This is a genomic window from Parabacteroides merdae ATCC 43184 (genome assembly GCF_025151215.1).
Lineage (GTDB): Bacteria > Bacteroidota > Bacteroidia > Bacteroidales > Tannerellaceae > Parabacteroides > Parabacteroides merdae.
Window position 1 is genome coordinate 1,903,158 of the sequence record NZ_CP102286.1, and the last position, 461,373, is coordinate 2,364,530.

Annotated in this window: 371 protein-coding genes, 9 tRNA genes, 3 rRNA genes and 5 pseudogenes (2 of these 388 running past the window's edge); 184 read left to right on the forward strand and 204 right to left on the reverse strand. The window is 45.1% G+C overall.

Annotated elements, in window-relative coordinates; genetic code table 11:
* Together NQ542_RS07865 and tnpB (NQ542_RS07870) are read left to right on the forward strand one after the other, a co-directional pair.
* Nucleotides 1-79, forward strand: the 3' end of a protein-coding gene (locus tag NQ542_RS07865) for a hypothetical protein (RefSeq protein ID WP_005635345.1). 245 nt of this gene lie to the left of the window's left edge; only the last 79 of its 324 coding nucleotides appear in the window; the start codon falls outside the window, past its left edge; its stop codon occupies nucleotides 77-79.
* Nucleotides 80-481 (forward strand): IS66 family insertion sequence element accessory protein TnpB, encoded by a 402-nt coding sequence (tnpB, locus tag NQ542_RS07870; RefSeq protein WP_005635348.1) that lies wholly within the window; start codon nucleotides 80-82, stop codon nucleotides 479-481.
* A 129-nt stretch (nucleotides 482-610) separates the two neighbouring features.
* Here tnpB (NQ542_RS07870) and NQ542_RS07875 read toward each other — a convergent pair whose 3' ends face one another.
* The 3 genes from NQ542_RS07875 to NQ542_RS07885 all read right to left on the reverse strand — a co-directional run bounded on the left by NQ542_RS07875 (nucleotide 611) and on the right by NQ542_RS07885 (nucleotide 2,493).
* Nucleotides 611-1,036 carry a glycosyltransferase family 32 protein gene (locus tag NQ542_RS07875; protein WP_005635354.1) on the reverse strand — a complete coding sequence of 142 codons (426 nt, stop codon included), beginning with the start codon at nucleotides 1,034-1,036 and terminating at the stop codon, nucleotides 611-613.
* 638 nt (nucleotides 1,037-1,674) lie between these two features.
* Entirely contained in the window at nucleotides 1,675-1,896 is a 222-nt protein-coding gene (locus NQ542_RS07880) for a hypothetical protein (protein ID WP_005635358.1), read from the reverse strand.
* Between the two features lie 294 nt (nucleotides 1,897-2,190).
* Entirely contained in the window at nucleotides 2,191-2,493 is a 303-nt protein-coding gene (locus NQ542_RS07885) for a hypothetical protein (RefSeq protein WP_005635364.1), read from the reverse strand.
* A gap of 246 nt (nucleotides 2,494-2,739) precedes the next feature.
* On the opposite strand from NQ542_RS07885, the gene NQ542_RS07890 reads away from it, so the two are divergent.
* Nucleotides 2,740-3,024: a hypothetical protein gene (locus tag NQ542_RS07890; protein ID WP_005635367.1), complete on the forward strand. Its 285-nt coding sequence runs from the start codon at nucleotides 2,740-2,742 to the stop codon at nucleotides 3,022-3,024.
* A 72-nt stretch (nucleotides 3,025-3,096) separates the two neighbouring features.
* On the opposite strand, the gene NQ542_RS07895 is transcribed toward NQ542_RS07890, so the two are convergent.
* The 10 genes from NQ542_RS07895 to rfbA form a co-directional block, all read right to left on the reverse strand.
* Nucleotides 3,097-5,220, reverse strand: a complete 2,124-nt coding sequence (locus NQ542_RS07895; protein ID WP_005635371.1) for a tetratricopeptide repeat protein — start codon at nucleotides 5,218-5,220, stop codon at nucleotides 3,097-3,099.
* Nucleotides 5,221-5,357: 137 nt separating this feature from the next.
* Complete coding sequence (locus NQ542_RS07900) at nucleotides 5,358-5,690, reverse strand: acyl-CoA carboxylase biotin carboxyl carrier protein subunit (protein ID WP_005635376.1); 333 nt, start codon at nucleotides 5,688-5,690, stop codon at nucleotides 5,358-5,360.
* 24 nt (nucleotides 5,691-5,714) lie between these two features.
* Nucleotides 5,715-7,262, reverse strand: a complete 1,548-nt coding sequence (locus NQ542_RS07905) for an acyl-CoA carboxylase subunit beta (RefSeq protein ID WP_005635378.1) — start codon at nucleotides 7,260-7,262, stop codon at nucleotides 5,715-5,717.
* 24 nt (nucleotides 7,263-7,286) lie between these two features.
* Nucleotides 7,287-7,844 (reverse strand): peptide deformylase, encoded by a 558-nt coding sequence (gene def, locus NQ542_RS07910; protein WP_005635379.1) that lies wholly within the window; start codon nucleotides 7,842-7,844, stop codon nucleotides 7,287-7,289.
* Between the two features lie 5 nt (nucleotides 7,845-7,849).
* A complete protein-coding gene (ruvX, locus tag NQ542_RS07915; RefSeq protein ID WP_005635380.1) occupies nucleotides 7,850-8,272 on the reverse strand; it encodes a Holliday junction resolvase RuvX in 423 nt (140 codons plus the stop codon).
* Nucleotides 8,273-8,340: 68 nt separating this feature from the next.
* Entirely contained in the window at nucleotides 8,341-9,738 is a 1,398-nt protein-coding gene (locus tag NQ542_RS07920) for an undecaprenyl-phosphate glucose phosphotransferase (protein ID WP_005635382.1), read from the reverse strand.
* A 96-nt stretch (nucleotides 9,739-9,834) separates the two neighbouring features.
* Entirely contained in the window at nucleotides 9,835-10,983 is a 1,149-nt protein-coding gene (locus NQ542_RS07925; protein WP_005648654.1) for an OmpA family protein, read from the reverse strand.
* A 110-nt stretch (nucleotides 10,984-11,093) separates the two neighbouring features.
* Complete coding sequence (gmd, locus tag NQ542_RS07930; protein WP_005635384.1) at nucleotides 11,094-12,245, reverse strand: GDP-mannose 4,6-dehydratase; 1,152 nt, start codon at nucleotides 12,243-12,245, stop codon at nucleotides 11,094-11,096.
* Nucleotides 12,246-12,303: 58 nt separating this feature from the next.
* Nucleotides 12,304-13,374: a GDP-L-fucose synthase family protein gene (locus tag NQ542_RS07935; RefSeq protein WP_005635386.1), complete on the reverse strand. Its 1,071-nt coding sequence runs from the start codon at nucleotides 13,372-13,374 to the stop codon at nucleotides 12,304-12,306.
* Complete coding sequence (gene rfbA / locus NQ542_RS07940; RefSeq protein WP_005635387.1) at nucleotides 13,367-14,251, reverse strand: glucose-1-phosphate thymidylyltransferase RfbA; 885 nt, start codon at nucleotides 14,249-14,251, stop codon at nucleotides 13,367-13,369. The genes NQ542_RS07935 and rfbA overlap by 8 nt, the downstream gene beginning before the upstream one ends.
* A gap of 198 nt (nucleotides 14,252-14,449) precedes the next feature.
* Between rfbA and NQ542_RS07945 the strand changes: the two genes are divergently transcribed.
* Complete coding sequence (locus tag NQ542_RS07945; protein WP_005635389.1) at nucleotides 14,450-15,028, forward strand: HdeD family acid-resistance protein; 579 nt, start codon at nucleotides 14,450-14,452, stop codon at nucleotides 15,026-15,028.
* Between the two features lie 237 nt (nucleotides 15,029-15,265).
* Here the strand turns inward: NQ542_RS07945 and NQ542_RS07950 are convergent, their stop codons facing one another.
* From NQ542_RS07950 to NQ542_RS07960, 3 genes are read right to left on the reverse strand one after another with little or no spacing between them, the layout of a single operon-like run.
* The gene (locus NQ542_RS07950) at nucleotides 15,266-16,273 is read right to left on the reverse strand and encodes a DUF4249 domain-containing protein (protein ID WP_005635390.1); all 1,008 of its coding nucleotides are present in this window, start codon (nucleotides 16,271-16,273) and stop codon (nucleotides 15,266-15,268) included.
* Nucleotides 16,274-16,290: 17 nt separating this feature from the next.
* Entirely contained in the window at nucleotides 16,291-18,999 is a 2,709-nt protein-coding gene (locus NQ542_RS07955) for a TonB-dependent receptor (RefSeq protein WP_005635391.1), read from the reverse strand.
* Nucleotides 19,000-19,002: 3 nt separating this feature from the next.
* Complete coding sequence (locus tag NQ542_RS07960; protein WP_005635393.1) at nucleotides 19,003-19,884, reverse strand: FecR family protein; 882 nt, start codon at nucleotides 19,882-19,884, stop codon at nucleotides 19,003-19,005.
* A 678-nt stretch (nucleotides 19,885-20,562) separates the two neighbouring features.
* On the opposite strand from NQ542_RS07960, the gene trpB reads away from it, so the two are divergent.
* The 7 genes from trpB to trpA all read left to right on the forward strand — a co-directional run bounded on the left by trpB (nucleotide 20,563) and on the right by trpA (nucleotide 27,130).
* Nucleotides 20,563-21,756 (forward strand): tryptophan synthase subunit beta, encoded by a 1,194-nt coding sequence (trpB, locus tag NQ542_RS07965; RefSeq protein ID WP_005635394.1) that lies wholly within the window; start codon nucleotides 20,563-20,565, stop codon nucleotides 21,754-21,756.
* Between the two features lie 61 nt (nucleotides 21,757-21,817).
* Entirely contained in the window at nucleotides 21,818-23,221 is a 1,404-nt protein-coding gene (locus tag NQ542_RS07970) for an anthranilate synthase component I family protein (protein WP_005635396.1), read from the forward strand.
* 29 nt (nucleotides 23,222-23,250) lie between these two features.
* Nucleotides 23,251-23,820, forward strand: a complete 570-nt coding sequence (locus tag NQ542_RS07975) for an anthranilate synthase component II (protein WP_005635398.1) — start codon at nucleotides 23,251-23,253, stop codon at nucleotides 23,818-23,820.
* A 30-nt stretch (nucleotides 23,821-23,850) separates the two neighbouring features.
* Nucleotides 23,851-24,855 (forward strand): anthranilate phosphoribosyltransferase, encoded by a 1,005-nt coding sequence (gene trpD / locus NQ542_RS07980; RefSeq protein ID WP_005635401.1) that lies wholly within the window; start codon nucleotides 23,851-23,853, stop codon nucleotides 24,853-24,855.
* A 10-nt stretch (nucleotides 24,856-24,865) separates the two neighbouring features.
* Complete coding sequence (gene trpC, locus NQ542_RS07985) at nucleotides 24,866-25,675, forward strand: indole-3-glycerol phosphate synthase TrpC (protein ID WP_005648647.1); 810 nt, start codon at nucleotides 24,866-24,868, stop codon at nucleotides 25,673-25,675.
* Entirely contained in the window at nucleotides 25,672-26,337 is a 666-nt protein-coding gene (locus tag NQ542_RS07990) for a phosphoribosylanthranilate isomerase (RefSeq protein WP_005635404.1), read from the forward strand. The genes trpC and NQ542_RS07990 overlap by 4 nt, the downstream gene beginning before the upstream one ends.
* Before the next feature lie 22 nt (nucleotides 26,338-26,359).
* The gene (gene trpA, locus NQ542_RS07995) at nucleotides 26,360-27,130 is read left to right on the forward strand and encodes a tryptophan synthase subunit alpha (RefSeq protein WP_005635406.1); all 771 of its coding nucleotides are present in this window, start codon (nucleotides 26,360-26,362) and stop codon (nucleotides 27,128-27,130) included.
* Between the two features lie 303 nt (nucleotides 27,131-27,433).
* On the opposite strand, the gene NQ542_RS08000 is transcribed toward trpA, so the two are convergent.
* Complete coding sequence (locus NQ542_RS08000; protein WP_005648644.1) at nucleotides 27,434-28,645, reverse strand: IS256 family transposase; 1,212 nt, start codon at nucleotides 28,643-28,645, stop codon at nucleotides 27,434-27,436.
* Between the two features lie 62 nt (nucleotides 28,646-28,707).
* Between NQ542_RS08000 and NQ542_RS17855 the strand changes: the two are divergent.
* The 11 genes and pseudogenes from NQ542_RS17855 to NQ542_RS08055 all read left to right on the forward strand — a co-directional run.
* A pseudogene (locus NQ542_RS17855) lies at nucleotides 28,708-29,304 on the forward strand (helix-turn-helix domain-containing protein); the annotation flags it as partial.
* 179 nt (nucleotides 29,305-29,483) lie between these two features.
* Nucleotides 29,484-30,677: a saccharopine dehydrogenase family protein gene (locus tag NQ542_RS08010; RefSeq protein ID WP_005636554.1), complete on the forward strand. Its 1,194-nt coding sequence runs from the start codon at nucleotides 29,484-29,486 to the stop codon at nucleotides 30,675-30,677.
* Between the two features lie 75 nt (nucleotides 30,678-30,752).
* Nucleotides 30,753-31,769 carry a radical SAM protein gene (locus NQ542_RS08015; RefSeq protein ID WP_005636553.1) on the forward strand — a complete coding sequence of 339 codons (1,017 nt, stop codon included), beginning with the start codon at nucleotides 30,753-30,755 and terminating at the stop codon, nucleotides 31,767-31,769.
* Between the two features lie 9 nt (nucleotides 31,770-31,778).
* The gene (gene bcp / locus NQ542_RS08020) at nucleotides 31,779-32,237 is read left to right on the forward strand and encodes a thioredoxin-dependent thiol peroxidase (RefSeq protein WP_005636552.1); all 459 of its coding nucleotides are present in this window, start codon (nucleotides 31,779-31,781) and stop codon (nucleotides 32,235-32,237) included.
* A gap of 6 nt (nucleotides 32,238-32,243) precedes the next feature.
* The gene (gene recA, locus NQ542_RS08025) at nucleotides 32,244-33,287 is read left to right on the forward strand and encodes a recombinase RecA (protein WP_005636551.1); all 1,044 of its coding nucleotides are present in this window, start codon (nucleotides 32,244-32,246) and stop codon (nucleotides 33,285-33,287) included.
* A 72-nt stretch (nucleotides 33,288-33,359) separates the two neighbouring features.
* Entirely contained in the window at nucleotides 33,360-34,319 is a 960-nt protein-coding gene (locus NQ542_RS08030) for a GNAT family N-acetyltransferase (protein WP_005636550.1), read from the forward strand.
* A gap of 7 nt (nucleotides 34,320-34,326) precedes the next feature.
* Nucleotides 34,327-34,965, forward strand: a complete 639-nt coding sequence (locus tag NQ542_RS08035; protein ID WP_005636549.1) for a PIG-L deacetylase family protein — start codon at nucleotides 34,327-34,329, stop codon at nucleotides 34,963-34,965.
* A gap of 14 nt (nucleotides 34,966-34,979) precedes the next feature.
* Nucleotides 34,980-36,296, forward strand: coding sequence for a polysaccharide deacetylase family protein (locus NQ542_RS08040; RefSeq protein WP_005636548.1), 1,317 nt, complete (start codon nucleotides 34,980-34,982; stop codon nucleotides 36,294-36,296).
* Nucleotides 36,293-37,534, forward strand: coding sequence for a glycosyltransferase family protein (locus NQ542_RS08045; protein ID WP_005636547.1), 1,242 nt, complete (start codon nucleotides 36,293-36,295; stop codon nucleotides 37,532-37,534). The genes NQ542_RS08040 and NQ542_RS08045 overlap by 4 nt, the downstream gene beginning before the upstream one ends.
* Nucleotides 37,535-37,539: 5 nt before the next feature.
* On the forward strand, nucleotides 37,540-38,667 hold the full coding sequence (locus NQ542_RS08050) for a glycosyltransferase (RefSeq protein ID WP_005647679.1): 1,128 nt from the start codon (nucleotides 37,540-37,542) through the stop codon (nucleotides 38,665-38,667).
* Nucleotides 38,657-39,646 carry a class I SAM-dependent methyltransferase gene (locus NQ542_RS08055; RefSeq protein WP_005636545.1) on the forward strand — a complete coding sequence of 330 codons (990 nt, stop codon included), beginning with the start codon at nucleotides 38,657-38,659 and terminating at the stop codon, nucleotides 39,644-39,646. The genes NQ542_RS08050 and NQ542_RS08055 overlap by 11 nt, the downstream gene beginning before the upstream one ends.
* A gap of 76 nt (nucleotides 39,647-39,722) precedes the next feature.
* Here the strand turns inward: NQ542_RS08055 and NQ542_RS08060 are convergent, their stop codons facing one another.
* Nucleotides 39,723-40,097, reverse strand: coding sequence for a 2-amino-4-hydroxy-6-hydroxymethyldihydropteridine diphosphokinase (locus tag NQ542_RS08060; protein ID WP_227945670.1), 375 nt, complete (start codon nucleotides 40,095-40,097; stop codon nucleotides 39,723-39,725).
* A gap of 108 nt (nucleotides 40,098-40,205) precedes the next feature.
* Between NQ542_RS08060 and feoB the strand changes: the two genes are divergently transcribed.
* From feoB to NQ542_RS08075, 3 genes are all read left to right on the forward strand, one after another.
* Nucleotides 40,206-42,686: a ferrous iron transport protein B gene (feoB, locus tag NQ542_RS08065; protein ID WP_005636541.1), complete on the forward strand. Its 2,481-nt coding sequence runs from the start codon at nucleotides 40,206-40,208 to the stop codon at nucleotides 42,684-42,686.
* Between the two features lie 288 nt (nucleotides 42,687-42,974).
* The gene (locus NQ542_RS08070; RefSeq protein ID WP_005636537.1) at nucleotides 42,975-43,982 is read left to right on the forward strand and encodes an FAD:protein FMN transferase; all 1,008 of its coding nucleotides are present in this window, start codon (nucleotides 42,975-42,977) and stop codon (nucleotides 43,980-43,982) included.
* Nucleotides 43,983-44,012: 30 nt separating this feature from the next.
* The gene (locus NQ542_RS08075) at nucleotides 44,013-44,393 is read left to right on the forward strand and encodes a cyclic nucleotide-binding domain-containing protein (protein ID WP_005636535.1); all 381 of its coding nucleotides are present in this window, start codon (nucleotides 44,013-44,015) and stop codon (nucleotides 44,391-44,393) included.
* Here NQ542_RS08075 and NQ542_RS08080 read toward each other — a convergent pair.
* The 19 genes from NQ542_RS08080 to mltG all read right to left on the reverse strand — a co-directional run bounded on the left by NQ542_RS08080 (nucleotide 44,390) and on the right by mltG (nucleotide 68,752).
* Entirely contained in the window at nucleotides 44,390-46,774 is a 2,385-nt protein-coding gene (locus NQ542_RS08080) for a glycoside hydrolase family 31 protein (RefSeq protein ID WP_005636534.1), read from the reverse strand. The genes NQ542_RS08075 and NQ542_RS08080 overlap by 4 nt on opposite strands.
* 91 nt (nucleotides 46,775-46,865) lie before the next feature.
* Entirely contained in the window at nucleotides 46,866-47,456 is a 591-nt protein-coding gene (locus NQ542_RS08085) for a Maf-like protein (protein ID WP_005636532.1), read from the reverse strand.
* 23 nt (nucleotides 47,457-47,479) lie between these two features.
* Nucleotides 47,480-48,001, reverse strand: a complete 522-nt coding sequence (locus NQ542_RS08090) for a KdsC family phosphatase (protein ID WP_005636531.1) — start codon at nucleotides 47,999-48,001, stop codon at nucleotides 47,480-47,482.
* Nucleotides 47,994-48,761, reverse strand: coding sequence for a Rossmann-like and DUF2520 domain-containing protein (locus tag NQ542_RS08095; RefSeq protein ID WP_005636529.1), 768 nt, complete (start codon nucleotides 48,759-48,761; stop codon nucleotides 47,994-47,996). The genes NQ542_RS08090 and NQ542_RS08095 overlap by 8 nt, the downstream gene beginning before the upstream one ends.
* The gene (locus NQ542_RS08100) at nucleotides 48,758-49,318 is read right to left on the reverse strand and encodes a nitroreductase family protein (protein WP_005636527.1); all 561 of its coding nucleotides are present in this window, start codon (nucleotides 49,316-49,318) and stop codon (nucleotides 48,758-48,760) included. Before NQ542_RS08100 ends, NQ542_RS08095 begins: the two co-directional genes overlap by 4 nt.
* 120 nt (nucleotides 49,319-49,438) lie before the next feature.
* On the reverse strand, nucleotides 49,439-50,809 hold the full coding sequence (locus NQ542_RS08105) for an efflux transporter outer membrane subunit (RefSeq protein ID WP_005636523.1): 1,371 nt from the start codon (nucleotides 50,807-50,809) through the stop codon (nucleotides 49,439-49,441).
* A gap of 5 nt (nucleotides 50,810-50,814) precedes the next feature.
* Nucleotides 50,815-53,943, reverse strand: a complete 3,129-nt coding sequence (locus NQ542_RS08110) for an efflux RND transporter permease subunit (protein WP_005636522.1) — start codon at nucleotides 53,941-53,943, stop codon at nucleotides 50,815-50,817.
* Nucleotides 53,940-55,106, reverse strand: a complete 1,167-nt coding sequence (locus NQ542_RS08115; protein ID WP_005636520.1) for an efflux RND transporter periplasmic adaptor subunit — start codon at nucleotides 55,104-55,106, stop codon at nucleotides 53,940-53,942. The genes NQ542_RS08110 and NQ542_RS08115 overlap by 4 nt, the downstream gene beginning before the upstream one ends.
* A gap of 343 nt (nucleotides 55,107-55,449) precedes the next feature.
* A 5S ribosomal RNA gene (gene rrf / locus NQ542_RS08120) occupies nucleotides 55,450-55,560 on the reverse strand.
* 99 nt (nucleotides 55,561-55,659) lie between these two features.
* Nucleotides 55,660-58,535 (reverse strand): 23S ribosomal RNA (locus tag NQ542_RS08125).
* A 149-nt stretch (nucleotides 58,536-58,684) separates the two neighbouring features.
* Nucleotides 58,685-58,758 (reverse strand) — tRNA-Ala (locus NQ542_RS08130).
* Between the two features lie 10 nt (nucleotides 58,759-58,768).
* Nucleotides 58,769-58,845: transfer RNA gene (locus NQ542_RS08135), tRNA-Ile, on the reverse strand.
* A 155-nt stretch (nucleotides 58,846-59,000) separates the two neighbouring features.
* Nucleotides 59,001-60,531, reverse strand: a 16S ribosomal RNA gene (locus tag NQ542_RS08140).
* The 16S, 23S and 5S rRNA genes sit together here with 2 tRNA genes alongside, the layout of an rRNA operon.
* A gap of 958 nt (nucleotides 60,532-61,489) precedes the next feature.
* Nucleotides 61,490-63,913: an alpha-L-rhamnosidase-related protein gene (locus NQ542_RS08145; protein ID WP_005651066.1), complete on the reverse strand. Its 2,424-nt coding sequence runs from the start codon at nucleotides 63,911-63,913 to the stop codon at nucleotides 61,490-61,492.
* A 102-nt stretch (nucleotides 63,914-64,015) separates the two neighbouring features.
* A complete protein-coding gene (locus NQ542_RS08150) occupies nucleotides 64,016-64,804 on the reverse strand; it encodes a 4Fe-4S binding protein (protein WP_005636496.1) in 789 nt (262 codons plus the stop codon).
* 5 nt (nucleotides 64,805-64,809) lie between these two features.
* Nucleotides 64,810-65,319 carry a TlpA family protein disulfide reductase gene (locus tag NQ542_RS08155; RefSeq protein WP_005636494.1) on the reverse strand — a complete coding sequence of 170 codons (510 nt, stop codon included), beginning with the start codon at nucleotides 65,317-65,319 and terminating at the stop codon, nucleotides 64,810-64,812.
* Between the two features lie 4 nt (nucleotides 65,320-65,323).
* A complete protein-coding gene (locus tag NQ542_RS08160; RefSeq protein ID WP_005646601.1) occupies nucleotides 65,324-65,908 on the reverse strand; it encodes an indolepyruvate oxidoreductase subunit beta in 585 nt (194 codons plus the stop codon).
* Complete coding sequence (locus NQ542_RS08165; RefSeq protein ID WP_005636490.1) at nucleotides 65,905-67,503, reverse strand: thiamine pyrophosphate-dependent enzyme; 1,599 nt, start codon at nucleotides 67,501-67,503, stop codon at nucleotides 65,905-65,907. Before NQ542_RS08165 ends, NQ542_RS08160 begins: the two co-directional genes overlap by 4 nt.
* Nucleotides 67,504-67,723: 220 nt before the next feature.
* Nucleotides 67,724-68,752: an endolytic transglycosylase MltG gene (mltG, locus tag NQ542_RS08170; protein ID WP_151203534.1), complete on the reverse strand. Its 1,029-nt coding sequence runs from the start codon at nucleotides 68,750-68,752 to the stop codon at nucleotides 67,724-67,726.
* 280 nt (nucleotides 68,753-69,032) lie between these two features.
* Between mltG and NQ542_RS08175 the strand changes: the two genes are divergently transcribed.
* Nucleotides 69,033-69,119, forward strand: a tRNA-Ser gene (locus NQ542_RS08175).
* A 100-nt stretch (nucleotides 69,120-69,219) separates the two neighbouring features.
* A pseudogene (locus tag NQ542_RS08180) lies at nucleotides 69,220-70,850 on the forward strand (IS1182 family transposase).
* Between the two features lie 178 nt (nucleotides 70,851-71,028).
* Here NQ542_RS08180 and NQ542_RS08185 read toward each other — a convergent pair.
* The 10 genes from NQ542_RS08185 to NQ542_RS08230 form a co-directional block, all read right to left on the reverse strand.
* Nucleotides 71,029-71,102, reverse strand: a tRNA-His gene (locus NQ542_RS08185).
* Between the two features lie 87 nt (nucleotides 71,103-71,189).
* Entirely contained in the window at nucleotides 71,190-72,275 is a 1,086-nt protein-coding gene (locus tag NQ542_RS08190; protein WP_005636478.1) for a CapA family protein, read from the reverse strand.
* A complete protein-coding gene (gene folD / locus NQ542_RS08195; protein WP_005636475.1) occupies nucleotides 72,272-73,168 on the reverse strand; it encodes a bifunctional methylenetetrahydrofolate dehydrogenase/methenyltetrahydrofolate cyclohydrolase FolD in 897 nt (298 codons plus the stop codon). The genes NQ542_RS08190 and folD overlap by 4 nt, the downstream gene beginning before the upstream one ends.
* 23 nt (nucleotides 73,169-73,191) lie before the next feature.
* Nucleotides 73,192-74,517, reverse strand: coding sequence for a signal recognition particle protein (gene ffh, locus NQ542_RS08200; RefSeq protein WP_005636473.1), 1,326 nt, complete (start codon nucleotides 74,515-74,517; stop codon nucleotides 73,192-73,194).
* A 99-nt stretch (nucleotides 74,518-74,616) separates the two neighbouring features.
* Entirely contained in the window at nucleotides 74,617-75,939 is a 1,323-nt protein-coding gene (locus tag NQ542_RS08205; protein ID WP_005636471.1) for an MATE family efflux transporter, read from the reverse strand.
* Nucleotides 75,940-76,022: 83 nt separating this feature from the next.
* Complete coding sequence (gene panD, locus NQ542_RS08210; RefSeq protein ID WP_005636469.1) at nucleotides 76,023-76,394, reverse strand: aspartate 1-decarboxylase; 372 nt, start codon at nucleotides 76,392-76,394, stop codon at nucleotides 76,023-76,025.
* A gap of 115 nt (nucleotides 76,395-76,509) precedes the next feature.
* Nucleotides 76,510-77,349 carry a pantoate--beta-alanine ligase gene (gene panC / locus NQ542_RS08215; protein ID WP_005636467.1) on the reverse strand — a complete coding sequence of 280 codons (840 nt, stop codon included), beginning with the start codon at nucleotides 77,347-77,349 and terminating at the stop codon, nucleotides 76,510-76,512.
* A gap of 275 nt (nucleotides 77,350-77,624) precedes the next feature.
* Entirely contained in the window at nucleotides 77,625-78,299 is a 675-nt protein-coding gene (locus tag NQ542_RS08220; RefSeq protein ID WP_005636465.1) for a DUF5131 family protein, read from the reverse strand.
* 49 nt (nucleotides 78,300-78,348) lie between these two features.
* Nucleotides 78,349-79,251 (reverse strand): hypothetical protein, encoded by a 903-nt coding sequence (locus tag NQ542_RS08225; protein ID WP_005646583.1) that lies wholly within the window; start codon nucleotides 79,249-79,251, stop codon nucleotides 78,349-78,351.
* A gap of 195 nt (nucleotides 79,252-79,446) precedes the next feature.
* Nucleotides 79,447-80,247: a hypothetical protein gene (locus NQ542_RS08230; protein WP_005636461.1), complete on the reverse strand. Its 801-nt coding sequence runs from the start codon at nucleotides 80,245-80,247 to the stop codon at nucleotides 79,447-79,449.
* Between the two features lie 301 nt (nucleotides 80,248-80,548).
* Between NQ542_RS08230 and NQ542_RS08235 the strand changes: the two genes are divergently transcribed.
* The 9 genes from NQ542_RS08235 to NQ542_RS08275 all read left to right on the forward strand — a co-directional run bounded on the left by NQ542_RS08235 (nucleotide 80,549) and on the right by NQ542_RS08275 (nucleotide 88,856).
* Complete coding sequence (locus NQ542_RS08235; protein ID WP_005636457.1) at nucleotides 80,549-82,342, forward strand: hypothetical protein; 1,794 nt, start codon at nucleotides 80,549-80,551, stop codon at nucleotides 82,340-82,342.
* A gap of 629 nt (nucleotides 82,343-82,971) precedes the next feature.
* The gene (locus tag NQ542_RS08240) at nucleotides 82,972-83,424 is read left to right on the forward strand and encodes a JAB domain-containing protein (protein WP_036658544.1); all 453 of its coding nucleotides are present in this window, start codon (nucleotides 82,972-82,974) and stop codon (nucleotides 83,422-83,424) included.
* A 265-nt stretch (nucleotides 83,425-83,689) separates the two neighbouring features.
* The gene (locus NQ542_RS08245) at nucleotides 83,690-84,277 is read left to right on the forward strand and encodes a tyrosine-type recombinase/integrase (protein ID WP_005636438.1); all 588 of its coding nucleotides are present in this window, start codon (nucleotides 83,690-83,692) and stop codon (nucleotides 84,275-84,277) included.
* A 378-nt stretch (nucleotides 84,278-84,655) separates the two neighbouring features.
* Nucleotides 84,656-84,811: a hypothetical protein gene (locus NQ542_RS08250; protein ID WP_005646580.1), complete on the forward strand. Its 156-nt coding sequence runs from the start codon at nucleotides 84,656-84,658 to the stop codon at nucleotides 84,809-84,811.
* Between the two features lie 19 nt (nucleotides 84,812-84,830).
* Nucleotides 84,831-85,331, forward strand: a complete 501-nt coding sequence (locus tag NQ542_RS08255) for a hypothetical protein (protein ID WP_005646578.1) — start codon at nucleotides 84,831-84,833, stop codon at nucleotides 85,329-85,331.
* A 15-nt stretch (nucleotides 85,332-85,346) separates the two neighbouring features.
* Complete coding sequence (locus tag NQ542_RS08260; protein ID WP_005636430.1) at nucleotides 85,347-85,871, forward strand: hypothetical protein; 525 nt, start codon at nucleotides 85,347-85,349, stop codon at nucleotides 85,869-85,871.
* Between the two features lie 4 nt (nucleotides 85,872-85,875).
* A complete protein-coding gene (locus NQ542_RS08265; protein ID WP_005636427.1) occupies nucleotides 85,876-86,685 on the forward strand; it encodes a penicillin-binding transpeptidase domain-containing protein in 810 nt (269 codons plus the stop codon).
* Nucleotides 86,686-86,689: 4 nt separating this feature from the next.
* Nucleotides 86,690-88,102, forward strand: coding sequence for an ADP-ribosylglycohydrolase family protein (locus tag NQ542_RS08270; protein ID WP_005646576.1), 1,413 nt, complete (start codon nucleotides 86,690-86,692; stop codon nucleotides 88,100-88,102).
* A 37-nt stretch (nucleotides 88,103-88,139) separates the two neighbouring features.
* On the forward strand, nucleotides 88,140-88,856 hold the full coding sequence (locus tag NQ542_RS08275) for a hypothetical protein (RefSeq protein WP_005636419.1): 717 nt from the start codon (nucleotides 88,140-88,142) through the stop codon (nucleotides 88,854-88,856).
* A gap of 46 nt (nucleotides 88,857-88,902) precedes the next feature.
* On the opposite strand, the gene NQ542_RS08280 is transcribed toward NQ542_RS08275, so the two are convergent.
* Nucleotides 88,903-90,651, reverse strand: a complete 1,749-nt coding sequence (locus NQ542_RS08280) for a tyrosine-type recombinase/integrase (protein WP_005636415.1) — start codon at nucleotides 90,649-90,651, stop codon at nucleotides 88,903-88,905.
* 183 nt (nucleotides 90,652-90,834) lie between these two features.
* Here NQ542_RS08280 and NQ542_RS08285 point away from each other — a divergent pair, with 183 nt between their 5' ends.
* Entirely contained in the window at nucleotides 90,835-91,653 is an 819-nt protein-coding gene (locus NQ542_RS08285) for a glycogen/starch synthase (protein ID WP_005636412.1), read from the forward strand.
* Between the two features lie 10 nt (nucleotides 91,654-91,663).
* Entirely contained in the window at nucleotides 91,664-93,040 is a 1,377-nt protein-coding gene (locus NQ542_RS08290; RefSeq protein ID WP_005636410.1) for a DUF4270 domain-containing protein, read from the forward strand.
* Nucleotides 93,041-93,126: 86 nt separating this feature from the next.
* Here the strand turns inward: NQ542_RS08290 and NQ542_RS08295 are convergent, their stop codons facing one another.
* Genes NQ542_RS08295 through NQ542_RS08305 form a run of 3 tightly spaced genes read right to left on the reverse strand, consistent with a single transcriptional unit; the run spans nucleotide 93,127 to nucleotide 97,674 of the window.
* Nucleotides 93,127-94,434 carry a glycoside hydrolase family 57 protein gene (locus tag NQ542_RS08295; RefSeq protein ID WP_005636409.1) on the reverse strand — a complete coding sequence of 436 codons (1,308 nt, stop codon included), beginning with the start codon at nucleotides 94,432-94,434 and terminating at the stop codon, nucleotides 93,127-93,129.
* 16 nt (nucleotides 94,435-94,450) lie between these two features.
* Nucleotides 94,451-95,719, reverse strand: coding sequence for a glycosyltransferase (locus tag NQ542_RS08300; RefSeq protein ID WP_005636407.1), 1,269 nt, complete (start codon nucleotides 95,717-95,719; stop codon nucleotides 94,451-94,453).
* Nucleotides 95,720-95,733: 14 nt separating this feature from the next.
* On the reverse strand, nucleotides 95,734-97,674 hold the full coding sequence (locus NQ542_RS08305) for a glycogen debranching enzyme N-terminal domain-containing protein (protein WP_005636405.1): 1,941 nt from the start codon (nucleotides 97,672-97,674) through the stop codon (nucleotides 95,734-95,736).
* 321 nt (nucleotides 97,675-97,995) lie between these two features.
* Between NQ542_RS08305 and NQ542_RS08310 the strand changes: the two genes are divergently transcribed.
* From NQ542_RS08310 to NQ542_RS08325, 4 genes are all read left to right on the forward strand, one after another.
* Complete coding sequence (locus tag NQ542_RS08310; protein ID WP_005636401.1) at nucleotides 97,996-100,086, forward strand: M3 family metallopeptidase; 2,091 nt, start codon at nucleotides 97,996-97,998, stop codon at nucleotides 100,084-100,086.
* Nucleotides 100,087-100,225: 139 nt separating this feature from the next.
* Nucleotides 100,226-100,660 (forward strand): dCMP deaminase family protein, encoded by a 435-nt coding sequence (locus tag NQ542_RS08315; protein ID WP_005636400.1) that lies wholly within the window; start codon nucleotides 100,226-100,228, stop codon nucleotides 100,658-100,660.
* Between the two features lie 11 nt (nucleotides 100,661-100,671).
* On the forward strand, nucleotides 100,672-102,405 hold the full coding sequence (locus tag NQ542_RS08320) for a S41 family peptidase (RefSeq protein WP_005636398.1): 1,734 nt from the start codon (nucleotides 100,672-100,674) through the stop codon (nucleotides 102,403-102,405).
* On the forward strand, nucleotides 102,350-102,865 hold the full coding sequence (locus NQ542_RS08325; RefSeq protein WP_005651057.1) for a 5-formyltetrahydrofolate cyclo-ligase: 516 nt from the start codon (nucleotides 102,350-102,352) through the stop codon (nucleotides 102,863-102,865). The genes NQ542_RS08320 and NQ542_RS08325 overlap by 56 nt, the downstream gene beginning before the upstream one ends.
* Before the next feature lies 1 nt (nucleotide 102,866).
* Here NQ542_RS08325 and NQ542_RS08330 read toward each other — a convergent pair whose 3' ends face one another.
* The 3 genes from NQ542_RS08330 to recF are packed head-to-tail and all read right to left on the reverse strand — an operon-like array spanning nucleotide 102,867 to nucleotide 104,671.
* Nucleotides 102,867-103,262 (reverse strand): YkvA family protein, encoded by a 396-nt coding sequence (locus NQ542_RS08330; protein ID WP_005636395.1) that lies wholly within the window; start codon nucleotides 103,260-103,262, stop codon nucleotides 102,867-102,869.
* Between the two features lie 15 nt (nucleotides 103,263-103,277).
* On the reverse strand, nucleotides 103,278-103,571 hold the full coding sequence (locus NQ542_RS08335) for a DUF721 domain-containing protein (protein WP_005636393.1): 294 nt from the start codon (nucleotides 103,569-103,571) through the stop codon (nucleotides 103,278-103,280).
* A complete protein-coding gene (gene recF / locus NQ542_RS08340) occupies nucleotides 103,568-104,671 on the reverse strand; it encodes a DNA replication/repair protein RecF (RefSeq protein ID WP_005636391.1) in 1,104 nt (367 codons plus the stop codon). Before recF ends, NQ542_RS08335 begins: the two co-directional genes overlap by 4 nt.
* 135 nt (nucleotides 104,672-104,806) lie before the next feature.
* Here recF and NQ542_RS08345 point away from each other — a divergent pair, with 135 nt between their 5' ends.
* The 5 genes from NQ542_RS08345 (at nucleotide 104,807) to NQ542_RS08365 (ending at nucleotide 106,890) form a co-directional block, all read left to right on the forward strand.
* Entirely contained in the window at nucleotides 104,807-105,493 is a 687-nt protein-coding gene (locus NQ542_RS08345) for a tetratricopeptide repeat protein (protein ID WP_005636389.1), read from the forward strand.
* Nucleotides 105,494-105,569: 76 nt separating this feature from the next.
* Complete coding sequence (ribH, locus tag NQ542_RS08350) at nucleotides 105,570-106,052, forward strand: 6,7-dimethyl-8-ribityllumazine synthase (protein WP_005636387.1); 483 nt, start codon at nucleotides 105,570-105,572, stop codon at nucleotides 106,050-106,052.
* 55 nt (nucleotides 106,053-106,107) lie between these two features.
* Nucleotides 106,108-106,190 (forward strand) — tRNA-Tyr (locus NQ542_RS08355).
* 10 nt (nucleotides 106,191-106,200) lie between these two features.
* A tRNA-Gly gene (locus NQ542_RS08360) sits at nucleotides 106,201-106,273 on the forward strand.
* A 293-nt stretch (nucleotides 106,274-106,566) separates the two neighbouring features.
* A complete protein-coding gene (locus tag NQ542_RS08365) occupies nucleotides 106,567-106,890 on the forward strand; it encodes a hypothetical protein (RefSeq protein WP_005636380.1) in 324 nt (107 codons plus the stop codon).
* On the opposite strand, the gene NQ542_RS08370 is transcribed toward NQ542_RS08365, so the two are convergent.
* The 20 genes from NQ542_RS08370 to NQ542_RS08465 all read right to left on the reverse strand — a co-directional run bounded on the left by NQ542_RS08370 (nucleotide 106,887) and on the right by NQ542_RS08465 (nucleotide 129,399).
* Nucleotides 106,887-107,090, reverse strand: coding sequence for a hypothetical protein (locus NQ542_RS08370; RefSeq protein WP_005646539.1), 204 nt, complete (start codon nucleotides 107,088-107,090; stop codon nucleotides 106,887-106,889). The two genes, NQ542_RS08365 and NQ542_RS08370, sit on opposite strands and share 4 nt — an antisense overlap.
* 428 nt (nucleotides 107,091-107,518) lie before the next feature.
* Nucleotides 107,519-107,830 carry a DUF4491 family protein gene (locus tag NQ542_RS08375; RefSeq protein WP_005636376.1) on the reverse strand — a complete coding sequence of 104 codons (312 nt, stop codon included), beginning with the start codon at nucleotides 107,828-107,830 and terminating at the stop codon, nucleotides 107,519-107,521.
* A gap of 177 nt (nucleotides 107,831-108,007) precedes the next feature.
* A complete protein-coding gene (secG, locus tag NQ542_RS08380) occupies nucleotides 108,008-108,379 on the reverse strand; it encodes a preprotein translocase subunit SecG (protein WP_005636375.1) in 372 nt (123 codons plus the stop codon).
* Nucleotides 108,380-108,386: 7 nt separating this feature from the next.
* Complete coding sequence (locus tag NQ542_RS08385; RefSeq protein ID WP_005636373.1) at nucleotides 108,387-109,154, reverse strand: hypothetical protein; 768 nt, start codon at nucleotides 109,152-109,154, stop codon at nucleotides 108,387-108,389.
* 2 nt (nucleotides 109,155-109,156) lie between these two features.
* On the reverse strand, nucleotides 109,157-109,669 hold the full coding sequence (locus NQ542_RS08390; RefSeq protein ID WP_005636371.1) for an LptE family protein: 513 nt from the start codon (nucleotides 109,667-109,669) through the stop codon (nucleotides 109,157-109,159).
* A 3-nt stretch (nucleotides 109,670-109,672) separates the two neighbouring features.
* Nucleotides 109,673-110,860 carry a sigma-54 interaction domain-containing protein gene (locus NQ542_RS08395; protein WP_005636370.1) on the reverse strand — a complete coding sequence of 396 codons (1,188 nt, stop codon included), beginning with the start codon at nucleotides 110,858-110,860 and terminating at the stop codon, nucleotides 109,673-109,675.
* A gap of 99 nt (nucleotides 110,861-110,959) precedes the next feature.
* The gene (locus tag NQ542_RS08400; RefSeq protein WP_005636368.1) at nucleotides 110,960-111,787 is read right to left on the reverse strand and encodes a lysophospholipid acyltransferase family protein; all 828 of its coding nucleotides are present in this window, start codon (nucleotides 111,785-111,787) and stop codon (nucleotides 110,960-110,962) included.
* A gap of 6 nt (nucleotides 111,788-111,793) precedes the next feature.
* A complete protein-coding gene (locus NQ542_RS08405; RefSeq protein WP_005636366.1) occupies nucleotides 111,794-112,681 on the reverse strand; it encodes a CDP-alcohol phosphatidyltransferase family protein in 888 nt (295 codons plus the stop codon).
* Nucleotides 112,682-112,688: 7 nt separating this feature from the next.
* Nucleotides 112,689-113,417 carry an SDR family NAD(P)-dependent oxidoreductase gene (locus NQ542_RS08410; protein ID WP_036724584.1) on the reverse strand — a complete coding sequence of 243 codons (729 nt, stop codon included), beginning with the start codon at nucleotides 113,415-113,417 and terminating at the stop codon, nucleotides 112,689-112,691.
* Between the two features lie 8 nt (nucleotides 113,418-113,425).
* Nucleotides 113,426-113,896 carry an adenylyltransferase/cytidyltransferase family protein gene (locus tag NQ542_RS08415; RefSeq protein WP_005636362.1) on the reverse strand — a complete coding sequence of 157 codons (471 nt, stop codon included), beginning with the start codon at nucleotides 113,894-113,896 and terminating at the stop codon, nucleotides 113,426-113,428.
* 312 nt (nucleotides 113,897-114,208) lie between these two features.
* Complete coding sequence (pdxA, locus tag NQ542_RS08420) at nucleotides 114,209-115,309, reverse strand: 4-hydroxythreonine-4-phosphate dehydrogenase PdxA (RefSeq protein ID WP_005636359.1); 1,101 nt, start codon at nucleotides 115,307-115,309, stop codon at nucleotides 114,209-114,211.
* 73 nt (nucleotides 115,310-115,382) lie between these two features.
* Nucleotides 115,383-116,414 carry a DUF4837 family protein gene (locus tag NQ542_RS08425; protein WP_005651053.1) on the reverse strand — a complete coding sequence of 344 codons (1,032 nt, stop codon included), beginning with the start codon at nucleotides 116,412-116,414 and terminating at the stop codon, nucleotides 115,383-115,385.
* Between the two features lie 59 nt (nucleotides 116,415-116,473).
* On the reverse strand, nucleotides 116,474-117,505 hold the full coding sequence (gene rlmN / locus NQ542_RS08430) for a 23S rRNA (adenine(2503)-C(2))-methyltransferase RlmN (protein WP_005651051.1): 1,032 nt from the start codon (nucleotides 117,503-117,505) through the stop codon (nucleotides 116,474-116,476).
* Nucleotides 117,506-117,616: 111 nt separating this feature from the next.
* Entirely contained in the window at nucleotides 117,617-119,755 is a 2,139-nt protein-coding gene (locus NQ542_RS08435) for a peptidylprolyl isomerase (RefSeq protein WP_005636351.1), read from the reverse strand.
* 97 nt (nucleotides 119,756-119,852) lie between these two features.
* Nucleotides 119,853-121,109, reverse strand: coding sequence for a hemolysin family protein (locus NQ542_RS08440; protein WP_005636350.1), 1,257 nt, complete (start codon nucleotides 121,107-121,109; stop codon nucleotides 119,853-119,855).
* Nucleotides 121,109-121,849: an LPS export ABC transporter periplasmic protein LptC gene (gene lptC, locus NQ542_RS08445; RefSeq protein ID WP_005636349.1), complete on the reverse strand. Its 741-nt coding sequence runs from the start codon at nucleotides 121,847-121,849 to the stop codon at nucleotides 121,109-121,111. Before lptC ends, NQ542_RS08440 begins: the two co-directional genes overlap by 1 nt.
* Nucleotides 121,850-121,851: 2 nt before the next feature.
* Nucleotides 121,852-123,216, reverse strand: coding sequence for a tetratricopeptide repeat protein (locus NQ542_RS08450; RefSeq protein ID WP_005636348.1), 1,365 nt, complete (start codon nucleotides 123,214-123,216; stop codon nucleotides 121,852-121,854).
* Between the two features lie 29 nt (nucleotides 123,217-123,245).
* The gene (locus NQ542_RS08455) at nucleotides 123,246-124,535 is read right to left on the reverse strand and encodes a hypothetical protein (RefSeq protein ID WP_005636347.1); all 1,290 of its coding nucleotides are present in this window, start codon (nucleotides 124,533-124,535) and stop codon (nucleotides 123,246-123,248) included.
* Nucleotides 124,522-125,301, reverse strand: a complete 780-nt coding sequence (locus NQ542_RS08460) for a type III pantothenate kinase (RefSeq protein WP_081446981.1) — start codon at nucleotides 125,299-125,301, stop codon at nucleotides 124,522-124,524. Before NQ542_RS08460 ends, NQ542_RS08455 begins: the two co-directional genes overlap by 14 nt.
* 75 nt (nucleotides 125,302-125,376) lie before the next feature.
* Entirely contained in the window at nucleotides 125,377-129,399 is a 4,023-nt protein-coding gene (locus NQ542_RS08465; protein ID WP_039849871.1) for a glycoside hydrolase family 2 TIM barrel-domain containing protein, read from the reverse strand.
* Nucleotides 129,400-130,161: 762 nt separating this feature from the next.
* Between NQ542_RS08465 and NQ542_RS08470 the strand changes: the two genes are divergently transcribed.
* The 4 genes from NQ542_RS08470 to NQ542_RS08485 all read left to right on the forward strand — a co-directional run bounded on the left by NQ542_RS08470 (nucleotide 130,162) and on the right by NQ542_RS08485 (nucleotide 137,304).
* Complete coding sequence (locus NQ542_RS08470; protein WP_005636342.1) at nucleotides 130,162-131,361, forward strand: lipoprotein N-acyltransferase Lnb domain-containing protein; 1,200 nt, start codon at nucleotides 130,162-130,164, stop codon at nucleotides 131,359-131,361.
* A complete protein-coding gene (locus tag NQ542_RS08475) occupies nucleotides 131,334-132,959 on the forward strand; it encodes an alkaline phosphatase family protein (RefSeq protein WP_005636341.1) in 1,626 nt (541 codons plus the stop codon). Before NQ542_RS08470 ends, NQ542_RS08475 begins: the two co-directional genes overlap by 28 nt.
* 102 nt (nucleotides 132,960-133,061) lie before the next feature.
* On the forward strand, nucleotides 133,062-136,421 hold the full coding sequence (secA, locus tag NQ542_RS08480) for a preprotein translocase subunit SecA (RefSeq protein ID WP_005636340.1): 3,360 nt from the start codon (nucleotides 133,062-133,064) through the stop codon (nucleotides 136,419-136,421).
* Between the two features lie 145 nt (nucleotides 136,422-136,566).
* Nucleotides 136,567-137,304 carry a tetratricopeptide repeat protein gene (locus NQ542_RS08485; protein WP_005636339.1) on the forward strand — a complete coding sequence of 246 codons (738 nt, stop codon included), beginning with the start codon at nucleotides 136,567-136,569 and terminating at the stop codon, nucleotides 137,302-137,304.
* A gap of 136 nt (nucleotides 137,305-137,440) precedes the next feature.
* On the opposite strand, the gene NQ542_RS08490 is transcribed toward NQ542_RS08485, so the two are convergent.
* The 4 genes from NQ542_RS08490 to NQ542_RS08505 all read right to left on the reverse strand — a co-directional run bounded on the left by NQ542_RS08490 (nucleotide 137,441) and on the right by NQ542_RS08505 (nucleotide 142,553).
* On the reverse strand, nucleotides 137,441-138,259 hold the full coding sequence (locus NQ542_RS08490; protein WP_005636337.1) for an MBL fold metallo-hydrolase: 819 nt from the start codon (nucleotides 138,257-138,259) through the stop codon (nucleotides 137,441-137,443).
* A gap of 73 nt (nucleotides 138,260-138,332) precedes the next feature.
* On the reverse strand, nucleotides 138,333-139,634 hold the full coding sequence (locus NQ542_RS08495; RefSeq protein ID WP_005636331.1) for a sensor histidine kinase: 1,302 nt from the start codon (nucleotides 139,632-139,634) through the stop codon (nucleotides 138,333-138,335).
* A gap of 13 nt (nucleotides 139,635-139,647) precedes the next feature.
* On the reverse strand, nucleotides 139,648-141,021 hold the full coding sequence (locus tag NQ542_RS08500) for a sigma-54-dependent transcriptional regulator (RefSeq protein WP_005636330.1): 1,374 nt from the start codon (nucleotides 141,019-141,021) through the stop codon (nucleotides 139,648-139,650).
* Between the two features lie 50 nt (nucleotides 141,022-141,071).
* Nucleotides 141,072-142,553: a TolC family protein gene (locus NQ542_RS08505; RefSeq protein WP_005636328.1), complete on the reverse strand. Its 1,482-nt coding sequence runs from the start codon at nucleotides 142,551-142,553 to the stop codon at nucleotides 141,072-141,074.
* 164 nt (nucleotides 142,554-142,717) lie between these two features.
* Between NQ542_RS08505 and NQ542_RS08510 the strand changes: the two genes are divergently transcribed.
* The 4 genes from NQ542_RS08510 to NQ542_RS08525 all read left to right on the forward strand — a co-directional run bounded on the left by NQ542_RS08510 (nucleotide 142,718) and on the right by NQ542_RS08525 (nucleotide 144,855).
* The gene (locus tag NQ542_RS08510) at nucleotides 142,718-143,089 is read left to right on the forward strand and encodes a diacylglycerol kinase family protein (protein WP_005636326.1); all 372 of its coding nucleotides are present in this window, start codon (nucleotides 142,718-142,720) and stop codon (nucleotides 143,087-143,089) included.
* Between the two features lie 96 nt (nucleotides 143,090-143,185).
* Nucleotides 143,186-143,395: a hypothetical protein gene (locus NQ542_RS08515; protein ID WP_005636325.1), complete on the forward strand. Its 210-nt coding sequence runs from the start codon at nucleotides 143,186-143,188 to the stop codon at nucleotides 143,393-143,395.
* Between the two features lie 23 nt (nucleotides 143,396-143,418).
* The gene (locus NQ542_RS08520) at nucleotides 143,419-143,976 is read left to right on the forward strand and encodes a phosphatase PAP2 family protein (protein WP_005636323.1); all 558 of its coding nucleotides are present in this window, start codon (nucleotides 143,419-143,421) and stop codon (nucleotides 143,974-143,976) included.
* Nucleotides 143,977-144,072: 96 nt separating this feature from the next.
* Nucleotides 144,073-144,855, forward strand: a complete 783-nt coding sequence (locus NQ542_RS08525; RefSeq protein ID WP_005636317.1) for a DNA-binding domain-containing protein — start codon at nucleotides 144,073-144,075, stop codon at nucleotides 144,853-144,855.
* Between the two features lie 187 nt (nucleotides 144,856-145,042).
* Here NQ542_RS08525 and NQ542_RS08530 read toward each other — a convergent pair whose 3' ends face one another.
* The 6 genes from NQ542_RS08530 to NQ542_RS08555 form a co-directional block, all read right to left on the reverse strand.
* Complete coding sequence (locus tag NQ542_RS08530; protein ID WP_005636316.1) at nucleotides 145,043-145,708, reverse strand: ABC transporter ATP-binding protein; 666 nt, start codon at nucleotides 145,706-145,708, stop codon at nucleotides 145,043-145,045.
* Nucleotides 145,709-145,874: 166 nt separating this feature from the next.
* Nucleotides 145,875-147,146 carry an ABC transporter permease gene (locus NQ542_RS08535; RefSeq protein ID WP_005636314.1) on the reverse strand — a complete coding sequence of 424 codons (1,272 nt, stop codon included), beginning with the start codon at nucleotides 147,144-147,146 and terminating at the stop codon, nucleotides 145,875-145,877.
* A gap of 10 nt (nucleotides 147,147-147,156) precedes the next feature.
* Nucleotides 147,157-148,419, reverse strand: a complete 1,263-nt coding sequence (locus NQ542_RS08540; protein WP_005636313.1) for an ABC transporter permease — start codon at nucleotides 148,417-148,419, stop codon at nucleotides 147,157-147,159.
* 73 nt (nucleotides 148,420-148,492) lie between these two features.
* Nucleotides 148,493-149,761, reverse strand: a complete 1,269-nt coding sequence (locus NQ542_RS08545) for an ABC transporter permease (protein WP_005636310.1) — start codon at nucleotides 149,759-149,761, stop codon at nucleotides 148,493-148,495.
* A 24-nt stretch (nucleotides 149,762-149,785) separates the two neighbouring features.
* Nucleotides 149,786-151,045, reverse strand: coding sequence for an ABC transporter permease (locus NQ542_RS08550; RefSeq protein WP_005651031.1), 1,260 nt, complete (start codon nucleotides 151,043-151,045; stop codon nucleotides 149,786-149,788).
* Between the two features lie 18 nt (nucleotides 151,046-151,063).
* On the reverse strand, nucleotides 151,064-152,311 hold the full coding sequence (locus NQ542_RS08555) for an efflux RND transporter periplasmic adaptor subunit (RefSeq protein WP_005651030.1): 1,248 nt from the start codon (nucleotides 152,309-152,311) through the stop codon (nucleotides 151,064-151,066).
* A gap of 205 nt (nucleotides 152,312-152,516) precedes the next feature.
* Between NQ542_RS08555 and NQ542_RS08560 the strand changes: the two genes are divergently transcribed.
* Entirely contained in the window at nucleotides 152,517-153,365 is an 849-nt protein-coding gene (locus tag NQ542_RS08560; RefSeq protein ID WP_005636303.1) for a PepSY-like domain-containing protein, read from the forward strand.
* Between the two features lie 91 nt (nucleotides 153,366-153,456).
* Here the strand turns inward: NQ542_RS08560 and galB are convergent, their stop codons facing one another.
* Nucleotides 153,457-155,961, reverse strand: a complete 2,505-nt coding sequence (gene galB / locus NQ542_RS08565) for a beta-galactosidase GalB (RefSeq protein WP_005636301.1) — start codon at nucleotides 155,959-155,961, stop codon at nucleotides 153,457-153,459.
* Nucleotides 155,962-156,048: 87 nt separating this feature from the next.
* On the opposite strand from galB, the gene NQ542_RS08570 reads away from it, so the two are divergent.
* Nucleotides 156,049-157,362, forward strand: a complete 1,314-nt coding sequence (locus tag NQ542_RS08570) for an anaerobic C4-dicarboxylate transporter family protein (RefSeq protein WP_005636299.1) — start codon at nucleotides 156,049-156,051, stop codon at nucleotides 157,360-157,362.
* A 31-nt stretch (nucleotides 157,363-157,393) separates the two neighbouring features.
* Here NQ542_RS08570 and NQ542_RS08575 read toward each other — a convergent pair whose 3' ends face one another.
* A complete protein-coding gene (locus NQ542_RS08575) occupies nucleotides 157,394-159,124 on the reverse strand; it encodes a sensor histidine kinase (protein WP_005636297.1) in 1,731 nt (576 codons plus the stop codon).
* A gap of 220 nt (nucleotides 159,125-159,344) precedes the next feature.
* A complete protein-coding gene (locus NQ542_RS08580; RefSeq protein ID WP_005636291.1) occupies nucleotides 159,345-160,673 on the reverse strand; it encodes a sigma-54-dependent transcriptional regulator in 1,329 nt (442 codons plus the stop codon).
* A gap of 166 nt (nucleotides 160,674-160,839) precedes the next feature.
* Here NQ542_RS08580 and NQ542_RS08585 point away from each other — a divergent pair, with 166 nt between their 5' ends.
* Nucleotides 160,840-161,676 carry an OmpA/MotB family protein gene (locus NQ542_RS08585; protein ID WP_005636289.1) on the forward strand — a complete coding sequence of 279 codons (837 nt, stop codon included), beginning with the start codon at nucleotides 160,840-160,842 and terminating at the stop codon, nucleotides 161,674-161,676.
* Between the two features lie 370 nt (nucleotides 161,677-162,046).
* Here NQ542_RS08585 and NQ542_RS08590 read toward each other — a convergent pair whose 3' ends face one another.
* Together NQ542_RS08590 and NQ542_RS08595 are read right to left on the reverse strand one after the other, a co-directional pair.
* Complete coding sequence (locus tag NQ542_RS08590; protein WP_005636288.1) at nucleotides 162,047-163,279, reverse strand: sugar MFS transporter; 1,233 nt, start codon at nucleotides 163,277-163,279, stop codon at nucleotides 162,047-162,049.
* 12 nt (nucleotides 163,280-163,291) lie between these two features.
* Entirely contained in the window at nucleotides 163,292-164,779 is a 1,488-nt protein-coding gene (locus NQ542_RS08595) for a DUF4153 domain-containing protein (protein WP_005636286.1), read from the reverse strand.
* A 338-nt stretch (nucleotides 164,780-165,117) separates the two neighbouring features.
* Between NQ542_RS08595 and NQ542_RS08600 the strand changes: the two genes are divergently transcribed.
* Both NQ542_RS08600 and NQ542_RS08605 read left to right on the forward strand, forming a co-directional pair.
* Complete coding sequence (locus NQ542_RS08600) at nucleotides 165,118-165,546, forward strand: Hsp20/alpha crystallin family protein (RefSeq protein ID WP_005636284.1); 429 nt, start codon at nucleotides 165,118-165,120, stop codon at nucleotides 165,544-165,546.
* Between the two features lie 154 nt (nucleotides 165,547-165,700).
* Complete coding sequence (locus tag NQ542_RS08605) at nucleotides 165,701-166,183, forward strand: ferritin (RefSeq protein WP_005636282.1); 483 nt, start codon at nucleotides 165,701-165,703, stop codon at nucleotides 166,181-166,183.
* A gap of 51 nt (nucleotides 166,184-166,234) precedes the next feature.
* On the opposite strand, the gene NQ542_RS08610 is transcribed toward NQ542_RS08605, so the two are convergent.
* The 7 genes from NQ542_RS08610 to NQ542_RS08640 all read right to left on the reverse strand — a co-directional run bounded on the left by NQ542_RS08610 (nucleotide 166,235) and on the right by NQ542_RS08640 (nucleotide 175,356).
* Nucleotides 166,235-166,954 (reverse strand): SGNH/GDSL hydrolase family protein, encoded by a 720-nt coding sequence (locus tag NQ542_RS08610; protein WP_005636280.1) that lies wholly within the window; start codon nucleotides 166,952-166,954, stop codon nucleotides 166,235-166,237.
* A gap of 69 nt (nucleotides 166,955-167,023) precedes the next feature.
* Nucleotides 167,024-167,893: a glycine betaine ABC transporter substrate-binding protein gene (locus NQ542_RS08615; RefSeq protein ID WP_005636278.1), complete on the reverse strand. Its 870-nt coding sequence runs from the start codon at nucleotides 167,891-167,893 to the stop codon at nucleotides 167,024-167,026.
* A gap of 23 nt (nucleotides 167,894-167,916) precedes the next feature.
* The gene (locus NQ542_RS08620; RefSeq protein WP_005636276.1) at nucleotides 167,917-168,732 is read right to left on the reverse strand and encodes an ABC transporter permease; all 816 of its coding nucleotides are present in this window, start codon (nucleotides 168,730-168,732) and stop codon (nucleotides 167,917-167,919) included.
* On the reverse strand, nucleotides 168,729-169,955 hold the full coding sequence (locus tag NQ542_RS08625; protein ID WP_005636274.1) for a quaternary amine ABC transporter ATP-binding protein: 1,227 nt from the start codon (nucleotides 169,953-169,955) through the stop codon (nucleotides 168,729-168,731). Before NQ542_RS08625 ends, NQ542_RS08620 begins: the two co-directional genes overlap by 4 nt.
* 294 nt (nucleotides 169,956-170,249) lie before the next feature.
* The gene (locus NQ542_RS08630; protein WP_005636272.1) at nucleotides 170,250-171,266 is read right to left on the reverse strand and encodes a metallophosphoesterase; all 1,017 of its coding nucleotides are present in this window, start codon (nucleotides 171,264-171,266) and stop codon (nucleotides 170,250-170,252) included.
* Between the two features lie 6 nt (nucleotides 171,267-171,272).
* Nucleotides 171,273-172,652, reverse strand: coding sequence for a hypothetical protein (locus tag NQ542_RS08635; RefSeq protein WP_005636270.1), 1,380 nt, complete (start codon nucleotides 172,650-172,652; stop codon nucleotides 171,273-171,275).
* A 40-nt stretch (nucleotides 172,653-172,692) separates the two neighbouring features.
* Nucleotides 172,693-175,356 carry a TonB-dependent receptor gene (locus NQ542_RS08640; RefSeq protein WP_005636268.1) on the reverse strand — a complete coding sequence of 888 codons (2,664 nt, stop codon included), beginning with the start codon at nucleotides 175,354-175,356 and terminating at the stop codon, nucleotides 172,693-172,695.
* A gap of 191 nt (nucleotides 175,357-175,547) precedes the next feature.
* Here NQ542_RS08640 and NQ542_RS08645 point away from each other — a divergent pair, with 191 nt between their 5' ends.
* On the forward strand, nucleotides 175,548-176,828 hold the full coding sequence (locus NQ542_RS08645; RefSeq protein ID WP_005636265.1) for a M64 family metallopeptidase: 1,281 nt from the start codon (nucleotides 175,548-175,550) through the stop codon (nucleotides 176,826-176,828).
* Nucleotides 176,829-177,042: 214 nt separating this feature from the next.
* Here the strand turns inward: NQ542_RS08645 and NQ542_RS08650 are convergent, their stop codons facing one another.
* The 5 genes from NQ542_RS08650 to NQ542_RS08670 all read right to left on the reverse strand — a co-directional run bounded on the left by NQ542_RS08650 (nucleotide 177,043) and on the right by NQ542_RS08670 (nucleotide 187,073).
* Nucleotides 177,043-178,494 carry a TolB family protein gene (locus NQ542_RS08650; protein ID WP_005636263.1) on the reverse strand — a complete coding sequence of 484 codons (1,452 nt, stop codon included), beginning with the start codon at nucleotides 178,492-178,494 and terminating at the stop codon, nucleotides 177,043-177,045.
* A 3-nt stretch (nucleotides 178,495-178,497) separates the two neighbouring features.
* Nucleotides 178,498-180,270 carry a DUF6057 family protein gene (locus NQ542_RS08655; RefSeq protein ID WP_005636262.1) on the reverse strand — a complete coding sequence of 591 codons (1,773 nt, stop codon included), beginning with the start codon at nucleotides 180,268-180,270 and terminating at the stop codon, nucleotides 178,498-178,500.
* Between the two features lie 120 nt (nucleotides 180,271-180,390).
* Entirely contained in the window at nucleotides 180,391-182,112 is a 1,722-nt protein-coding gene (locus NQ542_RS08660; RefSeq protein WP_005636260.1) for a RagB/SusD family nutrient uptake outer membrane protein, read from the reverse strand.
* Nucleotides 182,113-182,126: 14 nt separating this feature from the next.
* Complete coding sequence (locus NQ542_RS08665; protein WP_005636258.1) at nucleotides 182,127-185,165, reverse strand: SusC/RagA family TonB-linked outer membrane protein; 3,039 nt, start codon at nucleotides 185,163-185,165, stop codon at nucleotides 182,127-182,129.
* A gap of 1,200 nt (nucleotides 185,166-186,365) precedes the next feature.
* Nucleotides 186,366-187,073 carry a pirin family protein gene (locus NQ542_RS08670; protein ID WP_036724582.1) on the reverse strand — a complete coding sequence of 236 codons (708 nt, stop codon included), beginning with the start codon at nucleotides 187,071-187,073 and terminating at the stop codon, nucleotides 186,366-186,368.
* A gap of 219 nt (nucleotides 187,074-187,292) precedes the next feature.
* Between NQ542_RS08670 and NQ542_RS08675 the strand changes: the two genes are divergently transcribed.
* On the forward strand, nucleotides 187,293-188,786 hold the full coding sequence (locus NQ542_RS08675) for an IMP dehydrogenase (protein ID WP_005636248.1): 1,494 nt from the start codon (nucleotides 187,293-187,295) through the stop codon (nucleotides 188,784-188,786).
* Nucleotides 188,787-188,871: 85 nt separating this feature from the next.
* Here the strand turns inward: NQ542_RS08675 and NQ542_RS08680 are convergent, their stop codons facing one another.
* The 8 genes from NQ542_RS08680 to NQ542_RS08715 form a co-directional block, all read right to left on the reverse strand.
* On the reverse strand, nucleotides 188,872-189,819 hold the full coding sequence (locus NQ542_RS08680; RefSeq protein ID WP_005636246.1) for an alkaline phosphatase family protein: 948 nt from the start codon (nucleotides 189,817-189,819) through the stop codon (nucleotides 188,872-188,874).
* Nucleotides 189,816-192,359 (reverse strand): GH116 family glycosyl-hydrolase, encoded by a 2,544-nt coding sequence (locus NQ542_RS08685; protein ID WP_036724557.1) that lies wholly within the window; start codon nucleotides 192,357-192,359, stop codon nucleotides 189,816-189,818. The genes NQ542_RS08680 and NQ542_RS08685 overlap by 4 nt, the downstream gene beginning before the upstream one ends.
* Nucleotides 192,360-192,929: 570 nt before the next feature.
* Entirely contained in the window at nucleotides 192,930-193,925 is a 996-nt protein-coding gene (locus tag NQ542_RS08690) for a glycoside hydrolase family 43 protein (RefSeq protein ID WP_005651025.1), read from the reverse strand.
* Nucleotides 193,926-193,941: 16 nt separating this feature from the next.
* Complete coding sequence (locus NQ542_RS08695; protein WP_005636241.1) at nucleotides 193,942-195,006, reverse strand: family 43 glycosylhydrolase; 1,065 nt, start codon at nucleotides 195,004-195,006, stop codon at nucleotides 193,942-193,944.
* Between the two features lie 86 nt (nucleotides 195,007-195,092).
* Nucleotides 195,093-196,934: a RagB/SusD family nutrient uptake outer membrane protein gene (locus NQ542_RS08700; protein ID WP_005636239.1), complete on the reverse strand. Its 1,842-nt coding sequence runs from the start codon at nucleotides 196,932-196,934 to the stop codon at nucleotides 195,093-195,095.
* Between the two features lie 19 nt (nucleotides 196,935-196,953).
* Nucleotides 196,954-200,523: a TonB-dependent receptor gene (locus NQ542_RS08705; RefSeq protein ID WP_005636237.1), complete on the reverse strand. Its 3,570-nt coding sequence runs from the start codon at nucleotides 200,521-200,523 to the stop codon at nucleotides 196,954-196,956.
* 167 nt (nucleotides 200,524-200,690) lie between these two features.
* Entirely contained in the window at nucleotides 200,691-201,716 is a 1,026-nt protein-coding gene (locus tag NQ542_RS08710; RefSeq protein WP_005636235.1) for a FecR family protein, read from the reverse strand.
* 118 nt (nucleotides 201,717-201,834) lie between these two features.
* Nucleotides 201,835-202,419, reverse strand: a complete 585-nt coding sequence (locus NQ542_RS08715) for an RNA polymerase sigma-70 factor (RefSeq protein WP_005636233.1) — start codon at nucleotides 202,417-202,419, stop codon at nucleotides 201,835-201,837.
* Nucleotides 202,420-202,571: 152 nt separating this feature from the next.
* Between NQ542_RS08715 and NQ542_RS08720 the strand changes: the two genes are divergently transcribed.
* Nucleotides 202,572-202,925, forward strand: a complete 354-nt coding sequence (locus tag NQ542_RS08720) for a thioredoxin family protein (RefSeq protein ID WP_005636230.1) — start codon at nucleotides 202,572-202,574, stop codon at nucleotides 202,923-202,925.
* Nucleotides 202,926-202,977: 52 nt separating this feature from the next.
* On the opposite strand, the gene NQ542_RS08725 is transcribed toward NQ542_RS08720, so the two are convergent.
* Entirely contained in the window at nucleotides 202,978-206,466 is a 3,489-nt protein-coding gene (locus NQ542_RS08725; RefSeq protein ID WP_005636228.1) for an AAA domain-containing protein, read from the reverse strand.
* A gap of 29 nt (nucleotides 206,467-206,495) precedes the next feature.
* Nucleotides 206,496-207,164 (reverse strand): DUF5715 family protein, encoded by a 669-nt coding sequence (locus tag NQ542_RS08730; RefSeq protein WP_005636226.1) that lies wholly within the window; start codon nucleotides 207,162-207,164, stop codon nucleotides 206,496-206,498.
* A 100-nt stretch (nucleotides 207,165-207,264) separates the two neighbouring features.
* On the opposite strand from NQ542_RS08730, the gene NQ542_RS08735 reads away from it, so the two are divergent.
* From NQ542_RS08735 to NQ542_RS08760, 6 genes are all read left to right on the forward strand, one after another.
* Nucleotides 207,265-207,507, forward strand: coding sequence for a hypothetical protein (locus tag NQ542_RS08735; RefSeq protein WP_005636224.1), 243 nt, complete (start codon nucleotides 207,265-207,267; stop codon nucleotides 207,505-207,507).
* A complete protein-coding gene (locus NQ542_RS08740) occupies nucleotides 207,498-207,812 on the forward strand; it encodes a type II toxin-antitoxin system RelE/ParE family toxin (protein WP_005636222.1) in 315 nt (104 codons plus the stop codon). Before NQ542_RS08735 ends, NQ542_RS08740 begins: the two co-directional genes overlap by 10 nt.
* 123 nt (nucleotides 207,813-207,935) lie before the next feature.
* Complete coding sequence (locus NQ542_RS08745) at nucleotides 207,936-208,958, forward strand: PhoH family protein (RefSeq protein ID WP_005636221.1); 1,023 nt, start codon at nucleotides 207,936-207,938, stop codon at nucleotides 208,956-208,958.
* A gap of 21 nt (nucleotides 208,959-208,979) precedes the next feature.
* Complete coding sequence (locus tag NQ542_RS08750; protein WP_005636219.1) at nucleotides 208,980-209,927, forward strand: phosphoribosylaminoimidazolesuccinocarboxamide synthase; 948 nt, start codon at nucleotides 208,980-208,982, stop codon at nucleotides 209,925-209,927.
* Nucleotides 209,928-209,938: 11 nt separating this feature from the next.
* The gene (ubiE, locus tag NQ542_RS08755; RefSeq protein ID WP_005636218.1) at nucleotides 209,939-210,706 is read left to right on the forward strand and encodes a bifunctional demethylmenaquinone methyltransferase/2-methoxy-6-polyprenyl-1,4-benzoquinol methylase UbiE; all 768 of its coding nucleotides are present in this window, start codon (nucleotides 209,939-209,941) and stop codon (nucleotides 210,704-210,706) included.
* A gap of 21 nt (nucleotides 210,707-210,727) precedes the next feature.
* A complete protein-coding gene (locus NQ542_RS08760) occupies nucleotides 210,728-211,468 on the forward strand; it encodes a shikimate dehydrogenase family protein (protein ID WP_005636216.1) in 741 nt (246 codons plus the stop codon).
* Between the two features lie 87 nt (nucleotides 211,469-211,555).
* On the opposite strand, the gene NQ542_RS08765 is transcribed toward NQ542_RS08760, so the two are convergent.
* The 5 genes from NQ542_RS08765 to mutY are packed head-to-tail and all read right to left on the reverse strand — an operon-like array spanning nucleotide 211,556 to nucleotide 215,745.
* Nucleotides 211,556-212,173, reverse strand: a complete 618-nt coding sequence (locus NQ542_RS08765) for a 4'-phosphopantetheinyl transferase family protein (RefSeq protein WP_005636214.1) — start codon at nucleotides 212,171-212,173, stop codon at nucleotides 211,556-211,558.
* Entirely contained in the window at nucleotides 212,173-212,748 is a 576-nt protein-coding gene (gldD, locus tag NQ542_RS08770) for a gliding motility lipoprotein GldD (RefSeq protein ID WP_005636212.1), read from the reverse strand. Before gldD ends, NQ542_RS08765 begins: the two co-directional genes overlap by 1 nt.
* Nucleotides 212,748-214,088, reverse strand: coding sequence for a gliding motility-associated protein GldE (gldE, locus tag NQ542_RS08775; RefSeq protein ID WP_005636210.1), 1,341 nt, complete (start codon nucleotides 214,086-214,088; stop codon nucleotides 212,748-212,750). Before gldE ends, gldD begins: the two co-directional genes overlap by 1 nt.
* A 25-nt stretch (nucleotides 214,089-214,113) precedes the next feature.
* Nucleotides 214,114-214,617 (reverse strand): single-stranded DNA-binding protein, encoded by a 504-nt coding sequence (ssb, locus tag NQ542_RS08780; RefSeq protein WP_005636208.1) that lies wholly within the window; start codon nucleotides 214,615-214,617, stop codon nucleotides 214,114-214,116.
* 42 nt (nucleotides 214,618-214,659) lie between these two features.
* Entirely contained in the window at nucleotides 214,660-215,745 is a 1,086-nt protein-coding gene (gene mutY / locus NQ542_RS08785) for an A/G-specific adenine glycosylase (protein WP_172676536.1), read from the reverse strand.
* Nucleotides 215,746-215,937: 192 nt separating this feature from the next.
* On the opposite strand from mutY, the gene NQ542_RS08790 reads away from it, so the two are divergent.
* The 3 genes from NQ542_RS08790 (at nucleotide 215,938) to NQ542_RS08800 (ending at nucleotide 219,096) form a co-directional block, all read left to right on the forward strand.
* Complete coding sequence (locus NQ542_RS08790) at nucleotides 215,938-216,210, forward strand: HU family DNA-binding protein (RefSeq protein WP_005636204.1); 273 nt, start codon at nucleotides 215,938-215,940, stop codon at nucleotides 216,208-216,210.
* Between the two features lie 228 nt (nucleotides 216,211-216,438).
* Nucleotides 216,439-218,019: an Rne/Rng family ribonuclease gene (locus NQ542_RS08795; protein WP_005636200.1), complete on the forward strand. Its 1,581-nt coding sequence runs from the start codon at nucleotides 216,439-216,441 to the stop codon at nucleotides 218,017-218,019.
* Between the two features lie 60 nt (nucleotides 218,020-218,079).
* Nucleotides 218,080-219,096, forward strand: coding sequence for an endonuclease/exonuclease/phosphatase family protein (locus NQ542_RS08800; RefSeq protein ID WP_005636197.1), 1,017 nt, complete (start codon nucleotides 218,080-218,082; stop codon nucleotides 219,094-219,096).
* 18 nt (nucleotides 219,097-219,114) lie between these two features.
* On the opposite strand, the gene NQ542_RS08805 is transcribed toward NQ542_RS08800, so the two are convergent.
* Nucleotides 219,115-219,681 carry an RNA polymerase sigma-70 factor gene (locus tag NQ542_RS08805; RefSeq protein WP_005636195.1) on the reverse strand — a complete coding sequence of 189 codons (567 nt, stop codon included), beginning with the start codon at nucleotides 219,679-219,681 and terminating at the stop codon, nucleotides 219,115-219,117.
* A gap of 434 nt (nucleotides 219,682-220,115) precedes the next feature.
* Between NQ542_RS08805 and NQ542_RS08810 the strand changes: the two genes are divergently transcribed.
* The 4 genes from NQ542_RS08810 to NQ542_RS08825 all read left to right on the forward strand — a co-directional run bounded on the left by NQ542_RS08810 (nucleotide 220,116) and on the right by NQ542_RS08825 (nucleotide 227,906).
* Entirely contained in the window at nucleotides 220,116-221,003 is an 888-nt protein-coding gene (locus NQ542_RS08810) for a FecR family protein (RefSeq protein ID WP_005636190.1), read from the forward strand.
* 134 nt (nucleotides 221,004-221,137) lie between these two features.
* Nucleotides 221,138-224,566, forward strand: a complete 3,429-nt coding sequence (locus tag NQ542_RS08815; RefSeq protein ID WP_005636188.1) for a SusC/RagA family TonB-linked outer membrane protein — start codon at nucleotides 221,138-221,140, stop codon at nucleotides 224,564-224,566.
* Between the two features lie 11 nt (nucleotides 224,567-224,577).
* Nucleotides 224,578-226,356: a RagB/SusD family nutrient uptake outer membrane protein gene (locus NQ542_RS08820; RefSeq protein WP_005636186.1), complete on the forward strand. Its 1,779-nt coding sequence runs from the start codon at nucleotides 224,578-224,580 to the stop codon at nucleotides 226,354-226,356.
* A 77-nt stretch (nucleotides 226,357-226,433) separates the two neighbouring features.
* Nucleotides 226,434-227,906 (forward strand): sulfatase, encoded by a 1,473-nt coding sequence (locus NQ542_RS08825; protein ID WP_005636183.1) that lies wholly within the window; start codon nucleotides 226,434-226,436, stop codon nucleotides 227,904-227,906.
* A gap of 75 nt (nucleotides 227,907-227,981) precedes the next feature.
* Here NQ542_RS08825 and NQ542_RS08830 read toward each other — a convergent pair whose 3' ends face one another.
* Nucleotides 227,982-229,382, reverse strand: a complete 1,401-nt coding sequence (locus tag NQ542_RS08830; protein WP_005636180.1) for a putative oxidoreductase C-terminal domain-containing protein — start codon at nucleotides 229,380-229,382, stop codon at nucleotides 227,982-227,984.
* 335 nt (nucleotides 229,383-229,717) lie between these two features.
* Nucleotides 229,718-229,867 carry a hypothetical protein gene (locus NQ542_RS08835; protein WP_005651012.1) on the reverse strand — a complete coding sequence of 50 codons (150 nt, stop codon included), beginning with the start codon at nucleotides 229,865-229,867 and terminating at the stop codon, nucleotides 229,718-229,720.
* Between the two features lie 180 nt (nucleotides 229,868-230,047).
* Here NQ542_RS08835 and NQ542_RS08840 point away from each other — a divergent pair, with 180 nt between their 5' ends.
* Complete coding sequence (locus NQ542_RS08840) at nucleotides 230,048-232,192, forward strand: VapE domain-containing protein (RefSeq protein WP_005636176.1); 2,145 nt, start codon at nucleotides 230,048-230,050, stop codon at nucleotides 232,190-232,192.
* Nucleotides 232,193-232,951: 759 nt separating this feature from the next.
* Here the strand turns inward: NQ542_RS08840 and NQ542_RS08845 are convergent.
* On the reverse strand, nucleotides 232,952-233,179 hold the full coding sequence (locus tag NQ542_RS08845) for a DUF4248 domain-containing protein (RefSeq protein WP_005636174.1): 228 nt from the start codon (nucleotides 233,177-233,179) through the stop codon (nucleotides 232,952-232,954).
* A 368-nt stretch (nucleotides 233,180-233,547) separates the two neighbouring features.
* Here NQ542_RS08845 and NQ542_RS08850 point away from each other — a divergent pair, with 368 nt between their 5' ends.
* From NQ542_RS08850 to NQ542_RS08860, 3 genes are all read left to right on the forward strand, one after another.
* Nucleotides 233,548-234,000 (forward strand): HU family DNA-binding protein, encoded by a 453-nt coding sequence (locus NQ542_RS08850; RefSeq protein ID WP_005636169.1) that lies wholly within the window; start codon nucleotides 233,548-233,550, stop codon nucleotides 233,998-234,000.
* Between the two features lie 96 nt (nucleotides 234,001-234,096).
* Nucleotides 234,097-234,204, forward strand: a complete 108-nt coding sequence (locus tag NQ542_RS08855; RefSeq protein ID WP_005636167.1) for a smalltalk protein — start codon at nucleotides 234,097-234,099, stop codon at nucleotides 234,202-234,204.
* Between the two features lie 19 nt (nucleotides 234,205-234,223).
* Nucleotides 234,224-234,655, forward strand: coding sequence for an N-acetylmuramoyl-L-alanine amidase (locus NQ542_RS08860; protein ID WP_005636165.1), 432 nt, complete (start codon nucleotides 234,224-234,226; stop codon nucleotides 234,653-234,655).
* Nucleotides 234,656-234,714: 59 nt separating this feature from the next.
* On the opposite strand, the gene NQ542_RS08865 is transcribed toward NQ542_RS08860, so the two are convergent.
* Nucleotides 234,715-236,604 carry a RagB/SusD family nutrient uptake outer membrane protein gene (locus NQ542_RS08865; RefSeq protein ID WP_005636163.1) on the reverse strand — a complete coding sequence of 630 codons (1,890 nt, stop codon included), beginning with the start codon at nucleotides 236,602-236,604 and terminating at the stop codon, nucleotides 234,715-234,717.
* 15 nt (nucleotides 236,605-236,619) lie between these two features.
* Nucleotides 236,620-239,775, reverse strand: coding sequence for a SusC/RagA family TonB-linked outer membrane protein (locus NQ542_RS08870; RefSeq protein ID WP_005651006.1), 3,156 nt, complete (start codon nucleotides 239,773-239,775; stop codon nucleotides 236,620-236,622).
* Nucleotides 239,776-241,023: 1,248 nt separating this feature from the next.
* Here NQ542_RS08870 and NQ542_RS08875 point away from each other — a divergent pair.
* From NQ542_RS08875 to NQ542_RS08910, 8 genes are read left to right on the forward strand one after another with little or no spacing between them, the layout of a single operon-like run.
* Nucleotides 241,024-241,239, forward strand: coding sequence for a hypothetical protein (locus NQ542_RS08875; protein WP_004291535.1), 216 nt, complete (start codon nucleotides 241,024-241,026; stop codon nucleotides 241,237-241,239).
* Between the two features lie 11 nt (nucleotides 241,240-241,250).
* Nucleotides 241,251-241,472, forward strand: coding sequence for a hypothetical protein (locus NQ542_RS08880; protein ID WP_004291534.1), 222 nt, complete (start codon nucleotides 241,251-241,253; stop codon nucleotides 241,470-241,472).
* Between the two features lie 13 nt (nucleotides 241,473-241,485).
* A complete protein-coding gene (locus tag NQ542_RS08885) occupies nucleotides 241,486-241,902 on the forward strand; it encodes a PcfK-like family protein (protein ID WP_004291533.1) in 417 nt (138 codons plus the stop codon).
* Nucleotides 241,899-243,230, forward strand: coding sequence for a PcfJ domain-containing protein (locus NQ542_RS08890; RefSeq protein ID WP_004291532.1), 1,332 nt, complete (start codon nucleotides 241,899-241,901; stop codon nucleotides 243,228-243,230). The genes NQ542_RS08885 and NQ542_RS08890 overlap by 4 nt, the downstream gene beginning before the upstream one ends.
* A 24-nt stretch (nucleotides 243,231-243,254) precedes the next feature.
* Complete coding sequence (locus NQ542_RS08895; protein ID WP_004291531.1) at nucleotides 243,255-243,512, forward strand: hypothetical protein; 258 nt, start codon at nucleotides 243,255-243,257, stop codon at nucleotides 243,510-243,512.
* 19 nt (nucleotides 243,513-243,531) lie between these two features.
* On the forward strand, nucleotides 243,532-243,765 hold the full coding sequence (locus NQ542_RS08900; protein ID WP_004304291.1) for a DUF3873 domain-containing protein: 234 nt from the start codon (nucleotides 243,532-243,534) through the stop codon (nucleotides 243,763-243,765).
* Nucleotides 243,762-244,007 carry a DUF6956 domain-containing protein gene (locus NQ542_RS08905; RefSeq protein WP_004291529.1) on the forward strand — a complete coding sequence of 82 codons (246 nt, stop codon included), beginning with the start codon at nucleotides 243,762-243,764 and terminating at the stop codon, nucleotides 244,005-244,007. Before NQ542_RS08900 ends, NQ542_RS08905 begins: the two co-directional genes overlap by 4 nt.
* Nucleotides 244,008-244,060: 53 nt before the next feature.
* Entirely contained in the window at nucleotides 244,061-244,369 is a 309-nt protein-coding gene (locus tag NQ542_RS08910; RefSeq protein ID WP_004304290.1) for a hypothetical protein, read from the forward strand.
* Nucleotides 244,370-244,402: 33 nt separating this feature from the next.
* On the opposite strand, the gene NQ542_RS17870 is transcribed toward NQ542_RS08910, so the two are convergent.
* From NQ542_RS17870 to NQ542_RS09005, 19 genes are all read right to left on the reverse strand, one after another.
* Entirely contained in the window at nucleotides 244,403-244,792 is a 390-nt protein-coding gene (locus tag NQ542_RS17870) for a hypothetical protein (protein ID WP_004291527.1), read from the reverse strand.
* Between the two features lie 64 nt (nucleotides 244,793-244,856).
* Nucleotides 244,857-245,384 (reverse strand): glycoside hydrolase family protein, encoded by a 528-nt coding sequence (locus NQ542_RS08920; RefSeq protein WP_004291526.1) that lies wholly within the window; start codon nucleotides 245,382-245,384, stop codon nucleotides 244,857-244,859.
* Complete coding sequence (locus NQ542_RS08925) at nucleotides 245,381-245,884, reverse strand: DUF3872 domain-containing protein (RefSeq protein WP_004291525.1); 504 nt, start codon at nucleotides 245,882-245,884, stop codon at nucleotides 245,381-245,383. Before NQ542_RS08925 ends, NQ542_RS08920 begins: the two co-directional genes overlap by 4 nt.
* Nucleotides 245,881-246,783, reverse strand: coding sequence for a toprim domain-containing protein (locus NQ542_RS08930; protein ID WP_004291524.1), 903 nt, complete (start codon nucleotides 246,781-246,783; stop codon nucleotides 245,881-245,883). The genes NQ542_RS08925 and NQ542_RS08930 overlap by 4 nt, the downstream gene beginning before the upstream one ends.
* A gap of 7 nt (nucleotides 246,784-246,790) precedes the next feature.
* Nucleotides 246,791-247,366 (reverse strand): conjugal transfer protein TraO, encoded by a 576-nt coding sequence (locus NQ542_RS08935; protein ID WP_004291523.1) that lies wholly within the window; start codon nucleotides 247,364-247,366, stop codon nucleotides 246,791-246,793.
* 2 nt (nucleotides 247,367-247,368) lie between these two features.
* Complete coding sequence (traN, locus tag NQ542_RS08940; RefSeq protein ID WP_004291522.1) at nucleotides 247,369-248,355, reverse strand: conjugative transposon protein TraN; 987 nt, start codon at nucleotides 248,353-248,355, stop codon at nucleotides 247,369-247,371.
* 34 nt (nucleotides 248,356-248,389) lie between these two features.
* Entirely contained in the window at nucleotides 248,390-249,742 is a 1,353-nt protein-coding gene (traM, locus tag NQ542_RS08945; RefSeq protein ID WP_004291521.1) for a conjugative transposon protein TraM, read from the reverse strand.
* Nucleotides 249,723-250,010, reverse strand: a complete 288-nt coding sequence (locus NQ542_RS08950) for a TraL conjugative transposon family protein (protein ID WP_018697145.1) — start codon at nucleotides 250,008-250,010, stop codon at nucleotides 249,723-249,725. Before NQ542_RS08950 ends, traM begins: the two co-directional genes overlap by 20 nt.
* A gap of 27 nt (nucleotides 250,011-250,037) precedes the next feature.
* Nucleotides 250,038-250,661, reverse strand: a complete 624-nt coding sequence (traK, locus tag NQ542_RS08955; protein WP_004291519.1) for a conjugative transposon protein TraK — start codon at nucleotides 250,659-250,661, stop codon at nucleotides 250,038-250,040.
* Between the two features lie 31 nt (nucleotides 250,662-250,692).
* Nucleotides 250,693-251,697, reverse strand: coding sequence for a conjugative transposon protein TraJ (traJ, locus tag NQ542_RS08960; RefSeq protein WP_004291518.1), 1,005 nt, complete (start codon nucleotides 251,695-251,697; stop codon nucleotides 250,693-250,695).
* 3 nt (nucleotides 251,698-251,700) lie between these two features.
* Nucleotides 251,701-252,330, reverse strand: coding sequence for a DUF4141 domain-containing protein (locus NQ542_RS08965; protein WP_004304283.1), 630 nt, complete (start codon nucleotides 252,328-252,330; stop codon nucleotides 251,701-251,703).
* Nucleotides 252,331-252,353: 23 nt separating this feature from the next.
* The gene (locus NQ542_RS08970) at nucleotides 252,354-252,734 is read right to left on the reverse strand and encodes a DUF3876 domain-containing protein (RefSeq protein WP_004291516.1); all 381 of its coding nucleotides are present in this window, start codon (nucleotides 252,732-252,734) and stop codon (nucleotides 252,354-252,356) included.
* 40 nt (nucleotides 252,735-252,774) lie between these two features.
* Nucleotides 252,775-255,279 (reverse strand): TraG family conjugative transposon ATPase, encoded by a 2,505-nt coding sequence (locus tag NQ542_RS08975; protein WP_004291515.1) that lies wholly within the window; start codon nucleotides 255,277-255,279, stop codon nucleotides 252,775-252,777.
* A complete protein-coding gene (locus NQ542_RS08980) occupies nucleotides 255,276-255,608 on the reverse strand; it encodes a DUF4133 domain-containing protein (RefSeq protein WP_004291514.1) in 333 nt (110 codons plus the stop codon). The genes NQ542_RS08975 and NQ542_RS08980 overlap by 4 nt, the downstream gene beginning before the upstream one ends.
* 10 nt (nucleotides 255,609-255,618) lie before the next feature.
* Nucleotides 255,619-255,936, reverse strand: coding sequence for a DUF4134 domain-containing protein (locus tag NQ542_RS08985; RefSeq protein ID WP_002560983.1), 318 nt, complete (start codon nucleotides 255,934-255,936; stop codon nucleotides 255,619-255,621).
* A 201-nt stretch (nucleotides 255,937-256,137) separates the two neighbouring features.
* Nucleotides 256,138-256,866: a hypothetical protein gene (locus tag NQ542_RS08990; protein ID WP_004304280.1), complete on the reverse strand. Its 729-nt coding sequence runs from the start codon at nucleotides 256,864-256,866 to the stop codon at nucleotides 256,138-256,140.
* 16 nt (nucleotides 256,867-256,882) lie between these two features.
* A complete protein-coding gene (locus NQ542_RS08995) occupies nucleotides 256,883-257,236 on the reverse strand; it encodes a DUF3408 domain-containing protein (protein WP_004291505.1) in 354 nt (117 codons plus the stop codon).
* Nucleotides 257,237-257,238: 2 nt separating this feature from the next.
* Nucleotides 257,239-257,679: a DUF3408 domain-containing protein gene (locus NQ542_RS09000; RefSeq protein WP_004291503.1), complete on the reverse strand. Its 441-nt coding sequence runs from the start codon at nucleotides 257,677-257,679 to the stop codon at nucleotides 257,239-257,241.
* A gap of 2 nt (nucleotides 257,680-257,681) precedes the next feature.
* Complete coding sequence (locus NQ542_RS09005) at nucleotides 257,682-258,731, reverse strand: ParA family protein (protein ID WP_004291492.1); 1,050 nt, start codon at nucleotides 258,729-258,731, stop codon at nucleotides 257,682-257,684.
* A 421-nt stretch (nucleotides 258,732-259,152) separates the two neighbouring features.
* Here NQ542_RS09005 and mobA point away from each other — a divergent pair, with 421 nt between their 5' ends.
* From mobA to mobC, 3 genes are read left to right on the forward strand one after another with little or no spacing between them, the layout of a single operon-like run.
* Nucleotides 259,153-259,581 carry a conjugal transfer protein MobA gene (gene mobA, locus NQ542_RS09010; RefSeq protein WP_004291488.1) on the forward strand — a complete coding sequence of 143 codons (429 nt, stop codon included), beginning with the start codon at nucleotides 259,153-259,155 and terminating at the stop codon, nucleotides 259,579-259,581.
* Complete coding sequence (mobB, locus tag NQ542_RS09015; RefSeq protein ID WP_004291483.1) at nucleotides 259,560-260,807, forward strand: conjugal transfer protein MobB; 1,248 nt, start codon at nucleotides 259,560-259,562, stop codon at nucleotides 260,805-260,807. Before mobA ends, mobB begins: the two co-directional genes overlap by 22 nt.
* 30 nt (nucleotides 260,808-260,837) lie before the next feature.
* Nucleotides 260,838-262,856, forward strand: a complete 2,019-nt coding sequence (mobC, locus tag NQ542_RS09020) for a conjugal transfer protein MobC (protein ID WP_004291482.1) — start codon at nucleotides 260,838-260,840, stop codon at nucleotides 262,854-262,856.
* 131 nt (nucleotides 262,857-262,987) lie between these two features.
* Here the strand turns inward: mobC and NQ542_RS09025 are convergent, their stop codons facing one another.
* The 13 genes from NQ542_RS09025 to NQ542_RS09085 all read right to left on the reverse strand — a co-directional run bounded on the left by NQ542_RS09025 (nucleotide 262,988) and on the right by NQ542_RS09085 (nucleotide 286,393).
* Entirely contained in the window at nucleotides 262,988-266,242 is a 3,255-nt protein-coding gene (locus NQ542_RS09025; protein WP_004291481.1) for a P-loop NTPase fold protein, read from the reverse strand.
* Between the two features lie 16 nt (nucleotides 266,243-266,258).
* The gene (locus NQ542_RS09030) at nucleotides 266,259-267,389 is read right to left on the reverse strand and encodes an ATP-binding protein (protein WP_004291480.1); all 1,131 of its coding nucleotides are present in this window, start codon (nucleotides 267,387-267,389) and stop codon (nucleotides 266,259-266,261) included.
* 301 nt (nucleotides 267,390-267,690) lie between these two features.
* Nucleotides 267,691-268,296 (reverse strand): RteC domain-containing protein, encoded by a 606-nt coding sequence (locus NQ542_RS09035; protein ID WP_004304269.1) that lies wholly within the window; start codon nucleotides 268,294-268,296, stop codon nucleotides 267,691-267,693.
* 238 nt (nucleotides 268,297-268,534) lie between these two features.
* A complete protein-coding gene (locus NQ542_RS09040) occupies nucleotides 268,535-268,957 on the reverse strand; it encodes a dihydrofolate reductase family protein (RefSeq protein WP_004291474.1) in 423 nt (140 codons plus the stop codon).
* A 279-nt stretch (nucleotides 268,958-269,236) separates the two neighbouring features.
* Nucleotides 269,237-270,559: a sigma-54-dependent transcriptional regulator gene (locus NQ542_RS09045; RefSeq protein ID WP_004291471.1), complete on the reverse strand. Its 1,323-nt coding sequence runs from the start codon at nucleotides 270,557-270,559 to the stop codon at nucleotides 269,237-269,239.
* The gene (locus NQ542_RS09050; RefSeq protein ID WP_004291467.1) at nucleotides 270,552-272,870 is read right to left on the reverse strand and encodes a hybrid sensor histidine kinase/response regulator; all 2,319 of its coding nucleotides are present in this window, start codon (nucleotides 272,868-272,870) and stop codon (nucleotides 270,552-270,554) included. Before NQ542_RS09050 ends, NQ542_RS09045 begins: the two co-directional genes overlap by 8 nt.
* Nucleotides 272,870-274,795, reverse strand: coding sequence for a tetracycline resistance ribosomal protection protein Tet(Q) (tet(Q), locus tag NQ542_RS09055; protein WP_004291466.1), 1,926 nt, complete (start codon nucleotides 274,793-274,795; stop codon nucleotides 272,870-272,872). Before tet(Q) ends, NQ542_RS09050 begins: the two co-directional genes overlap by 1 nt.
* Before the next feature lie 657 nt (nucleotides 274,796-275,452).
* A complete protein-coding gene (locus NQ542_RS09060) occupies nucleotides 275,453-281,269 on the reverse strand; it encodes an N-6 DNA methylase (protein ID WP_004291462.1) in 5,817 nt (1,938 codons plus the stop codon).
* Nucleotides 281,259-281,711, reverse strand: coding sequence for a DUF1896 domain-containing protein (locus NQ542_RS09065; protein ID WP_004304266.1), 453 nt, complete (start codon nucleotides 281,709-281,711; stop codon nucleotides 281,259-281,261). Before NQ542_RS09065 ends, NQ542_RS09060 begins: the two co-directional genes overlap by 11 nt.
* A gap of 162 nt (nucleotides 281,712-281,873) precedes the next feature.
* Complete coding sequence (gene topB, locus NQ542_RS09070) at nucleotides 281,874-283,961, reverse strand: type IA DNA topoisomerase (protein WP_004291456.1); 2,088 nt, start codon at nucleotides 283,959-283,961, stop codon at nucleotides 281,874-281,876.
* A gap of 60 nt (nucleotides 283,962-284,021) precedes the next feature.
* Nucleotides 284,022-285,593, reverse strand: coding sequence for a DUF3945 domain-containing protein (locus NQ542_RS09075; RefSeq protein WP_004291455.1), 1,572 nt, complete (start codon nucleotides 285,591-285,593; stop codon nucleotides 284,022-284,024).
* Between the two features lie 20 nt (nucleotides 285,594-285,613).
* Nucleotides 285,614-285,964, reverse strand: a complete 351-nt coding sequence (locus NQ542_RS09080) for a helix-turn-helix domain-containing protein (RefSeq protein WP_004291454.1) — start codon at nucleotides 285,962-285,964, stop codon at nucleotides 285,614-285,616.
* Nucleotides 285,965-285,967: 3 nt separating this feature from the next.
* Nucleotides 285,968-286,393 carry a helix-turn-helix domain-containing protein gene (locus NQ542_RS09085; protein ID WP_004291432.1) on the reverse strand — a complete coding sequence of 142 codons (426 nt, stop codon included), beginning with the start codon at nucleotides 286,391-286,393 and terminating at the stop codon, nucleotides 285,968-285,970.
* Between the two features lie 138 nt (nucleotides 286,394-286,531).
* Here NQ542_RS09085 and NQ542_RS09090 point away from each other — a divergent pair, with 138 nt between their 5' ends.
* The gene (locus tag NQ542_RS09090; protein ID WP_004291426.1) at nucleotides 286,532-286,831 is read left to right on the forward strand and encodes a helix-turn-helix domain-containing protein; all 300 of its coding nucleotides are present in this window, start codon (nucleotides 286,532-286,534) and stop codon (nucleotides 286,829-286,831) included.
* A 31-nt stretch (nucleotides 286,832-286,862) separates the two neighbouring features.
* The gene (locus tag NQ542_RS09095; protein ID WP_004291424.1) at nucleotides 286,863-287,168 is read left to right on the forward strand and encodes a helix-turn-helix domain-containing protein; all 306 of its coding nucleotides are present in this window, start codon (nucleotides 286,863-286,865) and stop codon (nucleotides 287,166-287,168) included.
* A 77-nt stretch (nucleotides 287,169-287,245) separates the two neighbouring features.
* Here the strand turns inward: NQ542_RS09095 and NQ542_RS09100 are convergent, their stop codons facing one another.
* Nucleotides 287,246-287,608: a hypothetical protein gene (locus NQ542_RS09100; RefSeq protein WP_004291423.1), complete on the reverse strand. Its 363-nt coding sequence runs from the start codon at nucleotides 287,606-287,608 to the stop codon at nucleotides 287,246-287,248.
* 11 nt (nucleotides 287,609-287,619) lie between these two features.
* Nucleotides 287,620-288,855 (reverse strand): site-specific integrase, encoded by a 1,236-nt coding sequence (locus NQ542_RS09105; RefSeq protein WP_004291422.1) that lies wholly within the window; start codon nucleotides 288,853-288,855, stop codon nucleotides 287,620-287,622.
* Between the two features lie 616 nt (nucleotides 288,856-289,471).
* Between NQ542_RS09105 and dnaK the strand changes: the two genes are divergently transcribed.
* The gene (gene dnaK / locus NQ542_RS09110) at nucleotides 289,472-291,388 is read left to right on the forward strand and encodes a molecular chaperone DnaK (RefSeq protein ID WP_005635972.1); all 1,917 of its coding nucleotides are present in this window, start codon (nucleotides 289,472-289,474) and stop codon (nucleotides 291,386-291,388) included.
* 93 nt (nucleotides 291,389-291,481) lie between these two features.
* Here the strand turns inward: dnaK and NQ542_RS09115 are convergent, their stop codons facing one another.
* Genes NQ542_RS09115 through NQ542_RS09125 form a run of 3 tightly spaced genes read right to left on the reverse strand, consistent with a single transcriptional unit; the run spans nucleotide 291,482 to nucleotide 293,109 of the window.
* On the reverse strand, nucleotides 291,482-292,264 hold the full coding sequence (locus NQ542_RS09115) for an amidohydrolase (protein WP_005651004.1): 783 nt from the start codon (nucleotides 292,262-292,264) through the stop codon (nucleotides 291,482-291,484).
* 4 nt (nucleotides 292,265-292,268) lie between these two features.
* On the reverse strand, nucleotides 292,269-292,814 hold the full coding sequence (locus NQ542_RS09120; RefSeq protein ID WP_005635968.1) for a lysophospholipid acyltransferase family protein: 546 nt from the start codon (nucleotides 292,812-292,814) through the stop codon (nucleotides 292,269-292,271).
* Between the two features lie 10 nt (nucleotides 292,815-292,824).
* Nucleotides 292,825-293,109: a hypothetical protein gene (locus tag NQ542_RS09125; RefSeq protein ID WP_005635966.1), complete on the reverse strand. Its 285-nt coding sequence runs from the start codon at nucleotides 293,107-293,109 to the stop codon at nucleotides 292,825-292,827.
* Nucleotides 293,110-293,236: 127 nt separating this feature from the next.
* Between NQ542_RS09125 and NQ542_RS09130 the strand changes: the two genes are divergently transcribed.
* Both NQ542_RS09130 and glgP read left to right on the forward strand, forming a co-directional pair.
* Nucleotides 293,237-294,895 (forward strand): glycosyltransferase, encoded by a 1,659-nt coding sequence (locus NQ542_RS09130; RefSeq protein WP_005635964.1) that lies wholly within the window; start codon nucleotides 293,237-293,239, stop codon nucleotides 294,893-294,895.
* Nucleotides 294,896-295,002: 107 nt separating this feature from the next.
* The gene (glgP, locus tag NQ542_RS09135) at nucleotides 295,003-297,573 is read left to right on the forward strand and encodes an alpha-glucan family phosphorylase (RefSeq protein ID WP_005635962.1); all 2,571 of its coding nucleotides are present in this window, start codon (nucleotides 295,003-295,005) and stop codon (nucleotides 297,571-297,573) included.
* Between the two features lie 241 nt (nucleotides 297,574-297,814).
* Here the strand turns inward: glgP and NQ542_RS09140 are convergent, their stop codons facing one another.
* Nucleotides 297,815-299,191: an OmpP1/FadL family transporter gene (locus tag NQ542_RS09140; RefSeq protein ID WP_005635960.1), complete on the reverse strand. Its 1,377-nt coding sequence runs from the start codon at nucleotides 299,189-299,191 to the stop codon at nucleotides 297,815-297,817.
* 232 nt (nucleotides 299,192-299,423) lie between these two features.
* On the opposite strand from NQ542_RS09140, the gene queC reads away from it, so the two are divergent.
* The 3 genes from queC to NQ542_RS09155 all read left to right on the forward strand — a co-directional run bounded on the left by queC (nucleotide 299,424) and on the right by NQ542_RS09155 (nucleotide 301,563).
* The gene (queC, locus tag NQ542_RS09145; protein ID WP_036724579.1) at nucleotides 299,424-300,089 is read left to right on the forward strand and encodes a 7-cyano-7-deazaguanine synthase QueC; all 666 of its coding nucleotides are present in this window, start codon (nucleotides 299,424-299,426) and stop codon (nucleotides 300,087-300,089) included.
* A 32-nt stretch (nucleotides 300,090-300,121) separates the two neighbouring features.
* A complete protein-coding gene (gene queF, locus NQ542_RS09150; RefSeq protein ID WP_005635956.1) occupies nucleotides 300,122-300,589 on the forward strand; it encodes a preQ(1) synthase in 468 nt (155 codons plus the stop codon).
* Nucleotides 300,590-300,783: 194 nt separating this feature from the next.
* The gene (locus NQ542_RS09155; RefSeq protein WP_005635954.1) at nucleotides 300,784-301,563 is read left to right on the forward strand and encodes a 3-keto-disaccharide hydrolase; all 780 of its coding nucleotides are present in this window, start codon (nucleotides 300,784-300,786) and stop codon (nucleotides 301,561-301,563) included.
* Between the two features lie 81 nt (nucleotides 301,564-301,644).
* On the opposite strand, the gene NQ542_RS09160 is transcribed toward NQ542_RS09155, so the two are convergent.
* Nucleotides 301,645-303,465, reverse strand: a complete 1,821-nt coding sequence (locus NQ542_RS09160) for a DNA polymerase III subunit gamma/tau (RefSeq protein ID WP_005635953.1) — start codon at nucleotides 303,463-303,465, stop codon at nucleotides 301,645-301,647.
* Between the two features lie 71 nt (nucleotides 303,466-303,536).
* Between NQ542_RS09160 and NQ542_RS09165 the strand changes: the two genes are divergently transcribed.
* The 6 genes from NQ542_RS09165 (at nucleotide 303,537) to NQ542_RS09190 (ending at nucleotide 310,121) form a co-directional block, all read left to right on the forward strand.
* Entirely contained in the window at nucleotides 303,537-303,842 is a 306-nt protein-coding gene (locus tag NQ542_RS09165; protein WP_005635952.1) for an FtsB family cell division protein, read from the forward strand.
* On the forward strand, nucleotides 303,843-304,172 hold the full coding sequence (locus NQ542_RS09170) for a hypothetical protein (RefSeq protein ID WP_005635951.1): 330 nt from the start codon (nucleotides 303,843-303,845) through the stop codon (nucleotides 304,170-304,172). It begins immediately after the preceding gene.
* 228 nt (nucleotides 304,173-304,400) lie between these two features.
* Nucleotides 304,401-306,698, forward strand: coding sequence for a TonB-dependent receptor (locus tag NQ542_RS09175; protein WP_227945720.1), 2,298 nt, complete (start codon nucleotides 304,401-304,403; stop codon nucleotides 306,696-306,698).
* 43 nt (nucleotides 306,699-306,741) lie between these two features.
* Nucleotides 306,742-308,157, forward strand: coding sequence for a DUF4374 domain-containing protein (locus NQ542_RS09180; RefSeq protein ID WP_005635949.1), 1,416 nt, complete (start codon nucleotides 306,742-306,744; stop codon nucleotides 308,155-308,157).
* Between the two features lie 9 nt (nucleotides 308,158-308,166).
* Nucleotides 308,167-308,997, forward strand: coding sequence for an alpha/beta hydrolase (locus NQ542_RS09185; protein ID WP_005635948.1), 831 nt, complete (start codon nucleotides 308,167-308,169; stop codon nucleotides 308,995-308,997).
* A complete protein-coding gene (locus NQ542_RS09190; protein WP_005635947.1) occupies nucleotides 308,994-310,121 on the forward strand; it encodes a PepSY-associated TM helix domain-containing protein in 1,128 nt (375 codons plus the stop codon). Before NQ542_RS09185 ends, NQ542_RS09190 begins: the two co-directional genes overlap by 4 nt.
* A gap of 174 nt (nucleotides 310,122-310,295) precedes the next feature.
* Here NQ542_RS09190 and NQ542_RS09195 read toward each other — a convergent pair whose 3' ends face one another.
* A complete protein-coding gene (locus NQ542_RS09195; RefSeq protein ID WP_005635946.1) occupies nucleotides 310,296-310,898 on the reverse strand; it encodes an OmpH/Skp family outer membrane protein in 603 nt (200 codons plus the stop codon).
* 394 nt (nucleotides 310,899-311,292) lie between these two features.
* On the opposite strand from NQ542_RS09195, the gene NQ542_RS09205 reads away from it, so the two are divergent.
* From NQ542_RS09205 to NQ542_RS09225, 5 genes are all read left to right on the forward strand, one after another.
* Entirely contained in the window at nucleotides 311,293-312,750 is a 1,458-nt protein-coding gene (locus tag NQ542_RS09205) for an aminoacyl-histidine dipeptidase (RefSeq protein ID WP_005635944.1), read from the forward strand.
* 158 nt (nucleotides 312,751-312,908) lie between these two features.
* Complete coding sequence (locus NQ542_RS09210; protein ID WP_005650999.1) at nucleotides 312,909-314,372, forward strand: hypothetical protein; 1,464 nt, start codon at nucleotides 312,909-312,911, stop codon at nucleotides 314,370-314,372.
* 6 nt (nucleotides 314,373-314,378) lie between these two features.
* Entirely contained in the window at nucleotides 314,379-315,452 is a 1,074-nt protein-coding gene (locus NQ542_RS09215) for an endonuclease/exonuclease/phosphatase family protein (protein ID WP_005635942.1), read from the forward strand.
* Between the two features lie 34 nt (nucleotides 315,453-315,486).
* On the forward strand, nucleotides 315,487-317,157 hold the full coding sequence (locus NQ542_RS09220) for a M23 family metallopeptidase (protein WP_005635941.1): 1,671 nt from the start codon (nucleotides 315,487-315,489) through the stop codon (nucleotides 317,155-317,157).
* Nucleotides 317,158-317,253: 96 nt separating this feature from the next.
* Nucleotides 317,254-319,002, forward strand: coding sequence for a phospho-sugar mutase (locus tag NQ542_RS09225; RefSeq protein WP_005635940.1), 1,749 nt, complete (start codon nucleotides 317,254-317,256; stop codon nucleotides 319,000-319,002).
* 69 nt (nucleotides 319,003-319,071) lie between these two features.
* On the opposite strand, the gene cdd is transcribed toward NQ542_RS09225, so the two are convergent.
* Nucleotides 319,072-319,548 carry a cytidine deaminase gene (gene cdd, locus NQ542_RS09230; RefSeq protein WP_005635939.1) on the reverse strand — a complete coding sequence of 159 codons (477 nt, stop codon included), beginning with the start codon at nucleotides 319,546-319,548 and terminating at the stop codon, nucleotides 319,072-319,074.
* A 582-nt stretch (nucleotides 319,549-320,130) separates the two neighbouring features.
* Between cdd and NQ542_RS09235 the strand changes: the two genes are divergently transcribed.
* From NQ542_RS09235 to miaA, 9 genes are all read left to right on the forward strand, one after another.
* Nucleotides 320,131-321,033: a glucosaminidase domain-containing protein gene (locus NQ542_RS09235; protein WP_005635936.1), complete on the forward strand. Its 903-nt coding sequence runs from the start codon at nucleotides 320,131-320,133 to the stop codon at nucleotides 321,031-321,033.
* 44 nt (nucleotides 321,034-321,077) lie between these two features.
* On the forward strand, nucleotides 321,078-322,250 hold the full coding sequence (locus NQ542_RS09240; protein ID WP_005635935.1) for an AIR synthase-related protein: 1,173 nt from the start codon (nucleotides 321,078-321,080) through the stop codon (nucleotides 322,248-322,250).
* On the forward strand, nucleotides 322,243-323,352 hold the full coding sequence (gene prfA / locus NQ542_RS09245; RefSeq protein ID WP_005635933.1) for a peptide chain release factor 1: 1,110 nt from the start codon (nucleotides 322,243-322,245) through the stop codon (nucleotides 323,350-323,352). The genes NQ542_RS09240 and prfA overlap by 8 nt, the downstream gene beginning before the upstream one ends.
* Nucleotides 323,353-323,387: 35 nt before the next feature.
* Nucleotides 323,388-324,230 carry an orotidine-5'-phosphate decarboxylase gene (pyrF, locus tag NQ542_RS09250; RefSeq protein ID WP_005635931.1) on the forward strand — a complete coding sequence of 281 codons (843 nt, stop codon included), beginning with the start codon at nucleotides 323,388-323,390 and terminating at the stop codon, nucleotides 324,228-324,230.
* Nucleotides 324,231-324,319: 89 nt separating this feature from the next.
* A complete protein-coding gene (lpxD, locus tag NQ542_RS09255) occupies nucleotides 324,320-325,375 on the forward strand; it encodes a UDP-3-O-(3-hydroxymyristoyl)glucosamine N-acyltransferase (RefSeq protein ID WP_005635930.1) in 1,056 nt (351 codons plus the stop codon).
* Between the two features lie 39 nt (nucleotides 325,376-325,414).
* Nucleotides 325,415-326,800: a bifunctional UDP-3-O-[3-hydroxymyristoyl] N-acetylglucosamine deacetylase/3-hydroxyacyl-ACP dehydratase gene (locus NQ542_RS09260; RefSeq protein ID WP_005635929.1), complete on the forward strand. Its 1,386-nt coding sequence runs from the start codon at nucleotides 325,415-325,417 to the stop codon at nucleotides 326,798-326,800.
* Nucleotides 326,801-326,896: 96 nt separating this feature from the next.
* Nucleotides 326,897-327,682, forward strand: a complete 786-nt coding sequence (gene lpxA, locus NQ542_RS09265) for an acyl-ACP--UDP-N-acetylglucosamine O-acyltransferase (protein WP_005635926.1) — start codon at nucleotides 326,897-326,899, stop codon at nucleotides 327,680-327,682.
* Between the two features lie 131 nt (nucleotides 327,683-327,813).
* Nucleotides 327,814-328,374, forward strand: a complete 561-nt coding sequence (locus NQ542_RS09270; protein WP_005635922.1) for an IS1096 element passenger TnpR family protein — start codon at nucleotides 327,814-327,816, stop codon at nucleotides 328,372-328,374.
* 3 nt (nucleotides 328,375-328,377) lie between these two features.
* Nucleotides 328,378-329,286, forward strand: a complete 909-nt coding sequence (miaA, locus tag NQ542_RS09275) for a tRNA (adenosine(37)-N6)-dimethylallyltransferase MiaA (protein ID WP_005635920.1) — start codon at nucleotides 328,378-328,380, stop codon at nucleotides 329,284-329,286.
* Between the two features lie 79 nt (nucleotides 329,287-329,365).
* Here miaA and NQ542_RS09280 read toward each other — a convergent pair whose 3' ends face one another.
* Entirely contained in the window at nucleotides 329,366-329,737 is a 372-nt protein-coding gene (locus NQ542_RS09280; RefSeq protein ID WP_005635919.1) for a DMT family protein, read from the reverse strand.
* An 8-nt stretch (nucleotides 329,738-329,745) separates the two neighbouring features.
* Nucleotides 329,746-330,501: a tRNA 2-thiocytidine biosynthesis TtcA family protein gene (locus NQ542_RS09285; protein WP_005635915.1), complete on the reverse strand. Its 756-nt coding sequence runs from the start codon at nucleotides 330,499-330,501 to the stop codon at nucleotides 329,746-329,748.
* 150 nt (nucleotides 330,502-330,651) lie between these two features.
* On the opposite strand from NQ542_RS09285, the gene NQ542_RS09290 reads away from it, so the two are divergent.
* From NQ542_RS09290 to NQ542_RS09305, 4 genes are all read left to right on the forward strand, one after another.
* Complete coding sequence (locus NQ542_RS09290; protein WP_036724576.1) at nucleotides 330,652-332,091, forward strand: tetratricopeptide repeat protein; 1,440 nt, start codon at nucleotides 330,652-330,654, stop codon at nucleotides 332,089-332,091.
* Nucleotides 332,092-332,102: 11 nt separating this feature from the next.
* Complete coding sequence (locus NQ542_RS09295; RefSeq protein WP_005635908.1) at nucleotides 332,103-332,573, forward strand: NfeD family protein; 471 nt, start codon at nucleotides 332,103-332,105, stop codon at nucleotides 332,571-332,573.
* Nucleotides 332,574-332,611: 38 nt separating this feature from the next.
* The gene (floA, locus tag NQ542_RS09300) at nucleotides 332,612-333,604 is read left to right on the forward strand and encodes a flotillin-like protein FloA (RefSeq protein ID WP_005635906.1); all 993 of its coding nucleotides are present in this window, start codon (nucleotides 332,612-332,614) and stop codon (nucleotides 333,602-333,604) included.
* A gap of 92 nt (nucleotides 333,605-333,696) precedes the next feature.
* Nucleotides 333,697-334,560, forward strand: a complete 864-nt coding sequence (locus tag NQ542_RS09305) for a nucleoside phosphorylase (protein WP_005635904.1) — start codon at nucleotides 333,697-333,699, stop codon at nucleotides 334,558-334,560.
* A gap of 80 nt (nucleotides 334,561-334,640) precedes the next feature.
* On the opposite strand, the gene NQ542_RS09310 is transcribed toward NQ542_RS09305, so the two are convergent.
* Both NQ542_RS09310 and NQ542_RS09315 read right to left on the reverse strand, forming a co-directional pair.
* Nucleotides 334,641-335,381 carry a nitroreductase family protein gene (locus NQ542_RS09310; RefSeq protein WP_005635903.1) on the reverse strand — a complete coding sequence of 247 codons (741 nt, stop codon included), beginning with the start codon at nucleotides 335,379-335,381 and terminating at the stop codon, nucleotides 334,641-334,643.
* Nucleotides 335,382-335,412: 31 nt separating this feature from the next.
* The gene (locus tag NQ542_RS09315; protein WP_005635901.1) at nucleotides 335,413-336,603 is read right to left on the reverse strand and encodes an AAA family ATPase; all 1,191 of its coding nucleotides are present in this window, start codon (nucleotides 336,601-336,603) and stop codon (nucleotides 335,413-335,415) included.
* A gap of 113 nt (nucleotides 336,604-336,716) precedes the next feature.
* Between NQ542_RS09315 and NQ542_RS09320 the strand changes: the two genes are divergently transcribed.
* From NQ542_RS09320 to NQ542_RS09350, 7 genes are all read left to right on the forward strand, one after another.
* Nucleotides 336,717-337,838, forward strand: a complete 1,122-nt coding sequence (locus NQ542_RS09320) for a DUF362 domain-containing protein (RefSeq protein WP_005635900.1) — start codon at nucleotides 336,717-336,719, stop codon at nucleotides 337,836-337,838.
* Nucleotides 337,839-337,842: 4 nt separating this feature from the next.
* The gene (gene mnmE, locus NQ542_RS09325) at nucleotides 337,843-339,225 is read left to right on the forward strand and encodes a tRNA uridine-5-carboxymethylaminomethyl(34) synthesis GTPase MnmE (RefSeq protein WP_005635898.1); all 1,383 of its coding nucleotides are present in this window, start codon (nucleotides 337,843-337,845) and stop codon (nucleotides 339,223-339,225) included.
* Between the two features lie 282 nt (nucleotides 339,226-339,507).
* Nucleotides 339,508-340,413, forward strand: a complete 906-nt coding sequence (locus tag NQ542_RS09330; protein ID WP_039849870.1) for a helix-turn-helix domain-containing protein — start codon at nucleotides 339,508-339,510, stop codon at nucleotides 340,411-340,413.
* A 125-nt stretch (nucleotides 340,414-340,538) separates the two neighbouring features.
* Entirely contained in the window at nucleotides 340,539-341,648 is a 1,110-nt protein-coding gene (locus NQ542_RS09335) for a site-specific integrase (RefSeq protein ID WP_081446978.1), read from the forward strand.
* Nucleotides 341,649-341,944: 296 nt separating this feature from the next.
* A complete protein-coding gene (locus tag NQ542_RS09340) occupies nucleotides 341,945-342,733 on the forward strand; it encodes a hypothetical protein (protein WP_039849847.1) in 789 nt (262 codons plus the stop codon).
* Between the two features lie 91 nt (nucleotides 342,734-342,824).
* Entirely contained in the window at nucleotides 342,825-343,115 is a 291-nt protein-coding gene (locus NQ542_RS09345; RefSeq protein ID WP_005635886.1) for a helix-turn-helix domain-containing protein, read from the forward strand.
* A gap of 57 nt (nucleotides 343,116-343,172) precedes the next feature.
* Complete coding sequence (locus tag NQ542_RS09350) at nucleotides 343,173-344,396, forward strand: primase-helicase family protein (RefSeq protein ID WP_005635884.1); 1,224 nt, start codon at nucleotides 343,173-343,175, stop codon at nucleotides 344,394-344,396.
* 134 nt (nucleotides 344,397-344,530) lie between these two features.
* Here NQ542_RS09350 and NQ542_RS09355 read toward each other — a convergent pair whose 3' ends face one another.
* The gene (locus tag NQ542_RS09355; protein WP_005635883.1) at nucleotides 344,531-345,385 is read right to left on the reverse strand and encodes a restriction endonuclease; all 855 of its coding nucleotides are present in this window, start codon (nucleotides 345,383-345,385) and stop codon (nucleotides 344,531-344,533) included.
* A 209-nt stretch (nucleotides 345,386-345,594) separates the two neighbouring features.
* Between NQ542_RS09355 and NQ542_RS09360 the strand changes: the two genes are divergently transcribed.
* The 11 genes from NQ542_RS09360 to NQ542_RS09410 all read left to right on the forward strand — a co-directional run bounded on the left by NQ542_RS09360 (nucleotide 345,595) and on the right by NQ542_RS09410 (nucleotide 364,434).
* Nucleotides 345,595-345,804, forward strand: a complete 210-nt coding sequence (locus NQ542_RS09360) for a helix-turn-helix transcriptional regulator (protein ID WP_005635881.1) — start codon at nucleotides 345,595-345,597, stop codon at nucleotides 345,802-345,804.
* 111 nt (nucleotides 345,805-345,915) lie between these two features.
* On the forward strand, nucleotides 345,916-348,504 hold the full coding sequence (locus tag NQ542_RS09365) for a type I restriction-modification system subunit M (RefSeq protein WP_005635875.1): 2,589 nt from the start codon (nucleotides 345,916-345,918) through the stop codon (nucleotides 348,502-348,504).
* A gap of 4 nt (nucleotides 348,505-348,508) precedes the next feature.
* Nucleotides 348,509-349,642 carry a restriction endonuclease subunit S gene (locus tag NQ542_RS09370; RefSeq protein ID WP_206673765.1) on the forward strand — a complete coding sequence of 378 codons (1,134 nt, stop codon included), beginning with the start codon at nucleotides 348,509-348,511 and terminating at the stop codon, nucleotides 349,640-349,642.
* 30 nt (nucleotides 349,643-349,672) lie between these two features.
* Entirely contained in the window at nucleotides 349,673-353,977 is a 4,305-nt protein-coding gene (locus NQ542_RS09375; RefSeq protein WP_005635871.1) for an HsdR family type I site-specific deoxyribonuclease, read from the forward strand.
* A gap of 10 nt (nucleotides 353,978-353,987) precedes the next feature.
* The gene (locus NQ542_RS09380) at nucleotides 353,988-357,590 is read left to right on the forward strand and encodes an ATP-dependent DNA helicase (RefSeq protein ID WP_227945672.1); all 3,603 of its coding nucleotides are present in this window, start codon (nucleotides 353,988-353,990) and stop codon (nucleotides 357,588-357,590) included.
* Between the two features lie 73 nt (nucleotides 357,591-357,663).
* Nucleotides 357,664-358,692 (forward strand): helix-turn-helix transcriptional regulator, encoded by a 1,029-nt coding sequence (locus NQ542_RS09385; RefSeq protein ID WP_005635868.1) that lies wholly within the window; start codon nucleotides 357,664-357,666, stop codon nucleotides 358,690-358,692.
* A gap of 29 nt (nucleotides 358,693-358,721) precedes the next feature.
* The gene (locus NQ542_RS09390) at nucleotides 358,722-360,086 is read left to right on the forward strand and encodes an SIR2 family protein (RefSeq protein WP_227945673.1); all 1,365 of its coding nucleotides are present in this window, start codon (nucleotides 358,722-358,724) and stop codon (nucleotides 360,084-360,086) included.
* Nucleotides 360,037-361,857 (forward strand): argonaute/piwi family protein, encoded by a 1,821-nt coding sequence (locus NQ542_RS09395; RefSeq protein WP_227945674.1) that lies wholly within the window; start codon nucleotides 360,037-360,039, stop codon nucleotides 361,855-361,857. The genes NQ542_RS09390 and NQ542_RS09395 overlap by 50 nt, the downstream gene beginning before the upstream one ends.
* A 179-nt stretch (nucleotides 361,858-362,036) precedes the next feature.
* Entirely contained in the window at nucleotides 362,037-362,393 is a 357-nt protein-coding gene (gene tnpA, locus NQ542_RS09400) for an IS66 family insertion sequence element accessory protein TnpA (protein ID WP_005635862.1), read from the forward strand.
* 37 nt (nucleotides 362,394-362,430) lie between these two features.
* A complete protein-coding gene (tnpB, locus tag NQ542_RS09405) occupies nucleotides 362,431-362,745 on the forward strand; it encodes an IS66 family insertion sequence element accessory protein TnpB (protein WP_230199192.1) in 315 nt (104 codons plus the stop codon).
* 75 nt (nucleotides 362,746-362,820) lie between these two features.
* Nucleotides 362,821-364,434, forward strand: coding sequence for an IS66-like element ISBvu3 family transposase (locus tag NQ542_RS09410; RefSeq protein ID WP_005639999.1), 1,614 nt, complete (start codon nucleotides 362,821-362,823; stop codon nucleotides 364,432-364,434).
* A gap of 77 nt (nucleotides 364,435-364,511) precedes the next feature.
* Here the strand turns inward: NQ542_RS09410 and NQ542_RS09415 are convergent, their stop codons facing one another.
* From NQ542_RS09415 to NQ542_RS09490, 16 genes and pseudogenes are all read right to left on the reverse strand, one after another.
* A complete protein-coding gene (locus tag NQ542_RS09415; protein WP_005650368.1) occupies nucleotides 364,512-365,732 on the reverse strand; it encodes an IS256 family transposase in 1,221 nt (406 codons plus the stop codon).
* Nucleotides 365,733-365,987: 255 nt separating this feature from the next.
* A pseudogene (locus tag NQ542_RS09420) lies at nucleotides 365,988-366,131 on the reverse strand (nucleotidyl transferase AbiEii/AbiGii toxin family protein); the annotation flags it as partial.
* Nucleotides 366,132-366,142: 11 nt separating this feature from the next.
* Nucleotides 366,143-368,992 carry an SNF2-related protein gene (locus tag NQ542_RS09425; RefSeq protein WP_005640856.1) on the reverse strand — a complete coding sequence of 950 codons (2,850 nt, stop codon included), beginning with the start codon at nucleotides 368,990-368,992 and terminating at the stop codon, nucleotides 366,143-366,145.
* A 1-nt stretch (nucleotide 368,993) separates the two neighbouring features.
* On the reverse strand, nucleotides 368,994-373,919 hold the full coding sequence (locus tag NQ542_RS09430; protein ID WP_005640855.1) for a hypothetical protein: 4,926 nt from the start codon (nucleotides 373,917-373,919) through the stop codon (nucleotides 368,994-368,996).
* Nucleotides 373,920-373,931: 12 nt separating this feature from the next.
* A complete protein-coding gene (locus tag NQ542_RS09435; protein WP_005640854.1) occupies nucleotides 373,932-374,630 on the reverse strand; it encodes a hypothetical protein in 699 nt (232 codons plus the stop codon).
* Complete coding sequence (locus NQ542_RS09440) at nucleotides 374,627-376,120, reverse strand: MotA/TolQ/ExbB proton channel family protein (protein ID WP_005640853.1); 1,494 nt, start codon at nucleotides 376,118-376,120, stop codon at nucleotides 374,627-374,629. Before NQ542_RS09440 ends, NQ542_RS09435 begins: the two co-directional genes overlap by 4 nt.
* A gap of 104 nt (nucleotides 376,121-376,224) precedes the next feature.
* A complete protein-coding gene (locus tag NQ542_RS09445; protein ID WP_005640852.1) occupies nucleotides 376,225-377,481 on the reverse strand; it encodes a type II toxin-antitoxin system HipA family toxin in 1,257 nt (418 codons plus the stop codon).
* Between the two features lie 3 nt (nucleotides 377,482-377,484).
* On the reverse strand, nucleotides 377,485-377,805 hold the full coding sequence (locus tag NQ542_RS09450) for a helix-turn-helix domain-containing protein (protein WP_005640851.1): 321 nt from the start codon (nucleotides 377,803-377,805) through the stop codon (nucleotides 377,485-377,487).
* A gap of 1,297 nt (nucleotides 377,806-379,102) precedes the next feature.
* Nucleotides 379,103-379,888: a BFO_2992 family lipoprotein gene (locus NQ542_RS09455; protein WP_005640849.1), complete on the reverse strand. Its 786-nt coding sequence runs from the start codon at nucleotides 379,886-379,888 to the stop codon at nucleotides 379,103-379,105.
* Nucleotides 379,889-379,936: 48 nt separating this feature from the next.
* Complete coding sequence (locus tag NQ542_RS09460; RefSeq protein WP_005650926.1) at nucleotides 379,937-381,166, reverse strand: porin family protein; 1,230 nt, start codon at nucleotides 381,164-381,166, stop codon at nucleotides 379,937-379,939.
* Between the two features lie 11 nt (nucleotides 381,167-381,177).
* Nucleotides 381,178-381,705 (reverse strand): RNA polymerase sigma factor, encoded by a 528-nt coding sequence (locus NQ542_RS09465; RefSeq protein WP_005640846.1) that lies wholly within the window; start codon nucleotides 381,703-381,705, stop codon nucleotides 381,178-381,180.
* 299 nt (nucleotides 381,706-382,004) lie between these two features.
* Nucleotides 382,005-383,483, reverse strand: a complete 1,479-nt coding sequence (locus tag NQ542_RS09470; RefSeq protein WP_005650924.1) for a glycoside hydrolase family 10 protein — start codon at nucleotides 383,481-383,483, stop codon at nucleotides 382,005-382,007.
* A 13-nt stretch (nucleotides 383,484-383,496) separates the two neighbouring features.
* A complete protein-coding gene (locus NQ542_RS09475; protein ID WP_005640841.1) occupies nucleotides 383,497-384,273 on the reverse strand; it encodes a glycerophosphodiester phosphodiesterase in 777 nt (258 codons plus the stop codon).
* Nucleotides 384,274-384,297: 24 nt separating this feature from the next.
* Nucleotides 384,298-385,251 carry a thioredoxin-disulfide reductase gene (gene trxB / locus NQ542_RS09480; RefSeq protein WP_005640840.1) on the reverse strand — a complete coding sequence of 318 codons (954 nt, stop codon included), beginning with the start codon at nucleotides 385,249-385,251 and terminating at the stop codon, nucleotides 384,298-384,300.
* Between the two features lie 79 nt (nucleotides 385,252-385,330).
* Nucleotides 385,331-385,999 carry a LolA family protein gene (locus tag NQ542_RS09485; protein ID WP_005640839.1) on the reverse strand — a complete coding sequence of 223 codons (669 nt, stop codon included), beginning with the start codon at nucleotides 385,997-385,999 and terminating at the stop codon, nucleotides 385,331-385,333.
* A gap of 116 nt (nucleotides 386,000-386,115) precedes the next feature.
* On the reverse strand, nucleotides 386,116-388,614 hold the full coding sequence (locus tag NQ542_RS09490) for an FtsK/SpoIIIE family DNA translocase (RefSeq protein WP_005640838.1): 2,499 nt from the start codon (nucleotides 388,612-388,614) through the stop codon (nucleotides 386,116-386,118).
* A gap of 193 nt (nucleotides 388,615-388,807) precedes the next feature.
* Between NQ542_RS09490 and NQ542_RS09495 the strand changes: the two genes are divergently transcribed.
* The 4 genes from NQ542_RS09495 (at nucleotide 388,808) to mdh (ending at nucleotide 392,249) form a co-directional block, all read left to right on the forward strand.
* Nucleotides 388,808-389,353, forward strand: coding sequence for a DUF5063 domain-containing protein (locus NQ542_RS09495; protein WP_005640837.1), 546 nt, complete (start codon nucleotides 388,808-388,810; stop codon nucleotides 389,351-389,353).
* The gene (locus NQ542_RS09500) at nucleotides 389,350-389,931 is read left to right on the forward strand and encodes a 3'-5' exonuclease (protein ID WP_005640836.1); all 582 of its coding nucleotides are present in this window, start codon (nucleotides 389,350-389,352) and stop codon (nucleotides 389,929-389,931) included. Before NQ542_RS09495 ends, NQ542_RS09500 begins: the two co-directional genes overlap by 4 nt.
* Entirely contained in the window at nucleotides 389,932-391,116 is a 1,185-nt protein-coding gene (locus NQ542_RS09505; RefSeq protein WP_005640835.1) for a class I SAM-dependent rRNA methyltransferase, read from the forward strand.
* 191 nt (nucleotides 391,117-391,307) lie between these two features.
* Nucleotides 391,308-392,249: a malate dehydrogenase gene (mdh, locus tag NQ542_RS09510; RefSeq protein WP_005640834.1), complete on the forward strand. Its 942-nt coding sequence runs from the start codon at nucleotides 391,308-391,310 to the stop codon at nucleotides 392,247-392,249.
* 528 nt (nucleotides 392,250-392,777) lie between these two features.
* Here mdh and NQ542_RS09515 read toward each other — a convergent pair.
* The 5 genes from NQ542_RS09515 to NQ542_RS09535 form a co-directional block, all read right to left on the reverse strand.
* Nucleotides 392,778-393,518, reverse strand: coding sequence for a 3-keto-disaccharide hydrolase (locus tag NQ542_RS09515; RefSeq protein ID WP_005650918.1), 741 nt, complete (start codon nucleotides 393,516-393,518; stop codon nucleotides 392,778-392,780).
* A gap of 113 nt (nucleotides 393,519-393,631) precedes the next feature.
* Entirely contained in the window at nucleotides 393,632-394,399 is a 768-nt protein-coding gene (lpxA, locus tag NQ542_RS09520) for an acyl-ACP--UDP-N-acetylglucosamine O-acyltransferase (protein ID WP_005640830.1), read from the reverse strand.
* Nucleotides 394,400-394,430: 31 nt separating this feature from the next.
* Nucleotides 394,431-395,822, reverse strand: a complete 1,392-nt coding sequence (locus tag NQ542_RS09525; RefSeq protein WP_005640828.1) for an efflux transporter outer membrane subunit — start codon at nucleotides 395,820-395,822, stop codon at nucleotides 394,431-394,433.
* Nucleotides 395,823-395,825: 3 nt separating this feature from the next.
* A complete protein-coding gene (locus NQ542_RS09530) occupies nucleotides 395,826-399,044 on the reverse strand; it encodes an efflux RND transporter permease subunit (RefSeq protein ID WP_005640826.1) in 3,219 nt (1,072 codons plus the stop codon).
* A 32-nt stretch (nucleotides 399,045-399,076) separates the two neighbouring features.
* Nucleotides 399,077-400,288, reverse strand: coding sequence for an efflux RND transporter periplasmic adaptor subunit (locus tag NQ542_RS09535; protein WP_039850185.1), 1,212 nt, complete (start codon nucleotides 400,286-400,288; stop codon nucleotides 399,077-399,079).
* Between the two features lie 378 nt (nucleotides 400,289-400,666).
* On the opposite strand from NQ542_RS09535, the gene NQ542_RS09540 reads away from it, so the two are divergent.
* The 5 genes from NQ542_RS09540 (at nucleotide 400,667) to NQ542_RS09560 (ending at nucleotide 405,558) form a co-directional block, all read left to right on the forward strand.
* On the forward strand, nucleotides 400,667-401,308 hold the full coding sequence (locus NQ542_RS09540; RefSeq protein WP_005640822.1) for a hypothetical protein: 642 nt from the start codon (nucleotides 400,667-400,669) through the stop codon (nucleotides 401,306-401,308).
* Nucleotides 401,309-401,376: 68 nt separating this feature from the next.
* The gene (locus tag NQ542_RS09545; RefSeq protein WP_005640820.1) at nucleotides 401,377-402,432 is read left to right on the forward strand and encodes a LacI family DNA-binding transcriptional regulator; all 1,056 of its coding nucleotides are present in this window, start codon (nucleotides 401,377-401,379) and stop codon (nucleotides 402,430-402,432) included.
* A gap of 132 nt (nucleotides 402,433-402,564) precedes the next feature.
* Nucleotides 402,565-403,377, forward strand: coding sequence for an SDR family oxidoreductase (locus NQ542_RS09550; RefSeq protein ID WP_005640818.1), 813 nt, complete (start codon nucleotides 402,565-402,567; stop codon nucleotides 403,375-403,377).
* A gap of 24 nt (nucleotides 403,378-403,401) precedes the next feature.
* Entirely contained in the window at nucleotides 403,402-404,574 is a 1,173-nt protein-coding gene (gene uxuA / locus NQ542_RS09555) for a mannonate dehydratase (RefSeq protein ID WP_005640816.1), read from the forward strand.
* 129 nt (nucleotides 404,575-404,703) lie between these two features.
* Nucleotides 404,704-405,558, forward strand: a complete 855-nt coding sequence (locus NQ542_RS09560; protein WP_022321567.1) for a M23 family metallopeptidase — start codon at nucleotides 404,704-404,706, stop codon at nucleotides 405,556-405,558.
* 8 nt (nucleotides 405,559-405,566) lie between these two features.
* Here the strand turns inward: NQ542_RS09560 and NQ542_RS09565 are convergent, their stop codons facing one another.
* Entirely contained in the window at nucleotides 405,567-406,166 is a 600-nt protein-coding gene (locus tag NQ542_RS09565) for a MarC family protein (RefSeq protein ID WP_005640812.1), read from the reverse strand.
* A 187-nt stretch (nucleotides 406,167-406,353) separates the two neighbouring features.
* Here NQ542_RS09565 and NQ542_RS09570 point away from each other — a divergent pair.
* A pseudogene (locus NQ542_RS09570) lies at nucleotides 406,354-407,007 on the forward strand (YczE/YyaS/YitT family protein); the annotation flags it as partial.
* A 12-nt stretch (nucleotides 407,008-407,019) separates the two neighbouring features.
* Here the strand turns inward: NQ542_RS09570 and NQ542_RS09575 are convergent.
* From NQ542_RS09575 to NQ542_RS09595, 5 genes and pseudogenes are all read right to left on the reverse strand, one after another.
* Nucleotides 407,020-407,478: a cold-shock protein gene (locus tag NQ542_RS09575; RefSeq protein WP_005640809.1), complete on the reverse strand. Its 459-nt coding sequence runs from the start codon at nucleotides 407,476-407,478 to the stop codon at nucleotides 407,020-407,022.
* 97 nt (nucleotides 407,479-407,575) lie between these two features.
* Nucleotides 407,576-407,713, reverse strand: a pseudogene (locus NQ542_RS09580) (RNA recognition motif domain-containing protein); the annotation flags it as partial.
* A gap of 254 nt (nucleotides 407,714-407,967) precedes the next feature.
* Nucleotides 407,968-408,561, reverse strand: coding sequence for a DNA-3-methyladenine glycosylase I (locus NQ542_RS09585; RefSeq protein ID WP_005640805.1), 594 nt, complete (start codon nucleotides 408,559-408,561; stop codon nucleotides 407,968-407,970).
* 166 nt (nucleotides 408,562-408,727) lie between these two features.
* Nucleotides 408,728-408,801 (reverse strand) — tRNA-Asp (locus tag NQ542_RS09590).
* A 15-nt stretch (nucleotides 408,802-408,816) separates the two neighbouring features.
* Nucleotides 408,817-408,890 (reverse strand) — tRNA-Asp (locus tag NQ542_RS09595).
* 769 nt (nucleotides 408,891-409,659) lie between these two features.
* Between NQ542_RS09595 and hisH the strand changes: the two genes are divergently transcribed.
* The 8 genes from hisH to NQ542_RS09635 all read left to right on the forward strand — a co-directional run bounded on the left by hisH (nucleotide 409,660) and on the right by NQ542_RS09635 (nucleotide 417,264).
* Entirely contained in the window at nucleotides 409,660-410,250 is a 591-nt protein-coding gene (gene hisH, locus NQ542_RS09600; protein WP_036724525.1) for an imidazole glycerol phosphate synthase subunit HisH, read from the forward strand.
* A 6-nt stretch (nucleotides 410,251-410,256) separates the two neighbouring features.
* A complete protein-coding gene (gene hisA / locus NQ542_RS09605; RefSeq protein ID WP_005640799.1) occupies nucleotides 410,257-410,976 on the forward strand; it encodes a 1-(5-phosphoribosyl)-5-[(5-phosphoribosylamino)methylideneamino]imidazole-4-carboxamide isomerase in 720 nt (239 codons plus the stop codon).
* A gap of 18 nt (nucleotides 410,977-410,994) precedes the next feature.
* Nucleotides 410,995-411,750 carry an imidazole glycerol phosphate synthase subunit HisF gene (gene hisF, locus NQ542_RS09610; RefSeq protein WP_005640798.1) on the forward strand — a complete coding sequence of 252 codons (756 nt, stop codon included), beginning with the start codon at nucleotides 410,995-410,997 and terminating at the stop codon, nucleotides 411,748-411,750.
* Between the two features lie 155 nt (nucleotides 411,751-411,905).
* Nucleotides 411,906-412,502, forward strand: coding sequence for a bifunctional phosphoribosyl-AMP cyclohydrolase/phosphoribosyl-ATP diphosphatase HisIE (hisIE, locus tag NQ542_RS09615; RefSeq protein ID WP_005640797.1), 597 nt, complete (start codon nucleotides 411,906-411,908; stop codon nucleotides 412,500-412,502).
* Between the two features lie 5 nt (nucleotides 412,503-412,507).
* A complete protein-coding gene (locus tag NQ542_RS09620) occupies nucleotides 412,508-413,185 on the forward strand; it encodes a cell division ATP-binding protein FtsE (RefSeq protein ID WP_005640796.1) in 678 nt (225 codons plus the stop codon).
* Between the two features lie 64 nt (nucleotides 413,186-413,249).
* A complete protein-coding gene (locus NQ542_RS09625) occupies nucleotides 413,250-414,569 on the forward strand; it encodes an aspartate kinase (RefSeq protein ID WP_005640795.1) in 1,320 nt (439 codons plus the stop codon).
* A gap of 176 nt (nucleotides 414,570-414,745) precedes the next feature.
* Nucleotides 414,746-415,906, forward strand: a complete 1,161-nt coding sequence (gene lysA, locus NQ542_RS09630) for a diaminopimelate decarboxylase (protein WP_005640793.1) — start codon at nucleotides 414,746-414,748, stop codon at nucleotides 415,904-415,906.
* A 179-nt stretch (nucleotides 415,907-416,085) separates the two neighbouring features.
* Nucleotides 416,086-417,264, forward strand: a complete 1,179-nt coding sequence (locus NQ542_RS09635) for a glycosyltransferase (protein ID WP_005640792.1) — start codon at nucleotides 416,086-416,088, stop codon at nucleotides 417,262-417,264.
* 32 nt (nucleotides 417,265-417,296) lie between these two features.
* Here the strand turns inward: NQ542_RS09635 and NQ542_RS09640 are convergent, their stop codons facing one another.
* The 7 genes from NQ542_RS09640 to NQ542_RS09670 all read right to left on the reverse strand — a co-directional run bounded on the left by NQ542_RS09640 (nucleotide 417,297) and on the right by NQ542_RS09670 (nucleotide 425,237).
* On the reverse strand, nucleotides 417,297-418,541 hold the full coding sequence (locus NQ542_RS09640) for an ABC transporter permease (RefSeq protein ID WP_005640790.1): 1,245 nt from the start codon (nucleotides 418,539-418,541) through the stop codon (nucleotides 417,297-417,299).
* Nucleotides 418,542-418,606: 65 nt separating this feature from the next.
* Complete coding sequence (locus NQ542_RS09645) at nucleotides 418,607-419,806, reverse strand: pyridoxal phosphate-dependent aminotransferase (RefSeq protein ID WP_005640789.1); 1,200 nt, start codon at nucleotides 419,804-419,806, stop codon at nucleotides 418,607-418,609.
* 123 nt (nucleotides 419,807-419,929) lie between these two features.
* Complete coding sequence (locus NQ542_RS09650) at nucleotides 419,930-420,829, reverse strand: YitT family protein (protein ID WP_005650904.1); 900 nt, start codon at nucleotides 420,827-420,829, stop codon at nucleotides 419,930-419,932.
* A gap of 138 nt (nucleotides 420,830-420,967) precedes the next feature.
* Nucleotides 420,968-421,324 (reverse strand): hypothetical protein, encoded by a 357-nt coding sequence (locus NQ542_RS09655; protein ID WP_005640785.1) that lies wholly within the window; start codon nucleotides 421,322-421,324, stop codon nucleotides 420,968-420,970.
* A gap of 310 nt (nucleotides 421,325-421,634) precedes the next feature.
* Nucleotides 421,635-422,165, reverse strand: coding sequence for a methylated-DNA--[protein]-cysteine S-methyltransferase (locus NQ542_RS09660; protein WP_005640781.1), 531 nt, complete (start codon nucleotides 422,163-422,165; stop codon nucleotides 421,635-421,637).
* Nucleotides 422,166-422,172: 7 nt separating this feature from the next.
* Nucleotides 422,173-423,348: an MFS transporter gene (locus tag NQ542_RS09665; RefSeq protein ID WP_039850177.1), complete on the reverse strand. Its 1,176-nt coding sequence runs from the start codon at nucleotides 423,346-423,348 to the stop codon at nucleotides 422,173-422,175.
* A 5-nt stretch (nucleotides 423,349-423,353) separates the two neighbouring features.
* Complete coding sequence (locus tag NQ542_RS09670; protein WP_005640775.1) at nucleotides 423,354-425,237, reverse strand: ABC-F family ATP-binding cassette domain-containing protein; 1,884 nt, start codon at nucleotides 425,235-425,237, stop codon at nucleotides 423,354-423,356.
* 283 nt (nucleotides 425,238-425,520) lie between these two features.
* Between NQ542_RS09670 and nhaD the strand changes: the two genes are divergently transcribed.
* Genes nhaD through NQ542_RS09690 form a run of 4 tightly spaced genes read left to right on the forward strand, consistent with a single transcriptional unit; the run spans nucleotide 425,521 to nucleotide 428,594 of the window.
* Nucleotides 425,521-426,951 carry a sodium:proton antiporter NhaD gene (gene nhaD, locus NQ542_RS09675; RefSeq protein WP_005640772.1) on the forward strand — a complete coding sequence of 477 codons (1,431 nt, stop codon included), beginning with the start codon at nucleotides 425,521-425,523 and terminating at the stop codon, nucleotides 426,949-426,951.
* 45 nt (nucleotides 426,952-426,996) lie between these two features.
* Nucleotides 426,997-427,632: a hypothetical protein gene (locus NQ542_RS09680; protein WP_005640770.1), complete on the forward strand. Its 636-nt coding sequence runs from the start codon at nucleotides 426,997-426,999 to the stop codon at nucleotides 427,630-427,632.
* A 12-nt stretch (nucleotides 427,633-427,644) separates the two neighbouring features.
* Nucleotides 427,645-428,001, forward strand: a complete 357-nt coding sequence (locus NQ542_RS09685; protein ID WP_005640769.1) for an arsenate reductase family protein — start codon at nucleotides 427,645-427,647, stop codon at nucleotides 427,999-428,001.
* Nucleotides 428,001-428,594 carry a uracil-DNA glycosylase family protein gene (locus tag NQ542_RS09690; protein WP_005646132.1) on the forward strand — a complete coding sequence of 198 codons (594 nt, stop codon included), beginning with the start codon at nucleotides 428,001-428,003 and terminating at the stop codon, nucleotides 428,592-428,594. Before NQ542_RS09685 ends, NQ542_RS09690 begins: the two co-directional genes overlap by 1 nt.
* A gap of 33 nt (nucleotides 428,595-428,627) precedes the next feature.
* Here NQ542_RS09690 and NQ542_RS09695 read toward each other — a convergent pair whose 3' ends face one another.
* Nucleotides 428,628-430,130: a glutamine synthetase family protein gene (locus tag NQ542_RS09695; protein WP_005646130.1), complete on the reverse strand. Its 1,503-nt coding sequence runs from the start codon at nucleotides 430,128-430,130 to the stop codon at nucleotides 428,628-428,630.
* 175 nt (nucleotides 430,131-430,305) lie between these two features.
* Between NQ542_RS09695 and NQ542_RS09700 the strand changes: the two genes are divergently transcribed.
* Nucleotides 430,306-430,381, forward strand: a tRNA-Trp gene (locus tag NQ542_RS09700).
* Between the two features lie 8 nt (nucleotides 430,382-430,389).
* Here NQ542_RS09700 and NQ542_RS09705 read toward each other — a convergent pair.
* The gene (locus tag NQ542_RS09705; RefSeq protein WP_005640764.1) at nucleotides 430,390-430,725 is read right to left on the reverse strand and encodes a helix-turn-helix domain-containing protein; all 336 of its coding nucleotides are present in this window, start codon (nucleotides 430,723-430,725) and stop codon (nucleotides 430,390-430,392) included.
* A gap of 335 nt (nucleotides 430,726-431,060) precedes the next feature.
* On the opposite strand from NQ542_RS09705, the gene NQ542_RS09710 reads away from it, so the two are divergent.
* The 20 genes from NQ542_RS09710 to NQ542_RS09805 form a co-directional block, all read left to right on the forward strand.
* A complete protein-coding gene (locus tag NQ542_RS09710) occupies nucleotides 431,061-434,144 on the forward strand; it encodes a SusC/RagA family TonB-linked outer membrane protein (protein ID WP_005650890.1) in 3,084 nt (1,027 codons plus the stop codon).
* Between the two features lie 12 nt (nucleotides 434,145-434,156).
* Complete coding sequence (locus NQ542_RS09715) at nucleotides 434,157-436,091, forward strand: RagB/SusD family nutrient uptake outer membrane protein (protein ID WP_039850175.1); 1,935 nt, start codon at nucleotides 434,157-434,159, stop codon at nucleotides 436,089-436,091.
* Between the two features lie 444 nt (nucleotides 436,092-436,535).
* A complete protein-coding gene (locus NQ542_RS09720; protein WP_005640756.1) occupies nucleotides 436,536-436,919 on the forward strand; it encodes an HU family DNA-binding protein in 384 nt (127 codons plus the stop codon).
* 39 nt (nucleotides 436,920-436,958) lie between these two features.
* The gene (locus NQ542_RS09725; RefSeq protein ID WP_005640753.1) at nucleotides 436,959-439,046 is read left to right on the forward strand and encodes a BT4734/BF3469 family protein; all 2,088 of its coding nucleotides are present in this window, start codon (nucleotides 436,959-436,961) and stop codon (nucleotides 439,044-439,046) included.
* A gap of 274 nt (nucleotides 439,047-439,320) precedes the next feature.
* On the forward strand, nucleotides 439,321-440,487 hold the full coding sequence (locus NQ542_RS09730) for a Gfo/Idh/MocA family protein (RefSeq protein ID WP_005640751.1): 1,167 nt from the start codon (nucleotides 439,321-439,323) through the stop codon (nucleotides 440,485-440,487).
* 32 nt (nucleotides 440,488-440,519) lie between these two features.
* Complete coding sequence (locus NQ542_RS09735) at nucleotides 440,520-443,618, forward strand: glycoside hydrolase family 2 TIM barrel-domain containing protein (RefSeq protein ID WP_005640749.1); 3,099 nt, start codon at nucleotides 440,520-440,522, stop codon at nucleotides 443,616-443,618.
* Nucleotides 443,619-443,834: 216 nt separating this feature from the next.
* Entirely contained in the window at nucleotides 443,835-445,415 is a 1,581-nt protein-coding gene (locus tag NQ542_RS09740) for an SUMF1/EgtB/PvdO family nonheme iron enzyme (protein WP_005640746.1), read from the forward strand.
* Nucleotides 445,416-445,450: 35 nt separating this feature from the next.
* On the forward strand, nucleotides 445,451-446,836 hold the full coding sequence (locus NQ542_RS09745) for a Gfo/Idh/MocA family oxidoreductase (protein WP_005640744.1): 1,386 nt from the start codon (nucleotides 445,451-445,453) through the stop codon (nucleotides 446,834-446,836).
* A 3-nt stretch (nucleotides 446,837-446,839) separates the two neighbouring features.
* A complete protein-coding gene (locus NQ542_RS09750) occupies nucleotides 446,840-447,781 on the forward strand; it encodes a sugar phosphate isomerase/epimerase family protein (RefSeq protein ID WP_005640742.1) in 942 nt (313 codons plus the stop codon).
* 24 nt (nucleotides 447,782-447,805) lie between these two features.
* A complete protein-coding gene (locus NQ542_RS09755; protein WP_005640741.1) occupies nucleotides 447,806-448,495 on the forward strand; it encodes a hypothetical protein in 690 nt (229 codons plus the stop codon).
* Between the two features lie 11 nt (nucleotides 448,496-448,506).
* Entirely contained in the window at nucleotides 448,507-449,085 is a 579-nt protein-coding gene (locus NQ542_RS09760) for a LuxR C-terminal-related transcriptional regulator (RefSeq protein WP_005640738.1), read from the forward strand.
* 84 nt (nucleotides 449,086-449,169) lie between these two features.
* Nucleotides 449,170-451,494, forward strand: a complete 2,325-nt coding sequence (locus NQ542_RS09765; protein WP_005640736.1) for a TonB-dependent receptor — start codon at nucleotides 449,170-449,172, stop codon at nucleotides 451,492-451,494.
* A 3-nt stretch (nucleotides 451,495-451,497) separates the two neighbouring features.
* Nucleotides 451,498-453,579: a TonB-dependent receptor gene (locus NQ542_RS09770; RefSeq protein WP_005640735.1), complete on the forward strand. Its 2,082-nt coding sequence runs from the start codon at nucleotides 451,498-451,500 to the stop codon at nucleotides 453,577-453,579.
* Between the two features lie 327 nt (nucleotides 453,580-453,906).
* Nucleotides 453,907-455,112, forward strand: coding sequence for an MFS transporter (locus NQ542_RS09775; RefSeq protein ID WP_005640733.1), 1,206 nt, complete (start codon nucleotides 453,907-453,909; stop codon nucleotides 455,110-455,112).
* A complete protein-coding gene (hemN, locus tag NQ542_RS09780; RefSeq protein ID WP_005640732.1) occupies nucleotides 455,109-456,476 on the forward strand; it encodes an oxygen-independent coproporphyrinogen III oxidase in 1,368 nt (455 codons plus the stop codon). Before NQ542_RS09775 ends, hemN begins: the two co-directional genes overlap by 4 nt.
* Nucleotides 456,477-456,480: 4 nt before the next feature.
* On the forward strand, nucleotides 456,481-457,857 hold the full coding sequence (hemG, locus tag NQ542_RS09785) for a protoporphyrinogen oxidase (RefSeq protein ID WP_005640730.1): 1,377 nt from the start codon (nucleotides 456,481-456,483) through the stop codon (nucleotides 457,855-457,857).
* 32 nt (nucleotides 457,858-457,889) lie between these two features.
* Nucleotides 457,890-458,279: a putative signal transducing protein gene (locus NQ542_RS09790; protein WP_005640729.1), complete on the forward strand. Its 390-nt coding sequence runs from the start codon at nucleotides 457,890-457,892 to the stop codon at nucleotides 458,277-458,279.
* Between the two features lie 13 nt (nucleotides 458,280-458,292).
* Nucleotides 458,293-458,475 (forward strand): hypothetical protein, encoded by a 183-nt coding sequence (locus tag NQ542_RS09795; RefSeq protein WP_005640727.1) that lies wholly within the window; start codon nucleotides 458,293-458,295, stop codon nucleotides 458,473-458,475.
* A gap of 173 nt (nucleotides 458,476-458,648) precedes the next feature.
* Complete coding sequence (locus tag NQ542_RS09800; protein WP_005640725.1) at nucleotides 458,649-459,983, forward strand: NADP-specific glutamate dehydrogenase; 1,335 nt, start codon at nucleotides 458,649-458,651, stop codon at nucleotides 459,981-459,983.
* A gap of 165 nt (nucleotides 459,984-460,148) precedes the next feature.
* Nucleotides 460,149-461,373 carry the 5' portion of a RapZ C-terminal domain-containing protein gene (locus NQ542_RS09805; protein WP_005640721.1) on the forward strand. Its footprint extends 206 nt past the window's final position, so the window shows 1,225 of its 1,431 coding nt (coding positions 1-1,225); its start codon is at nucleotides 460,149-460,151; its stop codon lies off the right edge, out of view.

A 461,373-nucleotide genomic window follows, 5' to 3' on the forward strand; every position in this document is an offset into this window, starting at 1 on the left:
ACCGGCTACGCCAAGCGGATTGAAAGAGATGGAAATACGTACACCGGCCGGTAGTGCCATACGCATTGCGGTGAGCTAAATGAAAAGGAACTGTTTTCAATCATCCGGGCCTGCAACCATGTTCAGCCTTAATGACAGTATGTGCTATCTGTTGTATAACCGCCCGACTGATATGCGCAAAAGCTTCCATACCCTCAGCGGTATCATCACCGACGCCATGGGGCAGGACCCCTGCAACGGCAACGTGTATATCTTCATAAACCGTGACCGTATAAAACTCCTGCATTGGGAGCCAGGCGGCATGGTGCAGTATTCCAAACTTCTGGAAGCCGGCACTTTAGGCAAGTCTGATTCTGCCAGCGATAATGAGGTCTGTGCAAATATAGAATGGCGGGAACTTGTCATGATTGTGGAGGGTATCATGGAAGCCTGCGATTCGCGACGCACGAGACTTGAAAACCTGCAAAAGCTTCGAAAATAGTACCTTTTTTTACTCCGTTCACTTTTGTATGTCATTGGATTTCTTCATAACCTTCCTGTTGAGAGAAAGTAACTTTTTCAACATCCGAATTGAGTTGGACGAGATGCAAAGAAACATTATCCATACTGGTTAAGCATGATACCATTTGCCGGATATAAGTTCCAATCCCATATACCGCAGCCCGGCTTCAATAGCTATAAAAGCATTCGTTACAATATGGGCTTTATCAAAAATACGGGCATGTTCTTCCGGATCGGAGGCCAAACAACAAAATTCATTTTCCAACAAACTATCCAGCGCATCTATACATTCATAATCCAAATCAGCATAAATACCTCCATATTCATATAGAATCAAATAACGAATCATATCCCAACGCTGAACTGCATACGGATAAGAATTATATACATCCCTATATTCGGCATGTCCAGCCATAAAGGCATCGATCTTCTCGCCATTCCAGAAAATGTACGTCCAATCCGGATGTTGCTCTTTCCATGTTTGAGACAAATCCGACAAAAGATCCGGTTGTGGACCATCCTTTCCTTCCCACACTTAGGTGTATAATCTTTGGTATCTGCATATTTTATCTAATTTATACCCGACACTATAATAGCACTAAACTACGCAAAAACCATTCTACGCCTCAATTTTTGTTATTATAGTTAGATTCAAATATATGATTTCTTTTACAATCTGTAACACAAAATCTTATGCTATACAATAGACATACACAAACAAGATCTTACTTATTGTCAAAATTTCCGAAAAAGCCATTGGTTCAAATCGAAACTACCACCGCATCTAATTTGATTTTATACCCCATATAATTCAAATTACACACAAGGGTGTAATATTTTTTAACAAACAACATATTCCATATATGCCTACTAATCACAGATTTACAAAATGGCTCTATTTCAGGAGGGGATATTGTCTATTTTTGATACAAACTTAGAGCCATTTTCCTAACGTACGCTTTGCTTGCTTTCCTTATTTTAGGCTTAAAAACAGCACGATTCCGTACCGTCTTCCCAGGATCATCTAAATGATTTTTCAAATGATCTGAATGGTTTTGGAAAACTATCCAGACAATCGGGACAAACGATCAGGATAAACGTACGGATGTAAGAGAACCTACGAGTGGCAACTCTAACAAATTGTCAATCGTAGGTCCGCTATTTAAAGATATGCTAATTTGCCAACGGAAAAAGATGAGCGATCGTGTTCCTGCCGCCAACAAGATTCAACTGCTGCTCGCCCCAGACAAACGTTCCGCTCCGCAAAGCCGGTAAAACGATATGGCCGGAAAGTCCTTTGCCGTTTTTCTTCAAACTGACTTCGATAAGCCCTGCCGGGTGAGGGCTCTTTCCTTCTATCTCCGCATACCGATCGGCCAAACCGACCTTTTTCAAGGCACGGAACAGGTAAAAGCGATAGTAGAAGGTAGCCTGGATCAGAGAAGAATCCCAAACAATTTAGATACAGAAGATTCCAATGCTGCATTACATCCATTTTTTGAACTAAAAGCTACACATATTTTATCTGCCAATTTATTTTTCACATCCAACTGTTTTAAAACAAGGAGATAAGACACATATACACCTAAAAAATTAAATGGTATAGTAAACAGAAAATCTAATCCATTCGTCAGAGTATTAACACCTAAAAATAGAAATACATAGAATAAAGAAAAAAGGAAAATAAACTTATCTGTCCTTCGGACCCTGTTTCTCAAAATACCGTACCGCCACCCCGATCACCGAATCCGACGTATGTTCCACATAATTTTTATCCCGCGCCTGCGTCATCAGCAGACACCAGGTGGCATAGTCTTCCTCTGAGAGTTTTTCTGGGGACGGGATGGCCTCTAAAAGGATTAAAGAACTGTCCGGCCGGCTCCCCATTAAGGTTTCCGCCTCCTGCAAAAGGGGTTGGATATGGGGATACTGCCGGCAAGCAATCAGACAGAAGGCTAACGAGAAAAATATAACGTATATGTTTCTATTCATTATTATAGCGTGTGTTCTAAATGCAATATTACGAATAGCCTCTCTTATTCCTCTGTTTTTTGTTGACAATAATACATATTAGTGACAACAAGCGGTTTTATTTATCAAGATTTTTACAATAACCCCTGTTTTTCCTATTTCGAGAGAAAACAAACACAATTTCAGCCGACCTTTCTTCCACCTAAACAGTGCTTTTCCTAACATACCAGCGAACAGTCCGCCGGAGAGGTAGAAATTGCATGACATTTGGTTATCTTATCTTCCATATTCCTTACACTTCGAAAAACCGGAACTGCCAGTGAGTTGAATATTTGGGAAAACAAAGGGAGGGTAAAGGAATATTACCCGGATTCGAAGGGTCTTTTCAAGGAAATCGAACCCTTATTTCCACGACGACCGTCTTCATCGCTCCGGGCTGTCGGATTCACTCTATACGAAGTCGGACTTCGTGGCGATGAAGACGGTCGTTGGGAGGAAAAACCGCGCACCTCACGGGAATGGCCTCCCAAAGGCATTATTTTCGATCCGTAAACAACTGTTCGAAGAACATTTGGCGGATGAGGTTCAAGTCATTTTCAAGATGTTTTTTACAATAAGGGGGGATCAATTGCTTGTCATACGCTTGATAATACTATAAGCATTGATGATACCCAACTCTCCGGCCTTGCTCAAATCGGCGATTCCCCGGTTGGCATCTCCTTGCGAAAGGCGTGCTAATCCACGGTTGAAATAAGCCTCGGCAAATTCCGGATCACGCTGGATCGCCTCGCTGTAATCCTGGATGGCAGCACGAAAATCGCGTTGCGCACAACGCAGGTTTCCACGATTGAAATAAGCATATACGAAGCCCGGATTCAATTTGATCACCATGTCATAATCCCTCGTAATCATTTCATGCTCGTAAGCTCGCTTATTGTCTTTCAAGGATGCGGAAGCCGGATCAGATGTTGCCGGAGTACGAACAACCGTCGGATTCTTACCCATCTTAAGGTTCATGCTCATAGCAGAAAAATCGTCTTGCGAGCTGGCAGCCTGCGACATATTATAGTCAAGCTGTTTATACCGGACGACAGCCCGGTTAAAATAAGCCATAGCAAAATCCGGATCCAATTCGATCACCTTTGTATAATCCTTAATCGCTTCGGTAAAGTCCTGTACAAGCATAAAATCCAAAGCCCGTCCGAAATAGGCATCCACATCGTTCGGATTCTTCACTATACGGGCCGAAAAATTATCGATAGATGCAAAATGTACGGCAACCTGGTCTTCCGTAAGGGCGGCTTCTTCGTTTGTGATACGCAGCTTACGTTCCAGTACCAGACGGGAATTGTAAGCTTCCACCATCTTATCATAATAAACCAACTTCTTTACCGGATCGACTTTTTCGTAATAAGTCAGGACAAACATCGGTTCCAGATCCACACGCACATTGCGGTCCTGCACGCGTCCACGAATTTCGCTGTTATACTTCGTCTTACGTACCTCTTCTTCATCATACACGACAAGACGGTTGAACTTATCGATATTCTTATCCGACTGTTCACGCGTATTTTCATCCTTTGATGCCGGATCGGCCAATTGCGTACCGATATTGTTGCCATTTTGGGAAGCGACCGCATTTCCCAAAGCATTCCCGTTCTTCTTTTTTTGCTCCATATTATAGGCAGTCCAGTAGTCACGGTCGGCACCGACCTCATCATGCATTTTCCGCTTCACTTCCGCACGGCTGTAATAACCGGCCACAAAATTCGGATACTGCCGCAACACGACATCGAAGTCATGTACGGAACCTTGATAATCTCCCGTCTCGTAACGCAACAACGCCCGGTTATAATAAGCCATATAGTTGTCCGGTTCAATCTCGATCACAACATCGAAATCTTCGATAGCCCGGTTGTTATCCCCGATCTGTGCCCGAAGCAATCCTCGGTTGAAGCGGGCAATCAGGTTGTGGCTGTCCATGCTGACCACCTGATCATAATCAGCCATAGCACCACGCAAATCCTTTAACTGATACCGGACCAGACCTCTATTGATGTAATAACCGCTCTCACGGGTATTCAGACGAATGGCCTCGTTCAGATCGGCAAGCGCGTCTTTCATATTGTTCATCTGGTAATGCAGGATCGCCCGGTTACCATAAGCGGGAGCATAGTAGGGGTCCATACTGATCGCCTTATCATAGTCGGCAAGTGCTTTGACCGTATCGCCTTTCTCGGTGTACATCGCACCACGCGTCAAATAGTTCATAGAATATTTGGGATGGGCCGTCATCAGTTCATCAAACACCTTTTCGGCCTCCTTAAAATCTTTTTTCTGAATATTGGCTACTGCCACATTCACCAACATCTGGCGGTCTTCCGCCTTAAACTCCAAACCTTTCCTGTAGTCTTCTATTGCTTCGTCAAATTTCTCCTGACTCTGACGGGCAATACCACGTGCGTAATATGCCTGTACCAGGAAAGGGTTCCGTTCAAGACAAAGCGTACAGTCTTCTTCAGCTCCTTTATAATCATCCAAATTGATTTTTGCCACAGCACGGTAGAAATATGGTTCGGCCAACCAAGGTTTTGATTTGATAACCTGATTGAAATATTGTATCGAAAGAACATAGTCCTCAAAATACAAGGCGTTGCGCCCGATAGTCAACACACGATCCGTATTGATTTGTGCAAACATGGCTAACGAACACAGCTGGAATATAAATAAAAGAATCGCTTTCTTCATCTATTATAAAAATATTCAACATTGATCGGTCGCAAAAGTAAGTAAATAATCTTAGCCATTAAAACCAATCTATAAAAAAAGCTTTCACAGACTGTAAAACAGTGTGAAAGCTTTCTATATTTACTTATTTCAGCTATTTACTTCGGCTGAATCTTAACCATCAAATGGTCTTTTGGGATCTTATCTCCTTCCGTTACACCCAGCTCGACAATCGTTCCGGCAACGGGAGCGACCACCCGGTTGTACATCTTCATCGCCTGGTGGATCAAAAGCAACTGGCCGGCTTCGACTTCCTGCCCTTGCTGTACTTCCACTTTAACGATCGTTCCAGGAAGATGAGAAATCACATCACCGACAAAGGGCTTATGCCACATTTTACGGTTCTTATATTTTGCAGTCAGCGTCGTCTTGTATTTGCGGGCCGTTACTACAAAATCCACATATTCGTTATCTTTCTCTTTCTTTTCCATATTCAAAAGTTTTTACGGCGTTAATTAGAACGGAGGCAATCCGTGCTTCTTAGCCGGTCTGTATTCTTCTTTCAATACAGAAAGTTTAAGCGCGTGAAGCAACAATGAACGTGTTTCTTTCGGCTCGATAACAGAATCGATGAACCCTTTGGACGCAGCCACATAAGGATTTGCAAACTTCTCGATATATTCCTTCACCTTTTCCTGGCGCATTGCATTCTGGTCTTCGGCTTCCATGATCTCCTTGCGGAAAATAATGTTGGCCGCACCTTCCGGTCCCATCACCGCAATTTCTGCACTCGGCCATGCAAACATAAAGTCCGCCCCTAAGTGACGAGAGTTCATGGCGATATAACCGCCACCATAAGCCTTACGCAGGATAACCGTAATCTTGGGAACCGTCGCTTCGGAATAAGCATACAATACCTTCGCACCATGGCGGATCACACCGGCATGTTCCTGGTCGACGCCCGGCAAATAGCCCGGCATATCTTCCAACGTGATAATAGGAATATTGAAAGAATCGCAGAAACGGATAAAACGTGCAGCTTTATCGGCACTGTCGCAATCCAATACACCTGCCAACACCATCGGCTGATTAGCAACGAAACCGACAGTTTCACCACCCATGCGGCCAAAACCGATCACAATGTTGGCTGCCCACAACTCCTGTACTTCCAAGAAGTCGGAATCATCCACGATACATTTGATAACGTTACGAACATCGTACGGCTGTTTCGGATCTGCCGGAACCACATCTTCAATGTTCATTACCGCAGCGGGTTCCTTCGACTCTACCACTTTAGCACGTTCCTGGTTATTCCAGGGGATAAAACTAACCAGACGTTTAACTTGCTCGAAACACTCCTGCTCGCTCTGTGCGTAGAAATGAGCATTACCAGTTGTTTCCGCATGGACACGTGCACCACCCAGATCTTCCATAGAAATATCTTCGCCCAACACGGTCTTGATCACATTCGGACCTGTAATAAACATCTTGGAGATATTCTCTACTACAAATACGAAGTCCGTTAAAGCCGGAGAATATACGGCTCCACCGGCACAAGGTCCCAGGATCAACGAAATCTGAGGAATAACACCGGAAGCAATTGTATTGCGATAGAATATTTCACCATAACCCGCCAATGCACCTACACCTTCTTGGATACGTGCACCACCTGAGTCGTTGATACCAATAATCGGACATTTCATTTTCAGAGCATGATCCATGATCTTCGTGATCTTACGTGCATGCTGCAAGCCCAGTGAACCACCGGCAACCGTAAAGTCTTGTGCATAGATACAAACCGGAGCACCGAAGATCGTACCTGTACCTGTAACAACACCATCACCTGGTAAATCTTTCTTATCCATGCCGAAATCACGACCATCGTGCTTCACGAACAAGTCATATTCATGGAAAGAATTCTTGTCCAACAAGGATAGAATACGATCACGGGCAGTCAGTTTACCCATCGCGATCTGCTTTTCGATAGCAGCTTCACCTCCACCCATCTCAACGACGGCTTTCTTTTCCCTGAGGGCCTGAATGTTTTTACTTAAATCTGTCATACTGATTAGTTAATAGAGTTCTTATTACTTACCAACCGCTTTTGCTTTATAGGAGCAACGGGCTGTACCTTTAATAATACTATTTAGTTTGCTTTTATTCAACTGACGGCGGATTCCTGAAATATTATCTATGAATACATGGCCTTCCAAGTGTTCACACTCATGCTGCACAACACGTGCAGCAAACCCCTCCACCGTTTCTTCATGTTCCTTCAAGTCTTCATCCAGATATTTCACACGTACTTTTGCTGAACGGGCTACTTTCTCATGCACTCCCGGCAGGCTCAGACAACCTTCCTCCATCGAAACCTCTTCTTCACTTTTTTCAAGGAAAACAGGATTGATCATCGCACGCTTGAAGCCTTTGCATTCAGGAAAATCATCTCCCATCACGTCAGCGTCAATTACCAAAAGACGCAATGACAAACCGACCTGCGGAGCGGCCAGCCCCACACCATCGGCATTGTACATCGTTTCGAACATATTGGCTACCAATTGTTTCAGATCCGGATAGTCCATCGGAACCTCTTCAGCCTCTTTTCTCAGCACGGGCTGTCCATATAAATATACTGGTAAAATCATAACTTTTATAACTGATATTTCTTATTTTCCAAATATGACTGCAAGATAATAACCGCACTGATCTCGTCTACCAATCCTTTATCTTGCCTTTTCTTTTTCTTCAATCCTCCGTCCAGCATTGCCTTATGTGCCAAAACGGAAGTAAATCGTTCATCGTAATACTCTACCGGAATATCCGGAATGGTCCGCTTCAAATGTGTTACAAAGGCTTCCACGTATCTCATATTTTCAGAAAGTTCGTTGTTCATCTGCTTTGGAAGCCCGACTACAAACCGTTCAACGGGTTCGCGCGAAACATAATCAGCCAGAAACCTTGTAAGTTCACCGCTCGGCACAGTTGTCAGTCCGTTTGCAATCATCTGCAAGGTATCTGTGACCGCCAGACCGGTACGTTTCCGGCCATAATCAATTGCTATAATCCTTCCCATCGGGCACAAAGATAACATAAATTCAGTTTCCAATTACACATATATACAAAAAGTGTGCAATTTAATACTTAGTATGCATTCTTTTCTCCCTTGAACATATTGATAACCGTTACAACTATAATCTTAAGATCCAAGAAGAAAGACCAATTCTCGATATACCAGACATCTCGCTTCACACGTCCTTCCATTTGTTCCAACGTTTTCGTTTCTCCTCTGTAGCCTGTTACCTGTGCCCAACCTGTCACCCCCGGTTTAACCAAGTGGCGAACCATATACTTGTCAATCAACGCAGAGTATTGCTCTGTATGTTTCAGCATATGGGGACGCGGTCCTACAACTGACATTTCCCCCCTCAACACATTAATAAACTGGGGAAATTCATCCAAATTAGTCCGCCGAAGAAAATCTCCGACCTTTGTTTTACGCGGGTCGTCCTTCACAGCCTGCAAGGAATCAGCCTGCGCATTAACCTTCATCGTGCGAAACTTATAACACCTGAAATCCTGTCCATACAGTCCCGTTCTCTTTTGCTTAAATAAGATCGGTCCCGGAGAACTCAGCTTGATCATGATACCAACCACAATATATAATATCGGGAATATAGTTACCAGAATTACAGTTGAAAAAAGAATATCAAACGCACGTTTCAATGCTCGATTGTAAGCTGCCTGTAAAGGCTCGCGGCGAACGGTCATCAAAGGGATGGACTCCAAAACATCCATCACAAGACTCTTCTTCAAATTTCGATAAAATTCCGGCACAATATAAAAACGGATCATGTGCTTCTCCGCAAAATTCAACAAACGCACAATCTTCTCATCATTCGTACCCGGTAAAGTACAGTAGATTTCATCCACATCATTTGCCAGCACAAAATTCTCTACCTCATTCGTCATTCCCAAGTAATTCGGCAAAACCGATTTCAAGGACTGATTATCATCAAAGAATCCCAAGATATTGAAACCATACGACAAATCATCCTTCATTACCTTATATAATTCCATCCCATTTTTTCCTGCTCCAACAATTACGATCTTTTTAAAATTATACCCTTTCCGACGATACATTTTCAATGTTACACGCACAATAACACGCCACAAAGAAAATACTACAAGCGTAACAGCGTAATAAACCAATAAGAAAGTTGCCAACACATCTCCAACATTCAAAAAAATCAGACAAGTGGCAAATAAAAAGAACATAATCGTAACCAAAAAGAATGCTCTTTGCACAATTTTATCGATAAAGACAATGGACAGATGCAACCGCAAAGGAACAAAATAAAGGGAAAAGAAATAACAAAAATTCAACAAAAGCACCACTTCTCGCAAGCTTCCAGTAATAGCTAACGTATGAATACTATTCAATCCATAATAGACAATAAAAAAGAGAATATTCAGAACGATCAGATCTCCGATGCCTATCAGCCATTGAATAAGATAACCATATTTTTTATTTGACTCCATAACAACGCGCTAAAATCATGCAAAAATAAGCATTATTTCCGAGCAAAAAAAAGGCTGCACACGATTATGTACAGCCTTTCGGGATATAATTAAAAATTAATTATTTGCAGACATGATAACAACGCGGTTCCAATTGTTTTCATTGTACGGTTGAACGTCAGAACCCTTCCATTCGATTGTGATCTGGCTAGAAGAGATACCGTATTTATCAATAAGTTCCTTGGCAACGGCTCTTGCACGTTTTTCGGAAAGCTGCATATTGTAAGAACCTGTACCTGTTTTCTTATCAGCATAGCCGATAACCTTGATAGGCACATTGTTTTCTTTCATAAACTGTGCAGTATTGAAGATGCTAACCTGCTGGTTCTTGTCGATCTTAGCGCTATTGATACGGAAGTATACCACATTATCTACATAGTTGTTAACAACGTTAGTTACAACTTCTTCACATTCAGGACAAGAAACCGGACGTTTACTCAATTCGTCGTTTTCAGCACGCAAAGCGTTGATCTGACCATTCAGGTCGTTCAACAATGCATAATCCATCGGCTCCAACACTTCGAAATCAGTTTTACCCAGTTTGAATGTCAAACCAGCGCTCAACTGTCCGATACCGTCAGTCAGGTGGTACATAGAAACACGGTTAAACTGTTCGTTCAACAATGAACCCTGAACTTCTACGTTCAAATCTACACGTTTGCTCAAACGGAACGCAGTCAGGATACCGAAATTCACCGTTGGAGATTCTGTTCTTGCAATACCTCTGTTATCATCGGAGTTTTTGAAACGCTGTGCGTAACCAAGACCTACCCAAGGAATCAAACGAAACACTTTCTTTTCGTTGTAAGGAGCCCAGAAATTAGTCACATCCCACAACAAATCAGCATGAGCAGCTGCATATTTATTGTGCTGCATAAATGTAGCACCTGTGTTTTCAAAACCATGCAACACACCACCATTCAACTGGAGACGCAGGGCTAAATACGGATTAAACCATTTACCGACAGAGAACTGAGGAGCAAAATTCAAACGATTCTTAAAATCGGCTTCACTGTTCTGATCACCAAATAAAACACTCGCGCCACCAGCAATAGAGATAAACCAGTTGTCGCCTGCTTTGTTCTTTTTGAAGTTTGTCTTATAACCCGCTTCGTTACTAAATCCAACCTGCGGTTTAAATTCCTGTGCAGACACAGAGAAAACAAAACCTGATAACAAAGCTAAAAGTAATACTTTAGTCTTCATATTCATCAACATTTTAATTAAACAATCAATTACCTATAATCTTGCTCAAACATATTGCAAAATTAACTCTTTTTCTAATTATAACAAATAAAAACAATAAAAGTTCGATTCTACTCAAAATAATTCAATACTTCATAGCCACCTTCTTTTAGATACGATTCTTTCTTCATCAATTTTATATCATTCAACATCATATCCTCTATCAAAGAGGCCAAATCGTACTTTGGTTCCCATCCCAAACGGGTACGCGCCTTCGTCGCATCGCCGATCAATAAATCGACTTCAGTCGGACGGAAATACTGAGGATCAACACCTACAACTTCATCTCCAATCCGTTTCTTGAAATTATCGAGATAAACCTCACCGACTCTTTCAATAAACACTTTTTCGTCAATATAGTTTAAGACAGCCACCTCATTAACATTCTCACCTTTGAAAATAATTTCCACGCCTATCTCGGCGAACGCCATCCTCAAGAAATCACGAATAGTTGTCGTAATCCCCGTCGCAATGACATAATCGGACGGTTCATCCTGCTGGAGGATTGCATACATTGCGCGGACATAATCTTTTGCATGTCCCCAATCACGTTTGGAAGAAAGATTCCCCATATAAACTTTTTTCTGCATGCCTAAAGCAATACGGGAGACAGCCCGCGTCACCTTACGAGTCACGAAGGTTTCTCCTCTCAGAGGAGATTCATGGTTGAACAAAATACCGTTCGACGCATGCATTTTATAAGCTTCACGATAGTTCACCGTTATCCAATAACCGTAAAGTTTGGCTACGGCATACGGACTTCTCGGATAAAAAGGAGTCGTTTCTTTCTGCGGAACTTCCTGCACCAGACCATAAAGTTCGGATGTAGAAGCTTGATAAATGCGCGTCTTGGGGATCAAATTCAGCAGACGAACTGCTTCTAAGATACGCAAAACTCCCAGACCATCGGTATTAGCCGTATATTCGGGTGTATCAAAACTCACTTTCACATGACTCATAGCCGCCAGATTATAAATTTCATCCGGCTGGATCTCACCGATAATGCGAGTCAGGTTCAAACTGTCGGTCAGGTCACCATAATGTAGGATCAAGTTACGATTTTCCACATGCGGGTCCTGATAAAGATGGTCGATACGATCCGTGTTAAACATGGACGACCGGCGTTTGATACCATGCACTATATATCCTTTCTTGATCAGATATTCGGCCAGATAAGCCCCATCTTGGCCTGTTATTCCTGTTATTAAAGCAACTTTACTCATCGTTGTTAAACGGAAGACGCAACAACCTCCCTATTTTTAATTTTTTAATTTTCAATTCTTAATTCTCCAAGTACCAACTATAAAGGCGTTCAACCCCTTCGTCTATCTCAATCGTATGATGCCAGCCCAAAGCATGCAACTTCGTGACATCCGTCAGTTTGCGCATCGTCCCGTCCGGTTTAGACGAATCAAATACGATCTCACCTGTAAACCCTACCTTTTCTCGGATTAGGGAAGCCACTTCACAAATAGAAAGTTCTTTTCCAGTACCTATATTAATATGCGTATTTCGGATATCGCCGGTAGCAGGACGGAGATCGGCAAAATCGACCTTCTCCATCACATAGACGGAAGCATCTGCCATCTCCTCGCTCCAAAGAAACTCACGAAGCGGTTTGCCTGTTCCCCACAACTCCACTTTACCAGGATAAATACCGTACTTGGCAAGAATATCCAATATTTCGGATTCAGAAGTACCGCCGGATATATTTTCAACCGAACGCGCATTCAGATCTTTCCGGACAGCCTCCCAATCTCCTTCGGAAAGACATTTACCCAAATGTACTTTGCGAATCATGGCAGGCAGCACATGCGAAGTCTCCAGGTTAAAATTATCATTCGGGCCATACAGGTTGGTCGGCATTACTGCGATATAGTTAGTTCCGTATTGCAAGTTATAACTCTCACACATCTTGATCCCGGCTATCTTAGCTATCGCATAAGGTTCATTCGTATATTCGAGAGGCGAAGTGAGCAAGCAATCCTCCGGCATCGGTTGCGGAGCATTTCCCGGATAAATACAAGTACTTCCCAAAAACAGAAGTTTCTTTACGTTATTCAGATAAGAAGCATGAATCACATTGTTCTGAATCATAAGATTCTCGTAAATAAAGTCAGCCCGGTAGCGGCTGTTTGCCACAATCCCTCCGACATGGGCTGCTGCCAGGAACACATATTCCGGCTTCTCTGCGGCAAAGAAATCATGAACGGCCTGCTGATCGGTCAAATCCAATTCCGCATGCGTACGCAGGACAAAGTTCGTGTAACCTTTTGCCTTCAGATTCTTCAGAATAGCAGAACCGACCAGTCCCCGATGGCCTGCTACAAATATTTTACTATCCTTATTCATTCTCTCTTTTTATCAAATTCAGCAGATATTGTCCATACTGGTTCTTCAACATCGGAGCGGCAACTTGCCTCAACCGTTCTGCATCGATCCAACCATTCCGATAAGCAACTTCTTCCAAGCAAGCTATTTTCAACCCTTGTCGTTTCTCTATCACCTCAACGAAGGTGGAGGCTTCGGAAAGAGAATCGTGCGTACCGGTGTCAAGCCATGCAAAACCGCGCCCCAAGAGCTGAACTTTCAAATTCCCATCCTTCAGGAATTCCTGGTTGACAGTCGTAATCTCCAATTCTCCGCGGGCGGAAGGTTTAATCTGCTTGGCAACTTCCACCACTTTGTTCGGATAGAAATAAAGGCCGACAACTGCATAATTCGATTTCGGGCATGCTGGTTTTTCTTCAATGCTCAACACATTTCCTGCCTCATCGAATTCGGCCACGCCATAGCGCTCCGGATCATTGACGTAGTAACCGAAGACGGTCGCTTTTTGTTCGTTTTCCACATTAGCTACGGCCCTTTTTAACATTGCGGTGAAACTCTGTCCGTAAAAGATATTGTCGCCCAAGACCAGACAAACGGAATCATTTCCAATAAACTCCTCCCCAATTAAAAAAGCTTGTGCCAATCCGTCCGGTGAAGGTTGTTCGGCATACTCGAAACGGACACCATAATCGGAACCATCCCCTAACAGACGACGAAAACCGGGAAGATCCTGCGGTGTGGAAATCACCAATATTTCACGTATTCCTGCCAGCATCAACACAGACACCGGATAATAGATCATCGGTTTATCATAAATAGGCAATAACTGTTTTGAAACCCCTTTGGTTATCGGATACAAACGCGTACCGGACCCTCCTGCTAAAACAATACCTTTCATAATCTTCTATGATTTACGATTTATGATTCCGGAATCATGCATCAATGATAAATCATACATCCAAAATCACAAATTCTTAATAAATATAACGGATGGCAAATGTATTAAAAATAATTCACTTTACCGGCTCGGTGAAACTTTTCTTTCCAAAGGTTTGTTACAAAGTAGATTTCAAAATAATTAAAAAACGAATTTATTATGAAGACTTTTATTGACACAATCAACTTCGGAGTAAAAAACTGGTGGGTTTCCCTGCTGTTGGGCCTGCTTTATATCCTCATCGCAATCTGCCTGATGTTCACACCGCTGGCAAGCTATGTCGCACTGAGTGTTTTGTTTAGTGTATCCATGTTTGTCAGCGGCACGTTGGAAATTCTTTTTGCCGTCACCAATAGAAAGAATATTTCCAGTTGGGGCTGGTATCTGGCAAGCGGTATCATCGACCTAATCTTAGGTATCTACCTGATGGCCAATATCGGCCTGAGCATGGCAGTGCTGCCTTTCATCGTCGCTTTCTGGCTGATGTTCCGCGGTTTCGCTTCAACCGGCTACGCTATGGACCTGAAACGCTACGGGACACGCAACTGGGGCTGGTATATGGCTTTCGGCGTACTGGCAATCCTTTGCAGTATCGGCATTATCTGGCAACCAGGTCTTGGAGCGTTATCCCTTGTCTATATGATCGCGTACACTTTGCTGATCATCGGCATCTTCCGGGTTATGCTTTCCTTCGAACTGAAGAGCTTGCACAAACGGAACAAAGAATACAACGAATAAATCGTATGCTTTTCTCAGCAGTTTCCAATCCATGAGAATACTTCCTCACCGGGGAGAGAATATATTCTCATCCGTATGAGAAAAGATTATCATTACGACGAGAAAAGATTGTCATCCTTATGAGAAAAAGCCCCTCATAAGACGAAAATCTTTTCTCGTTGTAGCTTTATGATTATTCGCTGACCATCTTCCGCTTAATGAATACGGCCTTACACTCAGCACAGTCCTTCCGGCAGTTCACTTTGGATACGACAACGGCGGCCGGTCGACCATACGCAAGGTAACCTGCTGCTCAGAGGAGGCCCCGACAAAACCTAAGCCACCCGATACGTTTTGAGGAACGATGACCGGTTCCATAAAGGTTTCGTTATAATCTTCCGAATTCAGACAGTTCATCGCACGCAAATAACGATAATAAGGTTGTGATATGCTCAATAAGCGAACCGTAACATCCAAGTAAAAATGATCTTTTCTATTTGATTCGCTAATATACGGGACAGAGGTGTAGATCTTAAGGGTATACGAACCATTTTCAAAACGGCCATCCGTGAAAACATTGCTAAGATTACGAATAGTCCAATCCAAAATGCCGAATTTGTCATCATCGGCAGTCGTAAGATGCCCATCGGTCAACACAATATCCTCCTGGTTGATAATTTCGGGATAAGAGGAAAAGGGACCGTATTTGATACCTGTTTCCGAAGAAATCCTGTATGTATTTTCTTCGATAATAAGACGGTAATAATTTTTCTCGTTCGGACGGTCATGTATCGTTATCTTGTATCGCATACAATCCATCATACTGGAACCACCCCTCAATTGCGTACGGAGCGTATCTACACGGATAGTTTCCTCGATCGGAAAAGGGATTTCCACCTCGCAACCAGCCTGGTATTGCCCGTCTTCGGCTGTCGCTTCAAAGCGGATACGGTCACCAGGACGAAAAGATGTTTTCAACGTGCAATTAGAATCATCGAAAGAACCATAGACCTTCTCCACCTCTGCCGTCTCGGTCTTTTGCCCGTTGACATATACTACAATGGAACCATTGGAAACACAATCCGCTTGCTGTTTATCGGTATCGATCATACGCAGAGACACTCCGTTTTCTTCCTTTCCGGCTTCAAGAAAAGCATTCATCAGAAGCTGTGGGACCTGCGGCTTGTTCATATATGGAAGCTCATTCTCACAACCCGGGAACAGCATAGAAACCAGTATGAATAATATAAATAAATTCTTTTTCATAATTCTACTCCTCTTTATTAAAACCGGTATGTATAGGTAATCGATGGAACACAAGGCAGAAGCGTTTGCTTTATCAGCTTCGTTTTCCGCTTCCAGGCCGTCTCATGGCTACCATCCGGCTTAATATGCTCTACTCCGATATATTCTTCTTCTTTATAGATAAGATTCGGAGTCATGGCATTATAGGCGTTATAGACCGAAATATTCCAAGTCTGCATGCCGTGGCGCAATTTTTTATGGAAATTGATGCTCAGATTCAACCGGTGGCTGACAGGAAGGCGGTAATTGTTTCGATGGGAAATGTAATCAATCAAGTTACCAGATGCCGTCCCTGTACGCTGTTCAGCAACCGTAGCCGTTCCGCCCGTATTAAAAATCCAAGTGATCCCTATATCCGTTTTCTTGCTGAAAGTATGGTTTACACAGAGGTTGATGTTGTGGCGGCGATCGTATTTATAAGGAAAACGTTCGCCGTTGTTGACCGTCCCGTCCTTGAACTGGCGATCACTCTTGGCGATCGTATACCCCAACCATCCTGTCGTTTTACCGATCGTCTTCTGGGCTAAAATCTCCAAGCCGAAAGAGCGGCCACGTCCCATCTCCACCTTCTCCTGCCATCCGCCGGATGATCCGAAAAAGGTAGCGCCATCCTGGTATTCCAATACATTATGCATATCTTTATAATAGCTTTCTAGAGAGAACTCCCATCCTTCCACACCGGTATAATAACCACCGACAGCATACTGGTAGGAGCGCATCGGACGGATGTTTTTAGTAACCGGAACCCATAAATCGATCGGCAACGAAATCGGCGAGGATGACAGCAGGTGCACATACTGTTCCATTTGTGTAAAAGAAGCCTTTGCCGCAAAACCGTCATGAAAGCGATAACGCGCAGAAAGACGAGGCTGTGCCGACAGATAGCCTTTCCCTTGTGTGGAAAACAAGGAGAGATGAATGCCGGCATTCAAGCTCAGACGGTCGCCGATATCGGCATTGTCTTCGGTATAAAACGAAAACTCGTGCCCGTGCAAATAGCTGTTCGAGGAATCGTTGTAGACGGTATCCTGTGCCGTCTGCCCGTCTGCAGCTTCTTTCACACGCGAGGTCGTCACCTCCGGTCGGAAGGTATGATACAGATAAGAAACACCGAACTTGACATGATGGTCAGGGACGGGCATATAATCGAAGTCCGTATGAAAACTCCAATCGTGTATACCGGAACGGTAATCGGAATTATAGACATACGATTCGTTTTTATCCGTTATCAGATTGCCGTTTTTATCCGTCTCGATGATGTCTTTCCGATAAGCGTCCGCCATGCTCATCTGATAGTGGTTGTATGCCACGGTCGTATTGCTGAATAATTTACTGTTGAAGACATAATTCCACCGTCCGGCGGCAATTGTGTTCCCCCAGTTGAAATCGATCTGACTGTTGTAGAAGTACATACTCGCCCCATAGTTATTCGAATAGCCGTCATATTCCTTATCCTGTTTGTAGTCGTAATGGTCTTTTCCTTTGTAGAAACTGAGAAACAGACGACTGCGATCGGAAAATTTATGGTTCACCTTGGTATTGATATCATAGAAATAGTAATTGTATTTTTTGTCCTCCGGAAGGAATGGCCTTGCTACCAGGTCAAGATAGGTGCGACGGCCGGTCAGACAAAAGGATGTTTTATCTTTCAAGATCGGACCTTCGAAGTGTAGCTTACTGGTCAACAGGCCAATGCTGACCGTACCGTGATAATTCTGCATATCGCCGTCGTTTGTCCGGATATCCACGATAGAAGACAGACGGCCGCCATAACGGGCTGGAAATGAACCTTTGAAAAGCGTAACCTTTTTCATGGCTTCCGGAGTGAAGATGGAAAACACGCCCAACATATGGTCGGCATTATAGATGGGGATACCATCCAGAAGGATCAAGTTCTGATCCGGTCCACCACCCCGTACATACAACCCGCTGAAACCTTCCGTTCCAGCCTGTACACCTGGCATCAACTGGATCGTTTTGAGGATATCGGCCTCTCCTAAGATGGCCGGAGTATTCTTGATCTGCGTCATCGGGATGTCTAACGTACCCATACCCGTTGCCCGAATGCCTGTCTCTTTTTTGTCGGAAAGAACGATGATTTCCGACAACTGGTTATTGGTCTGCAAACGGATGTTCATTACAGTATCCCGACTTAACAGAAAACGGCAATGCTTGGTCTCATATCCTAAATACGAAAAGAAAAGTCCGGTCTCTCCTTCCGGCAAGGTCAAGCTGTAAAACCCGAAAGGATTTGTTGAAGTCCCGGTATGACAGCTGGATTCCAAAATATTTGCACCAATCAGCGTTTCTGACGATATGGAATCGGTAATATATCCGCTGACCGTATATTTACGGGAAACAGGACGCTCTCCTAACAAGATGTGTGTGCCGGAGATTTTAAACGTTATCGCTTCCTGACCAAATGCATATTGCAGGATTTCCTCGATGGTCTTCTGACGGACATCAAGGGTAACAGGCTGCCGCAGCTGTACCTTTTCACCATAGATAAACGAGAAGCCGGTGGAGTCCTCTAACTGGCGGACAAAAGTGTCCAGTGTTGCCTTCCGGACCTGGAAGTCCAGACGCGCCGCCCGGTCTTGTGCAGCGAGCGGCGCAATTCTGAAAACTATCCATAATAGAAGAATAAGCCGGGCGAACCGGCGGAGACAATATAGGTAATAATTCATGACTTAGTTAAGTTTAGAATGAATCAAGATCGTATCATTTGTCTTTGAATAACTGAAATTACCGGCTGGCTGGAGCAGATCGAGCATCTGATCCAAGCTCTCACCTTCAGTAAAATGCGCCCTGATACGAAAATCCTTTATATCTTCATCCGTAATTTTGATTTTCACATGAAAAGCATTCGACAACTCTCGTGCAATCTCCTGCAACGGCAGATAATCAAAATGAAAATGGCCGTCGCGCCAACCGGTAGCCGTATTATTTTCTTTTGTTTTTTCTTCCTGTAGTGTTTTATCTGCTCGATTATAAATCGCGCTTTCTCCGGGAGAAAGCGTAATCCGGCTGGAAACAGCCGGCGCATTGACAGCGACAGAACCTTCCAACAAAGTTGTCTTCACCTCTGCATCTCCGGGATAGGCTTCAACATTAAAATGTGTTCCGAGCACTTCGACCTCGACTGGGTCCGCTTTCACAACAAAGGGATGCCGGGCATCTTTCTCCACTTCGAAATAAGCTTCTCCCTGTAATTGTACTTCCCTCCTATCCTCCTTGAAACGATCCGGGTAAGTCAAAGAGGAATAGCGGTTCAGCGTCACCTTCGTCTGGTCCGGCAAAGTAATTACCGATATGGCTGCACCGGCTGAAACAGTTTGCATCGCTACCGGCTTCCAATAATCATAGATGAACCAACTTGCAAAGCAAAGCAGGACGGATGCAGCAACGACTCCCGCCAGACGGAACAGTCTCAGCCTCTTTGTCCGGGGAGGAACGAGCCGCCTCTCCAACAATTTCCAACTTTCGGAAGCGGAATAGCGCCCACGAGGTGAACGTGTGGAGGCGACAAGCTTGTCCAGTGTCTTTTCTATATGATCGTGTGAAGGTTCCATGCTTTTCTCTTCTACATTTTAGAGATAAAGACAGGATTAAGTAAAAAACTCACTACTCACTTCTATTAAAATAATGTTAATTATCTCACTTCCTCTATTTGTCAGCCAACAGAGCTTCCCCTAATACCCGATCAAGTATCACCTTCTTTTTTTATATAACCACACGGAAACGCGACCTCTCCTCCAGTATCATTTTGTTATCTTCATAGGGACAAAACAAGATAGATAGAAACGTTAAAAAATATCACCCGCCAGTGTAATTTCCAAAACATGCCCTACTAATCCTATTTTGACGGGGTAGTAGTGACATTTTGATAAATCATAAGAAGCCTATCCCCTCAAACAAGAAATTTGAAATAGCAGGGAGAGGGACAACTGAGACTGCCATACAAAAGTTCTATGATTATATAACAAAAAAAACAGCCGAATTATTTGCAGTTTGTCAGAGAATGCATATATTTGCTGCCGTAATAACAACAAAAGTCATGAGAACAATTATAGTAAATACATATTGGTGGTGGCGCTCTTTACAACTCATAAGGTCGTAAGGAACCAGTCCTCATGTATATACTATCATGATATAATAAAAGGTCTGTCGCACTTGCGGCAGGCCTTTTTTCGTTTAGGGCAATTACCAAGATTCGAAAAGACAAAAAATAAATAATAACAGATAGAACGATGAAAACGTATCAAGTTGACGAAAATGGGTATTATGGTGAGTTTGGAGGAGCATATGTGCCCGAAATACTTCACCAATGTGTGGAAAACTTGCAGAAGAAGTATCTGGAAGTATTGGAAAGCGACAGTTTCAAGAATGAATTCAACCAGTTACTTCGGGACTATGTCGGCCGCCCTTCTCCTCTCTATCAGGCAAAAAGGCTGAGTGAGATGTATGGCTGCAAGATATATCTGAAGCGTGAAGACCTGAACCATACCGGCGCTCATAAGATCAACAACACGATCGGACAGATCTTGTTGGCCCGCCGGATGGGAAAAACCCGTATCATAGCCGAGACGGGAGCCGGACAGCACGGCGTGGCAACCGCTACCGTCTGTGCGTTGATGAATATGGAATGTATCGTTTATATGGGCAAGACGGATGTGGAACGCCAACATGCAAACGTGCAGAAAATGGAGATGTTGGGCGCGACGGTCATCCCCGTAACTTCTGGCAACATGACACTGAAAGATGCGACCAATGAAGCGATCCGCGACTGGTGCTGCCATCCTTCCGACACATATTACATCATCGGGTCGACAGTCGGCCCCCATCCTTATCCGGATATGGTGGCACGTTTGCAATCCGTTATCAGCGAAGAGATTAAAAAGCAGTTGTCGGAGCAGGAAGGACGTGACTATCCGGATTATCTGATCGCCTGTGTAGGTGGCGGAAGCAACGCTGCCGGAACGATCTATCATTTTATTGATGATGAACGGGTAAAAATCGTTCTTGCCGAAGCGGGCGGTTTGGGAATTACGACCGGACAAAGCGCAGCAACCATCCAATTAGGCAAGAAAGGTATCATACATGGAGCGCGCACATTAGTGATACAAAACGAGGACGGGCAAATCGAAGAGCCTTATTCCATCTCTGCCGGACTGGACTATCCGGGTATCGGACCGATCCACGCCAACCTGTCAGAAACTCACCGGGCTACGATTCTTGCCATCAATGATGACGAAGCGCTAGATGCGGCTTTTTGCCTGACGCGCATCGAGGGAATTATTCCGGCACTTGAAAGTGCGCATGCATTAGGGGCGTTGCCTAAGATAAAATTCAAACCGGAAGATGTCGTTGTCCTGACGGTATCGGGCCGGGGAGATAAGGATATGGAGACTTATATTAAGTATAAATTGAAAAACGAGAAGTGAAAAGTGAGAGTCAGGAAGTTCTTCCTATAATCAGTTTTATAATCATCAATTGTCGATCATAATGGACTATACATTTAAAACAATAAGCAGGAAGGTTCTCGGTGACCTTCATACACCTGTCAGTATCTACTTGAAGGTACGGGACGTTTATCCGAAATCGGCGTTATTGGAAAGTTCCGATTTTCATGGGAATGAAAACAGTCTTTCTTACATCGCGCTTTGTCCGCTGGCAAGTATCGGAATCAATAACGGGGAATGCACCGCTGTTTTTCCTGATGGAAAAAGCGAGGTTACGGCATTGACCGGAACATTCAATGTGGCGGAGGCCATGAATGCGTTTTTGAAGCGTTTCTCGATCGAAGGACCTGACAGGAAAGTCTGCGGACTGTTCGGATATACGGCTTTCGATGCCGTGCGTTACTTTGAGAACATCCCGGTGATGGAAGCGCACCATGAAGAAAACGATGCTCCCGACATGCTCTACATATTATATAAGTATGTACTTGTCTTCAACCACTTCAAAAATGAACTGACGCTCGTCGAGCTGATGCAATCCGGCGAAAACTCCGGTTTGCAAGAGATAGAGACCTTGATAGAAAACCGGAACTATGCTTCTTATAACTTCCAGGCTACCGGCCCTGAGACATCGCCTGTCAGCGGGGAAGAATATAAAGCAATGGTGCGCGAAGGCATCCGTCATTGCCTCCGTGGAGACGTTTTCCAGATCGTGCTGAGCCGCCGGTTCGAACAACCGTTCAAAGGAGACGACTTCAAGGTTTATCGGGCTCTCCGGAGCATCAATCCCTCTCCCTATCTGTTTTACTTCGACTTCGGAGGATTCCGTATCTTCGGCTCTTCACCGGAAACGCACTGCAAGGTAGCCGACGGACATGCAAGCATCGACCCGATTGCAGGCACGGCTTTCCGCACGGGAGACGTTGCATTGGACAGACAGCGTACCGAAGCTTTGCTTGCCGATCCGAAAGAGAATGCCGAGCATGTCATGCTGGTTGACCTTGCCCGTAACGACCTTTCGCGCAATGCGCATGACGTACAGGTCGATTTCTACAAGGAAGTGCAGTACTACAGTCATGTCATTCATCTGGTATCGCGTGTCAGCGGTGAGATCGATGCAGACAGCAATCCGATCAAGACCTATATAGATACATTCCCAGCTGGAACATTGAGCGGAGCGCCGAAGGTACGTGCCATGCAATTGATTACGGATATAGAAAAGCATAATCGGGGCGCTTATGGCGGTTGCATCGGGTTCATCGGCTTTGACGGCGACTTGAACCAGGCGATCACGATCCGTACATTCGTCAGCCGCGGAAACGTCCTGTACTATCAGGCAGGAGCCGGCATTGTCGCCAAAAGCAATGATGAACGGGAATTGCAGGAAGTCAATAACAAATTAGGCGCTTTGAAGAAAGCGATCGATCTGGCAACAACACTTATAAATTGAAAGTTGAAAATTAAAAGTTGAAAGTTTTTATGAAAGTATTACTGTTCGATAATTATGATTCCTTCACCTACAACTTGTTGCATATACTGAAGGAATTGGGTGCGGAAGTTGAAGTACATCGCAATGACAAGATTTCATTAGACGAAGTGGAACGTTTTGACAAGATCCTTTTGTCACCCGGTCCGGGCATTCCGGAGGAGGCAGGCATCTTGCTGCCGTTAATCCGCCGCTATGCGCCGACCAAGAGCATCTTAGGCGTCTGCCTCGGAGAGCAAGCCATCGGGCAAGCATTCGGTGCAACGCTTATCAACCTGGCGGATGTACATCACGGAGTCTGTTCGGATATACGGGTGACGGTGCCGGATGTGTTGTTTACGGGCTTGGAACCCGGTTTCCGTGCCGGCCGCTACCATTCGTGGGTCGTATCGAAAGAGAATTTCCCCGACTGCCTGGAGATCACGGCAGAGGATGTGGAAGAAGGACAGATCATGGCGCTTCACCATCGCGAATATGATGTTCGCGGCATCCAGTTTCACCCGGAATCCGTACTGACCCCCAAGGGAAAGGCAATCATACGGAACTGGCTGGGGATAAATTAAAAATTAAGAATTAAAAATTAAAAATCAAGGATGAAAGATATATTATATAGGTTATTCGAACATCAGTATTTGGGACGTGACGAAGCGCGGACGATTCTTCAGAATATTGCAGAAGGCAAGTATAATGATTCACAGATTGCCAGCTTGATAACGGTATATCTGATGCGTAATATCTCCGTAGAGGAATTGGCGGGTTTTCGGGAGGCATTGCTCGAAATGCGCGTCCCGGTAGATTTGTCGGAGTTTAAGCCGATCGATATTGTGGGGACGGGAGGCGACGGAAAGAATACGTTCAATATCAGCACGGCTTCCTGCTTTGTCGTAGCCGGTGCCGGATATAACGTCGTGAAACATGGGAACTATGGGGCGACCTCGGTCAGTGGCGCGAGCAACGTAATGGAGCAGCACGGTGTGAAGTTTACTGCCGATATCGACCGGTTGCGCCGTTCGATGGAATCCTGCCATATCGCCTATCTGCATGCGCCGTTGTTCAATCCGGCACTGAAGGCTGTGGCTCCGATACGGAAGAGTTTAGGAGTGCGCAGCTTCTTCAACATGCTCGGCCCGCTGGTCAATCCGGTAATGCCGACCTACCAGTTGTTAGGTGTGTACAACCTGCCATTGCTCAGGCTTTACAGCTATACCTATCAGGAGAGCGGAACGCGTTTTGCCGTTGTACATAGCCTCGACGGGTATGACGAAATCTCGCTGACAGCAGAATTTAAGGTAGCAATGCCGGAAAAAGAGAAGCTCTACACACCGGAAATGTTAGGTTTCTCCCGCACAACGGAAGCGGAACTGGATGGCGGTGAGACAGTCGCCGAAGCAGCCCGCATCTTTGACGATGTCCTGAATAACCGGGCGACTCCGGCACAAAAGAATTGCGTAATCGCCAACTCCGCTTTCGCCATCCAAGTCATCTGCCCGGAAAAGAGAATCTCAGAATGCCTGGAGGAAGCTCAAGAAGCATTGGAAAGTGGTAAAGCATTGCAAACATTCAATACGTTTATCAGTTTGAATGACAAATTACAATGAAACAACGAATATGAAAGATATATTACAAGATATTATAGCGAATAAGCGTATCGAAGTGGAGCGACAAAAACAAGCTGTCCGGTTGCAGACCTTACTGGGGATGGGCGGTGAACGACTCGAACATCCTGCCCGTTCCATGCGGGCGGCTCTCGCAGCATCTTCATCGGGCATCATTGCTGAGTTTAAGAGAAAAAGTCCTTCGAAAGGCTGGTTACATCCCGATGCAGCTATAGCTGATGTCTTGCCCGCCTATGAGAAGGGAGGCGCTTCCGCCTGTTCTGTCCTGACCGATTCGAACTTTTTCGGGGGGTCCTTAGGTGACCTTTGCAAAGCACGCAGCCTGGTGGGCCTGCCCTTATTGAGAAAAGACTTCATCATTGACGAATATCAACTCTATCAAGCACGCGTAATGGGTGCCGATGCCGTCCTGTTGATTGCCGCCTGCCTTACCCCAGAACAATGTCTTATGTTTGCGGAGTTAGCTCATACCCTCAACATGGAAGTACTGTTGGAAATCCATTCCAAAGAAGAACTTGACCACCTCAATCCATTTGTCGATATGTTGGGAGTGAATAACCGCAACCTCGGAACATTTCATACTGATGTGGAAAACTCCTTCCGTCTGGCAAAAGCGATGCAAACGGTCGCTCGTGAAAGAAATCTTTCTCCTTTGTTAGTATCAGAAAGCGGTATTTCGACCACAACCACCGTATCGAACCTCAGAGAAGCTGGTTTTCATGGATTCCTGATCGGAGAGACATTCATGAAAACCGATGTACCAGGCGACACTCTCGCACAATTCATAGGAAGATTATCATGATCATCAAAGTATGCGGAATGCGTGATCCCGAAAATATACGGGAAGTTGCAGCCTTAGGGGTTGACTGGATAGGACTGATATTTTTCGCGAGAAGCCCACGAAGAATAACTAACAATGGACAATTAACTATTGACAATGGCGGCAAGCGGTATTCCGATTGTCAATTGTCAATTATCAATTATCCATTAAAAAAGGTCGGTGTTTTTGTCAACACTTCCTTCGAAGAGTTGGTGGAAACAGCGGCATTTTTCCGACTCGATTACCTGCAACTGCACGGAAATGAAACACCGGAAGATTGCCATGCCTTGCAAAAGCGTGGTTACTCGCTGATCAAAGCATTTCAGATTGCAACAGCTTGCGATCTTGAACAAACTACCAATTATGAAGGGCGTGTCGATTACTTCCTCTTCGATACCAAATGCAATAGTTATGGAGGTTCCGGCAAACAATTCGATTGGTCCGTGCTCGAAGCCTACCGGGGAAAGACTCCTTTCCTGTTAAGCGGAGGCATCCGTCCGGAAAGTGCTGGGGCAATACGTTCTTTCCGGCATCCCCGCCTCGCCGGGATCGACCTGAACAGCGGATTCGAGATTGAACCGGGGCTGAAAGACATAGGAAAGCTAAAGGAGTTTTTAAAAGCAATTCAAAATCATAATTCATAAATCTGAAATCACAAATCAAAAGATGAACCGTATCACAAACTTATTCAACACAAAAAAGAACGGAATCCTTTCCGTCTTCTTTACCGCCGGATATCCGAACCTGGATGACACGAAGAAGATATTAAAAGAGTTAGAAAACAAAGGAATAGACATGGTAGAGATCGGTATTCCCTTCTCCGACCCGATGGCAGACGGCCCCGTGATCCAGGAAGCCTCTACTGCCGCGTTACGAAACGGGATGTCATTGCATGTTCTGTTCGAACAGTTAGAAGATATCCGTCAGGATGTGCATATCCCGATTATCCTGATGGGCTATCTGAACCCGATCATGCAATATGGTTTCGAAGCGTTCTGCCGGAAATGTGTGCAGACAGGAGTAGACGGCATGATCATCCCGGATCTGCCTTTTGCCGATTATATGGCGGATTATAAGGCCATCGTCGATCGATATGACCTCAAAATGATTATGCTCATCACACCCGAAACATCCGAAGAACGCATCCGCCTGATCGATGAACATACAAGCGGTTTCATCTATATGGTATCGAGCGCCTCCACTACCGGAGCGCAGCAGAGTTTCAACGAGCAGAAGCAGGCTTATTTCCACCGCATCAACGGGATGGGACTCCGGAATCCGCGCCTGGTCGGTTTCGGTATATCGAACAAAGCAACCTTCGATGCAGTAGCTATTAACTCATCAGGGGCTATTATAGGAAGCAAATTCATACAATTATTGAAAAGCGAACCGATCTCTGTCGCCGTCGATAAGTTACGGGCAGCCATTCAGGAGTGAAATGAACAGAAAAACAAACATTTTAAAACAGTCGTCCTCCAGCAAATAGGAAAAATACTTCTTTTTACCTTTTCGTTGAGGGATGGCAATAAATCAGACCTACCTCAAAGGACTGATAGATGTCGATATCCTGCCGCCCATGGATTGTCGCTGAATAAGCCGATTACTTTATCGGAAAGTTGTACCTGCAAATACCGATAGTGTAAAATAAACTGTGTCACGCATTATTTCTCAGTAGAAAACTCATCGGTCGGGGAACGGCCAGCGCCAAGGGGTGGGACCACCCGTCCCGACGAGCGAAAATTACAATAATTTAAATCGTTCTCCAAACTTTATGGCAAGTTGCTGTGAGATTGTAGCCCAATTGGCAAGTGGCATAGTCCACTTCTTCCGTATATTACGGTATGCAAGATAAACCAGTTTCTCAAGGGTTGTATCCGACGGGAACACGCCTTTGTTTTTTGTCACCTTACGGATCTGACGATGATACCCTTCAACAGTATTTGTTGTATATATGAGCTTACGAATAGCCGGAGTGTACTGGAAATATTCGGACAGCTTATCCCAATTCTCCTGCCAGGACCTGATAACGATAGGATACTGTTCGCCCCATTTTTCTTCCAGCTTAAGAAGTTCTTTTTCTGCCGATTCTTTATTTACAGCCTGATAAACGCATTTCAAATCCTTCAGGAATTCCTTTTGATTTTTGGAACCTACATATTTGATGGAATTACGAATCTGATGTACAACACAAAGCTGTACGGCTGTATTGGGATAAACACTTTGGATTGCTTCAGGAAAACCTTTCAAGCCGTCTATACAGGCTATAAGAATATCTTCAACTCCACGGTTCTGAAGATCTGTCAGTACACTAAGCCAGAAGTTTGCTCCCTCATTTCTTGATACATACATTCCGAGGAGCTCCTTATGTCCTTCCCGGTCAATACCCAGCACATTATATATTGCACGTGTAACAGCACAACCACATTCATCCGTTACCTTATAATGGATGGCATCCATCCAGACTATAGGATAGACAGAATCAAGCATACGTGATTTCCATGCCTTTATTTCCGGAAGTACACGGTCTGTAATGGAACTGATTGTATCTGCCGATACACGATTACCAAGATTCTCTTCCATCCACTCACTAATCTCACGTGTGCTATTACCAAGAGCATACAGGCCTATTATACGGTCTGCTACGCCTTCTGCAAGAATTGTCTCACGCTTTTTAATGAATTGTGGATCAAAACTTGAATTACGGTCACGGGGAGTGGATACGGTTACCTCACCCAATGCCGTTTGGACCTGTTTTTGCATTTTCCCGTTACGGCGGTTGCCCATTTGACGTTCTTCTGTAAGATATGCATCCATCTCACCCTCCAGAGCTGCATTCAGGATACTTTCCAATAAAGGGGCAAAAGCACCGTCTTTACCTAACAAAGGCTTACCTGCTTTCAGCTGTTCAATTGCCTTGTTCTTGATACTCTCAAAATCAAATTCTTCTTTCACAAAAAAACTGTGTTAGCAAAGTTAATATTTTATTCTTTGCTGACACAGTTTAATTTACATCCTCTTATATAACATTTTCCAATGCGTTTTTCCAAGAAGCAACAGTCCGGCTCGACCCTTCTTTTTTTCATTTTCTGAAAGAGAATCCTGTCGTCACGCTACCTGCCGAACGTACACGCACCATTAACGGACTCATCATTGCACTGGAAGATCTCTATAAAGATAAAGAAAACTGTTTCCGACTACAAATCCTTCGCAACTACACGCAAAGTTTCCTTTTGGACATTTACGATAAGACACATTGTATCTTCAAGCAGAACCACCCGGGAGGAATCAACCGGTAGGAAGATTTGTTCAAACGATTTATCCAGTTGATACACAAACACTGCCTCAGCCAGCGCGAAGTTTCATTTTACGCAAAAAAATGTTCATCCCCCCCGCTATCTATCCGCCATCGCGCAAGCCGTCTCCGGAGAAACAGCAAAAAACATCATTGATAAACATGTCATACTCGAAATAAAAGTATTGCTGGAATCGACAGACTTAACATACAGGAAATAGCCAACCGCCTCCAGTTTCCGGATCAGTCGCTTTTCGGCCGGTATTTCAAGAGACATACCGGCACTTCTCCGCAATACTACAGGCGTAAACTCGGTTAGCCGGAGCCTGTTCCACAAGCACGGAACAAAAGTTTCCGGCGTATGAAACTTTTGTTTCCTAACCTGCGAAATTGTTTTTCTCTCCTACCTTGCCAAATTATTCAAAGATTCATCGTATATTTGTCGTTAGGTTTAAAACCTTGTAAACTGTATATTAACAAGATTAATTCTATTAGTAAATGGGAAGAATATTAGTTATTGGTGCAGGGGGCGTTAGTACCGTTGCTGTTAAGAAGATTGCGATGAATGCAGATATCTTTACCGATATCATGGTTGCCAGCCGCACAAAAAGCAAATGCGACCGGATTGCCGCCGATATTAAGAATGTAAAGGTACAAACAGCACAGGTTGATGCAGACAACGTGGAAGAACTCGTTACCTTGTTCAATTCCTTCAAACCAGACTTAGTAGTAAACCTAGCTTTGCCCTATCAGGATCTCCACATCATGAATGCCTGCCTAGCATACGGTGTCAGCTATCTCGACACGGCCAATTACGAACCGCTGGACGAAGCTAAATACCAATACAGCTGGCAGTGGGCATACAAGAAACGTTTCGAAGATGCCGGTCTGACTGCTATCCTGGGTTGTGGATTCGATCCGGGCGTAACAGGCGTATATACGGCTTATGCGGCCAAACATCACTTCGATGAAATACAATATCTGGATATTGTAGACTGTAATGCAGGAGACCATCACAAAGCATTTGCGACTAATTTCAACCCGGAAATCAATATCCGCGAGATTACCCAACGAGGAAAATATTTCGAGGACGGAGAATGGAAAGAAACAGATCCGTTGTCCATACACAAACCGTTGAACTATCCGAATGTCGGTCCAAGAGAGTCCTACCTAATGTACCACGAAGAGTTGGAAAGCCTGACCAAAAACTTCCCGACAATTAAGCGTGCCCGCTTTTGGATGACTTTCGGACAGGAATATCTGACTCATTTACGCGTGATCCAGAACATCGGTATGTCCCGCATCGATCCGATTATGTATAATGGACAGGAAATCGTTCCGATCCAATTTTTGAAAGCCGTGTTACCAAATCCGGGGGATCTGGGTGAAAACTATACAGGCGAAACTTCCATTGGTTGCCGCATCCGTGGTATCAAGGATGGAAAAGAAATGACCTACTATATTTACAATAACTGTAGCCACCATGCCGCTTACCTAGAAACAGGAGCACAAGGTGTAAGCTACACGACCGGCGTCCCGGCGATGATCGGGGCCAAACTGTTCATACAGGGAGTTTGGAAAAAACCAGGGGTTTGGAACGTAGAAGAGTTCGATCCCGATCCATTCATGAAGGAACTGAACGAACAAGGTCTGCCTTGGCACGAACTGTTCAATATAGATCTAGAACTGTAAACAATGGACAATTGATAATTGACAATTATATTAATATCCTTTTTAATTGTCAATTGTCAATTATCAATTAACTAAATGGCTCGTAATATTTACAACATACTACGTCTTGGTACACAAATCAAAAGCAGAAGGCTCAAACTATTGGGTATTTGGCTATTTCATGTGTTAGGAAAACGGTACATCGGTATTTTTCTCGACCCGGTACTAGCTTGTAACTTCCGCTGTAAGATGTGTTATTTCAGCGACGAGCAGAAAAGGAAAAGTCTGCGAGGAACCTTGAAATATGAAGAGATAGAAGCCATTGCCGGAAGTCTGTTCCATCGTGCTCTGAAACTTCAAGTCGGCTGCGGAGCGGAACCGACTTTACACAAGGACTTGGTAAAAATCATTGCACTGGGCAAACGATACAACGTCCCTTACGTTTCACTCACGACAAACGGGAACCTGCTGACAAAAGAACTGTTAGCCGCTGCCGTAAAAAACGGATTAGATGAGTTGACACTCTCGGCACATGGTTTTACACGCGAAACGTACGAGTATCTGATGACAAACGGTAAATTCGATTTGTTCTGCAAGCTGCTCGCCAACGTCACAGAAATAAAAAAACAGTATCCGCAGTTCAAGTTACGCATCAATTATACGATTAACAACAACAATATCGAAGAACTAAGCCGGATATGGGAGGTCGTCGGCGATGAACTGGATATCCTGCAACTCCGTCCGATACAGAAGATAGGAGAAAGCGAATATAGGGATTTCGACCTGACCAATATCCATGCGAGATATGATGCCGTACTGGTTCCGCTAATAGAAGAATGCCGCCGCAGGCATATCACCTGCCTGGCTCCCAACAAGCAGAATATCATCGTGCTGGAGGAAAACGAGGCGGAAGATAACAGCATCGAAAAGATTACATACTGCTATGTTTCTCCCCAGGAATGCTGGCAAGATGATTTCGATTACCGGACGGAGACATTCGAGTCATATGCTGCTGCCCATCACATGGGAAGAAAACTGCTTTGGAAGGTCTTCGGACGAAAAGCCCGCCGGAAAGCGGATGTAACACGCAAGATGAACTATAATATCAAGTAAAATAAATATATGGCAATACAAATAGGAGATAAAGCACCCGAAATTCTGGGACTTGACCAGAACGGGAAAGAGATAAAGCTGAGCGATTTCAAAGGTAAGAAGTTAGCTCTCTATTTCTATCCGAAAGACAACACTAGCGGTTGTACAGCAGAAGCGTGCAGTCTACGGGACGGTTATAAGGAATTGCAAGCTGCTGGCTACGAAGTAGTGGGCGTCAGCAAAGACAATGCTAGGTCCCATCAGGGATTTATCACAAAACAGGAACTTCCCTTCAGCCTCATCGCTGATACGGATACGACCCTGCAACAGCAGTTCGGGGTTTGGGCAGAAAAGAAATTGTACGGACGTTCATACATGGGGACTCTCCGTACCACCTTTATTATAGATGAAGACGGTATCGTTACCAATATCATCGGCCCGAAAGAGGTGAAGACTAAAGACCATGCAAATCAAATCCTTAATCTATAAAAGGAAATGGCAAAAGAAGATTTATTCGAAGAAGGCAAACAGCCGGCAGCCGAGAAACCGGCTGTAAACGCAGACAAATTGAAAGCGCTTCGCGCAGCAATGGACAAGATCGAAAAAAACTACGGAAAAGGTTCGATCATGAAATTGGGTGACGAAAGCGTCGAAAATATCGAAGTGATCCCAACAGGTTCTATCGCCTTGAACGCAGCATTAGGTGTAGGCGGTTATCCTAAAGGCCGTGTGATCGAAATCTATGGACCGGAATCATCCGGTAAGACAACTCTTGCGATCCATGCGATTGCCGAGGCACAGAAAAATGGTGGTATTGCGGCATTTATCGATGCGGAACATGCTTTCGACCGTTTTTATGCAGAAAAGTTAGGAGTAGATGTCGAAAACCTGTGGATTTCCCAACCGGATAATGGCGAACAGGCACTGGAAATTGCTGAACAGCTAATCCGTTCATCTGCTGTGGATATTATCGTAATCGACTCGGTTGCCGCTCTGACTCCAAAAGCGGAAATCGAAGGCGATATGGGTGACAGCAAGATGGGACTACAGGCACGATTAATGTCCCAAGCACTTCGTAAGTTGACGGCTGCGATCAATAAGACTAACACGACATGTATATTCATCAACCAGCTGCGTGACAAGATTGGCGTGATGTTCGGCAATCCCGAAACGACAACCGGCGGTAATGCGTTGAAGTTTTATGCCTCTGTTCGTCTGGATATCCGCAGCATCGGTAAATTGAAAGACGGCGACGATATCAAAGGAAACCAAGTGCGCGTAAAAGTAGTCAAGAACAAGGTTGCTCCTCCTTTCCGGAAAGCAGAGTTCGATATCATGTTCGGTGAAGGTATCTCCAAAGCCGGTGAGATAATCGACCTGGGTGCAGAACTGAACATCATTAAGAAAAGCGGTTCGTGGTACAGTTACAACGACACTAAATTAGGACAGGGACGTGATGCCGCCAAACAATGCGTTGCCGACAATCCTGAACTGGCAGACGAATTGTCCGACCTGATCTTCGAAGCGTTAAAAGGATAAAATCAATGGCACACAGATGATACGGATCAAGTCTGTAGTCATCTGTGTCCATGATTATACAGAAAATCATTCATGAACACAAAAGACAAATACCATTTGCTTTGCAACACTGAAACTAGTATTCCCATCTTTTCCCGTGACTGGTGGCTCGATACGGTTTGTGGCAAAGATAAATGGAAAGTCTTATTGGTTGAAGAAAAAGAAAGGATTACGGCAGCGATGCCACTTTATTGTCCTCGACAAGGTATTATCTCAATGCCATCCTACACACAAACAATGGGTCCTTGGTTCGCACCGGAATCCAAAGATACCAAATACACCAAAACTTTAGGCCACCGGCAAGTTTTATGCAAACAACTGCTAAACACGCTTAAAAGCTATCCGTATTTTATGCAAAATTTTCATTACGGAATCACCGACTGGCTACCATTCTATTGGGAAGGTTACCGACAAACAACACGCTACACCTATATGTTGAAGGATATCCGAAACACAAAAGCAATATTGGGAAATATGAGTTTCAATATCCGACGGAACATCACAAAAGCCAGAGACAAATATCATATCACAGTAAAAAAAGGAATTTCTATAGAAGAGTTCTTGTTGATACAGGCACAAACCTTCAAACGTCAACAGATCACCAACAAAGAAGATATGGAAGTTTTAATCAAACTGATCAATATTTGCCGAAAACGGGACCAGGGAGATTTATGGGGCGGTTATGACGAAAAAGGACGTTTGCATGCTGTCGCTTTTATCGTCTGGCAAGAAAGTTCCGCCTGGTATCTGGCTGGTGGAGGAAATCCGACTCTTCGGGAGTCCGGAGCACACAGTTTAATTTTGTGGGAAGCAATCCGTTATGTTTCACAATATACCGACACATTTGATTTCGAAGGTTCCATGATACCGGGAGTCGAACGTTTTTTCCGTGAATTCGGTGCAATTCAAACCCCCTTCTTCACAATAACCAAAGGAAAATTAAGTTTATTAAATAGAGCCTGTTTAAAAATAGGAAGGATAATAAACAGATAAATTATTTATGATATTAAACAGTTATAATAATATACTGGTTTTAGCCCCCCATACGGACGACGGGGAATTAGGACTGGGAGGAACCATAAGCAAACTTATCGAACTGGGAAAGAAAGTAACCTATGTCGCTTTTTCAACCGCTCAGCAGTCCGTACCCGAAGGTTTTCCGAAAGATATTTTGAAGACAGAAGTCAAGAAAGCGACTGCCCAATTGGGAATATCACCTGAAAACCTCATCATCTACAATTATGAGGTCCGTAAACTCGGATATGTCCGGCAGGAAATATTGGAAGAACTGATCCGCCTAAAAAAATCGAACAGCTTTGACTTGGTCTTTATCCCAAGCCTACACGACATTCACCAGGATCATACAACGATCGCCCAAGAAGGCCTACGCGCCTTCAAAAACACGACACTGCTGGGCTACGAGTTGATTTGGAACAATCTGACATTCAACACACAATGTTTTGTTGAACTGAATAGAAAGCACATTCAAGCCAAAGTCGAAGCATTAAAAGCATACGAATCACAAGGAACACGCGACTATCTATCCGAAGAGTTTATCTTTTCACTGGCAAAAACACGCGGTGTACAAGCTGGCTGTCCTTATGCTGAAGCATTCGAAGTAGTCCGTTTGTTCCTGTAAAGTTGAAAGACAGTATGAAAGCCGTTATTTCCTATATTACCAAATTCCTGATAGGAGGAGAAAAGGCCGATGTATTAGCCAGTCTTGTCGGTTACACATCGGATCCCAACAAATTCTCCCGTTATCGCGTAGTCATCATCCCGTCCCCCTTTTTCCGGGATGAAGTTTACGGGACAGCCGAGTCCATGCCCAAACTACCGCTGGAAGAGATAGAAGGCATACCTCTGCTCTTCGGTTCTCCCAAAATAGAATGGCAGGGGGATACTTGGGTGGTACATGCCGATATCATCGCCAGTGCCTATTTTCTGCTGACGCGATATGAAGAAATACGGAAACGCAACATACGGGACATCCACGGTCGCTTCCTCGGAACAGAATCCCTACCCTTCAAAGCAGGATTCATTCATCGCCCGATAGTCGACGAATACGGTAAATTGTTGCGACGCTGGTTACGCCAAGCGCGTGTACAGTCAGCCGTCGAACTGCCCCCACACATACAAAAAGTATGGCTGACACACGATGTAGATGCTCCTTTCTTTTGCCGGACTTTCCGCAACTTGATACGAGAAACAGTTAAAGGCACAGGACTGAAACATGCCTGGAAGATGTTTCAAGGTCCGTTACAGGAAGATCCGTTCTACACATTTCCCTGGCTTGTAAAACAACGAAACAAATTAAAGGCCGTTATCGGAAAAAACCGTTGTGAATCTCTGTTTTTTATCAAGTCAGGTGGCTCATCCGTTTATGACAAGCCTCATTATAAACTGCATTCAAAGGACTTACAAGAGCTTTTGCTCTTTTGTAAAACCGAAAAAGTACAGATTGGACTGCATACCAGTTACGATGCCGGTAAAACACCGGCACTCATCTCAACGGAAAAAGAATTGTTGGAGAGACAGACCGGAAAATCGGTCACTTACAATCGGCATCATTATCTGGCCTCACGCGAACCGGAAGATATGGTATGGTTGGAAAAAGCAGGTATTACAGATGATTTCACGATGGGCTATCCGGATGTTGCCGGTTTTCGCCTCGGCACATCTCGTCCGGTACATTGGATTAATCCTGAGAATAAACGTATCTCGCCACTTATTCTCCACCCATTGGCAATCATGGAATGCAGCCTGAACGAACCTGTTTATATGAATCTTGGCTATGAGGGAGCACTTGCCTACTCAACACAACTCATCAAACAGGTGGCATCTGCCAACGGCGAACTGGTGTTGCTCTGGCATAACGACTCCATCACCACCCGGATCAAGCCGAATGTCTCTGTCGACTGGCAACGAAAACTATTCGCCGCCATCATTGAAGAATTGATAAAATCATGAAGATACTGATATTATGTGATATGTTTCCCCCTGCATTCGGACCGAGAATGGGCTATTTATGCAAATATATGAGGCGGGCCGGATGGGAACCTGTCGTTGTCACTGAGCAAATCGATGACAGCACGTTCTCTTTCCTGAAAGGAGAAACGCCTGTCACATATGTAAATTTCTTTCATTCCAAAGGGAAAATCCTCCAAAAGTTAGAGTGGATATGCATATTCATACTCGATTATTTTTTCCATTATAAAGACAAGAAGATGGCAAAAGCCGCCTCCCGTTTACTGGAAGAAGGGGAATATGCCGGTATCCTGTGCAGTTCATACCGAACTTTCCCCTTGCCGGCCGCCCAATATATAGCAGAGAAATATCATCTGCCGTTAGTAATCGACCTTCGAGACATAGTCGAACAATATGCTTCCAACGAATATATCGCTCATAACTTCCGTACCTTTTCCTGGTTGGATAGAAAGATCACGGAAACATTCCGTCATAAGTTATTACGGGACAGAAATAATGCATTGAGAAAGGCGGATCAGGTCACGACCATTTCCCCCTGGCATGTGGAAAAACTTCAAGCATACAATCCTAACACAGAATTGGTTTACAACGGTTACGATCCAGAGCTCTTCTATCCTGAACAACATCGGACCTCTCAATTCGTCATCACCTATACCGGACGTTTGATTAGCTTGGCGACACGTGACCCTCGATTGCTTTTCGAGGCCGTTAGCCGGTTAGATCGTGAAAAGCTCATTGATCCAGACCAGTTCCGCATCCAATGGTATGTCGACGCCGGATCAAAAGCGATCATCATGCAGGCAGCAACCGCTTACCCAGTCGCCCGGTATATGGACTTTTTCGACTATGTTCCCGCTTCCGAGATTCCCGGCGTGTTAAACCGCAGTTCCATTCTGCTGCAACTCGCCAATACCTTTGCATCCGACGGACCAAAAGGATTTATGACTACCAAGCTTTTCGAATCGATGGCTGTCGGGAAACCTTTACTCTGTGTAAAGAGTGACGAAAGTTGCCTCGAAGCTACCATCCGGAATACCCGTTCCGGACTGGCAGCCCGGACAGCCGAAGAAGCTTTTCGTTTTATCCTGCACCATTATCAGTTCTGGCAGGATAATGGGTACACACACATAAATACGGATAAGGAAGCAGTGGAACGTTTCTCCCGTAAAAAACAAGCTGAACAATTTATGCGTATCTTTACCCGACTAAACAGCAAATGACAGACATGGAAAGGTATCTGAACATTATAGCTTTCAATATTCCCTGGCCTGCCAACTACGGGGGAATCATTGATGTATATTATAAGATAAAAGCTCTGCACCAGTGCGGTGTGAAGATCATCTTACACTGTTTCGAATACGAACGTGCCCATTCGCCCGAACTGGAAGCCATCTGCGAAAAGGTATTTTATTACAAGCGACATACAGGGCTACGTACCAATATAACCCTGCTGCCTTATAACGTATACAGCCGCAAGCATCCTGAACTGATCGCCAATCTGTTGAAGAACGATTACCCGATCCTGTTCGAAGGACTCCATTGCTGTTATTACATAAACGATCCGCGACTACACAACCGGAAAAAGATTTACCGGGAAGCAAATATCGAACACGACTATTATTATCACCTGGCACAGGCGGAGAGCCATCCGATCAGGAAAAGCTTCTTCCGGATAGAGGCTTGGCGATTCAAACATTATCAGAAAATACTGAAACATGCCGATCTGATGATTGCCGTTTCAACAACCGATGCTGACTACCTCCGGCACCAGTTCCCCGACAAACCGGTCGAATTCATGCCTTGCTTTCACACCAACAACCAAATTACGGTCAAGCCGGGTTCTTCCGATTTTATCCTCTATCATGGTAAACTATCCGTAATAGAGAATACACAAGCAGCCCTCTTTCTTATCCGGAATGTGTTCAGTAAACTGGACTGCCGTTGCATCATTGCCGGTATGAATCCGCCGGCTTCTTTGTTGAAAACGGCAGCTCCCTATCCGAATATCCATATCGAAGCCAATCCGTCAGAAGAACAGATGAACGACTTGATACACAATGCACAAATACATGCCTTGATTACTTTTCAGGCAACCGGATTGAAACTAAAACTACTGAACAGCCTGTTTGCCGGACGCCATACAGTGGTCAACCGACTGATGATAGCAGGTAGTGGACTGGAATCGCTCTGCCATATCGCCGACACTCCGGACGAAATGGTCTGCATCTGTCGGAAATTGATGCATACCGATATGGCTCCGGAGTCGATCGAGCAGCGCCGCGACTTTCTTTATCCGACTTATTCCAATCAATATCAAGGCGAACACCTCTTACATTTGATCTATGAAGTATGATATCCGACAAGCAGCACAAGCGTTGATTAGCCAACTAAAGGCTATCGATTACGAACGATTGCCTATCAGTAAATATAACAAACGTTATATTGCCCGGCTGAAACCGGTTTTATCCTATTACATGAAAATCTATGCGGACTGTCTCCTTAAAGGACTGGAATCTATCGGTAGCTCACCGGAGGAGATAACACTTATCGACTATGGTGGCGGAAGCGGCTTCCTGAGTATACTTGCTAAACAAGCCGGAATCGGCCGAGTCATCTACATCGACCTCAATCCGGATTCCGTCAATACGATCCGCATCTTGAAAGAGCTGGTCAATACAGGACCTGACATTATTCTTCATGGAGACTCAGACACCTTAGCAGATTGGTGCTCGGCAAATAAAGTCAAGCCACAATTGCTGATCGCGACCGACCTGATCGAACATGTTTACGACCTGTCGGCTTTTTTCGCCAATTTGGTTGCCATCGACAACAAGATGCAAATGTTGTTTACAACGGCCTCTACACCTTTTAACCCGTATGTGAAAAGAAGGCTGCATCGGCTTATGACCATTTGGGAAAAGGAATATTATGCTTTACGTCTGCATTATATCCAACTGCACTTTCCGGCCCTTTCCCCTGCCGAAGCGAAAGAAGCTGCACGAAAGACGCGCGGACTTACCTTCCCACATATCCACAAGGCTGTCAAGACCGGTTCCTATCCTCTATTGAAAGATGCTTTCAACACCTGCGATCCACGAAACGGGAATTGGACAGAACGCATCTTACCCATCGAAACATATCGCTCGCTGGCAAAACCTTTCGGTTATCAAGTCCGGATAGGAAAAGGTTTCTACAACACGGATCGCTCCAACCCGATCTCCACATTCATTTGCTTAGGTATCAACGGTCTGATCAGGATCAGCGGAAAAGCTGGTTTCCTATTTGCCCCGTTTATAACCCTGCACCTACAGAGCGATAACAAAGGACGATAAGTTACAATAACCAAAGCTATGGGTTACGACGCTTAAAGCTATGCATTAGCCATCGTAAAGCTATGGGTTATGTCTCCTAATCCGCAACAGACCGGAAGAGTAGTTGCACATACTCCTTTTCCCAATCGGCAGGTTTCAGGATTGTTCCATTCCATAAAAGCAGGTCTATATCGATCGGAATCTTCCCTTTCTGCTTACTGTCCGACATGCGTCCCAATCGTTTTTCCATCGCCTTCACAGCCCGCCTCACCTCTTCCAGCGAAGCATTCGTACCGGCAACAGCCACTTGGTTCAAGAATAAGCCGGAATCGGATAAACCTATCGGCTCCGTATAAATCGCTTCAGAGAACCGGATCGATCCGAAATAAGCACGCAACAGACTGGCCGCCGACTTTAGATTCGCCTCGCAATCCGTATTGGACCCCAAACATAATATAACATTGTTCCACATAGTCATATTTTAAAGCCTTTACGGAGACAAAACTAACAAAAAAATACCTACAATACGGTATTGACCATATTACCATTTCATGCTACCTTTGCGCAAGATTTTAAAAAGATGAGACTATCAGAACTTCGTACAGGCGAAAAAGGGGTTATAGTAAAGGTAATGGGACGCGGAGCATTCCGCAAGCGCATTATCGAAATGGGGTTTATCAGAGGAAAAGAGGTTGATGTCATCCAGAACGCACCGCTTAAAGATCCTATACACTACCGTGTAATGGGTTACGACGTTTCATTAAGACGAAACGATGCGCAAATGATAGAAGTCGTCAGTGTGGCTGAATTCATAGAAGCCAGTACCGGAAAACAGGAAAACCGCCCGGTGGATTCTTATATCCAAACATCTGGCAAGAGTTTACAGGCTATGGCCATGCACAAAGGTAAAACCATCAATGTCGCATTAGTCGGAAATCCCAATTGCGGTAAAACATCTTTATTCAATTTCGCATCCGGTGCACACGAGCATGTCGGTAACTACAGCGGCGTGACAGTCGACGCCAAAGCCGGGACATTCCATCAGAATGGCTATACCTTCAAAATCGTAGACTTGCCGGGGACCTATTCCCTATCGGCTTACACCCCTGAAGAACTCTATGTTCGCAAGCATCTGAATGAAGAACAGCCAGACATCGTAATCAATGTAGTCGATGCATCCAACTTGGAACGCAATCTGTATCTGACCTGCCAACTGATCGATATGGACGTACGTATGGTTATCGCCCTCAACATGTACGACGAACTGGAACGACACGGAAATAAGTTCGACCATAACTCTCTCTCAAGGATGATCGGTACGCCGATTGTTCCGACCATCAGTAAGACCGGCTTCGGTATCGAAGAACTTTTCAACCGCGTCATAAAGGTCTACGAAGAAGAAGATCCCGTACTCCGCCATATCCATATCAATTATGGTGATGTATTGGAAAAGGCCATTTATCCAGTAAGGCATGCTTTGAAACTGAACGGAAATGTATCCAAAAGCCTTTCCAAGCGCTACCTTGCCATCAAGTTGCTAGAAGGCGATCCGGAAGTGGAATCATTCGTCAAGTCAATGCCTGGTTCCGAAACAGTCATCCACGAACGCGACCGCAATGTCGCTCAAATCGAAACCCTTCTGAAAGAAGATTGTGAGACAGCCTTCACCAATGCCCGCTACGGTTTTATTTCCGGTGCACTGCGTGAGACCTACGAGCAAAACAAAATAAAAGAAGCGACAAGCACCCAGATCATCGATCTGTTCGTAACCCATAAAGTGTTGGGGTTCCCGATCTTCATCCTTTTCATGTGGATCATGTTCGAAGCCACTTTCCGCTTGGGAGAATACCCGATGGAATGGATCGAATCGTTTGTTGGCTGGATCGGAGAGTTCGTACGTGGAAACATGAGCGAAGGCCCGTTGAAGGATTTACTGGTCGATGGCATTATAGGAGGCGTGGGAGGCGTTATCGTATTCCTGCCCAACATATTGATACTGTATGCCTTCATTTCTTTTATGGAAGATTCCGGCTACATGGCGCGCGCCGCTTTCATCATGGACAAGATCATGCATAAGATGGGGCTACACGGCAAATCGTTTATCCCGCTTGTGATGGGCTTCGGTTGCAACGTGCCGGCTATCATGGCATCTCGTACGATCGAAAGCCGTAACAGCCGGATGATCACCATGCTGGTAAACCCGTTAATGAGCTGTAGTGCCCGCCTTCCGGTGTATGTCCTGCTGACAGGTGCTTTCTTCCCCCAGACGGCCGGAACGGTCATGCTGATCCTCTATGCTTCGGGTATTCTGCTTGCTGTCTTAATGGCACGTCTGTTCAAGCGCTTCCTTTTTAAGGACGAAGATGTACCTTTCGTGATGGAACTTCCTCCTTACCGCATGCCGACAGGTAAATCAATTATGATTCATATGTGGGAAAAAGCCAAACAATATCTGCACAAGATGGGGGGGATCATCTTGATCGCTTCTATCATCATCTGGTTCTTGGGATATTTTCCTCGTCATTCGGAAAACGGAGATGTTTTTGAGAAGCAGATTGCCGAAGTGGAACAGTCCGACACGAACCCGGAAGACAAAGCGGAAACCATCGCTGAACTAGAACGCCTGAAATCGATGGACCATCAGCAGAAATCCTACATCGGCCGTATCGGCCAAGCCATACAACCGATACTCCATCCACTGGGTTTCGACTGGAAGATGAGTGTCAGCCTATTGACCGGTATGGCCGCCAAAGAAGTCGTCGTCAGCACACTGAGTGTCTTATATACAGGAGAGTCGGATGATAGCCAGGTCTTGACCGAACGATTAAAACAGGATAAAAATGCCGAGGGAGAATTGGTCTTTACACCTTTGGTCGCACTGAGTTTCATGCTCTTTGTCCTGATCTATTTCCCTTGTATCGCTACAATATCGGCCATTGTCCACGAATCCGGCTCCTGGAAATGGGGTATATTTGTAATTGTTTATACTTGCGTACTTGCGTGGTTCGTCTCATGCGTAGTCTATCAGACAGGGCACTTCTTTATGAACCTGTTTAATTAATACACCTTCTTTATGTGGCAGGAAATAGCAGTTTTCATCATCGGCCTTATCGTTATTTTCTATATCGGAAAGAAAATATATAAGTTCTTTACACATCCCACCGGAACAGACAATCCTTGTCAAGGATGTCCGGGATGTGCATTAAAGAACAAAATCCGAAACAACTGTATCTGACTTCTCTACCCAAAAACAAGAGATTCGAGGAAGTATATTATTTTGCTATTTTATACAGATAAAGTAGTACTCAAAGATTTACACTATCTTTGCAACCGACTAAACAATAGAAAAATGCATAAGAAAATTTATTTATCAGTTATTTTAGGAATTCTGTTCTTTGTCTCGTGTAAAGACAAAAAACAATATTACGAAGAAAGTGGTACCGTGTTTCATACCCTATATACGATCAAATATGAAGCGCCCCATATTTTAACGGATAAAATCGATGCCGAGTTGCAAAAGTTCAACCTGTCCTTGAATCCCTTCAACCCAAATTCGATCATCGCAAAAGTGAATAATAACGAAGCGGTGGAAGTAGACGAATGGTTCACGGAGGTATTTAACAAGTCGATGGAAGTTTCCCGCAATTCAGATGGTGTTTTCGATATCACCTGTGCCCCTCTGGTTAATCTTTGGGGGTTCGGTTTCAATAAAAAGGACAGTGTGACACCTGCTATGATCGACAGCCTCAAAACTTTTGTAGGCTACCGAAAAGTACATCTGGAAGGCAAAAAGGTCGTGAAAGACGATCCCCGTCTGCTATTGAACTGCTCCGCCATAGCCAAAGGATATTCCTGTGACGTGATCGCCCGCCTGCTTGAAAAAGAAGGAGTGGAAAACTATATGATTTTGATTGGAGGCGAAGTGGTAGTAAAGGGTGTCAATCAGAATGGCGTATGCTGGCGTACCGGTATCAATCTCCCGGAAGACGATCCGGACGGCATCAAAAATAATTATGACGAAATCGTCCAACTATGTAAAAAAGGCGCGATTGCCACTTCAGGCAATTATCGCAACTTTTATATCAAAGACGGTAAAAAATATGCCCATACAATCGATCCACGTACCGGTTATCCAGCCGAACAAAGCGTGTTGAGCGCAACAATCGTTGCTAATGACTGTATGACTGCCGATGCTTACGCCACTGCATTTATGGCAATGGGCTTGGAAAAAGCCCGGCAAATGGCAGATTCCTTACCTGAGATCGAATACTATGTGATATACGCTGACGAAAATGGGAAGCATCAGATTGAATACTCAAAAGGGATGCTTCAGTATCTGCCTAAACGGAAACAATGATAAGTTCGGATAATTCCTGATTGATTAAATATGACAAGAAACGTCCTGAACCAGTTTGAATGTAAAATAGGAAAAGCGGGCGAAATTTTATGTAATACGGATGACACCGGCAATGTCTTATTGTTTGTCTCTTCCGGAAAACTGGTCATCTATAATCAAAACCAGACGCCGGTTGCCGATGTGGACGAAGGACATTTTGTATTACTGCCTGCCGAAAAATCATTTATTGCGATAGCCATCACATCGACACGACTCATACTCATGCATGCCGGTCCGCTTTCCGAAATGATAACAGACGATCCGGAATGGAATCCGGATCGTCCTGTCATACTCCCTATCTGTCCATCTTTAGCTAAAACCCTATACATAATCGAATATTATCAAAATGAAAAGCGAAGCGAACTGAACTAACGAAGCATAGCTTTTATCAACTCGTTATTTTCCTGATGCAAACTGAAACGTACCTTGTGATCGTCGCCATACTGCCAATCCATTATCGGAACATTGTTTACTAGCACTTCCGACGGGCGCTGCGGAGCGTCGATCTCCAATTCGTATGTCCGTGCTTTGCACATGCCGTTATACGATCCTTCCACTGGGAAAACAGTAAACTCTACTATCCGCTCGCTCTGCTTACATTCAAAACGGGTTGTAGCAATCGCTCCATTTTCATAATCATATGTTTTACCATCATCTTCATACATCGTATAGGAAGAGACATCTTTGGGAAATACTTTCACCATCAAAGTATCCAACGGTTCCTCCCCAATGAATTGCATATCTTTTTGGAACGGTATGATCGCCCCTTCACGTACGAACAGCAACCCTGCACGGTTATCAGGTATTGCATGCTTGATTTCCCTACCGCCAGCCAATTTTTCACCTGTCCAAAAGTCAAACCAGTTCCCTTTCGGCAAGTAGATCGAATCACTGAAGATACCGACCAGAAAACTTTGGCCAAACATATACTGATAGACCATATCATCCGTCTTACGGTCATCAGGAAACATCAAAGGCATGGAGCGTACAACCGGCATACCGGTCTGTGCCCCTTCCAATGCTGCCGAATAAATATAGGGCATCAACGCATAACGCAACTTCACATAATCCCGGTACATTTTCTTTTCTTTCTCTGGGAAATAGAATGGTTGATGCAACGAATACCAACTATTGATCTGCACCCATGGCAAGAAGAGGCCGAAATGAAGACTCTGCAGTTCCTCGTCCTTATTGACATTCATCACGTCGCAAGAAGTATTGAGAAAACCGCTCATACCCAAGTTCAACTGGTCGAACAGAGCCGTACGCCCTCCCCCATTATCACCGCTGGTGGAAGCGCTCCAATGCTGCGTTCCCGACCACCCGGCAGTATAATGATGCCAAGAACGGAGTCCAGTGTGTTCACGCATCATCTTATACATCTGCTTCGGCAAAAGAATCTGGTTCAAGTTATGCATCTCTTTATCGGTGTGTCCGTTATAATACTTGAAATTCGGATGTTCGTCTATCGTACGTGCCGGGTCCATCTTGAAACCGTCTACACCATTATCCACAAAGTTCTTCAAATGATCCATCCAGTGCTCCTGCCCGGAAAGAGGCTTCCCCATCGCCTTCGCCAACGCATCCTCCTCCGGAACGCTCAGATCATACTCGATACAGAGCCAAAGCCCCATGTGATACCCCATCCCATGCAGACGGCCGATAAGCAGCCGATGGTTTTCTTTCTTCGGATAGCGAGTAGAATCCCAATAAGCTTCAGCCGAAAACTTCTGATAGTTCCATTTCTTTTTAGTCGAAAAATCATAACGTTTCTCCATCCATTGCGGTTCGAGCCAGAATAAGTCGCAAGGGACACCCATCTCACGGAAACGTACAGCATCATTCAAAATATCGAATTGGTCTTCCAGCATATTTGGACCGAAACACAATCCGTATGCATATTTCGGCAACAAGTAAGGTCGACCGGTAATAGCCGTATAATAGTTGATCACATCGGGCATCGAATTACCGAACATCAAATAGAAATCCACCTCGTCCGTCGTATTATAGATTGAGAAAACATCCGACTGGTAGTTGCCGATATCAAAGAAATTTTTCCGTGTCGTGTTGTTGAAAATACCCCAATTTTCGGAACTGATCATAAAAGGCATCGGAATCTCGGTATGCTGGTAAGTAGTCCACATACGCAACAGTTCGCCCCGATGTTGAATATGGTCGCGACTGGTACTGCCACCACCATAGAACCGTTCGCCGTCTTTCAGCGAGATCGAAAGGATACTGGTGTTCTTGTAATCGCCGGTTTCCGCCTGGTCTTTCATGTTTCCCGGATTTTTGTCGTCACCGATGATCGTTCTATTGTTGGGGACTTTCATGTCCTTGTATTTGGCATTGATCACTTCTCCCAGCTCAATGCACAACGGATCGGCAGAAGTAAGAAAGACTACTTTCTCGATAATCACCCGCCCTTTCCGGTCAGAAACAGATATAGCACCGGTCTTTTTATCAACTTTCAGTCGATAAGCGCCGGTCGATACTTCAAACTGCTGTTTATTGTCTTTCGGGGAAACCGGAACCGGGTCCCAATCCGTCTTAATAATTCCGTAACGTTGCATCAACGACTCAGAAAAGGTTGAACGAGGAGTAACCCGAATCCGGAATATCCCATCCGTACAAACTTCCACATTCATGTTCAGCCCATTCTGTAAACAAACATCGAATGACTGTTTCTCCCCTGCAGCAAAAGCGGATTGCAGGAAAAACAGACATACAAGCAAATAATAGATCTTTTTCATGATATTTAAAAGTTAATACCACAAAAATACAGACTTCCTATTCGCCTTACCTTCAATAAATCATCTTAAAACATAGAATTTTGTCCAATCTTCAGAACTTCTTCAACTCTTGATAAAGCAGCCTGACCGGTAACCCCATCACGTTATAAAAACTGCCATTGATGGCTTCGACTGCCACGTACCCGATCCATTCCTGTATGCCATAGCTACCGGCTTTATCAAACGGACGATATTTATCGACATAGTAGACGATCTCGTCATCATCCAGCCTGGCAAAGCAGACGGTCGATGAAGCGGAAAAAGAAACCGTTTTTTCTTTTGTCGTAATACAAACACCGGTAATCACCTCATGTACATGCCCGGACAGTTTCCGAAGCATGGCGATAGCATCTTCGCGATCTTTCGGTTTTCCTAAAATTTCACTGAAAGTCCACACAATCGTATCGGCAGTGATCAACAATTCGTCTGCCGACATGGAAGAGATGTAGGCTTCCGCCTTTTTCCTAGCGATATAGACCGGAACCTCGTCCGACCGCAACGTTTTGGGAAAGGATTCGTCTATATCCGGGATCGTCTGTACTTCAAAGTCAATATCCAATCCCGCCAGCAATTCGCGTCTCCGGGGAGAATTGGAACCTAATACGATTTTATATTGACTCAAGTTAGGGAGTATGCTTTTCATTATCCTATTTTATCAGTTTAGTTCTACCAGCCGAAAGCCTCGTCACCCATCCAGTGGCCTTGAGCTCTCATGACTTGTTCGATTACATCGCGGGCAACGCCAGCCCCCCCATTCTTGTGGGAGATATATTTGGCGATACGCTTGATCTCAGGAGCCGCATCAGCGGGTGCTACCGGCAGGCCGACCATTGTCATCACTTCGTAGTCAGGAATATCGTCCCCGGCATACATAACCTCTTCAGGCTGCAGACCAGTCTTTTCCAGAAAATCCCGGTAATCGTGGACTTTTACTGCACTCTTCATATATATATGAGTAATGCCGAGACGCGAAAAGCGGATCTGTACCGCTTCCGTATAGCCTCCGGTAATGATGGCTACGTGATAGCCTTTCTTGACAGCGAGCTGCAAGGCATAGCCATCTTTTATATTAACGGTACGCATAGGGTCGCCATTCGGATGCAACGGGATTACATCACAGGACAAAACACCGTCTACATCAAAGACAAAAGCCTTTATCTTACTCAGATCATAATTGATACTACTCATGTTGTGCCTCCTTATGTATGCTTTGACTGATCAGCCGGTAGATCGACCGCATATCGGAATCCCCCAACATAGCCAAATGTTTATTAATCACATTCTCATCATATCGGATAGCCGGACCAGTCTGTGCCACCCTCGGCGGCATCGTATGTATCTTGGCTGCCGTCTCGTCGATAAGTGGCAACAAGACATCAGCCGGTATATCCTGTTCTTCTAATAATTTAACAGCCAACGCATAAATATGGTTGGTAAAATTACAGGCAAAAACAGCTGCCAGGTGTAAACTTTTACGTTTGTCGGACGACAGGAAATGGATATTTCCCGAAAGTTTCTCCGCCAAATGTTGCAATTTGCCAGCATTTTCAGACGTATTAGCTTCAAGAAAAAAAGGGATCACGTTGAAATCTACCTCCCGTGTTTTACTAAACGTCTGCATCGGATACAGGACTCCATAATTGGCCGTATGGCCGTTGAAAACATCCATCGGCATACTGCCTGCCGTATGCACCCACAAGCCCTCATTCGGCCTGACACGAGCAATCACATCCGCCAAAACCGTATCTTTTAAAGAAAAGACATACAGGTCAGCATCCGTATCGACAGTTTCGGGATCAGTTGTCCAGGGACAGCCCAACAGAGCAGCCAGCTGCTGTGCATTTTCCGGCGTATGGCTATACACCTGCCCGATCTGCATCCCTTTGCGATGCATTTCGAGCGACAAGCGCGTCGCCAAGTTGCCAGAGCCTAAAAAAATGATTTTCATACTTTCCCCTGTTCGTTTTCAATTGGCATACGGAAAGTTCCGAGATGTATCTTTTCCCATTGCAGATGCGATTCGTCAAACGGCTTACGTTCCTGATCCTTATATCCGATACCGATGATGGACAAAACGTCCAGTTGGTAAGGTACATCGAGAAGTCCTCGCACATACTGCGCGGCGTCCGTATCGTCTTCCATCTGCCGGTTGCGTATTTGGCACCAACAACTGCCCAGTCCCAAATCTTCAGCCTGCAATTGCATATAGATGGAAGCAATCGAAGCATCTTCTACCCAAACATCGCTTTCCATTACATTCGCCAGTACAACAACAGCCAACGCGCAATCTTTCAGGAACGCAGCACCTGCCGGTTTGCATACTGACAACTTGGCCAACATTTCCTTATCCTCCACGACAACAAACTGCCAGGGATTTTTCCGTTTGGAAGCCGGTGCCATCAAAGCGGCTTTCAATATCATTTCCACCTGCTCCGGATTCAGTAACTGATCCGTGAATTTACGGGTACTTTTTCTGCTCTTTATTAATGTTGCGAAACTTTCCATTTATATTTTACTTTATTGATTGCGAAAGAGAAAACAAAGATAATGAGATTTTCGGTACAAAAAAAGCCCCTTTTCCTCTGATTGATCAAAGGAAAAGGGGCTTTCAGAAATAAGCCGGCTTTATTCCCAGCCTCCTCCTAACGCCTTGTAAAGATAGACCGTTGACAGCAGTTCGTCAAGCATCGCCTTGTTCAGACTGAGTTGGGCGTCAAGCAAACCACGCTGGGCATCAAGAACGTCCATATAGCTAGTGACACCGTTGATGTACTGCAATTGTGCCAGCTGAAGGTAAGTATCAGCAGCATTGAGCAATTTCTCGTATGACATGCGAACCTCCTTTGCCTTGCGGATCGTGACAATTGCATTGTTGACTTCCTTAAAAACACTGAGCACGCTCTTCTGGTAATTATATACTTCCTGCTCATAGCGAGCACGGGCCGCCTTCAGCTTCGCTTTGTTCTTACCCATAGCAAACAACGGTTGTAGCAAATCGCCAGCAAGGAACCAAGCAGGACTCTTAATGAAATTCGTCAGTTCTTCGTTTTCAAAACCCAAATTACCAGTCAAGCTGATCTTTGGAAAAAGATCGGTTTGAGCCACTCCTACCCCAGCATTCGCTTCACGCAGTTTCTGCTCGGCTTGCCGCATGTCCGGACGCCGTTCTAGCAAGGAAGAAGGCAAACCGACCGGCAATGTCTCCAGCAAATGCTGTTCACGTAAAGGCAATCCACGCGGGATATCCCCCGAATACTGTCCAAGCAGGAAAGCAAGGTCATTCTCCTTTATTTTAATCTTCTGTTCAAGTGAAGGAAGCAAGGTCTCCGTACGTGCCAGTTCCACCTGTGCCTGGCTATAGGACGTCTCGGAAGTCAGACCACCTTCGAAGCGCAGTTTGGCTAAGCGGACGCCTTCGCGACGGGCAGCCAATGTATGGCGTACGATATCTTGTTCCTGATCGAGTGCACAAAGTTCATAATAAGCAGCAGCCACTTCCGCTACCAATGTCATCTGCAAGGCGTGACGTGCTTCCACCGATTGCAGATAGGCAGCAATTCCCGCTTCGTTTGCCCAACGAAGATTCCCCCACAGGTCCAATTCCCACGAGAGAGCCAGTTTGGCTCCGTATTCAGAATCAGGTTTTGGGTTATCACCTCCGTAATTCAAGCGTTCTTTCTGTCCATAAATCCGGGCTCCTATTTCCGGGAACTGATCGGCAAAGGTGATCCGTTTCGAAGCGATCATCTCCTTAACCTTCGCAACAGCGATCTTCATGTCTTTATTATTATCGAGAGCGATGGTAATCAGACGTTGCAAAGTCGTATCGACATACAGGCTCTGCCAAGAGATGCTGTCTATCGAAGCTGTATCCGCTCCTGCCACAATCTCTTCCGGAAGATCCAGTTCCGGACGAGCGTACTTCTTGCCGATCTTGCAGGAAGGAAGAGCCAACGCAAGGGACAGGACTATGAATATATAGATATTTCGTTTCATTGTAATTATTTGCTTATTGTTCGATGAAGAATACGTTCCATTCTGACTTTACCTTTTATCTTGTAAATCAAGACAAAGAAGAAAGGAACCAAAACGATCCCGACTGTGATAGCAACTAGCATCCCGAAAAACACACCGGTACCGATACTGTGGCGTGAAGCAGAACCCGGTCCGCTTGCCAATACCATCGGAAGCATACCCAGAACAAATGCCAATGAGGTCATCAGGATCGGACGAAAACGCATTCGGGCGGCATGAAGGGCAGCCTTGACAACCTCAACTCCGGAATCGACCTGTATTTTGGCAAACTCGACGATCAAGATCGCATTCTTTGCTGCCAAACCAATCAACGTCACCAAGCCGATCTGGAAATAAATGTCGTTGTGCAGGCCCGTCACCCATATTCCAAGGTAAGCTCCCAATGCTGCAACCGGCAATGAAAGCAGTACTGCGATCGGTACGATCCAGCTTTCATATTGGGCAGCTAGAAAAAGGAAGACGAAAAGAAATACCAGCGCCAACACGAATCCAGTCTGTCCACCGGCCTTTTTTTCCTGATAAGAAAGTCCGCTCCATTCCAGCCCGATATTCTCAGGCAGATGCTCGCGGGCAATCCGCTGCATGGCGGCCATTGCTTCGCCAGAACTATATCCAGGAGCGGCAACAGCACTAATAGCAGCAGTCGTAAACATATTAAAACGTTTGATCGTTCCCGGTCCTGTTGTATAGCTGGTCGTTCCTAAGGCTGTTAATGGAACCATCGAACCGTTCTGTGCACGGACAAAAAACAGGCCAAGATTATCACGCGTTGCACGATATGGTGCCTCCGCCTGAATATATACCTTATATATACGGTTGAACATGTTGAAATCGTTCACGTAGACGGAACCTAAATAAGCTTTCATAGTTGAGAAGATATCCGTCAACGGGATACCGAGAAACTTCGCGCGGTCGCGGTCTACATTGAAGTAGAGCTGCGGAATCTCCGACTGCAAGGCTGAGGACACACCTGTCAGTTCCGGCGCTTGTGATGCATAGAGCATAAAAGTGTCGGTAGCCGCCACTAAGTTTTCCCAACTGGCATCACCACGGGCCTCAAGTTGCATTTCCAAACCTCCGCTCTCTCCTAATCCTGGAATCACAGGAGGACGGTTCAGATAGGCCAATATCTCCGGATAATATAAGAACTCTTTACGGCATTGTTCCATTACATCTTCCACTCCCATGTTGGAAGATTTGCGTTCCTCCCAAGGCTTCAGAATAACGGTCAGGGTAGAACGGCTCTGCGAAGTTCCGACACGTGCGCTGCTACCGGTCACATTTTGCACATATGCGACAGCCGGCAGACTTTCAATGAAAGCGATGGCTCGATCTGTAATTTTACGCGTACGTTCCAAAGTCGCCCCTTCGGGCATCACCAGTTCGACAGTAAAGAACCCTTGGTCTTCTTCAGGAATAAAGCTGGTCGGGATTACCCGATTCAGCACAAAGATGAACACGATTACCATTCCGAAACCGGCCAGGATGCGCCTTGGATTCCGAATCGCTTTTTCCAGTAAATGGCCGTATTTATTATTTCCTTTGGCCAACCAAATATTGATTTTACGGAAAACAATATTTTTTTTCTTCCTGTTCGGACGTAGAATAATCGCACACATGGCAGGGCTCAACGTCAATGCCACGACTGTGGATAACAGTACGGAAACTACGATCGTAATGGAGAACTGACGGTACAAAGCTCCAGTAATTCCGCTCAAAAAGCTAACAGGAACAAACACGGCCGCCAACACCATAGAGGTAGCGATTAAGGCTCCCGACAATTCGTGCATGGCTTTATGAGTAGCCTCGCGTGCCGTCAGATGCTCTTCATGCATCAAACGTTCCACGTTTTCCACCACAACAATAGCATCATCCACTACAATACCGATTGCTAGAATCAAACCTAACAAAGTCAACATATTGAGTGAGAACCCCATGATCAGCATAAAACCGAATGTTCCGATCAAAGAGATAGGAACAGCAATTGTCGGGATCAAGGCCGCACGCCAGTTCTGCAAAGATAGGAATACCACCAATACGACCAAGAACAGAGCTTCAAATAAGGTTTTATATACCTCGTGGATAGACTGCGATATATATTCGGTTGCATCGAAAGGAAACTTATATTCCAACCCTTCTGGAAAATTCTGGCTGATTTCTTTCATCGCCTCCTTTACATTCGTAGCTACTTCCAGTGCATTGGCTCCCGGCAACATATAGATAGCAAGTATAGCCGCATTTTTTCCATTCAGTCCACTTTCCGTCGAATAAGAAGAGGCTTCAAGTGAAACTCTTGCCACATCACGAATACGGACAATAGAGCCGTCTGGGTTGGCACGGACTACAATATCTTCGAACTCCTTTACCGTAGACAAACGTCCTCTGGCAGTAACAGGCAAAGTGATATCGACATCCAATACTGGTTGTTTTCCCAACTCACCGGCTGCAGACTCGCTATTTTGCTCTTTCAGGGCATTTTGCAAGTCCTTTACTGTCAACCCCATATTCGCCAAACGATCCGGATAAACCCAGATTTGCATACCGTAATAACGGCTACCGACATTCGAAACACGGCCTACACCGGGAATACGACGCAATACATCCAACACGTTAATAGTCGCAAAATTACTCAAATAGATTTCGTCAAAACGAGGATCATCCGAAAGTAGACTCAATGTCATCAACTGACTGGCTGATTGTTTTTCTACCGTGATACCGTTCTGCACAACGTCTGCTGGCAAACGAGACTCCGCCAGTTTCACACGGTTCTGGATCTCTACTGCCGAAAGGTCTGGATTCGCATTCACATCGAATGTTACAGTGATAGTCAGACCTCCCGAATTAGAGCTACTGCTTTGCATATAGATCATACCCGGCGTACCGTTCAACTCCTGTTCGATAGGAGTCGCAACAGCCTGCGATACCGTCATGGCACTTGCACCTGGGTACGAGGCGCTAATTTTAACAACCGGTGGAGTGATCTGCGGATACTGGTCCACCGGCAACATCACCAACCCGATAATCCCGACAATAACAATTACCAAAGAAAGCACTGTCGAGAAAACGGGGCGATCTATAAAAAATCCCGGTTTCATTCCTCTTCCTCCTCTGCCCTTAATGCTTCAATCGCTTTATCGTCACCCGCCTGTATCGGCTGTACCAACATTCCGGGAACTAACTTATGATAGCCTTCTATTACGACTTGTTCATTTTCACCCAATCCACGTTCTATAACAATGTTATTTCCGATTTCCGGCCCAGTCTGCACAAAACGCTTTTCTGCTACATTATCCCGGCGGACTACATAAATGAAAGCTCCTCCTTTCTCTATGGAAATAGCCTTACGGGGAACAACAATCGCACGTTCACGGACATCCAACAAGAGTTTCACTTTTGTGAACTGCCCCGGGAGAAGTTTCTGGTTCGGATTGGAAAGTTCAGCACGCACCCCGAATGTTCCAGTCTGCGGATCAACAATCGGATCGGCAAAATCCACTATCCCTTTAACAGGATATTCGGAATCATCGGCTAAGGTAACTGTTACGGTCGGTTGCCAGGAGCGGGATGTGTCCTGCTCTCCGAATTTAATATTACGACGTTCGGCACGCAGATAATCTAATGCAGTCATTTTAAAGTCTACTAAAACAGTATCACTCTTTACTACAGCTGCCAATTTAGAGTTTACACCAGGACCGACCAAGGCGCCAACATCCACAAAACGTTCGCTGATATATCCGGCCAGCGGAGAGGTTACAGTCGTATAACTCAATTCAAGTTGGGCCTGATCCAGATCGGCTTTACTCATGGCAATATCCGCCTCTGCATCTCCTAACGATGCTAATGCATTGTCCAAATCCAATTGGCTGGCAGCATGCTGCTCGTACAAAGGCTGCAAACGTTCTACATCGCGTTTAGCTTTTGCAGCTTGTGCTTCGTTCTTTTTCAGCTGTGCTTTAGCTTTCTCTACCTTTGCCTTATAAAGAGCCGAATTAATAATGAAAAGAGGTTCATTCTGCTTAACTTCCTTTCCTTCCACAAACAACATCTTTTCCAGATAACCCTCAACGCGGGCATGTATCTCCACGAACCGAGCTGCCCGAATGCGTCCGACATATTCACCAAAGATCTGTACATCTTCCTTTGCCGGTTTATCAACAATCACGAGAGGCTTCAAAGGTTCATCCTTATGTCGGCATCCTGTTGCTAACACTATTAAGGCTAAAAACACAGCCCCTTTAACCAATCTTTCTCCTACCATCTTCTAATATCTATAATTGACATTTAAACTTGCTATATATATCTATCTCTAAATTAAGACATGAAATAATCGTACCACTGTTTCAATCAAGATGCTAAAAAACATTATACAGCTTATTTATAAGATAATACCTTCTATACAAAATAGCTTGTTACCTAAATCACAATCCATATATGTAGAATTATTCCACATTCTTCCTAAAAAAATCCCCAATTATGACACCAAAACGTTACCCAATACCAAACAGTCCTCCGGAAAGAATCCTTCAACATATAAAACAGAAAAAGGAGTCAGGCTTACGACTGACTCCTCCTCTTAGAGAACTTTCGCTCTCACTCCTAAAAAACGGCGGCTATCTACTCTCCCACTTTTACGCAGTACCATCGACGTGGTTGGGCTTAACTTCTCTGTTCGGAATGGGAAGAGGTGGATCCCCAACGCTATAACCACCTTAATACCTCTTTGTAAGATTTTGACTGGACAACCCCATTACCTGAAGTAACTAATAGAAACATATGGCATCAGCCATCTGCTGATATATCAACCCTTACATGATCGAAAGTCTCGGGCTATTAGTACTACTCGGCTTCGACATTGCTGCCCTTACACCTGTAGCCTATCTACGTCGTAGTCTACAACGACCCTCTAGGGATATCTCATCTTGAGGCTGGCTTCGTACTTAGATGCTTTCAGCACTTATCCAATCCAGACTTAGATACCCGGCGGTGCACCTGGCGGTACAACCGGTAAACCAGTGGTCTGTCCAACACGGTCCTCTCGTACTAGTGTCAGAGCCCCTCAAATATCCTACGCCCACGATAGATAGAGACCGAACTGTCTCACGACGTTCTGAACCCAGCTCGCGTGCCACTTTAATGGGCGAACAGCCCAACCCTTGGGACCTTCTCCAGCCCCAGGATGTGACGAGCCGACATCGAGGTGCCAAACCGCTCCGTCGATATGAGCTCTTGGGAGCGATCAGCCTGTTATCCCCGGAGTACCTTTTATCCTTTGAGCGATGGCCCTTCCATGCGGAACCACCGGATCACTATGCTCTAGTTTCCTACCTGATCGACTTGTCTGTCTCCCAGTCAAGCACCCTTATGCCATTACACTCTACGACCGGTTACCAATCGGTCTGAGGGTACCTTTAGAAGCCTCCGTTACTCTTTTGGAGGCGACCACCCCAGTCAAACTACCCACCATACAGTGTCCCCGCTTCTGCGGGTTAGAACTCAAACAACCAAAGGGCCGTATTTCAACGGCGACTCCACAAATACTGGCGTACCTGCTTCACGGTCTCCGGCCTATCCTACACATCGATTGCCCAAATTCAATGTAAAGCTATAGTAAAGGTTCACGGGGTCTTTTCGTCCCATCGCGGGTAATCGGCATCTTCACCGATACTACAATTTCACCGAGCTCACGGTTGAGACAGTGTCCAGATCATTACACCATTCGTGCAGGTCGGAACTTACCCGACAAGGAATTTCGCTACCTTAGGACCGTTATAGTTACGGCCGCCGTTTACTGGGGCTTCAATTCAAGCCTTCTCTTGCGATGAGCTCTCCTCTTAACCTTCCAGCACCGGGCAGGTGTCAGGCTGTATACTTCATATTTCTATTTCGCACAGCCATGTGTTTTTGTTAAACAGTTGCCTGGACCTATTCTCTGCGCCCTACCTCTCAGTAGGGACCCTTTATCCCGAAGTTACAGGGTCAATTTGCCTAGTTCCTTAACCGTGAATCACTCGAGCGCCTCAGTATTTTCAACCCAACTACGTGTGTCCGTTTACGGTACGGGTACTTTATGAATATGCTTAGCGGATTTTCTTGGGAGCCTGATTACGTCCATTTTGCCTTGTGCAAGCACGCGGCATACTGTCAAGGTCGACTCTCCCTGCGGATTTGCCTACAGGAATCTACATCTACACTCTTCAACCACCTATTCCGTCAGATGGCAGGACTTTCACTTCTCCGTCTCCACATCGCTCCATAAAGTAGTATGGGAATATTAAACCATTCTTCCATCGGTATCGCCGTTCGGCTTAACCTTAGGTCCCGACTTACCCTGATCCGATTAACGTTGATCAGGAAACCTTAGTCTTTCGGCGAGGAGGTTTCTCACCTCCTTTATCGTTACTTATACCTACATTTGCGTTTCCAAAAGCTCCAGCAAAGGTCATCCTTCACCTTCGACGCCGTTGGAATGCTCCCCTACCATGTATTTCTACATCCATAGCTTCGGTAAACAGTTTATGCCCGAGTATTATCCACGCCGGACTCCTCGACTAGTGAGCTGTTACGCACTCTTTAAATGAATGGCTGCTTCCAAGCCAACATCCTAGCTGTCTCTGCAGTCCGACTTCGTTAGTTCAACTTAACTGTTATTTGGGGACCTTAGCTGATGGTCTGGATTCTTCTCCTCTCGGACGCGGACCTTAGCACCCGCGCCCTCACTCCTTATCAATATATAGCACGCATTCGGAGTTTATCTGGACTTGATAGGCGGTGAAGCCCTCGCATCCAATCAGTCGCTCTACCTCATGCTATACTAAATAAAGGCTGCACCTAAATGCATTTCGGGGAGTACGAGCTATCTCCAAGTTTGATTAGCCTTTCACCCCTACCCTCAGTTCATTGGAACACTTTTCAACGTATACCCATTCGGACCTCCAGTTGGTGTTACCCAACCTTCATCCTGACCAAGGGTAGATCACTTGGTTTCGCGTCTACTCACTCCGACTATCACGCCCTATTAAGACTCGCTTTCGCTTCGGCTCCGGGCCTGAAGCCCTTAACCTTGCCGGAGAAAGTAACTCGTAGGTTCATTATGCAAAAGGCACGCCGTCACAACTTACGTTGCTCCGACCGCTTGTAGGCAGACGGTTTCAGGGACTATTTCACTCCTCTGTTCGAGGTGCTTTTCACCTTTCCTTCACAGTACTGGTTCGCTATCGGTCTCTCGGGAGTATTTAGCCTTACGGGATGGGCCCCGCTGATTCACACAGAATTTCTCGTGCTCCGCGCTACTCAGGATTCCACTAGGCTTCGTTAAAGAGTCGTATACTGGGCTTTCACCGTCTACGGCCGTTTGTTCCAAAACGTTCTACTTCCTTAATCTCTTGCCACAACGTGGTCCTACTACCCCGACAATGCCTAAACATCATCGGTTTGGGCTGTTCCGCGTTCGCTCGCCACTACTTGCGGAATCACTTTTGTTTTCTTCTCCTATGGGTACTTAGATGTTTCAGTTCCCCACGTTCGCCTTCCTTACGGAATGACTGGCCTTCTACCAGCCGGGTTGCCCCATTCGGAAATCTTGGGATCAAAGGTTATTTGCACCTACCCCAAGCTTATCGCAGCTTATCACGTCCTTCATCGCCTCCGAGAGCCAAGGCATCCACCGTCTGCCCTTGCTTACTTTCTTTATCACTGACACTGCTTCCTTTTATTGCTAAAATTGAAGCCCGTGTCGGATTGATATATCTTCAGCTTGCTCTATTTTTTTGTTACTTTACTTTTTTGAAGTTGTCCAATACGTCAAAGATCTTTTTTTACCCCTTACGGAGTTTATCGTGGAGAATAACGGATTCGAACCGTTGACCCTCTGCGTGCAAAGCAGATGCTCTAGCCAGCTGAGCTAATCCCCCGTTTTTCAACTGGTAGTCCCAGGCAGAGTTGAACTGCCGACCTCTACATTATCAGTGTAGCGCTCTAACCAACTGAGCTATAGGACTGTCAACCGTTATGTGCCTGAAATTTTCATCTCAGCATCATCTTTCTCTCTATATACTGGTCTTTCCAGTTTAAGATCATATATATATACATATTCAACCGTAGTACCAGAGAGCTACATACCTCATCGGACTTAATCTAGAGATTCCAGCTCCAGAAAGGAGGTGTTCCAGCCGCACCTTCCGGTACGGCTACCTTGTTACGACTTAGCCCCAGTCACCAGTTTTACCCTAGGCCGATCCTTGCGGTTACGGACTTCAGGTACCCCCGGCTCCCATGGCTTGACGGGCGGTGTGTACAAGGCCCGGGAACGTATTCACCGCGCCATGGCTGATGCGCGATTACTAGCGAATCCAGCTTCACGGAGTCGAGTTGCAGACTCCGATCCGAACTGAGACATGGTTTGGAGATTAGCATCCTGTCGCCAGGTAGCTGCCCTTTGTCCATGCCATTGTAACACGTGTGTCGCCCCGGATGTAAGGGCCGTGCTGATTTGACGTCATCCCCACCTTCCTCACAGCTTACGCTGGCAGTCTCACCAGAGTCCTCAGCTTCACCTGTTAGTAACTAGTGATAAGGGTTGCGCTCGTTATGGCACTTAAGCCGACACCTCACGGCACGAGCTGACGACAACCATGCAGCACCTCGTAATCTGCTATTGCTAGAAGGAGTGTTTCCACTCCGGTCAGACTACGTTCAAACCCGGGTAAGGTTCCTCGCGTATCATCGAATTAAACCACATGTTCCTCCGCTTGTGCGGGCCCCCGTCAATTCCTTTGAGTTTCACCGTTGCCGGCGTACTCCCCAGGTGGATTACTTAACGCTTTCGCTGTAGAGCTTACATTGTATCGCAAACTCCTAGTAATCATCGTTTACTGCGTGGACTACCAGGGTATCTAATCCTGTTTGATCCCCACGCTTTCGTGCTTCAGTGTCAGTTATGGTTTAGTAAGCTGCCTTCGCAATCGGAGTTCTGCGTGATATCTATGCATTTCACCGCTACACCACGCATTCCGCCTACCTCAAACACACTCAAGTAACCCAGTTTCAACGGCAATTTTATGGTTGAGCCACAAACTTTCACCGCTGACTTAAATCACCACCTACGCACCCTTTAAACCCAATAAATCCGGATAACGCTCGCATCCTCCGTATTACCGCGGCTGCTGGCACGGAGTTAGCCGATGCTTATTCATAGGGTACATACAAAAAAGGACACGTCCTCCACTTTATTCCCCTATAAAAGAAGTTTACAAACCATAGATCCTTCTTCCTTCACGCGACTTGGCTGGTTCAGCCTCTCGGCCATTGACCAATATTCCTCACTGCTGCCTCCCGTAGGAGTTTGGTCCGTGTCTCAGTACCAATGTGGGGGACCTTCCTCTCAGAACCCCTATCCATCGTCGGTTTGGTGGGCCGTTACCCCGCCAACTGCCTAATGGAACGCATGCCTATCTATCAGCGATGAATCTTTAACAAATATTCCCATGCGGGACCCCTGTTTTATGGGGTATTAATCCGACTTTCGCCGGGCTATCCCCCTCTGATAGGTAAGTTGCATACGCGTTACTCACCCGTGCGCCGGTCGCCATCAATCTGTATTGCTACAAATCATGCTGCCCCTCGACTTGCATGTGTTAAGCCTGTCGCTAGCGTTCATCCTGAGCCAGGATCAAACTCTTCGTTGTTGATTTTGTTTATACCTTTTGCTCAGAATCTCTATCTGTCTATGTAGTCTTGACGGTATGTCAGTATTCCTACTACGTCTCTTGTACTACTTGTTGATATGTAATGCTTTCAAAGAACTTGCGCTATCGTTTCGATTGCGGCTGCAAAGGTAAGAACTTTTTTCTAACTGACAAACTTTTCAAGGAAAATTTTGAAAGTTTTTTTTCAAAGCCCCCGGATGGTCGGATATTCGCTTAGCCTAGCTAACCTCATCCTCGCTATCACTGAAACTACCCCATCATCATGTTAACTGCCGACCTTCTCGCTCGAATGCGGGTGCAAAAGTAATTCTTCTAATACAAACTTCCAAATGGTTTGAAAACTTTTTTATACGTTCTTTATCTGAAATGAGATGTTATTATATGGTACGCATGTGCGAGAATTGATACAGCATTTTTTACAATAACCTACTGTTTTTCTATTTCGATCCTCAAAACGGATGATTTCAAATTGACTTTTCTCTGCTAAAATCCTGCTTTTTGTGACATACGCATAAAAGACCTGCCTACCTCATCTCAAAACCATATATTTTGTCAAGCAAGCCTCCCTTATCCTACACATTCCGATAAACCTTAACTTTCGGAGAATCGAATATTTGAATCCGGACAGGGAGACCGTACGGAAACAGGTTAGAAAATAGTGGCTATTTTTGAGGGACCAGACACCTCATCTCCATGACGACGGTCCTCATCAATACGACGACCGTCTTCATCGCCGTGAAGTGCCGAACTCGTCATACACAAAGTCGGACTTCATAGCAATGAAGACGGTCGTCATGGCAATTATCTGCGCATCTTACGGGATAAATCGTTTTTCAATCTCTTTTAAGCCCGAAAAAAAGTATGTCAAATGCAACTTGATTCGAGCTTCTTTTCTGTTTTCAGGATCACTTTAAACAATAAGGGGAAGCCTGATAACCTATTCTACCGTTAAGACCTGTTCACCGGATTTGAGTTGATATTCTTTTCCTTTCCAAACGAAAACACCATCCGTACCCGTCGGCAATATAAGACGTGCCGTCAGTTTACCCTTCTTATCGAGTTTGTAGGAAGCAGTCACACTACCCACTGGATGCGGCATCGTACCTGACACTTCTTTCAGGTCACCCAATGACGGAGCGATACGGATAGACTTGAAGCCCGGTGCATTACTGTCTATACCTAACAAGATACGGAAAAACTCAATGTTAGGGCTGGCTCCCCAAGCGTGGCAATCGGAACGGGTCGGTTCGGGCATCTCCGCCCAAGTTGTTAGCCCCAATGCCATCTGGTCTCGCCAAATCTGCAGATTGTCGAGCAGGTGATCTCCCATACCGGCAACCTTCAATGCCTGATGCACATAATAACGGAAGTAGATTGTCGCCTGTATCAATGACGAATCGTTCAATGTACGCTCCATCACCCTCGTAGCCTCCTCGCCTGTCACGATACCAGCCAGTATAGCCAACGAGTTGACATGTTGCGAGAAACTTCGGTGATCATAAGTATCGGCAAACAATCCCCGGGTAGCATCCCAGTATTTCTCCCGGATCGTTCCCCGAATCGCAGAAGCGATCTGTGTATAATGATCCGCTATCGACGGGATGCCGAAAGCCCGTTCCATTTCAGCAGCCGATTCGAGCGTCAAGATATACACCAAGTCCTGAAAAGCAGAATTCCCATCCTTTTCACGTACAGGCTCGCCCGACTGGAAACCGACAGCCCAGTCGGCAAAGAACCAATGCGGTACATACCCTAGGCTATGATCTCGCTTCAACCACTGCTCGTACCAAGAAAGTACCCCACGATAAGCAGGCAGCAAAGTCTTCATATAAGCCTCATCCCCACGGTACATCCAGTAGTCATGTCCCATACAAATCCACCAAAGTGAGAAGGAAGAAATGAACTGATGTAAACTCGACGGGTAGCGACTCATCGTAATTCCATCTGCTACGACCGACTGCCTCCCCTGCTCGATTGCATTCTTCACCATATAAGCATCATGCGTATTATATAAGGTAATCATCGCCTGGATACGAGTATCGCCGAAATACTGTAACTGCTCGTAATAAGGGCAATCCATATAAGTCTCGTTCGCACAAAGACGTGCAGTACGCCAGCCTATCTCTAGCATCTTGTTCAACTCGTCATGTCCGGGTGCAGAAAAAGCGATCTCGCATCGGAAAGGATAAGCAGAGAACGTACCATAGACATCTTCCAGTACAAGCGGTTCGTCAGCAGTCGAGATCGTCAGATCCACATATCGCCACGTACGCCACCAAAGAGTGGTAAAATCGCGCCCCTCGCCCCCGTCGGCAATCACTTTATCTTCATACCCTATGAATCTTTTACCTTCTACCTCATCACGGTTTCCCTTTGCCGGAAACGAATAAGATTTAGTCGTACCCAGCTCCTTGCCTTCATACAGAGCTTCGGCATAGGCAATCGTAATTTCAGCATTCTTGCCGCGACTGAACAAAAGGGAAAGATAGCCCGTTGTCAGCTTGCCATTGTCAAGCAGGAGATGCACCTTGCTATTTGCAGGAACCGTCAGTGAAGTTTTTGTTTTCAGGAATCCGACAGGAATCTTCACCCCTTCGGATATACGCACAGCCTCAAAACGCTCAGACAGCAAGTCCATCGGGGGAATCGGACAAGGAACAAGCAGGCGTCCAGGATAGTCGCGCGATCCCTTCACTCCTCCCTCGATTCCCGTGTGGGCAGGCAACCACTTACTATCATCGTAAGCAGACTGTTCCCATCCCCAAGGATACTTCGACGCAGAAAGAAATTCGCCAGGCCCCGCCACATAATAGCCTAAGACAGGCTTGTGCCAAGGAGCATAGGCTTCGTTCTTCATGCACAGCCAGGAAGCATCCGTATTGACCACAGTCTCAACCTCCGTATTTCCTTGTAGAAGGAATCCAGTCTGATTAAAGCTGATCTGTGCAACCGGCTTCTGCTCGGCATAATTCCAGATCACAGCTGCCAACACGTTTTTTCCCTTTATCAGGTAAGGAGCCAGATCGACCGTTTCAAAATTCCAGTTATAGATATCCCCACGTGCAGGTCCAAGTGAGACAAAACGGCCGTTTAAATAGAGCTTGTAACGATTGTCAGCCGTCACATGAACAATAAAGCGGGATGGGACTTCGTCCAGTTCGAATGTCTTGCGCATGTGGTAGACACCATACACATTGGCAGGTTCTCCTGGCATGGAAATCCAGCGTGCTTTCCAGCGTCCGGTAAGAAGTTCGGGATTGATGTCCGTTTGTCGGTAACCTTCCAAACGGATCTGGGCGCCAAGCGACAGACTACAAAGCATAAAAAGAAAAATCAGTACACGTGTCTTCATTCGATACATTGGTATTAGATATTAAACAAATAAGGATATAGGCAAAAGCCGATCCCTCGGTTCAGAAACTGAATCTCCGTGGAATCGGCTATTAACTGATATTTTAGAAAATCAAATAAACAACTCCGGTTCGCGGCGGACACTAAAGTTCTTATGCAGCATCGCTGTATAAGGAGTATCAAACGTACGGGCACCTTCGGGACATTCCTTCACACAAGCACAACACTTGATACAAGTCGCCGGGTCACTGAATATACGGTCATCGACAATCGAAATAGCCGATACGGGGCATACATCGATACAATATTCGCATTGCGTACACAAGTCCTCATCCGTCACTGGAGCCTGCGGCGTGGAAGGGCCTTTCACCTTGTAGGGAAAATTACCTTTCATCTCCAACGGCTTCAGGCAAGAAAGTTCGTCCACCTTTTCGAGCTTCTCCTTGATGGCACGTCCGAACCTGACGGCAGCTTCATGATCGGCCTCATCGGGACGCCCGGCGGCGATGGGCATATCCTTACGGCTGAAAGAATGCTCTCCCACAAAAGCACCTGCCGAAACAGGGACAAAACCGGCATCGACTAACGTGTCGGACAATTCCTTCAACGCATCCTCGTAATCACGGTTACCGTAAACCACGACCAGAACGACCGGAGCCTGATGAGCATGGAAAGCCCGGAGGCGCTCCATCGCCGTTTCGGCTACACGCCCACCATAGACGGGAGCGGCCACGATAGTCAGTTCATCGTCATGGATCTCAAGTTCTTCCGCCGGAGCATCATAAGTAATGTCCGACTCCAGCAATACGTCACCACTCAGTCCTTCCGCAATCGCATAAGCAGTCTTAGCCGAAGTATGCGTCGGAGAGAAATAAATGATATGTACATTCTTATATTCCATATTCCTTATTTTAAAGCTGCTTCAATCCTTTTCATCAGTTCAGCAAATTCCTCGTCGCTATAGCCTTTGGTCGCATATACCACTTTACCAGTCTTGTCAACCAGATAGCTACGCGGGATCAGATTTTTGGCAAATGCGCCATAGATAGCCCGGTTCTTATCAGGATATAAGGGAAAGGTAAAACCTTTCTTTTCGTTATACTTCTGCAATTCAACGTCTGTATGCTCACGCCCGATCACCAACAGGACGAAATCTTTGTTGTCCTTATACTTCGGCCAGAGCATCTTTTGCACCTCTGCAAGCTCCTTCTGACAAGGAGGACACCAGGTTGCAAAAAAATTTACCAAGATCACTTTTCCCTTCAAAGAAGAAGAAGGTACCTGCGTACCATTGTCGTTCATAATCGTAAAAGCCGGCATCTGTTGTCCTTCTTTTACAAGATCACCACTCTCATCCTGCGCCTTTACAACAAAAGCAATGAGAGCAAAAAAGGCAAGGAATACATACTTTTTCATTTTATTACTTTTGCATGCTCTGTGCTACATCGTAGCCTGCTTTCAGAGCCTTAAGGTTCATTTCTACGATTTCTTCGCCTTTACGTCCGAAGATGCGGCGGATACCATCAGCAATCTTATCATATTCGATGCCAATAAAGGGGGCAGCGGCTCCCAGCATCACGATATTGGCTGCACGAACAGAACCCACCTCCTTGGCGATAGCTTCCACATCCAGCACGACCTTATGCGGCAGTTTCTCCAGTTCTTCATTCACTTTTCCCATCTCCGGATAGTTGGGGATGTTGATGAACGGCTGCGAATTGGTCACCAGCCACCCGTCCTTCTTCAGATAAGGCAGATAGCGGAGCGCTTCCATAGGTTCGAGTGAGATGATCAGGTCTGCCTGCCCTAGTGGGATCAGGTCAGACGCAATCGGCTGGTCGGACAGGCGGAGGTTTGACTGCACATCCCCCCCACGCTGGCTCATTCCATGAACTTCGGCTTGCTTCATATACAAACCTTCTTTTAACGCGGCTTCTCCGATAACGGCAGCGATGGAGAGGATGCCCTGTCCTCCCACACCGGATAATATGATGTCTGCTTTCATTTCCTGCTTGCTTTTTTCTTTCTTGTTAATGTCTGGATACATTCACGGCGGGGAATCAAGACGGATACGCCTTTATATTCGATCTCTTCACGAATGATCGCTTTCATCTCGTCGTAGTTCTTCTTCAAAGGAACCATGACGCGGATATGGGCCGGATCAACACCGATACCGGCACAAATCGATTCGATACGGCCTGTTCCTGCTGAATCCTGTCCGCCAGTCATAGCCGTTGTCTCGTTATCAGAAATAACGATCGTGATATTCGTGTTTTCATTGACGCAATCAAGCAAGCCAGTCATACCGGAATGCGTGAATGTCGAGTCGCCTATCACCGACACTGCGGGATAAACGCCCGCATCGGAAGCTCCTTTAGCCATCGTGATGGAGGCTCCCATGTCGATACAAGTATCGATCGCCCGGAAAGGAGGCAAAGCCCCTAACGTATAACAGCCGATATCACCGAACACTTTGGCTCCTTTGTACCCGGCCAGAACCTCGTTCAGCGCTTCATACATATCGCGATGTCCGCACCCCTGGCACAATGCAGGCGGACGTTGTTCAACAACCTCCGGAGTGGCATAGTAGCTCTCGATCCGCTTACCCAGCGCCTTACCGACAGCATCGGGAGTCAGCTCACCGTCGCGTTGCAATGTTCCGTCAAGACGGCCATGCACCTGGATACCAATCCCAAGGAAACCTTTCAGTTGCTCCTCGACTACCGGATATCCCTCTTCGAGTACAAGGATTTCCTTGCATTCACGAACGATCTTTTCGACCATTTTGCGAGGTAACGGATACTGGCTGATCTTCAATACCGGATGTTCAAAACCGTCAGGATAGTTCTCCGAAAGATAGTTGAACGCAATACCGGTCGTAATGATGCCGAGCTCCTTATTCGGACCGTCGAAATAGGCATTATAAGGTGAGGCTTCAGAAAAAGCGGTAAACGTATCCTGCGCCGCAATCAACGTCTTAAAGCGCTTACGAGCTAGTGCAGGAAGAAGGATGAAACGCTGACGTCCATCTTCGGGCGTATGCATTTTGTTTTCCACCTTTTGTTCACGTCTGACCACACCTGCACGGGAGTGGGCCATACGGGTAGTGATACGCACCAAAACAGGATAGCCCAGTTTTTCGGATAATTCAAACCCGTCATATACCATGTCGTATGCTTCCTGCTGGCTGGCCGGCTCAAGCATCGGGATCATGGCAAAGTTGCCATACATACGATTGTCTTGTTCATTCTGTGAAGAGTGCATCGAAGGATCATCGGCTGTAATGATAATCATACCACCATTGACACCGCTCATAGCAGCATTCATAAAACAGTCGGCGGCAACGTTCAGCCCCACATGCTTCATACAGCAAAGAGCTCGCTTGCCTGCGTAGCTCATACCCAACGCAGCTTCCATTGCAGTTTTTTCATTCGTGCTCCAACGGCAGTGAATCCCCCTTTCCTTTGCGACGGCCGAACCCTGTATGAATTCGGTTATCTCGGTCGAAGGGGTCCCCGGATAGGCGTAAACACCGGACAGACCGGCATCGATAGCAGCTTGTGCCACGGCCTCATCCCCTAAAAATAGATGTTTTTCCATGTAACGTTTATTTTGTTTTACTTGATTTTGCTTCTGTTATCTTCCCACAAAGATAAGACTTTTACCCATACCCGCAACAACCAAGCTATATTGGATTTTTAGTTTCATAGGCATGATACTGTTGTTTCCCTATGGTGGAACTCTCGTTTCCTTATAATGGCACTGCCGTTTCCCTATAATGAAACGATCGTGGCATACCGGGAAAATGTTTCCATATTGCCTACCGGATTTTCCGTCTGTTCAATTCCGCCCGGTAGCGGTTAGCATTACGATTATGCTCGGCAAGAGTGACCGCAAAATTATGCCGTCCGGAAAAATCTTCCTTCGCACACATATATAGATAGTTATGCTTCATGTGGTTCAACACGGCATCCAATCCCCTAATAGTCGGGATACGGAGTGGTCCGGGAGGAAGTCCGGCATGTTTGTAGGTATTGTAGGGAGAATTGATCTCCAGATGTTCGAACAGGATGCGCTGGAGGGAGAAATCGCCTACGGCAAACTTCACGGTCGGATCCGCCTGAAGGGGAATGCCCCGCTGCAAGCGATTAATATATAGACCTGCTACAATAGGATATTCGTCTACGGCAGCCGTCTCTTCTTCCACAATAGAGGCAAGAATGGCAACTTCGACCGGTGTCATCCCAATTTCTTTCGCTTTTGCCAAGCGAGCGTCATTCCAGAAAATCTTATATTCACGCTGCATACGCTGCATCAACTTCTCAGCGGAAATATTCCAGTATACCTCATAAGTATTCGGAATAAACAGCGCAAGGATCGTCTCAGTCGTAAAACCTAATGATGCACAGTAGACGGAATCAACAAGCAAAGGTAGCAGGTCATCCTCCTCGATCATTAACTGCCCGGCAAGTCTTTCGGCCAGATCCAACTTGAAGCGTATATTATTAAAAGTGATTCGAGTAGCTTCCTGATGCCCCCGACGCAGGTTGTTAAGCAATGCCAGGTTATTCATACCCGGCTCCACAGCATAACGTCCGGTACGCATATTGGTGGGATATTTCAGCATTCCGGCAAGCTGCTTGAAACTCCCGATACGCCGGCAACCGGCAGAGTCGACCAACTGGCGACAGAGATCGCCAAAATCTTTCTTCTCGTCAATATAAACATATACAGTCTTGCGCGGCTCGAAATCAGGTGCAAGTATCAAACAGTATGCCCAGAATCCCACACCTGCTAACAGGAGGATGATAAACGAGAGGATTCCAACAATGAGAGTATGCTTTCGCATCTTTTTTTTCTCCATATTATATATAGTCTGCTGTATCTCAGAACCAGCCACAAAAATAATATCTTTTTCCCGAATGCCCTACCTCTTTCTAACTTATTCCAAGCATTGCAATCGGGAAGAAAAAAGTGTTCACTTTTGTAGGATTGAAAACCTCTGATTGCCAATCATGTGCAAGAATAAGTCTTTTTTCTTTTAAAATAATACACCAAATGCTTTGTATATTTAAAAACTTAAGCATATCTTTGCAGCGCAATTCAAGGAAATGAAGCGCGAAACTCATGGAAGTGTGGGTGAGTGGCTGAAACCACCAGTTTGCTAAACTGACGTACGGGTAACCGTACCGGGGGTTCGAATCCCCCCGCTTCCGCTCCAAAGGGGCTGTCCAAAAAGTCGGATAGCTCCTTTTGCTATTGTTTATTTCGGTAAAAAGTATTATCTTACCGTTGCAAAAACCAAACATTATAGCAATGGCTAAGATAGTATTTAAAGAGTTAACATCCAACCAAAATGTACTTTTTCCGGTCAGCTTATCGGAAAAGATAGCTCCCAATCATCCCGTTCGTGTTGTAAACAGTGTTGTAGACGCCTTGGATATTAGTTGTCTGCTCTGGGCATATAAAGGAGGAGGTACTAGCAGCTACCATCCCCGTATGATGCTCAAAGTTCTGTTTTATGCCTACCTGAACAATATCTATTCTTGTCGTAAAATAGAAAAGGCCTTGCAGGAGAATATTCACTTCATGTGGTTGTCTGGTAATAGTACTCCCGATTTCCGCACGATCATGATTTCCGTGGCAAACGTTTAAAAGAACACATAAAATCGTTGTTTTCAGCCATTGTTCTGCTGTTACAGGAATCCGGCTATGTCAGTTTGGATGTACAGTATATCGATGGTACCAAAGTGGAATCAGCCTCCAACCGCTACACTTTTGTCTGGCGTGGTAGCGTGGAAAAGAACAAGGTAAAACTGGAGTCGAAAATACAGTCAATCCTTAGTGAAGTTGACAAACATATCGAGCAGGATAAACAGGAAAGGACACCAGATTGCTTACCGGATATGGATTCCTGTGGTTTGCAGGAAAAAGTGAGCGCTTTAAACAAACGGCTCTCCGGGATGAACAAAGCTGAGCAGAAACAAATCAAAAAGTTACAGGAAGAATATCTGCCCCGCCTTGCCAAATACGAATCGCAATTAGAGAAATTAGGGGATCGTAATTCTTTCAGTAAGACAGATGAGGATGCGACCTTCATGCGTATGAAAGAGGATCATATGAAAAACGGGCAATTGAAACCCGCCTATAACATACAGATTGCCACAGAGAATCAATTTATTACCAATCTGGGAATTTACAGGCGAGCCGGAGATACGGGAACTTTAATTTCTTTTTTGAAAGATTTTCGAGAGACTTATCATAGGCAATCCTCTATAGTAGTGGCCGATGCCGGTTATGGAAGTGAACAAAACTACGAGTTTATGGAGAATGCGGGTATAGAGGCTTTTGTCAAGTACAATTATTTCCACAAAGAGCAAAAGCGTGCCTGGAAGAAGGATGCTTTTGCCATACAGAACCTTTACTACAACCAGGAAAGGGATTATTACGTATGCCCGATGGGACAACATATGGAGTATAAAGGTCAAAAGAAAAGTAAATCCGATTTGGGATATGTATCCATACTGAAGCGTTATCAGGCACAAAATTGTGAGGGGTGCCCGCTGAAATCTCAATGCCATAAATCAAAGGCCAACCGGATCATAGAAGTTAACTATAACCTTAACAGGTATAAACAAAAAGCACGTGAAAGACTCATGAGTGAGGAAGGTATTTATCATCGGGGCAGACGATGTACAGAACCGGAAGCTGTCTTTGCACAGATAAAGCATAACTCGGCGTGGAACCGGTTTAGATTAAGAGGGTTGGAGAAGGTAAAAACAGAATTTACCCTGGTCGCTATTGCACATAATCTAAGAAAACTGGCTAAAAAAGTCAGTTTTCTTTTGTTTTTTACTTATTTCTGTAGGATGACTTCTCGAAAAGTAATAATTGAGAAGACCAAAGATATTTTAAATATAAAAATGGATAATAAACGGGCTGCATAACAAAAAAAAGAAGGCTGCCTTTTCAGACACCTTCTTTGTTGTTTTAAACCCACACACAAAAAAAACGAAATCACAAAAGAAGGGATCCCGGATCATGATCCGGGATCACACCGGAACCACAAGGGAACCACAAGGGAAAACAAACAAAAAAAAGGCTGCCTTCACAGACAGCCTTACGGGTGAAAAATGGGACTCGAACCCACGACCCTCGGAACCACAATCCGATGCTCTAACCAACTGAGCTATTCTCACCATATTTATCTTATCAAGTGTTTATCTCTTTAAGACGGTGCAAAGATAGAGGTTTTATTTTAAACTGCAAATAATTCGAGCATTTTTTTATTCAAAAATATACTCTTCGACCTCCTTATTGTTACCTTTTAAAAACAAACGCGTATTATTTACATACTTAATCAATGCTGAATCGACTGAAAAAGAGGAATTTTGATTCTTTCCCGACCAAGAGGCCGCCGGAACCACCCGAATATCTTCTTTTCCTTGTTCATTCTTATAACGGGAAGAATAAATCAACGAATATTGTGCGGAAATAATATATCGGCGCAACCCCTTCCGACCTAAAACGACTTTCACCATGACACCCCCATCGGTATGTTCCCGGCTCATATTCGATATAAAATTACCCAATGAATAAACAACCAGACGGTCGGTAACCCCCTCCTTTCCCCTGCGAAGCTCCATTGGCTGAACAACATGAGGGTGACTGCCTATAACCAGATCGACACCCTGCCGCAACAGCCAATCGGCCAGTTCCCGTTGTTCACGGGAAGGTATCCGTTCGTATTCCAATCCCCAATGCATATTAGCTATAATAAAATCCGGATTAAAGAGCTTGGCTTCGGCAATATCACCCTTCATTATCTCCTTATCGATATAATTGACGATTCGGGGTATATCGACTTTCAAACCGTTGGTACCATAGGTATAGTTGAGCATGATGATACGAAAATCCTTCTTACGGAGCAACATCGGATATGTGCGGTGACGGTGATCACAGTCAAGAAAGGTTCCGGTATGACGGATTCCGAGAGAATCCAGTGCCTGGATAGTACGGACAAATCCGCGAGTCCGCCTATCTAAACAATGATTATTGGCTAACAAGAAGAAGTCGAAACCTGCTTTTTGCAAAGCCAAAGCGAAGTCTTCCGGAGCGCTGAAAACCGGATAACCACTATATGGCTCCCCTCCTAACGGGACTTCGAAGTTCACAACAGCAATATCGACAGCTTTCACCTCTCTCTCGATATTGGCAAAATAGCTACCCAAATCAAAAAAATCTCCCCTCCGGGTATTGTCAAGTTGTTTCTGGTGCATCATGGCATCACCGGCAAACAAAATTGTCAGCGAGTCCTGAGCAGATAAAGACAGAAAGCTCAAAAGACAAAACCCGGAGAGGAGGATTTTCATTTATAAATCTCTTTCTTTCCGGCTAAAAGCGTATTGCGCATCAAAGAAATAATCGTCATCGGACCTACACCACCCGGAACCGGCGTGATATAAGAACACTTAGGAGCGACCTCGTCAAACTTAACATCGCCAGTCAACTTAAAGCCGCTTTTGCGAGTTGCATCCGGCACACGTGTCGTTCCCACATCCACGATTACAGCCCCTTCTTTTACCATATCGCCTTTCAGGAATTCGGGGACACCCAATGCCACAATAATAATGTCGGCACTCAAGCACATTTCCTTCAGGTTCTCGGAACGACTGTGGCAAACAGTAACCGTACAATCGCCCGGATAGGCTTTCTGCATCATCAAAGTAGCCATCGGTTTGCCCACGATATTACTACGACCCAGCACCACGCAATGTTTACCGCGAGTAGGAATCTCGTAACGCCTCAACAGCTCCAAGATGCCAGCCGGAGTTGCCGACACGAAACAAGGGAGACCGATAGACATACGACCCACATTGATCGGATGGAAACCATCTACATCCTTACGGTAGTCGATCGCTTCGATAATCTTCTGTTCTGAGATATGTTTCGGAAGCGGGAGCTGTACGATAAAACCATCCACGTCCGGATCGTTGTTCAGTTCGTCCACTTTGCGAAGAAGTTCTTCTTCGGTAACATCGGCTTCATAACGGATCAGAGACGATTTAAAACCGATCTCATTACATGTCTTGACCTTACTTGCGACATATGTTTCACTTCCTCCATCATGACCGACCAATATAGCAGCCAAATGAGGGATTTTACCACCGGTAGCCTTGATACGGGCCACTTCTTCCGCCATCTCCTGCTTTATCTGAGCCGAAACGGCTTTTCCGTCCAATAGTTTATACTGTTGTTCTTCCATATTCTCTATTATCTTTTCAGGTTTTATCTTCTGAATGAAGGAAATTTCTTGCTTCCCGGTTTGGCAGCCGTCAGCATACGCATCATCTTGCGCGTTTCATCGAATTGCTTGATCAGCTTGTTCACTTCCTGGATCGTCGTACCGCTACCTTTGGCAATACGCTGACGACGTGAACCGTTCAGGATTGCCGGATTCGTACGTTCTTCGGGAGTCATGGAGTAGATGATCGCTTCGATGCTCTTGAAAGCATTGTCGTCAATATCCACATCCTTCAGAGCCTTGCCTACGCCCGGAATCATAGAGGCCAGCTCTTTCAGGTTACCCATCTTCTTGATCTGCTGGATCTGAGAAATAAAGTCGTTGAAGTCGAACTGATTCTTGGCAATTTTCTTCTGCAAGCGTTTGGCCTCTTCTTCATCATACTGCTCCTGCGCACGTTCCACCAAAGAAACGATATCACCCATACCAAGGATACGGTCTGCCATACGTTCAGGGTGGAAGATATCCAAAGCATCCATCTTTTCGCCCGTTCCGACGAACTTGATCGGTTTGTCGACCACCGTTCGGATAGAAAGAGCGGCACCACCGCGAGTATCACCGTCGAGCTTCGTCAGGACAACACCGTCAAAATCGAGACGCTCGTTGAATTCTTTCGCCGTGTTGACAGCATCCTGCCCAGTCATGGAATCGACCACGAACAAGGTTTCATCCGGCTGAATAGCACTCTTGATCGCAGCGATCTCTTTCATCATCTGCTCGTCAATAGCCAAACGACCAGCGGTATCGACAATCACGACATCGTTGCCTTTCGCACGTGCTTCGCGAATCGCGTTCATCGCAATCGCCACCGGATTCTTGTTTTCCAGTTCCATATAAACAGGTACTCCAACCTGTTCGCCGACCACACGCAACTGCTCGATAGCGGCCGGACGATACACGTCACAAGCTGCCAACAGTGGCTTTTTATTTTTCTTAGTCTTCAGCAAATTTGCCAACTTACCTGAAAAAGTCGTTTTACCGGAACCTTGCAAACCGGACATCAGGATGATTGCCGGACTACCCTTCAGATCCAGATCGGTAGCCGTTCCTCCCATCAGGTCTGCCAACTCATCATGCACAATCTTGACCATTAACTGACTGGGCTTAACGGATGTAAGCACATTCTGTCCTAATGCTTTCGCCTTTACCGTATCGGTAAAACCTTTGGCTACTTTATAGTTTACGTCGGCGTCAAGTAATGCTTTACGCACATCTTTCAATGTTTCAGCCACATTGATTTCCGTGATCTTACCTTCACCTTTCAACAGTTTAAACGATCTGTCTAACCTTTCGCTTAAATTCTCAAACATAATTCGTATGTATATTTATTTTATTCTATTTTCTATTCTTCGAATGAGAGGCAAAGGTAAGAAAAACTGACGAATAAAGAAAAGATCACAAATTCCGAGTCAGATTTTCTTATTTTGCCAAGATGCTTTCTTTAAATAAATGACACTTGCGACCAATAAACCGGTATAATACACCACCTCGGTCATGAAACAGATAGCAACCGGCATATGCAAGCGCATCCCGACCACATATATAAACAATGTATAGAAAACCAGGGTAGCCAGCTCCATCACAAAAGCCGAACGAGTATTTCCCGTACCCGTCACTCCGTTGAACACGATATTGGCAACCGCTCCGATCAGCAAAGCGCCTGAAATCACATAAAGGGAAGGGATCGAAGCTTGTATCAAAGTCACGTCATTGGTATAAACCGATAATATCGTAGAAGGAATCAGACAAGTGACAGACACAAAAACAGCCATGATTCCTAACGATATCCAGGTTATATGACGAATGATCGGGATAACCTGGTCCTTATGCCCCGCCCCGATGCTGTTACTCACAAACGTATTCGTTGCCGTCGATAAAGAATTGACAGGGATCAATAAAACGATGTAAACACTCCGGACAATATTCGCAACCGCCAGTTCCCGCTGCCCTAAATGTTCCACAGCCACAAACAACATGAAATAAGTACTGAGCGAAATAAAATATTGCAACATCGTAAATATAGAGATGTCCAACACACGCCTCAGCAATTTAACATCGAACGATCGGAACTGGCTCAGTGCATACTTCTTGATATCTACCGTCATCCGAGTATAAACCATATAAAACACGATAGACACCGCCTCCGCCATCACCGAAGCGATAGCCGCTCCTTTTATTCCCAATTCCGGAAAGCCGCAGTTACCGAATATCAGCAGGTAGTCCAGCAGCACATTCGTCAACGCCATCACAACAGCATTCAGTGTCAGCACCTTCGTCCGGGTAATACCGATAAACAAAGCACGGAACATCACATTCACAAAAGAGAAAAAGAACCCGAACACACGCCAGTCCAAGAATTCTTCCGTGGCATTCAGAATCGTATCGGAAGAAATCAGTACCCGCATAATATCCCCGGCAAACAGACGTGACAAAGTAAACATGACGGCAGCCAGCATAAGCAGGAAAAAGACACCCTGTATCATTACCGGCCCAACTTCCTTATAATTCCGCTCCCCATTACGGCGAGCCATGATGATCTGCGATCCGGTACTAAACCCAAAAGCGATCGTAAAGGCACATATATAATATAAGCCGCCCATTGCCGAAGCTCCTAACTCGATTTCACCGACCCGGCCCAAAAACGCGGTATCCGTCACATTAATGACATTCTGTGCCAGAAGACTCAAAAAGATTGGATAACTAACATTCCAAATTTGCCTGTTTGTGTACATATAATATTATTTACGAAGGAAATCCATACTCATAAAAAAAGCCCGCCACATCAGGCGAGCTTCTTCTTTATATGCTATCGCATTTATTTTTCAGCTACCGATGCTTCAATCAGTTTATTGGTTGCCGTATCAGGAAACACAACCGACGGCTTAAATGTTTTCGCCTCCTCAAAATCCATCAAGGCATACGACATAATAATGATGATATCGCCAGGCTGTGCCTTACGGGCAGCAGCTCCGTTCAGACAAACGACTCCCGAACCTCGTTCACCTTTAATGATATACGTTTCAAAACGTTCACCGTTATTATTATTCACAATAGCGACCTTTTCGTTGGCAATCAGATTGGCGGCATCCAGCAAATCCTCGTCAACAGTGATACTTCCTATATAATTCAGATTGGCTTCCGTTACCGTTACCCGGTGAATCTTTGATTTAACTACTTCTATAAACATACGATCTGATTTATGATTTATGATTTATGAATTATTTAGCTACGCTTGTTTCTTCCATATAAAACTTATGATTATTCAGGAAACAAATCATCATTCATAAATCATAAATCTATATTTAGTACTTAATATTATCTATCAGACGAACCTCTCCGCAATATACCGTAATACATCCTACCGGATAAGTCGTATCGGACCAGTTCTTGATGGACTCCATCGTATTGCCATCTACAATCTCATAGTATTCCACACGCATAATAGGATCGGCATTTATTGTGTTGACAACATAGTCGATCACCTCCTGCACACTCTTTTCGGGCACAAAGTTAGTACTTTCTTTTAACGTACGAGCTATTAACGGAGCTTTTTGACGTTGTTCGGGTGTCAAGCGCACATTACGGCTACTCAAAGCCAAACCGTCTGCCTCGCGCAAAATCGGACAGTCGTTGATTTTCACCGGTATATCCAATTGCTTCACCATAGCACGGATCACAGCGATCTGCTGGAAATCTTTTTCACCAAAATAGGCATTATCCGGTTCGACTACATAAAAAAGTTTGCTCACGATCTGAGCAACCCCATTGAAATGTCCGGGACGGCGCGCCCCTTCCATTACGGCCGAAACAGTGCCGAAATCGAATGTGCGGGTATCTGGCTCCGGATACATTTCTTCTGCCGACGGCGCAAATACATAATCGCAACCGACCGGCTCCAACAGAGTACAGTCTTTATCCAACGTACGAGGATACGTTTCAAGGTCGTGCTTGTCGTTAAACTGGGTTGGATTGACAAAAACACTGACTACACACACGTCATTTTCTTTCACACAACGTTCAACCAGGCTCAAGTGTCCGTCATGCAATGCTCCCATAGTGGGAACAAAGCCAATTTGTTTGTTATTACGCTTTTCTTCAGCGAGATAACTCTTCAATTCTTTAATACTGTTTACTATTTTCATCCTTTAGATGCTTATTGACGGTGCAAAGCAAATAAATAATTGCGGTAAATGAAAGAATTTTTGTATATTTATATCTATATATGAATATCAACCTATTACAAAAACAGTTCGTTCATGCTGTTCTTTTTTAGCTTCTTCTGATATTGCAAATATAGTGACTTTTTTAATATCCAAATCTAAATATCTAAAAAACAGAGTTTCTTATTTCCTTCATACAACAAACCCCAGCTACCACTAGGATAACTGGGGTTTACTCATTTTGTAATTACCTACACTTACTTAAACCAAATTTTGGCATTCTTCTTTACTTCTACCTTTGTAAATTTCTTTAACTCTTCAGCCAACGCTTGCACTTCTTCTGGTGTTGGTTCTGGAATACAAACCTTTCCATTTGTATTCTTTCCTATATTAACTTGCTCAGGGTTACACATCTTTATACACTCTATCATTTCATTCAAATCAAACTCCATTAACGGTTCTGTCGTTACATACGTTTTAATTCCTCTGGCAGAAATATCAGCCATTGCCTTTACTCGATCTTCTATCAAGGGAGAATTACGCATAATTTCAGGATAGCTTCTATTGGTCTCAATGGTTGTACAGACTACAGATCTTTTAAACACAGGGTGATCCAAATACTCCAATATCCTAGCTGGATTCTTACTTTGAAACAAATATCTATTATATTCGTCGCAATAATCCAATACGGTTTTAATCCAACTATCTGGTATATCCTGAGCAAACATATCAATGCTACTGCCTACAAAGATAAAATTACCACTGCCCAAACAAGCATTTGCTAATTCTCCAGCATCCAATCTGGCTTCTCCCCGTTTGGGAGACAATTTATCCATATAACAATAGCTACAGCCGTGATAGCACTTTCCCTTAATGGGATTCCAAGTATGACTCACAAACTCATACATATTTCCTTTTGCTTCTCTTATCATATTCAAAATTTTAAGCGGAAGGTGTTGTTACGCACCTTCCATTAATTAATTACTCTGCTGATTCCACTGATACATTAAAGCTATCCCAAAGTTCATTCAATTTTTTATTAATCAAATTTTCTTTACTGCTTCCTCCTTTTTTCCCTTTAACCTTTTGAAGGTATGTGACATTGTCAGAATCAATCGAATTGATAAACTGTATCATATTATCAGTAAAATTTGCTTTATCAGCATCTAGCGTTTTTTCATATTTACTTACAATCCAACCTGATAATGTTGTTCTGGTTTTACATAAATCCTCACCTAATTTAGATTTGGCTGCATTTAAGATCTTCAACCCTCTTTCTATTCCTGCATCATTTTTCAACGGATCTAAGTATTTTCCTCGCATAGCTACATTAATGACAGAAGTATTTACCTTCGTGCCAAAAGTAAGCCAAAGAGAAGCTGCATTTAAAGAGTATCCTTTGTTTGTTAGCTTATTGATCTCTAATAATAACTTAGGACAATTCTCTTTAACTGTTATGCTCTTTACCCTATCCTTAGTGTCCCACTTGTTAGTACAAGTATTAATCTCTGCCAACATATCCATAATAGACATATTATCATCTAAAGGATACGTTACAAAAAACTCCTTTTTATACTTCTGTTCTTCTTCCAATTTGCCATTAGCTTTCAACAATTCCAAATGTGCTTGATACCTATGATTTCCCTCAACCAGTACAATATACTTATGAGCATCCTCTTTAGAAATAACTTCACCTGTGATAAAGTCTACAATCTCTAAATCTTGTTCTACAGCCTTATTCCCATTTACAATAACAGCAGGTGTTAATACCCCGCACTTCTTCAAAGATTCTTTTTTCTGTTTAACGTTTTTAGGATCAAGATCTCTGTTAGCCACTAATCTTGCAACTTTTTTACCTTCATTTAATACGTCTACATGTTTCATATTTTTTTCCATTAAAATTTACCGCTGCCCTGCGGACTTATATTGGTTTCTGGCACACCAGTTATTTGTTTCTGGTGCAAAGATGAAGCAATAAAACGCATAAACAATAGAAATTCAACACATTACAGGGTAGCACAAAAATAGTAGAGTTTAACAACCCTGCTATAAATCAATTTGTTACGTTTTAATAAAGAATTAGGCGTACCAATTGCCTATACCTCTAAATTCTGGTTTTTTCTTTGGGTTCATCAATCCTTTCAATGTATTATATTCGTTAAGTATTGGAGTAAGCAGGTTTTTATTTCTACTTATCCCTGCAAAGTAAAGCAGATAAGAAAGCAATTCTTTTTCCTTGTTGGAGATATTAGCACCTTCCGCCCTTTTTTCCTTTACATGGTTTGAACTGTCAAAATAGCACCTGAGCATCTTGCAAAACAAATATGCCATTGCTGTATCACTATATTCTACGGATTCTTCCAACATGATACGATCGCCAAAGATAAAAGCATCTTTCACTTTTGGATAGGCTTCTTTGCATAGAAAGCCAATCAGATCTATCGTCGGACTGTCTGTTAGGATAAACTTATTTTTACCTATCTTTAAAGTCAGTTCCGCAGGCTGTTCTTTTCTTTCTTCTATCGTCTGTATAAATTTCTGAATTTGCTTACTTGTGCCTTCTTCTGTTTTGATATTGTCTATGCAAGTATCAACACAGTAATCATAAACGAACAGAAGAAGATACCAAAACATTACAGGATCAAGTTCTAAGCTATGCAAACAAGACTGTATATCTTCATTCTCCAAATAGCTGCCAAACTTATTTTGCAATGCTATTTTCTTATTGTTATACCTGTCTATAAAATGGAATGCACTCGTTCCTGATAGAAAAGGCTCTCCCATCTCATCAAAACCGATTGTGGGACAAAATTCCAATCCCACATGGACAATCCCACTTTCATTTAATTCGTCTATACCTATTTCTTCTGCTGGCTTCATACTATTTGTATCTGTTTGTACAAAGTTAAACCATTTAAGAGAAGAATCTCCAAATCTAATTGCTGTTTCTCTTTTAAATGGTCTACCTCTCTTTCAATTGAAAAATAATATTCCAATATTCCTTATTTACTTGTAAAGGAATGCGTTCAAAGAAAATCAGAGTTAAGGTGTATTTCCAGTTTAAATTTTTAACTTTCGGGATTTTTTGGTGACTGGGTATATAAAAGAGAAATTTTCGAAAAAATCCCGGATCTACCAGTTTTCAATCTTAAGGTAACGTTTAACTCAGATTTTTTCTATCATGCAGACAGAGGAAATAAAAATACATAATGGAGAATGGCTTACAGACGCTTTGAAAAGACAAGGATATGAAAATATCCCCTCAAACGTAATTCTGGACAAGACACTTACAGGACTTGGAGCTACTCATACGGAATTGCACTCAAACCGTAATTCTATTATCATAGAACCCAATGTTCCCGTTATCATTGAAAAAACAAAAGATAATCCAGATTGGTTGGCAGTTTGGGAGAAGTGTACACCTTCTAAAGTTGAAAAATACTTGCAATCAACAAATAAAAGAAAGAAACTGATTTGTACACCTGAGAGTTTTTCAAAAATCAGGAAAGCAGCCAATAAATTGAACCTGAATATTTACACTGATTATTTCTGTTTGATGGATGAATGCGAAAAATTCATTCAAGACGTGGATTATAGAAAGCGAATCACTCAACCAATATATGAGTTCTTCCAATTTCAACAGAAAGCATTAGTTTCTGCAACACCGTTGGAAATGAGACATAAAGAACTTGTAAATCAAAATTTCAGGATATTAAAGATTGTCCCTGAATATGATTACAGAAAGAATCTGGAAGTTATCGTTACTAACAGCTATGACAAGACAGTCAAAAGCAAATTAGACGATTTACAGGATAGCCCTTGTGTTTGTATCTTCATTAATTCCACCAATGGGATAAATAAGATTATCAATACTTTGAAACTGACTGATTACAAAGTATTTTGTTCCAATCAGAGTGTGAAGAAGTTGAAAGAAAGAGAGTTTGATAATGTATATGAAATGCTTGAACCCTTGGCTAAATACAATTTCTTTACTTGCCGTTTCTTTTCCGCTTTGGATATAAAGTTAAAACAAAAGCCTGATATTTTAATACTTACAGACTTGAATGAAGCGGTTTACACAATGATTGATCCTTTTACGGAAGTAATTCAGATACAAGGTCGTTTTCGCAATGGATTCAATTCACTAACTCATATCTCAAATGTCAAGATTGATTTGGATATAAAGAGTAAAGAAGCCATTGACGGCATGATTGAAGAATTTGAAACTACTCATTCTGATTTGAAAGACAGACATAAACAAGCAACAGATAAATACAGGAAACAAGCCATATCCCAAGATATGGAAGCTGTGAAATATGCGGATTTGTTGGACGAACAAGGAAATATCAATTATTTCTCTGTTGATAACCTGTATAATGAAGAGAGGATAAAGGGATATTATAAGACAAAGGAATCTCTTTTTAACGCTTATAATGCCACCAATCATTTTAATGTAACGGATGCTTCCGTAATCGAACTTTTGGGAGAAGATGATTTGTTGACATTGAGAAAAGCCAAAACGGATATAGAAAAACGTCGGCTGTTGACTGAACAACTAAGCAAACTTTATTCAAATCAGGATAAAGTTGATATTTCCTTTTACTTGAATATTTTGAGGAAAGAAGATCAAGGTGCGTACACTATTGACGCATTCCTGAAAATAGGAAAAGAAGGATTGAAAAAAGCCGGATATAAAAAAGGTACAATAGACAAAGCCGTAAAAGAGTATGACAAAAACATTCATCGTTTCCTTCCAGAGGTCATAAAAGACATACAGAGCGAGTTCGATCTTAATGTATGGATTGAAAAAGAAGAAATAAGGGATCGTCTGGCAATGATCTATAAGAGACATAATATTTTATACACTGTGAAGCTGAATACAATAAAGGAATATTTTTTAGTTGACGAAACTAAAGATAAAAAGCCTTATAAGTATATCTTAAAGGTGTTAATAAAGGACTTCGGGATTTTTTGAGACTTGGGTATATAAAAGAGAAATTTTCAAAAAAATCCCGAATGTCTTATTTCGTATGCTTAGACTTAGACCATGTAAAGAAAGATATGCCGACCAAATCCGGAGTGTTCTTCTTAAATGGTCTGACTTTCCATAAACACAAAATGGATGCTTTGATTTCTCAAAGCACCCATTACACACAATTTATATATGAGCCGAATTTAATCGGTGAAGAATCTCCTTCTGAATCATAACAAAGTTACTCATTCTGAGAGTCAAGAAAAAATAAATCCTCTTCAAATCAAACCACAGAGATAAAGCATACCTCAACTTTGAAAAAGCACTATGGATCAAATTCTCATGTATGAAACGTGAGCTTAACCGCACTTATCTAAAACTCCCCCCTCAGTAGGTGATAGAGAAGTGAAAAATATGCAAGTGATCTACCTCTGAATCTCTTTTTCGAAAACGGATAAATGCCTATCGAACTTTGGAAACAAGGGAAAGAGATTTTTAACGGACAGAGATTTAACAACAGATTGCGGTATTTTCCCCTTTTCTCTTTTATATGGTGTAACCCTCAACACTACGAAGGATTAAAACCAAGCCGATACACAGGAATTATCAACAAAAATCAAATTTATATCATTATGGAAAGTCAGTACAAGGTATGTGAAGTGAAACTCACTTACAAGTCAAAGATTAAAGCCTCTGAAAGAGAGAAAATCTTATCCGCTGAAAATGCTTATAAAATCCTTTTATCTGTATTTGATTCTGAAACAATACAGTACAAAGAGTTTTTCAAAGTCATTTTAATGAATAGAGCCAACAAGGTATTAGGTGTTTGCCATATTTCAGAAGGTGGATTGAATGAAACCTCTGCGGATATACGCATTATTATGCAGGCAGCAATATTGGGTAATGCTTCTGCCATCATATTGGCACACAATCATCCGTCTGGGAACATACAACCAAGTATGCAAGACGATCAAGTGACAAAAAGAGTAAAGGAGATTGCCAAATTGATCGGTATCAACCTTTTGGATCATCTTATCATAACGGATGAGACTTATTACAGTTATTCTGAAAACGGACGGATTTAAGATTGTGAGACATGGAAATAATACTTTATATCTTAATTGCCGCCATTGTGTACCTGATAGTGTTGTTAATCTATCCGATCATTCCGTTTATCCTTCTTTTTACCTTCTTGTATAAGGCGATAAAGGAACAATGAGAATCAAAAAAGAATGTTCACTTCTGTTGAAAGTGAATGTTCTTTTGATTTTCAACAAGTTACCATTCAAAGAAGAATAGAGGACACAAAAAACAATCACTTTTATTTGTAATCAATTAAAACTGAATATTATGAGTTTGAAATACAGCACAACAACAGCGGATTATCTGAGATGGGATGAAATGTCAAATCTGGTCAGAAGATTAAGCAGGGACGGAGATTATAAAATGTCCTTGCTGATTGCGATAGGTTGTTTCTGGGGATTGCGTATCTCTGATATATTGTCGTTACGTTGGAAAGATATTCTGAATGTGGATGAATTTACCTTGCAGGAAAAGAAAACAAAGAAGAACCGTACAATCAGGATTAATCCCCAACTGAAAAGACATATTGCAGAATGCTACGATCACATTCAGCCAATAGGGATTAATTCGCCTATACTGGTAAGCCAGAAGGGGACAACATACTCAGTACAAAGAATCAATGTGATCTTAAAAGAGATCAAAGCCAAATACAAACTGAAAGTTCAACATTTTAGCTGCCATAGCCTACGAAAAACATTTGGCAGGCAGGTGTACAACCAAAATGCAGAAAACGCAGAACTGGCTTTAGTCAAGTTGATGGAGTTGTTCAATCATTCCAGTGTGGCGATCACAAAAAGGTATTTGGGATTGAGACAGGAAGAAATATTGCAGACTTATGACAGTCTTTCCTTTTAGATGGTTAATATTTCAGCTTAAATCATTGACACATAAAACACTTTTCGTAACTTTGTGGCAATTCTACAAGTTCATGGCGTTGAACCTCTATAGAAGGACATACGTTTAACGAAAGGTGTTATTGAAATTATCTTCTTAGATTAAACTTCGCAACTTTAATTTTTAGCATGAAGATGATGGCAATAGCACCCGCATCATTTGATATATACTTACCTGTGATGGGTATCATATATCCTATTGGTGTGGGTTGCTGTTGTTTTATCCATGCTAAAGGTAATGCGAAGACCTAATCTAAGGATAAAGCAAATACAGTTCCCACACCTTTTTTATTTTATTAATCTTTCCAGAGGGAACAAGGGAAATCTAATAAATAAACATATGGCAATTCTTACATTCTTACTTATTGTTGGATTAGCTTATGCCGCTTATAAAACGTGTCCTAAAAACGAAGATGGTTCAATAAAAAAAGAAAATGTTATTGCACTTATTGTAGTGCCAATTCTATTATTTGTATTTTACCTTTTAACTGATTAACTTATTAAAAAATAAAAAAATGAATAACAAAGTTTCTTTTATTCTACTATTTACGAGTTTATTATTATCATCTTGTTCTACATATAACAAAGTTCATCCTTTAAGTTCTGTATGTTCATATAAAGATGGTATTTGGGGTAATTGGAAATCGACGATTAGTTTCAATAGCTATGATTATTCAGTAAGAACACAATATAACAGTCAGTACTTAACAGTGTATATCTATAAATCTTATTCCCATCCATCAGAGTATGATATAAAGATAGAAATAGATAAATATTCAAAAAAATATCAATCTGAAGGTTGGTATTCCTTTAAAGGTAAAATTTCTATAGGGAAATATCCTTCATTTACAATAGATACAGAATACAAAGATTGGGGAAAAACAAACTATTGTGACTTTTTATGCGATGAAAACATGGTGAAGTCAATAAATAAAAATGGACTTAAAGGAACTATAAATTCTTTTTATATCAATTCTAATTATGACAAAGTCGGTCTTGGATTTACATTTCATTAATAAATATACAAAGTTATGAACGCAAGATTATATTTAATACTGAGCCTTTTGTTATTGTCAGTTCAGTATTCAAGAAGCCAATTTTTAGATTATATTCCATTAGAACATAAAAATAATTCTTATGAAGATGTGACTAAAGAGGCAAGAGAGTTTGAGGAATATGTTAGACGACGGGAATTAGAACTTGAACGAAAATTGGAATATGATAGAAGAGCTGAAATAACAAGAAGAGCTGCTCAACCAGTAGTTATTAATGAAGAATTAGTAACCGCTACAGGGTTAAATATTTCACAAGAGAAAGAAGTAACAGCAAAAATAAACCAGAAAACTTATAGTGATGGTCAAGTTGTAAACTATGTCATTGGTTTAAAATATAATAACAACTGGATTAGCATAAAAGAAACGTTATTGCCTAAAATATCCGTGTTGATAAAAAAGGCAGAATCAGATGGACAAGATGAAATAAAACAATTTCTATTAGAAATGTCTGAATATGCAAATTATGTTCTTGTTGTAGGTGACGAATTTATTCTATTCTAATGTAATGAATATACAGATATTACTACTTTTAATATTGTTTTCTACATTTGCTTCTACGAAAAGCGATGTATCTTTTACTGTTGAGACATCACTTCGTACCACATTGCAGGAAGTCAATGCAGATTCAGGCTTAGTTATGTTGATGGATTCAGCAGGAAATGTCATAGGCAAAAGCAGTCTTTCTCTGTTAAATGGTAAGTCTTTAGAAGATGAAGTATATACTACAGTTAGAGATATGGGGACACTTGCTGTCCCTGTATCTTTAATTCCTGTTTTGGAGAAAGGGAATGTTTCACTGTCTGACACTGTTGATGTGGGTAATGGTATATATAATCACAATGGAAAAGAGATCAGAGATCATAATGCGGATATGGGTGGATATGGAGAAATCACCTTACAACAAGCAATCCTGTTTGATTCAAAAGTGGGTGTAATCAAATCATTATCTCCATATACAACAATCAAGACAACCTATTCACCTACGGAAATACTGAATTTCTATCATTCCATTGCCGTATCTGATCATTCTATTTGTTCTGCAAAAACAATGAAGGAGATACAACAGACCTTTGAAATGGTAGTCAGTGAAGGTACAGGTAAACCTTTATTTTCTGATAATGTAAAGATCGCAGGAAAGACAGGATCAGTTATTAAAGAAGATGGAAAACATGAAGTTTCCTTCTGTGGTTATTTCAAGGTGAACAATGCTGTATATACCTGTTTAGTCATTATTTCCAATCCTAAAAATGGTTATCCGTCTGGTGGTATAATGGCTGGGGATGTGGTTAAAGGGATTATTAAATCTATACATTAAGATTATGCTGAATAGACTCAAACATTTATTTGGAGATAAAAAAAATAAGGAATTTGGAATAAACAATATTACTCCAATAGAAAAGATTGCCCCCAAAGAGCAGATTGATTTGATCCGCTTTTTTAAAAATGAACTACCAGATAGTAAAGGTCGCTACCACAAAGATATTCTACAGTTCAATCATGAACAGATAGAATATAATCACGATTTCATACAATGGATTCTACCTACTATCGACAAAAGCCAGTTTCATCCAGAGGCTCCAACCATCGATGGACACTTTAAGGAACAATTGCAACATGACGATTTGGCAAAGTCAAACTATTGCAAAACCTGCCAATTATATTTGAATTATATTGGATTCCATTGTAACAAAAGACGGATTCAATGTCAAATCACAGGACGACTTTATGAATTGCCATTCCATAATCAATTAAGGATTACCCGTATGCTAAACTCTCTCAATCAAGTGGGAAATAATCAATGCTCAACCAATCTATACCATGCTATCATAAGTGAAATTAAGCCTGATTCCGACAAAATTAATAATAGTACATTAGAGTATTGGGCAAAAACACAAAGAATAAATAGAAACTGTAACATTCTTATAGGAGCAATCGCAGGAGATATAATAGGTTCAATTTATGAGTTTAATCCTATAAAATCAATAGACTTTCCTCTATTCAAAGAACATTCCAGATTTACAGATGACACTGTAATGACTATTGCCAATGCTGACTGGCTATTGACAGGTGATAGCTTGTCTGGTATCATGTTAGACTATGGCAATCGTTATCCAAGGGCAGGATATGGAAAATCTTTTTACAATTGGTTACAAAAAGATATTCCACAACCATATAATAGTTTTGGAAATGGTTCTGCCATGCGTGTAAGCCCTGTTGGATGGGTGTTAGACACATTAGAGGAGACTTTGAAAAAAGCTAAAGAAAGCGCAGAAATTACCCATAACCACCCAGAAGGGATTAAAGGAGCACAGGCTACGGCAGCATGTATTTACCTGGCTCGCACAGGAAAATCCAAGCAAGAGATTAAAGGATATATTGAATCTACTTTTGGCTATAATCTTAGTCGAACCTGTGATGAAATACGAATCGCTTATCAATTCGATGTTACCTGTCAAGGTTCTGTTCCTGAATCCATCATCGCTTTTCTGGAAAGTAAGGATTTTGAAGATGCCATTCGTTTGGCTATTTCTTTGGGAGGAGATGCCGATACGATGGGTGCAATTACTGGAAGTATAGCAGAAGCATATTATAGAAATGTTCCAGATCATATAAAAGAGGAAATCCTTAAACGATTACCAGAAGAGTTTATCAACGTTATGGAAAAGTTCTACAAGAAATTTATTATGAAAAATGACGATAAATTTTCTGATAAAAACAAATCTAACCAATAGATAAAGGATTATCCGTCTGGTGGTGTAATGACTGGGAATGTGGTTAAAGAGATTGTTAATTATTTGGATAGATAAGGAAATGAAATATTATATTCTCTTACTTGGATTATGTTTGCTTGGTTGTAACAGTCAGCCAAGTAAACAAGATAAATCTATCCAACCTGTAATACAGAAAGATGATAAGTTTACCAATCACTATGAACTTCCACTGACAGAATCAGAAAAAAGAGAAGTGTTACACTATTCTGATTCTGTTTTGCAAGTGAAAGGTATAAAACTCATTGATTATAGGAATGAAATTTATCAGTATGGAGATATACGTTTTTATTGGAACAAGAAATTTAATTACTTCTTGGCATATCCAGATTCGTTGATTCATGGGAAAGAAGCATTTCTTTGTGACGGAAATCATTTTTATAATAAGGACAGCACAATTGTATTAAATACTGGCATTGCTTACTATGATGTATTTGAAGATGATTATTCCATTTCTGAATTTTTTAAAGAGTTCATATTTGAAGGTGAATCTATTTCATATAAGCAATTTAATGATACCAATTTCTATTTGAAAGGTAAGAATAAAACAAGAACGTCATTTATTCGAATAGGAATTTATAGAGAAATTTATAATCGAAAAATTCTCATTCTTTTGGAGTTAGAATACAAGGACTGCAAACGAAAAGATGCAGAATGTATTTGGAATACCTACATTAAGAAGAAATTTCCTAGCCAACCTTTACGCAACATTATTTAACAATACAAGTCAATTTATTGCATTTCTGTTTCCTATCCCAGCATATTTAACTCAAATGTTTCGTCAAGTTTTTCTCATTCAACAAATTACACACATCTAATATATTAATTCCTAATTCAGCACATCTATTCACTGTATATCGTTCTGCATACATTTCCTGCAATTCATCCATACTAAAAATTTCATCTGCATCCACATTAGTGCCGTTCACTCCTACTTTTATCTGCTCATTATGATTACAAGTTATATATTCCATTATGGAAATATCATATAATTCATTCAAGAAAAAATCATAAGTCATACTTCCTGTGGATATATGACACCTCTGTTCAAGTATCTGCTTAATCAAATCATATCTATCTTTTCTACCCTGTTCAGTCTGTAAATAGTCAGATAATTGTTTAAGCGTATATACATCATTGTTATATCGTACCTCATCTGATAACATATCATTGATAAACAAATATTTATAAACATCTACTTCCTTAAATAATTTACTATTATCACACGATATACTAGCATTTACTCGTTTTGATTCTGTTTTTTCAACATCTGTCACACCTGCAACTATATCTATCTTATTATCCATAGATAATTGCAGATACACTTCATCTACCATCTTTGTTGATTTGTGTCCTACCATATACTTAATAACATCCTTAGATATACCATTTAAGAATGAATTAGTAACAAAAGTATATCTACCAATATGAGAGCGCATTTGTTCATAGATTGGCTTACCGTCAACTAATCTATCTAAGTTTGCCAACAAAGCAATTTTCCTCAAACGACTATTATATGTACTTGTCACTGGTTCTTCTAAGCCTTTTGGGTATTTAGACAATATAGGTTTGATCTTGTCTGCTTTAATAAAAGCATCCACCCCCTTCTTTTGGGTTTTAATCACAAATACATTCCGTCTCTCATCATATATATAATCGTCCTCAAATAGCTTAATAACATCAGACTTTCTTGTACCAGCTAAGCACTGAACTACAAATAAATCCCTTGTTTCTATTAGTTTTTCATTATCTAATTGAAGATTTGCCAGTTTATCTATTTCTTCTTCCGTCAGTACAATTCTGACCGTTTCTTTTTCGTTTCTATTTTTATAAAGCCTAAAAGATCTCATACCGCTTTCAGCATAACTAAATGGAATATTATGCTTACTATCAGCTTCTTTCAACAACATTTCAAACATACTAAAGACAGTCTTGATAGTTTTATTCTTACTACCTACATCTATATACGATTGCTGATAGCTATTAAAAGTTTCCAAATTCATATTGTTCCAACTATCTGATATACCATTAGCTTTTAAAAAACGTCTGAATTTATTAACATTCCCATGATATATTTTTTTAGTCGAATCACCAATATTCAAATTCTCACTTATAAATCCATCCATTGCATAAGTTGCTGGCTTAACGCTTACATTTCTCATTTTTATCTGACCTTTATAAATTTTGTCTTTCAATATGTTCAAACTATCCGCTATTTTATCTGGATTGTCACAAAAATACTTCTTGCACTCTGAAAAAGAAACTTTCAACTCATTTATTTTATTATTAGCAATCTCATTATTTCTATTATCCAATTCAGGCAAACGGAAACTCACATAAGCTTCCTGCTTCTCCTTATTCCAATGTTCAGGATAAACTTTTACACCCGTTGCTAATTTTAGCTGTTTCCCATTAATACGGACAACTAAATAGATATTGGTTGGCTTATTGGCTTTAGGTTGTCGTAAATTAAATCTTGCCTGCATTTCATTAATAAAAACCTGCTGTTCCATCCCTGTTATTCAAATTGGTTCTTCACTTTTGTTCTTTGTTTTCGTTCTTTTTATCAGATCTACGCTACCCAGTTTCAAAACAGCATTCATATATACATTTGATATTCAGCGAAAAAACTTTTTGTTGATATAACCAAAAATTCTTTGTATCTTTGTAGCGTCTTTATAAAACTAGTTTACAGAATGGATGCAAAAAAAATCTTGTTTATAGCTCAAGAAATAACACCCTACCTTCCCGAATCAGAGATTGCAACGATATGCAGAAACCTGCCACAAGGCATACAGGAGCGTGGTCGCGAAATTAGGACTTTCATGCCCAAGTTCGGTAGCATTAACGAACGCCGCAACCAGTTGCACGAAGTAATCCGGCTTTCGGGTATGAATCTCATCATTGATGATACCGATCACCCGCTGATCATAAAGGTAGCATCCATTCAGGCAGCCCGCATGCAAGTATACTTCATTGATAATGAAGATTTCTTCCAAAGAAAACATACTATCAGCGACGATGATGGAAACGAATACGAGGATAACGACGACCGTTCGATCTTCTACGTTCGTGGTGTATTGGAAACAGTGAAAAAACTCCGTTGGATACCGGACGTCATTCACTGTCATGGTTGGATGTCAGCGCTAACAGCCCTGTACATCAAACGTATGTATGCTGACGATCCTTGCCTCAAAGATGCAAAGATCGTATACTCTATTTATAACGATGACTTCAAAACACCGTTCAGAAAAGAATTTGCAAGCAAGTTAAAAATGGATGGAGCCAAGGACAGCGACCTGAAAGGCATCAAAGCCGATACAAGCTTCACCGGGCTGACCAAGCTCGCCATCGATTTCGCAGATGGTGTGATACAGGGTAGTGAAACGATCAATCAAGATGTGTTGGATTATATTGCCACTAAAAAGCACACTCCATTCCTGCCTTATCAGTCGCCGGACGTTTATATGGATAAATTCAACGAATTCTACGATGTCATATTAGGCACAAAATAAATTTAGAGACATGAAAATCAAGCTTTTTATACTTGGCCTGAGTCTCGGAATCTCGATTCTGAGCGGGTGTAATGATGATTTGACGCAGGTAGGAACAGGTATTCAACCGGAGAATGACAGACCGCTGGTATATGCGGACACATTTTACATGAAAGCAAAAACATTACAGACTGATTCTGTCTATGCCCGGACAATTTACGGTTCATTAGGGGAAATATACGATCCTTTGTACGGAAACCTGAAGTCTGATTTTATGTGCCAGTTCTACTGTCCGGAAAATTTCCGGTTCAGGTATACACCCTACAACGGCATAATAGATTCGGTCGAATTTAAAATATATTATAGCCGAAGCTGGACAGGTGATTCTCTAACTCCGATGCGTGCACAACTATACGAAGTAACAACTCCGCTAACGAGAGATTTTTATACGAATATCGATCCGGAACAATACTGCAATATGCAGAAATCATTAGGTATGCAGACATATACGGCACGTGATCTAAGTGTTTCGGACTCTCTTTGGAATGATAAAAATTCAAACAACGTACTGACTTATCAACCGAGAATAACCATCCGCATGCCCCAGGAAGTAGGTCAACGTTTCTATGACGCGACAATCAAAACTCCGGAAGTTTTTAATGACCAGAATACGTTCAATCAGTTCTTTCCCGGTATTTATGTCACAAATACATACGGTACAGGAAACATCCTGAACATTGAAAGTACCCAGATGAACATTTACTATAAGCACACGGTAAAAGGCTCTGCCGACCAGGATTCAATCGTACAGGCTTGGGAGACTTTCAGTGCGACATCTGAAGTTATCCAGTTGAACAGATTCAAGAATACAGACATCAGCCATCTGCTGGAACCCAATGATAGCATCGCTTATCTGAAAAGTCCGGCAGGCGTATATACCCAGTTGACAATCCCGGCACAAGATATTGCTCCTATTATCCAAGGACGTATTGTCAGCAATGTGGACCTTTCTTTAAAAGCCCTTCCGCAAGAAGACTGGAAATTTGCATTTGAAGCTCCCGCTAACGTGCTGATACTCCCAAAGGATTCTATGGATACATTCTTTAGAAACAATAATGTAGAAAATAACATCACTTCCTTCCGGGGATCTTATGTGGCTTCGACCCGAACCTACTCATTTGGAAACATAGCCAAGCTGCTTAAAACCCACATAGAGAACTCTCCGGATGAAGATCTGGTTATCAACGTTATCCCCGTACAGCGCAGAGTAGGAACGACAACCAACTACTACGGGCAGACAAGCGAATACACTGTCGCCATCGAGAACTATTTGAAACCTTCCGGTGTAAAACTACGTATCGACAAAGACGCAATGGAAATGCGTATCGTAACAATTGAATATAGATAAGCAAGACTGACTATTTATTATCTATCAGATATAAAAAAACCGGGGTTCCTTTTAGGGAATCCCGGTTTTCATTTATTACTTTACCTTTATTCAGCAGCCGTTTTTTTCGCTGCTTTTTTCTTATACTTATCAAGCTCTTTCTGTAACTTTTCAATCTCTTCACCCTGGTTCTTAATCGTTGTAAGAAGCGAATTCAACTCTTCGTTCTCTATCTCAACAGGATACAAAGCATCTACACGGCTGATAAAATCACCTAATATATTCATATAATTGGTAAACGCATCATACGGAGAATCATAAATACCACGATTAAGCCAAATTCCAGTTTTCTTGGTTGTCATAAAACGGAAGTTATTGCTTGCCTGCAAATAGTCCCAGTCCTGCTTGATGCGGCGATCATCACATAAATGAACACGACCAGCCACACTATACAATTTATTAAACGCCTCACGCTGCATCACATTACCCAGCCAACAACTCGTATCTCTTTCCTCATCGGCCCATGACATCGGATAAGGAACATCGACTTGATCTACAGACTTGAACTTTGTCACGATTTCAGACGGAGTCGAGAATGAAATGCCCTTTTCTTTCGCACAAGCCGGCAAAGCCTTCATGAACTGCAGGATATTCGAAGACAACGGTTGTGCAATACCCAAGGCAGAAAGCTCCATAAAAATATTGATAACCTGTTCTTCTTCCGGTAACCCCGCAATCCAACCGATATATTTATCTGCAAATAACGGATATTCGCTCCAATCCGAATTAGAGAAACGCAGACTAATGTCGTCCGACAGTTTGAAATCACGAAGCAAAATCTTCAAATTAGGATTATAGGCACAATGGTACACATAATGCGGGCTCTTCCATCCCAGCACATGTTTGGCTCCTTCGGTCAAAATCCCCTTAAATCCCATACTTGCAACAACCGATCCGATCTCATTCGAATAAATCAAACTGGAATTACGGAAAACCTTGGGAGTTTGTCCAAAAACTTGTTTGATCTTCGCACTCATTCTGGAAACTTCTTCACGGAAACATTCTTCATTAGCCAAAGAAGAAAGCCCATGAGAATAAGGTTCGCACAAAAATTCGCAACAACCTGTGTCATTCAATTGATGCAACAGGTCTATCACAGCGGGAGAATAGATCTCCAACTGTTCCAAAGCCACACCCGAAATAGAAAAAGCGACTTTAAAAGCTCCTCCGTTATTCTTTACCATTTCAAGCAAAGTGGTCAATGCCGGAATATAAGAACGCTCTGCAATCTCCGTGATACTGCGTTCATTTTCATAATCATCATAATAGTAATGATCCGTACCGATATCGAAACAACGATAGCGTTTCAGATGTATGATTTGATGTATTTCAAAATAAAGACAGATTGTTTTCATATCTAATGTTGTTTTATTATTTACCGTAATTCTTTAAGACATTCTCATAAAGAGCGCGAATACGCAAGCCGACTTTTTCCCATGTGATGCCATCGACCTCTTTCTTTCCTTCCACCTGAAGATATTCGAACAAAGACGGATTCGTGCAGATCGAATAAATAGCGTCAGCCATTGCATGAATATCCCAATAGTCCGTCTTAATCACCTTGTCGAGAATTTCCCCACAACCGGACTGTTTGGAAATAATGGAAGGTGTTCCGCACTGCATGGCTTCCAACGGAGCAATCCCGAACGGTTCGGAAACAGAAGGCATCACAAAGACGTCACTGTTCTTGTAAGCTTCATATACCTGCCTTCCACGTTGAAACCCGGGAAAATGGAAACGGTCAGCAATTCCACGCTCAGCGGCCAAATTAATCATAGCGTCCAGCATATCACCCGAACCTGCCATAATGAAGCGGATATTACGTGTACGTTTCAAAACAAGCGCTGCTGCCTCGACAAAATATTCCGGTCCTTTTTGCATGGTGATACGTCCCAGGAAAGTCACGACCTTTTCCTTTTTATGCTCCGGACGAGGAATGTCCAAAAGTTCTTGCGACAACGGATAAACCGCATTATGCATGGCAAAACATTTCCGCGGATCCTGATGATACTCCCGGATAACCGTCTGCCGTGTCAATTCAGATACACACATAATACAATCCGCATAATCCATACCGTTCTTTTCCGTTGCGTATACGGTCGGGTTGACCTTTCCGCGTGAACGGTCGAAATCGGTTGCATGAACATGAATGCAAAGAGGCTTACCACTCACCATCTTAGCATGCACGCCGGCCGGATATGTCAACCAATCGTGGGCATGAATAATATCAAATTGCTGCTGGCGAGCAACGACACCCGCTATAATCGAGAAATTATTGATCTCGTCATGCAGGTTAGCAGGATACCCTCCGGCAAACTCCATACACCCCAAATCATTTACATTCAGATATGAGAAATCGGCATAGATATGGTCACGGAAAGCATAATATTGCTCTGGCGTCATATAATTGGGAAGCCTGGACTTCAAATAATCATAATTGACATCCCGCCATACGACAGGTACTTGATTCATACCTATAATATTCAGGAAACCTTCTTCTTCACCGGTAGGCTTCGGCAAACAGAAAGTCGTTTCCACATCATTCTGCAGACTCAGACCTTTAGTAATACCATAAGAGGCAACCGCAAGACCACCATATATTTTGGGAGGAAATTCCCATCCAAACATTAACACTTTCATACAGGCTCCTCCTTTCAATAGTTATATTTGCTTAATAAGTATAATATTCTCAATATTTCTGCAACATTCATTGCGAATGATATAGCTCCACGCCCCTTGAACGGAGGATTACCGTCAAACAATTCTGAAATGGACCCGATACAATGAGACGACATTTCATCTTCGTACCCAATCAGATAACGTTCGATAAACCCTATACCGCTCATCTTATAGATACGAAGATATGCCTCAAAATAGAAACCTGCCAGCCAAGGCCAGGCCGTTCCCTGATGATAAGCATAATCACGCTGGATCTGAGGACCGACATAATTAGGATTATACCCACCGCTCTTCGGGCTCAAGGAACGGAGTCCTTTAGGAGTAAGCAACTCTTTCGTCACAATATCGAGTACACCTTTTTTCTGGCTGGAATTCAAAGGAGAATAATCAAATGCCACGGCAAATATCATATTCGGACGCACACTCCACTCCATCATGTTACCATCGACATAATCGAGCAAATAGCCATATTCATTCAAGAACACATTGACAAACGACTTCCCGCTTTTCTCGGCCAAAGCTCCCAATGATTCAGCCAAAGCATTATTTCCGGCCTCACCCGACAATTCTCCTGCAAACCGCAAAGCGTTATACCACAATGTATTGATCTCAACAATATATCCTGTACGCGGAATAACGGGATGTCCGTTAACCGTCGAGTTCATCCATGTTACAGCCCTATTCGTCCCATAGGTATAAAGCAATCCATTATCATGCAGAATCAGATTCGGATGTTTATCCTGACAGAGGAACCTCATGATATCTTCCAACAATACACCATATTTCTCGCGGCATGCCTCACGTGAAACCATTTTAGCATATTGCTGAATGCACCAAACAGCCCAAAGCAAGATATCGGGATGCTCCATTTCATAAATCTTGATCTGGCTCGGTTCATTACGGATAAAATTATAAATCGCCTTACAGGCCGTTTCCATTACCATTTCAAACTTGGAAACCTCATTGATAGCCAAAGTCAGCCCCGGCAAAGAAATAAACAAATCGCGTGCCCTGCACTTGAACCACGGATAACCGGCTAAAATATAAAATTCATTTTCCTGCTTATTTAAGAATTGATGTGCTGCATTGATCAGGCAATGTCGGAAAGTATCGCGAGGTGTACGTTCTTCAACCTCGTCTTCAAAAGTCTTTTTTAACGAACGAGTTCCTATTTCAGAAACCCCACCGGAAAAGACGATGCTTTCCCCTTTCTTTATCTCAACCTCAAAATATCCGGGAACATACAGATCTTCGTTAAAGTCATAGCCTCTCTCCTGCTCTTTCGGATATTCGATACCCCGATACCAATCAGGCAGATAATGAAACTCATTCTTTTTGTTCAGTTGCATATACAATTCAGGATAGCCCGGATACATACAGGTTTTGATACCATTCGACACAACCTGATATTCGCGACTGGCCTGGGCATTCTCGTGTGTATATTCACGGACACTGCGAAACGCTAAAAACGGACGCAAGCGCAATGTTGTTGCCGAATGGGCATCCAACAACGTATAACGGATCAAGATTCGATTCTCATGATGCACAAACAACTTCTCTTTTTTCAGAATAACACCTCCTACACGATAGATCGTCGTAGGAACTTTCTCGCATTCGAACTCACGAATGTACTTATGACCTCTCGGACTGTAATTATCCCCCTGATACTTATGAAGCCCCAAGTTAAATTCGGCACCATGCTGTATGACAGTTTCATCCAATGACGACAACAATACGTGATTCTCATCATCCAGTTCCGGAACCGGAATTACAAGTAATCCGTGATATTTTCTTGTGTTGCAATCAACGATAGTTGTACAATGATAGGCTCCCGAACGATTCGTACGAAGAATTTCTCTTGGCAGCGCTTCTTCCAGGTTCGTCATAAGAGTCTTGTCAAATTTAAGATAACTCATATTTTTATATTTGGTTTTAAGTTTATGCTTTAACGTGATAACATATAAATTGCTTTTGTATCTTGACCAAAAGTATCACTTAAAAAATAAAAAAACAAATTCACTTTCATATTTATTTAGAAATTTCATTTTTACGATTTAAAAACAGTTTGATTGATAATCTGTTACAAATATGCCAAAGTGGATATATGTGTTGTCAAACACATGCCAAGCTGTTAAAAACTTCCAAATCCGGCAGTTTGGCATCGTCTGGCAATCAATGCATTTTTATTTGCCGATTATTCCGTACCTTTGTTATATAATAAATCAACACGAAAGAACATGAAACAAAATAGAGAAAATCCCTTTTTCGAGACTTATCGGACTCCGTTCGGAACTCCTCCGTTCGACCAGATCGAAACAGAACAGTATGAACCAGCTTTCGACGAAGGAATCTGGCAATTGGACGAGGAAGTCCGAGCCATTGCCGACAATACGGAACTTCCTACATTCGAGAACACAATCATAGCACTCGAACGCAGCGGCAAGCTGCTGGATAAAGTCATCTCGGCTTTCTTCAACGTATTGAATGCAGAAGCAGACGACGAGATGATGGATATCTCGCAACGAGTATCCCCCAAACTGTCGGAAAGCTCCAACAATATTTATTTGAACGAACAACTATTCGCACGCGTAAAGAGTGTCTACGACCGGAAAGATGAACTGCATCTCCCGATGGAAGACGCACGTCTGCTGGAGAAGACATTCGAAGCTTTTTGCGCACGTGGCGCCGCACTCGGACCCGAAGAGAAAGAAAAATACCGTAAACTCAGTTCCGAGTTAAGCCTTCTTTCCCTCACATTCGATCAGAACGCATTGAAAGACAAGAACCGCTACGAACTGTTGCTAACAAAAGAAGACGAACTGGAAGGACTACCGGAAAGCATACGCGAAGCTGCCGCACTCAGGGCTAAAGAAAAAGGAAAAACCGGATGGCTGTTCAATCTCTCGGCCCCAAGCTACGTGCCTTTCATGCGTTACTCAGCTTTGCGCGGGTTACGGGAAAAGATGTATCGGGAATATATGAGCATAGGTAACAAAGGGGATGAATACGACAACAAGGAAATCATACGGGAAATCGTCAATATCCGCCTGGAAATCGCAAGATTGATGGGATATACCAACTATGCCGACTATAAATTGAAACATACGATGGCCAAAACTCCCGCACGCGTCTATAAACTGCTGAATGAGTTATTGGATGCCTACAAGCCGGTAGCCCGGAATGAATACGAGACCGTACAAAGATTTGCTTCGGAAACGGAAAAAGAAAACATAACGGTCATGCCTTGGGATTGGAGCTATTATTCCGAAAAACTGAAAGACATCCGTTTCAACGTGAATGATGAAATGACGCGTCCCTATTTCGAACTGAATCATGTAAAGAAAGGCGTGTTCGGTCTGGCTACGCAATTATATGGCATCACTTTTAAAGAGAATAAAGAAATTCCGGTTTATCATCCCGAAGTAGAGGCATACGAGGTTTACGATGCCGACGGGAAGTTTCTTTCCATATTATATACAGACTTCCATCCGCGCGACGGGAAACAGTCAGGAGCCTGGATGAACAGCATAAAGGAACAATACCGGGATCAAGACGGCAAAGACAGCCGGCCCCAAATCATTATCGTAATGAACTTCACACGTCCGACCGAGACGAAGCCTTCTTTATTGACTTTTGACGAGGTCAACACGCTGTTGCACGAATTCGGACATGCCCTGCACGGTATGTTTGCCGAAGGATCATACGCGAGCCTTTCCGGTACAAATGTCTATCGTGACTTTGTGGAACTTCCTTCCCAACTGATGGAAAACTGGCTGACAGAGAAAGAGTTTCTGGATCAGATCGCCATCCACTACAAAACCGGGGAAAAAATCCCGCAAGAATTAGTACAGAAATTAATAGACGCTTCCAATTTCAACGCAGGATATGCCTGCTGCCGTCAACTGAGCTTCGGTTTCTTAGATATGGCCTGGCATACCCGAACAGAACCATTCGGCGAAGATGTTATCTCTTTCGAGAAGGAAGCCTGGAAACAGACCGTGATCGTCCCCGAAGTTCCCGGAACCTTGATGAGCAGCAGTTTCGGACACATCTTCTCCGGTGGATATTCAGCCGGCTATTACGGCTATAAATGGGCAGAGGTCCTGGATGCCGATGCTTTCTCGGTCTTCAAAGAGACGGGAATCTTCAACCGGGAAACAGCCCGTTCTTTCCGTAAAAACATCCTATCGAAAGGCGGAACCGAAGATCCGGATATCCTGTACAAACGTTTCCGGGGAAAAGATGCGGAAATCGGTGCCCTGTTGAAAAGAAACGGAATAGAACCAGGCGGACCATCCGCATCCGTCCAGAGCCGGATGCAAGTCTGATTTGTTTTCGAGGTTGCCTTCTATGGTATTTTTATGATACACGCTTGAACAAAAAAACTTCGAACCTATTCCATTTATCCCAAATATATGTACCTTTGCCTACTATTTATATAATTAAGGTATATAAAATCAGAAGACGATGTGCGATAAGAAGGAAAAGCAACTCGAATTGGATAAGCGCTATCTCAGAATGGCGGCCGTATGGGCGGAAAATTCGTATTGCAAGAGACGCCAGGTTGGGGCACTGATAGTAAAAGACCAAATGATTATTTCTGACGGATATAACGGTACGCCATCCGGTTTCGAGAATGTTTGTGAAGATGAACACAATGTCACCAAACCTTACGTTCTGCATGCGGAAGCCAATGCCATTACGAAAGTGGCCGCTTCGTCCAACAGCAGCAAAGGTGCAACGATCTACGTCACCTCTGCCCCTTGCATCGAATGTGCCAAGCTCATCATCCAGTCTGGGATCAAGCGGGTGGTATACTCTGAAAAATATAGGGTGGAAGATGGTTGCAACCTATTACGTCGCGCTGGTGTTATTATAGATTATATAGAAATAAACGACTAAAGATACGTTTTATGGACAAGAACAAAAGGCTGGCTGTATGGTTGCCTGTGATTATAGCATTAAGTATTGCTCTCGGGATATTTGTAGGGAATCATTACCTCAGACTGACACAAGGAAAGAGGCATATTTATTCCAGTGGAAATAAAATCAATGCCATCCTCGACATTATCGACGAACAGTATGTCGATACAGTCGATATGAAACAATTAGTGGAAGATGCCATTCCTAAGGTCTTCAGCGAACTGGACCCGCATTCCGTGTATATACCGGCAAAGGACGCCCAACGGGCAAATGAAGACCTGGAAGGATCGTTCAGCGGCATCGGGGTTTCATTCAATATGCAGACCGATACCATTCTGGTTATCAACGTCATTCCGGGGGGACCTTCAGAGAAGGCCGGCTTGAAGCCCTTCGACCGTATCATCACGATCAACGACTCCCTGTATGCCGGCAACAAAAGTGACCAGGAAGTCATCATGAAGACTCTGCGTGGTGCGAAGAACAGTACGGTCAAGTTAGGCATAAAACGTAAAAACGAACCGGAACTGTTGTATTTCGACGTGACGCGCGGCGATGTCCCCGTCAGTTCGGTCGACGTGTCTTACGAGGTAAGCAAAGGAATCGGCTACATCAAAGTAAGCAAATTCGGCCGTACCACTTATAATGAATTTATCACGGCAATCGCCAAGCTGAAACAGGCAGGTTGTACCTCATTCGTGATCGACCTTCGCGGTAACACGGGCGGTTATATGGATGCCGCCATCAATATGGTAAACGAATTCATGCCGGAAGGCCGCCTGATCGTATACACGGAAGGAAAAGCATTCCCGCGCAACGATGTCTATACGAACGGCACAGGTACTTGCCAGGATGCTCCGATTGTAGTCTTGACAGACGAGTTCTCGGCTTCCGCCAGTGAAATCTTCTCCGGAGCTATCCAAGACAATGACCGCGGGCTGATTATCGGCCGCCGTACTTTCGGAAAAGGCTTGGTCCAGTCGCCGATCCAGTTAAGCGACGGTTCGGAAATCCGCCTGACGATCGCACGCTATTACACGCCGTCTGGACGTTGTATCCAGAAAAAGTACGAACTGGGTAAAGACAGCGAATACGAACAGGACATCTACCAGCGTTTCATGCACGGTGAATTTGATTCTGCCGACAGCATCAAGCTGAACAACAGCGAAAAATACGAAACCGTGATGGGACGCCCCGTTTACGGCGGCGGCGGTATCATGCCGGATATCTTCATCCCGCGTGACACAAGCGGTGTGACTTCCTATTTCTCCAACGTAGTCAATTCCGGTATGTTGAACCTATATGCACTCGAATACTCGGATCGCAATTACGACAAGTTGGCTTCTTTCAAGACCTATCAGGACTTACACAAATACCTGCAACAACAACCACTGCTTTCCGATTTCACCAATTATGCCGCAGCAAAAGGGATCAAGAAACGTCCGCACCTGATCAACATATCAGGCAAACTGATCGAGAAACAGATCCAGGCCTACATCGTCCGTAACTTCTTCGACGAAGCCGGCTTCTATCCAATATTCCAGAACGATGACATCACGCTGAAACGCGCCGTCAAAGTCCTGAACGAAGGCAAATCATTCCCGACACTGGAGAACAAAAACAATACGCCCAATGGAATTGCGCAAAGCCAAACAAACACTTCGAGAGGATATGGCTTCCTTAAAGAGATCATATACGAAGACTACATTGCTGGATCTCTCTGCTAAGATAATGGACCGGCTGGAAGAGACAGACCTCTTCCAGCAAGCTTCGTGCATTGCACTATACCATGCCATCCCCGGCGAAGTGCAGACTGCCGGACTGATCGAAAAATGGTACCGGAAAAAGAGATTATTGCTCCCTCTTATAAAAGGGAATGATCTTCAATTGCTCTTGTATGCAGGAAAAGAATCACTCAAAACGGGTGTTTTCGGGATATTGGAACCAAGTGAAGATTGTGAAGCCGTACCGGAAAGCGAAATAGACCTGATCATTGTTCCGGGTGTCGCTTTCGACCGCCAGCATAACCGCCTCGGACGGGGAAAAGGATTTTATGACCGACTGCTTTCGACACTGGATGTTCCTAAAATCGGAATCTGCTATGACTTCCAGTTAAAGGATCAGATTCCGGCCGAGCCGTTCGACCGGAAAATGGACTTGATTATAACTGAAAAAGAAATATTGTGATTCAGATCTTATCCGTTTGCAACAGCTCCATGACCTTAGCATCCGCCTTGGCTCTTATCTCAGGTGTGATGCTATCCTTCACGATTTTCAGGACAAGTCCCATCACAGCTACATCGTCAGTAAAGCCGATCACCGGAAGAAGACCTTCCGGTATCAGGTCGAACGGCAGAATAAAATAGCCTAAAGCACCTATGATATAAGCCTTATGTTGTAACGGAACATCTTTATCGTGCAGCAGATAATAAAGCTGGAAGACAGGACGTATCACCGTCGCACCGACTTTCTTTGCAACCCGTTGTACTTTTTGCCAGAATTTATTTTCAGAATAGTATGTGCCATACTTTTCCACTTCATAAACCTCTTCAAACGGAACTTCTTCTATCTTTTTTGCATCCATAATGATTCAACTCTTTTATCTGATAACTATATCTTGTATAACTTCCGAACCGGCATAATCGTTCAAGCTCTTCACCAGACGTTCCCGGCACAACACCAATTCACTTCTCAAGACGGAAGAAGTGAGGGAAACATACAGCACTTTGTCTTTTACATATATATTACGAGTGTACTGAGCGACCATCGGCCCCAGTATCTCGCCCCAGGCCCGCATGACACGGATTTCCAGTATCTTCCCCCTCAACTCAGCATTATCCTCGAAAAACTCCCGGATCGCATCGCCCAACGTCTGTGCATTCCGGTGCATCATTCCGCTTCCTCCATCGGTTGCACTTCACCCTGTTCGACCCTGAACAGAGCGTAGCCGTGATTGATCGATTGCAGGATGGCGTCCAAATATTTCCGGTTCGTATCAGTAATGAAAATCTGCCCAAACTGGTCGCCGCTCACCAGCTTGACGATCTGCTCCACCCGGTCGGCATCCAGCTTGTCGAAAATATCGTCCAACAGAAGGATCGGACGCGCTTGCCCCCTGCAGGAAAGAAACACATACTGAGCCAGCTTGAGGGCAATCAGATACGTCTTGTTCTGCCCTTGCGAACCGACACGGCGGATCAGGTGGCCGTTCAACGTCATCTCCAGTTCATCCTTGTGAATGCCGGTCGAGGTATAACCGAGTATGCGGTCACGTTCCCGATTGGCAGCCAGCATATCCGCCAGGCTCCCCTTCTCCAACTGGGAGATATACCGCAAACCGACCTGTTCGGTCGAACGGCAGATCGTCTGGTAATATTCGTTGAAGATCGGGATAAAATCATTCACCAACATCTGCCGCTTCTCGTACACCATCCGGCCGTACATGTCCAGCTGCATTTCCAGCACTTCATAAAGGGAAGCGTCGATACACTGGTCCTTCAACAGCGAATTCCGCTGAAGCAAGGCTTTATTATATTGTATCAACGCATGCAGATAAGGCTTGTCCTGCTGCGAAATAATCACATCGAGAAAGCGGCGACGTTCTTCGCTCCCGCCTTGTATCAGTTCCGAATCGGCTGGCGAAACCATCACTAATGGCAACAGACCGATATGCTCCGACAGTTTGTCGTACTCTTTTTTATTCCGCTTGAACTGTTTCCGTTGCCGGCGACGGATAGCACAAAAGATCTCCTCTTCACGCCCCTCATAGTCATAGTTACCTTGCAACACGCACATATCCTGACCATTGTTGATCAGCTGGGAATCGGGCGTATTGATATGGCTTTTGCAAAAAGAGAGATAATGAACGGCATCCAACAGATTGGTCTTTCCCATTCCGTTATTCCCGAAAAAACAATTTATTTCGGGAGAGAAAGAAACTTCTGCCTGGAGAATGTTTTTATAATTGAGTATAGAAAGCTTTTTAAGTATCATCCACGCTATATTAGTTGCACAAAATTAAAAAATATACTTCTAAGTATAGATTTTCTCAGTAAAAAAAACTACTTTTGCGACTTGAATTGCCACAGGCATAAAACAGTGATAAAATAATAACAACTATAAAACATTATGGCTACTAAGGAAAAAGACACCAACAAAGAGTTAGAGGTCGAAGAAATTGTTTCGAGATCGGAGCAGTTCATTGAAAACAATTCAAAGAAAATCATTTATGGTATTATAGCACTCGCTCTCGTTGTTGGAGCTGTTTTGGGTATCAAGCACGGATATTTGATTCCGCAGGAGAAAAAAGCCGCAGCAGCTATGTTCAAAGGCGAACAATATTTTGCAAAAGACTCTTTCAACCTGGCACTGAACGGAAACGGTGCGGATTATGAAGGATTCGAAGCTATCATCGACCAATACGGAAGCACATCGGCCGGTAACTTGGCAAAGGCTTATGCCGGTATCTGCTATTTCAAGATGGGCGACAATGAAAAAGCATTGGATCTGCTGAAATCTTTCAGCGGCAGCGACGACATGATCTCGCCGGCTATCACGGGCCTGATCGGTGACTGCTATGTAAATATGGGCAACGTAAAAGAAGGTATCAGCTATTTCGAAAAAGCAGCCAAGCAGGCAAGCAACGAAGTGATCAGCCCGACTTACCTGAAGAAAGCCGGTATCGCTTATGAAAGCCTGAAACAATATGGTGATGCTGTTAAGGCATACACGACGATTAAGGAAAAATACTTCAATTCAATGGAAGCTTCCGATATCGACAAATATATCACCCGTGCTTCGGCATTGAACAAATAACGTATACACATTATTATAATCATATAAGAGGATGTCTCGTCAAACAAGGCATCCTCTTCTTTTAAGAACAAAAAATATGGCAACAGCTTATCAGAATTTATCGGAGTACGACTTTAACAGTGTTCCTGACGGATCGGAAGTGACTGTCGGAATCGTCGTAGCGGAATGGAACAAGCACATCACCGAAAAGCTATTGGAAGGCGCCTGCAACACATTGGAAAAACATGGCGTCAAAGCCGAAAACATATTTGTAAAACGAGTACCAGGCAGTTTCGAACTGACTTTTGGCGCAAAAAAAATGGCTGAAACAAAAGAAGTGGATGCCGTTATCGTTTTGGGCTGCGTCGTAAGAGGCGATACTCCTCATTTCGATTATGTCTGTTCAGGCGTTACGCAGGGCATTACAGAATTAAATCTTATGTACGATATTCCGTTCATTTTCGGCTTGTTAACGACAGACACTATGCAACAGTCCGAAGACCGTGCAGGTGGCAAGTACGGAAACAAAGGAGATGAAGCGGCAGTAACCGCTCTTAAAATGGTAAATTTTTCTGCCTAAACGCTTGCAGGTTTCAAAAATAATCGTACCTTTGCACTGCAATTGAAAATAACGGGGGCAGTTACCAGAGTGGCCAAATGGGGCTGACTGTAACTCAGCTGGCTTTCGCCTTCGGTGGTTCGAATCCATCACTGCCCACAAATTAATTGCGGAAGTAGCTCAGTTGATAGAGCATTAGCCTTCCAAGCTGAGGGTCGCGGGTTTGAGCCCCGTCTTCCGCTCTCAAGAAGAGGAAAATCGAAAGGTTTTCCTCTTTTTTTATTTGGCAGTCTGCATTTATTTACATTCCTTTGGAAGGATCCATCCATCATCTATTGGGGCGATATCCGAAAAAGAAAAGAAACTATATGCCGTAGACGGAGACACTGAAGATGCCATATATGTATATGACTTGCCCACCCCTTGATTGGTTTCATCTTTCATTTTCTAAAGATATTGAAGTAAAAACACTCCTTTCTTCAATGAATATCACTACTTTTGTCATTGTGTTTACTAACTACAAAAACAAGGATATATGAAAAAGATGAAATGGCTGTATGTACTACTGGCCACATTCCTGCTGACAAGTTGCGGAACGCTCATGCAACCCTATCAAATGGATAGTAAGATGAAAGACATCGAATTAGGCATGACCAAAAAGAAAGTGATCTCCATATTGGGAAAAGATTTCGAATCGGCAGGTGCCCGCATGACCTCCGAAGGTTCGATCGAAACCATCAGCTACAAGACGGCTTCCATGACTGAAAATACGGAAGGGTATTACCTGTTAAGTTTCAAAGACGGAAAATTGGTTGAGTGGTTTAAGGAAAAATATCCGGTACACAACCACCAGCACTAATTGTCGCAAACGACAATGTACAAATAAGGCAGATGCCTCCGGGCATCTGCCTTATCTCTTTTACGGTTATAAACCTTTTTCGATACATGTACCCGGTTGAAACTGACCGGATGACCGTGATTCTCAATCTCTGCTTCCCTACTTCCTTTTCGGTTCGCTTTGATGTAATCCATAAATGAATCTTTTTTCTTTGTTTTCATACGAATAATATTTAACGTGACAAAGGTACGGATAATATCTGAAGTTGGTTCAGTCTTTCCTGAAATGTACGGAAATACATAAAAAGCCCCGACACTATCGCCTGTTCTCATGGAGCAACTGATCCGTAACATACCGTAAACTATCTCAAAAGTCATAGTAAACTAATTCAAGACATACTTCATATTATTCATATGTAGTACTACCAATAGACGATACGTAGTACCACATATCGTCTATTGGTAGTACTACGTATCGTCTATAAATAGTAACTACCAACAGATACTTTACGATATGTTATCATTTAGTTTCTGGGGTGTTTTGACTTAGTTGATGGCATGAAACGGCTTAGTCTACCGGTTACCTGAGGATTGGTTTTAGGCGGTGTCGGTAAGATATCGTAACCAGTTCTTCTGCTTGAAAAGCCTGATTAAGGCTTTTGCTCCGGATAAGTACGTTTAGGATTCTTTGGAAACCAGCCTTTCAAGACGCGCTCTTCCTGCTCGAAAACTTCCTTTATCGTCCAGAAAGAGGAAAAGGCAAAGACGCCGCAGATAGCCGAGACGAAAACGCTTTCAACCAGCAGGGAAGCGACAGTTCCCGCTATTCCCAAAACAAGAAAGATCCACCAGCATTTCGTGCCCCAATAATATTCCGCTTTCACCACAACCGGATGAAAAAGCCCAATAATCAAAAAGGTAGCAATACCTATCAACAATCCATCAAAGTTAATCATGTCCATATTTGTTTACGATTTAAGACAGGCCTATCTGCCTGTAACGACAAAGATACGAAGAAATATGTATCGTTCATGATAAATTATTTCTATCCACTTATCGATAATTCTATCAAACAAAACAAAAAAAGAGGCATCCTTGTTGCAGGAAACCTCTTCATTATATCGAAAATCCGTTTTCTATTAGTTAGCCGGAGCTTCTTCTTCAGAAGAAGAAACGGGAGCTGTCGCAGGTTGCTGGGCAGTGCCAAAGTCAGGAGCAACCGTATTCGGATCGATTGTTACGGCATTATTTATCTGTTCTTTGATTTCAGACTGATTCGCGTGCTGAGCTCTCGGAATAAAAGCAGTAATCACAATACTTAAAACAACAACAGTGCCGGCAAGAGTCCAGGTTGCTTTTTCAAGAAAGTCTGTGGTTTTGCGTACCCCCATAATTTGGTTGGAAGAAGAGAATCCTGAAGCCAGACCTCCACCTTTCGAGTTCTGAATCAATACAATCAAGATCAATAGTATAGATGCGATCAGGATTAAGATAGAAATAAATACGTACATCTTTGTTTTATTTTTTAGTGTTAATAATCAACTTTTCCAGAAATCTGATTTGGTCTGCAAAGTAAACATTTTTTTCTGGATATTTCAAGTTTAAGTTTTTAATTATTTGCAATGCCTTCTCATATCGCTTCTGTTTTACATAAATATGAGCTAATGTTTCCGTAAAATAGGAGTCATCCAGCGGTTTATGCTGGTTCTCCTCCAACTCCGCCAGATTTCCGGGAACAGGTGCTCCGGTTGTCTCCATATCCAGGTTCAGACCACTGCCGGGAGTCCGCTGTTCTTCATTTTTTATAAAAGAATCGATCAGATCGTGATGTTGCAAACGGACTTCTTCTTCCTCTTCTTTTTCCTCCACCTGCCCGTTTTCCTTCGTCAATGACCAATAGATGTAATCCGACGAAACGGACGGCTGGAACAGAAGAGACGCATCCGTCTTCGGTTCTTCCTCCTCACGATTGGACAGGAAAGCATCGATCAGTGAAAAAGCATCTTCACGGGTTGGATTTTCCTCTTTCGCTGACTGGAGCTGCAAACCGAACCGTTCACCTTCTATCAGGGTGAACAACTTCCTACGGTCAGGGACATAGATTGCCATCTTCTTCAATTCTGCGCCAAAACGTATATCGTTCAAGACCGCCAGGTTCTTCAGGTAAAGCATCCGGGCAATCTGGAAATATGGGAATTCATCGACGATCTGCTTTAACTGCTGAAGTGTATCCTCAGTCAGCAGGGCCGGGCTCTCCATTAGTCGATATAGATCAGCAGCTTTCATTTTTACCAGTTGGCAACCGTTGCATTATAAATTTGATCGACAAGCTCGTCAATAATCTCTTCCGATAACTGGTCCTGTACCTGTTGCAACATCTGAGTCGCATCGAATTCACGGTATGCCGAAAAGCTCTGCTCAAAATCCTCATCCGGATTCACCCGGTTGGCATAACGAACCCGAACCGTAATCGTCAACTTGGTCTGTGAGGCATAAGCATCTTCTTTTACAGCCATAGGAGTCAGGTCATAGCCCGTAATTTCACCCTCCAGGTCCAAGTCGCCGTTGCTCCCCACCAACTGCAGACGGGTCTGACGGATATAAATATCCTTCAATGCTTCCGTAAACTTTTGCGAAAGGGGCGGATAGACTAACGGAGCCTGGTTCGGGAAATCCTTGATCGTGATCGTCTTGACCTTCGTATAATCAATAGAAGCTCCATTAAACTTATAGGAGATCGAACAAGCCGTCACAATCAGCCCGATCAGGCAGAAAAGCCATATCTTATTAATCTTCAACATCTTTTATTCCAGATTATATTCTTTTATTTTTCTGTAAAGTGTCCGTTCCGATATCTTCAGGTCGGCAGCGGCATTCTTACGGCGACCGTTATGTTTCTCCAAGGCCTTTCGGATCATCTCTTTCTCGACTTCTTCCAGCGACAGGCTCTCCTCCTCTTCCACTGCTTCGGCTTCCTGAATAGAAGGAACCGGATGGACGGTATGGATCGGATGGGGATAAGCCGCCGGCTCTTCCGGCATCTCGATTGGCATCTTGCCTCCCATGATGTCGTGTACCAGCTTCTTAAGTTCGTTGACATCTTTCTTCATGTCAAACAGCACTTGATATAGAATCTCCCGTTCGCTGTTGAATATCTTCTGATCGGAATCCTGTTTGACTAGGACCGGATATTTCTCGATATTCAGATCGGGTAGATACAAGCGAAGCACTGAAGCGGTGATATCCCGGTTTTCCTCGATAACAGAAATACGCTCCGTTATGTTTTTCAGTTCCCGGACATTCCCCGGCCAACGGTAGGAAAGCATCAACTGGCGGGCTTCCTCATCCAAACGGATCGGCGGCATCCGGTACTTCTCCGCGCAATCGCTGGCAAATTTCCGGAAAAGCAAGATGATATCCTCACCGCGCTCACGTAAAGGAGGAACCTGGATAGGCACCGTGCTCAGACGGTAAAACAAATCTTCACGGAATTTTCCTTCCGCTACAGCTTGCGTCAGATTGACGTTTGTCGCCGCGACGATACGGACATTCGTCTTTTGGACTTTGGATGAACCGACACGGATAAACTCTCCCGTCTCCAAAACACGCAACAAACGTGCCTGCGTAGGAGTGGGCAGCTCTCCTACTTCATCCAGGAAGATCGTCCCGCCATCCGCAACCTCGAAATAGCCTTTACGGTCAGACAACGCTCCTGTAAAAGAACCTTTTTCGTGTCCGAACAATTCCGAGTCAATCGTACCTTCAGGAATGGCACCACAGTTCACCGCTATGTATTGCCCATGTTTACGCGGGCTGTTCTGATGTATAATCTGAGGAAAAGTTTCTTTACCGACACCACTTTCACCGGTAATCAGCACAGACAAATCTGTCGGAGCGACCTGTAGGGCAACATCGATAGCCCGGTTCAGCCCGGCATTATTACCGATAATTCCAAAACGCTGTTTTATCTGCTGCACGTCAACCTTTATCATATTTCTTCTACTATCTGTAATTATTTCAGTTTTATCTGCCAAAATTACAAATCTTAATCCAATTAACCGAAATCCGAAGGCGGTTTCTATACAGGTTTGTTATTTTTTAGCAGCGTACGTACGTTGATATAAAAACTCGGCCAGGTCTTTGTCGTCGGCAATATTTTGGATTTCTTCTGGAGAAACAGGCTCACCGATATAAACATCGACCGTACGCCCGCGCTTGTTAAAGGCCTCGGCTGGTATGCGCAACGTACGGATACGCCAGTCAATCCGGCCCAGCCAATAGAAAAAGCGGGAATTCAGGAAATCGAAATAAACAGGATATACAGGCACTTTCGCTTTCCGGATCAGACGAATCACACTGTGCGTCCAAGGCAAATCCTGTATTTTCTTCGTCTTCTTATTATACATCGAGATCCCCCCGGCAGGGAAAAAACCCATCGGATGCCCCTCTTTCAGTTGTTGCAGGGATATACGGACCCCGTTTATATTCTTCAGATTAGCCCCCTGGTTATTGGAGTCTGGCTTGACGGACACGAAATTATCTCCCATGGCCCCGATTTTGGTCAATACGCCGTTTACCATTACTTTGAAATCCGGACGGCGTGAAGCGAATATATCGATCAACATAATCCCGTCTATCGATCCGATAGGATGGTTCGAAACTGTAGCGAAAGCGCCTTCGGGCAGATGATCCAGCACCTCGGCGTTATGTAGATCATATTTAATATCGATCAACGGGTCGTTCAGCAAGGCTGTTGTGAACTCCGCTCCCCGCAAATGGCAGTTATGGGCATGAGCCTTGTTTACCTTATCGATACTCAACCATTTGATCAGCACTTTCCCCAGAAAAGAGCCGAAACGACTTTTAAAGAACGGGGCAGCTTCCTGTAAATCATGTATGTCTACAACGCTCTCTTTCATAAATTCTTATTTATAGAATGTTGCACACATCTGTTCATGCTTTCTCATGGCGAGCAACAAAACGATGTTCAATACGATTATCTCATACAAGAAATAAACCCAAACCTCACCGACCAGAACCACGACGAACATCACGATCGTACGTCCGTTAAAAGTCAAAAGGTCTACCATGTGCATCAGTTCCTTGCTTTGTTTGCGGAAACGGATACGGATATCTTCCGGAATATCATCTCCATACCGTGCATGCAAGCTGCGAAGCATACCCTGCAAGGACGGAGTAGCTTTCACCTGCAAAAGCGTATAGCCACGATAGAGGAAATAGAAAAATTTATTGATACCATATTTCATTTCCTTATGGCGGGCACGTACCTGTTCCAGCGACTGGAACTCCGCACCTTTATCCTTGCTGATGAAATACAAATGAAGTGTCTTGTAATAGTCCGTGATATTCGCCTGTACCAAATGTGACAAACCGGAAAGAACCGCCAAGGCAAAGAACCAGTCCGTTCCGTAATCATGAGACAGACGAAGGGCGAAACCGACATAAATACACGTAAACCAGATATCCCCGGCAAAACCATCCAAGATACGACCGATCGCCGATTTGATTCCCGTCAGGCGGGCCAACTGCCCGTCCACGCAGTCTAGGATATTTGCACATACCAGCAACAGGATACCGCAAACATTGTAAATCAGATCATCATGATAAAAAAAGAAACCGACTGCCGCCCCTACAAAAATAGAGACAACAGTCACCATATTAGGCGTAATACCTGTACCCCTTAACATACGGGCAATACGAAAACCGATAGGACGATAAAAAATCCGGTCAATCTTATTTTCTGTTTCTATCGACTTCAACGAAGCCTCGTACTCTTTATCCAAGTCGCTCATTTATCTTCTATTTATACGAATAACCGCCATCGACGACGATCACTTCGCCATTAAAATAACTATTTTCTACTAACATTCTATAAACTTCCGCCAGTTCCTCCGGATCACAGAAACGCCCTAATGAAACCTTGTTCTCTATATTACGACGTATTTCAGCGGGTTTCGTTTTCTGCCATTCGGTATCCACAAAACCGGGAGCCACAGCATTCACACGCAACTCATACGGAACCAGGAACTTCACCATATTCTTCACCAACGCATGCACGGCACTCTTCGTCACGCCATACACCAGTGAAACCGAATGGGGCTGTATCCCCATCAGAGAACCGGTAAAGACAATGCTTCCTCCCTTATTAATCAAACCGACAATGCGTTGCAACAGGAAGACAGGGAAATGCACATTGGCAAAAAACACCCGTTCCCATTCTACTATATCCAAATCCTCAAACGAGTCACGACAGGTCAGGCCGGCATTAAAGATCACCGCATCCAAGCGCATAGAGCACCCGGTTAGAAATGATTCTATCTTTTTGATTGATTTCCGATCGGAAATATCGGCCTGAAGCGTAAGAACCTCCACTTTGTATTGCTGCAGCAAACCGTCTGCCACCCGAAGAGCCTCTTCTTTATCCGAAGCATAAGTCAAAATCAGGCTGTAGCCAGCTTTTGCCAAACATTCGGCAACCGCTCTGCCTATCCCCTTCGTCCCTCCGGTAATCAATACCCTTTTTTCCATCATCACCCTTATTCTTTTTCACCGAAGCCTTTAACAGATTCAGGTTTGGATTGCCGTTGAGACTTCAAATTCGCTTCATATGAATCATGGATCGTTTTCTTCAAGTTGGAAGAGGACACTCCTGTCCCGTAAGGGAAATAGAATACCTGAACGCCCAAGTCTTTCAAATAATCATACTTGCCATACCAATCGTCTCCCACGACAAAAGCGTCGATATTCAGCTTTTTGACTATTTCGGAATGATCCAACGTATGTTGTGGAATGACAATATCGGGAGTTTTCAATGCTTCGATGATTTGCAGACGTTCCGTAAAAGGAATGATCGGCTTCGCCTTATAAGAAGACACCAATTCATCCGTACTCACCCCCACAATCAAAATATCCGCAAGGCTGCGGGCATAATTTATCATCCGAAGATGGTTGTAATGGAACATATCGAATGTTCCTGATGTATACACAATCGTTTTATCCTTAAACATAATACTTAATATCCTTTTGAAACCGCAAACTTACACAAACTTTTCCTATCAAAAAAAAAATGGCGGTAAAAAGGACTCTCGTCCTGATTCAGTTTGGGCATTCTCTCTCTCCGCCTCATATCCACAACTATATACTTAAGTAAAATACAAGAATGACACAACTTCAACTAACGAACGACTAAACAGGCTCTTACAACAAAAATACCTCTCTCTTACTTTTCGACTACGGACAAAAAAACAAAAACCATTTCCTGCTTTATCCATAAAGCAAGAAATGGTTTTTTAGTATTCAAATGACTTCCGGGCTTCTGGTTATTCGTCTTCCTCTTTTGTCAGGTCGAGCTTTTCATTGTCACCTCCTTTATCGAAATACTGCTTGCGCAGAGGGTTGGCTGTTGCCTCACGATAACGGATACGATTCCGGTAAATATCCAATGCAGCATATAGGGCCTGACGGAAAGATTCTTCAGAGGCCACATTCTGGCCGGCAATATCATAAGCCGTACCATGAGCCGGTGAAGTCCGTACGATTGATAGACCCGCCGTATAATTAACACCGTCATCCATCGCCAGCGTTTTAAACGGAGCCAAGCCCTGATCATGATACATAGCCAGTACACCATCGAATTTATCGTACACTTGCGAACCAAAGAAACCGTCAGCAGCATACGGTCCGAAAGACATTACTCCCTTCTTTTCTGCTTCCTGGATAGCCGGAATAATGATTTCTTCTTCCTCCTTACCTAACAATCCGGCATCTCCAGCGTGCGGATTCAAAGCAAGGACAGCTATACGGGGACGCACGATTCCGAAATCTTGCCTAAGTGACTGATTAAAAATACGCAATTTGGACACAATATCTTCAACGGTAATCTTTGATGCGACCTGTGCTAATGGGATATGTCCCGTTACCAAGGCAACGCGAAGATTATCTTTCATCAGAATCATCAATGCCTTTTTTCCCAAACCACCGAAACATTGTTCCAGATATTCTGTGTGACCGGGAAAATGAAATTGTTCATTCTGTATGTTGTGCTTATTGATCGGAGCCGTTACCAATACATCCACCGCACCGCGTTTCAAGTCGGTAACGGCAGCCTCCAAAGCCAGATAAGCGGCTTCACCGGCAGCAGTTGTAGATTGACACAACTCTACTTTAGTCTCGTCATCCACACAGTTGATAATATTCACCCGGTTTGCCCCGGCATCTTCAGCCTGTGCAATGATGCTTAAATTCACAGCAGGCAATTCCAAGACCTTCCGGTGATAAGCGGCAATCTTTGACGAGCCGTAAATGACCGGCGTGCAAAGTTCGGCTATACGAGTATCCGACAATGTTTTCAGTATCACCTCGTAACCGATACCATTTATATCTCCATGGGTTATGCCCACCTTAACCAATCGTTCTTCCATATATTTTGATTTATGATTTATGATTTATGATTTATTCCATCGCTGCTCTAAATCACAAACCACAAATCTTTTGTTACTTTTCTTCGGAAACATCCAGTTTCTCTACCTGTGTTTCTTCAAATTCACCAGGCAGACGCAAGGTATACAATGCAGATTCGATACGGCGGATAAAATTGCGCTTATCCGTCTCCGGGGCGAATACAAAGCCTTCAACGACTACAACCCGGTTGTTCTTTTCGTCCAAACGTGCATGACTGACAAATGGTCCTCCCATCATATCGCCTTTCATATGCCATAAACCGCGCAACACACCACAATATTTACCATTTACCGTTGTCGGATTATAAGTTACCCAAGCTGTATCCGTAGCCATATAAGATCCGGGAAACGTCCCCGGCATATTCAGCTTCATGACAGAGTCACGTTTTGCAATCAGATAGTCGGCTGTGAAAGTATCAGCATCCTTATATGGGAAATCATAGACAACAATATCCGTACGCCCAGTATTGGCATTATTGGAAGCCCAGAAAAAGCCGGTCGTGTCACGGAAATAGGTCATATTTGCCGGAGCACTCAACATGACGTTAAAACGGTCCTTCACGTGATCCATAACCACCGGACTATGTTCCTTCTCCAATTGTCCGATCGTACGGTTTCTTTCGCACTTGGTAAAAAATTCCACTATGTTCCGCGGATGAGCCTTTACGTATTCAAGAATGGCTGCATCGTCAGGAGCTGTCAATGTCATCACTACCTGACCTTTCGCCCAACGATTATTCTCATAGTTCAGTGAAACTTTCGTATACTGAGACTTATCTATCCTAACAATCAAAACATTGCGCACATATGTTAACAAACCGTTAAACTGGTCAGGAGTCACATAGGTGATCTTAAAGGCAGGTTCAGCCTGTGGCAATCCTGGAATATCGGAAGTCAATTCGGCTTTGATAGCCTTTCCGGCAGGAGCATCCCAATCAGCTTTATCCATCGTCACAACAATTTCATAGGCGAAACCGGTAGCATTTCTCATCACTGGGCCCGAACTACATGCTCCCATAATGACAAGAAGCATTAAAAAGCTGATCAATAAAGAATGTGTTTTCATACCCGTTTATTTTTTTTGTTATACAAATATAGCTTCTTTTCCCTCAAAAGAAACCATTTCTATTCTTTTTGTTGTTTCTTCGCCGTAGAAAGCATCCCGCATGCGGCAAATATATCTTCTCCTCGTGATGCTCGGATCGTACAAACGATACCGGCTGCATTCAACGTGTCCCGGAACGCCTCCATTCTTGCCAAGTCCGAACTTTCCAACGACACATTAGGGATTGCATGAAAACGGATCAGATTGACTCTGCAGGGAACTTTATCTAATAAACAAACCAAAGCCTTCGCATGTTGAAGATCATCATTCAAATTTTTAAAAACAATGTATTCGAATGAAACACGACGTTGATGCGTAAAATCATATTGCTTGATCGTCTCGATAATATCACACGCAGGAAAAGCCTTTTCAACCGGCATCAAAGATCGCCGTTCGTCCGGATAAGGCGAATGCAAGCTGACAGCCAAATGGCAGTCACTCTCTTCAAGAAACCGTTTTAACCCTTTGGCTACCCCTATAGTCGAAACCGTGATTCGCTTCGGACTCCAGGCGTATCCATAAGAGGCGGTCAAGATTTCCAATACTTTGAACAGTTCATCCACATTGTCCAGAGGTTCGCCCATTCCCATAAAAACGATATTAGTCAATTCTTCCGTTTCCGGCAAGGATTGTATCTGGTTCAGAATCTCATTAGCTGACAAATTCTTGGTAAACCCCTGTTTACCGGTCATACAGAAAAGGCAATTCATTTTACATCCGACCTGGGAGGAAACACACAATGTCGCCCTGTCTTCCGTCGGAATGTACACGGATTCAACAAAATTACCAGGACCGGCAGGATACAAATACTTGATCGTCCCGTCCACCGACTTCATCAAGTCGGAAGGAGGTACGGCCCCCACCTCAAAGTTTTTCTCCAACAAGGCACGTTTCGCCGAGGCTATATTCGTCATCGCTGCAATAGAAGTCACTTTTTTTTTATACAGCCAGTCAGCCATCTGCTTAGCTGCATAGCCTGGAAGTCCGGCTTCAAAAGCCACTCCTTTCAGTTCATCCAAAGTCATTCCCAATAAACGTCTTTTCTCATTCATGATCCTTCTTGTGTTTCTTTCATGCAAAGATATAAAAAAACCGCCAATCGGTTGCGATTGGCGGTTCCCTATAATGGACGGCAGTCTCTCCTGCCGCAAACAGTTCAACGATCAATAAAAGCGGATACGGTTATCTTCCACATCAGCTTTGTTAACCAATGACTGAATAGCCTGGAAACCAAAACGGTAAGCATTAGAAGCATCCAATGCTTTGATTTCAGCAGCTTCGTCATAATTCTTGGCGTCCTTGTTCTGTTCGTATACCTTGAACACATATACACCGTTGTTGCCGACAACCGGAGCGCTCAACTGATCTTTCTGAGCCAAGGAAACCATTGCATTCAACTTCGGCTCAACCCCGATACCTGCGATACGGCGTGTTGCAAAGCTAACGAACTTAACAGAATCTGCAGAAGAATTCATAGCCTGAGCATAAGCATCGACAGAACTCAGATTTTTAGCAGACAGGTCTTGTGCGATCTTTTCACCCTTCTTCTGAGCGATCAACTCTGATTTCAACATCGGAGTAACAGATTCCAAAGAACGATAACCTTCCGGCAACGTACCCTGAATAGCTGCGATCACAAACTTATCGTCACATTCAAAAATTTCAGAAATATCGCCTTTGTTGTTCTGGAACGCCCAACGGATTACCGGACGGGAATTCTTGATAGAACCCAGCAACTGGTCGTTAGCAGTTACTGTCACATTTGACAACAAGTTGTAACCGGCCTCTTTAGCGGCATCATCCAATTTATCTATATTCTGGTTCTTTGAAATGAACTGGTTCAATTCATTATAGATGTTACCATAAGTCTTTGTACTCGGAGATACGGTCATATCAATATCTGCTACTTTGTATTTGTCTACATTTGTAGTCTTATCGGTAACTTTGATGATATGTGTACCATACAAAGATTTTACAATTGAATAGTCATTGACCGGAGTCGAGAAAACAGCTTTTTTGAAATCATCATTTACACCTCTCAAAGCTGTCGCTTCAGTAAACCAGCCCAGTTCACCCCCTTTTTCAGCAGCCTGGTCAGCTGAATATTCCTTTGCCAAGGCAACAAAGTCACCACCTTTCTTCAGTACATTCAACAAACTATCGGCTTTTGCTTTGATAGCAGCTTCATCGCCTGTATTTGCCAACATAATATGACTGACCTTCACAGAGTCAGGAGCAACGGTTTTATCGACCAACTTAAACAATCTGTATTTATCGTTTTCAAAAACAGGGCCGTATACGTCACCAACATTTGCAGTCTTTACAAATTGCTTCATTTCAGGATCCAATGCATTCTCTGTAAAGAAAGCGTCCATATAAGGTATTTCAGAATTTTCCGTCACCAAATCAGCCACTTTTTCAGAAGTAGCCAACTCGCTCTTCAAAGATTCGATTTCAGCACTTGCTTTGTCGTAGTCTTCTTTGCTCGGACGGATATCGACAGCGATATATTTGATTACTTTTCCTTCTTTCTGCTTGAACAACTCCTTACGCTGATTGTACAGCTTTTCGATATCACTCTTGCTTACCTGTATAGTTGAATCAGGAATAGAAGCATAAGATTGCATTGCATAAACGATATCAGAGCTTACAGCCGAGCCATCGAAAGCATCTTTTGCATCCAGTTTGTTGGCAGAAACAGCCTTACTCAACAGAGTTGTATACTTCTGTTCCAAACGCTGACGTTTGATATTCTTTTCCCAGAACATCCAGAACTGACGCCCCTGCAACAACTGTGCCTGCTGGTCAGCGGGATAGTTGGCAATATTATCGTCGTCGATAGTCTTTAAGAAATTTAATAATGCAGTTTTGTCAAATGCACCTGTCTGCGGATTCACAAACATCTGCATCTGTTGGATCATCGGAGAAATGTTTTCACCCTGAACCATATCGAACAGTTCTTCCGGACCTACTCCCATTCCTAACTCGGAAGTTGCTTCATTCAAAACGATATCCTGTACCATACCATCGAATACAGACTGACGGATTTGAGTCTGGTATTCTTCGGGCAGACTGGTGGAACCTGTCTGCATTTTGTACATTTCAGTCATTTCGTCTACACGATCCTGAAATTCTTGAATTTTAATAACTTCTCCGTCTACCTCCGCAACCGTCTCCTGCGATTGTCTGAAATAAGTAGAACCGGAGTTTAAAAAGTCACCGATGATAAAAGCGAACAATGCCACCCCCACAACGAGTACCAGCAGTCCTGCTTTGCTTCTGATTTTTTCCAGCGTAGCCATTTATCTTTATCTATTTTAAAGTTTATTATTCCACATTTTAAGGGCACGAAGATACGAAAAAAAGAGATTGCCGCATCTTTTTATGCTTTTTTTTTAATTAACTCACTACTTTCATACGAACTAATTCGATTTTCGTAGCTGTCACTTTTACGATTTTAAAAGAATATTTATCAATTACAATCGTTTCATTCAACTTCGGAAATTTCTGATAAAAATGCAATATAAAACCGGCTATTGTCACATAATCGTCCGACTCCGGTAATTCCAAGTCAAACTTCTCATTCAGCGTATCGATCTCTATACGACCGGACAATAGATACTCGTCATCTCCCACCTTCTTGGCAACATACGACTTGATATCGTGCTCATCTTCTATCTCTCCGAATATTTCTTCCACCAAATCTTCCAAGGTTACGATTCCCGAAGTTCCACCAAACTCATCCACCACAACAGCCATACTTTTCTTGTCCTGCATCAAGACTTTCATCAATTTATTGGCAGCCATCGTTTCCGGAACAATCGAGACGCTTCGGATACTTTGTGTCCAATCTTCCGGGTTTTTAAACATTTCCGAAGAATGGATATATCCGACAATATCATCTATATTTTCATTATAAACAAGAATCTTAGAAAGTCCAGTCTCTACAAAACGGGAACGTAGTTCCTCAAGGGCAGCCGTCTTATCGCAAGCCACAATTTCCGTACGGGGAACGATGCAATCACGCAAACGCACATTCGAAAAATCAAGTGCATTCTGAAAAATCTTTACCTCCGTATCCATATCCGAATTTTGAGGCGCATCTTCAATGCTCTGCTGGATAAAATAATCAAGGTCGACTTTGCCCAGCGCCCGTTGCGTCGAACCGGTCACATTCTTTACACCAGCAATTTTCAGAATCAGGAAAGAAAGCAAAGAAGAAAATTTAGAAACCGGATACAAAACAACATATATGATTAACAAAGGTACCGAAAACAACGTAAGCGAAAAATTCGGATTCAATTTAAAAACAGTTTTTGGAATAAATTCTCCGGTAAACAATATCAGGATAGTCGAGATAATAGACTGAGTCAAAACAATCAGTGCCTCGTTATTTACCACACGAGCAATAAGAGGTTCCAGTATAATCGCCATCTGCAAACCGTAGACCACCAACGCTATATTGTTTCCGACCAGCATTGTAGATATAAACTGATGCGGGTTCCGGTAAAATATATCCAGAATCTTACTCGTCAAGCTTTTTTCCTTTTTATCAAGTTCGAAACGTAACTTATTGGAAGAGATAAAGGCTATCTCCATTCCTGAAAAGAATGCAGAAAAAGCCAATGATATTAATATGTATGTAAGTGCACCCATTACTTCGTTTTATCCATCTCGGCCGGCACCAATTTTCGTGGAACCACTTTTTCCTTCTGTGCCGGTTGCTTCTGCGGAACAGTCTCCATAGCAGGGTTGGCAGCTATGGGCATAGAATCTACCGGAACAATATTTTGGGTTGAATCAGTCGTTACCGATTCACTGACAGGGAATACTCCTTGAGAATTAAATATTTTATATTGAGTCATATTCTGATTCGACTCGAATCCGATACCCGTTATGATTTTATCATCCTCTTGTATCCGAATGTATTTATCAGAATAGACCTTTTCCTCTTTCTGGTCCCAAAAAAGCAAGGAAGTTTCAAATTTTTTCCCTTCCAGATTCTCAACCCTCACATTGCCAATCAGCTTCCATAGTCCTTTCTTCTCATAATTATAAGCCGTATCCGCTTTAAGACTCGCTTCAATATTAAATAAAGTATCGAATTTTTCCACATAAATACCTTCAGGAAAATATGAGAACGGCTCTTTTGCCTTATCGAATTTCAAAAATTCTTTAGCGATAGCACGATAGCGTGTAATCCCCGAATCGGAGAACTGAGTAGTATAATCAGTAGTCCTCAACGTATAAGTTGTTTCAGGATCGAAAGCAACCACAACCACCTCCTTGTTATCGCCATTACAAGAGGCAGTAAATAAAAGAAGCATAACAACTACCGCAAAGATAGTTGTTATGCCTTGTTCGTTCGTTTTACAAAGAAAACGGTTCTTAATCATAATTATCTGATTGTGACAGTCTCACCAATCCAGCCCCCGATTTTGAAAGCTTTTCCTTTTTCCAGATCCGGATGCATGAAAACTTCTTCCGTAGAAGGAAGGTGAGCACGATAAGTATTAGCCAATTTACCAGCGTCTTCTGCCACATTCTGATCTACCTGTCTTGCCTTTTCAAATTTATCGATAGCTGCATAGTAAACAGCTTTGGCCAAAACGGCATCATTCGGATAGATAGATTTTGCAGATTTAGCATACATATTGCCAATCAGTATATACGGCGCACCGTAATCAGGATTGGTTTCAATTGCTTTTTGACAATATTGTCTTGCTTTTGACATATTGTTCTGTTCGAACAACAGTACACCGATCAGATAATAGTCTTCAGCCTTTGAAACTGCATCTGTTTCCATATTGGCTGCTTCTTCAAAATACTGGATAGCCTTATCATAATCTTTAGCTTTTACAGCCTGTTTTGCAATACCCAGAGCGGCATCTGCACTCGGTTCCAGTTTATAGGCATAACCTGCAGCTGTATAAAAAGCATCGATTTCCTGACAACGAACACGTCTCAACAGAGATACGATTTCTTTCAACGCAGGCAAATCATCCTTTGCAGCTTCAACTTTGGAAGCATACATATTCTGCAACGTTTCACAATCGGCAGCACCACTACCTGCAAAACCACCATCAATGGCAGACTTGTAGGTAGTCAGGTTCTTTATCTCCTTTTCATTATTTGCTGCTTGAGCTGCGGCTAACTGAGTTGCAATGATCTTTGAACATTTCAAATAGTCCTCCAAATAAGTCTCTTTGAAATTAGGATCAGCCAACAGTTGACGGTGAGACCCCATCATATACAAGGATACTCCCATTGCTTCAGAGTTTTCACCAAACTCATTGATCACTTCACCCAACCAAGCATAATACACTTTCGGGTCTGCATTATCTCCCTTAAGGCGGATATAATCAGCAGCCTTACGAGCAATAATCCAATCCTTTCCATACTTTCGGTCATTACCGAAATATTTCACACGCGTATCATACACCTTCATCAAATCATCGATAAGAGCAGCTTTCTTAGCCGGATCTTTCTCGGTATTGATTTTCCAGTCCATGATCCTCACACCATACAAGTAGATATCCTTATGAGCTCCCGGACATTCGGTATAAGCCTGATACCAGAATTCATAAGCATCCTTGAAATTCCCTGCTTTGGCATAAGGGACAAATAAGCTGATATTGGTAATACAACGTACGCTATCTTCACCAGAACCGAACGGAGTACCAGTATCCACACCTTTTTGTGCATAAGCTCCGAACGACATCATAGAGCATCCGAAAGCCAATAATAATACTTTGATCTTCATATTTATTTCTATTAAAGTTAGCTATTTAGTTAATCAACCTTAAATTTCATAAACCATGCTTCATTGAACGTATAATTCACTGTAAAACGAAAATACTGTTCATCAATCATGTTCATCTTCACTTCCGGTTTCTTTTTCACATACTCAAACGATATGTTAATCAACGAACGGTTATCAATTAACGGCAATCCCAGACCAAGGCTTGCTCCGATCTCGTTATAACCGTCTCCGGAAGGATTGGCATCTGTCCGGTTCATACGCAAATAAGAATTGCCATAATGGACACCTGCGCGATAACGAATCCTGCTGAAATATGATTTGCGCATATAATCCGGTATATATTCGCCACCAACCGCTACCCGATAACGATTCTTGAAATTATCTTTCTCCCCAAAGTAAGGCATTTTTCCCCAATCCTCATAGGAAAAATCGGCTGCTAACGTTAATTTATTTTGTTTCACATAAGAAAGCCCCACTCCATACGAATTAGGCAACGCAAACGCTTTCCCGCTGATAGTATCAGACTGAAGCACTTCTCCATCTGAACCAGAAGATGTATAAGACTGAGTCAATTGATAGGATTTTGCATGCAAACTTTTTTTAGGAGAAAAAACAAGACCTAACGTCACACTCTCCGTCTTGCTTAACGGATGTGTGTACTGCAATCCGAAATCCATTTTCAGGTCACGCACCCTCAATTCCTGGTTACGGTTCGTATTATATGCTCCTGTTCCTTCACCACTCATGATTACAACTTGTTCATGCTTGATATTCCCAAACAGGAAACCGAAATTGGCTCCCACGGCTAAACGTTTTTTCCAGATATCAATAGAGACACCTCCATAGAAATCACTCAAACCGCCTGAGCCGTTATAAGTTTCCGTAAATGTAACTCCTTCGTCGTTACGCAAAGCACCAAACTTATAACCGACATAAGAATAAGGCAACAAACCGAAACTCAAGGCTATCCGGCGATGAATCGGAAACTGCATTGCAATATATTCCACGTTTCCGTTGATATCGTTCTGACGGGCATTTCCGTCATCAAACCACGACAACTGACCGGCTACACCAAAATCAAAGAGAAATGTCAGGGAGTCCATGCAACTGTATGATGCCGGGTTCATCGGATTTATTTGTTTCGGCGAACGTAATCCGTAACCAACACCGCCCATGGCTCGACCTGCGCCGAACGAACGTTCTCCCAAATCACCATACCCGAAACGGGTATAGGGCGAGTTTGTATTGTTTTGCGCCATCAAAGGCAACAGCATGAATATAAGAACGCTTGTTATTAGTACTTTATTAATCTTCAACATTATACTCTAAGATTCTGTTTAATCCTGTCAACACTAAATTAATGTCTGCAAAGATGGAGTTTTTTAGTCGTCTTTCAAAATAAAACGAATGACCGCCTGTTAAAAAAACCAAAAGGTTAGGATATTTTAGCCGAAGCATTTCGATATACCCATCCATCTCGCACACTATACCATTTACTACTCCAGCCTGGATGGCTGTTTCCGTATCCGTTCCGACCAAAGGAATGTATTCCTGCTCGACAACCAAAGGCAATTTCTCCGTAAACAGGTTCAATGCTCTGAACCGGGTTGTCATTCCAGGTGAAATATTCCCTCCTAAATAAGAACCGGAAGCATCGATCAGTTCATATGTAATAGCTGTTCCGGCGTCAATCACCAGCAAATCCTTTCCTGGTTGCAGGTAATTAGCCCCGACAGCGGCAGCCAGCCGGTCTTTACCCAACGTTTTAGGCGTTTTATATTGCACCTTGATCGGAAGAGATACCGTTTCGTCCAAAAACACAAAATTCCGAAGATTGCTTCCCAGGTATTCAACCAATTCGTCATCTTTATCTATCACTGTCGAGAATATCCCTTTCGTCAGCGGGTACTTCTTAAAGATAGAAGAGACAACCTCCACGTCGAATTTCTTAAACACAAAAGAAGCCTCCATATGCCTCTTATTGTATACAGCCACTTTCGATGATGTGTTTCCTTGTTCTATAATGAGATTCACGTGTCTGAATTTTTCCGCAAAGAAAAACAAAAATGATGAGATAACAGACATATCGAAGGCACAAAGTATAAAAAACAGGAAAGGAATGACTTCCTCTCCTGTTCCATCACATAATATAAAGTTCAATTAATCAGCCAGAATCACCAATTCAGCACCCGATGCAAAATCCTGTCCGCGCTGCTCGCTCAATGCTGTAAAACGGATATAGCGGGCTTTGACCGGCTGATCGAACAGCACTTTCTTTTCCTTCTGGTTATTTTCAAAAGTACCTTTCAAGACCGGTTCACCCCAGTTTTTACCATCCAGGCTGACACTAATCGAATAATCCTTGACATGACCATTCGATCCGTCCTGCCGGGGAAGGAATGAAAAACCTTTAATCTGTTTTACTTCCCCTGCATCCAAATCCACCCAATGCGGATATTTGGCAACGGTAACGGAAAACATCGTATGCCAGATCGTATTCGGATCACCATCCGTCAGGTTCTTGGCATCTCCGTAACCGGACTCTTCGCTGCTTGTATAGACCACTTCCGTCTGAATACTCTCGATCTTGCTGAAAGAAGCCGTTGCATTGATTTTCGGATTATCTTTAAACCAGGCTTTTACGGTACCACCATTGCGGAACGGTATGGCTTCCGAATATTCCTTCGCTTTTCCTTTCCCGTCGGCCGTATAGCAAATCACAGCGTCTTTACGAGCCGATGAGAGCTCAACGGATCCGGCGCGATTACGCATGATTGTCAACGGCATTTCTCCGGCGGGTGCAACATTTGCCGTAACGGTTACATCTTTTCCGGCAGGACGGATTATAAAGCCCATGTCATGATGTCCGGCAAAGACGCGATCCTGTTCCAACGGTCCGCCTTGTCCGCAACTGTTACCACCCAACCCGGTCACAGCCGCATCCAAATGCAGATACGTATCCCCTGCAACCGGCAACTGGTAGGGATGAGAAGCCAGAATCAAATCCAACGCAGAATATTGAAGAGCCGATACAGACAAACGGTCGGTAGCCACAAACACAGCACCCTCGCCATCCGGATCGGTCAGGGCACACCAGCGTACATCCTCGTGGTTGCCCATATCTTGCGGTTTCGGGAAATTCACAAACTCGCCAGCCACCGTATTCCTATGCTGTTCGATAAACTGTCCGCTCTTGCGGTCAGCATAGTTATCGATCGGGCCACGTCCGTAATAAGTGAAGTCTGCATACTGCTGCGGGATTTTCATTACATATCCTAGGCGTGGCAATACCAGACTCGGACGGTTAGAAGTGATGCTCGACTGCAACTCGACAGACCCGTCAGGATAAACGGTCCAGATTTGATTCGTCGTAAACTTGAAATCATTTTCCCCGAATCTCCTATCTGTCAGTTCCTCTATACTATTTTTTCCCGTACTGGTTCCACCTTTGATCTTAGCACCGTTCGGCGCCTGCGATTCGACAGTGAAAGCCAAGACGACCGTACCGTCGTTTCTTTCCAAAACCGTACTATTCGTTGCCCGATGTTGCAGGTTATGCAAGCCGTGTTCAAACCACTGCGAATAGAACCAGTTGTCGTTATTGGTAAAAGCACGCAAAGCATCGAGCTTCGGACCATTTCCATCGGCTATAATCGTCTTGCCTCCGTAGGCCAGGCTGTAAATCGTACCCGTCTCCATATCGAACTTAGCAACGAAACCGTCACCACTCACCGTTTTAATCGAAGTATCCGATTTATCCAACTTCACCTTTCCGGCAGAAGCCGTCACGGCACTGATGGAAGGACGCGCCATAGCTTCCTGCAACAAAATTTGTTCCTCCGCCGTCACAAATCCTTTTTCAGCCCACGGCATATCATCTTTAAGAAGGAACTGCACCTTTACAAAATATTCGGAATCATTCTTCAACTTGTCAAAAGGCATAGGTATTGACACTTGTGCTTTAGCACGGGCAGGAATCGTTCCGGAATTAACCAAACCGAATCGAATCTCCTTTCCGTCTTCATAAAGCGACCATCTTATATCATAATCCGAAAGGTCCTTAAAATAGTATTTATTGAATATCTCAAAAAGTCCCTTCCTGACATCGACCGCTTTCACACCAATATGCTGATAGACTTTCTTCACTTCATAATACTGCGGTTTCGGTTCCAGATCACCGAACACAATGCCATTCATCACGAACTGACCGTCATTCGGAGTATCACCGAAATCCCCACCGTATGCCAGATATCGCTTACCGGTCTTTTTATCATAGTTATACATCGACTGGTCCACCCAATCCCAGATAGCACCGCCACAGAAAAAATTTGTCGATTCTATCGCTTCCCAGTAATCCACCAGGTTACCGCAGGCGTTCCCCATCGAATGAGCATATTCGGAAATATGGAACGGGTATTTGATATCATAATCACCTTTCACCGCACCACGCGTCCAGCCAATAGACGGATACTGGTTCGACCCCATATCCACTATATCATTATTACGTTCATATTGGACGGGACGGGATTTATCCACCTGCTTCAACGCATCATAAGCAGCCACGAAGTTTTCACCAGGTCCCGCCTCGTTACCCAACGACCAGATCACGATAGACGGGTTGTTGATATTAGCATGAACCATCTCCATCACACGTGCGACATGCGCCTTTTTCCATTCTACCGGATGTGAAAGGGAGGCGGCCCCGTAATAATATTCATGCGACTCGATATTGGCTTCGTCTTCCAGATAAAGACCATATTTATTACATAAGAAATACCAGTAAGGATCATCCGGATAATGCGAATTACGCACATGGTTGATATTGGCACGTTTCATCAGCATCACCTCTTTTTCCATCATATCGCGCGTGATGGCATGTCCGACCGCCGGATTCGATTCATGACGGTTCACGCCTTTCAGCTTGACAGTCTTACCATTTATATAATAGTAACGTCCCGCCAGCCCGAATTCATCTTCTTCAGCCGGTGTATCCTTGATCTCGACCTTACGGAACCCGACGATCGTAGAGGTTGTCTCCACCACTTTCCCTTTAGCATTCTTCAACTCTGCAACCAGCGTATAGCGATATGGGAACTCTGCCGACCATTTCCGGGGAGCTTTTACATTCAAGACAGCTTTCGTGGTCTGTATCTGTCCGGGATTTACCACATCCACCGCTGCCGAAACAAGCACATTTTCCACTTTGACGTTTTCATCCGAATACAACTCATTGGCATACAACGCATATTCCAGTTTATATCCCTTCGCAACCTTTTTATCCAAGTTGCATACATCGGCCGAGATTGCCAGCGAACCATCCGTATAAGTCACATCCAAATCCGGAATCGCCACCAAATCGCGCACATACACTTTCGGAACCGAATACAGAGCGACCGTCCGGAAGATACCCGGCAGGCGGAACATATCCTGCGCTTCCAGAAAAGAACCGTCGGAACTGCGATATACTTCAGCGGCCACCACATTCGTCCCTTTACGGAGGTAAGGAGTGATGTTGAAATTAGCCGTATTGCGGGAGTTTTTGGAAAAACCGACATATTGACCGTTGATCCAGAGATAAAAGAAAGAATCGACTCCATCGAAACTGATAAAAACTTCGCGTCCGTCCCAATCCTGCGGTATCTCGAAATTACGACGGAAAGAACCGACTTCATTCCGGTGCTTGTAAGTCGTCCAGTTTGCTGGCGGAGTACGCATCACACCTCCGCGCCAGTCATCGACCGCCACTTTATGCTGGAAGATTACCGGCTGGTTCACATAGATCGGAACTCCATATTTCAGGCTACCGTCTTTCTGGACTCCATAAATATTCCAACTGGAAGGAACCGGGATATTATCCCAGCCGGATACATCAAACTCCGTCTTATAGAAGTCTTTCGGCCGTGAATCGGGATCAGGCGCCCAATTGAACTTCCAGTCTCCATCCAAAGACTGCCAAAATTTACTGTTTTCCGGTAATACCTTACGAGCGCTTTCCACATCCTGGAAAGGGAAAATATAAGCATGCGGTTGTTCTTTGTTCAGAGCCAGGTTCTCAGGCGACTCCCACTCTTTACCGGTCGGTGCTTCCATCGGTCCGTAACTAAATCCCCCAAGCGGCAATTGATCAGCCATGCTATAGAAAGAAGCACAGCAAAGCGCTAAGGCTAACGAGATTTTTTTCATGATGTTCATTTTTAGGAATAATAGATTTTATTTGTGTATTCATTCTTAGACATGCCAAATCGTTCACAAATATAAGAAATTAACACAGCATATAAAAGAACTTCCAGGGCAACCGCACCAAAATTCGGAAATCCCGTTTCCCATCCCTGCAAATTACTCTATTATTTTCTGCAAAAACGGCTATAAAATAGGTAAAACCGGATGGTTTTTATTGTCCGGCATGGTACTTTAGTTGCCAGACATCCCCATGTTGCCATCCTTTACACCCGGGTGTAGAGGGCCGGTACACCCGGGTGTAAAGGATGGCAACACGGGGGTGTTTACGGAATTATGTGCTTGTCTTTGCTAAAAAAAGAGAGGGCTTTTGTGAGATGAAGAACCGTATTTCACCTATTTAATACCTATTATATTCGTTTTTACATTTGTTTATTCGATTATTTTATATGTTTTCTCAAAAGCAAAAGAAGGTAACATATTAGCTATCAATTATATAATAAATTCCATATGTTTCAGAAGTGATAGAGGAGTGATAGAGGAAAACGTCCTGTATCACAGCCTCTAACGATTGAATATCAATAACTATAACCTTCGCAGTGATAGAGTGATAGAAGGATTTACAAAATGGCTCTTACGCTGTAATGTCTGTCTTTTCTTAAAATAATCTACATTCCCAATACATTTTCCTCCGGCCTGTCGTATATTTGTAGTTTAATAATTAGAAGCAATGGCAATTCAATTCAGCATACACATAACTTTCTGTTTATGAAAAAAAATATATTCCTACTCTTTCTACTCTTTACCGCCGTCTCGCTTCAGGCGCAATACCCGTTGCTCAGCAAAGATGCCGAGATCAGCCTATTGACAGTTTCGCCATCGGAAGACGAAGTGTACACGGTCTACGGACATACAGCTTTGCGGGTAAGAGATGCATCGAAAAAACTCGATACCGTATTTAATTACGGGATATTCGACTTCTCGAAGCCCAACTTCATCTATCGGTTTGCAAAAGGAGAAACCGATTACAGACTGGCAGCGCAATATACACGCGACTTCCTAATCGAATATGAGATGCGGGGAAGCGAAGTCACCGAACAAATCCTGGATATCGATTCCGCAGGAAAAGCACGGATATGGGAAGCGTTGATGATCAATAACCGGCCGGAAAACCGCGTATACCGTTATAATTTCTTTTTCGACAATTGTGCGACGAGACCCGCTGCCATCATCGAGAAGCTGGCAGGTGGAAAAATAGATTATAACGTGCCGTTCAAGCAGCAGACGTTCCGCGATCTCATCAACTACTGTACGCGCAACAAACCCTGGCTTACGTTCGGATGTGACCTGGCACTTGGCAGTCCGACCGACCGGATCGCGACTCCCCATGAAATGATGTTCCTACCGCCCTACCTGAAAGAAGCGTTCGGTACGGCAACCATTACCGGTGCAGACGGTTCTCGGAAGGAATTGGTAAGTTCAACCAAAACATTGATAAACGGACTCACCGATGACGTAAAACCGGATACGGGCTTCTTTACGCCGCTTGTCTGCTGTTGGGCCTTTTTCCTGGTTGTGCTGGCTGTCACATTCGTTGAATGGCGACATAAATCCTATTTCAGGATTGTTGATTGCATCTTGTTTTTCACAGCTGGAATAGCAGGAATCGTACTGTTTTTCCTGAGTTTCGTTTCGACACATCCATGCGTTTGCCCGAACTGGAATATTATCTGGTTACAACCTTTTGACTTAGCAGCTGTTATTTTGTTTACAGTAAAAAAGTTAAGAAAGGCCGCATATTATTATCATTTTATTAACTTTGCGGCGCTTACGCTGATGCTGGCTGGCTGGCATTTCATTCCGCAGCATTTAAATACAGCATTTATCCCGTTGGTAATGAGCCTTTGGCTCCGTTCGGGATATGGCGTTTACAGAAAAATATGGAACATCGGGTACGAAAAATATTAACATCGCTCATCGCAATTCTGGCAGCAACCAACCTGGAGGCTCAACAAAGCACTCCCAAATTGGTCGTGTGCATCACTGTCGATCAATTGCGGGGTGATTATATAGAATACTTTTATAATACATTCGGCGAGCGTGGTTTCAAGCGGTTGATGAATGAAGGACTGGTGTATAACAACATACGGTTCGAATTCTCAGACATAGATGAAGCCAGTGCCTTTGCCACCCTATTCACCGGAAGCAATCCTAACTTCAATGGAATAGCGGGAAAGAATATCTACGATTTTGACAAGGAAAAGGAAGTTTCGGTCTTATATGACCCGGACTATATCGGCAATTATACGAAAGAGCATTATTCTCCCCGGAAACTGATCAGCTCCACAATCGGAGACGAACTGAAAATCGCTTCCAAAGGCAGAAGTGACGTATATGCCATTGCTCCCAACCCCGAAAGTGCGATCCTTTCCGCCGGACATGCGGCAAACGGTGCTTTCTGGATGGACGATTACAACGGCAAATGGGCAACAACGACCTACTACAAAGGGCTTCCTTGGTATGTGGACCGCTACAACAACGGCCCGGAATCTCTGTCGGCACGTTTGGAGCAGATGACTTGGACTCCCTCCCTGTCACTGGATAAGTTCAATGCATTTCCGTACGTGTTAGATGAAATTCCTTTCAAATACACATTCAAGGAAAATACAAACGAGTGTTTCTTCAACTTGAAGACCTCCCCTTTTATCAATAAGGAAATCAACCGCTTGGCGCTTCAGTTCCTCGAATACGGGGCTTTCGGTACACGTTCCTGTCCGGATATGCTTGCCATCACTTATTATGCAGGCAATTATCGCGGCAATATGCATAAGGAATACACCCGCGAGATACAAGACACCTATTATCAGTTGGACAAGGATCTGGAGCAGTTGTTGGACAAGATCGACAAGAAGGTCGGACTGAACAACACGCTGATCGTCTTTACCGGTTCAGGATATTATAAGAGTGAAGAAGAATATCCTGACGGCATGCAGCTGACAAATGGCGAATTCCATCCGAAACGTTGCGTCGCCTTACTCAATATGTACTTGATGGCGATCTACGGCCAACATACGAATTGGGTAAAAGGATTCTATAACAACCATATCTATCTGAACCGCAAAGCGATAGAAGACGCGAAGCTGGAACTGACGGTCATACAGGAAAAGGCGGCCGAATTCTTGCGCGAATTCAGCGGCGTGCAATTCGTTGCAACCGAGAATGTCCTTCGTACGGGCAACTGGAATGAAAAGACTTCCAAATACCTGCACGGCACCCACCTTTCAAGCCGTGGTGACCTGATCATCGAGTTACAGCCCGGATGGACCATCAACAACGACGATCCGAAAGCGAAAGTAAAAGTAATACGAAATAATGCAGTTATAACCCCGCTGGTATTTATGGGCAACGGTATCAAGCCGGAACATATCTACCGCGAAGTAAAAGCCACAGAGGTAGCCCCAACGGTAACCCATGTGCTGAGGATCAGGCCACCCAATGCGTCCCTCAGCTTGCCACTTAGAGAATTGACAATTGACAATGGACAATTGACAATTCCATCTAAATAAATATCCATTGACAAATACAAACAAATAAAATTAGTAACCATCCAATTGAAATCGTCAATTGCATTGTCAATTGTCAATTGTCAATTGTCAATTTAATAAGTTATGGGATTTAATGAATTTATGACGAAGCTGTTCGGCAATAAGTCGCAGCGTGACCTGAAAGAAATCACCCCGTATGTGGACAAGATCAAGGCCGTATATCCGTCAATCCAAAAGCTCTCGAATGACGAGCTTCGTGCAAAAACTGATGAAATCAAACAACGTATCCAGGATTACGTAGCCGATGAACGCGCTAAAGTGGAAGAACTGCGCAAAGGCATCGACAACAAGGAACTGGAAGAACGTGAAGCGATCTGGGCAGAAGTTGACAAGATCGAAAAGAATATCACTGAAAAGATGGAAGTGGTACTGGAAGAGGTACTTCCAGAAGTCTTTTCTATCATGAAAGATACGGCTCGCCGTTTTTCTGAAAACGAAACGATCGAAGTAACGGCAAATGACTTCGACCGTAACCTGGCTACCAAATACGACTTTGTGGAAATCAACGGCGACAAGGCCATCTATCACAACCATTGGGTAGCAGGTGGCAACGAAATCACCTGGGATATGGTCCACTACGACGTACAGTTGTTCGGTGGTGTCGTACTGCACAAAGGCAAGATTGCCGAAATGGCGACCGGTGAAGGTAAGACATTGGTGGCTACTCTGCCGGTATTCTTGAACGCATTGACCCGCAACGGTGTACACGTAGTAACCGTGAACGACTACCTGTCAAAACGTGACTCGGAATGGATGGGCCCGTTATATATGTTCCACGGACTGTCGGTAGACTGTATCGACAAGCACCAGCCGAACTCCGACGCCCGCCGTGCCGCTTACAATGCCGACATCACATTCGGTACGAACAACGAATTCGGTTTCGACTATCTGCGTGACAATATGGCGATCAGCCCGAACGACCTGGTACAGCGCAAACACAACTACGCCATCGTCGATGAGGTCGACTCCGTGTTGATCGACGATGCCCGTACACCGTTGATTATTTCCGGTCCGATCCCTCGCGGCGAAGAGCAGCTGTTCGAACAGTTCCGTCCGAACGTGGAAGTAGTCGTAAACGCACAGAAAGACCTTTGTTCCAAGATGCTGATCGAAGCCAAGAAGAAAATGGCAAGCAGCGATCAGAAAGAGGTGGAAGAAGGTTCTATCCAACTGTACCGTTCTTTCAAAGGATATCCGCGCAACAAGGCACTGATCAAATTCCTGAGCGAACAAGGCGTAAAAGCCCAGATGTTGAAGACGGAAGAATATTTCATGTCAGAAAACATGCGTCACATGCATGAAGCGACAGACGAACTGTACTTCGTGATCGACGAAAAAAATAACAGTATCGAATTGACCGATAAAGGTATCGACTTGCTGACCGGCAAGACCGATGATCCGACATTCTTCGTATTGCCGGATATCACCTCCCAGCTTTCCGAACTGGAACATATCCAAAACGAAGAAGAAAAACAGGCTAAGAAAGACGAATTGCTGGCCAACTATTCCGTCAAGAGCGAACGCGTACATACGATCAACCAGTTGTTGAAGGCTTACACTTTGTTCGAGAAAGACGACGAATATGTCGTGATGGACAACAAGGTCATGATCGTCGACGAACAAACGGGCCGTATCATGGACGGACGCCGCTACTCCGACGGTCTGCATCAGGCTATCGAAGCAAAAGAACGTGTGAAAGTGGAAGCTGCAACACAGACATTTGCAACAATCACCCTGCAGAACTACTTCCGCATGTATCACAAGCTGTCAGGTATGACCGGTACGGCAGAAACGGAAGCCGGTGAATTCTGGGACATCTACAAACTGGATGTTGTCGTAATCCCGACAAACCGCCCGATCGCCCGTAACGACATGAACGACCGCATCTACAAGACGAAACGCGAAAAATATAACGCCGTAATCGAAGAGATCGTCCGGTTGACCGAAGCAGGACGTCCGGTACTGGTCGGTACGACATCCGTCGAAATCTCCGAATTGTTGAGCCGTATGCTTACTATGCGTAAGATCAAACATAACGTCCTGAACGCGAAATTGCACCAGAAAGAAGCTGAAATCGTAGCGACTGCCGGACAGAGCAGTACGGTGACGATCGCCACCAACATGGCCGGTCGTGGTACTGACATCAAGCTATCGCAGGAAGTAAAAGCAGCCGGCGGTTTGGCCATCATCGGTACGGAACGTCACGAAAGCCGCCGTGTAGACCGTCAGTTACGTGGTCGTGCCGGACGTCAAGGTGACCCGGGTTCTTCCGTATTCTTTGTTTCTCTGGAAGACGATTTGATGCGTCTGTTCGCATCTGAAAAGATAGCCGGATTGATGGACAAATTAGGGTTCAAGGAAGGTGAAGTGTTGGAACACAGCATGCTGAGCAAATCTGTTGAACGTGCTCAGAAGAAGGTGGAAGAAAACAACTTCGGTATTCGTAAACGTCTGTTGGAATATGACGATGTGATGAACTCGCAACGTAACGTAATCTATACCCGCCGTCGTCATGCTCTGATGGGAGAACGTATCGGTCTGGACGTATTAAATACAATTTATGATACATCCGTTGCAATCGTCGACCAGCATGCCGATGGTGACTACGAAGGTTTCAAGCTGGAACTGTTCAAGACTTTCGCAATGGAATGTCCGTTCACGGAAGAAGAATTCAAGAACGGCAAAGCCGACAAGCTGGCCGATAAACTGTTCGATGAAGCGTTGCAGCTGTTCAAACGCCGCATGGAACGTATGACTCAGGTTGCCAATCCGGTGATCAAACAAGTTTACGAACATCAGGGTGCGATGTATGAAAACATCATGATCCCTATTACGGACGGTAAACGTATGTATAATGTTTCCTGCAACTTGAAAGAAGCTTACGAAACAGAAAGCAAAGCTATCACGAAAGCATTCCAAAAATCGATCGTCCTGCATACTATCGATGAAGCTTGGAAAGAACATTTGCGTGAAATGGACGAACTGCGTCACTCGGTACAAAACGCCAGTTACGAAAATAAAGATCCCCTGTTGATCTACAAGTTAGAGTCTTACAACCTGTTCAAGAACATGGTGGATATGATGAACCGTAAGACTGCTGCCGTCTTGATGCGCGGGCAGATCCCTGTTCGCGAAGAACCGACCGAAGAAGAAAAGCAGGCTATGGCTGCCCGTCAAGCAGCTATGGAAGAGGCTGCCCGTCAGCGTATCGCTATCCAAAGAGCTGAAGCCGAGCGCCACCAGGACATGAGCAAATATCGTACTGAGAAGACCGATATCTCCGGTAACAACAATCCGGAAGAACGTGCCCAGCAACAACCGCGCCAGGAACCAGTTCGCGCCGAAAAACGCGTAGGTCGCAACGACCCCTGTCCTTGCGGAAGCGGTAAGAAATATAAGAATTGCCACGGGCAAGGTTTATAATCCTATCCTGTAAGATCAAAACAAAGGCGGCTCTGAAGGTCGCCTTTGTTTTCTTTATAAATCTAAAAAAACATAAAATCCTTTTGTCTCTTACATTACACTTACTACCTTAGTCGAACTAATTTAAATATTACATTTAATCACCATGAAGAAAATTATCTTATTACTGGCTTTTTGCCTGAGTGTAGGCAATTTATTCGCACAAGATGCGAACGCAGACAAACTGCGTGAAGAAGGAGACGCAGCCATGACTGCAAAAAACTATCCCGAAGTTGTAGCAAAGTACAGCGAATACTTGAAACTTACAAACTATGAAGATGAAAGCCGTATCTTTAACTGTGCATTTGCAGCTTACAATGCCAAAAAGTATGACGATGCCATCAAGTTCTACGACATGGCCATTCAAAAGGGCTATAAAGCGGACGACGCCTATGTAGGCAAAGCGATGTCTTTGCGTAGTCAGGACAAAGCTGCTGATTTTACAGCAACAGTTGAAGCTGGTCTGAAAGCAAATGCCCAAAACGCAAACCTCGAAAAACTTCTGTATGCTTATTGCATGAAGAAAGGACAAGCAGCCCAGAAAGCAGGTAAGACAGAAGAAGCAGAAGAACTGTTCAAAGACGTATTAGTTGTAAGTAACGCCAAATATAAAGGCAACGCTCTGTACAGCCTTGGCGTTATGTTCTACAATGCAGGTGCAAAAATTCTGGCCGATGCCAACCCGATCGCAACATCCGATCCAGACAAATACGCTGCTGAAAAGAAAAAAGCAGATGCTCAAATGGCAAAAGCAAAAGGTTATCTGGAACAGGCAGTCGCTTTGAACGCAGCCGATGCTAATTCCAAAAAGATTCTGGATGCTATCAATGCTGCTGCAAAATAAAGTATAACGCAATAATTAAAAAGAGGACTGAAGTCCTCTTTTTTTATTTATACAAAAAGCGAATCATATAAATCCGTACGACAGAGATCCGGCATAATATCAGCCACACTCGGAACAACTATCGACCGGTGTTTATTCAAATGTTAATCCTTTCCAAATCGTCCGGTACATAAACGGTTCCGGAGAATGCCTGTGCAGCTTCACGCATATAAGATTGCTTGCGGGTATCCAAGTTACGGTCTTCGGTGTGATATAAGACCAAATTCTTCACTCCCAATTCCGCAGCCAATCTCCCGGCGTCCAATGCCGTACTGTGGTGCTTCTTATAAGGTTGGAAAACTTCCCGATCCTCATACAAGCAAAAGGCTTCGCATAAAAGCCAGTCCGCATTTTCCACATAAGAGCGGTTTATCACATTATAAGGTTCGTCTCCCAGACAGACAAACGACTGTCCGTCCGGCAGCTGCGTTCGAAATCCGAACTGTTTTTCTTTGGTGGATGCGATATCGAAACATTGCAGGCATAAACCTCCGGCTTCAAAGGTCTCTCCATCCTTCACCTCACGAAACTCGACTGCGCTCCCGATCAATGCGACGATCTTTGCCGGCAGCAATTTCCGGCAGATCCAATCCAGCACTTCCAACACCTTATCATGTCCATACACCCGGAAAGTGCCCGTATATTGTCCGGACAGCATTTTCTGCATAACGATACGGACCATCCAGACAGCCCCCAATATATGGTCGGTATGAGCATGTGTCACAAACATATCATGTATCTCGCTTATCGCGATTTCCGCTTTCTCCAACTGTCCCAATATACCGTTGCCACCTCCGGCGTCGACCAGTAAGATGTTCTTTCCGGTCTTAATCGTGAAACAGGTGTTATAACATTTTGTAACGGTAGCATTACCTGTTCCGAGCATAGTCAGTTCAGTAGTCATATTTTCAATCATAAATGTAGGTTTATCTATATTTTATTACAGTTACTTATTATCATTCCGTCCGGTCAAGCCTGTAAGCCCGATACTACTCGAACAAAATTCTAAACCTCGTCAATCCGTCCGCATACGTCCTAAGAGAAAAAGAACAGTTGTGCTTTTGAAGCACTTCGCGGATAAAGATCAAGCCGATGCCCTGACCACCGCGTTTGGTGGAAAAGAAAGGGCTGAACAACTTGGCCTCCGTTTCCTTATCAATGCCTTTACCAGTGTCGGCAATCTCCAGGCAAACCGGATTACGGAAGGTACGGATATAAATCTCGCCATCGTGGCCGATCGCCTCGGAGGCGTTCTTGATGATGTTGACCAATACCTGTTCGAAGAGTGAATTGTCCAGATTGACAATCGGCGAGACGGAGTCCAGCTCCATCACGATCCGGATATTCCGGTTCAGACAGATCGTTTCCATAAAACGTTTGCAAGAAAAGACAACTGCATTCAGCGGCTGTGTCTTGGTTTGCGGCTCCGGTATGCGGACCACATCTGCAAAATTCGTGATAAAATGGCTCATACTGTAACAACGCTCTATCGAAACGCTCAAAACTTCACAAATATCTTCCGTATCCTGCATCCCGCTGAAGGTCGCTTCAAGCGTATCCAATGTAGAAGTAATGCCAGCAGTCGTGTTATTCACCTCATGGGCAATCATGCGGATCACCTTTTCATACGCTTTCTTTTCGGCCTTGAAGACCTCCTGCGTCAACATTTCCACCAGATAGAACGAATGATGGAAGCCACGGTCCACAAATGATGAATGCGTACATTTATAGATATTGGCATCGTTCAGGCGAACTGTCTGCGAATCATACAAGGGGATCGGCTCCAGCTCTGCCGCCAAAGGTGAATCCAATTCCGACAGACGCTTACCCACAATATCCGGCAAGGAAGAGATCCCCAACATCTTACGAGCCGCCGGATTAACCGAAAGGACTTCCTTATCGAGATTCAACATAATCACTCCCATCGGTGAAGCATTGATCAGCAGATCCAGAAAATGATTCTGTTCCCTTAAATGCAGTCGTTCGTTCTTCAACTGTTCCATCATCTTGTTGAATATATCGACAATACGATCTGCCTCCTTCTGTCCCACACGGCTCAGACGGGAACTGAAATCCTGTTCCTTCAACAGCTCCATACCGTTCCCAATGATATGAAGCGGCTTGATGATACGGCGATAGAACACAGACAAATAGAGAACCGTCAGAAGTACGAGTCCTTCCACCAAGAAGAACAGGGAAACCGATTCCGTATAGAAAGCATGATAGGTAATGATTGCCAATACAGACAACAGCAATGCAGTCAATATCCAAAACAGTCCTTTTATTCTCATCAGCCGGGACGATTTACTTGTCTACAGGTATATCATATTTCTCTAGACGACGGTACAGGGCTGCCCGACTGATGCCGAGCGCCGTAGCAACGTGTGAAAGATTACCGGCATGTGTCTTCAGTGCCTGGAGAATCGTTTGCTTTTCCAACTCGTCCAACGTCAGGCCTTCAAGCGAAGAAGCAGCCTCAGCCTTTGCCGACAGCATCGTATGGAAGCACTGGCTCTCGAAATCAGAGGCTTCCAAAACAGCCTTGCCTGATACCAATATCGTCCGTTCCACCAAATTCTTCAACTCACGGATATTACCAGGATAAGGCAGCTTTTGCAGGAAGGTCAAGGCTTCCGACGAAAAGCGGACGGTAGGCAAGCCGTTTATCTCCGATTGTTTGTCGGCAAAATAGCGTACCAACAGAGGAATATCGTCTTTACGCTCACGAAGCGCAGGTAGGTGGACGGTTATCAAGTTGATGCGATAAAACAAATCTTCCCGAAACATGCGCTCTACCACCATTTCACGCAGGTTACGGTTTGTCGCGCTAACCACACGGATATCGACTTTGCGAGGACGGCTATCGCCCAAAACCTCGAACGTCTGGTCTTGCAGAACACGTAACAACTTCACCTGACAAGACAGTTCGAGATCGCCGATTTCATCGAGAAAGATCGTCCCTTTATTTGCCATCTCGAAACGTCCGGTACGATCGATATAAGCATCGGTAAACGCTCCTTTCTTATGCCCGAACATCTCACTCTCGAAAAGGCTTTGCGAAAGTCCGCCAAGGTTGACCTTTACGAACGGCTCCTTCGCACGTGAACTGTTCGTATGAATCGCCTCGGCAATCAGTTCTTTGCCCGTTCCACTCTCTCCGGTTATCAGGACTGAAGCGTTGGTCGGAGCAATCCGGGAAACCGTCCCCAGCACATCCATCAACGGAGCGCTCTGGCCTATGATCTTGTCAAAATGAAATTTATTATCGGCATCCAGGCGGTTCAATGGCATTTTCTGCTCCTTCTTCTGTTCACTTAGTTCGATCGCCGTACGGATAGATTTCAGCAGTACGAGATTATTCCAAGGTTTAGTCACAAAATCGAAAGCTCCTGCTTGCATTCCCTGTACGGCAAGCGAAATAGATCCCCATGCCGTCATCAGAATAACCGGGACATCGGGCTGGAATACCTTCACCTGCTTCAGTAGTTGTATACCCTCTTCACCGGTCGTAGTCAGTGTAAAGTTCATATCCATCAGGATAAGCTGCAACGTCGTCTGGCGTACGACAACCAACGCCTCTTCCGGCCCCGGAACAGCTTCCGGTTCGAACCCGGCTCGTTTCAACAAGAAAGTTAGCGAAGAACGAACGGCAGCATCATCGTCTATTATCAAGATCATTGATTTATGATTTCAAATTTATGATTTGCAAATTTATAGAATTAAATCAATCATCGCCTCACGATCTTCTCAAATTCCGCATCAAGAGTCTGGTCATTAATGAAATCATAAAGAGTGACGCTGCGTATATTGTAATAGTAGTTCCAATAGTCGTACAATTCCTGGATATGCTTCTGTTTAGCCTCATCCTTCGATTGTTGTGCATCGTTCAGGTCCAGAATATTGATCTTTCCGATCATGAATGTCTCGATAGAAGTCTTGTAGCGCTTCTCGGCAATCACATCAGCTTCCTGAGCGATCTCCAATTGGGCAGCCTGGTTATTAAAGTTTTCCACCAACAGGAAAATATCCTGATTGAAACTGATTTCCTCCTGGCGAATCTTGGACAATGTCACATCGCGGTTAGACTCGGCAACCTTCACTTTGCCCCGGCGCTTACCCCAGTCGAGAATCGGGATCGTCATGCCGACTTCCACCACCTGGTTTCCCTTTAACCGGTGATAGGCAGCATCAAACGTATGGTCTTTTCCGGTATAACCGATCGTGGCAAAAAGGTTGATACTGCGGCGGTTTCCTTTGGCAGCCGCGACCTCGTAATCGGCTTCCAGCTGACGACGACGAATATTCTTGGCGAACGAATTGTTTTCCTGTGCTTTCTGTAACACAACCTCATAAATCATCCGTAGAGAAGGAGCGGACTCCGGCAGGATCGGCTCGATCACTTCCTGTTCGCTCAACCCCAAAAAAGCACGGAGCTGAAACATATTGGCATTGAGACCGGACTGCGCCTCAGTCAACTTCCCTTTCATCTGCAAGGCAGACAACTTCAGCTGCATCAGTTCACTCTCGGAGATATGACCGATCTTACGCTTGGCAACAGCTATCTCGTACAATTTATCGGCATTTTCAAGGTTCTGCCTGGCAATATGCAAGTTCTCATTCGCCAGCAACAAATTGAAAAAATAACCGATCGTGTTGATCGTCACCCCTTCCACACTCTCGATATAAGCGGCTTTCGCTTCCTGATAGCGTACAGGCTCGATACGCCTTTTCCATTTCTGATCGTTCACACCGAAAATCGGTTGCGTAAGCGTCAACCCGATAGGCACGCTCATATATTCGTTGAAAGCCCCTTTCCCCAACTGCCGGTTGAAATCGAGAGAAGAGTTCAACGATATCTTACCACCTGTCAAAGCTATATTCTGATCAATCGAAATCTCTCCGTTCAAGCCGAGCGAATTATTTTGGACAAAAGTGTACGAACCATCGGACTGCTGGTATTTGGTATACTGTTTACTATAAGCTGGAAGCGTCCCTTTGAAGTTTATCTCCGGTAACTGGTCGGCAACATGTGTACGGTATTCCCAATAAGCCGTTTTCAGCTCGTTCAAGGCAACTGCAGCATCCACCGATTGCATTTGTGCCAAGTTAATCGCTTCTTTGAGGGTCAGCCTGACAGTATCTTGTTCCTGTGCCTGCAATCCGACATCCGATAACAGGAGAGAAATGATGGCTATATAGATCTTTTTCATCGTAATAAATGTTTTGATCTACCGTTGGCAAAAGCTATGCCAAAAAGATATATAACTGATTATCTGCAACATGTTCCAAACAACAGTGTCCGAAAATGAACATAGTGTCCGTTTTTGAAGTATTATTAGTATCTTTGTCTCGTTCTCTCAAAACAATAAATAATATGAAAAACAGCGGCTTCACTTTCCGTAAACGACTAGCCAGTTTCCGGTATGCTTTTAACGGCATCCGTTTATTGATACAAAAAGAGCACAATGCGTGGATACATTGTTTTGCGGCTATTTGTGTGGTTATTGCCGGCTTTTTCTTCGGTTTATCCCAGACAGAATGGATAGCGGTCGTGATCGTAATCGGAGCCGTATTATCGGCAGAAGCAATCAATTCATCCATCGAATCATTGGCAGATTTAGTCTCACCCGAATACAACGAAATAATAAAAAAAACGAAAGACCTCGCGGCAGGAGCCGTCTTAATTATGGCAATAGCAGCCGCCATAGTCGGATCGATTATTTTTTTCCCTAAACTGGGATTCTGAATGACTATTTAAAAGAATAGTCCTTTATTTCATTGTTTTACAATTCTCTTTTCCTATATTTGTGCCATTATTAATTAAACATTAAAACAGGAGATTATGGCACGCACAGTAAATTATCCGAAAAGAGCGGAAAAAATTAAAGAAATGATTGATGATTTAGTAAAGGAAATGGGACATTCTCCACACAGAATGTCTAAAAAAGACAAAATCAAACTCATTGACATTGACTTTGAAAATATCGACGTTGTAACACTAATGCAAGTACAGGCACGTATCAGCCGCCTTATTCTTGAAAAAAGCAAATAAACGCAAATAAGACATATCTATAAATGAAACGAATTCTTACCCTGATTTTCATATTATTCGTTTGTTTATCGGGAAAGGCGCAGGAGGTTGAGATAAGCGGAAGCCGCAAGGCTGTCCGTACGTCAGGTGACGTGTTGGCGTTTGTAACGCCTGTAGCGAGTTTGACCACCGTATTGGTGTTGCAGGATTGGAAAGGATTGAAGCAAGGCGCTTTGGCAGGAGTTTCTACTATAGGTATGACATACGCCCTGAAATATCTGATCAAGAAAGAGCGACCGGACGGTAGCGACAAACATTCGTTTCCTTCCATGCACACCTCAGTTTCATTTACGGGAGCTGCATTCATCCAACGGCGCTATGGCTGGAAATGGGGAATTCCGGCCTATGCGATTGCCTCGTATGTCGGATGGAGCCGGACGTATGCCAAAAAGCACGACTGGTGGGACGTTGTGGCGGGAGCCGCTCTCGGAGCCGGAAGCGCTTACATTTTTACCCGTCCGTTTGCCACGAAGCATAACCTGTCTATCAGCCCTGTTGCGAGTGATAAACACTTCGGCATATATGCTTCCATGACATTTTAGAAAATTAAGCCCGGCTTCACAGAGATCATAAAGCCGGGCTTTTTCATACAAACAGTGAGCCATATTAAGCCTTGAGCTTTTGAAATCCAAACGATTATGGATAAAGAATTACCTGAATCAGCATTAGGCATCAAGCCTCCCAAGTCGTATATCCGCGTCAGCAAAAGTAATCTGCCTGGCTACAAAGGCTATAAAGCCAGTGTCATCTTCCGCAGTACGATCGGCATTGAAACGATCGCCGAACGTATTGTTAAGAAAAGAAACGTATACGGTAAAGAAACCCTTGTCACGGCTTTCAATATAATCAAAAACGAAATCTATGAGGCCATCGAAGAAGGCTTTAACGTCGACTTCGGTTTCGGCCGTACGGAGATCACTGCAAGCGGTAGCTTCGAAAGCCTGGGCGAGAAGTTCAACCGCAAGAAACATACCCTCACGCCTTGTCTCCGTCCTTCGCCTCAACTGAAGCAGCGCACGGCACGCATCCCGGTCGAAAACATCACACAGGAAACGTTCGCCAATGCTCCGCGTCCGGCCTATGTCAGCCTCAAGATCGAACCTCGCACTGCTGACAGCACCGAACCTTACAACCAGCTTCCTGCCGGACGCCATCCGTTCATCTCGATCTACGGCAGCCGCCTGACGCTGATGGGCGGCCTGCCCGGCGTCGGCGTCAGGCTCCGGTGCGTCGCTACCGATGAAGAATATTTCTATCCCTCCAGCAAGATGTCCGTCAACTCGGTGAACCGCCTTTGCTTCCCCACCGACATCGACTTTACGCCCGGTGAATGGGAAGCGATCATTGGTAGCCAGTACACTCCTACTTATCATTTATATAAGAAGGAACGTTACGGCTATCTCACCTTTACCGTTGTGTGACACCTCGATGGTTACCTGCATTGAGTATGCCTCATAGTTATGAGGCTTATTACCTCATAGGTTTGAGGCTACACACCTCACAGGTTTGAGGTTTATCACCTCATAGCAATGAGGCATGTCGGATGCAGGTAACCATCGAGCCTGCAAGATATCTGTGTTCAGAGAGCTGCGCAACGCTTTGCGCTCTTTACATCACCTGCCGCCCATCGAAGAAGCGCACGGTGCGTGAGGTCTGGCGCGCCTGCTCTTCGTTATGGGTGACCATGACGATGGTGCGTCCGTCTTCCTTGTTCAATTTGTGGAGCAGTTCCATGACTTCAGCTCCCATCTTGGAGTCCAGGTTACCGGTCGGTTCGTCGGCAAGGATGATGTCGGGATTGCCGACGATGGCACGGGCGATGGCGACACGCTGGCACTGGCCGCCGGAGAGCTGCGTCGGGAAGTGGCGCATGCGGTGCGAGAGACCGACCTTTTCGAGCACGGCGACGGCGGCTTCACGGCGTTCCTTGGCGCTGACCTTACGGTAAAGAAGGGGCAGTTCGACATTATCGAGTACGTTCAGCGAATTGATCAGATGGAAAGACTGGAAGACGAAACCTAACTTCTGGTTACGGAACTCAGCCAGTTGCTTGTCATTCATATTGATCGTATTGATTCCGGCAATCTCGACCGTGCCGGAAGTCGGAGCGTCCAGTAGCCCGATGATGTTCAGCAACGTAGATTTACCACAACCGGAAGGCCCCATGATACTCAGGAATTCTCCCTTATTGACCGTCAGGTTCACGTTCTCCAGGGCAACCGTCTCGATTTCTTTCGTCCGGTAGATCTTCTCAAGATTTGTAAGTGTTATCATAATCGTTATTGTTTGTTGTAGACAGGGTTGAAGCTGCCCGTTGTTATTATATTCTTTGTATGTGCTTCCAATCGGCAAATTGCGTACCAAAGAAGTAAATATCTATTAATCAATTATCAGACAAAACACAATGTGTCCAATATTGAACACATTGTCCGTTTTTGCATCACTCGTAACGTAACGCCTCCGCCGGAGCCAATCGTACCGCCTTGCGCACTGGGAACCAAACACCTATACAGATCATGACACCCATCAGAAGATAGGTAAAACCGAAAGTCATGAGAAAACGCATAAATGTAAGCGGTTGGCGGTAAGAATCGAGCTGGTCCATATAAACCATATTAAAGGCAAAGATGATCAACAAGGGCAATGTAAAGGCAAGCAAACAAAGTCCCTCGGTATACATATAGCGTTCCAACGTGATACGGTGAGCCCCCAAAGCCATCCGGAGCCCGATCTCTCCTTTGCGGTTCTGCATACGAAGCCAGAAAGTGCCGATGATGCCAAAGAAGACATTTACCAACATAAAGACCATCAAGGAGATTTTGTTATTCGCCTCCCGTTCTTTCTGACTCAATTGCTGTTCACGGAAAGAGGAGATCGGGGTAATGCCGTAGACATAAAGATTGTTGACCTTCAGCCTCTCTCCCATTCCGTCCAGGAACAGGTTCATCTCGTTCTGCGTATAAGGACGTTTCATCCGAACACAGAACTCTGCGCTGCTGGCACCGAAGCTACTGACAGTTGAATTGTAAGTTTCACCTTCCAAGCACTGGAAATAAGAGGCTTCCGGACGTTCGTATTCGTTCGTGCGGATGGAAGTGGAAACCGCAGCGATCTCGGATGACAGATCATGACCGCCATGATACACGCGACGACCGACAATATTCGGGGCACCGTGATAGAAACCTTCCGCCATTTCCGGTGTGATCACAATCACGTTATGCCGTCCGGCAACCTTGTCGTAGACCGGTTCTCCGTCGACCGTCCGGATACGGAAAAGGCGGAAATATTCCGGTGTGACATTGCGCATTTGGAACGACTCCATATGGGCCGCATAGATCGTGTCGCCATCCACCGGCTTGACTTCCCTCCAGGAATTGCCGTTCGAATAGGGACAAGAATAGAAAGTGACACAAACATCCTCCACTTCCGGGTTCTGACGGATCTGAGTCATCAACCGCGTCAAATCTTCCGGATCGGACGAATGATAGAGAGAATCAGGCACGTAGCCCGGCGCCTTTGCATCCAAATCGCTTAACTTAAAACGCCATACGTTTCCGATATCGAAGCCTAAAGGAGCATGATATGTCCGGTAATCCACCCAGAACGTATCTATCATCATCCAGAGCACTGCAGCCACCACCGCCAACTCTGCAAATATCCAGCCGTTGCTGCGGCGCTGGTTCCACATTATCTTTAAAATATGTCTGATCATTGTATTGGATTTATTTATTGTTCAATGCTTCCACAATTTGTTCACGGGAGATCCGGATTGCCGGAAGGCCGGCACTCAGCAGATTCAACAGTAGAGTGAAGAAAAGGGCGGCGGCAAACAGGACAGGCTTGAAAAGCATCTCGAAAGTAACCACTGTATCCTTTGTCAAAAGGAACGACTTGCCGAGTTGGAGCAAGATAACAGACAGGACGATTCCGATCAAGCCCCCGATCAGAGTGATAATCAGATTCTCGCATAAGACCTGCATCAACAGACGTCCTTTCGTTGCCCCGAACGCTTTACGAAGCCCCACCTCGGAGCGGCGTTTTTGAACGGACGATTGGACGACACCTGTCAGGTTCAATGTCGGCACCAACAACAGGAACAACAACAAAGGAGCCGTTTGCGTCAGATATTCTTTCCATCCCCTCCGGATACCTCCGTCCATATCATTCGATCCCAACGCTACGTCCAAGCGGGAAAACACGAAGTTCATTCCTAAGACAAACTCACGGCCGGCAGCATTATAACGGCTGACCGCTTGTTTGATTTCCGCACGGATCGCCTCGAAATCACTTGCCGAATAAGCTAGGATAACCCCTTGGAAACTACCGCAGACACCACCGCACGACCTACCGTTCACATAATTCGTATTGCTGGTATAGGGAACCCAAACATCCGCATAAGCACTGTTGGCTGCCCGCGTCGGAGCTTCCACCACTCCCGTAACGGCATACGGCACATAGCCCATCAACACCTCTTTTCCGATCGGGTCTTCCGATCCGAAAAGCTTGCGGGCCAACGTATTCGTAATGACCACACGAGGCAAGCCGGAAATGAAATCCGCCTCCGTAAACGGTTTGCCGGAAATGAAGCGGAAATCAAAGACCTTCCAGAAACCGGGATCGGTATACTTTATCACATACTCCTCGAACAGCTGGCGGTCCGACAGCGAGACGATCACCTTGCCACTCGCTATCGCCGTCACCGCTTCGGGGGTTTGAAGCGGATAAAGACATTCCTTCACGACACCATCGGACATGGCGGTCGAATTCCGGGTTTCACTATCCCGTGAATCTGCCCGTATCCCCATGATATAAAGCATCCTGTCCCGGTTCGACTCCGGTCGAAAACCGACCAGCTTGATTTGGAACTGGAGAATCACCACCAGTATCATCGCAATCGAAAGTGCCGTTCCAAGAATCGAGATCACACTGGTAAGGCGATTCTCCTTCAATATCTGGATAGCTTGTTTAAAATACTGTCTGAACATGAGAAAAGATATTTACGATTTATAATTTATGATTTCTTGCTTATGGCCAATGATGAACATCCCATAAATCTTTTCATTCATAATGCAAAGCCTCCGCCGGATTCATCTTTGCAATCCTGCGTGCCGGGAACCAGATACCGAGCCAGATCATACCGGCCAGCAACAGACAACTGCTTCCGAAAGTGACAAGAAAACGCCACCAGGTGTAAGCCAATCGGTCTGTGTCCGGCAAATCGAAATAGAGCATATTGAATATAAACACCAAAACCACCGGAATCGTAAAGATCAGCAAGAAAAGACCTTCCACGTTCAAAAAACATTTCAATGTGCCACGGGAAGCACCAAGAGCCGAACGAAGTCCCATTTCACCGCGGCGATACTGCGTACGGAGCCAAAATGTGCCGACAATACCGAAAAAGACATTCACCAGCATAAAACCGACAAGAGCTATTTTCTTCTTCAGATTGTCTATACTGCTTTTCAGTATAACCGGACGTTGTTCCTCCAACGGGATGACACTCGATACATACAGGTTATTCACTGACAGCCGTTCACCCATTTTCTCCAGGAAACTATCCATATCTTCCATACGAAACCCGTTTCTCATGCGGACCAGACAGTCCATATTTTGAGGCTTTGCATCGGAAGCTGATTTGGCAATATCTTCGTCGGTCCTCATCAAATAATAGAAGCAAGGTTTGCTTTTCACATATTCGTTCTGACGGATGGGAGAGGTAACGGCAGCAACCGTTTCGGAAGTCGTACTCTTGGAACCCCATTTCACCTGCTTACCTTTGCCGGACCGCCCTTGGAAGAAATCAGTCTCCATATCCCCCGATATGACAATATCGCCTGTACTTTCCTCCACGATCGGACGTATCGGACGGCCCTCCCTGTCACTAATCCGCAAGACATCGAAATAAGAAACAGTCACATTAAACATCTGGTAATAATTGGCCTTTACGCTTGTATCAGCATCCGCCCGTACCAACTGGGACCAACTGTTCGACCAGGTATACGGACAAGAATTCATCGCCAAACATATTTCATCCACCTGCGGAGCCCGACGGATGTTGTCAACCAAACGGACCAGATCTTCTCCATCGGTAGTCGTAAGCAACGAATCCGGGACATATCCCGGTATTTCAGGGCTCATCTTGCCGATATTCACCTTATAAACATTCGTTATATCGAAGCCCAACGGCTTGTAATAGGTATACAGATTCACTAACAAAGAATCCATCATAATACATAACACGGCAAAAACCAATAATAGTTCCACAAATATCCAACCGTTATTCCGCCGTTGATGCCAGATTATTTTCAATATGTGCTTGATCATCGTCTTCTTAATTTATAAGTTAAACTATTCTCCGTCTTTCAGGGATATGACAATTTTCTGACGGGCAATGCGCATCGCCGGTATGCCTGCCGAAAGCAGATTCAGCAGTAAGCTGAAAAACAAAGCCAATAAAAACACAGCCGGCTGGAAAATCATATCCCCGCTTAAAGCCGTATCACGGCTTTGTAGCAAAAAATCTTTGCAAACAGGCAAAAGCAACAGGGAAAGGAGCAGACCAACCAGACCGCCGATCAACGTAATCACACTGTTCTCGTACAATATCTGGCGAACCAACACGCCGTAAGTCGCTCCAAATGCTTTACGCACTCCCATCTCCGCACGTCGTTTTTGCACGGCAGACTGTGTTACACCCAACAGGTTCAAAGCAGGCACAAGCAGCAGAAACAACAAAAGGCTACCGGTTTCCAAAAGATAATCTTTCACATCCACCTTACGTTGCCCGATCGAACCGATCGCTATGTCAAAACGTGTAATAGGATTCTCGAAGAAATTAATCTTCGCATCCTGCTTCATCCCGTTATAACGTTCTATCTGCTTCAACAATTCATGCCGGATCGCTTCGAAATCACGGCTGTCCTTTGCCAACAGGCAGATAGAAAACCAGCCGGCCATATTTTCGGAACTGGTATTCGTCATCAGGATACGGTCGGTCGTATAGGGGACCCACACGTCACCGAAAGCCGTATCGGCGGCACGGCTGACGTCTTTCACCACACCGCAAACCGTATAGGTTGTCAAATCGATTATCACAGTTTTTCCTACAACGTCTGTCGTTCCGTATAATTTCCGGGCCACACTCTCGGACACGACTGCTTGTGTAATCCCCGAATCAAAATCCGCTTGCGTAAATGGTTTACCGGTCAGAAAACGGAAAGAAAAGACTTTCCAGAAACCGGTGTCCGTATATTTGATCTGATATCCTTTATACATCCGTTTCCCTGGTATGGATAAAGGCTTCAACTGCATGGCATAACCAGAAACCGCTTCCGGTATCTCCAATGAATAGAAACATTCCTTCACTGCTTCAGGAGACATGTTTCCCCGGTTCCATCCATTACTGGTCTTCACTTCCGTCCCACTATCCACATACATCATCCGGTCGCGGTTGTTCTCCGGATAAAAATTGGCGAACTGTATCTGGAACACCAGGACTACCACCATAATCATAGCAATGGAGATGGCTGTACCCGCTATGGAAATGACACTGACAAGACGATTCTCCTTCAGCATCTGAATGGATTGCTTGATATATTGCTTGATCATAAAACTTACTATTACACGTTAATCTTCTATTTTCAATTTGTTCTTGTCTTTATAAGCGTTCATGTCCGAGACAATGACCTGGTCACCTTCCTGCAGGCCACTAACCACTTCTACATATTCGAAATTACTGTCTCCCAACTGCACTTTGCGTTTCAACAACTGGTTTCCGTTTACGACAAAGAGTTCGTATTCTCCTTTTCCCACATAATAAGAAGAGTTGGCAATGCGGAGCACATCGTCTTTCACAGCATTCATCACATAGACATCGGTCTTCAAACCGGAACGAAGACGCTTATGATTGTCTTCCTCCAATTGGACCGTGAAAGAGATCACGCCGTTCTTCGACAAAGGAGTAACATCGCTGACCGTCCCGTCCAGTTTTTCACTGCCGATCTTGATAACCGCCTTACTGCCGGCAGCAATACGGTCTCCGTAGGTATCGGCAATCTCACCTTCGATCTTGAAATGAGACAAGTCGGAAACGATTGCCACCTTCGCTCCCTGGCCTATCTGCGAGCCGATCTCGTTGTTCACATAGGTCAGGATCGCCTTACGAGGTGAACGGATTTGGGCATCTTCCAACGTACGCCGAGTTTCGGCAAGGCTTTTACGGAAGATATTCAGTTCCAGCTCTTTTACTTTCAGATCCGCTTCGGCCAGCGCCTGTTCGTTCTTATATTTCTGCTCGTCTTCCTTCAGTTTGAGGATACTCACATTATAATCAAGTTCCACCTGGCGGACTTTATCGGTCGTACCGGCTCCCAAGCTGTCTAAATAGCGTTCGTTACGGAGTTCGACCGCTTTACGATCCAGCTCCATGCGGGAGACTTTCAGGTTCATTTCCATTTCCGAAAGTTTGTTGTGGTTCGTCACGCGTTGCTGTTCCAGTTGCAGGCTCTTCATCTGTTCCTCGTCCAACTGCTTGTTATACTCCGTCTCGGCGCTCTGCAAATCCAGTTTCAGGATAGGCGTGCCGACATCGACCGAATCCCCGCCTCGCTTATACACCTCCACAATACGAGAGTTGATCGGTGAATTGATGATTTCCTCAAACGCGGGGATCACTTTGCCAGACGCACTGACCGAAACTTCTATCACTCCCTTATCGACTGTCGAAATATTGAGGTCTTTCCGTTTAAGGCTGGTCTGAAGCATGGAGATCACGACTACGATCAGGACGATAAAACCGCCGACAGCTGTCCCTATCCTGATAAACTGTTTACGTTGCTCCTTTCTCTGTACTTCTTTTGAAATCTCTCTGTCCATATTTAATATTGCTTTAATTCTTCTTTTCCCGGCATTTCTACCTTGACGGCTTTCACAGGGCAAACTCCGTGCCAAAAACATAAATCATTGATTATATGGAAATACACTTCAAAACAAGTGTTCAATATCGGACAGTGTGTTCGGTTTTGAGAAAACTTTTCCATCCCGGTTGTTGTTTATTCGTAACAAATTAAAACGATAAATTATGAACACTAAAATTTCAGTCTTTACGATCTTCGTGGGGTTCGCCCTGCTCTTTGCCGGCTGTAGCAAAGACGACGAAAACATACCGGGCGGCATCGAACCTCCTAAAACCATCCTGGACGCTTTCAATGCCAAATATCCGGATGCCCGCGACACAGAATGGACAGTCAATGACGATTATTATGTAATTGACTTTGAAAACAACTCGCTCGATAACACCGCCTGGTTCGACCATCTCGGAGTATGGGCCATGATTAAGACGGACTTGCCGCTTAACCAGTTGCCTACGGCTATCTCGAACGATATCAAACAAGGCAAATATGCCGGTTGGAAGATCGAGGAAGCCGATACCATCGGCAGAGCCGGAATGGGAACCGTATATAAAGTAGAAGTAGAAAAGGCAGAACAGGAGACTGACTTGTATTACACTTTATACGGCGACCTGATCAAAGCGGTCGATAATGCTAAAGATGATGTTGACCGACCTATCTCCGTCCCCGAAAAAGTGGCCGACCTGATGGAACTGACCTTCCAGGGAGCTGAGTTGCTGGATATAGAAAACACGACTTTCGGTGTACAGTTGGCAATCCTCGACGGGAAGACTTTAAAGATTGTCGAATTAACCCAGATATATACATGGAAAAGTACGACCTGGAAAGTTTCAGAGCAGGAAGTCCCGACAGTTATCATGGATGCATTCAAGGCTTCCGAATACGGAAATGACCAAGTGGAATCCATTTACATGTTTACCGATGCCAACGGTGCATTCCACAAATTCAATGTCATCCACAACGGGCAGGCCGTAACGGTCGAGTTCGATGTGTTTGGAAATATCGTTACCAACAAATAAAAAACAGATAGGCATCGGATTCATAACGGATACCTGCCCGTTTCCAATCCGATGCCTATTCGCTTTTATCGGGATGATCACGAAATTCGACTTATTCGCTGATCAGTTCTATTTTTGCACTTTTCACACCCGAAGCAGAGGCTTCGAAGACAATGACACCCGGTGTTTCTTCTGTCTGTACGACTGCCGTCAGCTGTCCTTTGAAAAGGGACATCTGCGGAGCTTGGAAAGATTCGAGTGACGAAGGATCACCGTTAGCGGCCGCACGATAAGAACCGGAACCGCGGACGTTGAACTTCACCTTGTGGGTGGCGTCGGGACAAAGGTTACCGTTCTTGTCGACAACACGGACATTGATAAAAGAGAGATCCTTGCCATCGGCTTTCAGGCGGTCGCGGTCAGCAGTCAGTTCGATATGATGAGGCTTGCCGGCTGTATGAACTTCCTCTTCGGCAACAGCATTGCCATCCTTGTCATAAGCAACCACTTTCAAGGTTCCCGGCTCGTATTTCGTATCCATCCACATCAGGCGGTAACGTTTCTGGCGCTCGAAGCTCTTTTGGGCGGCCTCCGTATAGCTGCTGTCCAATTCAACACTCAGATCTTTCGTACGTTTTCCTTGACTCTTACCGTTGATAAACAGCTCGGCAGAAGGGTAATTCGTGTACACAAATACAGGCGTCACCTCCCCTTCACGTCCCGGCCAGGTCCAATGAGGCAGGATATGCAACGTACGTGCCGTTTTGTTCCAATGGCTACGATACAGATAGAAACGATCCTTCGGAATACCCGCAAGGTCAATGATGCCGAACAGGGAACTATGACTTGGCCAATCCGTATAATAAGGAGTCGGTTCACCCAAATAGTCGAAGCCAGTCCACACAAACTCACCGATACAATACGGTAAATCTTCATGCTGGATAAAGTCGTCTTCCGGAAGATTGGACCAGCCACAATGTTCCACGTCGTAAGAGGAAGCTTGGTGGTCATCGTATTTCGCCATCGCCTTGCGTTCGACCGGGAATTTATAAACGCCGCGGGAACTTACTGTCGAGGCTGTTTCGCTGCCTAAAACGATCCGCTGCGGCAACTTCTTATAGTTTATCTTGTACTTGAAAGGACGATAGTTGAAACCGGCCACATCCATCACGGCTGCAAAATTATTGTTGACCACGGCATCAGGAGCATCCATTCCCTGAGTTACCGGACGTGTCGGATCTTCACGATGGCAGATATCCTGCAACCATTTGGCAATCTTGCAATCCCCTTCGTTCCACTGGTTGGGCACTTCGTTACCGATACACCACATGACAACGCTCGGGTTGTTGCGGAAATTATGAAGCAGGTTCACAAGGTCTTTCTCCGCCCATTCATCGAAGAGCAGATTGTAACCGTTCTTGCATTTAGCCACATTCCATTCGTCAAAACTCTCCGCCATGATCATCATACCCATTTCGTCACAAGCCCTTATCAATTCAGGAGCAGGCATATTGTGGGAAGTACGGATCGCATTACACCCCATGTCTTTCAGGATCCGTATCTGGCGACGGATAGCAGCATCGTTGACGGCCGCCCCCAACGGACCGAGATCGTGGTGATTGCAAACGCCCTTAAAGACAGTACGCTTACCATTTAGGAAGAAACCCTTGTCCGGGATTATCTCAATCGAGCGGATACCGAAAGGAGTTGTATAAATATCCTTCAGCTTGTCGCCTTCATACAGACGGGTTTCCGCAGAATACAATGCAGGCATTTCAGGAGACCATAAAGACGGGGCTTGGATGACAAACTCCTGCTCTGCCTGATTGTTGTTATATTTCATCTGCGCAAGAGAAGTGCGGACAGCCGTCAGCTTCTGCTTGTTCGGATTCCACACGCTGGTTTCCACGCTATATTTGGCGGGATCGGCGCCTTCGGGAAGCACCACTTTGGTGCGCACGTTCACTTTAGCAAACTTCTCATTTACCGAAGGAGTCGTGATATAGGTACCCCAAACCGGAATATAGGCGTCTTCGGTAATGATCAGGTGAACATTCCGGTAAAGTCCGGCACCTGGATACCAGCGGGAAGATTCCGGCAGGTTTTCCAAACGTACAGCCAACGTGTTCTTCTCGCCCGGCTTCAGATATTTCGTGATATCGAAGTGGAAGGAGTTGTAACCATACGGCCAATAACCGACCTTTTGCCCATTGATATAGACATTGGCATGGCTCATCGCCCCGTCAAACAGGATCGTTGCCCGCTTGCCTGCCTGAAACTGCGGAACGTCGAACTCGGTGCGATACCAACCCACACCGACAAACGGCAACCCGCCGGTACGTCCTGCATGCTCCATCGCTTCCTTCTGGCCGTCCTGCGAGATAGCGACCTCCTGTTTGTCGTTCAGGGAACTGAAAGGGCCGTAGATCGCCCAATCATGGGGGACAGTCACGGACTGCCACTTACTGTCATCGAAAGCTGGCTTTATAAACTCATTGTTGTCTTCGCGGGTGAACTTCCAGTTTTTTTCCAACAGAAGCTCACTCCGTCCTTGTGCCGACAATGCCGACACGCACCCAAACAAGCCTACCAAAGCTGCAAAATAGATTCTTTTCATTCGTATTAATTGTTTTTTGTAGTACTTAGCGCAACAAAAATAATTAAATTTGCAACCTTTACAAACTAAATCTGCATTTTACAAGACATGTTGTTACAATTACTATTCGTTTTAATTGCAATTATCATCGGAGCCCGTCTCGGCGGTATCGGTTTAGGAGTATTAGGTGGCTTAGGACTGGCCATCCTCACTTTCGTATTCGGCTTGGAACCGACTTCCCCTCCCATCGATGTAATGCTGATGATCGTTGCCGTCATCGCCGCTGCCAGTTGCATGCAGGCAGCCGGCGGACTGGACCTGATGGTGAAATGGGCGGAAAAATTGCTGCGCAAGAATCCCTCCAAGATTACGCTCCTAAGCCCGTTGGTTACTTATATCTTCACATTTATTGCGGGAACGGGACATGTGGCTTATTCGGTCCTTCCCGTGATAGCGGAAGTGGCAACGGAAACGAAGATACGTCCCGAACGGCCGTTGGGGATTGCTGTGATCGCGTCTCAGCAGGCAATTACGGCCAGCCCGATCTCGGCGGCAACCGTAGCATTGCTCAGTATGTTGTCGGGACATAATATATCATTGATGGACATTCTGATGATCTCCGTTCCCTGCACGTTGATCGGTGTCCTGGCAGGAGCATTCTGCTCGCTACATGTCGGAAAGGAACTGGCGGAAGACCCCGAATACCTGCGCCGTGTCGCAAACGAGGAGTTCACAAGTGACAAATATAGGGCGAAAGGAGTCGAAAACCATCATGCAGCCCTCCTGTCGGTGATTATATTCATAGCAGCGACAATCGGTATCGTCCTGTTCGGCTCGATGACAGAACTGCGCCCTTGGTTCAGCCTGCCCGATGGCAGTCTCCGACAAATGCAGATGGCGCATATCATCGAGATTCTGATGCTCTCGGCCGCCGCCCTTATCCTGCTCGTCACCCGGACAGACGGGATAAAAGCCGTACAAGGTTCCGTCTTCTCCGCCGGTATGCAAGCGGTCGTCGCGATTTTCGGTATCGCCTGGATGGGTGATACCTTTATCGGTGGGAACATGGCGGAACTGAAAGGCTCGATCGAACATATCGTAACAGAAATGCCATGGCTTTTCGGTCTGGCCCTGTTCGTGATGTCCATACTTTTGTTCAGCCAGGCAGCAACCATCCGTGCCATGTTGCCGTTAGGAATCGCCCTCGGAATCTCTCCTTATATGCTAATCGCCCTTTTCCCGGCAGTCAATGGCTACTTCTTCATTCCCAACTATCCGACCGTGGTCGCCGCCATCAACTTCGACCGTACCGGAACGACGCATATCGGCAAATATGTCCTAAACCATTCGTTCATGATGCCGGGACTGGTCGCTACCGGAGTGTCGGTGGCGTTGGGACTGTTGATGATCCAGTTGTTTTAATGTAGAGATCTTTTGTCACTTCCAAGCGATATCAAACATCAAAGGTTATGACAAAAGTACTTCCCTTGCCGACTTCGCTGTCCACACGAATCGTGCCGCCATGGGCTTCGACAAAGTCTTTACTGATGGCAAGACCGAGGCCGCTTCCCTGTACTTTCGTGCCGGGAACGCGGAAATAACGGTCAAAGATACTCTGATGGTAACGCGGGTCAATTCCTTTCCCAAAGTCCTGCACGAATATTTCCACTTTCTTGTCCACCTGATGCGCACCGATAACGATACGGCCATTCTCCGGCGTGTAGTGGATGGCGTTGGAAAGGAGGTTCGTGAGTACCCAGGCGATCTTCTCACTGTCTACAAAGAGCTTGGATATTTTTTCAGGATACTCCACTTCGATATGGCAATTGAAGCGCTCCGCCTGCACACGGTTCGCCTTGATCGCATAATCGATCAGTTCAATCGGCTTCGTGATCTTCGGATTCAGTTGCAACTTGCCTGCCTCCACTTGTGTCATTTTCAACAATTCACCGGTAATTTCGAGCAGGCGGTCGCTGCTTTCTCGAATACTTCCGGCAAGCGCGATCTGCTCATCGTTCATATCTCCTATACGTTTATCCTCCAGCAATTTGAGACTCATAAGAATAGCAGAGATCGGGGTTTTCAATTCATGGGAAATAGTAGAGATAAAAGTCGTCTTGGCAGAGTCTAACTCTTTGAACTCGGTAATATTTTTCAGGAGGATCACATCGCCCACATACTCTGTCTCACGTCCATCGCCATCCATCACATGGATCGGGATATATTTGGCCTGAAAATAGCTTTCCTTATCATCTGCATAGATCTTTAAGGGCTCCTTTTTCTTGTCGTGCTGTATCAGTTCGCGTACCAGCCGGCGCAGCAAGTCGTTTTTCAACGCCAGTTCGGTAGCAGACTTTCCCATCACATTCTCACGTTTCAGATTCAGGATGGTGAGCGCCTCATCATTAGCAAAAAGAATGGAACGGTCCCGATCGAGCCCGATTATCGGTTCAGTGATGCTGTTGACAATCGCTTCAATATATTTTTTGGCCTGGATAATGTCAGCCAACGTGCTCTTCCTGTATTCCGTCAAGCGTTCCGCCATCCGGTTGAACGAGGAGGCAACTTCGGCAAACTCCTGGTTATCGCCCAAGTCGAGTCTCTTTTCGTAATTGTGGTTAGCAATCTCCAAGATCCCGTCGGTCAGTTTACGGATCGGCGACGTAATGGAACGGGGCAAGCGGATCAGGAAAGCAAAAGCAATCAGGACACAAGCCACCGCGATAATGCAAATCCATAACAATGCTTGGTCCGCCGTACGCTCGGCTACCTTGCTTTTCCGGTAGATCGTCGCCATATTCAGACTCATGATATCGTTAAGTGCCATCCTGACACGCTGTATAGTCGTATCGTTCAGGTCCCGGTGCATCGCCTCATATTGTGCGACCAGATGCGCCGTCGCCACATTCTCGTCGATCTCCGTGATATTCTTTTGCTGCAAATCCAGGTTCTTTTCAAACTCCGCACGTGCCTGCGGATCGTTCTTGATCCGTTCGAGGGCATCCAACATCCGGCGAGAATAAAGAAGCGAATTATAATTATCCGCCAAGATATTCTGCGTGTCGGAAGACATATCCGTAATATTCTGCACAGCCAGCCCGCCCAGCAGAACGATCATCGTAAACAAAAGGCCGATCCCGAAGGTCAGTTTCGTTTTTATTTTCAGTCTTAAGAACTTATCCATACGCTTATGCTATTATTATCTGGTCAATATTCAACTGCAACAAACTGTCCAGCAACGTCCTGTATCAGAAAACCGACAGCACCTGGTACGACTCGTCTACACCGGCAGTCATACCGATGCAGACTTTGAATGTGCATCTTCCAACCGGGGATTCCAAAATGCATTCGACACTCTCAACACACCAGCGCCTTTTCGCCCTACCGCCAATTCTATTTCACAATCAAAGGCCATATTCTTCGATCTTCCTGTAGAGGGTCGTCAAGCCGATACCTAACAGGCGGGAGGTTTCCGTCTTGTTGCCGTTGGTATACTTCAATACCTTTTGAATATGCATCTTCTCTACGCCGTCAAGGTCGAAGCCGGAATAGCTGCTGTCGGTATTATCTTGAGGGTTCTGTATTGTGAGCGGCAAGGTGTCTGCAGTCAAGGTGTCTCCATCGGAGATAATGAGGCTGCGCTCCACGACATTGCGCAGTTCACGGACATTCCCTTTCCAAGGATACCGTTTCAAGATACGGACATAGTCCGGCGAGATCGTGCGGATGGTCTTTCCTATCTTAGAAGACAGTGCGGAAACAAACGCCTCGACATGCAGAGGAATGTCGTCCACCCGTTCGCGGAGCGGCGGCAGGTGAATATGGAAAACAGAAAGCCTGTAAAACAAGTCCTCACGAAAATGGCCGTCGGCAATTTCTTTTGCTAAGTCACGGTTGGTGGCGGCTATCACACGCACATTCACCTTGACAGGTTTCGTGTCTCCAATCTTGAGGAATTCACCGGTTTCGAGAATACGGAGTAACTTGGCCTGAAGATCGAACGCCATCTCACCGATCTCGTCGAGGAAGATCGTGCCGTTGTCTGCTTCCTCAAACAGTCCTTTCGTCTCTTTGAGTGCACCGGTGAAAGCTCCCGCCTTATGCCCGAACATCTCGCTTTCCAACAGATCGCGACTGAAAGAGGAGCAGTTGATAGCGACAAAGGCTTTATCACTGCGGGAACTGTGCTGGTGGATGGACTGTGCAAACACTTCTTTGCCAGTCCCGGTCTCTCCGGTGAGCAAGACGGGAACATCCGTGGCGGCAACCTTGCGTGCCAAAGAAACAGCCTCCTCTATAGCAGGCGAACGGCCGATGACAGTGGCAAACGAATACTGTTTGCCTACAGCCTTCTGCTGGCTGTAGGCAACGGTAGCCTTTTCCATCGCCTTTGCAATCAAGGGAAGGATTTTATTGTTGTCGTCACCTTTGGTGATATAGTCAAACGCACCGTTCTTGATAGCTTGTACTCCGTCGGGGATATTACCGTGGGCCGTAAGCAAGATCACTTCCGAAAGGGGACGCAGGCGTTTCAGTTCAGAGACAAGCTCCACACCGCTCCCGTCTGGCAGGCAAACATCACAGAGCACCACTTCGGGATCGTTCTGTTCGAGCTGCTTGATACCTACTTTGCAGTTGGTTGCTTGGAACACTTCATAACCTTCCAGCCCGATAATACGGGACAGGAGGCTTAAAATTTGCTTCTCATCATCGATAATCAATACTTTTCCCATCTTCTTATTCTGCTATGAGGAAGCAAATATAGCATATTATTCAGAGGTGTCCATTATTTCCCCTACTTTCATACTACCTTAATTATAGTTTAATTATTTGCAAATATTCTAAACCCAGTACTAGTTATGTGTAATAAATATTACATTCGCTAAAATTGTCTACAAAATGAAAAAAGTTCTATTAGTTGCAGTCTCCGTACTGCTTGTCTGCACTTCTTGTGTAACGAAAAAAAAGTATCTGCTAGCCGAAAACGGACGCCTGGAAGCCATTGCCCGGGGAGACGACCTGCAGAATCAGCTTGTAAACTGCCGTGACAACAACGACGGCCTCACTTCACGTCTTGCTTCACTTGAACGGGATACCACCCGCATGGGCAAGAACATCCGCAACTATCAAAGCATGCTCAACACCAACATGACGGAGCAGGAAAAATTGAATTCACTCCTGAGCCAGAAGATGAACGAACTGGATGAACGCGAACGGACGATCAACGAACTACAGGATATGATCAATGCACAGACTGAACGGGTACAGAACTTGCTCAACAGTGTAAAGGATGCCCTCCTGGGTTTCAGTAGCGACGAACTGACCGTCCGCGAAAAAGACGGAAAAGTCTACGTTGCCATGTCAGACAAACTTCTTTTCGAATCGGGAAGCGCCCGTGTCGACAAGCGTGGCAAGGAGGCTTTGGCCAAACTCGCCGAAGTCCTTAACAAACAATCCGACATCGACGTTTATATCGAAGGGCACACCGATAGCAAGCCGATCAACACCGCCCAGTTTAAAGACAACTGGGATCTCAGTGTCATCCGCGCCACTTCGGTCGTCCGCATCCTGACAAAGGACTACGGTGTCAAACCTTTGCAGATACAACCTTGCGGCCGCGGCGAATTCATGCCTGTTGCCGACAATGAGACAGCCGACGGCCGTGCTAAAAACCGCCGTACCGAAATCATCATGGCTCCGAAGCTGGATAAGTTATATCAAATGTTGAACCAATAGCACTCATAGGAAGGCAGCTACCGCGATTTGTCCGTTACCTTTGTTTCTTTCAAAAGTAACGGACAAATTTAACAAAAAGCAAGCAAGTTTTCTCGTGAAAACCCTTATTCCAGCAGGATTCCGACCCCCATCTGCACGGTATCGAGACCCAGGTATCAGAGGAACCGAGATCCGGGTCTCAAAAAGAATAGATAGGTAGTTACTTAAAAATAAGCTATATGCTTTGATAAAAAATGTGCTTGTCTTTATGATAATATGATAGTGGAAAAACAACCATCATGCCTCCTATCATTTTTTGTACACCTTAATATTCAATCGGCAGAAGGCAAAGTATGATAGTATGACAGTATAAATAGAGATTGTTTTTATGTTATTTCTTCTTGCACCGCAAAGCAAAATACAGGATATACAGGAAAGACAACAACGGAATCACAAACCCAATCGCCATGTTATCGGCCCCGATATATCCCATCAGCATTGGGGCAAAGGCTCCGCCTGCTACTCCCATAACGATATAGGATGATGCTTTCTTTGTAGAAGAACCCATACCTTCCAGGCCGAGTGCAAAGATTGTCGGGAACATAATGGACATGAAGAAAAAAGAAAGATAGAGCGCATACAAAGAAACCGTACCGACAGACACGACGACCAACGCCATACAGACAGCATCCGCCAAAGCGAACCATGTCAGGAGACGGGCCGGAGACATCCACTTCATCGTAAAACTGCCGGACAGACGGCCGATCATAAACAAAGCCATTCCTCCGAAAGCCAAGATACGCGAAGCCTCAATATTCGTCATCGAAGTATCGACTTCCGTCACATAATTAATGAAGAAACTGAAAATTCCCGTCTGGGCAGCACAATAGCAAAACTGTGCAATAATAGCCCGGACAAACTGCGGATGTCTCCACATGGAGGCAGTACCGGATGCGGGTACATATTCTTTTTCTTCCGCATCCGTATCTTCTTCCACCTGTACTTCGGGTAGTTTGGTAAAGATGAAAAGAATGGCTACCAGTAAAACAACCGAGCCAACCAGGATATATGGTTTCGTCAACGTAAACGGATCGCTCTCCTCGCCACCGAATATCAGCATGCCACCGACCAGCGGGCCTAAAATCCAACCTAACCCGTTAAACGATTGAGACAAATTCAGGCGTTGCGCCCCCGATTCCTCCGGCCCTAAAATCGTGGAATAAGGGTTGGCTGCCGTTTCCAGAATACAAAGCCCACAGGCAATCACAAAAAGGGCGATCAGGAATGGAGATGCCGAATGCAGATAAGCCGCCGGAATAAAAGCGAACGCACCAACAGCAAACAGGCATAACCCTAAAATAATCCCTTTCTTATACCCGAACCGTTTCATGAACATACCGGCAGGGAGCGCCATCAGGAAATAAGCGATATAAGTGGAGAACTGCACAAGGCCGCTCTCTGCCTTCGTCATCGTAAAGACACCTTGAAAATGCTTATTCAATACGTCCAACAGACCATGAGCAAAACCCCACAACAAGAACAGGCTGGTGATCAATATAAACGGGACAAGATAAGACTTCCCTCCGGGAGCGGAAAACAAAGTTTTCTGATTATTCTTTTTCATGCTTGCTATTTATTACGAGTCGGCAAAGATACTCTTTTTTTTCAGATAATACCCTCCTCCCATATAAGAGACCGTATAAGCCGAATCCGGCGAACTGCGGTAGACAGAAATCTCGCCGAACACATACAGAGCCGAATCCAGATCCAGCCGGAGAATATCCGGATATAAATCATCCGGGATCGAATCGGACGGAGCCAACCCAACCTTCTCCATCTGGCGGAAAAGCAAAGAATCTCTTTCTGCTTCGAAAAGAATTAGTGAGTTTTTATCGCATAAATAGAAGGTGTCCATCTGTATCATGCTGTTTATCGGGCCTTCGTCATAGCGGCCGACAGCCTGGAGCGTTTCATATCCCGTAATATCCAAAGGTGAATAATCGGTAATGGTTACATATTCATAATAATTGCCCGGATTTGCCGGAATCGGATAATTGTCGCGCTTTTCCTGCGAGATCTGTTCTATGTCCCTCGCTGTTATGCACGGTATATACGTGACAAAGGACAACAAAACGACGGCAAGCACAACCGCATACAAATAATGTGCGGTCCGTCGGAAAAAGAACAGCAGGACAGTCCCCGTCAGGATAGCGCCTACCACCACCAGATACACCCGCGCTTCCGTATATCCGTACTGGTTGATCCGGTAGAAAGTTCCCACCCAATACATGACCAACGCCGGAAGTACAGCCCAACCGGAATAGCGGTAAAACCAATCATAATATCTTCTCTCCAGGAACGGCTGGCAACTTTTCAGAATGAATGTAGCCGAAATAAAACTAACGACAATATAAGCAACCGCACCTTTGGGCAAGGACCACAAAACGGCCACTTTGACAAAATAGAGATACAAGATAACCGCATATATCAGCAAGGCCGGCGAAAGGACGTAATTCAGCAATACATCAAACAGTTTGTTCACGCCTTCCTCCTCCTCTTTCTCCCGGTTAAACAAAAGGAACAACAACGGCAATATCCCTGCAAATGCGATACTGGACGAATAGGCCATAAACCGCCGTTCCCCATATTGCCATATCTCAAAAATATACTGGATCGAATAATAGATGGAGATAGAAAGCAGCCAGGCAATCCCGGCCAGCAATCCGGCAGAAAGCATCGCCCGAAGGTAACAAAGCCCTTTCCTGACAAACCTATCGTTATCCCGTCTCCAGTCGCACACCAGATACAGCAGTTGCACTACTACGAGCGTCACCCAATAGAAAACAGACCAGAAATCTTTCTCCTTCCAGAAAAACGGAATAAAGAACAACACAGACAGATAATAGGCAAAACGCCAGCGCGATCCTTCCGTCATCGAATTCAATGTACAGGTAATCAGGAATAAGACCGGGAAGTAATAAACGACAACAGCCAGTCTTGCCCAAGATGTCTCATACAGCGCGCAACCGAAACAGCAAAATAAAACAGACAGAACTACCTCTGCCGGATTGTGCCGCACTGCTATCTGTAAACGTTTGAGAAGAGCCTCTATTTTCTTTTTCATACCTTCAATATTTATAATTAAACCATAAAGATAAGCGTTATTGCTTTTCTGCCACTATTTACATGCCAAAATGGTTCCTTTTCTGCCAAATTTTCCTACAGGCACTCTCCATTAACAATCCCATTTTCAAACACATATATCCATACGAGTAAGCCTGTTTACCTAAAATCATGGCCTCCGGAAAGGATTTTCAACTTCGTTTATCATCCTTTATTCATATTAACGCCGGACATATTGTTCTGGCATGTCTTTTGAAGTTGATATAGTGCTTTCGGATTAGAAGAAACGAGAGCGGAAAAGAATATAAATGTTTAACTAAATAATTGGAGGACTGTATTATGACACCGATGAGAAGAAGTCAAAATTGGTTACCGTATGTATTCAACGATTTATTTGACAACGACTGGATGATTAAAGCGAACTCTACAGCTCCCGCCATCAACGTGATTGAATCGGAAAAGGACTATCGGGTAGAAGTTGCTGCTCCTGGTATGACAAAAGACGATTTCAACATCCGCATCGACGAGAACGACAATCTGGTCGTATCGATGGAGAAAAAAGAAGAAAAGAATGAAGACAAAAAAGAAGGACGCTATCTGAGACGCGAATTCTCCTATAGCAAATTCCAGCAGACAATGGTTCTTCCCGAAAACGCAGAGAAAGAAAAGATCGAAGCAAAAGTCGAGAATGGCGTGTTGAACATCATCATCCCGAAAATGAGCGAGGAAGCAGCCAAGAAAGCTGAAAAGATTATCGAAATCAAATAATCTGTTGTCTCATATAAACTAAAGGCTATAATGGTTTGTTTTATTGGAAAAATATTATCCGGTTAAAGCAAACCATTATCTTTTTATCTATATCTTTGCCTATATAAACATTGTATCGTATTATAAATCTAATTGAAAGAAAGGAAATAAAATTATGATTTTAAGCAAGAAATTATCCGAAGCATTTAACGCACAGGTTAATGCAGAAATGTGGTCATCCAACTTGTATCTGTCCATGTCCGTGCACTTCCAGAAACTGGGATTAAACGGTTTCGCCCACTGGATGAAAAAGCAAGCAGAAGAAGAAATGGAGCATGCCCACAAAATGATCGACTTCACTATCGACCGCGGCGGTGATATCACAATCGGGCAGATCAATGTCGTTCCTACTGCATGGGGCAGCGTCACAGAATTATTCGAACATGTTTACAAACACGAATGCTACGTTTCCGAACTGATCGACAAAATGGTCGATATCGCAGAAGAAGATAAAGACCATGCATCAAGAGACTTCCTCTTTGGGTTCGTTCGCGAGCAGGTTGAAGAAGAATCTACAGCTAAAGAAATCGTAGAACAGTTGAAGAACTATGGCGAATGCCATGTTGGTATCCTTGACCACAGATTGGGCAAAAGATAAAAACAATGGACAATTATAATGGACAATTGACAATTAGTTGACACATTCTTATTAATTGTCAATTGCCCCAAGTATCGCTTTCCCCCACAGCTCTCCCAAAGCAGAAGCCCCTTTCCGGTTAGGATGTAGATAGAAAGTTCCTGCATTTCCCTTTTCGGGGAAGAGTTCGTTTTTATAATGCGTCTTGAAATAATCGAAACCATCCGTATCTCCCATAAAGACCTGTCCGGGAAAATGTTTGGAATAATCGAGAACCAACGCCTGTAATTCAGGATAATAACTTTGCAGACGATTCAATCCCTCTTCTAGGTATTTGGCTCCGTTGTATGTATTCGGGCTGTACCATACCGGCCGGTGTAATACGATCTTGCATTCCGGATAGAGTGCCAGCAACTTATCGATAATCGTTTTCATATTTTCATAATACTTGGCAGGCGAGGCCGGAGCTCCGTTCGGTCCTGTAATAGCGCTGTCGTTCGTCCCAAGCATAATAGAAAAGATCAAAGTCGCCCAAGTTTCATCTTTGAACTGGTCGGCGACCCGGACCACCTTCGGGAATAGCAAATCGGTTTGAGGCAGAAAATCAAAAGTCGTACTTCCACTTACCCCCTGGTTGGAATAGCGGACAGTTCCGACAGACGGCTGCCTGCGCAGATACAAAGCGGCCTTCACAGGGGGAGCCTCATGTCTCGGATTTTCCAACAAAGCGCCTTGCGTTATGCTGTTTCCGATAAATACTATATTCAGATTTTTCTTTTCCTCGCCCGTCATATAACAACAGATTGTCATACACAACAATAAACCTATAACTTTCCGGATATCCTTCATAATTCAATTTTTCTACTTTTCTGCGAATGTAGGAAAAAATTCATTCACTTCCGGATGTTCCGATAACCAAATTTTAGCTCCCTCTTCCTCGTGCATCGGATAAGCCTCCACCAAATCCATCAATTCGCTCAATTGGTCATTATCGAGAGAAAAGTTCCGGAAAAAAGCGGCTGCATACGGATCTTTGTCAGAAAAGCCTTTGGTTGCCATAATCTGAATCTGTTCGGCATCGCCGTACTGTTTTTGCGGATCATCTAGAAATTTAAGGTCGTAGCGGGAGAACATCCAGTGGGGAGTCCAGCCGGTTACCACGATCCACTCTTTGTTCTCAATCGATTTCTGGAGAAATGCGACCATTGTCGCACCGCTCGAAGGTTTTAACGTCAGCTCGACCGGATATTCCCGGATGACACGCTCAGTCTCATTCATCAAGCCGGCCCCGACATCGATACCGATGATCTCGTTACGGAACTTCTCTTTATGCTCATTCAATTCTTCTATGGAACGGATCGTGACATACGAAGGGACTACCAGCCCCATCCTGGCATTTTTATAGGCTACTCCTAACGCTTCCAAGTTATCGCCATATTTCCTTATATAATCGGCATGTGTAGCCGGAAGCCATGCATCCATAAAAACATCGACTTTACCGGCCGCCATCGAGACAAAGACCGGTGCAATATCCGCATTTCGCAGCATCACATCATACCCCTTGCTCTCAAGCATGACTTTCGCCAGATAGCTCATGGCTATGCCTTCCGACCAGTTTACATAACCGATCGAAACCTGTTTCCTGCCATTCGAGGAATCGCTGCAATCAGCGAACATCATCATGAAGGCTACAATAAGGGATAAATTTATAATGATAATCAATCTTCTCATAAATACTTTTCTTTTTATCTGTTTTACTTTCTACGGACAAAGCCCTGTGTAATACGATCCAAAACGATCGCTAGAATCACGACGGCTATGCCGCCTTCAAAACCAAGTCCGATTTTCATTTGTGTGATTCCTTTCAATACGATCTCACCTAATCCGCCAGCCGAGATCATGGCCGCAATCACAACCATAGAGAGAGCCATCATGATTGTCTGGTTCACTCCTGCCATAATGGTAGGTAAAGCCAACGGGAGCTGTACTTTAAAAAGAAGTTGTCCCGAAGTGGCCCCGAACGAACGGGTCGCCTCTACAATATCTTCCGGAACCTGACGGATTCCCAAGTCGGTAAGACGGACAACCGGAGGCATGGCAAATATCACGGTGGCAAAAGCGCCCGGAACAGGTCCCAGTCCGAAAAACAGGACAGCCGGAATCAAATAGACAAAAGCGGGCATCGTCTGCATCAGATCCAAAACCGGACGGATCACCTTAGCCGCCTTATCGTTTCGCCCGGTCCAGATTCCCAGCGGGACACCGAACAACAAGGCGATGATCGTCGACGACAAGACAAGCGCCACAGTCTGCATGGTCTGTACCCAAAACCCCATCCCCCAAATCAAAAGTAAACCGAGCAAGGTCAGGACAGCGGTTCCCTTTCCGGCTTTCCACCAAGCCAAAGCTGCTATTCCCGCAATCATCAGGTAGAACGGGACCCACATCAGTATTCCCTGGAAGCCGTCGATAAAGCCGCCTACGATGTGGTTGATTACATCAAAAAGGCCAGCAAAGTTTTCTGTCAGCCAATTAATGGCCATTTCTATATATTTTCCGATATTTATCATAAATCTATTGCGTTTTGAATGATTTCTTCTATTTCTTTCTGATCTTTTCCGGTCATCTCGATAATGATGGCTGAAGTCGATACGACACCTTTCAAACGGTTATTCTCATCGACCACCGGCAAAGCCTGCTGGACTTTCGGCAAGAGGGGCAACATATCTTCGACTGTCATACTCTCCAATACGGAAGGGACCTCTTTCATGACAATCGAACTGATATCCCGCGCCCCTTCCTTACGCAACCGCAGCACATCTTTCAACCGTATTTCACCAAGAAACTGCTCGTCCGTTCCGATCACGGGCAATGCATACAAACGTTTTTCCCTCATCTTGCGGATTATGGCCTCCGGACCATCTTTGCGGATACGGACAACGATCGGTTGAGTCAGCATGATGGAAGAGGCCGTAACGACACGCCCACGATCCACACTCTCGGTAAAACGGGTGACATAGTCGTTCGCCGGATCGGTCAATATCTCTTCGGGCGTCCCGACCTGTACGACTTCGCCATCCTTCATAATGGCAATACGGTCGCCTAATTTGATGGCCTCGTCCAGATCATGTGTGATAAAGACAATGGTACGTTTCATCTTCTCCTGCAAGTCCAGCAACTCGTCCTGCATCTGTTCGCGGATAAGTGGGTCAAGGGCAGAAAAAGCCTCGTCCATCAACAGGACTTCCGGGTCGTTCGCCAAAGCACGTGCCAATCCGACGCGCTGCTGCATACCTCCGGAGAGTTCGTCCACACGCTGGTTCTCATATCCTTTCAATCCTACAACGGCTATGCTTTCATATGCTTTCTTTTCGCGCTCTTCTTTAGGTACTCCCTGCAATTCAAGCCCGAAAGCTATATTACTCAATACAGTCCGGTGAGGCAACAGGCCAAAATGCTGGAATACCATCGCCATCTCCTTACGGCGTATTTGCAACAGTTCCTTATCCGACAGAGATGTGATGTTCCTACCGCTCAACCATATCTCCCCCATAGAGGGTTCGTTCAGCCGGTTAATGCAACGCACCAACGTCGACTTACCACTACCGGAGAGCCCCATTATCACGAACATCTCTCCTTCCTTTATTTCCAGATTGGCATTACGGACAGCTATGGTACAGCCTGTTTCTTTTAAAATTTCCTGTTTGCTCTTACCTTGCTTAATCATCTTTTTCGCTTTGGCCTTCTCAGGTCCGAAAAGAATCGATAAGTCTTTTATTTCTATTTTCGTCATATTTTAAAAATTATATTTGGTCATGTTTAGAAGTAATTCCCAGGACCGGGCATGTGGTGTCTATTTAATAAACAGGGAAAAACGCGTTTAGTTTAAAAAAGACAATAAGTTCGGTTTTTCACTCGTCTTTATCAGTATAATAAATCACTTATAATCAGACAATAAAACAACAAAATCAAAAGAATCTATCATTCATATTTTCGACCAAAAGGAAATGTCCGGAATCGCCTTGCATATGAAATACAAGGAGATTTCCGGACTAACAAGGAATAAATATGTTCTTTTTCGATGGTATTATCTTGTTCGGCTGTACTCGTACAGTATTTTCCCTTTTCCATTCATCAGATAAAAGGATAACTTACTATCTTCCATGCTGACTACAGTGAACCCGGCTTCCGGATTACAGAACTTCGTACCCTCGACAGTCTTTACCTTACGGGAAAGTGAACCGGATGTATTTACCAGATAGTCAACCTTGCTGTCAGCAGGCTGGATGTGCTGGAAGTTATGAATATGACCACAAAAATACATATCGACACCATATCTGTCCAACAGAGGCTCCAAACGTTTACGCATATCGGCACGTTCACTTTCCTCTTTCGGCGTATCGGCATAGACAGGATGATGGCCGATTACGATCTTCCATTTCTCAGCAGAAGAGGCAAGCGTTTTTTCAATCCATTGAAGCTGCTCTTCCATATCCTGTCTGCCGGCATCGGGATATTTCTCCGTATCTTCACGGTATTTGTCAATCAGAGGCGAAGTATCTATAAATACCAACAAGGCTTTCTCATTTTCACCCGCCTCCACGACTTTTGAGTAATAACGGGAAGGGACGATCCAACGACGGCTTTTCTTGCCGTAATCCAATACCGCTTGCGTATTACCGCGATACTCATGGTTCCCGTTGACGGCAAACCACTCCAGCATCAGCTCAGGATGGCTGTAAACAAGCTCGTAGTTTGTCATCCACAACGGATCGTCGACGCTGGCTACTCCCTCGAAATGATGAGTATCCCCGGCCGCGACAATAAATTCGATGTCTATCTTTTCCGCCAGGTTTCCCATCAACTCGGCAATCGTCTTTTGTTCATAATAACCGTTCCGTCCCAAGTCGCTGACCAGATAAAAATTTTTGCTTTCTTCCGATACGGCCGGAACGTCGAATGCCTCCCCTGCTAAAGCAGGACCGGCAATATCCGTTTCCGAATTCGACGCATCTTTCTGCTTACCGGCAGAAGTGCAGCCCCCAAAAGCGGAGACTGCGAACAAAGCCGATAAGGTCTGTAAATAATTTCTTCTATTCATCATGTTCTTTTATTTTAAACCGAAAGCTCCGAATTGTGCTTTCACCGCCGGCGAATGGTAAATGACACCATTTACGAAAAGCCCGTTTGTCGAAAAGTAGGGAACCAAGTTGGCATCTGTTCCGCTATTAGCGCCTGCCAATACCGGAGAACCGGATTTGACATGGAAATCCCATCCTTCATCATATACATATTCGGTCAAAGCGACTTCGTTAACGGCAAAGTTTTCGAACAGCGGGTCCTTCAAATCATTTTCAGTAGCGATAATGCTATGCACATCCACTACTCCGGAGTTGTAATTCTTATGTTCGTAGTTATAACCGGCCCATGCATAGGCGACACCGCTTTCCTCTTCATATACAATATCACTTTTCTGGCTACCGGAAGCATAAAAATTATAATCGATCACAGACTGGTCGCTATAACCCTCTTCCGGGTCGTTCGGGTTCTTGAAGCTCGGAGTCATGGCACGGAACTTGCAATTTACCATCAAGTTGTTGAAAACATTCGCCAACACATTCTTTTCAGCATATACACAACCACCCTTCTCACCGTCGCGACGCCAACCGGCATTGACGATTGTATTATTGTAGGCCTGAACCTTAGCCTGGCCGCGCGTTTCGCTCTGGCCTGAACTGGACAGTTTCAATCCGTTAGTGTTCGGGCTGAACATGATATTACCGGCGACATCCACCGTACATCCGGCTTTTACATTGACAGCTTCCGCCCCGTCATATCCGTTGGCGGCAAACGTATTGCCAGCTATGATTGCCTGTCCGCCCATCAAATAAATACCGTCAGACCAGCCATTACGAAGAACAGAATTAGTGATGACATATTTCCCCTTGATATTGTTAGTCGTGATCTGCGGATAAGCGTCGTCACCGGCCGTATATACACCGTTGGCCGCAGCCGGAGAACCTTCCACCACCTGGCCACCCGTATATTCGATAACGGTATGGTCGATCAACATTTCCTCGCAACTGTTCGAAGCGACGATACCACCCCATAAGCCGGCAAACGTATTCTCTTTCGTGCGATTTTCCTCAGCTACGGAGAAAAGGACCGGATTTTCAGCTGTTCCCTTACAGTAAAGATTGCCGTCTACCGTAAATTCAACAGGGACATGGTTGGCTCCGACACCTTTGTCATCAAAGATAACCTGCACACCTTCCTCTATTGTCAGGGATTTACCGGCCGGTACTGTGATATGGCCTGATACCAATATGATGGAATTGGCTTTCCAAGTCCCCTCGACATCCCCCTCCACAGTCTCCGTATCTTCATTTCCACCCTGATTATTATCCGGATTAACAGGATCATCGTCACCACAAGCAGCCAAAGTCATGACCATCATGGCTGCACTCACTAATAATGCATTGAATTTCATAAAATAAATGCTTAATGTAAATATTAATATAATTGCTATGTTAAAGTTTATACCGGATGCCGAGCATAAATGACTGACCGTGCCATTCTTTCCGTTCGATCACATTCCCATTATGCCGGTCTGAATCCACACTCTCCGTACGCGGTCCTTTCTGAATGTAGCGCAAGAGCGGGATATCCAACAGGTTGGAGGCCTTGCCAAAGATACTGATGCCGTTCTTGAAACTTTTTTCTATCGAAGCATCCAGCTGGGCGTAGCCGTCCTCCCATATATCATCTTCATACCAGTTCGAAATGTCGCTCAGACGTTTTCCCGTATAGCTGGCAGACACCTGGCCCTCCCAGCCGTGCCTGGTCTCTTTGAAAAGCAGGGAGAGATTTGCCACATGGGCCGCCTGTCCGAACAGTGGACGGGACTGGCGCACCGACTTCACTTCCGATCCTTCCATGATACGCTTGTCTGTCGTGACCTTCGAATGTGTATAGGTATAGTTTGCCTTAATACCGAACCAGTTGAAGTATTTCATCACATCGACTTCCATCCCCAGATTCTTGGCGTCACCGAAGTTCATCGGTTTATAATAGGTATCCTGGCCTTCGTTCAACAACCCGTATTCGATCGGGTCCTGGATATTCTTATAGAACAGGCCGACCATAAACTGCTCGGAAGACTTTGGAAAAAATTCATAACGTAAATCGATATTGTCGGCAACCGTATGCTTCAAGTCCGGATTTCCCTTTTCCTTATAATCTTCATTAATGATGCTGTAAGGCACGATCTCGAAAAAGCTCGGACGATTGATGGCACGCGCATACGAGAAACGCAGGTTGGCATTTCGATGGATACCGTATTTGGCATGGAAACTCGGCAATACATCCGTATAGTCCTGGTTTCCTTCCGGATCAACATCACGGGGAAATTTCAGTACATATCCCTGATTCGTATGCTCGACACGCACCCCGGCGATCAATTCCCATTCCTTCAAGGTATACTTCACCATTCCATATCCGGCACCGATCTTTTCCGTTGCATCGTAATTCAGAGGGTCCCCTATGTTGCCATAAGGACGGGGGACGAATTGTATCTCGTCAAAATTAAACCAGTCCTTATTGATATATTGCGGATTCTTGGAACCGGTAGCCGAGTTGAACGTATATTCATTAAAGAAACTGTCACGCTTCTTATCCCGGTACATACCTCCGGCCGAGAAATCCAGGATCGCCCCGCCATCCAATTTCAACTTATATGCCAGATCGACATATCCGGCTTTGTCCTTATCCGAGTTATGTTCCCAACGACGTTTGGCCGCATCCGTAGTAGACACATGGGAACCCAACAGATATATTTCCGCATTATCGGGCGTTTCGCTGAATGCTTTGGACAAGACAGCCGACCAGTTCAACCGCAACGCTCCGCCAGACAGAAACAAATGTTCGCCTTTTAAGGTCGAATTGATGATATACTGGTGGTTCCAACGCATACGGACAGCCCGTTCCTTTTCATCTTCCCCCTCGCGCACTTCGGCTTCGCTCATATCCATATAACCGTTATACCAAGTCAGCTTATGGTTGTCGTTCAAGGAGTAATCCAGTTTGGCATGCACACCGATACGTGTCTGTTCCGATGAATAATTACGGTATTCTATCCCGTTATGGCTCGTTCCCGGTTGATAATAGAGCCGACTTTCCTTTCCCCGGCTGGTACTCAGAAAACTCCCCGCCAACATGACGCCCAATTTATCATCAAAAAAGCGGTCGCCATACGAAAGTCCGGCAGTCAGGTCCGGCAGCGGTTTCTTCCATTTCATCCGTAGGTTCGAAGTCGTAAAGTCTTCCATCGTCACTTTGTAATCTTCCGGTTTCCCCAACGCTTCGTAAGGAGATTTCTTTACGATACCGCCCCGGTTGAACGATTGGAAGTCACGACCGAAATACATCGCGTTATAACCGGTAGACAAGTTGGCCGTAAATTGGCGTTCGGAAGGAGCATCTTTCATGATCAGATTGACAGCGCCACCAATGCCGTCTCCCTCCATATTCGCCGTCAAGGATTTGGTCACCTCCAGACGGTCCAGCATCTCGGAGGGGAAGATATCAAGCGGCACAAAGCGGTTCTTATTATCGGGACTCGGAATCTTCACACCGTTCACCAACGTATAGTTATACCGTTTGTCCATACCCCGTAAAATGGCATACTGACCTTCTCCGCTACTGTTACGCTCGACCGTCACGCCGGACATACGCTGGATCACATTGGCAACCGTAATATCCGGTGACAGCTCGATCGCTTTCGCACTCATGACGTTGACCACATTCATCGCCTGCTTCTCAATCCCGCGGGCACCGGCTTCGGTACGTCCCGGATTGGCGGCTATGATCGTGACACCTTCCAGGTTCATGGCCGAAGGCTTCATGTTAAACAGTACATCCCGGCCGGACAGCGTGTTTACGTTCTGTTCCTGTGTCTCATAGCTGATATAACTGCAAACCAACGTGATGTTTTTTCCTTCCGGCACATCTTTCAGGACGAATGTCCCGTCCAGCCCGGCTGTCGTTCCCATCGCCGGATTTTCTTTCACATACACAGCAGCACCGATCAGTTCTTCGCCGGTCTGCGCATCCTTAACCCAACCTTTAACTGTCGCAGCGGTCAGATAAGCAGCCGGAGTCAAAGTCAAAAATAAAACGAGTAGTAATTGCTTCATTATTTGTTTTTCTTTTCCGCCGCAAAAGTAGAAGGTGCGGATAACAGCAACACTTCATTCTTTTTACAATTACGTTACAGGCAGAAAACAGAAGGAACAAAAAAGCTACATATTTAAACGATATCGACCGGTTAATCTACAAAAAGTCTTATATTTGCGAGTAAGAATTACACATAATAACGCATACTAATATGAAAACAAAGATTTCACTTTTACTTCTTGCCATTCTATGCAACTTCTCCGTATTTGCCCAGAGTGACTTCGACAAATATTTCGAAAAGAAAAGTCTCCGGGTGGATTTTGCCTTGAGCGGTAATCTAAAGTCACAATCGGCTGCTATCCAGGGGTTGCGTGAAGAACCGGTATGGGGAGGTCCGGTCAAGAACCTGATCGATAAGTTCAATTACGGAGGTTATTATATTAATGTCTATGACAAAGCTACGAATAAGCTGATTTACTCACGCGGCTTCAATACGTTGTTCGAAGAATGGCGCTCGACAGAACAGGCTAAGACAGAAACACAATCGTGGACAAACAGCGCTTCCGTTCCTTTCCCGAAAGTACCTATCTATGTCGAGATCACGGCACGCGACAAGGCCGACATGCAATTCCATCCGTTGCTGAAACAAGAGGTCGATCCCAAAAGTATCTTCATCGACCGGGGAAAACTGAAAGCCAATAAAGTGCATCAGATACAGAAAAGCGGCGATTCGACAGAAAAAGTGGACCTTGTTTTTATTGCTGAAGGATACACGGCGGATGAACAGGAGAAATTCGTAGCAGATGCAAACAGGTTTACAGAAGCCTTGTTCGCGACTCCTCCTTTCACGACACGTCGAAACGACTTCAACGTATGGGCTGTCTGCCTGGTATCGGAAGAATCGGGCACGGATGTTTCGGGTAAAGGTATCTTCAAGAACACTGCCCTCAATTCCGGTTATTATACATTCGGTGTAGACCGTTATCTGACAACACCGGATATGAAATCGATCCGCGATGCCGTCTGGAACGTTCCATGTGATGCAATATTCCTGCTGATAAACACAGATATGTACGGCGGTGGCGGCATGTACAACTTCTATGCCTGCGGGACAGCCGACAACCCACGGACACCTGTCGTCTTTACACATGAGTTCGGACATAGCTTCGCCGGCCTGGCAGACGAATATTTTTCTTCGGAAGTCGCCTACCAGGATTTCTATAACCTGAAATACGAACCGTGGGAACCGAATATCACAACTTTAGTCGATTTCGGCAGCAAATGGAAAGACTTATTGCCCGCAGACACTCCTATTCCTACCCCACTCGATGCCGGACATAAGGACAAAGCCGGCGTGTTCGAAGGAGGCGGTTACCTGTCGAAAGGCATTTATCGCCCGATGGATCACTGTATGATGCGCGACTACGCCCCATTCTGCCCGGCTTGCTCACGAGCCATTCTTCAGATGGTCGATTTCTTGACAGACAAGTAATAAAATCTATAGGCGCCCAGCAAACCGTAACCCATAGCTTTACAGAGGCTAAAGCTATGGGTTACGGATGCCAAAGCATAGCTTTATGGTGGTCTTTTCTCGTGTCGAATGTCTTTTCGAACGGGAGTGTTGAAAAACGCCATGATTGATTATCTGTCATCTTTCACCGAGGAGACGAAGTGTCTGCTACGGGAAAATTCATTATAAGATATAATTATTTTAACCGTACCGCTTCCCCATATTTGCTAATATCGATCAATTTATAAGTATCGACCTTGATTTTACCGCGAATGAGTTCGGGAATATTGAAAGAGAAGAGAGAACGTTCATAATAGTCCATCTCTTTCTGAGGCAACAGGAAAGGTTTGCCGGGAACACCATTTGCACCCAGATAACAAATGTAAGGCCGTGTATACAGCCCGTCATTCCGACGGCTACTGAAAACGAACCACCGGCTGTTGCTGCTCCAGGAATGATAGCTTTCGACATCGTTGCTGTTCACTTGGAGAAGGGAATCTGTTTTACCTGTCAACATGTCCAATAGTCGCAAATCCGCATCCTTGTGCCAGATCGAGAAGTTGCCATAGTCCGAAACCGTGTACATCAGAAAACGGCCATCGGGAGATACTCTCGGCAGCTTCGCGCTCCGTCCTTCCTCATTAGCGTTGTAAAGCGTATCTATCGTCTGGCCGAAACTCCGTTTTTCCGGATCGAAAGCTATGCTTTGCAGGTTGTAACGGATTTCCCGATATGACTCAGGCATCCGGCACGCCGGTGCAGAACAGAAATACAACCGTCTGCCATCCGGAGAGAATGCCGGAAAAGTCTCCATATTCTCCTCCGAAGATAAATGGGGAGCTGTTACGATTTCATGTTTCTCCACATCATAGACCACGACATCCGATCGATTGTCGAACACTTCCACCCGGTTCGCATCCGAAAGGTGAAAATCCTGTTTCGTATCATTCGTCGAGAATGCAACATATCGCCCGGACGGATGCCAGGCGGGATAGACCAAAGCGGAAATAGTCCGTTCGGTCTTCGTATCCAGCTTCTCGATATCACCATCCGTCAGTATGTAGGTCCCGGCATGTAGCGCACGTTGGTGGAAAAGCATCCGATCCGGATTCTGCATACAGAAGGAATGGCAGTTCATACAATTATTATTCGTCTGCTTATTGTCGAGAAAGGTTTCTTCCGTAAAATCCTCCAGGCAACGCTGGTAAATCCCCATCCTGTTCCACATCCGGTAGCCTGGTGCGATACGGCGATAGACCAAATAGGGATCGATTTTATCTTTGATTACTTGAATGGAAAAAGGAGGATATCGAAACCATCTGTTATCTTTGCATATATAGATCCCGACCGTAAGGTTCCCTCCAACCGATGCGTCCAACAGCCGACGCCACTTCTTCTCCGGGATTTGGAAAGAACCGTTATCCGAATTCACCCGTATTTGCTGATCTTTGCCGGAGAATAGGGCGATTGCTTCGCAAGGTTCTTTCAGTTTGAAGTTCAGCGGAGCGATATTACAAGGGACCGCGACCCCTTTATAATCGGGAAAGATTTCTATTTCACCTTCCGTTTCCTCCGCATCGGGCAATCCACCATTGCAAGAGAAAAAGAAAACCGTACAAAGCCACAACAGAGAATATAAATACTTCATAGACTATCCATTCAAATTCTTACAATAATAATAAAACCAAAAAGTGTCTCCATATTGCCGGTAAAGCCAAGGCAGCCCGTCTGCGCCATTTTTGATCTTCAGAATATCTTTCTGGAATTGTTTATAGCGCTGCACTATCTCAGGCCGGATGGAAACCCAGTCAAGGACAGAAAGGTCCTCAGTCGCCAAAACCAATGCCGCCTCCTGAAAATGAACAGGAAGGGACTGTCCCGGCAAAAATCTACCGGCATGGGACAGGAATATCTTGAACTTCTCCATTTCCTTTGCCAGCAGATAGGAACAACCTAAATATTCCCATGCAACCCGGTTTACGCCTGGTTCCGAAAGATGTCCAAACCAAAGGCTGTCGATGCCGGTCAGGCAAAGCAAATTGTCCGGCTGAAAGACCGGTATTGTCTTTACGGCAAGCTCTCCATCCTGCCCGATCTTTTCGGGATGACGAATATAACCGGCATATTTTTCCGCCCAACGCCGATATCCCGGCAACCGGCCGAGTATACCCAGATACTTATCCGCCAAAGCAAAATCTCCCCGTATCAAGCTAATCTTGACCAACCGTTGAAGCAAGCGGGGACTTCCTCCTCGCTTGGCAAGTGTCAATCCTTCCATCGCATATCCTTCCGAAAGGCTGATATCCCCGATCATATAATGGATATCACTCAACAGGCAACTCATATAATAAGTCCGGTCCCAAGAAGCCAAAAGGCTTTGCGGTCCTTTCTGGTCATAACGGAACAACCGATCGCCCAAAAGGCCTTTTTGAGCCAATGCCATATTCAAATAGTTTAGGCTGACATAATCCGTCTCCTCCTTCTCCGGATGTTCACGGATAATCGTGTCCCAGTCATTCCTTTGCTCCCAAACGGACAACTCGTTCATCCGGTTGTTCCGGACTTCATACGGTCCGGGCAGACAAAATGCGGAAAAGCAAAACAGGACGACCAACAAGCTTCCCGCAACAAATACTTTCACCGAACGCTTTCCTTTGGGAAGAACCTTCATCGTATAAGCCGTTGCAAACAGAATCAGAAGCAAGACGACAAAACGGATCCAGATAAAATAGACATAAGAATCCGGCTGCAACTGGGACTCCTGATACCTTTCCGAATAAATCCCGTCTGTCAACGGAATACCGATAGCCAAACGAATACCGATATAAGCCAACAACACCCCAGCCAAAAACACAGCAAGCGAACCAGACCATTTCCTCCTTCGGCACAAAAGACTCATGCAAACCACGACCAGACCGTAAAGTGCCGCCAACTGGCCAGTCAAACCATAGATAAGAAACACACTCACCACACCATAAAACAACTGCACCTTCATTCTCCGTATACGGATAAAAACATAAGAGAATAGCAGAAGCAGGATCAGCCCGACCGTCCCGTCCAACACGTAAAAAGAGCTCGTATGGGCCTTCAGCAATCCTAAAACAGGAAACAAGGCAAGCAACAAATTATATCCGCGCGGTGCGATTTCCTGCAAAAGCAGATAACACAAGAAACCGGCCACACATAAGAAAATACTGTTAACACACAAGACAAACAGGGAAGCAGTATAATATTGAACCAAAGCCTGCCCGACCACCGTACAAAAGCCACCGGGGACAGACAGCATATCCCGGATAACCACCCATTCGGGAATAAACAACTGCACCTCTTCCTGCCGTTGGAACGTGGAAGTCCCGAACGACCAAAAGAAAAACCAAAGTCCGATAAATACGAACAGCCAAAATACAAGCGTCCTCCCAGTCATAATCCCATCGTTTTCGTTAAAAGGAAATGAAACAAAAGAAGAGAGGAAGTCGCCTTTTGACGACTGTTCCTCTCTCCCCCGGTCTAAAGAGTAAAATTATACCTTATAGTCTTTCACATTCTACTTACTGCCGTAACCCGGGTTCTGTTCCAGCAGGTTATTAGCACCGATCAGACTGTAATGGATCGGGAAACGATTCAGGTTCGGATTGTTCGTCGCCTTATGATCCCACCAGTCTTCCGTCACATAGGCATCCCAACGGATCAAGTCCGTACGGCGGCGCCCTTCGGCCAAGAATTCCAATTGCCATTCGTCCAGCATACGGTATTTGTCCAGATTAGCAGCCGTTACAGGATCGGGATCGACTCCGTCTTCGAAATAACGCTTGCGGACTGTATTGATCAGATCGGCAGCCCCCTGTTTGTCACCGGCACGCATCTTGCATTCGGCCAGCATATAATAGATCTCGGCCAAACGGATCACAGGTACGTCCGGATCGCCTTTCCGCTTGAACTCTTCCTGAGTCGGACGCGGACTGCGTTTCGTCACACGTACCCCGGAGTTTTCTTCTGCCGTCGCAACCGTCGAAGGTAACGAAGCCACATCCGGATAAAGCGGATCTTTTCCTACCTTGGCAAAATGAGCGATCTGGTCGACAACCGTGATCACCTCTCCGGCATACTCGCGCGTACCTGTGCAAACCCATTCCGGATTCAACGGATTCACCAATTCACCCACAATAAACATACCGCGATATTTGCCATTGCCTTCATATACATAAGGTTGCTTACGGATATCCTTATCATTGAACTTCGCATACGCTCCACCCAGCTTATATGGATAACGCTTACCCGTAGGATCGAGACTCGGCACCAGTCCGAGAGCATTGTCCGAACCGGAACCTTCCAGTCCACCCAGATAGTTCTTATAGTTGTAAGGAACCATCATGCCCCAATACATGGCATCCGTCTCGGTCTTTGCATTCTGGCTGGGTACGGACCAGATCAGCTCAGGACAACGTTCGTTGTCAAATCCGAATATGTTCGTCCAATCCGTTTCCAATGCATACTGTCCGTACTTACCGTCGATAATGTCCTGGCAGATCTGGGCGGCTTCGGTAAACATCTCCTTGCCGATATAAGACTTGGCATTGAAATACAAACGAGCCTGCAAAGCTGCACCGGCTGCACGATGGATCGAACCGGTTTCCATCCCTCCCAGCTCTTCCTTGATCGGAAGATTCGGAACGGCTATTTTCAATAAGGAATCGATGAAGTTAAATGTCTCGACATCCGTCGAACGTCCTTTCACTTCGCTCTGTGTCGTCGTGTACAAAGGCACCCCTCCGAAGAAGTCCAAACCGTCCAAATAGAAAGAAGCAGCCAACGTACGTTGCTGGTTCAACATGGATTCGCGCGTACCCTCTTCAAAGCCCAATGCATCGAAATCGACATTTTCCAAATCTTCCAATGCATCCCAAGCCAAAGCGACTCCCATCGCAAAGTTGGTCCAGCCCGTCTCGACACGCGTCATGTCTTCCGTATACTCATGATGATGGAATTTCTGATAGACGGCCCCGTCATACCAGTCGCTACCACGCGTAGGCAGACAGAACTCATCCGTCCCCAGTTCCTGCAACAACCAACGCGGACTGTCGTGGGCAATGTACCAGCGCCAGTGAGTAAACGGACGGTTGAAACGTTGCCATACGGCATCTTGTGAGCTATAAAAAGTCTCCGGGACCACCTGCGAATAAAAATCAGGTTCGACACTACAGGAAGTAGTGCATAGCAGGCAGATCACTCCGGATAAAAACAATTGGAATATATTTTTCTTTTTCATCTTACAATCTTGTATTAGAAGTTAAACTGCATACCTAATGTCCAAGTACGGACGACCGGATAGAAATCGCTCCAGAACTTTTCCGTTCCTTTATCCCAGCCCGTGATATCCACCTCCGGGTTCATGCCGCTATAGCCGGTGATCGTGCAAACGTTACCCACCGTACCGTAAATACGAATCCGGTCGATCAGGTTGTTCGTGTACTTCTTCATCGGAAGCGTATAACCCAGCGTGATCGCATCGATTTTCAGGAATGTACCGTCTTCCAGGAAATAGTCGCAAATCTGCTTTTCGCCCTTGATGTGGTTGAACTTGCCGTAAGCGTCTTTCAAAACATTCAGGTTGCCCTGTCCCTGGATGCCGTAATACATATTGATCGTATTATACACGTCGAAATCGATCCAGCTACGCAGGTTGATGCCTAAATCGAAGTTCTTATAAGTCAAGGTATGGCTCCACCCGATAATCAGTTTCGGAGTATAGTTGCCTATATACTGTTTGTCGTTCTCCGTTTTCTGTGCAGCCGGGATCACCTCGCCGTCCTTGTTATACAGCAAGAAACTGCCCTCGTCATCGAACCCTGCGAACTTCCACATATAGAAAGAACCGATTGTCGAACCGGCTTCCATACGGGCTGCATCGCCCGGAGTTCCCGGAGCCACGAAACCATTACCGTTATGATAGGAGTTGTCACCCTCCAACGTCAGGATCTTTCCGGTATTATGGCTCAGGTTCATGCTGGAAGACCAAGTAAAGTCTTTTGTACGAATAATGTCGCCACCGACTTCGAACTCCCAACCTTTACTTTCCATACTACCGATATTCTGCATCTGGCTGCCCTGCGTATAAGGTGGCTGCGGGACCTTCACACTGAACAGAAGGTTATCCACCTCACGCCGATAGTAGTCGAACTTGCCATACAAGCGTCCTTCAAAGAAAGAGTAATCGACACCCAAGTTCCACTCCTTCTTTTCTTCCCATCCCAAATTAGGATTGACATTTTGCGATTTACCGTATGAGTACGCCCATGTTCCGTTCGGCATCATCCAGTTCGTGTCCGAGCCTAACATATTGGCCATATAAGTCGCACTAAAGTCATTATTACCGGTCACACCGTAACCGAAACGGATCTTCAAGTCGTCCAGCCAGTCAAAGTCTTTCATGAACTCTTCGTTCGAGATACGCCATCCTGCCGTTGCAGACCAGAAGTTCGCCCAACGGTTGTCGGCCGCAAACTTGGAAGAGCCCTCATGCCGGATAGATGCGGAAAGCATATATTTATCCTGGTAGGAATAATTGGCACGGGCAAAGAAAGAGAACAGACGTTCCGTAACCGATTTGCCGGAGCTCATGCCGGCCTTGCCATCCGTCAGGTAGCTGCCTTGCCCTATATCCCAGTACTTGATGCCATCGACCGAGAAATTATAGTTGTCCATACCGAAGTTTTCTCCGTTGACTTCAAAATAAGAATAACCGGCTGTTGCATTCAGATTATGTCCTCCTTTAAAGTCTTTTACATAAGAGAAATATCCTTCTGAAGTCAGGTTTTCCGTCTTGCTGAAAGCCAGGTGGGCATGCCCCTTACGCGAATTGTCAATCTCGCTTCGGTGTGTGCTGGGCCAATATTGGTGCAATTCCCATTGACGGTTTTCATACCCGACAACCTGCTGGTAATTCAAACCCGGAATAGGCTTGATATTCAACTTCAGGTTTACTTCCGGCTTGAACCATTTATCCAATCCGTAGTAATCTTCCAGCATGGCATCCGCAACGACGTTATAGTCCAACGATTCGTTGATCCATACGTTATAGCCTGTTTCGCTATCCGGATCGTACGGCGAGCGGGTCGGGTTGTTACGCATGGCTTGCTGGAAATTCGGATAGTGGTTGTTACGGGCAGCCTGGCGATAATCCACGGCCGGACGGACTTCCAGCCAATCATCGAACAACTTGAAAGATGCGTTCACACGTCCGCCATAATCCTGACGTTCGTCCTGCAACGCGATACCCTGGTTCTTTTCATAGAAGAAAGAAGTATAAACCTGTGCCTTTTCCGTACCCATTTCCAATGCAAGATGGTGTTTTTGGGAGAAGTTGCCCTTATTAATCAACTCATCCCACCAGTTTGTATCGGAACCGTAATCCGTACCGATATTATGTTCGGCATATTCACGGCCGGACAACATTTCGGGAGCATTGTAGTTTTGTTTTTTCGTAAACTCGTTGCTGTACGTGAGTCTCACTTTCCCGTTCGTATCCGAGCCGCTCTTGGTCGTAATCAGGATCACACCAGCGGCTGCACGTGTTCCGTAGATAGCACCGGCAGAAGCATCTTTCAACACATCGATAGACTTGATATCATCCTGCGTCAACGAACGGATATCGCCACCAGGAAAACCATCGATCACGATAAGAGGAGCTTTTCCTGAATTGATGGAAGTCATACCGCGAAGCTGGAATGTCGTACCGGAATTGGCACTTCCCAAGTTGTTCATCACCAAACCGCCGATCTTGCCTTGCAAGGACGCCGAGATATCCGCCCCGCTCACACCGACCATCAGGTCATCGGCCTTCAACGAGGTGATGGCGCTGGTCACCTGCTTCTTGTCCAAAGAACCATAGCCGATCACCACAACTTCTTCCAATGCTTTGGCATCTTCAACCAGCTTCACATGGATGGTTGCCTGGTTGCTGACCTTCACTTCCTGGGTTGTATAACCGATAAAGGAAATCACTAAAGTCGAGTTGTTGGGAACATTCTGCAAAACGACCTTTCCGTCCATATCCGAGATATTTCCGTTCGTAGTTCCTTTCACAACAACATTAGCTCCCGCTACCGGTCCCATTTCATCCTGAACCATAATTGTCACGGTCTTTCCTACTTGATCAGGCACTGCATTCTCTATCCGATCCGAGGTTAACAATTCAACATTCTCACCAGCCGCAAATACTCCTGTCGTCAGACAAAAGAGCAGTCCGCAAGTGACTTTCGATACTCGAGATATTGAACCTTTCCTTCTTAGAGGATGGCCACAATTCTGTTTTTGTTGCATTTTCTGTATTATTATAAAAAGGTTAATAATAAATCGATCTAAGCCTGAGGCTTATCACACTCTAAACAAGACTTAAAGTCTTTCTGTCAGTTTTCTCTATTCCTATCTCATAGGCCTATATATTTAAGTTGTCCATATAAACTATTTTTAATTAATACAGGCAGTTAAAATGACTATAGTCTTAATAGAACTACGGTATTTGTTTTCGGATTTTATGATATGGTTTGAATATTAACAGAAGTGGATATAGGTCTTACTTTTCATCCCCTCAAACGAAGTTTTTCAAATAAATAAGTATATCTGCAGTAGTACATTATAAGCAGTTTGAGAACTTTCCAATGTCTCTTCCTTTGAAACTTTTTGGAAATCAATCTTTTTATTTGGATATTTTTGTTTAATTTTACGCCCAACAGAATGGTATTGTTAAAACATATCCGAGGTAAGAGTTTGGTAATGTGTTTTTAATGAATTTTCAATCACAATACACGGTAGGTTTGTAAAAATACCGTAGTTCTATTAAGACTGTAGTTCTTTTCTTTCCAACAAGAAGTTTCTCCGATTGATTTTTTATAAAGGGATGAAAAGGCTTTTCTGTACTTCTGCCAGCACAAGTATTCTGATAAATCAAAATAACACCCCGTCTCTATCTTACCGGACATTTTATTACCGATCAAACAATTAGGCTGACACTTCAATATAGCAAGTCCGCCCTTACAGACTCTCCCGCAAGGTAAATCAAGCTACATTTGCATGTATTCCCTGCTCCATAGGCATATGTTCCAGGTTTCATAAGCATGTATTCGAGCATACATAGGCACATACAGACAGAAAGATAAGGACCTTTTACAACAAAAGTGCCGACCTTCATGCAAGAAAGTCGGCACTTTTATAAGATCCGGTCCCCTATTTTGAGAAAAAACATTGCCGGAAACGTTCTATTTTGTCTGGAAGCATTTGCCGGACGGATAGTTCCGGATAATCATTTTGCCTGCTATCCTCGACTATTTCTATCACGGCCGGCAGACATAAGCTGATCGGCATCCTTTCAGCAGACAAAAAGATTCATATGACTCCATTCCGGTGGCAGAACGGAAATCCTTATCTCCGCGAGAATACGATAAACACAGCCGTTCGATCCTTATCCCGGCTACAGCCAATAGAAACCGGAGCCTGTTTGACGTTTTGTCATTTTGACAAAGATCATTCCATCGGAACTTCCATCAAAAGTACGGTCGCATGTTTCAATACCTCTATGGCAATGCTGTCGGTGTCCCAGAAACCGGCGCCGTCACGTTTGGAAAGGACTGTGTTGGCAACCTCCACTTCGCCTTCGATCACGAACAGGTAAACGCCGTTCTTCTTGCCATGCAGTTTGTATTCCTTCACCAGTCCCGCATCCAACGTACCCATCGAGAACCAGGCATCCTGGTTGATGGAAGCCGGGGCGGAGCCGTCCGGCGCAATCATCACTCCCAACTCATTCTTCTTCAGAACGGGGCGGATATCATAGCTCTTATAATGAGGTGCTGTATTCTCCTCACGCGGGAACACCCAGATCTGGAGGAAATCCAGCTGCTCTTCACCGCTATCATTGAACTCGCTATGGAAAATCCCCGTACCTGCACTCATCACCTGGATATCGCCCGGAGTAATCACTTCGCTGTTCCGGATACTGTCGCCGTGACGCAAATATCCTTTCAACGGAATAGAGATGACTTCCATATTCTTATGTGGATGTGTATCGAAGCCCTCTCCCGGAGCGACAGAGTCGTCATTCAGGACCCGAAGCATGCCAAAATGTACTCGCTTCGGGTTGTAGTAATTGGCAAAACTAAAAGTGTGATGGGTCTTCAGCCATCCATGATTTGCATACCCGCGAGTATTGGCTTTATCCACTACTGTTTTCATAAATAATCCTCCTTTGTTAATTTCATCCATATAACACTCCGGATTATGGAAAAGTTGCTGATACGGGCTGGCACCGATGTCCGGATATTCTTGACTTCCCCATACACGAAAGAGAGAAAATAGGCAAAAACATAATTTTCTTTAGTCTCGACAATACATGATACAAGAGAATTGAGTACTTTTGTACCCTAATAAAATCATCCCGTAAATATAAACACTATGGCAGTTTACTTAAACGATGTATCAAGAACATTCGGCGAATACTTGCTTATTCCAGGTTTAACAACCAAACAATGTGTGCCAACCAACGTTTCGCTGAAAACTCCGCTTGTGAAACACAAAGTGGGCGAAAAGCCTGCGATCGAACTAAACATTCCTTTTGTTTCAGCGATCATGCAATCCGTGTCCGGTCCCAAGTTGGCCATCGAACTGGCCCGCAACGGAGGACTGTCTTTCATCTTCGGTTCACAACCTATCGACAGCCAAGCCGAAATGGTCCGGAAAGTAAAGAAGTTCAAAGCCGGTTTTGTAATCAGCGACTCCAATCTGACGCCCGAAAATACGTTGGCAGATGTAATCGCTCTGGTACAGCGCACCGAACACTCTACGATCGGTGTGACGGACGACGGTACTCCTAACGGTAAATTGCTGGGTATGGTGACCAGTCGCGACTATCGTGCCGAAAAGGATTCTCCCGACAAGAAGGTGAAAGAATTCATGACTCCGTTCTCCAAACTGATCGTCGGCGAACTGGGCATGACATTGAGTGAAGCCAACCAGATCATCTGGGATCACAAACTGAACACGTTGCCGATCATCGACAAGGAACAGAACTTGCAATATTTCGTCTTCCGCAAAGACTACGACAGCCACCGCGACAATCCGAAAGAGTTGTCCGGCAGCGATAAGAAACTGCTCGTAGGCGCGGGGATCAACACACGCGACTATATGGAACGTGTTCCTGCGCTGGTTGAAGCGGGTGTCGATGTATTGTGTATCGACTCGTCCGATGGCTATTCCGAATGGCAGCAGGCAACACTGCAATGGATCAAGAAAAACTATGGTGACAAGGTGCTGGTCGGTGCCGGTAATGTTGTCGACAAGGAAGGTTTCGACTACCTGGTCGAAGCCGGAGCCGATTTCATCAAGGTGGGTATCGGTGGCGGTTCCATCTGTATCACCCGTGAACAGAAGGGTATCGGCCGCGGACAGGCTACCGCATTGATCGACGTGGCACAGGCACGCGACGAATATATGAAAAAGACTGGTATCTATGTGCCCATTTGCAGCGACGGCGGTCTGGTGCATGACTATCACATGGTTCTTGCTTTGGCGATGGGTGCGGACTTCCTGATGATGGGACGTTATTTCGCCCGCTTCGACGAATCTCCGACAAAGAAGATGAAGATCGGTAACAATTTCGTAAAGGAATACTGGGGCGAAGGTTCGAACCGCGCCAAGAACTGGCAGCGTTACGACATGGGCGGCAGCGAAGCACTTAAGTTCGAAGAAGGTGTCGACAGCTATGTTCCCTATGCCGGTAAGATGAAAGACAACCTCAACCTCACACTGGGCAAAATAATCGCCACGATGTGCAGCTGCGGAGCTATCACCATTCCCGATTTGCAGAAGAACGCCAAAATCACATTGGTTTCCTCAACCAGTATCGTGGAAGGCGGAGCGCATGACGTGATCTTGAAGGAACAGAACTAAAAAACAGACTATTTATTCATAAAAAAGAGAGTATCCGGTTTTTCCAGATACTCTCTTTTTATTTAGGCTTACTTACGAATACTGTTTACTTGAATATAGAACTTAATACCTCCCCTGTCCAAGGTAAAGGTTTCTCCACATCAAACAAACGGAGGATCGTAGCTGCCGTATTCACGGTATTATTGGGTTCCGTGATCTTGAACCCTTTGCGTATTCCGGGACCGGTGATCCCCCAGGGAACAATCATCTCATTCGTACTGACTCCGCCATGTCCGTATTCAATACCTCCGTGATCCGTCAGGAACATAAAATGAGTGTCTTTATACAAGCCGTCCCGTTTCATCTTTTCAAGAAATTTCCCGATCTCGACATCCGCTTCTTCAATAGACTTGATATATTCCGGAGACATCCATTTATGTTTATGCCCGGCATGATCGGTATGCACGGAATAAAGGAATACCAAAGTGGGATTACCTTCATTAGCCTTCAGAAAAGAAAATGCCTTTTCATAATTCGGGACATAAGCATCCTGTTCCAAATAGCTGACTTCATCCAAATACTTCTTGTTATACGGATAGAACAGATTTATCCAGTTATAATAAAAAGCCGTCTTCATCTGCGGAACTGCATCCTTAAGGATTTTAAATACCGATGGATAATAACCATCACTGTCCGTATGGATGGCAGGCAGCTTGAATTTGGATATTTCCCAACTGTTGTCAACAACTCCATGCTGTTCCGGACCACTTCCCGTCAAATGGCTTGTCCAATTGGGCAAAGTCACCGAAGGCATAACCACCCGCGTATCAAGCGAAAGGGAACCATCAGCCAGCAAGGCTTCCAAATTCGGAGTTCTTGCTTTCAGAAATCCTTCCACACAGATACCATCGAGAGATATCAGGACTACACGCTTGGCTTTCGCTTTGCCAACCCCATCCGTCATAGCAGCAGCAGAAACGGGAAGAGATGCCGAACCTAAAGCCAACGCACCTGCAAGCCCTTGCTTGAAAAATGTTCTTCTTGAATTTTTCATGATAATTTTATTATACGATTTTCCCCTGAAGCAAGTCTGAAATTCTTCAACCGCTTCTCTTTATCTCCAATAACCAACTTGTCCAACTGTAAAGAACCTTTCAGGACTTCGATCGTAGCAGTATCATCTGTAACGGTACAAGTACCCCAGGCATAACCGTTGCTCCAGAAATAACATCCCGGCCGATCCGTGAAATGCATCCGTCGATCCACTCCTGAATATTGGAAATCGCTCAACGCGATTACTGCCGCCCAACTTGCCATCGAACGGGCATAGTGATGTCCGCACTCCGCCTCACTGAACGGATTCCGCTTCGCCCCGTCATGACGATCACGAATCGCACGGATGCAAGTCAAGGCCTCCTTTTCCATACCTTCGTATATCATGCCGACAGCGGCACAATATTCGAAACCGGTCATCACTTCGGCAAAGTAAGGGAAAGGGACTTCCAGACGTCCTTTCGGCCAGGAGGCCATCAGCAGGCCGGACTCATCTCCCATCACATACGAACGCATATTATTAAAGTGACGGCTGAAATCCTTCACATAATTATATTTCATGATACTTCCCAATGTCGTACGGATATGCTCCTTATCTCCCAGATATCCCAAACCGCATATATGGGCCATATACTGTCCGACCAGCTGATCGACCAGGCAACCTTTTCCCAATTGAAACGGCGGAACCTTCACGTCCGGATTCCGCATATCCAGATATTCAAATGTTTCGGGATCGGTTATCTTATGTTCATAATATTCCCCGTTAAACAGATTGGCATCCATCCAGGTGCTTCCCTGCCGGAATAAAGTATTGCATTTTTTGGCAAACGTCTTATCCTTCATGGCTAAAGCCATTTTCTCAGCCGCCTTTAAGGCTCCCATATACCAGAAGCCCATTTGAGGATTCGGGCCGAAATAGTTCACATCCATCGTGTTATGCTGCAAACCTTCCATGACGCCGTCCTGATTGCCATCCCAACCTTTGTCGGTCCAGGCATAAGCAAGCACTTTCTTGACTTGCCCCCAATTCTTTTGCAGGAACTCATCGTCTCCCGACAACTGCCAATCCCGGTAAATCTTCATGACACATCCCATCTGGCCGTCCGCCGCAGCCGAATTTCCTTTCGCTGCTTCCGATAAAGGCAAGGAAGCCCGGAAATTCATCAGCCCATTTTCTTTCGTCACATAGTTGAATTCCACATCACGCATCGTCTTTGCCAATTCACCGAAAAGAAACGGTGTCGCCACCTCGTAGTTCCAAACATGCGTGCAGCTGCCGGCACAAGAACCGAAACGATCCATCACGCCTTCCCATCCCATCAAATGTCCGCTAGGTAAACGAAAGACCGTTTGCGAACGCAATGTTGCCAGATTAAACAAAGCAGCCTCTTTGACAACATCAGGATAAGTCGATTTCAGGAAGGCATGCACAAAAGAGAGCGTCTGCCTTTCCATTTCCGGAATCTGAGGTACGATTGCCTCGGCCGCTTCCCAGGCATCCGGGAACCGAGTGCTGTAATAGTTCCCGACAATTGTTTCCGACCAAGCTTTCCGGTTCGGGAAATTCCAAGTCAGGTAGAAAGTAAACGTTTCCGTACTGCCAGGTCCAACTGTCTTCTTTACCGCCAGCGAAGCCATCGGGTCTTCATCCTCCTGTCTGTCCCGCTCCGTCAGTTCGCCATCAGCACTAAAATCATCCCAAAAGTTAAGAATACCATTATTCCAATTATCCGCCCGCGAAGAAGTCCGGTAGGTGACCCCTTCTACTGCCTGAGTGGTCAAGGCCACCGTTCCATAAGCCGGATCATTCTTATCTACCCCGTCCGAATATAGGTAGAGGCCTTGCAAGCCGTTCTTTTTACGAAACTGGTTTTTATTGTCTTTCGCGCCTGTCGGAATGTAATCTCCTTTCCAGTCCGTCCTGAACTTACTGCCGTCCTTCCCGATAAAATTGCGCATCGAACCACAAACGGCTACCTCCAAAGGACGGTCGGTCGTATTTGTCACCTCATAAGCCAACACGGCAATCGGCATGCCACTGGCATCTGCGTCTCCCGGTACCAACGGATTGAATCCTTTGACCGTCACTTTCACCGGTAACTGCCGGTCGGAAAGATGCACTTGTCCGAACGGATAAGCCGCCTCGAAAGTAGCATCGGCAAAACGCGGCATACCGTGATGGTTCACCGGCCGCCCCTCATAATGCAAATACTCCTGCGGATATAAAGGACCTGCAAGCAGGGTAGTCATAGCCTCTCCCGTCTGCGGTTTTGCATAAATTGCAAAGAAAGGTGCATTATTGCCGGTCGTCACCGTACTATATTTCTTACCAGGAACATTCATAATCTCCCAATCCCGCAACTCTCCCCGGCCTCCCAAAGAGACCGTTCCGGTCCCGATTCCTCCCAAAGGCAATGCCACCTGGTAAAGATGCTCCCGGTCATATTGTTTCAGAACCGGCCATGTTTGCGGCTTCCATTCTTGGGAAAAGACGGCTCCAGAAACTAACATACAAATCGTTAATAGCTTTAATCTATTCATAACTCCAAAATTAGTTCAAGGCATACAATGCTCAAAGGGCTAATATACTTAAATATTATCCATTTCGGCCTTTTTGAAAGAAAAAGATATCCGATATACCCATATTTGCTTCGGAGAGTTATAATCTTGAAAGGTTCAAAACTTTGCCATAAAAAAGAGGATAAGCTATGTTAGCAAAACAAACAACAACCCTTATTGGGACGTTTTACTGTTTGGATTGAAAACCCAAGCAATCCGTGTCTGACATTTTTCTCTTTTATACCCGAATTAATAAGCAACCAGCAAAACGAGCACAGCAGGAAATCGAAAAACAAAATCCCTTTATGCTCAAAAAACAGAATATCCTAACATTGTGGAAAAGCTGAACTCCCGGAGAATTGCCTATAGTAAACGAATGTGTTTTGTTGTTAACGAAACAATGTTATACAATAACTCCCTTCCCAGATCAGGATAAGAAGGGAATTATAACCCGGATTTTGCATCAATTGCATTAGGATGGCTAACCTTATGCATTAGCCATCCTAACTCATAGGGTTAGCACTTGTAAAGCGATGCCTTACTTTCTATACCTTATTTACCGGATGGCAGCCTGTCTACCACCATCGGACGGACAATATTTCCTCCTAACGAAACAATACTATCCTTGACAAACATATCTACGACAAACGAATTGCGAGGATGTATCTCAGACTCACTTTTGTGCGCATGGAAAACATAGCGCATCTTACCTTCCATATCAACAAAAGGAGCACCGTGACCGACGCCAACTAGCCCATCGCACTTATGCAACACGGGATTGCCTTCGTACTTTTTCCACGGGCCGAAAGGCGAATCCGATGTGGCAAAGCCTACCGCATAGTCCTGGCTTGTATAGCCGTTTGCCGAATAAATCAGATAATAGACGCCATTCTGTTTAAAGACGGAAGGACCTTCCACTACTTTGGGAAGAACCAATTCCCACGGTTCTTCGGCCTTGAAACATTGTGTCAATGTTTCTTCCTTGATCTCTTTCAGGTTCTCTTTCAGCTCTGCGCACCAGATGACATTGCCGTCGTTGAAACGAACGAAATATAGATAGGCTTTTCCGTCTTCGTCAAAAAAGACGGAAGTATCGATGCTCTTTTCCTCGCGGATCGGCTTATGCTCGTCCTGCTTGAACGGACCCAAAGGAGAATCTGCCGTAGCAACACAAATATGCTCTTCCGTCGAATAGAACATGTAGAACTTCTTATCTTTTTCAACATAATAGACTTCCGGCGCCCAGAACATCGATTCGCCGTACGAGTTCGCATGGCTAAGCGACAAAGCCGAGGCACGTTCCCAGTATTCGAGGTCTTTGGAGTAATAGACGTCAAAACCGGTTCCGACATTCGTCCCGTAAATATAGTAGAGGCTGTCATGTACCAAGATGTAAGGATCAGCCAGAGGGACCGTCTTGGACAAGACAGTTACCGGCTTTTCTTCTTCTACTTTTCCTTCTTCCTTTTTATCGGATTCGGAATCCGAACAACTCATGCAAAAACAAAGGGAGAACGAAAACAATAAAGTAATCCATTTCTTATTCATAAAATCATCAGTTTAATTATTTAATAACAGGACGAAACGCACCGTAAGAAGGCTCCAATTTATCAACGTAAGGCCAGCCGTCTTCATCCCACAAAATGCGGTCCAACAAAACTTGCCGTTGCGCATCCAAACGTTCCAGTTCAAAAGCATGGTAAAGCATCCACGTGTTCTTTTCGTCATCTTCGAGAAGGGTGGAATTGTGGCCGGTCCCAACAAAGCGGTCATTCTTATGCAGGATTACTTCATGCTTGTTATCCAACATTTGTCCTCCCTGTTTATCGACATACGGGCCGAAAAGGTCTTTCGAACGCGCCACAACTGTGGTGTAGGTGCTTTTCTGTCCTTCGCAACAAGAGCCGATAGAGCCGATGAGGTAGTAGTACCCGTCGCGTTTCCACAGGTTGATTCCTTCGTAAGCGTTGCCAGCGATCTGGCGTTTGGTGTCAAGTTTAGGCGTGATCATCACATCATCTGTCACATCCAGTTCCATGATATAAATTCCGAAGAAGCTCCCCCAAAGCATATAATACTTGCCGTCTTCCTCATAGAAATACTGGTCGATGGAGTTCTCTACATTCACTTCACGGCTGTCAAATACTTTGCCTTTCGGTGTGAACGGACCTTCGGGAGAATCGGAAACGGCATAACCAACGGTGCTAACCCAATGATTGCCCCATTGCGCCAAAGAATAGAAAAGAACATATTTGCCTTTCACATAGCGAATCTCCGGGGCCCAAAGATGAGCACGTTCTTTGACATCCTTGTTGTCGGGCAAGAAGTCTGGACGAGTCTCATCAGTGAAGGCAGTTCCTATCTCTTCCCATTTCACCATATCTCTTGATCGAAAAATCGGCAAGTTACGGATATCTTCAGTCGCATATAAATAAAAATAACCATCTTTTGCTCGCATGGCAGTCGGATCAGGTGCAGCAATCCGTATCACCGGATTATGATAAGCTAGTTGTGAATCATCAACTTTCGGAATATCCTGCCCATCCGAATTTCCAGTATTACCATTTCCACTACAAGCAGTGCAATAAATAGCACAAGACAACAAGAAAAATTTTTTTACATTCTTCATTTTCTATCTATTTTTATGAAGAAGCTATTACAATAGTACATATCAAAAATATAAACTTTTGCAACAGCTTCTTCTTTACAAAATCATTACTTCCAACCCGGATTCTGTTCCATATTCGGGTTCATCTGCGTTTCGTTATACGGAATCGGATATAACCAATAATGGTCTCCCCCCCACGCATAATGATAAGTTGCCTGTCCCCAAACCTGTCGCAGACCGTTCACCACCTGTTTGCCGTTGTCGTCATATGTGGCAAACTTTTTGTCCTTCCAAGTCTTCCAACGAAGTTCGTCAAAGTAAATCAGGTCTTCACCAAGCAATTCCCAATACCGTTCGTTCCGGATACGTTCACGCATATCAGCTTGGCCCATCACGGTCGTTGGGACATTGGAGTTGAGCAATTGGGCACCGGCACGAGCACGTACCTGATTGACAACAGTAACCGCTTCGTCTATCTTGCCCTGTTCGTTCAATGCCTCAGCAAGGTTCAACAGAACATCAGCATACCGGATTTTCGGCATATCAATACCAGTACCTTTTTGGCTACCTTCACCGACTCCTTCCGTCACGAATTTACGGTTCAGATAATAAAACATCGCCTGCGTATCAGTACGCAAATCACTCGCTTCACGCGTAATCGTACCATCCGCATTTTGTGTTTCTATCCACTGGCTACGGAACGGATAGCGGTTTGTAAAGTAATTATCAGCACCTCCGTCACCTCCTAAATAGGTGGCATACGGCGTAATGACACTCATTTCTAAACGCGGATCACGCTGTTCGTAAGCCTTGCGAATACGAGCTTCATTGCCACTCGGCAGATAATAATCCATATTGGCCCCCTGCTCTTTCGCATTTGCGATTTCTGATTCCGTCAAGTTATCACGCAAGAAAAAGACACGGCGTTCATTGACCGTCAACTTATAATACTCGGGAATGATCTTCGACCAGTCGAACTTGCTTCCATCCGCACACTCATAGGTATCAACGAAATCCGGATTGACCAAATAGTTATTCCACATGGAACCATAAGTACAACGATTACCAAATCCCCGGTTCTTAGAATTCCAATAACCATCCTCTTCGATGCACTGGACAGAGAAGATCATCTCATCACACTGCTCATTGACCTCCTTGAACAACATCTTATAGGCATTCGCACCGGAAGTAAACAGGCGATAACCACAATCACCGACCTTTTTGAAGTCAGCTTCAGCAGCCCCCCAGTTCTCCAACCACAGGTATATCTTGCCTCTGAGCGCATACGCTGCACCTTTCGTAATGTGACCATAATCATTGTCGCCGCTGTTGTATTTATCCGGCAAATTTGGCTCGTTGATGCAATCAGTCAAATCCTTAATCAACTCATTCCAGAGATCCGTCATAGAAAGACGGCTACCCTTCGCTTCTTCGATGTTCTTGATTGGCTCTGTATAATAAGGAACACCACCAAACAGCAAGTTCAATTCATAATACCAATAGCTACGGAGAAATTTGGCTTCAGCAATCAAACGTGCTTTCTTCGCTTCCGGAAGCCCTACCACATCCGGCATATTAGCAATCACATCATTGCAACGGATGATAAACTTATAGTTGTCATGCCAAATCCAACTCGGACCATCTCCTGATGTCGTCTGGTTGCCAAACAGCATACCAAAGTTACGCCAGTTCGCATCGCGATCCATCACTGCCGAAAAGCAATCGAACCACATATTATAGTTATCATTATACAAATGGTTCAATCCATTGTATAAGCCGGTAACAGTCTGTTCAGCCATCGTGGCATCTGCCCATACCTCTCCTTCACTCGGCTGGTTTTTCGGAGTCAAATCCATATCTACACAACCTGTAAAGAACAAACCTGACAAAATTGTTGCTGAAAAAAGTTTTGCCATGTCTTTTATAATTCCCAAATTATTCTTGTCCATACTTTTTTTCACAATTTAATTAGAATGTCACATTAACACCAACCGTATACTGGCGGATCGGCATATAACCGTCACCGGCCATACGTTCCGGATCGCTACCTTCGAACTTAGTGATTGTCAGTAAATTTTCGCCAGACAGATAAACTCGTGCATTCTGAATGAAGGCTACTTTCATCCATTCTTTCGGAAAGGTATAGCCTATCGTCAGGTTTTTCAGCTTTATGTAGTTACCATTCTTCAGATGCCAAGAACTGGTAGCACTTGCCTGACCGCTGTTCTGATAACCAACGAGACGTGGCGTTTCGGAATAAATGTTCGTACGCGGATCATTCGGATTTTCAGGATCGAAGAAATAGTGATCATAAGCAATGTCATATCCGAGACCATATCCGTGCGTAACACTGACGCTGTTTTGCGTTTGTTTGTAATAATCGATCTTGAATCCGGCTGCTCCCGCCCAGTTCATCGATAGGTCAAAGCCCTTCCATGTCATGCTTGCCTGCAAGCCGAAGTAGTATTTCGGTCTCCAAGAAACACCTTGAAAATCGCGATCGTCATCATTACCATAAATACCATCTCCGTTATAGTCAGCATAAATCATATCCCCATACCAAATCTTATCTTTGCCGATCGCTTGGTTTGGGTAAAACTTATAACCAGCATCAAACATCGCCTGCAACCATTTCATATCAGCCTCAGTACGGATCATTCCGTCTTTCGGTCCCCCATTAATATTCACTGTCCCATCACTATTGAAATAAGAACCGTTACCTTTGTATGGATTCATCATATAATATTCATTCATCTCGTGGCCTTCCACGATCAAGTTGGACGAACCGTTTGCTACCGTACCAACATTCTGATACCACACTTTTTTGCCGTTGGCATCCGTACGCCATTCGCGGACCAACTCCCCTTTATATTTCGTCACTTTATTCTTATTATAAGTAAAGTTTCCTGAAACTGAGTAAGAGATGTCTCCGACACGGTCATTCCAACCCAAAGTAATTTCAAGCCCTTTGTTGTTAACACCTGCCAGATTCTGGAGCGGAGAAGTAAATTGGTTCAGAGATTCCGGAAGCGTCGGGCGATATAAGATTCCATCCGTTTTTTTGTCATATACTTCGATCGTTCCGTTCAAACGGTTGTTCAAAACACCGAAATCAAGACCTATATTGGTAATAGCCGTTTCCTCCCATTCCAAAGCGTAGTTGGAGAAAGTAGTCATGGCTAAACCATTGGATTTATTGCTATTGAACGCATAGTTGTAACCTGAACCGTAAAGTGCCTGCCACTCGTAATTACCAATGGAATTATTACCCAACTTCCCCCAAGATGCACGCAGCTTCAAATTACTCAACCAATCTATATCTTTCATGAATTCCTCTTCAGATATACGCCAACCGGCAGAGAAAGAAGGAAACAGACCCCAACGAGAATCGGGAGAAAAACGAGAAGAACCATCATAACGCATGTTCATTTCGAACAAGTAACGATTGTCAAATGCATAATTGATGCGACCGAACCAAGAACGAGAAGAATATTCGTATGAAGAACCCTTAATATAATAAGGATCCGTCATGGCATCAAAGTCTGTCAAATTGACACTTGACATACCTTCCTTACAAATATCCACTTCGTCTCCCCAGTTACGCGATTCTTCATAACCGATCAATGCACCCACATCGTGCTTTCCATAAGTATGCGCCCAACTCACCAGCATATTGGTTTTCCAGTACTTTTCACGTCTTTCCCAATCATACACCTTATAAGTAGCCATATCCGTAGAAGTCGGAGGCGTACTCAAAGTCATTGTACGGTTGAAACTGTACTGTTCTTTATAATCAGAAGGTTGCCATCTGTGATGGTTTGTAAACTGATCATAATAAAAGTTGGCTGTAAACTTGAAGTCTTTCAAGAACTTCACTTCTATATACGGGTTCACGAAATATTTGTTCTGCTTGTAGTAACCATACGAGTTACTCATATTCAGCAATGGGTTTCCTGCCTGCCCGTCTTCTTCGTTAGTTTCGATTCCACCATATTTGCCGTCATAATAAGGATAAACACCTGGGGTCACCTTCTGCATGTTCAATCCCCACATATCGCCCAGATTATTGCGATCCTGATCGGCGTTATACCCCCAAGCACGCATTCCTACAGTCAGGAAATCGGTTACTCTCGACTCGATGTCACTACGCAAATAATATTTCTTTACCCCCGACTCGATAACCAAACCTGGATTATTCAGGTAAGTACCCGAAATCGCATAGTTAGTACGCTTTTCCGCACCAGTCAAGCTGATAGTATGTTCCTGCATCCATTTCGGGTCATAAACGACATCATACCAATCCGTATTCGGATGCGTCACATAATTCGGTATGCCAGCGACATTCGTCGCGTTCGGGTTATTAGCTGCTTCACGCCACTCATTGATCGTCGACTGGGAGAACTTGGCCGCCTGGTTCGTGTTGAGATAACCTTCGTTGACAAACTCCATATAATCCGCATAATCCGTTACCTGACGAATCAGCTTGGCCGGAGTCTGGTAAGAAAACTTGCCCGAATAGGTCACATTGATTTTTCCATCCGAACCACGTTTCGTCGTAACCAAGATTACCCCATTAGCCCCTCTGTTACCGTAAATGGCACAAGAAGCGGCATCTTTCAAGATGGAGATCGAAGCCACATCATTTGGATTCACTTCATTGAGGCTCATCTCCATTCCGTCCACAAGGATCAGTGGGCCAGCATCGTTCATCGTACCCACACCACGGATCAAGATGGAAGAACCTTCGGCATTCGGCTGGCTACTAGTATTCATCACATTGACACCAGCCGCCATACCTGACAACGATGCGGCGATCGTGGTAACCGGACGGCTCAGCTTCTCATCCGTAAAATTTAGACTGGCTACAGATCCGGTCAAATTCACCTTCTTCTGAGCAGCATAACCGACAACAACAACTTCTTCAAGAGCTTGGGTGTCATCTTTCAATACGATTTCGAAAGCCCCTTTATTACCCACTACAATCTCTTGGGCCATGTAACCGATATAGGATACCGAAAGTTTAGAATCGGCAGAAACGCCTTCCAGCGTAAATTTCCCGTCCATATCGGTTATTGTTCCGTTGGTAGTGCCCTTTACCGAAACATTCGCTCCGACAACCGGTTCGCCATTAACATCGCGGACAACTCCGGTGACAATCTTTCCCTGCTGGTGAACGCCAGCCTCCTTGACAGTTATGATAATGTTTTTATTCGATATCGTATAACTACAATTCGGGAGAATTGTAGTCAGTATATCTGATATACTGAGATCCTCAGCATTCAATGTGACACGTTTGTCCACGTCTATTATTTCGTCATTATAAAAGAACGTAAACTCACTGCAATTTTCAATTTTCTTTAATACCTCTTTGACTGTTGAGTTTTTCATATTGAGGCTAATCCGGACAGTCTGAGAATAAGACTCTGTAGCATAAAGCCCACTTAACATGAAAGTTAACATAAACAGGGCTAAATTCATCACCCTGGTTTCTTTTTGAATAAAAGAATACAAAAGACCCTTTCGGTTAAAATAAATCATATTCTATATAGATTTTCAGTTAAACTTTATCGCCGAAACCAAATACCGGACGATAGATTAATTATTTTTTTCGACAGACGAATGCAACCCACATACACCTATCCTCTTTTTTCACAATAACATCATTTGTCTATTCCCATAAGCAATCTGTTTTTAAAGTTAAACATTTATTTTCGAGGAGTTATATATACTTTATTTTTCTTTATCTCATACCTAATCGGAGCAATCAGACTCATCGCCTCCATCACCTCTTCGATGCTCTCCTGCCGGATTGTGAAAGAAAGACGAGTGGCAGCGGCAAACTGCTTCGGGCATTCAATGTCCATATTATAGCGTCCCTCCATACTGATTAAGATATCAGCCAGACAGTCGTTGTCAAATACCAGGCGGTCTTTGATCCAATCGGTATATAAACCGGCTTTGGCTTCTTCGACAGAGGCGGTCTGATCCGACTTACGGTATCTAAACAGTTCATCCGGTTTCAAGTAAACCGGATCTTTCAAGGCTTTTCCCGATATCTTCACACTACCGTTCAGCAAAGCGGTCTTTACAAATTCACCGGAAGAATAGCTATCGAGATCGAAGCAGGTCCCCAAGACCTCTACATCTATCTCTCCCGCCTGTACGACAAAAGGCTTTTTCGCATCTTTCGCCACCTCGAAATATGCTTCTCCCTCCAAAGAGACCAACCGTCTGTCATCGGCAAATTGATTCGGATAAGTCAGTTTAGTTTCCGAATTCAGCCAAACCACCGATCCGTCAGGCAACGTGAACCGGCCTTTGCTTCCTTTTGCCGTAATCAGTTGGTTTTGCACGATGACATCAGGAGCGGAATGCTCCTTCCAACTGCCGATACCATAACCGATTCCCAGCAAAAGCAACAAGACGGCAGCAATCCGCGTCCAACGCAAAACCACCGATAATGTATTTCTCTTCGCAGGCAAGTTCCTCTCCATCCGTCCCTGCTCCAGCAAGATACGGTTTTTCAGTTTCCCCAAAGCGATATCGATCTCCAGCTCGTTTCCGGCAGCGACATTACAAGACAGCCACAGGTCACGAGTTGCAATAAAATCATCCCGATTATCATCCGATTGTTTCAGCCATCGAAGCAATAGCCTCTTCTCTTCCAGTTCAGCCGAGCCATCCAGATAACGGATTATGATTTCGTTGATATCGTGTGTTTCTTCTTTCATTACAGATTCATTTATTAGTAATACAAAAAAAGGTAGTTTTACCCTACCTTCATCCTACAAAGAATTAACGTTTCTTTTTATTCTCCGGCATGAAACTTTCGTTCCACCCTCTGGCTGTCTAAAGAGAAAGACAAGTGACAGCCAACACTAATAAAGGGAATAAGTCCCTTTGGATAAGATATTCTTTCAACCCGGAAAGAGCCTTGCTAATCTGCTTTTCAACCGCTTTGATACTAATATTCAGTTGTTCCGCAATCTCACGGTTCTTCAATCCATAGCTCCGGCTTAACATAAATATTTTATGGCATTGAGGGGGAAGCGTGTTTATATAAGACATGATTTCTTCTTCCAGTTCTTTCAATAACAAGCTCTGCTCGGAATTTTGCATATAAGAGGAAACGTACTGATCCAATATATCCGTCTCTCTCTCAGGTTTCAAAGGGTATACATCCTGTTGTTTCTTATCCAACGCATTCAGAGCATGCGTATATACGGCTTTGAAAAGATAAGACTTTACAGATTCATCCTCAAAACGGATACTTTCACGCCGCTTCCAAAGTTCATAAAAAACATCCTGAACAATATCTTCCGACAAATCCTTATCATTCACAAAACGGAAAGCATACGCCCGCAAAGGTTTGTAGAAACGCTTGAACAGTGTTTCCAAGGCTGCAAAATCCTGAACATATATCTCTCCTGACATGAATTTGTTGTTTTATAAAAAGCAAAAATACAGATATTTTTCATTTAATGCCGGCAGAAGGGGAATATTGATAACTATATAAGCAATATTGCCATTTACAATGCAACCATATTATCACTATCTTTGTTTTATTAATAATAAAAGGAAACAACATGACACCGATTGAATTAACAAAAACGGAATTTATACAGCGAGTAGGAAACTTCGAAGAAAGCCCCAAAGATTGGAAATACGTAGGCGACAAACCTTGTATCGTAGACTTTCATGCTCCCTGGTGCGGCTATTGCAAACGTCTGGAGCCGATACTCGATGAGTTTGCAAAAGAATACGACGGAAAACTCTACATCTATAAAGTCAATGTAGACAACGAAGAAGAACTGGAAGCTGCTTTCAAGATCCGGACGATCCCGACTTTGCTCCTCTGCCGCATGGACGGGAATAAAGAAATGATGCTCGGCACGATGGGTAAACCGGAACTTCGCAAAGTGATCGAAGGCATCTTATAATGTCTCTATCAAATATTAGAATACAGAAGGTATGAATCAGGAAAGCCAAGCGCTAATTCTGATTCATGCCTTCTACTTTTATACGGATCGAGCCTGGAGTCCGTTGGAAGCAGGAACAAAACAGATTCAGATCATTCGTCTTTTGCATGAAATCCTGTAATATCCGGCATTCCTCATCCGACCATGTTTCATAATGACGGGGATATTGTTTACGAACTCTCATTATCGACTCGGATACGTCCGTTTTCTTGATTCCCAATTGCCGGATACGCTTTTTGAAACCGGCCAGATCTTCATCCGTACAGTTGTTTACCGGATCGGCATCAAAGAAACTCGGACAAATCTTATTCCCGACCTGTTCCTGTTTCGTTACAGAGACAGGAATAGGTTCGAAAAGAACGGATTCCGGTTCTATTGCACCTAACTCCTTCCTTAAGTTTGAAATATGCTTCGCTGCTTCTGGAGAAATCAGTTTCACGGAACATTCATGACGGGAATAACTCCCATTTCTACGTGCAGAAAGCCAGTTAAAGGAACCTTCCACCAATACTGAATCATCAATCGCAAGCGATTTATTATGAATGCCTTTCAACAGAATCAACTTAACACCGTTTTCGGTTAAAGCCTTCCGTCCGGCAACGGCCTCCTTCCGCAACACACCGGTTTGTTTGTCACAATCTAAGCGGAAATCCGAATACACCACGACTTCCACACCCCGCTCTACCGCTTCCCGCATCAGAGGAATAAGATTATCATGTTCAATCGCCTGGATCGATATAAAAGGAGATACGATCAGCAACCTTTTTGTCGCATCTTTAAAGGCTTGCCGCAACAAACCGGTGTGTTCCTTCAATGTCGATAAACGTTCGGCCGGCTGGTAGCGGCAAAGCGGTTCCTTTTGCCGATAGATGAAATTGCCGGACACTTCGTTCGCAGGATCGTCAAACAACCATTTTGCCAGGTTACCGACGGGCGTATTTCGTTCGGGATGGAATATATTCATATTCCCGAACACCAGAAAATGATACTGCGCACGCGAAACAGCCACGTTGAGCATATTGTACTTTCCACCTTGCTCCATAAAAAAAGAAGCATCACCGGGAGAATTGACCGATGAAAAGATCACGACCGGACACTGCGCTCCCTGCAAAGAATGAACAGTACCGATCGTCATACCGGCAAACGCTTCTGCCTCCGGCGACTGTTCCGCAAGACTACGGATGATTTCTTCCTGCGCCTTAAATGGGGTGACTACAGCCACTATTTTACGGATCGGCTCCTTGTAAGCGCTTTCCAACTTATCTTTTTCCGTTTCCAGCCAAGAGACGATTGCTGCCGCTTCCGCTCTGTTCAAGACACTGCCCGTCGCCCCTTTTTCACTGACTCCGTTTACATGGACATACCCTTTAGGCGGCAAGTCTTTATACTTCACCTTGTTTCCTTTCTTCGGCAGCAAACGGCCGTGATACACATAGTCGTTACAATAAGCAATGATAGGATCGAGACAACGCCTGTGTTCGGTCAAGAAAGCGCCTCTTTCACCGGCGACTTCGAAACTGCAACTCTTCCGCGCCATCTTCATGATGCTTCCGGACGAAGACAAGAAACCGTTTTCATGCAGAAACGCATACCGATCATCGGACTCGGAGGATACTAAGCCAAAACGTTTCAGATTAATACTGGAATATTCGTCCGAGATGGACCATATCGGTTCGATCTGTTCCACGTCTCCCACTAAAATAGCTTGCTTGGCAAGGCTGAAAGACGGAATTGCCAGTTCGGGAGATACCTGCCCCGATTCATCCACAATCAGCAAATCGATCGCATCATAGAGCGGCGCATCCCACTCCCCATTGTCCGCACAAACCATGTATTTCGGCAAAGAATGGAAAGTCGAAATAAAAACAGGCATCACACAGGCCAAACGCTTCAACCGTTCGGTGTAATCCTCTCGGCCACGTGTCTCCCCCTCTTTATCGCATCCGGCCAAGCGGCGGATGAACTCGGCTTCCCGGTCATGGATGGCATACCAGAACAAAAGATAGCGGTAACTGATATCCAGCCGCACCGCCATATCTTCCGTATAAGGAAGGGCATTGTATTCCGGATTGGCAACCAACTTGTCATAGCATGCCTTAAAATCTTCCGTCTGCTCCCAGCCGCATATCACATCTTCATAGCTTGGATGTTTTTGAAATTTACGGAGCAGTTTACTCAGAAAACCTTTATCCGCCATCTCTTTTCCATATTGTTTGAGACTGGCAACATTCAAGCAGGTTCCAATCTCATCCCGCATCTTCCTCATTTGCCTGCGAAGGAAACGCTGGCATGCAACTTCATCCCGGCAAGATGTCTGAAAGAAACGATTGAAATGTTCCAGATAGAACCCGCGATATTCTTCCAACCGGGCAGGATCGTCATAATCATTCGGAAAGCCTTCACCTTTCGTATTGAACATCATTTTGTACTGATCCTTTTGTTCGTCTTTGCCTGACAGATACAATCCCAACGTATCCAAACCGGGCAGCCAGCGGAGAGTCAACAGGTTTGCAGGCTTATCGCCAGAAGGCTGTTCGATCTTGAAATCTTTCAGGATATTGGTAATCGCCTGGTTATTGGCGGAACTGGCTACGATGATATCCTGATCATCAGGATGCTCCAGTACGGCATGGACGATCCGGTTGGCAATCACCGTCTGTAAAAAGGTCGTCTTGCCTGTTCCCGGAGGTCCGTTAACGGCAAAGATATCGGAACTGTCCGGGTCCGTATACATGGCAAGCGTCTCACGCTGGGAGACGGACAGCGGAAACTCGCCGCTCATCTGTGCCCAATGGTCTTTATTGCAATAAACTTGCTGTCTATCCGGCACAGGCAGCAATGTTTCCAGCTTTTTACGGATCAGAAGTTCCAGTAACGGATGGGAAGATTTACTTTCCAATAGCTTGTCATACAAGTTGATGATCTTTTGTGCCATTCCTCGTCCGGGAGCTTTCACGACAATGATTTCAGGCTTGTCGGCATAATTCATTTCCCGGAAAGTCAAGCCGGTCGCATCTTGGAACAGTTTTTCGCAGGCACTCCAATATATCTTCCAGTCCGTCTCTTCGGTATCGAACTCGCTCAAGAGCCGGTCCACATTCGAAAGGGATGCAATCGTTCTGTCATTGCGCGCATTCGGAGACAAAAACTTACGGACAAAAACCGGAATACGTTCAGACTTGTTGTCGCAGACCTGAAAAGTGCCGTCCGGCAACAATGTCGCGGAAATCAGGAAGGGGTACTCCGGAGTATTCTGTCCGGAAGCCCACCCGTTTTCGTACTCAGGAAGAAAGACACAAGGAGCAATCTGTATTTTACGTTTCTCGTCATCCGTCTTTTGCTTCCCTTTCGGGAAAAGCAAGGGAATGTCTTTGCGAAGTATAAATTCCGGAACCTTGTCACCTATCCGCAATGTAACCCGCGCTTCTTTCTTTAGCGACCTGCTCCTTCGTTCGGCATCCAGCAGGCAGTTTTTCCAGTATTTCAGTAGTTTTTTGTCCATTCGATCAGTAAGCCGTTTGTTGTCTCTTTCTATTTCTTTTCCCGGACGGTTATATGAAAACAACCTTGCTTGCGTTCGTGTTTGACATAGCAACGCTCTTCCCGTTTCAAATCACGCAAAACCATTGCCAATACCATTTTCAACCGGTCTTTGTCGATATTCAGAGTATCGCTCTCGTCTACTTTGGTATAACGGGCCCAGGAGACATCAAAAGTCGTTCCGTAGCGGTGGGCCGAGTTTTGGGAGGAATTGGTATTTCTCTTTTTCAGGTTCTTGACATCATCGACCGTACGGGTGACACTGGTCACTTTGATTTTATAGACCGAAGCATTCAGATTGCGTAAGGAATCCTGGAAATTATGCCCGATATCTTCCAGCAACTGTGCTGCCGAAGGGATCAGATATGGGATGGAATGCGTCAGCTTTTCCACTTCATAATACTCATTGGTTTCGATCTCTTCCATCTCCTTTTTTACTTTCTCCGCTTCTTCACGGTTCGATGCCGGTTTGATGCCGATACGTTTCGCTTCGGCCAGATGTACATCGTTCAGGTCTTTGAAATCGCGGTTATAGCTTCCGTTATACCAGATACGTTTCAACTCTCCGCGTTCTTCCTTTTTTCCACAAGACGAACATATCACTGCCACCGAGCAAGCAGCCACTATCAACCCGATACTACATATTATCTTTTTCATCATTTTTCTTTTAGCGGAAACAAAAGTAACCAAGATTCACTGATTTCAAAATATTTATGACTATTTTTGTGAATTCTGAATATAAACCCAAATAGTTAATTGTATGGACGCATTGGAATTAAAACTGTCACTTATCGAACAACTGAAAACGATCGACGATGTAAAACTGTTGACACAGATCAAAAATTTGATCAGCATAGCAACAGAAAAGAAAGAAACGCGCTATCCGGCACAGATGACGCTGGACGAATTAAAGGAAGTGTTGAAGAAATCGAGAGAAGAATCCAAAAAAGGATTAGGTATGACAACGGAAGAATTACGTAAACGATACCCACTATGCGAATAATAATAAAGTGGTTACCTCAAGCCATTACCTTACTTGACAACATCTACAGATTCTACAGTGAAAAAAGCCAGACCGCAGCTATCCGTTTATACAACAGACTATTGGATTCTGCCGAACCTTTACGCATTTTTCCGCAAGCGGGCCCTATCGAACCGTTACTGAAAGGATATGATTGTGAATTTCGTTCCCTTGTCGTCGAAAAACATTACAAGCTGATTTACACGGTTACCGACGAACTAATCGAAATCCATGCCGTTTGGGATTGCCGCCAGGAAGGATGGCACCTGCAAGAAATGTTCAAATAATCTTCGTGAAGAGACAACAAAATGCCCCACAATTTATCTTTACATAAAGAATATTACTAATTTTGTCTGCCTGAACGAGAGTGGTAGAAAACTCGCGACAAAGGCAAAACTAAAACAAATTGAATGATTGAACGAATTTATATTCTTGAGAGCGTAGACCCGGTTATATTCTACGGAGTAAACAATGTCAACATGCAGTTGATCAAGACATTGTTCCCCAAGCTACGCATTGTGGCAAGGGGAAATGTGATGAAAGTGATAGGAGACGAAGACGAATCGGAGCTCTTTCTCAAGAAAATTCGCGAGGTAGAAAAATATTGTGAGGAATTCAACTCGCTGAGCGAAGATGTCATACTGGACATCATCAAAGGCAAAGCCCCGGTGATCACCAAACAAGAGAACCTGATCATTCACGGGATGAACGGCAAACCGATCGTCGCCCGCACGGAAAACCAGCAACGCCTAGTCAAAGCATTCGAAGAAAACGACCTCGTCTTTGCCACGGGCCCTGCCGGAACAGGTAAGACATTCGTCGCCATAGCCCTCGCCGTTAAAGCACTTAAAAACAAAGAAATCCGCAAGATCATCCTAAGCCGTCCGGCAGTAGAGGCCGGTGAGAAATTAGGATTCCTCCCCGGCGAGATGAAGGACAAACTCGACCCGTACCTCCAACCTCTGTATGACGCCCTGCAAGACATGGTTCCCGGGGCCAAGCTGAAGGAATACATGGAGAACAACGTGATCCAGATCGCCCCCCTAGCCTTCATGCGCGGGCGGACGTTGAACGATGCGGTCATCATCCTCGACGAAGCGCAGAACACGACGACCCACCAGATCAAGATGTTCCTCACCCGCCTCGGAATGAATGCAAAAATGATCATTACCGGAGACGTGACACAGATCGACCTGCCGCCGACAGCGACCTCCGGTCTCGTACAGGCCATGCAAATCCTGAAAGGCGTAAAGGGAATCGGCAAAGTCGAATTCGAGAAAAAGGACATTGTCCGCCATAAACTCGTCCAACGTATCGTCGAAGCCTACGACAAATTCGACAGCAAGCATGGCAAAGGCGGTTCGAGAACCGTCTCCAAGGAACAGCAAGAAGAGATAAAGAACAATATTAATAACAGTCAGGACGCCCGATAAGCGCCCCATAAAAACAAAGATATGAAGAAGGCATTAACAAAAACAGACTTCAATTTCCCAGGACAGAAGAGTGTCTATCATGGTAAAGTACGCGATGTGTACAACATCAACGACGATGTATTGGTGATGGTTGCAACAGACCGTATCTCGGCATTCGACGTAGTCCTGCCGGAAGGTATCCCTTACAAAGGACAGATGCTGAACCAGATCGCAGCCAAATTCCTGGATGCAACTACCGACATCTGCCCGAACTGGAAACTGGCTACTCCCGATCCGATGGTGACCGTAGGCGTGATGTGCCAGGGATTTCCTGTTGAAATGATCGTACGCGGCTACCTCTGCGGAAGTGCATGGCGTGCTTATAAGAGCGGCGTGCGTGAAATCTGCGGTGTAAAACTGCCGGAAGGCATGCGTGAAAACGAACGTTTCCCCGAACCGATCGTTACCCCGACGACAAAAGCCGAGATCGGCGAACACGATGCCGACATCTCCAAGGAAGAAATCCTGGCTAAAGGTCTGGCCACTCCCGAAGAATACGAACTGTTGGAAAAATACACGCTCGCCCTCTTCAAACGCGGTACGGAAATTGCTGCCGAACGCGGCTTGATCCTTGTCGACACAAAGTACGAATTCGGCAAGCATGGCGGCAAGATCTACCTGATGGACGAAATCCATACACCGGACTCTTCCCGCTATTTCTACAGCGAAGGCTACGAAGAACGTTTTGCCAAAGGCGAACCGCAGAAGCAACTCTCCAAAGAGTTTGTCCGCGAATGGCTGATGGAAAACGATTTCCAAGGCAAGGCTGGCCAGAAAGTTCCCGAAATGACTCCGGCTATCGTAGACGGTATCAGCGAACGTTATATCGAACTGTATGAACACATCACAGGCGAGAAGTTCGAAAAAGGCGATACGGACAATCTCCTTTCCCGTATCGAAAAGAACGTAACCGAATATCTCAACAAATAAGATAAACGGATATGGCGAAGTACGGTTCAGAACAGATTCTACCCTACAACAACGAGGAGCACAAAACGACACAAGTCAGGCGCATGTTTGACTCCATCGCCGGTACATACGATCAGCTGAACCATACGCTCTCGCTGGGTATCGACAAAATATGGCGCAGGAAAGGAATCGCTTTCCTGCGTCCTTTTTCTCCCGCCTCAATTCTCGATATCGCCACAGGCACGGGGGATCTGGCCATCTCCATGCACCGCCGCCTGAAAGCCGACCGCATCATCGGGGCCGACATCTCGGAGGGCATGATGGAAGTCGGACGGCAGAAAGTCGCTGAAGCGGGATTGTCGGACCACATCACGTTCGAATACCAGGACTGCACGGCACTGACCTATCCGGACAACTCGTTCGACGCCGTCACCGCCGCATTCGGAGTACGGAATTTCGAAAACATAGAACAAGGTATCACCGAGATGTACCGGGTTCTGAAGCCGGGGGGCCATCTGATGATCCTGGAACTGTCCTCACCGGTACATTTCCCGATGAAGCAACTCTACAACATCTATTCGAAAGTCGTGATCCCTACCGTCGGGCGCCTGCTATCAAAAGAGCATACAGCCTACAGTTACCTGCCGGCCTCCATCAAAGTCGTTCCACAAGGGAAGGTCATGACCGACCTGCTCAGCCGGGTAGGTTTCAGCGAAGCCCGTTCGCACACTTTCACCTTCGGCATTTGTTCGCTATACACGGGCAGCAAGGGCGGTTCGCAAACCACCCCAACAGTATAAATCATCTTAAATTTACAGGTCATGCAAAAATATGGTTTAATAGGATATCCCCTCGGACACTCTTTTTCAAAGAACTACTTCAACCAGAAGTTCGAATCCGAGAACATTGATGCAACTTATCTGAACTTCGAGATCCCGAACATCAAAGATCTGAAGACTGTATTAAAAGAGAACCCGGAATTGAACGGTCTGAATGTCACCATCCCCTACAAGGAACAAGTCATTCCCTACTTGGATGACCTGGACGAAGACGCTCGCTTGATCGGAGCCGTCAACGTCATCAAATTTACGAAAGGCCTCTTCGGCAAAAAACTGAAAGGCTACAACTCCGACATCATCGGCTTCAAGCGCTCCATCGAACCGCTCCTGAACGAAACACATCGCAAAGCCTTGATCCTGGGAACGGGTGGTGCGTCAAAAGCAGTCTTCCAAGGATTAAAACAATTGGGTGTCGGCGCCACGCTGGTTTCCCGTAAACCGAAAGAGCACTGCATCACCTATGAAGAAATCACTCCGAAGACAATGCAGCAGTACACCGTCATCGTCAATACGACCCCGTTAGGCATGTACCCGAATATCAACGCATGTCCCGACATTCCTTACGACCTGCTCACCCCGGACCATCTGTTGTACGACCTTCTGTACAACCCGGATGAAACTCTCTTCATGAAGAAAGGGAAAGAAAAAGGAGCCGTCGTCAAGAACGGCCTTGAAATGCTCCTGCTACAAGCATTCGCGGCTTGGGAAATCTGGCAGAAATAAAGCATAGCTTTACGACTCCTAACCCATAGCATTAGAAGGCATAACCCTATGGGTTAGGATATATATACCGATACTGAAAAAAACAATTCAACTCCGGGTTAATACGAAATCGGGGGTGACAAGGTAGTCCAACCGATAAACCGCCCCTTCTTCCGTACGGGTTTCATAGACGGTGAAACTCCCTTCTTCCGCATAGGGAAACGGACGGACATGCAGATGGTGAAGGAAGTCGACTTCTTCCTGCCCGATCATCTTGAAAAGCGTCTCTTTTGCACACCAATGAAGCAACAAGTGCTCCGTCTCGTGCTCTTTGTCGATACCCGCCTCTTCTTCCGGATTCATAAAGCGACTGCGTATCCTCGACACCCTCCCGGAATGGTATTCGATGTCGATACCGGCGGCAGGACGGTTCTGCAACAGAACGGCGGCATAACCTTTCGTATGGGAAATGCTGATATGCAAAGACGAGCCGGACAGGTAAGGCGCACCGTTCGGACGATAGGCTACGCAGACCGGGCCGCCCGTAAGCTCCTGCAAAAGCACACGGCAGGCAAGCCATTCCCGGCGACGCTGCTCCGTACGGATCAGCTCCAGCTGCGGAAGATATTCTTCCCTGTTCCGCAAAAGGGACAGAAGCACTTCGGAAGACTCCTCGATCTTCCAGATTCCCCACAACGGACCGGTATGTTTCATCAGGAGAGGCATTATTTCTTCCACTCAAAAGATTGGATCAGTTCTACGATATCCTGTTTCAGATATCGGGTGACGGGAGCCAGCGAATCTGCATTCGGGATACAATCATAATACAAAGCTCCCCGGAAAAAATGCGAGACACTGTCGGTCAACATAAATTGCAATGGCGAAGCGGATTCGCCATCCAGCATGAAAAGCGAACCATAAACCGAAGCCTCCGGATTGCTGTACGCCTGCATCTTGATCCGTTCCGGATATTTCGATTGCCGGACAACCAACGCGCGACACTCCTCCTCCGCCCTGCCCAGCGTAGCCGGAGTGATAGGGAAATAGCTGCAATAGAGCTTCACGTTCAACTGCGGATAAGAGAGATTGATCCACCCTGCCGGATTCCCGACCGGAGGCAACTCCACCTCTGCCCATCTGGAAAGCCGGAAAGTATAAGGTAAATCCCTTACCGGAAGTGCCTGGTAGGAAGGGGCAGGCGGTTCGATACGGAAATAGCCGCGCGGCTTCGGTGTATATTCCGTACAGGAAACACACAAGGCCAACAGCCCCCCACACACTATACCGGTTGACATACGCATTACTCCTCTTGCCGCTCCTTTCCTTGGTCCGAAATGCGGTTGAACTTGACTTTCAGGATACGGCGGTTATCGATCTCCAGAACCTGGAAACGATAGTCGTCATATTCGATGATCTCGCGGCGGCGAGGGAAGTCGCCTTTGATCTCCAACAGAAGGCCGGCAAGAGTTTCGACCTCCTCCGTCAGTTTGCCGAATTCGGTAGGATCGGCATCGATCACACGGAAAAAGTCGGTCAGCAATATCTTGGCTTCAAAAATAAGACTGCCGTCCGCCAGGCGGATGAACTGCTTTTCATCTTCGTCGTATTCATCGGAAATCTCTCCGACAATCTCTTCCAGGATATCCTCCATCGTCACAATACCGGAAGTTCCGCCAAACTCGTCCACCACGATCGCCATATGGATCTTGCTGGTACGGAATTCCTCCAGGAGATCGTCGATCTTCTTCGTCTCAGGCACGAAATAGGCCGGACGGATCAAGCTCTGCCAACGGAACGTGTCAGGCTTCTCCACATACGGCAAAAGGTCTTTGATATACAGGATTCCCTTGATGTTATCCTCCGAATCGGCATAAACCGGAATACGGGAATAACCGGATCGGATGATGAAATCGACCACGGTGCGGAAACTCGTCTTGATGTCGATATCCTCCATATCCAGGCGGGGCGTCATGATCTCGTCGGCAGTCTTGTTGTAGAACTTGATGATCTCCGAAAGCATCTCTTTCTCTTCCGGCATTTCGGTGGAAGTGAGTTCCAATGCTTTGGAAAGCTCGTCGACCGAAAGATCGTACTTCTTCTTGACTAACGCCTTGTTGATGACGCTGGTCGACGTGACCAATATGTTCGAAAGCGGCCGGCAGACACGCTCCACGACATTCAGTACAGGGGCCGAACTGCGCACGAACCGCAGCGAGTTTTTCTGTGCATAAATCTTCGGCATGATCTCGCCGAACAACAAAAGGAGAAAGGTCAGGACGATCGTCTCCAGAATAAAGCCCAACATCGGGGCGGATGAGAAATCGACGATCGCGTTGATACCGTAGGTACAAAGCATGACGACAGCCACATTCACAAAGTTGTTGGCTATCAGGATAGCGGCGAGCAGGTACTCGGAACGGTCCAGCAAACGCTGGATTAATGGGTCTGAAGGTGCATTCTCTTCCCGGATGTCGTTGATATCACCCGGGGTTAACGAGAAAAATGCCACTTCGGAAGCCGACACAAAGCCGGAAACCAACAGCAGAAGAATTGCAAGGCTTAACGCTATTACAGGGCCTGCTGTGAGCGCCTGTATAGTAACCTGGTCGAATAAGCCCGATAAATAATAGTCTGAGTCCAAGGGGAACAGTATTAGTTAAACAATATCAGAACGGAAGGTCGTCCGCACTGTTGGAATCTAAAGATGTGTCCGGTTGTCCGGATGCGGGTTGCTGGTAGCCCGTCGCCTGCTGGTATCCGGTGGACGGCTGGGCGGTCTGAGGCTGTGCCGCCGTCATTCCTGTACCGGAAGCATTGTCACGATTTCCCGTACCGGAACCTGTGCTGTAAAATTCGACACGGTCGGCATGGATTTCCGTCACATACCGCTTCACGCCGGACTGGTCGTCGTAACTACGCGTACGGATCTTGCCTTCCACATAGAGTCCGGAACCTTTCTTCACCCATTTTTCAACGAAGGAAACCAAATCACGGCGAACGACCACATTGTGCCATTCCGTACGTTCCGGAACAACCGTACCATTGGCCAACGTATAACCCCTCTCGGAAGTTGCAAGCGGGAAGTTGGCAACAGCAGCGCCACTATCGAAGTAACGTACTTCTGGATCGCGTCCGACGTTACCGATCAATATAACTTTATTCAATGACATAGCTCTATTCTTTTATTAGTCTACAAAGAAACACAAATTCAGTCATTCTGACAAGTTTCCTTCTAATTTCTCCAAATAAATATGTATCAGGCGAGGAACCGCATATTTCTCCACATCGTCAGTCGCCACAGGAAGGTAAGACTTCAGGGCATCGCCCTCCCGCTCTATCTCTATCCGGTAGAAAGCCGTATACAATATCTGATGGGACAGGACATGTTTCACCCCCTGCAAATCAGCCGAAACATTCAGCCGGCCCGCTCCTGCAAACAGCCGACGAAAAGCATCCGTCGTCTGCAACTCTGCAAAATCCATCGCCTTGTCCGTTTCGATAAGCGGAAACTCGTAGAGTCCTTCCCAAATGTCTTTCCCTTTCCGGCGGGACAGCCAGGTTTTTCCTTTATATATAATGTATAAATAATGAAAATACCGGTCACGCGTCCTGGTCTTTTTCTGTTTCACCGGATAGGTCTGCACATCGCCCGCCCCATAAGCAGCGCAGTGCCCTTTCAACGGACAAGCTTCGCAATCCGGATTTTGCGGCACGCATTGCAAGGCGCCCAATTCCATTATAGCCTGGTTGTGTTGCCCGGCATACCGGGGGTCCATCACCAAGCCTGCCAGTTCCGTAAAGGCTTTTTTCCCTCTGGGCGTATCGATCGGAGTATCTACCGCAAACAGGCGCGAAAGCACTCGGAAGACATTCCCGTCCACGACTGGATACGGCTGGTTCCATACAAAGGAAACGATGGCCGCCGCCGTATATTCTCCTATCCCTTTCAAAGAGATCACATCCTCATAGCGTTCAGGAAATATCCCACCGAAACGTTCCATAATATCTTTTGCCGCAGCATGCAGGTTACGGGCGCGACTATAATAACCAAGCCCCTGCCAATATTTCAACACCTCGTCTTCCTCCGCCGAAGCCAGCGAAGCCACATCCGGGAACCGTTCGGTAAAACGGAGAAAATAGTCCATCCCTTGTGCCACCCGTGTTTGTTGAAGGATTATCTCGGATATCCAGATGATATAAGGGTCGGAAGACTCCCTCCAGGGCAGCTCCCTTTTATGTATCCGATACCAGTCACGCAACAAACGGCTGGTTTCTAATTCGTTTTCTATCTGCGACATACGGTTCTTTTTTGCCTCTTCAAAACTTGCAACTAATTGATTACTGCAAACATACACAGTTCTAACGAATTGTAAGGAAACTTTTTTCTTAAAATTTGGCTGACAATTCTTTTTCCACTTAAATAAAAAGCTATATATTTGCATTCCAAAAAATTAATAGGTCCAAATCAATTATTTAATTAATTTATAGACATGACTAAAGCAGATATTGTTAGCGAAATTTCAAAAAGCACTGGCATTGACAAACAGACAGTGTTGAACAGCGTAGAATCTTTTATGGATATCGTAAAAAGTTCATTGTCTCAGGGCGAAAACGTATACCTGAGAGGTTTTGGAAGTTTCGTGATTAAAAAGAGAGCCCAGAAGACTGCTCGTAATATTTCAAAAAATACTACGATCATCATCCCGGAACATAACATTCCGTCATTCAAGCCGGCTAAGACTTTCTTGAACGAAGTAAAGTAATTTAGTTATTATAGTTTAATTTAAAATTTTAAAACAATGCCTAGCGGAAAGAAAAGAAAAAGACATAAGATGTCTACGCACAAGCGCAAAAAGAGACTAAAGAAGAATAGACATAAGAAGAAATAAGTCTATTTGAGTAACTCTGAAGAACAAACTTAATAAGAGACCTTTTAAGTTTGTTCTTTGCGTATTTAATAAGGTCTCACATTTTAAACACCTCTTTTTATAGTGATTAGTGAATTAGTAGTTGATGTACAACCCAAAGAGGTATCTATAGCCGTACTGGAGGATAAGAACCTTGTCGAGCTCCAAAAGGAAGCCCGTAATGTCTCTTTTGCCGTCGGCGATATATATCTGGGCAAGGTTAAGAAACTGATGCCGGGTTTGAACGCTGCTTTCATTGATGTAGGTTATAAAAAGGATGCATTTCTTCACTATCTGGACTTAGGTCCTAATTTCAACACCCAGCAGAAATTCCTCAAACAAGCATTAGGAGAACAAAAAGGAGATAAAAAAATCCCCACTATCTCTAAAATGCAGTTGCTTCCCGAAATCGAAAAAGACGGAAGCATCAGCAACGTGCTCAAAGTCGGACAGGAAGTGCTGGTGCAGATCGCCAAAGAGCCGATTTCAACAAAAGGTCCCAGGCTGACTTCCGAGCTTTCTTTTGCCGGAAGATACATCGTGCTGATACCGTTTGCCGATAAAGTATCGGTTTCCACAAAAATCAAATCGAGCGAAGAGCGTGCCCGTCTACGCCAACTCATCCAAAGTATCAAGCCGAAGAACTTCAGCGTAATCGTACGCACATCTTCGGAAGGAAAGCGCGTTGCCGAACTCGATCATGAATTGAAGACATTACTGAAACGTTGGGAAGAGAACATTCCTAAGATCACCAAAGTAAAAGCTCCTGCACTCATCTACGAAGAGACGGCAAGAGCAGTGGCTTTGTTGCGTGACATTTTCAACCCCTCTTTTCAGAACATTTATGTGAACGATGCGGACATCTATCACAACATCCGCGATTATGTCAGCCTGATTGCTCCCGGACGGGAAGAGATCGTGCAACGGTATACCGGCGAACTCCCCATCTTCGACAACTTTGCAATCACCAAACAGATCAAGTCCCTATTCGGACGCACCGTCACGTACAAAAGTGGAGCCTATTTGATTATCGAACACACGGAAGCCATGCACGTTATCGACGTAAACAGCGGGAACCGCTCCAAAGGCAGCGATGCCCAGGAAAAAACGGCTATCGACGTGAACACGGCAGCAGCAGACGAAATTGCCCGTCAATTACGCTTGCGCGATATGGGTGGTATTATCGTAGTCGACTTTATCGATATGGCCGAAGCTGCCAACCGGCAGAAACTGTTCGAACATATGACGAAAGCGATGGCTAATGACCGGGCAAAACATAATATTCTGCCACTGAGCAAATTCGGCCTGATGCAGATCACCCGCCAGCGTGTCCGTCCGGCAATGGATGTCGATACATCCGAAGCCTGTCCGACCTGTTTCGGCACAGGCACCATCAAACCCTCTATCCTGTTTACCGACAGCCTGGAAGGAAAGATCGACTGCTTGGTCAACAAACACAACGTGAAGAAATTCGCCCTGCACGTACATCCTTATGTTGCAGCATTTATCAAGAGCGGAAAATTCCCGCTCAGTTGGAAATGGAAACTGAAATACTCGATGGGTATTAAAGTGATTCCGAATCAAAGTCTGGGCTTCTTGGAGTATAAATTCATCGACTCCGACAAGAACGAACTGGACATGATGGAAGAGAAAGAAATCAAATAACATAAAAGTCCCCGGATCTCATAAAAGTTCGGGGACTTTTTTTAATGAAAGAAAATATCAATGAGACGTTTTTATATTTGGCTATGGCTGCTCATGCTGGTCTGCGGCAGCTGCACGAAAGAGAAACAAGAGTTGAGAGTATTGCACTTGAACATCTGGATGGAAGGAACAGTCGTCAAAAACGGCTTCGAGGCCGTTGCGGATGAAGTGGCCCGGATAGATCCGGATATCGTAATGTTCAGCGAAGCCAGCAACAAGGAAGGCGCGTTGTTCGTTCCCCGCATGCTGGACGCTTTGCGCGAAAGAGGGAAAATCTATTATGGACAAGGCAGTTCGCTGGATGTCGCACTGCTGTCCAAATACCCCATACTGGAACAAACGGAAAACATTCCGCATAAAGACCGGGTATTAAGGACCCGTTTGGATGTGAACGGCAAACAGGTAGTAGCCTATACAGGGCATTTGGATTATACGCATTACGCCTGTTACCTGCCACGTGGATACAGCGGTGTGACATGGAAGAAACTGGAAGCCCCGGTAACGGACAAGGCTGAAATCGAAAAAGCCAATAACGAATCTTTGCGTGACGAATCCATTCGGCTCGTGATAGAAGACGCCACAAAGTCAGATGCCGATTTCGTAATCTTGGGCGGTGACTTCAACGAACCTTCGCACTTGGATTGGACGGAAGAGACGAAAGGGCTTTGGGATCACAACGGGGCGGTAGTCGATTGGGTCTGCTCCAAATTATTATACGAAGCCGGCTTCCGCGATGCCTATCGCGTCAAATATCCGAATCCGATCACCCATCCCGGCTTTACCTTCCCTTCGGACAATCCGGCGATGCCAGTCGAACGGTTGACCTGGGCGCCGGAAGCGGATGAACGCGACCGCATCGATTTTATCTATTATATACCGGCAACCGGTTGGGAAGTGGAAGACGCCGTCATCGTCGGTCCCAAGTCCTCCATTATCCGCAGCCAACGTGTCGAAGAGGACAGCCAAGATACTTTCTCAACTCCGGCAGACATTTGGCCGACGGACCACAAAGGAGTGTTGATCAAGTTTAAATTCTGACTTCATTGGAGGGCTGTATCATTTAATACTACCCTCCTTATACCGGCGATTCACAAACTCCGCAATACGTTCATACGCCTTAGCGATATGTATATTCACTGTCTTTTCACTGATTCCCAAAACATCAGCGATTTCCCGGTTCTTCAATTTATCGGAGAGAACAAGACGAAAAACCTCTCTGCATTTCGGCGGCAAGGAATCAATCGCCTGCTGGACCAGTACTTGGTATTCTTCATCCATCAAACTCTTTTCCGGTGTATCCGAATCTGGGATCAACTCAATCTCATACAAAGAAAAGGAATCCTTTTCCTGTACACACCCCCTTCTCAGATAATGCAAAGCCTGGTTTTTCACCGATATATACAAATAGCGTTCCGGCTCTTTTACATGGGACAGCGTTTCCCGCTTTTGCCAAATGACAGTAAAAACATCCAGAATAGCTTCTTCGGCCAGCTCACGAGAGTTCAGATAGTAATAAGCCACATGGAACAGACGCCGGGAATAAGTTTCAAACAATAACCGGAACGCTGCTTCATCTCCCTTCACTACTTTTCCAAAAAGAGATATGATACTCTCCCCTTCCATCTCAGATACAGTCCTTTCATTAATTAGTCAGTAAATGTAGTTAAAATTTCTTCAAGACACTGCCTAAAGGTAAAAATGTTTCTTCTCATGAGTTTGATTTTGCCCGTTAAAAAATCCATCATCTATCAGTTACCCTTTTCCGGGATCGTTCCATAATATTATATATAACATAAAATCAAACAGCTTTTCTTTTAATCCAAACCAACCATCTTCTTTTTTGTCCGTCATTATTCAAACGCTTGTTTAACATCTGTCGAACGCTTGTCTTCCAAATATAGAATAAGCGTACCACAACTGTCAAACAAGATAAAACATCCTACTTATAACATAAAAGAACACAAGAGGATAGTCAAATAACATAATATTTTTTTGCATCCCGAATAGGAGTTTTTTACTTTACTTGTCATCTCTATTTATAAAGCTACCGGAATAAAATGAAAAATGAACAAAACAATAAAGAACTCGAATCATTGACAAAGCGCATACGCTTCAAATCTTTGCCATTTGATGAAAAGCAGATGTCCGACCGTTTATCAGACAGAGTTAAACGGCCTGTCATCATTTCTTATACCGGTAAAGAAAACTCTGCATGGAAATATTTGTCTATTGCTGCTTCCATCGCCCTCCTATTGGTTACCGGCATTCTGCTGACCGACAAAGAGCCGGAACAAGAACTTGTCTATTATGAAACGATAGCCGTTCCCGATGCAAAAACAAAAATCACATTGCCAGACAGCAGTATAGTTTGGCTAAATGCAAACGCTTGCCTGCGCTATCCGAGAGAGTTCAGCGAACAGGTCCGACAGGTTGAAATAAAAGGGGAGGCATTCTTTGAAGTCCGCAAAGACGAAAAGAAACCTTTTATCGTCCAAACCGATGGTATCGGAATACGAGTATTAGGAACAACATTCAATGTTGACGCAGAACCGGAAAAAACTGAGATCACTCTCCTTACCGGAAAAATCGGGTTGTATAAATACACGAATCAATCGCAAATGGCAGACCGGATACTGCTACCTGGTGAACGAGCAGTTTTCCTTAAATCGGATAACAAGCTGAGTATTTCAACTGTACACCCAGAAAATACGATATCATGGGTTACTGGAATTTTTAAATTTAAAGACAGTTCATTAGCAGATATCATGCAAGAGTTACAACGGGCTTTCCATGTGAAAATACATATTCAAAACGAAAACCTGAAAAAACAGACTTTCAATGCCAACTTCACAGAGAAAGAGACATTGGAAGAAATACTATCAGTTTTGCAAATCTCAGCCAGATACAAAATAGAAAAAAGGAAAGGAGAAATTTTCCTGCAATAAATACAGAATGTTAAACCACAAAGACAAACGATTATGGACAGTACATGAAAAACAAGATTTAATTAATAGAGAGACATACAAAAAGAATTGGGAATGTTGCGACCATTCCCAAATTCTACATTGTTAATCGGCAGATGACACACCTGCCAATTTTAAAAATTAATACATACAAAATTATGGATAAAATTTTATTTATCAGGCAAAATCCAAAGGATTTTACCTGTGAGGAACATTATTCCTCTTTAAAAAGAATTTTCAAACACGGAATCAATCTTTTAGGACTTCTTTTACTGTTTTTGTTCGTCAACATTACCTTCGTTCATGCACAAGCAGTAAAACTGTCTCTGAATAAGCAGAATGCAACATATGAAGAGATTTTCAATGAGATAGAGGAAAAGACCGGATACAAATTCGTTTATAACACATCCGAGATCGACCGAAACGAAAGAACCTCTATCCAGGGAACAAGCATGGATCTAAACGAGTTGCTGCGAAACTTATTCCGCAGCAAAAGAAATATTTCTTTTCGTATATCGAATAAGCACATTGCCTTGTTCAAAGCACAGATCAAAACTATTTCCGGAACGGTCGTCGACACACAAGGAGAATCTGTCATCGGAGCTAACGTCTTAGTAAAAGGTAGCACAACCGGCACTATTACCGATGTCGACGGCAAATTCAGCCTGGAAGCAAGCGAGGGAGATATTTTGCAAATATCTTATATCGGCTACAACACGCAAGAAATCACAATTGACAGGAAATCCATATTAAAAGTGGTTTTGCAAGAAGATCAGCAAGCCTTGGAGGAAGTTGTCGTAATCGGCTACGGAGCTGTAAAGAAAAAAGACCTTACCGGGGCCATCGCCCAGGTAAAAGCCGATAAATATGCCACTCAGCAAAGTACGAACGTATTGGATATGCTGAATGGAACTGTTGCCGGTTTTAACTCTAACATCGGGACTTCTGCTTCCGGAGCTAGTGAAATGGAAATACGAGGTCCCGCTTCACTTTCAGCCAACAATTCACCCTTGATTGTATTGGACGGAGTCATCTTCAATGGTTCTATCAATGACATCAATCCATCGGATATCGAAACTATAGACGTATTGAAAGATGCCAGCTCTGCTGCTGTATACGGTTCACGGTCTGCCGCTGGTGTTGTAATCATCAATACCAAACAAGGCAAAGGGGAAAAAATGAGTATAAATTTTTCCGCACAACTGGGTTTAACAGATTTTACCAACGAAATCAAACCGAATGATTTATCTGGATTCATCCAACGCAGACAAGATTTCCAACGCAGAATAAATCCAGACAAGCCAGAAGGATATTATAACAATCCTAATCAGTTACCGGAAGGCATTGACGTAGATACTTGGCAAAATTACGATGCCTCATATCAGTCCGATCCAATTCTGACTTGGATGACACGTCTGAATTTGCGTGATATCGAACAACAAAACTATCTGAATGGGAATGCCTATGATTGGTATGGAGAAGCGACACGTCCTGGATTAAGGCAAAACTACAATGTCAACATATCCGGAGGCATTGGCAAAACTAAATATTACTGGTCATTAGGCTATACGGACAATCAAGGTTATATAAAGGGAGATGAGTATAAAACAATCCGTTCCCGAATTAATGCAGATACCAAAGTTGCCGAATTTTTGACTGTGGGAATCAATGCTCAATTTAGCAACAAAGATGAGAGTAATGAAGCCATCAAATTATCGAATATAAGCCGCCAGAGTCCTTTGGGACAACCTTATGATGAAAACGGAGAACTAAAATGGTATCCTCATGACGATTCAGGTATTGAACAAAACCCATTTCTTTTATACAAAGAACGGGATAAATTCAATGTCACCCAAAATCTGTTTGCCACCATGTATGCCGACCTGAAACTGCCATTCGGTTTTAGTTACAAAGTTTCTTATATCAATCGCTATGATTGGCAAAAAAATTATTACTATGATCCGTCAAGCATCCCAAGTGGCAACAAAACAGGAGGCTTCGGGCAGCGTATCAATTATTCACTTTACGAATGGCAAATAGACAACATCATTTCATGGAAAAAAACTTTTGGAGTTCATGATTTTTATGCAACATTCTTATATAATGCAGAAAAGAAACAAACATGGAAAGATACCGGTGAAAATGTAAATTTCACACCCAGTGAAGCATTAAGTTTCCATCAATTAGGGGCGGGAGGATCACCAACTATAAAAAACGAAGATACTTATTCGACCGGTACCGCAATAATGGGCCGTCTGAATTACACACTCATGAACCGCTATTTCCTAACTCTATCTATTCGTAGAGACGGGTATTCTGCCTTTGGTATGGAAAATCCTTACGCGACTTTTCCATCCGGAGCTTTAGCCTGGAATTTATCAGACGAATCGTTCTTCAATATCAAATGGATAAATAATCTCAAAGTCAGAGCCTCTTATGGAATAAACGGTAACCGGGATATAGGGATTTATGATGCATTGGCAAAACTTGAAACAAACAAATACCTGACTGGAAGCACATTAGTCTCAGGTATATACAGCAGTTCACTGGCGAACCAATATCTAAAATGGGAAAAGACTAAAGCTTTAAACTTAGGTCTGGACTTTTCCATCTTAAACAGCCGGTTAAATGGTTCGGTCGATTATTATAGCATGATTACAAATGACTTGTTGTTAAAACGCAGCCTACCGACAATTATTGGATACGACAATGTAATGTCTAATATGGGAGAATTGCAAAACAAAGGGTTTGAAATGACTCTTAATAGCTACAATATCCAAAATAAGGATTTCAGTTGGAACTCGACATTAACGTTCTCATTTAATAGAAACAAGATCAAACATCTATATGGAGAAACAATCAACATTTTAGACGAAAATGGCAATGTTATCGGACAAAGAGAAGGTGATGATATCGACAATGGATGGTTTATCGGACAATCAATAGATCGGATATGGGATTACAAATTCCTTGGTATTTACCAGCTTGGAGAAGAAGAATTGGCTAAATCATTCGGGAAAGCTCCTGGCGATGTCAAATTATACGATCCTAATGGAGACGGTGTGTCTACTCAGGAAGATAAAGTATTTCAAGGTTATACAAAGCCACGCTTCCGTTTAGGGCTTCGAAATGACTTTACTCTTTTCAAAAACTTCCAGATTTCTTGTTTCATCCGTGCAGATTTAGGACATTGGAGAGCGAACAGTCTATTGAGCAACACATCTAATGTCGAGGACAGAGCCAACAGTTATGCATTGCCTTACTGGACTCCGGAAAACCCGACAAACAAATATACACGGTTAAATACGGTAAACACACCTGGATATAACATTTATGAAAAGAGTAGTTTTATACGTTTGCAAGACTTATCCATAGCATACAATATCCCGGAAAATATTCTCAAAAATCTGAAAGTAGGACATTGTAAAGTATATTTGAGTGGACGTAACCTGCTAACTTTCACAAAATGGTCCGGTTGGGATCCTGAATCAGGAAACACTCCTATGCCACGAATTTTTACATTTGGAATTGATGTCACATTATAAATAAACGAGTTATGAAAAACTGGATAAAATATATCATTTGTGCGTCTCTGTTTACAACTGTTTCATGCGGAGACAATTTCTTGGAGATAAAGCCCCTTTCTATCTTCACTCCGGAATCTATTTATACGGATAAAGCCGGATTTGACGGAATACTGGTTAACCTCCGCAAAAACTTACGCCCCGATTTCTATGGCGAAGGAGGCGGCCTGGCATCTGAACTAATCGCCTCAGATATTGCAATCAGTGCCAATAAAGCAGCCAATGCCATACATAATTTTGATACTCAAGTATTACCGACAGGGACCGGTACAACCTATGACTTCCATGAGATCTGGACAAGAGGATATAACCAGATACGAAATGCGAATGTTATTCTGTCGCGTATCAACAATGGCAAATTCGACACAGAAGAAATCAAAAATGCAATTATTGCCGAAGCATATTTTCACAGAGCCTATTGGTATTATAGATTAGTCCATTTATATGGAGATGTCCCCTTTTTAAACATAGAACATACGGCTCCTAAAATCGATTTCTATACACATTCAAGAAAAACGATACTTGCAAAAATAGAAGAAGATTTAGCATGGGCCGTCCAGTGGTTACCTAAAACAGTTGTTCCCGGAGCAGTATCTAAGGCTGCCGGCAACCATTTGCTTACAAAAATATATCTGTCTAATGGAAAATTCACAGAAGCTGTCGACGCCTCTTCTGCGGTCATTAACGACGGTATTCACTTTTTAATGACTGACCGCTTCGGGGTAGATGCTTCCGATCCTCAGTTTAATACGATCTGGGATCTCCATCAAAAAGACAATAAAAGCTCATCTTCAAATAAAGAAGGAATCCTTGTCGTACAGGAACGCTACGGATTTCCGGAAGCAGAAATAAGTGGAGGCACCCAGGCTATGCGTCGCTATGTTCCCTCTTGGTGGAATTCGTCCTACATGAAAGATCCCGACGGAAAAAGAGGAACTATCGACACACAAGGAAACGAGTTTGTCATAAAAATAGGAAGAGGGGTCGGTTATGTCCGGCCTTGCAGTTATTACAATTATGAAATATGGAATAACTGTAATAAGGACTTGAGACATGATAATCAAGTAAACTGGTTCTCTGTCGATAAATTCATTTACAACAATCCATCTTCCAAATATTTCGGACAACCCGTACAGATACAATACACAAATCCCAAAGACACCATCCATTGTTGGTATCCTTTCCCTTATTATAAGGTATATGTCGCAGATGAAGAAAGACCCGATCAGCCATACGGAGGACATTCGGACTGGTATTTATTCAGATTAGCCGAAACTTATCTTCTAAGGGCAGAAGCCTACTATTGGTTAAATCAAACAGATAAAGCCGCCGCAGATATAAACTCGGTAAGAGTACGTGCAAAAGCCGATCCTATTGTTGCTTCACAAGTTTCAATAGAGTATATATTAGATGAGAGAGCCAGAGAACTTTTCGCAGAAGAATTCAGAAAAACGGAATTAACCAGAATCGCCTTTATCATGGCTGAAAAAGGGTTAAACGGCTATTCCTTAGAAAATTTCTCAGAAAAAAATTTCTGGTATGACCGGACTGTTGCTAAAAATGAATTTTACAAGGCAGGGGATATCTTATGGGGAACAAACGTATTCAAAATAAGTCCATTCCACGTCCTTTGGCCCATCCCGGCAAATGCCATCGATAGCAACCAAGGAGGAACCATTAACCAGAATAAAGGTTATATCGGGTACGAAAAAAATATTCCTCCTTTAACAGTCATAGACGATCAACAATAATTTCTAAACCTACCGGCTATTATCGACCGGTAGGTTATATTTGTAAATCATTTGTATTCACATTCAATTTAGATATCATGAAAAAGAATTATCCTTTGCTATCAATCTGTTTGCTGGCATTACCTTTTCAAGGCTATGCACAAAAAAAGGCAAATGAGACGAAGCCCAATATACTTTTTATATGTGTAGATGACCTTCGCCGTGAATTAGGAGCTTATGGGTCTGTTGTAAAAACCCCGAACATCGACCGGCTGGCATCACAAGGCAGTTTATTTTTCCAACATTATGTACAAGTCCCGACAAGCGGAGCGTCACGAGCTAGCATGTTGACTGGACATTTTCCTAAAGATAAATCAGACCTCTCCAACGAAGCATGCCGGACAAGGCTATCAGATAAACCGGAAGGAGAAATCCCGGAAACTATGTTCCACCATTTACGAAGAAATGGCTATTATACTGTCGGCATCGGAAAGATAAGCCACTATGTCGACGGCTGCCTGTATGGCTATGAAGCTCCGAAAACCGAAAAACCGGAACTACCTTATAGTTGGGATGAAATGCTTTTCGATGCCGGAAAATGGGGAAACGGTTGGAATGCCTTTTTCGGATATGCAGATGGAAGTAACCGGCAAAGTCGCAAAAAACAAGTGAAACCATACGAATGTGCGGATGTCGCCGATGAAGGTTATCCGGACGGGCTAACGGCAAATCTGGCAGTCAAAAAGCTAAACGAGCTAACAGCTAAAAATGAGCCATTCTGTTTGGCTGTCGGTTTTTTCAAGCCTCATTTACCTTTCACATCTCCTAAAAAATATTGGGATATGTATGATGAAGCCTCCATCCCCATTTCACCTATGCCCGACATTCCGGAAGGATGCGATCCGGTCAGCCTGCATGAAAGCGCGGAGTTCAAGAGCTATCAATCAGGAGACGAAATGCCTTCCATAAAAAATAGAGTTTCTGACGAATATGCACGCAAACTCCGTCACGCCTATTTCGCTTGCGTAAGTTATATGGACGCTCAAGTTGGAAAAGTGTTGGATGCCCTTGAAGCCAGCGGAAAAATGGATAACACGATTATTATTTTATGGGGAGATCATGGATGGCACTTAGGAGATCTGCGTGTTTGGGGAAAACATACACTACATGAAACTTCTCTGAGCAGCGCACTCGTAATAAAAGCTCCCCAGTGTAAACCAGGGATTAAAAATAACAGGATTGTCAGTTCTATCGATATTTATCCGACTCTTATGGAACTTTGCAAAATCTCCTTACCCAAAGGACTGGACGGACATAGTTTTGCAACCTTGCTCAACAATCCTGATAATCCCAAATGGACAGACGCCGCTTACAGCTACTATCGGAATTGTATAACCCTCCGGACTCCAGAATACCGTCTTACTCGTTATAATAAAAAAGGAGAAACGATCACCGAACTTTATCAATACGGACCGGACCGCATCGAGCGTAAAAATATAGCGCAAGAGAACCCCCACATTGTAAAAAAGTTACTGCCTCTTTGGGAGAAGGGTGTCAGATTTGATTATTAGCAGAATACCAAAAGAGAGTATGTGCCCAATTGTACTTCCGGCACATACTCTCTCTTCCATTTCATCTCAATACATTTATTTTGTCTTCGCTTTCGCCATATCCAGCGCCGAGGTCGTCGTGTAATACTTAGCCAGCATATTAGGTACTTCCCAATCCGGCAGTTTGCCTTCCTTCAGATAGTCAAGGAAATGTTCCGTCACTTGGCCGAAATGAGCTTCATGGCCTACACGGTATTTTGCGGGGATTTCGACTTGCCATACGCCATCGCCCACCTTATTCAATGCCACACCAGGATATTCGGCTGAAACCTTTTCCATAGAAGCGGTCAGGTCCTTTTCGTAAGCGGCCAGATCCACACCTTTCACTGCTTCGACAAACAGTTCAGGCTGATAGTTCTGTTCCTTGCCCTGGCGGATGACCAGGTCGGCCTTGCTACCCTTCATGACGGAGAAGTGGGTATCACCGCCACCTTTGGGGAAGGTATAATTCCAGATCACCGAAACCTTGGCTGTCACACCTTTGATCTTATAAACGATATCACCGTTGCAATAGACTTTCAATGTATCGTTTTCGACATCTTTCTTCAAGAAATCGGGATAAGCATCCGTCCCTGTCACCTGTTTGAACTCTTCCGGGCTGATAGAGGTAGTCCAGCGGTTGGCATCTATCAGTTCGATATCTTTCCTATAGTCGATGATCTGATCCGGGAAGGCTTCCCACTGCACCAGGTCGACCAGGTGAGTCGTCACATCCACAATACCTTCGCCCTGCTGGTTTACATCCAGATACCATACCGGACGCGTCAACGGCTTGTTGTCGACCAGCTTAAACAGATGGTGCACACTCTCTTTCACGATAGCCGGTTCTTCGGGAGAACCCTTCAACTGCTCGCCATAAACAGCCGGGATAGTAGAAAGCTCGCGCTGCAACATCGTAGTGATCTCATTCCGTTCGGTCATGATGTCATACAGCATGATGTTTTTCTGTTTGGCGATAGCGAAACATTCCTCCAGCAATTTAAAGCTCTGGCTGTTGATCGCCATCGGTTTGTCGGAAAGCACATTGATACCCGCCTCAAGCGTCTTCTTGATATATTCGGTCTTCTTGCCGTTGTTTCCTGCCTGGATCATCACGTTCCCCTTCTTCTCGGCCAACATTTTTTCCAGGTAATCATCTCCCGTATAAACGATTTCATTCCAAGCCGTCGGATTCTCCGCACGTGTGTTGAATCCCTGTATACGTTTCAAGTGCTCGTCCACGTCGAAACCGGTGGGTGCGTACACATAAACATCTTTAGAAACTTGCGGATAAGACACTTTCTGCACTAATGCGGCATGGAAATGTCCGGGATCGAGCGTGATCAACTTCACTTCTCCCGGTGCGCCGGTAAAGCCTTCGGCCGCCTTCTCCTGCTTTGTGTTGCAAGAAGCTCCGACCAACAAGGCCGCCATAGAAAATACAAGATAGTTTTTCATACTATTATAATTAAATTATTGATAAGCATTTACATTAGACTGTTTGCGACCACAAAGATAATATAAAAACAAAATCATCTCTATGACTTCGCTATAAAACAAGAAGATTTTATTCGACAATCACAGCTACCGGATTACTTTCGTCCACATGACTGCCAAGCTCCTCCACCGAAATTTCTCCTGGCTGCCCGAATGTTTGCCCTATATCTTATCATCAAGCTTTTCCCCCTTTTCCCTCTCCCGTATGTACAGCTCCACCGCCTCATGTGCCAGGCGGCGGAACTCTTCTTCGCCGGCAAGGTCGTAAAGGAGGGCGACGAGGCGGGCGTAATAGCTCAGACGGAGGTCGCCCCTTTTTTAATCGCACCGTAGCTGCGGCTGCCGGCAGAGAGTTCGCTTTTGTAAAGACGCACGGTTATCCGGAAACGTCTCATCTGCTTTTCGACGAAAAGCCCCAACAGAGGGAACATAAATGTCGTTTTCATGTTATAAATATTTAATTATTAATATAAATATTAATATTCATTCATAATGAGCCCGGCATGGCGGGGACAACATGAATGGATAAATGCGTAAACTTGTCAAAAGTTTCAGAGGATGCTTCGGACGCTTCGCCCCCCGAACGGCACATCTGAACATTGAACAAATTTAATAAAACATTTTACATGGAAAACACATTCCGCCCCTCGCGCTTCCTCTCGCTCCGCGCAACCACCCCCTCTCCCTGCACATGGGAAGAAATCATGCAAGAACTGACCGGCGAGCGCCATGCCGCCGCCACCGCCCTGTTCCGCGCGCTTGCAGCCGGCGAAGGGCAAGACGCCGAAACGTCGAAACGACAGCAAAGCCAGATCAAGCAGAACCAACCCGCCTTCGTCCCTTCCGTCCACCTGGAGGGAGGACGTTCCTCGAAGCACATCAAAGGCTATCCGGGCTCCATCATGGTGGACATCGACGGCATCCCCGAAGAGATCTTCGACGAGACCCTCGAACGGGTAAGGGCCGACCCGCACTCGTTCCTTGCCTACAAGACCTTGTCCGGACGCGGCATACGTGTCATCGCATGGATGGAAGGCGAAGTGACGGAAGAGAACTTCCCCGCAGCCTGGCAGACGGTAAACGCCTACTACGCCCGGCTCACCGGCATCGCCATCGACAGGCAGTGCAAGAACGCCACGCGCATGTCCGTGATCTGCCACGACCCCGACGCGCTCTACCGTCCCGACGCCGAACGGATGAAGTTCGCCTCCCTGCCCAGCGCCAAGGCCGGACAAAAACAGGACATCGCCGCAGGAAAGAAACACAGAGGGCGGAAGACATCAGCCGCACGCGCCGAAAACACCGTACGCCGGCTTGTGGAAGAAGAGGGCGTGCATTACGCAGCCGGCAGCCACAACAACTACATCAGCCGGTGCCTCTACCTGATGAACCGTTTCGGCGTGCCGGAGGCCGAAGCCGAGGCGTGGGCCGTCGAACTGTTCGCCGACTATGACACGGCCTCCGTCCGCTCCACAGCCAAGAGCTGCTACGCCCTGACTGCCGAGCACGCCACAATGAAGCTCTCCGATGTCTCCCCCCGCAACGGGAACGGGCGGCAGCGCAAGGCCACCGTCGAAGAGATGGAGCGCTTCATCGGCGGCTCCATGCAACTGCGGATGAACCAACTGACACACCAGCTCGAACACCGTCCCGTCACCAACGGCATCCCCGCACCCGACGGCTGGGCTCCCATGACCGACACGGTCGAGAACTCCCTTTGGTGCTCCATGCGCCGCGACGGGTTGGAGGCCGACCTCTTCCACCTGCGCACGCTCCTGCTCTCCGACTTCGCGCCCCGCTACCACCCGTTGGAGGAGTTTCTCGAAAAGGCGGGACCGTGGGATGGCGTGACGGACCATATCGGCAACCTGGCTGCAATGGTGCACCCCGCCGACAGCGACACCGATCGTTTCGACCTCTGTTTCCGCCGCTGGTTCGTCGGGATGGTCGCCGCCGCGCTCGATCCGAAGGTGGTGAATCACGTCATCCTCGTCCTGATCGGGCGACAGGGATGCTTCAAGACGTCGTTCTTCCAGAATCTCCTGCCACCCGTCCTCAGACGCTACTACGCCTCCAAGACCAACTCGCAACGGCTCACGAAGGACGACCTCTTCACCATGACGGAGAACTTGCTCGTCAATTTCGAGGAGATCGACTCCATGCAGCGCAGTGAACTGAACCAGCTCAAGGCCATGACCACCACGCTCTACGTCAACGAACGTCCCGCCTACGGGCGCAACAAGGTACACCTGCCCCACGTAGCCTCGTTCTGCGCGACGGGCAACAACCTCCAGTTCCTCACCGACGACACCGGCAACCGCCGCTGGCTGCCGTTCGAGGTCACGGCGATCGACAACCCCTGGACCGCCCATATCGACTACGAAGGGCTGTACGCACAGGCGAAACACCTGCTCGACAACGATTTCCGCTACTGGTACAGGGACCACGAGATCGAGGAGCTGAACCTCGCGAACCGCCGTTTCGAAACGCCCAACCCCGCACGCGAACTGATCCTGATGTACTACCGCCACCCCGTCGATTACGAAAAGGGGACTTACGTCACCGCCAGCCAGATCGTCACCCGCTTCGGCGGTAGTATCCGGCTGAACGCGGTGCAGGTCGGCATAGCACTGAAAGAACTGGGGTATACCTGCACACGGACAAGACATGGCAATATCTGGCTGGTTGTCGAACGCACAACAGACGAGATGAAAAGCATCCTCCCTGAAGCGGACGACACAGATTTTCCTCCTTCCTCGGGTGATAGGTGATAGGTTAAATGCCCTTTTTGTAAAACTTTTCCGAGTTTGAATTAAAAAACGTCACCTTAAAGGCGGCGTTTTTTAATTCATTTTTCCTAAACTTTTACAGAAACGGGGTTCAACCTATCACCTATCACCATAAAAGACTGATAATCAATGATGGCATTTTTTCGACACCCTCTTTTTATTTATTTCATGCAATAAAGTTTTATCTGTTACTTTTCTCTTGAAAGAAAAGTAACCAAAAGTTCAAGGCTTAACCGGCTGGGCTACTCCGGGCAAAGACTACGCTGTCGCCTGCGAAACTCGCTTGCGCTCAGACAGCGCAGGCTCCGGACGCTCCGTCTTTGCCCTTCGCTTGACGCCCATCCACTTAGGCCTTTCCAAGAAAGCTCCGCTTTCTCTCGGGATGGCCGACACCGCCTCTTATATAAGCATAGCTACCAGTATATGCATCCCCCCCCAAGCCTCCTCCGCCTCTCTTTTGCCGTCTGCTGAAGCAGGCGGCATCGGCCATCCCCAAAGAGCCGTCAGGCTCTACTTCCGGCCTAAGCTGGTGAGCGTCAAGCGCAGAGACCGCAGTGAGCGTCCGGAGCGTCTGCTGTCTGAGCGAAGCGAGTTTCAGACGCGACAGCGAACGAAGGGAACGGAGTAGCGAAGCAGGTTCGGCCTTGATCCTTTGGTTACTTTCGGATCAAGCCGAAAGTAACAGAAAAGCTATGCTTTAGCCCCCCTAACCCATAGCCTTAGCCCCCCTAAAGCTATGAGTTACGGTTCGCCGAGCGCCTCGACGATCTCCCGCACCTGGGCAGGGGTGTAGGAACGCGAACCGGGCAGCTTGCCAAGCTCGGCAAGGCGGACGGCGAGGCCGGGATAATGGTCGATCCACCCGACCAGCTTCCGGTAGGCGGCCTTGGGGGTCAGGCAGGGGTTGTAGAGTTGTGCCAGCTCCGTACGACCGTAGCTGCGGATGCGGAAATCAGTCTGTTTTTCCATGTCTTCCTTATTTGATTTATTTCTACGAATATACGAAAAAAACAATGAATTTCAAGCTGTTTCAGGTGATAAAAAATATAGTTTTTCTATAATAGAACACCATATAAGCCGGAATAAATTAGTCTTAAAAAATATAACACGCAACTTTTCACCTCTCATTTTACCCTACAATGCGCACCTTCCACACCCCGTTTTCCCCCTATAACACGCATCTTTCCGGCAGAACTCCCCACAACTCCCCCTTACGCGCAACGGCACAAGATGAGGGTGTTATCTTTGTTGTACCGGAAAGGGAAGAAAGGCAGGGCAGCTTCACCGGAACGGTATCGGTTTTTCATCCTAATTATCAACTTTAAAATCAAACAGACATGATTCGTTACAAGAAGTATCAGAACCAGACCAAGTCCACCCCGCTCAGCGGCAAGTGGCTGGCAAGGGCGGTGGCAGACGAGACGCTCGACACGCGCGCTTTGGCCGAACACATGGCCAAGCACAACACGCCGTATTCGCAAGGCGCGATCCACGGGGTCCTCAAGGACATGACCTCCTGCATCAAGGAGTTGCTGCTCGACGGCAAGAACGTGAAGCTGGACGACCTCGCCATCTTCGGCGTGGGGATCCGCGGGAAACCTGCCGACACGTCGAAAGACTGGTCGGTCACTACCAACGTGGTCGGGCTGCGCCTCAAATGCCGCGCCACCGGAACCCTCGCCATCAACCAGCTGAAACTCGAAGCGCAGCTCAAGGAGCTTTCACCTTACGACATCGAAGGTGGCAATACCGGCGGTGGCGGCGAGGAGGAACGGCCGGGAGAACTTTAAGCAATCGACAAGAGAAGCCAAGAGAGACACAAACAAAGTCATGTGTCAAAAACTTCTCATAAATCATAATTCATAAATCTCATAATCCACAATTTCATGGAAGAAAAAAATGAAAAGAAATCCGTCTGGGGGATCATCCTCAAAGTAATCATCGTCGTGGCTACGGCCATCGGTAGTGCCTTTGGCGTTACGGCCTGCATATAAAGGACAGGGAGAGCCGCACATGAGACGCATCACGCTATTCATCATCCATTGCAGCGCCACGCGCTGCGGGCAGCCTTACTCGTTCGAGGATTGCCGCCGGGACCATATCGACGGCCGGCACTTCCGCGACATCGGCTACCATTACTACATCACACGCGACGGCCGGGTACATCCCGGCCGGCCGCTCTCTCTGGAGGGGGCGCACTGCTTCGGTCACAACCGCCACAGCATCGGCATCTGCTACGAAGGGGGACTGGACGGCAAAGGCCTCCCGGCAGACACTCGCACGCCTGCCCAGAAGGCTGCCCTCACGCAGTTGTTGCAAGAGCTGGGCCGCAACTTCCCGGCAGCTCTCACCGTAGGACACCGCGACTTGAACCCCCAAAAGGCCTGTCCTTCGTTCGACGCAGCGAAAGAATACAAAAAAGACGCACCCCGTGGGAGGCCCTGAGGCCTCCGCGGGGTGCGTCTCGTTTACACGGTGTTGTTATTGTGCGCGTTTTCCCTATACTACTTTCCAGCCGGAGTCTCTTCACCGACTTTCAACGGGGTGATGTTATTCTCGGCCCCCGGATAGCCGATGTTCTGGTTGATAACGCCACCGGTATTGGTTGTGATCGCATTATAGGGGACAGGCCATAGCACATGATGGACGCTGATGCGGTATTTACCGTTGGCAACCTCAGTCCCGTCACGGAAGAAGTTATTGACCGTCATCATCCAGTCATACCAGAAGTTATAACCAGGCTCTTTCACATTCGAGCCTGTTCCACCGGGACCGGAGAAGTTATCCAACTTATATACACGGCCACCGAATACCTCACAAGGTTTGCCGGTCTTAGCATAAATATAAGAAATACGAACCAACTCGATATGACGGCATTCCTCGTAATACAACTCACGGGCACGTTCAGCCAAGATAGCGCCGATATTGATTTCAGATCCATTCAGCGGTTCAGCTCCTGCACGTTCGCGAACGACGTTCAGCATGTTGGCCGCTTCCTGCAATTGATCTTTCCAATAATAACATTCGCCCATCAAGAGGTAGACTTCGGCTGAACGATAAATATACCAAGCAGTCTCGCCACCGCTACGGTCAGTATCCTTCGTAGGATCCGGAACAAACAACTTATAATGCGGCCATGAGAACCAGCAACGTACCGAATCAGACACGCTCATATTGGTCGGGCGAACCAAATGTTTTCCATACCATTCGGATTTACCTTTCAAGCCCGGGTCATTATAATACAAATCGGTCATACGGCGCCAACTACCCGATGCGTTAGGACTGCGAAGGTCGTTTTTTTCTTTTTCACCCCAAATGTCATATTGCAGGTAGTTGTTGGCACGACAGGAACCGATGCCACGACCGACATGCAAGTCGTTATCGATTTCCGTACCTTTATCAGCTGCCGCAGGTGAAATAGCCGTACCGGTCTTCCCGTCAGGGGTGACGATAGCCGCACCTTTCGCCCAATAGGGAGTCGCATTACGCATGGTCTGGATTCTGTCACGACCTTCCACGTCCGGATAAGACACGACATACATCAAACCTTCTGTGTTCGACATGTCCATCTTCGCCTCTACACTGTGCAAGTCGTGCATCAAATTCGTGTTCGGCTTGTTCTTGTTCGAGGTGAAACGAGCTGTCATCAACGGATGGTTGGCGACAATCTCTTTACCGATCTCGATAGCACGGTCAAAGTCACCCAAACACATCGCGACTTTCATCAGCAAGACACCGCAGGCAGCTTTGGAAGTTCTTCCACGATCCACCTTTTCCGGAACCCATTCATAAGCAAATTCCAAATCTTTTTTCAATTGCTCCAAAATGCTCCAACGGTCATGAGAGTAGAAATCCAATTTCGGTTCCGTATATTCCCGATCCAGGAAGGGGACATTTCCGAATTGGTGGGTCAACTTATAATAGCGGTAAGCCCGTTGAAAATAGGCAGTACCCAAAACAGCATTCCGTTCCGCTTCATCCTTGTAGGTTCCAGCATCGATACGCGACAATACGATATTGGCATATTTGATTCCCTTGAAACCCTCATCCCAATACCATTGCATCTTGTTTTTAGCATTATTTTGGGTTTGGGTAGGAAGCATATAGTTGTCAAAATCGACCAAAGCACCGCTTTCGTCGGTCTTTCCGTTCACGGCAACGTCAGAAGTATAATATTCGGTCAAAATCGGTGACTGGTCTCCGAAAAACTCATGACGCATATTACGCTCGCAAGCTACAATAGCCGAATACATGCCCTCTGCATCCACGTAGGTGTTTTCAGGCGTATAAAAAGAGAGAGGTTTCGGATCCAGCCAGCTCTCTTTACAGCCGGTCGTCAACAAAGGCAACAAGGCCAATGCTCCGATGATATATTTTTGTTTGTTGTTCTTCATATTCTTTCGTCTTTATCAAAGAGTGAAATTAAAACTTATATTATAAGATCTCATGCCATAAAGCCCATCGTCACGATTCTTTTTCGTGGCTTCGACATCGAAATAATCCCAACCGGTTATGGTGAACGGGTTACGTGCCGTAAGGGAAATGCGCATATTCTGCACTTTGAATTTCTTCAGGAAATCCTTGGGTACTGCATATGACAAAGAGATATTATCCATACGGACGAACGTTTTCTTCTTATAATAGTTGGCAAACCGGTACGAACCGATACGCCCGTATTCATTCGTCGGATTTTCAGGAGTCCAACGAGGTTGGTCGTACGTAGAATAACGGTCAAACATACCACCGCTATTGGAAGCATGGTTATAATAATCATAATGGCCTATATCAGAATAAAGCATGAAAGACAGGCTGAAGTCCTTATAAATGAATTCATTTCTCCAAGACCAGAAGAAACGCGGTGTCTTATAGCCTTGGAACGTCTTATCATCGTCATCAAGCACACCGTTGCCATCCTGGTCTATGAAACGGAAGTCACCCGGTTTGCAACCATACTTAGAAGCTTCTTCTTCCTGTCCCAGCTGCCACACGCCTCCGAACTCATAATCCCAGATCTGATCCGGATCATGGCCAATAAACCACCCGTTCTTCGGGTCATCTTTTTCCTTTTGGCCGATCACATTGCCATTTTCATCCAGAACATCCTCCATGTCGCCGTACAGGCTTTTCAACTTGCGACGGTTGAAAGAAAAACTACCGGAAGAGGTCCACGTGAAGTCGTTCGTACGGATAATATCACCGTTCAATGACAACTCGAAACCTTTATTCGCCAATTTACCCAAATTGGCTTTTACACTAGCAAATCCCAAAATAGAAGGCAAGGCACGGTCGACCAGCAAATCAGTCGTCTCGGTCATATAGGTTTCCATAGAACCTCTCAAACGATCATTGAATAAAGAAAAGTCCAAACCGATGTTGTAGGATGACGTACGTTCCCATTTCAACCCTTTATTAGCCATACGATCTACATAAATCTGAGAAGTGACATAAATGTTGCCATTCTGGTCGATATAAGGATGCAGACCGGAATTCAATTTGGCCAATGCATCATACTGACCGATGTCGCGGTTACCGTTCTGCCCCCAAGAGAAACGCAGTTTTCCATAGTTCAACCAGGAACTGGCCGGTTCCATAAATTTTTCAGAGGTAAACACCCACCCCAATGCCACAGCCGGGAAAGTGGCACGCGGATTCATCTGCCCGAAAGCGGAATACCCGTCACGGCGCACAGAAGCCGTCACCATATATCTGTCTGCAAAAGAGTAGAACAAACGTCCCATCAAGGCATCACCGGTCTTATATGTGTCATTGCTGGAAACAACAGGTACGGTTCCAGCCCCGATATTATGATAGCCTAAAATATCGCTCGGAGTAAATTGAGACGCTTTGGCGATAGTCTCCCAAAACTGTCCCTTTTCCGCATTCTGCAGGAAAGTCGCTTCAACGCGATGCTTGCCGAATTCTTTTTTCCAACGGACAATGTTGTCGATCTGCCAGTTGAATGTCTTTTGATTTTTGCGTTCGGACTTTCCCCCTTCTCCGGCCCATTCCGGATGCTGGGAAGAGTCGTGATTGTAGTATTCGTACCATTTATAATATGGGTTGAAGTTCATCTGATATTCAAATCCGAACGGAAGTTTGACAATCGCATAGATATTGGCGTTCAGTTTGTGTTCCATATCTTTACGATCTCTGTACAAGTTATCGAAGAACGGATTTTTAGTATTATTGTCGCCAGAAGGATACATTCTGTATGGACTATCCGGATCATCGATTTCATTTGTTGTAAAAGGAGAATTGTTCGTACGCTGTCCTACATCGGCAGACAATGCACCTTTATCCTTCGTTCCGAAAGAAGAATTCAAACCTATTGTCAAGAAATCCGTTACCTTAGACTCCAAGTTCAACCGGGTGCGGAATGTTTTGAAACGGTCACCAACTTTGACACCTTCGCGATCGGCATATCCCATAGACCAAAAATAGGAAAAATTGTCTGTACGGTTAGAGATGCTGGCCGTGTAGTCTTGCTGGAAACCTGTTTGGAAAACAAGGTCGGTCCAGTCTGTTTCAACTCCGTTCAAATAATTTTGGATTTCAATGTTCTTAAAGTTCAGACGTCCCAACCAAGTTGTCAACATTTGTTCTTCAGAAGGCAAAGCCGTAGCAGGAGTCGACTGGTCGTAATTATACCAAGTCAGCGGGTCAACTCCTAAGCTACCCAACGTACGCGGATCGTCATACATTCCTTTTTTGGCGGCCAATTCTTCCGGAGTCAGCAAACTTTCAGAATATTCTTGACGAAATTTGACAAAACCGGCACCGTCTACCACTTCCGGAACCGAATTAGCCTGCACCCACCCAAAGTTCGAATTGAAGTTGACAACAGGTTTGCCGGTCTTACCCTTTTTCGTAGTAATGGCAATAACTCCATTCGCTGCTTTTGCACCATATACAGCGACAGAACTGGCGTCTTTCAACACATCGATAGACTGGACATCCATCGGATTGATATCCGACAAGTCACCGTTGAAGATCACACCATCCAGCACATACAAAGGATCGGATCCCGCACTTAACGTGTTTTTACCACGAATCTGAACAGAAGCCGTACCTTCAGCATTGACAGATGCCCCAATCGAAACACCGGGTGCATTGGCTCTCAACAAGTCTTGGACGGAACGGGGAGTTTCTTTTTCCAAACTCTCGGCTTTAACGGTCGAGATCGCCCCCGTCAAGTCCTTCTTCTTGGCCGTGCCGTAACCGATCACAACCACTTCTTCCAGTTCTTCCGTGTCTTCTTTCATCGTCACGTTGAGCGTTTTCTGATTCCCAACCGGAATCTCTTGGGAGATATAACCGATGTAAGAGAACACTAGGATGGTTTTGCCCCCTTTTACAGAAACACTGTACTTACCATCCACATCCGTGATGGAACCATTGGTCGTCCCCTTTTCCATCACGTTCACGCCAATCAGAGGTTCACCCGACTGGTCTTTTACGACACCGGTAATCGTCACATTCTGAGCAAAAGACTGGGTAACAAACAGCCCTAACAGAATTGAAATCAAACCGAATCGTAGCAAAAAATTCAATTTACACTTTTGCATTTTGATTTTAGGTAATATATTAGACATAAAAAATCACAACAAAAAATTCCACTAAGACATTAACTGTCTGCAGAAAACCAAAAGGAAATATTTGAGAATAAAAACAAAGACATCATGATATTACATTTAATTCTTACTTCAGTTCTTAAGGAACTGTGGTGTGATAAATCGTTTTTTTTGTGTTTAAATAAAAAATTAAGTTTGCATTTTCTAAATAAAGTGTGTATGTTTGCGGCCAGAAGTTACGAAAAGAGTGTAATTTATTGGAAATGAGCGTAGGTTAATTGCTCTTGATAGTAATAGGTTACGATTTAGTTAGTTATCTACTGCATTATCCTTCTGCGCGTTGCGTAACCTTCAAAGAACTCTTCGTATGCAAAAGTAGCTATTTAATTCGAGATTTTGATATAAACTCCCGTTTTTTATCCCCTCATTCATAAGAATTTTCCGTAAAAGCGGTATTGTCCGTCGGCACACCATTGCCCAAAACGAGTTTGGAACAAACGTGTGCCGACTACCGCATAGCTGGAGAAAAGGGCATTGCCTCACGCCTAAACGATGTTTAGACAGATGAAGCAATGCCCCTTTCTTTTGCGCCTATGCCAAGAGGTGCTTTTACGGGTTTTCAAATGATTTTTCTTTTTTCGCTGTCTCTTTTGCCGGAAGCGGAAAGTGAATGCAGAGTGTGTCAGCCTGCCCCATGAATGAAACAGGCGCCCACACACAGCCGGACAAACCGGGAAGAATGATTGTTGCCACCCGGCTGAACAAGTTCCGTCGGATCGGAAACAATCATACTTCCTTTGTTGTGGTTTGCCCTTTTCACGCTTCCGGTGATGTCTTTTTCCTTTTGGTGATTCTTTTTTTTACGGATTTTCCCCTGAAGTTTTTTTCTACACAATCTGCCTCTGTTTTCGTTTACCTCCATTTTGCGCCTTTCAGTAAGCCGCATCAGTCAGTCATTTTCGTTCTGGGCGCAAAGGTAATTCCGGGATTGGACGGGAAAGCAAGGTCAAGCCTCCTGTTTTCGGTAAAAATCTCCAGCCCTGCGGGTAGTATTTTGACCGAAAAACCTTGCATTCCCTAATCCCTACCTTTTCAAGCACCCGAAACGAAAACGACCGATGCGACAGAAAGACGCATAAAAAAAATGTCGGATAAACGAGAGGCAGATAAGATAGTTTGAAACTCAACTCCCTCAGCTCTTGAATCCGCATTAAAAACAAAAAAATCAAAAACAGCGAAGATATGACGGCAACGGCAAATTTCAGACAAATGGCGCAACACATCGGGTTGGCGATATGCGGCTTGATGATGCGCACCGCCTTCGGGGTGTTCGGCATCCTTTGGGGCATCATCAGAGAGATTGTAAACGGAGTGTTCCGAGTGGCGATAGGTGTAATCGTGGCTATCCTTTCCACCATTGCCTTCTTTGGCTTCATCCTTTGGTTATTCACCCTTTAACCCTTACCGACATGGCAAAAAGAAACAGCAAGACGGCAGCGCAGCAGTGCAGATATTACGAGGTGGACAACATCTTCGTGTATATGGTGGAAACGTACATCAACGGCAATTTTGAAACTTTCCGAAGATTGTACCACGAACTGAACAAGGACGCACGGAGGGATTTCATGGACTTCCTTCTCAGCGAGGTAGAGCCGACCTATTGGAGAGAGATACTGAAACAGATAATCTAAAAATGACAGCGATATGAAAGGAACAGACCATTTCAAGAGAACGATATATATGTACTTGGAACAGCGTGCGGAGGAAGATGCGCTATTTGCAAAGAAGTACCGCAACCCTGCCAAGAACATGGACGAGTGCGTGACCCACATTCTGAACTATGTGCAGAAAAGCGGTTGCAACGGTTTCACGGACGGAGAGATATTCGGGCAAGCCATCCACTACTATGAGGAAAACGAGATAGAGGTGGGCAAACCGATGGACTGCCAAGTGGTTGTGAACCACGTTGTGAAACTCACGGCAGAGGAAAAGGCGGAGGCACGTCAGAACGCTGTCCGCAAATACCAAGAGGAGGAACTCCGCAAGTTGCAGAACCGCCACAGACCGTCAGCGAGAAAAGAAAACCAACCCCAACCCTCATTATTTGATTTAGGCTTATGAAACCGAAGACCAAGATACAGAAAGAGGTGGCAAGACTTTCCGCCAACCTTCGCCCCATATCAGCGACACAAATAGATTGGGCATACCGCCACTGCGTTGAGCATATCGGCTACCGCACCAAGAAAGGGAACATCACCTGTTCCGACTGCGGTCACGAGTGGCACAGCGACAGCGGACTATGCGACACCCTTGAAGGCTGCACCTGCCCCAAATGCCATGCCGAACTCAAAGTGCAGGACACACGCAGACGCATCTACAAGGAAACGCAGAATTTCAGCGTGATAACCACCTGCAAAGGGTATCAGGTAATCCGCGTGGCGCAGGTCAGATGCGAGAGCAGGAAAGGCGAACCGATGCGTTTCTACTGCCACGAGGTCGTGCAGCGTTGGATTTCACCCGACGGCAAGGTTACGGACATGGCGTTGCTCCGTGGCTTCCTTTTCTGCTATTGCGATGTGTGGGCATTAGGCAGCGATATGGAGGTAAGACCGCACAACAGCCTATACGATGATGTGGTGGCAAGAAGCTGTGCATATCCAAAGATGAGGATATTGCCCCAACTCAGACGTAACGGCTTCAAGGGCGATTTCCACGGCATCTCCCCCGTGCGTCTTTTCAAAGCCTTGCTTTCAGACCCAAGAATTGAAACCCTTATGAAAGGCGGTGAGATTGAGGTCATGAAACACTTTCTTTTCAATACCCGTACTGCCGATGAATGTTGGGCATCATATCTGATTGCCAAGCGTCACAAGTATCAGATAGACAACCTCTCAATGTGGTGCGACTATCTGCGTATGCTCAAAAAACTCGGTCAAGACCTCCGTAACCCGAAGAACATCTGTCCCGAAGATTTCATGGCGGCACACGACAACGCAACCCGAAAAATTGAAGCCATACACGAGAAGGAAAGAGCCGCAGAGCAACGCCGTTGGGAGATTGAAAGGCGTGAGCGTGAGCAACAGCGACAACTCCAACGAAAGAAAGATGCGGAGGATTTCATCGCCAACAAATCCAAATTCTTCGGCTTGGTAATCACGGACGAGGAAATAATCGTCAAGGTGCTTGAAAGCATAGACGAGTATTACAACGAGGGCAAGACGCAGGGCATCTGCGTGTTTGGCAGTGGATACTACAAGAAAGCCGACACCCTCATACTATCGGCAAGGATTGGCGATGAGATTATTGAAACCGTAGAGGTGGACTTGCGAACCCTCGAAGTGGTGCAGTGCCACGGCAAGCACAACCAGGACACCGAATATCACGAGCGCATCATAGACCTTGTGAACAAGAACGCCAACCTTATCCGTGAGCGGATGAAAGCGGCATAGCATAACCCCTAAAACAACATTGATATGGAAGTAAGAATTGAAAGTATGATTTGTGTGTGGGATGATGCAATCCCCACGATGTTCCTTGAATTTGTGAACCTCCTCACTCTCACAACGAGTGAGGGGGAATTGAGAAAGAGCGTAAAGGAGTTTGCCGAGAAGCACGAACTTGACAAGTTTTTCCTTTACGGCTTCGGCTCACACCATTTCTACCTGCACCAACGCTACACAAGCAACCCCGAAATGGTGATGAAGAACAGAGTTCTGTCAGTACATTTTTAACCATCTAAAAAGCAACATTATGACAACACGAATGACCATCAACGGAGTAAGCACCTGCGCGGAAGCAGGTACGGAGAAATACGAGCGTTTCCAATCGGGTATCGGAAGACGCAGGCGGACACTTGTGCAGTACGACTACCGCCACCCCATAGACAGAGAATTGTTCTCTTGTGTCAAACCCACGTTGGACGAGTGCCGAGCCGCACGGGACAAGTGGCTGAACGCAAAGAAGGGAAAGGAGGACAGACTATGAACACGACCTATCAAACGCTGATAGTCAAGTTCAGCGAACCTATCACGGCATTGGACGGTATCTTTGACGATACCGGAGCGTGGGGAACGGACACCCTCAAGGGGTGGATAGATGATTACGAAAGCACACGTTTCACCGCCACCGACAGCCATACGGCAGTCATCACGAGCGAGTACAATATGGAATGTGTGAAAGAGTGGCTACAACGGCAGACCCCCATTTCCGAAATGCGAGAATTTTGAACGGGATGGCGGTGTCCGCACCGCCAATACTTAAAACCCTAAAAACAAAAGATATGATAGCCAAGACGATATTACAGCAGATAGGCGGAAAACGCTTCACCGCCATGACAGGTAGCCGTGATTTCATAGATATGGGCAACGGCTTACGGATGAGCCTTGCAAGGAACAAAACAAGTGCCAACCGCCTTGACATCATCTATGACGAAGGGGCAGACCTCTACAATATGCGCTTCTACCGCAGGACGTTCAGCAAAAAGACCTTTGAGTGCAAGACAAAGGACATTGCCGTACACGAGGGTATCTATTTTGATATGCTGGAGGAAATGTTCACGATGGTGACGGGACTTTACACACGCTTTTGAGTGGCGGGGCGGCGAGAGCCGCCCTACTTTCTTTCAGTGAGCATGATGGCGGACAAAGAAAGTAGCAAAGAAACCTTTGTCCAATCTGCGATAACTAAAAAATCCGCAAGTAAAACTTGCGGAGGCTATATATTGGGTCGTTATTTTTTGGTGGAGGGGAATGATAATCTCGAACCGTTGAACTACACATTTCTGCTTCGTCTCCATTTCCCCCAACGATTTGATACGTTCAATCATTTTTGTTGTTCCTTTCTGAATTTTCCTAAATACTTTCTTCATAATTTCGCTATACTTTTTATGGTTAATAACTATGTTTTGTATTGCTCTCACAACACTTACAACTTGAAGTGTTATTTGGAAACCGATAGGCAAAAATGGCTCAACGATGTCAATTAACGAGAAAATCCTACGATAATCTATCAAGTGATAGAGCAAAAGACGTGCCAAGTTAAATATGGCACGTCTTTTGCCAGTTTTGTCAGTCCTTTTATGGGATATACAACAGCGCAAACTCCGCCTTTCTCCGTTTGAGCAGCATGGCGTGGCGTTTTCCTTTGTAGTTGCAGAAGGCTATATACTCACGGTAGATGTTCCTGTCACCAGCTTCCAGCTTCTTGATTAAGGTGCTTTTGGGGATTGTTTTGCTGCCTAACAGCTTCGCCGGTCCCACATTGTAAGCTAACGTGCCAAGCAAAATCGAATCAACCCCGAATTTACGGAACATGGCGACAAATTTGCGCAGGTCTTTCCGCAAAAGTTCATCCGCATCCCGTTTTGTCATGGTTCGTGCCGAATACTTCTCGTTTGGCAAAAGTTTGTGACCCCAACCGACGTATGGGTAGTGTTTTTCTGAGTGCCAGCCTTCAAAGTAGCGGCAGCATAAAAAAGCACGTTCCATAAGCGGCAGTCGGTAGATTGCCGCCTGCCCGTCCGTTCCCTCTTGGCGGCTGATCTGCGCGGACACAGAACAGACCGTCAGAAGTGAACAGAGCATTGTCATGAATACACGCATCATTTCAACAAGGGGCTGAAGTTGCCGATGGGAACGATGGTAAGATCGTCGTCCTTTACATTCCTGTTGTTGAAGTCAAATTCCAGTTCGTAGGAGTTGCTAAAGTTATCCTCCACCACCACGATGAAATTATGCGCCTCATCACCCGCCGCCGTGTAGTACAGGCGGAATTTTTCGTTCTCCAGCAGGTAGCGGTCGTTAGGCAGGAAGGTGATGCCGTTATCCATTTTGAGCGAGCCTTCCCCCTCGAACTGGAAATAGCGGATGGTATAGAGCGTACCCGAAAAGTCGCCCTCCTTTTTCAGTTCACAGCGGATTTCCACTGTCTGCCCCTTTACTACCTTGTTCGGCACGGGCATGACCTCCACCGTGAAGGGATAGGACTGCTGGATGTCCATGTCATCGTCACATGACACGAGGGTGAATGACATGGCGGCTATCAGGCATAACGCCACTGCCTTGAATATTGATGTTCTCTTGTTTCTGTTGTTCAGTATGTTCATTGTTCTTCGATTTTTAGATGGTTGTTTTTCTGTTTTTTCGTTGTCAGTTGCAGGTACTCGTTCAAGTCCTTGCAACCGTCATAGAGGGAGGAACGGTCGGTGACACGTTCCCCGTATCGCATGGTAAGTGCGGCAAGCGTCCGCCGTCCGGCTTCGTCACGGTCGAGGAAGCAGCCGATGCGCCCGTATCCGTCCAGCAATCCCGCCGCCTTCTCCACGTTGGCGACTGAGTTCAGCACAAGACAGTCAGCGTTACCGGTTACACCAAGCGTCACGGCAGAGAGAAAGTCCATGAAGCCCTCGAACACGAGGCACTCGTCAGCCGGGATGTCATTCGCCTTTACCAGTGATACAGACTTCGGAGGTATGCAACCCTTGAAATATCGGCTTCTGACTTCATAGCCACCTGCCATGTTCGGAAAGCCAACGGCAAAATACCGTTTCCCACGCACACCGTAGTTCAAGCGGCAGCAGTGACGGGATGCGATGGCGTAAGGGATGCCCCGTTCCTCTAAATACTCCGTCAGCAGTGAGCGGAGCAGCGGAGCGACCTCCACATCCTCAAAAACGGATTCGGTCGGCTTCGAGAGATAGACGGGCTTTTCCCATCCGGCAACCGTCATATTGGCGGCTTCCGCTATGAACTTCGCTTGCTTCATGAAGTCATCGCTTTGCAGAAACTCCCCGGCAAGCGTGAAGATGTCGCCGCCCTTGCCCAAACCGAAGTCGTACCAGAGCTGTTTCGCCACGTTCACACGGAAAGAGGATGTGCGCTCGCCCCTGTACGGGGCAAGATACCACAGCTCGTTACCGCTCCTTCTGACAGGCTCATGCCCCAGCCGTGCGAGAAAATCCGCAAGCGGCATCCTTCTGACAGCATCTATTTCCGTCCTTTCCATGCCCGTGTCAGTTGATGATGAACTTGATACCGACCCCGAACTGCGTGTGGAACTTCCGTGTGTCGCCACCCCAAAGGCAACGCTCCCGCAGGTTGGCAAGCAGGGCGATACGGTCTGCCACGTAACACTCCACATCGAGCGTCAGCGCACCGCCGTAGATGAAGGCGTCCCGGTCGTGCAGCGTGGAGCCGTCATGCAGCACCTTCTTCCCCCAATTTACCGCCTCATATCCGGCGAGAGCCGAAGCCCCGGCATAGACGAAAACAATCTTTCGGGCGTCCGACAGTATCTTGAAGTAATAGCCGCCCTCCGCCGTGAACTGCGCCACGGGTATCTTGGTGTCCTTGTAGGGATTGTTCTTCAACAGGTATTCGCCACCGAACACCCACTTGTTCCCCTTCTTCGTGTAGGTGGAGAGAGCCGCCCCGAAGCTGTACCCGCCGTCCTTGCCGCCGAGATTGAAGCCGTCCGCCATGTCCGCCCTCACCTCGATGCCCTGCATCTTCGGCAGACACCGCTGGGCGTGCGCCTGCCCTGTAAAAAGGGCAAGCGACGCGATGATTATTGCGATGTACTTTCTCATGGTCAGCGTACTTGAAGTTCGTTGATGGTACCCGCGCGTACCAAATCCTCGTTCTCAATCACGAAGGACTGGTGACGGCCGCCGTTCTTCTCGTTCAATTCCACCACGAGGCACTTGTCATCGGGGATGGTGAACTTCGCCATCGTGAAGACCGTGCGCTCGCTCTTTTTGCCCGGCACGAGGGTGGCGTAGTTCTGCGCGCGGAGCGGCAGAATAATCTGCTCCTGCACGGCAGTACGCTTCGCAACCTTCTTGTCCACGATTTTCCAAGTGATGTAGTCCACATCGAAAGGCACGTTGCTCTGGTTCTTTATCTCCGTGTGGAAATAAAGCAAGCCGTTGTGCGTGTAGATGCCTTTCAACAGGTATTGGATGCCGAAACGCTTGCAGCCGATATGCTTCACCTCGCGCTTGTTCTGTTTGTGGATGGACTTCATGATAAGGCGCACCAGCATCGGGCTTTCGCTGCCCAGCTCTTTCAGATAGATTTCCTGCGCGTTGTTCGGGCGGTTCACCGTGCTGCCGTCATGGATGAAGTCGCACATCTCCACGTTGAGCAACAGCGGTTCGGCGGCGTACTTCACGTTGAAGGTGTAGAAACTGCCGTCCTCCGTGATGACGGACATATTCGTTTCGTTGGGAAAATTCCTTACGGTAGCCTTCACACGGATGATGTTCTCCGCTCCGTCGGCTTTCCCGGCAATCAGGTCGGGCGAGCCTAAATCGACATAGCGCACCTCCGCCGGAAAAATGACGTGGACGGTCTTGTCGTAGGTCACTTCCAGACCGTGCGGCGGTATCATGCGGTCGAAGGTCAGCTTGCGTGACAGCCCGTGATATAGGTCGCCGTCCGCCTCCTTCTGCGGATAGACCTCCTTCGTCAAGGTCGGTTGTTCACTTCCGTTGGTCGTTTCAACGGTTACATTCTCCTGCGCGTTGGCAGTTATGATGCCCATAGCGAGGGCAAACATGATGATTACTTTTCTCATTACTTTTGGATTTTAGTGGTAATTTTTATTGTTTTCAATATTTTTCTTGGTAAAGCATGACCCTGTACCCGGCTTTCAGATGCACCTTGACGGTTCGCATCTTTTTGGCGATGTACTGGCTCGTGCCTTGTATCAGCCCCTTGCCCAAGTCGGAGGCGAGCTGCGCCCCGGCATTGGTGGAGATGTTGATGCTGCTTCCCAGCGAGCCGCCCATGTTGGCGGCGACCTCCCGGACGGCGTTCATCTCCATCGAGTTCGGGATGAAGATGCCGGGCTGTCCGTCCGTGTCATAGACCGCAAGCTCCACGGGGATAATCGTGCCGTCGTATTCCAGCGAGGTAATCTCGATGTCGAGCCGCTCACCCTGTATCTTGCCCGTGCCGACCACCACCGCACCCCGGGGTATTGTCCTGCCTGCCACCGCCATAGGCTCCAGCAGGCGCAGCCTTACCGTCTGCCCGTCCGTCACGCTCTGCGCCCCATGCACGCACGCCGGTATGGTGTTCCTGTCCAATACCTCCGCCGTGCCGACAGCCGTGTTGAAACCCCGGTTGCGTTCCTGCGATAAGGCGGCGACAAACTCCGCGTTACTCATAGGCTGTGAGAGTGAAGAAACTACTTGATGCTCCACCTGTCTGATAGGCATTGCCTTGTTCTTCTTCCCTTTCTGCACGGTAGTTGGCTCTGCCCTCTGTTCCGCCGATGGCTGTCCTCCGTTCTGACCGCCCATGTACTTTGCCGCCAGCTCGTAGGACTTCTCCATAAGAGCCACCTGCTCGTCCATAGAGGAAGCCTTGCCCCTCTCGCTTTCCAGTTCCGACTCCAGCGATGCGATGCGCTCCAACAATTCGTCCATCTCCGCATTGTCGTTTTTCGGCTGGTCGTAGAAGTTTCCGAGCGTGGCGTTCAGGTCACGGTAGGCGGCTGCGGAGGACTGGATGGTCTGCGGCGTGGCTGGCTTTGCCCTTTCTTCCTTGCCGCCCGGATTGGCGAGGTCGAAGTCCACTCCGTTCTCCGTTCCCGCTATCTCGCGGTCGAACATGTCGCCCAGCTGCCCGATGGCACGGTTGCGGCTCTCCTGACGCTCTTCCATCTCCCCATGCTCGTAGGCTTTCAGCTTGTCGCCGATAATCTGCCGGTTCGCCTTGTCAGCGTCGGGCATCTCGGTGTTGTATCCGTCCGTTCCCGGCGGTTGCTCCTTGCCGGAGGACGGGGCGAATATCAGCCACATCGCCCCGATGAACACCAACACCATAGCGGGCAGCACGATCATCTTCTGCCGTTTCAGCCGTTGCGCCTCTGTCAGCGGTTCGCGCTCCTTTTTCGGTTTCCCCGTTTCGGGAGCAGCTTTGTTCTCTTTCGTCGGTTCATTCTTTGTCTGTTCCATATAAATAAGGTGTTAAGTGATTGCCTGTTTCCGCCGGGGTCGGCAGTTCCACCCGTCCGGCGTGTCCCGTTTCCATATGTGAGCCGTCGTTCCTGCCGATGTCATAGACGGCTCTGCCGAAGGTGTAAAGGGCAAGCACCGCGAAGGCGGCGAACATCCCCAGCACGATGCGGCGGCGTGTTTCCGGCGGCAAGCCGTCCAGATACCCTTTGAGACTTGCCGCCAAGCGTTTCCGTTTGTCGTGGAGTTTCCAATACATGCCCCACATTGATTTTCTGATACTTTTCATGTCCTGTTACCGTTTGATAGTCTGTAAATCCTTGTTCTCAATGATGGTGAAACCCTCGATGGTAAAACCGTTCGGGTTGTCATCCGACCGCGATGCGTTCAGCAGGCGGCAGGTGGTCACGAGGCTGCGCTCGGTGACGTTGCTCTGCCGGATGATTTTCTGTGTGGCGTAGGTCACGGCACGGTAGGGATAGGCGTTGAAGTCGCACACCACGCTGTCCACCTTCAGCACTTGGTTGATGTTCCCGGCGATGATGCGGTTGTAGTACCCCTTCTCCGCGAAGTCCGAATAATAGTGGTACACGCTCTTGTCCGCCAGCAGCAAGGCACGTTTCACGTTGTGTTCAATCGCGCTTTTTTCAGGTGATAGCGTGAAGAACATCTCGTGGAAACGGCGCACATGTTCCCGTGCCTCCGCCGGGCGGTTCTGCGACAAATCCTGAGACAAGGCGAGCATCAGGCTCTTGCCGTTGTCCAGCACATAGATTTTCTCCCGTTGCTTCTCTGCGAAACGGTAGGAGTTCCACACGCTCCACACCGTCACCACGGCGCACAGCGAGAGGAAGACGATACCGAACAGGCGTATCTGCCTGAACGACGATTCGATGTTTCTAAGTGATTTGAATTCCATTTATATTTTCCAATTTATGATTGCACATTGATTATTTCAGCAATTTGCCGACACGTCCGACTGCGTTTCCTGCGGCTGCACCCGCCACGCTGCCCGCCATGCTTCCGGCTCGTCCCGCCATCTGGTTCACGTTGCGACCGTAACCGCCCATGCCTCCGGCTTGGATAATCCAGCCCGCAACGGTGGGAATGGTAAAGTAGCCGATGATGCCGATGCAGAGGAATACGATATACACCCCGTCGCTCGAATCCAGCGAGAAGTTCGGGTCTGCCTGCATCCGCTCGATGTCGTTTTGCAGCATCAGAACCTGTATCTTCGCCAGTATGGTGCTGAACATGTCCGATACCGGTAGCCACAGATAGACCTGTATATAGCGGCATATCCACTGCGTGAGCGTGTTTTGGAAACCGTCCCATACCGACAGGGCGAAGGCTATCGGACCGAGAATCGCCAGCACCACGAGAAAGAAGGTGCGGACGGTGTCTATCACGAGGGCGGCGGCTTGGAACAGCAGTTCGAGTATCTCGCGGAAGAAGTCGCGGATGCTCTTCTTCATGTTGTACATTCCCCGGTCGATATACATTCCCGCCATCGTCACCATGTCGGAGGGCGACCAGCCGAGTTCCTCCAGTTGCTTGTCAAATTCCTCGTTGGACACGAGGTAGGCGGTTTCGGGGTTGCGTACCATCGCCTCGTATTCCAGTTTGTCCTTCTGCTCCCGGTATCGGTTCATGTCCAGCGTTTCCGCCTCCAGCATCTTTGCCGTGCCCTGTACGACGGGTGAGAGGATGCTGTTTATCGTGCCCAGCACCACAGTCGGGAAGAACATGATGCACAGACCGATGGCAAAAGGACGGAGCATCGGGAATACGTCTATCGGTTCAGCTCTCGCCAGCGACTGCCATACCCGGTAGGCGACGTAGAACAGCGCACCCAGCCCGGCGATGCCTTTCGCCACACCAGCCATGTCCCCACACAGCGGCATCATCTGCTCATAAAGTGAACGTAAAATCTGATGAAGGTTGTCGAACTTCATAGGCTACCAGTATCTTTCGTTCATGTTCCCGTACAGCCCCATGATGCGGTCGAGGTCGTTCTTCTTTTTCGCACGCAGGTAACTCACGGAGATGTTCTTGTTCGTGTAGTAGCTCACGAGGTTGCGGTAACGCTTCATCTTCGAGTGGCAGCGTTCCACCACGTCCATGCGCTCCTTGTCGGTCATGGAGAGCGTGGTGATGTTCACCACGTTCCTGAGTTCCGTCAACACTTCGTTGCTTTCCTCCAGCAGTTTCGTGTAGCCGAAAGCGATTGCGGAAAGCTCTTCGGGTCTGAAATTCCCGTCACGGAGCATCCGTTGGAAACTGTTCACATAGATGTCTGTGATGTCGCCCACCATCAGGATGGTCTGCTGCACCTTGCGGGCGTCCTTGACCAGATTGTTCACCGATTTGAGGGCATCGTAATACTTCTTGCCCTGCTGATAGATTTTCACCGTCTCCTGAAAGTTGCTCACCATGTTCGTGGCGGTCTTGGAGGTATGGATGATGTTTTTGGAGGCATTGATGATGCCCTGCGCTAGATTGCCCGGATCGCTTACGACCCACTGTGCGCTTGCCCTGCCCGCGAAAAGCAGGCACAGGCAGATAATCATTGTTATTCTTGTTCTCATGTTACTTTGGATTTTAGTGGTTGTTATTCTTCGGTCGGATGTCCCGGCTGCGGCTTCACCCGCACATAGTCCCCGTTTGGCGAGAAAGTCAGCACATCCGTGGCCTCGTTGTAGGACACGTCGATGCGGAAGCCGGTGTTCATGAACAGGTTGCCGTTCTCCTCCTGCAAGAGATAGGTTTCCGGCTTGAGCTTGCGGCGCAGACCGCTACGACGGAACACCGTCACTTTGTAGGCTTCGCCCTCCTTGTAGATAAGCACGTCAGGTTTTCCCTCCACGCTCTCCCAGTTCCCGCACAGCATGTCGCGGCGGTTGTCGGCCACGTCGCAGGATTGCAGCATCATGACCGCCAATCCGATAAGGCACTTGCTGACTTGCAGCATTTTCACTTTTGGTAAATTCATACGCGTTTTTCTTTTTTGGTTGATACATTCTGTTTTTTAGTTATTCCTTGTTTCTCCGCCTTTCGGCAAGCTGCCGGATGGCGGCTTCGATGTCGTCGCCCAGCTTCTCCGCCAGACGGTAAACCTCCACTTTTTCCGTTTCCTCGGTGGTGTACGCCAGATACTCTTCCGCGCTGACCTCCGTGGCATAGACCGCCGACTGCGTGCCGCCCAAGCCTATCCACACCTCCTTGTAGAGCCGTGAAGGGTTGTTCGCCATGTTGATGGAGAGTATCTGCGACTTCTCCTTTTCCGTCAGTCCGAGCAACGCCTGTATCTGGTCGAACTTGTTCATATATTTCCTTTGGTCAAGCAGGATTTTACAATCCGAGTTGTTGATAATGCTCTCTTTGACCACCGGAGAACTGATAATGTCGTCCACCTCCTGCGTCACCACGATTGCCTCGCCGTAATATTTTCTGACCGTCTTATACATATAGCGCAGATATTCAGCCATGTTCGCCGATGAGAGGGCCTTCCAAGCCTCTTCCACGATAAGCTGTTTCCGCACGCCTTTCAGCCGCCGCATCTTGTTGATGAAGGCTTCCATGATGATGATGGTCACGACGGGGAACAGTTCGCGGTTTTCTTTAATCGAATCTATCTCGAAGACGATGAACCGCTTGCCGAGCAGGTCGATGTTCTCCGTGGAGTTGAGCAGGAAATCGTAACGCCCGCCCCGGTAATACTGCCGCATGGTGGTGAGCATGTTGTCGATGTTGAAGTCGGACTTCTCCACCTTGATGTCACGCTGTGCCAGTTCCTTGCGGTAGTCGTCACGCATATACTCGTAGAAGGTGTTGAACGACGGCACGATGCTACGGTCGGATTGGATGCGCTCAATATAGGCACTCACGGCACTGCCCAGCTCGCCGCTCTCCGTCTTTGTCACCTTGTCGTCCTCCGACTTCCAGAGCGTCAGCAACAGGGTCTTGATGCTGTCCTTCTTCTCCACGTCGAAGATGTAATCGTCGGTGTAGAACGGGTTGAAGCTGATGGGCTTATCTTCCGTGTAGGTGAAATACACACCGTCCGCTCCGCCTGTCTTGCGTCGGATCATGCCGCACAAGCCCTGATAGGAGTTTCCCGTGTCCACCAATACCACATGTGCGCCTTGCTCATAATATTGGCGCACGAGGTGGTTCATGAAGAAAGACTTGCCGCTGCCCGAAGGACCCAGCACGAACTTGTTGCGGTTGGTCGTGATACCTCGCTTCATGGGCAGGTCGGAGATGTCAAGGTGCAGCGGTTTTCCCGTGAGCCTGTCCACCATCTTGATGCCGAAGGGCGAGAGCGAGCTGCGGTAGTTGGTTTCCTCTGTGAACAGGCACACCGCCTGTTCGATGAAGGTGTGGAAACTCTCTTCCGCCGGGAAGTCCGCCGCATTGCCGGGTATCGCCGCCCAGTAGAGTGTCGGGCAGTCGATGGTGTTGTGGCGCGGCACGCATTCCATGCTTGCCAACTGGCTGCCCACGTCGTTCTTGATATGCTTCAGTTCCTCCGCATCGTCGCTCCACGCCATGACGTTGAAGTGTGCCCGTACCGAGGTCAGTCCGTAGGAATGGGCTTCGTTCAGGTATTGGTCTATCCACTCGCGGTTGATGCTGTTGCTCCTTGAATAGCGAGATAGCGACTGCATGTTACGGGCGGACTTCTCGAACTTCTGCAAGGTTTCCTCACTGTTGTCTATCAGCACATACTGGTTGTAGATATGGTTGCAGGAGAGCAGAAGCCCCACCGGGGAGGCGAATGACAGTCGGCAGTCACTCCGGTCGGTGGAGAGCTTCTCGTAACGGGTGTCGGTAGCCACCTTGCCCGGCAGGTCTTCCGCGTCGGAGAGGGTGTGCAGACACAGGCGGTTGTCGCCGATGCGCATCTCCCTTGCCGAAAGCTCGATGTCCTGCAAGGTGGTGTCACCTTCCGGCATGAGCGAGAAGTAGCGTTCAATAAGTCCCGTCTTTCCCTCAGTACCCACAATCTCATCGGTGGAGAGGCGGCGCAGCCTGACAAGCCCGCTGTCGTTCATGATGCGCTCGAACTGTTCGCAGGCTTCCAAGAACTTGGTCGTGGTTTCCCTGTCCAGCTCCTTCGGGATGATATGTCCCCGGCACAGCGTGCTGAAATTGCTCTGCATCCGGTTACGCTCCTTTGTTGTCTTGGTCAGGTAGAGGTAGCAGGTGTGTTTCAGGTACGGACGCTCGTTGAAGTGACGCTCGAAAGAGCGGCTTAAAAAGCTCATGTCGTCCTTCTGAAGCTCCGGTTTGTAGCGTTCCTTGATGAACCAGTCCTGTTTGTGGACGACGGAGTAGTCCGGCAGCACCTTGATAGCCTTGCACCAGCAACTGTGTATCGCCTCGTACTCCGCACCCGTCACGGTGTAAAGTTCCGGTAGTTCCACCTCGAAAGCCACCGTGATGTCGGCGTCCTTTGAGATGATGCAGCCATGCTCCACCGCTAAAAGTGGGAACCTGTTTTCCAGTGTTGTCATTTTCGATGTATTCCTCATTGTCTTTCTTCCTTTCGTTGTCGTTTGAACAGACGGGTTATCCGCCGCCGGTTGATAAGGTATCGGGGATGGCTCCGTGCCGCTCCTAATTTCATCAGCCCGTGTTCACCGTACCGGGCGTTCAGCGCGAAGGTCTGCCATACAAGGAGGGAGGACGATGCCGCGCCGAAGCCGATACATATCCACTGGTCGATACCGACCATGTAGAGGATGACGAACAGGACGAAGAGAGCCAGCAGACCTCCGCAGAAGATGAAGAGGTACTGTGCCTTCAAGCCCTTGAACTCTACCGGACGGCCGATACCCTTGTTGATTGGGTATTCAGCCATACATTATTTATTAAAGGAAGAATGAGCGCAGGATGGTGGCGGCAACAATCAGGAAGATGCACGCGCCGAACCACGAGGCGGCTGTCTTGCTGGTGTCGGGGTCGCCCGATGAAAACTTGCCGTACACTTTTACGCCCCCGATAAGCCCGACGACTGCACCGATGGCGTATATCAGTTTAGTTCCGGGGTCGAAATAAGAACTCACCATAGAGGTGGCTTCGTTGATGCCCGCGATGCCGTTTCCCTGCGCGAAAGCGGAGGCGGTTGCGGCGATGACAAGTGCCGCGGAGAGGATTGCTTTTCTGTTTTTCAAGATGTTCTTGTTCATAAACTGTTCTTGTTTTTTGCCGTCAAAAGGGTGGATGGTCCTTTGTCGGGCGGTTGATACTTTGTTTCTTTACTTTGGTTTTAGTGGATGCCCGTTTGTTTCCACGGACGTGGGCGTGTCCGTTGCGGATGGGGATGCGCCTTGCGTTTCCTCGCCGCGTGGGTTGATGTCATTCTTTCATGTTCATTTCTTTTATTGTTGTCATACATAGTTGCGAATGTCGAACTCCTCGATGTTGTCCGGCACGACGAACTCCTTTTCAGATTTCTTCAGCCGAATCTCGATAAGCCCCTTGATGCGGATGCCTATCTCCGAAGAGCCTTCCATCATTTTCTCGTACAACTCCGTGCCCTCCATGTCGGTGAACACCTTAGCCGCCTTTTCACGTTCCGCCTGTGTCGCGTCCGGGTTTTTGGCGGTCTTGCAGGCGTCGTCAATCTCGTCAAAGCTGCTGCCCGAAGCCCGTGGCGTGTCCGAGGCGTCCTCTTCCGGTTCGTCGTCCCCGTATCCCAGTTCCTCCGGCGGTATGCTCGTGAAGGTCTCATCGAGTTTTTCCTCCGGGACTTGTGCCGGGCGGGATGCGTTTCCCGTTTTTCCGTCGTCAAAAGTAGCCTCTTCCTCCGACAGCTCAATGCCTTTTTCAATAGTGGCGGCTTCTTGCGTCGGTATGGCAGCGGTTGTCCGGGTGGATGCCATCCTGAAACGGCTCTTGCCGATGATGTCCGCCTTTTCCGCAGGGACTTCCTCGTGTGCCGCTATGCGTTTAGCCTCATTCCCGTCCAGTGACCGCCATAATCCGACAATGCCCTTGAAGAAGCGGACAATCCGCGTGTCCATGATGCGCTCGTAAAGGAGCAGGAACAGGAACCAGAGGTTGCAGCCGACCGATACCGCCAGCAGAATGTCTGTCATGCTGATTGTGTAATTCATATCCTTCCGTTTTTGGTTAGAATACTGAATTGTAATTTCGGGCATAAAGGCTCTTTATCGCATCTTCGCACTGGTTGAAGTGGTGCGTCAGCACATGGTCGATGTAAGCGGACAGCGTAAGCCGGTCATGCCCGATTACACGGGTGATACGCATGATACGCTCGTGGTACTCCGGGCGCACATACGCCATCTTCCCCTCACGTGCCTTTACTTCCGGGTCGCGGATGAACAGGCGTTCATAGTCCTTCTCACTGCATTTGCCGCTTACCGGGACAGGCGACAGTATTTCCACACTCGCCTGCACTTGGGTAAACATACCTCCGCAGTCTTGCTGTGGTCTTTTTTCATTCGGTGTCATTTCTTTTTCCATTTTCAAATCAGATCTTCACGTTGTTTCTTGTACAGTTCGTTGATTCTCTCCTTGTGCTGTTCCAGATGCTGGCGCAGCACGGTATCCACATATCCGCCTACTGAGATTTCCCCTCCGGCGATGTCGTTCACGATTCTGAGGATCTTGCCGTGGACGTCACGGCTGATATAGACACATTGGCGGGTCTTTATCTCGTTGCGGCGCAGGAATAGCTCGTTGTAGTCCTCGTCCTGCCTTTTCCGGCGTCCACTTTCCCTCTGCGCTTTTTCCCGTGTTACGGGTTGCACAGGAGATGGTTCCGGTGCGGCGGTGTCCTCTTCGGTCGGTGCAGCTGCGGGTACTTCCTGTGCGGGGCGCAGTGTCCCGTCCTGTGTGCGCCGCCCGATGGAGGCTAACAGCAGTTCCTCGTCGATGCCTTCCGTGTTCACTTTCCTGCTGCCCATGCTCACTGCGGTCTGATGATGTCGCTTATCTCTTCGGAAAACTCCCGGATGCCACTCCCTTTCAGCAGTGCCGTGTCCATCGGGAAGATGGTGGAGCGGAAAACGCTCTTGCGCTCTTCCGAAAGGTCACGGCGGAACTTCTTGCTGTCGGGCAAGCGGGTGGAAAGTACCGGAAAGCCCATTTCGGCTATCACTTCCTCGTAGATGCCGTACAAGTCGTTCCTCTCCCTGCCGTCCACCATCGTCCAGAACAGATGCAGCCCCTTTGTTTTCGCCTGTCCGGTAGTCATCAGCCTGTCGCGGAACATCGTGACGAATTTCAGGGTACTCTCCACGACAAAGCGGTCGGCACTCAGCGGAGTGAAAATGTAGTCCATCTGCGAGAGCGTCTTTATCACGCCGTTGCTTCGGAGTGTGCCGGGCATGTCGAAGAACACCACGTCGGGTTTCACGTCCTCAGTGGCAATCATCCTCTCGGCATCGTCGAGGGCGTTCACCGCATTGCTTTTGACGATGGTGTAGGCGTTCTTTTTGATCCGGCGGAAATGGTCGCAAGCGAGAGCCTTGAAGTAGGTGCTGCTGTCGATAAGCCCCATTTCGTGTTCGCGCAGCCCGTGGATGCTGTGCTGCGGGTCGTCGCAGTCCACGACGGCGACATTGTAGCCTTTCACGTTGTGCAGGTAGCTGGCGGCAAGTGCCGTGACAGTGGATTTGCCGATGCCACCTTTCTGTGTTGCGAATGCAACGAAGATTTCCTTACTCATAGTTCCATTTATTTTAATTGTTGATGATTTGTTTTTCTGTTTCCATACGGATTTGGCTGTCGCACCATCCGCTTCCGTGACTACACACGCAGGCGGGTCGTCGCGTATCCGGTTCTGTGGTGAAGCGGTGCGTCGGACAAATGGTGATTGACGACATTGCGTCATGAAGTCATTGAATCCATACGTCACCGAATTGTCGGAGAACCGGGTTTCCGACGGTTCGGGTATCCGTTTCGGCAAGTATCCGAAGAAGCGGATTTCCGGGTATTTGAATGTTCCGTTTATCATATCTTCAAATCGTTCGTTTCTTGAATCATGCTGCAAATAAACAAGTATATTTTGGAACCTGTATCACTTCTCCGGCAAGTGGCGGCACGTTGCGCCGGTTGGCAGTCATTGACCGGGTCAAGCATCTGTCCGATACCGCTTTAAGGGCGTAACTTTGCACCCGGACAGCAGGGTTCGCCGATGACGCGCGGCCCGGAGTCCTGAAAGGTATTTTCCCAATCCGTCCCCTGACGGATTTTTATGTTCACCTGAACATAGCAAGATGTCTTTTCAGCCGCTCAAAATATTTTGAGCAGCCACGAAAAGCACTTGCCCTTGCAGGGGGCGGGCTTTCCCTCCGAAGTCGGGAAGCCTTTCAGAACTGCGGTGCTGTAATCCGAAGCGGCGGCTTATGCCGTCAATCCGCTAAATCCAAAGTAATATGAAAGAGAAAAGGAAAAGCAAATCAGGGAGAAATCCCAAACTTGATCCGGCGGTGTACCGGTACACCGTCCGTTTCAACGAGGAGGAACACAACCGTTTCCTCGCCATGTTCGGAAAATCGGGTGTCTATGCACGGTCTGTTTTCCTCAAAGCGCACTTCTTCGGGCAACCGTTCAAGGTGCTGAAGGTGGACAAGACGTTGGTGGACTATTACACCAAACTGTCGGATTTTCATGCACAATTCCGTGCCGTGGGTACGAATTACAACCAAGTCGTGAAGGAACTGAGGCTGCATTTTTCAGAGAAAAAGGCGATGGCGTTGCTCTACAAATTAGAGCAACACACCGTCGAACTCGTGAAACTGAGCCGCCGGATTGTGGAACTTTCAAGGGAAATGGAGGCAAAATGGTCGCAAAAATCAGTGTAGGAAGTTCGTTGTACGGCGCGATTGCCTACAACGGGGAGAAGATTAACGAGGCGCAGGGGCGGCTTCTCACCACCAACCGCATCTACAATGACGGTTCGGGAACGGTGGACATAGGCAAGGCGATGGAGGGTTTTCTCACCTTCCTGCCACCGCAGATGAAGATCGAGAAGCCGGTGGTGCATATCTCTCTCAACCCGCACCCGGAGGATGTGCTGACCGATATTGAGTTGCAGAATATCGCCCGCGAGTATCTGGAAAAACTCGGTTTCGGAAACCAGCCTTATCTTGTATTCAAGCACGAGGACATCGACCGCCACCACCTGCACATCGTGACGGTCAACGTGGACGAGAACGGGAAAAGGCTCAACCGGGATTTTCTCTACCGCCGCAGCGACCGTATCCGCAGGGAACTGGAACAGAAGTACGGATTGCATCCGGCAGAACGTAAAAATCAGAGATTGGATAATCCGTTGCGCAAGGTGGCCGCATCGGCAGGTGATGTGAAGAAGCAGGTAGGCAACACCGTGAAGGCTCTGAATGGGCAGTACCGTTTCCAGACGATGGGCGAATACCGTGCGCTCCTTTCCTTATATAATATGACGGTGGAGGAAGCGAGGGGCAACGTGCGCGGACGGGAGTATCACGGGCTGGTCTATTCCGTCACGGACGACAAGGGTAACAAGGTGGGCAACCCGTTCAAATCCTCGCTTTTCGGGAAGTCCGCAGGCTATGAAGCCGTACAGAAGAAGTTTGTCCGTTCCAAATCGGAAATCAAGGATAGGAAACTGGCAGACATGACGAAACGCACCGTCCTTTCCGTGCTGCAAGGCACTTATGACAAGGACAAATTTGTATCCCAACTCAAAGAGAAGGGCATCGACACCGTACTGCGCTACACAGAGGAAGGGCGCATCTATGGGGCTACCTTCATCGACCACCGCACGGGATGCGTGCTGAACGGTTCGCGCATGGGTAAGGAGCTTTCGGCGAATGCCTTGCAGGAACACTTCACCCTGCCATACGCCGGACAACCGCCGATACCGCTATCCATCCCTGTGGATGCTGCGGACAAGGCACACGGGCAGACCGCCTACGACAGTGAAGATATATCGGGCGGTATGGGCTTGCTCACTCCCGAAGGTCCGGCGGTAGATGCCGAGGAAGAGGCTTTCATCCGGGCGATGAAGCGCAAAAAGAAGAAAAAACGCAAGGGCTTGGGTATGTAATCAGAGTATCAACAATTAAAAAATCAATGTATGTCACAACAAGAAGACGATTTGAGGGCATTGGCGAAAATCATGGATTTTCTGCGTGCCGTGAGTATCATTTTAGTGGTCATGAACGTGTACTGGTTCTGCTACGAAGCCATCCGGCTGTGGGGCGTGAACATCGGCGTGGTGGACAAAATCCTTCTGAACTTCGACCGCACGGCGGGGCTGTTCCATTCCATTCTCTACACGAAGCTGTTTTCCGTCCTTTTGCTTGCCTTGTCCTGTCTGGGTACGAAGGGTGTCAAGGGTGAGAAAATCACTTGGGGGAGAATCTGGACAGCATTTGCCGTCGGGTTCGTGCTGTTTTTCCTGAACTGGTGGTTGCTGCCCCTGCCGCTGCCGCTTGAAGCGGTGACGGGACTGTATGTCCTTACCATTGGAACGGGCTATGTCTGCCTGTTGATGGGTGGTCTGTGGATGAGCCGCCTGTTGAAACACAATTTGATGGAGGATGTTTTCAACAACGAGAACGAGAGTTTCATGCAGGAAACGAGGCTTATCGAAAGCGAGTATTCGGTCAATCTGCCGACACGTTTCTATTACAGGAAACGCTGGAACAACGGTTGGATCAATGTAGTTAATCCCTTCCGTGCGTCCATCGTGTTGGGTACGCCGGGCAGCGGCAAGTCCTATGCCGTGGTAAACAATTTTATCAAGCAACAGATTGAAAAGGGCTTTAGTCAATACATCTACGATTTCAAGTATCCCGACCTATCTACTATTGCCTACAACCATTTGCTGAACCACCCGGACGGCTACAAGGTAAAGCCGAAGTTCTATGTGATCAACTTCGACGACCCGCGACGCTCTCATCGGTGCAATCCCATTCACCCGGATTTTATGGAAGATATTACGGATGCCTATGAGAGTGCCTACACAATAATGCTCAACCTCAATAAAACGTGGGTGCAAAAGCAGGGCGACTTCTTCGTGGAGTCACCTATCATTCTGTTTGCCAGTATTATCTGGTATCTCAAAATCTATCAGAACGGGAAGTTTTGCACGTTTCCCCATGCTATCGAGTTTCTGAACCGCCGTTACGAGGATATATTTCCGATACTGACCTCTTATCCGGAGCTGGAGAACTACCTTTCGCCGTTCATGGATGCGTGGCTTGGAGGGGCTGCGGAGCAGCTCATGGGTCAGATAGCGTCGGCAAAAATCCCGCTTTCGAGGATGATTTCACCGCAGCTCTACTGGGTGATGTCAGACAGCGAGTTTACGCTGGACATCAACAATCCCGAAGAGCCGAAAATCCTCTGCGTGGGTAACAATCCCGACCGTCAGAATATCTACGGTGCGGCACTCGGTCTGTATAATTCCCGTATCGTGAAGCTCATCAACAAGAAGGGGATGCTGAAGTCATCGGTCATCATCGACGAGTTGCCCACAATATACTTCAAAGGGTTGGACAATCTTATAGCTACCGCCCGAAGCAACAAGGTTGCCGTGTGTCTGGGCTTTCAGGATTTCAGCCAGTTAGTGCGTGACTACGGGGACAAAGAGGCGAAAGTGGTGATGAACACTGTCGGCAATATTTTCTCCGGTCAGGTGGTGGGGGAAACAGCCAAGACGCTCTCCGAGCGGTTCGGTAAGGTGTTGCAGAAACGGCAGTCCATCTCCATCAACCGGCAGGATGTTTCCACCTCCATCAACACGCAGATGGACGCGCTCATTCCACCGAGTAAGATTTCCGGGCTTACGCAGGGAATGTTTGTCGGTTCTGTATCCGACAACTTCAACGAGCGTATCGAGCAGAAGATTTTTCATTGCGAGATTGTGGTGGATGCCGAAAAGGTGAAACGGGAAGAAAGTGCCTACAAGAAAATTCCCGTCATTACAAACTTCACGGACGAGGACGGCAACGACCGCATGAAGGAAACGGTGCAGGCGAACTACCGGCGCATCAAGGAAGAGGTGAAGCAGATTGTGCAGGAGGAACTGGAGCGTATCAAAAACGATCCGGTGCTGTGTAAACTGCTACCAGATAATGAGACTGTCTAACAAGTCCCCAAAATTGAAAATTATCCCTATCGAAGTTTGAAGTGCCCCCCAAAAGTTGGATACAATTTTTTTGGGGGGCACTTCAGTTCTGACGGGTAAAATCGTAAAATTCGGACTTGTTAGACAAATACTTACGCGGTTTCAACCTCAGGTACTGAATCTATCGAATTGACAAATTTAACCAATTGCGGATCTGAATCTTTTTGTATGAGGTTTCGGAGACTCTTTTTCAATTCATAAGCATCATCCCCTGCTGTATTTATTAAATCCATATAAAAATCTTTGTTTTGCAGAATCAATGAACGGCATGCCCCATCGGAAATTACAGGTTTCACTATTTTATCAATAACGTCTCCAGCTTGACTTTTCAAATTACCATGCGATCTAAGCCATGTTTCGAAAAATTGAAACTTTATTGCATTGATAGTCTTTTTACCGATGCAGAAATCATTTCTTATATCGGTAACTGTCGATTTAATTTTTCGTTTATCCAATCTTTCAACTATATTCTTGAAACAATTAGGGAAAGGATTCAAACTTTGAGTTCCAGAAGCAATATCCATCAGAATCTTTTTGCCAAATTCAGTCAAGTTATCTGGCAAGGATTTGATTTTAGCCAGTAAATGTTTTATTGCGACAAACCAATAATATGATGTATGTGCTGTTCTTTGGGCGTATAATGTATCAACACTTATTTCAGACAACGCTTCGAACGCTATTTTATTGATATGATCGGTCAGGACATTGCTTATTTTAGTGGTCAAATCGTAAAAAGATGCGTCAGGAATTACATCTTTAATATTGTTCTTAGTGATATACTTATCCAAATCGGTATTCCACTCTGCTAAATGCTCGATAAATACCTCATCCGTTACACCTATTCTGTTCTTAATATCTTCAAATTGGGGCAATATGTCTGAGAGCAATAATTTATAGCCAAGTTTATGATTTACCATGTATTGTAGTGTTTCATTTAATAGCGGTATATTCCATCCCACACTATTTACTAATAAGTCTCCATGATCCACATAATAGTCCATGAGTTCTGCAACATATTTTATATCTCCACCCTCTATTAAGGAAACGGAATGACCATGTGCCAATTGCATGGCGACTAAATCGTAATATCCAGACTCTTTAATGTTTCGGCCATCAGTTTCTAATTCAGAATGCAACTGATTTATGTAGGTTGAATCTAACGTTACAGGTAAAGGTCTTTCTTCGTCAGATGCCAATAAACGATAGGTTGTAAATATAGCCCCTATATTATCTTTATTTACATTCTGTTCATCAATGCAATTCGTGATCGCTTGCAAAAGCGTTGGAAACGTATAGGTAGAATTATCTTTTAACGTTTTTACAATATCTGCATGGTCGAAATTATCGGGTAGTAAGTTTGCCAAATAATTATCGAGCGCCTCCGAATTTGTTGCTACTTGATAATATTTATATGCTTTAGTTGTCGCGTTATCCCGATAGGCAGCATCTGTTGCATTTGCAGCTTGAATATAATCGATAAATGTATTTGGCTTGACTGTTTTTGCTTCAATCAATGACGTAAAATCGCACGCCAACTTATTTTGCGCAATAAACCTGTCTATTGCATCTAACGTTTTGAAATAGTCGCCGCCATTGAAGTCATTGAACCGAACTATCTTCTTATATAATTGAGCAATCACATGGTTTTGGCTTTCCGTGTCTAAATGCAACAGCAGTTCTTGGTATTCGACAGGGAACACCTGCTTCTCTATGGATTCTTTTAATTTCAATTGTGCTATTCTTTGCCATACACGCAGAATAACATCGCTCTTTCGAGTTAATTTATGCAAACAATGTATAATCTTATCGATAAGCGCATTGTCCATACATTGTATAACTTCTTCTAATACAGTGTCAAATTGTTTATTAGTCTCTGCATATTGATTTATGTCGTGGTCTTCTTCTCCGTTGATGCAGCCTTCAATATATTTTTTCAATGGAATTTGTCGAGCATCTTCAACATCGACACCATATACCAAAGCTGCAATTTCGCGTTGTGTTTGCAGATCATTGTTAATTATTGTTTGAATGCCATTCAGATAGTCGCCGGACAATATTTGTTCTACTGGATTTGCCAGAATATCCGTCTTCTTCAAACAGAACAATGCTATGTTTATCATCAAAATTTCGTTACACCACTCTTGTTTAAGAGCGACCATCTCATTGATATATGATATAATTTCCCTAACATTGGCATTAGGATTTACCAATCTGAATATCCGATTTATAGTTTCTTTCGCTTCATTTTCTGTTTCTCCAAATGCTTCAACAAACAGTTTGTTGAATATACTTCGATAGTCGGTAATAACAGGAGGAGCAACACGATAAACAATAGGGAAAGTTTTATTGATAAAATACTTGGTCAGTTGTTTCGTTTGTTCGTCGGTCTCATCTCCGAATGCACAAGCTAAATGTGTTTCATCGAAAGGAATAACAGCCCAAACATTTTCAAAACCGCTATCGGCGAAGAACGTATGGATAGAAGACCATAATTCTTTTACTTTTTCAGCGGGGAGACGATCCATGTTGTCAAAAACAAGGACTAATTTACGTTGTCCTTTTTCCTTGATAAAATCAGAAATGTCTTGCATCCATGTTTTGAACTCGTAAACCGTTGGTTCGTCTTCGCTCAAAGTCTCATAGCAAACGTCCTTTTCGACTTTATCTTGATAAATAGCTAACATATAACTCCATCCATATTTATGATCTTTGCTATATGCCCATTTCCAAACGCACAATGCAATAAGAACTGGCAGTGCAGCTATGATAATAGACAATAAAGAAAACCACCATGTTGTGGGTGTAGGTTTTACTGCATACGCAATAAATGTAAATATCGGAGTTAAAACTGCAACCAAAAATGCCGCAACCATACCATTACTGATAAGGGGATATTTTTCGGTTACGGTCTCCGTTTTACGGGCTAATAAATATTTCAGCTTTTCAGACCATGATACGGTTTTCGTACCTCCACCTTTGACTTTTATTGTTGCATTTCCAGATAGGATACCATCATCAATAAGTTTGCTTGTAAGCAATTCCAATATAGAGCGGCGTTGCAAGTCCTCTTGATGTCCCCATGCGTCATACTCAAAAAAGTAATAGTCGTCTGATAATTCACGTTCCAACATTTTAACCACGTTGGATTTTCCAGATCCCCAAATACCTTCGATGCCGATAATTCGAGGTAAAGTACATTCCTCATCCAATGAATCATTCTGACAAAAATGGCGAGCAATAGTTTTTGCCAACCTTTCTTGCGAACCTCCATCGAATTTGTCAATACCACACGGTTTATTTTGGATAAACCGCGGATATTGCTGTTTGGATTGTAGTTTTGTTTCCATATACGTAATTTATTGATTATACGAACTCCAAATAATTCTCCCGATTTACCACATGAAACTCGGCATAGGGATAGGCTTCTTGGAAGGCTTTCGGTGCGGCCGGCATTTTATTTCCCCACTTGAACTCCAAGGCGGTAAGACTGTCGGCACTCTCCTCAATCAGGTCGATTTCCTGTTTGTCGTAGGTGCGCCAGAAATAGAACTCCCTGTGCAGTCCCTCATTGAAGTTCGCTTTGCGCCGCTCTCCGATGATGTAGTTCTCCCACAGCGCACCGACATCCTGCCGAATGGCCAGCGGTGAGAAAGCCCCGATAATGGCATTGCGAATGCCGTTGTCGTAGAAGTACCACTTGCCAGCTTTTGTAACCTCCTTGCGTAGGTTACGCGAATAAGCCCCCAGACGATAGATAACGAAGACCTTTTCCAATAGGTCGAGGTATTTTTCAACGGTCGTCTTGCTCATGCCGAGTTGTTTACCTAACTCTTCGTAAGAAACTTCGCTGCCCAACTGAAAAGCTATCAATCGCAGTAGATCGCGCATCTTGCTCGAATTTTTTAAGCCGTCAATTGCTAAGATATCTTTAAGCAGGTATGCACCGACAATATCACGTAGGTAGTCTGTTTTACGTTCATAGTTCTCCATCATTACTACTTCGGGATAGGAACCGTAAATCAAGCGCGCTTCGAGGTTCTGGCGGGTTTCAAGTGCCGTTTCCGTCTGTGCGATTTCCCGTTGCGAGAATGGTGTAAGGAGAAATTGCGTACTGCGGCCGACCAACGGTTCACCAGTCTTATTCAGCAAATCGAATGACGAAGAACCACTTGCCAAGACACTTATTCCCGGTATTTCATCAACTATCAACTTCAGAATACTACCGATTTGTGGTATGTTCTGTGCCTCATCAATAGCCAGCAAATCAATACCATCCAATAAATGCCGATAATTGGCTATTGAGCGATTCTCCAATAGTGCTAATGTGTCGTAGTCTTCGCCGTTGAGCATCATCGTCCTACCTGAATAGTTGTCCACAATTTTACGCATCATTACCGTTTTACCAACACGGCGAGCACCAAAAATCAGTACTGCTTTATTGGGCGCGATTCGTGCTGTAATCTTCTCTTGAAGTATTCTATTTACTGTTTCCATACCTTATAAAATATAATGCAAAGATAATCATATTTTTTTAATTGGCGAATTTTACAAAAAAAACGGGCTATTAAATGGCGATTTTTACAACCACAATCTTATGGAAGTTGTTTCATTGTTTTTAGTAATGATATATGTTCATACTATGATGACTCAATAATTTACCAGACATACGTTTCTGAAATTTGTCCTTATAGGAATGAAAAACTCACATATATTGTGCTAATTAATATATAATTAAATGAAAATAAAAAGACAGGATACGAGTATTCCTGTCTTCTCATATGTAATGGATATTTTTTTATTTTCTCATCCGCTCCAACTCCTCATCACGCAACATTCTCTCGTTCAGTTTTTCCTGCATCCTGTCAATGAAATAGGTGCGGCTTTCGTTCTTCCGGCGTTTGATATCAGTGTAGAAGCGGTAGCAGTCTTTAGAATCAACCCCGAATATCTTATAGAGAAGTGGGGCGAGCTGTTTGAGCGGCATATTGCCGTTGTTGATGCAGCCCATCACGTCTATGCCGTAGATAAGTTCCACGAGGTCGATGGCATTGCCCGTCCATTGAAGAAGGCTGGCGGTGGTTTCTGTTGCGTTGTTGGCGGATATTAGTGGTGGCACTTGGGGCGTGGCAAGGAATTTCTGCATCTTTCTTACGAAAGACAGAGCCTTGCTGACGTAGGCGGCAATCTCTCTTTTTTCTTCTGACAGATTACGTACGGGATGGTGCTGCAACTCGATTTCGATGTAGGCAAGCGCGATGACGGTAAGGTTCATGTCCATGCCGCCGTTGCACAGTTCGATCACTTGGGTGGCGAAAGCCGTGTATGCCGTTTCCATATTGCAGTCGCCGGCTTCGTTTATCAGGCGGAAAAAGTCGGTTTCCGCCAGCAAGAAATAATTCATGGTTCTGTCAATTTTGAAAATTACACTTTGTTTTCTGCGTGCGCACATGAATATAATTGGCAAAAAACGCGGCAGAAAATAAAAAATCCAACACTCAATTTTACAAAGTGCTGGATTTCAGAGGTATAAAATTCAGTATTTTTTCACAAGGACAAATTATCTCCGACTTAAATTGTTTGTAATCGGAACATTTATTCTATTCCTGAAAATAGAAATGTATGCTTGCCGCACATTTTGGCTATCTTGCTTTTTTATCAAGGATATAGATAATGCGACATACACCGTTGGGATAGCTTTTCAAAGAGGAAAGCGTCCAGTGTTGCTCTGGCAGAGCCGACTTAAAAAAATGTCGTCCGCTTCCGGATATGAAAGGAACGGTGTATAGTATGATTTCATCCACAGCGTGCATCCGCAGCAGTCCGTTTATATAGTCTGCCGTGTCCGGTGTGGCTTCCGCGAGGTAACGGATGTTTGTGCAGTCTTTTCTCCATTCGTGCAGCATTGAAATGGAATAGTCCGGTGTCACACGGTAAAAGGCTTTCTTCCTGATTTCATCAAGACCGCAACGGTCAAGGCACAAATCCTGATGTGCTTTATCATATAACTCTGAAGAAAGACATCCGTCCATCGTCAGTACGGCGAGAATCTGAACTTTACCCATAATCGTTTCCTTTCGTTAGGCAAGGGTAAAAAAGTAGCGTGCAATTCACACTACCTTCAAGCGATGGCTCTGGTAAAGCCTTTACGGAGAGTACGTGAATGCACGCTATGCGTAAGCATAGCATAAGCATCACGCAATCGTCTCCGTAGTTCCAATTTACCAGATTTTCGCTTGAAACGCCTTGCGGTCTTATCCTATATGTTGGCGGCGAAAAGCTCCTGCCAATCGCCGTTTTTCTCAAATGTTATGCAAAGATAGCCAAATTCAGTGAATTACGGGCTATGATTGCTTGAATTTATATTTAAGTCCATACTCTTCAAGTTTGCTGTATAGTGTTGTCCTGCCTATGCCGAGCAGTTCTGCGGCGACACTCCGGTTGCCGTTTGCCTGTTTCAACGCACGCAATATCCGCTCCTTATCCTCCGCGTCATTGCGCAAGGCGAAGCTGACAGTAGAGGTCGGTTTCGTCACGGCAAGTTCCAGATGCTCTTTCATGACAACACCTTCCTGCGCCTGCAATACAGCACCCATAACTTTCTGCCGAAGTTCCCGCACGTTGCCCGGCCATGCGTGTGTCAGCAACGCTTTACGTGCTTCGGAACTGAACCCGCTCACGCTACACTCCAGCTCTCTGTTTGCCATATCACGGAAGAACTCTGCCAGCGGCATAATGTCTTCTTGACAGTCACGCAACGGAGGAACGGTTATCCCGAAGTCGTGCAGGCGGTACAGAAGATCCTGCCGAAAACGCTTTTCATTCACCGATACCTCCAAATCTTCATTGGTAGCAGCGATGATGCGGACATTGAAATTCCGGTCTGCCTTGTCTCCGACCGGGCGATACCGCCTCTCCTGTATGGCACGGAGCAACATCTGTTGGGTTTCCAACGCGAGGTTTCCTACCTCGTCCAGAAACAACGTGCCGCCTTCCGCCTCATGGAAATATCCTTTCTTGGCATTGTCCGCACCTGTAAATGCACCTTTGACGTGTCCGAAGAAAGCCGACGGTGCAAGCTCTTTGGAGAGTGAACCGCAGTCCACCGCCACAAATGGCTTGCCTGCACGTTTGCTCTTGTCATGCAACAGGTGGGCAATATGCTCCTTGCCCGTGCCGTTCTCACCAAATATCATCACGCTCATATCGGTGGCGGCTACCAGCCTTATGCGGTGCATGATTTTCTGAAAGGCGGAACCTTCACGGGCGAATATAGGCATACGGCGTTGTCCTGCCTGACGTTCTTTCAGTATGGAACGGATCAGGGGGACAAGTTTATCCTCCACAAGCTGTTTGGGAATATAGTCTATCGAGCCGAGTTTCATGCTTTCCACGGCGGTATTAACTTCGGCGTAGTCGGTCATAATGATGAAGGGCTGCATCTTTCCCTCCTTTCGCATCCAGCACAAAAGGTCTATGCCACTGCCGTCAGGCAGACGCAGGTCGGCAACCACGATATCATTATCTGTTGCCTGTTGCAGATGTTTCTTCGCGGTTGAGAGGTGGTAAGCCTTCATATTGCGGTAGCCCTCCCGTGACAGCATATTGCAGACATATTCGCAATACACGATGTTGTCTTCCACCACAATTATTTTTGTCTTATTCATCTTCGTATTTTCTCCTTTCCTCTTCTGCCAACCGTATTATTTCCACTCCCTTATCCAGCACGGCAGTCACGGCATGGCTTAACGCTTCACCATCCGGGAGAGCATCGCCACGAAGCAATCCGTAAAGTACATTCAGCGGTTGGTCGGCACGGAGCACCTCCCACGAACTGCGCAGGTGGTGGATCAGGGAATCCAGCTTTTGCAGGTCTTTTTCTTTTGCTGCATCCCGTACCGCCTGCATTTCCTTTTCTGTTTCAGTTATCAACTTTTCCAGCATGACGGCTTCATTGCCATAGGACAATAAGGCGGAAAAGTCCGGTTTCCCGTCCGGTGTCGCTTTTATGGCACACCTGTCGGAAACCTCCATCAGTTCCGATATGGAGAACGGTTTGAACAGGCATCCGGCAAAGCCTTTTGCCAATAGTTCCCCTTTGTTACAACTGCCCGAAGCGGTTGCCACAACCACCGGGATTGTTGGTGAATTGCCCACGTTGGACGAACGCAACAGTTCCAGCAATTCGAAACCGTTTATATCGGGCATATTCAAGTCTGTCAGCAACAGGCTGTATTCTTTCTGGCGTATCATTTCCATCAGTGCCGCAGCATCGGTGCAAGTGTCGCAGTGTATTCCTTCTTGGGAATACATCTCTTTCAGCATCAGAAGTAATACCTCATCATTGTCAATGGCGACAACATCATGGAATTTATTGTTATGATAAACAGGTGTATTGCTTGTATATCCAAGCTGTTCTTCAGCTTCCTGCATAGAAATTTCAACTGTGAAACGACTGCCTTTCCCTTTCTTGCTGTCTAAACGGATTGTTCCGCCAAGCATCGACACAATATTACGCATTATGGCAAGCCCAAGCCCGAAACCCTCCTTTGCGGCGGCATTTGATAGACGTTCAAACGCACCGAACGCTTGTTTCTGTTCCTCTTCTGTCATGCCTGTACCTGTATCTTCAACGACCAGTGTCAGAACTCCATTATCATATTCAGTAATCAAAGAAACACCGCCTTCTTCTGTGAACTTGACAGCGTTTGACAGCAGGTTATTCCCGATTTGTATTATTCGCTCTTTGTCGGTCAATACAATGGCATCGTGTCCAGTCTTCACGGACAAGGACAGCCCTTTGTTCACGGCAACAGGCATGAACTCCGTTTCAAGTGTGTGCGTGATTGCTGAAATCCGGCAGGGTGACAGACGGGGCTGTTCCTTGCCGTTGTCCAGGCGGAAGAAGTCAAGCAAAGTGTTAAGCATATCCCGCATACGGTCGGAGGATTGCAGTATGTTTTGGATATACTGCCCGGACTTATCCTCACACTGTTCTTTCCGTATCAGTCCGGCATAGCCTGTTATTGCTGTCAGCGGTGTGCGCAGTTCATGGGTGATAGTATGTACCGCCTTCTTCCTTGACGTTATCAGTGCCTCGTTCCGTTGTACGGATTGTTCCAGTTGCCTTATCAAATCAGTTGTCTTGTGCTTGTATTGTTTAATGCTTTTTGCATCACGATGTATGATGATGTAGGAAATTAACAACAATAGAAGAACGAATCCCATTAAACCGCCTACTTGCATAAATGACTTTTCACGCATGGCAACTATTTCGTTTTCCCGGCTTTGCAGTTCGGTTTGTACCTTTTCTTCTATTTGGCAAATCAATTCTTGCAGTTGTCTGTTAAGTTCTGCATTACGAGCTGCAAGGCTGTCGGCTTGTTCCGACAATTGGCGATCCTGCACTTTCTGTTCGCTGATTACGTTTCTATTGACCGAATGAAGGATAGTGGTTGATACTGCTGGAGTTACTTCCTTTTTTTTGCCGAATATGCCTAAGAAACCTTTTCGTTTTGGCTTTTTGGACTGTTCCTGCACACTTTTCTGTACAATAACCGGAATTTGATTGGCTATCTTCTTGTTAATAGATTGTTGTTCATCCATTAACCGGACTATCTGGAACATCTGTCGTTCCTTATCCTCTAAAAGACTGCGCACACTATCGATGCGCTCTGCTGGATAGGTGGCCTTGAAACGGCAGAGCATACTGTCCATTGCCATACGCCGTGCATGGTAATGCTCGATATCTTTATCGTTCCATTCCAGTATTGTTTCACCCAATAGAGAAAATTTTATCATTTGAATATTGATATTGTTTATTTCTTTTCGGAGCTCGTCTATTTTTTTATTGCCAAGTTCTAATGCTTCTATCTCCTGCCATTCATAGAGGCTATTATATGCCATACATCCGATAAGAATGGAGATAAGTATATATCCCAACCGTATTGCCTTATAGAAATTTCCTGACCGCTCCATTATTTTAATGACATTGATTTTTGGAACATGAATAAAAGTTTATCTTTTTCGTTCATGCGGATATTATCAGAATAACCGTCTTTTGTTATTTGATACCCACATGGCTTAACCATAAAAATGCCTAAGCCCTTAGTGTACGAACTTACTTCTGAGGCATAGTCTTTACTTGTATTTAATGGAACTTTCCCTTTAATATGACACCACTCATTATTACAACTGATGTCTTCAATCTCAGACATCAGTTTTTGCAAATCTGTAATAGCTTTGGAACTCGCTACTTGGGGTATCTGCAACTCAAAACAGAGCATCGGTTCGAGAATGTCCACACCTGACTGTTGCAAAGCCAGCCTGAAGACATAAGGGGTCAGCTGTCTGAAATCAGCAGGTGTACTTACCGGGCTATAATACTCGGCTTGAGTAAAAGTTACTTTCAGATCTGTCACTTCCCATCCATGTAAACCAGATTGGCAAGACATACGAATCCCTTCAAAAACGGCATTTTGAAAAGAATGGTTCAGATAACCATAGGAGATGTCACTTTCGATTTGCAACCCTGCCCCTAACGGTAAGGGTTCAAGAGTCAGCCCTATTGTGGCCCAGTAAGGGTTGGGTGGTACTTCGATCTGAATAATCTTATTGACCTTTTTTATAGGTCGTTCTTTGTAGATAGTCTTGATCTCATCAAAATGGACCTTTACGGAAAATCGTTCTTCCAGCAATGTCTGTATGATTTCCTTTTGGGTCAAACCATATAACGAGATTTCCAATTCATCACTATATGAGTTTATGGAAAAGGACAAAGACGGGTCTTCAATCCACAATGTATTCAGAGCGGATATCACCTTGCTTCTCTCTTCGGGCTTATTTGGCCGGACGGAGGATTTGAGAGCGGGATGCTGATGAGATAATCCTTGAATCAAACAAGGTTTAGCACCTAAATAATCTCCGATTCGAAAATCTTCTATATCTTCTACAATCGCGATATCATTGGCACCCACTTCATCAACATTTATCTCTCTGCCCTGATAAATAGTCTTTAGATTTTTAATCTTGATGAATTTTTCCGAATCGTTGATTCTTACAACGTCTCGAAGTCTCAGACTTCCGTCAATTATTTTAAGAAAACTTCTTTTATGCCCTTTGGGGTCATGCTCTATCTTATAGAGATAAGCTGAAAGTCTGTTTGAGACTGATGCCGGAGGAAGTATAAAAGAAGAAATGGCGTCCAACAACTCATTGATACCGATATTGAACATTGCTGATCCATGTAGCACCGGATAGACTTTGGCTTTTGCCACAAGAGCGATTATCGTATTCCAATAATCAGCCGGTGAAATTTCGCTATCCGCCAAATATCGTTCTAATATATCGTCGTCATGGTTGCATACAAATTCTTTGTATTCTTCCTTTATATATGTTTGGGAGCAAACCGGATAAACCGATCCATCGACAACAGTTTGCATAAACAGGACATCTTGCGACAGATTTGTTTTTATATCCATATACAAACGCTCCAAATTCACACCGGCACGGTCAATCTTATTGATAAATATAATTGTCGGGATTTGCAGCTTTTGTAAAGTACTGAACAGCAACTTTGTCTGCGCTTGTATGCCTTCCTTTGCGGATAAGATGAGGACTGCTCCATCAAGCATTTTGAATGTCCGCTCCACTTCCGCAATAAAATCCATGTGTCCCGGAGTGTCAATGATATTGCATTTCACTCCATTCCAGATAATAGATGTCGTAGAAGCCCGGACAGTAATTCCTCTACGTTTCTCTATATCCATAGAGTCCGTTATGGTGTCACCATTATCCACACGGCCGCACTTTTCCGTTGCTCCACTGGCAAACAGCAGATTCTCGGTTACGGAAGTTTTTCCTGCATCAATGTGAGCAAGAATTCCTAAATTTATAATATTCATTTGGATTAAGCAATAATATACTACAGTAGATGCATTGTCGAAACGCACCTTTTAATACCTCCTCGTAGCATATGAGAACTACAGGATTACTAACTCGTATTAATATGTATATTATTACTGCCGCATAACGATTACAAAATTACACAAAAAAATATATCTAACAAAAGTGGGAGGATTTTTTAACTTTTTACCATAGACATTTTATTAGGGAAGCGTAGGTTCAACTGGCAAGTACAAATAAGTAGAAATGTTTGAACAACACCGTTTTAGGAAGTTGAAAAATCAAGTTTCTCTCTCGGTATAGCGTTTATTTTGGCCAATATCTTCTTTAGTTTAGCATTTGTGTATTTCCCATTCGTGTTCTATTTAGCTCCTTATTATGAGTATGTAGCAAGTTACTTATCAAATTCAGCCTCTTTGAGGGTCAAATATGGTTTTGCAAATGGTGACTGACAAGACATAAACAAGGTCAGCAGGAATTTTTTACATAAATGGACATGAATGTATATAACCTAAAATAAGAATAAATTTTAATAAGGGCTGCCCAAAAAGAAAAAAATGCAGTTGCCATCCTATAGATACTTGCAGAAAGGATAAAATTTACTTTTAGACCTTTTGGGATAGCCCTTATTAATACTTCAGATAAAATTCCTTAGGTTATATTTTCAATCCTTTGGACCGGGTTTCCTCCTTGGCATACAGTCCCGGACGCCCGATTATGACATGGTTGGCAACGATACTATCCGCCGGACTGCGTATCTGCGGCGGTGCATTTTCGGGATATTGCGCCTGCCTGTTCCTCACATCTTCCGCTTCCGGCTTGAGCTGTTGCCCTTCATTCTCCTTTTCTGCGACTTCGGGCGTGGGTGGCGCAAGCTCCAGCTGAATTTTTCGGTCAAGGGCGGCAAGTTCGGACTTCAACTGCTTCAGCTCGTCCTCCTTCTTCCACACCTTACCCGCTATCTCCTGTAACTGCGGTATCTCCATCTCCAGCACCTCGTTCTTCGCCTTGTACTGGTCGATGATGGAGGGTATCCTCTCCATCGCGTTGAGGAAGTTGCGGGCGGCGGCCAACGGGTCAGCCATCGCCAGATGCCCGTTGTTGTAGGTGTACTTGTAGTTCCCCTCGACCACGAAGCGGTTGTCGGTGAACTCCAATCCCTCTTTGAGTATCCTTTCGCTCACCACCTTTATCGGAAAACCGTAAAGTTCACCGACCTGCGTGTACAACCCTCCGGTCGTGGCATTCTTGGCTATCTCCTGCAAACGCTTTCCGATGACCTTCTCATCGGCGGAATCCACTCCGTCCACCTTTATTATATTAAGGCGGTTGCCCTCCTTGTCGGTCTGCACCACCGACAGGAAGCGGTTCCAGTCCTCCGTCATGGCATCTATGAAAGCCGTGTTGTTGCGCAACTCGCCGGTCTTTGACTCCAGCTTGAACTCCGAATCACGCTTGCCCTTGTTGAACGACTTGCGTTCCCCTTCGAGCGATGCGATCCGCTTTTCCAGTTTCGCCTTGTCCAACAGGTCGGTATTGCCGGAGAGCAACGCCATGTATTCCGAGAAATTCATGCCCGATTTTTCGTCCATTGCCCCCTCGTCGATGGTACGCGCACCCATCGCACCGCTTTTGAGCTGGCTTATGAAAGTCTGCTTGCAGTGCAGGAGGTTGAACTTGTAGCTGTCCAGTGACTTCTCCACCGCGTAGATGATTACATCCACGTTGTTCCCGGCGAAATGTTTGGCAATCTCATTACCTGCCCTAACTCCGCGTCCGTCACGCTGTTGCAAGTCGGACGGTCGCCACGGCGTATCGAGATGATGGATAGCCACACACCGTTTCTGGGCGTTCACACCCGTTCCGAGCATAGAGGTAGAGCCGAACAGCACACGCACCGTCCCGGCGTTCATGGCGTCTATCACCGCCTTCCGCGCCTTGTCGGTCTTGCACTCCTGAATGAAGCGCACCTCGCTTGGCGGTATACCGTAGTCCTCCGTCAGTTTGCGCTTGATTTCCGAATAGACGTTCCACCCGTCGCCCGGCTGGTATGTCCCCAAATCAGAGAAAACGAACTGCGTGCCTTTCTGGGCGTCGTATTTTTGATAATACTCCGCGATCATCTTGGCACAGTGACTCGCTTTGTTGTCGGGATGATCTTCGTAATTCGGGTCTATCATGCGCATGTCGAGTGCCATTTTCCGGGCATAGTCCGTGGCGATGAGCATCTTCGCCTTTTCTTCCGTTTCCGAAAGCGGCAGCCTGCCCAACAAGGTGGCATCGCCCGTCTTGGCGAACTGCATCAGTTTCTGTATGAAGTCCTCCTGTTCCGGCGTGGGCGGTATATGGTGCAGTATCTCGTTCTTGGCAGGACGGTCAACGCCCACATCCTCCGCCGTGCGGTAGTCCGTGATTTCATTATAGAAGGCGGCAAGCTCCGGCACTTTGATGAAGTAGCGGAAACGCTCCTTCTGGACCACATTGTTCGTCACGTTAAATTCAAAATCCGTCGTCTTCTTGGCAAATATCGCCGCCCAAGCGTCGAAACACCTTATGTCCTGCCGTTCCAGCTCCTTCGGGCGCAGGTACTTGAACAGCAGGTACAATTCAGTCAGTGAGTTGCTGATAGTCGTGCCGGAGAGGAAGGTCGCACCCAAGTCTTTTCCTGTGCGCTCCTGTATGGTGCGTATGGCAAAGAGCATGTTAAGTGCCTTCTGGCTTCCCTCGCTGTTTCCCAATCCCGCCACACGGTCGTGGCGCGTGTTGAAAGTCAGATTCTTGAACTGGTGGCTCTCATCTATGAAGATGTGGTCGATGCCCATCTGCTTGAAATCCACCACGTCGTCCGTGCGTGACTTTATGGCGTGTTCCACCTTCTCCAGCTTCGCTTCAAGGTTGTGCTTGCGCTTCTCCAATCCTTTCAGCATCGCCCGCGACACGTTCTTTCCCTGCTGCCGTAGCACTTCGAGGTTTTCCTCCACCGTGTCAAGCTCTGCTTGCAGGATGCGCTGCTGCAATTCCGGCGACTGCGGTATCTTGCCGAACTGGTCGTGCGACATGATGACGCAATCGTAGTCGTTGTTCTTTATATTATTGAAGAAGCGCACACGGTTGGCGGTCGAAAAGTCCTTCTCCGAAGCGTACAGAATACGTGCGTTGGGATATGCCGCCTGATAGGTGGCTGCAATCTCCGCAACGTTGGCTTTCAGCCCGATAATCATCGGCTTGTGTGCCAAATTCAGACGCTTCATCTCATGCGCGGCGATGCACATTATCAGCGTCTTACCGGTTCCCACCTCGTGGTCGCAAATTCCGCCGCCGTTCTGTTTCAACATCCAGACGCAATCCATCTGTGAGGGATAGACGCTCTTGATACCCCGGCTTGCCAGCCCTTTCAGGTTGAGGTCGGGAAAGGTCTGATGGGAGCCGTCGTAGCGCGGGCGCACGAAACAGTTGAACTTGCGGTTATACATCGTCACAAGCCGCTCCTTGAACTGCGGCGACTGCTCTTCGAGCCATTCGGAGAAGCCGTTTCGTATCTCGTCAATCTTGGCGTTGGCGAGTTGTATTCCCTCGCTGTCGCGCATCTTGATGTCGTTGCCATGCTCGTCCTTGCCGATGGACTTCATCATGTCAGGGCAGGTGTTGTGCAGGGCGTGTTTTAGGAGGTGCATACCGTCATAGTTCCGGTAATACCCCTTCACCAGAAACTCGTCCGTGATTTTCATGGTGCGGTAGCCGCACACCACCGAAAACTCGTCCATGCTTGCGGAATAGGCGATTTTCACCTCCGTGTCGAACAGCCGGCTCATGTAGGCGGCATAGACACCCGTCGGAATCCAGCGTTCCCCGAAATTGAAGTCCAGATCCTCGAAGGCGATGCGCTGCGGCTCGGCATCTTTCAGAGCCTCCAACGCCTGCTTCACCTCCGGCATACGCTCATTTTCGGGATTGTCACCCATCCATGCCTCTATGCGTTCCGCTTTCTCTATGACATTTCCGGCGATGAAACGGTCTTTGATTTCGTAACCGGTCACGAGCGGATTGTAGTAGATGCGCCCTTGCAGGGCAGTGAGCAAATCCTCCGCCGTGCTGTCGGTTATCTCCCGCATATAGTCGAGATTGACCGTACCATATTTGTTGAGCGACGCAGACAGGGCTTCTTCGGGAGAGCCTACGTTGGCATGGCTCTCCACCGCGAAGGAAACAGGATGCTCGAAGATGTCCGCCTTGACGAACTTTCCGTTTTCCATCCGTTCCAGCGAAAGGATGTCGCGCCCGCCCGCATCCATCATCACTAACTTCACGTTCTGCTTGGCGTTGAGGTTGCCGTAGCGCATGACAAACTCATCGTAACAGGTATTCAGATGCTCTCGCCACGGAACATTTGCCTCGCGCCGGAGCGATTCATAACGGTACAGACGCTCGTAGGCGTCACGCAGCGACACATACAACAACGCCTTTTCCTTCTGGTATCCTTTCAGGTCGAGCGGCTGGAATGTCGCCCCGTATGGCGTGATGTCTTTCAGGTAGCCGATGTTATGACGCCCCCGGTCAGCCACCAGCGACCCTTCGCGCAGGTGCATCTCCGGCGTGCGGTGGTAGGCACGCGGAGAAAGGTCCACGACTTCCTCCTTCGGCTTTTCCGCTTCGATGTCGGGGAAAAGGAAAGTCCCCACCGCTTCCGATGGGGTATCTGTAACGGCAGGTGCGGCGACTGCCTCCGGCTGTGTTTCCTCCTGTCGTGGCTGCTCACGGGAAGTTTCCGGCACGGCTTTCACTTCCGTCTTTTCCGCCACTTGTTTCTCGTTATGCTGCCTTGCCAGTTCCCGAAGTTCTTTCCTACGCTCCGGCGTCAAACCCATCATCATTTCATAGAAACCGTTGATGGGAGGATTGGTATCCCAGTCCAGTGTGGCATAGATGTCGTCCGGGTCGGCAGGCTTGGCGGTGTTCTCCGCTTTCACCTCCTTATTCTCCATTGCGGGTTTTGCAGTTGGAGCTGTCGGTGTAACCGTGACTTTCGGTTTGGGCGGAGTGGACTTTGCCGTAACTGCCTTTTTCACCGTCTTTTTCTTTTTGGAGGTTTTCGGTTGGCTGACCTCTTCCGTCATCCCCCAGAGGTCAAGCAGGGTGAGCTGCACGCCTGCGGAATATTGCGGGCGCGGTTCTATCTCCGGCTTTTCATCTGCGGGTTGCGGCTTTTCTGTCGGAGTTTCCACCGTCTGCGCCGAGGATACTGTTTCCAATTTTATGGCAGGACGCTCTACTTTATTTTGAACGGCAACTTTTTCTTCCGTTCCTGCCTGCCGGATTGAACCCGAATACAAGCGCATGGCAAGCCTGTAATGGAAATCCTCGTCGAGCATACGGCGCAAATCCCCGGCGATGCCTGCTGCCTTGCCCTCGTGCAGATAAACCATAGCGGGCTTCCCGTAGGGGTCTGTGTCAAGTTTCGCCATCGTATGCACGATGCGTTCCGGGTGGTGGATGAAATAGGCGTTGTCGGTCAGGGCGGTTTTCGTGTCCGTCTGTATCACGGTCATCAGCCGCTCGTCCTGCGACATTTCCTTCTTGCTGAGGTTCTTTTGCAGGACAATCAGGTCACTGCCCACCTCCGTGCCCGCGTTGTCCGTGAACAGGTTGTTGGGCAGGCGTATCGCGGATACCAGATTGGCCTGACTGAACAGCTCGTTACGCACGGAGGTCTTGGTGCTATTCAATACCCCTTGCGAGGTGATGAACGCCACGATACCGCCGTCACGCACGGCATCCAGTCCTTTGAGAAAGAAATAGTTGTGGATGGTTTTCTGGGCGGAGCGTCTGCCGAAAGAGTCGCTCCGCTGAAACTCCGCGTCGAACACGGCAATGTCACCGAACGGAATGTTGGACACCGCCAAGTCGAAATAATTGTTGAACGGTCTTTCGATTTTCTCAAAACCGCAGGTGCGCATTTTCTGGTCGGGATAGAGATGCCTCAAGATTGTACCCGTGAGCAGATCCTTCTCGAAAGCCATCACATCCGCATTGGGGCTGTGCCGCAGCATGGAATCCACGAACACGCCGACACCTGCCGACGGTTCGAGCATACGGGCGGGGCGGACGCTGTAATCTGCCAGCACGTCCGCGATGGTGTCGGTTATCTCTTTGGGGGTGTAGAAAGCGGTCAGCACGGACGCTTTCAGCGAATCCACAAACCGCTTGTACTCTGTTTCGTCCTTGCTGTTCTCACGGATAAGCCTGTGCAGCTCCACCGTCGGGGCGAACAGTTCGAGGTCGGATTTCGCCCACCGGACGGCATCCGTCAGTTCCTTTGCAGGGTTGAGGATACATTTCAGACCGCCGAAACCGCAGTACCTTTGAAGTATGGCACGCTCTTCGGTTGTCGCTGTCCTATTTTCCCTGTCAAGGATGAATGCCGTCCGTATCGCCTCGATGTTGTCCCGCAGTTTCTGTTTGCGGTTAAACGCCATATTCGTCTAAGTAAAGGACGGTTGCTCCCGTCAGCTCCGTGTAGAGCAGGTCGTAATCGGAAGACAGGGCGAAATTGTCATCCGAGAGGTCATAGACGGAGAACACGTTGCCGACAAGCGGCAGCAGTTTCAGGACAAAGGCTTCACGCTTCTCTTCCGGCACTTCATCGGCAAACTCGTTTTCCACGACTTCGCGGAGGATGGCGTAACGGGAATAATGCAGCCCGCGCAGCAGCGTGTCCATCGCCAGTTCCTGCGCACCATCGGCGGGATAGCCTTCAAGCCGTGCCCTCTCATACGTTTCGGCGGCACGGTCGGCCCGTTCCCGTATGAAAGCGGTGTCGTCAGCCTGTTCAAACTTGTTCGTGCGGAGATAGTCCAGCAGGTACAGACCGTAATAGGAAAAGTCGGTCTGACCCTCGTTTTTCTTCTTGTTGTTCATTACTTTGGATTTAGCGGATTGATAATTAACGGGATAATCGGTTGGAAAAAGGAAGAAAAAGGCACTCGGTATCCCTCCGAGTGCCACCACTAAATCCAAAGTATGAGTGTAATCCGGTATCGAAGAACAATTCATTACTCTGAACAAGTGGCAAAGTTAATACTATTTCTTCCGTCCTGAAAATTTCTTGTCCTTTTTAGCCTCCGGGAACACAAAAGTCGTGTTATATTCCCCGTCAAAGGCGACAACAGCATCGAAACTCTTGCCCTGTTTGCTCTTGAACCCTTTGAGCAGCTTGGTATGCCCTTCGGTGAGCAGGTCTTTGATTTCATCGTCGGACAGGGTGCGTCCCGCTTTCAGCCGGAACACGGGCAGTCCGCACTCCGTGTTGTCGCAGCGTACCACCTTGCCGTAGAACCGCATCCTGCCCGTGCCACACTTGGGACACGCGCAGCCGGAGTCACGGCTGCCGAAGAGCTTGTCGCACGAGATCAGTTCGGAGGTTATCTCACGTGTGTACGCCTCTATCTCCTTGCGGAAGGTGTCGTCGGACAGTTCCCCGCGCTCGATACGCGCCAGCTCCTTTTCCCATTCGCCCGTCATGGCAACATCGGCGATGCGCATCGTCTTGACGACGGAATTGAGGGCAAGTCCTTTTTCGGTGGGAACAAGCGACTTCTTGCAGCGTTCCATGTAACCGCGCTTGAAAAGCGTTTCGATGATGGAGGCGCGTGTGGCGGGAGTACCGATGCCACAGTCCTTCATCGCCTGCCGCAGTGCGTCGTCCTCAATTTCCTTGCCCGCCGTTTCCATTGCCGAGAGCAGGGTGGCTTCGGTATGCAGCGGCTTGGGTTTGGTCTTTCCTTCGGTAATGGACGAGCCTTTCGGTGTCAGCGTGTCGCCTTCCTGCCAGCCGGGGATGGTAATTTCCTCTTTTTCCTCGCCATAGACGGCACGCCATCCGGTTTGCTTCACGACGCTGCCTTTTACGGTAAACTCCACTCCGGCACATTCCGCCGTGACAGTGGTCACATCCTTGACGCATTTCTCAGAGAATGCCTCGACCATGCGCCCGGCAATCATCTGATAGATGGTATTGTCCTCTTTGGAGAGGAAGAGCGGTTTCTCACCCGTGACGAGCAGGGCATGGTGGTCTGTCACCTTGCCGTCGTCCACGCTGCGGCGTGTCGGGGCGGCTTTTGCCCGCACCTTGTCTTTCCATTCGGGCTGTGTGCCGATGAAAGCGAGCAGTTTGGGAATTTCGGCAAACACGTCTTCGGGGATGTAGCGGCTTCCCGTTCTCGGATAGGTTATCAACTTCTTTTCGTAGAGTTTCTGCGCGATTTCAAGCGTCTGTTCCGCCGTGAAGCCGTGCTTGGCGTTGGCTTCTTTCTGGAGCGTGGTCAGGTCGTAGAGCAAGGGAGTTTCCTCCGTCTTCTCCTTGCGCTCGGCTTTCGTGACAGTGGCGCAACCTGCCGCCTTTACCTTATTATATAGTTCCATCGCCGGTTCTTTCTCTTTCCATTTCTCGGAGGATGAGAATTTCACGACTTCGCCGTCGCAACCGTCCGTTGCGATATGGAGCTGCCAGAATGCTTCGGACGTAAAGCGGCGGTTCTCCCAGTAGCGTTCACATACCATAGCCAACGTTGGTGTCTGCACCCGCCCCACGGAATACGTGCCGTGTCCGGCGGCGATGGATAACGCCTGTGTGCCGTTGATGCCCACGAGCCAGTCGGATTCGCTCCGCGCTTTGGCGGCGAGGTAGAGGTTGTCGTATTTGCTGCCGTCTTCGAGTTTCCGCAGTCCCTCGCGGATAGCTTTGTCGGTGAGAGAGCTGATCCACAGGCGCACGAAAGGAGTGGTGCAACCCGTATAGTGGTAGAGGTAGCGGAAGATAAGCTCTCCCTCGCGTCCGGCATCGGTCGCCACGATGATATGTTCGCTTGTGTCGAACAGTCTTTTGATGACTTTTATCTGCGACACCACGCCGCTGTCGGGCTTGTAACCTTTCTCCGTCCTGACCTGACGGGGGACGAGCGTGAATGTGTCGGGAATAATCGGGAGGTTGTCACGGACAAATCCGCGCACGCCGTAGCCGTCGGGCATGGCAAGCTGAACGAGGTGTCCGAATGCCCATGTCACGGCATAACCGCCTCCCTCGAAATATCCTTCCTCTCTCTTTGTCGCGCCCACGATGCGGGCGATTTCACGTGCCACGGAGGGCTTTTCTGCAATGATTGTCTTCATGTCTTCTTCTTTTTTGTTGATACTTTGGATTTTATTTTGGATTCAGTGGCGGACACGGGATTACATTTTCATGCCCTTGCCCGTTTTCTTCTGCGGCTTCTCCTGCTGCTGTTGCTGGCGGGCGTCCTTCGGGTTGGTCTGACCTTTCTGCAACGGCTCTCTCAGATTCTTTGTAGCCTCGTTGGTCTTGCCATCGTTGTTCACCGCCACCTGCGTGCGGCTCTCGTTGGACGGAGCAACCTGCTGTGCATTGTCAGGGTTCGTGTCGTAGCGGTACGGGCGTCCCTTCTCCGGGTTGAACTTGATATACATCGTGGCATGGAAGCCCTGCTTGTCGGTCACGTTCTCCAGCTTCACGGCTTTACCCGCCACATAGTCGGCTTTCTGCTGGTCGGTGAAGCTCACGCCGCTCCATTTGCTGATGGGGCGGATGCTGCCGTCCTCGTTCGTCCACGTGTTGCGGCGTTGCTCCTTCTTGGTCTGTGCGGCATTTTCCCCGCCCTGCGCCTGACTTTTCGATGTGTCGCCTTTGGTTTCCTGTGTCTGTGCGGTACGGGGCGACTTGCCGGTTCCCGGCACGAACTCCACGCCGCGCTGCTCCACGTTCACTTGCAGGGTGGTGACGAACTTTCTGCCGTCGTTGCGCTCGATGAGCTTGTCGCGTACGGGCAGTCCGGCGCGGAGCATGTCCCGCTCCTGCGTGGTGATTTCCGTCTTGCCGATGCGCTCCGGGATGCGCACCCTGCTTGCCGGAATGTCCGTGATTTCATTCGTCTTGCGGTCGATGCTGATGTAGGAGGGGATGATCTCGCCCGTTTCCCTGTCCACAATGTCCACGACCCTACCGAGATTGCCCGTTTCGCGGAGGTTCTTCCGGTCATTGTCGGAGAATTTGTGTTCCTTGTACTCATCCAGCTTCTGCTCCTTGCGGATGAAGTGCGGCACGAGGCTGATGTTTCCCTCACCGTCCTTCTTGAAGGAGAGGCGGGCGTCCAGCTCGAATGATTCGCCGCCGAAGGTCGGTTTGACCTTTACCAAGTCGGACTTGCCATAGTTGAGCATCTTCGTAAGGTCGCCGGACTTTTCAAGGTTGTCCCGCTTTACGCCCCATCTGTCCTCCAGCTCCTGCCAGTTGATTTTACTCTCGTCGATGGGCTGGTAGCCACGTTTGCCCTGCATCTGTTCGGATTTGTCCTGTTGCTGTTCTTTCCGTTGTTCCATGTTCTCCTGTTTTTGAGGTTCTTGTTTCTCTGTCTGTTGTGCTGCCATCTCTTCCTGCACCTTCTTCTCATAGTCGGAGGTGTCCACCTTGTGAGGGGCGAGCAGCTCCTTGTTCGCTTCGGGGTCTTTCAGCAGTTGCTTCATCACCTCTAAGAGATTTTCAGCTTGGTCTGCCGCAATGCGGTAGAAACCGAAGCGGCTGGGTTCCTTGCACTGCCGGAAGAAGTTCTTGAAGAAGTTGTCCAGCACGTCGCCATGTCGGTCGAATTGCAGGAAACTCTGCGCGTTCTCCGCTTTTGCGGGGGTGCGCTTGGGTGTGCCGTCCGCGTTCAGCCCGGCTACCACGCTGATCTCGCCTGTCTTCTCGTCACGGACTACCAGCACGTCCTTTTCGTCTTTTTTCTTTGCCATCTGAAAAATGTTTTAATGGGTTATTTATGAAAGAAATTATGGATACGAGCCTTGTAGAAGGCTATATCTTCCTTTTTGAAGTCCTTGATATGGTTGGAAAGGAATGTCAGCACGTCCTCCTCGCTGTAATAGGTCTTCTTGCCCAGCGTCTTGTAGGGCAATGCGCCTACGCTGCGGTAGCGTTGGAGGGTGCGTTTGCTTATCTGGAGCAACATGCACAAATCCTGATTGTCGAAAAGGCGGATGCTTTCCGTGATAGTGGGCTGTTTCCCCTCAGCCTTCATCGCCAGCAGCAGTTCGTCCTGACGGTCGAGCCGTTCCATCAGCTTCTGCATCCAGCCCTCGAAGTTGTTTCGTGTGAGCAGTTCCATGACCTATGTCCTCCTTCCTTTTGGTTTGCCGCCCGTGCGCAGCGTGTGGTTGTGGAACAGGGTGTCTATTGTCCCTTCCTCGTTCCTTACTGTGTTGTCCTCCAATAGCCGCAGTATCTCGGAAAGGCGGTAGCGGCAGCTTCCGCGTACCACCACATACTCGATACGGTGGTCGGTGCGCATACGCTGCATGGTGCGCTTGCTCACGTTGAGCATCTTCGCCGCCTGTGCCGTGTCAAGCAGCTTGTCTTCGGTTTCCCGCTTCCGTTTCTTCTCGTCCCTTGCCTCGCGGATGTACCCTGCGATGTTCGCAATCTGCGCCATCATCTCCTTGTAGGCGGAACTTTCCATTGTTATCACTTTCATGTTCAGTCCTTTCTTTTTGTTTCTGCGACAAAATTCGGCAATAAACAAAAGGGGCTTTAACAACTCACTACGTGACTCACGTAAGATTTTTGCGGAAGATGGCTCCGTAACCCGGTCAAACGGCGCAACAGGCAGCCTTTCAGCGGAAAACGATACGTCTTGTATGCCGTTTCGTTACCTTTGCGGCAAACTCTAAATGACATGAATATGGAAATAGTATCTATCGAGAAAAAGACTTTCGAGATGATGGTGGCGGCATTCGGCGCACTCTCGGAGAAGGTCGCCGCCCTGAGGCGCAAAAGCGACACGGGGCGCATGGAAAGATGGCTCACGGGCGAGGAGGTCTGCGGGCAGTTGAGAATAAGCCCGCGCACGTTGCAGACGCTGCGTGACAGGCGGCTTATCGGCTACTCGCAGATAAACCGCAGGTTCTATTACAAGCCAGAGGAGGTGAAGCGGCTGATACCGCTTGTCGGCACGCTCTATCCGCACGGCAGATGATTTGATTTATTCACCCACTGAATCCGAAGTTATGATGAACGAGAACAACGATGTTTTTACGATGGAAGACGAGCCGATAGCCTCTGTGGTGCAGGATATGCGCAAAGGCTCGAAATGGCTGTCCGCATTTCTGGAAAGCTACCGTCCTCCGCTGGACGGGGAACGTTACCTGACGGACGGCGAGGTGTCGGAACTGCTCCGTGTGAGCCGGCGCACCTTGCAGGAATACCGCAACAACCGCGTGTTGCCCTTCATACTTTTGGGAGGGAAGGTGCTTTACCCGGAAACGGGGCTGCGCGGGGTACTGGAAGCGAACTACCGCAAGCCGCTGGAGTGAGGCGGTTTCATGAAAAAGTAAACGGGTGACACCTTTTGTGGTGCTACCCGTTTACTTGTCTTATGGGGTATGTGCAATCAGCAATACCCGGCTTTTCCGTTCTGTATGAACATCACGTATGTCTGCCGTTTCTCTTGTGAGAGTGCCTTTCCCACCAGCCATGTGCGGAACAGGTGGGTGTTGTAGGTATTCACCCTGAAAGCGACCGGGATGATGATTTCAAGGGCGTACACGTCCGCGTGCAGCCCGTTTTCAAGCTGCATGTAGCGGCACACCTCGTAGTCGTTCAGCACGTCCGACTTGCGGACGGCTCTGATGGCGGCGTTCACTGCCGGGACGGTCGTATGGAACAATCCGGCTATTTCGGTGGCGGTCATCCACACGTCGTTACCGGTTACGCTGACTGCCTTGTCCTCGATGATGATTGTGTCACGTTTCATGGCTTTTCTTTTTAGATGGTGCAACCTGCAAATTCCTCGACGCCGTTCAATCTTGCGGCAAGGTTCTCCATGTCCTGATTGAGCTTCTCTTTGGTTATCTTTGCGTAAATCTGCGTCGTCTTTATGCTCTTGTGTCCGAGCATGGAGCTGACCGTTTCGATGGGAACACCGTTGGAGAGGAATATCGTCGTGGCTGCCGTGTGGCGGCTCTGATGCCACGTGATATGCTTGGTGATGCCGCAACGCTTGGCGACGGCACGGATACCGGCAAGGCACGTGTTATAATGCGGAACGGGAAATATCCTGCCGTCCCCGCACAGTCCCCGGTATTTGCCGATTATGCGGTTGGCGATGTCGAGCAGGCGGATGTTGGACACCACGCCCGTTTTCTGGCGGTTGATGTTTATCCACTCGTGTTCGTCGAAGTAGGTGCGGATATTCTCTTCCGTAAGGTTGCGCATATCCGCGAACGACAGCCCCGTGAAGGCGCAGAACAGGTAGAGGTCGCGGTACAATTCCTGTTTGGCGTTTTTCAGTTTCCCCTCCATCAGCAGGCGGATCTCATCTTTGGTCAGGAAACTGCGTGTTGTTTCCTCCTTCTTGATTTCATACTCGCGGAACGGGTCGCGCGTCAGCCACTCGTTGTTGATGGCGATGAATACCATCGTCCGTAACGGGCAGACGTACAGCCACACGGTATTGGTGCAGCAGTGCTTGTCCGTGCGCAGGAACATCTCGAAGTCGGAGATGAAAGCCGGGGTAAGCTCTTTTAGGGCGATGTCCTTCACATGGTAGCGGATGTCGAGGAACTCTTGCATGTGCTTGTAAACGGTGCGGTACTTCAGCAGCGTGCCTTTGGCTTTCATGCCTGCCTCCACCTGCTTCTCGTAGTCCTCGTTGTGCTGGCGGAACACCTGCATCAGCGTGTGGTAGCGGTGTTCCAGTCCGAGAAAGGCGTTCTTCACCTTCTCCGCCGTGACGAAGTTGTCACGCTCCATGATTTCCTGATAATGCCTGTTGATGCGTACCCGCATCTTGTCAAGCATACGGTTCGTTTCGAGTGCCGCCGTGCTTCTGCCCGTGACACGTCCACCTTTGGTGTCCCACAGTTTCGGATCGACAGTCAGTTTGCAGCTGAACTGTGTCTGGCTGCCGTCCACCGTGATGCGTCCCATGACGGGAACTGTCCCGTCCTTTTTCACTACCTGACGCTTGAGGTAGTAGATTACTGAAAATGTACTCTTCATTGTCCTTAATTTTTGGGTTTCAAAATTAGTTGGTGAAGAGTCCGGTGTTGGTACGCAAAACGGGGAGGAACGGCGCAATCTTTTTCCGTAACCTGATTTTTCGCATGAGTTATGGATAACTCACTATTCCTTAGAGCCTTGTTTCGCTATTCGTACCCGTTTGTCGCATTTTCGGGCATGGTTACGAACAAGTAACGTAGCGGCGTCAGGATTTGGCTTCGGCAGGGATTGTAATGGCTTCACGGATTATCGCCACTTCAACCAAAACCCTTGTAACTCAATTCTATCACTATATCTTTCCGCATTTCACTTTTTTGTAGTAACTTTGCACACCCAAATAACAAAAACTTGAGTGAGTGTTAATTTTTTATCTACAAATACCACAGTTCCTTAAGAACTATAGAATAATAAAGGCCTATAACATTTCATGCATAACCCGTCATATCTTTCACATGACGGCAAATGTCTAAACTGACGTATTGTCACACTTCCTGCCACCTGAACTTTTACAAACCGATCCTTGTTACTTTGGCATATGATTTGTAGAACAGTTAATGCAGCTCGAAAGAGAAAAGCAAGTACAGGAAAATAATAACAATTAAAATAATAGAAAATTATGGGAAAAATTATCGGAATCGACTTAGGAACAACCAACTCTTGTGTTGCCGTACTGGAAGGTAACGAACCGGTTGTAATTGCAAACAGCGAAGGTAAAAGAACGACTCCTTCAATCGTTGCATTCGTTGAAGGTGGTGAACGTAAGGTTGGTGATCCTGCAAAACGTCAGGCTATCACAAACCCGGAAAAAACAATATTCTCTATCAAACGTTTCATGGGTGAAACCTATGATCAGGTTCAGAAAGAAATTGGTCGAGTTCCTTATAAAGTAGTCCGCGGTGACAACAACACACCACGTGTCGATATCGAAGGACGCCTTTATACTCCTCAGGAAATTTCAGCAATGGTACTTCAGAAGATGAAGAAAACAGCTGAAGACTATTTAGGACAGGAAGTAACGGAAGCCGTTATCACCGTTCCGGCATACTTTAGCGACGCACAACGTCAAGCGACTAAGGAAGCTGGTGAAATTGCAGGCTTGAACGTTCGCCGTATCGTAAACGAACCGACTGCCGCATCTTTGGCTTACGGTTTGGACAAAACGAACAAAGACATGAAGATCGCCGTATTCGACTTGGGTGGCGGTACATTCGATATTTCTATCTTGGAATTAGGAGACGGTGTGTTTGAAGTAAAATCCACAAACGGTGACACTCACTTGGGTGGTGACGACTTCGACCATGTGATCATCGACTGGTTGGCTGAAGAGTTCCTGCGCGAAGAAGGCGTCGACCTGCGTAAGGATCCGATGGCTTTGCAACGTTTGAAAGAAGCGGCCGAAAAAGCTAAGATCGAATTGTCAAGCACGACAAGCACGGAGATCAACCTGCCGTATATCATGCCGGTAAACGGTGTTCCAAAGCACTTGGTCAAGACACTGACACGTGCTAAATTCGAACAGCTTGCAGACAGTCTGATCCAGGCTTGTATCGAACCATGCCGTCAGTCTTTGAAAGATGCAGGTTTGAGCACTTCCGACATCGACGAAGTCATCCTCGTAGGTGGTTCGACACGTATTCCGGCTGTACAGGCCATCGTTGAGAAGTTCTTCGGCAAGGCTCCGTCAAAAGGTGTTAACCCGGACGAAGTGGTAGCTGTAGGTGCTGCTATCCAGGGGGGGGTATTGACAGGTGAAGTAAAAGACGTTCTGTTGCTCGATGTTACTCCGTTGTCACTGGGTATCGAAACAATGGGTGGTGTAATGACCAAGCTGATCGAAGCCAATACGACTATTCCTACCAAGAAGTCTGAAACATTCACGACTGCCGTTGACAACCAGCCTTCTGTAGAAATCCACGTATTGCAGGGCGAACGTTCACTGGCTAAAGACAACAAATCGATCGGCCGTTTCCACCTCGACGGAATTCCAGCCGCACAGCGTGGCGTTCCTCAGATCGAAGTTACTTTCGATATCGATGCAAACGGTATCTTGAACGTATCGGCTAAAGACAAAGGAACCGGCAAAGTACAGAGCATCCGTATCGAGGCTTCCAGCGGCTTGAGCGACGACGAAGTAAAACGTATGAAAGAAGAAGCTCAGGCTAATGCCGAAGCAGACAAGAAGGAAAAAGAACGCATCGACAAACTGAACCAGGCCGACAGCATGATCTTCCAGACCGAAAAACAGTTGAAGGATCTAGGCGACAAACTCCCGGCTGACAAGAAGGCTCCTATCGAAACAGCCCTGAACAAGCTGAAAGAAGCTCACAAGGCTCAGGATATCGCTGGTATCGATGCAGCTATGGCAGAACTGAACAGCGTATTCCAGGCAGCAAGCCAGGAAATGTACAATGCCCAGAACGCCCAAGGTGGTGCACAACCGGGTCCTGACTTCGGTCAACAAACTGGTGGCAACGCCGGCAACAACAAGCAGGATGGTGGTGTAACGGATGTTGACTTTGAGGAAGTGAAATAAACATATATTTTCACATAACACAAAAAAGCGATTGCCGGTTATTTCCGACAATCGCTTTTTTGTGTTCAAATCCGAAATCCTATCAGGGAAATATCACTTGATCTCAAACGTATCCGCGTCCTTCCATGCAGGAAACTTCCCCCTTAGATCTTCCAGGTCTGCACGGGTAAGCGTACATGTGCGAGTGACCTCCTCACGCTTGCCGGCATCCGCCAGCTTTTTCCCTTTCGGAGAGAAGATCATGGAATCGCCCCGGTAAACAAAGCCCTTACCGTCGATCCCTACCCGGTTCACCCCGCAGACATACGCCATATTTTCCATTGCACGTGCCTGGAGCAACGTCTTCCATACTTTTTTACGCGCCTCGGGCCAGTTGGCGACATAGATCAACAGATCGTATTCGTTGTCCACGTTCCGGCTCCAAACCGGGAAACGAAGATCATAACAAACTTGCAAACAGATATTCCAGTCCTTATACCGTACGATCGTCCGTTTATCCCCGGCTGTGAAATGCTGGTCTTCGCCCGCCATCCGGAACAAATGTCGCTTGTCATACAAATAAGTTTCACCTTCGGGCGTGACGAAAAAAGCACGGTTGAAATATTTCCCGCCTTCTTTTGCAATGAAACTACCTGCCACAGCAAGCTTATATTTCTTCGCCCACCTCTTTATAGTAGGAATAGTAGGCCCGTCCATCGTGTCGGCCAGCTTTTCCACATCCATAGAAAAACCCGTTGTAAACGTTTCCGGCAAAACGGCTATGTCCGTCTTACCGCTGACCCGTCGGAGCAGTTCTCCATAATAACCCAGATTTTCATCTCTGTCCTCCCAAATAATATGAGACTGGACCATACTGATACGCAAATTGTCTGCCATGATATTAAATTTGAACAAAGTTTTCCGGGTGACAAGCTGTCACTCCTCTGTAATGCTCACGGATATCACGGATATCTTTATCCGCATCACCCGTAGGATAGAATACCCCTTTAAAACCGGCCTCTTTCTTTTTGTAATCGAAATAAGCCATCAGGATAGGCACGTTGGCTTTCTGTGCGATATAGTAAAATCCCTTCTTCCAGTCATTCACCCGTTTGCGTGTACCTTCAGGAGTTACGGCCAGCTGGAATTCTTTCCGCCGATTGAACTGGCCAACCATCTGATCCGTCACCGAAGTCCGCTTACTGCGGTCAACAGGCACTCCGCCCAACCAGTCAAACAACAGGTTGAACGGAAAAAAGAACCATTCCTTTTTAATCAGGAAACTGGCGTTACGGCCAATCGAGGTATAAAACAGTTTTCCTACGATAAAATCCCAATTGCTGGTATGCGGAGCCACACATATCACACATTTAGGCACATCCTCCACTACCGGCCCAAGTTTCCAGCCGGCCAAGCGAAGAAGTGCCTTACTTATAGCTTTCTTCATTCTTTACTTTCTATTTGCTCAACTCTCCGATTTCAGTTGCTATTGCATTTATTTCCGTTTGCAGGTCCGCCCGCAATTTACAATAATATTCTTTCACCCGTTTCTTGTTTTCTTTTCCGTCCGGACGGTTGGCACGGCGAATAAATTCATCTTGCATATCAAGTACTCTCGCCATCACCACGTCGGCTTTCTCCGAATTGACACCCGGAAGATACAGCTTACAAAACAAAGCTTCCGAAAACAAATCGCCAGCCACATAGCTGATGTCTCTCTTTAAAATTCTTCTTTTAGCCATAGTTGTTTACATTAAAATATCTACAAATCTACATAATTCATTCATTAAACAAACCCTATAGTTGAAAAAAAGACAAAAATTCGTATCTTTGTCACCCTAAAATATCTGATTATAAACAAAATCGTTTATGGATAATACAACAACAACGCCAGAATATCTTTTCGAGAGCAGTTGGGAAGTATGTAATAAAGTTGGCGGTATCTATACCGTCCTTTCAACAAAAGCGCATACGTTGCAACGATCGTTTAAAGATAAGCTGATCTTTATAGGACCCGATGTGTGGACCGATACAAACGCTCCCGACTTTATTGAAGATGATGTTCTGTTTGCTGACTGGAAAACTTATACGAAGACCACAGAAAATCTGAAAGTGAAAGTAGGCCGATGGAATGTCCCGGGGACACCTCCCGTAATCTTAGTGGATTTCAAACCTTTCTTCAAAGAAAAAGATTCCTTTTTCTTCTCGATGTGGGAAAGTTTCCGAGTGGATTCGATCCATGCGTACGGTGACTACGACGAGTCTTGTATCTTCGCTTACGCGGTAGGTAAGGTCATCGAAAGTTTTTATCATTTTTACAAGCTGGAAAACAAAAAGGTTGCCGCTCTGTTCAATGAATGGATGCTGGGAATGGGTGCGCTCTACATCAAAAAACAACTCCCCGCCGTCGCAACGCTCTTCACGACACACGCCACATCTATCGGCCGTTCCATCGCCGGAAACAACAAAGCCCTGTATGCTTATATGGATGGCTACAACGGCGACCAGATGGCCGGGGAGCTGAATATGGAGGCGAAACATTCGTTGGAAAAACAGACAGCCTTGCATGTGGACTGCTTTACTACCGTGAGCGACATCACTGCCCGCGAGTGTAAACAATTGCTGGACAAAGCACCGGACATCGTCACGCCGAACGGCTTCGAGCCCAACTTCGTCCCGTCCGACAAAGAATACGACAAGAAGCGTATGGCAGCCCGCCGCGACCTGCTCAACGTCGCAGAGAAACTGCTCGGATGCCCCATCTCACCGGATGCTTTCCTGGTTTCAACCAGCGGTCGTTACGAATACCGCAATAAAGGTATCGACGTCTTTATCGAAGCAATGAACCGGGTACGCACTTCTGGCAGACTCCAGCGCGAAGTCGTCGCCTTCATCATGGTTCCGGCTTGGGTACGCGATGCACGTGCAGACCTGAAAGAAGTCATCGACAAGAATATCCGCACCACCTCCCCCATGCAAATGCCATTCGTCACGCATTGGCTGAATCAGATGGAACAGGACAAGGTGCTGAACTATATCTCCCATGCCGGCTTCACCAATTCAGCGACCGACAAGCTGAAGATCATTTTTGTTCCTTGCTACCTGGACGGACGCGACGGTATCCTCAACAAACCCTACTACGATCTGCTGATCGGTATGGATGCGACCGTCTATCCCTCCTACTACGAACCCTGGGGATACACTCCGCTGGAAAGTATCGCATTCGGGATTCCGACTATTACCACCGATCTTGCAGGTTTCGGTCTATGGGCTAAGAAGCATGTGACAGGCAACAACATCAGTGAAGGCGTAGCCGTCGTGAACCGTGACGATTTTAATTATTTCGAAGTAGCAGATGCCATCACGTCTTCGATCCTGGCACTTGCAGGAAAGGACAAAAAGGAAACGGCAGAGATCCGGAAACGCAGTTTCTGCCTGGCTGCAAAAGCAGAATGGAGCAAATTCATTGTCTACTATGAAGAGGCTTTCAGAATTGCTTTGGAGCATGCAAGCAAAAGAAATAATTAAAATACGCTCATAATTAAACAGATAATCTCTATCTTTGCAACGTTTTAGGCAAAAAAGAGATGATACAATATTAAAATATAAATTGAAACATTTTAAACTTCACAATAATGAAAATCAAAGCGAATAACGCAAACAGCCCGATTTGGAAAGATGTTTATTCTCATTCTATGCTTCCCGAACAATTACAGCCGTTATACGAAATGGCTACAAACCTATGGTGGGTATGGAACCATGAAGGAGCCAAATTATTCGGTAAGATCGATTCTGAACTTTGGGCATCAACTGAAGGTAACCCAGTACTTTTACTTCAAAGTTTATCCTACAAACGTATTGAGGAAATCCTGGCAGATGACGTCCTGATGGCCGAAATCAAAGCTGTTTACTCAATATTCAAGGATTATGTAAATGTCAAGCCGGATCAGACAAAACCATCTGTTGCCTATTTCAGCATGGAATATGGTTTGACCAACGTGTTGAAAATCTATTCCGGCGGCCTGGGTGTACTGGCCGGTGACTATTTGAAAGAAGCCAGCGACAGCAACATCGACCTGACTGCAGTAGGTTTCTTGTATCGCTACGGTTACTTTACCCAGTCTCTGTCTATGGACGGACAACAGATTGCCAATTACGAACCGCAAAACTTCAACGCACTGCCCCTTACTCAGGTAATGCAGGCTAACGGCGAACCGATGGTATTGGAGGTTCCTTACCCCGGACGCACCGTTTATGCGCACATCTGGAAAGTAAGCGTCGGACGCGTTCCTCTATATTTGATGGATACGGATATTCCCCAGAACAGCGAATGGGATCGCTCCATCACTCACCAGCTGTATGGCGGCGATTGGGAAAACCGTATGAAACAGGAATATCTGCTGGGTATCGGTGGTATCCTGATGCTGAACAAATTAGGAATCAAGAAACAGATTTATCACTGCAACGAAGGACACGCAGCATTGATCAACGCGCAGCGTCTGGTAGACTTCATCCAGAACGACGGTCTGTCATTCAACCAAGCATTGGAAGTCGTACGCGCTTCCGCCCTATACACCGTCCACACACCGGTTCCGGCTGGTCACGACTACTTCGATGAAGGCCTGTTCGGTCGTTATATGGGTGAATTCCCCGGCAAGTTAGGTATCAGCTGGCAGGAATTTATCGACATGGGACGTGAAAATCCAGGCTCCAACGAGAAGTTCTCCATGAGTGTATTCGCTTTGAACACTTGCCAGGAAGCAAACGGCGTAAGCTGGTTGCATGGAAAAGTATCCCAGCGCATGTTCGCTCCGGTATGGAAAGGCTACTTCCCCGATGAGCTGCACGTAGGATATGTGACCAACGGCGTACATATGCCGACTTGGGCTTCTACCGAATGGAAACGTTTCTTTGCAGAACATTTCGACAAGAAGTTCTTCAAAGACCAGTCCAACAAGAAATACTGGGAAGCGATCCAGAATGTTGCCGACGAAGAAATTTGGTCTATCCGCAAGACATTGAAGAACAAACTGATTACATATATCAAGAATCAATACAAGACAAACTGGCTGAAAAACCAAGGAGATCCTGCAAAGGTTGTCTCTATCCTGGACAAAATCAACCCGAACGCCCTGCTGATCGGTTTCGGCCGCCGTTTCGCAACTTACAAACGTGCCCACTTGCTGTTCACAGATCTGGACCGTCTGGCCAAGATCGTAAACAACGAACAATATCCGATCCAGTTCGTATTCACCGGTAAAGCCCACCCGGCCGATGGTGGCGGACAGGGCTTGATCAAACATATTGTCGAGATTTCCCGCCGTCCGGAATTCTTAGGAAAGATCATCTTCCTGGAAAACTACGATATGCGTCTGGCTCGTCACCTGATCGCAGGTGTCGATGTTTGGTTGAACACTCCGACCCGTCCTCTGGAAGCATCCGGTACATCCGGCGAAAAAGCAGAGATGAACGGTGTCCTGAACTTCTCCGTATTGGACGGATGGTGGTATGAAGGTTACAAACAGGGTGCAGGTTGGGCATTGACCGACAAGCGTACTTACGAAAACCAGCAGTATCAGGATCAGCTGGATGCCGCTACTATCTACCACATACTGGAAACAGAGATTATCCCGACTTACTATGCAAGAAACAGCAAGGGCTACTCTCCCGAATGGATCCAGTACATCAAGAATTCGATGTCCGAAATCGCTCCCGACTATACGATGAAACGTATGTTGGACGACTATATCGACCGCTTCTACAACAAGTTGGCAACCCGTTCCGCTCACTTGCACGAAAACGGTTTTGCCGAAGCCAAAGCAATCGCTGCCTGGAAAGAAGAAGTGGCAGAACATTGGGATAGCTTCCAGGTAGAATCGTTTACATGCAGCCAGGACTTGGCTATCGACGGTCCGGTTGTCGGCAAAGAATATAACTTCAATCTGGTTATCGACCGCCATGAACTGAAAGGTATGTTGGGAGTAGAAATGGTTGTCACGAAAGAAAATCCGGATAACCATCAGTTGGAATTACTGGCAACAGAACAATTCAAGCTGATAAAAGAAGAAGGTTCCAAACTGTTCTTCGAACTGAAAACAGCTTCAAGCGAAGCAGGCCTTCACAAGATGGGCTTCCGCGTTTACCCTGTGAACAAAGAATTGCCTCATCGCATGGACTTCGCTTTCGTCCGCTGGATCCAGTTGTAATCAAGACAAGCAAAACAATAATTAAGAAAGAGGGTGTGCATGACACATCCTCTTTTTTTATGCAGATACTAAAGCTATGCTTTACAGTGGCTAACCCTATGAGTTACGAGCACTAACCAATAGGGTTACGGACACCGACCAATAGGGCCCCATACTGTCCGCTTGAAAGACAGAAAATCAAAAAAGGGAAGTCGCACGACAGGCAACTTCCCTTTTCAAGCTGATATAGATTTTTTTAGGTTTAGAAAGCGTAATCCAAACTTAAGCCAAACACTTTATTGGTACGGCTATAGACATTCGTACCGGGGAGATTTGTACCGCAATAATTCTCCGATTTCTTTGTATAATCATGATAATTTGTCCACATATACCCCACATTCAATGCCATCTTTTCGCTCAGCATCACCTTAGCACCAAAGCCCAACGAATAAGAGTCACAGGAGAAACTAACATCGCTTTGGAAATTATCAGACAAACCATAATCCGTAATTTGAGCACCACCACTAATGGTCAATCTCTTGATCACGTCCCATTCAATACCAAATAGATACTCATTCGTACCTCTTTCCAATTCTTTCTGTTTTCCACCGGCCATGCCCGCTTTCTTGTCATCAAAGAAATGATACTCTACAGAAGCCTTCAACATGGGTAAAAACTGATAAGAGGCTGCCACCGAAAGCATGGAAGGAATATCGTTCGGCGTATTCACACCGTGCTTGTAAGGGCCGATCAAGTCTTCCGCACTATCAGGATAATCCAACTTCTTGGTATTGTTTTCGATGTTCAAGTTTGTCTTAAACTCATATTTAGCCCCGAAATTGAATTTACCGTATTTAACATCAACCCCCAAAACCGGTGTCAGCCCCCAACCTGTCTGGTCGCAATCCAAAGCCAAATTCATCAAGTCTGTTCCACCAAAATCCTTTTTCAGCTTCGCATCCAGATACCCGTCATAGTTTCCTGAAAAATAGTTCATCCGACCTCCGGCAAAGGCAGAAAGCCAATCCGTGATCTTGTATGACAAGCCAAGTTGCAGAGAATAAATATACTGTTTTCCGTCCATCGCACTGTTAATAGTATACATATCCGGCGTAACGATGGGACTTTCACCGTTTATATACTTCCCCAGACTTTCCTGGAATATGCCGGCCATAGCAGCCGATTCGAACATCGGCAGGCCATCGTCAAACGATGCCTTACCGCCCCCACCCGTAATGGCAAAGAAACCGGAGATGGTCCAATCACCTTTTTTGTAAGCCGCAAAAACACTCGGAATCACAGGAGCGGCCGCCTTTCCTTTGTAATACTTCTTATAGGGAACATCGCTTACTGTCGGCACTTTATTTACAGGGTCGAAGCCACTGTATGTACCGAAAGAGGCATCGATATCCCGGGTCTGGAAAGCACTTTGGATACTCACACCTACACGGAAACCATCGGTCGGCAAGAAAGAAAGACCCGCCGGGTTAGACAAAGCACCATCTATATCAATTGCAGCACCTCGCGAAAGTGACCTTAAAAAGGCTGCATGCTGATTCGTATTCGTCAAATATCCACCAGCGAAAGAAACCAAAGGCATCATCATCAATGCCGCACCTACTACTACTTTTTTCTTCATGTTTTACTTTTCTTAATTACAAAACGGCGGCAAAGATAAATACTTTTTTCAAACATTGCACACTTTTAATGAAAATGTGCCGCACAAAATCGCACATATTGTGCAATATATATTCTTCCCAATTGTCAACAATCAATTGTCAATTGTCAACAAAAAAGGTATCTTTGCACCCGAAAAGGAATGTCTCCTTTTCCGTGTGCTTGCTAAACCACGTACTAAAAACAAGAAAGATATGAAACATAAAAAAGAAGCCGCTTTGGTATGCTTCTCCGGTGGACAAGACTCCACGACCTGCCTGTTCTGGGCCAAGAAGCACTTTTCTCGCGTAGAAGCCGTATGTTTTACATACGGGCAAAAACATTCCCTGGAAATAGAGGTTGCACGAAAAATTGCAGCCGATGCCGACGTCCCCTTCCAACTGTTGGACGTGTCGTTGATCAGCCAGCTCGACCCGAACTGTTCGCTGACAAACACCGGCATTTCAATGGATCAGGAAAAACCGGCAGACAGCTACCCAAACACCTTCGTTCCGGGACGTAACATGGTATTCCTGACCTTCGCAGCGATCCTGGCACGCAGCAAAGGAATCTTCAACTTGGTAACCGGAGTGTCGGAAGCCGATTTCAGCGGTTATCCCGATTGCCGCGATACATTCGTCCGCTCCCTCAACGTCACCCTGAACCTGGCGATGGACGAACAGTTCGTGATCCACACACCCCTGATGGATCGGGACAAAAGCGAAGTGTGGGAACTTGCGGACGAATTAGGAGTCTTCGACCTTGTACGGACCCAGACCCTCACCTGCTACAACGGCATCATGGCAGAAGGCTGCGGGCATTGCCCCGCCTGCAAACTACGCCGCGAAGGTTTGGAGAAATATTTAAAAAGACGCCGATAAACCATCGTTTACAAGAATAACAAAAAGACATCATGGATACAAGAAAAGATGAAAACGAACTACATCTGTTAGGCGGTTCAACCGTATACAAACAGGATTATGCCCCGGAAGTACTGGAAGCGTTTACAAACAAGCATCCGGACAATGATTACTGGGTACGCTTCAACTGTCCGGAATTTACAAGCCTCTGTCCGATCACCGGCCAGCCGGACTTTGCAACCATCTACATCGATTATATTCCCGATGTAAAAATGGTGGAAAGCAAGAGCTTGAAATTATATCTGTTCAGTTTCCGCAACCACGGGGCTTTCCATGAGGATTGTGTCAATATCATCATGAAAGACCTTATCCGCCTGATGAACCCCAAATACATCGAAGTAACCGGTATCTTCACTCCGCGCGGCGGAATCAGCATTTACCCGTATTGCAATTACGGCCGGCCGGGCACTAAATATGAGAAGCTGGCAGAACAACGGCTTTTCAACCATCATGCGAAATAAAAAAGCACGCACAGCTTTTCCATTAACCAGCCAATTAGATGTAAGCGTATTTTATCCTCGACAACGCCGGGAACCGAATACACTTACATCTATTTTTTATTTCTTAATTTCCTGTTTTCGATTTTATAGTCTTAATTAATCCATTACCTTTGCAAGCAATAAATTCTAAACCTATATATAAAACAATTTAGACCATGAACAAAAGCATTACAATGAAGACTGCTTTGGCAGCATTGGCTTGTACAGCTTGTGTCAGTGCAAGCGCGCAAAAACAGTACCCCGAACAGGAAAAAATGAAACCGGGAATGTCTGAATACTGGACTCCGCAACCGAAAGTAGTCACTCCGGGTGACATCAAGACAAACAGCGCCCCTTCCGATGCCATCGTCCTGTTTGACGGAAAAGATCTTTCCGCTTGGCAAAACGCTAAGGGCGGCCCCGCCGAATGGATCGTAAAAGACGGCGTTTTCACTGTAGACAAGAAGAAAGGCGACATCCTGACAAAACAGAAATTCGAGAACTTCCAGTTGCATATCGAATGGTGCGTACCGGAAAACATCACCGGCACAAGCCAAGGACGCGGCAACAGCGGCATCTTCCTGCAAGACATGTATGAAATCCAGGTGCTGGATTGCTATAACAACGAGACATACGTGAACGGACAGACCGGCAGCGTCTACAAACAAACGCCTCCTCTGGCAAATGCCATGCGCAAGCCGGGTGAATGGAATGTCTACGATATTATCTATTCCGCTCCTATCTTCAAGGAAGACGGTACTTATCGTGTTCCGCCGCGCGTTACGGTCATCCAGAACGGCATCGTATTGCAGAATAACACGACTATCCTGGGTACAACGGAATATATCGGTTTCCCGAAAGTCGTAAAACACGGAGCAGGCCCGATCCGTTTGCAGTCTCATGGCGACCCCAGCGAACCGATCAGCTTCCGTAATATTTGGATCAGGGAAATGTAAATTCAGGTGAAAGGTGAAAGGTGAAAGTTAAAAAGAAATATAAATCAAACTTTTAACTTTCAACTTTCACCTTTCAACTATTTAGTCGAGTGTCAGATTAAACTCATCCTTCAACTTTGCCAAAACCGGATTTATGTTCAGTAGGTGTTCATACTTCTCTGCTGATGTATAGGCCAAATGTTTTTGGTTCGTTTCATCTATACGGACACGCATCTGAATACGGGTATTCTTCAACTGCATCCGCAGATAACTCAATATATCGATACAATTATTCGTCAACTCATCCTGTTGGCCGGGGTTATGCACACAGACTTCAAAATAATAATTATCCTGCAAGACCGGCTTGCAATTGATCATCGTATTTTTCAGATATACCTTCTTGTCGATAGCGGAAGCATACGCATCCCAATAATGAACCAATGCTTCCTGGCTGAAAGGACTTTGCATTTCCTGTACCACGGTAGCAGTCTGTGTCGCAGCCTGCGCTTTCGGATGCTCTACGCCAATCTCCTTAATGGATGTACCGAACTGGGGCGGACGCGCCACTCTCTTGGGCGCCGATGCCGGAGGGGCCTGCGGAATAAGAGTCGGAGAAGGCGGCACATGAGTGGAAACGACCTGCTGGCGGGGAGTCGCTCCGGTCATTTCCTGCGGAGATTGTACCGGACGTTGCAAAGGAGGGGCGGATTGTACGGTATATGTCTGCTGAGCCGCCACAGCCTGGCCTGCTTGAGCAGGGGCCTGGCCCGGCCCGTTGGAGGCTATCGGCTCAATCAGCCCTTTTTTTTTATCATCGGCCGGTTGTCCGGCACTGCTTAACTGACAAAGCTGGATAAGCGTAAGTTCCAACAACAGGCGCTTATTCCGGCTGGCCCGGTAATTCAGGTCACAGGTATTTGCCAGCTCGATCGCCTTGAACAACAGCCCGTCGGAACAGCGCTTCGCCATCTCCTTATAACGTTCACGGATAGAAGCGCCAACCTCGAACAGGATCAAAGTAGCCTCATCCTTGCAGACCAGCAAATCACGGAAATGCGATGCCAGGCCGGTTATGATATTCTGCCCGTCAAATCCTTTGCTCAATATATCGTTCAAGATCAGGATGGCAGACCGGACATTTCCGGAAAGCATTGCATCCGTCAACCGGAAATAATATTCGTAATCCAGGACGTTCAGGTTATCGATAACAGCCTGATAGGTAATATTCCCATTTGTAAAACTGACTACCTGGTCGAAGATGGACAACGCGTCGCGCATACCGCCATCCGCTTTCTGGGCAATCACATTCAGGGCTTCCGGTTCAGCCGTCACTCCTTCGCAGGAAGATACGTATTCCAGATGCTCCACCATATCGGCAATCGAGATACGCGAAAAGTCGTATATTTGGCAACGGGACAGGATGGTCGGCAACACCTTATGCTTCTCCGTCGTAGCCAGAATGAACAAAGCATGATGGGGCGGTTCCTCCAATGTTTTCAGAAATGCATTGAAAGCCGCCGAACTCAACATATGCACCTCATCGATAATAAAAACCTTGTATTTTCCGATAGGAGGCGGAATGCGCACCTGGTCGATCAGGGCACGGATGTCATCGACCGAGTTGTTGGAGGCGGCATCGAGTTCATGGATATTATAAGAACGCTGCTCGTTGAAGGCCTTGCAGGATTCGCATTCGTTACAGGCTTCCCCGTCGGCAGTCGGATTCAGACAATTGATCGTCTTGGCAAAGATACGGGCACAAGAAGTCTTGCCCACTCCACGGGGACCGCAAAAGAGGTAGGCATGAGCCAGCTTGTTACTCTGTATTGCATTCTTAAGTGTAGTTGTCAAGGACTTCTGTCCTACCACACTACGAAAAGTAGAAGGACGGTATTTCCTTGCCGATACAATATAATTATCCATTCTCTGCTTTTTTATTAACAAGACAAAGATAAACAAAATAATTCATTTACCTTTGCAAAAACGAAGTTCCTATGTCACGCATAAAAGACTTTTACAACAAGTATCTATCCAGGATCAATGCCTACTGGCTGGTAACCATCGTGTTCTTCGCCCTGACATTCGTAATGGGCGATAGCAGTCTGTACAAGCGTTATACATACGATGAAAAGATTCGTAGCCTGGAAAAGGAAATCAAGCATTACCAGAAGGAGATCGAAATCAACAGCAAAAAGCTGAACGATCTGCATACGGATAAGGAAGGACTCGAACGCTTCGCCCGTGAAGAATATTTCATGAAAAAGCCGAACGAGGATGTATATATTATTAAGAACAAATAAATGAACGAAAAAGCAAGAACGATCGTTTTCAATATCTCCGCCCTGCTGTTGCTCGCCGGTGCGGGATTATATCTGGCATTGCCGGTTGCAGCTCCTTACCTGTTCGCCGTCGGGGCTGCCGGTATAACAGTCTGTTACCTGACAATGCCTACCAAGGATATGGATTTTCGCAGGCGCAGATTGCACCGCTACAACATATTTGCCGGGTTGCTGTGTATATTCGCCTCCGCCCTGATGTTCAGCGGACGGAAAGAATGGATGATTTGCCTGACCATTTCAGCCCTGCTTCAGTTATACACGGCATTTGTCACCCCTAAAAAAGAAAACTAAAAACGAAAAATACCTACATATAGTTAGAAGTATTGTCTAAATTACAATTACAGGGACAATAAAATTACCTAAAATCCGCGATTGATGCGCTTTCTATTTATAAGGAACTTTGCAGCGTTTTATTAACGATACAAAACTCTTTATAAATTGAAAGCGACTATTCTAAAAATTTCCGGCTTATTCATATTCCTCTTGGCTGTAATATCCGCCTCCGCTCAGGACAGGGCGATGATCTCAGGTAAAATCATATCCACGGAAAAAGAAACCGTTGATTTCGCAACGGTCTACCTGAAAGGTACCACATACGGCGGAACAACCAACGAACAAGGTATTTACCATCTGAAAGCTCCGGCTGGCGACTACACGTTAGTCGTATCTGCCATCGGTTACAAGACTGTTGAGAAACCGGTGAAACTTACCGGTGGAGAAAGGGCCAGACAGAATATCACCATTACTCCGCAATCGACGGAACTGGACGAAGTGGTCGTTGTCTCAAACGGAATAAGCCGTTTGAAACGTTCGGCATTCAATGCCGTAGCACTTGATACGAAAGAACTGCAAAATTCCAACAAAAGCTTGAGCGAAGCACTGGCGAAAGCTCCGGGAATGAAGGTTCGTGAATCCGGGGGGGTCGGTTCGGACATGCAACTTACGCTGGACGGTTTCAGTGGCAAGCACGTAAAAATATTTATCGACGGCGTGCCGCAGGAAGGTGTGGGAAGTTCGTTCGGGCTGAACAACATCCCGGTCAACTTTGCCGAACGCATCGAAATCTACAAAGGCGTGGTCCCGGTAGGCTTCGGTACGGATGCAATCGGAGGCGTGATCAACATCATCACTAAAAAGAAGCGGGACAGATGGTTTTTAGATGCCTCCTATTCCTATGGCTCTTTCAATACGCACAAGTCTTACGTGAATTTCGGACAGACGTTCAAAAACGGATTCACCTACGAAATCAATGCTTTCCAAAACTATTCGGATAATGATTACTACGTGAACGCTCCGGTAGAAAACTTCGAGACCGGAAGCATCGACAGAAGCAAGAAGGAACGGGTGAAACGTTTCAACGATACCTACCACAATGAAGCCGTCATCGGCAAACTGGGGATCGTAGACAAGAAATGGGCGGACCGCCTGTTGCTGGGTTTTACCTATTCGAATATGTATCAGGACATACAGACCGGTGTGCGCCAGGAAATCGTTTACGGGCAAAAACACCGCAAAGGACACTCTCTGATGCCCTCACTGGAATATGGCAAACGCGATCTGTTCACAAAAGGGCTGGACATCGTGCTGACTGCCAACTACAATAAAAACCTGACAACCAACGTAGACACTTCTTCTTATGAATACAACTGGCGTGGAGAAAAGCACCTGATGAACTCCGCCGGAGAACAGTCAAGACAGCATTCACGGGCAGACAACAATAACTGGAACGGCACATTGACACTCAATTACCGGGTCGGTAAAATGCATACATTTACCTTCAATCATGTGCTGAACACTTTCCATCGCTCCAATACCTCCCTGCTTGCAGCCGAAGAGATGAAAAGCGCCATTGCCAAAGAAACCCGTAAAAACATTTCAGGCCTTTCCTACCGGTTGATGCCGTCCGAACACTGGAACTTTTCCGCTTTCGGAAAATACTACAACCAATTTGTAGCAGGCCCGATGGCAACATCAAGCACGCAGGACGAATACGTACGCAAAACACGTTCTGTCAACTCATTCGGATACGGGGCGGCCGGAACCTACTTCATCTTGACAGGCCTGCAAGCCAAGCTGTCTTACGAAAAAGCTTATCGCCTGCCGACCATCGAAGAGATGTTCGGTGACGAAGACCTGGAAATGGGCGAACTGAGCATCCGACCGGAAAATAGCGACAATATAAACCTCAACCTGAGCTACAACAAGACATTCGGAAAACATACCTTGTATGTGGAAGGTGGAGTGGTCTACCGCAATACGAAAGACTACATACAACGTAACATCACAGATCTGAGTGGCGGCAAGCAAGCGGCAACCTATATCAACTACGGCAAAGTCGAGACAAAGGGATTTAATCTGTCCATCCGCTACAACTTCGCAAACTGGGTGAGCGTAGGCGGTAACTTTACCCAAATGGACGTACGCGACAAAATGAAAACCTCCATTACCAGCAGTGCCGAAAACCTGGCCTATGGAGAACGGATGCCTAACCTTCCCTACCGGTTTGCGGATTCCGACATATCGTTCTACTGGCGTAATCTTTGGAAAAAAGGCAATGTGCTGACTGTTACTTACGACAATCAATACCTGCATAGCTTTACTTACTATTCGTCTGCTATCGGATCGAAAAACAATGACTATGTCGTACCGAATCAGTTCTCCCATAATCTAACTCTTTCCTACAGCCTTCAGAACGGACGGTACAACGTGTCGTTAGAGTGCCGCAACTTTACAAACGAAAACTTGTACGATAATTTTAGTTTGCAGAAAGCCGGACGCGCTTTCTACGGTAAAGTAAGAGTTTATTTCGGAAATTAATTCAATTATCACAGTTACTAAATATAAATACATTTATTGCAAGATGAAAAAGAATCATTTATTAACCGGTATTGCCGCAGTTATGCTGACGGGTGGACTGTTTACTTCCTGTAGTGACAACGAGATCCCGGCACCGGACGAAGGAGGAAAAGGCGAAACAAAAAACACATTCGTAATCCCTGCTTCTACAACGGCATCCGGAAATACGACCAACGTACTGCTTACAGCCGAGAGTGTGGACGAAGGGACCATCACGACATTGAACAACGGCCTCGTGAATGACGGAGCCACACAATGGGTTTTCTATAAAGACCAGTATTTGTACGGCCTGACTTACAATCAGGGAAATGCGGGGGACACACGCTCGTATATCCTGAATGCGGACGGAGAACTTGAAACCCGCTCACAAAGCTATAAGGTCAAACGATTTACGACTTACGGCATTTATGACAAGTATATCATGACTCTTTCTTCGGGTGACGGTCCGACGGAATGGGCGGACGAGAACGGCTACGTCCCCCAGTCATTCCTGGTCTCTCTTTTAGATGTCGCAGCCGAGACAAAAACGGACAACGACACAAAGAACAAAGCCTACCTGTCCGAAAACTTCCTGGGCAATGGCGAATATGTAACGCTGGCAGGTATCTTGGAACATAACAGCAAGATCTATAGCGTAGCCGTACCGATGGGATTAAGCCAGTATGGGACAAAAGACGGAAACGGGAAATGGATTCTGCCGGGTAACGAAGACTTGGTGAAAACCGAATCCGGTGGTTCGAACAGTAGCGCTTACGAAAAAGACGAGCTATTGTGGACACAGTATCCGAATTCCTGTTGGGTCGCCATCTTCGACGATGAAACATTTACAAATAAGAAAATCATCAAGACTGATAAAATCAGTTACGCTTGCGGCCGTTTCAAATCGCAATATTACCAAATGATTTGGGCCGCCGATAATGGCGACATCTATGTATTCTCACCATCATATGCCAAAACGATGATCGACCCGCGCCAACAGACCAACTTGCCGGCCGGTGTGGTGCGCATCCCGAACGGAAGCGAAGATTTCGACGATTACTACTGCAACCTGGAGGCACAGAGCAACGGCAACTCCTTCCTTCGCAGCTGGCATATAACAGAAGATTATTTCTTGTTGCTGATGTATGACCGTCCTTTCAGTGAAACAGGCTATACCGCAAATCAGTTGGCCGTATTCAAAGCCGGAGCCGAAAAATTGACTTACGTAAGCGGACTTCCTTCAACCGATATAATTTCCGGTTTCGGAAACACGATACATGTTGAAAACGGCAAGGCTTACATCGCTGTAACGACGACCGACGGGAACCCAGCAATCTACAAGATCGACCCGGTTAACGCCAGTGCTACAAAAGGTGTAACAGTCGAAGCAACCCAAATAACCGGTATCGGCAAGTTGGCGGCTGCAACTTCACAGAACTAACAACCAACAATGATTAGAATTCAATTCTTTCTGATATTCCTCCTGCTCCCGCTGACCATGCGGAGCCAGGAGGATATTTGTATCGGGAAACGATACTCACTCTACTCTGCCTTTTTACAGGAGGAACGGGACTATTGGATATATCTGCCTCAAAACTACGATCGGGATACGACACAGAATTATCCCGTCATCTATCTACTCGACGGAGGCTCTTTTTTCCATTCATTGGTCGGTATCAGCCAAACGCTCTCTACGGTCAAAGGAAAATATCTTCCGTCCTGCATCATCGCCGGGGTAATAAGCACGGACCGGACACGCGACTTTACTCCTACGGCCTCTGCTGCCGGACGAAGCGGGAAAACCTCTCCGGGCGCTATTCCACAAGGTGGTGGAAGTGAAACATTCAGACGTTTCCTAACGGAAGAACTTCGTTCCGTAATCGACAGTACATACCGGACAAACGGACTAAACATGTTAATCGGGCACTCCTATTCCGGGCTTTTTACCGTAAACACGTTTTTGCGCCATACGGAATTATTCGATATCTATTTAGCCCTCGACCCCAGCCTGTGGTGGGACCAGGGAAAGCTGGCAGAAGAAGCCGCCTCGCTTATCCAAGGTAAGGATTTTACAGGGAAGAGCCTGTATATCGGTGTTGCTTCCCAAAAACGGACTGACCGGGTGGATATTCACCTCAACAAGGTCAACTATCTCCTATCGGAGATATTACCGCAAGCTCAAAAACTGCAATTTTTTAGTAAATCATTTCCCGAAGAAAATCACGGAACGGTCGCAATTCCGGGAATATACGACGGGATAAAACAATTATTCGGAAAATGAAAAAGTTCTTTGCGAAAATACATTTATGGTTATCGATACCTTTTGGTATCATCATCGCGATCGTCTGCCTGACAGGAGCAATCCTGGTATTCGAAGCGGAGATACTGGAGTTTTGCTATCCTTCCCGCTATTTTGTCAAAGAGATAAAAAGCGAACCACTTTCACCGGCCACGCTCATGGATACTGCCCGCGAGCAACTTCCCGATTCCATCAAAATAAACGGGATACGGGTTTCCTCCGACCCCAAACGGACCTACCAACTGATTTTACCCGGAAAAAAGGCTGCTTGCTTTATCAATCCCTACACCGGAGAAATTACCGGCATAGACGATGGAAAAGGGTTCTTCATGAAGATAATGCGCCTTCACCGTTGGCTGTTGGACGAATATAAACGGGATGGAAGTTTCGCTTGGGGTAAAACTATTGTCGGATATTCAACCCTGGTACTGGCCATTATTATCATAAGTGGTCTTGTCATCTGGTATCCGAGAAACAAGAAAGCACTGAAAAACCGGCTCAAAATCAAAACAAAAGCCGGCTGGTTCCGCTTCCTGTACGATCTACATGTCTCCGGAGGTTTCTATGCAGCTTTACTTTTGCTTATCCTGGCATTGACTGGTCTAACCTGGTCGTTCGGTTGGTATCGTGACGCGTTCTATACCGCGTTCGGCATCAGCACAACATCTAAACAGACGCACGCTCCGACATCTGCCGTCCCCCCAAAAACAGCAGGTGAAAGAGGTTCGAAGAAACATCCCAAAACCGATTACACACAATGGGCCGAAGTCTTGGCCGATTTACAAAGCCGTTATCCGGAATATAAATCGATCTCCATCCAAGACGGATCAGCAACCGTTTCTACCGCTACCTATGGAAATACAAGAGGAAGCGACCGTTATTCCTTTGACCCGGCTACCGGCAAGATCACTGAAATTCAATTATACAAGGACCTCCCTAAATCCGCCAAAATAAGAGGATGGATCTATTCCGTTCATGCCGGAACATGGGGAGGATTGACAACCCGGATATTAAGCTGTCTGGTTTCACTCTTAGGGGCTGTCTTTGCCATAACCGGTTACTATTTCTGGATCAAGAAGAAACTCCGGAAGTCCAAACAAAGGTAAACAAAAACAAGCATGCTTCGCTTGCCGTAAAGCATAGCTTTGCAATAGCTAAAGCATAGGGTTACAAGGTCTAATGCATAGCATTATCCCCCCCAAGGAATCCTTAGGGCCACAATCAAAAAGGGCTGCCCCGTGCGGGACAGCCCTTTCGTATATATCTATATGTTTTATTCCTTATTTACCGGAAGAGTAGTTCTTATTCAGCACTTCGAGAAATTCGGCAGTGATGTCGTATGCCGGATTAGATAACAAAATGTTGTCACCCATTGTATTGCTGAAAATGATCTGATAGCCTTTTGTCTGGTTAAAAGTCGTCAACTGGGCAACGATCGTATCGCGAAGCTGTCCGTTCAGCTCCATCTGCTTGGCAGCCAACTCTTGTTCTTTCTTAGCCGCATAGTTCTGAAGTTCCTCCTGCTTTTTCTGCAAACGGTTTCCTTCCTGCTGCGCTCTTTCCGTAGTAAGGAAAGCATTGGCTTCATATTTACGTTGGAAATCATTTAATTCTGTCCGTAAGGCATTTGACCGCTGAGTCATATCTAAACGATAGTCTTCCTGCATCTTGAGAATACGTTCATTCAAATCTTTCGAATAGTTGTAATTCGATAAAAGAGAGTCTACATTTACATATGCCACAGGGAGCAGATTGGTAGAATCTCCCTCCGTTGTGAAAGCCGGAGCTACTGTGGATTCTTTTTTACTGGAAAACTGCATAACAAACAGGATTATGACAGCTACCGCGAGCACACCATTAATAACGTAGTTAATGTTCTTCATAAAGTGTAAATTAAATCTTTATTTTATTTTATTCTTCTATTTCTTTTATCTTATCATATAGATTCTTCCTCAAACTATCTCTCCTATGCTGGGTTTTAGCACAGCATATACCTTTCTCCCTTAGTGCCGCATTACCTTCAATGTGTGTATTCGGAAACTTCCCTCCCTTTTTGAAAATCACTTTTACACTGAGCAACACAACACAAATAACAAGAATTATGACAGTAATCAATAACGTTGTAAGCATTTTCTCTATATTTGTGGACGCAAATATAAGAGTTTAAGTGATTGGAAAGTATGTTTTTGATATTTAATTGTACTTTTTTTCATACAACCCCCTGTTTGCAGTGGTATTATTAACTATAGAGTAACATCTATAATACATTGTAACATTATGAAGATTACTGATTTAAAGCCTGAAATCGTCTGGAAGTTCTTCCACCAGGTAACACAAGTGCCCCGTCCTTCAAAGAAGGAGGGAAAAATGATCGAGTTTCTTGAATCATTCGCCAAACAGTATAAAATAGCAATCAAAAAAGATGCCGTAGGCAACATCCTGATGTCTAAACCGGCTACTCCCGGCAAAGAAAACCTGCCGACAGTCGTTTTGCAATCCCACATGGACATGGTCTGCGAAAAGAATAATGGAACCGCACATGATTTCGACCACGATCCGATCGAAACAATCGTCGACGGAAACTGGCTTCGCGCCAACGGTACGACTCTGGGTGCCGACAATGGCATCGGTGTAGCCGCCGAACTGGCGATCCTCGCGTCCGATGATATCGAGCACGGACCGATCGAATGCCTTTTCACCGTAGATGAAGAAACCGGGCTGACCGGAGCCAGAGCACTCGAAAAAGGATTCATGACAGGCGATATCCTGCTGAACCTCGACAGCGAAGACGAAGGTGAAATCTTTATGGGATGCGCAGGCGGCAAAGATACGCAAGCGGTGTTCCATTACGAACCGCGTGACACCAATCCGAACATGCAATACTTCAAAATCGAAGTGAAAGGCTTGAACGGCGGACATTCCGGTGGCGAAATACACAAAGGGTTGGGCAATGCCAACAAGATTCTGGTGCGCTACCTGTACCTGTTGAAAAATCAAGCCGATTTCAACCTTTGCTTCATCCACGGCGGTAACCTCCGCAACGCTATCGCCCGCGAAGCGCAAGCGACCATCGGCCTGTATCCGGAAGAAAAGGAAGCAGCCCGTATTCTGCTGAACCATTTCACAGCAGATATCGAAAACGAACTGAAACATGTAGACCCGAACGTACAGATAACAATGGCATCGACCGACCGTCCGGACAAATACATCAGCGACTATGATGCCGAAAAACTGATTTTGGCTTTACATGCCTGCCCGCATGGCGTGATCGGCATGAGCCACGACATCGAAGGGCTGGTGGAAACCTCCACCAACCTGGCTTCTGTCAAGATGGGAGATGACAGCACAATCATTGTCGGCACAAGCCAGCGCAGCTCCATCGAGTCTTGCAAGAACATGATTGCCAACCAGGTCGCATCTGTTTTCAAGTTAGCCGGTGCACAGGTAACTCACGGCGACGGCTATCCGGGTTGGGCGCCTAACCCGGATTCAAAGATCCTGAAAGTGGCACAAGAGACCTATAAACGTTTGTTTAACAAAGATGCAAAAATAATGGCGATCCATGCAGGACTGGAATGCGGCTTGTTCCTAGAAAAATATCCGAATCTGGATATGATCTCATTCGGACCGACGCTTCGGGATGTCCATTCCCCCAACGAACGCATACAGATTGATACCGTTGGATTGTGGTGGTCTCACTTACTCGAACTATTAAAGAACATCCCTGCAAAATAAATCGATACATTTCTCGTTATAAAAGAGGATTAACATTCAACAGATGTTTTTCCTCTTTTTTTATGTTAATGCCCGAAAACTTATTTATAATAAATTTGTTTTCTTATTGACATTATATGGTAAATAACAGTTTACCTGGACTATTAATAATTAATGAAATGAAAAAATTAGCCGCTCCGTTATTCATATTATTCTTTATAGTGCTCAACCTGTTGTCGTGTGACGGGCTGGACGAAAACTATTCGAATAACCCCAACCATCGGCTGAGTTTCTCGGTCGACACACTTTCTTTCGATACGGTATTCACCACAATAGGCTCCGCAACCAAAGAGTTCATGATCTATAACCGCAATGACCAACCTTTGCTGATCAGCGAGATCATGCTGGCAAGCGGTGAAGAAACCGGTTTCCGCATCAATGTGGACGGGCGCAAAGGCGACCATTTCCAGAATGTAAGGATACAGGCGGACGACAGCTTGTATGTTTTTGTGGAAGTGACCGTCAATCCGAACGCATCCAACCAGCCGCTGCTGGTGGACGATTCCATCATCTTCACCACAAACGGAGTCAAACAGTCTGTCCGCCTCGAAGCATACGGACAAAATGTAAACCTGTATAAAAACGGGCTTATCCTGACACAAGACACGCATTTTACAGCCGAACGGCCCTACCTTATATATGACAGTCTGGTTATTTCTCCCAACATCACGCTCAACATCGATCCGGGCGCAACGTTCTATATGCACGACACAGCGAAAGTCATCACATACGGGACATTGCTGGCCAAAGGGACACGCGAAAATCCGATTGTCTTCCGCGGAGACCGTCTGGATTTCATACTGAACGACATCCTGCCCTACGACCGGACACCATCACAATGGGGAGGGATTTTCTTCCGTCCGGAAAGCTACCATAACATTATGGACAATGTCATCGTGCGAAACGGAAAAACAGGACTGACATTCGAAAAGTCGTCACCGGACGAATCCAAACTGAAACTAAGCAATTCCCAAATCACGAATATGGGAGAGCACCTATTCTCTGCACGCAATTGCAAGATTGAAGTGACCAACACGGAATTGACCAATGCCGGAGGAGGTGTCGTGGTTCTGATTGGCGGGAACTACTGTTTCGTCCATTGTACGCTTGCCAATTTCATGACATTGGAAAAACGGACCACGCCTTGCCTCACGATGGCAAACAATGCGAATGAAGAGGCTTATCCGCTCAAAGCGACATTCGACAACTGCATCATCGACGGCAGTTTCGATGCTGGCAAAGAAGCATATAAAGGGGAACTCAATCTATCCGTCGACGGTGCGGCATCATTCGAATACCTGTTCAACCATTGCGTAATCAAAACGAATGGCAGCAACAATGACCACTTCAAAGAGGTATTGTTCACCAATACCAGTCCGTCCTACAGGTTAAAAGGTGGCGAAAAAAACAAATACCGTTTTGATTTCCGTCCGGATTCGCTGACGACCTTAGGAGTTGGGAAAGCCGATATCTTCGTCACGCAGCAATATCCGGTGGACCGCTACGGCATAAACCGCCTGACAAACGACGGTCCCGATATCGGAGCCTACGAATTCGTACCGAAAGAAGATGAAACAAAATAAAACGATATGGCCAGAACCTTAACTATGACGTTTTTTATCCTGACATTGTTTTCTTTGCCTTCACAAGGGCAAACAGACTTCCGCGTGATGAGCTACAACGTCGAGAACCTGTTCGACACGAAAGACGATCCGCTTACGGCGGACAATGATTTCCTCCCCTCCGGCAACCGCCACTGGACGTCCGGACGGTTTTACCATAAACTACAACAACTGGCAAAAGTCATCACAGCAGCGGGAGAATGGAGCACTCCGGCTTTGATCGGACTTTGTGAAGTCGAAAACGATTCCGTCCTTGTCCGGCTTCTGGATTTCACTCCGCTCCGTCGGCAGCATTACCGTTATTGCATGACACACGGACAAGACACGCGAGGGATTAATGTAGCATTTCTTTACCAGCGGGACAAGTTTCGCTATCAGGGACACACGGAACATCCAGTCCGTTTTACCCGCAAGCAGCATAAACATACCCGTAATATCCTGCATGTATGGGGAGATGTGATTACCGGAGACCGGATCGATGTCTTTGTCTGCCATTTTCCCTCCCGTTACGGAGGAGAAAAAGAAAGCGAACCGGACCGTTTGGATGCCGCACGTACCCTGCGTACATTATGCGACTCGATCCACAACCTCCGTCCTGCCCCACACATCCTGATTATGGGAGATTTTAATGATACGCCGGACGACACGAGCATCCGGGAAATACTGGATGCCCATCCGGTTCAGGTTCCATGCCTGTCCGGTTCAGGTTCCATGCCTATGAAACCTCGGACGAATGCTTATCCATCTCTCCTTCTATACAACCTGTTTGCCAAGAACCGGTCAGTTCCTCCTGGAAGTCATAAATATCAAGGGGAATGGAGCCAGTTAGATCAAATCATCCTGTCGTCCTCTCTCACCGACACCACCTCCCAGATGCAGCTCATCCCAGGAAGCGCCCGCATCTTTTCACCGTCATTCCTGCTCATAAAAGATAAAACCTGGCGTGGCGAACGCCCTTTCCGCACCTACTATGGCTTCAAATACGAAGGTGGCTACAGCGACCATCTCCCTTTGATCGTCGACTTTCTACTATTGAAATAAATGATTACTTTTGTTTTTTAAATACAGATAGAATATGTACAAACTATATATCGCCATACTGTTTTTTTTCATACAGACAATAAGCGCCCAACAACTCCGCCAGCCATTCGATTTCCCGATCTTGTTGAGCGGTAACTTCGGGGAGTTGCGCAACAATCATTTCCATTCCGGAATAGATTTTAAGACACAAGGAGTTGAAGGGAAGCCCATCCACGCCGTACAGGACGGATACGTATCACGTATATCCGTCAGTCCGTGGGGATACGGAAACGGTTTATACCTGACACATCCGGACGGAACGACAACCGTCTACGGTCATTTGCAACGATTCGCCCCTTCCATCGCCCGATATATCAAGACACAGCAATACGAACAGGAAAGCTTCAACGTGAACTTGTTCCTCGACCCGGACCAACTCCCGGTCAAAAAAGGAGAAATTGTCGCCTATAGCGGAAACACCGGAAGTTCGGGAGGCCCGCATCTCCACTTCGAAGTACGCGACACGGAAAGTGAAGAGGTACTCGATCCTATCGAATATTTCAAAGAGAAGATAACCGACACCCGCGCACCGAAAATACAGGGAATCCTGGTCTGCCCGCAACCAGGCAAAGGAGTGGTCAACGGCAGCAGCCGTAAACTGGAGCTAAAACCGGTCACGGCCAAAAACGGCAAACAAACCATCACCGGTAAGATCGAAGCTTGGGGAGAAATCGGGCTTGCGGTCAAAGCCTACGATTATATGGATAATACGACAAATATCTACGGAGTGAAGGATATTACCCTCCGCCAAGACAGCCAGATCATCTACCATAGCAACCTGGACCGCTTTGCTTTCGACGAGACCCGCTACTTGAACAGCTATGTCGATTATGAGGAATGGAAAGAGCGTCGCTCCTTTTATATGCGCAGCTTCGTAGAACCAGGTAACCGCCTCCGTTTTAACGAAAGCATCAACCGGGGAATCATCCATATAGAAGAAGAGAAAACGTATCATCTCACGTATACGCTCGCCGATGCATTCGGCAACACAACTCGCCTCTCCGTTTGGATAGAAGGGAAAGAACAGGAGATTCCAGAGATCGAGACCGAAGGTACAGAGCTGTTTCATTGGATGGCCGACAACCGGTTCGGAGCAAAAGGTATCCGGATGACGATCCCGAAAGGAAACCTGTACGACGATCTTTATTTCCGTTATTCGGTAAAAGAAGACAGCACGGCATTGGCAGACACGCACATCCTGCATAACCGCCCCGTTCCGCTTCACAGCTCGGCCCGGCTGTCCTTGCGTTTACGAGTCGACACGCTGGAAAACAAGCAGCAATATGGTATCATCCGCACTCAGAAAGGACGTCGATCCTGGATCGGCGGCACTTACCGGAACGGCTGGATCGACGGCACGATCAAAGAACTTGGCAATTATACGGTCGGGCAAGATCTCAAAGCACCGACGATCACCCCGTTGGGCGCCAACACATGGATCAGCAAGCAGGCATTCGTTTTCCGCCTGTCCGATAACCTGAGCGGCGTACAAACCTACCGGGGAGAAATAGACGGGCAGTACGTCCTGTTCGAAATGAACAGCAAATCGGTCATTACCTACAAGTTCGATAAAGAACGGCTCAAAAAAGGGAAACACACCCTCAAACTAACCGTTACGGATGCAGCCGGAAACCGGTCGGAATACAAGTATTCTTTTGTCTGGTAAATAAAAAGCCTGAATCTTGGAAATTATCAATTTATTTGTACCTTTGTTAATTTCAAAATCAGGATTTCTTTAAATTAAAAGCAAGACATATAGGTCATGGAAAACAAGGAACTGTTAGAAATGGTAAGAAGCAAGGCGCAAAGCTGGCTTACTAAAAGTTATGACGCTGAAACACGTGCACAGGTGCAGGCTCTATTAGACAACGAAGATCCGACGGAACTGATCGAATCATTCTACAAAGACCTGGAATTCGGCACAGGCGGTTTGAGAGGCATCATGGGAGTAGGTTCAAACCGTATGAACATCTACACGGTAGGAGCAGCCACACAAGGCTTATCCAACTATCTGAAAAAGGAATTTGCCGATCTGGACCAGATCAAAGTTGTCATCGGCCATGACTGCCGTAACAACAGCCGCAAATTTGCTGAAATCTCTGCCGACATTTTCTCTGCAAACGGCATCAAGGTGTATCTGTTCGAAGACCTTCGCCCGACCCCTGAAATGTCATATACCATCCGCAAGTTGGGATGCCAGAGCGGTATTATCCTGACCGCTTCGCACAACCCGAAAGAATATAACGGGTACAAGGCGTATTGGGACGATGGCGCCCAGATGATCGCTCCGCATGACAAGAATACGATTGCCGAAGTCAACAAAATCCGTAATGCCAGCGAAATCAAGTTCAAAGGCAACAAGGAACTGATCGAAATCATCGGCAAGGAAATCGATGAACAATATATCAACGACCTGACAAAGATTTCTTTGTCACCGGAATCCATCGCACGTCACCATGACATGAAGATCGTCTACACGCCGATCCACGGAACAGGCGTGACGGTTATCCCGCCGACATTGAAAGCATTCGGTTTCACGAATATCATCCATGTACCCGAACAGGACGTAGTAAGCGGCGACTTCCCTACCGTTGTTTCTCCCAACCCGGAAGAACCGGCGGCTTTGGCTCTGGCAGTTGAAAAGGCCAAGGAAACAGACGCCGAGCTGGTATTGGCTTCCGACCCGGATGCAGACCGAGTAGGTGCAGCCGTTAAGAACAACGAAGGCGAATGGGTATTGCTGAACGGTAACCAGACCGCTTTGATGTTCGTCTACTATCTCATCACCCGCTGGAAAGAACTCGGTAAGATCAACGGCAAGGAATATATTGTCAAGACAATCGTTACGACCGAACTGATCCGTACGATCGCCGAGAAGAACGGTGTCGAAGTGTATGACGTTTACACCGGCTTCAAATGGATCGCCGATGTCATGAAGAAGAACGAAGGAAAGAAGAACTATATCGGTGGCGGTGAAGAAAGCTACGGCTTCCTATGCGAAGATTTCGTTCGCGACAAAGATGCCGTTTCTGCTTGTGCCATTCTGGCTGAAATCGCAGCCTGGGCGAAAGACCAGGGTATCACGATGTACCAGTTATTACAGAACATCTACGTTCAGTATGGTTTCTCTAAAGAAAAAGGAATCTCCGTTGTAAAGAAAGGCAAGAGCGGCGCTGAAGAGATTGAAGCGATGATGAAACACTTCCGTGAAAACCCGTTGCAGGAAATCGCCGGTTCCAAAGTTACGTTATTCTACGACTACGCTTCCCTGAAAGGTAAAGACTATGTTGAAAACGAAACACTGACATTGGATATGCCGACAACCTCCAACGTTCTCCAATATTTCACTGAAGACGGAACGAAAGTATCTATCCGTCCTTCCGGCACGGAGCCGAAGATCAAGTTCTATTGCGAAGTCCATTCCAAAGTAAAGAGCCTCGACGAACTGCCGGCTGCCGAAAAAGCAGGAGCAGAAAAGATCGAAGCGATAAAGGCTTCGTTAGGAATCTGATCTCGGACAAACAATAACCAAATATAAAAAAGGAAGAGCGCCCGTTGTTTACGATAGCGCTCTTCTTTTTTATTTCAGATCTTTCGCCCCAAAACAAAGCGGCAACAGTGATTCGGCACTCTCCGCCACCACAACCTCTTTCGTGCCGCACAACAAGACCTTCATCGGCTTGCCATAGCGTTGTTCCGCCTCCAACAAAACCTGGCGGCATGCACCGCAAGGAGAAATGCTCTCGACCTGCCGGCCATTCGTGGCGGCTGCAATGGCAAGAGCGACAACAGGCATATCCGGATATTGATGGCCGGCATGAAACAACGCCACCCGCTCCGCACACAGACCGGAAGGGTAAGCGGCATTCTCCTGATTACTGCCGGTTATGATCGTGCCGTCCTCCAGCAAAGCTGCCGCTCCGACATGAAACTTCGAATAAGGGGCATACGATTGTCCCGTCGCTTTTATGGCCGCCTCCATTAACCGCGACTCTTCTTCCGGTAGTTCGGCAAGAGAATAAATCCGGATTTTTGTCTCCAACTTGATTTCTTTCATGAAATAACACTCTAAATGATACAAGCAAAAATAAAGAAAATATAGAGAAAGCCCAAATACATTCGTGATAAACAATAGCCATGTTTCTATTGTCAAACAGCCCATTCATTAACCTTTTGCCTTTAGTCGAAAAGGCTTTCGCCCTTGGTCAAAAACACTTTCGACCAATGTCAAAAGCCTTTTCGACCAAGGGCGAAAGGTTAAAGAGCGGTAGTAATAGCTGTAAACTCCTATCTTTCATTTAAATATATAGTAGTGGAAACGAATCAGAGCGACATGGTCAACCTAAATCAGGACGAGATAATGGTGAAGGCAAAATCCTGAGGTGAAGGCAGTCCGGATGTTTACCTTCACCCTTGTACCCCATAACAATCAAAAGATTTCAAAGACAGGTGAAGCCGAATCGGAAATCCGCATAATCCTTATTTATAAATAACATGGTGACCAATCATCATTTATGATCCATATCTGCCCAATTATAATGCAGCCTCCCACCCCACCCCCGCCACAAGACTATGACAATGATGTAAAACAAATTAATTATCTTTGCCGTTAAATATAATTACATACAACGAATCAGTCATGCGATTAACATTACGAATCCTTTCCCTGTTGTTGGTGCTGTCCGTTACCGGAACGGCACTCGGAGCCAGCCAACGGAAAGTGCCGGCATACGAAAAGTATATCAAACAATACAGCAGTTTAGCGATCCAGCATCAAAAAAAGTACCGTATCCCTGCAAGTATCACGCTTGCACAAGGGTTATTGGAGTCGGGAGCCGGGCGAAGCGAGCTGGCACGCAAATCGAACAACCACTTCGGCATCAAATGTCATTCCGACTGGAGGGGTGGGCGTGTCTATCACGACGATGACCTGCGCGGAGAATGTTTCCGCAAATATAAGAATCCGGAACAGTCTTACGAAGACCACGCCCGTTTTCTGGTCGGCCGTCCCCGTTATGCCTCTCTGTTCAAACTTAAAATAACCGACTATAAAGGTTGGGCAAGAGGTTTGCAAAAATGCGGATACGCAACAGACCGAGCCTACGCCAACCGGCTGATCAAGCTGATCGAAGATTATGACCTGTACCGGTATGACACGGCAAAAGGCCGTAAAAAGTCAGACAAGCAACCGGCACACATCTCCCGCTATACAGTCTACCGTACAAACGGCCTGCTGTATGTCTATTCCAACGGCAAAGACTGCTTCGACGACATAGCCGCCAGTCTCGGCTTCCGGGTAAAAGACCTGAAGAAATACAACGAGGTGCCGGAAGATTTTCCGTTACAGAAAAATGACATCGTTTACCTGGAAAAGAAAAAGAAGAAAGCAGACAAGCCGAATTATGACCATGTCGTACAGGTAGGCGAATCCATGCACAGCATCGCACAGAAATACGGAATACAGATCAAGAGCTTATATAAGATGAATAAAAAGCACAAAGATTATATTCCGGAAGAAGGAGATGTGCTAAAACTTAGATAAGTAAGACAAAAAATAGTATCTTTGCAGACAAATTCACAAAAACAATGAGTGACCAACGTTATAATCTACGCGGTGTATCCGCTTCGAAAGAAGATGTTCACAACGCAATAAAGAACATCGACAAGGGAATCTTTCCCCAAGCATTCTGTAAGATCATTCCCGACATTCTGGGAGGCGATCCTGAATATTGCAACATCATGCATGCCGACGGAGCCGGAACCAAGTCATCTTTGGCTTATATGTACTGGAAAGAAACCGGAGACTTGTCCGTATGGAAAGGTATCGCGCAAGATGCTTTGATAATGAATATCGACGACCTGCTGTGCGTGGGCGCCGTAGACAACATATTGGTTTCCTCCACCATCGGACGCAACAAGCTGCTGATTCCGGGTGAAGTGATCTCCGCCATCATCAACGGGACTGACGAACTGCTGGCCGAACTTCGCGAAATGGGAGTCGGATGCTATGCTACAGGCGGCGAGACGGCCGATGTAGGCGACCTGGTCCGTACCATCATCGTCGACAGCACGGTTACCTGCCGCATGAAACGTGCCGACGTGATCGACAATGCGAACATCCGTCCGGGCGACGTGATCGTCGGGCTGGCTTCTTTCGGACAGGCCACTTACGAGAAAGAATATAACGGAGGCATGGGCAGCAACGGGCTAACCAGTGCGCGCCACGACGTTTTTGCCAAATACCTGGCAGAAAAATATCCGGAAAGCTTCGACAAGGCTGTCCCCGACGAACTGGTTTACAGCGGTGGCTTGAAGCTGACCGACCCTGTAGAGGGATCGCCGCTGAACGCAGGCAAGCTGGTGCTTTCTCCCACGCGGACCTATGCGCCGGTAGTCAAAAAACTATTGGATGCCTTGCGCCCAAATATCCATGGTATGGTACACTGCTCAGGCGGCGCACAGACCAAGGTAATGCACTTCATCGGAAACAATTGCCGTGTGGTCAAGGACAATATGTTCCCCGTTCCCCCACTGTTCAAGACGATCAAGGAACAGAGCGGTACGGCCTGGGACGAGATGTACAAAGTGTTCAATATGGGACATCGCCTGGAAGTCTACCTTTCTCCTGAGCATGCGGAAGAAGTGATTGCCATCAGCAAATCATTCAATATCGACGCACAAGTTGTCGGCCGTGTAGAAGAAAGCGACAAGAAGGAACTGATTATTAAAAGCGAGTTCGGTGAGTTCATATATGGCTGAGAATAACACGCTATTAGAGAAACTGGACGGATTGGTATCGCGCTTCGAAGAGGTATCGACACTCATCACGGACCCGAACGTCATCGCTGACCAGAAAAGATACGTCAAGCTCACGAAAGAATATAAGGAGCTGAACGAAATCATAAAAGCCCGTAAGGAATATATGCAATGTCTCAACGGCTTGGAAGAGGCCCGCCTGATGATGGCCGAAACCGATCCGGAGATGAGAGAAATAGCCCGCGAAGAAGCGGCTGCCTGCGAAGCGCGCATTCCGGAACTGGAAGAGGAGATCAAGCTGCTCCTCGTACCGGCCGACCCGCAGGACGACAAAAACGCCATTGTCGAAATACGTGGCGGAACGGGCGGTGACGAAGCCGCACTCTTTGCCGGAGACCTGTATCGCATGTACGTGAAGTATTGCGAGATGAAAGGCTGGAAAGTGGCCCTGTCCAGTTGTAGTGAAGGAGCGGCCGGCGGTTTCAAGGAAATCATCTTTACCGTGAGCGGAGAAAAGGTGTACGGGACCCTTAAATACGAATCGGGGGTACATCGCGTACAACGCGTGCCGGCTACCGAAACACAAGGACGCGTGCATACATCGGCAGCAACCGTTGCCGTCCTCCCCGAAGCAGACGAATTTGACGTGGAAATCAACGAAGGCGAAATCAAATGGGACACGTTCCGTTCGGGTGGAGCCGGAGGGCAGAACGTAAACAAGGTCGAGTCAGGCGTCCGCCTGCGCTATGTCTGGAAGAACCCGAATACAGGCGTAAGCGAAGAAATCCTGATCGAATGTACCGAAACGCGCGACCAGCCGAAGAACAAGGAACGCGCCCTCACGCGCCTGCGTTCGTTTATATATGACAAGGAACACCAGAAATATCTGGATGACATTGCTAACAAACGTAAGACGATGGTTTCCACCGGCGACCGCTCGGCGAAGATCCGTACCTACAATTATCCGCAGGGACGCATCACCGACCATCGCATCAACTACACGATTTATAATCTTTCAGCCTTTATGGATGGGGATATACAAGGATGCCTCGATCAACTGATCGTGGCCGAGAACGCTGAACGACTGAAAGAGTCTGAACTATAACATCATTTTTAGACTAATTTTTTACACGTAACAACATGAACAAGCAGCAATTATTCGAAAACATCAAGAAGAAGCAGTCCTTCCTTTGCGTGGGGCTCGATACAGATATAAAGAAGATCCCGCAGCATCTATTGTCAGAAGAAGATCCGATCTTCGCATTCAACAAAGCGATTATCGACGCGACAGCCGATTACTGCGTGGCTTATAAACCGAACCTGGCCTTCTATGAAAGTTTAGGCGTAAAAGGGATGCTGTCGTTCGAAAAGACTGTCGCTTACTTGCGTGAAAACTATCCCGACCAGTTTATCATTGCAGATGCAAAGCGCGGGGACATCGGAAACACTTCCGAAATGTATGCACGTTCTTTCTTCGACCATATCAAGGTGGATGCCGTAACGGTCGCTCCGTATATGGGTGAAGACAGCGTGAAACCGTTCCTGATCTATCAGGAAGCCTGGGTGATCCTGCTGGCACTGACCTCCAACAAAGGCTCGCACGATTTCCAGTTGACGGAAGATGCCAACGGCGAACGGCTGTTCGAAAAGGTATTGAAAAAGTCGCAGGATTGGGCTACAGACGAACAGATGATGTATGTGGTAGGCGCTACCCAGGGAAAAATGTTCCTGGATATCCGCAAACACGCTCCCAACCACTTCCTGCTGGTTCCGGGCGTAGGCGCACAGGGCGGAAGCCTCGCCGAAGTGGCTCAGTACGGCATGAACGACCAGTGCGGATTACTGGTAAACTCTTCCCGTGCTATCATATATGCAGACAAAACGGAGAATTTTGCCGCCGCAGCGCGTGAAGCAGCCCAAGCCGTACAACGCGAAATGGCAGGATATCTGCATGATAAAGGAATTATTCCCTGTAAAGCATAGGCTATCCCAATAATTTTCACCATTTTTGCAAACTGCCTTGAAGCAAGTCCGGGCAGTTGCATTTGAAATACATATAATAAGATTAAGTAATGGAGTTTTCAGCCCAACAAATAGCGAGCGTTTTAGGTGGAACCGTCGAAGGCGATCCTGAAGTGAAAGTCAACAACTTCTCAAAGATAGAAGAAGGTAAACCGGGGACATTGACCTTTCTGGCAAACCCCAAATATGAACATTTTATCTACCAAACTGAAGCAAGCATTGTTTTAGTAAACAATGATTTCACTCCCGCCGAACCGATAAAAGCCACATTGGTCAAGGTTGCCAATGCTTATGCTTCGCTCGCCATACTGTTGAATATGGCGGAACAGGCCAATGTCAAAAAAGCAGGTATAGACGCTACGGCGTTCATCGCCGGTTCGGCAACGGTCGGCGAAGGATGTTATGTCGGCAACTTCGCCTACATCGGCGAAGACGTGAAGATCGGCAAGAACAGCCGCATTTATCCGCACGCTTATATCGGCGACCATGTGACCATTGGCGATAACTGTACGGTCTATCCGCACGCGACCATCTACAACGGCTGCGTAATCGGCAACAACTGCATTCTGCATGCCGGAAGCGTGATCGGGTCGGACGGTTTCGGTTTCGCTCCAGAAGGCGATAACTACAAGAAGATCCCCCAGTTGGGTAATGTCGTACTGGAAGACGATGTCGAAATCGGGGCCAATACCACGATAGACCGCGCCGTTATGGACTCGACCATCATCCGCCGGGGTGTCAAACTGGACAATCTGGTACAGATTGCCCACAACGTGGAAGTCGGCGAAAACACGGTCATGGCAGCCCAGGTAGGCATTGCGGGTTCCGTAAAGATCGGCAGCCATTGCATGTTCGGAGGCCAAGCCGGGTTATCCGGACATATCCATGTGGCGGACCATGTGGTATTCGGTGCACAATGCGGCGTGATCAGCGATGTAAAAGAACCGGCAACCCTGTTAGGTGCTCCGGCTATCAACGCAAAAGCGTTTATGCGCTCCAGCGCGATCTTCAACCGCCTGCCGGATATGTACCGCCAGATGGGACAGATGCGACGTGAGATAGAACGACTTAAATTGGCTGTTGACAATGCGCGCAATGGCCAATGAACAAATCATAAATTATAAATCATAAATCATATAGATCGTATGCAGAAACAGAAGACGCTTGCCACGAGTTTCTCTATGCAAGGAAAAGGGTTGCATACAGGCTTGGATATCCAGATTACTTTCCACCCTGCACCCGAAAATCATGGATACAAAATCAAACGTGTTGACCTGGAAGGAGAACCTGTAATCGATGCCGTTGCTGAAAACGTAGCCGGGACCCAGAGAGGAACCGTACTTTCCAAAAACGGAATCCAAGTAAGCACCATTGAACATGCGATGGCAGCTTTATATGCCTACGAAATAGATAACTGCCTGATAGAGGTGAACGCACCCGAATTTCCAATTCTCGACGGCAGTTCCCGTTTTTTCAGTGAAGAGATTCAGAAAGCCGGTGTCGTAGAGCAAAACGCACCGAAGGATTACTATATCGTAAAGCACAAGATTGAAGTCAAGGATGAAGAAACAGGTTCATCCCTCATTATCTTGCCGGACGACAAGTTTAGCGTCAATGTTTTGATTTCCTTCAATTCGTCTGTGCTTTCCAACCAGTTCGCCACGCTGAACGACCTGAGTGAATTCCCGACAGAATTGGCTGCTTCCCGCACATTCGTGTTTGTCCGCGAAGTAGAGATGTTGTTGCAGAATAACCTGATCAAAGGTGGTGACCTCGACAATGCGATCGTCATCTATGACCAAAAAGTATCGCAGGAGGTGCTCGACAATCTTGCCGACAAGCTGTCTATCCCGCATAAGGACGTACAAGACCTGGGCTACATCAACAATAAACCGCTGGTATTCGACAACGAGCCGGCACGCCACAAGCTGATCGATGTGATCGGTGACCTGGCATTGATCGGCAAACCGATCCGGGGCCGCGTAATCGCTACCCGTCCGGGACATAAGATCAACAACCAGTTGGCACGCATGATCCGCAAGGACATCAAACAGAACGAAGTTCAGGCTCCCGTCTATGATCCGAACAGCACTCCGGTAATGGATATCAACCGTATCCGCGAACTGCTCCCGCATCGTTACCCGTTCCTGTTGGTTGACAAGATCATCGAAATCGGCGGTAACTATATCGTAGGTGTGAAAAACATCACGAGCAACGAACCTTTCTTTACAGGTCATTTTCCCCAGGAACCGGTTATGCCGGGTGTACTGCAAGTTGAAGCGATGGCCCAGACCGGTGGATTGCTCGTTCTGAATTCGGTAGACGAACCGGAGCGCTATTCCACTTATTTCATGAAGATCGACGGCGTTAAGTTCCGCCAGAAAGTCGTTCCGGGCGATACGCTGATCCTCCGTTTGGAATTGCTGGCTCCCATCCGCCGTGGTATTTCAACCATGAAAGGATATGTATTCGTAGGCGATAAGCTGGTCAGCGAAGCCGAATTTATGGCACAAATCGTAAAAAATAAATAAATCAATGATTTATGATTTCAGATGTATGACTTATGGTAACGACATGATACGATAAACCATACATCCGAAATCATAAATAATAAATCATAAATCATTATGAACATATCCCCTTTAGCAGTCGTTCATCCCGAAGCTAAAATCGGTCAGAATACAACAGTCGACCCTTTCGCCGTAATCGAAAAAGATGTCGTGATCGGTGACAACTGTCGTATCTATTCGCACGCGACTATTTTAGACGGTGCCCGGATCGGCAATAATTGCCAGGTATTTCCCGGAGCCGTTATTGCCGGTATCCCTCAAGACCTGAAATTTAAAGGAGAAATTACAACTGCCGAAATCGGAAACAACACCATTCTCCGCGAATGCGTGACCGTCAATCGCGGAACAGCCTCTAAAGGCAAAACCGTTGTCGGCAACAATTGCCTGATTATGGCCTATTCCCATATTGCCCATGATTGCTTGCTGAAAGATAATATCATTATCGGCAATGCTTCACAGATAGCCGGAGAAGTAGAGATCGACGACTTCGCCATCGTTAGCGGTGGTAGCCTGGTTCACCAGTTCTCCCGTATATCCAAGCACGTCATGATACAAGGCGGTTCCCGGATCGGCAAAGATATTCCTCCTTATACCCTGATCGGACGTGATCCGATCGTGTACTGTGGTATCAATATCGTAGGATTACGCCGTCGCGGATTTACCAACAGCCAGGTATTCTTGATCCAGGATATCTACCGTACGCTTTATACACGCGGCCTCAACAATACGGAAGCTTTGAAAGCCATCGAAACCGAATACGAGCCCAGTGAAGAACGGGATCTGATTCTGAACTTCATCAAATCATCCCAGCGCGGTATCGTCAGAGGTTCGATCGATGAATAATAATGTGCCAATTTGAAAATGTGCCAATGTGCCAATGAAAGAATGAATTTTATGGGGTATATTGGCACATTATTTTATTGCCACATTGTTTTTTTTACTACTTTTGAACCAACAAAAAACTAATAACGACTATGGTATTTAGATTTTTAATTCTATCAGATGAAGTTGACGACTTCAAACGTGAGATCAAGATCGACTCAGAAGCAACATTTCTGGATTTGTACAATGCCATTATGGATTCTGTAGGGTATACAAAAGACCAGATGTGTTCTTTCTTCATCTGTGATGATGACTGGAGCAAGAATACGGAAATCACATTGGTTGAAATGGATACTTCTTCCGAAGTGGACAATTATATAATGGAAGATACACGTCTGGAAGAGCTTCTGGAAGACGAACACCAGAAGTTGCTTTTTGTCTTCGATTATATGACTGAACGCGCTTTCTTCATGGAACTCCGTGAAATCATCCCAGGCAAAGATCTGGACAAAGCCGTATGCAGCAAATCTATCGGCGAAGCACCTGTTCAGATCATGTCGTTCGACGAAATGGACGCCAAAACAGGTAACACCGAAATAGGTGAAGATTTCTACGGCGATTCCGAATACGATATCGACGAACTCGATAAAGAAGGTTTCGACGGGCTCGGCGACGGACCGATGGATAACCCATACGACGACGAGCGCTTTTGATTAATGAACTCTCTTGTCATATTATTGGGGCCGACAGGAGTCGGCAAGACAGAACTGAGTCTGCGTGTAGCAGAGCATTTCGGTTCTCCGATCATTTCTTCCGACTCCCGTCAGCTTTACAAAGACCTTCCGATAGGCACAGCCGCCCCTACGGTTGAACAGATGGCACGTGTACGCCATTATATGGTCGGCACATTGTCACTCACCGATTATTACAGCGCAAGCAGTTTCGAGGAAGATGTGATGTCTCTACTCAGGGAACTCCACCAGACACATCCGACTGTCGTTATGACAGGTGGTAGCATGATGTATATCGATGCCGTCACAAAAGGGATCGACGATATCCCCACCGTCACCCCCGAAATCCGAACCGCCATCTACAAGCAATTTGAAGAAGAGGGCCTCTCCCCTATCCTTGCCGAGTTGAAGGAAACAGACCCTATACATTATAATGAAGTAGATCGAAACAACTACAAACGCGTAATCCATGCCGTTGAAATCTGCCGCATGACCGGCAAACCCTATTCCTCCTTCCGTACCAACACCCGAAAAGAACGGCCGTTCCGTATCATCCAGATAGGACTTACCCGCGACCGTGAAGAACTTTACGATCGCATCAACCGCCGCGTAGACCAAATGATGGCCGACGGCATGCTGGAAGAAGCACGCCGCGTTTATCCTTTCCGCAAATTGAACTCCCTCAACACTGTCGGCTACAAAGAGCTGTTCAAATACCTGGATGGCGAATGGACATTAGATTTCGCCATTGAAAAGATAAAACGCAACTCTCGTGTTTACGCTCGCAAACAAATGACCTGGTTCAAACGGGATACTGACATCCGATGGTTCCATCCGGATGAAAAGGAGGCGATACTGTGCTATTTAGACGCCACCCTCAACACCCGCTTGTGACACAGGGCGTTTTTTCCCTATCACTAATCCCAAACTTCTCTATCACTGTCTCGTCCTGATTTGAAGTGATACTAAAATCTTATTTCTTAAACACCAGATAAACTGCCGCCACCAGAAACAGGAAAGCCAGCGCATGGTTCCACTTAAACGATTCGCCTTTGAAGGCAATCGAACTAAAACCGACAAAGACAACCAGCGTAATCACCTCCTGGATCACCTTCAATTGGATCAGGTTAAAAGGCCCGCCATTATCACGGAAACCCATCCGGTTTGCCGGGACCTGAAAACAATATTCAAAAAACGCTAAAAACCAGCTGAACAAGACAACACCGATCAACGGCAGATGCTCGAACCAACTGAACTGCTGCTTCATCTTCAAATGTCCGTACCAGGCACACGTCATAAAGATATTGGATGCGACCAATAACAGAATAGTATAAAATCCTTGCATGAGATGATTTATGATTTATGATTTATAATTTTAGGAAGATAGTCCTCCTGAATATTCGACATACTGCTCCAAAGGCTATAGCGCGCCTCAGGGTTGATCGCCTCCAGACGCGACAATACCTCCTTCATATCCGAACGGCTGGAGCCGGATTCGTACGGGCAATTCTTGATCTGTTTCCGATATCCTCTCCACACAGCAATCCGGGTCAAATCTTTCTCCTCCACCAGACACATGGGGCGGATAATCTCCATATCGAACTTATCCATCTTTAGGCGCGGTGGCATCGTTCCGATCGCTCCCTGGTGGATCATGTTCATCAGAAGGGTTTCGAGAATATCGTCCTGATGATGCCCGAGGGCGATCTTGTTGCAACCATGCCTCTTTGCAATATCGAACAAGGCTTTCCGCCGCGTCCAAGAACAAAGGAAACAAGGAGACTTGCGGGTATCGGTCGAAGCGTCGAAGCTCGTCTCATGCACGAAAAAGGAAAGGCCGTGCTCATCTGCCCGGCTTTTCAGGTAGTCAATATCCGAACGATAAGGGATATTTGACATCACGATATGCGTCACGATCACCTCGAACCGAGGCCGGAATATCTTGGAACGGCGTCCGAGCAAGTCCACCAACGCCAACGAATCTTTTCCCCCCGACAATCCGATCAATATACGGTCACCATCCACAATCAGACCATATTCGAATATCGCCTTCTTGACTTTCTCTTCTACTTTACGAAACAGGAGTTCCTCTTCTGTCAACTTTGCCATACTTTATTAATTAAGAATTAAAAATTAAGAATAAAAAAATAAGGGTTTTGATTCTTGATTTTAATTCCTATTTTTGTAATCGGACACAAAAGTAATGATTTTAGATTTATGGATTATAAATCTAAAATCAAAATCATAAATCATAAATCAATGAATTGGTTATCTAATAAACTGTTTTACACAATAGGAATCACGTTACTCTGCGGCGGGCTGCACGCACAAAGTCTGGCTGAAGCAAAAAAATTATACAATGAAGGTAAGTACGCGGAAGCCAAACCTGCCTTTGAAAAGCTGGTCAAACAAGCGCCAAGCAATTCCTCCTATAATCATTGGTATGGTGTCTGCTGCTACGAGACCGGTGATCTGACCGGTGCGGAAAAGCATTTGAAAGTAGCTGTCAAACGCAAAGTACAAGAAGCATACCGTTATATGTCCGAAGTCTACTACAAGACCTATCGTTTCGACGAAGCCGGAGAAATGCTGGAAGAATATATCAACCTGCTGGCAAAGAAAAAGCAGGATCCGCAATCGTTCGAAACCAGGCTCGACTTGGCAAACAATGCACAACGCATGATGGAAAAGGTGGAAGATGTTCAGATCATAGATAGCTTGGTCGTGGACAAAGACGATTTCCTTTCCGCCTATATCCTAAGCGAAGAAAGCGGCACACTCGATTCCTACAAAGATTTTTTCCAGACAAACGAGCCAGTGAGCTCGACCGTCTACAAGAACCAGAAAGGCGACAAGATTTACTATGCTCATTCGACAGACGGCGACCGTTATTGCCTTTTTACCCAGTCCATGCTTATGGACGAATGGGGGGACGAGAAACAATTACCGATGAACATCAACAGCAATGACGATGACAACTACCCGTTCGTCCTTTCCGATGGCGCCACGATCTATTATTCTTCCAAAGGGAACGGTTCGATTGGCGGTTATGACCTCTTCGTCACCCGCTACAACATCAATTCCGACACTTATCTGGCTCCAGAGCAGTTGGGCATGCCGTTCAATTCGCCCTACAATGATTATATGATGGTCTTCGATGAAGTGAAAGGATTGGGATGGTTTGTATCCGATCGTTTCCAGCCGGAAGGAAAAGCCTGTGTCTATCTCTTCATCCCGAATCCAGAGCATAAACGGGTGGAGAGCGAAGACATAGAAGTGAAACGCGCCCGTGCAGCGATCACTGCTATCCGAGATTCCTGGAAAGAAAGTTCCGACTATGCCGACCTGATTCGTCTGTCGCACACAGAAATACCTTATGGAGAGAAAAAGATCGAAAAGGATTTTGAATTTATCATCGGTAATAATATTGTCTATTACAAACTGGATGACATCAATAGCCCCGAAGCTAAGGGCTACTACGAAAAGGTGGTTGCCTTGAACAAACAGATCAAAGAGCTGAATGAAAAACTCGACGGCCTGCGCGTCTCTTACGCCGAAGGCAACAAGGCCCGCAAAGAGCAACTGAAGCCAACCATCCTGCAAGCAGAAGAGCAACTGAACGCCTTGTTGGAACAGCCCGGCGAGTTGGAGAAGAAAGCTCGTAATGCCGAAATCAATTATCTGAAAAACAAACGATAAAACAAGGCTCTATGATATTCGAAATGCTTATTATCGCCTTCCTAATGGTTGTAGCCATTGTGCTTATCCTGCTGGAAATATTTATGTTACCGGGTATCACAGTTGCCGGTGTCGGAGGATTCCTTTTTGCTGCCGGCGGCCTGTTCTATGCCTATTCGGTCAGTACGCCGATCGGCAATGTAACATTGGCGGTATCATCGCTTGTGTTCGCGGCCTCTTTCATCTGGTTGTTGCGTTCCAAATCCTTCAACCGGGTGGCTTTGAAAACCGACATCGATTCCAAGCTGGTATCCAGCCGCGACTTGGGAATCGTGCCGGGCGACGAAGGGTTGACACTTTCACGCCTCGCCCCAATCGGGAAGGCCCGCATTAACGGGATCACCGTAGAAGCCAAATCGATGGACGAGCTGATTGATGAAAACACGCCGGTCGAGGTAATACGCGTCGATGGCTACAATGTAATCGTGAAAATTAAAAATTGAAAAATAAATCATAATTCATAAATCATAATTCTACTCACATGGAAATGACCTTTGTACCTCTCGCCCTTTTGGGAGCAGCGATATTGCTGCTGGTAATTTTCTTTTATTATGTGCCGTTCCTTCTGTGGATCTCGGCAAAAGTTTCAGGTGTCAACATCTCGCTGATACAGCTCTTCCTGATGCGTATCCGTAACGTGCCGCCTTATGTCATCACCCGCGCCATGATCGAAGCCCACAAAGCAGGTCTGAAAACGCTGACCCGTGACGAATTGGAAGCACACTACCTGGCAGGCGGACATGTCGAAAAGGTTGTCCATGCCCTCGTTTCCGCATCGAAAGCGAATATTGACCTCCCTTTCCAGATGGCAACCGCTATCGACCTGGCAGGACGTGATGTATTTGAAGCCGTGCAAATGTCGGTCAACCCGAAAGTCATCGACACACCTCCCGTTACAGCCGTTGCCAAAGACGGTATCCAGCTGATCGCCAAAGCACGTGTGACGGTTCGTGCCAACATCAAGCAATTAGTCGGAGGTGCCGGCGAAGAAACGATTCTGGCCCGTGTCGGCGAAGGCATCGTATCCTCTATCGGTTCGTCTGAAAATCATAAAAGCGTGCTGGAAAATCCGGATTCCATCTCCAAGCTGGTTCTCCGTAAAGGTCTGGATGCAGGGACTGCATTTGAAATCTTGTCCATCGACATCGCTGATATCGACATAGGCAAGAACATCGGAGCTTATCTGCAAATGGACCAGGCTCAAGCCGACAAGAATATCGCCCAAGCAAAAGCTGAAGAACGCCGTGCCATGGCCGTTGCCGTCGAACAGGAGATGAAAGCCAAAGCACAGGAAGCCCGTGCGAAGGTTATCGAAGCCGAAGCCGAAGTTCCCAAGGCCATGGCTGAAGCTTTCCGTAATGGCAATTTGGGTATCATGGACTATTATAAGATGAAGAATATCGAAGCAGATACCAGCATGCGTGAGGCAATCGCCAAACCGTCAAATGCACCTTCGAAACCATTAAAAGACTAACAAGGATTTATGATTTCAGATTTATGATTTATCATCAACACATAAATCATAAATCTGAAATCATAAACCTAAAATCATAAACCTGAAATCAAATGATCGCACCTTCCGAACTTATCATTAATCCCGATGGCAGTTGCTTTCACCTGCATCTGAAACCGGAACAGCTCGCCGACAAGATCATCATGGTCGGCGACCCCGATCGCGTAAACACCGTCGCTTCCTACTTCGATACGAAAGAATGTGAAGTGTCGAGCCGTGAATTCCATACCATCACCGGCACTTACAAAGGGAAGCGCATCACAACACTTTCACACGGCATCGGAACCGACAATATCGACATCGTCCTGAATGAACTGGACGCTTTGGCAAACATCGACTTTGCTTCTCGTACCATCAAACCGATATTTCGGCAACTGACAATGGTACGTGTCGGCACTTCAGGAGGATTGCAACCGTTTGTTCCTGTCGGGACCTATGTGGCAGCAGGAAAATCAATCGGGTTCGACGGAGTTCTGTATTTTTATGCCGGCTCCGAGAAAGTGCGCGACAAGGCTTTCGAATCAGAACTGATGAGACAATTGAAATGGAAGCTAAGCGGCATCCAGCCCTATGTCGTTTCCGCCGATCCATCCCTGGTCAAGCAGATCACACAAGACGATATTATCCGGGGAGTGACGATTGCAGCCAACGGCTTCTACGGTCCGCAAGGCCGCAAGCTCCGCTTGCCGCTCGCCGATCCGGAACTGAACCGTAAAATAGAAGCTTTCGAGTTCAACGATAGCCGGATTACCAACTTCGAAATGGAAAGTTCGTCTCTCGCCGGACTGTCCGCCTTGATGGGACATCGTGCCATGACCGTGTGCTGCATTATTGCCGGTCGGGTGGCCCAAGACATGAATACCGAATACAAAGGTTCCATGACCGGCCTGATCGAAACGGTATTGGACCGGATCTAAAAGAAAGCTATGCATTATAGTTGCTAACCCTATGGGTTACGCAGGTTAAAGCATAGGGTTAGCAACCACAACGCATAGGGTTACAAAAAGCCTTGCCCTTTCAAGACTTTCAGTAATACGTCGGAGAAATATTCATTGTTGGCCTTCGTATAACGTACATCCGTAAATACCTGGGCCAATGTTTTCTTATCATTCTCCCGTACAAATTGTTTATTTACTTCCAACTCTTCCTTATCGTGGTATAAGGCATCGATAGAAGCTGACGTATAATCCGTATAAACCTCCTGGTGAACCACCGCTCCGAGTGGCAAGCGTTCCACCTGTTCAGGCATTCCGTCGGGATAGCCGACCGTGACTGTCACGATAGGGACAACCAAGCGTGGAAGCGACAAGGCATCGATAATCTTATCTGCGTTATAAGCCGTCGTTCCCAAATAGCAGATTCCCAATCCTTTTTCCTCTGCTGCCGTACAGAAACTTTGGGCAAACAGCATCGCATCGATAGTCGAAGCGATAAAAGTCTGGAAATTATCGAAACCGGCCACTGCATCGCGCAGCTCCGCCCATTTTACAAAACGGTTAGCATCGGCACAGAAGGTGAGCACGACCGGAGCCGCCGTAATCATCGGCTGATTGAAATGGGCAGGAGCCAACTTTTCCTTATTTGCCTTATCGCGGGTAATGACCACACTATACAGTTGCATATTCCCCGTATTGGATGCACGGGCAGCAACCTCCAGCAATTCATTCAACAAAGCATCCGGAATGTCCTGAGTCGTATATTTACGGATCGTCCGTCTGTTTTTCATATTTTCCAACATAGCTTACATATTTAGTTGATGACAAAATCAATCAATAACAAAGACCGAGTGCCCAGACAGGTATTTTGTTTCCTACACTTTTAGGCTGTCCGTGTATAGCGGCAAACGCATTTTCCACATTCTTGATACGCTCATAATCCATCAACGGATCACCGATCATGAACGTGTACTTTTCATTCACACGATAATCTCCATTATGCAAAAGCTCCACAGTCCCGCAATTAGACATCTGATCGACGAAAAACGTCTCACCCACGTAAACCCGCTCCATCTCCCGGAAAAGACTTGCCATCAGATTCGTGTTCGCCAGGAAAGAGCGATACGAACGGGCCAGTGTGCCGTCTTCTTTTCTGACTTGTAGAATGCGGAGCACCCCTATCTCTTTTATATAACCCAATAACCGGTGTATATGTGTATTATCCGCCTCATATTTGGATGTCAAAGCCTGCATGCGGGGAAATTCCGGAGCTTCTTGGGCAAGTTGAATCAGCAATTGTTTCATCTTCCGGAACATGGCATTATTCATCTGTCGAATGGCGGGAAGGTCCACATCGATCGAATCTCGCACCAAATCCTGCAAACGGAAATTGAAGGCATCCGGATCTTCCCAATAAAAAGGATAGCAACCATGTTCCAGATAATTCCGGAAAATGGGGACTATGTTTACTTCATCCATCACCTGTTGCGTCACTTCCGCATGGTTAAGCAAAAGTTCGTCCAACGGGACCGGTTTGAGATCCAACGCACCTTCATAGGACAAATATTCACGGAACGACATGGTATGTAACGTATACCAATCGCCTTTCCCGTCAAAAGGCATCTCCGTCTTCTCTCCTTCAACCAGCAAAGGTGCAGCAAACACTATCTGCATATCAGGATAATCGTCGTGTAAACACTCTATCGCCTGTACCCAGCTACCATATCGATGGACATTATCTAGAAAAAGATGCCTGCCCCCCTCTTCATAAAATTGCCTGACCGTTTCGGACAACATGCACCGTTCCTGAAACCATATATTATCGAGAGGCAAATACAGGGCTTCATGAGAATCGCCATAAGCCAATTTGATACGCTGCAACAAAAGCGTTGTTTTTCCCACCCCTTTCGCTCCAAAGATACCGATCAGCCTCCTGTCCCACTTGACCTGTCGGGATAAGTAACGCTGGAAACCCAGATTTACGCCTTTAAGTAACTGCTCATGGTTTAACCAAAACATGTCCATAGTATAACTGATTTGACACAAAAATAATATATAAAAGCCAATCTACAAAACCAACAACTTACAGGAAGAATAGTTTTTTTCGTACCTTTGTCCCTATAAAAACCAATAAACAAATGGAAACGTCTAAAGTTTACTTTACCAATCTCCGTACGACCCCGTCCAGTAACTTGTTGGACAAGATGGAACGTCTCGTAAAACGTGCGGGCATAGCAAACATTGATTTCCAGAATCAGTTTGTAGCGATCAAGATCCACTTCGGCGAACCTGGTAACCTGGCCTTTATCCGGCCAAACTATGCAGCCCGGATGGCCACGTTGCTTCGCAACTTAGGGGCGAAGCCTTTCCTGACAGATTGCAACACCTTGTACTCAGGCCGTCGCGCCAATGCAGTAGACCATTTGGAAAGTGCAATGGAAAACGGTTTCAACCCCATTTCCGCCAAATGCGACGTGATTATCGCCGACGGCCTGAAAGGGACCGAATACCGTGAAATCGAAATCGACGGTGAATATTGTAAAGCTCCCAAAATCGGTTCCGCTATTGCCGATGCAGATATCATTATTTCTATGAACCACTTCAAAGGACACGAGCAGACCGGATTCGGCGGCGCTTTGAAGAACCTCGGCATGGGATGCGCCAGCGTAGGTGGAAAACTTGAACTTCACTCGGCATCACAACCCAGAATCGACATCGAAAGTTGCAAGGGTTGCAATATATGCGTCAAGCATTGCCGCCACGATGCCATTCATTTGAACGCTTCCCATAAAGCAGAAATCGACTACGGAAAATGTGTCGGTTGTGGCCAGTGCGTAGCTCTTTGCCAATACGACGGAGCCGTCATGGGTGAAGGCGACACGTCTGAACGTTTAAACTACAAGATCGCCGAATATACCAAAGCTGTCTTGTCCGGCAAGCCGAATTTCCACATCAGCTTTATCATGAATGTCTCACCTGAATGTGATTGTTGGAACCACAATGATGCAGCGATTGTGCCAGATCTGGGCATCGCCGCTTCTTTTGATCCGGTCGCATTAGACAAGGCTTGTGCCGATATGGTGATCAAGGCCCCGATCCTGGAGACTGGTAACCGCCTTTCAGACGCTCCGCATCACGAACATCTGGAAGGTTGCGACAAATTCCACCTCATGCACCCCGACACGAACTGGCAAGCAGGACTGGAACATGCTGAAAAGATTGGTCTTGGAACACAGAAATATGAATTAATAACTGTATAGACTAATGGAAGATACTATCTGCGCCGTATCAACTGCCCCCGGAGCCGGGGGGATTGCCGTCATCCGCATCTCCGGACCGGAAGCAATCGCAATCTGCAACACGATATTCGTACCGCGTACAGCAGGAAAAGGCCTGCTGTCACAGAAAGCCTATACACTGCGTTACGGTAGTATCAGGCGTGGTGAAGAGCTCATAGACGAGGTGCTGATCGCCCTTTTCCGCGCACCTCATTCTTTTACCGGCGAAGACACAGTAGAAATTACCTGCCACGGTTCCGTCTACATCCAGCAACAAATCATGCAACTTTTGATTGAAAGAGGTTGCCGCTCCGCCCTCCCCGGCGAATATACGCAACGTGCTTTCATGAACGGCAAGATGGACCTGAGCCAAGCCGAGGCGGTCGCTGACTTGATCGCCTCGACCTCAGCCGGTCAACACCGCTTGGCATTAAACCAGATGCGCGGTGGTTTCAGCCATGAATTAAAGAACTTGCGCGAACAACTTTTGCATATCACTTCTTTGATGGAACTGGAACTGGATTTCAGCGACCACGAGGAGTTGGAGTTCGCCGACCGTAGCGAACTCAGCACATTGGCGGCCCATATCGAAACAGTCATATCGCGTCTGGCCAACTCTTTCAGTGTAGGAAACGCGATCAAGAATGGCATTCCTGTAGCGATCATAGGTGAGACAAATGCCGGAAAATCGACTCTACTGAACGTCCTGCTGAATGAAGACAAAGCGATTGTCAGCGACATCCACGGTACAACCCGTGACGTCATCGAAGACACGATCAACATCGGAGGGATCACTTTCCGTTTCATCGACACCGCCGGCATCCGCGAAACGCACGATGCGATCGAAAGTATCGGTATCGAACGGACCTTCCAGAAGCTTGACCAAGCAGACATTGTCCTTTGGATGATAGATGCAGCCGATGCTTCTTTGCAGATCGCCCAATTATCCGAAAAGATACTACCTCGCTCGGAAGGTAAACAGCTGATCCTCGTTTTCAACAAAGCCGACCTGCTCACCGATCGCCAGTTTAAACCGACCGACCTTCCCGAAAACGTGCAATCGATCTTCATCTCGGCTAAGAAAAGAGAGCATATCGACAAGTTGCAGGATCTTCTGATCCAAGCTGCTCATATTCCCTCTTTGTCCTCAAACGACGTCATCGTCACTAATATCCGTCATTACGAAGCCCTAACCCACGCCCTCGAATCCATCCACCGTGTCCAGGAAGGTTTATCCGCCAATCTTTCCGGAGATTTCATCTCCCAAGACTTAAGAGAATGTATCTTCCACCTCTCAGATATCGTCGGAGAAGTCACTACAGACCAGGTATTAGGGAATATATTTGAGAGGTTTTGCATCGGGAAATAAGGTAGTATTACAAACCATAAACATCTATCATATTTAATTAGTAAGGCGTTCATTTTGAGCGCCTTTTCTTTTTGCCTTCATACCATATAATAATGGTTTCTAATGGTTTTTCATTCATTTTTTGTGTCGATTTTGTACCGCATGGGCTGATTTGGGTATTTTGCGATTTGCAAAGTAGTAGAGAGATTTCAATATGGTACAATATAGTTCAATATGATACAACTATTTGCATCCATAATTGGAGTAATAAATATAGTGTTTAACATAAAAAATGAATGTAAAATGGCAGCAAGCAAAATTAGAATTAAGAAAATCTGCGAATACTGCGGACAAGAATTTTATGCCTTGAAAACATCTACACGCTTTTGTTCAAAATCATGTAATGATAGGGCGTATAAAATGAGACAGAGAGTCAATACTGTTAAAAAGGCAGAATCAGAAAATCTAACAGTATCTCAAGAACGTACCTTTAGTGTAATTAATCAAAAAGAATATCTTTCAATAAAAGAAGTTGGAATACTTTTAGGTATCACATCAAGAGCAGTATATAATTATATTTATAGTGGACAACTGAAGGCAATAAAATTGAGTACAAGACTTACCATTATACATAAGTCTGACATAGACTCAATGATGAGTTCTACCCCTTATGTAAAACGAAATAGAATCTTTCACACTCCTATTACTGATTTTTATACCACCGCTGAAGTTGCAAGTAAATATGGAGTAAACGAATCATGGATATTTAAAGTAGGGAAAGAACAAAATATACCCAAAGTTTTCAAAAGAGGAAAAACATACTGGAGTGCTAAGCATTTTGATAAATATTTTGCATCTAAAGCACCGGACTCCAACATTACGGAATGGTATTCTGTAGAAGATCTAACGGAAAAGTTTGGCATGACAACAAGTGCTATATATTCTTTTGTTTCCCGATTTGCAATTCCAAAGAAAAAAATCAAACGGCAGGTATTCTATTCAAAAAAACATGTAGATATTGCCAAAGGTCTTGCTAAAGCTGAACCAGAATATTATACGACAGCCGAAGCTATGGAAAAATACAATCTCACACGTGACCAATTGTATCACTATGTAAAATGGCATCATATCAGTAAAGTGCAGGAAGGGAAATATATCAAGATATCGCGCAAAGAGCTTGATGATCTGCTTGCTCCACCTTCGATTTAATGTTATTTACTGGTTATCCTGTGGTTAACTTTAAAATAACCACATCACCAGGAATACACTTGTTTATTTTGCTATCACCACAATAAGAATTAAACCTGAATATAAATTTTAATACATTATATATTATGAGACAACAAACATGTACTACTGTAACACTAAGACAACGCCCTATCAGAAACGGACGAATCTCTCTTTACTTGGACTACTACCCTGCTGTACGTAATCCTAAAACAATGCAACTGAGCAGACGTGAATATTTAGGATTTTACATTTATGCAACCCCCAAAAATGCAATTGAGCTAGATTACAATAATGAAATCCTAGCTAAAGCCGAACTTATCAGATGCCGCCGACAAGAGGCTGTAATCAATGAAGAATTTGGATTTATGGACAGACACAAAATGAGAGCCGACTTTATGGCATATTTCAAAGAAGTATGCCGTAAAAAAGATCATAAATGGCATATTGTTTATCTGCACTTTGAGAAATTTGTCAATGGCAAATGTATGTTTGGAGAAATCACTGTTGACCTATGTAACCGCTTCCGAGACTATCTTCTTCATGCAAGGCAACTAAAACATACAGATAAAATGGTTTCCCGTAATTCAGCTGCCAGTTATTTCTCATTATTCCGAGGAGTTTTGAAACTTGCATATAGAGATAAATATTTACGTGAAAATCCCAATGATTTTCTTGAAAAGATAGAAAGTAGGGATATTCATAAAGAGTTTTTAACACAAGATGAATTAAAGACTCTGGCTTCAACTCCATGCGATATACCTGTATTAAGAAATGCATCCCTTTTCTCATGTCTTACCGGATTACGCATCAGTGATATATTGAATCTTAAGTGGGAAAACTTATGCACAGCCCCCGATCTGGGACATTGTATTCGTCTTCGTACGCAAAAGACACAGACAGAAGCCCTACTACCTATCAGTTATGAAGCATACGCACTTTGTGGAGAACCGGGCACAGGTAAAGTGTTCAAAGAATTGCGCCGTTGCATGACTGGATACCCTCTTAAAGCATGGATAAAGAAAGCTGGTATTCAAAAACATATAACATTCCACTGCTTTAGGCACACATATGCTACACTACAGATCGCAGCCGGTACAGACATCTTCACAGTGTCAAAAATGCTTACTCACAAGAATGTTGCAACAACACAAATCTATGCTGAATTAGTAAGTGAAAAGAAAAGAGAAACTGTCGATAAAATATCACTAAAGTAATATGCAATAAAATTGCATATCTGAAACAAACATGCAATAGTGATCAAAAGTTTTATATGCATAGCCGTTGAGAAAAATCGAAGTTTCCCAACGGCTTTTTCATTTATGTAACAATACAAAATACAGTTAAAAATGTAAATTTTCTTTGTTCGTTTTTTTATAAGTATGATTGGCGATTTCACGAAGTATGATACTTATATTATATTAAAAACCAGACATTTTGTAATCATTTCCTTTAATTTCTGATACTTCAAAAATATATTTGCATCAAAATCAATAACAAAAAATCACTAATTATGAAAAGATTAAATTTATTCCATTTTGCTGTAATATATGTAACTGCAATATGTTCAATTACCTCAATTCCCAGATATCTGATATTGAAAGGAAACTCTCCACATAGTCTAGATCTTGTATTATACTCACTCTTCACTACCCTACTTTTTATTACAATCATATTTATGGTTGAAACAGCTTACTGTAAATATATTGTACCTACAATATGTAATTTTATTGATGTATTACAAGATCAAAGAAGTAAAAGGATTAACAAAATACAGGGAAATACGAAAAGGAATGGTAGACTATCGATGAAACTATTTCATAAAACCATTGATGATGATAAAGAAAAGACAGAAAATTCTATATTGTACTCTCATGAGGAAGAAGTAAGATTGGATAGAGAACGTATCAAAAAAGAAAAAGATGATACAATAAAAGAAGTCATGTCTTATTTTGAAGCTACTTTCAAAGATATACTGACAAGCAATGAAATGAGTGTCATGAAAGAAAATATTATGGCCTTAAACAATAAAACAGAAATAAAGACAGCTGTATTACGTCGTTTGAATGGAGTTACATCAAAAGATTTATACCATTTAGCTAGAAATATCGGGAAACGGTTAGGATGCTCAAACATGCAAATAGCACATTTCATCAAAAAAAGTTTTCAGCTTATGCTTGAAGATACTGAGATACTGACCATTTCAAGCAAACTCACCTGTAATGAAGGCCGGTTTACTATAAAAATTATTCCTATCGGAACACCGCTCGTTGCACAGTCTCTTCCCCTTTCAAAAGATTAATATAGAAAAAACATTACTATCCATTGGTTAACTTATAATCCACCAGTTAACCAATAATACACCATCTTTCTTTGCTGAAAATCAATTTAAAATGATGAAGATGAAATTAAATTTCGAGGAATTACCTCAAGCCACAGCTTTTCTATTGGAGAAGGTGGAAGAACTGACGATTTCTATTAATGAGATGAAGCAGTTATTAAAGAGACAGACAGCAGCAAAGGAAGAAATGATTGGTATTAACGAGGCTTGTGAGATACTCAGTCTGGCTAAGCCAACGGTTTATGCTCTTGTTCAGGCAAATAAAATTCCCTATTATCAACCTGGGAAAATGCTTAAATTCAAACGTACCGAACTTATGGAGTGGATGGAAAAAACCGATTGACAAAGAGAGCCTATACAAAGAGATACAAAAAGGAGTAAAACATAAGCCAAAATCAGGATGGGAGGAATTTTAGATATGGGAAAAATTGAAATGACAGATGAATACGTAAGAGTTGGTACCACACTCTATAAAATAGTTTTTCAGCCTCTTATTAATGGCACATTTGCGAAGCGTAGAGTCCCTTGGAGTATGGGGACTTTACGTTATGATCATGGGAAAGACTTCATAGCAAGTGTTCCTAAATACGATGGTTTCTGTACAGTTCCAAGTCACGTAGATTATAAGAGGAATATTGGCTCGTTCCTTAATCTGTATGAGCCGATTACTCATATCCCTCAAAAAGGGAAGTTTCCACATATACAAGAACTTATTCATCATATATTCGGAGAACATTATGAGTTAGGTATGGATTACTTTCAGCTTCTTTATCTCAACCCTGTGCAGAAACTGCCTATTCTCCTTTTGGTTTCGCAAGAAAGAAACACCGGTAAAAGTACCTTTCTGAATTTTCTGAAAGCAATCTTTCAGGATAACGTCACATTTAACACCAACGAAGATTTTCGTAGCCAGTTCAATGCTGATTGGGCCGGCAAATTACTCATTGGAGTTGACGAAGTGTTGCTTAACCGTAGAGAGGATTCTGAACGATTAAAGAATCTAAGTACAGCAAGTGTATACAAGATTGAAGCAAAGGGTAAAGACCGCTGTGAAGTGCAATTTTTTGGTAAATTCATCATGTGTTCCAATAATGAAGATACCCCTGTTCTTATAGAACCGGGAGAAACACGTTATTGGATGCGAAAAATTAATCCTCTCAAAAATGATGATACAAGTTTTCTTCAAAAACTTATCACGGAAATTCCAGCATTCCTTTACTTTCTTCAACACCGTCAACTCACTACGGACAAAGAAAGCAGAATGTGGTTCAGTCCGCAACAGATACATACGCCAGCTCTCGACAGGATTATCAATTGTAGCAGGAATCATACAGAAATAGATCTCGCTGAAATCTGCATAAATATCATGGATACCATGAGCCAGGATAAATTGACTTTCTGTATTAATGACATTCAACAGTTATTAATGCTTAGTAATATCAAGGTTGAAACCTATCAGATTCGAAACATTCTAAAAAGGAACTGGAGACTTACACCTACTGACAATTCTCTTGCTTATTCAACCTTCATAAAAAACTTCCCTCCAGGCCCACCGTATCGAGAAGAAAAGAAAACTGGCCGCTATTATACCATTACAAAAGAATTTCTTAAAAAGTTCCGATGATTTGATGAAATGATGAATATTGTATTTAAACAAAAGGGAATGAATGATTTATAACTCATCAAATTTTCATCATAATTCAGCATAAAGACTCAATGTTGCTTTATTTGAGGCATTGAGTCTTTTTTTCTTCCCTATTATTTAAATAAATCCTTAATAGTTTTTCCTACGAACAGCACTTCTTTATTAATTGCATTTTTTAGTATTGCCTTTGTTATATTTTGTGCATCAATTTTAAATTGTTTTATTTCTGTATGATTTTCTTCCTCAAATTTCACTTCTTTAATCTTAATGTCTCCCCATTCTGTTTTTACATAAGCATCCTCAAAAGGATAAACATAGCCATCATCTTGCTTGGAATTTTTAGGCAACCCATCTTCCAATTTTTGTATATCTGCAATAATCTTACCTTCAGAATTCCTAATCGTATCCTCCTTAGTAGTTAAAGGGATATGGGTAGCATTAATCCATTTACCACAAACGGGGGAACAGAGCCAATCTAATCGTTGCTTATATGATTGGATATTTAAATCATGTGCTTTAGCCCAATCTTCATCAACCTGAAAAAGTCTATGTCTAACAGAACTATCAATAGTTAATGTGGTTTCAGCAACAATTGCCTCTCCATCTTCTGGTTCTCTTAATTCCATTAAATCAATTCCGTAATGCTCACCATATTTCTTTGCCCCCTCTTGATAACCCTTCTTGGTAACCATAATGCCTTTTACTTCTTCCAAGTCATAAAGGACACCAAAAAAGTCTCTCACTTTACCAATAGATACTGTATGGTTATAATTCTTACATTCTATTGCAATCTTGAATATAGTATTATCATATTGATATTCCCAGTATACATCTATTTGATGCTTCTGGCCTGACTTTCCTATCAATTTCACATTATGCATAACCTCTATATTCTTTACATACAAATTCTTCAAAATCTCATTATAAATCTCTTGAGCAAATTTCTCATATTCAATATTATCATTCATAAAAATCAATTTTAAGATTGTCTATATTTCAAAAGTAAACAATTTATCTTAATCAAAATCTCCTAGATACATTGTTTTCGACTATAATACAGTATGAAATTGAATTATACGCAATAAAATTTCCTTTTACGGCTAATTATTAATTAAAACTCAATTGCTTTTTTAGGCAAAAGGATTATATTTGTATAATTGTTAATTAAAGATGAGATATGTCCAACAAAAAAATAAACCGAATCAAGGTGATGCTAGCCGAGAAGGAAAAGACCAATAAATGGCTGGCAGAACAAGTGGGGAAAGATCCTGCTACCATCTCCAAATGGTGTACAAATACGGCACAACCCAGTTTAGAAATGCTACTTCAAATAGCTAAAGTGCTTAATGTGGAGGTTAAGGACTTGCTCAGAGAGTCTGATGAATAAGATTTCTATATACTAAGTATTCTCAAATAAATGCAGAATGTCTGCATTCTTAATTTAAACCTTTGCTTATGATATTCTCATATAGAGTAAGCTAAATTCAAAATTGATTTTATGAACAAACAACAACTTGCCAATAAAATATGGGCATCTGCCAACAAGATGCGTTCCAAGATAGAAGCCAACGAATATAAAGACTATATACTTGGCTTAATCTTCTATAAATTCCTGTCGGACAATGAGGTGAACTATCTGAAAAGTATCGGATGGACTGATGAGGATATTGTGACACTTGTAGAAAATCATGAAGACCAGGAAGCAGTCATGATGATGGAATATTGCAGAAATAACATCGGCTACTTCATTGAATACAAAAATCTGTTCGGCACATGGCTGAAGCCCAATTCTGAATTTAGCGTGGCCGACTTGAGCGGAGCGCTCAACAGCTTCGACCGCCTGATCAGTCCTAACTACAGACATGTATATGAAAACGTATTCAAGACACTACAGGCCGGTTTGAGTAAATTAGGCGAAAATACGACCTCACAAACACGTGCACTGAAGAATTTGATAAAGCTGATAAAAGATATACCTACCGATGGAAGCCAGGACTATGACGTGCTGGGATATGTATATGAATACCTTATCAGTAACTTTGCAGCCAATGCCGGGAAAAAGGCCGGAGAGTTCTATACGCCTCACGAAGTGGCTATCCTGATGTCTGAAATTGTGGCTGAACACCATAAGAATAAAGACAAAATTGAAATTTATGACCCTACAAGCGGTTCAGGTTCTTTGTTGATTACTATCGGTAAATCGGTTGGGCGCCATATCGAGGACAAGAACAAGGTGAAATACTATGCGCAGGAGCTGAAGGAAAACACTTACAACCTGACACGTATGAACCTGGTGATGCGTGGTATCAAACCGGATAACATCAATACCCGTTGTGCCGACTCTCTGGAAGAAGACTGGCCTTTGCAGACCGACGGCGGTGACATCGGCAAACCGCTTTACGTGGATGCCGTTGTCAGCAATCCCCCCTATTCTCAACAGTGGGATGCCAACGACCGTGAACTGGATGCACGTTTCAAGGATTATGGTGTAGCTCCTAAAAGCAAAGCTGATTACGCCTTTTTGCTTCATGAACTCCATCATCTTAAACCGGACGGAATCCTGACGATTGTGCTTCCTCACGGGGTTCTCTTCCGTGGCGATGCTGATGAAAATAGTGAAGGAGAAGGCAAAATCCGTCGCAACCTCATTGAGAAGAACAACATCGATGCCATTATCGGACTGCCTGCCAATATTTTCTTCGGCACAGGTATTCCTACCCTCATTATGGTGCTCAAACAGCATCGTGACAATGACGACGTGCTGATTATCGATGCCTCGAAGGGTTTTGTTAAGGAAGGAAAAAATAACAAGTTGCGCGAATGTGATATCAAACGTATTGCCGATACGGTACGCGAGCGAAAGACGATTCCCGGATACTCCCGTACAGTGTCCCGTGATGAAATCCGTCAAAACGGTTACAATCTGAATATCCCTCGTTATGTAGATTCCAGTGATCCTGTTGAAAAGTTCGACATCTATGCCACCATGTTCGGAGGCATCCCTCACAGTGAGATTGACGAACTTCAAAAATATTGGGACACATTCCCTTCTTTGCGTGAAGAATTGTTTAGAGCGGATACAGACAAACCTTATTCTCAGTTGAGGGCCGAAGATACTCAATCAGTTATAGAGCAGAATGCAGACGTGAAAGCCTTCCAGAAGAGGTTTGCACGGGCTTTCGAAGGTTTTGCCAATAGTGTTCATCATCGGCTGATTGATCATGTAGATACGATAAATCCACAAAAAGAACTGGATGCTATTTCCGATGATATTTTTGCCCGTTTGCATGAAACACCACTTATTAACCGGTATGCAGCCTATCAAGCTTTGGCTGACAACTGGCAGGGCATCACCAACGACATTGAGACCATACAGCAGGAAGGCATTGGAGCGGTAAGAGTAGTAGAACCTGCTTATAAACTGGTAAAGAAAGGCGACGAAGAGATTGAAGTGCCAGATGGTTTGAAAGGCCGCATTATTCCTTTTGAATTGGTACAACAGGAAAAATTTCAAGATGAACTGAAAGCTATAGCCGGTTTACAGATGCGGGTAGAAGAAATCTCAGGTGAACTGGATGAAATCCGTGAAAGCTTCTCAGAAGAGGAATCTGAGGCTTATTTGGATAGTGAAAAGGAAAATGCCTTTGATAAGAAAGCCATTACTGCGGGAGCAAAAGCCAAAAAGGATGCGGTGGAAGAGGAAACTAAAGAGAAACTGAAGAAGATTGTCAAACTCTGGGAGGAACAGAAAAACAAAAACAAACAAATCAAGGAGGCAAAGCAGGCTCTTATTGACAAAACGGTAGAAGCGATAGAGAATCTTTCTGACGAAGATATTTCTCTGTTCCTGCATAAAAAATGGATTGATCCTATTATCAAAGGTATTGATGAAACGCTCACTGAGGTTTTGTCGGCTTTTGAAACTAAAGTGCTTACATTAGGTAAGAAATATGCTATAAGTTATAAGCAGTTGAATGAGGACTTGGGAAAATCCCAAAAAGAATTATCTGATCTTATTGGTGAACTGACTGGAGATGAGTTTACTTTATTAGGACTTAATGAGTTGATTAATGGTGAAAAGAAATAAGTATATGAACGTACCTGAAATTAGATTTAAAGGATTAGATAAAACTTGGAACAAAAAAACATTGGATGAACTCGTTCAACTGAATAGTGGAATGGATTATAAGCACTTATGTAATGGGAATATACCTGTATATGGAACTGGTGGATACATGTTAAGTGTTAACGCAGCTTTATCTTACGATAAAGATGCTATAGGAATAGGACGTAAAGGTACTATTAACAAACCATATATATTAAAAGCACCTTTTTGGACTGTTGATACACTCTTTTATGCAATACCTCGTAAATATAATAACTTACAATTTTGTAATTGCATATTTCAAAGAATTGATTGGTTAAAATACGATGAATCCACAGGAGTTCCAAGTCTATCCAAAAATATAATAAATTCAATAGAGGTAAATTGTGCTCCTAGTTATGACGAACAGCAAAAGATAGCATCTTATTTCCAGTCATTAGATTCATTAATTCAAACCACATCAAAGAAACTTGTATCTTTAAAACAAATAAAAGATGCAAGCCTACAATCTATGTTTCCACAAGAAGGAGAAACTGTACCTAAAGTAAGATTTAAAGGATTTGAAGGAGAATGGGAAAAAATTCCTTTTGGGTCATTCTTAAAAGAAAGTTATGAAAGGTCAACAGTAGAGAATGAGGATATTTTATTATCGTCCGCAATTACAGGAGTGTACTTAAACTCTGAATTATTTGGACATCAAAGAGGAGCTTCTAATATTGGATATAAGAAAATAAAAAAGAATATGCTAATTCTTTCAACCCAAAATCTCCATTTAGGAAATGCCAATGTTAATTTAAGATTTGAGCATGGACTTATATCACCAGCTTACAAGGTCTACGAAATCGTTAATATATCACCATTATTCCTACAACAATGGATAAAAATGGATTCTACAAAAGTTTTTTTCCTGAATGCAACAACAGCAGGTGCTAGTTTGTGTAGAAAGAACATTGTGTGGGATGATTTGTACAAACAAATAGTATTGATCCCTTCAAAAAATGAACAAGTTAAAATAGGATTATTCTTTTCAAATCTTGATAAACAAATCTCTCTCCAAACCCAACGCCTTGAAAAGCTAAAACAAATCAAGGCAGCTTGTCTGGATAAGATGTTTGTGTAAAATATCATTCAAACCTTTAATGGAGTAAATATGGATAATATAAACGACATACAATATTTCGTCAAGGAAAGTCTGTTTGAACAAGCCTTGGTCGACCTTCTCCCCCATCACGGTTGGGAAAAGGAAGTCCTTGTACAACCCACAGAAGATGATTTGATCCAGAACTGGGCAAAGATTCTCTTTGACAACAACCGTGACATCAACAAATTAGGCAATTATCCGCTTACTGCGAGTGAGATGCGCCAAATCATCGATCAGGTGAATCTGTGCGACAGCCCATACGCCATGAATATGTTTATCAATGGCGGACAGGTATGTATCAAACGCGACAATCCTGCCGATACAAACAATTACGGCAAGGAAGTATATCTGAAGATTTTCGATGCACGCGAAATCAGTGCCGGACAGAGCCGCTACCAGATTGCCCGCCAACCTCGTTTCAAGGCTTCGCACCCGTTGGGCGGTGACCGACGGGGCGATGTGATGTTGCTCATCAATGGCATGCCGGTGATTCATATAGAGCTGAAACGTTCCAAAGTAGATGTAAGTCAGGCTACCTTTCAGATTAAGCGTTATACCCACGAAGGTGTATTCGACAACGGTATCTTCAAGATGGTGCAGATTTTCGTGGCCATGACTCCGGAAGAAACACTCTATTTTGCCAATCCGGGCAAAGAAGAGAATTTCAAGCCGGAATTCTATTTCCATTGGGAAGACTTTAACAACACAATCATACGAGACTGGAGGCGAATTGTATCCGATTTGCTCAGCATCCCCATGGCACATCAGCTAATCGGTTATTATACCATTGCCGACGATAAGGATAAGACACTGAAAGTACTTCGCAGCTATCAGTATTTTGCAGCCAGCAAAATCAGTGACATAACGCATAAGACTAACTGGGATACTCATCAGCATCGTGGCGGATACGTGTGGCATACCACCGGTTCCGGAAAGACCATGACCAGTTTCAAGTCAGCACAGCTTATAGCCAATTCCGGCGATGCAGACAAAGTGGTATTTCTATTGGACCGCATTGAGCTGAGCGTGCAATCATTGGATGAATACCGTGGATTTGCGGGAGAAGACGAAGCTATTCAGGATACGCAGAACACAGCTATCCTGTTGAGTAAGCTCAAAAGTACAGATAACGACGACCGACTGATTGTGACCTCTATTCAGAAGATGTCGAACATCAAAGCAGGGAAAGATATTTCGCAAGATGACATTGATTTGATAGATCGTAAACGACTGGTATTTATCATAGACGAATGTCATCGTAGCGTGTTCGGCGATATGCTGATAGGTATCAAGAATACCTTCAAAAGAGCCCTGCTTTTCGGTTTCACGGGAACACCAGTCTTCAAAGAAAACGCCAAGCATGAAATCATGACCGAAACCATATTCGGCGACATGATTCATAAATACACCATCGCCAACGGAATCCCTGATCACAACGTATTGGGATTCGATCCGTATATGGTGAGAACCTACGAAGACAATGAGCTTCGCGAAAAAGTGGCATTCTCCCAACTGAAGGTAAACAGCATCGAGGAGATTGAAAATGACGAACAGAAAATGTCTATTTACAACATGTTCATGAATGAACTGAAGATGCCGGACACTTATAAGGAAGGAGATGAAACCTTACACGGAATAGAACATTATCTGCCTAAAGACTTGTATCAGCAGCCTGTTCATCACCAGGCTGTCGCAGCCGACATCGCAAGTGGAAGGGATAAACTGAGCAAGAACGGTAAATTCCACGCAATTCTGGCTACAAAGAATATACCTGAGGCAATAGCTTATTATCGGATATTCAAGGAGCAATATCCTTCCCTGAATGTGGTAGCCGTATTCGACAACAACATAGACAATTCTGATGGCGGAATTGCCAAGGAAGATGCCTTGCTGGAGATGCTGGATGACTATAACCGGAAATATGGAACAACATTCCAGCTTTCCACATATGCCAAATACAAAAAGGATGTGGCCAAAAGACTGGCACACAAGAAGCCTTACCTCAATATAGAACATGATCACACACAGCAGATAGACCTGCTTATTGTGGTCTCACAGATGTTGACAGGTTATGATTCCAAATGGGTAAATACGCTGTATGTGGATAAGGTAATGAAATATGTGGACATTATCCAGTCGTTCTCACGCACCAACCGCCTGTTTGGTCCGGACAAGCCTTTCGGCATTATCCGCTATTACTCTTTCCCTTACACCATGGAGCAGAATATCAACGATGCACTCGATGTATATGTGGACAGGCCGTTAGGTGTTTTTGTCGATAAACTGGAAAGCAATCTGACAAATATCAACCAGAAGTTCTTGCACATAAGGGATATATTCCAGGCACAGAAAATCGAAAACTTTACCAAATTGCCGGAATCAAGAGAAGACAGGAATATGTTTGCCAAAGATTTCAGCCAGATGACTCATCTGCTGGAAGCAGCCAAGCTGCAAGGATTCACATGGGATAAGGATGAATATGAGTTCCAGCATGGCGATACCTATACCTACGTCAAAATGGAACTGGACGAACAGACTTACCTTATTCTGCTGCAACGATACAGGGAACTGTTTGAAGGTAATGGAGATGGCAGTACGGAAGGAAATGATTTTGACTATCCTATTGATACCTATATCACAGAAACAGGTACGGGTACGATCGATGCCGAATATATCAACTCCAAGTTTGTGAAGTTCATCAAGAACCTCTACATGTCCGGTCCGGGAAGCGAACTGACCAAAGAAGCCTTTAAAGAGTTGCACAAAACCTTTGCTTCTCTATCACAAAAGGATCAGCGTACGGCAATGATTATCCTGCACGACCTGCAAAGTGGAGATTTGCATCTGTCGCCGGGTAAGACGATTTATGATTATATCGCAGAATACCAATTCCGTGAATTACACAAACAAGTAATGATTCTGGCCGAAGCGACCGGTTTAAATGCCAGTCAACTGGAGCACATCATGAGTCGTAATGTAACGGAACAGAATCTGAATGAGTTCAGCCAGTTTGACAACCTGAAGCTGACATTGAACATGACCAAGACCCGTGAATTCATTGCCAAAGTAGAAGGTACAGAGGTTCCGGCTCGTCTGGTTATTCCCAAGGCAGACAAATTACTTCGAGAGTTTATTTTAGACAGCAGTTGTAGAGAACATATTCTGAAAGCGTACTTGAACATGGAGGAGAATTATCAATCCGAAGAAGAACAGGTGCCGCAAGACGAAGACGTTATTACAGACGAAGTACAGCATGTAGACATGGCCGTCATAAAAGATAATATCCGGAGTATTCTGAAAACAACTTTGACCACAGTGCTTCCACAAATGCGTCCTATCGACGAGATTATAGACAGCGCATTCTATGTAATAGACACACCGTCAATTGATTCTTTGGACAATGTAGGCATGTTTATTCAGCGGGCATTTACAAATCTGTACGGTAAGAAAGCAACTATCGTAGATAAGTTTGTGGCATTTAATTTATTGGTCACCAAGTTTGAAGCATATCTGAAGAAATTATATTATCTGATGAAAGGCCATGAAGTTCCTGCCCAAAATCCGGGTGAAGATGTAACTTGGAAAAACGTGATTTATGCTCATAAATGTCTGTGGAATCTGAAATACAGCACGGATGAAGGAAAGCAGCAGCTATATCAATACCTTATGCTCATTAAAGGCTGGAGAAACAGTGAATCACATATTTCTCCTACAGCTTCAGAACAGGAAGTTGATACTGCAATCAGCATCATCCTGACCATGTATTTCTATGCTACAGGCTCTTCTATTACAGATTTGGAAATGAATGGACATGAAATACAAAAGTCCGAAAGTGTTCACAAAGAAAATTCTTATGTCCATAAAGTAATTCAGTTGCATCCATATTATAATGAAGAAAATGATGACCAACAACTGGTCGCTGAAGCGAACGTAAAGGATTGGCCAGAAGAAAAACGAATCGCAACTCTGAAAAAGAGCATTTGCCAGCTTATAGGATATGAGCCTAAAAAGTCACCTTTGAACAAGCAAAGACATTGGATTGCGATTTATCGTATAGCAGCAGATAAGGGATTTATCATAGAAGGTGATTTTGCTTATTTCAAAAGAATCATTGATAATATGCAAATAAGTAATCTTCCTGTTCCTCTTAAAATAGAATCGCTACAAAGCTCCATCAAAGACGTGTATGCAAAAGATATTGAATATTGGACAGACAATAACCTTAGTGGCAAAAAACTAGCAGAGTATGAAGATATTAAGAAATGTGCTGATGCGTTTGCCAAGATTGTAGGAAATAATATTAATACGAAATAAGACGATTATCATGAAACATATATCAATCCGTGTGCCTTGGCACGATAATAAATGGAATGGAACTATTTGTCAATGTCCGAAAAATAATCCATTCTGCATGATGCTTCACAATATATCTGAAAAAAAAGATGAGAACAAAGAAGAAACTTATGCAGGAAAGGATTGGAATTCTCTCAAGCAAGATCAATTACCTGCTTGTGTTGGCGAGAATGGTGGTTTTATGAATGAGAAGCCATATAAAAGAACCTTCAAACATGTTTATGCTTTTGGAGAGACTCCACATGCAAAGCTCTTACCTACAACAATAGAACTCAAACCATATAGCTTTTTTGGAATACCTTTCCGATATCTATCTCGTGATTATCAGGAAGAACTGAATCATAAATATCCGAATATGTCTGATGATGAAACTGCACCGTTTCCTACATCTTGGGTATATGGAAAAGAGAGACAGTTTGAAATATTAAATCACTTTAGATTAAATATAGAAGCTGGCACTTCACTCGGAGTTTTCTATTGCAAAAGTGGTAATCCAATTGATGAAGATGCAAAATTAATCGTTGGTATAGGTGAAATTACTAAAGTTTTACCGCTACAAACATATGAGACAACAACTGATTATACATATCCTTTTTGGGATTTGATTTTTGAACATGGTATAAGAACTGATTTGAAGAAGTCAAAAGGATTTCTTTTGCCATATCATGAATATATGTCACTTGATGAAGACTATGTAAAAGCCCAAACAGGAAAATCAAAACAAGAAGTAATTGATGAAATAAAAATTACCATTCCAAAGCTAGGCAATAGCCAGAAAATTTTTAACGAGTTGTCGTATGGTTGTGAATATGTTAGTAACCATAGCATGTTGATTATTTTGAATGTAGCCAGGAAATGTTTAGAATGTGTCATTAATCATGGACTTGTCGGAGGAAACTGGAAACAACAAATTTTGTGGATAGATTCCCAAATTGCAAAGGTGAAGGATATGATAGGTCCTTTCCCAGCTTTCGCCGAGGCTTTATCAGCAATAGGGGTAAATTATGCATTTATAATTGAACAGGATTTACGAAATAATGGATATTGTAGGGTTAAAGATAATCCATGGGAAGCCTTTGATAAATTGATGAAAGATGAATTGTCTCTTCCTGATTCCGTATATAAAAGTGAACTTACTCATTATCGTATTCTTTGGAAAAATACTCTAAGTAACCAAAGACAAGTACTGGAACTGCTATCACGTTTTGAAATAAATTCGGAAGTAATAAAATGGTGGTTTGATAGTCCTGGCTGCTATGATGAATTATTAAATAATCCATATATTATCAGCGAGGAGAGTCTTATTGAAAATTATCTTCCTGTTACAACCGAAATGATTGATCTTGGCATAATGGCTGACCCTAAGATTCAAGGCAAATGGACTCCAAAAGCTCCTTCACTAGTGGAATCCGTAATTGATAATAGAAGGATCCGCTCATTTATCATTTCAAAACTTGTGGCAAGTCTCAGTGATGGTGATACATTAATTTCTGCAAACGAGATTGAGTTATATATAAAAGATTGTTTGGCTGCGGACAATCATCAACTGCCATATAATTATTTAATGTCAAACAAAGAGTTCATTGAAGAAAAAACTATATATCTTAATACTGATGACAGGTGTGCACTGCAGTTGAAGGAATATAAAGAAATTGATGATTATTTGCGTAAGATATTCAAAGGTCGTGCTTCAAAGGATGTCAAATCACCATTAAAAGAAGACTGGAATACGATCGTTAAAGCATCTATTGATGGTTACAATGAAGCAAATGAGCGATGCCGTAATGCTGTAGCTGACCAGGTAAAGGCATTGGAAATGTTCTGCAGTAAGCGCCTTTCTGTGCTGGCAGGTCCAGCTGGAACAGGCAAAACTACAGTTGTCAAAGCTTTCTTAAAATCGCCACAAATAAAAGCAGAAGGTACACTCCTTTTGGCTCCTACAGGGAAAGCGCGAGTTCGCTTGGGTAACATGTCTGCAGATATTCAAGCCCTAACTATTGCGCAATTTCTGACGCGTCAGGGTTTCTTTGACTGGGATACAATGACACCTTGTGTTCCTGAAGATGCAGAAAAACGTAAATACTGTGGAGCCAAAAATGTCATTATTGACGAGTGCTCCATGCTTACATGTAAGGACTTTTATGTCTTAATGAAAGCATTGGATTTAAAGAACATTAATCGAATAATTTTAATTGGAGATCCATTTCAATTACCTCCTATTGGCCCTGGCAGACCATTTGCAGACTTATTTAACTACCTAAAGGATAATAAAGACGAATATTTAAGATCGGCAATAACAAAATTACGATATGTTGTAAGAACTATTAATACAGGAGACTCTGACATATTGACTTTAGCATCATGGTTCTCTGGAGAAAAACCTGCAAAGAATTCCGATCTCATTTTTGAGCAAGTTGCCAAAGGAAATCTTAATAATGACTTGGTTGTTTATACTTGGAATGATGAAAACGACCTTAAAGACTGCTTGAAAGAGGCCATTGAAAAAGAGTTGCCAGAAGAGGAAGGTAAATCTTTATCCGATAAGATTCGTAAATCTATAGGACTTGACGATGTAAATAAAGCCTTAAATGATCCGTCAAAGGTTGAAAAATTTCAGGTTTTATCCCCAGTAAAAAATCCGGTATGGGGAACATTCCAGATTAATTCGTATTTCCAAGAGTGGGTTGGTATAAATAAAAATTTTTCAATAGAAATAGCTCCTATTACCATATCTGCTCTAGATAAGGTCATTCAATTAAAGAATGAACGCAAGAAATCTACGAGTAAAGAAGAATGTCAACTTTCAAATGGTCAAATAGGTTTTGTTAATTATGCAAATAAGAGGGAAAAGAAATCGACAGTTGTTTTTACCGGGTTACCCAACAAGAGATTTTCATATTATTCTTCTAAGTCGGATGAGGCTGATAATACAATAGACTTGGCTTATGCTATAACTATCCATAAGAGTCAAGGGAGCGATTTTGATACTGTGTTGGTTGTTCTTCCTAAAAGCGGACGTATACTTTCACGTGAACTAATCTATACAGCTTTAACACGAGCAAGAAAGAAATTAATTCTGTTGATACAAGATAATATATCGTGGTTAATCGAGTATACTAAACCTCAGATGTCAGTTCTAGCTAAGCGAAATACAAATCTTTTTTCTACATCTGTTCGTGAAGATATTTCAAACATTCCATATGTGGAAGGATTGATTCACACAACCTTAAAGCCAGGTTTAATCGTACGTAGCAAGTCTGAAGTAATTATTGCTAATATACTATATGAACGAGGTATTGACTTTGAATATGAAAGAATGATAGAAGATAACGGCCGCCGATGTATTCCTGATTTTACTTTTGAAGATGCATCTGGAGATACCATTCTTTGGGAACATTTAGGAATGTTAGATAATCCCGCCTATAAGGAATCATGGGAAAAGAAACGAGATTTTTATAAATCAATCGGTTACATAGAAGGAGTAAATTTATTTACTACAGTTGACCATGAGAACGGAAGTATTGATTCTACAGAAATTGCTGCAATAGTAGATAAATTAGAAGATTTAATATAAAAGATTATGAACAATGCAGAAAGACTGCATTGTTCATAATTAGCTTTGTATTGTTTGATAAATAGTATTGCCTATGCCAACAAATAAAAATGCACAGTTAAGATACCAGATTATAGATAAATGCCTGAGCAATTGGTCTAGGCGTTACTATATTGAGGATTTAGTAGATGCCTGCAATGAAGCGCTCTATCTGTATAATGGAGAAACGAAAGATGGTTGCGGAGTAAAAAAACGTCAAGTACAAGAAGATCTAAAATTCATTGAAAGTGAAGAAGGATATAGTATGGAGATAGATGCCATTCGAGATGGACATAGAAAATATTACCGATACCATACCAAAGGGGCTTCTATTAAAAATCAACCTATCAATCAAGAAGAGCTCAATTTGATTTATGATGCATTGATACTTCTTAAACGTTTCGATGGAGTACCACAATTTGAGTGGTTAAACGACCTTGAAAAAAGACTATATACGACCAGTAAATTAGGAGATAGTCTGGATTCAGTTGTAAGTTTTCAGCATAATCCCTATCTCAAAGGAATGGATTTATACTATAAACCCATTTTTAATGCAATTGTTAACAAAAGGGTAATTGAAATTATATATCATCCATTTGGGAAGGATGCTAGAACTGTAATTGTTACTCCTTATCATCTTAAACAATATAATAATCGCTGGTTTCTGATCGGCAAACATAAAGACTCGGATTATCTATCAAACTTTGCAATTGATAGAATCGAAGGAGTAAAGGAAACATCTAAACCATACATAATACAACCTGAAGGAATAGATTTTAAAGAATACTTTAGCGATATCGTCGGCGTTTCGCGTTCAAATGCTCCTGTAGAAGAAGTCATTTTAAAGGTTAGTGATAAAGCCATTGGATATATTGTGACTAAGCCACTTCATGAATCTCAATCAGCAGTGACAACACCTCTTGAAGATGGATATTGGAAGATAACCTTAAAAGTCCAAAATAATTATGAGTTACGTTCTTTGCTCCGTTCGTTTGGTGCACAAATAGAGGTTATTGCCCCTGAGTCATTACGACAAATGATGAAAGAAACAGCCGAGACTGTGAGTCAGATATACGAGAAATAATAAAATCACGATAACCAACGACTATGAATATGCCCGAAAATTTATATTTAGAATTTGATGCTTTTTTACGATCAATCAAACAAAATTTAGATGGGTCATTTGGTGTCCTATTAGGTGCCGGTGCATCCATCTCATCTGGTATTCAATCGGCAAATGATTGCATATGGGATTGGAAATTTTTAATATATCAATCATTATCAGGTAATCAAAAAAAATTAGTAGATCCCAAAAAATCTGATTTAAGTAAAGACATCATTCAGAAATGGTTAGATGTGCAAGGGAAATATCCACAATTGGGGAGTCCAGAAGAATATTCTTTTTATGCCGAAGCTTCATATCCAATAGATGCGGACAGAACTAAATATTTTGAAAGCCTGTGCAATGGAAAAAGTCCGTATGTAGGATATAAATTGCTATGTCTGTTGAATAAATATGGAATTGTAAAATCTGTCTGGAGTACAAATTTCGATGGACTCGTGGAAAGAGCTGCACAACAAGCCAATATAACACCTATAGCTATAAATCTTGATTGCGTTGATCGTATATATAGGACAGAAAGTTCAAGTGAATTACTTTATATAGCATTACATGGAGATTGTAAATTTAGAACACTCAAAAATACAGAGAAAGAACTAGATTCACAGAATAGTGAATTTGTTTCAGCTTTGCGACGTTATTTTGTTGACAAAAATTTAATTATCATAGGATATAGTGGAAGAGATAAATCCCTTATGTCTGCTTTGAAAGAAGCTTTTACGGATAAGGGAGCAGGAAGATTGTATTGGTGTGGCTACGGCAAGGATATTACACCAGAAATAGCAGATTTGATTCAAACTATTCGATCTGCTGGAAGACAAGCGTTTTATATTGACACAAACGGATTTGATAACGTCATGTTATCTCTTGTAAAATTCTGTTTTAATGAAGATTCTAATAAACAAGAGGAGATCAATGAAATACTTAAAGTAATAAGTATAGACAATACAACAACTCCATTTTACATACAGGATGGAAATACAAAAAAATATCTGAAAAGTAATCTAATTCCAGCTACTTTTCCCGATGAAATATTTCAGTTTCAAATTTCATACGATGAGAATGAAAACAGATGGAAATATCTTAGAGAAAAGATTAAAGAAAAACCCCTTATTGCTGTACCATATAAAGACAAAGTATATGCCATCTCAACTGTATCTACTATCAATGAAGTTTTTGGGAAAAATTTAATTAGTGAAATTGAGCGTGTTCATATTTCTATTAATGAAATAGAGAAGAATAGTCATTTTAAAGAATTATTTCTCAAAGATGCACTTTATGGAATCTCTCAAATTAGAGGGTTAGGTGTTGATTACAAGCGTTCTATGCTATATAAAAAAAGATATTTATGCAAATAAGAATAATGTAACAATACATGAAGCTATTGAATGTGGATTATCATTTGTCCAACAAAAGAAATATGTCTTGTTTTCAATCACTCCAACAGTCTATTTTATTTCTAATGGCCAAATAAAAAAGGAGATCAAACAACAATACTCTCATGAGTATTTGGATAAAATGAGAAATCAGCAATATGAGAAGAAATTACAAGAATGGTGTAATATAATGTTTAATGGTAAAAGATTATGTTTTGAGATACCTGTTAATTCACGAAGTGGTTTTATCTTTAAAATATCCAATAATCGTGGTTATGCTGAAATACACCATTACGGACAAGGTAACATAACGATATATTCTCCGAAGGGATATAATATAAATCAAACATTATATCATGGCATACACATTAACGAACCCAAGCTTGAATTTATAAATCCATACGTTAATAAACCAGCATATGATGACAATCCGATGAGAGGATTATCAAAATACAGACCTTTCGATGCGAATTATTTTGATGTATTCCCTAAAGATGTATGCATTGGCAGTATCTGTCCTACTTCTTATTCTTTAAAATTTAGTGAATTTCTAAAAAGACTAAATTCTACAGTATCTGCAGATAAATTATCCGACTATGTACATCATTATACCGGTTTTAGTAATATTTATAACTGTAGACTTGATATTCCTGAAATACATTCTGAAAAATGGGTATCAATAAATGATAATCCTAAAAGTGCCATTAATTTAGCAAAAACTATTTGTACAGAAGGGCAAAAACTTTCAGAACAGTTCCCAGGAATTGTGCTATTAATATTTGTACCTAATTCATGGAGTAACTATAGACAATTCAATTATCATGGAGAAACATTTGATTTGCATAACTATATTAAAGCGTTTGCCGCCCAACATAGATTCACGACCCAATTTATAGAAGAAAAAACTTTATATAACAAGATGGTATGTAAAATTTCATGGTGGCTCTCTTTAGCTTTATTTGTGAAAGCTTTAAGAACTCCCTGGACTCTTGCAGACTTAGATCAAAATACAGCATATGCAGGAATTGGATATAGCATAAAAAAGCAATATTCAGGTAAAGCTGAAGTTGTTTTAGGTTGTAGCCATATATACAATGCACAAGGACAGGGATTAAGATATAAACTGTCAAAAGTTGAACATCCGCAATTTGACAAAAAGAAAAATCCTTATTTAAATTTTGAAGAAGCTTATAAATTTGGGATGGATATACTGGCTCTTTTTCAAGACGCTATGGAAAAGTTACCTCAAAGAGTTGTAGTTCATAAACGAACCCCTTTTAAGAATGATGAGATTAAAGGTATAACAAACGCATTAAAGCAAGCAGGAATATCAGAAATTGATTTGATCACAATCACTCAAGAATATGATTTAAAGTTTATTGCAGAGAAGATTATGTATGGTCAATTTCTTGAAGATGGATATCCTGTTGATAGAGGAACTTGCATTAAACTATCATCGAGAAATGCTTTGTTATGGACACATGGAGTAGTTCCCTCAATACAGTCAAATCGTAGATACTACCAAGGAGGACGTTGTATTCCTGCTCCTTTAAAAATTACCAAATACTATGGACATGGAGATTTGGAAACTATTGCTAAAGAAATTCTAGGATTTACAAAAATGAATTGGAACTCGTTTAATCTATATACAAAGTTACCTGCTACAATTGACACTTCTAATACATTGGCGCAGGTGGGAAACTTGTTAAGACAATATAATGGTGTAACATACGATTACCGTTTCTTTATCTAAAAAGTAGCTCGCCATAAACAGTCTTCATTTATGGCGGACTACTCGATTATAAATTCTGTTGTATCGAAAAGATTCTATACAATTTACACTACCTATCACACAAAGGTCGTAAGCATCCGATAAAGTACACATTGTAGACCTAAAAACTCTTCTATTACTTTGCGTTCAAAAACGTAGTTATGAAACGATCAATGAGTAAAGAAGAGTTTTTAGCGCTATATCAGCGCCAACAGTCCAGCGGACTAACCATAAAGGATTTCTGTGATAATGAATCGTATCCTGCTTCCTGTTTTCATTATTGGAAGAAGAAATATGGATTGAGTCACCCATATACCAAACACACCGAACCTACAGGTGATTCGTTTATCCCTCTTAATATTAATCATACTCCTGCCATTCCCACTTCATCATGTGGTGACAGGCATGTAACCATAGAACTTCCATCCGGCATAAAGATCCACCTCAACATCCTAAGTAATCCGGAGATTATTTATGGCCTGATCAGTAAATTATGTAGCCATGTTCTGCCTGAATGATACGATGCGCTACTTCCTGTGTCCCGGGAAGACAGATATGCGCAAAGGAATAAATTCCCTTTGTGGGCTTGTTCATGATAAAATGGGATATGACGTTCGACTTGGCGATGTGTTTATCTTTGTCAACCGAAGCAGAACAACCATGAAACTTCTGCATACCGAAGACGGAGGTATGGTTTTATACATAAAACGCCTTGAGGAAGGTACCTTTAGACTTCCTTCCTATGATAGTGAAAGCCGTTCCTATCCCATGGAATGGCGTGATTTAGTACTGATGGTGGAAGGCATAACCGATAATCCGAGTGATAGACTCAAACGTCTTAAAGCCGGTCGAAAAGAAGGATTTTATTGATTAAAAAGAGCTTCCTAAACTTGTATAGCTGTACGATTTTCAGTATCTTTACATTATAATAAGATACTAAAAAGAATGATTCATACAGATACGATGGAACTAATAATCAAGAATCAACAGGAGCAAATAAAAGGGCTTCTGGAGACAAATCGTACCCTTGTAGAATCAAATCAGAAACTTATGGAACAGACGGGAGAACTGCAGCAAAAAGTACAGGAACTCCTGTCGCAAGTAGCCTGGTTAAACAGACAGCTTTTCGGCAGAAAGAGTGAAAAGCTGGCATCCTTGGATCCCAACCAGCTTGCCTTGTTTGATACCTTGGCTAATCCCAGGCAAGAGGAAACGGATCTTGTGGAGACTGGCGTAGGCACTAGGACATGTAAACCGGACGGAAAGAAAAAAGAATCCCGCCGTAATCGGGAACTGTTAGAGGGGCTGCCCGTTGTGGAAGTCATTGTCGAACCTGATAATGTGGATCTGAATCGATATCGTCGTATAGGTGAAGAGCGCACACGTACGCTTGAATTTGAACCGGGAAAGCTATATGTCAAAGAGACAGTACGTCCCAAATACGGACTCAAAAATAATTTAAGTCTTCCCAAAGAGGGTGAAAGCGGTGTCATAATAGCACCGCTTCCACCTTCCCCTATATACAAATGTCTGGCAGGACCTTCCTTGCTAGCCGAAATACTTCTGCAGAAATATGAATATCATGTTCCCTTTTACCGTCAGGTAAAGGAATACAGACATTTGGGTGTACGACTGCCGGAAAGTACTTTAAGCGGGTGGTTTAAGCCAGTATGTGAGTTATTAAGTCCTCTTTATTCGGAATTAGTAAAGCTCGTAACGGGCAGCGGATATGTTCAGGTCGACGAAACCACAGTACGGGTCATCAACAAAGGAAAGGGAAAAACCGATAAGGAGTATTTATGGATGGTCAGGGCAGCTATGGAAAAACTGGTCATCTTCCATTATGATGACGGTTCCCGATCCGGACAGACAATCAGAAATTTATTAAAGGACTTCAAAGGATATCTTCAAAGTGACGGATACAGTGCCTACAATGCGTTTGATGGCACTAAGGACGTGTGCCTTATTGCCTGTCTGGCCCATATCAGAAGACATATGGAGCTGGCACTGGATGAAAATAGATCACTTGCTGAATATGCTCTTAAACAAATACAGGAACTATATCATATTGAGCAGATAGCAGATGCCCGGAAACTCGATGCGCAGGGACGATGTGCACTCCGCCAGCGTTTGGCAACTCCCATACTTGACTCCTTTGAAAAATGGATGGAACAGACTTATGGCAAAGTACCACCAAGAAGTCGCATGGGACAAGCTATTACCTATACTTATCCTCTTTGGCCAAGAATGAAGAATTACCTGAAAGATGGAAATCTGAAAATCGATAATAATCTGGCGGAAAATGCGATTAGACCACTTACTTTGTCCAGAAAGAACTTCCTCTTTTGTGGTAACCACGAGGCAGCTGAAAATACAGCAATCATATGCTCACTATTAGCTACCTGTAAAGCACAGGAAATTAACCCAAGGGAATGGCTGAATGATGTCATAGCCAAACTTCCATACTATCTGGAAAGAGACTCCGGGAAAAATGTTCGTGAACTTCTTCCGGATGTTTGGAAGTTAGAGAAATCCAACACGAATCCAATTGGAGTTTAAATATTTATGTTAAAGAATAAAAGACACTGTCCAGAATTTTGTGTAAATGAAAACAGGATTCAGTTGTAAGTTTGTTCTTATATCTGGATTCTGTTTTCAAACATAAGCATAAATTGATTCATAATCAAGCCCCAGTTTGAAATAGGCATTGTCCATTTCTTTTCAATCTCCATAAGCGAAAGATATACGGTCTTTTTTACAGCATCGTCCGAAGGAAATGAAAGTTTTGATTTCGTGTACTTTCTGATTTTTCCATTCAGGTTCTCAATGAGATTGGTTGTGCAGATTATTTTTCTGATTTCCAGCGGGAATTGGAAGAAAACAGTCAAATCATCCCAGTTGTTTCTCCATGAAAGTATAGCATAAGGATACTTTCCTCCCCATTTCTTTTCCAGATTGTCAAGTTCTGTGGCTGCAACCTCTTTGTTGGGTGCATTATAGATATTCTTCATATCCGCTGTAAACTCTTTCTTATCCTTATAAACGACATATTTACAGGAATTTCTGATCTGATGTACCACACAGACTTGAGTGGATGACTGAGGGAATACACTGCGGATAGTATCCGTAAATCCATTCAGATTGTCGGTACAGGTAATCAGTATATCCTGCACTCCACGGGCTTTTAAGTCGGTCAGGACACCCATCCAGAAAGAAGAGCTTTCCGATTTGCCAACCCACATGCCAAGAACTTCCTTCAGGCCGTTCTGTTTCAGTCCGACGCAAAGGTAAACGGTCTTGTTTATGATCTTGCCGTTATCCCGTACCTTGAAGACAATACCGTCCATCCAGACTATCAGGCAAACAGGATCAAGGGGACGGTTCTGCCACTCCTGGGCAGCCTGATTGACTTTGTTGGTAATGATGGAAATGGCCGATGTAGAGAGCTCTATTTCATAAATCTCACGCATCTCTTCCTCTATGTCAGAAACGCTCATTCCTTTGGCGTATAGGGAGATAACGAGCTTTTCTATAGAAAGTCCACGACTTTCATGTTTGGGCACTGCTATCGGCTCAAACTGGCCGTTACGGTCACGTGGAATAGAAATGACAGACTCTCCATGTTCGGTCTGGATTTTCTTCGGATAACTGCCATTCCGGGAGTTGCCGGTATTGTTCCCTGTCACAGAATTCTTTTCATAGCCCAAATGGGCATCCATTTCGCCTTCAAGCATCTTCTCCAGCACCTGGGCATGCAACTGTTTCAGAAACTTGCTCACATCCGCTTCTGTCTTGAACTGGCTAAGGAACTCCTTGCTTAACACCTCATCGGGCACTACTTGATTCTTTTCTTTCATAATCTTCTTCATTTTGCAAATCTATAAAATAAAAAATACGAGACTCAAACTTGAATCCCGTATTTTCCATTTACACAAAATATTTTATAGTGCCGAATAAAAAACTCGATATTAGCTTTTGACTAAAGTTGATATCGAGTTTTCTATTTTATGAAAATACAATGTGTACTTTATCGGATGCTTACTACCAAAGGTCTATCAAACACAGATTTCACAAGTTCAAATTTTTCAGGATTATTCACCGGATGATAATTGCATCTTGCCTGCAAACAGGTCTAGAAGTGTGAAACAGCGGGGCATAAATGAATGTGGCTGAAGCAATAGCTTTTATTTTGTATTGAAGTTCAACGGTGGACAAGTATCTACTTCAATCTTTATCTTTATTGACTTCTCTGTTTGGGAGCCTTTAGTTATTTAATATGCCATCTAAAACGCATAAAAATGGATGTATCATAATGGTTTGTCATGGCGACTCGAAGTTTTACAGTCATAGCATCAACTTTATCCGCACATTCATCTTCCAGATCGAACAGTTGGCGTTGTTTCTGACGTAATTGCTTTGCTATTTTAGCTTCGTTCTCCTGAAGTTCAAGTTTCAATTTTGCATTTCTTTCTTTACGAATTTGTCTTTTCAAGGCTTCATCTTCCTTGCGAAGAGCAATAACTTCATTCTCTGGTGAGTAAACTTGATCTTCTGCCCAAGCTTGGTACTTATCAATCTCAAAACTAACGTATTCTTCAGATCTGCTATAAACATCATGTTTCAAGTCATACAATTGTTGCTCATATGATTCGGTCAGCTGCTCTTCAACATTGTCTCCAAACCATTTCGATTCATTAATAGCGTTTGCTTCAAACAATTTTTTAAGAAAATCTGGTGAAAGATTCTCTCCATCATCAGTTTTGCTACAGAAAAGAAGATGTTCATGTGAATCTAATTCATTGTAAGCCTTTACTTTATATACGACAGCTACACCTGATTTTCCCTTATACTTTTCCAGCAAAACTTGTCTAGAGGATAAATTGTCTACTTCAAATTCAATACTAGCATCAGGAACAGGGGTCTCTAATGCTCTGCTTATAATATATTCGCCAAGAGGATGCGTTACTCTTAACTGATGAAAATCTCCATGATCTTTGTTTAATATGTAAGTACCGGAAGGTATATTGCTTTTTAGTGATACTGGTAAAACAAAAGTAAGATTTTCATCATCAATGTCAGTAATTAAATCTTTCAAAACACTCTTGGCTAGTCGCCAAAAATGACGATTATAAGAATTTACTCTATCACGATCTTCGCTTTGTCGAATCTTCAGCTTATCAACAACCTCTTCATCAAAATTTTCAAGTAAAGACTTTTTGGTATCTTTAATTCGTTGCTGTATAATCTCTTCCAATTCAGACTGAAGTTGATTAAATGCAGCCTCAATTTCTCTTTCTGTACGACAAGTTTGGTAAATATGATTAAGCTTCTTCTCAAAATCAACTCCAGACTCCAATGAGCCTAAGACTTCGTCACTACTACCAAATACGCCTTCAAAAAGATTAAACTTCTCATTCAGCAATTCATAGACTCTACAGTCTGCGTAATTCAACTGATTTACAAAATTCACTACAACCACATCGAATTTTTGTCCATATCTGTGGCAACGTCCTATTCGCTGTTCTATTCTTTGAGGATTCCACGGCATGTCATAGTTGACAAGAAGTGAGCAGAATTGCAGGTTGATACCTTCAGCACCTGATTCTGTTGCAATCATGATTTCGGCATCTGTCCTAAAATGGTCAACCAATGCTTGTTTTCTATCTATAATTGTTCTTCCTGATATACGTTTAGAACCTGCATATAGAGATAGCCATTTTCGATAGATAGATTTAGAATCATCATCATTGTTTGAGCCATTAAAGCAAACGACTTTTTCTTTGTATCCGTTATTCTGAAGAAAAGATTTTAAATACTCTTGAGTTCTACGACTTTCAGTAAAAATTAAAGCCTTTTTGGGTGCTCCAAGCATCTCATTTTTATGGAATGTCTTTTCTAGAGCAACGAGTAATTGCTTTGCCTTAGTCTCATTTACAATAGACTTTGCCTGTTCCTGATACATACGTAATTCAGCTATCTCCAAATCAATCGCATCAGAAATTGCAGGATTCAGTCCTTCGTTGATTTCGTCTTTCTCTTCATCGAGTGTTACTTCGTAGTCGTTTTCTACCGTTGACATGGCCGATAACAATTCACCAGTAACTTTGTAATGTTCTAGTCTTTCGACAAAACGCTGTAAAGTAAAACTTAACGCATATGCAGAAGAAGACATTATCTTTCTGACAATTAATGACAACATAGGCCTTACCTTCTCAGGAATGCCATATGTTCCTGGCCTTTGAAGGTATTCGCTTATATTTTCATACAATTGTACTTCTTCAGGAGAAGCTTCATATTCTTGTACAAATGCAGTTCTCTTAGTGTAGTTGACATATTCTTTGACCTGTTGACGCAGTGTTCTATGTACAATATGAGACAGTCTACCTTTGAGTTCTCCAAACTTAGCAGAGTCTCTGGTAGTAATCATATTGTATTGCTCATTAAACGAATCAACTGTAGAAAAGAAATGTGGATCTATAATGCTTATTAAGCCATATAGTTCCTTTAGGTTGTTCTGTAATGGCGTTGCAGTTAACAAAATCTTTTTATAATGCTTAAAGGTATTCATCATTGTGTTACCAATGATATTACCTTTTTTGTAGACATTACGCATTTTGTGAGCTTCGTCAAATACGACCAAATCCCAATCAACCAACTGAAGTTCTTCTGAATGCTTTATTGCGAAATTATATGAGCAGATTATGATATGTCTACCATCTTCAAAGAGATTAGTGTCCAACTCCTTAATTTCCTTATAGCTTTCATTTTCGAGAATCACTGATGGTAAGTAAAATTTCTCCATCAATTCCAAATTCCACTGGTTTCTCAGAGATGCAGGAACAACAATAATAATTCGCCTCTTATGTTCTGCCCATAGTTCTGAAAGAATAATGCCAGCTTCAATAGTTTTACCCAAACCAACCTCGTCCGCTAAAATAGCACCTTTACTTAGTGGAGATTTGAATGCAAACAAAGCTGCTTCAACTTGGTGAGGATTCATATCAACTTTAGCTTCAGACAATACGCCAGTAAATCGACTATCGTCACTGGTCGATTTCTTATGCGATAAATCCCATGCATAATAAAGTTGTTGAGCAGGAGTTATACTATTTTTCATCTTACTTCTTTTCTATCTTAATAGAATATTCTGGTGACAATGCATCGAATTGTTCAATCTTTGCACCTCTCCAATACTTCTTGGCAATTTTCAAACAATCCTCTTTGAGTCTTTCGTCAATCATAGGATTTGCTTCTTTACCATAAATATCTCTTATTCTTTCATACGATTTCTGCAAATCCAAGTCGTTTAATGATATTCGAACTATATGGTATTTCTCATTGGGATGCTTTTGCATAAAAGTATTTTGAGATTTATGTAAATAGAATGGAGCAGTACCATCTTTAAGACTATACAATGTTGTTTTAACATCGACATAAATCCTGTCTGTAATATTATGGAAGTCATAATCTCCAATACCTTCTATTGCAGCATACTTATAATCCTTACCTTGGGCCAATAGATATTGCTCATAAATAAGTTCACCAATATATCCAATTGTTTGACGAACTTGCGACTCTTGAGTTTCATCATCAACCTCTTGCATTTCATGAAGAATCTCTAATATCATGTCTTTCTTATCAGCAAGTTCCATCAATTCATCTGCATCAAATGATTCAGCCAACTCTTTAATATTGTCAAGTTTATCTTCATCGACCTTTAAGTTCGCATCATTATCACCTGTATTACTAATTGATTTTTCTGAAGTTTGAACTATCGTAGCGATATCTGTTCCTTTTTCCTCTGCAATTTGCTCAAGTTTTTCCAATTGGTCTACATATAGTCCTTGCAATACAATAAAAGGTTGCTGGAAGAACTCCATATCGGCAATATGTTTCTCTATCATCTTTATTGCAGAGATTTTTTCTGCATTAGGATATTGAACAACTACCAAACCATTAGTGTCATAACCAAATTCCTTGTTATCTATTGCTTTTGAGAAAACCTGTTCCCTATTTTTGAGCATTGTAAAGTTTATACCAATAGGTTTCTTTGATGTTTTAATCAAGATACCTCTAGATTCGGGCATATTCTTCCAAATCTGATATGGTTCTGTTGCAATTTCATTATAATCTCCTTCATGAGCCTTAACAGAAACCTCTAGTTTAGGAGATTTATGTAGTTTATGTTTAGAAAGTAATTCTAATCCTTCATAAGCAAACACGACTTCATTTACAAAGAAATTCTGCACCTTCTTGTCATTCATCAACATATCCAAGAATATTGGCGTCCAAGAATAAATAGATAAGAAACATGATTCTTTATCATATTTTTCAAGAGTAAATGTAGGGCAAATAGAGTCAAGTGACTTATCACGACATTCGACATTACCAGTATACCTTAAGAATACCATGTTAACAATGCCTTCTGGTAGTCTATCGATTATACGTTTTATATTCTTGTAGGCATTATCTCCATAAACGTATATAAGTTCAGCATTCAACAACCAGTTTATTGTTGATTCAGTTTTATCTGGGTCTTCAAAATCAGGAATAGCTATAGCTTCTTCGTTATCACGAATGAGTCTTCTTACAGAAATGTATGATTCACTGTCGGTTCTGATATTCTCAAACAAATTGATAGCATCAACATTCTGTTCCAACCATTTCTGCATTTCGTTGGGAAGCTTTTCTTCGTCATTAAGTAAAGATTGCTCTGCAAATACTTGGGTCTCTGAATCAAAATCAGAAATCTTGAAATACTCATCAAACCCTCTATACTGGTTAGTCTTAATCATTGTCAAAGCCTCGCTAAGACTCTCTTCTTTACCTATTTCAAGATTGTAATAATCAGGCCCATCATTAAGTGAATAGTCAAGACAGAAGCGGAGTTGCTCTATTGTGAGATGTTTATCTTTTATCTCGTCATAGATTTCTTTGCAAGAAACGTTCTCCTTCTTGTCTCCATAAAATTGTTCCTTAAACCACTCTGCATCATTATCTGAAGGAAGACAATCCAGGAATGAATCGATATGTTCATTCTCTTCTTGATAATCACCATTTAAGGCATACAGACTATACTCATGATCATAAGCAATGAAAACACTATCCTTTATTGTCTCTGGAAGTCCTTCATTATTATGTCTGATACAATTAAATATGGTTTTTCTAAATTCATTCTCTTCAGTATCACGTGACACGGCAAATTTAATAATCTGCCAACGAATATCAGAATCTGTAATCTTATGGTCGATAGATATTATAGACAACGAATTGATATAATGTTCCACAACAGCAGAGCTACAATTTCTGATAAGGGGGAATATTAGATTCTTATCTGAAATCTTATCTACAACAGAATTTGCAAAGTCGTCCCGAGTGATATTGAAAGCATTTGTATCTGATGGAATAAGAGTTTGTACCTTTTGAGGTATATAGTAAAATCCAATCTCTAACAAAGCACTTCTCAAATCCGTGTCAAGGTCATTAGTATAGTTTTTCCCACCATTAAGGGCCTGAACTATAAAGCTATTATCATTACCTATAACCCTGTATTTAAGCAAGAATCCATCAGATGATATCTTCGACAAAATAGCCAATGTATCAAAGTCTATAAACTGATTAGGGTCAATCAAGTCGTAGACATATAAGGTATTCATCATGAATGGTGCAGAACTCAACACCTTTTCGTACTTATATGGCACAAAATTATAATCAGAATATGAAGCTTGAAGTTTTTCATATTCTGCTTCAGATAACTTATCGAAGTTTTCTACATTCTGACATGATTCATCTGTAGGTTTACCATTTTTGTCAAGATATAATCTAAGTAATGAACCTGCAACAGATGTTCCACCTGCCTTGTAAGCATTCTGTATATCTCTTAGATATGCATCTGTGTTGTCGCCCCAGCCATCTTCTTGCTTTATATCATCGAAATGATTTACGATCCAATTCCACAGTGCTGTATTGTCGCCTTGTTTGTCAATAAGCCAATCTCGATGTTTAATACATTCAGGTATACTACCTTTGATGCGGAAATTGTCAAACAAAATAGTCCCGTCCAAACGCTCTTCAAACAGTTCAGAGAATGGCAAATAATCACCACGCCAGTTCTGAAGAACAGTGATTCCATTTATAATTTCATCTTCGTAATCAGATTCATTTTCAGCAATCATACAGAGCGTTTGACATACAGCATCTCTGCCCATAGAAGTTTCTCTCAATTCTGCAAGATTTGCTTTTATCTTACCGAAAAGATTTGAATAATCATCTTCATCATATTCCTCACACATAGGTTCTACTATATACTCTTGACCTACAAATATTGGTTGTGTCGTCTGAGCCATATAGTAAACATTAATATCGGACTTCAATTCCCCCCATGAATATAAATTATTCTCATTTGAACGGAATAATTGTATTGTTTCAATATCTGAGATACAATCAAGACAATTGGTATGGAATAGTCTATAATCCTCCTTAGACATACACTTTATCCATGCGGACAATTTTTCCATGTCTGCCATTTGAAGCATCTCAGCAAAACGTAAAACACGAACCTTTTTATCAAAGTGGAAAGAATATTTTTTTCTGCTTTCATTGTCAATCCAATGTAAATCAGTTATACCAATATCTTTCAATAAAACATTCGTTTCCTTTTCTTCCTCACATACTTGTTCAAAAGGTACGTAAGTACCCTCAGATGTATAAGCATATTCCTTCAAGAATGGACGAATAACATCATAGAATGCTTTACGGATCTTCTGTTCATCTTCAGAGTTATCTTCTGGGCGTGACGATATCAAGGACTGATAGATATAATCAAACTTTTCTCTATTTGTAACCAAAAGCGACTTCAATTCATCAACCAAATGTGTATAGGCAAGACGCAATTGATCACAAGTTTTTTCTGTATCGCTTATACGCTGACGGCTATCATCTACCTCTAAAATCTGGCTGTCCAAAATAAAACCAAATCGATATTTTGTTTGTAGAATAGGCAATCCCTTAAAGAAGTTAACCACATTTTTTTCAGCGAATATTGGATTGAAAGCAAAGTGATAATGGAATTTATTCCCTTCTTCTACAAAATCAACAAATAATGAACTAACAGGATGCTGCTCTACTTCTTTACCCATCACATATATATGTTTAAGTGATTTGCCTACATTACGCTCTTGAGCAGCTGTGATGGAAGCAAAAACGCCTAAACGTGCACGAACATTCTCAAGGTTGTTTTCTTCAATGATCGCATCATACTTACCCTTTCCTAAGGGTATAATTAAAGCCGTTCCCTTAGTCAAGAACGATTTATTTCTTGGCGGATCAACTAATTCATTGAATGCCTTAATTGCTCTTTGTGCTTCTTCATTGCTAAATCTTTCTAAATCTTGACCTGGTGCTATTGGATAATAGCTCATAAGAATTTTCGCAAACAGTATATGGTTCTCTACATCGTCTGCTTGAGCAGGAATCCACTCATCATCATTAATAAGCCAAGCATCCAACTGGGACATATTGTGCCAACTAACAAGATATGGTCCTTTTTTGTTATTAATGATGGCATCTTTAAGAAGTTCTTCTGTATTGACGTTATGATTTATATCTGCCAAAAGTGTATAAAGCAACTTGGAACCTTGACCATACTTACCTAGTTTGTCATCATCGTTTAACTTCAAGGATTTGCCTTTTGCTAAAAAATTATATAACTGACCATCTCTAGGCTCTTCGCCTTCAGGAAGATCAAAAATATTGAGGTCAGTAAAGAACGGTTCTCCGTTATTTAGTACTATCAAGAACTCTTCATTAGCATAGAAGAATAAAGAATCTGCACTTGCATCATACGCATTCTGCACAAATTCATAGAACAACTGTTCTTTTGCATTATTTGCAAAACTGGCTGCACCTGTTATGAGAGCATCGACTTTTTGTCCCTGCCCACTCATCATATTCAAAAAGTATTCTTTATTCGAACCTACTAGTTCAAGGGTTTCATTACCTTTTGAAATTGATTTTATATATTGTCTGAGGTCTCTTACTTTCATAATTCCTCTACTTTATTTGATGTAAGGGATGATTTGAATGATAAATGTTTTGTTGAGTTCTTCTTGGCCTGGAGTATTGGAATATCTACCTTGACCACCAAAACCCGAACCAGAAATAAACACTTCTCCATTCATTTCTTGAATGGATTTAATTATCCCATTTTGATTCCAAAGATTATATAAGCTCAATGCACGTTCATAGCTACGAATTTCCATTGTGTGCCATACAGCTCTATCCGCTGCTTCATTTGCTTCCTTGGAACCTTTGTTCAAATGTCTGGCTGCTCGTCCTTCTATTATGATTTTGAAAGAAATATTTACAGACTCTTTAAATTTGGACAAAATTTTGTTAACCAACTCTTTTCCCGCTTCTATAAAAATTTCTTCTTTATCAGCCGGGATATTTGCCAAATTAGGTTCAAACATTATATCTGATTTACACTCAAATCTTTGATATTGCTCATTATAATGGAAATACTCACTTACTAATGACTTTTGTGCTTCGTTGAACTCTCGAATCATTCTTGATTGTTCAATGGTGACTTTTATACTACCACCATCACCACCAATAGCCCCTGTCACCTTAATGTAGCCATACCATGCAACAAGACTGGTTATGATAAACACAACCAGAAACCCTGACATTAAATCTGTATAATTCTGCCAGAAATTATGCTCGTCACCTTCGTTTTTAAAATTCAACTTACTCATTTGTTGGTGATTCTATTAAGTTGACTTTCAAGTTTCTGAAGAGTCTCAATTGTTGTGCTGATTTCATTGATGTGAGAAATCAGGTTCTCTATACGTTCTTGTCTTTCTTCTATTACAGCAATGACTTCATCCACCTTTTCATTTGTGTGGACAACATGCTTCATACTATCATTAATGGTCGAAAGCATATTTTCTTGACTCTCATTCATCCTATGAGCATTATTTACGGCATCAATATATGCTTGAGCTGCACTCTCATAGTTGCCCTTAATATTTCGAACATGATCACTGATGTATGCATAACTCCTTTCTAATGCTTCTACATTTGTGACAATTGCTGAACTGAGGGCATTAACTTCGTCAGTAACAGTCTTCTGTAAGTCCGTTACGAATGTAGAAAGAGAATTGCGTAATTCAGCACTTACTTCACGATTCATAGATGTACTGCTTTGAAGCATTTCTTGATTTACTTCAGCATAAGCATCCTTCAAATCAACCATCTGTTGCAAGCTGTTTGTATTTTGTTCCTGAATCTTTTCATATTCAGCATTAAATTGTGCATTCATCTTTTCAGCGAAATCTGAGTTCTGACTAGCCAATTTCTCTGACAAAGCATTATAGTTTTCAACGATAGAAGTCAATTTTTCATCCTGGCTAGAACGTAAATTAGCCAATGCAGAAGTCATTCGAGTACAGAGTGATGTGATTTGTACTGTCACATTGCTAGATACAGACTGTAACTCTGTATTGGTCCCTGCAATCATTTGCTGGACATTAGTCTTTTGCTCTTCAAGCAGACCTTTAGAGAGTGAAGACATTTTATCTGTCAAAGCCTCAAGAGTATCTGCACATTTCTTGAACTGCTCTTCACCGAAATCCTTAATATTCTGTTCAATCTGACCATGCATCTTAGTAAAGATATCATCCATTCTCTTTACAAAGTCATTGATAAATTGCTCAAGAATCTTACTTTGCTGACTAATAGTAGTATTGAGTCGTTCATTATATTCTTCATTTTTGGCACTTTGTTCTACAAGTTGCTGTGAAATCCTTGATAGAGATTTATTTGTTGTAGTTGACAACAGGGTAAGATTATACAAACACTCTTCAGGTGTTTGTAGGTTAATTTTCTTTTCCAATTTCCGGTCTTCATATGAATACCATATCTTACATCCTGCTGTTGCGATAAACGCAGAAATAAGACCTGCGATAGAAGATGTAAAGGCAGGTACCAAATTTCGAATTATGGTATCTATTTCAAGTGAGTCCTGGTTGATGTCGCCTAATGAATTACAGATAGCCACGAATGTTCCCAAAAGACCTAAAGATGTAAACAGTCCTGGTAAGCTATTCAGCAACTGTCTAGATCTATTCTTATAGTATATAAATCCAAAAATTACAGCTATTACAATACTCACAATAAACACCCCTTTACCTGTTAGTAAAACAGCGAGAGGTTCAGTTAACCATTTGAATTCAATTTCAGTCATGACTTTTATTTATTGTTTCAACTTGTTATTCTTTACTAATTATTATACTGCAGATGATTAATTTTTGCATTAATAGAACTTAGGGTACATGGATAATTGACTATCTATAGTATTTGCTTCTCAAAAACCGCAGCAAAACGTTCCTGCTCACTTTTCGCAATTTCCAATTTCGTAGCTAATGTTCTCCATTCCATAACTGCATTCAGCACCTCAGCGATGATTTGCCCGGCAGTATCTTCCGGAATCATATACTCTTCACAAGAATCCAACAATTCTTTCAAATCCGATTTATTGGTATAGCTGTTAATCAACAGACTCTGATATTCGTTTAAGGTAGGATTCATATCATATGCCGGTGACAGAGTCCATCCCTTGACAGTCAGAAGGAAACCATGATTACGGAAATGATCATCTGTGTTACCAATACAAATGTTGAACGCCACTCTACGATACAGCTCTTTCAGATTATCTTCCACATTGGTACAGTTTTGAATGATAAAATCAACAATATCCAAATAGCCATTGCCTGTATTGGCATTAGCTCCATCATTCAACCCCAAAAGTGTCATGGCTGAAGCAAAGTGTATACGTTTACCATCTTCTCGTCTGTCAAATCGTCTGGAAAGCAAAGTATGATATTTATCATTTGTAGAGATTACTCTTGTTTCCGCTGCATTGATCCCAGTTTTTTTTGCCAAAAGATGCGAAAAATGTTCCCAAAGACCTGCATCATAATCATCCTTACGGGACGGAAACTTTGCTATACAAAGATTCTTGTTTTCATCAAGCACACTTGCTTTTGGACGTGCACCACCAAGAGAAGAGCCTGGCTGCACCAACTGTGCAATCCATCGCATTTCAGGAAGCTGATCCTCTTCTTCGCTTTTCTCTATTTCAGAACTGGCTGCAATCAACTCACGTATGTCTGTCAATGGAGGAATGCGCAAGGTTTCACTTGCATTAATATAGTTTCCATCCATGGATTCTTTGAAACGGAAACCTCCCATACGAGAAAAGTCTTCAATCCCTATAAGATAGTCAAACGAAGAAAGCCTACGCACCGGGCGTTTTTCATCCTTTGCCAGAATCTGCTCCCTGCGATTTATCAATGTACGTCCCCACCTGTCTGGAAGAGCATCCGAAAAGCATCCGAAAATATCCTTGCCGAGAGCCGTGTACTGCTGACCAGGATAATTGTTCAAATCATCACTAAGAAACAGACTACCATAGTCCTTCAACCACTCATTACTATAACAAAATCCATAGCTGTCAGAGCCACGAAGTGATTCGTAACTTAGCTCTCCAACAAGCCTTGGTTCTTTCAGCCAATCGAAATCGGCAAATACATAAAGTTTTTTCATCGCTTATTCTTTTTTGGATGCTCTTTCTCGTTTCTTAAGACTCAAATCCTGCAAGGCCTTTCCCATTGCATCTTCTTTTGCAAGCAGAAGAAGATCATCATCCAGCTGAAGTGCATAAAGCACCCTAAGATAAATGCCTATTGCCACTGTCGGTACACCTTTCTCTATGCGTGAAACCGTAAGAGGTGAACAGGTGGCACGTTCGGCAACCTGAGCAATACTGAGATTTCTACGCAGTCTGGCCAGCCTGATCTGCTCACCGACTATCTTCATCTTCTGCTCCAATTTCCTTGGCAACTTGGTACCCATTGTACTTTTTGTCATAGCTCAACATATCATATAATATGCAAATATAGCAGTTTTATTTTATTTTATGATGTGTTACAGAGATAAATTTTTGAATTTATTTCTGCAGAAATCTGCTTCGGCCACATTATTGGGCGTTGAGATATTAAATGCTATTATATTATTCATAAGGCTGATATTTTACAGATAACAAACAATATATTATTTCTATTAGGCAATCTTAAAAAAATAGCGACCGCTGTCATATAAGTCGTCGTTTGTAACAAACACTGACCACACATCAACTTAACTATATCAACCTTATAGCTGGAAAAAAGGCCATCAGTTAAACCGAAGTGATACATTGCTATCAAATCTCTTCAACGATCTCAATATTCCGTTCAAAAGTTACTCTTATCAAGAGTGATATATTGATAGGCTGGTGAAATCTCGTTCCAAGACCCGATTTATGCCTATTAGTTGAAGACTGATTACTTTGCAAAACAATCATAATTTGTCCACCTTTGTTTCAGAGGCATTTTTGTACCTTTTTTTATAAAAAACTTATCGTCAAATCATAGTGCTTGATTATAAATCCTATATTTTTTTATTTTATTTTCAATATCCTACCGCTTGCCGCATCCACACCTAAATAGTAAACATACGACAAAGTATCCTAAACTGGAAACAACATAGAAAAAAATTAAGTTCCCAATGATAATGATGTAATATCGTCTTACTTTTTTTGATTTTGTTACATAATCAAAAACATAAATAATCTCCGGATTACACCACAAGTACTACTTAAATATATTATTATTTTCCACATTAATACATTGAGAAATTCACAAAAAAGACCTATCTTTGTTGTACCATCATCATGTAGCGCATGGGATAAAACTATTAAAGAATCAAAGTTTTATACTTGATTTTTGATATACAAAATTTGAATGAAGAAAGGCGGTACAAATAAAATCAATAAAAGGCTGAAAAACAAAGGTTTGCACTTGTACATAGAAAATGAATTCTTTGTCAAAAATATATTTGTACCGATTAAAATGCTAAAACGCTGATAATTAAACATGCTTCGATGTTGCATCGAAAACTTTCTGTTGGCATTATTAGCATATATGGAATCGGCAGCCACACATCTTAGGGACATTCATTAAATATTGGGATATTATTATGATAAAAGCATTGCCAAAAACTATGGAGGTGCATTAAAGTCTCCTTGTTTCCATGCTTGACTCAAGATCACAAAAAACTAGCCTTATCGATCTAATGTTTATACGGCCGATTTTAATGTGATCCTGCGTCAAGCGCAAGATATGGAATATTAATTTGTAGCTTCCTCAATCGAGAATTGAGAAATTTTAGAATACCCCCAAGTCGCTATCTTTGTCGAATCTGCGTTGAATGTCAAAGGATACTTCACACGATAACTTACAATCTTCTTCCCTGCTGCTGATTCTTTTCCTTTCAACATAGAATATAATGTACCTCCTTCAACAGCGATCGGGTCCATAGCATTGCTAATGGTTGGTGCTTTCCCTTCTTCCCGCTTTTGAGCACGTAAGCACAACGTATAAACACGGTCCGTTCCATCAACAGTTTCAGGTTCTTGATTAGAATCCATCGACATTATATATGTGTTCTTCTGATCCGTCAACACAGATGTAAAAGTAGGAATAACAACGATTCTCTTATAATTATTAGAAAATAACAATGCACTTTCGGAACCAGACAAAAGCAATTCATTATCTAATGCCATTGAGTCCAATGGAGAATAACTCAAATCATATTTTGCTAATGGAGAAGAAGCAGCTCCTGTCGCCACATAAAAACCATTTGTACTGGCATTCGCATTATCCGCCGAATCAAAATCGACCGTAAAATTAGCCAACACACAATCTCCAGCCCTATAAGTCGGATCATTTGCAATTGTAGCGACATACAACGGATAATAGCCCAATGGATAAATCAGAGTTCTCATCGTAGAAGAATAATCGACTATAGCATAACTTGAAAGTTGCTGTGTATTACCGCCGCCGTCCAAACAAGAGGTTAACGAAAACATACCCGCAGCGATTGCTGCTAACCCTAAAACTTTAAGTTTCTTCATTTTTACTGTTCTTTAATTTTATATTGTTTATTATTTATTAGTTCTTACTCAAAAACCGAAACGGAAACCCGCCTGCAAATTCACATTAAACGGTTTCTCGGAACGGATCGTCTCAATATCGCTTCCGTTATCGAAATAATAACCGGCTCCCACCTCCGCATAAACACTTAAGAAACGGAGCAACGGATAGCTGGCACCGGCCCGGGCATTCACAGACCACATCCATTCTTTCATACGGATATGCTTCTTCTCGTGACGGATTTCATTGTTTTCCACAAATATTTTGGCATTCAACTTACCAGCAACATTAATCTCGGTCATGGCCCCCGCCGCTGCATAAAATTGAATACGCTTCCATTCTGCTATTTTATAGGACAAAGAAAGAGGAATTCCAATAAAATGTAACTTCTGTTTCGTCTCACCATGATATATAGCTCCGGTCTCCCATTCGGAAGAAAGGAATGTATAATTTAAACCAGACTGGAGGGAAAAACGGTCATTTATAGAATAACTGACACCTAATCCGATCGAAACTGGTGTCTTATGGCGAATATTTGTTTTCGGAGATTGACTATTGAAATACGGGGAATTCAATTGCAACAGTTCCTGATCCGTCATCAACGTATTCTTCAAAGCATAGGCATTTAATGAATTAGATGTTCCAGCACTCACGCTACCACCTCCCATTCCGAAACTCCATCTTTTCGCCCGTACTTTCTTTTCTTCTGTTTTCACAGGCGCTGCATCCGCAAATAAAAAGTGTGTTCCGGTCAGCGTTGCCGTCTCGGTCACCGCTATCGCTTCGGACGCTTCGGATATTTTAGAAGAAATCACTACAACAGTATCACAATCTTCTTCTGGCGAAAGGACAACTTCGTCTACAGTTATATCCGACCGGGACGTAGTTACGGCCGTAACTTGCGCAACAGCACGTTTTGCCATCCGGTCAACCGGCTTGGAAGCGACGACTGCTGGTGTCACCGATTCGGATCGTTCAGTCAGCCTGTTTTCAACAGCCTCGGTTTCTTTCCGTATCGTTTCGGCTATAGGCAGATGTTCCCGGTCGCGGTTAAAAACATAGACTCCTCCTGTTACAACCAATAAAGAAATAACAGCAGCAGCCCCCCAATAGCGTAAAGTCCGCCGGAAAGGGACAGATTTTTTAACCGGCAAACGGTCAGCTATTGCCTCCCAATCACCCGGCATCGTATCCGCTTCAAAGTCTTGCAACTTCGAACGGAACAAATCGTCAAATATATCTCTTTCCTTATCCTTCATTTCTTTATTACTCAATACAATTCATGAATCCTGCGTTGCAATAATTGTTTGGCACGCGTGAACTGCGACCGGGATGTACTCTCCGTTATATTCATCATCTCGCTAATCTCCTTATGTGAATAACCTTCTATTGCAAACAGATTAAACACTGTACGAAAACCAGCAGGAAGCTCCTGCACAAGTTTCATCAACTCGACTGCCGACATATCGGATATAGCAGAACTATCTGGATGAACCAACTCCACCGTATTATCCAGATCGACTGCTTCACGCAAAACATCCGATTTGCGCAAATACTCCAACGCACAATTGACAAAGATCTTTCGCATCCACCCCTCAAACGACCCAAGTCCCGAATAAGAATCCATACTGGTGAAGACTTTCACAAAACCATCCTGTAGCAAATCACGGGCAGTTTCCCTGTCGCTAACATAACGCAGACAAACTCCCATCATTTTACGGGAATACGTTTCGTATAGCTCCTTCTGAGCCAGCCTTTCCCCATTCCTACAACCCTCTATCAGTTGTTTCTCCGTCATTTAGTGTGTGCCTTCATGCCCTTTCCAGGACCATACATTTATTATGATGTTCAAATTATCCGAAACGCTGCATTCCGGATAAATTATTTTTCTTGAAAACGCACAAAGATACTGTATTCTGGCAAATAATCGGAATCGGTATCAATTTTTAGACACAGATTTCACAAATTATGTAACCCATACCTAAATATGCTATAAAGCGATATGTCAAAATATACTTGCCCCTTACTTTTTTAGCAAGGGCAACCAGCTCCATTGTCCACCGGAGTATTCCAGGGTTTCCTTCCAAACCGTTAATATTATTTAGGATATTTAGAAAGATAATAATAGGTTTCTTTCGATAGCACGCTTTCTATATGATAGCGAGTGGAAGATGAAACGGAAAATATATATCCCCGCTCCGAAGTCGTATCGACAGGCAGATAGATGGAGGTATCCCGGATTCCTGTCATCAAGATATTTCGGGCGGATGTCGGATTGATCGAATCCGTCAGCGAATAATAGACGGTATAAGTCAACACGTCCTTTTCCGAATCCGGTTTCTGCCAGGAGAGCTTCAACTCATTCCCTTCCTTTTTCACCCGTATTTCTTCCGGGGCTGCAGGAACCGTATCGTCCAACCAGGACAAAGGAGGAAGTTGTGCCGGATATTTATAATATTTATCCTTCAACTCATCGTATATCCCTTTCGTATTGTCAAGGATATTCGCACAACGGAAGAATGTACAGCCGGCCCCTCCGTAATAACGGCTGTAGTCGATCTGATCCGTTATATCGTTGACGGTCCAGTCTGCCTCTTCTTTCAACATCCGGTACGCGCCCAATCCGGGAACAACAAGGCGTCCGTTGCAGTTATCTACCCAATTGTCAACAAACGGGAAAAAGTTATCATGCAGGTAATACATCATCGGGACGATCATATCCTGCTTCCCGTTCTGCATCCACATTTTCGGATCCTGGAAGACACTTTCATAAGCCGTCCATCCGGCGTTCGGAACACGTTCGATGCGGTTATACTTGCCGAGCGGCGAACTGCTGACCTGTATCCAAGGCTTTACCGATTTCACCCAGTCATAAATGCGGTAAACCATCTTATTGATATTCTCCCGGCGCCATTCTGCCAGCGGGCGTTTCTTACCATATTTATTATACAAGTTTTTATCCGGGAAAGATTTTGCCTGTTCCGGATAGCGGATATAATCGAAATGGATGCCGTCGATATCGTATCCGTTCACCAACTCCTTTACTAAAGACAACACATAGTCGGAAGTTCCAGGAACGCCGGGGTCTAAATACCATTCGCCGTTATGACGCTTGCAGAGTTTCGGCTGGCGCCTGACAACCGAGAGCTTTCCCTGTTCTTTCACACTCTTGTCCGTGCCTAGCGGGAAAGTTACAAACCAAGCATGGCATTCCATCCCCCGTTTGTGGCATTCGTCGACCACGAAAGCCAGCGGATCATATCCCGGCATCATTCCATATTTTCCAGAGAAAGTTTTGCTTGCCGGTTCAATAGCCGAACGCCAGATGACGTCGCCACGCATACGGACCTGCAAAAAAACAGTATTGAAATTCGCATCCTGCAAACGGTCCAGAATGTCACAGACATCGCGTTGTTGCGCCTTTCGCCCCGTCTCCGTCGTTGCCGGATTATGTGGCCAGTCCAGACCATAGACAGTTGTCAGCCACACTCCCCGAATCTCACGCTTGGGAGGTTCGACTGCATTCGAAACCAATGTCAGGAACAAGAGCAATAACGACAAGCAATACTTTCTCATTTCACACATTTACTCAGCGGTACAAATGTACTGCTTTTTGCGCTTCTTCGGGATAGTCGGTAGTCAGAAAGTCCACACGCTTCTCGATCATCTCTTCCATCACCTGAGGATCATTGACCGTCCAGACATTGATTTTCAGTTTCAGATCTTTTGCTTCAACAAACCATTCCGGATGTTTCTGCATCACCTTATAATTATAGTCGAGACCGGCAAAACCGAGTTCTTTCAACTGTTTCGGAGACAAGTCGCCGTTCAGGTAGTAGACTGGAGTCTTCGGGGACAGACGGTGAAGCTCCTTTGCGGCTTCCAAACTGAAAGCGATATATTCGGTGCGTTTCGTCAATTTCTTACCATTCACCATGTCGACTACAATCTTTGCCGCTTCCCGATCCCGCAGGGGAGTCGCATGGGATTTCAATTCGAAAATCAGCTTGGTCTTTTTCAGCTTCTTCGCCCTGTCCAAATACTGTTCCAACGTCGGAAGCGTTTCGCCGTTCGAAAGTTTCAGATCTTTCAGCTCCGCATAGGAGGCCGTCTGGATATCCTTTCCTTCTATTTTACGGTCATGGTACACAACCGGGACATTATCAGCTGTCAGGTGTACGTCAAACTCGGAACCGTATACTTTGATCTCATTCGCCCGCTCCAACGAACGAATAGAGTTTTGGGCGGCCCCTTCCGTTTTCCAATAACCGCGATGAGCGATCACCTTTGTCTTTCTTTTAGCCGACACGGGAACCGCCATCAGTACACACAAAAGAAAAAGAAGAGAGAGTTTCAAGTGTTTCATAACGAGAGAATAAGTTCAATGAAATTATTTTCCAATCTCCGACAAATAGCGTTCCGCCTCGATTGCAGCCGCACAACCGCTACCTGCAGCCGTAATGGCTTGGCGATAATGTGGATCAGCCACGTCTCCGGCAGCAAATACCCCCGGCACTCTTGTCTTCGGCGTACCCGGAACCGTCTTAATATAGCCAACCTCGTCTGTTTCGACCCAGGGTTTGAATATCTTGGAATTCGGAGTATGACCGATAGCCAAGAAGAACCCGTCAATTGCTATATCCACCTTTTCTTCGTCCGGTTCACCCATCCGTTTTACCAGATGTGCACCTTCGACACCGTCTTCACCGAAAAGACCGATCGTGTTATGCTCGAACAAGACCGTGATATTCGGAGTGTTCAGGACACGTTCCTGCATGACTTTGGATGCACGCAAATACGGTTTGCGGACAATCAGATACACTTGTTTTGCCAAGCTGGACAGATAAAGTGCTTCTTCACAAGCCGTATCACCACCTCCTACAACAGCCACCACTTTCTTACGATAGAAAAAACCGTCGCAAGTCGCACAAGCCGAAACACCCATTCCGGCATATTTCTGCTCATCCGGCAATCCTAAATATTTGGCAGTCGCACCGGTCGAGATGATCAGCGTTTCCGTCTCAATCACTTTCTCACCGTCAATCGTCACTTTATAGGGAGCAGCAGACAAATCTGTCTCAGTCGCAATGCCAACGCGGATATCAGCACCGAAACGGGCAGCCTGCTTCCGCAAGTCTTCCATCAGTTCCGTACCGGTAACGCCTTCGGGATAACCGGGAAAATTCTCTACTTCGGTAGTAGTCGTAAGCTGTCCGCCCGGCTGAATGCCTTCGTAGAGGACAGGGGACAGATTTGCACGTGAAGCATAGATAGCCGCAGTATAACCGGCAGGGCCTGAACCGATAATCAGGCAACGAACTTTTTCATTCTGAGTTGTATTCATCGTTTTATGATTTATGAGTTATGATTGATAATTTATGGATTATGATTTATGCGTCGATAATAAAATCATAATTCATAAATCACCTCAAATCTATTATTTCAGCATCAGGATAGTCTTTTTCGTTAAAAACAAAATAGCTATCCGGTTGGTTTACTCCCGTTTTCATTTTGCTGATACGGATCGTACTGCTGATCCCATTCTTTGAAAAAACGGCGATCGAAGCCGGAAGACCGGAAAACTTCTCTATCTGGAGCTCCACCCGTACGATATCGCTTTTCTTTTTAGGAACCAGCTCGATATCATGAGCAGCTTTGCCGCTCGGAGACGTGCTCTCGCCCTTATATTTAGCGGTAAATCCTTTTTCATAGGAACGGAGCAACAGGGTCGGATTCGTAGCCTGCAACTCCTCGCCGGTCGGGGTGGAAACATTGACTTCCTCATTACGCTCGACAAACGACCATTGTGTCGTTCCATCAAACCAAGTGATCATATCAGGAGTCTTCAGTACGAATTTATCACCTTTAATATCGACCGTACCATCAAAGCTTTCCGACACTTTCTGCACATCCGAACGTGTCTGCATCGTAAAGTAAGCAGTCAAGCCGTTAGAATCTTCATAAGCAGAAGCAGCCTTATCCAAAATGGACGTAGCGTTCTGTGCCAATACCCTCACACCGGATATAGTCCAAAAACACAGGAAAACAACAGCCAAAATGCGGCAAACTTTTATTTTATTATCTCTTTTCATGTCGTTTTTTATTTATGATTTAAACTCCCAATCATTAGCAGATCTCAAAAAGGGCTTATAGCACTCAAAACATGTCAATATAGATAAACCAACAGCCCATCCCCATAACTCATAAATCATTTCAACGAATTCAACAACTGCTCCAGGCTGTATTCGTCCTGAATCAAGACCTGACGGGCTTTACTACCCTCGAAAGGACCGACAATACCCGCCGCTTCCAATTGATCCATCAAGCGACCTGCACGGTTGTAACCGATTGCAAACTTTCGCTGGATAAGCGAAGTCGAACCCTGCTGCTGGATCACAATCAGACGGGCTGCTTCATCGAACAACGGGTCTCGATCCGACAGATCCACCGTCCCGGCCGAAGAAGATTCACCGCCTTCACCTATATATTCAGGCAACAAATAAGCAGTCGGATAAGCCACCTGCGCACCGACATAATTCACGATATCTTCCACTTCCGGCGTATCGACAAACGCACACTGAACACGCGTCGGCTCGCTGCTTCCGGTAATCAGAACCAGCATATCTCCCTTACCGATCAAACGGTTAGCCCCCGGGGTATCCAAAATCGTACGGGAGTCAATCTGAGACATCACCTTAAACGCAATACGGCTCGGGAAGTTACTCTTGATCGTCCCTGTAATCACTTTCGTATCCGGGCGCTGGGTTGCCAGGATCATATGGATACCAACCGCACGAGCCTTAGCCGCAATACGCGAGATCGGCAACTCGATCTCTTTGCCAGAAGTCGCAATCAAGTCGGCAAACTCATCAACGATTGCAACGATATAAGGCAGAAACCGATGTCCTTTCTCCGGATTCAGACGGCGGGAAATGAATTTTTCATTATATTCCTTTATATTACGCGCCGAAGCCTCCACCAATAATTTATAACGATTTTCCATCTCGATCACCAAAGAGTTCAAAGTCGCCACCGCATCCCCCGGCTCCGTCACGATCGGTTTGTCGGCATTCGGCAATTTCGCCAGATAATGGCGTTCGATCTTCGAATAAATGCTAAATTCCACCTGCTTGGGATCGACCATCACGAACTTCAATTCGGCCGGATGCTTCTTATACAGCAAAGAGGTGATAATCGCATTCAAGCCGACCGATTTACCTTGTCCGGTCGCACCAGCCACCAACAGGTGGGGAGTCTTGCACAAGTCGAACATAAACACTTCGTTGACAATCGTCCTTCCGATCGCCACCGGCAAATCATACGTACATTCCTGGAATTTACGCGAAGCGACCACCGACTGCATCGAAACAGTCTGCGGCTTATTGTTCGGAACCTCGATTCCGATCGTTCCTTTACCCGGCATCGGTGCGATAATACGGATCTGCAAGGCTGAAAGGCTCAAAGCAATGTCATCTTCCAGATTCTTAATCTTGGAAATACGCACACCTGCTTCCGGGATGATCTCATAGAGCGTAACCGTCGGTCCGACTGTCGCCTTGATAGAAGCGATATTGATACCGAAGTCCTCCAACGTCCGCTTGATCATCTGCTGGTTCTCTTCCAATTCTTCGCGGTTTACCTCGACATTGCCCGAATCATAAAATTTCAACAGGTCGAGCGTCGGGAACATATAACGGGACAAGTCCAGGCGTGGATCATATTTACCCAATTGAGACTGATCGAATTCCTCCTCTTCTTCGGGCACTTCCACTTCGAAAATCGTGTTATTGCCATTGCCGGCCTCGACAACCGGATCATCCCCACGGGCTACTTCAAATTCAAAATCATCCTTTTGCGGGACTTCCGTTTCCACTTCGGCTTTCCGCATCTCGGTTTCCGTATCGAAAACATACTCGTCCGGCCCGATGTTTTCTTCTACTGTCTCACGATATGCAACAGGCTGAGGTGCAGCCACTGTTTTTTCAACAGGGGCATAAACCTCTGCTTCCCCTTCCACATCTTCTTCCTCTTCCGGCACTTCCGTCGTTTCACTCTTATCCCGTTTCAAACGGTTCTTTAGCCATCCGAAAGAGAAGACATTTTGCAGGAACGGGATCGTCCGTTTACTGGTGAAGATCGCAACAATCAGGAACAAGCCGACCAGCAGCAGGACCGTTCCCGGTATCCCGATATTATTCATCATCACCTCCGACAAATAATATCCGTGCTGTCCCCCCAAATAAATAAACGTATCTTCATATCCGCGGATAAAGATAAAAGCAAAGAACAACGATCCCCATATCAGCATGGCCGCACTAAACAGGAAACGTTTCAACAACGATACCCGGCTCAGGTTCATTAGCTTCGCTCCGACTGAACCGAGGAAAAACAGGATCAGGAAAGAAGAAATCCCAAACCACCGGTTCATCAGCAAATCGGCAAGAAAAGCCCCGCGCACCCCCGTCCAGTTCTCTACTGATCCACGATTGATCACCAGGTCCGACAACGGGATATTCTCGATCTTGCTCTGATCCGCCCCTCCCGTAAAGAAAAACGAAATCAATGCCAGACCTACATATATGGTAACAATGGAAATAACCAATCCGGTAATAAAACGGGTCCGCTCGCTGGTAAAAAAGTTCCGAATCCCTTTAAATTTACTTTCCCCGTTATTCGTATTTTGTTTTGCAGTCGTCTTTTTAGCCATTACACAATTAAATTTACAACACGCAAATGTACATAGAAAATTTCAAGTTCCCTACGACATTCGCATTTCCCTTAGGCTCCAATCTCAAAATTCCGGCAAAACATTTGGGTGCGGTATCCTATATTAGCTTTACAAAGAAAAAATTGCTACTTTTGCAGATTATAAACGCAAGGTATCTACTAAGATAATTAGCATGGAAAAAGAGAACAACCCGATATACGAACGCAATACGCTGGAATTCGTAACAGTTGCACTGGAATTTTGTACGTTTGTCGAGAACGCCGGCAATACCGGTCTTTTCGACTTTCTGGATAAGGCAGTCAAGATCTTGCCCTTGCTGTATCTGAAAGCCACCCTTCTACCCGAAGCGGAAGAAGACGAAGATGCAGAACCGGAATTGACCGTCACGGAAGACATGTACGAATCGGTCCGCAACCGGATCGCCGGACTGCTCGGAGAAAAAGACTCCTATCTCGAAACGTTCCATCCGGATATGCAATACAGCGACACGCCGATCGCCGCCTTTATCTCGGAGAATCTGGCCGATGTTTACCAAGACACGGGTAATTTCATCTCTCTGTTCCGTCAAGGCAATGAAGAAGTTATGCTCGAGGCAATCGTATTGTGTCGTAAAAACTTCTGCGAATTCTGGGGACAACAATTATTAAACGCATTAAAAGCACTCCACGCCGTGCGATACAGCGATGAAGAACTTTTAGAAACCGACAAAGAAGAATGACACAACAATACACACATTCGATAACAAAAGAGGCAATATCCGAGCTTCCCTTAGAAGAATTTACCGGAAGGATCATTGTGATCGACACATTGAGGGATGTTGAGAAAGCAGTCGGCTACCTCTCCGAATTCCAGTCCGTCGGGTTCGACACGGAAACCCGTCCGAGCTTCAAGAAAGGACAACGTTACAAAATATCGCTTATGCAAATATCGACCGACGAAGCCTGTTTTCTGTTCCGCCTGAACCGGATCGGTATTCCGGAAGCATTGGAAGAATTTCTGGCGAATGAAAAGGTGCTGAAGATAGGCCTTTCACTGCGCGACGATTTCGGGGCGATGCGGAAACGCACGGACATACAACCCGCCAACTTCCTGGACTTGCAGAATTATGTCGGGCAGTTCGGCATCGAAGACGCCAGCCTGCAAAAGATATACGCCATCCTCTTCAACAAGAAGATCTCGAAAGGACAGCGTCTGAGCAACTGGGAAGCCGACGTCCTCAGCGACGCACAGAAAAAATATGCAGCCCTTGACGCATGGGCCTGCCTGAAAATATACAATCAATTGAAACAGATATAAATGAAGGAGTGTAAAGTATTTCTCAAACCGAAAAAAGAGGAATCGTTGCTACGTTTCCACCCGTGGGTATTCTCCGGTGCTATCCAAACAATCGAAGGTGAACCGGAAGAAGGCGACTTGGTAGAAGTTTATGGTACGAACGGACGCTTTTTAGGTATCGGACATTATCAGATAGGCAGTATCGCCGTACGCATCTTATCTTTCAAGCCGGTCACGATAGATGCCGCTTTCTGGGAAGAACGCATCCGTATCGCTTACACACTGCGCCAGACACTGGAACTTGCCGGAGTGGAAAACAACAATACATATCGATTGGTACATGGAGAAGGAGATAATCTTCCGGGACTTGTCATCGACATGTATGCCCACACCGCCGTCATGCAGGCGCATTCTGTCGGTATGCACTATGCACGCCATCAGATTGCCGAAGCCCTGAAAGCCGTGTTGGGAGATTCTTTACAGAACATATATTACAAATCGGAAGCGACTTTGCCTTACAAGGCCAACTTAGGCAGCGAAGACGGCTACCTGTACGGTGGTGAAGTGGAGGACATCGCTCTTGAGAACGGCCTGAAATTCTGTGTCGACTGGCAAAAGGGGCAAAAGACAGGTTTCTTTGTCGATCAGCGCGAAAACCGGTCGTTGCTGGAACGCTATGCCAAAGGACGCTCCGTACTGAACATGTTCTGCTACACTGGCGGCTTCTCGTTCTACGCCATGCGGGGAGGAGCCAAGGTCGTTCACTCGGTCGACAGCTCTGCCAAAGCGATCTCGCTGACCAACAGGAACGTGGAATTGAACTTTCCAGGCGATCCGCGCCACGAAGCTTATGCGGAAGACGCTTTCAAATATCTCGAAAAGATGGGAAGCAACTACGATCTCATCATCCTGGATCCACCAGCTTTCGCCAAACATAAAAACGTATTGCGCAATGCCTTGCAAGGTTACCGCAAACTGAACGCCATCGCTTTCGAAAAGATCAAGCCAGGAGGTATCCTGTTCACCTTCTCCTGCTCGCAGGTGGTAAGCAAAGAAAACTTCCGTCTGGCCGTATTCAGTGCTGCCGCCCAGTCCGGGCGCAGTGTCCGCATCCTGCACCAACTGACACAACCCGCCGACCATCCGGTCAACATTTACCATCCGGAAGGGGAATATCTGAAAGGGCTGGTACTTTATGTAGAGTGAGAAGAGGTATGAATTATGAATTATGATTTATGCATCGATGATAAATGATAAATCATAATTCATAAATTTAACTGAGGAAGGCGTAAAATATATACGGAAATATTTCTTTATTTCGTAATAGGTTGTACCTTTGTCTCGCTTTTAAGAGAGATAGAAGTATTATTATAAGTAAAACATAAAAACTTATTATTATGTCTAAAGTAACAGTTGTTGGCGCCGGTAATGTAGGTGCTACTTGCGCAAATGTTCTTGCCTTCAATGAAGTGGCAGACGAAGTTGTAATGCTTGACGTTAAGGAAGGGGTTTCCGAAGGTAAAGCAATGGATATGATGCAGACTGCTCAACTGCTGGGTTTCGATACTACAGTTACAGGTTGCACAAATGACTACGAAAAAACAGCTAACTCTGACGTTGTTGTCATCACTTCAGGTATTCCTCGTAAACCAGGTATGACTCGCGAAGAACTGATCGGTGTTAACGCTGGTATCGTTAAGAGTGTTGCTCAGAACATCCTGAAATATTCTCCGAACGCAATCCTGGTAGTGATCTCCAACCCGATGGATACAATGACTTACCTGTCATTGAAGTCTCTGGGTCTGCCGAAAAACCGTATCATCGGTATGGGAGGTGCTCTGGATAGCTCCCGTTTCAAATATTTCTTGTCTCAGGCTTTAGGTTGCAATGCTAACGAAGTCGAAGGTATGGTAATCGGCGGTCACGGTGACACGACTATGATCCCGTTGGCTCGTCTGGCTACTTACAAAGGTATTCCCGTAAGTAAGTTGTTGAGCGCTGAAAAACTGCAGGAAGTTGTCGCTTCCACTATGGTCGGCGGTGCTACACTGACTAAGCTGTTAGGTACTTCCGCATGGTATGCACCGGGTGCAGCAGGAGCTTATGTTGTCGAGTCTATCATCCACAACCAGAAGAAGATGGTTCCTTGTTCCGTTTACCTGGAAGGTGAATACGGAGAATCCGATCTTTGCATCGGCGTTCCTGTTATCCTGGGTAAGAACGGTATCGAAAAGATCGTTGAACTGGAATTGACAGCTGAAGAAAAAGAACTCTTCGCCAAGAGTGCAGCAGCCGTTCACAAAACAAACGAAGCGTTGAAAGAAGTCGGCGCTCTTTAATAATCGGAAAAAAGGTTTGATAATATAGAAAAGAGGATAGTCCTTCGGGGTTATCCTCTTTTTGTCTATACACCTTCTCCATTTTATAGTTCATATTAAATGATATAAGTTCATTTTTAGGCAGATATGAATCATTTCAACTTCACCCACCTTTGACACCTTTCGATTATCATGTCATACAAGGGTGAAGGCAGACAACCGGACTGCCTTCACCTCAAAAATTTGCCTTCACCTGTCTCGCCCAGATTCGGGTTGGCCATGCCCCCATCTTCACATCCACCTATATATATTAAATGAAAAACAAGGATACTACAATATCAATTAATCAACAAATACACAGGTATTAACAGCTATTTCTACCACTCCTTACCTTTTCGCCCTTAGTCGAAAAGGTTTTTGACCTGTGTCGAAAGGGCTTTTGACCAAGGGCGAAAAGGTTTTCGACTAAAGGCAAAAGGTCTATGAGCAGGCTGTTTGGCAATAGAAGCATGCCAATTGTCACTTAAATTAGCAGATTTAAACCATAACTTACTTCAATTCCCGAATCTTGATATTGCGGAACCAGATCGGATAACCATGATCCTGCAAGCCGATATACCCTTCATGGGAAATGCCTTCCTGGAAGCCTTGGAAATCTTTGAATTTGCTATTGGCAACCATATCATCCCATTCTTTGCTCCACAAAGTATACTGAACGACCTTCTTTCCATTCTGGGTATGCGTCACTTTGCCATCCTTCACCTTGATCACAATCGTGTTCCATTCGCCGGCAGGTTTTACCGTTTTCGGATCGGCAGGGAGCATATCATACAAAGAACCGGCAAGGTGGTTTGCCAGCTTGTTGTCGGTTGCATCCACATTATCCAGAACCTGCACTTCGGGAGCTGCATAATAGATCGGTTTGCCCGGAACTTCGCGTACATAATAGAAGATACCTGAATTTCCCATTTTACTGGTTTTCCAATCTACAGACAGCTCAAAGTTCTTGAACTTCTTTTCCTTATACAGGATATCGCCACCTGCACCGTGTCCAGGTTTTTTGCCCGGAGCGGTAAAGACTTTCATCGCCTCGTCTTCGATTACCCAGTTCGATGCCATACCGGTACTGTTACATTGTCTCCAACCGGTAAAATCTTTCCCGTTGAACAGCAAAGTCCAACCTTGTTTCTTTTCTTTTTCAGTCAACGTGTTATTCGCTTTTTGCGCAAAAGAAGGGACAGCAGCCATAACTGCTAAAAGAACCACAAACGATTTAAATAAGTTTTTCATGTTACATTTCATTTTTAGATTAGACATTGAGAATATAAAACTCAACAAAGATAAATAAAAAAAGAGCTGCTCCATAAAGAACAACTCTTTCTTTTCTGTCGGATAATCCTATTTTATTTGATGATGCCCAATTTCGAAGCACTGATGAAGTCGATGATATGCTGGATTTCGTCGCTCATCGGCACCTGGTCCTTAATCATCAGCAAGGCATCGAATATACTGGTGTTACCTTGATAGATGATACGGTAAGCATGACTGATATGTTTTACGATCTTTTCGCTCATGCCTTCGTGCATCAGGATTACGGAGTTTACCCCGTAATAGGTCGTCGGCTCCAATGCAGCCACGATATAAGGAGGCACATCCTTGCGGAAGCGGCAACCGGTCTGCGTCATCGACCAGGTTCCGACACGACATCCCTGGCTCACCAGCACGTTACCTCCGAAAATCACATAATCTTCAATCATGCAGTTGCCGGAAATCTTGCTCCCGTATCCGAACACACTGTGATTGCCGATATGCGTGTCGTGGGAAACATGCACGCCTTCATGCAGGAAATTGCCATTACCGATAACCGTCTTCCCGCCAGAATTGGTCGCACGGTTGATCACTACGTTTTCACGGATCACATTGTCATCTCCGATTTCGACGATCGTATCATCTCCCTTATAGTTAAAATCCTGCGGTTCGGCAGCAATGACAGCACCATTGAAGATGCGGTTCCTCTTTCCCATACGAGTTCCACTCATGATACTGACATGAGGCATGATCTCGCAGTCATCACCGATTTCTACATTCTTATCGATGTATGCAAACGGATGGACGGTTACGTTCGCTCCTAACTTCGCGCTTGCATCCACATAAGCTAACGGACTAATCATAATAATCTCCTTTTAAATTGTCAATTGCTTTTTACTCTCTTCCGCCACCGACGGCACTATATAAATTGATAACAGCCTGCATACGCTGGACATTGTCGGAGACTTCCGTCAACTGCGCACTGAGCAGACTCTGCTGGGCAGAAAGAATTTCCAGATAAGTGGACTGTCCGGATTGGAACAAAGCATTAGTATAGGTTACCGCCTTTTCCAACTCTTCTATCTGAGCCTTGTCCTGGATAAGTTTTCTATTGGTAGCATCATAAAGATGCAAAGCGTCACTCACTTCCTTTCCCGCTTCCAGAATCGTCTGCTGGTAGTTCATCTTGGCAATCTGTTCTTCCGCTTTTGAGATTTTCAGGTTGGCCACCAGCTTACCATTGTTAAAGATAGGCTGTGCCAACGAAGCCAACGCCTGAAACATAAACTGTCCCGGATTGGAAACCGTAACACCCGAACCATTCGTCCAACCGGCTGTCGCCGTAATATTGATTCCCGGATAAAAAGCGGCACGGGCCTTATTAGTCGTATAATAAGCGCTAGCCAATGTCATCTCGGCCACCTTCACATCCGGACGGTTTTCCAACAACTGCAAAGGAACACCAGCCATCAGCTCTTCTGGCATCACCTGGTCTTCAAGCGTACTGCGGTCGATAGGCTGCGGTGCTTTCGCTAGCAATACAGATAAGGAGTTCTCCACTTCACGCACCTGACGCTTCAGTTCGATCAACGAACCGGATACCTGATGGTACACGGCACGCATCTGGACGACTGCGGCTTCTGTTGTCATGCCGGCAACCTTCATCGCCTCCATAGCCCGCACATTTTCTTTGTAGATATCTACCGTCTTGGAAGTAATCTCCACCTGGCGGTCCAACATCAACAGAGTGAAGTAGGCATTGGCGATTCCGCCGATCAGCTGCGAGCGTATCGCTTGCTGCGTGTACTGGCTCTGCAAGTAAGCGGCTTTCTGCCCGCGGCTCGCATTCAATAGTTTACCAAACAAATCGACTTCCCAGCTAGCTGCCGCCGGCAAGGTATAGGCTTTCACATACCCCGTATTTTCCATTTTGGTTATGGTTCCTTGCGGAGCCAGATTCAAAGAAGGGAGGAAAGACAGGCGAGCGGAAGTCAGCAACAATTTGGCCTCCTCTACCCTCAGGATAGCGGCTTGCATATCCACATTGTTTGCCAATCCCTCTTCGATCAAGGCCTGCAATTTAGGATCACGAAAAACTTCCTTCCAGGGCAGGTTTCCCATATTGGCCGTATCTGTTGCTGTCAACGTGTCGGTGGCAGAGACCGGATCACGGTAGATACCGGAAGTTTCGATCGTATCCGGACGGTCATATGCTTTATAGATATGGCAACTGCTCAAAAGAGCGGTTGCACATACCATATATATAATCTGTTTCTTCATTGTCATCTCTTATTTTGTTTTTGCGTACTGTTCTATTTCCGTATTCATATCGCTGTTATCCAAATCTTCCCATTCGATAGGTTTGAATTTCTCCTGCAAGTACTGGAATACCACAAACAAAACCGGAACAATAAAAATCTGGAAGATCATACCGATGAACATACCTCCGATGGCGGCAGTACCCAAAGTACGGTTACCGTGAGCACCTACACCGAACGCGAACATCATAGGCAACAGACCGACTACCATAGCCAACGATGTCATCAGGATAGGACGTAGACGAGCGGCAGCACCTAAAACGGCAGCCCACGTGATACTCATACCCATACGGCGACGGTCGAGGGCAAACTCTACGATCAGGATGGCGTTCTTCGCCAACAAACCGACCAACATGATCAAGGCGATCTGCATATAGATATTGTTGGACATCGTACCTAAGATCATCTTCAAAGCCGGGATATTACCCAAAGCAGCCCACCCCTGCACGAACAGGAAGCTACCCATCAAACCGAACGGAATGGAAAGCAATACTGCCAACGGCAGAATATAACTTTCATACTGGGCGCTCAGCAGCAAATAAACGAAGACGAAACAGAGCAGGAAGATCAAACCGGTCGTGCTGCCGCTGGTTTCAGCCTCTTCACGTGCCATACCACCCAACTCGTATCCGAAACCGGTCGGAAGCGTCGTACCGGCAACCTCCTCGATCGCTTTCAATGCCTGGCCACTGGTGTATCCATCCGCCGGCGCAACCATCACTTTAATAGATGTATACATATTGAAACGGCTGATGATATCCGGTCCATACACTTTCTTGATAGACACGAACTGCGAGATTGGAGCCATTTCGTTTCCATTGCGGACTTTGATATTCTTCAACGATTCCAAATTGGTACGCAAAGCCGGATCAGCCTGGACCATCACACGGTACATCTTACCGAAACGGTTGAAGTTGGAGGCATACAAACCACCGTAATATCCCTGCATGGTTGCCAGAATATCACTCGGACTGATCCCTACTTTCTTACAGGCAGCCGCATCGATATCGATCATATACTGCGGGAAGTTAGGGTTGAAGGTACTCTGTGCCGACTTGATTTCAGGACGCGCTGTCAAAGCAGCCATATATTGCTTCGTCACATCGAAGAATTTTTCCAGATCACCACCAGTCTTATCCTGCATGTTCAACTCGATATCACTGGATGCGGAATACCCTGGGATCATAGGCGGAGTAAAGAACAGCACCTGTGCATCCTTCACAATCTTTTGCGCACGCATGAACAAACTGCCATACACAATATCCGAACTCTGCATCATGGAACGTTCTTCCCAATCTTTCAACTTGATAATGAACGAACCGTATGAAGGCCCCTGGCCACCGATAAAGCTGAAACCAATAATGGCCGTACGCGATTTGACTGCCGGGTCGGCAGCGATCAGGCTGTCCACCTTGTTCATCACCTCTATCGTACGTTCCTGGGATGTTCCCGGAGGCAGCGTCACCGCTCCCATGATCGTACCGGTATCTTCATTCGGAACCATACCTGTCGGGGTCACATTCATCAAAACAACAAGCAGGACGATACATCCGGCAACGATACCAAACGAAAGCCATTTCTTTTGGATAAAGAATACAACACGTTTTTTATAGCTGTTCAGCAAAGAGTCGTATGCGGCATTGAAAGAAGAGTGGAAACGGGAGACGAAAGTCGATTTCTTCTCATGCCCTTCTTCGTGCGGCTTCAAGAACATCGCACACAGAGCCGGACTCAGCGTCAAGGCGTTCAATGCAGACAAACCGATCGAGATAGCCATCGTCAAACCGAACTGGCGATAGAATGTACCGGCCGTACCGCTCATGAAACTTACCGGAATAAACACGGACATCATGACCAACGTAATGGAGACGATAGCACCGCCCAGCTCGTTCATGGCATCGATAGAAGCCAGTTTCGCTGATTTGTATCCCTGGTCCAACTTGGCATGGACACCCTCGACGACCACGATCGCATCATCGACCACGATCGCAATGGCGAGCACCATAGCACAAAGAGTCAGCAAGTTCAAGCTAAAGCCGATCAGCGATAGCATAAAGAACGTACCGATCAATGCTACCGGGATCGCGATAGCCGGAATCAAAGTCGAACGTAAATCCTGCAAGAAGATATACACAACGATGAATACCAGGATGAAAGCTTCAATCAATGTCTTGAGCACCTCGTGAATAGAAGCGTACAAGAAGTCGTTGGCATTCATACCGACGTCGATCTTCAAGCCCGGAGGCAATATCTTTTCTGTTTCTTCCAGCAGGTTCTGGATGTTATTGATGGTTTCCGTCGCATTGGTTCCTGCCATCTGATAAACGATACAGGTTACGGCACTATGACCGTTTACTTTATTGACAAAGTTATAAGTCAGACGTCCCAATTCGATATCGGCGATATCTTTCAAACGGAGCACTTCACCATCCGGCAAAGCTTTCACGACCATGTTCTCAAATTCGCTTACTTCCTGCAAACGTCCCTTATAACGGATCGTATACTGGAAACTCTGGTTACCCCGTTCACCAAACGAACCAGGAGCGGCTTCCACGTTCTGCTCAGCCAAGACACCTGCAACATCATTCGGAACCAGTTTATACTGTGCCATCACATCCGGCTTCAACCAAATACGCATGGAGTAGTCGGTTCCTAACACATTCGCATCCCCCACACCTGGTACACGCTGTACTTCCGGAATCAGGTTGATCTTGGCATAGTTCTCGATAAATCGCTGGTCGTAACGGTCCTCGGCATCATAAACAGAGAACACGATCAACATGGAGTTCTGACGTTTCTGAGTCGTCACACCGATCTGAGTTACTTCGGCCGGCAGCAAACCTTGTGCCATCGAAACACGATTCTGCACATTGACGGCAGCCATGTCAGGATCGGTACCCTGTTTAAAATAAATGGAGATTTCGGCCGATCCGTTATTCGAAGCCGACGAAGTCATGTACATCATGTTCTCCACACCATTGATCTGATCTTCCAGCGGCGCAATCACACTATTCAATACCGTCTGTGCGTTTGCCCCCGTATAAGTAGCTTTCACCGAAACGGTTGGAGGGGCAATATCCGGATATTGGGTAATAGGCAAGGACAGCAAGCCTAATATACCCAGTATGACAATCAAGATGGAGATCACCGTTGAGAGCACCGGGCGGTTTATAAATCTATCTAATTTCATATCTTCTGTTTTTAACGAACAAATGGAAGTTATTAATTAAAAGCGGTCTTCAGATTACCTTCGTTCTGATCTTTCAAGGCCTGATCATATTTCGCTTTCTGCTGTTCCGGCGTGATCGGCTGGATAGCCTGGCCGTCATGGAGGTTCTGTACGCCTTCAATCACGATTTTGTCACCGGATTTCAAACCATTTGTCACCAGGTAATTCTTCCCGTCATCCAGATTAGAGATCTGAATCTCCGTATTCTTCACGGAATTGTCCGCCTGCAAGACGAAAACAAACTTTTTGTCCTGGATTTCGACAGTAGCGGACTGAGGGATAATAATAATCCCATCCATCGTGTATGGGAATATGATGTTGCCGGTACCGCCGCTTCTCAATATATTTTTATCATTCGGGAAAACAGCACGCATGCTGACAGAGCCGGTTGACTGGTCGATTACACCGCTAACGGCATCGATCTTGCCTTCCGACTGATAAGTTGTGCCGTCAGACAGCTGCAAGCGGACAGCCGGCATCTTTTCCAGCTGTTCTTTCAAAGTGCCCCCGGCTCTTGTCAGACGCAGCAGCTCTTTCTCCGTCATAGAAAAATAAACATACACGTCGTTGATTTCGGATACGGTTGTCAACGGCTGCGAAACAGAAGGGCTGACCAGACTTCCGATACGGTACGGAAATGTACCGACAACGCCATTCGACGGGCTTGTCACCGTACAGAAAGATAAATTCTGATTTGCGCTTACCAAAGATGCTTCTGCCTGAGCCAGGCTTGCCTTGGCAGACATAAGCTGGTTGACCGCTGTCTGATACTCAAAATCACTGATAATCTTCTGATCGAACAAAGCCTTTTTATTCTTTTCGGTCAGGGTCAAAGTAGCGACATTGGCTTTAGCCATCTCGACAGCCGCTTTTGCCTGTCCGACCGCAGCAGCATACTGGGTCGGATCGATCTGGAACAAAGCCTGCCCTTTACGAACTGTTGCTCCTTCATCCACACATAACTTAACGATAAAACCCGAAACCTGGGGGCGTACCTCAATATCCTGCGTTCCTCTGATCGTCGCCGGATAGGATGTTGTCTGGTCGCTCGTTGTCGAATTGACAGCAAGGACAGCAAATTCATTATCCCCTAACTTCATACCGCTTTGATTGTTCCCGCAAGCGGTTAATAAAGATACCCCTACTGCAAACAATGCAATTTGCCTTAATTGGGTAATAGTAGTTCTCAACATTTGTTTATCCATATTCATTATTATATATCTTCTATACTATTCTTGTTTTAGTCATTAGAAGGCCATCAAAAAGCCATCGCAACGGGTGAGATCCGCTGCATCCATAGTAAAAAAAATTCCACAACGATGCTGTCCTAAACTTATGGGTTCATAGCCTATTCCTCATAAAAAGCGTACAAATGTAGAATCTTTTTGTTGTACTTTTTCCGTTTATACAATCTTTTATACTAAAAAATTGCTTATTTTATATTTCTGTATCAGAGATATATTGAGAATTTGACCAATCGAAAATATATTCGTTTAAATTGATACATAATTTTAACACAGAATTTGTTTATTCAATAATTTATCCTAATTTTACGGCTTATATAACCTAAATAATCAATTCATATGGAACCAAAGTTTATGATATCGGAAGTGTTCGGCACTTCATGGAAGTACACTAAATCTCAGATCTGGGTACTGGTAGGGCTGTTTATCGGATATTTTATCCTGTCATCAATCATTAGTCTGTTCGGTATGCCAGCGCAAGGTTCGATGGTCGGTAAGATCATCGTGAATCTGATCAGTGCCGTCATATCCAGTGCTTTCATGTTGGGCTACATAAAAAATCTGTTCCAGACAATGGATGGAGAAGAACCACAGTTTTCCGCATACGGGCAGCAATCCCGTAAAATCTTCACTTATCTTATTGCCAGTATCATTATGGGGATCGCAGTGGCTATCGGAATATTCTTACTGATTGTTCCGGGTATCTATCTGGCTATCCGCCTGCAATTTTATTCTGCCTATATCGTAGAGGAAGACTGCGGAATTATAGAATCACTGCAAAAAAGCTGGGACTTGACTAAAGGACAGGGGATGCCGTTGTTTTTATTACTGTTGGCCATGATCGGCACTGCGATCGTCGGTTGCATCTTGTTCTTCGTCGGACTCTTTGTCGCCGTTCCTCTTATCTATATGATGCAGTGCTACACATTCAGAAAATTAAATACGATTTCAACAGAAGAAGAAGAAGTACAACAACTATAATATCAAATCATAAATAGACAACAGCCCGCAAAAATAAACATTCTGCGGGCTGTATAGCTTTCCGATCTATGGGTAAGACATATAGAATCAAAGACATTGCAGAGATGTCCGGAGTTTCGACCGGAACCGTCGACCGCATATTGCACAACCGAGGCAAAGTATCCGAAGAGGCACAGAAAAAAGTAGAAAAAGTTTTAAAAGAAATAGACTATCACCCGAACCTGATAGCCCGTTCCCTTGCACTAAAAAAGAACTACCATTTTATCACACTGATCCCTTCTTTTGCAAAAGGCGAATATTGGGATAAACTTTGCGAAGGAATAGATAAAGCAGAGCAGGAACTTTTCAGCTACAACGTGGAAGTCGAACGTATGTGCTTCAATCAATACGACAAAAGCAGTTTCGACGAGCTCATTCCCCGGATCGAAAAAGCCGACTGTCAGGGAGTCGTGATTGCAACACAGTTCCATGACAGTGTCGTCAAGTTGGCATCCCGGCTGGATCAGTTACAAATACCTTACATACTGATAGACGCATTCATTGAAAACACCAATTGTGTGGCCTATTACGGGACTAACTCGTACGATTCCGGATACATTGCCGGCCGTTTGCTATACGAACAAATCAACCCGACCGAAAATATCGCAATCTTCCGCTTTATCCGCAAAGGAGAAATGCAGGTAACCCAGGTCATGAAACGCGAGGAAGGCTTCAGGAATTATCTGGCAGAAAAGAACTATGACGGACGTATCTATTCCGTACAATTACATGCCGACGAACCGGAAAAGAACATAAGCATACTGAATACTTTCTTAGAAGAGCATAAAGAGGTGAACGCAGGTATCATATTCAACTCCCGTGCCCACTTACTGGGAAAATACTTCCGCGATAAAGGAGAGAAATTCAGATTGATCGGCTATGATGTGATAGACCCGAATATCACTTGCCTAAATGACGGTTCCATCACGCACCTGATCGCCCAACGGCCGGAAGTGCAGGGATTCAATTGCATACGGGCACTGTTCCGCCATTTAGTCCTCAAAGAAAAAGTGGAACAGATCAATTATATGCCGATTGATATCCTGATGAAAGAGAATATCAAATACTATAACAATTATATTTGAAAACATAAAAAGGTATTTTTTATCCGTTTTCTTTTTGTTTGATAAATAAATACTATACTTTTGTGCCCAATGTGTGCGCGAGCACAATGAGATAGTAACAATGAAATTATCACAATCATAAACAATAAAAATATGGCTAATTTATTTTGCGTTAAAGACAAAGTTGTCATTATTACCGGTGGAGCCGGGATCTTAGGCAGAGGTATTGCTGGTCACCTTGCTGAAGAAGGTGCTAAAATCGTTATTCTTGACCGTGCAGCCGAAGTTGGTGAACAAATTGTAGCCGACATCAAAGCTAAAGGAGGAGAAGCAAGCTTCTTCCTGACCGACGTATTAAACAAAGAAATTCTGGAACAGAACAAAAAAGATATCCTGGCCAAATATGGTCGCATCGATGCATTGCTGAATGCAGCCGGCGGTAATATGGCTGGCGCGACCATCGGACCGGACAGCACGATTTTCGACCTGAACATCGACGCTTTCCGTAAAGTGGTAGACCTGAACCTGTTCGGAACAGTTCTCCCGACAATGGTATTTGCCGATGTAATGGCTAACCAAAGAGAAGGTGCTATCGTTAACTTCTCTTCCGAATCCGCTTTGCGCCCGCTTACCCGTGTCGTGGGTTATGGTGCTGCCAAAGCCGCCATTTCCAACCTGACTAAATACCTGGCCGGTGAACTGGCGATCAAATTCGGAGAAGGTTTGCGTGTAAATGCAATTGCTCCGGGATTCTTCCTGACGGAGCAGAACCGTACTTTGATGACAAATCCGGACGGATCTTACACTCCACGTGCTGAATCTGTCATTGCACATACTCCGTTCAGACGTCTGGGTACACCGGATGAATTATTTGGTACAATCCAATACTTGATCAGCGACGCTTCCAAATTCGTAACCGGAACAATCGCTATCGTAGACGGTGGTTTTGATGCATTCTCTATTTAATCTCACAATTAAAAACAAGACATTATGTATTTATGTGAACAAACATGGCGCTGGTACGGACCGAACGATCCTGTTAGTCTTTCCGATATCCGCCAGGCCGGCGCTACCGGAATTGTAAATGCCTTGCATCATATCCCGAACGGAGAAGTATGGACTGTCGAAGAAATACAGAAACGCAAGGATATAATCGAAGCAGCCGGCTTACGCTGGAGCGTAGTGGAAAGTGTTCCCGTACACGAACATATCAAAACACAAAGTGGAGACTTCCAGAAATATATCGACAACTATAAAGAAAGTATCCGTAACTTGGCTGCATGTGACATCCGTGTGATTACTTACAATTTTATGCCGGTTTTGGACTGGACCCGTACAAACTTGGCTTACACCATGCCTGACGGCTCTAAAGCATTACGTTTCGAACGTGCAGCTTTTATGGCTTTCGATCTCTACATCCTGAAACGCCCTGCTGCAGAACAGGAATATACAGACGAAGAAAAAGCAATCGCAAAAGCCCGTTTCGACGAGATGAGCGAAGATGACAAAGCACTACTAGTACGCAATATGATCGCTGGCCTGCCCGGCTCCGAGGAAAGTTTCACATTGGATCAATTCCGGGCCGAACTGGATCGTTACAAAGACATCGATGCGGAAAGACTCCGCGCCAACTTGATTTATTTCCTGAAAGAGATTACTCCGGTTGCCGACGAAGTAGGCGCACGTATGGTTATCCATCCGGATGATCCTCCCTACTCGATCTTAGGCTTGCCCCGTATTTTGAGCACTGAAGAGGATTTCCGCAAGTTGATCGAAGCCGTACCAAACAAAAGCAACGGTTTATGCCTCTGTACCGGCTCATTCGGTGTTCGTGGGGATAATGACCTAGCCGGTATGATGAAACGGTTCGGTGACCGTATCGACTTCGTCCATATACGTAGTACCAAACGCGATGAAGCCGGAAACTTCTTCGAAGCAAACCTGCTGGAAGGAGACGTAAACGTTTATGAAGTAATGAAAGCCCTTCTTGAAATCGAGCAGGAACGCGGTTGCTCAATCGCAATGCGTCCGGATCACGGGCATCAGATGATCGATGACTTACACAAGAAGACTAATCCAGGTTATTCCTGTATCGGTCGTTTGCGTAGTTTGGCTGAATTGCGTGGTTTAGAACTGGGTATTGCCTGTTCTTTATTCAAATAATGAGTGACGAGTAATCACAAATAGTTTGGCATTGAAAGGCGTCTGATTCTTTTTCGGACGCCTTTTTCATTTTACCTCTCTCCCGTTTCACTTTTTTTCCTATTTTTGTAGTGTCAATAATTTTACAAAATGTCTAAAACACACTACAGCATATTGTCAGTCATATTATTACTAGTGTTAAGCGCATGCCATTCTTTGTGGACGGCTCAAACGCAGCCTGCCCCGCAGCAGGAATCAATCCTGGTCCTGCCAACAACGGATATTCCTCTTCCAAACACAGATTTTGCTTTTCTGTTTCCGGAAGAACCGAAACTGTACGAACAAACATCTCCCCGCAAAAATATAACAATAAACTTCTCCAACAGAGAAAAAAATGATATTGCCGTAACGGATCCGCTCCTGATGGCAGATGAGAATTCGATGCTTATCGATTTAAGCCTGATACAGAAAGAAGACTATGCTTTCCCTTTACCCGGCGCAAAAGTAATCTCTCCATATGCCGGACGTAGAAAACACCATTCGGGTGTAGATTTGAAAACTTGCGCCAATGATACGATCATATCAGCATTCGACGGAATCGTCCGTCTAGCTAAGCCTTATTATGCATACGGAAACGTAATTGTTGTACGCCATTACAACGGATTGGAAACAGTCTATAGCCATAACTCCAAAAATCTGGTCAAGCCGGGAGACTATGTAAAAGCCGGACAACCGATTGCACTGACCGGACGCACAGGAAGAGCTACGACGGAACACCTTCATTTTGAAGTACGGGTAAACGGGCAACACTTCAATCCGAATCTGGTATTCGACCTGCAAGAACGGAAACTTAACAATCAATGCCTGGTATTCACCCAAAAAGGTGGCAAAATTGCAGTGAAGCCCGTCGAACTAATGCCTCATCAGTTTGCAGGAGACTACAGTTACTCACCTGCCTCCTGTAAAAACAAGGAACAGATAGAAAGCAAAAAGGAAACTCTGTAACCCCCTTTTCAATGCCCCTGCAAAGCTTCTATCAGAAGATTGATATTAACGGTAAACAAGCGGACTGATATCGCCAACAAAATAATACCGAAGAACTTCCGGATAATATAGATTCCGCCTTTTCCAAAAAAGCGTTCGATACGGGCTGTCATGCGAACGACAAAATAGACCCATATCATATTCAGTATTAAGGCTATCACAATATTGACATTAGCATACTCCGCCCTCAAAGATAATAATGTGGTAAACGAACCGGCACCCGCCAGTAAAGGAAAGACCAACGGAACCAGTGTCGCCTCCTTTATCGGTCCCTGATTTTTAAAGATTTCTATATCGAGTATCATTTCCAATGATAACAGGAAAATAACAAACGAACCTGCCACTGCAAACGATTCGATATCCACATGGAAAAGCCGTAGCAGGACATCGCCTGCGTAGAAGAACCCGATCATCAACAAAAAAGAGATAACCGTTGCCTTCATAGCATTCACGTCCTTACCCTTTTCTTTCAAATTAATAATAATTGGAATGGAACCAATAATATCAATCACAGCAAATAACACAATGAATGCACTGATCATTTGCTGAAAATCAAAACTTTCAAACATAAGATACCCTTTTAATTGCTCTAAAGGTACAAAATCTTTCCCAAGAGTCGACTGACAAATAGTAACAATCGCTTCGATGGATAACGTTTTTTCATACTAAATCAGAATCTCTTCACGAAAAAATAGCGACCTTTGCGTACACTTATATTGCTCCAAGCAAGAAAGTAATTAAATGTTGTCGGGAGATATGGATATAAAAACGATTTTAAAAAAGTATTTGGTATTTGTCATTGGATTATATTTTTTAGCTGCAGGAATCGTCCTGATTATACATTCCGCTTTAGGAACGACTCCTATTTCAAGTGTAAATTATGTGTTAAGCCTCAACAGCCCTCTTTCTTTAGGGACCTGTACCTTTATCGTAAACGTATTGCTGATACTAGGACAGTTCTGGTTAATCCGAGGGACGAAAAGCCGTCAAGACCAAATATCTATCCTGTTGCAAATTCCATTTTCGTTCATATTTTCAACATTCATAGATTTCAATATGGCACTCACTGAAGACCTGCATCCATCCAATTATATAACGTCGATTGCGCTGTTACTGTTGGGTTGTCTCATCCAGTCTATTGGTGTCGTATTAGAAATCAAACCCCAGGTTGCGATGATGAGTGCAGAAGGATTCGTCAACTACGCCGCCCGCCGTTACAATAAAGAGTTCGGAAAATTCAAGGTCATTTTCGATTTCACCTTAGTAACGGTCGCCATCATTTTATCACTGATCTTCACTCAACGGATCGAAGGAGTCAGAGAAGGCTCCCTGATAGCAGCCTGCATCACAGGCTACATCGTGAGTTTCCTGAACAATAAAATCATGACTCGAAAAATGCTTTCCAGGGTTTCTTCCATATCATCAAACCTCGCTTTCAATACGAATATTAATTGCATTCATTCCCCTCAGACCGCGTTCAAGTTCAAAAGTAACGATGTCGGTTTCCGAAATATCGGTCAGTGTATTATTACTAACATGAAAAAAATACTTCTCGCCGCTACCAAGGTCTTTGATAAAACCATATCCTTTTGATTCATTAAAATAATCAACCCTCCCTTTCAGTACTGTAAGTATCTCTATATTTTCTTTTTTGGGGGTAGAGATAAGAATCTCTTCTTGCTTAATTTCTTCTTTATTAGGATTCAATTCGGGAGGAGTCGATGTAATCACGCCGTTTTCATCCACATAAGCGATCATATCATCAAAACTATTTGCTTTGCCAAGCAATTTTCTGTCTTCTTTCTTTTTTTGTTTTTCGGCCCTTCGGGCTTGTTTCTTTTTTTCGTTTTCTCGTTTATTGTATGTTACGGATTTTGCCATTTATCTATATTTATTTATATTAATAATCAATCTATTTTGTAAGAATTCAGAGTAGAATGCCAAGATATTTCCGGTATATGGAAATGCAGGATATAAAAAAACCAAATCCTCTGGATCTTCCTGTTTCTCTATCCATGATAACTTTTGCAGATGTAATTTCTCCATACTCTGCAAATAAATCATTCAAATCAGCATCATTAATGCTATAATTTAAGCCTGTAATGTAAATGTTCATTTAAAATTTTATTTTTAATAAATACTAATTAGGGTATGAGGAGGAAAATTAATGGAGAGGCCTACTTAATAATAAAGAAGAACTATACGCTAATAATACGTAACTCAAACTCTGACCCAAAGATAACACTATTAATCGAACCAACAACTATTACAACCTATAAATTCTCGTTTTTCTTGTTAAGACTGTCAAAACATAATTTCTATCCGGATCAGAGCTCCGTTTCACAGAGGTTGTTATCATCTCAAAAACTCCTAAACCGGACAATCAGCAAGAGTCTTTTTCCGACAAAGACACCCTACCAAATGATCATTTACAAACCCTGTAGCCTGCATATGAGCATAACAGATCGTAGAGCCAAAAAACTTAAACCCTCGTTTCTTCATATCTTTGCTCATCGCATCAGATTCTGGGGTTGTAACCGGAATCTCCTTCAACGATTTGAAATTATTTACAATCGGTTTCTGTTCAGGGAAAAACGATAACGTATAATTATAGAAACTGCCAAATTCCTTTTGAATCGCGATGAAACATCTGGCATTCGTGATCGTGGATGCAATCTTCAGCCGATTCCTGACAATCCCATCGAAAAGCATCAGCCGGTCAATATCATCCGAGGTCATCGCAGCTACTTTCTCAACATCAAAATTATAAAATGCTTTTTTATACCCTTCACGCTTACGAAGAATAGTAATCCAAGCCAATCCAGCCTGGGCACTTTCCAGAACAAGAAATTCGAATAAGATTTTATCAGCGGTAACCAATTTACCCCATTCCTCATCGTGATATTTCACATATAAATCGTCCGTACCAGCCCATCCACAGCGTCTATTTACAAGATCTTCCATCTTTCATAATTTATGATCTTCAAAGATATTTATTAAAGATGAATATACAAGAAAGGTTGTCTAAAAACTTATAGGCAAATACATTGAACATCACATTTGTTAATACAAAAAAAATCCCGAAACTTTTGAATTTCGGGATTTTTCTTTAATTTACTATTTGCTTTCGCGGTGCGTACGGGACTCGAACCCGTGACCCCATGCGTGACAGGCATGTATTCTAACCAGCTGAACTAACGCACCAAAATATTATATGTGCGGTCCGGACGGGACTCGAACCCGCGACCCCATGCGTGACAGGCATGTATTCTAACCAGCTGAACTACCGAACCATTATTTTACTTAACTGCTATTCCTCTGAATTGCGATGCAAAAGTAGGTAGTTTATTTGAATTACGCAAGAGTTACACATATATATTTTTTACTATTTTTCAATCATCCCTGATAATAAACATCTTACATCTAAACTTTTTTTGTTCATACTCTAAGAGCCTGTTTAAATTTTGCATTTGTCGGTTGTAAAAGTTGTTTTGAGGATGTTTTTCTGTAGGAGATGCCGTCTTTTTTGTTGAAACACGTGACTTATTTTGCTTCAAACAGGCAGAAAAAGTGCCGAAGATTCCCGTTTACAGGCTTTTTACACCCGGATGTGAACGGTCTTGACACCCGAGTGTCAATGATATCGAGACCCGGGTGTCAATGAGTTTATCTTATTATGTTATTGAAAATAAGTAATGTGAAAAAAAATATCGGACAGGTGGTTAGTGATAGTATGATAGATGGAATAGGCATCCATCATACCTACTATCATTGCTTGTGTCTATTGATATTCAATTGATAAAAGGAAATTAGTGATAGTATGACAGTTGTTTTTCAAAATATATAAAAGAACAAAGCTGGCCGATGAAGACCATATTTTGCAGTATCCTTACAAGACAAAGTTACTATTTCTGGGCCAACGGGGATTTGAGAAAACCATACAATAAACCAGCCAGTTTATCACAAATAACATCTATTCTGCAACTTTTCATAAAGCAGACATCTATATGTCATGATAATTTGTTAGTTTTGCAGCTCAACATAAAAAAGGAAGCAACAACAATGGATGTCGCCATTATCAAATACAATGCCGGAAATATTTATTCTGTGAGTTACGCACTGAAAAGACTGGGAGTCGAAGCTACAATCACAGCAGACCCGGAACTGTTATGTAAAGCAGACAAAGTAATCTTTCCAGGTGTCGGTGAAGCACATACCACAATGGAGCACTTGAAAGAGCATAACTTAGATACAATTATAAAAGGATTGAAGCAGCCTGTTTTAGGAATTTGCCTCGGCATGCAGTTGATGTGCCGCCATTCGGAAGAAGGAGATGCGAATTGTTTAGGCATTTTCGATACAGAAGTAAAACGTTTCATCCCGCAGCAACACATGGATAAAGTTCCGCACATGGGATGGAACACGATTACGAACGTTAAAGGCGGGCTGTTCAACAAACAATTAGAGAACAAGTTTGTTTATTTCGTACATAGTTATTATGTACCCGTAAACGAATACACCGCCGCGACAACCGAATATATCCTTCCGTTCAGTGCTTCCCTGCATAAAGACAATTTCTATGCGACCCAGTTCCACCCAGAAAAAAGCGGTTCGGTCGGCGAGGTTATATTAAGTAACTTTTTAAAACTATAATGTAATATGATAGAGTTGATTCCGGCAATAGATATGATCGACGGGAAATGCGTACGCCTCACCCAGGGTGATTACAACACCAAGAAAGTGTACAACGAAGATCCTCTGGAAGTAGCCAAGATGTTTGAAGATCATGGCATCAGACGTCTGCATGTGGTAGACCTAGACGGAGCGCGACAAGGGCGGATCATCAACTATCGTATGTTGGAACGGTTGGCGACACGTACTTCGCTGATAATTGATTTTGGAGGCGGACTGAAACAGGAAGGAGACCTGGAAATTGCTTTCGAAAGTGGTGCGCAGATGGTTACGGGCGGAAGCATCGCTGTGAAGAATCCGGAAATATTCACTTCCTGGATCACCAAGTTCGGTCCGGAAAAAATCATCCTCGGAGCAGACGTCAAAGATAAAAAAATCGCGATAAGCGGATGGGAAGAGACGACAGACAAAGAACTGATCCCTTTCATCCATGATTATTACGACAATGGTATCACGAAGACAATCTGTACGGACATCAATCGCGACGGTATGCTGCAAGGACCTGCCATCGAATTATATAAAGAGATACAGGAACAAATACCTCTGCTTTATCTGATAGCCAGTGGAGGTATCAGTTCTATACAAGATATTGAGAAACTGGCTGAAGCGGGTATTCCGGCTGTCATCTTCGGTAAAGCGATTTACGAGGGAAAGATACAGCTGAAAGACTTGATCCGTTTCACCTGATAAAAATAAAGATTATATATGCTTGCCAAGAGAATAGTACCCTGTTTGGACATAAAAGATGGAAAAACCGTTAAGGGAATCAATTTCGTAAACTTCCGCGATGCCGGCGACCCGGTCGAACTGGGTGCACAATACAGCCGGGAGGGAGCAGACGAATTGGTATATCTGGATATAACTGCTTCGCACGAAGGGCGTAAGACATTTACGGAACTGGTAAAGAAGGTTGCGGCCAATATCAGCATCCCTTTCACAGTTGGCGGCGGCATCAACGAGCTGAAAGATGTGGACCGCCTGTTGAGTGCCGGAGCCGATAAGGTTTCCATCAACTCGGCAGCCCTGCGCAATCCGAAACTGATCGAAGAGATTGCCAAGAACTTCGGCAGCCAGGTATGTGTGGTCGCCATCGACGCCAATTTCGAAATGGGCGACTGGATATGCTACTTGAACGGCGGACGTATTCCGACGGAAAAACATCTCTTCCAGTGGGCGGCAGAAGCTGAAAGCCTGGGAGCCGGAGAAATCCTGTTTACCAGCATGACACACGACGGTGTGAAAGACGGTTACGCCAATGAGGCGTTAGCTATGCTGGCCGACAACCTGCACATTCCAGTCATCGCGTCGGGAGGAGCCGGAAAAATGGAACACTTCCGCGACACATTCGCCCAAGGGAAGGCGGATGCGGCGTTAGCGGCAAGCGTATTCCATTTCGGGGAAATCGGCATTGGAGCTCTGAAACAGTATCTCCACGAAGAAGGGATCAACGTCCGCCTCTGATGGCCACGGCAGAGAGTAACCGTTCCCTATAGAAGGAAACTCTCGTTCCAGGCAAGTGAAACTGTAGTTCCATGCCTATAAAACCAGAAACGAATGCCGAAGAACAAAAAGTTGCATACGGATGAATTAAGAACAATATAATAGTCAGATAAAAAATGAAATTAGATTTTGAAAAAATGGGCGGCCTGATTCCCGCCATCGTTCAGGACTACAACACAAACAAGGTATTGATGTTGGGCTTTATGAACGAAGAAGCTTACGAAGAAACAAAAGCTACCGGTAAAGTGACATTTTTCAGCCGTACGAAAAACCGTATCTGGATGAAAGGTGAAACCAGCGGAAACACTCTGCAGGTAGTCACCATTGCTGCCGATTGCGACAACGACACACTGTTGATCAAGGCTATTCCCGCCGGTCCCGTATGCCACACTGGCGCTGATACTTGTTTCGGCGAAAAGAATGTGGAAGACATCATGTTCCTTAAATATTTGCAGAACTTCATCGAACAGCGCCGCCAGGAAATGCCGGAAGGTTCCTACACCACTACCCTGTTTCAAAAAGGCATCAACCGTATGGCACAGAAGGTAGGCGAAGAAGCCGTCGAAACAGTTATCGAAGCCACTAACGGGACAGACGACCGTCTCGTTTACGAAGCAGCCGACATGATCTACCACCTGATCGTATTATTGACAAGCAAAGGACTTCGCATCGAAGACCTCGCACGCGAATTAAAAAGCAGACATAAAGGATAATAACAATGGAAGAGACAACCCTGCTCAAACTGGATAAAGTAGATATCTGCCGTGAAGAGAATGTGATCCTTCACAGGGCATCCTTTACACTCCACAATGGAGAATTCGTGTATGTGATCGGAAAAGTCGGTTCTGGCAAGAGCAGCCTGTTGAAATCCTTGTATTGCGAAATTCCCATCAATCAAGGGGACGCATGGTTGTTGGACTATAATCTCTGCAAGATGAGACGGAAAGACATTCCTTACCTGCGCAGGAAATTAGGGATCGTCTTTCAAGATTTCCAGCTTCTTACCGATCGTTCGGTACACAAAAATCTCGAATTCGTCCTAAAAGCGACCGGATGGAAAAAGAAAAGCGAGATAAACGAGCGCATCAACAACGTGCTTTTTCAAGTCGGGATGCAAGATAAAGGCTATAAGATGCCGCACGAGCTTTCGGGTGGCGAGCAACAGCGTATCGTGATCGCCCGCGCATTACTGAACGATCCGGTTTTGATCCTTGCAGACGAACCTACCGGAAACCTGGACCCGGAGACAAGCGGACAAATCGTACAGCTGCTACACGACATTTGCCGCAAGGGAACGGCCGTCATCATGACGACTCACAACTACACACTGGTACATAACTATCCCGCGCGTATAGTAAAATGTGAGAATGCCTGCCTAAGTGATGTTGGAGAATAATTTTTTATGTAACTTTGCACACGCATTTAAAGTGAAGAAGAACAAATTAATATAGTAAAAGAAAATGAAAGTTTTAAAGTTTGGCGGTACTTCTGTGGGATCTGCACAGAGAATGAAAGATGTAGCAAAACTGATTACGGGAGAACGTAACATTGTAGTCTTGTCTGCCATGTCCGGTACAACCAACTCATTGGTTGAAATCTCGGATTACTTGTACAAGAAAAACCCTGACGGAGCAAACGAGGTCATCAATAAACTGGCTCAGAAATATTATGGCCATATCGAAGAACTCTACAGCACTGACGAATATAAGCAGAAAGCCAAAGAACTGATAAAACATCATTTCGACCATATCCGCACGTTTACAAAGGATCTTTTCACGTTGTTCGAAGAAAAAGTTGTCCTGGCCCAAGGCGAACTGATCTCTACCGGTATGATGAACCTCTATCTGAACGAATGCGGCATAAACTCCGTTCTGATTCCGGCACTGGATTATATGCGTACAGACAAGAACGCGGAACCGGATCCTGTGTACATTAAAGAAAAGCTTATCAAGCTATTAGACGGACACAAGGATGCAGACCTCTTCATAACACAAGGCTATATTTGCCGAAATGCTTACGGCGAGATCGACAACTTGCAACGTGGTGGCAGCGACTACAGCGCCTCTCTGATCGGCGCGGCTATCGGTGCAGAAGAAATCCAGATATGGACAGACATAGACGGCATGCACAACAACGATCCGCGTATTGTTGAAAAGACATCGCCAGTCCGCCATCTGCATTTTGAAGAAGCAGCCGAACTAGCTTATTTCGGTGCCAAGATCCTGCATCCGACCTGTATCCTGCCGGCCAAGCTGAACAATATTCCTGTTCGTTTGTTAAACACGATGCAGCCGGAAGCTCCGGGCACCATGATCTCCAACATGACGGAAAAAGGGAAAATCAAAGCTGTCGCCGCAAAAGACAATATCACTTCCATCAAGATCAAGAGTGGCCGTATGTTGTTGGCTACTGGATTCCTACGAAAAGTATTCGAAATATTCGAAAACTACCAGACTCCTATCGACATGGTAACGACTTCCGAAGTAGGTGTTTCCGTTACGATCGACAACCGCAAGCATCTGGAAGAGATCGTGGACGACCTGAAAAAGTATGGAACGGTCACGGTAGACGAAGATATGGTTATCGTTTGTGTGGTAGGTGACTTGGAATGGGATAATGTTGGTTTCGAAGCCCGGATTGTCCAAGCGATGAAGGACGTCCCGGTACGAATGATCTCGTACGGAGGCAGCAACTACAACGTCTCGCTCCTTATTAAAGCCTCCGACAAAACAAGGGCATTGCAAGCATTAAGCGATCATTTATTCAACAATAAAGCATAAACAAAAAGGATGGCGTATCGAATCAATCAATACGCCATCCTTTTTCATAAGAAAATAAAAAAGAAAGGGCCGTCTTCACAGATGACCCTTTCCAACCAAAACCTTAACTATGAAAAAATTTACGTGCTACAAATATAGATATACTTTTTTAATTACCAAAAGAAATTCGAAAAAAAATGATATTAAAAGGTACATTTCCTACAGAAAAGTTCAAATCACTGGCAACTCCGTTCTATTTTTACGATATAACGTTGTTGAAAGAAACACTCAATACGGTAAAAACGGAAGCCGGAAAGTATGGCTATCATGTCCACTATGCAGTCAAGGCAAATGCCAATCCCCGCATCTTGTCTATTATTGCAGAATATGGCTTGGGAGCCGACTGTGTGAGTGGTGGTGAAATACAGGCGGCACTCGATGCAGGTTTCCCTGCCAGAAAAATCGTTTATGCCGGTGTCGGCAAAACAGACTGGGAGATCAATTTAGGACTAGACAACGATATTTTCTGCTTCAACGTAGAATCGGCTGCCGAACTGGAAATCTTGGAAGAATTGGCTGCCGCCAAAAACAAAGTGGCCTCGATCGCCCTTCGTATCAACCCGGAAGTAGACGCTCATACACATGCCAAGATCACGACTGGCATGAAGGAAAACAAATTCGGTATCAATTTGAGCCAGCTCGGACAGGTGTTAGATTTAGTCTGCCGCTTGGAACATATCAAATTGATCGGCATCCATTGCCATATCGGCTCACAAATTACAGATATGGCTGCTTTCCGTGGCCTGGTAATCCGTGTCAATGAAATTCAGGAAGAGCTGGAGGCGCGTGGAATAAAAGTTGAGAATCTGAACTTCGGTGGCGGTCTCGGTATCGATTATTATCACCCGAATCATTTGCCTATCCCGGCATTCGACAACTATTTTGCCGTGTTCAACAAACTATTGCAGCTTCGTCCGGGACAGCAGGTTCATTTCGAGCCGGGACGTTCCATCGTCGCACAATGCGGTTCGCTGATTTCTAAAGTACTATATGTAAAAGTCGGCGAGACAAAGAAATTCTGTATTTTAGATGCCGGCTTCACCGAACTGATCCGCCCGGCCATGTACGATGCATACCACCGCATGGAGAATATCACCAGCGACGAAGAAGTTGAAGTTTATGACGTTGTCGGTCCGATCTGTGAATCGTCCGACGTGTTCGGTAAAGATGTCGAACTGAACCGCGCCCACCGTGGCGACCTGATCGCCCTCCGCTCTGCAGGTGCTTACGGCGAGGTAATGGCCTCACAATATAACTGTCGGAAATTACCGACAGCTCATTACTCGGATACGATGTAAACCCTATTTCAACATTATAGAATGGTCCATGCAAAAATCTTTTCCATACAAGCTTTTGCATGGACCATTATTTTATCAAACCGTCTTTTGAAGTGGTATCCGTGGTCCGGGTGATGTATTTGTTATAAATATCCAAAAATCCTCCGTACATTTGTATCAGCAAAGACAATTTAATATCGATGAGCGAAAATTTACTTACATTCTCCGACCTGGAATTACTCCTAATCGGGATTACTGGCGTGTTGTTTATCATACAAATACTCTATTATCTGATCACATATTCACGCCCTTTACGTGCTGCAACAGCCAAAAGCACGGAACGTGTCACGGCAGACAAGGATGCCCAACCTGTCTCCGTCATTGTCTATGCCCACGGCGAACCGGAAGATTTACGCAATAATCTACCGGTATTGCTGAACCAGGATTATCCGGATTATGAGATTATTGTTGTCAACGACGGTTCCGATGCCAATAGCGAAGACGTTCTGAAACTTTTTTCAAATGAATACAAAAACCTCTATTACACATATGTGCCTGTAGACACTCAATACCTGAGCCATAAAAAACTTGCACTCACTATGGGAATCAAGGCTGCCCGGCATGACATCCTCCTTTTCACCGAAGCGGACTGCCGCCCGATCGGTCCGAAATGGATCAAAGCAATGGCCGGTTCCTACAATCCCGAAACGGACATTATTTTAGGTTTCTGTGCGTATCGGCATACAAAAGGGTTCCTGCACAAGCTCATTGCCTATGATAACCTGACAAATGGGTTGCAAATGATATCTTCAGCCCTCTCCCACCATCCTTTCACGGGAAACGGCCGGAACCTATCCTATCGTAAGAAACTGTTCTTTGCCCACAAAGGTTACGCCAGATCCCTCAACCTTCACGCCGGAGCAGACGATCTGTTCATCAATGAAGTTTCGAATCCCGCCAATACACAGGTACAACTCTCGTCCGATTCCATCATTAAGATGAACAAAGTAGGAGATTCCGAAACCTGGAGAGAGATAAAAACCTCCCATGCCGCCACCAAACGTTTTTACAAAGGAGGTTCCTTAACTTTTTACCGAATGGAAACCATCGGTTATCTGTTCTTCTGGATTGCGGGAATCGCCACTTTCATCGTCGGGCTTTCAGGAAACTGGCTGCTCTCGATATTGGCCGGATTACTCTTATTCCTCCGCTTCACAGTCAAAGCACTCGTTTATAAAAAATCCGCCTTACTCCTGCAACAAAAGCCATTAACCGCCTGGCTTCCTTTGTTGGAAATCGCTCAACCGGTCTATGACATATATATCCACATTTACAGGATGTTCAACGGGAAAAAAGATTTTACAAATAATGTGGCATGAAATAATATGCCAATGTGCTAATTGGCATATTATTATTCAAATCGAATACTTTTTGCCGGATGGATTTTGGTTATCAGGTAGGAAGGCCCAAGCATCATTAACATAGCAGCGGCCAATGTACCGATGTTCAGCAAAACAATGGAAAAGACGGTCAGGTCGATAGGAACCGCATCCAAATAATAAACGGACGGATCAAGCTTTACGACACGGAAATAAGATTGAACAAGACAAAGTACGATCCCGATTACATTGCCCCATATCATCCCTTTGCCAATCAAGAAAAAGGATATATAGAGGAATATCTTGCGGATACTGGTGTTATTTTCACCCAAGGCCTTCAAAATACCGATCATGTTCGTCCGCTCCAAGATAATAATCAACAGTCCCGAAATCATGGTGAAGCCAGCAACAGCAAGGATCAGTATCAGAATCACCACCACATTAATATCCTGCACCTCCAGCCAGTCGAATATCATCGGATTCAGTTCTTTGATGGAGCGGGTATAGTATGTGTTACCATTCCGGTCTTGCTTCTCAGCAATATCAAAATACAAATCTTCAGCAACCCTGTCCAGGTGGTCATAATCATCCACTTGCAATTCCAAACCGCTCACCTCGTCAGGCGCCCAACCATTCAGGCGGCGTATTTGGCGGATATCAGCTATCACAAACAACTTGTCATAATCAACAAAACCCGTCTCATAAATACCCGTTATACGGAATTTACGAGCACGCACTTCGTCCTGCACAAAATAAGTCAAAAAGGAATCTCCAACTTTCAGCCCCAACAGATTAGCCAGATAACGGGAGAGCAACACATCCGTAGACACCTTATCGGTAGGAAGGATAAACAGCTCACCCTCTTTCAGATTATTACGAAAGAAAGTCCAGTCATAGTCCCGGCCTACACCTTTCAGCACGATCCCCTGGAAATCACTGTCGGTTTTCAAGATTCCCGGCTTCGTGGCAAAACCTTCCACATGCGTAATGCCGGGAAAGGTTTTCAGATGCTCCAGGAGCGTATCGCTCACTGCAATTGGAGTCGATTCGTAAGAAGCATTATTATCAAAGTTCGTGATTTGGATATGTGAGCCGAAACCGATCACTTTATTCCGAATTTCCTTCTTAAAACCAATGACTATAGCCACCGAAAGGATCATAACAGCCAGTCCTAAGGCTATTCCAATCATAGCAATACGAACAACAGGAGGAGTAGCCTGCCGGTCCCCCTCTTTGCTGAAATAGATGCGTTTTGCTATAAAATATTCTAGGCTCAAAGCTATTGAGAATTAAGAATTTTGGATTGACTAGTTTTAATTGTCAATTGTTCATTGTAATTCATTTATACTATTTTTCCCGGATATGCCTCCAGCGCCTTCTGAAGCACCACGAGTGCCTTCGCCAGATCTTCTTTTTTCAGAACATAAGCCATACGGACTTCATTCTTCCCCAACCCTGGAGTCGTATAGAAACCAGAAGCCGGAGCCATCATGACCGTTTGCCCTTCATATTCGAAGTCACTCAAGCACCAAGCACAGAACTTATCAGCATCATCCACCGGCAACTTTGCCACCGTATAGAAAGCTCCCATCGGAATCGGGGAATATACCCCCGGAATACGATTTAAGCCGTCGATCAAACATTTACGCCGTTCGACATATTCATCATACGTCTCACGGGCATATTCTTCGGAAGCATCCAGAGAAGCCTCAGCAGCAATCTGGCCGATCAGAGGCGGACTCAGACGAGCCTGGCAAAACTTCATAACGGCATTGCGGACCTCTGCATTCTTCGTGATCAACGCACCAATACGGATACCACACTCCGAATAGCGCTTGGAAACTGAATCGATCAGTACAACATTTTGCTCAATCCCTTCCAAATGACAAGCCGAGATATAAGGCGAACCTGTATAAATGAACTCACGGTACACCTCATCCGAGAAAAGATAAAGATCATATTTCTTTACAATATCTCGTATCTGGTTCATTTCACGGCGGGAATATAAATACCCGGTCGGATTATTAGGGTTACAGATCAGGATCGCTTTAGTACGCTCATTGATCAGCTCTTCGAACTTCTCCACTTTTGGTAGGGAAAAACCTTCCTCGATCGTTGTCGTCACCGTACGGATCACCGCCCCCGCCGAAATGGCAAAAGCCATATAGTTGGCATATGCAGGCTCTGGCACGATAATCTCATCACCAGGATTCAGACAACTCAGGAAAGCGAACAATACGGCTTCCGAACCACCTGTTGTAATGATAATATCATCCGCCACGAGATTTATATCATACTTCTTATAATATCCTACTAATTTTTCACGATAACTACGATATCCCTGACTAGGGCTGTATTCCAACACCGATCGATCGATCGTCCGGATCGCATCCAATGCCGCTTGCGGGGTAGGCAGGTCAGGCTGACCGATATTCAAGTGATAGACATGAACACCTCTCTGTTTGGCAGCATCAGCCAACGGGGCAAGTTTACGAATTGGGGAAGCCGGCATATCGACTCCTCGTTGTGAAATATTAGGCATTACTATTACGGTTTGTTTTTAGAATGAGACAAAGGTATACATTTTAGTTGAAAGTTGAAAGTTGAGAGTTGAAAGTTGAAAGTTGAGAGCGAAAATAACTTTCAACTCTCAACTTTCAACTCTTTACATTCCCGGACGCGGCGAATCCTTACTTGCATGCATAGTCGAGATAAAGGCATTCGGATCGATTTCCTTCACTTCATCTTTCAAACGGGGCAGATCTTTACGTTCGGCAATGGTAAAGATGATCTCTTTTTCCTTTCCTTCATACATACCGCGACCATGCAAGAAAGTACCTCGCATCCCCATCTTTCCTACAATCAGTTCTTTTACCTCCTGCGTTTTCTGCGATACGATAAACACCGCCCGGTTAGGATTCTCGGTCTGGAACATTTCCACCACCTTTCCGAATACGAAGATAGCAAACCAAGAGTACAGAGGCACCGCCCAATCTTGGAATACAAGTAACCCCAACATCACCACGGTCGAATCTATGACAATAATCATATTGCTTACCTTCAAATTTGAATTTAGGGCGATCACACGGGCCAACACATCCGTACCGGCGCTCGTACTTTGCGCACGGAACACACAAGTCACTCCAAGTCCCAAAATTGCACCACCGTAAAAGCAAGCAATAAAACTGTCATTCTCAACTAATGGCTGATTAGCAAACAGATATGAAAAACTATCTGTAAAAATGGATATCAAGACAAAAGTCACAATTGTTTTCGGCCCTGACGCCAAACCGAGTTTTTTCATGGCCAAAAGCAACAAAGGCACATTAAAACAAAGAGCAGTCGCACCCATCGGCAATCCTTCGGGCATAAAAGAGAAAAGCCCCTGCGTCACGTGGTGCAAAACAATCGATATACCATACACCCCTCCCGGTACGATTTTATAAGGTGCAAGAAATAAGCTGTAACTAAGTGCCTGCAAAAAAGCACCGATAACGATCAAAGTGTAGTCTGCTACATTTTTTTTCAGCGTGGTATTAGAAACCAGATTAAACGGTTGTTCCATGTTTGCGTTGTTGTTCGATTTTTTGTATTGTTCATTATTTGTTAAAACAGCGCAAAGATATATAAAAAAGAAGAGATTGTACACATAAAACAGACAATCTCTCCTGCTATCAAAAATAACCTAGCCCAGATTGAATTATCAGAAATTCAAAGTGCGGTTATTATTATTTGTCACATTCAACAGAACCACATATTTGCGATACTGTTCAGGTGTAAGAACCTTCTTCATCAACTTCAAATTTCCATAAACAGCCTGACGCATCTTTTTGTCACGCATTTTTTCACTTGCCCGGAGACTTTCTCCTTGCATATCCAGAAAATACTCATTGATATTTGCTACTTCATTGGCCTGATAAGAGGACAACTGCAAATAGTTGCTCAATTTTTCAAAGTTAATAGCAAACGGTTCTTTACTCACATTGTTACGGTTCTCGCGTGCAAAACCCATTGTTGCACATAATAAAACGGCTGCAACAGCCATACCTAAACGTCTCATAATACCTAAACATTAAATTGTTAAACCTAAACACAGGGGCCATTTACCCCTTTTCTTTTTACCTTTTATCTTTTCGTTACTGCAAATATAACAATGTGTTTTATAATATTGTTCTTGAACATATTCAAATATTGTTAACGATTAGCAAATTGGATACTATTTAACAATTAAGAAATCTTTTTGAAGCTCAAATGAAACATTTACTACAAATAAGACACCATACTCCCTATCAAACAACCGAATCGATAGTGCGCAGATATTAACATCAGAAATTTCGTCATGACTACTTACAAATCGGACGACCTTTGATTTACAAAGCCAGTCTGGGTTGGGATTCCAATTCAAGCAAGAACTTTTTAGCCGGAAGCCCACCACCGTAACCTGTCAACGAACGGTCACTACCGATCACCCGGTGGCAAGGAGCGAATATCGATATGGAGTTTGCACCATTGGCATTGGCAACCGCACGGACTGCTTTGGACATACCGATACGCTGGGCCATTTCACCATAAGAAACTGTCTTTCCAAAAGGTATTTCCAGCAATTCGTTCCATACTGTTTTTTGAAAGTCCGTACCAACAAAGAGAAGCGGCACATCAAACTCTTTACGCTTTCCGGCAAAAAACTCGTCGAGTTGCCTTGCTGCTTTCTCAATTACTTCCGATGTACCTACCTCAAATTCGGAACACAGCATCCGTTTCAATCTCCGGTCTACATGATCACGATGTTTTTCTACCTGCCAGTCACATAAACAAAGTTTGTCACCAAACGAACCGAGTAGCAACAGGCCGCAGGGCGATTCGTAACGCTGTACTTTGATAATATTTTTCTCTTTCTTCATAATAAACTTATACTAATAATTTATGCTTCTCATACGATGGCCTCACCCAACGCAGATAAACACCAAGCGAAGCCAGACAACAACCGGCTCCCACTCCATAGGCCACAGCCAATCCGGCACAGGAAGCGATAAAACCGGCCGAAAGCATCCCGATACCGACACCCAAATCAAAAGAGGTCAGATAAGTAGAAGTCGCCGTTCCACGCATATTATGTGGAGCGACATTGACAAAGAGGCATTGGAAAGCCGGAACCCCTACTCCATACCCGATACCGATCATCAAGGCGCAGACAAAGAAAACCCAAGACTGGTGGACAGTTGCAAACACGGTAAACGCCACCAACAAGCAGACCGCAGAACAGACCGATACCCAATGAATCTTCCCATGATCGACCAGCCTACCGGAGACCAGCCGCGACGTCCCCACTCCTACCGCCATATAAATAAAGAAATAGCCAGGATTGGCCACTTCTATTTCCTTTCCGTACAAAACGACAAAAGAAGTAATCATCCCATAAGGAATTGCAACCAGGATATAAGCGAGCGCAGCCGGCAATGCCTTCACCAGGATAAAACGGTCGAGGGAAAAATGCGGCCGCGGAACCTTTTCTCGCTTCGGATAGCGGATCAGGCAGACAGAACCGACCCCGATAAAAGCAGCCATCCAACCAATAAAGACAACCAGATTAAACCCACCTTTCCCATAGATGGCAACAGCTGCCAACGGAGCCAACGACATCGCCAAATTGATTGTCAGACCGTAAAACCCCATTCCTTCACCACGCCGGGAGGAAGGGATCACATCAATCGCAATCGTATTGCCGGCAACCGAAGTCAACCCCATAAAACCACCCTGAACGAAACGGACAGCCATAATAGTCAACATGGTCGTGGCAATCAGATACCCGCCGAACATGAAAGCAAAAACGAAGAAGGCGAAAAGATATAAAGGCTTACGCGAAAAGCAATCCACCAAAAAACCCGAAAAAGGCCGGACACAGAGCAGACCGATTGTATAACTGGACAACGCGATCCCCACATTTGCCGTACTGATCCCCAAAACTTCCACCAGATAGACCGGCATCGTCGGCATCAGCATATAGAAAGAGAAGTTCATCAGGAAATAAGAAATGCAACATTGCACAAAATTCCGATTCCATAATATGGGTTTACAATCTTTCATTTTATTCACGCCAGTTCACTCAATTCCAGCCAGCGCATTGTTTTTTCATCTATTTCTTCTATCACTTTTGCGATTCGTTCGGATTTAGCCAACAGTTCGTCATTGCTCAACGTACCGCTGCTCATGGCCGTTTCCAACTCTGCTTTTTCGGCTTCAAGCAGAGGAATCTCGACCTCGAGCGCTTCAAACTCCTTGCGTTCCTTGAAAGTCAGTTTCTTTTTCTGCACCTTTTCAAGACGCGACGTTTTCTCCACAGTGGGGGCCATTCTTGCCTGTCGCGCAGCTTCAGTCTCTTTTTCCAACTGATCCTGCACCTCTTTCCACTCGCGATATTGCGTGTAGTTGCCCGGAAAATCCTTTATATCGGCATTTCCCCGAAACACCAACAGATGATCGACCACCTTATCCATAAAATAGCGGTCGTGCGACACGACGATCGCACATCCTTTGAAGTTCCGCAGATATTCCTCCAACACATTCAGCGTGACGATATCCAGGTCGTTCGTCGGTTCGTCGAGCACAAGAAAGTTCGGGCTACGCATCAAGACCGTGCAGAGATATAAACGGCGTTTTTCTCCCCCACTCAGCTTGTAAACGTAATTATGCTGTTTTTCCGGAGCGAAAAGGAAATAGTTCAGGAACTGTGAAACACCCATCTTCTTCCCGTCACCGAGGTCAACATATTCCGCGATATTCTGGACCACATCGATCACCTTCATCTGCTCGTCGAACTGGAGGCCGTCTTGGCTGTAATAACCGAACCGGACCGTTTCTCCTACGTCAAAACGACCGCTGTCAGGCTCCACTTCCCCCATCAGCATCTTGATGAAAGTAGATTTTCCCGTTCCGTTATTCCCGACAATCCCCATCTTTTCATAACGGGCGAATATATAGTTAAAATCTTCCACGATCTTCAGATCGCCGAAACGTTTCGAAACATGTTCCGCCTCGAAAATCTTCGATCCGATATACGACGCCTTCACATCCAAGTTGACATTACCGGCCTCATGCTGCTGTTTGGCTTTCTTTTCAAGCTCGTAGAAAGCATCGATCCGGTACTTCGCCTTTGTCCCACGCGCCTGCGGCTGACGGCGCATCCAGTCGAGCTCCTTGCGAAGCAAGTTACTGGCCCGGTCCACCTCGGCATTCAACGCGTCCATTCGTTCTTGTCGTTTTTCCAGATAATAGCTGTAATTTCCTTTATACTGATAAATCTGTTTCCGGTCTATCTCGATAATCTCACTACAGACACGATCCAGAAAATAACGGTCGTGCGTCACCATCAAAATACTAATGTTCGCGCGAGAAAGATATCCTTCCAGCCATTCGGTCATTTCCAAGTCCAGGTGGTTGGTTGGCTCGTCAAGGATGATCAATTCGGGATCGGTGATCAACACGTTTGCCAAAGCCACCCTTTTCAACTGCCCGCCGGAAAGCGTTTCCACCTTCTGGTCGAAGTTATGGATTTTCAGCTGTCCCAAAATCTGCTTGGTACGCTGTTCATAATCCCAGGCTTTCAAGTTATCCATCCTAAGCAGGATATCTTCGAGATTGGAATGATCGCCGCTTGCCATCGCCTGCTCATATTCGGCGATCAAACGCACCGTCTCGTTCGGAGAGTAGAAACACGCTTGCAAAACAGTCAGGCCGTCCGGATAATGCGGCATCTGTTCCAGGTAGCCAACCCGCAGATCATTTCGGAACACAACCGCCCCGCTGTCATAATCCTCCTTTCCGGCTATAATATTTAGCAAAGTCGTTTTCCCCGTACCATTCTTAGCTATCAGCCCGACCTTCTGCCCTTGCGCGATTCCGAAAGTGATATCTTCGAATAAAACCAAATCGCCGAAGCTTTTAGTCAACTTATCTATTTGTAAATAACTTATCATATATTCATATCTGCTTTAAATGCAGGACAAAGATACAAAAAGATCAAGCACGATGGACGGGATTATTTCGTATATTCATGCCGAAGCAGTTGCCTGCTGACAATTGTCGGCAAACAACAACTACGGCGGAAAAATCCAATTATCAGAAGGGAAAACCAGATTATCCGGCAGACGATTCAATAATATATGCCGAGCTGTTTTAAACAATCCTCTTAACAAATATGTTTCCTTTTATAATAAATTATTACTTTTGCCGCTTTAGATAAATTTTAACAGATACACTATGTTGACAACAATGATCATCGTGTTCCTGATAGGATATTTACTTATCGCTCTGGAACATCCGCTAAAAATCAATAAAGCGGGAACAGCACTCCTGACTGGAACAATCCTTTGGGTTTTATATACATTTGGGGCCCCTCAATTTATTCCGACCGCTTCAGCCGAAGAATTTAAACTTTTTTTAGACGCATTCCCATTCATAAAGGATCTGCCCTATGCAGACCAGTGTATCCGTTTCGTCATCGACCATCAGATACTGGATAGTATCGGTGAGATCGCAGAGACTTTGATCTTCCTGATCGGGGCGATGATCACCGTAGAACTCGTCGATTCTCACGGAGGGTTTATGTTCATCACCAACCGCATCACCACCAACAGCAAGCGGAAGTTATTGTTCGTCATTGCTACGATCACCTTTTTCATGTCGGCAGTCCTGGATAACCTGACTACTTCCATCGTCATGGTCATGCTGATCCGAAAATTGATCGGCAATTATAAGGAGCGCTGGATTTTCGGCAGCATCATCGTGATTGCCGCCAACAGCGGCGGGGCTTGGTCGCCCATCGGCGACGTGACAACGATCATGCTGTGGGTAAGGGGAAATATCTCGACTTCGGCAACGATCCCGCATCTCTTTTTACCGAGCCTCGTATCGGCATTAGTCCCGGTATTGATCATATCCCGCTATTTGCACGGCAAAGTTACACCTCCCAACGCTTTTGAGGAAAACCGTGACAACCTTCTATTAAAAGTATTGAAAGCGAACGAAAAACTAGCGATCCTCTGCATCGGCGTGTTCTGTCTGCTGTTCGTCCCGGTGTTTAAAACGATCACGCACCTGCCCCCTTTCATGGGGATTTTGATGGGAGTCGGTATCCTGTGGATATTCACTGAATTGATGTACCGGAAAACTCCGATCAACGAGGACCTGAAACTCCGTTTATCGAAAGTAGTGAGCCGTATAGACGGAGCTACTCTGATGTTCTTCCTCGGTATCTTACTGGCTGTGGACGCACTGCGTTGCAGTGGTGTTTTGGGCAGTTTTTCCCTCTGGTTGGACGATACGATCGGCAATGTATATGCCGTCAACCTGATTATCGGAACGCTCTCCGCCATCGTCGATAACGTTCCGCTCGTCGCCGGTGCTATCGGAATGTACCCCGTTGCCTCGGATGCGATGGTCGCTACGGCTGCTGATCCGGCTTATATAGCCAATTTCGTACAAGACGGCGTGTTCTGGCAATTCCTAGCCTATTGTGCCGGCGTGGGTGGCAGCATGCTGATCATCGGTTCTGCTGCCGGAGTTGTCGTTATGGGACTGGAAGGGATTAATTTCATCTGGTATCTAAAAAGAATCTCGTTGCTCGCACTGGCCGGCTATCTGTCGGGAGCCGCTGTTTACATCCTACAAAATGTACTATTAGGCATATAAAAAGATTCTTATTATATTTGTCGGCAATAAATATAAATATACACAATGAATTTCATTTCCAAACTATTCAAGAAGAAAGAAGAAGAAACAGAAGTCGTATCGAAAGGCTCCGTAGAGGAGTTCGTTACGCTGATCCGCGTGTATTACCAGGCGGTAATGGCTGTGCAGTTAGGTATCACCAACCTCAATATATTGAACGATATGGCGTTGTTCAAACGGATGCTTAAGATCCCGACTCAGAACAACAAGTTGGGCATAGCCGAGAAATCCCGTTCCCGCAAAATCCTAATGCAGGAATACGGGCTGAACGAAAACTTCTTCAAGGAAATCGATGCCTCCATCAAAAAGAACTGCAAGACGCAGAACGACATCAAATCCTATTTCATCATGTATCAGGGATTCAACAACGACCTGTTCTCCCTGCTCGACAACCTGATGCAATGGAAATTCCGCTTCTCCATGCTAGTGAAGAAACTGTTATATTCGCAGACACAGAAGACCATCCATGAGATTGTAACCCGTTCGGAATGGAAAGATGTCAGCGTTCAGAAAGTTGCCTGGAGAATACGGAAATACAAAGAAACGCTCGGCTATTCGGAAGAATGGATGACCGACTTCGTGTACAATGTCGTGCTGATGGCCAAAGAAGATGCCAAAAGACAGAAGAAAGAAGACAAATAACATCATGACTATATGAGCTACCTGTTCTTAGAATACCCGAAATGCAACACCTGCCGAAATGCAAAAAAATGGCTGGATGAGCATAAAATAACGTACGAGGATCGTCATATCATCGATCGCAATCCTTCTGTCGAAGAACTGACAGAATGGATCAAACGCAGCAAGCTTCCTTTGAAAAACTTTTTCAACACCAGCGGACTGGTTTATAAGGAGATGAAATTGAAGGACAAGTTGCCTGCGATGAGCGAAGCGGAACAGATCGCTTTGCTGGCTTCGGACGGCAAATTGATCAAGCGCCCTTTGCTGATCAGTGAAAATCAAGTTTTGGTCGGTTTCAAAGCGGACGAATGGAACAACCTGGTAAAATAATGAAAACGCCAGCCACTCAGCCGATAGAGCAACATCCGTTAGGGTTCTTCCTCCCGGAAAACACGAAATTATTGATGCTGGGCAGTTTCCCACCTCCGCGTGCACGCTGGTCGATGAATTTCTACTATCCGAATATCCAAAACGACATGTGGCGGATACTCGGACTGGTTTTCTATAACGATAAAGAATATTTCTTAGAAACCAAAAAGGCTTTCAGTGAAGAGAAAGCAAAAGCCTTCTGCCGGGAAAAAGGGATCGGAATCGGTGATACGGCTATGGAAATCATCCGTTTAAAGAATAATGCTTCCGACAACTTCCTGCAAGTGGTCACACCGTTGAACCCGGTTGAGGTTCTGGCCAAAATACCAGAATGCGAAGCAATCGTCGTAACAGGTCAAAAGGCAATGGACACGCTTATCGCCACGCTGCCTCCGGTTGAAGAACCCAAAGTCGGCTCCTACTCCCGTTTCACCCTGTCGAGCCGCATTTTCCATCTCTACCGCATGCCTTCTTCCTCCCGGGCTTACCCCAAGCCGTTAGAGGAAAAGGCCGCAGTATATAAACAGATGTTTGAAGATTTAAAGATGATATAAATCAGTCACTTTCGGCTTAATTCCAAAGTAACATCATCCGCAATGAAAATACCGGTTCACCAGTTCAAGCATTCCTTCCGGATCATTTTTCAAGTCTTCACGTAATGTCGTGTCGTTATAACTTACCAATTTCTTTATGATACCGTCGATCATGCTCGGACTAAAGACATTATGCTGTTCGAATATCCCCCTCTGCTGTTGCAGACGTTTGGCAGAGGCGGCACAGCTATCCGGCAGTTGGTCCAATGTTTCCAAACGAGCCTTGTTTTCTTCCTGATGAATATTCACGTTCACATAAGTCTTTTCTGCAATATCCAACGCATCCGGGATTTCAAACCCGTAGCGGCAAGCGACCGCCAATCCCGCCAACAACTGATATAAATCGGCCGATCCGTCCGGCGAACGCATTTCGACCGTCTGCTTCTGCGTCGTGTCATAATGACTATCTGCCTCCAACGGGTTTGCCAGCGAACACATATCCTTCTTGGCAGCCCACCCCAACGGAACACGCACTAAAACAGAGCGGTTACGGTCGCCCCAGCAAATATTCGTCGGAGCCTCCTGGTGAGGAACCAGACGGAAATAAGAAGTCGGATTCGTATTGCCGAAAGCCGTAATGGACGGAGCTAACTTCATCATGCCGGCAATTGCCTTACGAGCCGTTTCCGACAAAACGCCATCCTGCAACATCTGATTCTTGCCATCCTTCATAATACGCATATGTATATGCAGACCGGAACCCGCTTTTCCAGCCGTGATCTTCGGAGCAAACGTAATGTTCAACCCGTACTCGTATGCCAGATTACGGATCACCCATTTGGCGATCATCAACTGGTCGGCGGCATCTTCCACCCGCGTAGGCAGGAATTCAATCTCATTCTGTTCATATATTTTACCATTCAAGGTAAAATTACCAACTTCCGAATGCCCGTATTTTATCTGTCCTCCCGCTTGTGCGATATATTGCATACATTGCGTACGGAACTGGTTGAACTTCGCATAAGGCCCCGATTCATGATATCCGCGTTGATCAGTTGCCGGGAACAAATCTTCCTCATCCGCAATCACATAATACTCCAGCTCTCCCATCGCCTCGAACTGCATACCTGTCACATCCGAAAACGCCTTGCTTGCCTTGTGCAGCGTATATTCAGGCGAGCTTTCCAGCGGTTCGCCATCCTTATTAAAGAACGAGCACAGCATGCTCAACGTCGGCAATTCGGAAAAAGGATCGATAAACGCCGTACGGAAACGCGGAATCACATACAAGTCGCTGCTACCCGCCTCGATAAACGAAAACAGGCTAGAACCGTCCACACGTTCCCCGCAGGTCAGGATTGCATCCAGATATGCAGCATTGTTAATAACAAAATTCAATGTTTTCAAGCGCCCGTCACCGGCAGGATACATAAAGTTCACCATCCGGATATTCTTCTCCTTAATGTACGATACGATATCCGCCTTTGTAAATTCGGCAGATGGCTTCTGAAGGAACTCAACCAAAAGGTTGGCATTCATGTCTAATTCGTCTTTCATGTCTTTGTCGATTGTTTGTATAATTATATACCCGATTAACAACTCTATTACACCAAAGATAGGAAAGAAATTCCGGGAATCACCAAAGAATCGAGAAAATAAGTGGTTTCATCAACTATTTTTCGTACATATAGTTGGAATTATAGAATATTCTCTTACCTTTGCACCCGCAAACACGGAAGTAGCTCAGTTGGTAGAGCACTGGTCTCCAAAACCAGGTGTCGGGAGTTCGAGCCTCTCCTTCCGTGCCAAAAGGAAATCATTTCGATTTCAACAATTCCGCAATCTGTTCCCCAAACACAATATTCAATATCTGATCTTTTTTATCGCTGTCCAATTTTATTTGCAGAACAGCTTCGGTCGATGTTCCATTCCCTTTCGCCATAACATATTTATCGGGAAATGTAATAACATCTATTACAGACATCTGCAAAGCATTTGCAATTTGCAATAGCGTATTATATTTCAATTCGCGTTCACCCGACATGATCAAGCTAAATCCAGCCTGCTTCATACCAATCTGCATAGCAAGATATTCCTGCGAATAGCCTCTATTTCTTCGAATTGTATCTATATTCTCCAATATACTGTTCATACTTTCAAATTAACAATTGTCTAAGAAGAAAATAAGCATACATCGTAATATTTTATTGCGATTATTTTTGCATATATAACATTTTGCAATATCTTTGCTGCTGATACAATTTAAAACTATTAACGAGGATTGTGTTTACAAAACTCATTCTTAAATCAATCAAGAGAGTTGTTAACCTATAAAGATATAATCAAATGTGTAAATTTTTATCTAAAATATATGTTCCACCTAATACATGTTGCCTATGATCTATCATCTCTAAATTCCGTTTTTTTAGCTGGATAGCAATATCCATATTAGTTTTTTAACCTTATATTCATTTAATATCCAAACACATGGAAAGATATTCTTTAAACCATTTATTCAGGATGCTCGGCTGTTTTATGCTTTGCATCATGTTTACAGCAACGGCATTCGCACAACAAAAGACTATAAAAGGAACTGTTGTGGATGCGACCGGTGAGCCCTTAATCGGTGTCAACGTATCAGTAAAAGGGACAACAATCGGTATAATCACCGATATTGACGGCAATTACACATTGGAAGTTCCCTCCAAATCAACTATCGTCTTTTCTTACATCGGCTATCAAACTCAAGAGGTTGCAGTAAGTAACCAATCAACGATCAATGTAACTTTAAAAGAAGACACTCAAAAACTGGAAGAAGTCGTAGTAGTCGGCTACGGCACACAAAAGAAAGTGACTGTAACCGGTTCTGTTGCCAGTGTATCCGGCGAAGAACTGAAAGCCTCACCGACAACCAACCTTACCAACGGCATGGTAGGCCGTATGCCAGGTGTTATCGGTTTTCAGACAGCTGATGAACCGGGTGGTGGCGGTACCACAATTCGTATACGTGGTACAAATTCTTTAGGCAGTAATGACCCATTGGTTGTAATCGATGGTGTGCCCGACCGTGATGGTGGTATGAACCGATTGAACCCGACTGAAATTGAATCAATCTCCGTATTGAAAGACGCATCTGCCGCCATCTATGGTGCACGTGCAGCGAACGGTGTAATTTTAATTACAACAAAACGCGGAAAAGAAGGTAAACCAGTTGTTTCATTTAACGCAAGTGCAGGTTTCTCACAACCAACCCGTTTACCCAAAATGACTAATTCATACGAATATGCAACCATGTTGAACGAAGTTCTTCCGGGCTCTTTCTCTGACGAACAACTCGAAGGTTTCCGCACACACGCCAATCCGTGGAAATATCCAGACACCGACTGGTTTGATGAAATCGTAAAAGGCGCCTCTCCGCTATATCGTGCAGACATCGGCGTATCTGGTGGTACAGAAAAAGTAAAATATTACGCAAACTTCGGAGCTAATGGTGAAGACGGTTTGTACAGAAATTCCGCCAATCGATACGATCAGTACAGTCTGCGTACGAACTTGGATGTCAAGACCAGTAAGTATGTTGATTTCCAATTAGGTGTAACAGCCCGCTTGGAGGACACTAAATATCCGGCTAAAGGAGCAGGTGATATTTTTGGTGCAGCCCGCCGTTCTCGTCCCGACCAGGTAGCATGGTGGCCTTCAGGCGAACCGGGACCTGCAGTTGAACGCGGTGACAACCCGGCTGTAACCAGCACTGACTTGGCAGGTTTCGACCACTATAAGAACCAGTACATCCAAAACAATTTGTCAGTCAATATAAAAGTACCTTGGATCGAAGGTCTAACTTTACGCGGAAACGGTTCTTACGACATCCACTTCCAAAACCGCCGTTTGATGAAAAAACCGGTGTACTTGTACACATGGGATGGAACAACTGAAGGGAGCGAAGGATTGAGTGCATCCAAACAATGGTTGGACACTCCACAATTGGAACGTAAACACAGTGAGCAAATCGGTTGGATGCTAAACGGATTAATCGACTACAATCGTACATTCGGACAACACACTATAGGTGTTACTTTCGGTATGGAAGGACAGAAAAAGCAATACGAAGAAACATGGGCATTCCGTCAAGGTTTCATCTCCGATTCCAAACCGGAATTGAGTTTAGGGGGTGAAGAAGGGCAGTCTGCAAGAGGTTATTCTTGGAAAGAAACCCGATTGAACTATTTCGGACGTGCTTCTTATAACTACTTGGAACGCTACTTATTCGAATTTGTTTGGCGTGTAGATGGTTCTTACCGTTTCCCGAAAGAGAGCCGCTATGGATTCTTCCCCGGCGTTTCTTTAGCTTGGCGTGCTTCTGAAGAAAATTGGTGGAAAGATAATATCCGCTTTATCGATTACTTCAAACTGCGTGGTTCGGTTTCTCAGACAGGTAACGATGCATTGGTAGACGGAGATGGCAACTATGACCACTCCATCCAATATCTGACTACTTACGCATTCAACAATGCCGGTACTGTATTCGGTGGCCAGGAAAACAAACGTCTCTATCCGAGCCGTACTCCCAACCCGAATATCACTTGGGAAGTGGGTACAACTTACAATGTCGGCTTAGACTTCAAATTCTTGCAGAATCGCCTGAGTTGGGAAACAGACGTTTTCTATCACAAACGAACCAACATGCTGATCTCCCGTAATGCTTCTCTGCCTGAAATCACCGGTATCACATTACCTCGTGAAAACCTGGGAGAAATGAAGAATAGAGGCTTCGAATCATTGGTCAGCTGGCAGGATAAGATCGGAGAAGTCGAATATGGAGCATCTCTGAACATGACGTATGCACGCAACGAAATCACTTTTTGGGATGAAGTACAAAATGTGCCCGAATACCAATTCTCGACCGGCAGACCGGTAGGTAGCCGCAATATGTTACTCTACGTTGCAGACGGCATTTTCCATACACAAGCAGAAATTGATGAAGCACGTGCAAAAGGGTTATTATATTCAGACAACACCGTTCCGGGTGACATCCGTTTTAAAGATATGAATGGTGACGGTAAAATAGATGGTTTGGATCGTATCCGTCCAGAGAAGAACCAGGAACCTCGTTTTGTTGCCGGTCTGACCCTGACAGCCAAGTGGAAAGGCTTCGATTTGATGATGTTATGGCAGGGAGCAACCGGGGCTGAAGTGTATATCGAGACATGGTCAGGCTTAGTTGGCAACTTCTTGAAGAGCGACTACGACAAACGTTGGACACCGGAAAATCCGTATTCGGAAGGACCGCGTACATGGGACCGTGAAAACCAGTATTGGATCAACAACGACAATACCTATTTCATGAGAAATGCCAACTACCTACGTCTGAAAAATATTGAATTGGGTTATACATTCAATTTCGAAGGATTGAAAAAAGCGGGCATTTCCAATTTGCGTCTTTACACCAACGGGACCAACTTGATTACCATCGACGGTGTTAAAGATGCAGACCCAGAACAGCGTGACGCCAGTTTAGGAGGCTATCCTTTGAGAAAAATCATCAACTTCGGAGTTCAAGCAACATTTTAAAAGATAATTATTATGAAAACAAAATTGAAATATATCTGCCTTTCGGCAGCAGCGGGACTGACACTTTCACTTAGTTCTTGTTCCGACTTCATGGACCTCACACCTGAAGACCAGTATGACGAAGCGACAGTCTGGTCGGATGCAGATTTAGCAAAAACGGTTGTCAACGATGTCTATTCGTACGTATGCGACATAGCACAAGAAGTAAATCCAGACGCCTGGACAGATGATGCTTTCTTTACGCACGTATACGGATGCCGTGATATCAACGAGGCGACCGTCTCACCGAGCAACTTGGGCGCTTACGACCGTGACGACTGCCCGTTCAAATGGAGCAAGCAATACAAAGGGATCTATCGTGCCAATCTGGTTTTGGCAAATATCGACAACGTTCCTGAAAAAACCGGTGTAGACTTGAATATATTGAAAGGAGAAACTTATTTCCTTCGGGCATATATCTACACTGAGTTGCTCCGTGGTTTCGGTGGCGTACCCATCGTAGACAAAGTGTATAGCATTGAAGAAGCTTCGGCCTTAAATTTACCACGTGCCAATGTTGCGGATGTAATGGATTTTATTCTGAAAGACATCGAACAAGCTACCAACCTATTACCTGAACAACAAATCGGTGTCAATTTAGGTCGTGCTACCAAAGGAGCAGCTAAAGCATTAAAAGCACGTCTGTTACTGCATGTAGCCAGCCCATTGTTTGCTGATCGTACCGTCAATAAATTAGAGTGTAACCAATATACAGGTGACCGTCAAGCATTATATCAACAAGCATTAGATGCCGCTAAAGATGTTATCAATGACAGCAATTACTCTTTGATTGACTGTAATGCCGGTACCATCAAGGAAATTGCAGAAAAATTCCATAACATCATTATCACGAACAACGAAGAGACTATCTGGTCGAAACAGTATGTAAACAAAGATTTGAATGCCGACAACTGGGTTCGTAACCGTGTAGCCCTATTGCATGGGCCGAACGGTTATCACAACTGGGCCGGAACAGCTCCGACACATGACTTGGTGATGGCTTTCGAAACAGAAGAAGGTAAAATCCCGAATACGCTATTGAAACCGGGTGAATCAACCACCGAAAATCCGTATATGAACCGTGAACCACGTTTCTATGCAACTATCGGTTATGATGGTGCAGAGTGGGGACGCCCCAGAGCTTCCGATGGAGCCGTGTTCGATGCGACTCCACTGGGTAACCTGCAATTCGGTTATTATGAATTAAGTGAAGGCGGCAATAACGTCAATGCCATATATTCAGTTGATGACGATAACAATCCCATCAAGCAGGAAAAATTCAATGGTATGGTCGGCGTTGATACCCGTATGGGACAGATCGAAAACTGGAATGGTACTTACACCGGCTATTTGGAAAAGAAATTGATCGACGGTTCTGTAGCAGCCAACGAACACAACTTCCAAACTTGTCCGATGCCTTACATCCGCTTAGCCGAAATGTATTTGATTGCAGCCGAAGCCTGTATCGAATTAAACAAATTGGATGAAGCAGTCATTTATATAGACGCTATCCGTGGACGTATCGGTCGTCCAGATACCAAAGCCACATTGGCTGTTCGCGGACAAACATTCAACCAAAGTGATCTGCGTGAATTCCTGCGCCATGAACGTCGTGTCGAATTAACTTATGAACATTCACGTTATTATGACATACGTCGCTGGATGATTGCACCGGAAATCGGAAACAAGAAATTAACCGGTGTATCAATTGTCGGCCGTTTAAAACCGGGCAAGACAGCATCTTTACCGTATGTTCATGACGAAGAAGTCTATAATTACACCTGGACAGTTCTCAATCTGAACTATATTGAGAAACGAAAATGGGACAACAAGATGTATTTCGCACCAATCAAGTTAGAAGAAACATTACGTAATCCGGCAATCATACAGAACCCGTATTACGAATAATATCTACTCCTAAACAATCAGACTAGGGAGGAAGTAAAAAACTTCCTCCCTATTTTTTCTTGTGTATATTTTGTAATATCACTCTATCACTTTTTCATGATATCATATTAATTATCAACCGATAAAGAAGTGATACATGCCCTTTTTTATGTATCACTTCCCTATCACCATCCATCACTTGTCTCGTCCTGAAATAGGTTGACTGTGTATTAAAACAAGTCTCATTTATTTTTAAAAAAACCATTGATTTTCTTGCATTTCCTCTATATTTTTATTATCTTTGTAAGGACTTAAAGTCATATACATCCGGATGTTTCCAACCCCTACACCCCCATGTACAGACTGCCGTCACCCGGGTGTTCAGAAATGTAAATCCGGGTGTAAAGAAAGTTAATCAGGCACTTCTCTCAGTTTTATTCATTGGTTTTATCAAAAATACAGCTTATGTCACACGCTTATGTAGTACGTCCCAAAGTGGACAAAAGCGGAGAAACAGAAAAAATCCGCTATTATGGTGTCCCGGTAACATCGGGGCAAGTATCGACCGAACAACTGGCTACGTATATCTCTACCCGGTGCACATTTTCAAGAGGAGAAATACTGGCGGCCATAATCGAGATCGGACGCGAAATCCAGTTCCAGCTGGATATGGGATACACCATAAACCTTCACGGCATAGGAACATTGTTCCTCTCGGCCGGAAGCGAAGGATATGAAAACCCGAAAGACTGCACGCCTCATCGCGTGAAAGCTAAACGACTATGCATCAAGGCTGATCCGGAAATGAAGAAGTTCATAAAAAGACTCAAGTTCGAAAGGTGGAAATGATTTGCAAGTTGAAATTCACGACTAAAAAAACAATCAAAAATGAAGGTAACGTTATATCGATATGAAAAGGGGACGCTCGTCATGCGTTCCGTCGAAATGGAAAAACTGCAGGCGGCCCTACGAACAGAGAATCTCAACAAACCAATCAGCACCACACGCGACAAAGTCATGTTTGCATTGCCCGGCACACAAAACAGCGACATACAGAAACTTCCGGTGGTCGTTTTCGGAGGGACTTTCCGCAAGACAGGAGACCCAAAGCCTCCCATGCGCGACTATTCGGGATTGGTGCTGCTCGAAGTAAACCATCTTTCCGACTTGCAAGAAGCGGTACAAATCCGCCAACAAGCCGCCACGATGCCGCAAACGCTACTGGCATTCATCGGCTTTAGCGGGAAAAGCGTGAAAATAGTGATCCCGTTCACACTGCCGGACGGAACGCTTCCACACTCACCCGAACAGATCAAACGATTCCACTCGCAAGCCTATTTGACGGCAGTCAAATACTACCAGCCACAATTAGGACGTAACATCACGCTGAAAGAGCCAGTCCCACAGCACGGATGCCGCATGAGCTACGACCCCCAGCCGGTATATAACCCCGATGCCGTTGCCATCCGGATCGAGCAACCGGCACAGATGCCCGATTCGGAAGAAATCCGTATCATCCCGGAAGAACCATCCGAACCACTTCAAAGGCTAATGCCCGGTATGTCACGCAACTATCGGATCGCTACACTGTTCAGCATAGCGATGGTAGACGCCATCCGAAAATCAGGACAGATAAAAGACGGGGATCTCAAGCCGGTCTTTACCCTATTAGCCGATAATTGCCTGAAAGCCGGTATCCCGGAAGAGGATGCCGTACAATGCACACTACTTTACAACGATCTGAGATCCAAAGAGATGGAAATCCGCATGACTTTCCGATCCGTCTACACACTGAAAGAAGCGCTCGCCGGAAAAACATTCATGCCTGAAATCATGTCGCTGACTTTGCAATTAGAAGAATTCATGCTGCGCCGTTACGAAATCAGAAACAACAAGATGAGTGGCGAAGTGGAATACCGAGACAAATCGCTCCTACGTTTCACATTCAGCCCTTTCACCCGCGAAGTCCGCAACTCCATCTGTACGGAAGCGCACAAAGAAGGGTTGAACGTCTGGGATAAAGACATCGAACGATATGTTTACTCGGACAACATACCCACTTTTTTCCCGATAGAAGAATATCTCGGACATCTGCCCAAATGGGATGGCAAAGATCATATCCGGAAGCTTGCCAAACGCGTACCTTGCAACAATATCCGATGGGCAGACCACTTCCACAGATGGTTCCTCAGTATGGTAGCGCACTGGTTAGGGTTGGACCGGGAACATGGCAACAGCACTACTCCCCTACTGGTCGGCGACCAGGGATGCGGCAAATCGACTTATTGCCTGAACATCCTGCCTCCCGAACTGCGGCAGTTCTACACAGACAGCATCGATTTCAGCAAGCGCCGGGATACGGAGTTGGCTTTGCACCGCTATGCCCTGGTAAACATAGACGAGTTCGATTCCGTCAAGGATACGCACCAAAGCTACCTGAAGCATATCCTGCAAAAAGCGAATGTCAGTACACGGCTGCCCTATCAGACGGCCAACAGGAATTTAAGACGTTACGCCACATTCATCGCGACAAGCAACAACTTCAATATCCTGACCGACCCGACCGGTAGCCGGCGTTTCATTTGCATCGAAGTCACAGACACCATCGATTATATACAACCGATCGACTACGAGCAGCTGTATGCACAGGCGATGGAAGCATTGGCTAACGGCGAACGCTACTGGTTCACACACGAGGAAGAAACCGAAATAGTCGCCAACAACCGGCAGTTCCAGCAAATACCGCCCGAAGAACAACTGTTCCTGCAATATTTCCGACTCCCGAAAAAGAATGAGGTAGGCGAATTTCTTCTGTCGATAGAGATTTTAGGGCGGATCAAGCAGAAACAACGTGATTTCAGCTACACAAAAACCGTCATTTCCAACTTCGGACGTCTTTTGAAGCGAAACGGCATTCCTTCGAAAAGAAGCAACAGAGGCACTATATATCAGGTAGTTGAGCTAAGCAAGTCCTAAAAAGACTTTTAACTTATAAAAAAGCGGTGACATATGAGTGATATAAGCGTGATAGATATTTCAAGCACCAATTGCATATCATCATACTAATATACAGTCAGTTAAAAATAAAAAGTGATACAGTGATATTGATTTTCGGAATCAAGTTTTTTTTGTATATGACATATACACTTCGCATAACAAATTATTTATTGCAAAACACATTGCACTTATTACAACATTTTGTAACTTTGGGCAATATCTCAATTCACCGAATTGCTAATTTAATAATATCATGAAGAACAGAAAATTAAGAATGGGAATGGTTGGAGGAGGTAGTGACGCCTTCATCGGGGCGATCCACCGTCGCGCAGCCTTTATGGACAATCAGATCGAATTAGTTTGCGGATGTTTCAGCGTAGACCCTGAGATATCCAAAAGCTCCGGTTTATCGTACTTTTTGCCGGAAGACCGGATTTACAGCACTTACCAAGAAATGTTCGAACACGAAATGACCTTACCGGAAGGAGAAAGGATGGATTTTGTCACGATCGTGACTCCCAACCGTTGGCATTTCGAACCAGCTATGATGGCTCTTGAAAGAGGGTTCCATGTGGTCGTGGATAAACCGATGACGTTCTCACTCGAAGAGGCCAAACAACTACAGAAAAAAGTGGAAGAGACCGGATTAGTGCTGGCTCTGACACATGTATACTCGGCCTATCCGGCAGTAAAAGAGGCGAAAGCCCGTATCGCGAAAGGCGAACTCGGAAAATTGCGCCGCGTCTATGTAGAATATACGCAAGGATGGCTTTCCGAACGTATCGAATTGCTAGGTGGCAACAATGCCGGATGGCGCACGGACCCGAAACGTTCCGGCAAAGCCGGTTGCATAGGGGATATCGGAACACATGCCTGGCATTTGAGCGAATATATTACCGGACTGAAAGTCAAAGAACTATGTGCCGACCTGAAGGCATTCGTTCCCGGACGTCCGATCGATGACGACGGGGCGGCATTCCTTCGCTACGAAAACGATGTGACAGGCGTCTTGACCGCAACACAGATTGGAACAGGCGAAGCCAATAATATCCGCATCCGTATTTATGGTGAAAAAGGCGGACTGGAATGGCGCCAGATGGAGCCGAACACGCTGACATTGAGATGGAGAGATCGTCCGACTGAAATATTGGATATCGGCAACAACGGCTACCTGACCCCCGAAGCCCTGTGGAATACCCGAACTCCGGCAGGACACCCGGAAGGTTTTATCGAAGCTTTTGCCAATATCTACCGCAATTTCTCACTTACCGTCAGAGCTATCAAAAACGGAGAAACACCCAGTGGAGACTGCTTGGATTTCCCGACCGTATACGATGGCGTAAGAGGTATGCAATTCATTGAAACAATGGTGGAAGCCGGATATAACGACAATGTAAAATGGCAAAAATGGATTGATTGAAATCCTGAAAAACCGTAAATAAATAACATCTTATGAAACTAAACGTACTTGCTTGCTGCCTGTCCCTGCTCGGGACGGCAGCTTTCGCTCAAAAAAACGAGTGGAGAGATCCTAACGTAAACGAGATCAACAGAGCTCCCATGCACACCAACTATTTCGCATACGAAGACGAAAACAGTGCATTGAAAGGATGTAAGGAATCATCCGGGAATTTTATGACCTTGAACGGTAACTGGAAATTCTTCTGGGTAAAAAATGCAGATATGCGCCCGACAGATTTTTACCAGGTGAACTTCAACGACAAGGGATGGGATAATCTGAAAGTACCCGGCTTGTGGGAACTGAACGGTTATGGCGACCCGATCTATGTGAATGTCGGGTATCCTTGGAGAAGCCAGTTCAAGAACAACCCGCCTGAAGTTCCTACGGAAAACAACCACGTAGGTTCTTACCGTAAAGAGATCATGGTTCCGGCAGACTGGAAAGGAAAAGAGATATTCGCTCATTTCGGTTCTGTCACATCAAACATGTATCTTTGGGTGAACGGACAATTCGTCGGCTACAGTGAAGACAGCAAACTTGAAGCCGAATTCAATCTGACCAAATACCTGAAACCAGGGAAAAACCTGATCGCATTCCAGGTGTTCCGCTGGTGCGACGGGACTTATCTGGAAGACCAGGATTTCCTCCGCCTCTCCGGAGTGGGCCGCGACTGCTACCTCTATGCCCGCACTCCGAAATACATTCAGGACATCCGCGTGACTCCGGATTTGGATGCACAATATAAAGACGGTACTTTAAATGTTTCCCTGAACCTGAAAGGCAGCGGGACAGTCGACCTGAAACTGTTAGATAAGGCCGGCAAAGAAGTCGCTACTTCGTCGGTCAAAGGTTCGGGCAAAGTTTCCACCGACATGGCAATAAGCAATCCTGAGAAATGGACTGCCGAAACTCCGGTTCTCTACACACTGATCGCCACTTTGAAAAACGGCAGCAACACGACTGAGGTTATTCCGGTGAAAGTCGGTTTCCGCAAGATCGAATTGAAAAACGCCCAGATATTGGTAAACGGACAACCAGTCTTGTTCAAGGGAGCCGACCGGCACGAAATGGATCCGGACGGAGGTTACGTCGTATCGCCGGAGCGCATGATCCAGGACATCAAGGTCATGAAGGAATACAATATCAATGCCGTACGTACTTGTCATTATCCAGACAACAATTTATGGTATGACCTCTGCGACAAATATGGTATTTATGTCGTTGCTGAAGCAAATGTAGAATCGCACGGTATGGGATACGGTGACAAGACGTTGGCTAAAAACCCGCTGTTCGCCAAAGCACATATGGAACGCAACCAGCGCAACGTCCAGCGTGGTTATAATCACCCGTCCATCATTTTCTGGTCATTAGGCAACGAGGCCGGCATGGGTCCAAACTTCGAAGCTTGTTATACCTGGATCAAGAACGAAGACAAATCACGTGCCGTGCAATACGAACAGGCACGGACAAGCGAATTCACCGATATCTATTGCCCGATGTACCGCGACTATAAAGGTAGTGAAGAATATTGCAAGGGAGACATCGACAAACCGCTTATCCAATGCGAATATGCGCACGCGATGGGCAACTCTCAAGGGGGATTCAAAGAATATTGGGATCTGATCCGCAAATATCCGAAATACCAAGGTGGCTTTATCTGGGATTTCGTTGATCAGTCTTTGCGTTGGAAAACAAAAGACGGCGTTCCTTTCTATGCTTATGGCGGCGACTGGAACAAATATGACGCTTCCGACAACAACTTTATGGACAACGGCTTGATAAGCCCGGACCGCAAACCGAATCCGCATATGCACGAAGTCGGGCATATCTACCAGTCCATCTGGGTGACTCCATCCGACTTGGCTAACGGTGTCGTAAACGTATACAACGAAAACTTCTTCCGTAACCTAGACGGTTACTATGCAGAATGGGAATTGCTGGCTAACGGCGAAGTGGTTCAGACAGGCATGGTCAAAGACCTGGAAGTAGCTCCGCAACAGACCAAGTCCATAAAACTGAATTATAGCACAGAGGGCATTTGCAAATGCAAAGAACTCTTGCTGAATGTGGCCTTTAAGTTGAAAAAAGCGGAAACATTGCTGCCTGCCGGTTATACGGTAGCCAAAAACCAGTTGACGATCCGCCCGTACAATGCTCCGAAACTGGATTTGCAGAATGTACACCAAGTGAACATTGAGACTGTCATTCCGACCATTAAAGATAATGACATCAATTATCTGATCGTCGAAGGAGAGAATTTCCGCATGGACTTCGATAAGCATGACGGTTTCTTGTGCAGATACGATGTAAATGGCATGACGATGCTGAAGGAAGACGGAAAACTGACTCCGAACTTCTGGCGTGCTCCGACCGACAACGATATGGGAGCCAACCTGCAAAACAAATATGCCGCCTGGAAAGAACCGGGATTGAAACTGGTTTCTCTGACAAACAAAATCGAAAACGACATGGCTACTGTCAATGCCGAATACACGATGGATGCAGTAAAAGCCAAATTGTATCTGACTTATACGATCAACAACGAAGGCGCAGTGAAAGTCACACAGAAAATGGTAGCCGACAAATCGGCTGAAGTTTCCGATATGTTCCGTTTCGGCATGCAGATGCAGATGCCTAAATGCTTGGATCAGATCAACTATTACGGCAGAGGTCCGATCGAGAACTATTCCGACCGTAACAACGTCACCGACCTGGGTAATTACAGACAGACTGTAGACGAACAGTTCTACTCTTATATCCGCCCGCAGGAAACAGGGACCAAAACGGATATCCGTTGGTGGAAACAGACCAACAAAGGCGGTAACGGACTCATGTTCATTTCGGAAGCTCCGTTCTCGGCTTCAGCCTTGAATTATTCGATCGAATCACTTGACGACGGAGTACAGAAAGACCAGAGACACTCCGAACTTGTACCTCAGGCAAACTACACCAATATGTGTATTGACAAGGTACAAATGGGATTGGGTTGCGTCAACAGTTGGGGAGCGCTTCCACTGGAACAATACCGTATCCATTACGGAGATTATGAATTCTCTTTCATCATGAAACCGATTCAATCTAATTTATAAACAGCAATAAATGAAGGGAGCTGTCCCCGCATTTCCATTCAAGAAGCGGGGACAAGTTCCTATTTTTACAAAAATTGGTAAAAAAGCATAATCACTATGCATATTTCGTTAAATAGTGGGTGCAAACTTTTATTTTATGTAGAAAAAGACTACTTTTATTGCCGATTTTTAAATCTAATTCAGGACTAATTGTAAAATCGTTTACCATAAAAACAAATGGCTACTAACAACAATTCTAATCGCTATCCTTCCGAAAAAGGGAGATTTTTCAAAGGAAAAACCTTCATTCTTTTGGTCGGATTACTTCTCGGGGCAGGCATTATGGTTGCCGTATATAAAACATCCGTCTATTTCTCTTCCGATGAATCTTGTATGATGTGCCATGTCCATCCGCATGCGGAAGACAGCTGGAAGCTCTCCAAACACGTAAATAACGGAAGCGGCGTTAAAACACATTGCGTGGCTTGTCACCTTCCGCCTCAAAACGACACCTGGAATCATTATACGGCTAAAGCCAAATTGGGATTGAAAGACGTATGGTCCTTCATGACAAAAGACAGTGCGGATTTCGACTGGAACACCAAGTCGGAACTGGAACATGCCGTCAAATATATTCCGAACGAATCCTGCAAGGAATGCCATCAGAACTTGTTCCCGGAAGGGATTAACCAGGACGGCATTACTGCTCACCTTTATTATGACGAAAACGAAAAGAAACTGGATTTACAGTGTATCAGCTGCCACCTCGACGCCGGACACTATAATCCGGATTATAAACACGGCAAATTAACAGGTATTCCCGGAGCCGCCACGGCTACTGTTGATACCAGCCTTTATTTCAAGACGGCGACACCTGTCACATCTTTTACCGATTATACGGAACAAATTCCGGGTACGGCCGTTGCATTCAAAATGGTCGCCATTCCGGGCGGTACATTCAAAATGGGTAGCACCGATAAAGAACCGTTCCATAAGGCAGATGAAGCTCCGGTTCGAAACGTTACGGTCAGTCCGTTCTTTATGGCTGAAGTAGAAGTGACGTGGGATCAGTATTGGGCATTCTACGGACAAACCATGAGCGAAGGACGTACTCCGCCCGAAACCGTATATGCAAATAACAGCAATCCGGATGTCGATGCCATTTCCGGCCCGACTCCTCCGTTCGGATTCCCCGACCAGGGATGGGGCGCAGGTGACCGTCCGGCTATCACGATGACACACTATGCTGCAGAAACATTCTGCCAGTGGCTGTCCAAACAAACAGGGAAAAAATACCGCCTGCCGACCGAGGCAGAATGGGAATATGCAGCCCGTGGAGGAACGGAAACTCCTTATTTCTTCACCGGGAACCCGAAAGATTTTTCAGACCAGGGATTCTGGCGTAAGTTCTTCGATGCAAAAACAGACAGCATCAGTTCATTCGTGATTTACGCGAAGAACAGCAAAAACAGAACTCAAGAGCCGGGCGAAGTGAAAGCGAACCCGTTCGGTTTGAAGAATATGTTGGGTAATGTAATGGAATATTGTGCCGACAAATATGATCCGAAGGCTTACAGCAAAGGGGGCGATAACGTGACCAACCCGTTAATCACAGAAGGAGAAGAATGGGTTGTACGCGGCGGTAACTACACTTCCGATGCGGCAGACGTTCGTTCTGCAGCCCGCGATTATACAAAGCATGATGCCTGGTTGAAGACTGATCCGCAACAACCGAAGAGTATCTGGTGGTATTCGGATATCCGCGGTATCGGTTTCCGTGTGGTTTGCGAACCGGACCCGGCAATTGGAGCGAAATAACAGATGTTTAATTGATACCTAAAAATTACTATATCATGAAGAAAGAAAACAGTATTAGCAGAAGATCGTTTTTAAAAAGTACAGCTATGGCCGGAGCACTGGGTGCAATCGGCACAGGTAGTGCAAGTGTATTAACCTCATGTGCAGGCGGCGGCGAAAGTGCAGCTGCAAACAAACCTCTGAAAGAACCTGGAACTTATTATATTCCGGAATTGCCCGATAAGGCTACTGACGGAAAAGAACTGAAAGCCGGTGTTATCGGTTGTGGCGGACGCGGTTCCGGTGCAGCAGAAAACTTCTTGGATGCTGCAAACGGCGTGACAGTCGTTGCCGTTGCCGATACATTCAAAGAACGTGTAGACGCTTTGGCCGACAAGCTGAAAGAAAAAGGATGTAATATTCCTGAAGACAAACGTTTCGTTGGTCTGGATGCATACAAACAATTGATCGATAGCGGTGTCGATGTTGTCATTATTGCAACTCCTCCCGTATTCCGTCCGGTACATTTCCAATATGCGGTTGAAAAAGGCAAACATTGTTTCCTGGAAAAACCGATTTGTGTCGACCCGGTAGGCTATCGTACGATTATGGCAACCGCCAAACAGGCTCAGGCAAAGAATCTATGTGTCGTAACAGGTACACAGCGTCATCACCAGCGCAACTATGTCGAATCTTACAAGAAGATCATGGAAGGTGCTATCGGTGAAATTACGGGTGGTGTAGTTTACTGGAATCAGAGCATGTTGTGGTTCCGCGAACGTCAGAAAGACTGGAACGATTGCGAATACATGATCAAGGACTGGGTAAACTGGAAATGGTTATCCGGAGACCATATCGTGGAACAGCATGTGCACAACATCGATGTATTCACATGGTTCAGCGGCTTGAAACCGGTTAAAGCTGTCGGTTTCGGTTCTCGCCAACGCCGTATCACGGGCGACCAGTATGATAACTTCAGCATCGATTTCACAATGGAAAACGGCATCCACTTGCATAGTATGTGCCGCCAGATTGACGGTTGTGCCACTAACGTCAGCGAATTTATCCAAGGAACAAAAGGTTCTTGGAACAGTGCTGAAATGGAAATCAAGGACAATGCAGGTAACGTCATCTGGAAATACGATGGTGAAGCAGAAAAGAACGCACATACACAGACAAATCCATATGTATTGGAACATGTAAACTGGGTAAACTGCATCCGTGGCGGCAAACCTATCGAACAGGCTTCAGAAACAGCTGTTGCCAACATGGCTGCTATCATGGGACGTGAATCAGCATACACCGGTGCAGAAACGACATGGGATGCAATGACTGCTTCTCCTCTGGATTATACTCCGAAAGACCTGAACTTAGGCAAGATGGATATGAGTGGATTTACAGTTCCGGTTCCAGGAAAACCTCGTGATGAAAAGAAAAAATAAAATATGGCACTGAACAGAAGAAACTTTTTAAGAGCAACTCTGGCAGGCGCGGCTGTTGCAGCCGGTAGTTCAGCTTTTGCTGCCTGTGGCGGCAAGGCTGCTTCTACAGAAGGTTGTCCGGCAGAAAAGGGATCATGTCCAAACAGCAAAGCCGAGTTGAAGATATCCTTTCAGGAAGGGATTGCACCGGGAGCTAATCTCAACGAGAAATTTGACTTGATGGAAAAGTTAGGTGTCGTTGGTTTCGAACCGGGCGGACGTGGCCTGAAAGATCGTGTAAAAGAGATCAAGGAAGCACTAAACGGACGCAACATCAAAGTGAGCGCCATCTGTGCTGGTTTCCAGGGGTTCATCCTCTCGACAGATCCGGCTATCCGCAAGCAGTGCATGGACACGATGAAAGAGATCATTGCTCCTGCAGGCGAACTGGGTTCTACGGGTGTGATCATCGTCCCGGCTTTCAACGGTCAAAAACCGGCTATGCCTCATACGCAGGAAACGCGGGATTTCTTATGCGAACAATTCAATGAAATGGGTAACTTTGCAAAAGAGCACGGGACTACAGTTATCTTTGAACCGCTCAACAGGAAAGAAGCATTCTATCTTCGTCAGGTAGCGGATGCAGCTTCCATCTGCCGCGACATCAACAATCCGGGTGTACGCTGTATGGGTGACTTCTGGCACATGACTTGGGAAGAGACTTCCGACATGGGAGCTTTCCTTTCTGCAGGCGAATATCTGCAACACGTGCACGTTGCCAGCCGTAAACGCCGCAGCATGCCGGGTGAAGACGGAGAAGCAGATAACTACGTTAACGGCTTCAAGGGCCTGAAGATGTTGGATTACGACAAATATGTAAGTTTCGAATGCGGATGCCAGGGAGACCGGAACGTTTTGGTCCCTGCCGCAGTGGAACTATTACGAAAACAATGGGAAGAAGCATAAAATATGCCATTAGTATATCCTAATATGCAAATGAGTGAGGTGGTGGAAGAGCACCCCTCACTCATTCCTGTCATTAACCGTTTTGGAATCCGCCTGGGCTTAGGCGACAAATCGGTAAAGGCGATTTGTGAAGAATACCGGCTGGATACCGACTTCCTCTTGACGGTAATCAACACGTTTCTCAACGAGGAATACTTCCCGGAAAAGAAGCTACAAACTTTCCATACTTCACAGATTATCGATTATCTGACTAAAACCAACCAGTATTACCAACGCTATCAAATCCCGAATATAGAAAGGCATCTCGGTTCATTCATATCGATGAGTACGCCGGGAAACAACACGCTCAACCTGATCGGAAAGTTTTTCTCATCCTTCAAAGAAGAGCTGACCTCACGGATCGAAAAGGACGACCGGGTCTGGTTCCCCTATTGCCTGTCATTAAGCGAAAAACTGAAAGATTATCCATCTTCCGGGCAGGTCGAAGCATTGCACCTCGGAACGGAACAGCGATTGGAAGATCCGATAGAGGCCTTGTTGGCGGATCTGAAAAGCATCATGGTCAAGCATCTTTCCGGCGACTATAATGAGAACTTATGCTACGCCGTCATATTTGCCATCAGCAGTTTGGAAAAAGATATCAAACAACACAACCGCATCCGCTACCGGATATTGACACCGATGGTTTCGGCTATGGAAAAGTTGTGTATTTAACAAACAGCCGGATGCATCGCAACAAGCAAATAGCAATCATATTATCCGACACGCTACAAAGCATCGGCCTGCAAAGCATGCTGACCGACTATTTTCCACCGGTAGAGATCAGCCACTACCCTACTTTCGAGGCATTTTCGACTTCCGGCAACGATACGTTCGACTACTACTTTACAAATGCCGCTTTATTTGTCCTTTATGCAGACTTTTTCCTTCCCCGCCGGAGCAAGACGATGGTCCTGATCGACGAAACCGAAGGTGAAGGGGGACTATCGGCAACCAGCCATATCACGATCAAGGCCTCGCAGGAAGTCATCATCGAGCAGTTGGAACAACTTTTTACCGGAGAAAACAACAGTATTTCCAGCGACAACAACAAGGAACTGTCCACCCGCGAAACGGACGTCCTCCAATTAATCGTCAAAGGCAGCACCAACAAAGAAATTGCAGACAAGCTGAACATCAGCCTGAACACAGTCCTCAGCCACCGCAAGAACATCACGACCAAGCTCGGCATCAAAACAGTATCGGGACTTACCTTCTATGCCATCATGAACGGCATTATTTCAGGCGACGACATCGAACTTTAAAATCACTACATGTAGTGATTGATTCCCATTCATCTTTACCGTTCCTTTGCAACCGTAAAATACTAATAGTTTACAATTAATACGATGAATCAACGCTATCTGTATGTCCTTGTCGCAGGCGCGCTTACGTGTTTGCAACCGATTAAAGCCGAACGGGTGAATGAAAATGTGAACGACACGATCAAGACCTATAATATAGGTGAGGTGATCGTCACTTCTTCCACAAAGGAGACGAACGATCTCCGCACGCTTCCGGGAGCCGTTTCCATCCTCTCGCCCCAAGCGATAGCAACCAGGCAGATAGATGCTCTCAAGGATATCAGCGCTTTCGTCCCCAACCTTTATATGCCGGACTACGGTTCGAAAATGACTTCGGCCATTTATATACGCGGAATCGGAGCGCGTAGCAGCGGGCAATCCATCGGATTATATGTCGACAATGTCCCCTATCTGGATAAAAGCGCTTTCGATTTCGAGCTGAACGATATCCAACGCATCGAAGTTTTACGGGGACCGCAGGGAACCCTCTACGGACGTAACGCAATGGGGGGCATCGTCAACATCTACACCCTCTCCCCCTTCGATTACCAAGGGACAAAAGTCACGATGTCGATGGGCAATTACGGGGCGGCAAAAGCCAAAGTGTCCCAATACAGCAAGATCGGAGAAAACATCGGGATCTCGCTAAACGGGTATTACGACCGTAACGACGGCTTTTTCATCAACGAATATAACGGCACAAAGGCAGACAAAGAGGAATCGGCAGGCGGCCGATTCAAATTAGAGGGGTATATTACGGACCATCTGAAGGCGCAATATACATTCAACTATGACTATGTAACGCAAAAAGCCTTCCCCTACGGGCAGTACGACCCGCAGACCGGGGCTGTGCAGCCGATCCGCATCAACGATCCGAGTTCCTACTGGCGCCGCACGCTGAACAACAGCCTGTATCTGGAATGGAAAACAGACCGTTTTATCCTCTCTTCCACCACGGCCTACCAATATCTGAAAGACGACATGAAGATGGACCAGGACTATACGGAACAGTCTGTTTTCACCCTTCACCAAAAGCAGAAACAATATGCCTGGAGCGAAGAACTGGCAATCAAATCCAATACAAAAAGCAATTACCAATGGAGCTTCGGCGCCTACGGTTTTTATAACAGCCTGAACACGGACGGCCCTGTGATCTTCAAGAAAGACGGGCTGACGGGCATTTTGCAGAAAGCGTTCGACGACATACTGGCGAATAACCCAAAAGCACCGAAGCTTACTGTCCAGGGGGACGAACTGAACCAGATTTATTTCCCCGGAAACTTCGACACGCCGACCTACGGCTTCGCGGCTTTCCACCAATCGACCTACAATAACCTTTTTGTCGAAGGGCTTTCCATCACCGCCGGTATCCGCCTGGATTACGAGAAAGCGAACCTGGACTATCATTCGGCAGTAGACAGCATGAAGATCGGTGTGGAAATGGGCCCGATGAAAATGACGCTACCGGTCACGACGACTATGGACGGCAAGATCTCACAGGATTTCCTGCAAGTATTGCCGAAAGTTTCGCTCCGTTACCAGTGCACACCCGAAACATTCACGTATGTCTCGGTCGCCAAAGGATACAAGACAGGAGGTTATAACGTGCAGATGTTCGGCGATCTGGTCCAGGCCCAAGCCAAATACGACCTGATGTCGAAGTTCGCACCCGACAAAGCCGAACAGCCGGGCGAAGTGAAAGACATCGCTTCCTATAAACCGGAACACAGCTGGAACTACGAAGCAGGCATCCGCAGCGAACTGGTCCGGGGCAGGCTGAGTGCGGAACTGACCTTCTTCTACATGGACATCCGCGACCTCCAACTCACCAGCTTTGCCGAGAACGGCAGCGGACGCATGATCACCAACGGAGGAAAGGCGAACAGCTATGGCGTGGAACTGAGCCTGCGCAGCCGTATCACGGACGGACTCACCGCCGACCTCAACTACGGTTTTACCCGTGCCACTTTCCGCGATTACATCTTCACGGACAAGGACGAGAACAGCCAGATCGTGAAAACGGACTGCAAGGATAATTTCATTCCTTACACGCCGCGCCACACCGTCAGCCTGGGATTGCAATACACGAAACTACTCCACCGGAAGATGATCGACCAGTTCATCGCATCCGCCCAGTTCACCGGAGCCGGCAAGATCTTCTGGACGGAGAAGAACGACATCAGCCAGCCGTTCTACGGCCTCGTCAATGCCAAAGTGGGCGTCCGCAAGGGAATCGTCAACCTCAACTTGTGGAGCCGTAACATCACGAACACGGACTACCAGGCGTTCTATTTCGAATCGTTCAACCAGTCGTTCATCCAGAAAGGCAAACCGTTCCAGATCGGCGGCGAAATCACCGTTACATTTTAAGACATGAAACTATTATACTACCTCCCGATGCTGCTCTGCCTCGCCTATACGGCAAGAGGGGAAGAGATAGAAAAAGATACGGCGAAGATCCGCAATGTCGAACTGAACGAAGTGGTCGTGCAGTCGTTCAAGCAACAGCGCGACCTCCGGCTGGAACCCCTGTCGGCATCGGCCGTGACGGGGACGGCGATCCAGAACCGGAACATCACGGGGATCAAAGAGTTCAGTTCCTTTATCCCGAACCTCTTTATGCCGGACTACGGATCGAAACTGACCTCGCCGGTCTATATCCGCGGGATCGGATCGAAAATCAACGCTCCCTCAGTCGGGCTTTATGTGGACGGTATCCCCTATTTCGAAAAATCGGCTTTCGATTTCGATTTCAACGAGGTGGACAGGATCGAGGTGCTGCGCGGTCCGCAAGGGACGCTCTACGGTCGTAACACGATGGGCGGCATCATCAACGTCTATACGAAATCGCCCTTGAAATACGAGGGGACAAATGTCTGGCTTTCCAACGGCAGCTACGGTTACCGCGATTATGCCCTCTCTCATTATAAAAAGATCGGAGAAAAGTTCGGATATGCCATCTCCGGTGATTACCGGAACAGCGACGGCTACTTCACCAACCTGTTTACAGACAAGAAAGCGGACGACATGAAGTCCGGCTCCGCCCGCATCCGCCTGGAATGGAAGCTTCAGAAGAACCTTTCTTTCGGGCTAATGAGTTCGTTCGACCGTTCAGTCCAAGGCGGCTATCCCTACGCCGTCTGCGATTCGGTCACGCATAAACCGGGCGAAGTCGACTACAACGATTACAGTTTCTACAAACGGACGCTTTCGACGACCGGCTTCTCGGCAGATTACCAGGGGACGGGCTACAGCATCAACAGCCGGACCGCCTTCCAATATCTCTCGGACCATCAAGGCATCGACCAGGATTTCTCTCCCCGAAGCATCTATTTCGCGCGTCAGGATATGAAGCAGAAAATGTTTTCCGAAGAGCTGAACATCAAATCGACGACTCCCGGACGTTACAAATGGCTGTTCGGCGCCTTCGGTTTCTGGCAGGGGATCGACAACACCGTGACACTCGATTATTTCACCAAAGACTATGCGACACGCAAGCTGTACGACACGCCGGCCTATGGTGTCGCCTTCTACCACCAATCCACAATCGACGACCTGCTGACGCGCGGCCTGTCACTGACTTTCGGCATCCGCTACGATTATGAGCATACCTCCAACGATTTCCTTTTCTATAAAGAAACGGACGGCGGCAGCGAACAGATGGACGCCTTCGACAGCCGGCTCAAGTTCAGCCAGGTCACGCCGAAGATCGCCCTGCAATATATGTTTCCCTCCACCGGCATGCTCTATGCCACCGTGACGAAGGGATATAAGACAGGCGGCTTCAACACCTCTTTCGACCGCGAGGAAGACCGCACGTTCCGCCCCGAAACCAGTTGGAACTACGAATTGGGAGCCAAACACCCGTTCCTCGACAACCGCCTGAACGCCGAGTTCTGCTTTTTCTGGATCGACTGGAAAAACCAACAGATTTACCAAATGCTCGCCACCCAGAACGGGCAATACCTGCGCAACGCCGGGCGCAGCGAGAGCAAAGGCGTCGAGGTCAGCCTGCAAGGGAATCCGGTCAACGGGCTGATGGTGCAGGTGAACTACGGCTTCACGCATGCCACCTTCAAAGATTACAAGGACGAACGGCGAGGCATTGACTACAGCGGGAATTTCCTGCCGATGGTCCCGCGCCACACTTTCGCTGTCGGAGCCGATTATACGATCCCGAACCCTTGCCGTCACATCGACCGCTTCACGGTCAGCGCGAACTACACCGGGACGGGACGCATCCTGTGGAAAGAAGACAACAAGGTTTCGCAACCTTATTACGGACTGTTGAATGCAAAAGTATCTGCCACAAAAGATTTTATTACCTTTGCGATCTGGGCGAAAAATATGACCGGTGCAGACTATTCGGCTTTCTATTTCGAGACAGGCGGAAAGGGCCTGGCACAAAAAGGAAGGCCGTTCACGATCGGCGGGAATATACAATTGAGTTTTTAAAAGTCTCGGCAGAAGTTCGGACGACACTTTAAAAGTTCTTAAAGTCCCCGACCGAACTTCGGACGACACTTTGAAAACTCTTAAAGTCCCGGCCGAATTTCGGACGACACTTTGAAAACTCCAAAAGTCCCGGCCGAATTTCGGACGACACTTTGAAAACTCCAAAAGTCCCGGCCGAAGTTCGGACGACACTTTGAAAACTCCAAAAGTCCCGGCCGAATTTCGGACGACACTTTGAAAACTCTTAAAGCCCCAGCCGAATTTCGGACGACACTTTGAAAACTCTTAAAGCCTCGGCCGGAAGCCGGATGATTATATAACGATATTATGATACAGAAAGATAAAACATACAACCTCGCAACCTTCTTCTGCCTCTACATTGCGCAGACGATCCCGATGAGCTTCTTTTCCACCGTCATCCCCGTCATGATGCGGCAGGAGGACTTTTCACTCTCGGCCATCGGGCTTCTCCAACTGATCAAGCTGCCCTGGATCCTGAAATTCCTCTGGTCGCCGATGGTAGACCGCCATGCCGTGACGACGGGCGACTATAAACGGTGGATTTTTTCTTCCGAACTGATCTACGCCGGCCTGATCTTCGCCGTCGCTTTCCTTGATTTCCATACGGACTTCTATACGATCGTCGCCTTGATCATCATATCCTTCGTCGCCTCCGCCACGCAGGATATCGCGACCGACGCGTTGGCGGTACTCGCTTTCAGCCGGAAAGATAAAAGCCTTGCAAACAGCATGCAGTCGATGGGAAGTTTCGGAGGTTCGATGATCGGGGGCGGTGTCTTGCTCCTGCTCTTCAAGCAAATCGGCTGGAACGGTCTGCTGCCTTGCGTCGCGCTGTTCGTCATCGCCGCCCTTCTGCCACTCTTTTTCAACAAAGGCATCCGCATCCAGCCGAAGGAAGCGCACGAACGGGCCAAAAAGGCAGATGTGATCTATTTCTTCGCCCGCCGGAGCATCTGGAAACAGATCGGTTTCCTCTTTCTTTACTATTCCGGCCTGATCGGTACGCTCGCCATGCTGAAACCCTGGCTGGTCGACCTGGGCTACGACATGAAGGAGATCGGGGTGATGAGCGGAGTGGCGGGGACATTCGTCGGGTTCCTCTCCTCGTTTGCCGGAGGGATGATCGTACGGCGGATCGGCCGTTTCCGCGCGCGCATCCTGTTCGCGGTGTTTGTCTTGATAGCGACACTTTACTTCCTCGGACTCTCCTACGTGCATCCGACGACGCCCATGCTCTACGGCGGGATTTTCCTTCTGTGGGGCAGCTACGGGATGGCGACGATCGTGGTCTATACGACGGCAATGGACTGTGTACGCCCTGGGCGCGAAGGGACGGATTTCACGATCCAGACGGTCATCACGCATCTCAGCGGCATGTTGATGGCCATCCTGAGTGGAAGAATTGCAGATCATACGGGTTATCACGGACTCTTCTTCTTCGAGGCAAGCATCGCCCTGATATCTCTCATTTATATAGTAACGGTTTTCAGAAAAGATAAAAATACGATATGAAACAAGAACTTTTAGATAAATACAATGTGCCGGTTCCCCGGTACACCAGCTATCCGCCGGCAAACTATTTTCATGACGGGTTCACAAGCCGGGATTATGCGGATGCCATCCGTGAATCCAACCGCCAGCAGCCGGAATCGGTTTCCTTCTATTTTCATATTCCTTTCTGCCAACGTCTCTGCCATTATTGCGGATGCAATTCCTACGCCGCTCCCAAGCCTGAAATCATAGATCGATATGTAGCCGCATTACATAAAGAGATCGACCTGATACTGCCTTTACTCGACAAGAAACGTAAAGTCTCGCAGATCCATTACGGCGGAGGAACCCCGACATTTCTTCCGGCTCTTGAGCTGAAAGAGTTGAACGCACATGTTTCAGATACGTTCGAATTGATTGAAAACCCGGAAAAAGCAATCGAATGTCATCCTGGCTGGATGACAGGACAGGATTGGGAGAAACTGGCAACCGCGGGATTCAACCGGTTTAGCATCGGCATCCAAGACTTCAACAAACAAGTCCTGCAAACCGTACACAGGCAAACCCCGCTACTGCAACCGGAAGAAATCGTAACGATCCTGCGCTCATACGGAGTACGCATCAACATGGATTTCCTCTACGGCTTGCCCCACCAGACGGAAGCGAGTTTTGCCGAAACGATCGAAAAAGCCGTTTCCCTGAAACCGGACCGGCTCGTCACCTTTTCGTATGCGCATGTGCCCTGGGCTTTCCCCCGGCAGAAGGTATTGGAAAAAACCGGACTGCCTTCGGGCGACGAGAAGAGCCGGATGTTCGAAGCGGCCCGCAAAATCTTATGCGAAGCGGACTACCAGCCGATCGGGCTAGATCATTTCGTCCGCAAAGACGACGAGTTATACACAGCTTTGCTGAACGGACAACTACATCGCAATTTCCAGGGATATTGCACGCGCCGCACAACCGGTCAGGTCTATGCTTTCGGCGTGACCGGGATCAGCCAGCTCGGAACGGCTTACGCCCAGAACACAAAAGACATCATGGAGTATATCGAGAAAGTCGAAGCCGGCATCTTGCCTGTCGCCAAAGGATATCTCCTAAGCCGGGAGGAACAGATCACACGGGAGGCAATCGAAATGTTGATGTGCAACTACCGGATCGACTGGAACGAACTGTCGGAACAGCTTTCCGTCCCCGCCCGCTCCATCAAGCAGGCAACCGCCTATGACGAAGCCTGTCTACGCGAATTTGCAGAGGACGGATTGGTCGAGTTTGACGAAAATCAAATCAGGATGACACCTGAAGGCAGGCTTTTCGTCCGAAACGTAGCGGCTTCGCTGGACAAGCTGATGCTCGGAACAAATAAATCATTTTCTAAACCGGTATGACGAAATGGAACCCCAACAGACTGATATTTTGATTATCGGCGCCGGACTGACCGGATTGACAACCGGCTTCTGGTTGACCCGCGCCGGAAAAGACATTCATATTCTCGAAAAGGCTGATCGTGTCGGAGGACAAATCCATACGTTCCGCGAAAAGGATTTTGTCTACGAAAGCGGCCCCAATACAGGTGTAGTCTCCTATCCCGAAGTCGCCGAACTATTCGAAGCCCTCTCCCCAGCCTGTGCACTGGAGACTGCCCGCGAAGAATCCAAGCGCCGGCTGATCTGGAAAGGGAACCGGTTCCGGGCTCTCCCGTCCGGACTGTTCAGTGCGGTCACGACTCCTCTGTTCACGCTTGGCGACAAGTTCCGTATCCTCGGAGAGCCGTTTCGGGCAAAAGGCAATAACCCGGATGAATCTGTCGGCGAGTTAGCTGCCCGCCGCCTGGGTAAATCGTTCCTACACTATGCGGTAGACCCGTTTCTGTCCGGTGTCTACGCCGGCGATCCGATGAAGCTCGTCACTCGTTATGCGCTCCCGAAGCTCTACAACCTGGAACAGCAATACGGGAGCTTCATCCGCGGAACCATCGCGAAAGCCAAGCAGCCGAAAACAGATCGCGACCGTCTCGCCAGCAAGAAAGTATTTTCAGCCGCCGGAGGATTGGACAAACTGACCGGTGCGATGGCCGGGGCAATCGGTCCGGCCCGCATCACACTTTCGGCCGCCGACGTCACGGTCCGCCCTTGTGCAGACAAATGGATGGCTACCTATTCGACAGCCGACGGCGAACAGACCATTATTGCGGAACGGATAATCACAACCACTGGTGCTTATACATTGCCCGCCCTGTTGCCTTTCGTCCCGAAAGAAAAGATGGAGCGGATCAGCAACCTGCATTATGCACCGGTCGTACAGGCCAGCGTCGGGTTCCGCGACACCGGTGCATTACGCTTCGATGCGTTTGGAGGCCTGGTTCCTTCCTGTGAGAAAAAAGACGTACTCGGAATTCTTTTCCCCTCCGCTTGTTTTACCGGACGGGCTCCGGAAGAGGGTGCTCTCTTCTCGTTCTTTATCGGAGGCGTAAAGCATGCCGACCTGACGACCTGGCCGGAAGAGGAGCTGAAAGCGCTCATCAGGCACGAGCTCCACACCATGCTGAAATTCCCGGAAGAGACAGAACCCGATATGATCCGTATCTTCCGTCACAAACATGCCATTCCGCAATATGAACAGAGCAGCGGCTCCCGCTTCGAAACGATCGACGAACTGCAAGCGCGCTACCCCGGCCTCACGCTGGCCGGAAACATCAAAAGCGGTATCGGCATGGCCGACCGTATCCGCCAGGCTACAGAAATTGCGGATAAATTAATAAACGGGTAAATCATCATTTACATTATACAACACACATTAATATGGAAGATAAAATAGTCGAAATAGCCCGTTTCTATGAACCGGAAGCAGCACAGATGATCGAATCCCTCCTGAAATCGGAAGGGGTCAACTGTTACCTGAGAAACGAATATACGAGCCGGATCCAATACCCAGTCAATGTGGGCGGCATCCGCATCGAACTGCTTGAAAGCGAAGTTCCCCGTGCAAAGGAGATTCTGGAAGCAAACGGATACGAATTTCCGAATGAAGACGAAGAGGACGAGCAGCTCCAAGCCGTTTCCGGTTGGGTACGCCACATTCCGTTCCTCCGACATCTGCCCCTCGAAAAACAGATCATCGTTCTTTTTATCCTTGTAGCCGTATTCCTGGCCTTGGTCATTTACTTCGGCTCGCTTGTTTCATCCAACTAAACAATTGTAAACTATGGCACGCAGAAAGATTACAAATAGTCAAGCCGTATGTATCACTCTTTTGTGGGGTATCCTTTGCTACATGATGCTTGCATACAGCGAAAAGATAACCTTCGACATCGTTTTTGCCTTGGTTGCGTCAGCTATCATTGTGTTCGTCCCTATCTATAAGAGCAGAAGGCGAAGAGACGAGTGACATTTAGTTACTTTTACCCGATTAAAATACCGAAATGATATTTTTAATGCATTTTTTCTTTCAAATATTTGTTTGTGTAAAATTTTAGCTTACCTTTGCGAGGTCATTAAAAAAACGGCTACCGGTTAACAAATTGATATTACAAATATAACATTCTAAATAAAATCAGTCTTATGAAGGCAAGTGAAGTTTTAGACAACTTAAAGAGAAGATTTCCGAATGAACCGGAATATCATCAGGCAGTTTCAGAAGTATTAGGAACAATCGAAGAGGTTTACAACGAACATCCCGAATTCGAAAAGAGCAACCTGATCGAACGTCTTTGTATTCCCGATCGTATTTTCTCCTTCCGCGTAACCTGGATGGATGATAAGGGACAGATCCAAACCAACATGGGATACCGTATCCAGCATAACAATGCGATCGGCCCGTACAAAGGTGGTATCCGTTTTCACGCTTCTGTAAACCAGTCGATCCTTAAGTTCCTGGCTTTCGAACAGACTTTCAAGAACTCGCTGACAACCCTGCCGATGGGTGGTGGAAAAGGAGGTTCCGACTTCAGCCCGCGCGGTAAGTCAAATGCTGAAATCATGCGTTTCTGCCAGGCTTTCGTATTGGAATTATGGCGTCATATCGGCCCGGACACGGATGTTCCCGCAGGTGATATAGGTGTTGGCGGACGCGAAGTCGGCTATATGTACGGAATGTATAAAAAACTGGCTCAGGAAAACACGGGAACATTCACCGGTAAAGGACGCGAATTCGGCGGTTCACTGATCCGTCCCGAAGCTACCGGTTACGGAAATGTTTACTTCCTGCTGGAAATGCTGAATACAAGGGGAATCGACATCAAGGGAAAGACCGTTTGCGTTTCAGGTTCAGGTAACGTAGCCCAATATACCGTTGAAAAGCTGATCAGCCTCGGCGCTAAAGTCGTGACGATGTCCGACTCGGACGGTTACATCTACGATCCGGACGGTATCGACCGTGCTAAGCTGGATTACATCATGGAACTGAAGAACCTCTATCGCGGCCGTATCCGTGAATATGCAGAACAATATGGTTGCAAGTATGTGGCAGGTGCTCGTCCTTGGGGAGAAAAATGCGACATTGCAATGCCGAGTGCGACTCAGAACGAACTGAACGGAGAAGATGCCAAGACATTGCTCGCCAACGGTTGTATCGCCGTATCGGAAGGAGCCAACATGCCTTCTACTCCTGAAGCTATCGACGCATTCCTGGAAGCTAAGATCCTGTACGCTCCGGGTAAGGCAGCCAATGCCGGCGGTGTATCAGTTTCCGGTCTGGAAATGACGCAGAACGCTCAGAAACTGAGCTGGAGCAGTGAAGAGGTTGATGCCAAACTGAAAAGCATCATGCAGAATATCCACGAACAATGCGTAAAATACGGCAAACAAGCCGACGGCTACACAAACTACGTGAAAGGTGCAAATGTTGCGGGCTTCATGAAGGTAGCCAAAGCGATGATGGCACAAGGCATTCTTTAATCAATTGACAATTAAAAAGAGAGACAATTAGAGATTAATGGTCATAAAGAAGGCGGGCGTTCCGGTAAAACGGTACGTCCGCCTCTCTTATTTCCCAACAAAATTGTCAATTCTCAATTGCCAATTGTCAATTGTTTGCTACTTTAGTGCCGAAAATAGAAAAACATGATTACTGAAGAATTAAAACAACTTTACCAGACACATACCGGTTCACCGGCAACTGATATAACCGAACTATCCTCTTCCGGCTCTAACCGCCGGTATTTCAGATTGTCAGGTTCCGTTTCCCTGATCGGAGTTAGCGGAACTTCCATAGAGGAAAACAATGCCTTTATTTATATGGCCGCGCATTTCCGGGAAAAGAGATTGCCCGTTCCCCAGGTTTATTGCTGGTCGGTTGATAAATCGTTCTATCTCCAGGAAGACCTAGGCGACACCTTGCTCTTTCAAGCAATTGAGAAAGGACGGAAAAGTTGTTTCTTCGACGAGACGGAAAAGTCTTTGCTGCACAAGACGATCACACTTCTGCCGACTCTGCAGTTTAAAGGTGCGGAGGGGTTCGACTTCAGCCAATGCTATCCTCTACCCGAATTCAATAGGCGTTCGATCCTTTGGGACCTGAACTATTTCAAATACTGTTTCTTGAAAGCTACCGGAATGGAATTCCAGGAAAACCTTTTGGAAGATGATTTCCAGAAAATGAGCGATGTCCTTCTGCAAGACCATACACCGACATTCATGTACCGGGATTTCCAGTCGCGCAACGTGATGGTAAAAAATGGCGAACCCTGGTTCATTGATTTCCAAGGAGGACGCAAAGGCCCGATCTACTATGATGTCGCCTCTTTCCTCTGGCAGGCGAAAGCCAAATATCCCGCTGAGTTGAGACAGGAATTGATAGCCGACTATCTGCAAGCACTACGCGGGTATATGGACATAGACGAAAAGCATTTCTTCCGGCAATTACGCCATTTCGTTCTTTTCAGGACTTTACAGGTCTTGGGAGCCTACGGTTTCCGGGGATATTTCGAAAAGAAACCGCATTTTATCCAAAGTGTCCCCTTCGCTATCGACAACCTCCGGCAACTTTTGAAAGAAGATTATCCGGAGTATCCCTATTTATGTACCGTACTACGGGAGCTGACAAACCTGTCTCAGTTCTATGACGACATCCAGAAGCATACGCTCAAAGTCAAGATCGTCAGTTTTGCCTATAAAAAAGGAATTCCCAACGATCCGAGTGGCAATGGCGGCGGATTTGTCTTTGACTGCCGCGCCATCAATAACCCTGGTAAATACGAACGTTACAATCATTTTACCGGATTGGACGAACCGGTGATCCGTTTCCTCGAAGAAGACGGAGAGATCACTCGTTTCCTAGATCATGCTT

Coding starts and splice junctions, on each gene's coding strand:
- cdd (WP_005635939.1), bottom strand. CDS start 319,548: ATGAAAGAAATCAAGTTGGAGACAAAAATCCGGATTTATTCTCTTGCC.
- NQ542_RS08425 (WP_005651053.1), bottom strand. CDS start 116,414: ATGAAAACACATTCTTTATTGATCAGCTTTTTAATGCTTCTTGTCATT.
- NQ542_RS09205 (WP_005635944.1), top strand. CDS start 311,293: ATGAAGATTACTGATTTAAAGCCTGAAATCGTCTGGAAGTTCTTCCAC.
- NQ542_RS09165 (WP_005635952.1), top strand. CDS start 303,537: ATGTCACGCATAAAAGACTTTTACAACAAGTATCTATCCAGGATCAAT.
- NQ542_RS07955 (WP_005635391.1), bottom strand. CDS start 18,999: ATGAATTATTACCTATATTGTCTCCGCCGGTTCGCCCGGCTTATTCTT.
- NQ542_RS09065 (WP_004304266.1), bottom strand. CDS start 281,711: ATGAACAACAAGAAGAAAAACGAGGGTCAGACCGACTTTTCCTATTAC.
- traJ (WP_004291518.1), bottom strand. CDS start 251,697: ATGAAGTTCGACAACCTTCATCAGATTTTACGTTCACTTTATGAGCAG.
- NQ542_RS07975 (WP_005635398.1), top strand. CDS start 23,251: ATGAAAGTATTACTGTTCGATAATTATGATTCCTTCACCTACAACTTG.
- NQ542_RS09665 (WP_039850177.1), bottom strand. CDS start 423,348: ATGAAAGATTGTAAACCCATATTATGGAATCGGAATTTTGTGCAATGT.
- NQ542_RS08080 (WP_005636534.1), bottom strand. CDS start 46,774: ATGAAAAAGATCTATTATTTGCTTGTATGTCTGTTTTTCCTGCAATCC.
- NQ542_RS09720 (WP_005640756.1), top strand. CDS start 436,536: ATGTCACACGCTTATGTAGTACGTCCCAAAGTGGACAAAAGCGGAGAA.
- NQ542_RS09185 (WP_005635948.1), top strand. CDS start 308,167: ATGATTAGAATTCAATTCTTTCTGATATTCCTCCTGCTCCCGCTGACC.
- NQ542_RS07895 (WP_005635371.1), bottom strand. CDS start 5,220: ATGAAGAAAGCGATTCTTTTATTTATATTCCAGCTGTGTTCGTTAGCC.
- NQ542_RS08100 (WP_005636527.1), bottom strand. CDS start 49,318: ATGGAAAGTTTCGCAACATTAATAAAGAGCAGAAAAAGTACCCGTAAA.
- NQ542_RS09735 (WP_005640749.1), top strand. CDS start 440,520: ATGAAACTAAACGTACTTGCTTGCTGCCTGTCCCTGCTCGGGACGGCA.
- NQ542_RS09550 (WP_005640818.1), top strand. CDS start 402,565: ATGGCTAATTTATTTTGCGTTAAAGACAAAGTTGTCATTATTACCGGT.
- NQ542_RS09295 (WP_005635908.1), top strand. CDS start 332,103: ATGATATTCGAAATGCTTATTATCGCCTTCCTAATGGTTGTAGCCATT.
- NQ542_RS08745 (WP_005636221.1), top strand. CDS start 207,936: ATGATTGAACGAATTTATATTCTTGAGAGCGTAGACCCGGTTATATTC.
- recF (WP_005636391.1), bottom strand. CDS start 104,671: ATGATACTTAAAAAGCTTTCTATACTCAATTATAAAAACATTCTCCAG.
- rlmN (WP_005651051.1), bottom strand. CDS start 117,505: ATGAATGAGAAAAGACGTTTATTGGGAATGACTTTGGATGAACTGAAA.
- NQ542_RS08400 (WP_005636368.1), bottom strand. CDS start 111,787: ATGAAAGAGAGCGTTGTAGACATACATGATTTACAGGAAGCTGCCCCG.
- NQ542_RS08710 (WP_005636235.1), bottom strand. CDS start 201,716: ATGAAAGAAGAAACACACGATATCAACGAAATCATAATCCGTTATCTG.
- lpxA (WP_005635926.1), top strand. CDS start 326,897: ATGAACATATCCCCTTTAGCAGTCGTTCATCCCGAAGCTAAAATCGGT.
- NQ542_RS09175 (WP_227945720.1), top strand. CDS start 304,401: ATGATCTCAGGTAAAATCATATCCACGGAAAAAGAAACCGTTGATTTC.
- NQ542_RS08555 (WP_005651030.1), bottom strand. CDS start 152,311: ATGGACAGAGAGATTTCAAAAGAAGTACAGAGAAAGGAGCAACGTAAA.
- NQ542_RS08800 (WP_005636197.1), top strand. CDS start 218,080: ATGAGACGTTTTTATATTTGGCTATGGCTGCTCATGCTGGTCTGCGGC.
- NQ542_RS08585 (WP_005636289.1), top strand. CDS start 160,840: ATGAAAAAAGTTCTATTAGTTGCAGTCTCCGTACTGCTTGTCTGCACT.
- NQ542_RS07920 (WP_005635382.1), bottom strand. CDS start 9,738: ATGGAGTCAAATAAAAAATATGGTTATCTTATTCAATGGCTGATAGGC.
- NQ542_RS09755 (WP_005640741.1), top strand. CDS start 447,806: ATGCAAATGAGTGAGGTGGTGGAAGAGCACCCCTCACTCATTCCTGTC.
- NQ542_RS09490 (WP_005640838.1), bottom strand. CDS start 388,614: ATGGCTAAAAAGACGACTGCAAAACAAAATACGAATAACGGGGAAAGT.
- secG (WP_005636375.1), bottom strand. CDS start 108,379: ATGTACGTATTTATTTCTATCTTAATCCTGATCGCATCTATACTATTG.
- NQ542_RS08385 (WP_005636373.1), bottom strand. CDS start 109,154: ATGAAAGCTGCTGATCTATATCGACTAATGGAGAGCCCGGCCCTGCTG.
- NQ542_RS07885 (WP_005635364.1), bottom strand. CDS start 2,493: ATGAATAGAAACATATACGTTATATTTTTCTCGTTAGCCTTCTGTCTG.
- NQ542_RS08605 (WP_005636282.1), top strand. CDS start 165,701: ATGATTTTAAGCAAGAAATTATCCGAAGCATTTAACGCACAGGTTAAT.
- NQ542_RS09460 (WP_005650926.1), bottom strand. CDS start 381,166: ATGAAGGATAAGGAAAGAGATATATTTGACGATTTGTTCCGTTCGAAG.
- tnpB (WP_005635348.1), top strand. CDS start 80: ATGAAAAGGAACTGTTTTCAATCATCCGGGCCTGCAACCATGTTCAGC.
- floA (WP_005635906.1), top strand. CDS start 332,612: ATGGAAATGACCTTTGTACCTCTCGCCCTTTTGGGAGCAGCGATATTG.
- NQ542_RS08920 (WP_004291526.1), bottom strand. CDS start 245,384: ATGATGCGTGTATTCATGACAATGCTCTGTTCACTTCTGACGGTCTGT.
- NQ542_RS08700 (WP_005636239.1), bottom strand. CDS start 196,934: ATGGACAAGAATAATTTGGGAATTATAAAAGACATGGCAAAACTTTTT.
- NQ542_RS08550 (WP_005651031.1), bottom strand. CDS start 151,045: ATGATCAAGCAATATATCAAGCAATCCATTCAGATGCTGAAGGAGAAT.
- NQ542_RS09345 (WP_005635886.1), top strand. CDS start 342,825: ATGATGAAGATGAAATTAAATTTCGAGGAATTACCTCAAGCCACAGCT.
- NQ542_RS09645 (WP_005640789.1), bottom strand. CDS start 419,806: ATGCCTAATATTTCACAACGAGGAGTCGATATGCCGGCTTCCCCAATT.
- NQ542_RS08055 (WP_005636545.1), top strand. CDS start 38,657: ATGAAGTATGATATCCGACAAGCAGCACAAGCGTTGATTAGCCAACTA.
- NQ542_RS08535 (WP_005636314.1), bottom strand. CDS start 147,146: ATGATCAGACATATTTTAAAGATAATGTGGAACCAGCGCCGCAGCAAC.
- folD (WP_005636475.1), bottom strand. CDS start 73,168: ATGGAAGAACAACAGTATAAACTATTGGACGGAAAAGCCGTTTCGGCT.
- NQ542_RS08110 (WP_005636522.1), bottom strand. CDS start 53,943: ATGAAACCGGGATTTTTTATAGATCGCCCCGTTTTCTCGACAGTGCTT.
- NQ542_RS08160 (WP_005646601.1), bottom strand. CDS start 65,908: ATGAAAGCAGACATCATATTATCCGGTGTGGGAGGACAGGGCATCCTC.
- NQ542_RS08930 (WP_004291524.1), bottom strand. CDS start 246,783: ATGGAAAGGACGGAAATAGATGCTGTCAGAAGGATGCCGCTTGCGGAT.
- NQ542_RS09680 (WP_005640770.1), top strand. CDS start 426,997: ATGAATTTCATTTCCAAACTATTCAAGAAGAAAGAAGAAGAAACAGAA.
- NQ542_RS08645 (WP_005636265.1), top strand. CDS start 175,548: ATGAAAACAAAGATTTCACTTTTACTTCTTGCCATTCTATGCAACTTC.
- NQ542_RS08370 (WP_005646539.1), bottom strand. CDS start 107,090: ATGAAAACAAAGAAAAAAGATTCATTTATGGATTACATCAAAGCGAAC.
- NQ542_RS08540 (WP_005636313.1), bottom strand. CDS start 148,419: ATGTTCAGACAGTATTTTAAACAAGCTATCCAGATATTGAAGGAGAAT.
- NQ542_RS08515 (WP_005636325.1), top strand. CDS start 143,186: ATGGCACGCACAGTAAATTATCCGAAAAGAGCGGAAAAAATTAAAGAA.
- NQ542_RS08500 (WP_005636330.1), bottom strand. CDS start 141,021: ATGATCTTGATAATAGACGATGATGCTGCCGTTCGTTCTTCGCTAACT.
- NQ542_RS07945 (WP_005635389.1), top strand. CDS start 14,450: ATGAAGACTTTTATTGACACAATCAACTTCGGAGTAAAAAACTGGTGG.
- NQ542_RS09775 (WP_005640733.1), top strand. CDS start 453,907: ATGATACAGAAAGATAAAACATACAACCTCGCAACCTTCTTCTGCCTC.
- NQ542_RS08410 (WP_036724584.1), bottom strand. CDS start 113,417: ATGGAAAAAAGGGTATTGATTACCGGAGGGACGAAGGGGATAGGCAGA.
- NQ542_RS09320 (WP_005635900.1), top strand. CDS start 336,717: ATGGAAACGTCTAAAGTTTACTTTACCAATCTCCGTACGACCCCGTCC.
- NQ542_RS09190 (WP_005635947.1), top strand. CDS start 308,994: ATGAAAAAGTTCTTTGCGAAAATACATTTATGGTTATCGATACCTTTT.
- NQ542_RS08310 (WP_005636401.1), top strand. CDS start 97,996: ATGAAACAAAATAGAGAAAATCCCTTTTTCGAGACTTATCGGACTCCG.
- mdh (WP_005640834.1), top strand. CDS start 391,308: ATGTCTAAAGTAACAGTTGTTGGCGCCGGTAATGTAGGTGCTACTTGC.
- NQ542_RS09125 (WP_005635966.1), bottom strand. CDS start 293,109: ATGGCTAAAAGAAGAATTTTAAAGAGAGACATCAGCTATGTGGCTGGC.
- hisH (WP_036724525.1), top strand. CDS start 409,660: ATGGATGTCGCCATTATCAAATACAATGCCGGAAATATTTATTCTGTG.
- NQ542_RS08975 (WP_004291515.1), bottom strand. CDS start 255,279: ATGAGGAATACATCGAAAATGACAACACTGGAAAACAGGTTCCCACTT.
- NQ542_RS08095 (WP_005636529.1), bottom strand. CDS start 48,761: ATGAAAATCATTTTTTTAGGCTCTGGCAACTTGGCGACGCGCTTGTCG.
- dnaK (WP_005635972.1), top strand. CDS start 289,472: ATGGGAAAAATTATCGGAATCGACTTAGGAACAACCAACTCTTGTGTT.
- NQ542_RS08045 (WP_005636547.1), top strand. CDS start 36,293: ATGAAGATACTGATATTATGTGATATGTTTCCCCCTGCATTCGGACCG.
- tnpB (WP_230199192.1), top strand. CDS start 362,431: ATGCGCAAAGGAATAAATTCCCTTTGTGGGCTTGTTCATGATAAAATG.
- NQ542_RS09195 (WP_005635946.1), bottom strand. CDS start 310,898: ATGAAGAACATTAACTACGTTATTAATGGTGTGCTCGCGGTAGCTGTC.
- NQ542_RS08870 (WP_005651006.1), bottom strand. CDS start 239,775: ATGCAAAAGTGTAAATTGAATTTTTTGCTACGATTCGGTTTGATTTCA.
- NQ542_RS08145 (WP_005651066.1), bottom strand. CDS start 63,913: ATGTATCGAATGAAGACACGTGTACTGATTTTTCTTTTTATGCTTTGT.
- hisF (WP_005640798.1), top strand. CDS start 410,995: ATGCTTGCCAAGAGAATAGTACCCTGTTTGGACATAAAAGATGGAAAA.
- NQ542_RS08335 (WP_005636393.1), bottom strand. CDS start 103,571: ATGATGCACCGGAATGCACAGACGTTGGGCGATGCGATCCGGGAGTTT.
- NQ542_RS09635 (WP_005640792.1), top strand. CDS start 416,086: ATGAGCGAAAATTTACTTACATTCTCCGACCTGGAATTACTCCTAATC.
- NQ542_RS09515 (WP_005650918.1), bottom strand. CDS start 393,518: ATGAAAAACTTATTTAAATCGTTTGTGGTTCTTTTAGCAGTTATGGCT.
- rfbA (WP_005635387.1), bottom strand. CDS start 14,251: ATGAAAGGTATTGTTTTAGCAGGAGGGTCCGGTACGCGTTTGTATCCG.
- NQ542_RS09235 (WP_005635936.1), top strand. CDS start 320,131: ATGCGATTAACATTACGAATCCTTTCCCTGTTGTTGGTGCTGTCCGTT.
- NQ542_RS08285 (WP_005636412.1), top strand. CDS start 90,835: ATGGATGCAAAAAAAATCTTGTTTATAGCTCAAGAAATAACACCCTAC.
- NQ542_RS08790 (WP_005636204.1), top strand. CDS start 215,938: ATGACTAAAGCAGATATTGTTAGCGAAATTTCAAAAAGCACTGGCATT.
- NQ542_RS08030 (WP_005636550.1), top strand. CDS start 33,360: ATGAACACAAAAGACAAATACCATTTGCTTTGCAACACTGAAACTAGT.
- NQ542_RS09360 (WP_005635881.1), top strand. CDS start 345,595: ATGTCCAACAAAAAAATAAACCGAATCAAGGTGATGCTAGCCGAGAAG.
- NQ542_RS08115 (WP_005636520.1), bottom strand. CDS start 55,106: ATGGTAGGAGAAAGATTGGTTAAAGGGGCTGTGTTTTTAGCCTTAATA.
- NQ542_RS09655 (WP_005640785.1), bottom strand. CDS start 421,324: ATGAGACGTTTAGGTATGGCTGTTGCAGCCGTTTTATTATGTGCAACA.
- NQ542_RS09425 (WP_005640856.1), bottom strand. CDS start 368,992: ATGAAAAATAGTATAACTCCTGCTCAACAACTTTATTATGCATGGGAT.
- NQ542_RS08390 (WP_005636371.1), bottom strand. CDS start 109,669: ATGTTGAAGATTAATAAGATATGGCTTTTCTGCCTGATCGGGCTGATT.
- NQ542_RS07990 (WP_005635404.1), top strand. CDS start 25,672: ATGATCATCAAAGTATGCGGAATGCGTGATCCCGAAAATATACGGGAA.
- NQ542_RS08270 (WP_005646576.1), top strand. CDS start 86,690: ATGCTGAATAGACTCAAACATTTATTTGGAGATAAAAAAAATAAGGAA.
- NQ542_RS08890 (WP_004291532.1), top strand. CDS start 241,899: ATGAAACCGAAGACCAAGATACAGAAAGAGGTGGCAAGACTTTCCGCC.
- NQ542_RS08690 (WP_005651025.1), bottom strand. CDS start 193,925: ATGAATAAGAAATGGATTACTTTATTGTTTTCGTTCTCCCTTTGTTTT.
- secA (WP_005636340.1), top strand. CDS start 133,062: ATGGGATTTAATGAATTTATGACGAAGCTGTTCGGCAATAAGTCGCAG.
- NQ542_RS09355 (WP_005635883.1), bottom strand. CDS start 345,385: ATGAATGATAATATTGAATATGAGAAATTTGCTCAAGAGATTTATAAT.
- NQ542_RS08015 (WP_005636553.1), top strand. CDS start 30,753: ATGGCTCGTAATATTTACAACATACTACGTCTTGGTACACAAATCAAA.
- NQ542_RS08085 (WP_005636532.1), bottom strand. CDS start 47,456: ATGAAAAGCATACTCCCTAACTTGAGTCAATATAAAATCGTATTAGGT.
- hisA (WP_005640799.1), top strand. CDS start 410,257: ATGATAGAGTTGATTCCGGCAATAGATATGATCGACGGGAAATGCGTA.
- NQ542_RS07905 (WP_005635378.1), bottom strand. CDS start 7,262: ATGACAGATTTAAGTAAAAACATTCAGGCCCTCAGGGAAAAGAAAGCC.
- NQ542_RS09315 (WP_005635901.1), bottom strand. CDS start 336,603: ATGGACATGTTTTGGTTAAACCATGAGCAGTTACTTAAAGGCGTAAAT.
- NQ542_RS08805 (WP_005636195.1), bottom strand. CDS start 219,681: ATGGAAGGGGAGAGTATCATATCTCTTTTTGGAAAAGTAGTGAAGGGA.
- NQ542_RS08105 (WP_005636523.1), bottom strand. CDS start 50,809: ATGAAACGAAATATCTATATATTCATAGTCCTGTCCCTTGCGTTGGCT.
- NQ542_RS08165 (WP_005636490.1), bottom strand. CDS start 67,503: ATGGAAAAACATCTATTTTTAGGGGATGAGGCCGTGGCACAAGCTGCT.
- NQ542_RS09385 (WP_005635868.1), top strand. CDS start 357,664: ATGCCAACAAATAAAAATGCACAGTTAAGATACCAGATTATAGATAAA.
- NQ542_RS09375 (WP_005635871.1), top strand. CDS start 349,673: ATGGATAATATAAACGACATACAATATTTCGTCAAGGAAAGTCTGTTT.
- NQ542_RS08075 (WP_005636535.1), top strand. CDS start 44,013: ATGACAAGAAACGTCCTGAACCAGTTTGAATGTAAAATAGGAAAAGCG.
- NQ542_RS08375 (WP_005636376.1), bottom strand. CDS start 107,830: ATGGACATGATTAACTTTGATGGATTGTTGATAGGTATTGCTACCTTT.
- NQ542_RS08900 (WP_004304291.1), top strand. CDS start 243,532: ATGACAACACGAATGACCATCAACGGAGTAAGCACCTGCGCGGAAGCA.
- traK (WP_004291519.1), bottom strand. CDS start 250,661: ATGGAATTCAAATCACTTAGAAACATCGAATCGTCGTTCAGGCAGATA.
- NQ542_RS07950 (WP_005635390.1), bottom strand. CDS start 16,273: ATGAAAAAGAATTTATTTATATTATTCATACTGGTTTCTATGCTGTTC.
- ubiE (WP_005636218.1), top strand. CDS start 209,939: ATGGCGAAGTACGGTTCAGAACAGATTCTACCCTACAACAACGAGGAG.
- NQ542_RS08995 (WP_004291505.1), bottom strand. CDS start 257,236: ATGGAAAAAGAAATGACACCGAATGAAAAAAGACCACAGCAAGACTGC.
- trpD (WP_005635401.1), top strand. CDS start 23,851: ATGAAAGATATATTATATAGGTTATTCGAACATCAGTATTTGGGACGT.
- gmd (WP_005635384.1), bottom strand. CDS start 12,245: ATGAGTAAAGTTGCTTTAATAACAGGAATAACAGGCCAAGATGGGGCT.
- NQ542_RS09290 (WP_036724576.1), top strand. CDS start 330,652: ATGAATTGGTTATCTAATAAACTGTTTTACACAATAGGAATCACGTTA.
- NQ542_RS09115 (WP_005651004.1), bottom strand. CDS start 292,264: ATGGCAGACAATTTGCGTATCAGTATGGTCCAGTCTCATATTATTTGG.
- hemG (WP_005640730.1), top strand. CDS start 456,481: ATGGAACCCCAACAGACTGATATTTTGATTATCGGCGCCGGACTGACC.
- NQ542_RS08245 (WP_005636438.1), top strand. CDS start 83,690: ATGAGTTTGAAATACAGCACAACAACAGCGGATTATCTGAGATGGGAT.
- NQ542_RS09390 (WP_227945673.1), top strand. CDS start 358,722: ATGCCCGAAAATTTATATTTAGAATTTGATGCTTTTTTACGATCAATC.
- NQ542_RS08670 (WP_036724582.1), bottom strand. CDS start 187,073: ATGAAAACAGTAGTGGATAAAGCCAATACTCGCGGGTATGCAAATCAT.
- hisIE (WP_005640797.1), top strand. CDS start 411,906: ATGAAATTAGATTTTGAAAAAATGGGCGGCCTGATTCCCGCCATCGTT.
- NQ542_RS08815 (WP_005636188.1), top strand. CDS start 221,138: ATGACACACCTGCCAATTTTAAAAATTAATACATACAAAATTATGGAT.
- NQ542_RS08330 (WP_005636395.1), bottom strand. CDS start 103,262: ATGGATGCAAAAAAGATAGAAGAAGTTCCGTTTGAAGAGGTTTATGAA.
- NQ542_RS09170 (WP_005635951.1), top strand. CDS start 303,843: ATGAACGAAAAAGCAAGAACGATCGTTTTCAATATCTCCGCCCTGCTG.
- NQ542_RS09225 (WP_005635940.1), top strand. CDS start 317,254: ATGGAAAACAAGGAACTGTTAGAAATGGTAAGAAGCAAGGCGCAAAGC.
- feoB (WP_005636541.1), top strand. CDS start 40,206: ATGAGACTATCAGAACTTCGTACAGGCGAAAAAGGGGTTATAGTAAAG.
- NQ542_RS09685 (WP_005640769.1), top strand. CDS start 427,645: ATGAGCTACCTGTTCTTAGAATACCCGAAATGCAACACCTGCCGAAAT.
- NQ542_RS08635 (WP_005636270.1), bottom strand. CDS start 172,652: ATGAAATTCAATGCATTATTAGTGAGTGCAGCCATGATGGTCATGACT.
- NQ542_RS08010 (WP_005636554.1), top strand. CDS start 29,484: ATGGGAAGAATATTAGTTATTGGTGCAGGGGGCGTTAGTACCGTTGCT.
- NQ542_RS09365 (WP_005635875.1), top strand. CDS start 345,916: ATGAACAAACAACAACTTGCCAATAAAATATGGGCATCTGCCAACAAG.
- NQ542_RS09000 (WP_004291503.1), bottom strand. CDS start 257,679: ATGGGCAGCAGGAAAGTGAACACGGAAGGCATCGACGAGGAACTGCTG.
- NQ542_RS09440 (WP_005640853.1), bottom strand. CDS start 376,120: ATGACTGAAATTGAATTCAAATGGTTAACTGAACCTCTCGCTGTTTTA.
- NQ542_RS08830 (WP_005636180.1), bottom strand. CDS start 229,382: ATGAAAAACTATCTTGTATTTTCTATGGCGGCCTTGTTGGTCGGAGCT.
- NQ542_RS09530 (WP_005640826.1), bottom strand. CDS start 399,044: ATGAAATTAGATAGATTTATAAACCGCCCGGTGCTCTCAACGGTGATC.
- NQ542_RS08570 (WP_005636299.1), top strand. CDS start 156,049: ATGTTGTTACAATTACTATTCGTTTTAATTGCAATTATCATCGGAGCC.
- NQ542_RS08740 (WP_005636222.1), top strand. CDS start 207,498: ATGCGAATAATAATAAAGTGGTTACCTCAAGCCATTACCTTACTTGAC.
- NQ542_RS07970 (WP_005635396.1), top strand. CDS start 21,818: ATGGACTATACATTTAAAACAATAAGCAGGAAGGTTCTCGGTGACCTT.
- NQ542_RS08560 (WP_005636303.1), top strand. CDS start 152,517: ATGAACACTAAAATTTCAGTCTTTACGATCTTCGTGGGGTTCGCCCTG.
- NQ542_RS08450 (WP_005636348.1), bottom strand. CDS start 123,216: ATGAAGATCAAAGTATTATTATTGGCTTTCGGATGCTCTATGATGTCG.
- NQ542_RS08325 (WP_005651057.1), top strand. CDS start 102,350: ATGGCTTCCTTAAAGAGATCATATACGAAGACTACATTGCTGGATCTC.
- trpB (WP_005635394.1), top strand. CDS start 20,563: ATGAAAACGTATCAAGTTGACGAAAATGGGTATTATGGTGAGTTTGGA.
- NQ542_RS08640 (WP_005636268.1), bottom strand. CDS start 175,356: ATGAAGCAATTACTACTCGTTTTATTTTTGACTTTGACTCCGGCTGCT.
- NQ542_RS09350 (WP_005635884.1), top strand. CDS start 343,173: ATGGGAGGAATTTTAGATATGGGAAAAATTGAAATGACAGATGAATAC.
- NQ542_RS08490 (WP_005636337.1), bottom strand. CDS start 138,259: ATGATTGAAAATATGACTACTGAACTGACTATGCTCGGAACAGGTAAT.
- NQ542_RS08455 (WP_005636347.1), bottom strand. CDS start 124,535: ATGTTGAAGATTAATAAAGTACTAATAACAAGCGTTCTTATATTCATG.
- NQ542_RS09760 (WP_005640738.1), top strand. CDS start 448,507: ATGCATCGCAACAAGCAAATAGCAATCATATTATCCGACACGCTACAA.
- NQ542_RS08970 (WP_004291516.1), bottom strand. CDS start 252,734: ATGAATTTACCAAAAGTGAAAATGCTGCAAGTCAGCAAGTGCCTTATC.
- NQ542_RS08300 (WP_005636407.1), bottom strand. CDS start 95,719: ATGAAAGTGTTAATGTTTGGATGGGAATTTCCTCCCAAAATATATGGT.
- NQ542_RS09280 (WP_005635919.1), bottom strand. CDS start 329,737: ATGCAAGGATTTTATACTATTCTGTTATTGGTCGCATCCAATATCTTT.
- NQ542_RS09575 (WP_005640809.1), bottom strand. CDS start 407,478: ATGGCAAAATCCGTAACATACAATAAACGAGAAAACGAAAAAAAGAAA.
- NQ542_RS08725 (WP_005636228.1), bottom strand. CDS start 206,466: ATGGACAAAAAACTACTGAAATACTGGAAAAACTGCCTGCTGGATGCC.
- NQ542_RS08545 (WP_005636310.1), bottom strand. CDS start 149,761: ATGATCAAGCACATATTGAAAATAATCTGGCATCAACGGCGGAATAAC.
- mobC (WP_004291482.1), top strand. CDS start 260,838: ATGTCACAACAAGAAGACGATTTGAGGGCATTGGCGAAAATCATGGAT.
- NQ542_RS08240 (WP_036658544.1), top strand. CDS start 82,972: ATGGAAAGTCAGTACAAGGTATGTGAAGTGAAACTCACTTACAAGTCA.
- NQ542_RS09140 (WP_005635960.1), bottom strand. CDS start 299,191: ATGAAGAAAAAAGTAGTAGTAGGTGCGGCATTGATGATGATGCCTTTG.
- NQ542_RS08950 (WP_018697145.1), bottom strand. CDS start 250,010: ATGTGGGGCATGTATTGGAAACTCCACGACAAACGGAAACGCTTGGCG.
- NQ542_RS09740 (WP_005640746.1), top strand. CDS start 443,835: ATGGCTACTAACAACAATTCTAATCGCTATCCTTCCGAAAAAGGGAGA.
- lptC (WP_005636349.1), bottom strand. CDS start 121,849: ATGATTAAGAACCGTTTTCTTTGTAAAACGAACGAACAAGGCATAACA.
- queF (WP_005635956.1), top strand. CDS start 300,122: ATGGATACAAGAAAAGATGAAAACGAACTACATCTGTTAGGCGGTTCA.
- NQ542_RS09415 (WP_005650368.1), bottom strand. CDS start 365,732: ATGAAAGAAAAGAATCAAGTAGTGCCCGATGAGGTGTTAAGCAAGGAG.
- NQ542_RS08610 (WP_005636280.1), bottom strand. CDS start 166,954: ATGACGGGCGAGGAAAAGAAAAATCTGAATATAGTATTTATCGGAAAC.
- panD (WP_005636469.1), bottom strand. CDS start 76,394: ATGTTTATAGAAGTAGTTAAATCAAAGATTCACCGGGTAACGGTAACG.
- NQ542_RS09715 (WP_039850175.1), top strand. CDS start 434,157: ATGAAAACAAAATTGAAATATATCTGCCTTTCGGCAGCAGCGGGACTG.
- NQ542_RS08715 (WP_005636233.1), bottom strand. CDS start 202,419: ATGTCAGGAGAGATATATGTTCAGGATTTTGCAGCCTTGGAAACACTG.
- NQ542_RS09475 (WP_005640841.1), bottom strand. CDS start 384,273: ATGAAACACTTGAAACTCTCTCTTCTTTTTCTTTTGTGTGTACTGATG.
- NQ542_RS08615 (WP_005636278.1), bottom strand. CDS start 167,893: ATGAGAAGATTGATTATCATTATAAATTTATCCCTTATTGTAGCCTTC.
- lpxD (WP_005635930.1), top strand. CDS start 324,320: ATGGAGTTTTCAGCCCAACAAATAGCGAGCGTTTTAGGTGGAACCGTC.
- NQ542_RS08495 (WP_005636331.1), bottom strand. CDS start 139,634: ATGAGAATAAAAGGACTGTTTTGGATATTGACTGCATTGCTGTTGTCT.
- NQ542_RS08625 (WP_005636274.1), bottom strand. CDS start 169,955: ATGACGAAAATAGAAATAAAAGACTTATCGATTCTTTTCGGACCTGAG.
- NQ542_RS08885 (WP_004291533.1), top strand. CDS start 241,486: ATGAAAGGAACAGACCATTTCAAGAGAACGATATATATGTACTTGGAA.
- NQ542_RS08090 (WP_005636531.1), bottom strand. CDS start 48,001: ATGAGTAGTATCAATTATGATCTGAGTAAGATAAAGGCTTTTGTCTTT.
- NQ542_RS08345 (WP_005636389.1), top strand. CDS start 104,807: ATGGCTACTAAGGAAAAAGACACCAACAAAGAGTTAGAGGTCGAAGAA.
- NQ542_RS08050 (WP_005647679.1), top strand. CDS start 37,540: ATGGAAAGGTATCTGAACATTATAGCTTTCAATATTCCCTGGCCTGCC.
- NQ542_RS08730 (WP_005636226.1), bottom strand. CDS start 207,164: ATGATGAAAAAGATAATATGTAGTATCGGGTTGATAGTGGCTGCTTGC.
- NQ542_RS08315 (WP_005636400.1), top strand. CDS start 100,226: ATGTGCGATAAGAAGGAAAAGCAACTCGAATTGGATAAGCGCTATCTC.
- NQ542_RS09650 (WP_005650904.1), bottom strand. CDS start 420,829: ATGGAACAACCGTTTAATCTGGTTTCTAATACCACGCTGAAAAAAAAT.
- NQ542_RS09695 (WP_005646130.1), bottom strand. CDS start 430,130: ATGAAAGACGAATTAGACATGAATGCCAACCTTTTGGTTGAGTTCCTT.
- NQ542_RS08255 (WP_005646578.1), top strand. CDS start 84,831: ATGAATAACAAAGTTTCTTTTATTCTACTATTTACGAGTTTATTATTA.
- NQ542_RS09120 (WP_005635968.1), bottom strand. CDS start 292,814: ATGAAGAAAGCTATAAGTAAGGCACTTCTTCGCTTGGCCGGCTGGAAA.
- mobB (WP_004291483.1), top strand. CDS start 259,560: ATGGTCGCAAAAATCAGTGTAGGAAGTTCGTTGTACGGCGCGATTGCC.
- NQ542_RS09050 (WP_004291467.1), bottom strand. CDS start 272,870: ATGGAGCGGTCAGGAAATTTCTATAAGGCAATACGGTTGGGATATATA.
- NQ542_RS09455 (WP_005640849.1), bottom strand. CDS start 379,888: ATGAAGAAACTTAAAGTTTTAGGGTTAGCAGCAATCGCTGCGGGTATG.
- NQ542_RS09100 (WP_004291423.1), bottom strand. CDS start 287,608: ATGAAACGTGACACAATCATCATCGAGGACAAGGCAGTCAGCGTAACC.
- NQ542_RS08575 (WP_005636297.1), bottom strand. CDS start 159,124: ATGGATAAGTTCTTAAGACTGAAAATAAAAACGAAACTGACCTTCGGG.
- NQ542_RS08965 (WP_004304283.1), bottom strand. CDS start 252,330: ATGAGAACAAGAATAACAATGATTATCTGCCTGTGCCTGCTTTTCGCG.
- NQ542_RS08460 (WP_081446981.1), bottom strand. CDS start 125,301: ATGTCTGTTATCTCATCATTTTTGTTTTTCTTTGCGGAAAAATTCAGA.
- NQ542_RS08820 (WP_005636186.1), top strand. CDS start 224,578: ATGAAAAACTGGATAAAATATATCATTTGTGCGTCTCTGTTTACAACT.
- NQ542_RS09495 (WP_005640837.1), top strand. CDS start 388,808: ATGGAAAAAGAGAACAACCCGATATACGAACGCAATACGCTGGAATTC.
- NQ542_RS09660 (WP_005640781.1), bottom strand. CDS start 422,165: ATGAAGAAAGAGAAAAATATTATCAAAGTACAGCGTTACGAATCGCCC.
- NQ542_RS09465 (WP_005640846.1), bottom strand. CDS start 381,705: ATGACGGAGAAACAACTGATAGAGGGTTGTAGGAATGGGGAAAGGCTG.
- NQ542_RS08320 (WP_005636398.1), top strand. CDS start 100,672: ATGGACAAGAACAAAAGGCTGGCTGTATGGTTGCCTGTGATTATAGCA.
- NQ542_RS08845 (WP_005636174.1), bottom strand. CDS start 233,179: ATGGAAAAACAGACTGATTTCCGCATCCGCAGCTACGGTCGTACGGAG.
- NQ542_RS08980 (WP_004291514.1), bottom strand. CDS start 255,608: ATGGCTGAATACCCAATCAACAAGGGTATCGGCCGTCCGGTAGAGTTC.
- NQ542_RS09585 (WP_005640805.1), bottom strand. CDS start 408,561: ATGGAAGATCTTGTAAATAGACGCTGTGGATGGGCTGGTACGGACGAT.
- NQ542_RS09260 (WP_005635929.1), top strand. CDS start 325,415: ATGCAGAAACAGAAGACGCTTGCCACGAGTTTCTCTATGCAAGGAAAA.
- NQ542_RS08520 (WP_005636323.1), top strand. CDS start 143,419: ATGAAACGAATTCTTACCCTGATTTTCATATTATTCGTTTGTTTATCG.
- tnpA (WP_005635862.1), top strand. CDS start 362,037: ATGAAACGATCAATGAGTAAAGAAGAGTTTTTAGCGCTATATCAGCGC.
- NQ542_RS09370 (WP_206673765.1), top strand. CDS start 348,509: ATGAACGTACCTGAAATTAGATTTAAAGGATTAGATAAAACTTGGAAC.
- mobA (WP_004291488.1), top strand. CDS start 259,153: ATGAAAGAGAAAAGGAAAAGCAAATCAGGGAGAAATCCCAAACTTGAT.
- NQ542_RS08470 (WP_005636342.1), top strand. CDS start 130,162: ATGAAAAAAAATATATTCCTACTCTTTCTACTCTTTACCGCCGTCTCG.
- NQ542_RS09745 (WP_005640744.1), top strand. CDS start 445,451: ATGAAGAAAGAAAACAGTATTAGCAGAAGATCGTTTTTAAAAAGTACA.
- NQ542_RS08265 (WP_005636427.1), top strand. CDS start 85,876: ATGAATATACAGATATTACTACTTTTAATATTGTTTTCTACATTTGCT.
- panC (WP_005636467.1), bottom strand. CDS start 77,349: ATGAAAATAGTAAACAGTATTAAAGAATTGAAGAGTTATCTCGCTGAA.
- mltG (WP_151203534.1), bottom strand. CDS start 68,752: ATGCGAAAGCATACTCTCATTGTTGGAATCCTCTCGTTTATCATCCTC.
- NQ542_RS09730 (WP_005640751.1), top strand. CDS start 439,321: ATGAAGAACAGAAAATTAAGAATGGGAATGGTTGGAGGAGGTAGTGAC.
- NQ542_RS08655 (WP_005636262.1), bottom strand. CDS start 180,270: ATGACTGGGAGGACGCTTGTATTTTGGCTGTTCGTATTTATCGGACTT.
- NQ542_RS09450 (WP_005640851.1), bottom strand. CDS start 377,805: ATGACAAAAAGTACAATGGGTACCAAGTTGCCAAGGAAATTGGAGCAG.
- NQ542_RS08760 (WP_005636216.1), top strand. CDS start 210,728: ATGCAAAAATATGGTTTAATAGGATATCCCCTCGGACACTCTTTTTCA.
- NQ542_RS09540 (WP_005640822.1), top strand. CDS start 400,667: ATGGAACCAAAGTTTATGATATCGGAAGTGTTCGGCACTTCATGGAAG.
- NQ542_RS09160 (WP_005635953.1), bottom strand. CDS start 303,465: ATGGATAATTATATTGTATCGGCAAGGAAATACCGTCCTTCTACTTTT.
- NQ542_RS08435 (WP_005636351.1), bottom strand. CDS start 119,755: ATGGCTACGCTGGAAAAAATCAGAAGCAAAGCAGGACTGCTGGTACTC.
- NQ542_RS08590 (WP_005636288.1), bottom strand. CDS start 163,279: ATGAAAAAGAATAATCAGAAAACTTTGTTTTCCGCTCCCGGAGGGAAG.
- NQ542_RS08750 (WP_005636219.1), top strand. CDS start 208,980: ATGAAGAAGGCATTAACAAAAACAGACTTCAATTTCCCAGGACAGAAG.
- NQ542_RS09485 (WP_005640839.1), bottom strand. CDS start 385,999: ATGAAAAGAGATAATAAAATAAAAGTTTGCCGCATTTTGGCTGTTGTT.
- NQ542_RS09565 (WP_005640812.1), bottom strand. CDS start 406,166: ATGTTTGAAAGTTTTGATTTTCAGCAAATGATCAGTGCATTCATTGTG.
- NQ542_RS09130 (WP_005635964.1), top strand. CDS start 293,237: ATGGATAATACAACAACAACGCCAGAATATCTTTTCGAGAGCAGTTGG.
- NQ542_RS08305 (WP_005636405.1), bottom strand. CDS start 97,674: ATGAGTTATCTTAAATTTGACAAGACTCTTATGACGAACCTGGAAGAA.
- NQ542_RS08665 (WP_005636258.1), bottom strand. CDS start 185,165: ATGCAACAAAAACAGAATTGTGGCCATCCTCTAAGAAGGAAAGGTTCA.
- NQ542_RS08060 (WP_227945670.1), bottom strand. CDS start 40,097: ATGTGGAACAATGTTATATTATGTTTGGGGTCCAATACGGATTGCGAG.
- NQ542_RS09310 (WP_005635903.1), bottom strand. CDS start 335,381: ATGTTGGAAAATATGAAAAACAGACGGACGATCCGTAAATATACGACT.
- pyrF (WP_005635931.1), top strand. CDS start 323,388: ATGAACAAGCAGCAATTATTCGAAAACATCAAGAAGAAGCAGTCCTTC.
- NQ542_RS08205 (WP_005636471.1), bottom strand. CDS start 75,939: ATGTACACAAACAGGCAAATTTGGAATGTTAGTTATCCAATCTTTTTG.
- NQ542_RS08660 (WP_005636260.1), bottom strand. CDS start 182,112: ATGAAAAAGAAAAATATATTCCAATTGTTTTTATCCGGAGTGATCTGC.
- NQ542_RS08855 (WP_005636167.1), top strand. CDS start 234,097: ATGGAAGAAAAAAATGAAAAGAAATCCGTCTGGGGGATCATCCTCAAA.
- NQ542_RS09770 (WP_005640735.1), top strand. CDS start 451,498: ATGAAACTATTATACTACCTCCCGATGCTGCTCTGCCTCGCCTATACG.
- NQ542_RS08840 (WP_005636176.1), top strand. CDS start 230,048: ATGGAAAACACATTCCGCCCCTCGCGCTTCCTCTCGCTCCGCGCAACC.
- gldD (WP_005636212.1), bottom strand. CDS start 212,748: ATGCGTATGTCAACCGGTATAGTGTGTGGGGGGCTGTTGGCCTTGTGT.
- NQ542_RS08440 (WP_005636350.1), bottom strand. CDS start 121,109: ATGGGTGCACTTACATACATATTAATATCATTGGCTTTTTCTGCATTC.
- NQ542_RS09080 (WP_004291454.1), bottom strand. CDS start 285,964: ATGGAACTGCTCACACGAAACAACTTCGAGGGCTGGATGCAGAAGCTG.
- NQ542_RS08835 (WP_005651012.1), bottom strand. CDS start 229,867: ATGAAAACGACATTTATGTTCCCTCTGTTGGGGCTTTTCGTCGAAAAG.
- NQ542_RS09670 (WP_005640775.1), bottom strand. CDS start 425,237: ATGATAAGTTATTTACAAATAGATAAGTTGACTAAAAGCTTCGGCGAT.
- NQ542_RS08475 (WP_005636341.1), top strand. CDS start 131,334: ATGGAACATCGGGTACGAAAAATATTAACATCGCTCATCGCAATTCTG.
- NQ542_RS08695 (WP_005636241.1), bottom strand. CDS start 195,006: ATGAAGAATGTAAAAAAATTTTTCTTGTTGTCTTGTGCTATTTATTGC.
- NQ542_RS08525 (WP_005636317.1), top strand. CDS start 144,073: ATGGATAAAGAATTACCTGAATCAGCATTAGGCATCAAGCCTCCCAAG.
- NQ542_RS09105 (WP_004291422.1), bottom strand. CDS start 288,855: ATGAAGAGTACATTTTCAGTAATCTACTACCTCAAGCGTCAGGTAGTG.
- NQ542_RS08260 (WP_005636430.1), top strand. CDS start 85,347: ATGAACGCAAGATTATATTTAATACTGAGCCTTTTGTTATTGTCAGTT.
- topB (WP_004291456.1), bottom strand. CDS start 283,961: ATGAAGACAATCATTGCAGAAAAGCCCTCCGTGGCACGTGAAATCGCC.
- NQ542_RS08530 (WP_005636316.1), bottom strand. CDS start 145,708: ATGATAACACTTACAAATCTTGAGAAGATCTACCGGACGAAAGAAATC.
- mnmE (WP_005635898.1), top strand. CDS start 337,843: ATGGAAGATACTATCTGCGCCGTATCAACTGCCCCCGGAGCCGGGGGG.
- NQ542_RS08860 (WP_005636165.1), top strand. CDS start 234,224: ATGAGACGCATCACGCTATTCATCATCCATTGCAGCGCCACGCGCTGC.
- miaA (WP_005635920.1), top strand. CDS start 328,378: ATGAACTCTCTTGTCATATTATTGGGGCCGACAGGAGTCGGCAAGACA.
- NQ542_RS09535 (WP_039850185.1), bottom strand. CDS start 400,288: ATGGATAAACAAATGTTGAGAACTACTATTACCCAATTAAGGCAAATT.
- glgP (WP_005635962.1), top strand. CDS start 295,003: ATGAAAATCAAAGCGAATAACGCAAACAGCCCGATTTGGAAAGATGTT.
- NQ542_RS08685 (WP_036724557.1), bottom strand. CDS start 192,359: ATGAATAGATTAAAGCTATTAACGATTTGTATGTTAGTTTCTGGAGCC.
- NQ542_RS09690 (WP_005646132.1), top strand. CDS start 428,001: ATGAAAACGCCAGCCACTCAGCCGATAGAGCAACATCCGTTAGGGTTC.
- NQ542_RS08280 (WP_005636415.1), bottom strand. CDS start 90,651: ATGGAACAGCAGGTTTTTATTAATGAAATGCAGGCAAGATTTAATTTA.
- NQ542_RS08675 (WP_005636248.1), top strand. CDS start 187,293: ATGGCAGTTTACTTAAACGATGTATCAAGAACATTCGGCGAATACTTG.
- lysA (WP_005640793.1), top strand. CDS start 414,746: ATGATATTAAAAGGTACATTTCCTACAGAAAAGTTCAAATCACTGGCA.
- NQ542_RS09155 (WP_005635954.1), top strand. CDS start 300,784: ATGAACAAAAGCATTACAATGAAGACTGCTTTGGCAGCATTGGCTTGT.
- nhaD (WP_005640772.1), top strand. CDS start 425,521: ATGTTGACAACAATGATCATCGTGTTCCTGATAGGATATTTACTTATC.
- NQ542_RS09270 (WP_005635922.1), top strand. CDS start 327,814: ATGGTATTTAGATTTTTAATTCTATCAGATGAAGTTGACGACTTCAAA.
- ffh (WP_005636473.1), bottom strand. CDS start 74,517: ATGTTTGAGAATTTAAGCGAAAGGTTAGACAGATCGTTTAAACTGTTG.
- galB (WP_005636301.1), bottom strand. CDS start 155,961: ATGAAAAGAATCTATTTTGCAGCTTTGGTAGGCTTGTTTGGGTGCGTG.
- NQ542_RS08225 (WP_005646583.1), bottom strand. CDS start 79,251: ATGAAACATGTAGACGTATTAAATGAAGGTAAAAAAGTTGCAAGATTA.
- NQ542_RS08720 (WP_005636230.1), top strand. CDS start 202,572: ATGACACCGATTGAATTAACAAAAACGGAATTTATACAGCGAGTAGGA.
- NQ542_RS09040 (WP_004291474.1), bottom strand. CDS start 268,957: ATGGGTAAAGTTCAGATTCTCGCCGTACTGACGATGGACGGATGTCTT.
- NQ542_RS08765 (WP_005636214.1), bottom strand. CDS start 212,173: ATGCCTCTCCTGATGAAACATACCGGTCCGTTGTGGGGAATCTGGAAG.
- NQ542_RS08485 (WP_005636339.1), top strand. CDS start 136,567: ATGAAGAAAATTATCTTATTACTGGCTTTTTGCCTGAGTGTAGGCAAT.
- NQ542_RS08230 (WP_005636461.1), bottom strand. CDS start 80,247: ATGAAGCCAGCAGAAGAAATAGGTATAGACGAATTAAATGAAAGTGGG.
- NQ542_RS09500 (WP_005640836.1), top strand. CDS start 389,350: ATGACACAACAATACACACATTCGATAACAAAAGAGGCAATATCCGAG.
- NQ542_RS09030 (WP_004291480.1), bottom strand. CDS start 267,389: ATGGAAACAGTAAATAGAATACTTCAAGAGAAGATTACAGCACGAATC.
- NQ542_RS08935 (WP_004291523.1), bottom strand. CDS start 247,366: ATGAGAAAGTACATCGCAATAATCATCGCGTCGCTTGCCCTTTTTACA.
- NQ542_RS08850 (WP_005636169.1), top strand. CDS start 233,548: ATGATTCGTTACAAGAAGTATCAGAACCAGACCAAGTCCACCCCGCTC.
- NQ542_RS09795 (WP_005640727.1), top strand. CDS start 458,293: ATGGCACGCAGAAAGATTACAAATAGTCAAGCCGTATGTATCACTCTT.
- NQ542_RS08365 (WP_005636380.1), top strand. CDS start 106,567: ATGAAAAAGATGAAATGGCTGTATGTACTACTGGCCACATTCCTGCTG.
- NQ542_RS09505 (WP_005640835.1), top strand. CDS start 389,932: ATGAAGGAGTGTAAAGTATTTCTCAAACCGAAAAAAGAGGAATCGTTG.
- traN (WP_004291522.1), bottom strand. CDS start 248,355: ATGAGAAAAGTAATCATCATGTTTGCCCTCGCTATGGGCATCATAACT.
- NQ542_RS09240 (WP_005635935.1), top strand. CDS start 321,078: ATGAGTGACCAACGTTATAATCTACGCGGTGTATCCGCTTCGAAAGAA.
- NQ542_RS09215 (WP_005635942.1), top strand. CDS start 314,379: ATGGCCAGAACCTTAACTATGACGTTTTTTATCCTGACATTGTTTTCT.
- NQ542_RS08895 (WP_004291531.1), top strand. CDS start 243,255: ATGGAAGTAAGAATTGAAAGTATGATTTGTGTGTGGGATGATGCAATC.
- NQ542_RS08865 (WP_005636163.1), bottom strand. CDS start 236,604: ATGAAGAACAACAAACAAAAATATATCATCGGAGCATTGGCCTTGTTG.
- NQ542_RS09025 (WP_004291481.1), bottom strand. CDS start 266,242: ATGGAAACAAAACTACAATCCAAACAGCAATATCCGCGGTTTATCCAA.
- traM (WP_004291521.1), bottom strand. CDS start 249,742: ATGGAACAGACAAAGAATGAACCGACGAAAGAGAACAAAGCTGCTCCC.
- NQ542_RS09560 (WP_022321567.1), top strand. CDS start 404,704: ATGTCTAAAACACACTACAGCATATTGTCAGTCATATTATTACTAGTG.
- NQ542_RS09435 (WP_005640854.1), bottom strand. CDS start 374,630: ATGAGTAAGTTGAATTTTAAAAACGAAGGTGACGAGCATAATTTCTGG.
- NQ542_RS09095 (WP_004291424.1), top strand. CDS start 286,863: ATGATGAACGAGAACAACGATGTTTTTACGATGGAAGACGAGCCGATA.
- NQ542_RS09285 (WP_005635915.1), bottom strand. CDS start 330,501: ATGGCAAAGTTGACAGAAGAGGAACTCCTGTTTCGTAAAGTAGAAGAG.
- ssb (WP_005636208.1), bottom strand. CDS start 214,617: ATGTCATTGAATAAAGTTATATTGATCGGTAACGTCGGACGCGATCCA.
- NQ542_RS07925 (WP_005648654.1), bottom strand. CDS start 10,983: ATGAAGACTAAAGTATTACTTTTAGCTTTGTTATCAGGTTTTGTTTTC.
- pdxA (WP_005636359.1), bottom strand. CDS start 115,309: ATGGAAGAACGATTGGTTAAGGTGGGCATAACCCATGGAGATATAAAT.
- trpC (WP_005648647.1), top strand. CDS start 24,866: ATGAAAGATATATTACAAGATATTATAGCGAATAAGCGTATCGAAGTG.
- NQ542_RS09045 (WP_004291471.1), bottom strand. CDS start 270,559: ATGAATAAGACAAAAATAATTGTGGTGGAAGACAACATCGTGTATTGC.
- NQ542_RS08990 (WP_004304280.1), bottom strand. CDS start 256,866: ATGAATTACACAATCAGCATGACAGACATTCTGCTGGCGGTATCGGTC.
- NQ542_RS08880 (WP_004291534.1), top strand. CDS start 241,251: ATGGCAAAAAGAAACAGCAAGACGGCAGCGCAGCAGTGCAGATATTAC.
- NQ542_RS08155 (WP_005636494.1), bottom strand. CDS start 65,319: ATGAAAAAGTATGTATTCCTTGCCTTTTTTGCTCTCATTGCTTTTGTT.
- ribH (WP_005636387.1), top strand. CDS start 105,570: ATGGCAACAGCTTATCAGAATTTATCGGAGTACGACTTTAACAGTGTT.
- NQ542_RS08235 (WP_005636457.1), top strand. CDS start 80,549: ATGCAGACAGAGGAAATAAAAATACATAATGGAGAATGGCTTACAGAC.
- queC (WP_036724579.1), top strand. CDS start 299,424: ATGAAACATAAAAAAGAAGCCGCTTTGGTATGCTTCTCCGGTGGACAA.
- NQ542_RS09335 (WP_081446978.1), top strand. CDS start 340,539: ATGAGACAACAAACATGTACTACTGTAACACTAAGACAACGCCCTATC.
- uxuA (WP_005640816.1), top strand. CDS start 403,402: ATGTATTTATGTGAACAAACATGGCGCTGGTACGGACCGAACGATCCT.
- NQ542_RS09750 (WP_005640742.1), top strand. CDS start 446,840: ATGGCACTGAACAGAAGAAACTTTTTAAGAGCAACTCTGGCAGGCGCG.
- NQ542_RS07960 (WP_005635393.1), bottom strand. CDS start 19,884: ATGGAACCTTCACACGATCATATAGAAAAGACACTGGACAAGCTTGTC.
- NQ542_RS09625 (WP_005640795.1), top strand. CDS start 413,250: ATGAAAGTTTTAAAGTTTGGCGGTACTTCTGTGGGATCTGCACAGAGA.
- NQ542_RS09430 (WP_005640855.1), bottom strand. CDS start 373,919: ATGAAAGTAAGAGACCTCAGACAATATATAAAATCAATTTCAAAAGGT.
- NQ542_RS08650 (WP_005636263.1), bottom strand. CDS start 178,494: ATGAAGTATTTATATTCTCTGTTGTGGCTTTGTACGGTTTTCTTTTTC.
- NQ542_RS08290 (WP_005636410.1), top strand. CDS start 91,664: ATGAAAATCAAGCTTTTTATACTTGGCCTGAGTCTCGGAATCTCGATT.
- ruvX (WP_005635380.1), bottom strand. CDS start 8,272: ATGGGAAGGATTATAGCAATTGATTATGGCCGGAAACGTACCGGTCTG.
- trpA (WP_005635406.1), top strand. CDS start 26,360: ATGAACCGTATCACAAACTTATTCAACACAAAAAAGAACGGAATCCTT.
- NQ542_RS09410 (WP_005639999.1), top strand. CDS start 362,821: ATGATTCATACAGATACGATGGAACTAATAATCAAGAATCAACAGGAG.
- NQ542_RS09210 (WP_005650999.1), top strand. CDS start 312,909: ATGAAAAAATTAGCCGCTCCGTTATTCATATTATTCTTTATAGTGCTC.
- prfA (WP_005635933.1), top strand. CDS start 322,243: ATGGCTGAGAATAACACGCTATTAGAGAAACTGGACGGATTGGTATCG.
- NQ542_RS08510 (WP_005636326.1), top strand. CDS start 142,718: ATGAAAAACAGCGGCTTCACTTTCCGTAAACGACTAGCCAGTTTCCGG.
- NQ542_RS08810 (WP_005636190.1), top strand. CDS start 220,116: ATGAAAAATGAACAAAACAATAAAGAACTCGAATCATTGACAAAGCGC.
- NQ542_RS08580 (WP_005636291.1), bottom strand. CDS start 160,673: ATGGGAAAAGTATTGATTATCGATGATGAGAAGCAAATTTTAAGCCTC.
- NQ542_RS08910 (WP_004304290.1), top strand. CDS start 244,061: ATGATAGCCAAGACGATATTACAGCAGATAGGCGGAAAACGCTTCACC.
- NQ542_RS09035 (WP_004304269.1), bottom strand. CDS start 268,296: ATGAATTATTTCTTGCTGGCGGAAACCGACTTTTTCCGCCTGATAAAC.
- NQ542_RS08705 (WP_005636237.1), bottom strand. CDS start 200,523: ATGATTTATTTTAACCGAAAGGGTCTTTTGTATTCTTTTATTCAAAAA.
- NQ542_RS08735 (WP_005636224.1), top strand. CDS start 207,265: ATGGACGCATTGGAATTAAAACTGTCACTTATCGAACAACTGAAAACG.
- mutY (WP_172676536.1), bottom strand. CDS start 215,745: ATGTCGCAGATAGAAAACGAATTAGAAACCAGCCGTTTGTTGCGTGAC.
- NQ542_RS08465 (WP_039849871.1), bottom strand. CDS start 129,399: ATGAAAAAAATCTCGTTAGCCTTAGCGCTTTGCTGTGCTTCTTTCTAT.
- NQ542_RS09305 (WP_005635904.1), top strand. CDS start 333,697: ATGATCGCACCTTCCGAACTTATCATTAATCCCGATGGCAGTTGCTTT.
- NQ542_RS08405 (WP_005636366.1), bottom strand. CDS start 112,681: ATGAGCGACTTGGATAAAGAGTACGAGGCTTCGTTGAAGTCGATAGAA.
- NQ542_RS08250 (WP_005646580.1), top strand. CDS start 84,656: ATGGCAATTCTTACATTCTTACTTATTGTTGGATTAGCTTATGCCGCT.
- NQ542_RS09765 (WP_005640736.1), top strand. CDS start 449,170: ATGAATCAACGCTATCTGTATGTCCTTGTCGCAGGCGCGCTTACGTGT.
- NQ542_RS09090 (WP_004291426.1), top strand. CDS start 286,532: ATGAATATGGAAATAGTATCTATCGAGAAAAAGACTTTCGAGATGATG.
- NQ542_RS08035 (WP_005636549.1), top strand. CDS start 34,327: ATGATATTAAACAGTTATAATAATATACTGGTTTTAGCCCCCCATACG.
- NQ542_RS08505 (WP_005636328.1), bottom strand. CDS start 142,553: ATGAAAAAGATCTATATAGCCATCATTTCTCTCCTGTTATCGGATGTC.
- hemN (WP_005640732.1), top strand. CDS start 455,109: ATGAAACAAGAACTTTTAGATAAATACAATGTGCCGGTTCCCCGGTAC.
- NQ542_RS08680 (WP_005636246.1), bottom strand. CDS start 189,819: ATGAAAAATTCAAGAAGAACATTTTTCAAGCAAGGGCTTGCAGGTGCG.
- NQ542_RS08190 (WP_005636478.1), bottom strand. CDS start 72,275: ATGAAAATCCTCCTCTCCGGGTTTTGTCTTTTGAGCTTTCTGTCTTTA.
- bcp (WP_005636552.1), top strand. CDS start 31,779: ATGGCAATACAAATAGGAGATAAAGCACCCGAAATTCTGGGACTTGAC.
- NQ542_RS07900 (WP_005635376.1), bottom strand. CDS start 5,690: ATGGAAAAGAAAGAGAAAGATAACGAATATGTGGATTTTGTAGTAACG.
- NQ542_RS09545 (WP_005640820.1), top strand. CDS start 401,377: ATGGGTAAGACATATAGAATCAAAGACATTGCAGAGATGTCCGGAGTT.
- NQ542_RS08415 (WP_005636362.1), bottom strand. CDS start 113,896: ATGTTTAAGGATAAAACGATTGTGTATACATCAGGAACATTCGATATG.
- NQ542_RS08630 (WP_005636272.1), bottom strand. CDS start 171,266: ATGATGAATAGAAGAAATTATTTACAGACCTTATCGGCTTTGTTCGCA.
- NQ542_RS08040 (WP_005636548.1), top strand. CDS start 34,980: ATGAAAGCCGTTATTTCCTATATTACCAAATTCCTGATAGGAGGAGAA.
- NQ542_RS09470 (WP_005650924.1), bottom strand. CDS start 383,483: ATGAGAAAGTATTGCTTGTCGTTATTGCTCTTGTTCCTGACATTGGTT.
- NQ542_RS09790 (WP_005640729.1), top strand. CDS start 457,890: ATGGAAGATAAAATAGTCGAAATAGCCCGTTTCTATGAACCGGAAGCA.
- NQ542_RS09445 (WP_005640852.1), bottom strand. CDS start 377,481: ATGAAAAAACTTTATGTATTTGCCGATTTCGATTGGCTGAAAGAACCA.
- NQ542_RS09525 (WP_005640828.1), bottom strand. CDS start 395,822: ATGACAATGAAGAAACAGATTATATATATGGTATGTGCAACCGCTCTT.
- NQ542_RS08985 (WP_002560983.1), bottom strand. CDS start 255,936: ATGAACAAGAACATCTTGAAAAACAGAAAAGCAATCCTCTCCGCGGCA.
- lpxA (WP_005640830.1), bottom strand. CDS start 394,399: ATGATTAGTCCGTTAGCTTATGTGGATGCAAGCGCGAAGTTAGGAGCG.
- NQ542_RS09060 (WP_004291462.1), bottom strand. CDS start 281,269: ATGGCGTTTAACCGCAAACAGAAACTGCGGGACAACATCGAGGCGATA.
- NQ542_RS09380 (WP_227945672.1), top strand. CDS start 353,988: ATGAAACATATATCAATCCGTGTGCCTTGGCACGATAATAAATGGAAT.
- NQ542_RS09725 (WP_005640753.1), top strand. CDS start 436,959: ATGAAGGTAACGTTATATCGATATGAAAAGGGGACGCTCGTCATGCGT.
- NQ542_RS08620 (WP_005636276.1), bottom strand. CDS start 168,732: ATGATAAATATCGGAAAATATATAGAAATGGCCATTAATTGGCTGACA.
- NQ542_RS09705 (WP_005640764.1), bottom strand. CDS start 430,725: ATGAACAGTATATTGGAGAATATAGATACAATTCGAAGAAATAGAGGC.
- NQ542_RS08595 (WP_005636286.1), bottom strand. CDS start 164,779: ATGAAAAAGAAAATAGAGGCTCTTCTCAAACGTTTACAGATAGCAGTG.
- NQ542_RS08875 (WP_004291535.1), top strand. CDS start 241,024: ATGACGGCAACGGCAAATTTCAGACAAATGGCGCAACACATCGGGTTG.
- NQ542_RS09180 (WP_005635949.1), top strand. CDS start 306,742: ATGAAAAAGAATCATTTATTAACCGGTATTGCCGCAGTTATGCTGACG.
- NQ542_RS09340 (WP_039849847.1), top strand. CDS start 341,945: ATGAAAAGATTAAATTTATTCCATTTTGCTGTAATATATGTAACTGCA.
- NQ542_RS08070 (WP_005636537.1), top strand. CDS start 42,975: ATGCATAAGAAAATTTATTTATCAGTTATTTTAGGAATTCTGTTCTTT.
- NQ542_RS07935 (WP_005635386.1), bottom strand. CDS start 13,374: ATGAATAAGGATAGTAAAATATTTGTAGCAGGCCATCGGGGACTGGTC.
- trxB (WP_005640840.1), bottom strand. CDS start 385,251: ATGAATACAACTCAGAATGAAAAAGTTCGTTGCCTGATTATCGGTTCA.
- NQ542_RS08220 (WP_005636465.1), bottom strand. CDS start 78,299: ATGATAAGAGAAGCAAAAGGAAATATGTATGAGTTTGTGAGTCATACT.
- NQ542_RS09710 (WP_005650890.1), top strand. CDS start 431,061: ATGGAAAGATATTCTTTAAACCATTTATTCAGGATGCTCGGCTGTTTT.
- NQ542_RS08275 (WP_005636419.1), top strand. CDS start 88,140: ATGTGGTTAAAGAGATTGTTAATTATTTGGATAGATAAGGAAATGAAA.
- recA (WP_005636551.1), top strand. CDS start 32,244: ATGGCAAAAGAAGATTTATTCGAAGAAGGCAAACAGCCGGCAGCCGAG.
- NQ542_RS08825 (WP_005636183.1), top strand. CDS start 226,434: ATGAAAAAGAATTATCCTTTGCTATCAATCTGTTTGCTGGCATTACCT.
- NQ542_RS09220 (WP_005635941.1), top strand. CDS start 315,487: ATGTACAAACTATATATCGCCATACTGTTTTTTTTCATACAGACAATA.
- NQ542_RS08395 (WP_005636370.1), bottom strand. CDS start 110,860: ATGATAAAGGTTGACGTGCAGCAGATAAAACAGCGTTTTGGAATTATC.
- NQ542_RS09330 (WP_039849870.1), top strand. CDS start 339,508: ATGGCAGCAAGCAAAATTAGAATTAAGAAAATCTGCGAATACTGCGGA.
- def (WP_005635379.1), bottom strand. CDS start 7,844: ATGATTTTACCAGTATATTTATATGGACAGCCCGTGCTGAGAAAAGAG.
- NQ542_RS08925 (WP_004291525.1), bottom strand. CDS start 245,884: ATGAACATACTGAACAACAGAAACAAGAGAACATCAATATTCAAGGCA.
- NQ542_RS09075 (WP_004291455.1), bottom strand. CDS start 285,593: ATGGCAAAGAAAAAAGACGAAAAGGACGTGCTGGTAGTCCGTGACGAG.
- NQ542_RS09620 (WP_005640796.1), top strand. CDS start 412,508: ATGGAAGAGACAACCCTGCTCAAACTGGATAAAGTAGATATCTGCCGT.
- NQ542_RS08600 (WP_005636284.1), top strand. CDS start 165,118: ATGACACCGATGAGAAGAAGTCAAAATTGGTTACCGTATGTATTCAAC.
- NQ542_RS08295 (WP_005636409.1), bottom strand. CDS start 94,434: ATGAAAACAATCTGTCTTTATTTTGAAATACATCAAATCATACATCTG.
- NQ542_RS08150 (WP_005636496.1), bottom strand. CDS start 64,804: ATGGAATATAAGAATGTACATATCATTTATTTCTCTCCGACGCATACT.
- NQ542_RS08905 (WP_004291529.1), top strand. CDS start 243,762: ATGAACACGACCTATCAAACGCTGATAGTCAAGTTCAGCGAACCTATC.
- NQ542_RS09005 (WP_004291492.1), bottom strand. CDS start 258,731: ATGATAAACGGAACATTCAAATACCCGGAAATCCGCTTCTTCGGATAC.
- NQ542_RS09800 (WP_005640725.1), top strand. CDS start 458,649: ATGAAGGCAAGTGAAGTTTTAGACAACTTAAAGAGAAGATTTCCGAAT.